Annotated in this window: 375 protein-coding genes, 8 tRNA genes and 3 pseudogenes (2 of these 386 cut by a window edge); 148 read left to right on the top strand and 238 right to left on the bottom strand. The window is 71.7% G+C overall.

Annotated elements, in window-relative coordinates:
- A protein-coding gene (locus ACSTA4_RS26780; RefSeq protein ID WP_444961503.1) for an ATP phosphoribosyltransferase regulatory subunit crosses the window boundary here: on the bottom strand, window positions 1-655 show its 5' end (the start). Its footprint begins 683 nt before the window's first position; 655 of the gene's 1,338 nt are visible here — the first part of the coding sequence; it begins with the start codon at window positions 653-655; its stop codon lies beyond the left edge, outside the window.
- A 596-nt stretch (window positions 656-1,251) separates the two neighbouring features.
- Between ACSTA4_RS26780 and ACSTA4_RS26785 the strand changes: the two genes are divergently transcribed.
- The gene (locus ACSTA4_RS26785; RefSeq protein WP_444961504.1) at window positions 1,252-2,451 is read left to right on the top strand and encodes a helix-turn-helix domain-containing protein; all 1,200 of its coding nucleotides are present in this window, start codon (window positions 1,252-1,254) and stop codon (window positions 2,449-2,451) included.
- 1 nt (window position 2,452) lies between these two features.
- Here ACSTA4_RS26785 and folE read toward each other — a convergent pair whose 3' ends face one another.
- From folE to ACSTA4_RS26800, 3 genes are all read right to left on the bottom strand, one after another.
- Complete coding sequence (gene folE, locus ACSTA4_RS26790; RefSeq protein ID WP_444961505.1) at window positions 2,453-2,977, bottom strand: GTP cyclohydrolase I; 525 nt, start codon at window positions 2,975-2,977, stop codon at window positions 2,453-2,455.
- Between the two features lie 56 nt (window positions 2,978-3,033).
- Entirely contained in the window at window positions 3,034-3,444 is a 411-nt protein-coding gene (locus ACSTA4_RS26795; protein ID WP_444961506.1) for a dihydroneopterin aldolase, read from the bottom strand.
- Window positions 3,445-3,707: 263 nt separating this feature from the next.
- Window positions 3,708-4,412: an HAD family hydrolase gene (locus tag ACSTA4_RS26800; RefSeq protein WP_444961507.1), complete on the bottom strand. Its 705-nt coding sequence runs from the start codon at window positions 4,410-4,412 to the stop codon at window positions 3,708-3,710.
- Between the two features lie 92 nt (window positions 4,413-4,504).
- Here ACSTA4_RS26800 and ACSTA4_RS26805 point away from each other — a divergent pair.
- From ACSTA4_RS26805 to ACSTA4_RS26815, 3 genes and pseudogenes are all read left to right on the top strand, one after another.
- Window positions 4,505-4,684, top strand: a pseudogene (locus ACSTA4_RS26805) (helix-turn-helix domain-containing protein); the annotation flags it as partial.
- A 42-nt stretch (window positions 4,685-4,726) separates the two neighbouring features.
- Window positions 4,727-5,701 carry a hypothetical protein gene (locus tag ACSTA4_RS26810; protein ID WP_444964313.1) on the top strand — a complete coding sequence of 325 codons (975 nt, stop codon included), beginning with the start codon at window positions 4,727-4,729 and terminating at the stop codon, window positions 5,699-5,701.
- Between the two features lie 813 nt (window positions 5,702-6,514).
- Window positions 6,515-6,919, top strand: a complete 405-nt coding sequence (locus ACSTA4_RS26815; protein WP_444961508.1) for a hypothetical protein — start codon at window positions 6,515-6,517, stop codon at window positions 6,917-6,919.
- A gap of 14 nt (window positions 6,920-6,933) precedes the next feature.
- Here the strand turns inward: ACSTA4_RS26815 and ACSTA4_RS26820 are convergent, their stop codons facing one another.
- From ACSTA4_RS26820 to ACSTA4_RS26830, 3 genes are all read right to left on the bottom strand, one after another.
- The gene (locus ACSTA4_RS26820) at window positions 6,934-8,361 is read right to left on the bottom strand and encodes a pentapeptide repeat-containing protein (protein WP_444961509.1); all 1,428 of its coding nucleotides are present in this window, start codon (window positions 8,359-8,361) and stop codon (window positions 6,934-6,936) included.
- Between the two features lie 250 nt (window positions 8,362-8,611).
- On the bottom strand, window positions 8,612-9,469 hold the full coding sequence (locus ACSTA4_RS26825; protein ID WP_444961510.1) for a phosphoadenosine phosphosulfate reductase: 858 nt from the start codon (window positions 9,467-9,469) through the stop codon (window positions 8,612-8,614).
- A 1,036-nt stretch (window positions 9,470-10,505) separates the two neighbouring features.
- Window positions 10,506-11,813, bottom strand: coding sequence for a DGQHR domain-containing protein (locus ACSTA4_RS26830; protein ID WP_444961511.1), 1,308 nt, complete (start codon window positions 11,811-11,813; stop codon window positions 10,506-10,508).
- 1,599 nt (window positions 11,814-13,412) lie between these two features.
- On the opposite strand from ACSTA4_RS26830, the gene ACSTA4_RS26835 reads away from it, so the two are divergent.
- Genes ACSTA4_RS26835 through ACSTA4_RS26850 form a run of 4 tightly spaced genes read left to right on the top strand, consistent with a single transcriptional unit; the run spans window position 13,413 to window position 20,122 of the window.
- Window positions 13,413-14,552, top strand: coding sequence for a cysteine desulfurase family protein (locus ACSTA4_RS26835; RefSeq protein WP_444961512.1), 1,140 nt, complete (start codon window positions 13,413-13,415; stop codon window positions 14,550-14,552).
- Window positions 14,553-14,609: 57 nt separating this feature from the next.
- Window positions 14,610-15,713: a DUF4007 family protein gene (locus ACSTA4_RS26840; protein WP_444961513.1), complete on the top strand. Its 1,104-nt coding sequence runs from the start codon at window positions 14,610-14,612 to the stop codon at window positions 15,711-15,713.
- Entirely contained in the window at window positions 15,710-19,282 is a 3,573-nt protein-coding gene (locus ACSTA4_RS26845) for an ATP-binding protein (RefSeq protein ID WP_444961514.1), read from the top strand. The genes ACSTA4_RS26840 and ACSTA4_RS26845 overlap by 4 nt, the downstream gene beginning before the upstream one ends.
- 6 nt (window positions 19,283-19,288) lie before the next feature.
- Window positions 19,289-20,122, top strand: coding sequence for a phosphoadenosine phosphosulfate reductase domain-containing protein (locus ACSTA4_RS26850; RefSeq protein WP_444961515.1), 834 nt, complete (start codon window positions 19,289-19,291; stop codon window positions 20,120-20,122).
- A 363-nt stretch (window positions 20,123-20,485) separates the two neighbouring features.
- Here ACSTA4_RS26850 and ACSTA4_RS26855 read toward each other — a convergent pair whose 3' ends face one another.
- From ACSTA4_RS26855 to ACSTA4_RS26925, 15 genes are all read right to left on the bottom strand, one after another.
- Complete coding sequence (locus ACSTA4_RS26855) at window positions 20,486-21,565, bottom strand: C40 family peptidase (RefSeq protein WP_444961516.1); 1,080 nt, start codon at window positions 21,563-21,565, stop codon at window positions 20,486-20,488.
- 18 nt (window positions 21,566-21,583) lie between these two features.
- On the bottom strand, window positions 21,584-22,369 hold the full coding sequence (locus ACSTA4_RS26860; RefSeq protein ID WP_444961517.1) for a replication-relaxation family protein: 786 nt from the start codon (window positions 22,367-22,369) through the stop codon (window positions 21,584-21,586).
- Window positions 22,369-24,651 carry a type IV secretory system conjugative DNA transfer family protein gene (locus ACSTA4_RS26865; RefSeq protein WP_444961518.1) on the bottom strand — a complete coding sequence of 761 codons (2,283 nt, stop codon included), beginning with the start codon at window positions 24,649-24,651 and terminating at the stop codon, window positions 22,369-22,371. The genes ACSTA4_RS26860 and ACSTA4_RS26865 overlap by 1 nt, the downstream gene beginning before the upstream one ends.
- A complete protein-coding gene (locus ACSTA4_RS26870; RefSeq protein ID WP_444961519.1) occupies window positions 24,648-26,399 on the bottom strand; it encodes a VirB4 family type IV secretion system protein in 1,752 nt (583 codons plus the stop codon). Before ACSTA4_RS26870 ends, ACSTA4_RS26865 begins: the two co-directional genes overlap by 4 nt.
- The gene (locus ACSTA4_RS26875; RefSeq protein ID WP_444961520.1) at window positions 26,396-27,301 is read right to left on the bottom strand and encodes a PrgI family protein; all 906 of its coding nucleotides are present in this window, start codon (window positions 27,299-27,301) and stop codon (window positions 26,396-26,398) included. Before ACSTA4_RS26875 ends, ACSTA4_RS26870 begins: the two co-directional genes overlap by 4 nt.
- Before the next feature lie 27 nt (window positions 27,302-27,328).
- Entirely contained in the window at window positions 27,329-28,990 is a 1,662-nt protein-coding gene (locus ACSTA4_RS26880; protein WP_444961521.1) for a hypothetical protein, read from the bottom strand.
- Entirely contained in the window at window positions 28,990-29,352 is a 363-nt protein-coding gene (locus tag ACSTA4_RS26885; protein WP_019607764.1) for a pilin, read from the bottom strand. Before ACSTA4_RS26885 ends, ACSTA4_RS26880 begins: the two co-directional genes overlap by 1 nt.
- A 157-nt stretch (window positions 29,353-29,509) precedes the next feature.
- On the bottom strand, window positions 29,510-30,232 hold the full coding sequence (locus tag ACSTA4_RS26890) for a hypothetical protein (protein ID WP_444961522.1): 723 nt from the start codon (window positions 30,230-30,232) through the stop codon (window positions 29,510-29,512).
- Between the two features lie 498 nt (window positions 30,233-30,730).
- Window positions 30,731-30,961 (bottom strand): tyrosine-type recombinase/integrase, encoded by a 231-nt coding sequence (locus tag ACSTA4_RS26895; protein WP_444961523.1) that lies wholly within the window; start codon window positions 30,959-30,961, stop codon window positions 30,731-30,733.
- A gap of 31 nt (window positions 30,962-30,992) precedes the next feature.
- The gene (locus ACSTA4_RS26900) at window positions 30,993-31,340 is read right to left on the bottom strand and encodes a hypothetical protein (RefSeq protein WP_444961524.1); all 348 of its coding nucleotides are present in this window, start codon (window positions 31,338-31,340) and stop codon (window positions 30,993-30,995) included.
- A gap of 68 nt (window positions 31,341-31,408) precedes the next feature.
- Window positions 31,409-33,250 carry an outer membrane protein assembly factor BamB family protein gene (locus ACSTA4_RS26905; RefSeq protein ID WP_444961525.1) on the bottom strand — a complete coding sequence of 614 codons (1,842 nt, stop codon included), beginning with the start codon at window positions 33,248-33,250 and terminating at the stop codon, window positions 31,409-31,411.
- Window positions 33,251-33,400: 150 nt separating this feature from the next.
- Window positions 33,401-33,793: a hypothetical protein gene (locus ACSTA4_RS26910; protein ID WP_248772291.1), complete on the bottom strand. Its 393-nt coding sequence runs from the start codon at window positions 33,791-33,793 to the stop codon at window positions 33,401-33,403.
- Window positions 33,794-33,872: 79 nt separating this feature from the next.
- Window positions 33,873-34,361, bottom strand: coding sequence for a hypothetical protein (locus ACSTA4_RS26915; RefSeq protein ID WP_444964284.1), 489 nt, complete (start codon window positions 34,359-34,361; stop codon window positions 33,873-33,875).
- Between the two features lie 178 nt (window positions 34,362-34,539).
- Window positions 34,540-35,475 (bottom strand): NADP-dependent oxidoreductase, encoded by a 936-nt coding sequence (locus tag ACSTA4_RS26920; protein WP_444961526.1) that lies wholly within the window; start codon window positions 35,473-35,475, stop codon window positions 34,540-34,542.
- Between the two features lie 80 nt (window positions 35,476-35,555).
- A complete protein-coding gene (locus tag ACSTA4_RS26925) occupies window positions 35,556-36,434 on the bottom strand; it encodes a DODA-type extradiol aromatic ring-opening family dioxygenase (RefSeq protein ID WP_444961527.1) in 879 nt (292 codons plus the stop codon).
- Window positions 36,435-36,556: 122 nt separating this feature from the next.
- Here ACSTA4_RS26925 and ACSTA4_RS26930 point away from each other — a divergent pair, with 122 nt between their 5' ends.
- Window positions 36,557-37,027, top strand: coding sequence for a MarR family winged helix-turn-helix transcriptional regulator (locus ACSTA4_RS26930; RefSeq protein ID WP_041552907.1), 471 nt, complete (start codon window positions 36,557-36,559; stop codon window positions 37,025-37,027).
- 409 nt (window positions 37,028-37,436) lie between these two features.
- On the opposite strand, the gene ACSTA4_RS26935 is transcribed toward ACSTA4_RS26930, so the two are convergent.
- Window positions 37,437-37,509, bottom strand: a tRNA-Thr gene (locus tag ACSTA4_RS26935).
- A 265-nt stretch (window positions 37,510-37,774) separates the two neighbouring features.
- On the opposite strand from ACSTA4_RS26935, the gene fdhA reads away from it, so the two are divergent.
- Window positions 37,775-38,995: a formaldehyde dehydrogenase, glutathione-independent gene (gene fdhA / locus ACSTA4_RS26940; protein WP_444961528.1), complete on the top strand. Its 1,221-nt coding sequence runs from the start codon at window positions 37,775-37,777 to the stop codon at window positions 38,993-38,995.
- 92 nt (window positions 38,996-39,087) lie between these two features.
- Here the strand turns inward: fdhA and ACSTA4_RS26945 are convergent, their stop codons facing one another.
- Together ACSTA4_RS26945 and ACSTA4_RS26950 are read right to left on the bottom strand one after the other, a co-directional pair.
- The gene (locus ACSTA4_RS26945) at window positions 39,088-40,017 is read right to left on the bottom strand and encodes an SAM-dependent methyltransferase (protein WP_444961529.1); all 930 of its coding nucleotides are present in this window, start codon (window positions 40,015-40,017) and stop codon (window positions 39,088-39,090) included.
- A gap of 74 nt (window positions 40,018-40,091) precedes the next feature.
- Window positions 40,092-41,378, bottom strand: coding sequence for an MFS transporter (locus tag ACSTA4_RS26950; RefSeq protein WP_444961530.1), 1,287 nt, complete (start codon window positions 41,376-41,378; stop codon window positions 40,092-40,094).
- 138 nt (window positions 41,379-41,516) lie between these two features.
- Here ACSTA4_RS26950 and ACSTA4_RS26955 point away from each other — a divergent pair, with 138 nt between their 5' ends.
- Window positions 41,517-42,080, top strand: coding sequence for a TetR/AcrR family transcriptional regulator (locus tag ACSTA4_RS26955; protein ID WP_444961531.1), 564 nt, complete (start codon window positions 41,517-41,519; stop codon window positions 42,078-42,080).
- 351 nt (window positions 42,081-42,431) lie between these two features.
- A complete protein-coding gene (locus ACSTA4_RS26960) occupies window positions 42,432-43,808 on the top strand; it encodes a YcaO-like family protein (protein WP_444961532.1) in 1,377 nt (458 codons plus the stop codon).
- Between the two features lie 202 nt (window positions 43,809-44,010).
- Here the strand turns inward: ACSTA4_RS26960 and ACSTA4_RS26965 are convergent, their stop codons facing one another.
- Window positions 44,011-53,508 (bottom strand): amino acid adenylation domain-containing protein, encoded by a 9,498-nt coding sequence (locus ACSTA4_RS26965; protein WP_444961533.1) that lies wholly within the window; start codon window positions 53,506-53,508, stop codon window positions 44,011-44,013.
- 1,181 nt (window positions 53,509-54,689) lie between these two features.
- Here ACSTA4_RS26965 and ACSTA4_RS26970 point away from each other — a divergent pair.
- The 3 genes from ACSTA4_RS26970 to ACSTA4_RS26980 are packed head-to-tail and all read left to right on the top strand — an operon-like array spanning window position 54,690 to window position 64,070.
- On the top strand, window positions 54,690-56,039 hold the full coding sequence (locus ACSTA4_RS26970; RefSeq protein WP_444961534.1) for a serine hydrolase domain-containing protein: 1,350 nt from the start codon (window positions 54,690-54,692) through the stop codon (window positions 56,037-56,039).
- A gap of 37 nt (window positions 56,040-56,076) precedes the next feature.
- The gene (locus ACSTA4_RS26975) at window positions 56,077-63,810 is read left to right on the top strand and encodes an amino acid adenylation domain-containing protein (protein WP_444961535.1); all 7,734 of its coding nucleotides are present in this window, start codon (window positions 56,077-56,079) and stop codon (window positions 63,808-63,810) included.
- A gap of 50 nt (window positions 63,811-63,860) precedes the next feature.
- Window positions 63,861-64,070: an MbtH family protein gene (locus ACSTA4_RS26980; protein WP_444961536.1), complete on the top strand. Its 210-nt coding sequence runs from the start codon at window positions 63,861-63,863 to the stop codon at window positions 64,068-64,070.
- A gap of 48 nt (window positions 64,071-64,118) precedes the next feature.
- Here the strand turns inward: ACSTA4_RS26980 and ACSTA4_RS26985 are convergent, their stop codons facing one another.
- The 4 genes from ACSTA4_RS26985 to cysS all read right to left on the bottom strand — a co-directional run bounded on the left by ACSTA4_RS26985 (window position 64,119) and on the right by cysS (window position 68,135).
- Complete coding sequence (locus ACSTA4_RS26985) at window positions 64,119-65,141, bottom strand: DNA topoisomerase IB (RefSeq protein ID WP_444961537.1); 1,023 nt, start codon at window positions 65,139-65,141, stop codon at window positions 64,119-64,121.
- 52 nt (window positions 65,142-65,193) lie between these two features.
- Window positions 65,194-65,499: a hypothetical protein gene (locus tag ACSTA4_RS26990; protein WP_444961538.1), complete on the bottom strand. Its 306-nt coding sequence runs from the start codon at window positions 65,497-65,499 to the stop codon at window positions 65,194-65,196.
- 136 nt (window positions 65,500-65,635) lie between these two features.
- Window positions 65,636-66,598: a 23S rRNA (guanosine(2251)-2'-O)-methyltransferase RlmB gene (gene rlmB, locus ACSTA4_RS26995; RefSeq protein WP_444961539.1), complete on the bottom strand. Its 963-nt coding sequence runs from the start codon at window positions 66,596-66,598 to the stop codon at window positions 65,636-65,638.
- A 133-nt stretch (window positions 66,599-66,731) separates the two neighbouring features.
- Window positions 66,732-68,135 (bottom strand): cysteine--tRNA ligase, encoded by a 1,404-nt coding sequence (cysS, locus tag ACSTA4_RS27000; RefSeq protein ID WP_444961540.1) that lies wholly within the window; start codon window positions 68,133-68,135, stop codon window positions 66,732-66,734.
- Between the two features lie 292 nt (window positions 68,136-68,427).
- Here cysS and ACSTA4_RS27005 point away from each other — a divergent pair, with 292 nt between their 5' ends.
- Entirely contained in the window at window positions 68,428-70,656 is a 2,229-nt protein-coding gene (locus ACSTA4_RS27005; protein ID WP_444961541.1) for a DUF2637 domain-containing protein, read from the top strand.
- Between the two features lie 276 nt (window positions 70,657-70,932).
- Here ACSTA4_RS27005 and ACSTA4_RS27010 read toward each other — a convergent pair whose 3' ends face one another.
- Window positions 70,933-71,736, bottom strand: coding sequence for an SDR family oxidoreductase (locus ACSTA4_RS27010; protein ID WP_444961542.1), 804 nt, complete (start codon window positions 71,734-71,736; stop codon window positions 70,933-70,935).
- An 86-nt stretch (window positions 71,737-71,822) separates the two neighbouring features.
- On the opposite strand from ACSTA4_RS27010, the gene ACSTA4_RS27015 reads away from it, so the two are divergent.
- The gene (locus tag ACSTA4_RS27015) at window positions 71,823-72,596 is read left to right on the top strand and encodes a helix-turn-helix transcriptional regulator (protein WP_444961543.1); all 774 of its coding nucleotides are present in this window, start codon (window positions 71,823-71,825) and stop codon (window positions 72,594-72,596) included.
- Between the two features lie 16 nt (window positions 72,597-72,612).
- Here the strand turns inward: ACSTA4_RS27015 and ispF are convergent, their stop codons facing one another.
- The 3 genes from ispF to phoU form a co-directional block, all read right to left on the bottom strand.
- Window positions 72,613-73,083 carry a 2-C-methyl-D-erythritol 2,4-cyclodiphosphate synthase gene (gene ispF, locus ACSTA4_RS27020; RefSeq protein ID WP_013155314.1) on the bottom strand — a complete coding sequence of 157 codons (471 nt, stop codon included), beginning with the start codon at window positions 73,081-73,083 and terminating at the stop codon, window positions 72,613-72,615.
- A gap of 33 nt (window positions 73,084-73,116) precedes the next feature.
- Complete coding sequence (locus ACSTA4_RS27025; protein ID WP_013155315.1) at window positions 73,117-73,599, bottom strand: CarD family transcriptional regulator; 483 nt, start codon at window positions 73,597-73,599, stop codon at window positions 73,117-73,119.
- A gap of 598 nt (window positions 73,600-74,197) precedes the next feature.
- On the bottom strand, window positions 74,198-74,860 hold the full coding sequence (phoU, locus tag ACSTA4_RS27030; RefSeq protein ID WP_444961544.1) for a phosphate signaling complex protein PhoU: 663 nt from the start codon (window positions 74,858-74,860) through the stop codon (window positions 74,198-74,200).
- A 124-nt stretch (window positions 74,861-74,984) separates the two neighbouring features.
- Between phoU and ACSTA4_RS27035 the strand changes: the two genes are divergently transcribed.
- The gene (locus tag ACSTA4_RS27035) at window positions 74,985-76,184 is read left to right on the top strand and encodes a sensor histidine kinase (RefSeq protein WP_248772330.1); all 1,200 of its coding nucleotides are present in this window, start codon (window positions 74,985-74,987) and stop codon (window positions 76,182-76,184) included.
- Window positions 76,181-76,876 carry a response regulator transcription factor gene (locus ACSTA4_RS27040; RefSeq protein WP_013155318.1) on the top strand — a complete coding sequence of 232 codons (696 nt, stop codon included), beginning with the start codon at window positions 76,181-76,183 and terminating at the stop codon, window positions 76,874-76,876. Before ACSTA4_RS27035 ends, ACSTA4_RS27040 begins: the two co-directional genes overlap by 4 nt.
- An 80-nt stretch (window positions 76,877-76,956) precedes the next feature.
- Here ACSTA4_RS27040 and dtd read toward each other — a convergent pair whose 3' ends face one another.
- Complete coding sequence (gene dtd, locus ACSTA4_RS27045; RefSeq protein ID WP_444961545.1) at window positions 76,957-77,382, bottom strand: D-aminoacyl-tRNA deacylase; 426 nt, start codon at window positions 77,380-77,382, stop codon at window positions 76,957-76,959.
- A gap of 29 nt (window positions 77,383-77,411) precedes the next feature.
- Complete coding sequence (locus ACSTA4_RS27050; protein ID WP_444961546.1) at window positions 77,412-79,253, bottom strand: DUF2207 domain-containing protein; 1,842 nt, start codon at window positions 79,251-79,253, stop codon at window positions 77,412-77,414.
- A gap of 153 nt (window positions 79,254-79,406) precedes the next feature.
- Here ACSTA4_RS27050 and ACSTA4_RS27055 point away from each other — a divergent pair, with 153 nt between their 5' ends.
- Both ACSTA4_RS27055 and ACSTA4_RS27060 read left to right on the top strand, forming a co-directional pair.
- Window positions 79,407-80,300, top strand: a complete 894-nt coding sequence (locus ACSTA4_RS27055) for a neutral zinc metallopeptidase (RefSeq protein ID WP_444964285.1) — start codon at window positions 79,407-79,409, stop codon at window positions 80,298-80,300.
- A 75-nt stretch (window positions 80,301-80,375) separates the two neighbouring features.
- A complete protein-coding gene (locus tag ACSTA4_RS27060) occupies window positions 80,376-81,371 on the top strand; it encodes a neutral zinc metallopeptidase (protein WP_444961547.1) in 996 nt (331 codons plus the stop codon).
- 36 nt (window positions 81,372-81,407) lie between these two features.
- On the opposite strand, the gene ACSTA4_RS27065 is transcribed toward ACSTA4_RS27060, so the two are convergent.
- Window positions 81,408-82,367, bottom strand: coding sequence for an alpha/beta hydrolase family protein (locus ACSTA4_RS27065; RefSeq protein ID WP_444961548.1), 960 nt, complete (start codon window positions 82,365-82,367; stop codon window positions 81,408-81,410).
- Window positions 82,368-82,531: 164 nt separating this feature from the next.
- On the opposite strand from ACSTA4_RS27065, the gene ACSTA4_RS27070 reads away from it, so the two are divergent.
- Window positions 82,532-83,125: a TetR/AcrR family transcriptional regulator gene (locus tag ACSTA4_RS27070; RefSeq protein WP_444961549.1), complete on the top strand. Its 594-nt coding sequence runs from the start codon at window positions 82,532-82,534 to the stop codon at window positions 83,123-83,125.
- A gap of 260 nt (window positions 83,126-83,385) precedes the next feature.
- Window positions 83,386-85,884: a hypothetical protein gene (locus tag ACSTA4_RS27075; RefSeq protein ID WP_444961550.1), complete on the top strand. Its 2,499-nt coding sequence runs from the start codon at window positions 83,386-83,388 to the stop codon at window positions 85,882-85,884.
- A gap of 13 nt (window positions 85,885-85,897) precedes the next feature.
- On the opposite strand, the gene ACSTA4_RS27080 is transcribed toward ACSTA4_RS27075, so the two are convergent.
- The 3 genes from ACSTA4_RS27080 to ACSTA4_RS27090 all read right to left on the bottom strand — a co-directional run bounded on the left by ACSTA4_RS27080 (window position 85,898) and on the right by ACSTA4_RS27090 (window position 87,676).
- Window positions 85,898-86,197 (bottom strand): DUF2516 family protein, encoded by a 300-nt coding sequence (locus tag ACSTA4_RS27080; RefSeq protein WP_444961551.1) that lies wholly within the window; start codon window positions 86,195-86,197, stop codon window positions 85,898-85,900.
- A 166-nt stretch (window positions 86,198-86,363) separates the two neighbouring features.
- Window positions 86,364-87,308 (bottom strand): M56 family metallopeptidase, encoded by a 945-nt coding sequence (locus ACSTA4_RS27085; RefSeq protein WP_444961552.1) that lies wholly within the window; start codon window positions 87,306-87,308, stop codon window positions 86,364-86,366.
- A gap of 5 nt (window positions 87,309-87,313) precedes the next feature.
- Window positions 87,314-87,676, bottom strand: coding sequence for a BlaI/MecI/CopY family transcriptional regulator (locus ACSTA4_RS27090; RefSeq protein WP_013155328.1), 363 nt, complete (start codon window positions 87,674-87,676; stop codon window positions 87,314-87,316).
- A 424-nt stretch (window positions 87,677-88,100) separates the two neighbouring features.
- Between ACSTA4_RS27090 and ACSTA4_RS27095 the strand changes: the two genes are divergently transcribed.
- Window positions 88,101-88,631, top strand: coding sequence for an O-acetyl-ADP-ribose deacetylase (locus ACSTA4_RS27095; protein ID WP_444961553.1), 531 nt, complete (start codon window positions 88,101-88,103; stop codon window positions 88,629-88,631).
- Between the two features lie 126 nt (window positions 88,632-88,757).
- Here ACSTA4_RS27095 and ACSTA4_RS27100 read toward each other — a convergent pair whose 3' ends face one another.
- Window positions 88,758-90,059: a cryptochrome/photolyase family protein gene (locus ACSTA4_RS27100; protein ID WP_444961554.1), complete on the bottom strand. Its 1,302-nt coding sequence runs from the start codon at window positions 90,057-90,059 to the stop codon at window positions 88,758-88,760.
- A 93-nt stretch (window positions 90,060-90,152) separates the two neighbouring features.
- Between ACSTA4_RS27100 and ACSTA4_RS27105 the strand changes: the two genes are divergently transcribed.
- The 5 genes from ACSTA4_RS27105 to ACSTA4_RS27125 all read left to right on the top strand — a co-directional run bounded on the left by ACSTA4_RS27105 (window position 90,153) and on the right by ACSTA4_RS27125 (window position 95,013).
- The gene (locus ACSTA4_RS27105) at window positions 90,153-91,136 is read left to right on the top strand and encodes a YbgA family protein (protein WP_444961555.1); all 984 of its coding nucleotides are present in this window, start codon (window positions 90,153-90,155) and stop codon (window positions 91,134-91,136) included.
- A 119-nt stretch (window positions 91,137-91,255) separates the two neighbouring features.
- Complete coding sequence (locus ACSTA4_RS27110) at window positions 91,256-92,242, top strand: alpha/beta hydrolase (protein WP_444961556.1); 987 nt, start codon at window positions 91,256-91,258, stop codon at window positions 92,240-92,242.
- A gap of 108 nt (window positions 92,243-92,350) precedes the next feature.
- Window positions 92,351-93,649, top strand: coding sequence for a D-inositol-3-phosphate glycosyltransferase (gene mshA, locus ACSTA4_RS27115; RefSeq protein ID WP_444961557.1), 1,299 nt, complete (start codon window positions 92,351-92,353; stop codon window positions 93,647-93,649).
- Entirely contained in the window at window positions 93,640-94,185 is a 546-nt protein-coding gene (locus ACSTA4_RS27120; RefSeq protein WP_248772342.1) for a YbjN domain-containing protein, read from the top strand. Before mshA ends, ACSTA4_RS27120 begins: the two co-directional genes overlap by 10 nt.
- Before the next feature lie 81 nt (window positions 94,186-94,266).
- On the top strand, window positions 94,267-95,013 hold the full coding sequence (locus tag ACSTA4_RS27125; protein ID WP_444961558.1) for a phosphoglyceromutase: 747 nt from the start codon (window positions 94,267-94,269) through the stop codon (window positions 95,011-95,013).
- 306 nt (window positions 95,014-95,319) lie between these two features.
- On the opposite strand, the gene ACSTA4_RS27130 is transcribed toward ACSTA4_RS27125, so the two are convergent.
- Both ACSTA4_RS27130 and ACSTA4_RS27135 read right to left on the bottom strand, forming a co-directional pair.
- The gene (locus ACSTA4_RS27130) at window positions 95,320-95,682 is read right to left on the bottom strand and encodes a DsrE family protein (protein WP_026338071.1); all 363 of its coding nucleotides are present in this window, start codon (window positions 95,680-95,682) and stop codon (window positions 95,320-95,322) included.
- A 14-nt stretch (window positions 95,683-95,696) separates the two neighbouring features.
- The gene (locus ACSTA4_RS27135) at window positions 95,697-96,470 is read right to left on the bottom strand and encodes an E3 ubiquitin ligase family protein (RefSeq protein WP_248772345.1); all 774 of its coding nucleotides are present in this window, start codon (window positions 96,468-96,470) and stop codon (window positions 95,697-95,699) included.
- Window positions 96,471-96,680: 210 nt separating this feature from the next.
- On the opposite strand from ACSTA4_RS27135, the gene ACSTA4_RS27140 reads away from it, so the two are divergent.
- Both ACSTA4_RS27140 and ygfZ read left to right on the top strand, forming a co-directional pair.
- Complete coding sequence (locus ACSTA4_RS27140; protein WP_047868415.1) at window positions 96,681-97,217, top strand: FABP family protein; 537 nt, start codon at window positions 96,681-96,683, stop codon at window positions 97,215-97,217.
- A 334-nt stretch (window positions 97,218-97,551) separates the two neighbouring features.
- A complete protein-coding gene (gene ygfZ / locus ACSTA4_RS27145) occupies window positions 97,552-98,574 on the top strand; it encodes a CAF17-like 4Fe-4S cluster assembly/insertion protein YgfZ (protein WP_444961559.1) in 1,023 nt (340 codons plus the stop codon).
- Here the strand turns inward: ygfZ and ACSTA4_RS27150 are convergent.
- Window positions 98,571-99,320 (bottom strand): DUF4352 domain-containing protein, encoded by a 750-nt coding sequence (locus ACSTA4_RS27150; RefSeq protein WP_444961560.1) that lies wholly within the window; start codon window positions 99,318-99,320, stop codon window positions 98,571-98,573. The two genes, ygfZ and ACSTA4_RS27150, sit on opposite strands and share 4 nt — an antisense overlap.
- Window positions 99,321-99,567: 247 nt before the next feature.
- Here ACSTA4_RS27150 and ACSTA4_RS27155 point away from each other — a divergent pair, with 247 nt between their 5' ends.
- Window positions 99,568-99,975 (top strand): helix-turn-helix domain-containing protein, encoded by a 408-nt coding sequence (locus tag ACSTA4_RS27155; RefSeq protein ID WP_444961561.1) that lies wholly within the window; start codon window positions 99,568-99,570, stop codon window positions 99,973-99,975.
- 52 nt (window positions 99,976-100,027) lie between these two features.
- Here ACSTA4_RS27155 and ACSTA4_RS27160 read toward each other — a convergent pair whose 3' ends face one another.
- The 4 genes from ACSTA4_RS27160 to ACSTA4_RS27175 form a co-directional block, all read right to left on the bottom strand.
- Complete coding sequence (locus ACSTA4_RS27160; RefSeq protein WP_444961562.1) at window positions 100,028-100,948, bottom strand: NADP-dependent oxidoreductase; 921 nt, start codon at window positions 100,946-100,948, stop codon at window positions 100,028-100,030.
- Between the two features lie 95 nt (window positions 100,949-101,043).
- Window positions 101,044-101,754 (bottom strand): type 1 glutamine amidotransferase, encoded by a 711-nt coding sequence (locus ACSTA4_RS27165; RefSeq protein WP_013155343.1) that lies wholly within the window; start codon window positions 101,752-101,754, stop codon window positions 101,044-101,046.
- A gap of 10 nt (window positions 101,755-101,764) precedes the next feature.
- Window positions 101,765-103,021: a MurT ligase domain-containing protein gene (locus ACSTA4_RS27170; RefSeq protein WP_248772350.1), complete on the bottom strand. Its 1,257-nt coding sequence runs from the start codon at window positions 103,019-103,021 to the stop codon at window positions 101,765-101,767.
- A 91-nt stretch (window positions 103,022-103,112) separates the two neighbouring features.
- A complete protein-coding gene (locus ACSTA4_RS27175) occupies window positions 103,113-105,257 on the bottom strand; it encodes a hypothetical protein (RefSeq protein WP_444961563.1) in 2,145 nt (714 codons plus the stop codon).
- 468 nt (window positions 105,258-105,725) lie between these two features.
- Here ACSTA4_RS27175 and ACSTA4_RS27180 point away from each other — a divergent pair, with 468 nt between their 5' ends.
- Window positions 105,726-106,196, top strand: coding sequence for a hypothetical protein (locus tag ACSTA4_RS27180; RefSeq protein ID WP_444961564.1), 471 nt, complete (start codon window positions 105,726-105,728; stop codon window positions 106,194-106,196).
- A gap of 209 nt (window positions 106,197-106,405) precedes the next feature.
- Here ACSTA4_RS27180 and ACSTA4_RS27185 read toward each other — a convergent pair whose 3' ends face one another.
- The 6 genes from ACSTA4_RS27185 to ACSTA4_RS27210 form a co-directional block, all read right to left on the bottom strand.
- Entirely contained in the window at window positions 106,406-106,711 is a 306-nt protein-coding gene (locus ACSTA4_RS27185) for a DUF1416 domain-containing protein (RefSeq protein WP_013155346.1), read from the bottom strand.
- Entirely contained in the window at window positions 106,708-107,553 is an 846-nt protein-coding gene (locus ACSTA4_RS27190; RefSeq protein ID WP_047868423.1) for a sulfurtransferase, read from the bottom strand. Before ACSTA4_RS27190 ends, ACSTA4_RS27185 begins: the two co-directional genes overlap by 4 nt.
- A gap of 435 nt (window positions 107,554-107,988) precedes the next feature.
- Window positions 107,989-108,075, bottom strand: coding sequence for a putative leader peptide (locus ACSTA4_RS27195; RefSeq protein WP_352983320.1), 87 nt, complete (start codon window positions 108,073-108,075; stop codon window positions 107,989-107,991).
- A 96-nt stretch (window positions 108,076-108,171) separates the two neighbouring features.
- Window positions 108,172-108,510 (bottom strand): TlpA family protein disulfide reductase, encoded by a 339-nt coding sequence (locus ACSTA4_RS27200; protein WP_444961565.1) that lies wholly within the window; start codon window positions 108,508-108,510, stop codon window positions 108,172-108,174.
- A 215-nt stretch (window positions 108,511-108,725) separates the two neighbouring features.
- Window positions 108,726-109,424 (bottom strand): LmeA family phospholipid-binding protein, encoded by a 699-nt coding sequence (locus tag ACSTA4_RS27205; RefSeq protein WP_444961566.1) that lies wholly within the window; start codon window positions 109,422-109,424, stop codon window positions 108,726-108,728.
- Between the two features lie 252 nt (window positions 109,425-109,676).
- On the bottom strand, window positions 109,677-110,822 hold the full coding sequence (locus ACSTA4_RS27210; protein WP_444961567.1) for a putative quinol monooxygenase: 1,146 nt from the start codon (window positions 110,820-110,822) through the stop codon (window positions 109,677-109,679).
- 248 nt (window positions 110,823-111,070) lie between these two features.
- Between ACSTA4_RS27210 and ACSTA4_RS27215 the strand changes: the two genes are divergently transcribed.
- A complete protein-coding gene (locus tag ACSTA4_RS27215; protein WP_248772355.1) occupies window positions 111,071-111,859 on the top strand; it encodes an HAD family hydrolase in 789 nt (262 codons plus the stop codon).
- 445 nt (window positions 111,860-112,304) lie between these two features.
- Here the strand turns inward: ACSTA4_RS27215 and ACSTA4_RS27220 are convergent, their stop codons facing one another.
- The 5 genes from ACSTA4_RS27220 to ACSTA4_RS27240 all read right to left on the bottom strand — a co-directional run bounded on the left by ACSTA4_RS27220 (window position 112,305) and on the right by ACSTA4_RS27240 (window position 116,791).
- Entirely contained in the window at window positions 112,305-113,243 is a 939-nt protein-coding gene (locus tag ACSTA4_RS27220) for an NAD-dependent epimerase/dehydratase family protein (protein ID WP_444961568.1), read from the bottom strand.
- A 224-nt stretch (window positions 113,244-113,467) separates the two neighbouring features.
- Complete coding sequence (locus tag ACSTA4_RS27225) at window positions 113,468-113,566, bottom strand: 30S ribosomal protein bS22 (protein WP_013155353.1); 99 nt, start codon at window positions 113,564-113,566, stop codon at window positions 113,468-113,470.
- A 224-nt stretch (window positions 113,567-113,790) separates the two neighbouring features.
- The gene (locus ACSTA4_RS27230) at window positions 113,791-114,426 is read right to left on the bottom strand and encodes a histidine phosphatase family protein (RefSeq protein ID WP_130395470.1); all 636 of its coding nucleotides are present in this window, start codon (window positions 114,424-114,426) and stop codon (window positions 113,791-113,793) included.
- Between the two features lie 55 nt (window positions 114,427-114,481).
- Complete coding sequence (gene hemL / locus ACSTA4_RS27235; protein WP_444961569.1) at window positions 114,482-115,777, bottom strand: glutamate-1-semialdehyde 2,1-aminomutase; 1,296 nt, start codon at window positions 115,775-115,777, stop codon at window positions 114,482-114,484.
- A gap of 324 nt (window positions 115,778-116,101) precedes the next feature.
- Window positions 116,102-116,791 (bottom strand): phosphatase PAP2 family protein, encoded by a 690-nt coding sequence (locus ACSTA4_RS27240; protein ID WP_444961570.1) that lies wholly within the window; start codon window positions 116,789-116,791, stop codon window positions 116,102-116,104.
- 287 nt (window positions 116,792-117,078) lie between these two features.
- On the opposite strand from ACSTA4_RS27240, the gene rraA reads away from it, so the two are divergent.
- The gene (gene rraA, locus ACSTA4_RS27245; protein WP_444961571.1) at window positions 117,079-117,567 is read left to right on the top strand and encodes a ribonuclease E activity regulator RraA; all 489 of its coding nucleotides are present in this window, start codon (window positions 117,079-117,081) and stop codon (window positions 117,565-117,567) included.
- A gap of 169 nt (window positions 117,568-117,736) precedes the next feature.
- Here rraA and ACSTA4_RS27250 read toward each other — a convergent pair whose 3' ends face one another.
- Window positions 117,737-118,441 (bottom strand): hypothetical protein, encoded by a 705-nt coding sequence (locus tag ACSTA4_RS27250; protein WP_444961572.1) that lies wholly within the window; start codon window positions 118,439-118,441, stop codon window positions 117,737-117,739.
- A 196-nt stretch (window positions 118,442-118,637) separates the two neighbouring features.
- Here ACSTA4_RS27250 and ACSTA4_RS27255 point away from each other — a divergent pair, with 196 nt between their 5' ends.
- From ACSTA4_RS27255 to map, 3 genes are all read left to right on the top strand, one after another.
- Window positions 118,638-120,065 carry a histidine kinase gene (locus tag ACSTA4_RS27255; RefSeq protein WP_444961573.1) on the top strand — a complete coding sequence of 476 codons (1,428 nt, stop codon included), beginning with the start codon at window positions 118,638-118,640 and terminating at the stop codon, window positions 120,063-120,065.
- On the top strand, window positions 120,062-120,739 hold the full coding sequence (locus ACSTA4_RS27260; protein ID WP_444961574.1) for a response regulator: 678 nt from the start codon (window positions 120,062-120,064) through the stop codon (window positions 120,737-120,739). Before ACSTA4_RS27255 ends, ACSTA4_RS27260 begins: the two co-directional genes overlap by 4 nt.
- 226 nt (window positions 120,740-120,965) lie before the next feature.
- On the top strand, window positions 120,966-121,736 hold the full coding sequence (gene map, locus ACSTA4_RS27265) for a type I methionyl aminopeptidase (RefSeq protein WP_444961575.1): 771 nt from the start codon (window positions 120,966-120,968) through the stop codon (window positions 121,734-121,736).
- Window positions 121,737-121,800: 64 nt separating this feature from the next.
- On the opposite strand, the gene ACSTA4_RS27270 is transcribed toward map, so the two are convergent.
- From ACSTA4_RS27270 to ACSTA4_RS27305, 8 genes are all read right to left on the bottom strand, one after another.
- The gene (locus ACSTA4_RS27270; RefSeq protein WP_444961576.1) at window positions 121,801-122,454 is read right to left on the bottom strand and encodes a bifunctional DNA primase/polymerase; all 654 of its coding nucleotides are present in this window, start codon (window positions 122,452-122,454) and stop codon (window positions 121,801-121,803) included.
- 97 nt (window positions 122,455-122,551) lie between these two features.
- Window positions 122,552-123,550, bottom strand: a complete 999-nt coding sequence (hemB, locus tag ACSTA4_RS27275) for a porphobilinogen synthase (RefSeq protein ID WP_444961577.1) — start codon at window positions 123,548-123,550, stop codon at window positions 122,552-122,554.
- Between the two features lie 47 nt (window positions 123,551-123,597).
- On the bottom strand, window positions 123,598-125,286 hold the full coding sequence (locus tag ACSTA4_RS27280) for a uroporphyrinogen-III synthase (RefSeq protein WP_444961578.1): 1,689 nt from the start codon (window positions 125,284-125,286) through the stop codon (window positions 123,598-123,600).
- 99 nt (window positions 125,287-125,385) lie between these two features.
- The gene (hemC, locus tag ACSTA4_RS27285) at window positions 125,386-126,393 is read right to left on the bottom strand and encodes a hydroxymethylbilane synthase (protein ID WP_444961579.1); all 1,008 of its coding nucleotides are present in this window, start codon (window positions 126,391-126,393) and stop codon (window positions 125,386-125,388) included.
- Window positions 126,390-127,895, bottom strand: coding sequence for a glutamyl-tRNA reductase (locus ACSTA4_RS27290; RefSeq protein WP_444961580.1), 1,506 nt, complete (start codon window positions 127,893-127,895; stop codon window positions 126,390-126,392). Before ACSTA4_RS27290 ends, hemC begins: the two co-directional genes overlap by 4 nt.
- 138 nt (window positions 127,896-128,033) lie before the next feature.
- Window positions 128,034-128,729, bottom strand: a complete 696-nt coding sequence (locus tag ACSTA4_RS27295; protein ID WP_274975123.1) for a redox-sensing transcriptional repressor Rex — start codon at window positions 128,727-128,729, stop codon at window positions 128,034-128,036.
- Window positions 128,730-129,141: 412 nt separating this feature from the next.
- Window positions 129,142-129,408, bottom strand: a complete 267-nt coding sequence (locus tag ACSTA4_RS27300) for a glutaredoxin family protein (RefSeq protein ID WP_444961581.1) — start codon at window positions 129,406-129,408, stop codon at window positions 129,142-129,144.
- A gap of 33 nt (window positions 129,409-129,441) precedes the next feature.
- Entirely contained in the window at window positions 129,442-129,699 is a 258-nt protein-coding gene (locus tag ACSTA4_RS27305; RefSeq protein WP_013155371.1) for a MoaD/ThiS family protein, read from the bottom strand.
- Window positions 129,700-129,806: 107 nt separating this feature from the next.
- Between ACSTA4_RS27305 and ACSTA4_RS27310 the strand changes: the two genes are divergently transcribed.
- From ACSTA4_RS27310 to ACSTA4_RS27340, 7 genes are all read left to right on the top strand, one after another.
- A complete protein-coding gene (locus tag ACSTA4_RS27310; RefSeq protein WP_444961582.1) occupies window positions 129,807-130,574 on the top strand; it encodes a winged helix-turn-helix transcriptional regulator in 768 nt (255 codons plus the stop codon).
- A gap of 305 nt (window positions 130,575-130,879) precedes the next feature.
- Complete coding sequence (locus tag ACSTA4_RS27315) at window positions 130,880-131,950, top strand: hypothetical protein (RefSeq protein WP_444961583.1); 1,071 nt, start codon at window positions 130,880-130,882, stop codon at window positions 131,948-131,950.
- Window positions 131,951-132,096: 146 nt separating this feature from the next.
- Complete coding sequence (gene mshD / locus ACSTA4_RS27320) at window positions 132,097-133,089, top strand: mycothiol synthase (protein ID WP_444961584.1); 993 nt, start codon at window positions 132,097-132,099, stop codon at window positions 133,087-133,089.
- A gap of 328 nt (window positions 133,090-133,417) precedes the next feature.
- Window positions 133,418-134,380: a phosphate ABC transporter permease subunit PstC gene (gene pstC, locus ACSTA4_RS27325; RefSeq protein WP_047871040.1), complete on the top strand. Its 963-nt coding sequence runs from the start codon at window positions 133,418-133,420 to the stop codon at window positions 134,378-134,380.
- On the top strand, window positions 134,380-135,459 hold the full coding sequence (gene pstA / locus ACSTA4_RS27330) for a phosphate ABC transporter permease PstA (protein ID WP_248772372.1): 1,080 nt from the start codon (window positions 134,380-134,382) through the stop codon (window positions 135,457-135,459). Before pstC ends, pstA begins: the two co-directional genes overlap by 1 nt.
- 56 nt (window positions 135,460-135,515) lie before the next feature.
- Window positions 135,516-136,295, top strand: a complete 780-nt coding sequence (pstB, locus tag ACSTA4_RS27335; RefSeq protein WP_013155377.1) for a phosphate ABC transporter ATP-binding protein PstB — start codon at window positions 135,516-135,518, stop codon at window positions 136,293-136,295.
- Between the two features lie 212 nt (window positions 136,296-136,507).
- Entirely contained in the window at window positions 136,508-137,473 is a 966-nt protein-coding gene (locus tag ACSTA4_RS27340; protein ID WP_444961585.1) for a nucleoside hydrolase, read from the top strand.
- Between the two features lie 138 nt (window positions 137,474-137,611).
- On the opposite strand, the gene ACSTA4_RS27345 is transcribed toward ACSTA4_RS27340, so the two are convergent.
- Window positions 137,612-138,229: a DUF47 domain-containing protein gene (locus ACSTA4_RS27345; protein ID WP_013155381.1), complete on the bottom strand. Its 618-nt coding sequence runs from the start codon at window positions 138,227-138,229 to the stop codon at window positions 137,612-137,614.
- A gap of 425 nt (window positions 138,230-138,654) precedes the next feature.
- Here ACSTA4_RS27345 and ACSTA4_RS27350 point away from each other — a divergent pair, with 425 nt between their 5' ends.
- From ACSTA4_RS27350 to purM, 3 genes are all read left to right on the top strand, one after another.
- Entirely contained in the window at window positions 138,655-139,131 is a 477-nt protein-coding gene (locus ACSTA4_RS27350; protein WP_444961586.1) for a sterol carrier family protein, read from the top strand.
- 9 nt (window positions 139,132-139,140) lie between these two features.
- Window positions 139,141-140,637, top strand: a complete 1,497-nt coding sequence (gene purF / locus ACSTA4_RS27355; protein WP_274975133.1) for an amidophosphoribosyltransferase — start codon at window positions 139,141-139,143, stop codon at window positions 140,635-140,637.
- A gap of 102 nt (window positions 140,638-140,739) precedes the next feature.
- The gene (gene purM / locus ACSTA4_RS27360; protein ID WP_444961587.1) at window positions 140,740-141,804 is read left to right on the top strand and encodes a phosphoribosylformylglycinamidine cyclo-ligase; all 1,065 of its coding nucleotides are present in this window, start codon (window positions 140,740-140,742) and stop codon (window positions 141,802-141,804) included.
- 219 nt (window positions 141,805-142,023) lie between these two features.
- Here the strand turns inward: purM and ACSTA4_RS27365 are convergent, their stop codons facing one another.
- On the bottom strand, window positions 142,024-142,251 hold the full coding sequence (locus ACSTA4_RS27365) for a DUF3073 domain-containing protein (protein ID WP_013155385.1): 228 nt from the start codon (window positions 142,249-142,251) through the stop codon (window positions 142,024-142,026).
- A gap of 233 nt (window positions 142,252-142,484) precedes the next feature.
- On the opposite strand from ACSTA4_RS27365, the gene ACSTA4_RS27370 reads away from it, so the two are divergent.
- Both ACSTA4_RS27370 and bldC read left to right on the top strand, forming a co-directional pair.
- Entirely contained in the window at window positions 142,485-143,336 is an 852-nt protein-coding gene (locus ACSTA4_RS27370; RefSeq protein WP_444961588.1) for a hypothetical protein, read from the top strand.
- Window positions 143,337-144,040: 704 nt separating this feature from the next.
- Entirely contained in the window at window positions 144,041-144,244 is a 204-nt protein-coding gene (gene bldC, locus ACSTA4_RS27375) for a developmental transcriptional regulator BldC (RefSeq protein ID WP_013155387.1), read from the top strand.
- Window positions 144,245-144,503: 259 nt separating this feature from the next.
- On the opposite strand, the gene ACSTA4_RS27380 is transcribed toward bldC, so the two are convergent.
- Window positions 144,504-145,904, bottom strand: a complete 1,401-nt coding sequence (locus tag ACSTA4_RS27380; protein ID WP_444961589.1) for a hypothetical protein — start codon at window positions 145,902-145,904, stop codon at window positions 144,504-144,506.
- Between the two features lie 409 nt (window positions 145,905-146,313).
- On the bottom strand, window positions 146,314-147,576 hold the full coding sequence (locus ACSTA4_RS27385; RefSeq protein WP_444961590.1) for an LPXTG cell wall anchor domain-containing protein: 1,263 nt from the start codon (window positions 147,574-147,576) through the stop codon (window positions 146,314-146,316).
- Between the two features lie 581 nt (window positions 147,577-148,157).
- Here ACSTA4_RS27385 and ACSTA4_RS27390 point away from each other — a divergent pair.
- The 4 genes from ACSTA4_RS27390 (at window position 148,158) to ACSTA4_RS27405 (ending at window position 151,435) form a co-directional block, all read left to right on the top strand.
- Window positions 148,158-149,036 (top strand): N-acetylmuramoyl-L-alanine amidase, encoded by an 879-nt coding sequence (locus ACSTA4_RS27390; RefSeq protein WP_444961591.1) that lies wholly within the window; start codon window positions 148,158-148,160, stop codon window positions 149,034-149,036.
- Window positions 149,037-149,207: 171 nt separating this feature from the next.
- Window positions 149,208-149,534: a hypothetical protein gene (locus ACSTA4_RS27395; protein WP_444961592.1), complete on the top strand. Its 327-nt coding sequence runs from the start codon at window positions 149,208-149,210 to the stop codon at window positions 149,532-149,534.
- Between the two features lie 30 nt (window positions 149,535-149,564).
- The gene (locus ACSTA4_RS27400; RefSeq protein ID WP_416023879.1) at window positions 149,565-150,281 is read left to right on the top strand and encodes a DivIVA domain-containing protein; all 717 of its coding nucleotides are present in this window, start codon (window positions 149,565-149,567) and stop codon (window positions 150,279-150,281) included.
- A 236-nt stretch (window positions 150,282-150,517) separates the two neighbouring features.
- Window positions 150,518-151,435, top strand: a complete 918-nt coding sequence (locus ACSTA4_RS27405; protein WP_444961593.1) for a M48 family metallopeptidase — start codon at window positions 150,518-150,520, stop codon at window positions 151,433-151,435.
- 70 nt (window positions 151,436-151,505) lie between these two features.
- Here ACSTA4_RS27405 and ACSTA4_RS27410 read toward each other — a convergent pair whose 3' ends face one another.
- The 15 genes from ACSTA4_RS27410 to ACSTA4_RS27480 all read right to left on the bottom strand — a co-directional run bounded on the left by ACSTA4_RS27410 (window position 151,506) and on the right by ACSTA4_RS27480 (window position 170,151).
- Window positions 151,506-151,766 carry a DUF6504 family protein gene (locus tag ACSTA4_RS27410; protein ID WP_444961594.1) on the bottom strand — a complete coding sequence of 87 codons (261 nt, stop codon included), beginning with the start codon at window positions 151,764-151,766 and terminating at the stop codon, window positions 151,506-151,508.
- A gap of 80 nt (window positions 151,767-151,846) precedes the next feature.
- Window positions 151,847-152,176, bottom strand: a complete 330-nt coding sequence (locus ACSTA4_RS27415; protein ID WP_444961595.1) for a DUF6221 family protein — start codon at window positions 152,174-152,176, stop codon at window positions 151,847-151,849.
- Window positions 152,177-152,245: 69 nt separating this feature from the next.
- Window positions 152,246-153,088: a glutamate ABC transporter substrate-binding protein gene (locus tag ACSTA4_RS27420; RefSeq protein ID WP_444961596.1), complete on the bottom strand. Its 843-nt coding sequence runs from the start codon at window positions 153,086-153,088 to the stop codon at window positions 152,246-152,248.
- Window positions 153,089-153,155: 67 nt separating this feature from the next.
- On the bottom strand, window positions 153,156-154,757 hold the full coding sequence (locus ACSTA4_RS27425; RefSeq protein ID WP_444961597.1) for a hypothetical protein: 1,602 nt from the start codon (window positions 154,755-154,757) through the stop codon (window positions 153,156-153,158).
- A gap of 6 nt (window positions 154,758-154,763) precedes the next feature.
- The gene (locus ACSTA4_RS27430) at window positions 154,764-155,474 is read right to left on the bottom strand and encodes an FHA domain-containing protein (RefSeq protein ID WP_444961598.1); all 711 of its coding nucleotides are present in this window, start codon (window positions 155,472-155,474) and stop codon (window positions 154,764-154,766) included.
- Window positions 155,475-155,483: 9 nt separating this feature from the next.
- Window positions 155,484-156,836: a VWA domain-containing protein gene (locus tag ACSTA4_RS27435; protein ID WP_444961599.1), complete on the bottom strand. Its 1,353-nt coding sequence runs from the start codon at window positions 156,834-156,836 to the stop codon at window positions 155,484-155,486.
- Window positions 156,820-158,232 (bottom strand): protein phosphatase 2C domain-containing protein, encoded by a 1,413-nt coding sequence (locus tag ACSTA4_RS27440; protein WP_444961600.1) that lies wholly within the window; start codon window positions 158,230-158,232, stop codon window positions 156,820-156,822. Before ACSTA4_RS27440 ends, ACSTA4_RS27435 begins: the two co-directional genes overlap by 17 nt.
- A gap of 17 nt (window positions 158,233-158,249) precedes the next feature.
- Entirely contained in the window at window positions 158,250-160,592 is a 2,343-nt protein-coding gene (locus ACSTA4_RS27445) for a tetratricopeptide repeat protein (protein ID WP_444961601.1), read from the bottom strand.
- A complete protein-coding gene (locus ACSTA4_RS27450; RefSeq protein WP_444964286.1) occupies window positions 160,589-161,857 on the bottom strand; it encodes a hypothetical protein in 1,269 nt (422 codons plus the stop codon). The genes ACSTA4_RS27445 and ACSTA4_RS27450 overlap by 4 nt, the downstream gene beginning before the upstream one ends.
- Before the next feature lie 274 nt (window positions 161,858-162,131).
- A complete protein-coding gene (locus ACSTA4_RS27455) occupies window positions 162,132-162,671 on the bottom strand; it encodes an AAA family ATPase (RefSeq protein WP_444961602.1) in 540 nt (179 codons plus the stop codon).
- A 181-nt stretch (window positions 162,672-162,852) separates the two neighbouring features.
- The gene (locus tag ACSTA4_RS27460; protein WP_444961603.1) at window positions 162,853-164,022 is read right to left on the bottom strand and encodes a macrolide family glycosyltransferase; all 1,170 of its coding nucleotides are present in this window, start codon (window positions 164,020-164,022) and stop codon (window positions 162,853-162,855) included.
- 475 nt (window positions 164,023-164,497) lie between these two features.
- Window positions 164,498-165,340: a DUF308 domain-containing protein gene (locus tag ACSTA4_RS27465; RefSeq protein WP_444961604.1), complete on the bottom strand. Its 843-nt coding sequence runs from the start codon at window positions 165,338-165,340 to the stop codon at window positions 164,498-164,500.
- Window positions 165,341-165,569: 229 nt separating this feature from the next.
- On the bottom strand, window positions 165,570-166,859 hold the full coding sequence (locus tag ACSTA4_RS27470; RefSeq protein ID WP_444961605.1) for a citrate synthase: 1,290 nt from the start codon (window positions 166,857-166,859) through the stop codon (window positions 165,570-165,572).
- Between the two features lie 803 nt (window positions 166,860-167,662).
- On the bottom strand, window positions 167,663-169,288 hold the full coding sequence (locus ACSTA4_RS27475) for a peptide chain release factor 3 (RefSeq protein WP_444961606.1): 1,626 nt from the start codon (window positions 169,286-169,288) through the stop codon (window positions 167,663-167,665).
- A 104-nt stretch (window positions 169,289-169,392) separates the two neighbouring features.
- Complete coding sequence (locus tag ACSTA4_RS27480; RefSeq protein WP_444961607.1) at window positions 169,393-170,151, bottom strand: TetR/AcrR family transcriptional regulator; 759 nt, start codon at window positions 170,149-170,151, stop codon at window positions 169,393-169,395.
- A 146-nt stretch (window positions 170,152-170,297) separates the two neighbouring features.
- Between ACSTA4_RS27480 and ACSTA4_RS27485 the strand changes: the two genes are divergently transcribed.
- Window positions 170,298-171,452, top strand: coding sequence for an acyl-CoA dehydrogenase family protein (locus ACSTA4_RS27485; protein ID WP_444961608.1), 1,155 nt, complete (start codon window positions 170,298-170,300; stop codon window positions 171,450-171,452).
- 262 nt (window positions 171,453-171,714) lie between these two features.
- Here the strand turns inward: ACSTA4_RS27485 and ACSTA4_RS27490 are convergent, their stop codons facing one another.
- The 5 genes from ACSTA4_RS27490 to ACSTA4_RS27510 form a co-directional block, all read right to left on the bottom strand.
- Entirely contained in the window at window positions 171,715-173,181 is a 1,467-nt protein-coding gene (locus tag ACSTA4_RS27490; RefSeq protein WP_444961609.1) for a hypothetical protein, read from the bottom strand.
- A complete protein-coding gene (locus ACSTA4_RS27495) occupies window positions 173,178-174,530 on the bottom strand; it encodes a KGGVGR-motif variant AAA ATPase (RefSeq protein WP_444961610.1) in 1,353 nt (450 codons plus the stop codon). Before ACSTA4_RS27495 ends, ACSTA4_RS27490 begins: the two co-directional genes overlap by 4 nt.
- A complete protein-coding gene (locus tag ACSTA4_RS27500) occupies window positions 174,527-174,967 on the bottom strand; it encodes a hypothetical protein (protein WP_444961611.1) in 441 nt (146 codons plus the stop codon). Before ACSTA4_RS27500 ends, ACSTA4_RS27495 begins: the two co-directional genes overlap by 4 nt.
- Before the next feature lie 85 nt (window positions 174,968-175,052).
- Entirely contained in the window at window positions 175,053-175,865 is an 813-nt protein-coding gene (locus ACSTA4_RS27505) for an NAD-dependent epimerase/dehydratase family protein (RefSeq protein ID WP_444961612.1), read from the bottom strand.
- Window positions 175,866-175,967: 102 nt separating this feature from the next.
- Window positions 175,968-176,207: a hypothetical protein gene (locus ACSTA4_RS27510; protein ID WP_248772399.1), complete on the bottom strand. Its 240-nt coding sequence runs from the start codon at window positions 176,205-176,207 to the stop codon at window positions 175,968-175,970.
- A gap of 154 nt (window positions 176,208-176,361) precedes the next feature.
- On the opposite strand from ACSTA4_RS27510, the gene ACSTA4_RS27515 reads away from it, so the two are divergent.
- The 3 genes from ACSTA4_RS27515 (at window position 176,362) to ACSTA4_RS27525 (ending at window position 179,276) form a co-directional block, all read left to right on the top strand.
- The gene (locus ACSTA4_RS27515) at window positions 176,362-177,513 is read left to right on the top strand and encodes a sensor histidine kinase (protein WP_444964287.1); all 1,152 of its coding nucleotides are present in this window, start codon (window positions 176,362-176,364) and stop codon (window positions 177,511-177,513) included.
- Complete coding sequence (locus tag ACSTA4_RS27520) at window positions 177,492-178,190, top strand: response regulator transcription factor (protein ID WP_444961613.1); 699 nt, start codon at window positions 177,492-177,494, stop codon at window positions 178,188-178,190. The genes ACSTA4_RS27515 and ACSTA4_RS27520 overlap by 22 nt, the downstream gene beginning before the upstream one ends.
- 141 nt (window positions 178,191-178,331) lie before the next feature.
- A complete protein-coding gene (locus ACSTA4_RS27525; RefSeq protein WP_444961614.1) occupies window positions 178,332-179,276 on the top strand; it encodes a glutaminase in 945 nt (314 codons plus the stop codon).
- Between the two features lie 4 nt (window positions 179,277-179,280).
- On the opposite strand, the gene ACSTA4_RS27530 is transcribed toward ACSTA4_RS27525, so the two are convergent.
- The 11 genes from ACSTA4_RS27530 to ACSTA4_RS27580 all read right to left on the bottom strand — a co-directional run bounded on the left by ACSTA4_RS27530 (window position 179,281) and on the right by ACSTA4_RS27580 (window position 196,060).
- On the bottom strand, window positions 179,281-180,984 hold the full coding sequence (locus ACSTA4_RS27530; RefSeq protein WP_444961615.1) for a serine/threonine-protein kinase: 1,704 nt from the start codon (window positions 180,982-180,984) through the stop codon (window positions 179,281-179,283).
- Window positions 180,985-181,316: 332 nt separating this feature from the next.
- A complete protein-coding gene (locus ACSTA4_RS27535; RefSeq protein WP_444964288.1) occupies window positions 181,317-182,582 on the bottom strand; it encodes a cytochrome P450 in 1,266 nt (421 codons plus the stop codon).
- Between the two features lie 376 nt (window positions 182,583-182,958).
- Window positions 182,959-185,247: a heavy metal translocating P-type ATPase gene (locus ACSTA4_RS27540; RefSeq protein ID WP_444961616.1), complete on the bottom strand. Its 2,289-nt coding sequence runs from the start codon at window positions 185,245-185,247 to the stop codon at window positions 182,959-182,961.
- A 178-nt stretch (window positions 185,248-185,425) separates the two neighbouring features.
- Window positions 185,426-185,641 (bottom strand): heavy-metal-associated domain-containing protein, encoded by a 216-nt coding sequence (locus tag ACSTA4_RS27545; protein WP_047868058.1) that lies wholly within the window; start codon window positions 185,639-185,641, stop codon window positions 185,426-185,428.
- A gap of 389 nt (window positions 185,642-186,030) precedes the next feature.
- Window positions 186,031-186,630 carry a GNAT family N-acetyltransferase gene (locus ACSTA4_RS27550; RefSeq protein ID WP_212642395.1) on the bottom strand — a complete coding sequence of 200 codons (600 nt, stop codon included), beginning with the start codon at window positions 186,628-186,630 and terminating at the stop codon, window positions 186,031-186,033.
- A 271-nt stretch (window positions 186,631-186,901) separates the two neighbouring features.
- Complete coding sequence (locus tag ACSTA4_RS27555; RefSeq protein ID WP_444961617.1) at window positions 186,902-188,395, bottom strand: alanine/glycine:cation symporter family protein; 1,494 nt, start codon at window positions 188,393-188,395, stop codon at window positions 186,902-186,904.
- A 162-nt stretch (window positions 188,396-188,557) separates the two neighbouring features.
- Complete coding sequence (locus tag ACSTA4_RS27560) at window positions 188,558-188,845, bottom strand: GNAT family N-acetyltransferase (RefSeq protein ID WP_013155421.1); 288 nt, start codon at window positions 188,843-188,845, stop codon at window positions 188,558-188,560.
- A 291-nt stretch (window positions 188,846-189,136) separates the two neighbouring features.
- On the bottom strand, window positions 189,137-189,889 hold the full coding sequence (gene narI / locus ACSTA4_RS27565) for a respiratory nitrate reductase subunit gamma (protein ID WP_444961618.1): 753 nt from the start codon (window positions 189,887-189,889) through the stop codon (window positions 189,137-189,139).
- Entirely contained in the window at window positions 189,886-190,620 is a 735-nt protein-coding gene (narJ, locus tag ACSTA4_RS27570) for a nitrate reductase molybdenum cofactor assembly chaperone (protein WP_444961619.1), read from the bottom strand. The genes narI and narJ overlap by 4 nt, the downstream gene beginning before the upstream one ends.
- Window positions 190,617-192,383, bottom strand: coding sequence for a nitrate reductase subunit beta (gene narH / locus ACSTA4_RS27575; RefSeq protein ID WP_444961620.1), 1,767 nt, complete (start codon window positions 192,381-192,383; stop codon window positions 190,617-190,619). The genes narJ and narH overlap by 4 nt, the downstream gene beginning before the upstream one ends.
- Window positions 192,383-196,060 carry a nitrate reductase subunit alpha gene (locus ACSTA4_RS27580; RefSeq protein ID WP_444961621.1) on the bottom strand — a complete coding sequence of 1,226 codons (3,678 nt, stop codon included), beginning with the start codon at window positions 196,058-196,060 and terminating at the stop codon, window positions 192,383-192,385. Before ACSTA4_RS27580 ends, narH begins: the two co-directional genes overlap by 1 nt.
- 162 nt (window positions 196,061-196,222) lie before the next feature.
- Between ACSTA4_RS27580 and ACSTA4_RS27585 the strand changes: the two genes are divergently transcribed.
- Window positions 196,223-197,419, top strand: coding sequence for an MFS transporter (locus tag ACSTA4_RS27585; RefSeq protein ID WP_444961622.1), 1,197 nt, complete (start codon window positions 196,223-196,225; stop codon window positions 197,417-197,419).
- A gap of 272 nt (window positions 197,420-197,691) precedes the next feature.
- Here the strand turns inward: ACSTA4_RS27585 and ACSTA4_RS27590 are convergent, their stop codons facing one another.
- Window positions 197,692-198,423, bottom strand: coding sequence for an rRNA methyltransferase (locus ACSTA4_RS27590; RefSeq protein ID WP_444961623.1), 732 nt, complete (start codon window positions 198,421-198,423; stop codon window positions 197,692-197,694).
- Window positions 198,424-198,505: 82 nt separating this feature from the next.
- A tRNA-Asp gene (locus ACSTA4_RS27595) sits at window positions 198,506-198,580 on the bottom strand.
- A 96-nt stretch (window positions 198,581-198,676) separates the two neighbouring features.
- Here ACSTA4_RS27595 and ACSTA4_RS27600 point away from each other — a divergent pair.
- Window positions 198,677-199,093 (top strand): RNA-binding S4 domain-containing protein, encoded by a 417-nt coding sequence (locus tag ACSTA4_RS27600; protein ID WP_130395532.1) that lies wholly within the window; start codon window positions 198,677-198,679, stop codon window positions 199,091-199,093.
- A gap of 86 nt (window positions 199,094-199,179) precedes the next feature.
- Here the strand turns inward: ACSTA4_RS27600 and ACSTA4_RS27605 are convergent, their stop codons facing one another.
- From ACSTA4_RS27605 to ACSTA4_RS27625, 5 genes are all read right to left on the bottom strand, one after another.
- Complete coding sequence (locus ACSTA4_RS27605; protein ID WP_444961624.1) at window positions 199,180-199,989, bottom strand: alpha/beta fold hydrolase; 810 nt, start codon at window positions 199,987-199,989, stop codon at window positions 199,180-199,182.
- Window positions 199,990-200,215: 226 nt separating this feature from the next.
- Window positions 200,216-200,289 (bottom strand) — tRNA-Phe (locus ACSTA4_RS27610).
- 25 nt (window positions 200,290-200,314) lie between these two features.
- A tRNA-Asp gene (locus tag ACSTA4_RS27615) sits at window positions 200,315-200,389 on the bottom strand.
- 89 nt (window positions 200,390-200,478) lie between these two features.
- A tRNA-Glu gene (locus tag ACSTA4_RS27620) sits at window positions 200,479-200,551 on the bottom strand.
- A gap of 96 nt (window positions 200,552-200,647) precedes the next feature.
- Window positions 200,648-202,192, bottom strand: coding sequence for a metallophosphoesterase family protein (locus tag ACSTA4_RS27625; protein WP_444964289.1), 1,545 nt, complete (start codon window positions 202,190-202,192; stop codon window positions 200,648-200,650).
- Window positions 202,193-202,289: 97 nt separating this feature from the next.
- On the opposite strand from ACSTA4_RS27625, the gene ACSTA4_RS27630 reads away from it, so the two are divergent.
- The gene (locus ACSTA4_RS27630) at window positions 202,290-202,640 is read left to right on the top strand and encodes a metallopeptidase family protein (RefSeq protein ID WP_013155455.1); all 351 of its coding nucleotides are present in this window, start codon (window positions 202,290-202,292) and stop codon (window positions 202,638-202,640) included.
- A 334-nt stretch (window positions 202,641-202,974) separates the two neighbouring features.
- Entirely contained in the window at window positions 202,975-204,279 is a 1,305-nt protein-coding gene (locus ACSTA4_RS27635; protein ID WP_444961625.1) for an MFS transporter, read from the top strand.
- A 137-nt stretch (window positions 204,280-204,416) separates the two neighbouring features.
- Here ACSTA4_RS27635 and ACSTA4_RS27640 read toward each other — a convergent pair whose 3' ends face one another.
- The 3 genes from ACSTA4_RS27640 to ACSTA4_RS27650 all read right to left on the bottom strand — a co-directional run bounded on the left by ACSTA4_RS27640 (window position 204,417) and on the right by ACSTA4_RS27650 (window position 206,333).
- On the bottom strand, window positions 204,417-204,677 hold the full coding sequence (locus ACSTA4_RS27640; RefSeq protein ID WP_013155458.1) for a PspC domain-containing protein: 261 nt from the start codon (window positions 204,675-204,677) through the stop codon (window positions 204,417-204,419).
- Window positions 204,678-204,990: 313 nt separating this feature from the next.
- Window positions 204,991-205,605, bottom strand: coding sequence for a TetR/AcrR family transcriptional regulator (locus ACSTA4_RS27645; protein ID WP_248772547.1), 615 nt, complete (start codon window positions 205,603-205,605; stop codon window positions 204,991-204,993).
- A 341-nt stretch (window positions 205,606-205,946) separates the two neighbouring features.
- Window positions 205,947-206,333, bottom strand: a complete 387-nt coding sequence (locus ACSTA4_RS27650) for a PPOX class F420-dependent oxidoreductase (protein ID WP_444961626.1) — start codon at window positions 206,331-206,333, stop codon at window positions 205,947-205,949.
- A gap of 281 nt (window positions 206,334-206,614) precedes the next feature.
- Between ACSTA4_RS27650 and ACSTA4_RS27655 the strand changes: the two genes are divergently transcribed.
- Entirely contained in the window at window positions 206,615-207,109 is a 495-nt protein-coding gene (locus tag ACSTA4_RS27655) for a GbsR/MarR family transcriptional regulator (protein WP_444961627.1), read from the top strand.
- Complete coding sequence (locus tag ACSTA4_RS27660; RefSeq protein WP_444961628.1) at window positions 207,106-207,978, top strand: alpha/beta fold hydrolase; 873 nt, start codon at window positions 207,106-207,108, stop codon at window positions 207,976-207,978. The genes ACSTA4_RS27655 and ACSTA4_RS27660 overlap by 4 nt, the downstream gene beginning before the upstream one ends.
- Before the next feature lie 228 nt (window positions 207,979-208,206).
- Here ACSTA4_RS27660 and ACSTA4_RS27665 read toward each other — a convergent pair whose 3' ends face one another.
- Both ACSTA4_RS27665 and ACSTA4_RS27670 read right to left on the bottom strand, forming a co-directional pair.
- Window positions 208,207-209,478: a pyroglutamyl peptidase gene (locus ACSTA4_RS27665; RefSeq protein ID WP_444961629.1), complete on the bottom strand. Its 1,272-nt coding sequence runs from the start codon at window positions 209,476-209,478 to the stop codon at window positions 208,207-208,209.
- 315 nt (window positions 209,479-209,793) lie between these two features.
- Window positions 209,794-210,402, bottom strand: a complete 609-nt coding sequence (locus ACSTA4_RS27670) for a TetR/AcrR family transcriptional regulator (protein ID WP_444964290.1) — start codon at window positions 210,400-210,402, stop codon at window positions 209,794-209,796.
- 222 nt (window positions 210,403-210,624) lie between these two features.
- On the opposite strand from ACSTA4_RS27670, the gene ACSTA4_RS27675 reads away from it, so the two are divergent.
- Both ACSTA4_RS27675 and ACSTA4_RS27680 read left to right on the top strand, forming a co-directional pair.
- Window positions 210,625-211,740: an FAD-dependent monooxygenase gene (locus ACSTA4_RS27675; protein ID WP_444961630.1), complete on the top strand. Its 1,116-nt coding sequence runs from the start codon at window positions 210,625-210,627 to the stop codon at window positions 211,738-211,740.
- 61 nt (window positions 211,741-211,801) lie between these two features.
- Window positions 211,802-213,265 carry an MFS transporter gene (locus tag ACSTA4_RS27680; protein WP_444961631.1) on the top strand — a complete coding sequence of 488 codons (1,464 nt, stop codon included), beginning with the start codon at window positions 211,802-211,804 and terminating at the stop codon, window positions 213,263-213,265.
- A gap of 178 nt (window positions 213,266-213,443) precedes the next feature.
- Here the strand turns inward: ACSTA4_RS27680 and ACSTA4_RS27685 are convergent, their stop codons facing one another.
- Complete coding sequence (locus tag ACSTA4_RS27685; protein ID WP_444961632.1) at window positions 213,444-213,932, bottom strand: MarR family winged helix-turn-helix transcriptional regulator; 489 nt, start codon at window positions 213,930-213,932, stop codon at window positions 213,444-213,446.
- 148 nt (window positions 213,933-214,080) lie between these two features.
- Between ACSTA4_RS27685 and ACSTA4_RS27690 the strand changes: the two genes are divergently transcribed.
- Entirely contained in the window at window positions 214,081-214,506 is a 426-nt protein-coding gene (locus ACSTA4_RS27690) for a Rid family hydrolase (RefSeq protein WP_444961633.1), read from the top strand.
- Window positions 214,507-214,984: 478 nt separating this feature from the next.
- Here ACSTA4_RS27690 and ACSTA4_RS27695 read toward each other — a convergent pair whose 3' ends face one another.
- Window positions 214,985-215,845, bottom strand: a complete 861-nt coding sequence (locus ACSTA4_RS27695; RefSeq protein WP_444961634.1) for an enoyl-CoA hydratase/isomerase family protein — start codon at window positions 215,843-215,845, stop codon at window positions 214,985-214,987.
- Window positions 215,846-216,001: 156 nt separating this feature from the next.
- On the opposite strand from ACSTA4_RS27695, the gene ACSTA4_RS27700 reads away from it, so the two are divergent.
- Complete coding sequence (locus ACSTA4_RS27700; RefSeq protein ID WP_444961635.1) at window positions 216,002-216,619, top strand: TetR family transcriptional regulator; 618 nt, start codon at window positions 216,002-216,004, stop codon at window positions 216,617-216,619.
- A gap of 18 nt (window positions 216,620-216,637) precedes the next feature.
- Window positions 216,638-216,967: pseudogene (locus ACSTA4_RS27705) on the top strand (lasso peptide biosynthesis B2 protein); the annotation flags it as partial.
- 446 nt (window positions 216,968-217,413) lie between these two features.
- Here ACSTA4_RS27705 and ACSTA4_RS27710 read toward each other — a convergent pair.
- From ACSTA4_RS27710 to ACSTA4_RS27720, 3 genes are all read right to left on the bottom strand, one after another.
- Complete coding sequence (locus tag ACSTA4_RS27710) at window positions 217,414-218,802, bottom strand: DEAD/DEAH box helicase (protein ID WP_444961636.1); 1,389 nt, start codon at window positions 218,800-218,802, stop codon at window positions 217,414-217,416.
- A gap of 241 nt (window positions 218,803-219,043) precedes the next feature.
- On the bottom strand, window positions 219,044-219,247 hold the full coding sequence (locus tag ACSTA4_RS27715; RefSeq protein WP_013155473.1) for a cold-shock protein: 204 nt from the start codon (window positions 219,245-219,247) through the stop codon (window positions 219,044-219,046).
- A 982-nt stretch (window positions 219,248-220,229) separates the two neighbouring features.
- Entirely contained in the window at window positions 220,230-220,862 is a 633-nt protein-coding gene (locus tag ACSTA4_RS27720) for a TetR/AcrR family transcriptional regulator (protein ID WP_444961637.1), read from the bottom strand.
- A 109-nt stretch (window positions 220,863-220,971) separates the two neighbouring features.
- Here ACSTA4_RS27720 and ACSTA4_RS27725 point away from each other — a divergent pair, with 109 nt between their 5' ends.
- The 5 genes and pseudogenes from ACSTA4_RS27725 to ACSTA4_RS27745 all read left to right on the top strand — a co-directional run bounded on the left by ACSTA4_RS27725 (window position 220,972) and on the right by ACSTA4_RS27745 (window position 226,165).
- Window positions 220,972-221,754 (top strand): SDR family NAD(P)-dependent oxidoreductase, encoded by a 783-nt coding sequence (locus ACSTA4_RS27725; RefSeq protein WP_444961638.1) that lies wholly within the window; start codon window positions 220,972-220,974, stop codon window positions 221,752-221,754.
- Between the two features lie 173 nt (window positions 221,755-221,927).
- A pseudogene (locus ACSTA4_RS27730) lies at window positions 221,928-222,154 on the top strand (site-specific integrase); the annotation flags it as partial.
- 283 nt (window positions 222,155-222,437) lie between these two features.
- A tRNA-Lys gene (locus ACSTA4_RS27735) sits at window positions 222,438-222,510 on the top strand.
- A 524-nt stretch (window positions 222,511-223,034) separates the two neighbouring features.
- On the top strand, window positions 223,035-223,700 hold the full coding sequence (locus ACSTA4_RS27740; RefSeq protein WP_444961639.1) for an ABC transporter ATP-binding protein: 666 nt from the start codon (window positions 223,035-223,037) through the stop codon (window positions 223,698-223,700).
- 461 nt (window positions 223,701-224,161) lie between these two features.
- Complete coding sequence (locus ACSTA4_RS27745; RefSeq protein WP_444961640.1) at window positions 224,162-226,165, top strand: hypothetical protein; 2,004 nt, start codon at window positions 224,162-224,164, stop codon at window positions 226,163-226,165.
- Window positions 226,166-226,329: 164 nt separating this feature from the next.
- Here ACSTA4_RS27745 and ACSTA4_RS27750 read toward each other — a convergent pair whose 3' ends face one another.
- Window positions 226,330-227,727, bottom strand: coding sequence for an LCP family protein (locus tag ACSTA4_RS27750; protein WP_444961641.1), 1,398 nt, complete (start codon window positions 227,725-227,727; stop codon window positions 226,330-226,332).
- Between the two features lie 763 nt (window positions 227,728-228,490).
- On the opposite strand from ACSTA4_RS27750, the gene ACSTA4_RS27755 reads away from it, so the two are divergent.
- Complete coding sequence (locus tag ACSTA4_RS27755) at window positions 228,491-230,053, top strand: GMC family oxidoreductase (RefSeq protein WP_444961642.1); 1,563 nt, start codon at window positions 228,491-228,493, stop codon at window positions 230,051-230,053.
- 95 nt (window positions 230,054-230,148) lie between these two features.
- Here the strand turns inward: ACSTA4_RS27755 and ACSTA4_RS27760 are convergent, their stop codons facing one another.
- Window positions 230,149-231,060 (bottom strand): helix-turn-helix domain-containing GNAT family N-acetyltransferase, encoded by a 912-nt coding sequence (locus ACSTA4_RS27760; RefSeq protein ID WP_444961643.1) that lies wholly within the window; start codon window positions 231,058-231,060, stop codon window positions 230,149-230,151.
- A gap of 89 nt (window positions 231,061-231,149) precedes the next feature.
- Here ACSTA4_RS27760 and ACSTA4_RS27765 point away from each other — a divergent pair, with 89 nt between their 5' ends.
- Window positions 231,150-232,475 (top strand): FAD-dependent oxidoreductase, encoded by a 1,326-nt coding sequence (locus tag ACSTA4_RS27765; protein WP_444961644.1) that lies wholly within the window; start codon window positions 231,150-231,152, stop codon window positions 232,473-232,475.
- A gap of 7 nt (window positions 232,476-232,482) precedes the next feature.
- On the opposite strand, the gene arsB is transcribed toward ACSTA4_RS27765, so the two are convergent.
- Window positions 232,483-233,565: an ACR3 family arsenite efflux transporter gene (arsB, locus tag ACSTA4_RS27770; RefSeq protein ID WP_444961645.1), complete on the bottom strand. Its 1,083-nt coding sequence runs from the start codon at window positions 233,563-233,565 to the stop codon at window positions 232,483-232,485.
- Window positions 233,565-233,849 (bottom strand): ArsR/SmtB family transcription factor, encoded by a 285-nt coding sequence (locus tag ACSTA4_RS27775; protein WP_444964291.1) that lies wholly within the window; start codon window positions 233,847-233,849, stop codon window positions 233,565-233,567. Before ACSTA4_RS27775 ends, arsB begins: the two co-directional genes overlap by 1 nt.
- Window positions 233,850-234,099: 250 nt before the next feature.
- On the opposite strand from ACSTA4_RS27775, the gene ACSTA4_RS27780 reads away from it, so the two are divergent.
- Window positions 234,100-234,519 (top strand): arsenate reductase ArsC, encoded by a 420-nt coding sequence (locus ACSTA4_RS27780; RefSeq protein ID WP_444961646.1) that lies wholly within the window; start codon window positions 234,100-234,102, stop codon window positions 234,517-234,519.
- 575 nt (window positions 234,520-235,094) lie between these two features.
- Window positions 235,095-236,261, top strand: a complete 1,167-nt coding sequence (locus tag ACSTA4_RS27785; protein ID WP_444961647.1) for an undecaprenyl-diphosphate phosphatase — start codon at window positions 235,095-235,097, stop codon at window positions 236,259-236,261.
- Window positions 236,262-236,394: 133 nt separating this feature from the next.
- On the opposite strand, the gene ACSTA4_RS27790 is transcribed toward ACSTA4_RS27785, so the two are convergent.
- Entirely contained in the window at window positions 236,395-236,649 is a 255-nt protein-coding gene (locus ACSTA4_RS27790; RefSeq protein WP_444961648.1) for a hypothetical protein, read from the bottom strand.
- A 515-nt stretch (window positions 236,650-237,164) separates the two neighbouring features.
- Between ACSTA4_RS27790 and ACSTA4_RS27795 the strand changes: the two genes are divergently transcribed.
- The 9 genes from ACSTA4_RS27795 to nhaA all read left to right on the top strand — a co-directional run bounded on the left by ACSTA4_RS27795 (window position 237,165) and on the right by nhaA (window position 247,531).
- Window positions 237,165-237,602, top strand: coding sequence for a hypothetical protein (locus tag ACSTA4_RS27795; protein WP_444961649.1), 438 nt, complete (start codon window positions 237,165-237,167; stop codon window positions 237,600-237,602).
- 505 nt (window positions 237,603-238,107) lie between these two features.
- The gene (locus ACSTA4_RS27800) at window positions 238,108-238,911 is read left to right on the top strand and encodes an ABC transporter ATP-binding protein (protein ID WP_444961650.1); all 804 of its coding nucleotides are present in this window, start codon (window positions 238,108-238,110) and stop codon (window positions 238,909-238,911) included.
- Window positions 238,912-238,925: 14 nt separating this feature from the next.
- Window positions 238,926-239,771, top strand: a complete 846-nt coding sequence (locus ACSTA4_RS27805) for an ABC transporter permease (protein ID WP_444961651.1) — start codon at window positions 238,926-238,928, stop codon at window positions 239,769-239,771.
- 9 nt (window positions 239,772-239,780) lie between these two features.
- Complete coding sequence (locus ACSTA4_RS27810; protein ID WP_444961652.1) at window positions 239,781-240,890, top strand: ABC transporter substrate-binding protein; 1,110 nt, start codon at window positions 239,781-239,783, stop codon at window positions 240,888-240,890.
- Window positions 240,891-241,032: 142 nt separating this feature from the next.
- Complete coding sequence (locus ACSTA4_RS27815; RefSeq protein ID WP_212642350.1) at window positions 241,033-242,127, top strand: LLM class flavin-dependent oxidoreductase; 1,095 nt, start codon at window positions 241,033-241,035, stop codon at window positions 242,125-242,127.
- Window positions 242,128-242,397: 270 nt separating this feature from the next.
- Window positions 242,398-242,733, top strand: a complete 336-nt coding sequence (locus ACSTA4_RS27820) for a DUF2795 domain-containing protein (RefSeq protein WP_444961653.1) — start codon at window positions 242,398-242,400, stop codon at window positions 242,731-242,733.
- Between the two features lie 149 nt (window positions 242,734-242,882).
- Window positions 242,883-244,379, top strand: a complete 1,497-nt coding sequence (locus ACSTA4_RS27825) for a PucR family transcriptional regulator (RefSeq protein WP_444961654.1) — start codon at window positions 242,883-242,885, stop codon at window positions 244,377-244,379.
- 346 nt (window positions 244,380-244,725) lie between these two features.
- Window positions 244,726-246,042, top strand: a complete 1,317-nt coding sequence (locus ACSTA4_RS27830; protein ID WP_444961655.1) for an MFS transporter — start codon at window positions 244,726-244,728, stop codon at window positions 246,040-246,042.
- Between the two features lie 220 nt (window positions 246,043-246,262).
- Window positions 246,263-247,531, top strand: a complete 1,269-nt coding sequence (gene nhaA, locus ACSTA4_RS27835; RefSeq protein WP_444961656.1) for a Na+/H+ antiporter NhaA — start codon at window positions 246,263-246,265, stop codon at window positions 247,529-247,531.
- Window positions 247,532-247,692: 161 nt separating this feature from the next.
- Here the strand turns inward: nhaA and ACSTA4_RS27840 are convergent, their stop codons facing one another.
- Window positions 247,693-249,243: an SLC13 family permease gene (locus ACSTA4_RS27840; protein ID WP_444961657.1), complete on the bottom strand. Its 1,551-nt coding sequence runs from the start codon at window positions 249,241-249,243 to the stop codon at window positions 247,693-247,695.
- A 246-nt stretch (window positions 249,244-249,489) separates the two neighbouring features.
- Between ACSTA4_RS27840 and ACSTA4_RS27845 the strand changes: the two genes are divergently transcribed.
- On the top strand, window positions 249,490-250,434 hold the full coding sequence (locus ACSTA4_RS27845) for a TAXI family TRAP transporter solute-binding subunit (RefSeq protein WP_444961658.1): 945 nt from the start codon (window positions 249,490-249,492) through the stop codon (window positions 250,432-250,434).
- An 18-nt stretch (window positions 250,435-250,452) separates the two neighbouring features.
- On the opposite strand, the gene ACSTA4_RS27850 is transcribed toward ACSTA4_RS27845, so the two are convergent.
- The gene (locus ACSTA4_RS27850; protein WP_444961659.1) at window positions 250,453-251,838 is read right to left on the bottom strand and encodes an ATP-binding protein; all 1,386 of its coding nucleotides are present in this window, start codon (window positions 251,836-251,838) and stop codon (window positions 250,453-250,455) included.
- Window positions 251,839-251,842: 4 nt separating this feature from the next.
- Window positions 251,843-252,520: a response regulator transcription factor gene (locus tag ACSTA4_RS27855; RefSeq protein WP_444961660.1), complete on the bottom strand. Its 678-nt coding sequence runs from the start codon at window positions 252,518-252,520 to the stop codon at window positions 251,843-251,845.
- Window positions 252,521-253,328: 808 nt separating this feature from the next.
- On the opposite strand from ACSTA4_RS27855, the gene ACSTA4_RS27860 reads away from it, so the two are divergent.
- Window positions 253,329-253,526: a DUF397 domain-containing protein gene (locus ACSTA4_RS27860; RefSeq protein ID WP_212642341.1), complete on the top strand. Its 198-nt coding sequence runs from the start codon at window positions 253,329-253,331 to the stop codon at window positions 253,524-253,526.
- A 43-nt stretch (window positions 253,527-253,569) separates the two neighbouring features.
- Here the strand turns inward: ACSTA4_RS27860 and fxsT (ACSTA4_RS27865) are convergent, their stop codons facing one another.
- The 6 genes from fxsT (ACSTA4_RS27865) to ACSTA4_RS27890 all read right to left on the bottom strand — a co-directional run bounded on the left by fxsT (ACSTA4_RS27865) (window position 253,570) and on the right by ACSTA4_RS27890 (window position 263,229).
- A complete protein-coding gene (fxsT, locus tag ACSTA4_RS27865; protein ID WP_444961661.1) occupies window positions 253,570-258,111 on the bottom strand; it encodes an FxSxx-COOH system tetratricopeptide repeat protein in 4,542 nt (1,513 codons plus the stop codon).
- Entirely contained in the window at window positions 258,108-259,286 is a 1,179-nt protein-coding gene (locus ACSTA4_RS27870) for an AAA family ATPase (RefSeq protein WP_444961662.1), read from the bottom strand. Before ACSTA4_RS27870 ends, fxsT (ACSTA4_RS27865) begins: the two co-directional genes overlap by 4 nt.
- Window positions 259,283-260,920 (bottom strand): hypothetical protein, encoded by a 1,638-nt coding sequence (locus ACSTA4_RS27875; protein WP_444961663.1) that lies wholly within the window; start codon window positions 260,918-260,920, stop codon window positions 259,283-259,285. Before ACSTA4_RS27875 ends, ACSTA4_RS27870 begins: the two co-directional genes overlap by 4 nt.
- Window positions 260,917-261,852, bottom strand: a complete 936-nt coding sequence (locus ACSTA4_RS27880; RefSeq protein ID WP_444961664.1) for a S1 family peptidase — start codon at window positions 261,850-261,852, stop codon at window positions 260,917-260,919. Before ACSTA4_RS27880 ends, ACSTA4_RS27875 begins: the two co-directional genes overlap by 4 nt.
- Before the next feature lie 241 nt (window positions 261,853-262,093).
- Window positions 262,094-262,534, bottom strand: a complete 441-nt coding sequence (locus ACSTA4_RS27885) for a DoxX family protein (protein WP_274975274.1) — start codon at window positions 262,532-262,534, stop codon at window positions 262,094-262,096.
- A gap of 188 nt (window positions 262,535-262,722) precedes the next feature.
- A complete protein-coding gene (locus ACSTA4_RS27890) occupies window positions 262,723-263,229 on the bottom strand; it encodes a MarR family winged helix-turn-helix transcriptional regulator (protein WP_444961665.1) in 507 nt (168 codons plus the stop codon).
- A gap of 335 nt (window positions 263,230-263,564) precedes the next feature.
- On the opposite strand from ACSTA4_RS27890, the gene ACSTA4_RS27895 reads away from it, so the two are divergent.
- The 3 genes from ACSTA4_RS27895 (at window position 263,565) to ACSTA4_RS27905 (ending at window position 265,008) form a co-directional block, all read left to right on the top strand.
- Window positions 263,565-264,134 (top strand): NADAR family protein, encoded by a 570-nt coding sequence (locus tag ACSTA4_RS27895; RefSeq protein ID WP_444961666.1) that lies wholly within the window; start codon window positions 263,565-263,567, stop codon window positions 264,132-264,134.
- Between the two features lie 43 nt (window positions 264,135-264,177).
- On the top strand, window positions 264,178-264,330 hold the full coding sequence (locus ACSTA4_RS27900) for a hypothetical protein (RefSeq protein ID WP_444961667.1): 153 nt from the start codon (window positions 264,178-264,180) through the stop codon (window positions 264,328-264,330).
- A gap of 435 nt (window positions 264,331-264,765) precedes the next feature.
- Entirely contained in the window at window positions 264,766-265,008 is a 243-nt protein-coding gene (locus tag ACSTA4_RS27905) for a hypothetical protein (RefSeq protein WP_248772590.1), read from the top strand.
- A gap of 45 nt (window positions 265,009-265,053) precedes the next feature.
- Here ACSTA4_RS27905 and ACSTA4_RS27910 read toward each other — a convergent pair whose 3' ends face one another.
- On the bottom strand, window positions 265,054-265,812 hold the full coding sequence (locus tag ACSTA4_RS27910) for an SDR family NAD(P)-dependent oxidoreductase (RefSeq protein WP_444961668.1): 759 nt from the start codon (window positions 265,810-265,812) through the stop codon (window positions 265,054-265,056).
- Window positions 265,813-265,938: 126 nt separating this feature from the next.
- On the opposite strand from ACSTA4_RS27910, the gene ACSTA4_RS27915 reads away from it, so the two are divergent.
- On the top strand, window positions 265,939-266,892 hold the full coding sequence (locus ACSTA4_RS27915) for a helix-turn-helix transcriptional regulator (protein WP_444961669.1): 954 nt from the start codon (window positions 265,939-265,941) through the stop codon (window positions 266,890-266,892).
- A 217-nt stretch (window positions 266,893-267,109) separates the two neighbouring features.
- Here the strand turns inward: ACSTA4_RS27915 and ACSTA4_RS27920 are convergent, their stop codons facing one another.
- Window positions 267,110-268,720 (bottom strand): IS200/IS605 family accessory protein TnpB-related protein, encoded by a 1,611-nt coding sequence (locus ACSTA4_RS27920; protein ID WP_444961670.1) that lies wholly within the window; start codon window positions 268,718-268,720, stop codon window positions 267,110-267,112.
- 355 nt (window positions 268,721-269,075) lie between these two features.
- On the opposite strand from ACSTA4_RS27920, the gene ACSTA4_RS27925 reads away from it, so the two are divergent.
- Entirely contained in the window at window positions 269,076-269,726 is a 651-nt protein-coding gene (locus ACSTA4_RS27925) for a TetR/AcrR family transcriptional regulator (protein WP_274975278.1), read from the top strand.
- Window positions 269,727-269,837: 111 nt separating this feature from the next.
- Here the strand turns inward: ACSTA4_RS27925 and ACSTA4_RS27930 are convergent, their stop codons facing one another.
- Entirely contained in the window at window positions 269,838-271,136 is a 1,299-nt protein-coding gene (locus tag ACSTA4_RS27930) for an Ig-like domain-containing protein (RefSeq protein WP_444961671.1), read from the bottom strand.
- 310 nt (window positions 271,137-271,446) lie between these two features.
- Between ACSTA4_RS27930 and ACSTA4_RS27935 the strand changes: the two genes are divergently transcribed.
- Both ACSTA4_RS27935 and ACSTA4_RS27940 read left to right on the top strand, forming a co-directional pair.
- Window positions 271,447-271,770, top strand: coding sequence for a DMT family transporter (locus ACSTA4_RS27935; protein ID WP_444961672.1), 324 nt, complete (start codon window positions 271,447-271,449; stop codon window positions 271,768-271,770).
- Between the two features lie 32 nt (window positions 271,771-271,802).
- A complete protein-coding gene (locus tag ACSTA4_RS27940) occupies window positions 271,803-272,381 on the top strand; it encodes a TetR/AcrR family transcriptional regulator (RefSeq protein WP_444964292.1) in 579 nt (192 codons plus the stop codon).
- Here ACSTA4_RS27940 and ACSTA4_RS27945 read toward each other — a convergent pair.
- Window positions 272,320-273,159, bottom strand: coding sequence for a DUF6597 domain-containing transcriptional factor (locus ACSTA4_RS27945; RefSeq protein WP_444961673.1), 840 nt, complete (start codon window positions 273,157-273,159; stop codon window positions 272,320-272,322). The genes ACSTA4_RS27940 and ACSTA4_RS27945 overlap by 62 nt on opposite strands.
- Before the next feature lie 121 nt (window positions 273,160-273,280).
- Here ACSTA4_RS27945 and ACSTA4_RS27950 point away from each other — a divergent pair, with 121 nt between their 5' ends.
- Entirely contained in the window at window positions 273,281-273,832 is a 552-nt protein-coding gene (locus ACSTA4_RS27950) for a TIGR03086 family metal-binding protein (protein WP_444961674.1), read from the top strand.
- 537 nt (window positions 273,833-274,369) lie between these two features.
- Here ACSTA4_RS27950 and dacB read toward each other — a convergent pair.
- The 5 genes from dacB to ACSTA4_RS27975 form a co-directional block, all read right to left on the bottom strand.
- The gene (dacB, locus tag ACSTA4_RS27955; RefSeq protein ID WP_444961675.1) at window positions 274,370-276,007 is read right to left on the bottom strand and encodes a D-alanyl-D-alanine carboxypeptidase/D-alanyl-D-alanine endopeptidase; all 1,638 of its coding nucleotides are present in this window, start codon (window positions 276,005-276,007) and stop codon (window positions 274,370-274,372) included.
- Window positions 276,008-276,510: 503 nt separating this feature from the next.
- Window positions 276,511-278,721 (bottom strand): ABC transporter ATP-binding protein, encoded by a 2,211-nt coding sequence (locus ACSTA4_RS27960; protein WP_444961676.1) that lies wholly within the window; start codon window positions 278,719-278,721, stop codon window positions 276,511-276,513.
- Window positions 278,718-279,638: an ABC transporter permease gene (locus ACSTA4_RS27965; protein ID WP_444961677.1), complete on the bottom strand. Its 921-nt coding sequence runs from the start codon at window positions 279,636-279,638 to the stop codon at window positions 278,718-278,720. Before ACSTA4_RS27965 ends, ACSTA4_RS27960 begins: the two co-directional genes overlap by 4 nt.
- Window positions 279,631-280,641, bottom strand: coding sequence for an ABC transporter permease (locus tag ACSTA4_RS27970; protein ID WP_444961678.1), 1,011 nt, complete (start codon window positions 280,639-280,641; stop codon window positions 279,631-279,633). Before ACSTA4_RS27970 ends, ACSTA4_RS27965 begins: the two co-directional genes overlap by 8 nt.
- An 82-nt stretch (window positions 280,642-280,723) precedes the next feature.
- Entirely contained in the window at window positions 280,724-282,421 is a 1,698-nt protein-coding gene (locus ACSTA4_RS27975; RefSeq protein WP_444961679.1) for an ABC transporter family substrate-binding protein, read from the bottom strand.
- Window positions 282,422-283,086: 665 nt separating this feature from the next.
- Between ACSTA4_RS27975 and ACSTA4_RS27980 the strand changes: the two genes are divergently transcribed.
- On the top strand, window positions 283,087-283,560 hold the full coding sequence (locus ACSTA4_RS27980) for a hypothetical protein (protein ID WP_444961680.1): 474 nt from the start codon (window positions 283,087-283,089) through the stop codon (window positions 283,558-283,560).
- A gap of 187 nt (window positions 283,561-283,747) precedes the next feature.
- Window positions 283,748-284,362, top strand: coding sequence for a rhomboid family intramembrane serine protease (locus ACSTA4_RS27985; RefSeq protein WP_444961681.1), 615 nt, complete (start codon window positions 283,748-283,750; stop codon window positions 284,360-284,362).
- Window positions 284,363-284,507: 145 nt separating this feature from the next.
- Here ACSTA4_RS27985 and ACSTA4_RS27990 read toward each other — a convergent pair whose 3' ends face one another.
- The 4 genes from ACSTA4_RS27990 to dcd form a co-directional block, all read right to left on the bottom strand.
- Entirely contained in the window at window positions 284,508-285,443 is a 936-nt protein-coding gene (locus ACSTA4_RS27990) for a glycine betaine ABC transporter substrate-binding protein (RefSeq protein WP_444961682.1), read from the bottom strand.
- 65 nt (window positions 285,444-285,508) lie between these two features.
- The gene (locus ACSTA4_RS27995) at window positions 285,509-286,738 is read right to left on the bottom strand and encodes an ABC transporter permease (protein ID WP_444961683.1); all 1,230 of its coding nucleotides are present in this window, start codon (window positions 286,736-286,738) and stop codon (window positions 285,509-285,511) included.
- Entirely contained in the window at window positions 286,735-287,733 is a 999-nt protein-coding gene (locus ACSTA4_RS28000) for a quaternary amine ABC transporter ATP-binding protein (protein WP_248774722.1), read from the bottom strand. The genes ACSTA4_RS27995 and ACSTA4_RS28000 overlap by 4 nt, the downstream gene beginning before the upstream one ends.
- Window positions 287,734-288,164: 431 nt before the next feature.
- On the bottom strand, window positions 288,165-288,755 hold the full coding sequence (gene dcd / locus ACSTA4_RS28005) for a dCTP deaminase (RefSeq protein ID WP_248772604.1): 591 nt from the start codon (window positions 288,753-288,755) through the stop codon (window positions 288,165-288,167).
- 139 nt (window positions 288,756-288,894) lie between these two features.
- Here dcd and ACSTA4_RS28010 point away from each other — a divergent pair.
- Window positions 288,895-288,968: transfer RNA gene (locus tag ACSTA4_RS28010), tRNA-Gly, on the top strand.
- A gap of 113 nt (window positions 288,969-289,081) precedes the next feature.
- Here ACSTA4_RS28010 and ACSTA4_RS28015 read toward each other — a convergent pair.
- The gene (locus ACSTA4_RS28015) at window positions 289,082-289,522 is read right to left on the bottom strand and encodes a tyrosine-type recombinase/integrase (protein WP_444961684.1); all 441 of its coding nucleotides are present in this window, start codon (window positions 289,520-289,522) and stop codon (window positions 289,082-289,084) included.
- A gap of 202 nt (window positions 289,523-289,724) precedes the next feature.
- On the opposite strand from ACSTA4_RS28015, the gene ACSTA4_RS28020 reads away from it, so the two are divergent.
- Complete coding sequence (locus ACSTA4_RS28020; protein ID WP_444961685.1) at window positions 289,725-289,958, top strand: hypothetical protein; 234 nt, start codon at window positions 289,725-289,727, stop codon at window positions 289,956-289,958.
- Window positions 289,959-290,284: 326 nt separating this feature from the next.
- The gene (locus tag ACSTA4_RS28025; RefSeq protein ID WP_444961686.1) at window positions 290,285-290,650 is read left to right on the top strand and encodes a hypothetical protein; all 366 of its coding nucleotides are present in this window, start codon (window positions 290,285-290,287) and stop codon (window positions 290,648-290,650) included.
- A 464-nt stretch (window positions 290,651-291,114) separates the two neighbouring features.
- Here ACSTA4_RS28025 and ACSTA4_RS28030 read toward each other — a convergent pair whose 3' ends face one another.
- Window positions 291,115-291,414 carry a hypothetical protein gene (locus ACSTA4_RS28030; protein ID WP_444961687.1) on the bottom strand — a complete coding sequence of 100 codons (300 nt, stop codon included), beginning with the start codon at window positions 291,412-291,414 and terminating at the stop codon, window positions 291,115-291,117.
- Between the two features lie 257 nt (window positions 291,415-291,671).
- On the opposite strand from ACSTA4_RS28030, the gene ACSTA4_RS28035 reads away from it, so the two are divergent.
- Together ACSTA4_RS28035 and ACSTA4_RS28040 are read left to right on the top strand one after the other, a co-directional pair.
- Window positions 291,672-291,983, top strand: coding sequence for a hypothetical protein (locus tag ACSTA4_RS28035; RefSeq protein ID WP_444961688.1), 312 nt, complete (start codon window positions 291,672-291,674; stop codon window positions 291,981-291,983).
- A 53-nt stretch (window positions 291,984-292,036) separates the two neighbouring features.
- Entirely contained in the window at window positions 292,037-292,345 is a 309-nt protein-coding gene (locus tag ACSTA4_RS28040; RefSeq protein WP_444961689.1) for a hypothetical protein, read from the top strand.
- A gap of 107 nt (window positions 292,346-292,452) precedes the next feature.
- On the opposite strand, the gene ACSTA4_RS28045 is transcribed toward ACSTA4_RS28040, so the two are convergent.
- The 3 genes from ACSTA4_RS28045 to ACSTA4_RS28055 form a co-directional block, all read right to left on the bottom strand.
- The gene (locus tag ACSTA4_RS28045) at window positions 292,453-293,439 is read right to left on the bottom strand and encodes a hypothetical protein (protein WP_444961690.1); all 987 of its coding nucleotides are present in this window, start codon (window positions 293,437-293,439) and stop codon (window positions 292,453-292,455) included.
- Window positions 293,440-293,585: 146 nt separating this feature from the next.
- Entirely contained in the window at window positions 293,586-294,551 is a 966-nt protein-coding gene (locus ACSTA4_RS28050; RefSeq protein ID WP_444961691.1) for a response regulator transcription factor, read from the bottom strand.
- A 151-nt stretch (window positions 294,552-294,702) separates the two neighbouring features.
- Complete coding sequence (locus tag ACSTA4_RS28055) at window positions 294,703-295,203, bottom strand: hypothetical protein (RefSeq protein ID WP_444961692.1); 501 nt, start codon at window positions 295,201-295,203, stop codon at window positions 294,703-294,705.
- A 445-nt stretch (window positions 295,204-295,648) separates the two neighbouring features.
- Here ACSTA4_RS28055 and ACSTA4_RS28060 point away from each other — a divergent pair, with 445 nt between their 5' ends.
- Window positions 295,649-298,852 (top strand): glycosyltransferase, encoded by a 3,204-nt coding sequence (locus tag ACSTA4_RS28060; protein WP_444961693.1) that lies wholly within the window; start codon window positions 295,649-295,651, stop codon window positions 298,850-298,852.
- A gap of 143 nt (window positions 298,853-298,995) precedes the next feature.
- Here ACSTA4_RS28060 and ACSTA4_RS28065 read toward each other — a convergent pair whose 3' ends face one another.
- Window positions 298,996-299,724, bottom strand: coding sequence for a PepSY domain-containing protein (locus ACSTA4_RS28065; protein ID WP_444964293.1), 729 nt, complete (start codon window positions 299,722-299,724; stop codon window positions 298,996-298,998).
- 172 nt (window positions 299,725-299,896) lie between these two features.
- Between ACSTA4_RS28065 and ACSTA4_RS28070 the strand changes: the two genes are divergently transcribed.
- The 4 genes from ACSTA4_RS28070 to ACSTA4_RS28085 all read left to right on the top strand — a co-directional run bounded on the left by ACSTA4_RS28070 (window position 299,897) and on the right by ACSTA4_RS28085 (window position 303,639).
- A complete protein-coding gene (locus ACSTA4_RS28070) occupies window positions 299,897-300,562 on the top strand; it encodes a response regulator transcription factor (RefSeq protein WP_212642320.1) in 666 nt (221 codons plus the stop codon).
- Window positions 300,559-301,932, top strand: coding sequence for an ATP-binding protein (locus ACSTA4_RS28075; RefSeq protein ID WP_444961694.1), 1,374 nt, complete (start codon window positions 300,559-300,561; stop codon window positions 301,930-301,932). The genes ACSTA4_RS28070 and ACSTA4_RS28075 overlap by 4 nt, the downstream gene beginning before the upstream one ends.
- A gap of 361 nt (window positions 301,933-302,293) precedes the next feature.
- Window positions 302,294-303,001 (top strand): hypothetical protein, encoded by a 708-nt coding sequence (locus ACSTA4_RS28080; RefSeq protein ID WP_444964294.1) that lies wholly within the window; start codon window positions 302,294-302,296, stop codon window positions 302,999-303,001.
- Between the two features lie 50 nt (window positions 303,002-303,051).
- Window positions 303,052-303,639 (top strand): hypothetical protein, encoded by a 588-nt coding sequence (locus ACSTA4_RS28085; RefSeq protein WP_444961695.1) that lies wholly within the window; start codon window positions 303,052-303,054, stop codon window positions 303,637-303,639.
- Window positions 303,640-303,822: 183 nt separating this feature from the next.
- Here the strand turns inward: ACSTA4_RS28085 and ACSTA4_RS28090 are convergent, their stop codons facing one another.
- Window positions 303,823-304,488: an NAD(P)H oxidoreductase gene (locus ACSTA4_RS28090; RefSeq protein ID WP_444961696.1), complete on the bottom strand. Its 666-nt coding sequence runs from the start codon at window positions 304,486-304,488 to the stop codon at window positions 303,823-303,825.
- Between the two features lie 81 nt (window positions 304,489-304,569).
- Here ACSTA4_RS28090 and ACSTA4_RS28095 point away from each other — a divergent pair, with 81 nt between their 5' ends.
- Window positions 304,570-305,640 carry an AraC family transcriptional regulator gene (locus ACSTA4_RS28095; RefSeq protein WP_444961697.1) on the top strand — a complete coding sequence of 357 codons (1,071 nt, stop codon included), beginning with the start codon at window positions 304,570-304,572 and terminating at the stop codon, window positions 305,638-305,640.
- A gap of 79 nt (window positions 305,641-305,719) precedes the next feature.
- Here the strand turns inward: ACSTA4_RS28095 and ACSTA4_RS28100 are convergent, their stop codons facing one another.
- Both ACSTA4_RS28100 and ACSTA4_RS28105 read right to left on the bottom strand, forming a co-directional pair.
- Window positions 305,720-306,820 carry a cytochrome P450 family protein gene (locus tag ACSTA4_RS28100; protein ID WP_444961698.1) on the bottom strand — a complete coding sequence of 367 codons (1,101 nt, stop codon included), beginning with the start codon at window positions 306,818-306,820 and terminating at the stop codon, window positions 305,720-305,722.
- Complete coding sequence (locus ACSTA4_RS28105; protein WP_444961699.1) at window positions 306,802-308,130, bottom strand: cytochrome P450; 1,329 nt, start codon at window positions 308,128-308,130, stop codon at window positions 306,802-306,804. The genes ACSTA4_RS28100 and ACSTA4_RS28105 overlap by 19 nt, the downstream gene beginning before the upstream one ends.
- Before the next feature lie 258 nt (window positions 308,131-308,388).
- On the opposite strand from ACSTA4_RS28105, the gene ACSTA4_RS28110 reads away from it, so the two are divergent.
- Entirely contained in the window at window positions 308,389-309,138 is a 750-nt protein-coding gene (locus tag ACSTA4_RS28110; protein WP_444961700.1) for a hypothetical protein, read from the top strand.
- Window positions 309,139-309,359: 221 nt separating this feature from the next.
- Complete coding sequence (locus ACSTA4_RS28115) at window positions 309,360-311,954, top strand: glycoside hydrolase family 9 protein (RefSeq protein ID WP_444961701.1); 2,595 nt, start codon at window positions 309,360-309,362, stop codon at window positions 311,952-311,954.
- A gap of 109 nt (window positions 311,955-312,063) precedes the next feature.
- Here the strand turns inward: ACSTA4_RS28115 and ACSTA4_RS28120 are convergent, their stop codons facing one another.
- From ACSTA4_RS28120 to ACSTA4_RS28135, 4 genes are all read right to left on the bottom strand, one after another.
- Window positions 312,064-312,915 carry a DUF1206 domain-containing protein gene (locus tag ACSTA4_RS28120; protein WP_444961702.1) on the bottom strand — a complete coding sequence of 284 codons (852 nt, stop codon included), beginning with the start codon at window positions 312,913-312,915 and terminating at the stop codon, window positions 312,064-312,066.
- A gap of 289 nt (window positions 312,916-313,204) precedes the next feature.
- Window positions 313,205-314,359: a PQQ-dependent sugar dehydrogenase gene (locus tag ACSTA4_RS28125; protein WP_444961703.1), complete on the bottom strand. Its 1,155-nt coding sequence runs from the start codon at window positions 314,357-314,359 to the stop codon at window positions 313,205-313,207.
- 28 nt (window positions 314,360-314,387) lie between these two features.
- On the bottom strand, window positions 314,388-315,563 hold the full coding sequence (locus tag ACSTA4_RS28130; RefSeq protein ID WP_444961704.1) for an FUSC family protein: 1,176 nt from the start codon (window positions 315,561-315,563) through the stop codon (window positions 314,388-314,390).
- Complete coding sequence (locus tag ACSTA4_RS28135) at window positions 315,545-316,327, bottom strand: alpha/beta fold hydrolase (RefSeq protein WP_444961705.1); 783 nt, start codon at window positions 316,325-316,327, stop codon at window positions 315,545-315,547. Before ACSTA4_RS28135 ends, ACSTA4_RS28130 begins: the two co-directional genes overlap by 19 nt.
- Window positions 316,328-316,562: 235 nt before the next feature.
- Here ACSTA4_RS28135 and ACSTA4_RS28140 point away from each other — a divergent pair, with 235 nt between their 5' ends.
- On the top strand, window positions 316,563-317,171 hold the full coding sequence (locus ACSTA4_RS28140; protein WP_444961706.1) for a hypothetical protein: 609 nt from the start codon (window positions 316,563-316,565) through the stop codon (window positions 317,169-317,171).
- 338 nt (window positions 317,172-317,509) lie between these two features.
- Here the strand turns inward: ACSTA4_RS28140 and ACSTA4_RS28145 are convergent, their stop codons facing one another.
- Window positions 317,510-318,040 carry a DUF1360 domain-containing protein gene (locus tag ACSTA4_RS28145; protein WP_013155558.1) on the bottom strand — a complete coding sequence of 177 codons (531 nt, stop codon included), beginning with the start codon at window positions 318,038-318,040 and terminating at the stop codon, window positions 317,510-317,512.
- Window positions 318,033-319,904 carry a glycoside hydrolase family 15 protein gene (locus tag ACSTA4_RS28150; protein WP_444961707.1) on the bottom strand — a complete coding sequence of 624 codons (1,872 nt, stop codon included), beginning with the start codon at window positions 319,902-319,904 and terminating at the stop codon, window positions 318,033-318,035. The genes ACSTA4_RS28145 and ACSTA4_RS28150 overlap by 8 nt, the downstream gene beginning before the upstream one ends.
- A 155-nt stretch (window positions 319,905-320,059) precedes the next feature.
- Between ACSTA4_RS28150 and ACSTA4_RS28155 the strand changes: the two genes are divergently transcribed.
- Both ACSTA4_RS28155 and ACSTA4_RS28160 read left to right on the top strand, forming a co-directional pair.
- Window positions 320,060-321,112, top strand: coding sequence for an SDR family oxidoreductase (locus ACSTA4_RS28155; protein ID WP_444961708.1), 1,053 nt, complete (start codon window positions 320,060-320,062; stop codon window positions 321,110-321,112).
- 33 nt (window positions 321,113-321,145) lie between these two features.
- On the top strand, window positions 321,146-321,511 hold the full coding sequence (locus ACSTA4_RS28160) for a DUF3140 domain-containing protein (RefSeq protein WP_248772632.1): 366 nt from the start codon (window positions 321,146-321,148) through the stop codon (window positions 321,509-321,511).
- 90 nt (window positions 321,512-321,601) lie between these two features.
- Here the strand turns inward: ACSTA4_RS28160 and ACSTA4_RS28165 are convergent, their stop codons facing one another.
- On the bottom strand, window positions 321,602-322,123 hold the full coding sequence (locus ACSTA4_RS28165; protein ID WP_444961709.1) for a MarR family winged helix-turn-helix transcriptional regulator: 522 nt from the start codon (window positions 322,121-322,123) through the stop codon (window positions 321,602-321,604).
- Between the two features lie 180 nt (window positions 322,124-322,303).
- Here ACSTA4_RS28165 and ACSTA4_RS28170 point away from each other — a divergent pair, with 180 nt between their 5' ends.
- A complete protein-coding gene (locus ACSTA4_RS28170; protein WP_444961710.1) occupies window positions 322,304-323,233 on the top strand; it encodes an NADP-dependent oxidoreductase in 930 nt (309 codons plus the stop codon).
- Here the strand turns inward: ACSTA4_RS28170 and ACSTA4_RS28175 are convergent.
- From ACSTA4_RS28175 to ACSTA4_RS28205, 7 genes are all read right to left on the bottom strand, one after another.
- Complete coding sequence (locus tag ACSTA4_RS28175; protein WP_444961711.1) at window positions 323,223-324,599, bottom strand: MFS transporter; 1,377 nt, start codon at window positions 324,597-324,599, stop codon at window positions 323,223-323,225. The genes ACSTA4_RS28170 and ACSTA4_RS28175 overlap by 11 nt on opposite strands.
- 217 nt (window positions 324,600-324,816) lie before the next feature.
- A complete protein-coding gene (locus tag ACSTA4_RS28180) occupies window positions 324,817-326,550 on the bottom strand; it encodes an ABC-three component system protein (RefSeq protein WP_444961712.1) in 1,734 nt (577 codons plus the stop codon).
- Window positions 326,540-326,800, bottom strand: a complete 261-nt coding sequence (locus ACSTA4_RS28185) for an ABC-three component system middle component 6 (protein ID WP_444961713.1) — start codon at window positions 326,798-326,800, stop codon at window positions 326,540-326,542. Before ACSTA4_RS28185 ends, ACSTA4_RS28180 begins: the two co-directional genes overlap by 11 nt.
- Window positions 326,797-327,735 (bottom strand): ABC-three component system protein, encoded by a 939-nt coding sequence (locus ACSTA4_RS28190; RefSeq protein WP_444961714.1) that lies wholly within the window; start codon window positions 327,733-327,735, stop codon window positions 326,797-326,799. The genes ACSTA4_RS28185 and ACSTA4_RS28190 overlap by 4 nt, the downstream gene beginning before the upstream one ends.
- A 155-nt stretch (window positions 327,736-327,890) precedes the next feature.
- Entirely contained in the window at window positions 327,891-328,469 is a 579-nt protein-coding gene (locus ACSTA4_RS28195; RefSeq protein WP_444961715.1) for a hypothetical protein, read from the bottom strand.
- Complete coding sequence (locus ACSTA4_RS28200) at window positions 328,466-329,068, bottom strand: ATP-binding protein (RefSeq protein ID WP_444961716.1); 603 nt, start codon at window positions 329,066-329,068, stop codon at window positions 328,466-328,468. Before ACSTA4_RS28200 ends, ACSTA4_RS28195 begins: the two co-directional genes overlap by 4 nt.
- A gap of 269 nt (window positions 329,069-329,337) precedes the next feature.
- A complete protein-coding gene (locus tag ACSTA4_RS28205; protein ID WP_444961717.1) occupies window positions 329,338-329,577 on the bottom strand; it encodes a hypothetical protein in 240 nt (79 codons plus the stop codon).
- A gap of 260 nt (window positions 329,578-329,837) precedes the next feature.
- Between ACSTA4_RS28205 and ACSTA4_RS28210 the strand changes: the two genes are divergently transcribed.
- From ACSTA4_RS28210 to ACSTA4_RS28220, 3 genes are all read left to right on the top strand, one after another.
- A complete protein-coding gene (locus ACSTA4_RS28210) occupies window positions 329,838-330,698 on the top strand; it encodes a helix-turn-helix domain-containing protein (protein ID WP_444961718.1) in 861 nt (286 codons plus the stop codon).
- Window positions 330,699-330,718: 20 nt separating this feature from the next.
- Window positions 330,719-330,919 carry a DUF397 domain-containing protein gene (locus tag ACSTA4_RS28215; protein ID WP_444961719.1) on the top strand — a complete coding sequence of 67 codons (201 nt, stop codon included), beginning with the start codon at window positions 330,719-330,721 and terminating at the stop codon, window positions 330,917-330,919.
- An 86-nt stretch (window positions 330,920-331,005) separates the two neighbouring features.
- Window positions 331,006-331,833: a hypothetical protein gene (locus tag ACSTA4_RS28220; RefSeq protein ID WP_444961720.1), complete on the top strand. Its 828-nt coding sequence runs from the start codon at window positions 331,006-331,008 to the stop codon at window positions 331,831-331,833.
- 254 nt (window positions 331,834-332,087) lie between these two features.
- Here the strand turns inward: ACSTA4_RS28220 and ACSTA4_RS28225 are convergent, their stop codons facing one another.
- The 13 genes from ACSTA4_RS28225 to ACSTA4_RS28285 all read right to left on the bottom strand — a co-directional run bounded on the left by ACSTA4_RS28225 (window position 332,088) and on the right by ACSTA4_RS28285 (window position 347,531).
- Window positions 332,088-332,432, bottom strand: coding sequence for a hypothetical protein (locus ACSTA4_RS28225; RefSeq protein WP_444961721.1), 345 nt, complete (start codon window positions 332,430-332,432; stop codon window positions 332,088-332,090).
- Between the two features lie 8 nt (window positions 332,433-332,440).
- The gene (locus ACSTA4_RS28230) at window positions 332,441-332,965 is read right to left on the bottom strand and encodes a pentapeptide repeat-containing protein (RefSeq protein WP_444961722.1); all 525 of its coding nucleotides are present in this window, start codon (window positions 332,963-332,965) and stop codon (window positions 332,441-332,443) included.
- A gap of 288 nt (window positions 332,966-333,253) precedes the next feature.
- On the bottom strand, window positions 333,254-334,210 hold the full coding sequence (locus ACSTA4_RS28235) for a hypothetical protein (RefSeq protein WP_444961723.1): 957 nt from the start codon (window positions 334,208-334,210) through the stop codon (window positions 333,254-333,256).
- The gene (locus tag ACSTA4_RS28240) at window positions 334,207-334,767 is read right to left on the bottom strand and encodes a hypothetical protein (RefSeq protein ID WP_444961724.1); all 561 of its coding nucleotides are present in this window, start codon (window positions 334,765-334,767) and stop codon (window positions 334,207-334,209) included. Before ACSTA4_RS28240 ends, ACSTA4_RS28235 begins: the two co-directional genes overlap by 4 nt.
- 7 nt (window positions 334,768-334,774) lie before the next feature.
- Window positions 334,775-337,537 (bottom strand): hypothetical protein, encoded by a 2,763-nt coding sequence (locus tag ACSTA4_RS28245; RefSeq protein WP_444961725.1) that lies wholly within the window; start codon window positions 337,535-337,537, stop codon window positions 334,775-334,777.
- Between the two features lie 53 nt (window positions 337,538-337,590).
- Window positions 337,591-337,926 carry a DUF6507 family protein gene (locus ACSTA4_RS28250; RefSeq protein WP_444961726.1) on the bottom strand — a complete coding sequence of 112 codons (336 nt, stop codon included), beginning with the start codon at window positions 337,924-337,926 and terminating at the stop codon, window positions 337,591-337,593.
- Window positions 337,923-338,249 carry a cell envelope biogenesis protein TolA gene (locus ACSTA4_RS28255; RefSeq protein WP_444961727.1) on the bottom strand — a complete coding sequence of 109 codons (327 nt, stop codon included), beginning with the start codon at window positions 338,247-338,249 and terminating at the stop codon, window positions 337,923-337,925. The genes ACSTA4_RS28250 and ACSTA4_RS28255 overlap by 4 nt, the downstream gene beginning before the upstream one ends.
- Before the next feature lie 233 nt (window positions 338,250-338,482).
- Window positions 338,483-339,904, bottom strand: a complete 1,422-nt coding sequence (locus ACSTA4_RS28260) for a DUF6177 family protein (RefSeq protein ID WP_444961728.1) — start codon at window positions 339,902-339,904, stop codon at window positions 338,483-338,485.
- A gap of 59 nt (window positions 339,905-339,963) precedes the next feature.
- Window positions 339,964-341,154: a VWA domain-containing protein gene (locus ACSTA4_RS28265; protein ID WP_444961729.1), complete on the bottom strand. Its 1,191-nt coding sequence runs from the start codon at window positions 341,152-341,154 to the stop codon at window positions 339,964-339,966.
- Window positions 341,151-343,673: a DUF5682 family protein gene (locus tag ACSTA4_RS28270; protein ID WP_444961730.1), complete on the bottom strand. Its 2,523-nt coding sequence runs from the start codon at window positions 343,671-343,673 to the stop codon at window positions 341,151-341,153. Before ACSTA4_RS28270 ends, ACSTA4_RS28265 begins: the two co-directional genes overlap by 4 nt.
- A complete protein-coding gene (locus ACSTA4_RS28275; RefSeq protein ID WP_248772644.1) occupies window positions 343,673-344,788 on the bottom strand; it encodes an ATP-binding protein in 1,116 nt (371 codons plus the stop codon). The genes ACSTA4_RS28270 and ACSTA4_RS28275 overlap by 1 nt, the downstream gene beginning before the upstream one ends.
- Window positions 344,785-346,287 carry a DUF5691 domain-containing protein gene (locus ACSTA4_RS28280; protein WP_444961731.1) on the bottom strand — a complete coding sequence of 501 codons (1,503 nt, stop codon included), beginning with the start codon at window positions 346,285-346,287 and terminating at the stop codon, window positions 344,785-344,787. The genes ACSTA4_RS28275 and ACSTA4_RS28280 overlap by 4 nt, the downstream gene beginning before the upstream one ends.
- Entirely contained in the window at window positions 346,284-347,531 is a 1,248-nt protein-coding gene (locus ACSTA4_RS28285) for an SWIM zinc finger family protein (protein WP_444964295.1), read from the bottom strand. The genes ACSTA4_RS28280 and ACSTA4_RS28285 overlap by 4 nt, the downstream gene beginning before the upstream one ends.
- Before the next feature lie 387 nt (window positions 347,532-347,918).
- On the opposite strand from ACSTA4_RS28285, the gene ACSTA4_RS28290 reads away from it, so the two are divergent.
- On the top strand, window positions 347,919-349,262 hold the full coding sequence (locus ACSTA4_RS28290; protein ID WP_444961732.1) for a cytochrome P450: 1,344 nt from the start codon (window positions 347,919-347,921) through the stop codon (window positions 349,260-349,262).
- A gap of 156 nt (window positions 349,263-349,418) precedes the next feature.
- A complete protein-coding gene (locus ACSTA4_RS28295) occupies window positions 349,419-350,174 on the top strand; it encodes a MerR family transcriptional regulator (RefSeq protein ID WP_444961733.1) in 756 nt (251 codons plus the stop codon).
- 170 nt (window positions 350,175-350,344) lie between these two features.
- On the opposite strand, the gene ACSTA4_RS28300 is transcribed toward ACSTA4_RS28295, so the two are convergent.
- Both ACSTA4_RS28300 and ACSTA4_RS28305 read right to left on the bottom strand, forming a co-directional pair.
- Window positions 350,345-351,310 (bottom strand): TIGR03557 family F420-dependent LLM class oxidoreductase, encoded by a 966-nt coding sequence (locus tag ACSTA4_RS28300; protein ID WP_444961734.1) that lies wholly within the window; start codon window positions 351,308-351,310, stop codon window positions 350,345-350,347.
- 74 nt (window positions 351,311-351,384) lie between these two features.
- The gene (locus ACSTA4_RS28305; protein ID WP_444961735.1) at window positions 351,385-353,493 is read right to left on the bottom strand and encodes a catalase; all 2,109 of its coding nucleotides are present in this window, start codon (window positions 353,491-353,493) and stop codon (window positions 351,385-351,387) included.
- A gap of 286 nt (window positions 353,494-353,779) precedes the next feature.
- Between ACSTA4_RS28305 and ACSTA4_RS28310 the strand changes: the two genes are divergently transcribed.
- A complete protein-coding gene (locus ACSTA4_RS28310; protein WP_444961736.1) occupies window positions 353,780-354,634 on the top strand; it encodes an SDR family oxidoreductase in 855 nt (284 codons plus the stop codon).
- 153 nt (window positions 354,635-354,787) lie between these two features.
- Here the strand turns inward: ACSTA4_RS28310 and ACSTA4_RS28315 are convergent, their stop codons facing one another.
- On the bottom strand, window positions 354,788-355,198 hold the full coding sequence (locus tag ACSTA4_RS28315) for a ChaB family protein (protein ID WP_174547560.1): 411 nt from the start codon (window positions 355,196-355,198) through the stop codon (window positions 354,788-354,790).
- A gap of 442 nt (window positions 355,199-355,640) precedes the next feature.
- Here ACSTA4_RS28315 and ACSTA4_RS28320 point away from each other — a divergent pair, with 442 nt between their 5' ends.
- Complete coding sequence (locus tag ACSTA4_RS28320; protein ID WP_444961737.1) at window positions 355,641-356,576, top strand: alpha/beta hydrolase family protein; 936 nt, start codon at window positions 355,641-355,643, stop codon at window positions 356,574-356,576.
- Between the two features lie 711 nt (window positions 356,577-357,287).
- On the opposite strand, the gene ACSTA4_RS28325 is transcribed toward ACSTA4_RS28320, so the two are convergent.
- The 7 genes from ACSTA4_RS28325 to ACSTA4_RS28355 form a co-directional block, all read right to left on the bottom strand.
- Window positions 357,288-358,580, bottom strand: coding sequence for a DUF222 domain-containing protein (locus tag ACSTA4_RS28325; RefSeq protein WP_444964296.1), 1,293 nt, complete (start codon window positions 358,578-358,580; stop codon window positions 357,288-357,290).
- A gap of 662 nt (window positions 358,581-359,242) precedes the next feature.
- Window positions 359,243-360,568: an ABC transporter substrate-binding protein gene (locus ACSTA4_RS28330; protein ID WP_444961738.1), complete on the bottom strand. Its 1,326-nt coding sequence runs from the start codon at window positions 360,566-360,568 to the stop codon at window positions 359,243-359,245.
- A 65-nt stretch (window positions 360,569-360,633) separates the two neighbouring features.
- Entirely contained in the window at window positions 360,634-361,725 is a 1,092-nt protein-coding gene (locus ACSTA4_RS28335; RefSeq protein ID WP_444961739.1) for a branched-chain amino acid ABC transporter permease, read from the bottom strand.
- 2 nt (window positions 361,726-361,727) lie between these two features.
- Complete coding sequence (locus ACSTA4_RS28340) at window positions 361,728-362,579, bottom strand: branched-chain amino acid ABC transporter permease (RefSeq protein ID WP_017562488.1); 852 nt, start codon at window positions 362,577-362,579, stop codon at window positions 361,728-361,730.
- A 12-nt stretch (window positions 362,580-362,591) separates the two neighbouring features.
- Entirely contained in the window at window positions 362,592-363,311 is a 720-nt protein-coding gene (locus ACSTA4_RS28345; RefSeq protein ID WP_212642283.1) for an ABC transporter ATP-binding protein, read from the bottom strand.
- Window positions 363,308-364,228 carry an ABC transporter ATP-binding protein gene (locus tag ACSTA4_RS28350; RefSeq protein ID WP_444961740.1) on the bottom strand — a complete coding sequence of 307 codons (921 nt, stop codon included), beginning with the start codon at window positions 364,226-364,228 and terminating at the stop codon, window positions 363,308-363,310. The genes ACSTA4_RS28345 and ACSTA4_RS28350 overlap by 4 nt, the downstream gene beginning before the upstream one ends.
- Before the next feature lie 86 nt (window positions 364,229-364,314).
- Complete coding sequence (locus ACSTA4_RS28355; protein WP_444961741.1) at window positions 364,315-367,224, bottom strand: AAA family ATPase; 2,910 nt, start codon at window positions 367,222-367,224, stop codon at window positions 364,315-364,317.
- A gap of 386 nt (window positions 367,225-367,610) precedes the next feature.
- Between ACSTA4_RS28355 and ACSTA4_RS28360 the strand changes: the two genes are divergently transcribed.
- On the top strand, window positions 367,611-368,783 hold the full coding sequence (locus ACSTA4_RS28360; protein WP_444961742.1) for a carboxylate-amine ligase: 1,173 nt from the start codon (window positions 367,611-367,613) through the stop codon (window positions 368,781-368,783).
- Between the two features lie 161 nt (window positions 368,784-368,944).
- Here ACSTA4_RS28360 and ACSTA4_RS28365 read toward each other — a convergent pair whose 3' ends face one another.
- Both ACSTA4_RS28365 and ACSTA4_RS28370 read right to left on the bottom strand, forming a co-directional pair.
- Window positions 368,945-370,018 (bottom strand): carbohydrate kinase family protein, encoded by a 1,074-nt coding sequence (locus ACSTA4_RS28365; protein ID WP_444961743.1) that lies wholly within the window; start codon window positions 370,016-370,018, stop codon window positions 368,945-368,947.
- Window positions 370,015-371,298: an AGE family epimerase/isomerase gene (locus ACSTA4_RS28370; protein ID WP_444961744.1), complete on the bottom strand. Its 1,284-nt coding sequence runs from the start codon at window positions 371,296-371,298 to the stop codon at window positions 370,015-370,017. Before ACSTA4_RS28370 ends, ACSTA4_RS28365 begins: the two co-directional genes overlap by 4 nt.
- 276 nt (window positions 371,299-371,574) lie before the next feature.
- On the opposite strand from ACSTA4_RS28370, the gene ACSTA4_RS28375 reads away from it, so the two are divergent.
- A complete protein-coding gene (locus ACSTA4_RS28375) occupies window positions 371,575-372,414 on the top strand; it encodes an SDR family oxidoreductase (protein WP_444961745.1) in 840 nt (279 codons plus the stop codon).
- A 273-nt stretch (window positions 372,415-372,687) separates the two neighbouring features.
- On the opposite strand, the gene ACSTA4_RS28380 is transcribed toward ACSTA4_RS28375, so the two are convergent.
- The 5 genes from ACSTA4_RS28380 to putP form a co-directional block, all read right to left on the bottom strand.
- The gene (locus tag ACSTA4_RS28380) at window positions 372,688-373,548 is read right to left on the bottom strand and encodes an alpha/beta fold hydrolase (protein ID WP_444961746.1); all 861 of its coding nucleotides are present in this window, start codon (window positions 373,546-373,548) and stop codon (window positions 372,688-372,690) included.
- A 102-nt stretch (window positions 373,549-373,650) separates the two neighbouring features.
- A complete protein-coding gene (locus ACSTA4_RS28385) occupies window positions 373,651-374,979 on the bottom strand; it encodes an acyltransferase family protein (protein ID WP_444961747.1) in 1,329 nt (442 codons plus the stop codon).
- Between the two features lie 588 nt (window positions 374,980-375,567).
- A complete protein-coding gene (gene nadE, locus ACSTA4_RS28390; protein WP_444961748.1) occupies window positions 375,568-376,398 on the bottom strand; it encodes an ammonia-dependent NAD(+) synthetase in 831 nt (276 codons plus the stop codon).
- 218 nt (window positions 376,399-376,616) lie between these two features.
- A complete protein-coding gene (locus ACSTA4_RS28395) occupies window positions 376,617-377,201 on the bottom strand; it encodes a putative glycolipid-binding domain-containing protein (protein ID WP_212642273.1) in 585 nt (194 codons plus the stop codon).
- Between the two features lie 124 nt (window positions 377,202-377,325).
- A complete protein-coding gene (putP, locus tag ACSTA4_RS28400) occupies window positions 377,326-378,888 on the bottom strand; it encodes a sodium/proline symporter PutP (RefSeq protein WP_444964297.1) in 1,563 nt (520 codons plus the stop codon).
- A 409-nt stretch (window positions 378,889-379,297) separates the two neighbouring features.
- Between putP and ACSTA4_RS28405 the strand changes: the two genes are divergently transcribed.
- Both ACSTA4_RS28405 and fxsT (ACSTA4_RS28410) read left to right on the top strand, forming a co-directional pair.
- Window positions 379,298-381,226, top strand: a complete 1,929-nt coding sequence (locus ACSTA4_RS28405) for a trypsin-like peptidase domain-containing protein (RefSeq protein WP_444961749.1) — start codon at window positions 379,298-379,300, stop codon at window positions 381,224-381,226.
- 426 nt (window positions 381,227-381,652) lie between these two features.
- The gene (fxsT, locus tag ACSTA4_RS28410; protein WP_444961750.1) at window positions 381,653-385,255 is read left to right on the top strand and encodes an FxSxx-COOH system tetratricopeptide repeat protein; all 3,603 of its coding nucleotides are present in this window, start codon (window positions 381,653-381,655) and stop codon (window positions 385,253-385,255) included.
- A 23-nt stretch (window positions 385,256-385,278) separates the two neighbouring features.
- On the opposite strand, the gene ACSTA4_RS28415 is transcribed toward fxsT (ACSTA4_RS28410), so the two are convergent.
- Window positions 385,279-385,497 (bottom strand): DUF397 domain-containing protein, encoded by a 219-nt coding sequence (locus tag ACSTA4_RS28415; protein ID WP_444961751.1) that lies wholly within the window; start codon window positions 385,495-385,497, stop codon window positions 385,279-385,281.
- A 137-nt stretch (window positions 385,498-385,634) separates the two neighbouring features.
- Here ACSTA4_RS28415 and ACSTA4_RS28420 point away from each other — a divergent pair, with 137 nt between their 5' ends.
- On the top strand, window positions 385,635-385,955 hold the full coding sequence (locus ACSTA4_RS28420; RefSeq protein ID WP_444961752.1) for a CU044_2847 family protein: 321 nt from the start codon (window positions 385,635-385,637) through the stop codon (window positions 385,953-385,955).
- Window positions 385,956-386,030: 75 nt separating this feature from the next.
- Here the strand turns inward: ACSTA4_RS28420 and ACSTA4_RS28425 are convergent, their stop codons facing one another.
- The 5 genes from ACSTA4_RS28425 to ACSTA4_RS28445 all read right to left on the bottom strand — a co-directional run bounded on the left by ACSTA4_RS28425 (window position 386,031) and on the right by ACSTA4_RS28445 (window position 395,894).
- Window positions 386,031-387,113 carry a ribonucleotide-diphosphate reductase subunit beta gene (locus ACSTA4_RS28425; protein WP_013155602.1) on the bottom strand — a complete coding sequence of 361 codons (1,083 nt, stop codon included), beginning with the start codon at window positions 387,111-387,113 and terminating at the stop codon, window positions 386,031-386,033.
- A 153-nt stretch (window positions 387,114-387,266) separates the two neighbouring features.
- Entirely contained in the window at window positions 387,267-389,810 is a 2,544-nt protein-coding gene (locus tag ACSTA4_RS28430; RefSeq protein WP_444961753.1) for a ribonucleoside-diphosphate reductase subunit alpha, read from the bottom strand.
- A 770-nt stretch (window positions 389,811-390,580) separates the two neighbouring features.
- On the bottom strand, window positions 390,581-391,153 hold the full coding sequence (locus tag ACSTA4_RS28435; RefSeq protein ID WP_274978277.1) for a hypothetical protein: 573 nt from the start codon (window positions 391,151-391,153) through the stop codon (window positions 390,581-390,583).
- Between the two features lie 29 nt (window positions 391,154-391,182).
- A complete protein-coding gene (locus ACSTA4_RS28440) occupies window positions 391,183-392,904 on the bottom strand; it encodes an NYN domain-containing protein (protein ID WP_444964298.1) in 1,722 nt (573 codons plus the stop codon).
- A 197-nt stretch (window positions 392,905-393,101) separates the two neighbouring features.
- Window positions 393,102-395,894: a sigma-70 family RNA polymerase sigma factor gene (locus ACSTA4_RS28445; RefSeq protein ID WP_444961754.1), complete on the bottom strand. Its 2,793-nt coding sequence runs from the start codon at window positions 395,892-395,894 to the stop codon at window positions 393,102-393,104.
- A 200-nt stretch (window positions 395,895-396,094) separates the two neighbouring features.
- Here ACSTA4_RS28445 and ACSTA4_RS28450 point away from each other — a divergent pair, with 200 nt between their 5' ends.
- A complete protein-coding gene (locus ACSTA4_RS28450; RefSeq protein WP_444961755.1) occupies window positions 396,095-396,838 on the top strand; it encodes a hypothetical protein in 744 nt (247 codons plus the stop codon).
- A 263-nt stretch (window positions 396,839-397,101) separates the two neighbouring features.
- On the opposite strand, the gene ACSTA4_RS28455 is transcribed toward ACSTA4_RS28450, so the two are convergent.
- The 6 genes from ACSTA4_RS28455 to ACSTA4_RS28480 form a co-directional block, all read right to left on the bottom strand.
- Complete coding sequence (locus ACSTA4_RS28455; protein ID WP_444961756.1) at window positions 397,102-398,133, bottom strand: hypothetical protein; 1,032 nt, start codon at window positions 398,131-398,133, stop codon at window positions 397,102-397,104.
- A gap of 1,187 nt (window positions 398,134-399,320) precedes the next feature.
- A complete protein-coding gene (locus ACSTA4_RS28460) occupies window positions 399,321-400,259 on the bottom strand; it encodes an ATPase (RefSeq protein WP_444961757.1) in 939 nt (312 codons plus the stop codon).
- 10 nt (window positions 400,260-400,269) lie between these two features.
- On the bottom strand, window positions 400,270-401,595 hold the full coding sequence (gene eccD, locus ACSTA4_RS28465; protein ID WP_444961758.1) for a type VII secretion integral membrane protein EccD: 1,326 nt from the start codon (window positions 401,593-401,595) through the stop codon (window positions 400,270-400,272).
- 124 nt (window positions 401,596-401,719) lie between these two features.
- Window positions 401,720-402,697: a TNT domain-containing protein gene (locus tag ACSTA4_RS28470; RefSeq protein WP_444961759.1), complete on the bottom strand. Its 978-nt coding sequence runs from the start codon at window positions 402,695-402,697 to the stop codon at window positions 401,720-401,722.
- Window positions 402,698-402,744: 47 nt separating this feature from the next.
- Window positions 402,745-403,041, bottom strand: a complete 297-nt coding sequence (locus ACSTA4_RS28475; RefSeq protein WP_013155612.1) for a pore-forming ESAT-6 family protein — start codon at window positions 403,039-403,041, stop codon at window positions 402,745-402,747.
- Between the two features lie 27 nt (window positions 403,042-403,068).
- Window positions 403,069-403,398, bottom strand: a complete 330-nt coding sequence (locus tag ACSTA4_RS28480) for a hypothetical protein (protein ID WP_444961760.1) — start codon at window positions 403,396-403,398, stop codon at window positions 403,069-403,071.
- A gap of 542 nt (window positions 403,399-403,940) precedes the next feature.
- Here ACSTA4_RS28480 and ACSTA4_RS28485 point away from each other — a divergent pair.
- From ACSTA4_RS28485 to ACSTA4_RS28500, 4 genes are all read left to right on the top strand, one after another.
- Entirely contained in the window at window positions 403,941-405,374 is a 1,434-nt protein-coding gene (locus ACSTA4_RS28485; RefSeq protein ID WP_444961761.1) for a DUF6177 family protein, read from the top strand.
- A 150-nt stretch (window positions 405,375-405,524) separates the two neighbouring features.
- Window positions 405,525-409,520 carry a type VII secretion protein EccCa gene (gene eccCa / locus ACSTA4_RS28490; RefSeq protein WP_444961762.1) on the top strand — a complete coding sequence of 1,332 codons (3,996 nt, stop codon included), beginning with the start codon at window positions 405,525-405,527 and terminating at the stop codon, window positions 409,518-409,520.
- Between the two features lie 192 nt (window positions 409,521-409,712).
- On the top strand, window positions 409,713-410,489 hold the full coding sequence (locus ACSTA4_RS28495) for an RDD family protein (RefSeq protein WP_444961763.1): 777 nt from the start codon (window positions 409,713-409,715) through the stop codon (window positions 410,487-410,489).
- A 173-nt stretch (window positions 410,490-410,662) separates the two neighbouring features.
- Complete coding sequence (locus tag ACSTA4_RS28500; RefSeq protein WP_174547778.1) at window positions 410,663-411,259, top strand: hypothetical protein; 597 nt, start codon at window positions 410,663-410,665, stop codon at window positions 411,257-411,259.
- 29 nt (window positions 411,260-411,288) lie between these two features.
- Here ACSTA4_RS28500 and ACSTA4_RS28505 read toward each other — a convergent pair whose 3' ends face one another.
- The 3 genes from ACSTA4_RS28505 to cutA form a co-directional block, all read right to left on the bottom strand.
- Window positions 411,289-411,945: a GNAT family N-acetyltransferase gene (locus ACSTA4_RS28505; protein WP_444961764.1), complete on the bottom strand. Its 657-nt coding sequence runs from the start codon at window positions 411,943-411,945 to the stop codon at window positions 411,289-411,291.
- A gap of 146 nt (window positions 411,946-412,091) precedes the next feature.
- Window positions 412,092-412,685, bottom strand: coding sequence for a hypothetical protein (locus tag ACSTA4_RS28510; protein WP_444961765.1), 594 nt, complete (start codon window positions 412,683-412,685; stop codon window positions 412,092-412,094).
- Window positions 412,682-413,023, bottom strand: a complete 342-nt coding sequence (gene cutA, locus ACSTA4_RS28515) for a divalent-cation tolerance protein CutA (RefSeq protein WP_444961766.1) — start codon at window positions 413,021-413,023, stop codon at window positions 412,682-412,684. Before cutA ends, ACSTA4_RS28510 begins: the two co-directional genes overlap by 4 nt.
- A 68-nt stretch (window positions 413,024-413,091) precedes the next feature.
- Between cutA and pyrE the strand changes: the two genes are divergently transcribed.
- Window positions 413,092-413,625 (top strand): orotate phosphoribosyltransferase, encoded by a 534-nt coding sequence (gene pyrE / locus ACSTA4_RS28520; RefSeq protein ID WP_013155624.1) that lies wholly within the window; start codon window positions 413,092-413,094, stop codon window positions 413,623-413,625.
- Window positions 413,626-413,898: 273 nt separating this feature from the next.
- On the opposite strand, the gene ACSTA4_RS28525 is transcribed toward pyrE, so the two are convergent.
- The gene (locus ACSTA4_RS28525; protein WP_444964299.1) at window positions 413,899-414,285 is read right to left on the bottom strand and encodes a RodZ domain-containing protein; all 387 of its coding nucleotides are present in this window, start codon (window positions 414,283-414,285) and stop codon (window positions 413,899-413,901) included.
- Between the two features lie 407 nt (window positions 414,286-414,692).
- On the opposite strand from ACSTA4_RS28525, the gene fbaA reads away from it, so the two are divergent.
- The 11 genes from fbaA to ACSTA4_RS28580 all read left to right on the top strand — a co-directional run bounded on the left by fbaA (window position 414,693) and on the right by ACSTA4_RS28580 (window position 427,336).
- Window positions 414,693-415,715 (top strand): class II fructose-bisphosphate aldolase, encoded by a 1,023-nt coding sequence (gene fbaA, locus ACSTA4_RS28530; RefSeq protein ID WP_248772680.1) that lies wholly within the window; start codon window positions 414,693-414,695, stop codon window positions 415,713-415,715.
- A gap of 197 nt (window positions 415,716-415,912) precedes the next feature.
- Window positions 415,913-416,329 carry a DUF3151 domain-containing protein gene (locus tag ACSTA4_RS28535; protein WP_274975370.1) on the top strand — a complete coding sequence of 139 codons (417 nt, stop codon included), beginning with the start codon at window positions 415,913-415,915 and terminating at the stop codon, window positions 416,327-416,329.
- 249 nt (window positions 416,330-416,578) lie between these two features.
- A complete protein-coding gene (locus ACSTA4_RS28540) occupies window positions 416,579-417,862 on the top strand; it encodes an adenylosuccinate synthase (RefSeq protein WP_013155628.1) in 1,284 nt (427 codons plus the stop codon).
- 40 nt (window positions 417,863-417,902) lie between these two features.
- Window positions 417,903-419,153, top strand: coding sequence for a phosphoribosylamine--glycine ligase (gene purD, locus ACSTA4_RS28545; RefSeq protein WP_130395692.1), 1,251 nt, complete (start codon window positions 417,903-417,905; stop codon window positions 419,151-419,153).
- Between the two features lie 175 nt (window positions 419,154-419,328).
- Window positions 419,329-420,234 (top strand): phosphoribosylaminoimidazolesuccinocarboxamide synthase, encoded by a 906-nt coding sequence (locus tag ACSTA4_RS28550; RefSeq protein WP_444961767.1) that lies wholly within the window; start codon window positions 419,329-419,331, stop codon window positions 420,232-420,234.
- 376 nt (window positions 420,235-420,610) lie between these two features.
- Window positions 420,611-421,906, top strand: coding sequence for a UDP-N-acetylglucosamine 1-carboxyvinyltransferase (murA, locus tag ACSTA4_RS28555; RefSeq protein WP_444964300.1), 1,296 nt, complete (start codon window positions 420,611-420,613; stop codon window positions 421,904-421,906).
- 251 nt (window positions 421,907-422,157) lie between these two features.
- Window positions 422,158-423,423: a hypothetical protein gene (locus ACSTA4_RS28560; protein ID WP_013155632.1), complete on the top strand. Its 1,266-nt coding sequence runs from the start codon at window positions 422,158-422,160 to the stop codon at window positions 423,421-423,423.
- Between the two features lie 102 nt (window positions 423,424-423,525).
- The gene (locus ACSTA4_RS28565; protein ID WP_444961768.1) at window positions 423,526-424,935 is read left to right on the top strand and encodes an AAA family ATPase; all 1,410 of its coding nucleotides are present in this window, start codon (window positions 423,526-423,528) and stop codon (window positions 424,933-424,935) included.
- Complete coding sequence (locus ACSTA4_RS28570; protein ID WP_444961769.1) at window positions 424,932-425,561, top strand: hypothetical protein; 630 nt, start codon at window positions 424,932-424,934, stop codon at window positions 425,559-425,561. The genes ACSTA4_RS28565 and ACSTA4_RS28570 overlap by 4 nt, the downstream gene beginning before the upstream one ends.
- A gap of 681 nt (window positions 425,562-426,242) precedes the next feature.
- Window positions 426,243-426,701, top strand: coding sequence for a DUF5959 family protein (locus ACSTA4_RS28575; protein WP_444961770.1), 459 nt, complete (start codon window positions 426,243-426,245; stop codon window positions 426,699-426,701).
- 32 nt (window positions 426,702-426,733) lie between these two features.
- Window positions 426,734-427,336 carry a hypothetical protein gene (locus tag ACSTA4_RS28580; protein ID WP_444961771.1) on the top strand — a complete coding sequence of 201 codons (603 nt, stop codon included), beginning with the start codon at window positions 426,734-426,736 and terminating at the stop codon, window positions 427,334-427,336.
- Window positions 427,337-427,555: 219 nt separating this feature from the next.
- Here the strand turns inward: ACSTA4_RS28580 and ACSTA4_RS28585 are convergent, their stop codons facing one another.
- Together ACSTA4_RS28585 and hisC are read right to left on the bottom strand one after the other, a co-directional pair.
- Window positions 427,556-428,542, bottom strand: a complete 987-nt coding sequence (locus tag ACSTA4_RS28585) for a DNA-binding protein (RefSeq protein WP_444961772.1) — start codon at window positions 428,540-428,542, stop codon at window positions 427,556-427,558.
- A 49-nt stretch (window positions 428,543-428,591) separates the two neighbouring features.
- Complete coding sequence (gene hisC / locus ACSTA4_RS28590) at window positions 428,592-429,671, bottom strand: histidinol-phosphate transaminase (protein WP_444961773.1); 1,080 nt, start codon at window positions 429,669-429,671, stop codon at window positions 428,592-428,594.
- A 213-nt stretch (window positions 429,672-429,884) separates the two neighbouring features.
- Between hisC and ACSTA4_RS28595 the strand changes: the two genes are divergently transcribed.
- On the top strand, window positions 429,885-430,568 hold the full coding sequence (locus ACSTA4_RS28595) for a hypothetical protein (protein WP_444961774.1): 684 nt from the start codon (window positions 429,885-429,887) through the stop codon (window positions 430,566-430,568).
- 117 nt (window positions 430,569-430,685) lie between these two features.
- On the opposite strand, the gene ACSTA4_RS28600 is transcribed toward ACSTA4_RS28595, so the two are convergent.
- Together ACSTA4_RS28600 and ACSTA4_RS28605 are read right to left on the bottom strand one after the other, a co-directional pair.
- Window positions 430,686-431,834, bottom strand: coding sequence for a MauE/DoxX family redox-associated membrane protein (locus ACSTA4_RS28600; RefSeq protein ID WP_444961775.1), 1,149 nt, complete (start codon window positions 431,832-431,834; stop codon window positions 430,686-430,688).
- A gap of 3 nt (window positions 431,835-431,837) precedes the next feature.
- On the bottom strand, window positions 431,838-432,809 hold the full coding sequence (locus ACSTA4_RS28605) for a hypothetical protein (protein WP_444961776.1): 972 nt from the start codon (window positions 432,807-432,809) through the stop codon (window positions 431,838-431,840).
- A 529-nt stretch (window positions 432,810-433,338) separates the two neighbouring features.
- Here ACSTA4_RS28605 and ACSTA4_RS28610 point away from each other — a divergent pair.
- Both ACSTA4_RS28610 and ACSTA4_RS28615 read left to right on the top strand, forming a co-directional pair.
- Window positions 433,339-433,866 carry a SigE family RNA polymerase sigma factor gene (locus ACSTA4_RS28610; protein ID WP_444961777.1) on the top strand — a complete coding sequence of 176 codons (528 nt, stop codon included), beginning with the start codon at window positions 433,339-433,341 and terminating at the stop codon, window positions 433,864-433,866.
- A gap of 133 nt (window positions 433,867-433,999) precedes the next feature.
- Window positions 434,000-434,088, top strand: a tRNA-Ser gene (locus ACSTA4_RS28615).
- 453 nt (window positions 434,089-434,541) lie between these two features.
- Here the strand turns inward: ACSTA4_RS28615 and ACSTA4_RS28620 are convergent.
- The 18 genes from ACSTA4_RS28620 to ACSTA4_RS28705 form a co-directional block, all read right to left on the bottom strand.
- The gene (locus ACSTA4_RS28620; RefSeq protein ID WP_248772512.1) at window positions 434,542-434,820 is read right to left on the bottom strand and encodes an HU family DNA-binding protein; all 279 of its coding nucleotides are present in this window, start codon (window positions 434,818-434,820) and stop codon (window positions 434,542-434,544) included.
- A 146-nt stretch (window positions 434,821-434,966) separates the two neighbouring features.
- The gene (locus tag ACSTA4_RS28625) at window positions 434,967-435,260 is read right to left on the bottom strand and encodes a hypothetical protein (RefSeq protein WP_444961778.1); all 294 of its coding nucleotides are present in this window, start codon (window positions 435,258-435,260) and stop codon (window positions 434,967-434,969) included.
- Window positions 435,261-435,310: 50 nt separating this feature from the next.
- On the bottom strand, window positions 435,311-437,140 hold the full coding sequence (locus ACSTA4_RS28630; RefSeq protein ID WP_444961779.1) for a hypothetical protein: 1,830 nt from the start codon (window positions 437,138-437,140) through the stop codon (window positions 435,311-435,313).
- Window positions 437,141-437,482: 342 nt separating this feature from the next.
- The gene (locus ACSTA4_RS28635) at window positions 437,483-441,484 is read right to left on the bottom strand and encodes a type IV secretory system conjugative DNA transfer family protein (protein ID WP_444961780.1); all 4,002 of its coding nucleotides are present in this window, start codon (window positions 441,482-441,484) and stop codon (window positions 437,483-437,485) included.
- A gap of 166 nt (window positions 441,485-441,650) precedes the next feature.
- Complete coding sequence (locus ACSTA4_RS28640; protein ID WP_444961781.1) at window positions 441,651-443,948, bottom strand: hypothetical protein; 2,298 nt, start codon at window positions 443,946-443,948, stop codon at window positions 441,651-441,653.
- Between the two features lie 104 nt (window positions 443,949-444,052).
- Window positions 444,053-445,837: an AAA family ATPase gene (locus ACSTA4_RS28645; protein ID WP_444961782.1), complete on the bottom strand. Its 1,785-nt coding sequence runs from the start codon at window positions 445,835-445,837 to the stop codon at window positions 444,053-444,055.
- A gap of 371 nt (window positions 445,838-446,208) precedes the next feature.
- On the bottom strand, window positions 446,209-447,261 hold the full coding sequence (locus ACSTA4_RS28650) for an AAA family ATPase (protein WP_444961783.1): 1,053 nt from the start codon (window positions 447,259-447,261) through the stop codon (window positions 446,209-446,211).
- Window positions 447,262-447,301: 40 nt separating this feature from the next.
- Window positions 447,302-447,790 carry a hypothetical protein gene (locus ACSTA4_RS28655; RefSeq protein ID WP_444961784.1) on the bottom strand — a complete coding sequence of 163 codons (489 nt, stop codon included), beginning with the start codon at window positions 447,788-447,790 and terminating at the stop codon, window positions 447,302-447,304.
- A gap of 41 nt (window positions 447,791-447,831) precedes the next feature.
- On the bottom strand, window positions 447,832-448,473 hold the full coding sequence (locus tag ACSTA4_RS28660; protein ID WP_444961785.1) for a hypothetical protein: 642 nt from the start codon (window positions 448,471-448,473) through the stop codon (window positions 447,832-447,834).
- Entirely contained in the window at window positions 448,473-449,453 is a 981-nt protein-coding gene (locus ACSTA4_RS28665) for a hypothetical protein (protein WP_444961786.1), read from the bottom strand. The genes ACSTA4_RS28660 and ACSTA4_RS28665 overlap by 1 nt, the downstream gene beginning before the upstream one ends.
- Before the next feature lie 137 nt (window positions 449,454-449,590).
- Window positions 449,591-450,241: a hypothetical protein gene (locus ACSTA4_RS28670; RefSeq protein WP_444961787.1), complete on the bottom strand. Its 651-nt coding sequence runs from the start codon at window positions 450,239-450,241 to the stop codon at window positions 449,591-449,593.
- Entirely contained in the window at window positions 450,241-451,239 is a 999-nt protein-coding gene (locus ACSTA4_RS28675) for a hypothetical protein (protein WP_444961788.1), read from the bottom strand. The genes ACSTA4_RS28670 and ACSTA4_RS28675 overlap by 1 nt, the downstream gene beginning before the upstream one ends.
- Window positions 451,240-451,337: 98 nt before the next feature.
- Window positions 451,338-452,888 (bottom strand): phage tail tip lysozyme, encoded by a 1,551-nt coding sequence (locus tag ACSTA4_RS28680; protein WP_444961789.1) that lies wholly within the window; start codon window positions 452,886-452,888, stop codon window positions 451,338-451,340.
- A gap of 348 nt (window positions 452,889-453,236) precedes the next feature.
- Entirely contained in the window at window positions 453,237-454,532 is a 1,296-nt protein-coding gene (locus tag ACSTA4_RS28685; protein ID WP_444961790.1) for a hypothetical protein, read from the bottom strand.
- Between the two features lie 164 nt (window positions 454,533-454,696).
- Window positions 454,697-455,020 (bottom strand): hypothetical protein, encoded by a 324-nt coding sequence (locus ACSTA4_RS28690; protein ID WP_444961791.1) that lies wholly within the window; start codon window positions 455,018-455,020, stop codon window positions 454,697-454,699.
- A gap of 277 nt (window positions 455,021-455,297) precedes the next feature.
- Window positions 455,298-458,477, bottom strand: coding sequence for a hypothetical protein (locus tag ACSTA4_RS28695; protein ID WP_444961792.1), 3,180 nt, complete (start codon window positions 458,475-458,477; stop codon window positions 455,298-455,300).
- Between the two features lie 23 nt (window positions 458,478-458,500).
- Complete coding sequence (locus ACSTA4_RS28700; protein ID WP_444961793.1) at window positions 458,501-460,855, bottom strand: hypothetical protein; 2,355 nt, start codon at window positions 460,853-460,855, stop codon at window positions 458,501-458,503.
- A gap of 107 nt (window positions 460,856-460,962) precedes the next feature.
- A protein-coding gene (locus ACSTA4_RS28705; RefSeq protein ID WP_130395715.1) for a hypothetical protein crosses the window boundary here: on the bottom strand, window positions 460,963-461,373 show its 3' portion. Its footprint extends 456 nt past the window's final position; the window shows 411 of its 867 coding nt (coding positions 457-867); the start codon falls outside the window, past its right edge; it ends in the stop codon at window positions 460,963-460,965.

Raw genomic sequence — 461,373 nt, forward strand, 5'->3', positions numbered from 1 at the left:
GGCATTCGGCCAGAGCGTCGAGGCATTCCTTCACAGCGATCGTGGTCGTTTCCTCGAAGCCGCTGTGCTCTGACAGAGCACGGAAGAGGCCGACGTCGCTGATCCGGACGCGGACCGAGTTCTCCGGTGCGCCCAGCGCGTGGAGAGCCCCGTCGATGAAGGTGATGATCTCGGCGTCGGCCGCGGCGGATGCGACTCCGAGGATCTCAGCGCCGAACTGGCGGAACTCGCGAGCCTTGCCCTGGGAGAGGGTGTCGACCGCTTCGTTGCGCCAGCACGGGAGGTCGTAGAAGACCTTCAGCGGCAGGGTCTGGGTGGGCAGGACCGAGGCCAGCCAGCGGGCGACGGAGACCGTGCCCTCGGGGATCAGCACGGCCGGGGTGTTCTGGTGGGTGCGGGTGTGGCCGGACCCGTAGTCGGGGACGTCGAGCTCGAAGACGCCCTTGGGGTTCCATTCGGGCCAGGGCGAGGCGCCGACGACCTGACGGCTGAAGGACGCCTTGCGCTCCAGGGCGGGGACTTCGAGGCGGTCGTATCCGCGGGTGTGAGCGTACTGGGCCAGGACGGACTGGGCGTAGTCGCGCTGGCGCAGCTCGGGGCCGAACCTGTCGCGGGTTCCCACGAAGGGCTGGGTGTTACGGGGGGTCTGTGACACTGGGGCTCCGTTCCTTGGGGTGTCTTGTCGTGTGGTCTCGGGTCGTGAGTGGCCGGTGTGGGGGCGCGGCGACACGGGTGGGTTCGGGGTTGTGCCGCCGCGCCGATACCTCCGCGCGCGGGTGGTGGCGATGAGGCCTTCCGCGGTGGCGCTCTTCGGCATTACGTGGACCGGACTCAGGCCGTGCTGGTCGACGATGGTGCCGACATCGTCCAGTTCGGCCACGGTGCGGGTGACGAGCTTGAAGCCAGCCCAGCGCGGAAGACGGACTTCCTGCCGGTCGCGAACGTGCCGCGAAGACGCGGCGGGCGGTTGCTCATGACTCTCCTCGCGGAGCGGCCTGTAGGGATGAAGTCAGCCCGAGGCGGGCTTGGCGCTACATGTGTGCCGGTTGCGGAGTCAGATCAGGTGGTCGAGGCGCAGACGTCCCATGGCTTCAGGAGCCTTGGAGGTACGTGACCAGGGGGTGTAGGAACCTGATGCTCGACGGTAGGCCTGCTTCGGCGGGGCGAAGTATCAGCGAAGTACCAGTCCCCTGGGATAGGCAGTCGCGAGTGCGTAGGCTCGTACACGAGAAGCCGCGAAAGGGAGCGCCGATGTCCATCACCGATGACGACGTGCCGATCGGCGATCGGGTCGCGGTAGCCCGCAAGATCGCCGGAGTGAACCAGCGGCAGTTGGCGCAGAAGTCCCACTACAGCGTGAGCATGGTCCGGGCGGTCGAGCAGGGCCGGGAGCCCGCGTCGCCTGAATTCGTCGCAGCGGTGGCCAAGGCGCTGAGTATCGAGCCCCAGGAGTTGTACGGCCAGCCCTACCACCAACTGCTGGCTCAAGACGGTGGCGGGCTTCCCGGCGCTGCCGAACTCCAGGCGATCCTCGCTGAGGGCAACTACGTGGAACCGCTCGACCCCACGTCCGCGGACGAACTCAGCGCTGACTTGGCGGCGGTACAAGGCCACCGTCACCAGGATCAGGCCCGTCGTGCGCTGGCGAAGGTTCCGGTCCTGCTCCGACAACTGCATGGCTTGACTGAATCGAGTCCGCCTGGCGCGGAGCGCGAGCACGCCCACCGGCTGCTCGCCCGGGCCTACGCCAACGCCGCGCAACTGAGCTATCGGTTCGGCTGGCTGGTCATCGCCTCGGCCCTCCTGGACCGGATGGAGACCGCCGCCGCCCCGTCGGGGCAACCCCTGCTGGCCGCCCACGCCGCACAGCAGCGCGCGCTGCTGCTGATGTCCCACTCGGCGTACGAGTCCGGTCAGCGCTATGTGCAGCGTTCCCTGAACCTGATCGGACCGCCCGAGGAGGAGGCCCGACTCGCGCTGGCGGGGGCCGCACATCTGAGGGGAGCGGTCCTGGCAGCTCGGTCCCGCAATCGGGATCGGGCCGCGGAGCACTTGCGGGAAGCCGAACGGCTGGCCGCTCTGATCGGGCACGAGTCCCCGGTCTACGACACCAACATGGGCCCGGGGAACGTGGCGATCCACCGAATCGCCGTGGAGCTCGATGTTGGCGACCCTGGGCGAGCTGCTCGGGACGGTTCGCGGCTGCGCCTTCCAGCTGACGTGACAGCGACGCGTGTCGGCCGTCACTGGCAGGACGTGGCCAGGGCCTGGGTCTTGTCCGGTGACAGCTCTGCGGCTTTGAACGCCCTGTACCGGGCTCGACAGGCGGCACCGCAGCAGACGCGCTACCACCCGCATGTCCGCGAGACCATACACGCCATCACCGCCAAGCAACGCCGCACATCCGGCAACGCCGCTCACTTCGCGCACTGGCTGGGGCTCAAATCCTGACTCAACCATCGCGGCGATCGGGCTTCCCACAAAAAGAGACGAAGGGGCCCAGAGATTCTGAACTGGTCCCCGGGGCCTGGACCCCGCGCAGCGTCATGCAGGTGTGCTCGGCGCGCAGCACCACCCCCACTCCCTTGGGAGAAAGGTGCTCGTCCAACCACACGGCGATCTGCTTGGTCAGACGCTCCTGCACCTGGGGGCGGCGCGAGAACAGCTCCACCACCCGGGCGAGCTTCGACAACCCCACGATCCGGTCCCCCGGCAGGTAGCCGACCGTGGCCTTGCCGGTGAAGGGCAGGGCGTGGTGTTCGCACAGGCTCACGAAAGAGATGTCCCGCTGAAGGAGCAGCTCGTCGTATTTCTCGTCGTTGGGGAACGTGGTCAGGTCGAACTCGCGGGGGGTGAGCAGTTCCCGGTAGGCGTTGACCATCCGCTCCGGAGTGCGTTTGGTCGACTCGGCGGACACGTCCAGCCCGAACGCGGTGAGCAGCGCGGCCGCGGCACTGGTCGCTCGCGTCACGTCCACGACGGATCCGCCTCCTTCACCGCACGACGAACCGCCGCTCCTCACGGTCTCGACGCTCATACGGCCACCGCCTCGGGCTGCGAGACCTGCCCGGTGAACGGGGAGCGGAAGTCCTGCGGGGCCCGCTCGATCACCACACCGACACTGTCGGCGAACCGCAGGGCACCGGGTTTGTGAACGCGCACCCTCACATGGGGTGCGCCGTGGTCGACGACGACGATGCGGGCGATTTCGGTGGCCAGCGCCTCGACGGTGTTCCAGGCGTGTTCGGCCTGCACCGCGCGGATGATCGCCTTGGTGGGGGTGCGGTAGTTCCACGCGTCCTCCAGGCGGTCGCTGCGCGCGGCCTGGCGGGTGTTCGTCCTGATGCGCAGGTCGATCACCACGTCGCTGCGATCACGGCGTTCCTCGTCGCTGCAGCCGATGACACAGCGCAGTCGTAGGCCGTCGATTTCGATCTCGTCCATGGCTCTCCGTCAAGTTGCTGGGGGTTAGCAGAGCGAAGCCCTACACCCGGTGCGCAGAAAAGGCACCCGGTGTAGGGGACGAGCAACATTACGGAGATCCTGTTGCGTTCCTCCCAGCCATCAGCAGGGCCTAGCTCAGAGCTAGGAAACCGAGCAACCAGGTAAAACGGAGGTTGCTTGCGGTAAGTCCTTAGCGGTGTGGTGATGTTCGGCCCGCTTGGCTTCAGAGGGAGCCAAAGGAAGATGACGCTGCTTCACGAGGGTCAAAGAAACGCGGAGAAGATGTCGAATATGTCTGTTCCATCCAGGGATTCGATCGTGTAGTCGGCTCCCGCGCTCTGAAGCTCCTGAACAGGGCTCGCCCCCGAGGCGACCCCGATGACACGGACACCTGCGAGGTGCCCGGCCTCAACGTCCCGAGGCGTGTCCCCGATGAGAATGATGTCGGAAGCCGAAAAGGCCTCTCCGAGCTTGGCCTCGGACCGCTGGCGTGCGAAACCGACAAGAGCGGACCGGTTCACGTCGTCGTCTCCGTAAGCACCGATGTCGAGGTCGAGCCAACGGTCAAGCCCGAACACGGCAAGCTTGACCTCGGCAGCGCCTCTGGTGTTCCCCGTGAGCACACTCTGGATGATGTTCGGCTGACGGCTCAGCGCTTCCAGCGTTCCTTCCACCCCGGGCAGAACGCGTCCCCGCTCCCGCAGCTCCTCCGCGTGCTGGCGGTAGGCAGCGACCTGCGCACGCGCGAAGCGCTCGAAGAGGCCTTCGTCCGGACACCGCATGCCGTTGAGGTGGAGGGTCTCCTCCAGGAGGACTGGTTCGGTATGGCCCAAGGCTGTGGCCATACCAGCGGACATGGGCTGACCGGTTGCGCTTTCGAACGCTTCGGCGAAAACCTTACGGCCGACACCCCTCGTTTCGAGCAAGGTGTGGTCGACGTCCCAGAGTACGAACAGGTGATTGGACATCATGTCTCCGAATGGGGAAGAAGGGGTCGACAGCCGGGGAGGCAGTTCTACTATGGGCTCCTCATCCACGCTCCACCGTGAAGGGCTTGTCGATGTCTCTGGGGAAGACGTTCGCACGGCGGTTGCGATGGCACCGTTCGCGTCAGGGCAAATCCCAAGCGGTCATAGCGGGACTTGCTGGACTGAACCCCGAATACGTCGGTCAGATAGAACGTGGGAACCGCACTCCGTCACTCGACACGGTCGAAGCCCTGGCCACAGCTCTTTCGGTCCCAGTGGCGCAACTCCTCAGCGGAACCAAGGAACCCACTCGCGTGCCAACTGAGACCCAGCTCACCTCGGACCTGCATCATGCCCTCCACACGAGTTCCACGGATAAGGACCAACAGGGGCTTCGACTTTCTGATCTGCGCGAACGCGTCGATCACGCATGGAACGTATGGCAGGGAGCACCAGATCGCTACAGTCGCATCTTTCCTCTCATCGCGCCTTTGATCAGGTCAGTTACCCAGAACTGTTCTCAATCCACAGATCCGGACGACCAGCGTCTGGCTGCCGACGCCTACGGGCTCCTGCGGACCGTGGCACGCAGGACCAACCGTAAGGAACTCGCACTGCTGGCAGCCGACCGGGGAACCCGCGCGGCCGAGCGATCGTGCGACCCTGTTCGGCTGGCGACAGCTCGCTGGAACAGCAGTCACGCCCTCCTCGCCCTTGGAGAGCACGGCGCGGCGCGGGATGTCGCGCTCGACGCCATTTCCCAGGTGTCCTCGACCAGAAACCGTGACGCTGGTGCGATCACGGGCGCCCTGTGGCTGACAGCGGCGGTGGCCCAGGCCCGCTCAGGGGACAAGTTCACGGCATTGGAATGGATCAACGACCGGGCGGCGCCCCTGGCGGAGAAGACCGGTGAGACCAACGTGGGAAGGACCTGTTTCGGGCCCTCCAACGTGGCCCTGCACGCGGTCAGTATCGAGCTGGAGGACGGTCAGGCCGCGTCGGCTCTGACCCTGGCGGACCGGATCGACACCTCTCCCCTCGCTTCACGTGAACGCCACACCACGTGGTCCCTGGATCTGGCGCGTGGCCATGTCCTCCGCTTCGACCCCGGGGCGGCGATGCTGTACCTGTTGCAGGCGGAGACGACCGGCGCGGAGGACCTGCGTTACAACAGCGACGCGCACGACACGTTACGGCGGGTTCTACACCAAGCCCGGCCTTCGATCCGTACCCAAGCTGTCGGATTGACCAGGCGCCTGGGCATCGAGGAAGCGATCCTCGCTGGTTGAGAAGTTTCCCAACTCCTGGCAGGTCCTGTTGAGCGCAGCGGACATGACAGTGCGCTGCGCAGTGGGGGCGTCAGTGGCGGGGCAGGTCGCTTCGATGGATACGACGCACGGCGTCGACCTCACCGAGGGGCACGGTGTGCCGGCTCTTCATGCGTCCCTCTGCGGTGAGTGTTGAACGACGGGAGAACGTCACCAACTGCGACAGCATCTATCGCCAGCTTTCCGAGGAAGCCGGAGGAACCCGAACGAAACGCGGCTCGGCAGCACCTGAACAGGCAGGACTGCCGAGCTGTGGGGAGTACAGGGGCGGTCAGTAGTAGGCGCCCACGGCCGTCAGGTACAGGGCGCAGACGGCTCCGGCGGCGCTCGCGCCGACCAGAAGAGCACTAGCGGGGCGAGTACCGCCCCGCCAGGCAATGAAGGCTCCGGCGCAGCCGATGTGCACGGCCACGGACAGGGCCAAAAGCAGCGCAAGCAACTGGAGTACCATCGGCGGCATCACCTCCTGGGAGATCGCCGACCTACTTGGCGTCCACCCCCACCAGCTCGAGCGCGACGACCTCGACCGCCGTCGCACCAGCGATGAGGACCGGCTGCGCGCCCTGCCGGTGGCCGCCCTGATCCAACTGTGCCAACGGTTGGACCTGCACCCCAGCGACCTTCTCGGGGAACTGGACGAGCTATGCTCCCCGCGTCGACACGCACCAGGTAGGACCGAAGACGAACCGCCCGGGGATGTCGCCCAGGACGCGCGAACCATGGTGGCGGCGCTGTTGCACGCCGGGGTGCCGCTGTCCGTCGAAGAGACCGCAGGTGCCCTGGGGTGGGACTTCCCCGCGCCCGGCGACCGTCGAACACCTCCAGGCCCACACCGACCTGGTCGGCCCCTACGCACTGCGGAGAGTGGGAGCCGACACCTACACGCTGGCCTCGCGAACGGACCTGCTCACCCCAGGCCAACGCACCGCGCTGGACGGCGTCGTCGTTGCCGTGGGCGGCACCCTCCCGCAGACGCACGTCAGAGTCCTGGAGGCCCTCCTGGCGGGCTCCAGCCCCAACGGCCACGACGACGCCGCGATCGCGGACCTGCTCAAGCTGGGGCTGGTGGGCGGGTCCGTCGAGGAAGGTCTGGCGCTGGCACCGGAGGTGCTCTACAGCCTCACTCCGCGCGGCGACAGAACAGGGAGCGGTGACAGCGGGCTGTCGCTATCGTGTTGAGCGCAGCAGGGGTATCAGTGGTCGTGTGCATCAGCAAACGTGGCTGGGCCCTCCTGATCACCGTTTCCTTTGACAGTCGGTTGCCAGAGCTCAGACACCAGCGCCACTCCGGACTCTCCGCTCTCCATCGTTTCCAGGAGCCCGCTGGGACATGTGCCTGATGCCTTGCTGAAGTCCAGCGTTCCGCCGAAAAACATGGCTCCGCCGAACTCCACCCTCCCGCCGGTGAACTCAGCCCCACTGAAGTCCACCTCCCCGTCGGCGAACTCAGCCCAACCGAAGTCCACCACCCCGCCGGAGAACACAGACCCGAAGGTCACTTTCCCTCCAGTGAACGTGGCCCCACCGAAGTGCACCCACCCTCCAGTGAACGTGGCCCCACCGAAGTGCACCCACCCACCGGTGAACTTGGCCTCATGGAAATCCACCGTCGCGCCGATGAACGTGGCCCCGTGGAAATCCACCTCCCCGCTGATGAATTCGGCCCCACCGAAGTCCACCACCCCGCCAGAGAAGTGGGCACCGTGCAGGTTGCCACCGTCAAAGACGACTCCCGTGAAGTCGTAGTTCTTACCACGCCAGCGAGTGTCCTCGCGAAGGTGGTTGCCGATGATGCGGATGATGGTGTGCCGCACTTGGCGGAAGGAGGCGAACTCCAGCTTGTACTCGCGGTGTTCGGCCTTCCTTTCCTCGGTGGCGTCCTGGGGCACCGGCCCGGGGTCGGGGGTGTAGGGCATACGCAGGTAGGCGCAGAGCACGTCGATGACCATCTGAACCAAGTCGTCACGGCCTTCAGGGGCGTCGTCGGCCAGGTGGGCTAGGGCGTGCACTCCGCCCAGCCGCACCGCGGGCTCTTCCTCTCCGAGCTGCCCTACAGCCGTGGTGAACCGTTCGGTGAACAGCTTGGTGACCTCGCGCTGCTCACCGTTCTCGCTAGTGCGCTGGCGCCGGTAGGCGATCACCAGAAGCGCCACACCGCCAAGGCCGGCCACGATGGCGAAGGCGCGGGTGGTGATGGCGTCCAAGTGTTTGGGGGTGAGGTCCTTAAGCGGCTGCCAGTTGGGGGTGCCCAGCACCAGCCAGGCCAGGGCGGTCAGGACCGCGACCGCGCCCGCGGCGACCAGCCATGCGGTCAGAATCAGCCAGACCAGTCTGACCGGGGAAGTGCGCTTCCAGGCCACCCCCACCACCCCGGCTGCCAGGACCAGCGTGCACGCCCCCAGGAACCCCAGGCGCCAGGTCTGTCCGGTGGTGAGGCCGAGCAGGTCCCATACCGCTCTGATTAAAGGCCACAGCGCCACACCAGCCCCAAGCCCGCCGATGATGATCCCGTTCCAGGACAGGCCCACGCGCCGTTCGCGAAGGACCGCTATGGCTCGGGCGGTTCGTTCCTTGAAGCGTTTCCGCCACGAGTTGGTGTCGGCGGGGGGTGTTATGGCCATGGTGCGACCGTAGCCAGTCGACGGCGGGGGCGTGGAAACCTGGCCAGAGCTGGTCGCCCTTTACCCAGGACCGGATTGTACGGCACTGACATCCCGCTGCACTCAACAGCAGTGACAGTGGTTTGTCGTCACCGGTGACAGAGAGCTGTCGTTTCCAGTGACACAACGCTGTCGCTAAACATCGCTCCGGGTGCGGTGGAGGCTCTCACATGTACTCCGCCAGGCAATGTAGCGCTTCCTTAGAGTCCCCTCATGTCATGCACCACCCCGAGTCACAGGCAGCGGTCTCGTTATCCACAACCTGTGAATCCGGCACAGCAATAGCTTCGTCAAGCGGACGCCCGTACCTACTTAGGAAGACCTCGTCACGACCGAGCAAGCGTCGGCGTTCGTTGATCACCTTTTCCAGGCGCACTGACTTGGCGAACAACTCAGGTTCCTCCAACCGCTGCTGGCGCCACGACCCAACCGTCTTGAACGGACAGAAGAAACAGGCACTCTTCGGGGGGACGGGAAGTCCAGCTTCCGAAATGATCTGCTCACAATCAGCACGGCGTAGTCCAAGGTCAAGTAGCGGATACTCGATGCGTTCGTACTCCTCAGCACGGCGACGGTTGGCACGATGGATCTCGTCGAGAGAGATTCCTATGGCCACATCCGCAGGCGCGGCAGCGGTGACGCCCTGAGTACGCAGCCAGCGGCCAACAACCTTGATCTTGAAATCTGCTGTACAGGCGCGTCGCCCCGGTGCGCCGTTATGCATACGTACGGGGATCGGGATAGAGCGAGCTTCGGGCTTGATGAGCTGGCCCATCAAGGTCTCAGTGGTGCCGTCTCGCCTCGTCTTGGCCAGCTGCTTGATCTCAAGCCCGTGCTTTGCGGCAAAGGGAGCGGCGACCTGACGCAGGTACTCGAGGGTAGCCGGGTGCTCACTATCGTCGCCCACGTTGGCGAACAGGAAGATTCGGTAGTCGATCCTTCTCTGGGCGGCGAGAACGAGGAGAGCCGTGGACTGGACTCCTCCCCCGTAGGAGACGACCTTCATACGGTCAGTCACCCGCTCAGGATGAGGCGGCTCCGGCGACGGCTGGCTGCTGTTGCTGGACATGTAGAGCTCCCGCATCGTGAGAAGAACAGTAGATGTGAGATACTCTATTGACACACAGCCGCGAGATCAAGTGTTCCTCTCGCAGGAGGAGCGCGGGAGTGGCGAGGTGACAGCTACTGTCGACCGCCGCACGATACGGCAGGAAGATGAGACTAGGAGCAGGTCAGGGTGCTCGTCGTCTAGGGCGAATGAAAGCTACATGCCCTGCGTCAAGGAGCTCATCAAGAAACTTGAAGGCCTCATCGCGCTGTTCATGGGTGAAGGTGCGACCTTGTGGAAGGGGCATACGAGCCGTCGGAGAGGAGGGCGCACGTGGGGGACGCCCACGGGGCTTCTGTGGAAGTCTCTGACCCCGTTGCAGGAGTTGAACTTCTCCCCTGTCGATCGAGCGGCCCCGGTTGCGCGCATCGGCCACAATCGTCTCCAAGGCCCATAGCGGGGAACGAGACAAGATGAGATCAGCTTCCGGGAGAGTACCGCGGTTACGCCACCGAGCTATCGTCTGCGGTGTGGTGCCGAGCAAACGCGCGACCTCTTGAACACCGACGATTACTGGGATCTGATCGCCTCGCTCAACCTCGTAGCCGTCGGCCAAGCCTGACTTGTAGGCAGTGAGACGCTCAGTGGCGATCCTCCGGCCCCCGGGTGCTTCGAGGCGTTGCACGGTCGCGAGCAACCAGTAGGGGTTCCCAGAGATCACGACATCAGGGCTTGGAAGCGTTCCATCCGCCTTCCACTTCTGCGAGGTCTGGCGCTCAACGCCGAAAAGGGCAGCGATCTCTGCGTGTCCCAGCAAATACGGCATGCGCACTGCAGCCTTGCCCTCCCGTTCTTGCGCAAACGACGCTCTGCCCAGAAGAGCGACTCTGCGGTCTGTGGCTCACCAAGCGTACCGCCTGTCTACATTCACAGCTAGACCGCAGCGCCGCCGTCCAGCACACCCACCACCTGAATAGATCGTTGAATAATCTACTCCACTAGATCAAAGAATTGAAGACAGGGCAGCCCGCCAACTGCCCCGCCTTAACATAAATATTTAATTCGAATCGCTCGCAACAGGCAACCGCCGCGCTAGCTCTTCAGCCGCAACAGGGTAGCGATCGTTCTTCACAGTTCGATACGCACGAAGAGCACGATCAATCTGCGCCCGGGAATTCGGAGCGAGATGCACAAGCAGCAACTCGTAAAGCGCCTGGTTATTCTCCTTGGCCGGAATCATTTTCCCCTTGCGCTTACCATCCGGCGTCTCCTGCCACACCACAGAGAATGGGGAAGAAGTCATCTTCCAGTCCAATTCACCAAGCCGACGAAGAAGCTCGGGCCACTCCAGGAGTCCTTGCTCAACGATATGGCGAACAGCACGCGCAACTTGAATCTGAATGGCTGGCCGCATGAAGGGGTGACCTTCCCCGTCCCTGCCCTTGGGCGCACGCAAATCCCTAGGAGCAGAATGCGCCTCATAGCGATTCCGCAAATCTCCGCAAACCGAAAGAAGTTCGTCAATGCGCCTGGCGAGCACATCGTAACTCTCGTCAAGGATGTCATCTGTTGCTCGTTGGGCGGTCTTATTCAAACTCTCATGAAGGCCAAAGCCAAGGTCCGTGATCAGGTCATACAGGACACCGATCGTCGTCCAAGCAGTACCGGTGACGCCAACCTGACGCGTCGCAAGCTTAAGTTCACCATCATTGCCGACCTTGCTGAAGACTTGGACAACACCATCGCTGCGCAGGAATTCATGATCATCCAGCAGACGACGGGTAAGAATAGCGAACCCATCGTCTTCATCGAGGGCAATGTTCTCTTGAGCCGTAGTCTTAACCGCGTTCCGGTTGATGTTCGTGAAGAGGCGCCGAGTCCTCCTCCTACCCGCCTCATCATCGAAATGTGGAACAACAATCACACTGATATCTTCATGACCCAATTCCGGCTTCCGCTTAACGGCATCCTTGATAGCTTTTAGTCGGTGCTGACCATCAAGCGCAAAGAACTGATGAGTTCCATCAAATGTAAGAACCCCGAAGTTGCGGTCTACACCCGCGAGGACATCACCGTACTCTGAATCCTTTTCCATCTCCAATGGGATATACTCAGGAGCTCCCCCCCAAGCCGCAACGATAATGGCTCCAAGGAAACGGTTCTCGTTTGTTAGAAGATAGTTGGTGATCTCAGTAGTGCGGGCCCCGACACCTCGCTGAATCATGGTTCCCAGGTCCTGATTACCACCCAGCTCATGCGCAAAATTGATCTCACGAGCAACTGCTGCATAACTCATGAGACATGAGTAGTAAGACCAGTTTCCCACCTTGGCTTCAAAAGCAGGAACGAACGTCTTGGAGGGCATGGATACCTCTTCTTTGTACAGTGGATATCAGGAAGTCCAAGCGGCTCGTGGAGCACCGAGCCGTCCGCGTAGTTTAGGGCGATCAGAGTCGTTAAGGGGAGGGTTCCACAGTCGGATAAGTCTTTTCTCAAGACCCCTAATCCTGTTCCGGTCAGTCACCGTGGAGCACCAGAACTCCATCGGGCGCAGCGGAAGGTAGCAGCTAAGCCGTTGCTCACGGGTCTTCGGCTCACTATCAGCCCATAGACTCTCAGGGCTAGCGCGCAAGTACCGCCGGTATTCCTTGTACCGTCGACGGATGGTGTTCCCATAGTCTGCTTTCGATGCACCAGCCTGTCCTACGTAGAGGAGCTGCGGGAAGCTACCGCTAGAGGGGCGGCCATCTATCTGGAATTGAAACTGAGGGCGCCAGACGAACATGTACAATCCAGGTTCGTCAGGAAGAGCTGGAGTGAGGCTCTCAGTCGCCTGGTGAACTTCCCATGGCGAAGCGAACTCTCGTAAATCCTGATCTAGCTGTTGGCAGCTATCCGTGTCCAACATCCGAAGCAAGCCCACCTCAATGGGAAGCGCAGGGCTGTCCTCCTCGCGGTGCCTCTGCACCATACGGGCAAGAGCATCCCGTCCGGACTTGCTTGAAACTGACATACGAACGAGCTCCCAGTGGTTCTGCTACTCTGGTACACCTAGTGTTGCAGAGGGGATGGCGGTCTTTCATCGGACCTAGGACTAAGATTTCCTCCCGACGGGCGTCTGCAAGAAGAGTCAGCGTAGTTGAGCTGATGCATGGGCTTCGCCAAATCTTTGCTGTCACGAGAGCAGTAGATCGTCCAAAAGAGCTCCCGCCAGAGGGCAGTTAGGTCTGGCACACGAGCTTGGAATGCCTGACTTCAAAGGACGAGCTCTGCCCCCCATCTACGTTCCTCGCTATCGGTCGCCAGGTCTTCGGCAGGTGCTGTTGACGTCGCCACCGTGTGAAGCATCTTCTCAGTTTCCGAGCCTCCGGGCAGGGGCTCTCAACGTTCACAGGCGGTTCCCCGCCTAGGAGGCACCAGGTGTACGCCTTCGGCGCAGCACTGAAGGTGCCGTGAAACGGACACGCCAGGGATCCACTCACACCTGCCACCAGCAGTTGAACCACCCAGCTGCCAATCGCACTCTTACACCCCTTCCAGCTCCCTAGCGACACCCAACCTATGCACATGCGCCAAATATCGTGTCGCTCACCTTAGGCCGGCCCTCCGACAAGGTCGGACAGACCTTAATCATCCACCGGCATGGTGACGTCACCCTGGCGCCATAGGTAGATGGTGACAGGCCCAAGCTTGGTTAATACCCCTGGCCAGAGAGGAAGAGTGGCCACATTCGGCCACATGTGCGAACGTATGTCCCAAACAGGCCTGATAGTCGCTCGGCCGAGAACCGGATGCTGCTCGAACCCCCACCTTGTGCTCACCAACATCGGTGGGGTACTAGGATCACGGTGTACTGCTGGTGGAAGTGATCGAGGCCCACGTAGTGATCCACCAGTAGCCCGAAGAGCACATGACAGGGCAAACGGGGTAGATGATGACAGAGCAGGCGTCTAGCTCAGATCCGGTGTACCTCGACTACAACGCGACAGCTCCGATGCGCCCCGAGGCACGGGAAGCCGTCATCGCAGCGATGCTCACCGTCGGCAACGCTTCGAGCCCTCACGTTCCGGGACACACGGCAGCTTCCCGCGTTGACACGGCCCGCAGGCAGGTAGCTGAGCTTCTAAACTGCTCTCCCGGTGAGATCGTCTTCACATCGGGAGCGACCGAAGCCAACAACCTCGCCCTTCGCGCTAGCTCCAGTGTTGGTGGAGGCGTCATCACGAGCGCCGTAGAGCATCCTGCTGTCCTAGAAACCGCCAGAGAGCTTACGGCTGACACACCGAGCGCCCTGACACTGCTGCCGGTGGATGAAGACGGCCTGGTGGATCTGGCCGACCTGTACAAGGCGCTGGAGTTGTCGAAGGTCCCCATCGTTTCGCTGATGGCAGCCAACAACGAGACCGGGGTGCTTACCGATCTGACCCCGGTCGTGGAAGCAGCCCACTCCGCGGGAGCGTTGGTTCACACCGATGCGACGCAGATGGTGGGTCGACTGCCTGTTGACCTTGCAGAGTTAGATGTTGACCTGCTGTCGTTGTCAGCACATAAATTCGGTGGCCCTCAAGGTGTGGGGGCGCTCTTCATCCGGCGCGGAGCTGACCTGCCCTTCCGCCCACTGATCTTCGGAGGCGGGCAGGAGCGTGGCTGGAGGGCTGGCACTCTCAATGTGCCTGGTATCTCTGGCGCTGGTGCAGCCGCCGCCGCACTTATCCCCAAGCTACGCGAGGAACAGGCACGGGTCTCTGGGTTTCGTGACAAACTTGAGACGGCGCTCACTCAACAGATCAGCGGCTGCTACATCAACGGAGCACTCGAGCAACGGCTCCCCGGGGTGAGCAACGTGACCTTCCCCGGCGCACCAGCAGATGCTGTTCTCACTGCCATGCCAGAGATCGCTGCTTCGGATGGAAGCGCGTGTGCTTCTGGAGCGCCCACGCCGAGCCATGTCCTGCTCGCCATGGGGCGCAGTCGGGAAGAAGCCGATTCCGCCGTGCGCTTCTCTCTGGGCCACGCCACTACCTCTCGCGACATCGAAGCGGCGATCACTTCCACCGTTCGCGCCGTGGCGCAGGTCCGCCAGGTGCTCAGCTCCGGCGGTTGAACCCAGCAGCCATCCCCGCGTACCGCCCTTCAATCTTCTGTTTGGAAAAGAGCCCCGATGTCAGACAGTCGGCTCGCACAAGCCGCTCACTCCTCCTTCGCACGCCACGAAACGTTCACACCACGCTTCGGGTGGCTCAACAAGGCCTACACCCAAGCCAAGGAAGACCCTGGAGTGTTCATCGCCGCGGACGCCCCGGTCCGTCTCGGCGTCGGCAAGAACATGGTGGCGGCCATACGGTACTGGTCTCGGGCGTTCAAGCTGACCAAGGAAACCTATGGAGACGAGACCCAGTCTCGAGCTCTGTTGTCCTACCCGACTTGGGAAGCACACTGGCTGCTGGATGAGCAAGGAGCCGACCCTTACCTCGAGGAAACAGGAAGCCTGTGGCTACTGCACTGGTGGCTGATCAGCTCCCGCCCGGGCGCGCTGAGCTGGGCTCCCTCCTGGTACGTAGCCTTCCATCTCGCTCCCTTCTCCCGGTTCACTACCGATGATCTCAAGCGGCTCATTGTCCAGCATGTGAACCTGTCTTACCGAGAAGGCCCTGCTGAGGGCTCCATCCTCAAGGACATCGACTGCATCTCCAAGATGTATGCGCTGCCCACCCAGCACGCCAAGAACGGTGCTCCCGGCACCTTCGAAGACCTGCTCCTGTGCCCGTTCCGCGAACTCGATCTTCTCGAACAGGTCGGCACACGTGGCAAGCCAGAATGGCAGTTCACTCGAGGCTCCCGTACCTCTCTGCCGCCCCGGGTGCTGGCCTACGCCTGCCTCGACTACGCAGCCCGCGTCACACACAGGAGCGGCTCAATTTCCCTGGCGCGTCTAGCTAACGAGCCTGGTTCTCCCGGCCGGGCTTTCCGTGTGCGTGAACCAGACATCGCCTCTGCTCTGGAGAGGGTGATCGGTTCCCACCCACAGCTGCAAATCACCGAAGCTGTCGGTCAGCGCAGCCTCTCGTTCTCTACCGATCCTTTCGAGCTCGCCTGGGATGTTCTCGACACCCAGTACGGCAACATCCGGTCGCGTGAAGGCTTTCCTACCCGCGCTGAGTGGTATCACCGCCACCCCAAACTCGCCGAGGCTGAGCGTCGCGAACTCAAAGACCGCACCGCCGGCGAGGCCCAGCTCCAGCTGCTTGTTGAGGAGAACGCGTGACCACGACTGCACTCACCCGCCCCAACACCACAGGCAGCGACATGGAAGACCCGCAGTTTCCCACAGGGATCAGCCTTGTAGGCTCCCAAATGCGTTCCACCAACCTTGAACGCGACGTTCAGGAGCCTTTGCACGACCCCTACATCGGTGCACGCGCCGTGGACGTACTCGACCGCCTCGCTGGCGCGCTCGAGGATCTTCGAAGGACTCGTGCATGGTCACTCACCGGCCCGTACGGGTCGGGCAAGTCGACCCTGGCCAACATCATCCATGCGCTCCTCGGTGATGACGAGGACCGCAGGGCACAGGCCGAGAAGCTTCTCGATCAGACGAGCCCTGGCCTCAGCCACAGGATCTCTGGGGGTCGAAACGAGCTCACCGAAGAAGGATTCCTCGGGGCTGTAGCGACGGCCCGACGAGAGCCATTGACCACGACTCTGGCGCGTGCCTTGCACACCGCAGCCCAGAAGCACTGGACCCAGGAGGAGACCCCCTCAGAGATCAGTGCGGCCCTGGCCAACTGCACTGCCCCTGCCACCGCTGGCCCTCAAAGCATCCTCGAAGCAGTCGCTGCCCTGTGCGCAAAGGCTCCAGTGCTGCTGGTCATCGACGAGTTCGGCAAGACCCTGGAGCACCTGGCCGCACAAAGCGAATCCGCCAGCGCCGAGGACGACCTGTTCCTGCTCCAGGAAATCGCAGAACGCAGTGCTGGCCGACAAGGGCACCGGCTCTTCCTGATAACCCTGCAGCACATGTCGTTCATGGACTACGCCGCACGGTCAAGCGATCTACAGACCCGTGAGTGGGCCAAGGTCCAGGGGCGATTCGAGGACATCACCTTCACGCCGCATCTGGGTGATGCTGTGCAGCTCATGCGTCGCAGGCTCGACAGCACCGCAGTAACCGAACACGGTCAGGGGCTCATCGACTCCTACGCCCAAGCGGCTGAGGAGAGCTGGCGTGAGCACGGGCTCAATGCGGTGGTCGACCTGAGCTTCGAGGATTTCGCTGACCTGTACCCCTTGCACCCTCTGACCGCGATCGCGGCCCCCTACCTCGCCGCGCAGATTGGCCAGCACGATCGCAGTCTGGCGAACTTCCTCAACAGCGACGAGCCCAACACGGTCCGCCGCTCCCTGGAGGCCTACGCGCAAGCGACACCAGACACAATCAGCACCATCCGCCTGCCCCAGCTCTACGACTTCTTCCTCGATTCCGGACGTACCTCCCTGCTCGCCTCCTCCCACGCCAGCCGCTGGATCGAGGTTGAAAGCCGAATCGACCGGGCCACAGGGCTGTCTGCGCGCGACCAGGAGATCATGCGCGCGGTCGGCATGCTGAACCTGATGGACTCCGACGGTGCACTCCGGGCCACCACAACGATGGTCTACTTCGCACTGCACGACCCACAGGAGCCGTTCGATGACGCCGCCTACGCGGACCTGCAGAAGCGACTGGACCATCTCAAAACAGCCCAGCAACTACTCGTCCTGCGTGGCTACAGCGGCGAATATCGGGTCTGGGAAGGCACGGATGTCAATATCGGCAAGCGCGTCGAGGAGATCATCAAACACCTCGACACACCGGCAATCCTGCGCAAGCTCAAGGACCACCTCCCCGCAGCTGTGGTCGCTGGCAGGCACAGTCAGGTCACTGGGATGCAGCGGGCCCTGTTTGTTGAAGCCACAGGACCCGATACCCAGGAAGTCCACGCTCTAGGTGACCTAGGCCCTTATGCCGACGGTCTACTGGTGTTCCACTTCGGAAGCCTTGAGGACCTTCCGGTCGTCGATACCGACCTTCCTGTAGTCCTCGGAACCACGGACAAACCCGAGCTTGTCCTCAAAACCGCGAAGCACTTCGTTGCGCTTCAGGATCTGCTTTTGGACAAAGAGCTGGACCATGTGGCACGCCGTGAGATCAGCGAGCGCGCCGCCATGGCTAAGACCGAACTCATGAAGCAGCTGAACGCTGCTTTCTTCCCGCCGAGCCAGCACGCGGCCTGGCGACTGTGGGTTTCCGGCATCCCCAAGGATGCGGATGAAGGCAACATCATCGAAGGCCGCAGCCTCAGCGCCCTTGCCTCCATCGCCTGCGACCGGGCCTTCCCTGCGAGCCCGCATGTGCGCAATGAGATGCTCGGCCGGACAGAGCTGAGTAGCCAGGGCGCCAAGGCCCGCCGGGAGCTTCTCACCGCGATGCTCACCAGGTCCGGTGAGCGGTACCTGGGCATCATCAAGTACCCGGCCGAACGGGCGATGTACAGCGGTGCCCTCGCTTATATGGGCTTGCACCGTGAGAACACGGCCGCTCCCGTAGGTGACAACGCCACCTCCATCCTCCCGTACGGGTTCTCCCGGCCAGGCCCTCAGCATGCCCATGCCCAGCCTGCCTGGACAGCACTTGAGGACGCGCTGACCGAGGCTCATGAGCGCACCAGCCTCGACAAAATCTTCCAAGTCTTGGCTCGACCCCCGTACGGGGTGAAGGAAGGGGTCATTCCCCTGCTCGTCATCACGGCGTTGATCATCCGCGGTGAGGACGTGGCCCTGTTCGAGGAGGGAACCTACCGCCCACGGCTGACGGCCGACATCGTTGAGCGAATCGTCAAGGCCCCGTACCGCTTCGAGGTCAAGTCGACCCCGGTCGGGGATGGTCTGCGGGCCAGCGTAGTCAAGAAGCTCACCAAAGCCCTTGATGTCGATGCGCCTCGATCCCAGGCCCTGCGTAACCCGACGCTGCTCGCTGTCGCACGAGCCCTGCTCGAGCGGATCATGGTGTTGACCCCCTACGGGCGTCGCACACGCCGTCTCAGCAAGGACGCTGTGGCTGTTCGCAATGCTCTGCTCCGAGCCCAAGATCCAGACGATCTGCTCTTCCGCCTCCTTCCCGAGGCTTTGAAGATGGAGCCGATCAGGCCGGAGATGAAGAAGAGCACTCCAGAGAACAAGGGCTTCGCTGAGCGCCTCACCGCAGCGGTGAAGGAGATCTCCGAGACGGATAGTGCACTGCGCTCAGAGGTAGTACAGGTGATCAGCCGGGAGTTTCGTCTCAGCTCCGAGCTGCCACAGATGCGCAAGGAACTCGCGGCCCGCCTCAAGGGGTTCGAAGGGGTCTACCTCAGCACCGAGCTGCGAGGTTTCGTCTCTATCGCGTTGAACAGCACTCTGGATGACGAGGACTGGCTCGAGCCGATGGTCGTCCGGCTGACGAACTCAGCCCTAGGTGACTGGGCTGACACCGATGCGCAAGCCTTCCCCAGCAGGGTCCGCGAGATCGCCCAGGCCCTTGACCGTGTCAGCCACCTTCACCAAAACCCCAGTAACGATGACGAGCAGCAGGAGGCTCTCGACACGCGCCTGCTCACCCTCACCGGCCGTGATGGCAGCGAGCAGCGTGCCTTGCTCTATGTCCCCGAGAAGACCCAGCGAGAAGCGCAGGAGCTTGCTGTCAGTGCCATGAGGCAGGCTGAAGAAATGCTCGGCGCCGACGGAGCTCGCATCCTCCTCGCTGCACTCGCCCAGCACGTGACCACGCCCGCAGAGCCGACCAACGATGGAAAGGACTGAGTGACGATGACCGATGACGCCCCAGCGAAGAAGGTCCGGCACGTCCTGGGCATCTCAGGCGGCAAGGACTCCTCCTCCCTTGCTATCTACATGCGCGACCGAGTGCCCGACATGGAGTACTTCTTCTGCGACACCGGTGCTGAACTCCCTGAAACCTACGAGTACCTCAACCGGCTCGAGGCTGCCCTAGGCAAGTCGATCGTGCGCCTCAACGCTGACCGCGACTTTGATCACTGGATGGAGGTGTACCAGGGCACGCTCCCCTCCCCCCAAATGCGCTGGTGCACCAAGAACCTGAAGCTCAAGCCACTCGAGGACTGGGTTGGCGAGGACGAGGTCATCTCCTATGTGGCGATTCGCGCTGACGAGAACCGCCTCGGGTATGTGAGCACCAAGCCCAACATCAAGGCGGTGTTCCCCTTCAGGGAAGATGGCATCGACCGAAGCGGCGTCGACCGCATCCTTGACGAAGCCGGTATCGGTCTGCCCGACTACTACGAGTGGCGCACCAGGTCCGGCTGCTACTTCTGCTTCTTCCAGCGGAAGCACGAATGGCTTGGGCTGAAGGACCGCCACCCTGACCTGTTCGAGAAGGCCGTCGCCTACGAGGAGAAGGTCAGATACCGGCACAAGGCGATGCAGGGCCGCAACTACACCTGGACTCAGGGAGAGTCACTCAACGAGCTCGTCGAACGACGTGAGGAGATCGAGGAGCGCCACCAAGCGGCGTTGGAGCGCGCTGCCAAGCGGGCCAAGCCTAACCGGCCTCTGCTTGAAGTCCTCTCGAATGCTCTGGACGAGGACGATGACGAGGCTGGCTGCTCGGTCTGCCACCTCTGATGCCGGGTAGAACCCGTCCTTGAGTGTGCATGTCAGGGGCAGCGGACGTAAGGCCGCTGCCCCTGAAGCTTTTGAAAGTCGCGCGACGAGGAATTCGATCGCTCCTCACTCCCGACATAGAAAGCTGTTGTACCTGGGTAAGGCTCACCATGCCGCTGTGTTCAGCAACCGAACACAACCTCTCGCGTTTACCAGGACATTCACTTCTGCGTGCACGGGGCTCGTCGCGAACGAACTGTGGAAACGCGAGCCATGGTCTTCTCGCGTCCTGTGCCTGGGGCTTACACCCGCCCCTGTGACCTGGCCACATTCATCCTCACACAACAGGAGCCAAGGATCCGCTTCAGCGCCCGATCAAGCTCCTCAGCCGGGGCGAACGGCGGACATGAAGCGAGCCGAGTAGTACGGCCCCTCCACCGGTTCCACACGGATGGTCGTGCCCGTACGTGGGGCGTTGACCATCTGACCCTCGCCGACGTACATGGTCACGTGCGAGGGCGCGGGCCCGCTCCCGGTGTCGTAGAAGAGCAGGTCCCCCGGTACAAGGGCGTCCAGCGAAACCCGGGTGCCGATGTTGACCTGGTCGGTGGTCACCCGCGGGATCGCCACCCCGGCGGCTCTCCAGGCCATCATGGTCAGCCCCGAGCAGTCGAAGCCGTCGGGCCCCACACCACCCCACACATACGGCTTGCCGACCTGCCCGAGCGCCCACTCCGCGGCCGCCCTCCCCCGCTCGCTCCCCTCCCCCGGAACCGTGTGCCCGCTGTCGGAGGCGGCGGCTGCGGCGGCGGCGATCTCCTCGTACTCGGCGATGTGCTCCAGGACGCTCTCCACGTAGTCGTCCCAGGCGTTGTAGCGGAACAGTGCCGCGCGGAGCTGCTCCGGGTCGGTGAAGTCGACCGTGTCCTGGGCGTGGCTGGTGCACAGCTCCACGGCGGTGGCCAGGGCGGCGTCGTAGACGTTGTGCGGGTCCGCCCGGCCATCACCGTTGCCGTCGACGCCGTACTCCGCCCACCAGGCGGGCAGGAGCTGGGTGACGCCGACGGCCGCGTCGAACTCGGTGTCGCCGTCCCAGCGGCCGCCGTCGGTGTCGGGGTGCGGGGTCCAGTTGTCGCCCGCCCCGGTTCCGTCCAGGAGGGGGCCGATGACGGGCGGGTCGGTGTCGCCGTTCTCGGCGATGTCGTGCCCGGCCGCGTGGTGGGACTCCTCGTGGCCGATCCCCGCCAGGATCGGCCAGCTCATGCCCGTGCAGCCCGGGTGGAGGTGGGCGAGGCGCTCGGCGGCCCTGCGGTAGGCGTCCAGGAGGATGTCGGAGACCCCCGGTACCCGGAGCGTCCGGGCGTCGGCCTCGCGTTCGCGTTCCTCTCCGCCGATGGCCACGGCCCCGATCAGGGGCACCAGCAGGAGCAGGCCGACGGCCGCTCCGAGGGCCGCTTTGAGCATCGCGCCACCGCCGCCGGTTCAGGCGAGTGCCACGAGCGGGCGGACCGCGCAGGTCGCGTCGCCCGCTCGGCGCCAGACGGGGCGGGTGGGGCCGAAGCGGTCGAGCTGTTCCAGGGTGGTGACGTGGACCGGCACCTCCTCCCCGCCCGCGCCGAGGGCGTGGCACAGCGAGGTGAGGCGCCCGGAAGAGGTGGCCACGAACAGGACCGGGGAGCGCAGGCCGGTCTCCTCGGCCAGGTCGCGGTAGCGGCTGACCTTGGCCGCGACGCGCAGGAGAGGTTCGCTGCCGGTGTCGAACTCCACGAAGGCGTCCAGGGTGGTGCCGTCCTGGCGCCAGCGCAGGTAGCCGTCGGGGCGCACGTGGTGTCCCCAGATCTTGCGGCACCGGGCCTCGGACCACCAGCGCTGGAGGACCGCCCCTCGGGTGAGGCGCGCGCCGGCCGCGAAGCACACGTAGGTCTGGGCCAGGCCGGTCACGTGGCCGAGCTGGCGGGAGATCACCAGGTTGCGGTGGAACTCGGGTCGGTAGCCGATGCCGTCCACGGTGGTGTGCCAGCGGTCGGCGAGCAGGCGGGCGCCCTCCCTGCCGAGGGTCCAGTGGTAGGGGACGCGGGCGTGGGTGTGGGGCGGCAGGAAGCGGTCGGTGAACCCGTCCGCGGCCAGCTTGAGCAGGCGGCGCTGCACGGCGCGGGGGCTGGTGCCGCGGAAGAACAGCGCGCCGACGTGCGGGGTGGTCAGGACGCGGTGGGCGTGCAGGGCCTGGAGGATGTGGATGTCGCGGTCGGTCAGGTCGGTGGTGCCCATCAGCGTGTTTCCCCTCGCTGTCGCGGATCGGTCCCCTTGGTGCGGGTCGGAGTGGGGCTGAAGCGGCGGGCGGCTCGGCGGACCTGGCGGGCGCGGCCCCGGACCGGGTCGGGCAGCGCGAGCGTGCGCATGGTGGCGGCGGGCAGTTCGGCGGCGCCGTGGAGGGTGCGCACCGCGGCCTGGTAGGGGCCCAGGTGGGACAGGTCGTAGGCGTTCAGGTGCGGGAGCGTGTGGCGTTCGAGCTTGGCGGCGTCGTCCGGGGAGGCGTTGAAGAACACCTTCGTGCGGCAGTTCGCCGCCACGGCGGCACGGGTCTGGGCGGGCAGCTGTCCCAGTTCCTGGTGGGCGATGACCAGCCCGGCGCGGTAGCCGCGGGCCTCGGCGAGCATGTCGGCCAGTGAGCCCGGCAGGCGCAGGAAGTTCGCGGCCTCGTCGAGGTAGACGGTGGTGTCGGGGCGTTCGCGTTCGGGGACGTCGGCGCGGGCGGTGACGGCGTTCCAGGCGGCGGCCAGGGCGATGGTGCCGACGAGGGAGGCGGTGTCCTCGCCCAAGCGCCCCTTGGGCAGGCGCATGAGGACCAGGCCGCCGTGGTCGAGCAGGGCGGGCAGGTCCAGGGTGGAGGCGCCCGAGGCCAGGACGGCCGCCGCCCAGGGGCGCAGCAGGATCGTGCGCAGCTTGTTCAGGACCGGGTCGGTGGCGGCGGCGCGCATCTGCGGGCTCTGGCGTTCGTACCAGCGCCAGAACTCGCCGAGCGCTCCCGTGGCCCGGGCGGAGAGCAGCAGCCGGGCGCGCCAGGCGTCGTCGCCCAGCAGGCGCGGAATGTGTCCGAGGGTCAGGCCGGGGTCCTGGGCGCGGGCGAGGGTGAGCGTGCCGGCGCGCAGGATGTCCTCGGTGCGCGGACCCCAGGAGTCGGCGTAGACCCGGCGGAAGATGCCGGTGACGGTGTCGGCGGCGTGCTCGGGGGTGCCGAGCTGGAGGATGTTGAGCCGGGGCGGCGGCGCGGGGTCGGCCGGGTCGAACACGACCGTGCGCCCGACGGCGCGCTTGGGCAGGCGGTCCAGGACGTCCAGGACCAGGTCGCCGCGCGGTTCGATGACCAGGGCGCTGCGTCCGGCCTCGGCGTCCTGGCAGATCATGCTGGCCAGCAGGGTGGACTTTCCCGATCCGGTCTTGCCCATGACGTGGGTGTGCTGGCGGGCCTCCTCGATCCCGTGGGCGACGGGTCGGCGCGGTCCGGCGTCGGCCTCGCCGAGAACGCGGACGCGGCCCGCGCGGGGCAGGTCGGGGCCGGGCGCGACGCGGCGGGCGCTGGCGCGGGTGAGGCCGGGGACGGCGGCGTCGGTGGGCAGGTGGGCGATCGCGGCGAGTTCGTCGGTGGTGAGCAGGTAGCCGCGGGCGAGGTGGCGGCGGCCCGTCCACAGGCCGGGGAAGGGCATCCACCGGCGGCTGAGCGCGTTGAGTCCGGACGTGTAGGCGGCCAGGGTCGCGGCGATGGCGCGGGTGCGGGCGCGCAGGCGTCGGCGGGCCTGCTCTCCGGCGTGCTCGGTGGTGGCCAGGCAGTCGATCTGGCAGGCCAGGCGGGGCGCGGCGGACTTGTTGAGGATGGCGCGGACGTCGTCGGTGACGCCCGGGTAGGTGGGTGTGCGCACTGTCGCCCCGGACAGGGGCGAGGCGTGCAGACCTCGCAGGCGGGCGGCGGCGGAGCGGGCTCGGGCGGCCCTGGTGGCGGTGGCGGGGCGGGCGCACACCCGCAGGACCGCGTGCTGGCCGGGCGCGAGGTCGGCGAGCTCCCCGAAGAGGCCGCGCAACGGGTCGTCGGCGAACTTGGCGCGCAGCGGGTAGTGGTCGCCGCGCGCCATGGCGATCCAGTGGCCGAAGGCGTGTTCGCCGCGCGGAACGGAGGCGGTGGCGGGCCACAGGCTGGTGGTGGCGCCGGGCCAGGCGGCGGCCACGGCCCGCTCCAGCGCGCGGGCGTTGACGGTGCCCGGAATCCAGAGCTGGACGCGCACCCCCGCCGCGGAGGCGACGTACTCCCAGGCCAGGTGCGGCGGCAGGAGCTGGTGGGTCCAGCGCGGACGCAGCAGACCCAGGGTGTGGGACCAGAACGCACGGGCGTGGTCGACGGTGGCCTCGGGCGGCGCGTGCACCTCCAGGACCTTCGCGCCGCGCGACAGATAAGCGGTGCGGGTCAGGCGCCAGGCCAGCACCCAGGCCGCCCACGCGCACAGGGCGGACGCGGCCGCCGCTGCGGCGGCCGGGAACGCGGGGTCGACGGCGATCATCCTCGGTCCTCCCTCTCCATGCGGGCGAGTTCGGCGGGGTCGGTGGTGATCAGCCGGTGTTCCTCGGGTGAGGCCAGGGCGCGGAACACCGCCCGGTGGTGCCCGGACGTGAGCAGCGCGCTGCCGCGTTCGGCGGTGGCGACGATCTGCCGTTCGCCGTGCGAGAGGTGGAAGGACTCGCACACGGCGTCGAGGTTCTGCGGGGCCTGGTGGAGCAGGATCTGGGTGGCGGCGTTGGCGGCCACCGCGCGTCCGAGGTCGGTGGCGAGCAGGTCGGCCACGTCCTGGGTGACGAGGGTGAGCCCGGCCCAGTGGCGGCGGGCGTTCTTGGCGAGGTTGAACAGGTATCTGGCGCCGACGGGGTCGCGCAGCAGCGACCAGCCCTCGTCGATGGTGATCAGCCTTGGCTGGCGGTGGGCGGAGTCGCGGACCTGGGACCACAGGGCGTCCAGGACCAGCAGGAGGCCGGTGGTGCGCAGTTCGTCGGGCAGGTGGCGCAGCGAGACGACCGTGAGATGGCCGGTGAGCGCGGCGGTGCTGGGTCCGTCGAACAGCCCCCGGTGGGAGCCGTCGGTGAAGGGCGCCAGCTTGTCGGCCAGCAGGTGCGCGGCCCGGGCTCGGTCGCTTTCGTGGTCGGCCCCGTCTCCGGTGTCGCGCAGGACGGCGACGAGGTCGGCCAGGATCGGCGGCGTGCGGTTCCAGGTGGCGGGGTCGCGTGTGATGCCGCGTTCGGCGTAGGCGGTCAGCACCGCCCGGTCCAGGGCGGCGCTCTCGGCGGCGTCCAGGGCTCCGACCATGACCGAGACCAGGGTGTGCAGGAACAGGACCCTGGTGGTGAAGGCCTCCTCACCGGTTCCGGGCAGGTCGAAGGGGTTGAGGCGCCCGTCCGGCCGCCCCAGCCGCACATGCTGGCCGCCCACCGCGTCGGCCATCGCCGCGTACTCGCCGGTGGGGTCGATGACGCTGGCCCGCACCCCCGCGTACAGGGCGCGCAGCAGTTCGAGCTTGGCGAGGTAGGACTTGCCGCTGCCGCTGCGGGCCAGGATGACCGCGTTGCCGTTGTCCAGGTCGCCGTTGAACCGGTCCCAGGCGACCAGCCCGCCGGAGTGGACGTTCTCGCCGTAGACGACCGCGGTCTCCCCCAGCTCGGCGGCCAGGTCGGGCGAGGACAACGGCATGAGCGCCGCGACCGCGTCGGTGTCCATGGTCCGCGCCGCGCCCACCGGGTCGGTGCCCAGCGGCAGGGTCGCGATCCACCCGGCCAGGGGCCGGTAGGTGGCCGGGGCCAGGTCGACCAGGATCGAACCGGCCAGCGCGGAAAGGCGGCCCACCTCGGCGTCCAGCTCCTCAGGGGTGGCGGCGTGCACCGTCAGGTACACCGCGAGCCGGAACAGCCGCGCCTCCCCGCCCGCCACGCGTTCGGCCAGCAGGGCGGCGTCCTGCGCCGCGGCCGCCCGCTGGGGGTCCTCCAGCCCTCCCCGGGCGGCGTCGGTCCGCCAGGCCGACTCCAGGCGGGCCCGGCGTCGGCGCAACCGGTGCGCGGCGACCTGTCCGGGGACCGGGACGACGTGGACGGCGATGTCGACGTGGCCGGGGTAGGTGAGCAGCGGGTCGGCCCACCCGGCGTGGACGTCGTGCGGGTAACCGGTGACGATCATGGTCTGGGCCAGGCGCCCGTCCAGATCCAGGCGGCGCGGGTACAGGCGGACGGCGGGTCCGCCCGGGGTCCGTCGATCGTGCACGGTCATCGCTCCTCCTGCGTGGTGGTCAGCGGGCGGGTTCCCGAGTCCGGGTTCAGGGAGGAGCGCAGCACGCGCTCGGCGGCGGGGCCGTCGCACAGGCGGGCGCGCACGCCGAGGGCGGCGAGCTGGGACACCGCGTCCTCCGCCCGCCACAGCAGTCCCTCACCCACCTCGCGGACGGGGCCGTCGGCGGTCAGGACCAGCAGCACCCGGTGGTGGACGAGCTGGTGGCGGCGCTGGAGGTCGTCGAGGAAGGCCCCGTGCGCCAGGGCCGCGCGCCTGAGCCTGGGATGCGGGAGCGTCCGGGCCCGGTCGCGGGTGCCGCGTACGTGCGCGTCCAGGTCCGTCCGGCGGCGCTGGACGACGAACTGGGCGGGCTCGGCCAGGGAGTCCAGGAAGGCGGCGAAACCGGCCAGGATCTGGTCCTGCTCCTGCCCGGAGGCCAGGTGGAAGGGCACGGTGGAACAGGTCAGGACCACCGCGCACCGCTGCCCCAGGTCGACGGTGCCGTCGTCGTGCACCGCCGCGGCGGGCAGGTTCAGCGGTGCCAGGCGCGGCCCCCGGGCGGTCCTGGGCGCCCACCGGGGCAGGCGGACCCGCGGCGCCGCGGGCGCGCGGTGCTTGGCGTGCAGCAGCCAGAGCACGGACAGCGCGGCGAGGCGGTCCAAACCGATCCCGTCGCGACGGCCGAGCGCGAGCACCCAGGACAGGGCGAGCACCGCCGCGCTGACCGCGACCGAGGCCCACAGCGGTAGGAAGCCCGCCAGCGGTGAGAACAGCGCCCAGGTGGTGAGCGCGGCGGGCGTGAGCAGGAGCAGTTGGCGGGCGGTGAGGTTCCACAGGACGGGTTCGGGCCGGTCGATGTCGGCCGGGATGCGGGCGTGCCAGACGGAGTCCTCGTGGTCCACGGTCGGTTTCCCCTTCTGCTGTGGTGGTCAGGTGCGCCACGGGTTCCAGCGCCATCGCCAGCGCGGCCCGTCGCGGTGGGCCCCGGCTCCGCGGCCGCGCGGCGGCCACCGCCGGGGTTCGGGGCGTGCGCGTGTGCGCCCGTACGGGGCGCTGCCGCCTGCCCGGGGCGGTGCCGGACGCGGGTGGTGGCGCGGTGTGTCCGCGTGCGGCGCGGTCCGCGGCGGGGTTCGCGGCGGGGTGTGGCCGACGGGGCGGGTGTGGTCGGTCCACGGCGGGTTCGTCCCGGGGCCGGGCGCGGGTGCGCGGCGCGGATGGTGCGGTGGATTCGGGCCGCGCGGACCGGTCCGTGGCGGCGTGCGGTCCCGCGACCGGCCCTGGTCGGCCCCCTCGGTCCACGGCGCCTTCGCTCCCGCTCGCGGTGCCGGCCTTCCGTCCGGGCGGTGGACCGGCGCTCGCGGCCCCGAAGTCCGGGGCCCGGACCCTGCGGGCGGTGTGCGTACCAGGCCGCCCTGCTCCCCCGCGCCCGAAGGCGCGGACCGCGAGACGGCGGGGCCGTGCCGGGCGGGCGGAGTCGAGGCGTTCGGGGTGCCGAACCTCCAGGTCCGCACGCGGCGCGGCATCGCGGCGGACTGGTGGACGGCCCCGGCCCGGCGGACGGTCCTGGCGTTGTGGGCCGTCCGCAGCAGCGAACCCAGGCGCCCCCGTACCGCCCCGGTCGCCGCCGTGCCCGCCGCCGCGGTACCGCCGGTCGCGAACGCCGCGGTGGTGAGCACGGCCGCCCAGGTCAGGGACTTGGCCGCGGACACCACCGGCGACCTGCCCCGGTGCCCCGACAGCACGGCCTTGTAGGTCCAGAACGGGATGCGGATCTGGACGTAGACCAGGACCAGGAGCAGGAACAGGTCGAAGAGGTTCGCGTCCCCGCTCAGGATCTGCGCGGCCCCGAACAGCACCTGGGTGTCCCCCTCGAAGAACACCCGCATCAGCGCCACGAAGGCCAGCGCCTGCGCGATCGGGACCACGCACACGGCCGTCATCGCCCGCCACCACAGTTCGGCGATCCGGTTGGTCTGCGGCAGCGCGTGGAACATCAGCATCAGCGGCGCGCCCACCGTCAGCAGGATCACGATGACGATCCGGACGATCTCGACCAGGGACCACACCACCAGCAGCACCACGAGCACCAGCAGGAGCAGCACGACGAACGCCGTCGCCTCCAGAAGGAAGGGCCCCACCCGCTCGGTCAGGGCCCGCGCCGCCCTCTCCGCGCTGACCCCGTCGGCGGCGAACGCCCGGGCGAACTCCGTCGACCAGTCCGACATCAGCCGCACCACGACCAGCGACAGGTTCGAGGCGACGAACCCCACCACCAGGCGGGGCAGGACTTCCCGCGCCCCGTACTGGGCCTGGAGGCTGTGGTGGGCCATGATGACCAGCCCCGCCGCCAGGATCAGCAGCGCGTAAGCCGTGTTGACCGCCGCCGACACCCCTTCCCACACACCGGTCACCCCGGGCGTGGGTTCGGGGGTGTGGAACGCCTTGTCCGCCATCCACCCGAAGAGCGGGTTGACCACGTCCGAGATCAGGCCGTGGAACCATGAGGTGATGTGGCAGGAGACCTCCAGGACCCCGCAGTCGAAGACCTCGGCGGGGTCCTGCTCGGCCTCGTCCGGTTCGGCCGGGGACATCAGACGCCCTGCTCGTACTTGACGACGTAGTCCAAGGCCAGCAGCAGCACCTCGCCCACCAGGGCGACGAGGTAGCCGATGCAGGCCCCGTAGATGCCGCGTTTGGCCTTGTCGATCTCCCCGGGCTCGCCGCCCGCGACCATCCAGCGCACCCCGGAGACCGCGATGAAGAGCGTGGCCAGGGAGACGGCGAGCAACTGCACCAGCCGGGTGATCCTCCTGACCACCTCCACCGCGTGCACGGCGTACAGGTAGGGGTCCTCGCCCTGGGCGGCGTGCAGCCCGGGGAGGACCAGTTCCGTCGGCGAGGCGGACAGCAGGAGCGGCCCCGCCCCGGCCAGCACACACCACGACATGCTCATCCCGCACCTTCCGAGAGCGCTCCCCGCGCATGCGTGCGGGGAAGGAAACGAGTCGATGGGACGCGCGACGGCCCGCCCGTCACGCGGGCGGAGCCGCCGCAACGCTCGGACCACGACGGGTCAGGCCCACGAGTCGGGCCACGGGTCAGGCCGCGGCTCAGGCCACGAGCAGCAGGTCGTCCCGGTCGGTGAACTGGTGGGAGCGGATCGCCTCGGCCAGGCGCTCCTCGGCGCGGGCGCGGCGCTTGGCCAGGCGCCAGTACGGCACATCCCGCTCCCGGGCGACCGTGGCCAGGGAGACGCCCTCCAGGCGGGTGCGGCCGATGATCTCGGCCTCGTCCGGGGTGATCACGTCGTGGCGGGCGGCCCGGCAGAGGACCGTGTCCGGCGTTCCGGTGGGGACGACGGCGGTGACGGGCGGCTCGGCCATGAGGAGCGGCTGGCGCAGAGCGGCGGTCCGGGCCCGAAGGCCCGCCCGCTGGGCGCGGCAGCGCAGCGCCCAGTGCAGGCGGTGCCAGGCGGTGTCGGCCTCGCGGACGGCGTGGACGAAGCCCGCGAGGAGCTCCTCCTCCACCTCCTCGACGGTGCGCGGGTCCAGGCCCCGGCACAGGCCGCGGGCGCAGGTGCGCAGCGCGGGCATGGCGAAGCCGATCGCGGCGACCATCCACTCCTCGCGGTCCTGTGCGCGCACGACCAGGCTCCGCCAGACGTCGTCACGCGAGCGGCGGTCGATGGTGCGGTCCAGGAGCGCGGCGCGCAGCTCGACCAGGGTGGTGGGAGGGGTGTCGGTGGCGGGGACGAGCTGCGCCGCGAGGTCGGCGACATCGAGGTCGAGGAGCTGGAACTCCCTCTCGGCACGGTTGAGCGGTTCGGTCGTCATGGATCTGTTCCCTTCGCGGGCCGTGTCAGTGATGACGCGGACCACGAAAGGAAGTCGGGCTGACGGCGGGCGCACGGAGGGCTCACGGTCGGCGAGCGGAGCACGGGCGGGGTGGTGGCGGGGAGCTGACACGAGGCGTTCGGGTGCGGGGGGTGGGGCGGGCGGATTCTTCTCAGCGACTGTCTGCTGACAGCACCGGAAACAGGCCCTGAACAGGGATGACAGCGCTGGCGGGAGCGCTGTCATCGGGAGCGGTAGGCGCTGTCAGCGTCCGCCTTGGCCGAACCATGACCGAATTTCTGAGAGCGGCGAATGGGCGATGCGCTGACAAGAGCACCCTGTTCTCGCCCTGGCTGGTGCCGCGTAGCCACATCTAACTGACCTGGCCAGTACACCTCCGCATGCGCGGAGCTCAGGGCATCTCAGCTCCAAAGAGCGCTGACGGAAGCACTGACAGCAACACCAGCCCATCACTGTCAGCACCCCACTCAACAGACCTCAGGCACAGCGCTCCATGGCCTGGTCGTAGTGGCGCAGCACCTGCCGCGAATCCCAGCCGTTGAGCCCCATCAGATCCCCCTCGGCATCGCCGTTGTCCAGGTAGCGATGCGAGAAGTCGTGCCGTAAGCGATGCGGGCGCACATGTCCCACACCCGCATGCGTGACCCGGCGGCGGAGCACCTGGTAAGCGCCTGACTTCGTCAGCGCCCGCCCTTGGTCGAGAACCACAGGTAGGGCAAACCTGCATTTTCGAGTCTGGCTACACCGGCTCCAGGCTGACTGATGTACCGATCGCTCCGAAGGCAACCGCCACCACGACCAACAGCAGCACCCCCACGACCGTGGCGCCCCGGCGCAGGCGGGGGCCCATGAGCACCAACACCAGGGACACCAAGGACACCAGGGGCGTCGCGCACAGCGCGTACAAGGCGATGGACAGCATCGGCCCGTCCGCGGGGTGGGCGCCGTTGGCCGTACCCATGTACGCCCCCATCAGGAGCACCAGGCCCGCGCCCTCGACCACGATCACCCCGACGATCCACAGCAGGACCGCGAGCCAGGGACGGCGGTAGAGGAAGATTCCGGGGGACTGCGCGGAGTTCGTCATGCTGTCCAGTCTGGGCGGCGCCTCTTTCGCCCGCATGAGTACACGTACTCGGAGCCGCCACACGGGGACTAAGGCACCAGCCCGTACAAGCGGCCCTCCGCGTGGGCGACCACCGCGCCGGGAACCGGAAGAACGCCGTAGTCGCCAGCGCCCGGCAGGTCCGGCACTTGGACAGGGCCTTCGCCGTCCTCCAGCAGGATCTGCGTCCAGCCCTGCTGAGTCTGCTCGCCCTCCCAGGGCAGGACGGAGACAGCGAGGACCCGACGGTCGGCGTCGTCCCGGGCCAGGTGAGGTACGACCAGCACCGACTCCAGGACGCGGGCCCGGTTCACCGGCACCCACAGGTCCGCGTCCACCTCGACCTCGGTGCGTTGAACGACCTCCCCGTTGGCGTCGGTGACCAGCAACAGACCAGGCTCATCGCCGCCTCGGTCACGCAGCACCACCGCGCCCTGTGTGTCCACACCCAGGGCGTACTCATACGTGGGGTCCGGGGCGGGAGGGAGCACCTGCACGGAAGCGCCGTCGCCCAAGGCGAACACCCCGCCCGGTGTGCGGGCCACCGCCGCACCCCCGTGGCCCTCGCGCACGGCGCCGATGGTAGGCACCCGCACGTAGGAGAGGTTGTCTGGTGTCCACTCCTGGCGCCACACCTGTTCGCCGGTGGCCGCGTCCAGCGCGGTCACGCTCTCCACCGCGTCCGAGGGCACCTCCATCCCGTACAGGGTCGAGTCCACGTTCTCCTCGGGGATGTGCTTCTGGTCCAGGCACAGGCGTGCCACCAGCACCCGGTCGCCGTGGCCGCGGATCCCGTCGTCATCAGCCCACATGCACCAGCGCTCACCGGGCCCGTCCTGGAGTTCGACCTCCCACAGGCGCTCAGTGGAGTCGGTGGGGTAGGCCACGATCAGGGACCGCCCGTCCTCGTAGACGCGAAAGACGCGCACGTCGGGGGTGAGGTGACGGACTTGGGGGCGCTCCTGCTGCCCCTGCCAGGCCAGGGCGGGCATGGGCGTTTCGCGCACGACCTCGCCGGTGGCGGTGTCCAGCACCACCATCGTGTGAGTGTGCGGCTCGGACTCGGACGTGGCCTCGGTGACGTGCAGCAGGTAGGCGTAGCGGTCCTGGCCCGCGAACACCCCGGCCTGCGCCTGGCGTGAGAAGGGCAGACGGTAGGTCCACAGCTCTTCTCCGGTGGCCCCGTCCAGGGCCACGAACCCATCGGAGTAGAGCACCAGGGGCCCGTGCGGGCCCCGCTCCACGTCCAGCACCGGGTCCAGCACCGGGTTCTCGGGTTCCCAGGTCCACCCCACCCGGCCGATCGTGGCCGGGACCGGCGCCGCCTGCCCACCCTCATCGGCCACGGTGTGCTCAACGAGGAAGGCGCGGGTCAGGGCCGCGGGCACCAGTGTCCAGACCAACGCCACGACCACAGCGCCCACCATCGCCCCGGTCAGTACCCGCTTCCACCGGTGCCAGGGCAGGGCCGTGGCCGCTCCCAGCACCAGGGCCGTACCCAGGGCCACCAGGCACACCCCGACCCACAGAGCCAGGATGTGGTCCGGGAACATCCGATAGCCGTCCTCGTCCACGGTCGCGAGCAGGTGACGGGTGGGGAAGGCCGCCCACACCACTGCGAGCACCACCAAGACCACGGCGCCGCGTCCCAGCGCGCTGCCCAGGGTCGGACGCGCGGCGAGCCGCTCGGGGTCGCGGGTGGCGGTCAGGGCCACCCACCCCAGCACCGCGGCGGCCAGCAGCAGCGTCGGGCCGACCAGGAGTGCCAGGCCCTGACTCCCCGGCGCGGCCCGCTCGCCGAAGTCCGAGACCTGGGGTGTGGTTAGGACCAGGGCGCCCACGACCACCGCGACCCCGCTCCAGCCGAGCACGTCTCGCACACGTCGTCGCACCGTTCTCCCACCCCTTGTCCTGGTCCGGCCGTATCCGGCCTGGGCAGTCTAGGGAGCATGGGGTGGGCCGGTGTGCGCATGGGCCTGGCTGTGCACCCAGGCACGGGTGCACGGCCACGCCACCAGCATCACCGTCACCAGGAGCGAGGGCTAGTAGCTCGGTTCGGACAGTCCGTACTGAAGGTAGTACGCCGCGACCGAGGGGTCGTTGGGGTGCGAGGGCTCCCAGCGGCGAAACCCCCACATGTGGGAGGGCCCGTACATACCGTCGTCCTGGGTCACCCTCGTGTACAGCGCACGAGGCCTCGGGTGGCCCGGCGGCCTCGCGGGCAGCGCGTCGTCGGGTGCGTCGAACAGCCCGCCCAGGTTTCCGGAGGCGGTGTTCACCAGGTCCTCGGCAAGGGCGCGTTCCAGAGCCTGGTGAACCTCATCGCTGGTGCGCCGGGTGCTGTGCATCTGCCAGGGACCTCCCACCAGATCCACGTACTCGGGGATTTGCCCCTCGGGAAAGACGAAGGTGTCCTTGGGCCACCGCGCTTCCATACGGTTCCTCTCTGCAAGGGAGGCCCCCAGCCTGCCAGAGGTCCGATCAGTTCCCAAGGCGCTGGGCGAGCCCCGGGACTCACGGGGAGAACGCGTAGGTCCGAACGGGGTCCAGGTGCAGCTCGTAGGGCCCGAAACAGTCGGCCGCCAGCGTCGCGACGGGAGCACCGCAGACGCAGGCCAGGTTGAGCCCCTGGTTACCGGCCGGCCCACAGCACCCGCTGCTGTTCTTTCCTCTGGGCAGGGGCCGAAGGTCGGCTGCGTCGTCGGGGTGCACCAGCACGGTGCGCCGGGTGCCCGCCGAGATGACGAAGCCCTTCTCGCGGCAGACCACGTGCCCGCCGCGCGACTGCGCGGGCTTGGGGTTGTGCTGGTCGTCCTGCGCGACGTAGGAAGGTCCCCAGGGCTCGGGATCGATCGCGTAGTGGCTGCGCGGCACGGTCGAGGGCGCCCGGCGCGTGTCCTTGTCCCGGTCATGCTCGAGGTCTACGACCTCGGGCACGGTGGCCAGTTCAGCCAGCTCCGGTGTGATCGGGGTGCCGCACTTGGAGCACAGGAAGACGGTCATCACCCCGTTGTAGTGCTTGACGCCGCTGCCTCTGCACTGCGTGCCCGTCGTGAGTGCTGTATCGCGGTGCCGGGCCGCTGAACGACCCCGGAAACCGGTGCGGCGTGCGGGTGCGGCCGCCGAACTTCCGGGCCGCCCGCCGGCGAGAGCGAACGGCGGGCGGCCCGGTCAGATGAGGTCAGCGAACGAGCACGACGGTCTTACCGGGCAGCCGCCCGGTGGCGGCGTCCTCGTGCACGGCGGCCAGCTCGGCCATCGGGCGGTGCGCGGCGACGTGGAGCCGGAGCCTTCCGGCGTCCACCTTGGCGACGAGGTCGGCCAACTGGGCCCCGTCGCTGCGGACCCACAGGCTCGCGCTGCGCACCTTCCGGTCGGGGTCCTCGGGAACCGGGCCGGCCGTGCTGGCGGCGACCCCGCCGTCGGCCACGTAGTCCGTCAGCCGCGCGAGCTCCTCCGGGGAGAGGCGCACGTGGTTCACCACGACCTGGAACGGACCGCCCGCGGCGGCCGGGCCCGCGGCGAGGTCGAGGGGGCCGACGACCCGGTCCGCGCCGTAGCCCCGAAGGCGGTCGGCGTGCTGCGGCGCGTCCACCGCGGTCACGTGCGCTCCCGCGTCGACCGCGAGCTGCACCACGAGGCTGCCCACCGCACCCCCCGCCCCGTTGACCAGGACGCTCTGACCGGGCTTCAGCTCGGCGAGTTCGAAGGCCGTCTGCCAGGCCGCCAGGCCGGTCAGCGGCAGTGCCGCGGCGTCGACCAGCTCGATCGTCCGGGGTGCCGGGGCCAGGGACCCGGCCGGGGCGAGTGCGTACTCGGCGGCCCCGCCGGCGGAGTCGAGGGGCAGCATCGCCACGACTAGGTCGCCGACGTCCAGGCCCGTCATGTCCGTGCCGAGTTCGGCGACGGTGCCCGCCAGGTCGATCCCCGGCACGTACGGGAGGGTCATCGGGATCATCTCGGCCAGGGCACCGGCGCGGATGTGGTCGTCGACCGGGTTGAACGACGTGGCCGCCACCCGCACCAGCACCTGCCCGGGGCCGGGGACCGGACGGTCGACGTCCTCGTGGCGCAGGACATCGCTACCGCCGAACTCGTGGAAACGGATCGCCTTCATGACACTTTCCTCCAGGGTGTGTTGAACGCCGTCGCCCGGGGACGGGCGGACGGGGGTGAGGGTGGAGCGCGGCTGGGCGCTCAGGTCAGGCGCACCGACCGGGTGGAGTTGCCCATCACCATGCGGTCGATGGCGCTCACGGCGCTGCCGGGGTCGTCGGCGGCGCCGACGGCGCACAGCAGCGGGACGAAGTGGTCGGCCGTCGGATGGGCGACCGCGGCTCCGGGTGCCTTGACGCGGTAGTCGACGAGGGCGTCGGCGTCGCCCCGGGAGAGGGCGTCGACGGCCCATGCGTCGAAGGCCGCGGTGGCGGCGACGAGCTCCGGTCGGCGGAAGACGGCGAAACTGTGCGTCATGAAGCCCGAGCCGAGGACGAGGACGCCTTCTTCGCGCAGGGACCGCAGGCGTGTTCCGAGTTCGAGCAGGGCGCCGGGGTCCAGGCTGGGCATCGACAGCTGCACGACCGGGACGTCGGCGGCGGGGTACATGGCCATGAGCGGGATGAAGGCGCCGTGGTCGAGGCCGCGGTCGGCGAACTCGTGTACCGGTGTCGTGCCCAGCAGGCCCGTGAGTCGCCGGGCCAGGTCGGTGGCGTCCGGGGTCGCGTAGGGGAGGGTCTTGTAGCGGGGGTGGAAGCCGCTGAAGTCGTAGTGGAGCGGGACGCCCGCCGCGGCTCCGGATATCGCGACCGGCGCCTGTTCCCAGTGGGCCGAGACGACGACGATGGCCCGGGGTTTGGGCATCGACTGGGCCCAGTCGAAGAGGTCGCCGAGCCACTGCGGATCTTCGAGGGTGAACGGTGCGCCGTGGCTGACGAAGAGGCTGGGCATGGGCCCGTCGGAGGGGGTCCACACCCGCTGCCCGCGCGCCTGCGGCAGGACCCGGGCGAGGAGGTCGTCGTAGGCCGCGGCCGGTGCGCGCGCCGGGGAGGGGGGACCCGGGCTGCTCGTGGTGGTCATCAGAACCAGCTCCTTCACTTGCCTCAGCAAGCGTTTTTACTTGCCTGGGCAACTGAAAGGTAACCCACAATGAGTTGCCTGGGCAAGTGATTCGAGTTGCCCTGGCAAGTATGATGAAGCCCATGGACACTCAACCCTGGCTCGACGACGACCAGCAGGACCTGTGGCAGGCGCTGCTCACTGTCGTCATCGCCCTCCCAGCGGCCCTCGACCGCCAGTTGCAGCGGGAGGCGGGTATCTCCAACTTCGAGTACGGGGTGCTGGCCCGGCTGTCCATGGCCGACGAGGCCACCATGCGGCTCAGCGACCTGGCCCGGCTCTGCGACAGCACCCTGCCCCGCCTGTCGAAGGTGATGGACCGGTTCGAGGCACGTGACTGGGTCGTGCGCCGATCCGACCCCGGCGACGGCCGGTACACCCTCGCCACCCTGACCGGCGCCGGTCGGCAGAAGCTCGTCGAGAGCGCACCGGAACACGTCGCGCAGGTGAAGCGGCTCGTGTTCGATCCGCTCAGCGCAGCTCAGCGCCGCCACCTCGGAACCGCACTCACCCGCATCGCCGCCACCGTGCGCCGGGAACTCGAAGGAGGCTGAGCGCCCTCCTCGGACAGGGCCTCCCGTCGGCTCCGCGACGCCGGTGACGCGGTGCTCAGGGAAGGTACGGCCGTCCGTAGCAGGGCGAGGATCTCGGCGGGGGTGGCGTGCGACAGCGCGCCGGGAGCGGGCCCATCCGCCGGACGCACGGGGGCGGGCGCCAGCCTCTGGGGCATGTCAGCGCTCTTGTCAGCGTCGGTGCAGAAGCGGACATAGACGCCCGTGGGCCGACCGCCGGTCAGCGGGTGGTCGGTGGTGAACCGGCGCACGGCGTCGGTGTACGACACGGGGGCGCCGTCGCGCCCGCCCTCGGGCGGACGGAGGTCGGCGCGGGCGGTCGCTCTCGGGGCGGCCCAGCCGCGCCAGCGACGCGGCTGACCGGGCGTCTTCCCAGGTCAGAACATGTGAGAGCCAGCGAGGGGACTTGAACCCCTAACCTATCGCTTACAAGGCGATTGCTCTGCCAATTGAGCTACGCTGGCGGGCTGCCGCGACCGTGGTTCCGGCCGCGTCCCTCGGAAATGGTACCGGTTCAGATACCGCCCGGCCTACTCGGATACGCCGGTACGTACGAATCACCGCCCCGGCCTCCGTTCCGCCCACTGACGGACCCCTCCCCCGCGCTGACAGCGCGCCCCGATCCGGCAAAGAAGCCCGGACGCGGTCCCGACACCCGGTTACCGCCCGCCCCGACCGGAAACCACAGGGGAAAGTGCCCCCTCCCGGGGGCGGAGAGGTGGGAAGGACATGACCGGCAACAGGGGTGTCGTGTACAGGGGAGCGGGCCGGGTCGAGGTCGAGGACGTCGACTACCCCGAGTTCGTCATCAAGGACGGCCCCGGGGTCAACCCGGCCAACGTCGGGCGCGAGGTGCCGCACGGGGCGATCCTGAAGGTCGTCGCCACCAACATCTGCGGCAGCGACCAGCACATGGTGCGGGGGCGCACCACCGCGCCGGAAGGACTGGTCTTGGGCCACGAGATCACCGGCGAGGTGGTCGAGACCGGACCCGGCGTGGAGTTCGTCAAGGTCGGCGACCTCGTCTCGGTCCCGTTCAACATCTCCTGCGGGCGCTGCCGCAACTGCAAGGCGCGGCGCACGGAGATCTGCCTGAACGTGAACCCGGACCGGCCGGGCTCGGCCTACGGCTACGTCGACATGGGCGGCTGGGTCGGCGGACAGGCCGAGTACGCGCTCGTGCCCTACGCGGACTGGAACCTCCTCGTCTTCCCCGACCGCGACCAGGCGATGGAGAAGATCCTGGACCTGACGATGCTCTCGGACATCTTCCCGACCGGCTACCACGGCTGCGTCACCGCGGGCGTGGGCGTCGGGTCGAGCGTCTACGTCGCGGGAGCCGGGCCCGTCGGGTTGGCCGCCGCCGCTTCGGCCCGGCTGCTCGGCGCGGGGGTGGTGATCGTCGCGGACATGAAGGAGGAGCGGCTGGCGCAGGCCCGCAGCTTCGGGTGCGAGACGGTGAACGTGGCCGAGGGCGACCTCGCCGGGCAGATCGAGCGGATCCTGGGCGTTCCCGAGGTGGACTGCGCGGTGGACGCGGTCGGATTCGAGGCGCACGGGACGGGCGAGGGCGCCTCGAAGGAGGCACCCGCCAGCGTGCTCAACACCGCGATGGACGTGACCAGGGCCGGAGGGTCCATCGGGATTCCGGGCCTGTACGTGACCGGCGACCCCGGCGCGTCCGACGAGGCCGCCAAGGAGGGCTCCCTGTCGGTCCGGATCGGGTTGGGCTGGTCGAAGTCGCACGCCTTCTTCACCGGCCAGTGCCCGGTCATGAAGTACCACCGGGAGCTGATGGAGGCGATCCTCCACGACCGGGTGCGCATCGCCGAGGCGGTCAACGCCGTGGCGATCCCGCTGGAGGAGGCACCCGAGGGGTACCGGGCCTTCGACGAGGGCGCGGCCAGCAAGTACGTGCTCGACCCGAACGGTTACCTCGGCACGGGCTGAGGCACGGGGAGGTTCACGGCGCGCGGGCGACGAACCGTGCGCGGACGGCGAGCGGGGCGGGGACGGGGCGGCCCCGCCTGCGGGCTCGCGGTTCAGGGCGCGCGGGCGACGAGCAGGGTGAGGGCGGGTTCGGACGTGGCCACCCGCCGCACGTCCCGGTAGCCCGCGGCGGCCAGTTCGCGCGCCGCCTCCCGCGGCCCCCAGGGGGTGATCCGGCTGCGGGACATCCGCCAGCGCACCACCGCGTCGCGCATCCCGCCGTCCGTGGCGTCACCGGGGTCGTCGCGCAGCACGGTCGCGGTGAGCAGCCAGGCCCGGGGGCGCAGGGCCTCGCGCACGCGCGGCAGCGCCCGCGCGACGGCGTCGGGCGGAAGGGCCGCGAGGGGAAGCCAGGCCAGGTCGTAGGCCCCGGGCTCGGACAGCTCGGCCACGTCGAGCAGGCGCAGTTCGACCCGGTCGCGCAGCCCGCGTTCGGACAGGTGGCGCTCGGCCAGGCGCAGCGCCCGGGACTGGACGTCGAGCCCGACCGCGCGGGATCCGGGGACGCGCTCCAGGACGGCGGCCGCGATGGCGCCGATCCCGGTTCCCACGTCGAGGAAGCGCAGACCGTCCCGGCCGAGGAGGTCACCGAACCCCGGAACGCGTTCCTCCAGCAGGTTCAGGAAGTCCGCCATCCGCTGCCCCGAGGCGGCGCCCTCGGCCAGGAGGGCCGCGTCGTCCTCCTCCGCGCGGTCCTGCTCGCCCAAGGCGGCGTCGGCGGCCTGGGACAGCTGCCGCGCGACCCTGCGCGGGAAGGCGGACGGCCCGGCCGAGCCCGCGAGGACGTCGCGGTAGGCCGGGAGCAGCCGCCACCCGTCGCCGTCGGGCTCCGCGCATCCCGCGGCGGCCAGCAGCCTGCCCTGTTCCCGCGACAGCGGCGCGCCCTCCGCAGCGGCGGCGAGCGCCGCGATGACCCAGGCTCCGTTGAGCCAGGCGTCGACACGGGCGGCTGGGTCGGGGAATCCGGGTGGGGCGTCGGCCATGGCGTGAGTGTGCCATCCGCCGCTTCCGGACGCACCCCCGGGCCGCGACACGCTCGACCGTTCAGGCAACCGCCTCAGGCGCGGTCGGCTTCCGCACCGCCCGGCCCGGCCTCCGCGCCGTCCCGCTCGGCTCCCGGAGCATCCCCATCTCCGTCGGTTCCCGCACCGTCCCGGTCGATCCGCGCGTCCGCCACCCGGCGCGGGCGGGCCGCCGGGCTGAGGAACCCGGCGAACACCACGAGGAGCAGGGGCACGACCAGGGCCGTGCGCAGCCCGTACGCCTCCCCCAGCAGGCCGAGCACGGGCGGCCCGACCAGGAACGCGACGTAGCCGAGCGTGGCCACCAGGGAGACCCGGGCCGCGGAGTCGGGCCCGGAGTCCCCGGCCGCCGACAGTGCCACGGGGAAGCCCAGTGAGGCGCCCAGCCCCCACAGGACCACGGCCGCCGCGGCTAGGACCGGGCTGTCCGCACCGGCCACCAGCCCCATGCCCGCCACCCCGGCCAGCGCGCTCGCCCCGAGCACGCGGGCCCTGCCGAAGCGCGCCAGGAAGTAGCCCCCGGCGAAGCGCCCGACCGTCATCGACGCGGCGAAGACGGCGTAGACCATCGACCCCAGGGCCGGGTCGAAGCCGTGGCCGTCGACCATGATCAGCGGAAGCCAGTCGTTGGCGGTGCCCTCGGCCAGGGCCATCGCGAGCACGATGAGGCCGATCAGCACCAGGCGGGTGTCCTTCCACAGCGCGCGTCCGCCGCCCGCGTTCTCCTGGCCCGAGGCGCGCGGGAGCGCCCTGCCGGTGCCGGGGGGCAGGGAGCCGAAGAGTGTCGCCGCGACCGCCAGGGTCAGGACGCCCATCGCCGCCAGGTGCCACGCCACGGGGAACCCGACCGCGGTGAGCGCCATGCCGACGAGGGCGCCGATGACGGTTCCCAGGCTGAAGAAGCCGTGCATGCGCGGCAGCAGCGGCTCGGCCATGACCCGCTCGACGTCGGCTCCCTCGATGTTCATGGCGATCTCCCCGGCGCCCATGCCCAGCCCGAAGAGGAACAGGCCGAACGCGACGAGGAGGGCGGTCGACAGGCCCGCGCCCAGACCGATGACGGGCAGGCTCCCCAGCATCGAGACGGTCCCGACCACGACGACCGGTCGCGCGCCCAGGCGGGCGACGACCGCGCCCGAGCCGAGGACGCCGATCATCGAACCGATCGAGAGGCCGAACAGGACGAACCCCATCTCGGCGGTGGAGGCGCCCAGCGCGTCGCGGATGGCGGGGGTGCGCGTGACCCAGGACGAGATCCCCAGCCCGGGCAGGAGGAACAGGACGCACAGCGCGAGGCGCCGACGGCCCACGACGGTTCCCATGAAGGGCTCCCAGTGGAGTGGCGGTCAGTAGTGTGTACAAAAGTACACACTTGTGGGCGCGGGCACCACGGGCACGGACGGGGGTGGACGAGCACCAGAATGGTCGTGGACGGAGAGCGCCGAGGCCGGAAGGGGAACATGGCCGGAACCAGGCGGGTGGCCAACGACCCGCGACGCAAGGAACGCATCCTCGCCGCGGCCCTGGAGGTGATCGCCGAGCGCGGTGTGCACAGGACCACGCACCGGGCGATCGCCGAGCGCGCCTCGGTGCCCCTGGGCTCGCTCACCTACCACTTCGACGGCCTGCCCTCGATCCTGGAGCAGGCGTTCACACACCTGGCGCGGACCATGTCGGAGTACTACGCGCACCGGCTCGCGGCGGCGCGCGACCGCGCCGAGGCGTGCGAGGCCGTGGTCGACCTCATCTGCGGGCCCGAGTACGCCACGCCCCACCAGTTCGTCCTGCTCTTCGAGATGTACTCCTACGCCAGCCACGACGAGGCGGTCCACCGGGCCGCGCGCGCGTGGATGGCCACCAGCCGCGCCTCCCTGTCGGCGCACTTTCCGCCCGAGGCGTGCCGCGCGCTGGACGCCCTGGTCGAGGGGTGGTCGATGCACCGCCACTTCGAGCGCGACGAGGGCGCACCGGACCGCGCGGTGGTCCTGGCGGCGGTGGCCGCCGTCGCCGACCGGCTCTCCTGAGTGGCGCCGCGCCCGCCCCGGACAGGACGGGCTGGTGAACAGTCCCGAGGCGCCGCGCCTGTCCCGGACACGCCGGACGGGTGAGCGGACCCGGTACTCCGGTCGTCTGTTCCGCGGTTTTCGGGAGAACCACACGAACTCGCGGGAAAAGGACGCTTTCGAGTGACAGGCGTCACTTCACGGGGTAGGCAGGACGGGGGCGCGGACAACCCCGTGCGCGCCCCGTGTGTCTATCGCCGAGGAGCCGCACCATGGCCTGCGCAGGATACGAGTGGACCGCCCCGCTGGACAGCGCGGACGAGATCGCCCCGGCCGTCGAGGAACTGGACGAGGAGACCGCGGAGTAGCGCGGTGACGCGATCCGCGTGGATCCCCGCGTCCGGGGAGCGGACCTCCCCGCTCCCCGGGCCGGGTTCCGGAAGCTGGTCCGGAACCCGCGAACGCGAACTCACCCTGGACGAAGCGGAGCGGCGGGTCCGCGCCGAGGTGCGCGCCCTCGGCTGGAGCGCCCGCTACCGAACGCTCGACGACCGCGAACCGACCGCCGTCCAGTGCGGCCTGTGGGACGCCGACGGCTCCGAGGTCCCCTACGGACTCGGCGCTGGCAAGGGCCCCGGCCTTCCCGCACGCGTAGGCGCCCAGTTCGAGGCCCTGGAACACGCGTTCACCGGCCCCACCGTCCTGGAGACGCTGCCGGTGCGCCTGGTGGAAGCCGCGGAACTGGCCGAGGGGCCCTTCGCCGCCGACCGGGCGGTCCGCGACGTGGCCGCGCAGCGGGAAGCACGGGTGGCCTGCGTGCGCCACGAGGCGCTCGACGGCGGCCCGCCGGTCGACGTCCCCGTGTTCCTGTGGGCGCCGTGGTACCCGGTCCCGGGCGGGGAGGCGGCTCGGGTGCGCCGCGCCTTCGGTGACACCGCCGAGTACCGCTCGGCGATGTCCTACAGCGTCAACTCCGGCTGCGCGATCGGGGCCACCCGCGACGAGGCGCTCCTGCACGCCCTGAACGAGTGGGTGGAGCGCGACGCGTTCTCGCTGTTCCTACTGCGCTCGGTCTACGACGGCGGCCCCATGCCCGCGCGCGTGGCCCGCGAGGCCTTGCCCGGCCGCCTGCGCGCCCACCTGGACCGCGCCCGCGACCTCGTCGGCGGCCCGGTGGTCCTGCTCGACCTGACCACCGACCTCGGCGTGCCCGTGGTCATGGCCTACGCCCCCGAACGCCGGGACGGCGCCCCGGACCACCGCTACGGGCTCGGCGCCTCCCTGTCGGGCGAACTCGCGGCGGAACGCGCCGTCACCGAGTTCGTCCAGGGCGAGCTGCTCGCCCGGGTCGTGGCCGAGCAGTCGGCGGCGACGGACGCGTCGGGGCCGTTCGCGCGGCTGGTCGCCGACCACGACGTCGCGGCCGGGGTCGGCGCCAGGCTCGCCGGACAACCCCGTCTCCTGGCCTGCGCCATGCTGGACTTCGCCGACCGGATCGGCGAGGCGCCGCCGGGCGCGGTGCCGCCCGAGACCGTGCCGCCCGGCACCGGCGTGCCCCTCCAGCGGGCCGCCGTCGTGGAACGGCTGACGGCGGCCGGGCACCGCGTCGCGGCGCACCCGCTGCGGGAGTTGGAGCACGGCACCGTCGTGGTGCAGGTGCAGTGCCCCGGCCTGGAGCGGTTCCACCTCGTCACCAAGGGGCACGTGGCCCTGCCCGGAGCGCGGGGCCGGGCGCGCCGCGCCCGCTGAGGCCGCCCGGGCGTCTCCTCTCCTCCCCACGTCGGAATGCCCTGCGCACACCGGCTTCCCCGTGTGCTCCAGGGCACGTGCTCCGCGCCCGCTGAGACGGCCCGGGCACCCCCTCCCGCGCCGGAACACCTCCCGTGCACCGGGCGGCTCCACGCGCTGAGCCGCCCCGGGCGCCGCCGGTCGGCGGCGCCCGGGTCCCTCGTCACATCTGTTCCAGCAGCACGTCCTCCACCGCCTCGGCGTAGGCGCGCACCGTCTGGTGGTCGAACAGCAGCCGGGTGGGCACCGTGACGTCCAGCAGGCGTTCGACCTCGCGCACCACCTGGAGGCTGCGCACCGAGTCCCCGCCGATGTCGAAGAAGTTGTCGTCGCGGCCGATGTGCTCCAGCCCCAGGGTGCGCCCCCACACCTCGGCCACGGCCTCCTCGGTGGGGGTGCTCGGCTCGGCGTGGACGGGCGCGGCGGCGCGCGCCCAGACGGGCTCGGGCAGGCGTGCCCGGTCCACCTTGCCGTTGGCGTTGAGCGGCAGCGCCTCCAGCACGGTGACGGCCGCGGGCACCATGTAGGCGGGCAGCTCGCGGTACAGGCGCTCGCGCACCAGCTCCGTGTCCACCTCCCCTCCGGTGACGTAGGCGACGAGCTGGCGTCCGCCGGTGGGCGCATCGGCCACCAGAACCACGGCCTGTGCGACCCCGGGCCCGCGCAGCAGGGCGGCCTCCACCTCCCCCATCTCGATGCGGAACCCGCGCAGCTTCACCTGGCCGTCCGCGCGGCCCACGAAGACCAGGCGCCCCTCGGCGGACCAGCGCACCAGGTCGCCGGTGCGATAGAGCCGCCCGCCGTCGCCGAAGGGGTCGGCCACGAAGCGCTCTGCGGTCAGGCCGGGCTGGCCGTCGTAGCCGCGCGCCGTTCCCGGCCCGGACAGGTAGAGCTCGCCCACCGCGCCGGGCGGGACCGGACGCAGGGCGCCGTCCAGGACGTGGGCGCCGGTGGCGTCCATGGGGCGGCCGATCGGGCAGTGCCCGGCGTCGGCCTCCTCTGCGCTCAGCGGGGTGCACGTGGCGAAGGTGGTGGCCTCGGTGGGCCCGTACACGTGCACCAGCTCGGTGTCGGGGCACGTCCGGCGCACGCGGGCGAGGGAGGCCGGGTCGGCGGCCTCCCCGCCGGTCCACAGCTGGCGCAGCCCCGCGAAGCATTCCGGGTCCTGCTGGGCGAAGAGGTTGAACAGGGCGGTGGTGAGGAAGACCGCGCTGACCCCGTGCCGGGCGGTGTGCTCGCGCAGGGCGTCGGCGGAGACCGGCCCGTCGGCCACCACCGCGGTTCCGCCGTTGAGCAGCGGCACCCAGACCTCGTAGGTGGCGGCGTCGAAGGCGTGCGGGGAGTGGAACAGAACCCTGTCGTGGCCCTCGCGCCAGCGGGAGTCGGCGCTGAGGGCGACCACGGCCCGGTGGTCGACCACCACGCCCTTGGGCGTGCCCGTGGAGCCCGAGGTGAACATGACGTAGGCGGCGGTGTGCCCGTGCACCGGGCCCCGGCGGACCGAGGTCTGCGCGCCCTCACCCGCCCCGGACAGTGTGCCGTCGGCGGCGTAGCCCACCACCGCCTCCACGTCCGCGCAGCGTTCGGCCATCCCGGGATCGGCCACGGCCACGCGCGCGCCCAGCGCGCGGGCCAGGGAGGCGACCCGCTCCGCCGGAACGGTCTCGTGCAGCGGCGCGTAGGCCGCCCCCGTGCGCAGGACACCGAGCATGGCCGCCACCACCCGCGGCGAACGCGGCATGAGCAGCAGCACCCGGGACTCCGCGCCCACGCCCAGCGCGGCCAGGCGGTCGGCGATCCGGTCGGCCTCGGCGTCCAGTTCGGCGTAGGTCCACTCGCCGTCCGCGCCGACCAGGGCGGTCGCCTCGGGGTGGCGGGCGGCCCGCTCTGCGAACAGGGCGGTGACGGTGGCGGCGGGCGGCTCCTCTCCCCCGCCGTCGGCCAGGGCCAGCGACCGGGCCGGGTCGGCCCCGGCCACCCGGCCCAGGGGGCGTTCGGGGTCCTCAGTGAGCGAGACCAGGATGCGCTCCAGGTCGCCCAGCAGGCGGTCCGCGGTCGCGGCGTCGAAGCACGCCGGATCGTGCCCCAAGATCAGGCGCAGCCCGTCGGAGGCGTAGGCGCTCAGCGCGAGCGGGTAGTTGGTGGCCTCCACCGCGTTGACGAACCGGACCCGCAGCCCGTGTTCGGCGGCCGCGGCCTCGTCCACGGGGTAGTTCTCGAACACCACGACGCTGTCGAAGAGCGGGGTGTCCCCGGGCAGGCCCGCCTCGGCCTGCACGCGCGCCAGCGACAGGTGGTCCTGGGCCCGCGAGCGCGCCTGGTCCTCCTGGAGGCGGCGCAGCCACCGCGCCACCGGCTCGGCGGGGTCCACGGCCACGCGCACCGGCAGGGTGTTGATGAACAGGCCCACCGCGGCCTCCACCCCGGGCATGTCGTCGGGGCGGCCCGAGGTGGTGGCGCCGAAGACCACGTCGGCCCGCCCCGAGTACGCGGACAGGAGCAGGGCCCAGGCGCCCTGGACCACGGCGTTGACGGTCAGGCCGTGGGCGCGGGCGAAGGCGTGCACGGCACCGGCCCGCTCCGGCGCGAGGACGGCCTGGCTCCGGGCGCTGGAGCGGGCGGCGCGCAGGGCGGCGGGCGTCCGGTCGTAGGGCAGCGGCGTGGGCTCGGTGACGCCCTCCAGCACGCCCCGCCAGAAGGCGTGCCCCTCCTCCGCGTCGCGTCCGGCCAGGCGGCGCAGGTACTCCCGGTAGTCGGGGCGCGCCGCCGGGACCCCGCCCCGGTAGGCGGCCAGGACGTCCTCCATGACCAGGGGCAGGCTCCACCCGTCCAGGACGAGGTGGTGGAAGGTCCACACCAGGCGCACGGAGGCGTCGCCGGTGCGCAGCAGGGCCACGCGCAGGAGCGGATCGCGGACGGGGTCCACACCTCGGGCGGCGTCCTCGGCCAGGTGGTCGGCCAGGGCCCGCTCGCGCTCCTCCTCCGCCGCGCCGCGCAGGTCCAGGTGTGCCACCTCGACGGGGACGGCGCGGTGCACGAGCAGGACCGGTTCGGACAGCCCCTCCCAGGCCACGCGGGCGCGCAGGACGGGGGTGGCCGCGACCACCCGCCGCCAGGCGCGGCCCAGGGCCCCGGGGTCGTCCACGCCGTCCAGGTCCACGACGACCTGCTCCAGGTAGGAGCCGGAGTCGGGTTCCAGGGCGGAGTGGAAGAACATGCCCTGCTGCATGGGGGTGAGCGGCCACACGTCCTGGACGTCGCGGCCGTCGCCGACGAGGCGGTCCACCTCGTCCTGCTCCAGCCGCACGAGCGGGAAGTCGGAGGGGGTGGCCCCGCCGTGGGCGGGGTCCAGGCAGTGCTCGACCAGGGCGGCGAGTTCGGCGGCCATGGCCTCGGCGAGGCGGCGCACGGTGGCCGTGCCGTGGACGGTGGTGACGTGGTACCAGTCGAAGACCAGGCGTTCGCCCTCGAAGCGGCCCACCACCTCGACCAGGTGGGCGCGCTCCTCGTCCGGGGAGTGCTCGCCGCCGGGGTTGAGCCGCATCGCGGTGTGCAGGGCTCCCCGGCCGGGGTCGGTGTCGAAGCGGCCCAGGTAGTTGAAGCTCACGCCGGGCGCGGGGTCGCGTTCCAGGCGGGCCCGCTGTTCGGGCGTGCCCAGGTGGCGCAGGGCGCCGTAGCCCAGGCCGTTGCCGGGGACCGCGCGCAGCATCTCCTTGGTGGCGCGGATCTGCTCGGTCCGGTCGGGCCGGCCGGTGAGCACGACGGGGAACACGGTGGTGAACCAGCCCACGGTGCGCGAGGTGTCCAGGTCCTCGAACAGGTCCTCGCGCCCGTGGCCCTCCAGGTCCACGGGCACGCGCGCGGAGCCGGTCCACTCGCACAGCACCCGGCCCAGGGCGGACAGCAGCAGGTCGTTGACGCGGGTGCGGAAGGCCGCGGGCGCCTCGGCCAGCAGGCGGCGGGTGTCCTCCTCGGACAGCCCGGCGGTGACCACCTCCTGGTCGCGCACCAGGCCGTTGCCCCGGCCGGGGAGGTCGCGGGGCAGTTCGGCGCGTGCGGCGGCGACCTCGGCCCAGGTGTCGAGTTCGGCGTCGAAGGCCCCCTCGGCGGTGTGCCGGGCCAGGCGGTCGGCCCACACGGAGAAGGGCGTGGTGCGCGGCCCCGGGTCCACGGGCGCTCCCTCGGCGGCCTGGCGGTAGGCGGTGGCCAGGTCCTCCAGCAGCACCCGCCAGGACACCCCGTCCACGACGAGGTGGTGGGCGGTCAACAGCAACCGGGAGCCCTCGGGGCCGGAGTCGAGCAGGACGGCGGCGAAGACGGGGCCGCGGGCCAGGTCGAGGCCGCTGTGTGCGGCTCGAATGCTCTCCTCGGCAAGGTCGCGGGCCCGTCCGGGTTCGTGCCCGGACAGGTCGACCACGCTCAGCGGCGGGGCGGCCGTGCCGGGTTCGGCCACGCGCGGGCCGTCGCCGTCGCGGCGCAGCCGCAGCATGTCGTGGTGGTCGGCGAGGGCGGCCAGGGCGGTGCGCAGGGCGCGCGGCTCCAAGGGCTGGGCGAGGTCGAGCAGCACGGACATGGCGAAGTGGTCGGGGGCCACAGGGTGGGTGCGGTCGAACCAGCCCATGACGGGCGTGGCGGTGAGCGGGCCGCTCACCGACCCGGCGCCGGACGCGCCGGGCCGCCGCACCCGCGCCACCTCGGCCAGGGCGGCGACGCTGGGGTGGGAGAAGACGTCGCGGCTGCTCAGCTCAACACCGGCCCGGCGGGCCCGGGAGACCATCTGGATGCTGAGGATGGAGTCGCCGCCCAGGGCGAAGAAGTCGTCGTGGACGCCCACGCGCTCCACGGCCAGGACGGAGGCGAACACCTCGGCCAGGACGTGTTCGGTGTCGGTGCGGGGGGCGGTGTGCTCCCCGCCGTGCCCGGGGTCGGGCAGGGCGCGGCGGTCGACCTTGCCGTTGGCGGTCAGGGGCAGCGCGTCCAGGGCCACGACGGCGGCGGGAACCATGTAGCCGGGCAGGACGCGGGCCAGGGCGCGTCGCCACTCCTCGGCGGCCTCCTCGTCCGCCTCCCCGTTCGAGGGCACGGCGTAGGCGAGGAGCCTGCGCCCGCCGCCGGGTGCGGCGCGCACGAGGGCGACGGCCTCGGCGACTCCGTCCAGGGCGAGCAGGGCGGCCTCGACCTCGCCGGGTTCGATCCGAAAGCCCCGGATCTTGACCTGGGAGTCGGCGCGGCCGACGTACTCCAGCTCCCCCGAGCCGTTCCACAGCACGAGGTCGCCGGTGCGGTAGAGCCGTTCGCCGTCCCCTGCCGGGTCGGCCACGAAGCGCTCGGCGGTCAACCCCGGGCGGCCCAGGTAGCCGCGGGCCACCCCGGCCCCGCCCACGTAGAGCTCCCCGACCGCGCCCGGGGGCACCGGGCGCAGGAGGGTGTCGAGCACCCGCGCGCGCATGCCGTCCAGGGGCGTGCCGACGGGCACGGTGCGCACCGGTTCGCCGGTGCGCGCGGCGGGGTGGTGGGTGGCGAAGGTGGTGGTCTCGGTGGGTCCGTAGCCGTTGGCGACCGCGGTGGCGGGGCAGGCCCGCAGCACCCGGTGCAGGCTCGCGGGGCTGGCGGCCTCGCCCCCCGTGATGACCTCGCGCAGCGGGGAGAAGCAGGCGGGGTCCTGGGCGGCGTAGAGGTTGAACAGGGCGGCGGTGACGAAGGTGGAGGTCACGCGGTGTCGGCGGGCCAGCGCGCCGAACTCCTCGGCGCTCATGCGCCCGGGCGGTGCGACGACCACGGCCCCGCCGCGCAGCAGCGGCGTCCAGATCTCGTAGGTGGCGGCGTCGAAGGCGTGCGAGGAGTGGAAGAGCACGCGCTCGTCACGGCCCCCGCCCCACCGGGAGTCGCGAGCCAGGGCCACCACGTCGGCGTGGGTCACCGCCACGCCCTTGGGCTCGCCGGTGGAACCGGAGGTGTGCATCACGTAGGCCAGCGCGCGCGGGTCTGCCCCGGGCAGCGGGTCCTCGGTCCGCACGGTCGGGTAGGGGCCGTGCCCGTCCAGGACCAGCACGCGCGCGTCGGCGCCCTCGGGCAGGCGGGAGCGCGAGGCGGTGTCGGTGACGATGACGCGCGCGCCGGTGCGGGCGAGCGTCCAGGCCACGCGTTCGGCCGGGTCGTCCGGATGGACGGGAACGTAGGCGCCCCCGGCGCGCAGCACCGCGAGCATCGCGGTGACCACGTGCGGCCCCCGCTCCAGCAGCAGCGGCACGGCGTCCTCCGTGCCCACCCCCCAGGCCCGCAGCAGGCGGGCCAGGTCGGCGGAGCGGGCGTCGAGTTCGGCGTAGGTGAGCGCCGGGAAGTCGCCGACCAGGGCCGGGGCGCGGGGGGTGCGGGCGGCCTGCTCCGCGAACGCGGCGGTCACGGACGCGGGCTCGCCCTGGGCGGGTGCGTGCTCCCACGAGTCCAGGAGGGCGCGTTCGGCCTCGGGCCGCAGGTCCAGGGCGGCCAGGTCCAGGCCGGGGTCGGCGACGACGGCGTCGGCCAGCCGGGACAGGGTCTCGGCCAGGGCCGCCACGCGTCCGGCGTCGTACAGGTCGGTGTTGTACTCCACCGACAGGCGCAGGGCGCCGTCGCGTTCGGCGTACTCGAAGACCAGGTCGGCCAGGGCGGCGGTGCGCGGCAGGGCGACCTCCTCGGCCCGCAGGCCCTCCAGCTCCAGTCCGCCGGTGTGGGCGTTCTGAAGGACCATCAGCGCCTGGAACAGGGGGCCGCGGGAGGGGTCGCGCTCGGTGACCAGGGCGTCGACGACGCGGTCGAAGGGCATCTCGTGGGCGAGGGCGGCGTCGGCCTCGGCGCGCACCTGCCCGACGAACTCGGCCGCTGTGGTGCCCGGGCGCAGGCGCGAGCGGAGCACGACCGGGTTGACGAAGAAGCCGACCACGTCCTCAAGCTGGGGGTGGTCGCGTCCGGCGGAGGCCGCGCCCAGGGCGACGTCGGCCGAACCCGACGCGGCCGAGAGCACGGCCTGGGTCAGGGCGGCCAGGGTCGCGAAGAGTGTGGCGCCGCTCGCCCCGCCCAACGCGCGCAGGCCCCGGAGCTGGTCGGGGGTCAGGCGGGTTCGATGGACAGCCCCGGCGGTGGTGCGCCGGGCGGGGCGAGGGCGGTCGGTGGGCACTGCCAGCGGGGGCACGTCCTCCAGGGCGCGCGCCCAGTACTCCAGGCGGCGCCGGGCCTCGGGCCCCTCCCAGCGGCCCTGCTCCCAGACGGCGAAGTCGGCGTAGTCGGTCTCCGCGCTGGTGTCGGGCTCCGCGCCTCGCACGGCGGCCCGGTAGTAGGCGGCGAGGTCGCGGTGGAGCAGGTCGACCGACCAGCCGTCGCAGGCGATGTGGTGCGTGCTCAGGACCAGGACGTGGTCCCGCTCGTCCAGGCGCAGCAGCAGGGCGCGGGTGGGCGGCCCCGCCACGAGGTCGAAGGGGGTGTCCACCTCGCGAAGCAGGTGCCGGTGCAGCTCCCGCTCCCGGTCGGCCGGGTCGGCGGAGGGGATCTCGCGCACGGTGAGCAGGTCGGCGCGGGGTTCGCGCACGTGCTGGACGGGTTCGCCGTCGACGGTGTCGTAGGTGGTGCGCAGGGCCTGGTGTCGCCGTTGGAGCAGTTCCAGGGCGCGGCCGAGCGCGGGCACGTCGAGCGGTCCGCGCAGGCGGAAGGCGCTTCCGGTGTGGTACTCGGCGCTGTCGCCGTCGAGCTGGTGCAGGAACCACAGACGGCGCTGGGCGGCCGACAGCGGCAGCGGTCGGCCGCGCCCGGCCGGGACGATGGGTTCCTCGCGGCGCCCGGCGTCCCCGGCCGCGGCGATGCCCTCGGGGGTGGGGTGGCGGAACAGCGCGCGCGGGTCGAGGCCGGTGCCCAGGCGCTCGCCCAGGCGCCAGGCCACGCGGGCGGCGAGGATGGAGTCGCCGCCCAGGGCGAAGAAGTCGTCGCGGGCGCCGACCCGCTCCAGGCCCAGGGCCGCGGCGAACTCCTCGGCGGCGGCGCGCTCGGCTTCCCCGCGCGGCTCGACGTGGTCAGCGGTGGAGCGGAGGGCGGGCGCGGGCAGGGCGCGGTGGTCGACCTTGCCGTTGGCGGTCAGGGGCAGCGCGTCCAGGGCCACGACGGCGGTGGGGACCATGTAGCCGGGCAGGCGGTCGGCCAGGCGTTCGCGCAGGGCACCGGTGTCGGCGGTCCCGACGACGTAGCCGACCAGGACGCGCGCGCCGGGGGCGTCCTCGCGGACGGTGACCAGGGCCTGGGAGACGCCGTCCTGGTCGAGCAGGGCGGCCTCGATCTCGCCGGGTTCGATCCGAAAGCCCCGGATCTTGACCTGGGAGTCGGCGCGGCCGACGTACTCCAGCAGGTCGTCGGCGTTGCGGCGCACCAAGTCGCCGGTGCGGTAGAGGCGCTCGCCGCCGCCGAGGGGGTCGGCCACGAAGCGCTCGGCGGTCAGCCCCGGGCGGCCCAGGTAGCCGCGGGCCACCCCGGCCCCGCCCACGTACAGCTCGCCCACCTGTCCGGGGTCGACCGGGGCCAGCCGGTCGTCGAGCACCCGGGCGAACATGCCGTCCAGGGGTGTGCCGACGGGCACCGACAGCAGCGGGGGCCGGTCGCGGTCCACGGCGAAGTGCGTGGCGAAGGTGGTGGTCTCGGTGGGCCCGTAGCCGTTGGCGACCGCCGTGCCGGGGCAGGCGTCCAGCACGGCGCGGACCGCGCCGGGCGGGACGGCCTCGCCCCCGGCGATGACCTCGCGCAGCGGGGCGAAGCAGGAGGGGTCCTGGGCGGCGAACAGGTCGAACAGGGCGGCGGTGACGAAGGTCGAGGTGATCCGGTGCCGACGGGCCAGCGCGCCGAACTCCTCCACCGTGAGCCGCTGCGGCGGGGCGATGACCACGGCCCCGCCGCGCAGCAGCGGTACCCAGATCTCGTAGGTGGCGGCGTCGAAGGCGTGCGAGGAGTGGAACAGCACCCGCTGGTCACGGCCCCCACCCCACCGGGAGTCGTGGGCCAGGGCCACCACGTCGGCGTGCGTGACCGCCACGCCCTTGGGCTCGCCGGTGGAACCGGAGGTGTGCATGACGTAGGCCAGCGCGCGCGGGTGGGGGGCGGGCAGCTCCAGGTCGGAGAGGGCTTTCGCGGCGTCGTCCCCGGCGACACCGTTCCCGGCCGTTCCGTTCGCGGTGGCGCGCTCCCCTGCCTCCGCACCGCCTCCCGCGTCCAGGTCGAGAATCCGGGCCAGGCCGCCCAGGCGCGCGGGCAGGCGGGGGCCGAGCACGCGGTCGGTGAGCACCAGGCGCGCGCCGGTGCGCTCGGCGGCGGCGAGCACCCGGTCGGCGGGCTCGTCGGGGTGGACGGGCACGTAGGCGCCCCCGGCGCGCAGCACCGCGAGCATCGCGGTGACCACGTGCGGCCCCCGCTCCAGGGCGAGCAGGACCGTGCCCTCGGGGGCGAGCCCGCGAGCCAGCAGCAGGCGGGCCAGGTCGGCGGAGCGGGCGTCGAGCTCGGCGTAGGTCACTGCCGGGAAGCCGCCGAGCAGGGCCGGGGCGTCGGGGGTGCGGGCCGCCTGCCGGGCGAAGGCATCCGGGACCGAGGAGGGCGAGACCGTGTCCGCGGGGTCGGGGGCGAAGCGGGTGGACTCCTGGGAGGACAGCACGTGACGGCTCCTGGCGCGTGTTCGAAGGCAAGGGCGGAAGGGCGTGTGTGGGGGACGGCGTGGGGGTCGGGTGCTCCGTCGCCGCGGCGGCGCGGCCGTACGGCGGCGGGGAGTGCGGAGGCGAATCGGACCGCTATTCCCGGCGGACCGTCGCACGAGGACAGAGCTTGCCACATCGCCTTATCCAACCGGGCACTTTACCAAAAAGCCCGTCATTCAGATATTCCCTCGGGCGACAGACAACCCCAGACCGAACACCTTGCGCAACACGGAATACTCAGGCCTCAAAGCAGACAAAATAGAGCAAAAGTGTTATTCGACAGATCACGCCAGTACAAAGACGTGCAAAGCGAGCAAAAGCCATGTGCGAGCGGAAGGTTTAGATACCGTACGGAGTGGTTAAATTACTCAAAGTAAAGGATCGGACAATACCTGTCCACATGCGGCCACCAGGGAAATCTTTCCCCCGGCCGCAGGTCAGCCCGTACGCACGCCCCCGACGTACGCCGCCGCCGAAACCGCACCCCCGCCACGGACCCCGGCGACCGCACCCCGACTCCTCCAGCCGAAGCCGACCCGCCCCGGGCGAGCACATCACCGCTGCTCAGGACCCTGACAGGGCCCATACCACACTCCGGAACCCAGTACACGGGTTACTCCGCAAAAGACCGAACCGCGTTCATCTAACGATCCCTTCGGCCCCTCCGTCGCAGATAAGCCGCCGTTTCAGCTACCAAAGCAGCGCTTACGCGAACAGGAGCACTATTGACCGCAATCCCTCCTCCACCAGCACGAACGGGTGACAAGGAACACAATCACGCGGGTAAACCCGGGCCGTTGTCGACCGACGTCCCCAACGCGCCACGACCCTTCCATCCAAGCCTTCACCATCCCGACCGGAAGGCGAACCCCCTGCTAACGGCGGGGATACACCGGGAAAAACACGAAGGCCTCAGTACGCGGCGAATGTCTTCACACCCCGGAAATCTCCTGGAAGGCCCGGACCGTATTCCCCGTCACCTGGTTCCCGACATATCCGAAACCCTTGCCAAGATTCGAAGCGATATGTGAGTATCCGTGGCACGTGCGGTCTACCGCCCCGTCCCCGCCGAAGCGACCGGCCGCTCCCGTCCCGAGCGCCGGCCTTTCGGGTGCCCTCCGACTCCCACGAGGAGAACGTCGTGCGCGACGCCCTGTCCGACCTGCTCCGCCGGACCTGTCACCAGGCCGGCGTCCCCGGAGCCCAACTGGCGGTCTACCACCGCGGTGAGCTGCACACCTGCGCCACCGGGGTGGAGAACACCCAGACGGAGCGCCCCGTGGCGCCCGACTCGCTCTTCCCGATGGGCTCGGTGACCAAGACCGTCACCGCCGCCCTGGTCATGCAACTGGTGGAGGACGGCGACGTCGACCTCGACTCCCCGGTCCTGGACCACCTGGGCGGGGCCGCCCCCGACCACCCGCTGCGGGGCGCCACCCCCCGCCACCTGCTCAGCCACACCTCCGGTCTGGTCTCGGAGCGCTCCGAGACCGCGCCCGCGCCCTCCCTGCGCCGCTACGTCTCCTCGCTCACGCCCGAGGACCGCGTCGCCGAGCCGGGCACGCTGTTCTCCTACTCCAACACCGGCTACGCCGTGGCGGGCCGACTGGTGGAGGCCGTCACCGGGCAGAGCTGGTGGGAGACCGTGGAGTCGCACCTGTGCGGCTCCACCGGCATGGAGCTGGCGCCGGTCCTGGCGCCGCCGCCCTTCCCCACCGCCGACCTGGTCACCGGGCACGCCGTCGACGGCGCGGGCCGGGCCCACCCGGTGGGCTTCCACATCGAACCGGCGCTGGCCCCGGCCGGGGGCCTGGCCGCCAGCGCCACCGCCCTGGCCGCCTTCGGCCGCGCCTTCCTCGACCCCGAGCACGCCGCCCTGGACGGCGAGGTCGCCGCCCCGGACGTGCTGCGCGAGATGGGCCGCTCGGTGAGCGTGGCCGACCCCTTCGGCCTGGCCGACGGCTGGGGCGCCGGGTGGTCGCTGCACCTGGCCGGGGACCGCCTGTGGTACGGCCACGACGGCACCCTGGACGGCGCCACCTGCAACCTGCGCGTGGACCCCGAGGGCGGCTCCGTGGTCGCGCTGACCACCAACGCCACCACCGGCGTGACCGCCTGGGAGCACGTGGTCCGCGGCCTGCGCGAGCTGGGGGTGGACGTGGGCCACTACCGCCAGCCCGACGCCGCGGCCGAGGGCGGAGCCACCGGTCCCGGCCCGGACCTGGTCACCGGGCGCTACGGCAACGGCGGCCTGGCCGCCGAGGTCGTCCCCGGCAGGGACGGATACCGGCTGGTCATGTCCAACGGCTTCGAGGGCCCGCTGTCCACCGGGCCGGGCGGCGCCTTCCGCGTCGTCTCCGAACGCCACGGCGGGATCGCGCTCAGCGGTCGCTTCCTGGCCGACCCCGCCGACCCCCGGCGCGCCACGGCGCTCCAGTACAACGGGCGCACCCTGCGCCTGAGCGGGCTCGCCGTGGGCCCCAACGCCTGATCCACTCCCTGCGCAGACGAGGACCGGCACAGCCACCATGAGCAGCGAAGCCACCGCCGACCCCACCACCGACGCCGCCCGGGCCAGGGCGCGCGAGGAGGTCCTGCGCCGCCTGCGCTCGCGCGGCGGGAGCGGCCAGGACATCCCGCGCGTGCCCCGCGACCGCCCGGCCGCGCTGTCCTTCGCCCAGCAGCGGCTGTGGGTCCTGGAGCAGATGGCTCCCGGCCGCACCGACTACAACTCCGCCCTGGTGCTGCGGCTCACCGGGGACCTCGACGCCGGGGCGCTGCGGCGCTCCCTGACCGCGCTCGTGCACCGGCACGAGTCCCTGCGCACGACCTTCACCGAGGTGGACGGCGAGGGGCGCCAGGTCATCGGCGCCCCCCGCGATGTGGAGCTGCCGGTGACCGCCGCCGGGAGCCGCGAGGAGGCCGCCGAACTGGCGGCCCGCGAGTACGCCCTGCCCTTCGACCTGGAGCGCGGCCCCCTGATGCGGGCCCGGCTGCTGGCCGAGGGGCCCGGCGTCCACGTGCTGGTGCTGTGCCTGCACCACATCGTCACCGACGGCTGGTCCCTGGACCTGCTGCGCACCGAACTGGACACCCTCTACCGCGCCGCCACCGCCGACCCCGGCCGCGCGCCGGACTCCCTGGCCGAGGAGCTGGGCGCGCCGCCCCTCCAGTACGCCGACTACGCCGCGTGGCAGCGCACGCGCCTGGACGGCCCCGCCCTGGACCGCTCCCTGGAGCACTGGCGCCGCAGGCTCGCCGACCCGCCCGTGCTCGAACTGCCCACCGACCGCCCGCGCCCGGCCGTGCGCGAGGGGGCGGGCGACACCCTGCCCTTCGCGCTGCCCGCGCCGCTGACGGAGCGCCTCGAACGCCTGGCCGCCGACCACGACACCCACCTGTCCACGGTGCTGCTGGCCGCGGCCCAGGTGACCGCGGCCCGCTGGAGCCGCAACCCCGACGTGGTGCTGGGCACCGTCACCTCCGGCCGCGAGGACCGGCGGCTGCACGCGACGGCGGGCTTCTTCGTCAACACCCTGGCCGTGCGCCAGCACGTGGACGAGGAGCTGTCCTTCGGTGCGCTGCTCGACCGGACGCGCGCCGGGTTCCTCGCCGACCTCGACCACGGGGAGGTCCCCTTCGACACGGTCGTGGACGCCGTCCTGACCGAACGCGACCCCGCCGTGCCGCCGCTGGTGCAGGCCGCCGTGGTCTTCCAGAGCGCGCAGGGGCCCGAGGCGGGACTGGGCGGCCTGGAGGCCGAGCCCGTGCCGGTGCGGCGCGGCCAGTCGGTCTTCGACCTGACCCTGGAGTTCCGCCCCGGACCCGGCGGCGTCGCCGGTTCGGCCGAGTTCGACACCGCGCTGTTCGACCGCGCCACCGTGGAGCGCCTGGTCCAGGACCTGGTGCGGGTGCTGGAGAACGCCGAGGACCCCCGGCCGCTGCGCGCCGTGGCGCTGGTCGGCCCCGAGCGGGCCCGGGAGCTGGAGCACTCCTGGACCGGGAAGCCCGGACCCCGGCCGCGCGGCCTGCCCGAGCTGTTCGCCGAGCGGGCGCGCCTGCGCCCCGACGACCCCGCACTCGTCGGCGCGGACCGCACCGTCTCCTTCGCCGAGGCCGACGAGCGGGCCGCGCGCCTGGCCCGGCGGCTGCGCGAACTCGGCGTGGCGCGGGGCGACCGCGTCGGCGTGTGCGTGGAGCGCGGCCCGGCCCAGGCCGAGGCCCTGCTGGGCGTGGTGTACGCGGGGGCGGTCTACGTCCCCCTGGACCCGGAGTACCCGAAGGAGCGGCTGGCCGCGATCCTCGACGACGCCGAGCCGCGCGCGGTGGTCGCCGACAGCGCGGGCGCCCGCCGCCTGCCCGGGAGCGGCCCGCTGGTGGACGCGGCCGACCCCGAACTGGCCCGCGCGGAGCCGCTGCGCGAACGCGTCCTCCCCGAGGACCCCGCCTACCTCATCTACACCTCCGGCTCCACCGGAAGGCCCAAGGGCGTCCTGGTGGCGCACCGCGGCCTGGCCGCCCTGGCCGCCTTCCAGGGCGAGCGCATGAGCGTGGGCCCCGGCTCGCGGATGCTCCAGTTCGCCTCCCCCAGCTTCGACGCGGCCATCGCCGAGCTGGTGGTGGCGCTGCTCAACGGCGCGGCCGCCGTGCTGCTGCCGCGCCCCTCCCTGGCGGGCGAGGGGCTGCCCCGCGCCCTGCGCGAGCACCGCGTCACCCACGTGACCCTGCCGCCCGCACTGCTGCCCGGCCTGTCCCCCGACGAACTGGGTCCGGTGGAGCACCTGCTCCTGGCGGGCGAGGCCTGCCCGGGCGAGCAGATCGCCCGCTTCCGCGCCGACCGGGCCGTGTACAACGGCTACGGCCCCACCGAGTCCACCGTGTGCACCACCCTCAGCACACCGCTGTCGGACGGCGGCAGCCCTCCCCTGGGCGACCCCGCGACGGGCACCCGCGTACGGGTCCTGGACCGCTGGCTGCGCCCGGTGCCCGACGGCGTCCCCGGCGAGCTCTACATCAGCGGCGACGGGCTGGCGCACGGCTACCTCAACCTGCCCGGCACCACCGTCGCGCGCTTCGTCGCCGACCCGGACGGCGGGGGCGGGCGCATGTACCGCTCCGGCGACCTGGTCCGCCGCGTCGGCGGACGGCTGGAGTTCCTCGGCCGCACCGACGACCAGGTCAAGATCCGCGGCCACCGCGTGGAGCCGGGCGAGGTCGAGCACGCCCTCACCCGCCTGCCCGGGGTCGGGCAGGCCGTGGTCGTGGTCGACGGCACCGGCGCCTCGCGCCGCCTGGTCGCCTACGCCGTCCCCTCCCCCGGGCACGCCCCGACCCCCGCCGACCTGGAACGGGCCGCCCGCGTGCTCCCCGCCTACATGGTCCCGGCGGCCTTCGTCGTGCTGGACCGCGTCCCGGTCACCGCCAACGGCAAGACCGACCGGCGCGCTCTGCCCGCCGTGGACTGGACCGCGCGCTCCGGCGCCGGGCACACGGCCCCGCGCAACCGCGCGGAGCGGGAGCTGGCCCGGGTGTGGTGCTCCCTGCTGGGCCTGGAGCGCGTCGGCGTGCACGACGACTTCTTCCGCGTGGGCGGCGACTCCGTCACCGGCGTGCGCGTGCTCGCCCGCGCCGCCGAGCGGCTGGGCTCCCGGCCCCCGCTGCGCGCGCTGTTCGAGCGGCCGACCATCGCGGCGCTGGCCGAGCTCTACGACGGCTCCGGCGACCGCCGCGAGGCGCCCGCGCGGACGGAGCACGAGGGCCCGGCGCCCCTGTCCTCCGCCCAGCGCCGCATGTGGTTCCTGGACCAGTACTCGCCCGGCGGGTCCGGGTACAACTCCGGCGGCGCGCTGCGCCTGTCCGGCGAGCTGGACACCGCGGCGCTGGAGCGGGCCCTGCACGCCCTGTCCGCGCGCCACGAGGCGCTGCGCACGGTCTTCCCCTCCCGGGACGGCACGCCGCACCAGGTCGTGCTCCCCGATTCCGGTTTGCCCGTAGAGACGGCCGAGCTGGACGGCCCGCCCGGCGCCGGATGCGAGGAGCGGCTGGACGCACTGCTGGAGGAGTTCGCCGCGCGCCCCTTCGACCTGGCCCGGGGGCCGCTGACCCGGGTCCTGCTGGTGCGCGTGGACGAGGGCGACCACGTCCTCTCCATCACCATGCACCACATCGTCACCGACGCCTGGTCGATGTCGGTGCTCGTCGGGGAGCTGGGCGCGCTCTACGAGGCCGCCCGCGAACGGCCCGACGCACCCGCCGACGCGCTGCCCGGCGCCGCGGGCCTGGAGCCGGTGGGCCTGCGCGCCACCGACGTGGCCGTGTGGCAGGAGGAGCGGGCCCGCTCGGGCGCCTTCGAGGAGCACCTGCGGTACTGGCAAGACCAGCTCGCCGGGGTGGAGCCCCTGGCGCTGCCGACCGACCGGCCACGGCCCGCCCGGCGGCGCGGCCTCGGCGCCGCGCGCGCCTTCGAGGTCCCCGCGCGGGTGCGCGAGGGCGTCCGCGCGCTGGAGTCCGAACACGGCCTGACCCTGTTCATGGTGCTGGCCGCCGCCACCGCCGTGACGCTGTCGCGCCACAGCGGCCAGCGCGACCTCGTGCTGGGCACGGTGACCTCCGGGCGCGACGACGCGGCCCTGGAGAACACGGTCGGGTTCTTCGTCGACACCGTGGCCCTGCGGCTGCGGGTGGACCCCGACGCGAGCGCGGCCCGGCTGCTCGCCGACGTGCGCGAGACCGTCCTGGCCGCGTTCGAGCACGGCGAGGTGCCCTTCGACAGCGTCGTGGACGCGACCGGGCAGGAACGCGACCCCTCCCGCCCCACCCTGGTCCAGGCGCTGGTCACCCTGCGCAACACGCCGGGTGCCCCCTGGCGGGTCAGCGGGCTCGACGCGCGCCCGCACGACGTCGCCCACCGGCACACCCAGTTCGACCTGACGGTGGAGTTCGCGGAGGAGGACGGACGGCTGCTGGGCGCGGTGGAGTACGACACCGACCTGTTCGACGCCCGCACCGCCGACCGGATCGCCCACCACCTGACCGCCGTCCTCGACCTGCTCTCGCGCGCGCCCGGGGCGCCCGTGCGCTCCCTGGCCCCCGCGCCCGCCCCGGAGGAGGCCGAGGCCCTGCGGTCCTGGGGCACGGGCGCGCCCGGCCACCCCCCGGCCTCGGTGCCCGGCCTGTTCGGCGAGCGGGCCCGCGAGACCCCCGACCACCCGGCCCTGTCCGGCCCCGGCGTCGCGGTGACCTACGCCGAACTGGACCGCGCCTCGGCCGCCCTGGCGGTGCGGCTGCGCTCGCTGGGGGTGGGGCCCGAGACGCCCGTGCCGCTGCTGCTGGAGCGGGGGCCGCACGTGGTCACCGCGATGCTCGCGGTGCTGCGCGCCGGGGGCGCCTACGTCCCCGTGCACGCCGACGACCCCGCCGAACGCGTCCGCCTGCTGGTCGCCGAGACGGGGGCGCCCTGCGTGCTCACCGACGCCGCCTCCGCCGACCGGGTGCCGCCGACCTGCACGGCGGTGATGGTCGACGCCGCCGACGCCGCACCGGCCGCGGAGATCGGGGCGCGGGGACTGGACGGCGCCCACCCCGACCAGCTCGCCTACGTCATGTACACCTCCGGTTCCAGCGGCACGCCCAAGGGCGTGGCGGTGACCCACGCCGACGTGGTGCGCCTGGCCGCGGACCGCCGCTGGTCCGGCGGGCACGCCCGGCGCACGCTCTTCCACTCCTCGCACGCCTTCGACGCCGCCACCTACGAGATCTGGGCGGCGCTGCTGACCGGCGGCACCGTCGTGGTGGCCCCGCCGGGGCGGCTGGACGCGGACGGCTTCGCCGCCCTGGTGTCGGAGCACCGGGTCAGCGCCACCTTCGTCACCGCGGCGCTGTTCAACCTCTACGCCGCGCAGGACCCCTCCTGCTTCACCGGGATGGAACAGGTCATCACCGGGGGCGAGGCGGCCAGCCCGCACGCGGTGGAGCGGGTGCGCCGCGCCTGCCCGGACACGACCGTGGCCAACGGCTACGGGCCCACCGAGACCACCACCTTCGCCGCCCACCACGCGCTTCCCCGGGAGGGCGCCACACCCGAACCGGTGCCGATCGGCCGCCCCCTGGACGGCACCCGGCTGCACGTGCTGGACGAGCGGCTGCGGCCGGTCCCGGTGGGCGCGGTCGGTGAGCTGTACGTGGGCGGCCGGGCCACCCGCGGCTACCACGGCCGCCCCGGGCTGACCGCCGAACGCTACGTGGCCGACCCCTTCGGCGACGGCGGGCGGCTCTACCGCACCGGCGACCTCGTGCGCTGGAACAACTCCGGCGAGCTGGAGTACACCGGCCGCGCCGACTCCCAGGTCAAGCTGCGGGGCTTTCGCATCGAACCCGGGGAGGTGGAGGCGGCCCTGCTGCGCCTGCCCGACGTGGCGCAGGCCACCGTCCAGGTGCACCGCTCCGCCTCGGGCGCGCGCGGCCTGGTCGCCTACGCGGTCCGCGCTCCGGGAGCGGACGCGGACCTGCCGGACGTGCGCGAGCGGCTGCGCCGCACCCTGCCCGACTACATGGTCCCGGGCGCCGTGGTGTTCCTGGACGCCATCCCCCTCAACGCCAACGGCAAGGTGGACCGGGCCGCCCTGCCCGAACCCGCCGAGCCCGGGGAGCGCACCGCCCCGGACGCGGCCCCGCGCGGCGACGCCGAGCGGGCGCTCGCCGGCATCTGGGCGGAGCTGCTGCGGGTCGCGGAGGTGGGCCGCCACGACAACTTCTTCTCGCTGGGCGGCGACTCGATCCTGAGCATCCAGATGGTCTCGCGGGTGCGCGAGGCCGGATGGAGCATCACCACGCGCGACGCCTTCCTGCACCAGACGGTCGCCGACCTGGCCGCCGCGGCCGAGCGGGGCGGGGCGGCGGACGGCCCCGCCGCGCGGGTGCCGGTCACCGGGACCGTCCCGCCCACCCCGGTGGAGCGCTGGTTCCTGCGCACCCGCACTCGCCGCCCCGAGCACTTCGACATGTCGCTGCTGTTCGAGGCGGCCGAGGGCACCGACCCGCGGCTGTGGGCGCGGGCCGCCGACAGCCTGCCCGCGCACCACGACATGCTGCGGCTGCGGGTCACCGACACCGCGGACGGCCCGCGCGGGCACCTGGACGCCGACGCGGCGCCCGGCGCCAGGGTGGTGCGCGTGGACGGCGGCGACGGGGAGCTGGAGCGGGCGGTGGAGCGCGAGGCCCTGCGCGAGCGCCCCGCCAAACGGCTCGCGGAGGGGCCCCTGTTCGAGGCGGTGGTGTTCGACCGGGGCGGGCGCCGGGCGCCGCGGGTGCTGCTGTCGGCGCACCACCTGGTGGTCGACGCCGTGTCCTGGCGGGTGCTGCTGGAGGACCTGGCCACCGCCTACGGGCAGTTGGAGCGGGGGGATGCGGTGGACCCGGGCGCGCCCACCACCCCCTTCCCCGAGTGGGCGCGCCGCCTCGGCGACCACACCGCCCGGGGGGCCTTCGACGGGGACGCCGGATACTGGGCCGACCTCGCTTCCCGGGCCGCGGACGCCCGCCTGCCGGTCGAGCTGGAATCGGGCCCCAACGACGTGGCCTCCCAGCGGATCGTCACGGCCGCCCTGTCGGCGGAGGAGACCGAGGCGCTGCTGCGCCGGGTGCCCGGCACGCTGCGCAGCAGCATCGACGACGTGCTGCTCGGCGCGCTGGGCCGGGTGCTGACCGACTGGAGCGGCGACCCCCGGCTGCTGGTGGCCAAGGAGGGCCACGGCCGCGAGGACCTGTTCGACGACGTGGACCTGTCCCGCACGGTGGGCTGGTTCACCGCCATCCACCCGGTACTGCTGGAGGTCCCCCCGGGCACCGGCACGGCCGAGGCGGTAGCCGCCGCCCGGGCCCAGCGGCGGGCCGCGCCGGAGGCGATCGGGTTCGGGGCGCTGCGCGAGCTGGGCGGCGACCGGGTTCCGGCCCCGCTGGCCGCGATGCCCGAACCCCAGGTGGCCTTCAACTACCTGGGTCGGTTCGGCGACCAGGACGGCGGCCCCGTGGGGCGCCTGCTGCCCCTGCCGCCGTGCGACCACGCTCCGCAGGAGGAGCGCACCGGCCTGTTCGACGTGACCGGCGGCGTCACCGGCGGGCGGCTGGAGTTCTCCTGGACCTACTCGGCCAACCGGCACCGCCCCGAGACGGTGCGGGCCCTGGCCGACGAGTACGCCGAACGGCTGCGCGGCCTCGTGAGCGAGGCCGGGCGCGGGCGCGCGCGGAACCGCCGGGCGCGCTGACCGTGCCGCGCGAACGGCGCGCGGCACCCACGACAAGGAGACGGAACGACGTGAGCAACCCCTTCGACGACGAGGACGCCCACTTCCTCGTGCTGGTCAACGACGAGGGCCAGCACTCCCTGTGGCCCGCCTTCGCCGAAGTACCCCGGGGCTGGCGGGTGGCGCAGGGCGAGACCTCCCGGGCCGAGGCACTGGAGTACGTGGAGCGCGAGTGGACCGACCTGCGCCCGGCGAGCCTGATCGCCGCGCAGGAGGGCTGAACGCGCCGGGGCGCGCGGGTCCGGCGCGCCCCGGCGCCTCACGCGCCCTCAGGCGTCGCCGTTGTCGCGCAGCATGCGCAGCACCGCCTCCTCCACCCCGCCCTGGGTGGCGAGTTCGCCCGCGGGAGCCTCGCCGCCCAGTTCGGGCAGGGAGGCGGCGATGGTCACGCCCCGCTCGTGCAGCCGGAAGACGCGGGGGTCGATGTAGGAGTCCCGGGCCACCGCCTCGGTGTTGCCCAGGTAGTCGGCCACCTCGCGGACCACGTGCGTCCGCAACCGGGCCAGGGCCCTGTCGTCCTCGGGCGGCACGGCCACCGCGACCCCGACCGCGGCCAGGACCGTCGCGTGCCAGGTGCGGAACTCCTTGACCGTGTGCTCCTCCCCGGCGACCTCGCGCAGGTAGGAGTTGAGGTCGTCGGTGTTCACGTCGTGCCAGCCGTCGCCGACGCGGTAGGCGAACAGGTCCTGCCCCGGCGAGCGGACGCGCTGGAGGCCGGAGACCACCCGGCAGATCTCGGGTTCGGCGCACTCGACGCGCTGGTCCTGACCGGACTTGCCGGGGAACTCGAACACCACCGTGCCGCGGCTGCGGTGGACGTGCTCGCGCAGCAGGCTCGCGACCCCGTAGGAGTCGTTGCGGGCGGCGTAGGCGTCGCCCCCGGCACGCAGGAAGCCGAGGTCGATCAGGCGGACGGCCGCGGCCAGGACGCGCTCTCGCCGCAGGCCCCGGCGGCCCAGGTGCTCGGTCAGCGTGCCGCGGATCTTCGGGAGCAGCTCGGCGAAGTCGAGCATCCGGTCGTACTTGGCCTCCTCGCTCCGGCGCCGCCACTCGGCGTGGTAGAGGTACTGGCGGCGGCCCGCGTCGTCGGTGCCGCACGCCTGGATGTGCCCCTCGGGCGAGGGGCAGATCCACACGTCGTGCCAGCCCGGGGGCACGACGAGTTCCTTGATGCGCCGGATCTGCTCGGGGTCGGTGACCGTTTTCCCGTCCGGGCCATGGTAGCTGTAGCCGCGACCGCGGCGGCGCCTGGTGATCCCCGGCCCGGCCGGGTCGCTGCGCCGCAGGCTCATACCGGGGCCTCCTCACGGACGACCACGCGCGTTCCCCGGACCGTTCGCCCGGTCAGGACGGGTCCCGGCCGGGCGGGCGCTCCGGGCTCTCGGGCACCGCCCGCGCGTCGGCCGCGTCGTCGGCGGCGTCGTCGGCGGCGTCCTCGCCGCCCTCGGGGCCGGTGCCCCGGTGCGCCTCGTCGCCTCCCTCAGCCGAGTGCAGGCGGTCCTTCAGCAGCTCCAGCACCCGCATCCGGCCGGAGTGGCTCTCCTCGTAGGCGATCAGCTCGCGCACCCGCTCCGCGGGGAGGGAGCGGACGCGTTCGTCCAGGTCCCGGAGCGAGAGGTCCTCGTAGTCGGGTACAGGAGGAGTCGCCATGCCGCCCACCCGCTTCCTCTGCGATGGCCACGTGCAGCAGCACAGCTACCCGCGGGGCCGGAGCGGAAAACGAAAGCGCGGACCCGCCCTGCTCCGCCTGCGCGGAGCCGGACGGGTCCGGCGCAGGGTGCCGCTGCTACCCCTTCGCGGCGGAGCGGCGGCGGGCCACCTCGTAGAGGGACACCCCGGCGGCCACGGAGGCGTTCAGCGACTCCGCGTTGCCGATCGGGATGCTCGCGACCACGTCGCAGGCCTCGCGCACCAGGCGGGACAGGCCCTTGCCCTCGGAGCCGATCACGATGACCAGCGGGCCGGTGGCCAGCTCCAGGTCCGGGATCGGGGTGTCGCCGCCGGCGTCGAGGCCGACCACGAACACGCCCTCCTTCTTGTAGCCCTCCAGGGCGCGGGTCAGGTTGGTGGCCTGGGCCACGGGCAGCCGGGCGAGGGTGCCCGCGGAGGTCTTCCAGGCGGTGAGGTTGACCCCGGCCGAGCGGCGCTCGGGGATGAGCAGGCCGTGCGCGTTGAACGCGGCGGCCGAACGCGCGATGGCGCCGAGGTTGTGCGGGTCGGTCACCCCGTCCAGGGCCACGATCAGCGCCGGGGTGTCGGACTCCAGCGCCGCGTCCAGCAGGGCCTCGGGCGCGCGGTACTGGTAGGGGCGCACCTGGAGCGCGAGCCCCTGGTGGGCCGCGCCCGGCTGGCCGTTGCTCTCGCAGCGGCGGTCGAGCTCGGTCTTGGTGACCTCCAGCACGTCCAGGCCGCGCTCACCGGCGATCCGGGCCGCCTCGTTGACGCGCTCGTCCGGGTCGAGGCTGTTGGCCAGGAACAGGCGGGTGGCGGGCATACCGGCGCGCAGCGCCTCCACCACCGGGTTGCGCCCCACCAGCAGGTCGGAGGCGTCCGCACGGCGGCGCTCCCCCTGCTGCTGGCCCCGGGCCTGGCCTCCGGAGTCGGGGCGGCGGGCGGCCTTGGCCCGCTGCTTGCCCTCGTACCAGTGCCGCTGCTCGGCGGGCAGGGTGCCGCTCTTGCCCTCCAGCGAGCGTCGGCCCTTGCCTCCGCTGCCCTTGGTCGGGCCCTTCTTGCTCTTCTTCGCCGGCATGGTCGCCGCCTCCCCGTCAGTGTCGCGGGCATGCCGGAGGCGCGTCGCATCCGGCTGGTGGAATGTGGCCTGCCAACGTGAACGCGGCGGCAAACTCCCAGACTAACGCCGCCGCGCCACCGCCCGGGCCGCCTCAGTCGCGGCGCAGGTCCCAGCGCGGGCCCTCGGGGGTGTCCTCGACCACGACGCCCGCCCCGGCGAGCTGGTCGCGGATCGCGTCGGCCGCCGCGTAGTCCTTGCGGCCGCGCGCGGCCTGGCGCTGCTCCAGGGCGACCGCCACCAGGGCGTCCACGACCTCGCGCAGCCCCTGGTCCCCGCCGGTGGCCCACTGCTCCCCGAGCGGGTCCAGGCCCAGGACGCCGAGCATGGTGCGCAGCTCACCGGCGATCTCGGCGGCCTGCTCCTTGCCGCCCGCCGCAAGTGCCGTGTTGCCCTCGCGGACGTGGCCGTGCACCACGGCGAGGGCCTGGGAGACCCCGAGGTCGTCGTTGAGCGCGGACGCGAACTCCGCGGGCACGTCCGCGGCCGGGACGACCTCGCCCAGCACCTCGGCGGCGCGGGTGAGGAAGCCCTCGATGCGCTGGTAGGCGGTGGCCGCCTCCTGGAGGGCGGCGTCGGAGTAGTCGATGACCGAGCGGTAGTGCACCTGACCCAGGTAGTACCGCAGCTCGACCGGGCGCACCTTGCGCACCATCTGCGGGATGAGCAGGGAGTTGCCCAGCGACTTGCTCATCTTCTCGCCGCCGACGACGAGGAGCCCGTTGTGCAGCCAGTACTGGGCGAAGCCGTCCCCGGCCGCGCGGGACTGGGCGAGCTCGTTCTCGTGGTGCGGGAAGACCAGGTCCAGGCCGCCGCCGTGGATGTCGAAGCTGGGGCCCAGGTACTTGGTGGCCATGGCCGAGCACTCCAGGTGCCAGCCGGGGCGTCCGCGTCCCCACGGGGTGTGCCAGCTGGGCTCGCCCGGCTTGGCGCCCTTCCACAGGGCGAAGTCGCGGGGGTCGCGCTTGTCGCGGTCCGCGTCGCAGTCGGCCGACTCCACGACCTGGTCCAGGCGCTGGTTGGACAGGCCCCCGTAGGGCGGGTAGGAGCGCACGTCGAAGTAGACGTCGCCGGAGCCGTCGGAGGCGGCGTAGGCGTGGCCCGCGTCGATGAGGCGGTGCATGAGGTCGATCATCTCGGGCACGTGCCCGGTGGCCCGCGGCTCCACGGTGGGCGGCAGGCAGCCCAGGATCTCGTACGCGTGCGTGAACGCGCGCTGGTTGCGCTCGCTGACCTGCCACCACGGCACGCCCTCGTCCGACGCGACCCGGATGATCTTGTCGTCGATGTCGGTGACGTTGCGGCAGAAGGTGACGTCGTACCCCAGGTGCGTCAGCCAGCGGCGCAGGATGTCGAAGTTCACCCCGGAGCGGATGTGCCCGATGTGCGGGGGTGCCTGCACCGTGGCACCACACAGGTACAGGGAGGCGGCCCCCTCGCGCAGCGGGACGAACTCGCGGACCTGTCGGGCACTGGTGTCATAGAAGCGCAGACTCACGTTGTCAAGCGTATCCCCTTTCCCCTCGCAGCGGCGTCACAAACCAGGGACTCCCAGGTGGGAGAAGCTCTCCCGGACATCCCCAAGTGCGTATATGTGATTGGCCGTATTCGGACACACGGGGTGTGAGATAACCCTGGCCGGAAGTCCGTTCCGCGGGTTCTCCCGAGCGCTACTCCCTGCATATTCCGACAGAACGACACAGAACGCCTGGGGACGGCTCGTCTGGTAGCAACCATAATCAGACGGAATCTCGTGTTCGCGGCACCGCCTGGACTACGCTGCGAAGGCGATGGCCCCTTACAACAACGCCCCCGAGTCAGGGACACGGAACGGTAGGCCCGCAGCAGGTCGCGGCGCGGGAGCCGGTGCTCTCGTCGGTGGCGGCCTGTTCGTCGGCCTCATCGCGCTGTGCGCCCTCGTCATCTCCTACAACGGCATCTTCCAGTTCGCCGAGTACGGCGGCCACGAGGGCAGCCCCCTCGCCCACGTGTTCCCGGTGACCTACACCCTGCTGCTGATGATGGCGTGCTGGGTGAGCTACCTGCTGCGCGGAGCGCCTCCGCGCGAGCGGCTCTGGGTCGACCTGGTGCTGATCCCGGTGCTGGTCCTGTTCGCCGCGGCGGCGATGCTGCTGAGCAGCCTGGAACTCGTCGAGCGGGTGCACCAGGGAGTCGCCAACGTGATCGTGGCGGTGGCGCCGCTCGCGGCGCTGCTCGTGGCCTTCCTGCTGTGGATGACCCTGCGCGCGCACATGCGCAGGCGCCGTGCGCGGATGGCGAGGCCGCGTCCGGCGGACGACCCCACCACGGTGCTGCACGCCCGCACAGCGGTCCCCCCGCGCGGGGACACCGCTCCCCTGTCCGCGTCGGAGGGCGGCACCCTCCAGGCGCGGCTGCTGCGCCTGGGCTCCGACGACCGGGACGAGGACGAGACCGAGGCGTTCGCGCCGGTCGGCCGTCCCGGCCGGGACGAGGCCCGCCGGGACCGGGGCGGCTGGGACGAGGACGACTGGGACGAAGGCCGCCGGGATGAGGACGGCCGAAACGGCGAGGACCCGAGGACCGCCGGTGCCTCGGAGGCCTCGGGAGGGTCCGAGGCGTTCGCGGGGCCCAACGCGCCCGGGGAGCGGCTGGAGCGCGGGCAGGACCCGGAACCCGACACCCTCCGGGACCGGGACGAGCCCGGCCGGGACGGAGACGGGGACGGCTGGGACGACGAGGAGTTCGCCGCCGAACCGCTTCCTGTGGCCGGGGCCGGAGCACCGCGTTCCGACACCGGGGACGACCTGGACAACGGGGACGGGATCGAGGCGTCCGTGCCGACGGTGCGCCTGCCCCGGCGCTCGCGGGACGGGCACAACCCGATCAAGCGGGCCGCCGAGGAGGCCCCGGTGGTGCCCGGCGCGGCCGCGCCCGCCGACGTCGAACCGGAACCGGAGCCGGAAATGGCGCCGGAACCGGTCGCGGTGCTCCCCGACCACCTGGCCGACGAGGGCTTCGAGCACGAGCCGCCCTTCGGCGACCCGGTGTCGGACGAGGCAGACGCCCCGCCGGTGGCCGCAGAGCCAGCGGCGGAGTCCGAGCCACACGTGGAGCCCGAGCACCGCGTACAGCCGGAGCCAGAGCCGGAGAGCGGGACCGTCACGGCCTTCGAGCCGGAGCCCGAACCGGTGGAGGAGCCCGCGGAACCCCGGCGGGAGTCCGCTCCCGTGGTGGTGCCGGAGCCGGTCACGGACTCGCGGAGCGCGCCGTCCGAGCCGGAGCCCGAGGCGAAGGCGGAGGACGCGCGGACCGGTTCCGTGCCGCAGTCCGCTCCCGTCTCGGCGTCGCGGAGCACGCCCGCGGAGCCGGACCCCGAACCGGAGCCCGACGCTGAAGCCGAACCCTCGGCGGAGCGCGCCCCGGACACCGCACACTGGGAGCCGCCTTCGGACGACTCGGGCGCCCACGTCCTCGCGGACTACGTGCCGCCGGTGTGGACGCCGCCGGAGGACGACACCTCCCCGTTCGCGGAGGAGTCCCGGGAGCCGGAGTCGACGCCCGTGCTGGACCACGACACCGGTCCCACGGTGCGGGCGGCGTTCCGGATCGGCGAGGCCCCTCCGGAGGCGGCGGCCCCCTCGGACGAACCCGTGGAGCCCGCGCCGAGGCTGGAGGAGGCCTGGGCCTGGTACGAGACCGACGAGGACCGCTTCCCAGAGGAGGACCCGCTCCAGGAGCCGGAACCGCTCGGGGAGCCCGAGCCCTCCACGACCGACGCCGACCTCCCACCTGAGGCGGAGGAGCTTCCGCCGACGGTCCGGGAGGAGGACGAGGACGAACCGGCCCCCTCCTCCTTGGAGCCCCCGGCGGGGCCCGCGACCGGCGCCGGTCGTCCCGCCCAGGAGCGGCGCGGACCCCTCACACCGGTGGAGAAGCGCCCCATGGTGCTCAAGCCGCCGCGTCCGCCGTTGCCGGACTTCACGTCGGGTCCGCCCTCGCGGCGCGTTCGCAGCGAGCCGCTCCGCCCGGACGAGTAGGAACGGCGGGTGGGCGCGCCGAGCGGACACACCTGACGGGCATGCGTCGGGGCTGTGCACAGGTTGTGCACAGCCCCGAAGTCGTTCTGGTGCCCCCTGGCGGCTGCGGCCTAGCCTGAAGACAAGGGGGCCCTCGGACGCCGCCGACACCGTGCTGCCCCGGATCACTCCGGACCCTCCGGGCCCCGGGCACAGTCCCCCGAAACCCGGAGGGGCACACCCGGCCACGGCGCACCCGACCGCGGCGGCCCTCCCCGCCACCGCGGACGCCCGACGTCAGATGATCTGCTCGGTCGGCAGGATCGTGATCTCGGTCAGGTTGACGTGCCCGGGCACGGACGCGACGAAGGAGACCGTCTCGGCGACGTCCTCGGACCGCAGCACGTCGATCTGCTCGATGAGGTCCGCCATGAGCTTCGAGGCGTCCGGGTCGGTGACGTGGTCGGGCAGCTCGGTGTCCACCATGCCGGGCTCGATGGTGCACACGCGGACCCGCTTGCGCCCCAGCTCCGTGCGCAGCAGCCGCGACAGCTGGGTGACGTAGGCCTTGGTGGCCGAGTAGACCTGGAACTTCTCCAGGACCCGCACCGCGGCGATCGAGGAGGTCGTGATCAGGTCGGCGGGCCGTCCCGCCGCGGCCGCGGCCTCCAACGAGCCGACGAAGGCCTGGACGGTGTTCATGACCCCGCCCACGTTGGTGTTGATCTGGGTGTCCCAGTCGTCCACCGCCAGGTCGGTGATCTCCGCGATGAGCTGGACCCCCGCGTTGGCGAAGACCAGGTCGACGGGGCCGAGCACCTCCTCGACCCTCCGGGCGGCGGCCAGGACGGCCGCGCGGTCCGTGACGTCGGTCGGCAGCGCCAGGGCCGTGCCGCCGTTGGCGCGGATCCGCTCCTGGAGAGCTTCGAGCCGGTCGCCCCGGCGGGCCATCAGCGCGACCTTCGCTCCCAACTCGGCGAACCGGAGCGCGGTCGCCTCGCCGATGCCGCTGGAGGCACCCGTGACGACGGCGACCCGGCCGGTGAGCGGCGTGCCGGAGACGACCTGTGCGGTGGGCTGGGTGTTCGCTGTGGTGTTCATGTCCACCATGCTCGGACGACGGCGCCGGATGAGGGAGGCTGCGACGCGGCCCCCCTCATCCGGCCCCCGACTCCTAGACTCCACCCATGGCGAAGACGGAATTGGGCGAGTTCCTGCGCACTCGCCGCGCGAAGGTCACGCCGGACACCCTCGGTCTCCCCTCGGGCGGCCACCGCCGGGTCCCGGGGCTGCGGCGTGAGGAGGTCGCCCAGGACGCCGGGCTCAGCGTCGACTACTACCGGCGTCTCGAACAGGGCAAGGAGCCCCATCCCTCGGAGCCGGTGCTGGCGGCGCTGTCGACGACCCTGCGGCTGAGCCGGGCCGAGGAGGAGCACCTGTACGCGCTCGCCGGTGTGGCGCGGCGGCTGGACGAGGAGGCGACGGTGCGCCCCGTCCCGACCGAGCTGCTCGCCCTCCTCGACTCCTGGCAGGAGGCCGGGGCCATCGTGCTCGACCCCGTGCTCGACGTCATCGCCATGAACCACCGGGCGCGGGACCTGTTCCGCGGGTTCGCCGACACCGCGAACCTGCTGGAGATGGTCATGCTCGACCCCGAGGGGCCGCGGTTCTTCGTGGAGTGGGAGGCGGCGGCGGAGGCCACCGTGGCGAACCTGCGCGCCAGCGCCGACTTCAGCCGCACACCGGCGAGGCTGACCGAACTCCTGGAGACGCTCCGGAGAGGCAGCCCCGCGTTCCCCGAGCTCTGGGCCAGGCACGACGTCCAGCCGAAGACCCACGAGACCAAACTGCTCCGTCACCCGGAGCGGGGCCCGCTGACGGTGGACTTCCACGCCTTCAACGTCGCCAGCGCCCCCGGCTACCAGCTGCTCGTCTACCAGGAGCGCGGACGCGCGTCGTGACGGGGCCGCCCGGGCCTCAGCCCGCGGCCACGCACAGGGCCGTGGCCACGGCCGCGATGCCCTCTCCGCGGCCGGTCAGGCCCAGGCCGTCGGTCGTGGTCGCCGAGATGCTCACGGGCGCTCCCACGACCTCCGAGAGCGTCTTTTCGGCCTCCGCGCGGCGCGGCGCGAACTTGGGGCGGTTGCTGATGATCTGGACGGCCACGTTGCCGATCTCGAAACCGGCCGCGCGCACGCGCGCCGCGGTCTCGGTGAGCAGGGCCGCTCCGGAGGCGCCTTTCCAGCGCGGTTCCGAAGTGCCGAAGTTGGATCCCAGATCGCCGAGTCCGCAGGCGGACAACAGCGCGTCGCACGCGGCGTGGGCGGCGACATCGCCGTCGGAATGGCCGCTGACGCCGTCCTCTCCCGGCCATTCCAAACCGGCCAGGAAAAGGGTGCGCCCAGGAGAAAACGGGTGGACGTCCGTTCCGACGCCCACCCGAGGCATATTCGTCATCAATTACGTGATTTCAGAACCGGTTCAGGTAGTGAGAACCTCGTCGAGGAGGGCCTCGGCCTTGTCCTCGTTGGTCTTTTCCGCGAGGGCGAGTTCGCTGACGAGGATCTGCCGCGCCTTGGCGAGCATCCGCTTCTCGCCGGCGGACAGGCCGCGCTCCTTGTCCCGGCGCCAGAGGTCCCGAACCACCTCGGCGACCTTGTTCACGTCACCCGAGGCCAGCTTCTCCAGGTTGGCCTTGTAGCGCCTGGACCAGTTGGTGGGCTCCTCGGTGTGCGGCGCGCGAAGCACCTCGAAGACCTTGTCCAGGCCCTCCTGCCCCACCACGTCGCGAACGCCGACGTCCTCGGCATTCGCGGCGGGCACGCGCACCGTCAGATCGCCCTTGTCGACCCTCAGAACGAGGTAGATTCTGTCCTCGCCCTTAATGTTGCGCGTCTCGATCGCTTCAATACGAGCAGCCCCATGATGGGGGTAGACAACAGTGTCGCCGACCTTGAAAGCCATGTGACAGGTACCCCTTCCGCTACCACAAGGATACCACGAATCTGTGACTTAACGTACCTATTAGGTTTGCGAACACGCAGGTCAAGCCCTACTTTTCAGGCCTTGACAAAGTGTACCCGAGGCCTGCTGCGCACCTGGTCAGGCCCTGTGCGGAAGGGCTTGCGGACGCCGTGCCCGCCCCTTCACCGGGGCTTGGTGAAGGCGTTACGGACACGCCCCCGAAGCCTTCCGAGAGGGGCCGGAGCGACGGATCTCACCGTGCCGCGTCGCCTGGCGCACGTCGCCCGCGAGGGCTCCCGACGGCCCACCGGAACGCCCCCCGCACGGCCCCGCCTCCGGCCGCCGTGCGACCCGTCCGGACCGGTCAGCCGCGCCCCGGCCCCGCGTTCCAGCCCCGGCCCGACCCCGTGCCCCGACCCGGTGCCGCGCGCTCCGGCGCGGCACCGGGGGGCACCCGCGGTTCGGACGTCCGAGGGGGACGCGTCCGGGCGGCGGGGAAGCACGTCCGCCCGGCGGGCGGCACCCGGCCGGGCCGGGCCGGGCCCGTGGGACCGGCGGGGCGCCCGCGGTCCGCGCCGCGGAGAGGCCCCGGCCGGGCTCAGCCCTCGGGGTCGTAGTCCTCGCGCTTCTCGCCCGTCACCATGTAGACGAGGTTGTCGGCGACGTGCACCGCGTGGTCACCGAAGCGTTCGTAGAACCGGCCGACCAGGGTGACGTCCATGGTGGCCTCCACCCCGTACTCCCACCCCGGGGCGAGGATGCGCTGCAGCAGCTTGCGCCGCAGCCGGTCCATCGTGTCGTCGTCCTTGTCCAACTCCAGGGCGGTGTCGGGGTCCCGGTCGATGATGACCTCGCCCGCCTTGGTGACCAGCAGTTCCGCCTGGTGGCCCATCTCCAGCACGATCGACCGCACCGGCTTGGGGATCGCCGAGTCGGGGTGGCGCCGCCGCGCGATCTTGGCCAGGTGGACGGCGTGGTCGCCCATCCGCTCCAGGTCGCCGCGCATGTACAGGGAGGTGATGATGGTGCGCAGGTCGGAGGCGACCGGCTGCTGCCGGGCCATCAGGCTGAACGCGGTGTCCTCGATCTCCTGGTCTAGCCGGTTGATCTGCTCGTCACCGGAGATGACCTCCTGCGCCGCGTTGATGTCACTGTCCAGCAGCGCCGTGGTCGCACGAGCGACGGCGTGCCGGGCGAGCCGCGTCATCTCGACGAGGCGTTCACTCAGGCTGTCAAGGTCGTCGTGGTAGGTATCGCGCATGGCGTCAATGCTCCCAGTGGTTGTTTGAAGAGTCGGCCAAGAATTGGTGAACGATGCAAGAACCTCGGTTGTGTCGCATGCCCTGACCGGGTAAAGCTCCAGTCCGCACGTTTACGATCGAACCGTGCAAGGGGAACTTCTCGCCGCGGTGACCGGCATCATCGGACTCGTCACGGGCGTCGTCATCGGCGTCCTGGCCGGTCCTTTCTTCCGTACGGGTACCGCCGCACGGCAGCGGCAGGCTCCGGAGCCCGCGAACCGCGACGGCGGTGTGCTGCCCTCCGGCATAGCCGAGGTGCTCTCCGCGATCCCCTCCTCCGCCGTCGTGCTGGACTCCGCCGACAGGGTCCTGCGCGCCTCCTCCGCCGCACGCGCCTTCGGCATCGTGCGGGGCGAGGAACTGGTCATCGGCGAACTCCTCACCCTGGCCCGGCAGGTACGGCGGGACGGCGTCATCCGGGAGACGGACATCGAGGTGGCCGTGCGCAAGTTCGGCCCCGACGCCACGTCCTTCGCCGTGCGGGTGGCCCCCCTGGGAGGGACCGGGCTGGTGCTGGTGCTGGCCGAGGACCAGACCGAGCACCGGCGCCTGGAGGCGGTCCGCCGCGACTTCGTCGCGAACATCTCGCACGAGCTGAAGACCCCGGTGGGCGCTTTGTCCCTGTTGGCGGAAACCGTACAGGACGCCAGTGACGACCCGGAAGCGGTGCGTCGCTTCACCGAGCGCATGCAGATCGAGGCCTCTCGGCTGACCGCGGTGATCCAGGACCTCATCACGCTCTCGCGCATCCAGGGCGCCGAGCCGATGGCCGAACCCGCCCGGGTCGACCTCGGCCCCGTCGTGGAGGAGGCGCTGGACTCGGTGCGCATGCCCGCGGACGCCAAGGGGATCGAACTGGTCGGCAGCGGCGCCGAGGGCGTCGTGATCATGGGCGACGAGGGGCTGCTGGGCACCGCCCTGCGCAACCTGGTCGCCAACGCCGTTTCCTACAGCCCCAAGAACACCCGGGTCGCCGTTTCCGTGGTGTTGTCCAGGTCCAGCGTGGACATCAGCGTCGCCGACCAGGGCATCGGGATCCCGCAGCAGGACCTGGAAAGGATCTTCGAGCGGTTCTACCGTGTGGACGCCGCTCGGAGCCGGGCCACCGGAGGTACCGGTCTGGGCCTGGCGATCGTCAAGCACATCATGACCCACCACCGTGGAGAAGTGACCGTGTGGAGCAAGGAGGGGTCGGGGTCGACGTTCACTCTGCGTCTGCCCCGTTCCGAGAGCCGGGGGCCCGAGGCCGCCCGGAACACCGACCGTCAGGAGGCGGCACAGTGACGCGCGTACTCGTTGTCGAGGACGAGGAATCCTACAGCGACGCCCTGTCGTACATGCTGCGCAAGGAGGGCTTCGAGGTCGCCGTGGCGCCCACCGGGACCGTGGCGTTGGAGACCTTCGACCGTACCGGGGCCGACCTGGTGCTGCTGGACCTGATGCTGCCGGGGCTGTCGGGCACCGAGGTGTGCCGGACGTTGCGGCAGAAGTCCAACGTCCCCGTGATCATGCTCACCGCCAAGGACTCCGAGATCGACAAGGTCGTCGGTCTGGAACTGGGCGCCGACGACTACGTGACCAAGCCCTTCTCCTCGCGCGAGCTCGTGGCCCGCATCCGCGCGGTGCTGCGCCGCCGGGGCGAGGACGAGGTCGTGCTGCCCGCCGCTTTGGAGGCCGGTCCCGTCCGGATGGACGTGGAGCGGCACGTGGTGACGGTGCGCGGCGACAACGTGCAGCTCCCCCTCAAGGAGTTCGAGCTGCTGGAGGTGCTCCTGCGCAACGCCGGGCGGGTGCTCACCAGGATGCAGCTCATCGACCGCGTGTGGGGCGCCGACTACGTCGGTGACACCAAGACCCTCGACGTGCACGTCAAGAGGCTGCGCGCCAAGATCGAGGAGGACCCGGGCAGCCCGCGCTACATCGTGACCGTCCGCGGTCTGGGCTACAAGTTCGAGCCGGTCACCGTCGACGTCTGAGGGGCACGGGATCTCTCCGGGGATTCCCTGCGCCGCCTCCCGTGTCCCGGGCCGTGGCCGCGTCCACAGCCCGGGCCCCGTCATGCCTCCAGGACGACCGTGAACGGGCCCTCGTTGGTGAGGGAGACCGACATCTTCGCGCCGAACACCCCCGTGGCCACCACCGCGCCGAGCGAGCGCAGCTCCTCGACGACCGCGTCCACGAGGGGTTCGGCGACGGGGCCGGGCGCCGCGGCCTGCCAGGTGGGGCGGCGGCCCTTGCGCGCGTCGCCGTAGAGCGTGAACTGGCTGACGACGAGCAGCGGCGCGCCGGTGTCGGAGCACGACCGCTCGTCCTCCAGGATCCGCAGCGTCCACAGCTTCCTGGCGATCCTGACCGCCTCGGCGGCGGTGTCGGTGTGGGTGACCCCCACCAGCGCCATCAGGCCGGGTTCGGTGATCTGCCCGACCACCTCGCCGTCCACCGTCACCGACGCGTGCGACACGCGCTGCACGACCGCGCGCATGGTGCCTTCCCCTCGTGGTCTGCGGCTTCCTAGCGCCGCTGGAACTGGTTGAGCGCCCGCAGCCGCCGGGCGTTGGTGATGATGCCGGTCAGCGTCACCACGAACGTGGTGATGGAGTCCGAGAAGTCCTCGATCCGCCACTCCCTGGGCCCCGTGTACCAGGCCAGGCCGTCACCGGTCAGCTCCTCGGGGGTCAGGTCGGTGAGCGCCGCCGCGGCCAGGATGTTGGCCCAGTGGTCGACGTCGTCGAAGATCACCGCGTAGGGCAGGTAGCGCGAGTACAGCTCCACCCGCTGCCCCGGGGGCGCGGTCGCCGAGCGCGGGCTCAGCAGGTAGTCGCGGAAGCCCACCGTGTGCGCGTACACCGAGCTGCCCAGGGCGGTCTTGGCGGGCATGTACTGCGCGCCCGCCGTGACGGCGGCGCCCGCGATGATGACGGCCAGCCCGGTGAACGCCGCGCTGGTGAAGACCGCCAGGGCCCCGGTCAGGAGCACGCCCCCGGCCGTCACCGCCATGCCGACGGCGCTCCAGCGGCTGCGCACCTGGCTGGGCGAGCGGGCGAACCACTTCAGCCGCACCATGTCGCGGTACAGCTCCTCGCGGACGCGGTCGATGCGCGCCGGGAAGTCGGCGGAGGTGCGGGGCGAGCCGACCTGGGACAGGCGCACGGTCGGGCGCCCGCCGAAGAGCGCGTCCAGCAGCAGCCACTCGTAGGAGCGGAGGGTGTCCTCCGGCGGACCGTCCAGCCGCACCAGCCGCCAGTCCACGGACGTGAAGTGCTCGTGCGGCAGCTCCTCCAGGCGCACGTAGCCGCGCACGGCCAGGTCGACCACGGCGCCGGTGAGGTCGGTGATGTCCACGGTCTCGTTGACGAGCGTGCCGATCTGGCCGGGGTGCACGCCGTCGGGCGGGGCGAACCGCAGGCGCCCGTGCTCGCCCTCGGCCACCGGGGCGTGGTCCCCGGCCGAGGCCTCGTCGCGCAGGGCGCGCTCGTCGCGGCCCCGGACGCGGATCAGCACCACGAGGCCGCCCAGGAGCACCGCCAGCAGCAGCCCGAACACGCTGGCGGTGGCCGGGGTGACCGCGAACGCCGAGGCCAGCGACCAGCGGCGGGTGAGGATGGGCTCTCCCTCGGCGGTGCCGGGCGGGTAGTTGACGACGATGTCCAGCCGGTCGCTGGGCTCCATGTCGGCCTGGAGGAAGTGGGCCACGCCCGCGTCGGCGCCCATGTCGGAGGCCGTGCAGTACATGGCGCTGCGCGGCTCCCCGGCCAGGCAGGACAGCGCCTCTGGCGGCAGGGGCGCGGTGACGGTCACGTCGGTGGCCTCCACGGTGTGGCTGTAGGCGCCGACGGCCCGCCACTCCAGCTGGACGCCCTGGGAGACCTCGCTCACGGTTCCGCTCACCCGGTAGGAGAGCACGACCCCGGAGGTGGCCGCGGTGGGGATCTCCACGGACAGGGAGCCGTCGTCCCTGCTCACCCGGGCGTCCAGGGCGTCGCCGTCCAGGTCGGTGGCCCGCACACCGGTGACCTCGAACTTCCGGTCGTGCTCGGTGTCGTAGAGCATCGTCTCGGTCAGGGAGCGGGTGAAGGTGGCCGGGGCGCCGCCGGAGAAGGAGATGGTCTCCTCGCCGTGGAGGACGCCCGCGCCGTCGAGTTCGAGGCGGACGTCGTTGGTGATGACCGGGGCGGACCGGTCGCTGGCGGGCGTCACGGAGCCCCCCGGTACTGTGGGAACCGGTGCCGCTGGCGTCGCGGCGTGGGCCTCCCCACCCGGCCACGCGACGACAAGCGCCGTGACCAGTGAGGACAACACGAAGACGGCCGTCGCGACCGCGACGGCCGGGCGCCAGGAGCCAACCCACCACATGTCGCGAGAGCCTATCCGGTCCCCCGGTGCACCGTTCCCCCCGGGCATAGCGGCCGACGTCGTGCCCCGGTGCCGCGGGGAGCTGCCGTGGTGAGCCGCGGGCCCGTCCGGGGACCGGACTTCTGGCCCGAGGACCCCGGGCTCCTCCAGCGGATGGGCCTGGGGGTCACGCTCACGCTGGGCACCGGGGTGGCGGCGGTGGGGTTCACCGGTTTCCTGGCGATCTCGGCCGCCCTGCACCCCTCCGAGCCCGCGTGGTCGCACCCGGTGGCGTCGGCGGACCTGGCGACGGGCGGGTCGGGCGGGGCGTCGGCGACCGAGGAGCCGCTGACCGCCTCGGGCCAGGGCGACCCGCTCACCGACAACCCGCTGTACCGGATCGGCGAGCTGGGCGAGATCACCTGCGAGGTGCCCGAGCTGGACGAGAAGGACGCGGAGTCGGTGGAGGCGTTCGTCCACGAGATCGCCGACTGCCTGGACACGGCGTGGAGCTCCTACTTCGCCGAGGCGGGGCTGGAGTTCAGCTCCCCCAACCGCGTGTACTGGCACACCGCCGGGAACAGCCCGTGCGGCGCGTTCCCCAGCGAGGGCACGGCGGCCTTCTACTGCCAGGCCAACCAGGGCCTGTACCTGGGCGTGGAGGACATCGTGGCGGCCTCCGGAGGCAGCGACAAGCCCGAGGCGTACACGTTCCTGCTCAGCCACGAGTACGGGCACCACGTGCAGGGGCAGTCGCGCATCCTGGCGCGGTTCCACAGCGAGCGGGCGGGCGCCGACGAGGCGGAGGCGGACGAGCTGACCCGGCGCAACGAGCTCCAGGCCAACTGCCTGGGCGGGGTCTTCCTGGGCGCCTCGCGCGAGGACCTGGGCCTCGGCGGGTCCGAGCGGGAGAATATCCTCGACGACGTCGGTCTGCGCTCCGACTGGGGCGACGAGCACACCCACGGTTCGGCCGCCAACGGCCGCCTGTGGACCGCGCACGGCATGGACCGCAGGGATCCGGCCGCGTGCAACACGTGGAACGCTCCCGAGGATCTGGTGCGGTGAAGCGCTCCGGGGGGCACGGTCAGGTGTCGGGCGTGTCCGGCCCGGCCACGGTGACGACAGGGCGGGCGGACAGGGGTGTACGCAGGGTTCGGTAGGTCGCCGGCGTCCGCGGCTCGCCGCGCCGACCGCCGGGTGTTCGGTCTGGTGACCGCCCTCATGGTGGTGTTGCTGGCGCTGGCGCTGTTGTCGTGGACCACCGCCGACGAGGACGGTCCTCCGCCCGGGGCCGCGCCGGACGCGACCGTCCCGGAGGCGGGCGCCGACTCCGACGACAAGCCCGGTCAGGCCCCCTCCGGCATGGCGGACGGGCAGGGGCTGCCGGAGCGGTTCGGCGCCCAGGAGCGCCCGTCGGGGTACCAGGCACTGGTCGCCAACCCTCTGTACGAGACCGGGCGGCTGAGCCCGCGCCCGTGCCCGGTGCCGGAGCTGGACGTGGAGGACCCCGAGTCGATGGAGGGGTTCCTGCACACGGTCGCGGACTGCCTGGACGACGCCTGGCGGACCCAGTTCCTGCGCGCGGGCATCCCCTTCACCCCTCCGGAGCGGGTGTTCTGGGACGAACCCGGGATCAGCCCGTGCCGCGCCTACCCCTCCCGCGCGGGCGCGTTCTACTGCCGGGCGAGCACGAGCATCTACATCGGCACCGCGGACGTGGTGGACAAGTGGAACGGCGCCACGGACAGCGTGGTGTACGCGTCCCTGCTGGCCCACGAGTACGGCCACCACGTGCAGGGGGAGTCGGGGCTGCTGGAGTACTACCACGGGCAGCGCCAGCTGGAGGACGGCGTGCTGGAGCGCAACGCGTGGACGCGCCGCGGTGAGCTCCAGGCGAACTGCCTGGCGGGCGTGTTCATGGGGTCTGTCCGGGTGAGCTACCCCCTGGACGAGGGGGACGTGGAGACGCTGCTGGACGACGCCGCCGCCACCGCCGACCGCGAGGACGGCGAGGAGGAGGAGCGCACGCACGGGTCGGTGGCCAACAGCGTGGCGTGGACCCGGACCGGCCTGGAGGAGCAGCGGCCGGGGGCGTGCAACACCTGGGACGTGGCGGACGAGTCCCTGGTGCACTAGGTGACTCCTCCTCGGAGGGTGTACCGCGCCAGGACCCTACCTGGACTCGACCCGTCCGAGCGGGTCGGGGCCGCCCGTCAGCGCGTCGCACGCCGCAGGCCAGGCGGGGTCCCCGGAGTGGAACCGGTCGCGGAGGTAGGCCCAGGTGAGGCGCTGGACCGCGGACACCCGCTCGGGGCTCTCGTCCGTGGTCTCGGCGACGTCGTACCCGGAGACCCCGCCGAGCCCGTGCTCCGCGCCGAACAGCGTGAGCAGGGTCTTGGGGCCGGGAGCGAGGAGGTAGGGGTCGACGTGCCACTCCGGGCCGCGGACCGTCAGGTGGGCGGAGTCGTCCGCGTCCCCGGCGACCACGAGCGCGGGCGTCGTCATCGTGGAGAAGTCCGTGGTCGAGAGGAAGGGGTAGGCGCGGGCCGTGGACTCGTTGAGGGAGTCACCGCCCGCGCCGGGCGCGGCGAGCAGCACGCCCGCCGTGATCCGGGGCTCGGACAGGTCCACCACCTTCCCGTCGTGCGGGTCGGTGAGCCGGGCGCCGAGCAGCAGGCTCGCGGTGTGCCCGCCCATCGAGTGCCCGGCCACGGCCACCCTGTTCCGGTCCAGGCGTCCGGAGAGCCCGGGTACGGCGGCCTCGATCTCGTCGAGCCGGTCCAGGACGCGCGTCATGTCCTCGGCCCGCGACCGCCAGTACAGCGGCGCCCCGGGGGTGTCGGGGTCCAGGTCCAGCGTCCTCGAACTCAGGTGGGTCGGCTGGATCACGGCGAACCCGTGGGCCGCCCAGAAGTTCGCCAGGGGCGCGTAGCCGTTCAGCGAGGACAGGTGGTGGGAGGGGCCGTGGCCGTGCGAGAGGAGGACGATCGGCAGTTCGCCCCCGGTCACGGGCACGGAGACCCGCACCTGCAGGTCCACGGCGCGGTCGGACGTCGGCAGCACGACCGGGCTGACCGAGAGGACGGGGGCGGCGGGGCCGACGGAGTCGGGCGTGCGCGTCGGTGCGCTCATGGTGCGTTTTCCCTTCGGTGGCCTGCGCCGGGGTCCCCTCGGAACGGCGGCGGGCAGGGCGGACGGAAGTGTCCCGTCGCAGCTAGACTGCAAGCGGAGCGCTGTTCCTCTTAATATACGGAGCAGCGTTCCGTTTTGCAACGGACACCGGAAGGAGAACGTGTATGCCCAGCACAGGGGGGTCGGAGGAGGTACCGGCCCGCGGCAGGCGCGCCGACGCGGTGCGCAACCAGCAGAAGCTGCTCACCGCCGCCGCCGCGGTGTTCGTCACCTCCGGCGTCGACGCGCCGATCCGGGAGATCGCGGCCCGGGCGGGCGTCGGGATGGGGACGATCTACCGCCACTTCCCCACCCGGGCGGACCTGGTCGTCGCCGTCTACCGCCACCAGGTCGAGGCCTGCGCCGAGGCCGGTCCGCGGCTGCTGGCCGAGGCCGGATCCCCGTTCGCCGCGCTCCGCGCGTGGGTGGACCTGTTCGTCGACTTCCTGGTCACCAAGCACGGGCTGGCCGCTGCGATGCGGTCGGACAGCGGCGGCTTCGGGGCCCTGCACGCCTACTTCCTCGACCGCCTGGTGCCCGTCTGCACGACCCTGCTCGACGCCGCGGTCGAGGCCGGGGAGATCGAACCCGGCACGCGGGCCTACGAACTGATGCGCGGCATCGGCAACCTCTGCGTCGGCGGCGACGACCCCCGCTACGACCCGCGCCGACTGGTCGAACTGCTCCTGCAGGGACTGCGGCGGCCGCAGCCCTCCTGAGGTCGGCGCCCGGGCACGTGCCCGGGCGCGCCCGTGGGCCCCGCTCCCGTAGGCGGCGCCTCCCCGCGGGCGGGTCCCCCCGTGTGCGGCGCCTCGCCGGATACCGCCTCCCCCCGGAGGGCGCTCCCCCGTGCCCGGAAGGGGCCGCGGGCGGAGTTCTCCTATGCCTGGAAGAAGCCGCGGGCGGAGTTCCCCCGGCGTTGTCCACAGGTTCGAAGTACCGCTGTCGCCCGGATACGGAGCGTGGCAGGATGCTTCGTATGTCGGACCTCGCCGAACCCCTCAGCCCCTACGAGCCCGAACCGACCGCCCCCTCCCCCAAATCCTCCGAGCCCTCCCCCGACGACGCCTCTCCGCCGCCCGTCCCGACCGGCCCGGGCTCCCCCGCGTGCGAGCGGGTCGAGCTGCGCGTACACGGCGTCAGCGGCGGCCAGGCCGAGGAACTGCTGGACGTCGAACCCGCCATGCGCGTGGGCGGCGACCGACTGGCGGGGTTCTTCCGCTGGCGCCGCGAGTCCGACACCGAGACCCTCCCGAACGTGCGCCGGGAGATCTTCGCCTGGGGCAACCTCACCTCCGGGCGCTCCTCCCGGGCGTTCTGGCTGCTGCTGCTGCCGTTCATGCTCGTCAACGTGGCGTACTGGATGCGGCCCGGGCGGATGGACCGCGCCCCCACGGGGGCGCGGCTGCTGGCCAACAACGCCTACGGCGGGAGCGTGCGGCTGCTGGCGCTGTCCCTGACGGTGCTCATCACCCTGGCCGCGGCGGGGATCGGCATGGACCTGGTGGCCTGGCAGTGCGCCTCCGGCCAGGGCGAGGAGTGCGTGCGGGCCCGTCCCTGGCTGGCCTTCCTCGGCTCGCCCTCCTCGGTGCTGTCCGCGCCGGGCCCGGCCCTGCTGGTGGGCACGGTGCTGCCGGTGGCGCTGATCGTGGTGCTGTGGCTGCTGTCGCGGCGCACGGCCGCCGATTACGAGGTCGTGGAGAGCCCGATACCGCCCCGCCCCAGCGCGGCCGCCCCGCTGAGCCAGGAGGGCTTCTGGCGCAACAGCGAGACCATGGCCCGGCTGCGCTCGGCGCACATCTCGGCGGCCCTGGGCACGGTGACCGCGCTGCTGGTCGTACCGGCGCTGCGGCACGACCTGGACCCGGCGACGGCGGGGCCGCCGGACGGAGCGGGGCCGTGGATCGTCGGCGCCCTCCTGGCGGCCCTGCTGGCGGCGGTGGTCACCCTGAGCACCCTGAGCGTGCTGGTCCCGGGCACCGACCCGCGCTGGAACGCCCGGGCCGACCGGATCTGCCGCCTGCTGCGCGACGCCACCCTGGTCCTGGGGCTGGCGGTGGCCGCGTACGTGCTCTGGCCCCGTCCGGAGTGGACGGCGTCGGGGCGGCTGCCCGGCAACGGGGCGGTCCTCAACACGCTGTTCGCGGTCCAGGCGGCCCTGGTGCTGGTGATGCTGGCGGCGGCGCTGTTCCTGTTCGCCTCCGACCGCTCCCACGGAGGCGCGGCGATGCGCGGCCTCGCGGGCCCGGCCACGGCGGCCCTGGGCGCCCTGCTCGGCGGCGGCTTCTCGGCCGCGCTCGTCTACCAGGGGTCGCTGGCGCTGAGCGGCTGCGGCACCCTGGCCACCCCCGAGGTGGACTGTCTGCCGCTGTCGGTACCGACCGCCTACTCCTGGCTCCAGCTGGCGTTCGCGCTGGAGGCGGCCATCGCCCTGGCCGTGGTGGGGGTGCTCGCGCTGCGGCTGCGCCGCGACACCCGGTCGCACCTGGCCGGGGTCACCGAGGACTACGCGCGCAGCGTGCGCGACCGCCGCACCTGGGACATCGCCCACGCGCGGGCGGCGGGCCGGATGACGGAAGTGCTGCCGTGGGTGCTGGCGGCCTTCCTGCTCCCGGTGGTGGCGCTGAGCGTGCTCGTGCTGTCCTCCACGCTCTCGGGGCACCTGGCGGCGGGCCCGGCCTCGGTGACGACGGCCGTGTCGGACGCGGCCGCCGTGCCCGGCGAGGTGCGGGGGTTCGCCCAGGGGACGGTGTCGGGACTGATCGGCGTCGGCTCCCTGCTGGGAGGCGCCGCCCTGGTGGCCCTGGCGTGGATCGGGCGCAGCGCCTACCGCGACCGGCCCACGCGGCAGGCGGTCGGCTCGGTGTGGGACGTGGGCACGTTCTGGCCCCGGGCGGCCCACCCGCTGGCGCCGCCCTCCTACGCGGAGCGGGCCGTGCCCCAGCTGTGCGCCCGGGTGGCCCTGCTGTGCCGGGAGGGCACGGACGTGGTGCTCTCGGGGCACTCACAGGGCTCGGTGCTGGCGGCGGCCACGGTCTGGCAGCTGCCCACCGACTGCCTGGGCCGGATCGCCCTCATCACGCACGGCTCACCGCTGGACCGCCTGTACGCCCGCTACTTCCCGGCCTACTTCGGGCCGGGGCCGTTCGCAGACCTGCGGGAGCGGGTGACGGACTGGCGCAACCTGTGGCGGGTCACCGACGCGATCGCCGGGCCGGTGCGCACGCTCGACCCCTCCGGCGGGTTCGGGACCGTACGCGTGGTGGAGCGGGCCGAGCCCCTGCCGGACCCGCGTTCCTACGACGCGCTGCCCGGCGAGGCCAGACGCCCGGAGATCCTGGGCCACTCCTACTACACGGGCGACCCCGCCTACTCCGCGGAGCTGCGGCGCGTGCTGGACGCCATGGAGGCGCAGGCACGGCGTGAGGCCTCCGCCGAGAGCACGGGGCGTGAGGCCCCGGCCGGGAGCGCGGAATGAGACCGGGGGAGGCCTACCAGGGACCGTAGGGGCCGTTGTTGCTGTTGCCGCCCACGCCCTTGACGGCCGGACGCACGTCCAGCAGGAAGACGAGGGTGGCGACCAGGCCGAGGATGACGAACATCCCGCGGTCGGAGAAGACCGCCAGCAGCGAGAGCGCCGTGGCGACACCGGTGAGGATGACCCACAGCTTCTTGGTCTGCTTGTCCATCAGCTCGAAGGCCGCGGCCGGCGTGCGGATCGCCTCGATCAGCGCGTACAGACTCGCAACGAAGGTGACCAGGTAGATGGCCTGCCAAATCAGTCCGAACAAAACGCACACTCCCGACGACGTTCCGAGCGGGGAGTCCGCCCGCTCTCCACCGTAAACGGATGGGACGCGTTGATCGTGCCCGCGGAGGCGGGTGTCACACACGCGCGGGGATCGCGGTCGGCGGCGGCAGCGGGCCGCGCGCGGGCGCGACCGGCGGCCGGGAAGGTCACAGCGGGATGTGCCAGAGGCAGGTGACCGCGGCCAGCAGGAAGGCGGAACCGCCCATGATGAAGGCGCCCGCGTGGTAGGGCAGCTCGTTGTCGGGATGCAGGAGGCGGTTGACCCGCCGCATCACCCCGGGCTCGGCGTCGGGCACGGCCGCCATCGCCCCGGCGGGAACCGGGGCCGGTCCGGCGGCGCCGAAGCGCAGCAGCGCCATGGCCAGCTCGCGCGAGGAGCTCTTGCGCCGGGCCTGGTCGTCGGCGCACATCTCGATGAGCAGCGCCACACTCTCGTAGTAGGTGCGGACCAGGCGGAACCTCGGGAAGGCGCGCTTGAGCGAGGAGAAGGGCAGCAGCACGAGGTCGTGGCGCTGACGCAGGTGGGCGTGCTCGTGGGCCAGGACGGCGGCCAGCTCGCGGTTGTCCAGGACCGCCAGGGCCCCGGCGCTGATGACCACCTGCGAGCGCAGCACGCCCGGAAGGCAGTACGCGGCGGCGGCCGGGTGGTCGAGCACGCGGGCGCCGGGCACGTCGGGGTGCTCGCTGGCGATGAGTTCGAGGAGGTCGTGGTGGCGTCGGCGGACGCGGACCACGTGCAGGAAGGAGGAGACCAGGCCGTAGAAGAGCACCAGGGTCAGCACGACGGCCAGGACCACGGCCACGATGTGGCTGATGCCCTCAAGGCCCTGAGAGAGTTCGGCCAGCAGCAGCTCGCCGGTCACGATGTCCGTGGCCAGGGCCATGGAGCCCCCGGCCGCGCCGAGCCGGTAGGAGGAGAGCCCGAAGGCCAGGAGCGCGCCGATGGTGGACACGCCCCAGGCGAGCCCGAGTGCCTGCCAGGTGATCACGGCTGTGTAGGGCCCCCGCGAGGGCCACTTGGCCCGGTGGAGGCCTTCCATCGCGATGAGACAGCAGACCGCGACGAGAGTGAGGAGGGCGGCACTGACCATACGGACTAGTTCCTTGGCTGCTCGGTTTCCGCGAGTGCGCGCCGAAGCGCTTCAGCCTGCTCGCCGTCCATGGACTGGACGAAGGCGGCCAGGGCGGCGTCGCGGTCCCCGGTCTGTCCGAGAGCGTCGAACATCAACTCGGAGACGTATGCCTCACGGCTGGCTGCCGGGCGGTAACGCCACGCACGACCCTCACGTGCCCGGGTGACGACCTTCTTCTTGGCGAGCCTGTCGAGCACGGTCATGACGGTCGTGTGTGCGAGGTCGCGCTCGGCCAGGGCCTTGCCGACCTCACGAACCGTCATTGGTTCGTTCCGTGACCACAGTACATCCATCACCGCGCGCTCAAGTTCGCCAAGCCGATTCATACCAGCGATTCTACTTGGGGTCGTACTACTGCTTGTCGTACCCCCAGGTTAAATCCTCATCGCCTACGGGACAAGGGATACAGGTCCCGGAACGGGGTGGGATCGGCCTCCCCCGCACCCGACCCGGAACCCCTCCGGCAACGGCCTCGCAGGGCCGCTCCCGAGACCGGCGCGAGCTCGGTCACGCGCCCGAACCGGGACCGGGCACCGCCCGCCGAACGGGGCGGAGGCGACAGTCACGCGCCCCCGCGCGCCCGGGTTCCGGGGCGAACCGGCGGCCGATCCGGCGGGACGCGGTGGCCGGTCGAGGACGCGGCGCGCCTCGCCGCCAACCACGGGTCGGGGACACCCGTCCCACGAGGCGACCCCGTCACAGCGGCGCGCGGACACGGCCGCCCGCCCACGGCACAGGAAGGGAAGGGCCATGGCCTCTCCGAACCACTCCCGGATCCACGTCCTCCGGGGCGACATCACCGAGCAGAGCGTGGACGCCGTCGTCAACGCCGCCAACAGTTCGCTCCTGGGCGGCGGCGGAGTGGACGGCGCCATCCACCGCAAGGGCGGGAAGTCCATCCTGGAGGAGTGCCGCCAGCTGCGCGCGGGCCACTACGGGGGCGGCCTGCCCGTCGGCGACGCGGTGGCCACCACGGCCGGGCGGCTGCCCGCCCGGTGGGTGGTGCACACCGTGGGCCCGGTCTACAGCCCAACCGAGGACCGCAGCGCCCTGCTGGCCTCCTGCTACGGCGAGTCCCTGCGGGTCGCGCACGAGCTGGGCGCGGAGTCCATCGCCTTCCCCGCGATCTCCACCGGCACCTACCGGTGGCCGGTCGATGACGCGGCGCGCATCGCCGCCTGGGCCCTGCACTCGGCGCACCTGCGTGTGCCGGAGATCCGCCTGGTGCTGTTCGACGACGTCGCGCACCAGGCCTTCCTCCGGGCCTTCGACCCCAGCTGACCCGCGACCGCGCGGGCGGCGGCACACCGCTGGGCGGCCCCGCGGACACACGCCCCCGCTCCGTGCCGGTACCGCGGGCACCGGCACGGGACGCCGGTCCCGACCGGGTCCGGCGGCGAGTCAGCCTCAGTGGCCGGGGTCCGCGATCGGCGCCGGGTAGCCGGGGGGCGGGTGCTCCTCCCGCCAGGGCGTGTGCGCGCGCCTGCCCGGGAGCTCGGCCAGTTCGGGCAGGTAGCGGCGGACGTACACGCCTTCGGGGTCGAACCTGCGGGCCTGGCGCAGCGGGTTGAACGCCCTGTTGGGCCTGGTGTCGTTGCCAGTGCCCGCTACCCACTGCCAGTTGCCGTAGTTGTTGGCCACGTCACCGTCCACGAGGTGCGCGTGGAAGTGGTCGGCGCCCTCGCGCCAGTGCACGCGCAGGGTCCGGGTGAGGAACGCCGCGGTGATCATGCGCGCCCGGTTGTGCATGAACCCCTCGCGCAGCAGTTGGCGCATCCCGGCGTCCACGACCGGAACGCCGGTCCGCCCCCGCTTCCAGGCTTCGAGGGCGTCGGGGTCCTCCCGCCATTTCTTGTCCCGGTGCCGGTAGTCGCGGACGTTCATCGCCGGGAAGGCCGCGGTGACCTGGTGGTGGAAGTCGCGCCAGGCGAGCTGGCGGACGAACGCCTCTCCCCCTGCCAGGTGTGAGGCGGCCAGGGCGGCCTCCAGCGGTGACAGGCAGCCCAGGCGCAGATCGGCGGACAGGTGCGAGGTGGCCGCGCCCGGCAGGTCGTCGTGCTGGTCGGGGTAGGCCTCCAGCCCGGACGACAGCCAGGTGTCCAGGCGCTCGCGGGCCGCGCGCTCCCCTCCCCTCGGCAGGTCCTCGGCGAGCGCGCCCAGCCCGTCCGAACCTCGTCCGGGCAGCTCACCGGGCCGGAGGTCGTCGGACAGGACCACACGGTCCGGCGGCGCGACCGGGTCGCGCCACGCGGCGGCTTCCCAGGCCTTCCAGTAGGGCGTGAACACCTTGTAGTGGTCGCCGCCCGCCGGGGTGACCTCCCCCGGCGGGACCACGGTGAGCCCCGGGAAGGCGCGCACGGTCAGGCCGGACGCGCGCAGGCGTCGCGCGCGCCGCGCGGCCAGGGAGCTGACGCCGTCGGTGACGTGGACGGTGTCGGCACCGCTGGCCCGGGCCAGGGAGGTGACCTCCCCGACGGTGTCACCCCGCAGGAGGACCAGGTCGGCGCCGCGCTCGCGCAGCGCGGCCCGCAGGTCGGCGAGGGCGTCGGCGAGCAGGGCGGCGCGGTTGCGGGCGGACCGGCCGACCACCGCCGGGTCGAGCACGAAGACCGGCAGGGTCGGGCCGGGGCGCTCGACCGCGGCGGCCAGGGCGGGGTGGTCGTGGACGCGGAGGTCCTGTGTGAACAGGACGATGGTGGCGGGCGCCAAACGGCACTCCTTCACTGGACGTGTTCGCGTGGACACTCTAGATCCTTCGGGGAAAAGCCGGTGCTCAGGGCGCTGACCGGGTAGGAAGGTCGCATGACCACACGGCTTCCTCCGCTGCCCGACACTCCGGTCCGCCCCAGGGTCGGGGTGTCCAGCTGCCTGCTCGGAGCTCCGGTCCGCTACAACGGCGGGCACTCCCGTTCGCGTTTCCTCACCGACGAGCTCGACCGGCACGTGGACTGGCTGCCGGTCTGCCCGGAGGCGGAGATCGGCCTGGGCGTCCCGCGCCCCACCTTGCGCCTGCAGCGCCGGGAGGGGCTGGACCGGGTGGTCTCCAGCGCGGACGGCGCCGACCGCACCGATGAGCTGGCCGAGGTCGCCAACCACCACCTGGCCCAGCTGCGCCACCTGGACGGGTACGTGCTCAAGAACAAGTCGCCCAGCTGTGGCCTGTTCGCCCTGCCCGTGTTCGACCAGGGCGGCGGCCGGGTGGACGGCAAGGGCCGCGGCGCCTTCGCCCAGCGGCTCACCGAGCTGCTGCCCTCCCTTCCGGTGGAGGAGCAGGGCCGCCTGATGGACCCCGTGCTGCGCGAGCTGTTCGCCCAGCGCGTCTTCGCGCACGCGCGGCTGCGCCACCTCTGGGAGTCCGACTGGCGTCCGCGCGACCTGGTGGCGTTCCACAGCCGCCAGAAGCTCCAGCTGATGTCGCACTCCCCGGAGGGCTACCGGGAGACGGGCAGGATCGTGGCCCGCGCCGGAGCCGACGACCCCGAGGAGGTCCGGGCGACCTACACCGACGCCTTCCACCGGGCGATGGCCGTGCGGCCGAGCCGGGGCAAGCACGTCAACGCCCTCCAGCACGCCTTCGGGATGCTGAGCGCGCTGCTGGACGACGCCCGCAGGCACGACCTGCTGGGGGCGATCGAGGACTACCGGCGGGAGCAGGTGCCGCTGAGCGTCCCGGTGGCGCTGCTGCGCCACCACTGCGCGGCGGAGGACGTCGAGTGGGCCCGCGACCAGACCTACCTGCGCCCGTACCCGGACGACCTCCGGCTGCGGCACGCCGTCACGGTCTGATCACGGGGAGAGGGGCGATTTCCCCCCGAGTTGCGACCGAAGACACATGACCGGTTACACTCAGTGATATTCTCCGGTCCCCCGACAGGGTGCCGCTGACCCGACCCTGAGGTTTCGGTGTGTTCGCGTCCTTCTTCCGGCGGGTCTTCGTGCTCGTCTCCTCCTGCGTGGTCGCCACGGCAGCCGCCACGCTGGCCACGGTCCCGCCCGAGGAGCTGACGGAACGGCTCGAACCCGACCCCGGCCCCGAGCCCCGGTTGGCCCACAGCCGGACGCTGCTCTCCCCGATCCAGGCGCCCTCCGCCCCCCTGCCGCGCCCCGGACAGGTCTCGGCCTGCGCCGCACCCGGCAGGGACGAGGTCGTCACCCTGCCCGACACCGGCGCCCCCGAGGGCGGCCGCCCCCTGTGGATCCGGCGCCCCTCGGGCCCCGACAGCGCGGACCTGCCCGTGCTCTACCTGCTGCACGGATCGGCCTCCACCCACGAGACGCTCATGGACGAGGAGATCGGCGCGCTCCTGGACCGGCAGATGTGCCGCTCGGGGATCGAGTTCGTCATCGCCGCCCCCTACGGCCAGGAGAGCGAGGGCGCCACCACCGAGTGGGGCGACGCGGCCGACGGGGGGTTCGCACTGGAGAGCTTCGTCACCGGCGCGGCCGTGGAGGCCGTCGAGGGCGAGCACACGCGCCCCCGCGCGCTGCGCGCCGTCGGCGGGTTCTCCATGGGCGGGTACGGGGCGGCGGCGCTGGCGCTGCGCAACCCCGACCTCTACACCCAGGTGGTGTCCTGGGCCGGGTACTTCCGGGTGGACGACCCCTACGGCGTCTTCGGCGGCGACACCGAGCCGCACTCCCCCGACCGGCTGCTCGGTTCACAGGAGGTGCGCGACCTCAGGTTCATGCTGGTGGAGGGCACCGAGGACCACACGCCGCTCCAGCGGGGCAGCATCCACGGGGAGGCCGAGCGCTTCGCCGACCTGCTCACCGACCGCGGTATGACGGTCGCCACCCTCCACCCGCACGGGGGCCACGACTTCACGACCTGGAAGAGCTCCTTCGCCGACGCCGTCGACTTCCTGGTCTCGGGCTGGAGCTCCGCGCCTTAGGTCACGCGGTGTGCACACCCGACCCCTCGGACGGACCGGCCGGGAACAGTGTGTACCTTCGTCGCTGTTGACGACAGCGGCTGCGCACACGACCTGAAGGGACCTCCGGTGTCTGGAATCGTTCCCGCGGGAGAGCAGACGGCGGTCCCGTCCCGGGTCGCGACCGTCAGTCTGCACACCTCCCCGCTCGACCAGCCCGGCACCGGAGACGCCGGAGGCATGAACGTGTACGTGGTCGAGGTGGCCCGGCGCATGGCCGAACGCGGCGTGGCCGTGGACGTGTTCACCCGCGCGACCCGGGCCGACCTCCCGCCGGTGGTGGAGCTCGCCCCGGGCGTGAACGTGCGGCACGTGCCCGCCGGGCCCTACGGCCACCTGGACAAGAACACCCTCGCCGAGCACCTGTGTCCGTTCATCTTCGGGATGCTGCGGGCCGAGGCGCAGAACGAGCCCGACCACTACGACCTCGTGCACGGGCACTACTGGCTGTCCGGCCAGGCCGGTGTGGTGGCCGCCCGCCGCTGGGGCGTGCCCCTGGTGCAGTCCATGCACACCATGGCCAGGGTGAAGAACGCCTCCCTGGCCGACGGCGACGCGCCCGAGCCCGAGGCCCGGCTGCGCGGGGAGGACCAGCTGGTCCGCCAGGCCGACCGGCTCATCGCCAACACCGACGACGAGGCCCGCCAGCTCCGGGAGCACTACGGCGCCCGCGACGGCCAGATCAGCGTCATCCCCCCGGGTGTGGACCTGGAGGTGTTCAGCTCCGGTTCGCGCCGGGACGCGCTGGCGCGGATCGGGCTTCCCGCGGGAACCGAACTCCTGCTGTTCGTGGGGCGTGTGCAGCGGTTGAAGGCCCCCGACGTGCTCATCCGGGCCGCCGCCGCGCTGCTGGAGCGCGACCCCTCACTGCGTTCGCGCCTGGTGGTGGGCGTGGTCGGCGGCCTGTCGGGCGGCGGGATGCGCGAGCCCGGGCTGCTCACCGACCTGGCCCGCTCCCTGGGCGTGGCGGACGTGGTGCGGATCGAGCCGCCGCAGACCCGCGAGCGGCTGGCCGACTACTACCGCGCGGCCGCGGTGACCGTGGTGCCGTCCTACTCGGAGTCGTTCGGCCTGGTGGCGGTGGAGTCGCAGGCGTGCGGCACCCCGGTCCTGGCCGCGCGCGTGGGCGGCCTGACCACGGCCGTGGCCGACGGGGTGTCCGGTGTCCTGGTCCGGGGGCACAACCCGGACGACTACGCGGCCGAGCTGCACCGGATGATCTCCGAACCGGCGTGGCGTGCCAAGCTGGCGATGGCGGCACCCGCGCACGCGGCCACCCTGGGCTGGTCGCGGACCGTCGACGAACTGCTGGACGTGTACCGGGCGAGCACCGCCCCCCGGGCGCTGCCCCTGGCGGCGTGCCGGTGACCGAGGAGGAGGCGAAGTACCAGGTGGACAGGGACGCTGCCCGCGACGCCGCGGCCAAGGCGATCTCCTCGGCCGTGGCGGAGGCCGAACTGGAGGTGGAGCGCCCCCGCGAGGGGTCGTTCCTGGTCACCCTGCCGGGGAAGGCCAAGCTCAAGACCCTGGTGTGGCTGGAGGTGGGGCCGCACAGCCTCACCCTGACGTCGTTCTTCTGCCGTCAGCCCGACGAGAACCACGCCGACTTCTACCTGTGGCTGATGCGCCGCAGCGCCGACATGTACGGGATGGCCTTCGTCGCGGACGAGGTCGGCGACGTCTACATCCGCGGCCGCCTGCCGCTGGAGGGCGTCACCTCCGACGAGGTCGACCGGCTGCTGGGGTGCGTGCTCACCTACTCGGACGAGAACTTCAACGGCGCGCTGGAGCGCGGGTTCGCGTCGGCCATCCGCAAGGAGTGGCGCTGGCGCGCCGAGCGCGGCCACGACATGCGCAACCTGCGGGCGTTCGCGCACCTGGTCGAGGCCCGGGACGAGGGGTAGGGCGCCGAGGCCGCGTCCGCTTCCCCGCAAGCGGGCGGGCGGACGCCCGAGCGCGGCACCCGGGTGGCTAGGCTTGCCCCCATGGGAACTCTGGTACTGCTGCGACACGGTGAGAGCGTCTGGAACGCGAAGGGTCTGTTCACCGGCTGGGTGGACGTGGACCTGTCCGCGACGGGCGAGGAGGAGGCCCGCAGGGGCGGCGAGCTGCTCAAGGAGGCCGGTGTACGGCCGGACGTGGTCTACACCTCCCTGCTCAAGCGCGCGATCCGCACCGCGAACCTCGCCCTGGACGCCGCCGACCTGCACTGGCTGCCGGTCGAGCGCACCTGGCGCCTCAACGAGCGCCACTACGGCGCCCTGCAGGGCAAGGACAAGGCGCAGACGCGCGAGGAGTACGGCGAAGAGCAGTTCATGATCTGGCGCCGCTCCTACGACACCCCGCCGCCGCCCATCGCCGACGACGACACCTACTCGCAGGCCGGTGACGCCCGCTACGGCGAGCTGCCGCCGGAGCTGCTGCCGCGCACCGAGTGCCTCAAGGACGTGCTGGAGCGCGCCCTGCCGTACTGGTACGACTCGATCGTGCCGGACCTGGCCGCGGACAAGACCGTGCTGGTCGTCGCGCACGGCAACTCGCTGCGCGCGCTGGTCAAGCACCTGGACGGCGTCAGCGACGCCGACATCGCCGGGCTGAACATCCCGACGGGCATCCCGCTGCGCTACGACCTGGACGACCAGTTCAAGCCGACCAACCCCGGCGGCACCTACCTCGACCCGGAGGCGGCCAAGTCCGCCATCGAGGCCGTCGCCAACCAGGGCAAGAAGTAACGCCCGCCCGATCCGTCGCCGTGCCCGCGCCGCCTTTGGCGGTGCGGGCACTGTGCTGTCGAGGGCCGTGCGGAGCGCCGTCGGGGGCTGTGCGGGGTGTGGACGAGTGCCGCGTAGGGCGCGGACGAGGGCCGGGCAGGGCGCCGTCGGGGGCCTTGTGGGGTCCAGACGAGGGCCGGGCGGGGCGTGGGCGGTGTGAGGGCATGGCGGTGCGGACGGAGGCGCGGCCTCCCCCTTTACAACGCTAAGTCCGCTGGGAGGGGCCGCGCCAGAGCCGTTCGCGGCCTGTGGACAACGCTCCCCGCCTCAGTAGACGAGGGCCTGCGCGCCGTCCTGGACGGCCTCCTCGACGAAGGACGGCGCCCCGGCGATGCGCACGCCCCGGATCAGGTCGTCCCCGGTCAGGTCGCGCCGTGCGGCGCACTGGGTGCACACCGTGACCCGGCCCGCGGCGAGCACCGCGTCGAGCAGGTCCTTGAGGGGGGCGGCGTGCGGGAGGGAGAAGCGCTCGGCACGGCCGGGGACCGCGAACCACGCCGACTCACCGGTCAGCCAGAGGGAGACCCCGACGCCGCTGGCCAGGGCGGCGGCGGCCACCGTGAACGCCTGGTTGCACCGCTCGGGGTCGTCCTCACCGGCGGTGACCTTGATCACCAAGGAACGAGACATGCCCGCCAGCCTACTCAGAGCGCGGCGGCGGTCAGCACGGCGCCCGCGATCGAGCAGACCGCGAAGGCGATGGTGAGCGCCAGGGCCTCGGTGCGGCGCGGGGAGACCCGCACCGGCTGGTCGTCCACACCGTGCTCGATGCTGAGCGTCCCGTCCTCGGGGGCGGCCAGGACCACGCGGCCCTCGCGCACCTGGACCAGGCCCGTGACGCGGATGCGGGCGCCCGGCCGGATCACCCACTCGCGGTACTCGAACTCGATGGTCTCGCCCCGGAAGACACCCGAGATGCGGCCGCGCACGCGGGGCAGCAGGTCGTCGGCGGGCGAGGCCACACCCGGCTGCGGGCGCCCCACCACGCGCTTGAGGCACAGCTCGGCGCCGCGGGGCTCGGTGTCGCCCGGGTCGACGAAGATGCGGTCGCCGTCGCCGGGACGGCCCTCGGCGACGATGCCGAACAGGTCCTCGGAACCGTAGTCGGCGATGGAGTCGCAGGCCCGCTCGCGGACCGCGCCCTCGGACGGGTCGCGGTTGAGCGGCCAGTAGTGGCGCAGCACCTCGTGGCCGTGCCAGACGCACTCGGCACCGGCCAGGCCGGAGGAGATGGGGCCGTCGGGACCGGGAGCGGCGACACCGGTGAGCGTGACGCGCTGCCCCTCCCTGGCCGCCAGCACGCCCGGGCGCAGCTGGGCCAGCCCCCGCTGACGCAGCCAGCGCCGCAGGGCGATCACGGTCAGGGGGAGGAGGACCACCGCGGCCACGAGCAGCGCCGAACCGATCACCAGTAACACAGGCCGCCCCTTTGGAGAACACGTCGGAGGTCTTGGGCGCGGTCGGCAGAACACGCCCCGTGGCCGCACCGCGCTGCTGACAATCTTTACCAGTTCTCCGGGAAAGCGGGGCCAATTGGGCATGTCCAGACCGGGGCCGGGGAGTGGCGCAGGCCACGGTGCGCCGTCGGCGGTCACCGCCGCCTCCAGCCGCCGCTACGCTCTGGGGATATGGACGCTGAGGTACACCCCGATCTGGCGAAACTGTCCTTCCTGCTCGGCCGTTGGGAGGGCGTGGGCGTCGCCGGCTACGCCGACGTGGAGGAGTTCCAGTTCGGCCAGGAGATCGAGTTCGCGCACAACGCGGGCCTGCCCTACCTGACCTTCACGAGCAGGGCCTGGCGGATGAACCCGGAGGGCACCCGAGGTGAGCTGGTCACCGAGGAGTCGGGCTACTGGCGGGTGCGGCCCGAGACGGGCGCGGAGCCCGAGGAGGGTGAGCCCGTCGTGCACCTGGAGGTGCTGATCGCGCACCCCGAGGGCTTCAACGAGGTGTACCTGGGCAACGTGTTCGCGAACCGGGTGGAGATGTCCACCGACGCGGTGGTGCACACCGAGACCGGGATCGACGCGACCGCCTCGCACCGGCTGTACGGCCTGTTCGGGGACAACCGGGAGACGCTGGGGTACGCCTGGGACCTGGCCGCGCGGGGCCACGGCCTGCGCTCGTACATGTCGGCGCAGCTCAAGAGGGTCGGCTCGAAGTAGTCGGGGCCGAGTGGCCGGGGCCGGTCCGGGCATGGACAGACCCCGGGCTGCTCCCGCCGCTGGGGCGGGGCCGGTCGGACGAGTTCCGGCAGCCCGGGGTCCGGGTGTCCGTCTGGGATTCGCTGCGAACGACGTCGCGCGAACGCGAGCGTCGTCCTAGCGGACGGCCACCTCGCCAGTCCTAAGATCAACCATCTCTTGGACCACCTCCTTTCTTGCGTGCCTCCGACATTACGTCCCGCCCCAAGGACGGGGCAAATGTTTTTTCTGTGCGCGAAACCGCAGGTGGAGACGGCGTTTCCGCTCCCTTGGCTGGCCGACTAGTCTCGCTGGTATGACTTCGCCGCTGCTGAGCACACCGGGCGCCGTGAGCGCCGAGTCCCCCGACGCCGGAGTCGCCGCGCACTACGGCGACCCCGCGCACGAGGGGCGCGCCGTCGAACGTTCGAGCGCGTGGGTCGACCGGAGCAACCGGGGTGTGGTGCGGGTGACCGGCCCCGACCGCCTGGGCTGGCTCAACGACCTCACCAGCCAGCTCACCCGGGGCCTGGCCCCGGGGGCCGCCACCGAGGCGCTGGTCCTGGACACCAAGGGACACCTGCGGCACCACCTGTCGCTGGTGGACGACGGCGAGGCCACCTGGATCCACACCGAGCCGGAGGGCGGCGCTGAACTGGCGGGGTTCCTCGACTCGATGCGGTTCATGCTGCGCGTCGAGGTGGAGGACCTGAGCGGTTCCCGCGCGGTGCTGAGCGTGCTCGGCCCGGACCGCGCCAAGGTCGTGGAGGCCGCGTCGCTCGGTGACGTGCCCGTGCGCGCGGCCGAGGGCGAGACGGACCTGTTCCTGCCCGCCGAACGGCTCGTGGAGGCCGCGGAGGCGCTCACGGCGGCCGGGGCGCGCCCGGCGGGCATGTGGGCCTACGAGGCGAACCGGATCGCGGAGCACCGGGTGCGCGCGGGGCTGGACACCGACGACCGCACCATCCCGCACGAGGTGGACTGGGTGGGTCGCGCGGTGCACCTGGAGAAGGGCTGCTACCCGGGCCAGGAGACGGTGGCGCGGGTGCACAACCTGGGCCGTCCGCCGCGCCGCCTGGTCATGCTGCACCTGGACGGCACCGCCGAGCGCCTGCCGCAGGTGGGGGCCGCTATCGAGCTGGACGGGCGTTCCGTGGGCCGGGTGGGCACGTCGGCCCGCCACCACGAGCTGGGGCCGATCGCCCTGGGCGTGGTCAAGCGCGCGGCCCCCACCGACGCCGACCTGGTGGTGGACGGCATCGCCGCCGGCCAGGAGGTCGTGGTGGACCCGGACACGGGCGCCAACGCCAAGATCGAGCTGCGCCGCCGTCCGCGTTAATTCGGTTCGAGGAGGCTACGTCCACCGATGTGGACCTCGGCGAACTCGGTCCCGGTCGGCGCCAGGAACAGGATGTGGGTGGTGACGCTCTCCCCGGGGTTGATCTCGTCCCAGAAGTAGTCCCACGCCACGACGATCTCGGCGTCGACGTCGTTGGCGTACTCCAGGCCCTCGGTGGTCACGCCGATGGTCCCGTAGCTGTCGAAGACCGCGGGCGAGGAGCCCTGGTTGGTGACGTCGAGCCGGTAGACGTGGTACTCGGAGTCCGGGGGCGCGACGGCGGACGACCCCATTCCGTCGGTGACGCTGGTGTCGGTGTAGGCCGCCTCCACCTCCACCAGGAAGGTGTCGAAGACGGCGGAGGCCCCGTTGTAGGACTCCGGCGGCACCGGCTGCGGATCGGGCTCCGCCCCGCCCCCGGGCGGCTCCTCCTGCTCGGGGCTCGGGGCCGGCGCGGTGGGATCCGGCGGGGCCGGTTCGGGCGCGGTGGGATCCGGTGGGCCGGGGTCCGGCGCGGAGGGGCCCGGTGTGGCGGGCTCCTGGGCGGTGCCGGACTCCGGTTCCGACTGTTCCAGGACCAGCCGGGCCTCGGGGAGCGGGGCGCGCTCCAGCGAGACCACGGTGGCCACGCACCCGGCTCCGGCCAGGAGGACGGCGACGGGTGCGGCCAGGGCCCGTACGACGGCGCCGGGCCCTCTGGACGGTGGTGGGTGACGGCCTCTGTTGCCCATGCTGGTGTGACGCACGGCACCCGCGGTTCATTCCACCCCAAGGCGCCTTCTCTCTGGTCATGCTAGGTCTGCTCGACGGACGGTCCCTGTCATCAGCCGATCCAGTTCCCACGCCCCGCACTGCCTGCAGTGAGCCCCGTACTCTCTGGAATGGAACCGCTGATACTGGAGGTGATCGAAAGGTGACGCCTCAGATCAGTCGGCAGCTCCACTCCGGTGTGATGCCGTTCGATGCCCTGCCGTGGTGAGAGGACATACGGGAATGAAAGCGCGGAGCTGGCGGGAGATCCAGGCAGAGGCTGAAAAGCTCAATCCCTGGCTTACCTCCGAGGAGGCACAGAGGATCGCCGATGCGGAAACCGCTCGGATCGAAGCCGAGCGTCAGGGTTACGCGCTCTCCTCCCTGCGCAAGGAGAGCGGGAGGACCCAGAAGGAGGTCGCCCAGATCATGGGGGTGAGCCAGGCACGGATCTCCCAGATCGAACACGGGCGGATCGACAGCCTGGAACTCCTGCGGTCCTACATCAGCGCCATCGGCGGCGAACTGCATCTGAGGGTCGACCAGGGTCCGCTGAGCGTCACGCTCGACATCCCCGGAAGCGACGCCGCTGCCGCGACTGGAACCGGGGAGGAGGCCGACGCCTCCGCGGATGAGCGAGACGCCGCGTGAGAACGACGGGCCCGGCCGGTGCGGCCGGGCCCGTCGGACGGGTCGGGTCTGGTCAGACGGTGAGGACGATCTTTCCCCGGGTGCGTCCGGCCTGGCTCAGGCGCCAGGCCTCGGCCGCCTCGGCCAGCGGGAACTCGCGGTCCACGTGCACGGTGAGCTTGCCGTCGTCGGCCAGGCGCGCCAGTTCGGTGAGGTCCGCGGAGTCCGGGCGCACCCACAGCCAGTGCCCGCCCAGCTCCTGGACGTTCGGGTCCGCGATGGACACGATCCGCGTGGGGCCGCCCGTCAACTGCACCGGCTCCTCGGCCACTCCCCCGCCGACAAAGTCGAGCACCGCGTCGACGCCGTTCGGGGCCAGTGCCCGGACGCGGTCGACGAGACCGTCCCCGTAGACCACGGGCTCGGCGCCCAGGGAGCGCAGGAAGTCGTGGTTGCGCTCGCTGGCGGTACCGATGACGCGTGCGCCGCGGGCGACGGCGATCTGGACGCCGAACGCTCCGACGCCGCCCGCCGCGGCGTGGATGAGCACCGTGTCACCGGAGCCGATCCCCGCCCGTTCGACGGACTGGAGGGCGGTGAGGCCCGCCAGCGGGACACCGGCGCTCTCCTGCCAGCTCAGCGACCGCGGCTTGGGCGCGAGCATGCGCACGCTGGCCGACACCAGCTCGGCGTAGGTGCCGTTCTTGGCCCAGTCCTTGCGGGCGTAGCCGTAGACCTCGTCACCGACCTGGTACTCGTGCGCGTCGGGTCCGACCGCCTCGACGACACCGGCGACGTCCCAGCCGGGGATGAGCGGGAAGTCCGTCTCGAAGAGGGCGTCCAAGCCGCCCGCCGCGAGCTTCCAGTCCACGGGGTTGACCCCCGCGGCCCGTACCCGGATGAGGACCTCGCTCGGGGCGACCTTCGGGTCGGGAAGGTCCACCAGGGCGAGGTCGTCGGCCGATCCGTACTGCTGTAGTGCGATTGCCTTCATGCACACAACAGCGGTCGCGTCCCGGAGTTCATTCCGTGGGCAGGAACACGAAGGGCCCGACGGGACGCACCCGTCGGGCCCTGCGGAGCGCGGTGTCAGCGCATCGCGGCGGCGAGGCGCTCGTCGTGCAGGCGCTCCCCCCAGGAGGGGGCGAGCGGGGCCACCTGGCCCACGCGCCAGCGCAGCAGGAGGTCGGCCAGCTGCGGGTTGCGCGGCAGGGCCGGGCCGTGCAGGTAGGTGCCCAGCACCTGGCCCTGGTAGGCGCCCTCGGTGCGGTCGTCGTTGCCGATGCCGCGCACCGTGGTGGACAGCGGCCGGGCCGAGGGGCCGATGGCCGTGCGGCCCTGGTGGTTCTCGAAGCCGGTGATCCGGCCCACGCCCAGGGCCGGGTCCACGTCCGCGACGATCTCGCCGACGGCGCGGGTCTGGCCGCGGCCGCTGCGGATGTCGAGGATGCCCACGCCGGGGAGCGGGTTGGCCTCGTCGTCGCCGTAGGTCTCGCCGATGATCTGGTACCCGGCGCACACCGCGAAGACGCAGGCGCCGCGGGCGGCGGCGCGGGCCAGGCCGCCGTCGGCGCGCAGGCGCTCGGCGGCCAGGATCTGGGGCCGGTCCTCGCCGCCGCCGAGCAGGTAGATGTCGCCCTGCTCGGGGACGGAGTCGCTGGAGTGGACGTGCACGATCTCGGTGGGGATGCCGCGCAGTTCGGCGCGGCGCTTGAGGATCAGGACGTTGCCCTGGTCCCCGTAGGTGCTCAACAGGTCGGGGTAGATCCACACGATCCGCAGGGCGCTGGTGTTCGTCATGGGTTTCTCCCTACTGGACGCGGCCGTACGCCGTGCGGATCTGCTGGAAGGCGGTGTAGTTGGCGATGAGGTCGACCTTGGTGATGCCGGGCTGGTCGGCCTTGATGCGGCCCAGGACCTCGTCGACCCGGTCGGCCACCTCGAACCGCACGCCGTCGGTCTCCAGGCGCAGCGCGAGGTCGGTGCGGCGCTCGCCCATGACGAACACGCGGCGCCCGCGCAGGACGGTGTAGTCCACGTCCCACAGCCAGGAGGTGTCCTTGCCGTCGGGGACCTGCGCGTTGACCGAGAGGATCACCGGGGTGTGGGGCGGGTCGAGGACCGCGAAGGACTCCAGCCACCCGGCGGGGTTCTTGGAGAGCAGCAGCCGCACCTCGACGCCCATGGTCACCACGGAGGTGTAGCGGCCCGCGACGGAGGTGATCTCGCGCAGCCGCTCCACGGTGCGCTCGGGGTGGATGCCGTACCCGGCGGCGGTGGCCGCGGCGATCGCGGCGTTGGAGCGGTTGGCGTCACCGGGCAGGTTCAGCCGCAGCCTGATGCTCTGGCCCTCCGGGGTGAGGAGGGAGTCGGTGGCGTTGTCCACCGCCCAGGTGGTCGCGGGGCGGGCCAGTCCGCACTCGGGGCAGGCCCAGTGCGGGTCCACGTCGCGCTTGAGGTGGCCGCCGCACTCCGGGCAGCACCAGGAGTCCTCCTTCCAGCGCTGTCCCGCGGACACCCAGGTGGCGTTGGGCGCGCCCAGACCCGCCCAGGCCACGAGCGGGTCGTCGGCGTTGGCGATGACGTGGGCGTTGCTCTTGCCCAGCGCGATGCGCCACTTCTTGGCGAGCAGGTTGATCTCGGAGGCGCGGTCCATCTGGTCGCGGCTGAGGTTCATCAGCACCACGAACGCGGGCTGCGTGGCGAGCAGCACCTGCGGGAGGTACTTCTCGTCCACCTCCAGCACGCCGTTGACGGCGGACTGGTTGTTGGACAGCGCCGTGATGTGCCCGGTGGGCATGTTCGCGCCGTGCTCGTTGGTGGCCACGTCGCCGAACTCGCGCAGGGCGTGCGAGATGAGCCTGGTGGTGGTGGTCTTGCCGTTGGTGGCGCTGACCAGGGCGAGCCTGCGGCCCCGGGCGAGCTTGGCGAGCAGGTCGGGTTCGACCTTGAGCGCCACCCGGCCGCCGATGACGGAGCCGTCTCCGCGTCCGGTGGCACGGGACAGGCTGGCCGCGCTCCTTCCCAGAACCGATGCCAGTTGGGCGCGCAGGGGAAGCTCGCTCATCTACTCTCCAGTAAGTGCTGGACCGCCCGCGCCGTTCGCTCCTGGGAGGCGGCGGGCGGTGTGTCGGGCCAAGCCTAGTGTCCACCCGGGGTCAGACCCGCCAGTCCAACCTCTCGGGCGGCGGCCCCAGGTTGGGCGGCACCCCGTCGTCCACGGCCCCCGTCGGCGCGGGGGAGCCGTCCGCGGCGGCGGTGCCGTCGGGTGTGTCGGTCGGGGCGTGGGGATCCGCGGTCGGACCCCGGGGGCGGCCGCCTCCGGCACCGCGCCCCCTCGCGGCCACGGCGCCACCGCCTCCAACGCCCGGTGCGTCGCCGGTGTTCCGGGAGTCGTCCACCGTGGCGAGTGTGGCTGTGGACAGGGTGAGGATACCCGGGTTGGTGTCGGCCAGCACGGGACCGTCGGCGGTCAGGACCACGGCGGCCGTGGCGGGGAGCCCGCGCAGCGAATCGGCGTCCAGGCCGCAGGGGCGGCCGGGGGCCGCGCCGTCGTCCCCGGTGGCGGCGGTCCCGCCGGTTCCGGCCTCCTGGAGGGTGGCCCGCCCCCACGCGGTGGCGGATCTCACATGGCGGACGAGGTCCAGGGGTGCGATCGCCGCCGCGGCGTTGCGGATCACCGCGCCGGACTCGGTGTGCGGGGAGGGGAAGAACCGGTCGTCGGCCTCCACCTCGGCGTCGGGGTCCTCCGGCTCGCTCGTGGCCGCGCCGCCCACGGCCCCGCCGACCGCCTCGGTGAGGCGGTGCACCCGCAGCCCGCCGGGGTCGTGCCCGGCGACACCGGGTGCCGAGGCCACGGCGCGTTCGACGGCCTCCGCCGAATCCCTGTTCTGACGCATCACCACCGGCAGGCAGGCGGGGTCGGCGAACCGGGCGAGCGCGGCGGGGGCGGCCGTGCGGAACATCAGGACGACCTCCACCCCGCCCTCGGCCGCCGCGGCGAGGACCTGGTCGACCTCCCCCTCGGGGAGGGACTCGGCGCCGCAGACCACGACGGTGCGGGTGCGGTCCGGGCGCACGCGGGGGCGTCTGCCGTCGGCGTTCCTGGGCTCGGGCGCCTCCAGCAGCTCGCTGAGGGCGGACACGGCGTAGGTGCCGTAGACGCGCGCGGCGGTCTCACCGGAGGCCCGGTCGGTGGAGATGATCTTGACCTGCGCGTAGTCGTTGTCGTCCGCACGGGTACCGACGGCCTCGAAGGGGCTCAGGCGGCGTTCCAGCTCCCAGGCCCGCTCCCCGATGTGCGGCCCGTCGGCGCAGCGCTCGCGCACCCGGGCCCGCTGCCCCGGCGTGAGCAGGGCGAGCGCGGGGTCGTCCTCGGCGGCGTCCTCCTCGGGGGTGAGCAGGGCGCGCAGGCCGCCGATGAGTTCGGCGATCCCCGCGTGCGGCCCCAGGACCTCCAGGAGACGGAGCAGCAGCGTCTCGTCGGCGTCGGTCTCCGCGGTGCCGCCGGAGGCGGACGCGACCGCGGAGAGGATGCGTGCGCGCTGTCCCGCGTCCAGGTTGGTGCCCAGGGTCATCCGGGGCAGGTCGGCGGGGAGCACCCACCGGCGCGGGGCCACGGCGCAGCGGCGGGCCAGCCGGACGAGTTCGCGGGCCACCGAGTGCCCGGTGAGGTCGACCACGGTGAGGTCGCCGCCCTCGCGCAGCCGGGAGACCCCGACGGTGGCCAGCAGGGCGGACCATCCGGCGTCGTCCCCGCCCACCACGACCACGGCGCCCCTGTCGGCGGGGACGGTCACCCCGTACCAGAGCGGCTGCGCCTCGTAGGCCCGGGAGGCCGCCTGCCACTCGGTGTACCTGCGGGCGTGCTCGTGCTGTTGTTCGCGCAGGACCCGGTCGCGCTCGTCGCGTTCGGCGGCCAGGCGCTCCCTGGCCCTGTGCAGCCGGTCGGCGACGACCTGGCGGCTCTGCACGAGGGCGAAGGCGATGGGCGCGGCGATGGCGGCGCAGGCGAACACGCCGCCGAGGGCGAAGCTGCCGGGGAGGATGCGCAGGGTCCACAGCAGCGGCAGCAGCAGGGTGAGGAGGAGGAGCCCGGCCAGGGCGAAGTACAGGGGCCGGTTGGTCTGGGCCTCGCTGTCGCGCTGGGCGGCGATCCACTCCTCGCTGACGGTCTCGGCGTCGGCCGGGGTCGGCCGCCGTGGGGCCGGTCCGGGAGGCGGCAGGAGCACGGCGTGCCGCCAGCCGACATAGGTACGTCCGGCCTCTCCTCGGGACGCTCCTCCCGAACGGGGGTTGGGCACCGTCCGAACACCTCCTGACCGGCCGTCGCGGGGGCGGCCGGGGACTCGGTCGCGCGGGGCTCCGGCCCGGGCCGGAGCGTGGGCGGAATGCCGTCACCCGCCCGCCGCGCTCGTCACGGCCCCGCCGGAACCGGTCACGGGCACGGGAGGGTGCCGGTGGGCGCGGGTGGAAGGCCGTCGATCTCAGTCAAGCAGCAGCGCGCACCGCTTTCCAGCCCCGCCCCGGACCTGTGGAAAACGCGTCGCGAACCCCGTGGAGGCCGAAGGGCCGCGCGCCCCGTTTCCCGTTCCCAGGGACCGCGCCCGTTCCGAAGCCGGTGGCGAGGCACCGCCGTGTCAGCGTCTCCCCCGGGGGCAGGGGAAGGGGGACAGAAGAAGAGAGGACGCCCCCTTCCCGAGGAGTGACCCCCCATTCCCGAGGCCTACCTGTACGCCGCGCTTCTCGCCCTACTGGCCGTCGTCCTGGCCATGTTGATCGTGTCCGCGGTCATGAGCCACCGGTGGCGCCGCCGCAACGGACGCCCGCTCTGGCCGCCTTCCGCCTCGTGCGCGGAGGAGGGGATGTGGTCCAGGGCGGACCGGGAGCAGCGGCGCAGGGTCGAAAGAGCGGTGCGGCAGGGCCTCGCGGTGGACGACACGCGCACGGCCCGGCTCGTGTGCCACCGGGCGCGCGTCGAGCACCGGCGCTGGGAGAACCCGTGGGAGACGGTCACCCTGTGTTTGATCGCCGCGATCCAGCTGCCGAACCTACTCCGGTGGGCGTCGGACGAGGGCACCCCGACGGCCATGCGTGTACTGCTGTTCGCGCTCGTGGCGGTGTTTATCCCCTACCTGGTGGGCGTGGTGCCCTACCGCCTTCTGCGCCTGAGGCGCGCCGCCGTCGCCATCGAGATCAACCTCCCCCTTGCGGAGAAGGATCAGGAGGAGCCCGCCGACTGAGGGGTTCGGAGGGCACCCGGCACCGGACCCCGCATGGCGACGCCCTGGCCCGCTCCCCTGCTCCGTCCTCCGTCAGCCCCGTGCCCGTCCCGGGGACCCAAAGGCCGAACCCCGGGGACGGGCGGGGCCCGCAACGGCGCGGGGCGCCGGTGCCGGACGGTCTCCCGTCGGCACCGGCGCCCCGTGTACGCCTGAGGTCGCTAGGCCGTCTAGGCCTGCACCTGGAGGTCGATGACCTTGCCCACCTCGGCCTGCACCGCGTACTCGCCGGTGAAGCCCTTCGAGGCGAGGACGCGCACCTTCCAGGAGCCGTCGGCGGCGAAGAAGCGGAACGTGCCCTCCTCGCCGGTGGCCACCTCTCCGACGAAGTCGTCGGAGTCGTTCAGCAGGCGGGCGTAGGCCCCGCTCAGCGGCTGTCCGTCACGGGTGACCGTACCCTGGATGACCGCCTGGTTCCCGGCGTCGACGTCGGCGAGGGCGACCCCGCCGACCGGCGCTCCGCAGCTGTCACTCACTTGGCCTCGGCCTCCCCCAGCTCGACCGGGACGCCCACGAGGGAGCCGTACTCGGTCCACGAGCCGTCGTAGTTCTTGACGTTCTCCAGGCCCAGGATCTCGTGCAGGGCGAACCAGGTGTGCGAGGAGCGCTCGCCGATCCGGCAGTAGGCGATGATGTCCTTGTCCAGGTCCACGCCCGCGCCGGTGTAGAGCTCGCGCAGCTCGTCGGCGGTCTTGAAGGTGCCGTCCTCGTTGGCCGTCTTGGCCCACGGGATGTTGCGCGCGGTCGGGATGTGGCCCGGGCGCTGCGAGGTCTCCTGCGGCAGGTGCGCGGGAGCGAGCAGCTTGCCGGTGAACTCGTCGGGCGAGCGCACGTCGACCAGGTCCTTGGTGCCGATGGCCTGCACGACCTCGTCGCGGAAGGCGCGGATGGAGGCGTCCTGCTCCTGGGCGGTGTACTGGGTGGCGGCCCGCTCGGGGACGTCCTTGACGAGCTCGCGGGAGTCGAGCTCCCACTTCTTGCGGCCGCCGTCCAGCAGGCGGACGTTGGTGTGGCCGTAGAGCTTGAAGTACCAGTACGCGTAGGCGGCGAACCAGTTGTTGTTGCCGCCGTACAGGATGACCTGGTCGTCGTTGCCGATGCCCTTGGCGGACAGCAGCTTCTCGAAACCGGTGCGGTCCACGAAGTCGCGGCGGACGGGGTCCTGGAGGTCCGTCTTCCAGTCGATCTTGACGGCGCCGGGGATGTGGCCCTTGTCGTACGCGGACGTGTCCTCGTCGACCTCGACCAGGACCACGTCGGCGTCGTCCAGGTGAGCCTCCACCCAGTCGGCGTCCACGAGGACGTCGGAGCGGCTCATGGGGAACCTCCTGTGTTTCTTGTGCGGTGTCGCGTGTGCGGATCGGTGCTCCCGGGGGCTGCCGTCCCGGGAGCGGGGGATGTGGAAAGTCTGCGAAGCGGTGCGGGGTTCGCGGTTCCGGCGCGGGCCGGGGCCGCCGGACGCGCTCCGGGAAGTCGGGGCACGGCGGATTCCGGGCGTACGGGGAACGCGGACAGCGGGCTGCGAAGCGGGTGCCGAACCCTCCCGGCCACTGTGTCCGCGCAGGACGGAGCACGGCGGCCGGGGACGCGAAGGTCGGCGGCTGCCGGGGCTCCGGCTGGTACGGAAGTGGTCAGGGCAGGCGCGAGGCACTGCCCGTGAGGGTCGACCCGCATGTGTGCTGTCCCCAGATGCGTACGCGGAAGACGAGAACCAGTCGCACGGAGGGGGCGTGGGCTCCGGGGCCCGTCCGCCCTAGGGACACAGACAGAGCGCGGCGGCGACGCGGCAGAAGTCCACTGCCCGTCGCTTCGTCAGATACGCGCTCGTCAAGGAGGTCACACCGAAGACGCTACAGGCCGTGTTACACGTTTGTCACTGGTGGGCTGGATCACAAAGAAGTCGTTCGCGCGGGTGGGGCGTCCGGAGGGAAACGGTTCAGAGGACGGCCGCGCCGATCGCGGCAATCACGTCCGCCTTGCGGGGCTGGCCCGCCGCCCGGCGCACCACGCGGCCGGAGGCGTCCAGGACCAGGACGGTGGGGGTGCCAGTGACGTCCAAGCGGCGGACGAGGTCGAGGCGGGACTCGGCGTCCACCTCCACGTGCGCGACGCCGTCGACCATGGCCGCGACCTCGTCGAGGACGCGGCGGGTGGCCCGGCAGGGCTGGCAGAAGGCGGTGGAGAACTGCACGAGGGTGGCCCGCTCCCCCAGCGGGGCGCCGACCTCCTCCGCGGTGAGCACGTCGCCCGCCGCGTCCGCGTCCTGTCGCGCCATGGCGCTTCCCCTCCCCCTGCGTGTCCTCTTCTTCTCCGGTTCTGCGGCTGCCGCTCCCGGTGCGCGGGCCGCCCGTCGGCCCGGCTCGGTCCGCACGCCCCGGGGCGGATCGGCGCGGACCGCGCGTCCGGTGGCGGGCGCGCGTTCCGGTCCCCGCGGCCGTACCGTCCGGGAAGGACCGCGACGGCGCCGCCGCGGGGCGGCCGGAGCCGGCGTCAGACCGCGTCGGCGCCCATGAGCGGAATGTCCGAGCCGGCGCCGGTGACGCGCAGGCCGCTGGAGGTGGCCTCCATCTCGGTGACGGTCAGGCCGAACGGCAGCTGCGGGGCCTGGGCGCTGAAGGTGAGCATGGTCGCGGCCATGCCGCTGAGGTCGACGGGGGCGTCGCCCACCTGGACGTCGACGGGGGTGACGGTCACGGTGTCGCCCTCGACCGAGAACTCACCGCCCGCGTTGACGGAGGTGCTGATGCCGAACTCGGGGAACGCCAGCTCACCGGTGATACGGGGCTCGCCGCCCTCGGTCGTGATGGTGATGCCCTCGGGGAGGTAGGCGTTGAAGAAGGAGTAGGGGACGGTGAAGGAGCCGTCCAGCTGCCCCGCCACCACGGTCGGCTGGTTGAGCAGGTCGGCGGGGGGCGCGTCGACCTCGGTGGCGGTGACGTCGATCTGCTCGACGGTGATGCTGTCCATGGTGGCCGAGGCGGCGGTGATGTTGACCTCGGAGTAAGTACCGCTGACGGCCTGCGGCAGGAAGGCCCACCCCTCGATGGACACCTCCGGCTCCTCGGCCATCTGGAGCCGCTGGGCCAGCTGGCTCGCGACCATGTTCTGCGCGAAGCTGCGTGCCCCGATGTCGGCCGCAACCACTGCGACCGCCAGGAGGATCAGGAGAACGACGAGAAACTTACGCATCGGAGATCCCAGCACACTTTCTTTCGTTCCGGCGCGCTCTCGGCTGGTTCGTCCCGCCGGTCGTGGTCACACGCCATCGGCGCCCGACGGGCGCCGGTCATGGAAACCTGTCGGAAAGGCTACTTCACCACAGGTTGGACGCCCGGAGCCTTCCACCGGTTTGTCCCGGATGGACAACTAGACCGGTTCGAGACATCTCGCGGGGCGGAAGCGGGGCGCTGCGGCCCCGTTGACGGTTCCTGCGGGCCCTGCTCAGCGGGGCATCAGCATGGCGGCGAGGCCGTCGCTGGCCGCCGCGCCCGCGAGGGAGAGTTCGATCACGTTGGTGGCGACCACGTGCTGGGGGCTGAGGCGGGCGAACTCCAGGACGTGCGGCTGCTGCTCGTGCTCCTCCTGCGCCAGCTCGTCGCGGTACATCGCGTAGACGATGCGCTGGAGCGGCGCGCTGGGCACCGTGTGGCAGGCGAACAGCAGGGTGTCCGGCTCGCTGTGGGAGACCTGGGCGACGAGGGCGTCGGCGATGCGGTCGAAACCCGGGCCCTGCTGGTCGGCGAGGGTGTAGATGGTGATGACGCCGCGCAGCTTGCTGGGCGGGGCCTGGCGGACCGGCGGGCCGTCGTAGTAGTCGTCGTAGGGGTCGGCTTGGCGACGCTTGCGGCGCACGGGCTCCTCCGGGAGTTCGTCGTCGGGGTCCGCGCCCCCGTCGTCGTAGTCGTCGTAGTAGTCGTCATCGTCGTCGTAGGGGTCGCGGCGCGGGCGCGCGGCCATGGCGACGGCCCCCCACAGCGCGGCGACGGCGCCGAGCATCAGCAGCGGCCCCCCGAAGCCGAGGCCGAAGCGGCCGACCACGACGGAGAGCAGCGCGGCCAGGCCGACCAGTCCCAGCACCGTCAGGTCGGTGCGGCGGTGGTCGGAGGCGCGCCGGGCGACCGCGACGAGCGCGGAGACGAGGAACACCGCGGCGAGGACCTGCGAGAGGTTGACGAGCGAGCGCGGAATGAGGTCGTAGTGCTCGCCCATGGCGGGGTAGGAGGCGTCGAAGCGGGTGCCCACCCGGTCGACGGACAACACCACCAGGGGGACGATGGTGAACGCGCTGAGGAACAGCCGCGAGGTGAACCGGCCGCGGGGCGAGCGGACGCCGTACTCCAGCGCACCCCAAGCCATGTAGAGCGGGCCGAGGAGGCTGATGCCGATATGCAGCAGCCGGAAGGTGGCCCCGCCGAAGTCGAACATCGCGCCGATCACGCCCGCGCTGAGGCCGACCGTCGTACCCAGTGCGGCGACGAGCCATCCGACCGTGGCCACACCGGGACGGCGTTGGGCATACGCGGCGAGCGCGGCGGTGGCGCTCCAGCCCACCAACGCGCTTATGAATGCCAGTCCTACCGTCACCATCCCGACAATGATGCTGCACGTTAGCGGGTGGATGTGCACTGGATGCAGATTCGCGGGGCCAGTGTGGGCGACGATCCCGCAGAGTGGAGGCCACAACGGGGATTTACACTGTGATCTTCATCACCAGGTTTGCCGCCGCATCCCAGCGGCCCCACCCTGCCCGCGGGTGGCCGTAGGCTCGCACTACGCGGGGAGCGCCGCCCCGACACCGGAAGGGCCGCTTCCCCCACCCAAGCCAGGAGAGAACCGTGTCACACGACGCCGTGTCCCCGAACGCGCGCGGGGCCGCCTTCTTCGACGTGGACAACACCCTGATGCGGGGTGCGTCGATCTACCACTTCGCCCGGGGCCTGGCCTCCCGGGACCTGTTCACCACCCGCGACCTGATGCGGTTCGCGTGGGGGCAGACCGTGTTCCGGGTGACCGGCAGCGAGCAGCCCGAGCACATCAACGCCGCGCGCGAGGCCGCGCTGGCGTTCGTGGCCGGACACGACGTGAACGACCTCGTCGCGCTCTGCGAGGAGATCTACGACGACACCATGGCCGACCGGATCTGGGAGGGCACCCGGGCGCTCGTCCAGGGGCACCTGGACGCGGGGCGGCCGGTGTGGCTGGTGACCGCGACACCGGTGGAGCTGGCCCAGATCATCCGGCGGCGGCTGGGCCTGACCGGCGCGCTGGGCACCGAGGCCGAGTGCGTCGACGGGGTGTACACGGGACGCTTGAACGGGGACCTGCTGCACGGTCCGGCCAAGGCCGTGGCCGTGCGCGCCCTCGCCCACAGGGAGGGGTGGGACCTGGCCTCCTGCTCCGCCTACAGCGACTCCTCCAACGACCTGCCGCTGCTGTCCCTGGTGGGGCGCCCGCACGCGGTCAACCCGGACACCGACCTGCGCAGGTACGCCCGCTCGCACGGGTGGCCGGTGCACGACTTCCGGCGGCACCGGAACGCGCTGCGGGTGGCCGTCCCGGCCGCCGTGGGCGCCGTCGCCGGTGCCGTGGCGCTGCGCGCGGTCAGACAGAGACGGACCGGCTGAGCCGGGCGGGCCGAAGGCCGGGAGCCGGAAGGCTGGAGAAGCCGGACGGCCAGGGAAACCGGGCGGGCTGAGGAGCCGGGCGACCCGGTGGCCGGAGGCCGGAGGAACCGGACGGGCGAAGGCCGGTGGAGCCGGGAGACCCGGGGGAACCGAGCGGGCGGAGAGGCCGGGAGGCCGGAAGAGCCGAGCGGGTGGAGGCCGGAGACCGGAAGAGCCGGGCCGGCGGGGTGCCCGCTCCGTCGAGGGGACCGCCGCACGGGATGGGGCCCGGGACAGAAGTTGTCCACAGGTCACGCGTGGGCGTGGCGCCGACGGGTGACCGGCTGGTGCAATGGAACAAGGGGGCCCAGGGTCCCGAAACACCTCATGCTGCCCACAAAGCCCTCAGATGCGCTTTCCGGACGTTTCACACCGTGGGCCGCACCAGGGGCCGACCGGAGATCCCTCAGCGCCTCAGCGTGGCCCTGGCGAGGGCGAGCACGTGGACGGGCCGCAGGCCGCCTCCGCGCGGGGACGTGCCGCGACGGCTGCCCGCGTAGGTCTCGAAGGCCTCCGCCGAGCTGTAGGCGGGCGACCAGTCCAGCACCCGCTCCAGGGAGTCGGTGTGCATGCCCGAGGTGTTGAGGCCCGCGCGCACGGCGCGGGAGGTGCTGGAGCTCGCGTAGTCGATCCGGCCGTGCTTGGCCAGGCCGCGCAGCGCCCGCAGGCCGCGCGCCGGGACGGGGAGCCGCTGGCCGCCGACGCGGCGCAGGCAGTGCGAGAGGCGGACCGAGTCCTCGCCCGCCACGTCGAAGAACCCGGTGCCGTCGCTGAGCGCCATGCGCACCAGCGCCTCGGCGCCGTCGTCCTCGTGCAGGAACTGCACGTCGGGGTCGCTGCCGAGCACGGTGGGCACGAACCGCGAGTCCAGGTAACGCGTGAGCGGGGTGCTCACCGAGGGGCCGATGAGGTTGGCGAAGCGCAGGACGGCCACCGAGAGGTCGGGGCGGCGGCGCTGGAGGCCGCGGGTGTGCCGCTCGACCTCGGCCGCGTCGTCGGCGTCCAGGGTGGCGCTGGACCGCACCACCAGGCGCCGGACGGTGGTGGAGCGCTGGGCCGCGCCGAGCACCCGCATGGTGCCCAGGACGTTGTCCTCGCGGTTGGGACGGCCAGCGGTGTCCAGGCCCAGGTGCAGGACGAGCTCGGCGCCGGAGTCGGCGACGATCCTGTCCAGGCTCCCGTCGTGCAGGTCGACATGGGCGTACTCGACCCCCGGCGCGTCCGTGGGCGGTGGCGAGGAGTCGGCACCGATCACCCGGCGGACCCCGGGCTCCTCGCTCAGGGTCTGCGCGACCCTGGCGGCCAGGGGTGTGGAAACCCCGGTGACGAGTACGACACGAACCATGGCGACACGTTCCTTGGGAGGAGACGGGAGCTGTTCCGGCAGGCCCGCGGACCGTTCACCCGGGGGGTGAACCGGCGACCGCGACCCGTGAGACACAACAGCGCCTCACCCAGAAAATTCCATAGCTCCGGCAAAGGCGGGCAAGGACGGCGGTGTCTCCGCGTCCGGGGCGTGCCTGGAGCGCGCCCGCGCCCGCGGAGAGACGACGTTCGCCGCTACCGGTCCTACTTCTTGTTGCGACGCGCGACACGCGTGCGCTTGAGCAGCTTGCGGTGCTTCTTCTTCGCCATCCGCTTGCGGCGCTTCTTGATGACGGAACCCATGGGATCACCTTCTCGCTGACGGAGGTTACGGACATGCCGCACCGCTGGGCGGTGGAAACCGGCAAGGGGCTCGGATGCGGTCACCGGAGCCGTTCGGACACCTGCGTGCCCGGGGCCCGGATCGGCCGGTGCGACCGGGGTGGTGTCCCCCGGGTCCGGCGCTGGAGAGCGCGCACCTACCGCACCCGAAGGCCCAGCTTACCGTTACGGGTGCGCGCTCCGGGTCACGCCCCGGGAAGTGCGGGCTCGTCCTTGTACAGGACGGCGGCGGGCTCCGCGTAGCTGACGCTGGTCAGCCGCTGGTCGCTGAAGGTCAGCGACGTCACGCTCGCCAGGTTGCACTCGCGCAGGTCGGGGCGGTGCCAGAGGCGTTTGCCCTCGGCCGCGCGGCGGGTCATCCAGATCGGCAGCTGGTGGCTGACGCACACGGCCTCGCGGCCCCACGCCGCCCGGCGGGCGACCTTGACGGCCTCCACCATGCGGGTGACGATCTCGGAGTAGGGCTCGCCCCAGGACGGCAGGAACGGGTTGTACACCCGGCTGAACACGCGGGGATCGCGCACCGACCGCCGCGACAGACTCATTCCCTCGAACTTGTTGGCCGCCTCGATGAGCCGGTCGTCCAGGGTGACGGGCAGGTCAGTCGCCTTCTGGAGGGGCACGGCGGTCTCCTGGGTACGGTCCAGCGGCGAGGAGAACAGCGCCGCGATGTCGTGGCCCTCGAACCACTCCGCGGTCATCTCCGCCATCTGCTGGCCCCGGTCGCTGAGGTGGAAGCCGGGGAGCCTTCCGTAGAGCACCTTGCCGGGGTTGTACACCTCTCCGTGTCGCAGCAGGTGCACGACGGTGGTCGTCGTCATCGTGTGTGTCTTTCCTTCGGGGTCGTGGGCGTCGGGGCTGTACCGGCCCTGGGCGTCAGCCCTGGGCCTCGGCCGCGGCGCGGGCCGCCCCGGGCAGCGCCGAGACCACCCGGTCCACGGCGGCGTCGTCGTGCGCGGCGGAGAAGAACCAGGCCTCGAAGGCGGCGGGCGGCAGGTACACGCCCTGGTCGAGCATGGCGTGGAAGAACGCGGAGAAGACCGCGGTGTCGGTGGTGCGCGCGGTGTCGAAGTCGACGGCCTCCTGGTCGGTGAAGAACACCGTGAAGAGGTTGCCGCCGTTCTGGAGCCGGTGGACGACCCCGGCCTCGCCGAGCGCCTTGGAGACCTCGGCCGCCACCCGCGCGGAGACCTCGTCGATGCGGGCGTAGACCTCGGGGGTGGCCCCCCGCAGGGTGGCCAGGCCGGCGGCGGTGGCCAGCGGGTTCCCGGACAGGGTGCCCGCCTGGTAGACGGGCCCGTTCGGCGCGAGGCGGTCCATGATCTCGGCGCGTCCGCCGAACGCGGCGGCGGGCAGGCCGCCGCCCATGACCTTGCCGAAGGTCATGAGGTCGGGGGCGACGCCCTCCAGGCCGAACCAGCCCGAGGCGCTGACGCGGAAGCCGGTGAGGACCTCGTCGAGGATGAGGAGGGCGCCGTTGGCGTGCGCGATCTCCTTGATCCGGGCGTTGAACCCGTCCCGGGGGGCGACGACGCCCATGTTGGCGGGGCAGGCCTCGGCGATCACGCAGGCGATCTCGTCGCCGTGCTCGGCGAAGGCGCGCTCGACGGCCTCGGGGTCGTTGTAGGGCAGCACGAGGGTGTCGGCGGCGCTGGCCCCGGTCACACCCGGGGAGTCGGGCAGGGCGAAGGTGGCCAGACCCGAACCGGCGGAGGCCAGGAGGGCGTCGACGTGGCCGTGGTAGTTGCCCGCGAACTTGACGATCTTGCTGCGCCCGGTGAAGCCGCGCGCGAGGCGGATCGCGGACATGGTGGCCTCGGTGCCGGAGTTGACGAGGCGGACCTTCTCCACCGGGGTGCGTTCGACGATCAGCTCGGCCAGCTCGACCTCGCCGGGGGTCGGCGCGCCGTAGGAGGTTCCGGCGTCGACCGCGCCGTGGAGGGCCTCGACGACGGCGGGGGCCGCGTGGCCGAGGATCAGCGGCCCCCACGAGCACACGAGGTCGACGTACTGGCGGCCGTCGGCGTCGGTGAGGTAGGGGCCCTCGCCCTTGACGAAGAAGGGCGGGGTGCCGCCGACGGCGCCGAAGGCGCGGACGGGGGAGTTCACGCCACCGGGCACGACGGCGGAGGCACGCTGGAAAAGCTCTGCGGAAGTCTGTTGAGTACCCACCTCACCAGTGTGTCAGCTGTGTCCGGTACCGGGACCATGACCCGCCCCGCGTCGGCCGAGGTCCCGGCGTCGGTGCCCGGACCGGTACCGGGGTCAGGGGCGGATCAGCGCCCGGATCAGCTGGTGGAGCCGAGTGCTGGGGTCGCCCGTCGGCGGCAGGCGCTCGGCGCGCTCGCAGGCGGCCCGGGTCTGGGGTTGGTCGGGCACACGTGTGCCCCGTTCCTGCGCCCGACCAGTGGGGGAAGTAGCGGGGAGAGATGACGCCGTGGCCACACACGCGTGTGCCCCGCCCCCTGGGGAGGGACGGGGCACACGGGGGTCCGCTCAGTACCGGGCGGCGTGGCCGTCCCGGGCGAGGGTGTCGGACAGGGGCGGCGCGCCCGTGTCTGGGGCGGCCGGGGTGTCCGGCCGCTCGGCGCGCACCAGCGGGCGCAGGCGGTCGTCGCGGGCGAGCAGCTCCACGAGGGCGGTCATCGGGCGGGAGGCGGCCAGGGAGACCAGGGCCGCGACGGTGGCGCCGACGAGGAGGCCGACGGTGACGTCGTGCGGGTAGTGGGCGCCGACGAAGACCCGGGAGAAGGCCTCCAGGACGGCGAGCAGCACGGCGAGGACGGCGATGCGGCGCCAGGCCAGGATGAGCGCCGCGGCGGCGGCGCCCGCGATCGCGGCGTGGTTGCTCGGGAAGGACCAGTCGCCGAGCGGGTCACAGGTGGCGATCGTGGTCAGGTCGGTCATGGCCTGGCAGGGGCGCATCTGCTCGAAGAACGTCTTCACGGTGCGGCTGACCGCGTAGGCGACGACGGTGGCGACGGGGGCGAACAGGGCCAGGCCGACCAGGCGGGAGTCCACGGAGCGGGCGCGCCACCAGGCGGCGAGGAAGAGGACCGCGAACACTCCGAGGAAGAGGTCGGTGCCCACGTAGGCGACGCTCTGCACCCAGGGGTCCAGGTCCGCAGTGAACTCGATCAGGGCCCGGGACCAGGCGGCGCTGACGGCGAGGATCTCAGAGACCATCTCTCTCCATTGGGTCGCTCAGGGGGAGGATCGCGCGCAGGGGGGATGATCTGGGCGACGTCCCGTCCGGAGGTGACGGGAATCCCATGATTCGGTGACAGGAAAGGCTTCATCCTGTCATCAACCGGGACTTCCCGGGTTCGCGAAACGGCCGTATCGACGAAAGAGACGGAGGGCACCGACGAAGGAGAGGCCGTGCCGCACCGAAGGCCCGGCGTACCGATGAGTAGCTTGGGGGTGTCCACCCTCCCGGCGGTGCCCATCCGCCCTCCTGAGACGGAGCCCCGATGACCTCGAACTTCACCACCGCGGACCTCATCGACGACCACGGTGACACGTTGCGCAGCTGCTCCACGCAGTTCCGCCAGTTCGGGGGGCGCGCGGTGTTCTCCGGCCGGATCCGCACCGTCCGCTGCCACGAGGACAACGGCTTGGTCAAGCAGGTCCTCAACACCCCGGGCGACGGCGCGGTCCTGGTGGTGGACGGCGGCGGCTCGCTGCGGTCGGCCCTGATGGGCGACATGATCGCCGAGGCGGCCGTGGCCAACGGCTGGGCCGGAACCGTGATCTTCGGTGCGGTCCGCGACACCCGCGCCCTGGCCGGGCTGGACCTGGGCGTGAAGGCGCTGGGCTCCAACCCCCGCAAGTCCCTCAAGGACGCCGCCGGCCGCCTGGACGTGCCCGTGTCCTTCGGCGACGTCACGTTCACGCCGGGCGAGTGGCTCTACAGCGACGAGGACGGCGTGGTGGTGAACGCCGAGGAGATCCGGATCTGACGCCGGACCAAGCGGAGGCGAACGGAGGAGGTCGCCGGGGTGACCTCCCCGGCGCCTCCGTTGCGCGTCCCGCCGGGCCCCTGGTTGCCCCCGGCGGGCTCCGGGGCCTTCCCCCGCCCGTCCCGACCACCGCACCCGTCGCCCCGCCCGCCCCCGCCGTCCCGCGCGTTCAGGCCCGGCCGCGCAGGAGCGGGAGCACCACGGCCGCGCACATCACGGGGAGCAGCAGGAGCGGGACGAGGAGCCACACCAGCGTGTGGTCGACGAGCAGAACGACCGCCGCCTGTGCCAGGCCGACCAGCACGAACCCGGTCCTCATGAGGCGGTGCGCGGCCGACCACCAGCGGAGCATGGGCCCGTCGCGGTCCGCACCGGGCTCCGGCGCGGGCAGGGCGGCGCCGACACCGACCAGGAACAGCCCGGTCGCCGTGCCCAGCACCCGGCTGATCGGGAGGTCCCATCCGGCCTGGCCCAGGACGAGCACGCCGTGCGTCACGAGCAGGAACAGGGACAGCAGGCACAGGAGGGCGTTCATGCCCCTCGCGGCGCTCCGCGCCGTCGACGCCGACGGCAGCCCCAGCGCGTCTTGGAGGCCGTTCTGGAGACGGGTTCCGAAGACCACGGCGGCCGACAGCACGACCGCCAGGAATCCGGTCGTCAGGGGCAGGGCCAGCACGAGTACCACCCGGGGGACCGTGTCGGGGGTGCCGTCCAGGTTGGTCCGTCCGCTGAGCACCGTTCCCGGCAGTTCGGGCCAGGCCGTCCAGGAGACGAGGGCCATGAGGGCGACCGCGACCGCCGTGACGAGAATTCCCGAAAGGGGAATGCGGGGCCTTTCCCTCTTCGCCTCCGCCGGATTCTCCGTGCCGTTCATTCCTTTTTCCTCTCCCTCGCCGTTCTCGTGGCACAACACTAGGAAAAGGGTTTTTGGAACCGCATCGACCGCGGGGCACGGTGCGGTCACACGTTTCGCGTGCACCGGACGTGCCAGAGGTCATGGTGCGGACATGCCCCCGACCATGACCTCCCGCGACGGTCCGCGCGGGGTCGTCCCGACTACGCTCGGAGGAATGCGCACCCCCGGCTCCGCGACCGACCCGTCCTCCTGGGTCACGCTGCACGAGAACCGCCCGCCCCGCGTTCTCAAACTGCTGTTCTGGGGCGCGGTGGCGCTCACCCTCGGCCTTTACGCGCTGCTGTTCCTGAGCGGGCAGATGCGTTTCCACGGCGGCGAACCGGTCGCCGACGCCGCCGTGCTCGTCAGCGTCGGCGTCCTGCTGCTCTGCTGCGCGCTGTGGCCGTTCCTGGCCTGGTCCCCGGCGTCCCCGTGGCCGCGCAGGGCGGCCAGCGCCGCCTTCCTCGCCCTCACCGTGTTCTGCATGCTCAGCAGCAACCACACGACCTTCCTGCTGCTGTGCGTGGGCACGATGAACGCGGTGGCCGTGTTCGGGCTGCCGGGCGGCATCGGCTACGGCTCCGCCGTGCTCGTGTTCAGCGTCGGTCTGACCCTGGTGGTCCCCGACCTGCCGTTCGCGGTGGGGCTGTTCGCCGGGGTGACCCTGCTGTTCATCGTGGCGGCGTCGGGAACGGTGTTCCTCGGGCTGACCGTGGCCGCGCGGCGGGCCGAGCGCACACGGGAGCTCCTGGCCGCGCTGGAGGAGGCCCACGGGGAGCTGCGCCGCCGCTCAGAGCGCATCCGCGAGCTCACCGTGGCCGAGGAGCGCGCCCGCATGTCCCGGGAGATGCACGACAGCACCGGCCATTACCTGACCGCGCTCACCATGTCGCTGACGAACGCGCTGCGCTTTCGCACCGCCCGGCCCGACGCGGCGTGGGAGGAGGTGGAGCAGTCCCGTGGACTGGCCAGGGAGGCGCTCACCGACGCCCGGCGCTGGGTGCGCGCGCTGCGGCCCCTGCGGTTGGAGGGACGCGCGGGGCTGGCCGCGATGCGGGCGCTGGCGGCCTCCTTCGACGGCGGGGGCATCCGGATCGGGTTCGCGGTCACCGGCACCGGTGTCTGGCCCGACCTGTCGGAGGAGGCCGAGCTGGTCTGCTACCGGGTGCTCCAGGAGGGCCTGACCAACGCGATGCGCCACTCGGGCGCCGACCTGGTCGAGGTGGAGGTGCTGACCCGCGCCGACGGGGTCGCGGTCACGGTGACCGACAACGGCGGCGGCGCGGCGGAGGAGGCGGTGCACGGAGGGTTCGGACTACGGGGCCTGTCCGAACGGGTCGCGGCCGTCGGCGGAACGATGCTCAGCGGCAACGTGTGCGCAGACGACCAGACACGGGAGGACACGACGTTGAAGGGCCGGGCCCGGGAGGACGGGGCGGACGGGGCGGACGGAAGCCCGACCTGTCGGGAGCGCACGCTGGAGGGCACGGCTCCGGGGAGCGCGCCCCCGGCGGGCCTTCTCGGCTTCCGGCTCCGCGCGGAGGTTCCCGCGGACGCCGGTACGCGGGAGACTGTTCACGGCACGGCTGGGGGCACCACTTGACCACTGTTTCGGTCCTGATCGTCGACGACCAGATCCTGATGCGGCAGGGCCTGCGCAAACTGCTGGAGATCGAGGAGGGCGTCGACGTCGTCGGCGACGCCGCGGACGGCGTCGAGGCCCTGGAGTTCCTGTCGGCAGCCGACCCGCTTCCGGACGTGGCCCTGGTGGACGCCCGCATGCCGCGCATGGACGGGGTGGCCCTCGTCGGGCGGATGCGCGCGGAGTACCCGGACGTACCCGCCCTGGTCCTGACCACGTTCGACGACGACGAACTGGTCTTCGGCGGCCTGCGGGCCGGAGCACGCGGCTACCTGCTCAAGGACGTGCCACCGGAGGAACTGGTGGCGGCGATCCGCCGCGTCGCCCGGGGCGAGACCGTTCTCGGCGGTCCGGCGGCCGAGCTCCTGGTCGCCGCGTTGGGCGAAGGCCCCTCCCCCGCCCTCGCGGCGGACCCGCACCGCCGCTCAGGTTACGGGGAGGCGCCCCGGTTGTCGGAGCGCGAGGAGGAGGTGGCCCGCCTCGTCGGCACGGGCGCCACCAACCGGGAGGTCGCGCGGGCCCTGTTCATCACCGAGGGCACCGCCAAGAACCACGTCACGAGCATCCTGCGCAAGCTCGGGCTGCGCGACCGCACCCGGCTCGCCCTGTGGGTACGGGAGCGCCGGGACGGCTAGAGGGCCCGTCCTCGAAGGCCGGACGGACCCGCTCCTCCGGAGGGTCCTCAGACACGTGCGTCGGGCGCGACCCCGGGCGTTGGGCACCCCCTGCGGGCGCGGAGGGCCCCAGGGCGCCCTCCGCGTCCACCCTCCGGCGGGGTGCCCGGCGATCCGGCCGGAACTCCACCCCCGGAACCGGTATAGTATGGACGGTATAGTTATTGGTTGCGTGAGAGGCCGTCGCATGATCGAGATCCTGAAACCCGCCGAAGTGGCCCGAGCCAAGGACGCGGGCGCCCTGGTCGCCCGCATCCTCCGGACGGCGCGGAACCGCACCACGGTCGGCACCAACCTCCTGGACATCGACCGGTGGGCCCGGGAGATGATCGACGAGGCCGGAGCGCAGTCCTGCTACGTCGACTACGCGCCCTCCTTCGGGCGCGGTCCGTTCGGCCACTACATCTGCACGGCCGTCAACGACGCCGTGCTCCACGGCCTGCCCCACGACTACGCGCTCGCCGACGGCGACCTGCTCACACTCGACCTCGCCGTCTCCCTGGGCGGGGTCGCCGCGGACTCCGCCATCAGCTTCGTCGTGGGCGAGTCCAGGCCCGCGGAGAGCGTCGCGCTGATCCGCGCGACCGAACGCGCGCTGGAGGCGGGGATCGCCGCCGCCCGGCCCGGCGCCCGTATCGGCGACATCTCCCACGCCATCGGCTCGGTCCTCAGCGCGGCGGGGTACCCGATCAACACCGAGTTCGGCGGTCACGGCATCGGGTCGACGATGCACCAGGACCCGCACGTGGCCAACACCGGACAGCCCGGACGCGGCTACAAGCTGCGCCCCGGACTGCTGCTCGCCCTGGAGCCGTGGGTCATGGCGGACACCGACGAACTGGTCACCGACGCCGACGGGTGGACGCTGCGCAGCGCGACGGGCTGCCGGACGGCGCACAGCGAGCACACGATCGCCATCACCGACAAGGGAGCCGAGATCCTCACCCTGCCCGGGTGACCGCCGGACCGCCGCTCGCGCCCGGCCCGGTACCGCCACCGGCGGGCCCGGCGCGCCCCGGGGGTCAGGCGGAGAACTCCTCGCTCGCGTCGGCGAGGATGTCGAGCACCACGATCGGGTCGGGCAGCACCACGGCCCCGTCCGCGGCGCGCGGCGGGCGGATCCAGGTGACCCGGCCGCCGGAGGGCAGCAGCGAGGGGGCGCCGAGCACGAAGCTGTCCCGGCAGTGCCAGCGCAGCCCAGGCATCTCCTCCACGGCCTCGGGCACGCAGTCCAGGTGGCAGGACCACCACTCGTCCTCGTCCACCGGCGAACGGGTGGCCACGAAGAACAGGTAGCGCGAGGACTCCACCGCCGCGACCGGGCCCGCGGGGACGCCCGAGCGGCCCATGCGCGCCAGCGCCATCACACCCGCCTCACGGGGGACGTCGAAGACGTCGAAGACCCGCCCCGTGGGCAGGATGATGTTCGCGTCGGGGGTGGCCGTCCACCACCGCCGGATGGTGTCGGTGTCGGTGCTGGCCTCCACACCCCAGGCCATCGTCACCGGGTGCGCCGCCGGGTCCGGACAGCCCATCCGGTCGCAGCTGCACGCGCGGTCCTGCCCCGGCGAGGTGCCGCGCGCCACCGGCCAGCCCAGCTCGGCGTAGCCCAGAGCCGCGGCCAGCATGCTGGCCGCCGCATGGCGGCGCTTACGTCGGTACAGAACCTCGGCCATGGAGCCTCCCCGGTGTTCGCTCGTGTTCCAGGCGCGGCCTCGCCTTCGGGAGGCCCGGCGCCCGGAGACCGCGACCGGGGCGAGGGGCCTGGTCGCGCTACCGCAGCAGGCGGGCGGCCTCGGTCGCCCAGTAGGTGAGGATCTGCTCGGCCCCTGCCCTGCGGTAGGAGGTCAGTGTCTCCACGATGGCCCGCTCGCGGTCGATCCAGCCCCGCTCCGCGGCCGCCTCGATCATCGCGTACTCGCCGCTGACCTGGTAGGCCGACACGGGTACCGGGGAGACCTCGGCCACCTTGGCCACGATGTCGAGGTAGGCCAGGCCGGGTTTGACCATCACCATGTCCGCGCCCTCGGCGACGTCCAGGGCCACCTCACGCAGCGCCTCGCGCGCGTTGGCGGGGTCCTGCTGGTAGCCGGAGCGGTCGCCGAACTGCGGCGCGCCCTCCGCGGCCTCGCGGAAGGGGCCGTAGAACGCCGACGCGTACTTGGCGGCGTAGGCCAGGATGGGCACCTGCTGGTGCCCGGTGCGGTCCAGCCCGGCGCGGATCGCCGCGACCTGGCCGTCCATCATGCCGCTGGGCGCCACCACGGCGGCGCCCGCCTCGGCCTGGGCGGCGGCCACGGACGCGTACCGCTCCAGGGTGAGGTCGTTGTCGACGTGCCCGTCCACCTCCAGCGGGCCGCAGTGGCCGTGGTCGGTGTACTCGCACAGGCACAGGTCGGCCATCACCACGAGGTCGTCGCCGACCTCGGCGGACAGGTCGCGCAGGGCGGCCTGGACGATCCCCTCGGGGTCGTCGGCGGCCGAGCCGTGCGCGTCCTTGTGCGCGGGGATGCCGAACAGCATCAGCCCGCCGACCCCGGCGGCGGCCGCCTCGTGGGCCGCCTTGCGCAGGCTCTCACGCGTGTGCTGCACCTGGCCGGGCATCGAGGAGACGGCCACCGGCTCGGTGATGCCCTCCTTGACGAACATCGGCAGGACGAGGTTCTCGGGGCGGACCCGGGTCTCGGCGACCAGGCGGCGCAGCGCCGGACCGCGGCGCAGGCGGCGCGGCCGGACCGCGGGGAAGGCGGCGTCGTTGCTGGAGGCGTTCATCACGGGACTCCCGGGAAAGGTTCGTGCGTCGGTGGCGGTGTGGTCTCTCAGAGCTTGCGGCGGCGACCGCGCCTCTTCTGACTGGGCTTGAGGACGGGCTTGCCCGCCTCGACCGCCTCGCGCCTCTTCTCGGCACCGTACTCCGAAAGGGCCTGCGCGAGGGCGGAAACGGAGGCTTTGGGCGCCACGACGTCGACGCGCAGGCCGAACTCGATCGCGGTCTTCTCCGTCTCGGGGCCGATGACGGCGATGGCGGTGGTGTTGTGCGGCTTGCCCGCGATCCCCACCAGGTTGCGCACCGTGGAGGAGGACGTGAACAGCACCGCGTCGAAGCCGCCGCCCTTGATCGCCTCGCGGACGGGCGCGGGCGGGGGCGCGGCGCGCACGGTGCGGTAGGCGGTGACGTCGTCGACCTCCCAGCCGAGCTTGTCCAGTCCGGCGGACAGGGTCTCGGTGGCGATGTCGGCGCGCGGCAGCAGGACCCGCTCGATCGGGTCGATCTCGGCGTCGTAGGGCGGCCACACCGAGACCAGGCCCGAGCTGGACTGCTCCTCCTCGGGCGGGGCCAGGTCGGGCTGGATGCCGAACTCGCGCACGGCGCGCGCGGTGGCCTCGCCGACGACGGCGACCTTGACCCCGGCGAACGCGCGCGCGTCCAGGCCGTAGGACTCCAGGCGCTCCCGGATGGCGCGGACCGCGTTGACGGAGGTGAAGGCCACCCACTGGTAGCGGCCGGTGACCAGGCCGCGGACGGCGCGCTCCATCTGCTGCGGGGTGCGCGGCGGCTCCACGGAGATGGTCGGCACCTCCTCGGGCACCGCGCCGTAACCGCGCAGCTGGTCGGACAGGGCGGCGGCCTGCTCCTTGGTGCGGGGCACCAGGACGCGCCAGCCGAACAGCGGGCGGCTCTCGTACCAGGACAGCTCGGAGTGGCGGCCCGCGGCGGGGCCGACGACCATCAGCGCGGGCGCGGTGACGTGGTGGCCCTTGGCGTCCTTGGCCTTGAGGTCGGCGACGAGCCGCCCCAGGGTGGAGGAGACCGTGGTCTGGCGGGTGGTGCCGCCCGCGCGCACGACCGCGACGGGGGTGGTGGCGGGCCGCCCTCCGGCGATGAGGGTCTTGCACAGCACGTCGAAGCCGGGCCCCTGGTGCTCCACCGGCTCGTCGGCGGGAGCGTCGCCGCCCATGACGACCAGGGTGGCGCCGCTGGCGGCGGCCTCGTGCCAGTCGACCCCTCCCCCGCCGTGCGCGCGGGCGTTGAGCACGCGCACCTCGGGGCTGTCCGCGTCCAGCAGCGGCACGCCCGCGAAGGTCGGCACGGAGGTGATCGCGGAGACGCCGGGGGCGACCTCGACCTCGACCCCGGCCTCGTGGCAGGCGGAGACCAGTTCGGCGCCGCGGCAGCCGAAGAACGGGTCGCCGGAGTAGAGGCGGACCACCCGCTGCCCGTCGCGGGCGCGCGCCACCGCCAGGGCGTTGACGTCGCCGCCGCACTCGCCCGCCTCGATCACGGAGACGTCCTCGGAGCAGTGGGAGAGGAGTTCGGCGCGAAAGCCCGAGAGCTCCTCCGCGGCGGGCTCGCGCAGGGTGATGACCACGTCGGCGTGGCTCAGCAGCTCGGCGCCGCGCAGGGTGAGCAGGTCGGCGCCGCCCGGACCGGAACCGACCAGGGCGACGTGCCCGGCCCGCGCTGCGGCGCGCGGCTCCTCCGGCTGGGGGTTGGCGTTGGCGTTCACGTACTGGCTCCTCTGTGTGGGTCGCCGCGCCCCGGTGTGCGGCGCCGGGGGCGGCGGTACGGCGGGCCCAGGCCGAGGAGGCCCGCCGGCTGCTCCTGCTTAGGGCGTGTCCCTCTCGGCGAAGGCCTCGGCCACGATGCGGTCGGCGCCCTCGGCGATCATCTGGCGGGCCAGGTCCCGGCCGAGCGCGGTGGCGGCGGCCAGGTCCCCGGGCGAGGCGAGGTCGGCGGCGCGCTCGCGGCGCACGGCCTCGGACCCGTCGGTGGCGACCACGGCGGCGCGCAGGCGCAGGCAGCCTGCCTCGGCGTCGTACTGGGCGTAGGCGCCGACCGGGGCGGCGCAACCGGCCTCCAGCTCGGCGAGCACGGTGCGTTCGGCGACGACCTCGGCGCGGGTGGCCGGGTGGTCGACCGAGGTCAGGTAGGCGAGGTCGCCGTCGAGGCGCTCGGCGGGGCACTCGACGGCGAGGGCGCCCTGGCCGGGCGCGGGCAGCATCTGCTCGGGCTCGAAGACCTCGGTGACGTCGTCGGTGCGGCCCACGCGGCCGAGTCCGGCGTAGGCCAGGACGACGGCGTCCAGCTCTCCGGAGGCGACCTTGCCCAGGCGGGTCTCGGCGTTGCCGCGGATGGGGACGTAGACCAGGTCCGGGCGCAGCGCGGCGAGCTGGGCGACCCGGCGCGGGGAGCCGGTGCCGACCCTGGCCCCCGCGGGCAGGTCGGCGAACTTGAGCCCGTCGCGCGCGCACAGGGCGTCGCGCGGGTCGTCGCGCTCGGGGATGGCGGCCAGCACGAGCCCCTCGGCGGGCGTGGTGGGCAGGTCCTTGAGCGAGTGGACGGCGAAGTCCACGGTGCCCGCGTGGAGCTCGTCGCGCAGCGCGTTGACGAACACGCCGGTGCCGCCGAGCTGGGTCAGGTGCGCCTTGGTGACGTCGCCGAAGCTGGTGATCAGCTCCAGCTCGATCACCCTGCCGGTGCGTGCGGTGATGGCGTCGGCGACCATGCGCGACTGGCTGGTGGCCATGGTGCTGCGGCGGGTGCCGAGCCTGGCCGGGGCGCCGTGGTCAGGTGCTCCGTCGGCGGTCGTGCCGTGGGAGGGCGTGCCGGTCATGACTTCTCCTGTGCGGTCCGTGCCGCGGTGGCGGTGCCCTCGGGGGCGGTGAGCGCCTCGGGGCTTCCGGGGTCGAGTGCGAAGAGTTCTCTCAGGGCCGCCTCGTAGGACTCCCCGTCCGGTGCGGCGGCCAGTTCCTTGACGCGCACGGTCGGTCTGTGCAGGAGCTTGTCGGCGACGCGGCGCATGGCGCGGCTGATCTCCTCGCGCGTGCGGTCGTCGAGGTCGGCGGGCAGGCGGCCGTGCAGGCGCGACAGCTCGGCGTCCACCACGTCCCTGGCCTGGGCGCGCAGGGCGACGACGGTGGGGGTCACCTGGTGGGCGCGGCGGACCGCGCGGAACTCGGTGACCTCCTCGTCGACGATGCCGCGCACGAGGGTGAGGGCGCTGTCGCGGCCGGTGTCGGCGCCGGGCGCGCTGGCGGCGGCCTGGCGCAGGTCCTCGATGTCGACCAGGCGCACGCCGGGCAGCTCGCGCACGGCCGGGTCGATGTCGCGGGGCAGCGCGAGGTCGAGGAAGACCAGGGGCCGCGTCCGCCCGGCGGTGGCGGCGGCCACGGCCTCGGCGGTCAGGACCAGGCCCTGGGCCCCGGTGCAGGAGATGACGAGGTCCACCTCGGCCAGGGCCGCGGCGGCGTCGGCGAAGGGAACGGCGCGGGCGTCGACGGTGTCGTAGGCCTCGGTGAGGCACTCGGCCAGGCGCGCGGCCCGATCGAAGGTGCGGTTGGCCACGACGACCGCCTCGGCGCCCTGGCGGGAGACGGTGTTGGCGGACAGGGCGCTCATGGAACCGGCGCCGAGGACGAGGGCGCGCACGCCCGTGAGGGGGCCGTGCGCGGGCCGGGCGAGCCCGGGCGCGTCGGCGGTGTCGCCCGGGACCGCGGACATGGGGCAGCCCGCGGGGGGCAGCGAGTCCACGGTCTGGGCGGTCTGGAGGGCGGTGGTCTGGGGCGCGCCGGTCGGGCCGAGTCCGAGTCCGCCGGAGGCGACGGTGAGGCCGAAGCTGACCATGTCGGCGCCCGCGTGGTCGAGGTGGGTCTCGGTGTGGGCGCGCTTGCCCACGCGCAGGGCGCGCTGGCCGAGGTCGTTGAGGACGCGGCCGACGGAACCGGTCTCCTGGCCCTCCTTGAGGGCGTCGCGCACCTGGCCGAGGATCTGGCCCTCGCCGAGGACCATGGAGTCGAGCCCGCAGGTGACGGAGAACAGGTGCTGGACCGCGCGGTCCTCGTAGTGGACGTAGAGGTGCTCGGAGAGCTCGCCGAGGGCGACCCCGGTGTGCCAGGAGAGGAGTTCGGTGATGGCCGAGACGCCGCCGTGGAAGGCCGAGACGTCGGCGTAGACCTCGGTGCGGTTGCAGGTGGAGACCACCATGACCTCGTTGACGGGCTCGGAGCCGACCATCTCGGCGACCGCGTTGGCGCGGGTCTCCCCGTTCAGCGCGACACGTTCGAGGAGCGCCACCGGCGAACTCCGATGGCTCAACCCCACGGCCAGGACACTCATCCGCACTACTCCTATGCAGGCACCACACAGCGTCTTCGTATGCCCCGGCGGCGGCCAGACCGCCGGAGGCGCGGCGCACGCTCGCTCATCGCCCACCGCTCATGCGGGCCTCACGGCCCGGATCGCCCATCCCTCACGTCACGTCAGTTCCAGTCCCGCGCGTTCCGCGCCGTAGCCGTCGCCGTCGGCCCTGCGCTGCGCGTGGAAGGCGAGGATCTGGAGTTCGATAGACAAGTCGACCTTACGCACATCGACTCCGTCCGGCACATTGAGTACGACCGGCGCGAAGTTGAGGATGCTGGCCACCCCCGCCTCGACGAAGCGCGTCGCCACGCCCTGCGCGGAGACCGCCGGCGTCGTGATGACGCCGATGGAAACCCTCTCTGAACGGACAACCTCCTCCAGGTTGTCAATATGCCTCACGTCCAGGGAGGCGACACTCTGCCCCACCATCGCCGGGTCCGCGTCGAGCAGCGCCGCGATGCGGAACCCGCGGGTCCCGAACCCCCCGTAGTTGGCCAGTGCGCGGCCCAGGTTGCCTATCCCGGCGATGGCCACGGCCCAGTCCTGGGTGAGACCAAGCTCACGCGAGATCTGGTAGACGAGGTACTCCACCTCGTAACCCACGCCACGCGTCCCGTAGGACCCGAGGTGGGAGAGATCCTTGCGCAGCTTGGCGGAGTTCACACCGGCGGCGGAGGCGAGGTCCTCGGAGGAGACGGTGAGGGTGCCGCGGTCCTGGAGGGTCTGGAGGGCCCGCAGGTAGACGGGGAGCCGGGCCACGGTGGCCTCCGGGATGCCCCTCTCCCGGGGCCGTGGTGGACGACTGGTCACAGGCGGGCGCTCCTGGTCGGCGGGCGGGCGCGGAGGCGGTCCGGGCGGGAGGCGGGCCGCCGGGGTCGGTGTGCGGAGCGGACGGGCTGCCGCCGCCGCACTCCTCAGGCGTGTCTTGGAGTACCTAGATTACGCGCTTGTGAAAGCACGCACAAAGTGGGGCCCGCTGTGACGGCGGGCTCATAAGTTCCCACCGGTAAGGGACTCGGCACCCCCGTGGAAACCTCCGGCGCGCACGTCGGCAATTCGGGACAACCAAAGAACGTCATATGTGCATATTTGTGGGCACAGCTGTAGTTTTCGGACTTACTCAGCTCTCCGGCGGAGCCGCTCCCCGAGAGCAATCGGAAACGTTCTCTCCCGTCGCCCGGCCCGTCGGCGGCGCGGCCCCCGGAGAACCGCCCGAAACCCTTCAGCCGCCCAGGGCGGAGCGCAGCCGCTCCTCCCCCACCCTCCAGAAGTCGTGGCGCCGCCCGTCCACGAACGTCACCGGGATCTTGTCCCAGTACTCCTCGCGCTCGTCCGCGCCGACCTCGTCGAGCTGCCGCACCGCCCGGCTCGCGCCGAGTTCGTCCGTGACCCGCTCGATGACCCCCCAGGCCTCCTCGCACAGGTGGCATCCCGGCTTGCCGAGCATCACCACGCGCGCCTGGCCCGCCCACCGGGGTGTTTCCGCCATGTTCCCCTCCTGTTTCCGGAGCCTTGCGGCCCCTCAGCCGCCCGCGAAGGGCGGTAGGACCTCGATCACAGTGCCGTCCGCGACCGGTACGTCACCGTGCGCTCTGCGCCCGACCGGGCGCTCGTCGACCAGAAGCGAGGAGGATCCGAGTACGCGCTGGAAGCGGTCGTCCGGGTGCAGCCGACACGCCGCCTCCAGGGCCTCCGCGAGCGTGGCGGCCCCGACCGTTTCCTCGGCGGTTCCGGCGGCCTCCTTGGCCGCTGCCCAGTACCTGATAGTGCACTTCGCCATCCGTTGATTATCCTTGGTGTTGCTCGGAGGCGACGAATTGGACATCTTCACCGGGGGCAATGGCGCCTTCGATCGCCCGCACAGAGCGGGGTGACGAGAAGAGACGCATGAGCCATCTGCTGCTGTTGACGAACTCGAACGAACCGTCCGACCACGTACTTCCCGCCCTCGGTCTCCTTCTGCACTCGGTGCGGGTGGCGCCGGCGGAGGCGGGGGCCCTGCTGGCGTCGAACGCGGGCGGCGGCTCCGGCGCGCCGGTCGACGCCATCCTGGTGGACGCGCGGACCGACCTCGCCGCGGCCCGCAACTTCTGCCGCCTGCTCGACACCACGGGCCTGGACTGCCCGCTGATGGTGATCCTGACCGAGGGCGGCGTCGCGGCGCTGACCCCCGACTGGCAGGTGAACGACTTCATCCTGTCCACCGCCGGTCCCGCGGAGGTCGAGGCCCGCCTGCGGCTGGCCGTGGGATCGGCCGAGGCCGGGACGGACGACCCCGACGAGATCCGCAGGGGCGATCTCGTCATCGACGAGGCCACCTACATCGCGCGGCTGCGCGGCCGCATCCTCGACCTGACCTTCAAGGAGTTCGAACTGCTCAAGTTCCTGGCGCAGCACCCCGGCCGGGTGTTCACCCGGGCGCAACTGCTCCAGGAGGTGTGGGGCTACGACTACTTCGGCGGGACCCGCACCATCGACGTCCACGTGCGGCGCCTGCGCGCCAAGCTGGGCTCGGAGTATGAGTCGCTGATCGGCACGGTGCGCAACGTGGGCTACCGCTTCGTGCCCGACCCGGTCGCCAAGGCGTCCCCGGCCGTGCCGGAGGGGGTCGACGCACCTCCCGCCGCGCGCTCCGCCGAGCCCAGCGCGACCTGACGGACCGGGCGAGCCGCCTCCCTCCGCCCGAGGACCACCCCGGGGCGCCCGCACGGGCGCCCCGGAGTCGTTTCCGGACACCCCGGGACCCGGCCGTCCCGAATTCGTCGACCGCGCCCCCGGACCCGGCCGTCCCGCGGGCGAACGGTGTGAGAACGGGTGGCCGAACACTCGTGTTCGACGGCCCCAGGTCCTAAGATCGTGTGGGCACCCCCACGCCGGGACGTCAGGCGCGGCGAAACTCCCCGCGAGCGGGTGCGCAGAAGCTGCCTTGGCGCGCCATCCGCGAGGAGGAGAACGCCCCGATGCCCACGAACGCCGCGAGACCCCCGCTGCCCCCCGGGCGCCGCCGCACGGCCATCGCCCTGGGCGCCGTCTTCGTCGGCTCCAGCCTGGTCGCCGTCATGTCCCCGGCCCACGCCGAGCCGAGCCCCTCCGCGTCCGCCTCCCCGTCGGACCCGTCCTCGACCCCCTCCGACCCGGAGCCCGCCCCGTCGGCCGTGGTCGCCTTCGAGCGGGACTCCGACGAGGCGGAGCTGGGCAGCTCCGTCCCGGCCAACCCCCTCACCGCGACCAACACCGGCGAGGTCAGCGTCTGCCTGCTCGAAATGGACGTCAACACCGGGGGGTTCGACGTCGAGGGGTTCGAACCCCGGGAGGTCGCCCCGGGCGATGCCGCGTCCGCCGGACAGGTCGTCGGCGCGACCCGCGTGCCCGCCGAGGTCGTGGCCACCCTCACCTACGCGCTCGCCCGGGAGGGCGTCGCGTGCGCGGGGCTGAACGCCTCGGAGACGCACAGCGTCGCCACCGGCACGTGGACGGTCTCGATCGCCAAGCCCGAGCCGAGCACTCCGCCGGAGCCCAGCACGCCCCCGGAGACCGAGGAGCCCGAAGAGGAGCCGAGCGAGGGCCCGGACGAGACCACGAGCCCCTCCGACACGCCCCGTCCCACCCCCACCGGTGACGACGACCGCGAGGGGGCCTCCGGCGGCGGCTCGGGCGGTTCGGGCGGCGGCCGGTCCGGCGGCTCCGGCGACTCGCCCCGCTCCCCCGGCCGTGTGAACGACGTGCCCACCAGCGACGTGCCCACCACCCGCGACAGCTTCCCGGACCTGCCCAGCGACGAGGCCGCCCTGCCCGGGGTCGTGCCCGGCGCGGAGAACCTCGCCGAGCTGCCGACGGTGACCCCCGGCGCGCAGGACGGCGAACTCGACGAGACCGAGGTGGCCGCCGACCACAGCGACCTGGGGCCGAACATGGCCCCGGCCGTGCTGCTCGCCGCGTTCCTCCTCGCGCTGCTGCTCGCGGCCCCGCTCGCACCGGTGCGGCGCGTGCGCGTCGGCGGCGGCTACCAGGGCCGTCGCCGCAGGAAGTAGGACGTCCCGGCGTCGTTCCCCGGTGGCGCGGCCACCGGGGAACGGCGCCGCCGCGACGCGCGGAACGGGGTGGCTACCAGGACAAACACCCCACCGGCCGTGGCTGACAGAAGTCTTGCGCCCGCCCCGTCGTAGGCTTTCGGTCCATGGACACCCCGCTAGTCACCGATGATCTGGACCGGACCCTGGCCGAACAGGTGCTGACGCTCGCCGAGGCCGCGCGCGCGGCCGACGGCGTCGCGCCCCTGTCGGAGCACACCCTGCTGCGCGTCAGACACGGCGCCCCCTCGGGGAGCAGCCGCTTCCACCTGGCCCTGGAGGACGGGCGCGCGGTCGGCTTCGCGTTCGTGGAGCGCGTCGCGGACGAGCCCGACTCCGGAGAGGTCGTCGTCCACCCCGACCACCGCGGCCGCGGACACGGAACCGCCCTGCTGCACTCGGTGGACCGGGACGCCGGACCGGACGGGGTCCGCGTGTGGGCGCACGGGCGCACCCCGCAGGCGGTGTCGGTGGCCCGGGAGGACGGCTGGACCGCCGTCCGCGAACTCCACAAGATGCGGATGCCGCTGCGCGACATCACCGGGGACGAGCCGGGCGGCCCCTGGGAGGCTCCCGAACTGCCCGAGCCCGAGCTGCGGCCCGAGGTGGCCGAACGGGTCCGGCTGCGCCCCTTCGTCGTGGGCCAGGACGAGCAGGCGTGGCTGGCCGCCAACGCGCGGGCGTTCGCCGACCACCCCGAGCAGGGCCAGCTCACCCTGGACGACCTGCTCCAGCGCGAGGTGGAGGACTGGTTCGACCCGGACGGCTTCTTCCTGGCCACCGCCAAGGACGGCGGGGTGGCCGCGTTCCACTGGACCAAGACCCACGCCGACGGCGCCGGGCTCACCGACGGCGAGCCGGTGGGCGAGGTCTACGTGGTGGGCGTGGACCCCGAGTGGCAGGGCAGCGGCCTCGGCCGGGCCCTGACCCTGGCGGGTCTGCGGCACCTGCGCGACGCCGGCCTGCCGTGGGTCCACCTGTACGTGGACGGCGACAACGAGGCGGCGGTGCGGCTGTACGAGTCGCTCGGATTCGCCATGTGGGACACCGACGTGATGTACGCGCCGCCGAGGGACGGCGCCCCCCGCCCGAACGTGTGACCTGTCACATTCACCGGGCAATCCCCGGACCGCCACGGGGGTGCGACACCGCGTTCATCTTCCGTTCATCTTGTTTGGGACAACTCGTCACCTGTTGCACCTACCTTCACATTCGGCGCAGCACGGCCACCCTCCACCACGGACCGTGGCACGGTGACCGGCGATCGCCCCAGCACGGGACGCGGAGCGGCCCCCGGCGGGGAGACATCCCCCGACCGGTGGGAGAACCACGCGTCGCAGGGAACAGACCAGGCACGCAGAAGGTGCACGGAACGCACCGCACCATCCGGGCGACCCGCCCCGAAACCTTCCGAACCGGAGCCAATCCATGACGACCACGGACGCCCCCGAAGCGGCACCGCCGCCCACGGGCAAGCGCCGGATCGGCGACGTCGCCTTCGCCGGGCTCGCCCGAGGCTCGGGCATCCTGATCCTGCTGATCCTCGCCGGTGTCGCCGCCTTCCTGCTCGTGCAGGCCTGGCCGTCCCTGACCGCGAACACGGCGAACTTCCTCACCAGCACGGAGTGGGACCCCAACGTCCGCGAGGAACCCGCCTTCGGTGTCGCCGCCCTGGCGTTCGGCACGGTCCTGGCCGCGGCCATCGCGCTGCTGCTGGCCACTCCGGTGGCGATCGGGATCGCGCTGTTCATCGTCTTCTACGCGCCGCGCAAGCTCGCCTCGGTACTCGGCTACCTGGTGGACCTGCTGGCCGCCATCCCCAGCGTCGTCTACGGCCTGTGGGGCATCGGCTTCCTCGCCCCGGAGCTGGTCCCCGTGTACCAGGCGCTGACGCGCTACCTGGGCTGGATCCCGCTGTTCCAGGGCCCCGCCTCCACCTCGGCCCGCACCATCCTCACCGCGGGCGTGGTGCTGGCCGTCATGATCCTGCCGATCATCACCGCGATGGCGCGCGACGTGTTCCGCCAGACCCCGCAGGGCCACCGTGAGGCCGCCCTGGCCATGGGCGCCACCCGCTGGGAGATGATCCGCCTGGCCGTGCTGCCCTTCGGCAGGTCCGGCGTGGTGGGCGGCGCCATGCTCGGCCTGGGCCGCGCCCTGGGCGAGACGATGGCCGTCGCGATGATCCTGTCCCCCTCCCTCATCGTCTCCTGGAACCTGTTGCAGAGCGGCAACCAGACCATCGCCGCGCACATCGCCCTCCAGTACCCCGAGGCCACCGGGTACGGCGTCTCCGCGCTGATCGCCGCCGGGCTGGTCCTGTTCGCGATCACCCTCGTCGTCAACATGGGCGCGCGCTACGTCGTGACCCGGGGGAGCAAGGAGTCTTGATGGACACGACGACCACCCAGCCTCCCGGCCCCGAGGCGGGCTCCAGCGCGACCGACCTGCGCCGCGGTTCCCTGCCGCAGCACTTCCCCGCCGCCCTGCTGGCGTCCTCCGCCGCCGTGGTGGCCGGGATCCTGCTGGCCTTCTCGTCCTTCGGGTTCCTGCTGTGGGGCCTGCTCACCGCCGCCGCGTACGTGGTGATCATCGTGACGGCCTCCGCCCGCGTCGAGGGCGGCCGCAAGGCCAAGGACCGCCTGGTCACCTCGCTGGTCTACCTGTGCTTCCTGCTGGCGATGCTGCCGCTGGTGTCGGTGCTGTGGACGGTGCTGCGCAACGGCGTCGTCCGGTTCGACGCCTACTTCCTCACGGTGTCCATGAACGGCGTCCTGCCGAGCATGGACGCGGGCGGCGTCTACCACGCGATCGTGGGCACCCTGGCGATCACCGGCATGGCCACGCTCATCTCGGTGCCCATCGGCGTGATGACCGCCGTGTACCTCGTGGAGTACGCCGAGGGCCGCATGAAGCGGATCATCGTGTTCTTCGTCGACGTCATGACGGGCATCCCGTCGATCGTCGCCGGACTGTTCGTGGTGGCGCTGTGGATGATCCTGTTCGGCCCGGGCCGGACCAACGGCGCGGCGGGCGCGATCGCGCTGGCGGTGCTGATGATCCCGGTCGTGGTGCGCTCCAGCGAGGAGATGCTGCGGCTGGTGCCGCAGGACCTGCGCGAGGCCTCCTACGCCCTGGGGGTGCCCAAGTGGCGCACGATCACCAAGGTGGTGCTGCCCACCTCCGCGGCCGGTCTGACGACAGGAATCATGCTCGCCATCGCCCGCGTTATCGGGGAGACGGCACCCCTGATCCTCACCACGGGGTCGTCCGCGGTGTCGATCAACTGGAACCTGTTCGACGGACAGATGATGAACCTCCCGGTGTTCATCTACTCGCAGGTCCGCATGGGCGGCGCCGTCAACTACGAGAGGGCCTGGGCGGCGGCGCTGACCCTGATCCTGGTGGTGATGCTGCTGTTCTTCCTGGCCCGCATGATCGGCCGCCTGTTCGCGCCGAAGGCCCGTTGACCCCTACACCCACCGCCCACGCCCCGCGCGCGGAGCAGATTCACGAGGAACTTCCAGTGGCGAAACGTATCGACGTCTCCGGTCTCCACGTCTACTACGGCGACTTCAAGGCCGTGGAGGACGTGTCGATGACCATCGAGCCGCGGTCGGTGACGGCGTTCATCGGATCGTCGGGCTGCGGCAAGTCCACCTTCCTGCGGACCCTCAACCGGATGCACGAGGTGACCCCGGGAGCCCGCGTGCAGGGCAAGGTGCTCCTGGACGACCTGGACATCTACGGGCCCGACGTGGACCCGGTCATGGTGCGCAGCGAGGTCGGGATGGTCTTCCAGAAGGCCAACCCGTTCCCGACGATGTCGATCTACGACAACGTCATCGCCGGCGCCCGCCTCAACAACCGGCGGATGAGCAAGTCCGAGGCGGACGAGCTGGTGGAGGGTTCGCTGCGCGGCGCGAACCTGTGGGAGGAGGTCAAGGACCGGCTGAACAAGCCCGGTTCGGGCCTCTCCGGCGGCCAGCAGCAGCGGCTGTGCATCGCCCGCGCCACCGCGGTCAAGCCGTCGGTGCTGCTGATGGACGAGCCGTGCTCGGCGCTGGACCCGATCTCGACCCTGGCGATCGAGGACCTCATCCACCAGCTCAAGGAGAACTACACGATCGTCATCGTGACGCACAACATGCAGCAGGCCGCGCGTGTGTCCGACCGGACGGCGTTCTTCAACCTGTCGGCTCCGGGCAAGCCGGGCAAGCTCATCGAGATGGGCGAGACGAACCAGATGTTCACCCGGCCGGAGAAGAAGGAGACCGAGAACTATATCACCGGTCGCTTCGGCTAAGCCGCTGTTAGCAGCCCCTCCGCCCAGGGGCGACCGGTGATGGGGTGGTCGGTTCGGCTAACCCGTCACCCGAACGCCTCCCGACCAGGGACGACCGGTGATCGGGTGGTCGCTTCGGCTAAGCCGCTTGCTGACACCCCTCCCGACCAGGGACGACCGGTGAGCGAGTGACCGCGGGAGACCCGCGCGGACGAGAGAACACGAGGACAGGCGTGACCACACCGCTGGTGATCGACACCGACACCGCGCAGGACGACTGCGTGGCCCTCCTCATCGGGCTGCTGGACCCCGGGGCGGACCTGCGGGCCATCACCATGGTCGCGGGGAACGTCGGCTTCGACCAGCAGGTGCGCAACGCCTTCCTGACCCTCAGCGTGGCCGGTCGCCTGGGCGAGGTGCCCGTGCACCTGGGCTGCCGCCGTCCGCTCGTGCGCCCGTGGGTGAGCGCGGAGAACGTGCACGGCGACGGGACGGGGGGCCTGTCCATGGACGTCTCCGGGCTGGAGACCGAGCGCGAGCACGCGGCGGACGCCCTCGTCCGGCTGGCCGCGGAGAACCCCGGCGAACTGTCGATCGTGGCGATCGGGCCGCTGACCAACATCGCGATGGCGGCCGCCAAGGACCCCGACTTCGCCCGCAACGTCGGCGCCCTCTACGTCATGGGCGGGTCCAACAACGGCCGCGGCAACATCACCGCCGCCGCGGAGTTCAACTTCTACGTGGACCCGGAGTCGGCCAAGGCCGTGTTCGCGGCGGGCTTCGAGATCACCGTGGTCCCCTGGGACCCGCTGACGCTGCGCCAGGCGGTGTTCGGCCAGGAGCGGCTGGACGCCCTCGCCGCCCTCGGCACCCCGCTGTCGGACTTCTTCGGGCGCGTGTGCGCGGCGACGCTGGAGTTCGACCGCAGCGTGGGCATCGACGGCACCACCCACCCCGACTCCCTGACCGCCGCGGTGCTGCTCCATCCGGAACTGGTGCGCCGCTCCGCGCGCTACCACGTGGACGTGGAGACCGCCGGGGAGCTGACCCGCGGCTACTCGGCCATGTCCTGGGGCGTGCACGGGCTGGAGGCGAACGCGACGGTGATCGAGGAGATCGACGCCGACGGATTCTTCGACCACCTCGCCGGGCTGCTGTCCCGGCGCACCGTCCCGAACCGGGCCGTCAGCGGCCTGTGAACCCGTCCCCCCGGCCCCGGCCGGGACGAGGGGTGCGCGCGGCGGCCGAGCGGGGCGACGGGACGCTCCAGCGGCCCCTGGCGGCTCCGGCGTGCGAGGGGGCACGCCCGCGCCCGCCGCAGGAGGGCCCGGGAAGCCTCAGCCGTTCTTGACGACGATGGTCTCCACCGTGTTCGCGACGTGCTCGAACGCGTCCGCGGCGGTCTCCAGCTCCTCGATGACGTCCTTGAGCTTGAGGACCGTCAGGGCGTCGTACTCCCCGCTGAACAGGCGGGCCAGGAGCTTGCGGTAGATGCGGTCGGCCTGGTTCTCCAACTGGTTGATCTCGATCCAGTACCGGGTCAGGTCCTCCAGCGTGCGCAGGCGGGGCATCGCCTCGGCGGTCAGCTCGGCGGCGCGCTCCAGCACCTCGATCTGGTCGATGATGCCCTTGGGGAGGCGCTCCAGGCCGTACAGGCCGATGAGGTCGACGGCGGCCTCCATGGAATCCATCACATCGTCCAGGTTGGAGGCCAGACGGTAGATGTCCTCCCGGTGGATGGGTGTCCCCGAGCTCTTGTTGAGGCGTCGCATGATCGCGTGGGTGGCGTCGTCACCCGCGTGCTCGCAGGCGCGCATCTTCTCGGTGATGGCCTCGCGGTCGGCTCCGTCACTCATCAGCTCCACCAGCAGGCGAGCCGCGATGACCAGGTTGTTCGCCGAGTCGGTGAACATCTCGTAGTAACTGTCATCACGCGGGCGCAAGCGCAGGCGCACGTCGTTCTCCCGATGGTGCGGTGGTGTTCCTTGGTGGATGTTAAGCGCGTCGGCCAGTTGGTCCGGCGCGGCCGGGCTGGGCGGCGCCGGTCCGGCGCCGAGGGGTTGGGCTGGCACGGACTTAGTCACCGCTTATTCATCCGACGGTGCCTCAGCGTGGAACACCCTGGGGGCGCGGGGTCCATCGCAATCCTCCCAATCTCGACAACACCGGGACGGTTCGGGACGCTACCGTGTCCCGCTCCTGCTGGCCAGCGTCGCGCTGAGACAGGAATCACCCAATCGAGCGGAGACCGGTGGACAGCTCCACCGGAGTTCTTCGATGTCCACCTTCGGTCTATTTGGCCGCAATAACAAGTACCCCATCCGTTCATCGGGCCGATCACCCGGCCACACCGCGGATCGGGGCCCGTAGGCTCACCTCCATGCCTTCCGCCCTGAGCGCGAGCGCCGTGCGGCGCCTCCGCGAGTCCCTGGACCAGCAGCTCTCCGAACTGGGAGAGCCCCCCTTCGAGGGGGACGACGAGGCCGCCGTCGCCGCCTGCGCCGAGGCCGTGCTGCGCGCCGGGGAGCCCGTGCGCGCGGCCCTCAAGGCCGCGGTGCGGGGCACCCTGGCGGTGCTCGCGGACCGTGCTCCCGGTCACAGCCTGGAGGTGCGCGTACCGCCGTACGGCGCCGTGCAGGCCATTGAGGGGCCCCGCCACACCCGCGGCACCCCGCCCGGCGTCGTCGAGACCGACCCTCTCACCTGGCTGCGCGTGGCCACCGGCCGCACCCCCTGGGAACAGGCGGTGTCGGAGCACCTCGTGCGGGCCAGCGGCGTGCGCTCCGACCTGTCCGGACACCTGCCCCTGTGGCCGGTACCTCCCCCGGGTGGTGCCCGGCCGACGGCCAGGCACTAAGCTGTGGGTGTGTCGTACTCCGACGGCCGGCTCACCATGGATCTCGATCCGCTCGAACGCGGCCCGCAGGACGCCTGCGGTGTCTTCGGGGTCTGGGCGCCCGGCGAAGAAGTCAGCAAGCTCACCTACTTCGGCCTCTACGCTCTGCAACACCGCGGTCAGGAGTCCGCGGGCATAGCGTTGAGCGACGGGGAACGGATCGTCGTCTACAAGGACATGGGACTCGTCTCCCAGGTCTTCAACGAGGCGACCCTGGACTCCCTGCGCGGCCACCTCGCGATCGGCCACTGCCGCTACTCCACCACCGGGTCGCCGGTGTGGGAGAACGCGCAGCCGACCTTCTACACGGCGCGCGAGGGGGGTCTGGCGCTCGGCCACAACGGCAACCTGATCAACACCCCGGAACTGGCGGCGATGCTGCCCGACACGCGCCGGGGGGCCACCACCGACACCGAGGTCCTCACCAACCTGCTGGCCGAGCGGGCCAGGAGCGGCAGCTCCGTGGAGGACGCCGCCCTCGAACTGCTCCCGCAGGTCAGGGGCGCCTTCTCCCTGGTGTTCATGGACGAGGACACCCTGTACGCGGCGCGCGATCCCCAGGGCATCCGCCCGTTCGTGCTGGGCCGCCTGGGCGAGACCTCCGGCGCGGGCGGCTGGGTGGTCGCCAGCGAGACCGCCGCCCTGGACATCGTGGGCGCCAAGGTCGTGCGCGAGATCGAACCGGGCGAGCTCCTCACCATCGACGAGCGCGGGGTCCGCTCGCGGCGCTTCGCGCCCGCCCGCCGCAAGGGCTGCCTGTTCGAGTACGTCTACCTGGCCCGCCCCGACACCACCATCGCGGGCCGCAACGTCAACTCCACCCGCGTGGAGGTGGGCCGCCGCCTGGCCAGGGAGCACCCGGTGGAGGCCGACCTGGTCATCCCGGTGCCCGAGTCCGGCACGCCCGCCGCGGTCGGCTACGCCGAGGCCAGCGGCATCCCCTTCGCCCAGGGCCTGGTGAAGAACTCCTACGTGGGGCGCACCTTCATCCAGCCCAGCCAGACCCTGCGCCAGCTGGGCATCCGGCTCAAGCTCAACCCGCTGCGCGACGTCATCGAGGGCCGCCGCCTGGTGGTCGTGGACGACTCCATCGTGCGCGGCAACACCCAGCGGGCCCTGGTGCGGATGCTGCGCGACGCGGGCGCCGCCGAGGTGCACGTGCGCATCTCCAGCCCGCCCGTGCTGTGGCCCTGCTACTACGGCATCGACTTCGCCACGCGCGCCGAGCTCATCGCGGCCAACATGTCCGTGGACGAGATCGCCGCCTCGGTCAACGCCGACTCCCTGGCCTACGTGGACCTCGACGAGCTCATCGCCGCGTCGGAGGTGCCCAAGGACGACCTGTGCCGGGCCTGCTTCGACGGCGTGTACCCGATCGAGGTGCGCGACGACGCCCGGGGCAAGTACCTGCTGGAGAAGTCCTGCGGCACGCCCGAGGGATCGACGCTGGCCACCAGCGACAAGTAGTCCGCCGCCGGGTCCGCACGGGCCCGCGCGGCGGCTCCGCCGTGCCCTGGGAGGGGAGGCGGGGACCGCACCACCAAGCGACACAGCACGAGGAGAACTGGCGTGGCAGCCGAAAGCACGGGGACGTCGGGCGCGTACGCGGCCGCCGGGGTGGACATCGCCGCCGGCGAGCGCGCCGTCGACCTGATGAAGCGCCACGTGGCGCGCACCCGCAGGCCCGAGCAGGTGACCGACGCCAGCGGCTTCGCGGGCCTGTTCCGGCTCGACACGAACAAGTACAAGGACCCGGTCCTGGCGACCTCCACCGACGGCGTGGGCACCAAGGTGATGCTCGCCCAGCAGATGGACCGGCACGACACGATCGGCATCGACCTGGTGGCGATGGTCGTCGACGACCTCGTGGTCAGCGGCGCCGAACCCCTGTTCATGACCGACTACGTCGCCTGCGGCGCGGTGGTGCCCGAGCGTATCGCCGAGATCGTCGGCGGCATCGCCGAGGGCTGCCACCAGGCGGGCTGCGCGCTGGTCGGCGGGGAGACCGCCGAGCACCCGGGCGCCATGGAGCCGGACGAGTACGACCTGGCCGGTGCGGGCACCGGCGTGGTGGAGGGCGACGCGATCCTGGGCCAGGACCGGGTCCGCGAGGGCGACGCCGTCATCGCGATGGGCTCCTCGGGCCCGCACTCCAACGGCTACTCGCTCGTCCGCAGCATCGTGGACCGGGCGGACCTGGACCTGTTCGCGCACGTGCCGGAGCTGGACGGGGTGCTGGGCGAGGTGCTGCTCACCCCGACCCGGGTGTACGCCAAGGACTGCGTGGCGCTGACCGCGGCCGTGGAGGTGCACGCCTACGCGCACATCACCGGCGGCGGGCTGGCGGCCAACCTGTCGCGCTCCCTGCCCGGCCATCTGGACGCGGAGCTGGACCGCTCCACCTGGGCGCCCGCCCCCGTGTTCGGCTACCTGGCCGACAAGGGCGGCGTGGGCCGGGAGGACATGGAGGCCACGTTCAACATGGGTGTGGGCATGGCGGCGATCGTCGCGGCGGACGACGCCGAACGCGCCCTGAGTGTGCTGTCCGACCGGGGCGTTCCGGCCTGGCGGCTGGGCACGGTGACGGCCGGTTCGGGACGGGCCGTCCTGACCGGCGAGTACCGCGGCGCGTGAGAAGCGGACGCGAACATAGCCGGTGCGAACCACCGCAGTGGTTCGCACCGGCTATATCCACCTGTCCGCTACGGCTCCCTGGTGCGGGAGCCGCGACCGCCACAGGTCAGCGGTTGTCGTCCGAGCGACCTGGAAATCTCGGTCTGCCGGGTACCAGCCCCACCGGACACCGGTCCTGCCGGCTACCGGTACTGCTGGGTACTACAGCGTCACCGGGTACTACTTGTCCGAGTCCGAGTACTTGTCGGCAAGATCCGCGTAGCGGTCGACCAGGTCGTCGTGAGAATCCGCGTAGGAATCATCCGGACCCGACGGCCCGGAGGGAGACCCCTCGTCCTCAGCGACACCCAGCTCCGACCGCAGCCGCTCAAGGTCGGTCCCGCCGGAGCTGTACTTGAGCTTCCGGGCGACCTTCTGCTGCTTGGCCTTGGCTCGGCCGCGCCCCATTGGCTCGACCCCCTCAACGATTGGGTTCCGACGAACCCCAGATCACTTACAAACCCGCACTATCGGGCTGACGGCCGTCAAACGCGACTGACGACAGGCGCCAGCTTACGTACACATACAACCGTACCTGGTCGGCCCCCGTCGTGCCTACGCCACCCGGGTGTGACGGATGTGGTGAGCGCACGCAACGGCGGCCGCACAGGCTACCCGTGGTGAGTGCCACAGACAACGATATGTGCCACGATGCGATCGTGCTGCCCTACACCGCCTATCTCCGCGTCTACCAGCCGATCAACGCCTTCTCTCCGTACGACCGCGGTTACTGGGAGGAGTACGCGGCCTCCCCCGACCGGCCCCGGCGGATCAACGCGCTGGCGGCGGAGCACGCCGAGAGCCTGAGCCGCCTGGTGGCCACGCCCCCGGTGGTGGCTCCGGCGGAGGAGAGCCGCAACGCCTACCTGCGCCGGGTGAACGAGCGGCTGTACGTCTGCCCCTGGCAGACCCGGCTGCGCTCGTGGCGGGCCTTCACCGAGTTCACCGGCACGATGCCGGTGGGGGTGAGCACGGCGTTCGTGCCCGTGGACGAGGCGGAGCGGGCGGAGGAGGAGTACCGCGAGTGGCGGGATTCGGGCGCGCTGGTGCGGCCGGGGATCCTGTCGAGCAACTGGACCGTGCCGGTCCCCTGGTTCGTGCCCTTCGAGGCCCAGGAGCGGTGCCTGGTGCTGTCGGCGAACTCCACCCGGACCCTGCTGTACCTGACGCGGACCTCGCTCGCCCTGAGACGGCTGGAGCAGACCGCGGCGGTGCTGCGGGAGCACATCGGCGAGCACGCGGTGTCGGCCGCCACCGAGCAGCTGACGGACTGGCTGACGCTGACCGCGCACCCCGACTCCCTGCTGGAGCTGGACTACGGCGGGCTGCCGCACCTCCTCAGCGACGACCACCTCGGCGAGGACCACTCGGTGGCGGAGGTGGCGGGGGCGATCGAGGCCCTGGCGACGGGGGACGGCCGACGCGTGGTGGAGTTGCGCGAGAGGCTCACGCGGCGCTGGAGGTCGGTACGCGCACTGGAGCACGCCAACTGAGGGTTACGGTGTCACCACGTTTTCGTGGACACCCGCCTCCGTCTGTCGTCATCTGAGAGGGCGGACGCCCGCGCGCCACGCCGGTTACCAACCTGGTACACCAGGTTTCTCTCTCCTCCTCCGCCGCCTTTCCGCACGTGACAAGGGTGCGAGCCCGGACGTCGTCCGCGCACGACATCAAGAGTCGTGAAACTGGGCATAACGCCCGATAGGGATCGGCATAGACTGTAGCCAAACGATCACAGAGCGCACCCTCAGTAATCAGGAAACCCTTGCCACGCGGGGAATCCGCGCGGCCCGACCGTCAGCCGAAGCACACGGCGCCCCTTCCCCGCCGGTCCGCCTCCTCCCCCGCACGCGAACCGCCCACCGAGGGCCCGGGACTCCACCACGCTCCACGGAGCCGGGTTTCGGTCAGGCAGCCGTAGCACTTCGGGCACTCCGCATCGAGAAAAACGAGGCCGGAGAACGAAGTTTTGACCGAATACGCCACATGCCACTAAACGTGTCGCTAGAATCACTTAGCGTGACGCGGCCACGGGCGGCTTTCTTTGGCCTCCCACGTGCAAAGTTGCTTGGAGTGGTCGTACAATCACCTCGGGTGATGCCAATATAGACCTAGAGGGAATATTGGACATCCGGGCCAAGTGCCAGGATTAAGGCTCAAGGATCGGCACACAGATCCAGGAGGAGAGGCCGTACACATGTCAACTCGCACGCCCGAGGCGGAGCCCCTGTTGACCCCCGCCGAGGTTGCCACCATGTTCCGTGTGGACCCCAAGACCGTGACACGCTGGGCGAAGGCGGGCAAGCTGACCTCGATCCGCACCTTGGGCGGACACCGCCGCTACCGCGAGACCGAAGTCCGCGCCCTGCTGGCCGGAATCCCCAGCCAGCGTACGGAGTGATCTCCCCTGTCTGCGCCGATTCCGGGGGGAACGGTCGGACGGGCTCCGGCCGCTGAGAGCGGCTGACAAAGGTCGAGGGCGGGTCTTCCCACAGGAGGCCCGCCTTCCGCGTGTCCGGACACCGAGGGGCGCCGCGGCCGTGCGCTCCCCCGGACGGGAGCTCCGCGCGGGGACCGAATCCGAGCACCCGGCGAGGCCGGGCACGCGGATAACCGGACACGTGCCGCACCCGGGCGGCGGGTCCCCGGAGGGCGTCCGGCTAGAAGTCCTCGATCCGGTCGTCCATGGCGGTGGTCCGGTCGCGGGCCAGGAAGGTGGCGGCCGCGCCGCCGCCGACCGCCACCACCGCGGCGGTGATCAGCGCGGCGAGCGAGCTGCCCGTGGTCGCCAGGCGGTTGTCGTCCCCGGCGACCTCCTCCGGCCGCGGCGACTCCTCCTCGGGATCGCCCTTGTCGCCCGGGGAGGGCGGGGTGGTCGCGGCGTAGGTGGACCCGAGCGCCCACGCGTCGGCGAAGTCCACCGCGAAGCCCCTCTCCTGGCCGACCTCACCGACCTGCACCCACACGGTCATCCAGCTCCGGCTCCCGCGTCCGTCCCAGTCCTCGTCCTGGTCCCGGAAGGTGGTCTCGTTGGCCTCGAAGCGGATGCGGACGGGCACCTCCAGGGCCACGTCACCGTCCTCGTCGAAGACCTCCAGGACCTCGTCCACCACGGTCCCGTCGGCGTTCTTGCCCAGCGGCCCGGCGGAGACGCCGAACGCGGTCAGGTCGCCGTGGGTGAAGGTCGTCTCGGTCACGCCGTCGTACCCGGCGGTCGCCGTGGCGGTCACGTCCGCGAGGGTGAACTCCACGGCGTTGCCGTCGGCGGACACCGTCTCGGCGGCGGCCCCGTCGAGGAGGAGCACGTCCCCGGCCGCGCTCGGGGAGGGGCTGGAAGGGCCGGAGGGGCTGGGGGAGACGCCCTCCTGCGGTTCGCGCCGGGGGGCATCGGAGGGCTCCTCGCTCGCCTGGGCCGCGTCCTGGTCCCCCGTGTCCGCGGGGGTGTCCCCGCCGTCCCCGGAGCCCTCGTCCCCGGAGCCCTCGTTCGCGGTTCCCCCGTCGGCGGGGTCCCCGCCCGAGGGGGACCTGTCGTCCGCGCCACCGGTGTCGCTGCCCATGTCGCCGCCCGTGCTGTCCGCGCCGTCGCCGTCCGGCGAGGGCTCGTCCCGGAAGGGGGTGCCCTCCGAGGACGGTTCGGCCTCCGGTGAGGGGGAGGGCGGCACGGAGGGCTCGGGCAGGTCCACCTCCGGCGGCACGTCGATCAGCCCCTGGGCGGCGAGGTCGGCGACCTCCATCCGGAAGGAGGCGGTCCGCACGGTGGAGGCGGCGCGCGCGCTGTCGGCGTCGACCACGGTGTGGCTCTCGCCGTCGATCTCCAGGTAGGGGGCCATCGGTCCGAAGAGGTCCTCCGCCGTGGCGCTGCCCTCGGTCTCCCCGCCGAAGCCGGTGGCGGTGGAGTAGCCGGTGACCACGTCGCCGTCGGCCACCCAGGCCTGTGCATTGCCCCAGACGAGCTGGTCGGCGGAGGCGGGGAGCGCGGGCACGGCGCCCAGCACTCCGAGAGCGGCGAACAGGACGCCGCCGCGGACGAGGCGGCGCGCGGTCAGCTTGGCGGGAGACACCACAACACTCCTGTTGTATGCGGGGGATGTCCGACCCGGGGGTCGGCCCGTGCCCGCCGCGGACGGCGGACAGGGTTGCCCGGCCAGCCGGAGACGGCCGGTCGCGGTGTGCGGGGCGGTTCGTGTCGGGGCCTTCCCGCCCCGGGAAGGTGACTCTGTGTCGGGCGGTGTGTGCGGGCGCCCTACGGCGAGCCTAACCTCTGGATCACGAAACGGAAACCGTTCGCCGTGGGCCGATCGGCAGGTGCGCGGGCGCCGACCACCGGTCAACGGAGGCCGCCGCCGCGAAGTTCCGAGCACCCCGGGAGGGGGCGGGAGCGGTCCGGGCGGGAGGGGCCCGGACAAGGGAACGGCCCCGGGGGACGCGTCCCCCGGGGCCGGGTCGGCTCAGCCGACGCCAAGCTCGTGCTTAGCCCTCGCTGGTCTCCGCGGCGGAGTCAGCGGTGTTCTTCTTGCGGCGCGCGAAGTACGCGGCCAGACCGCCACCGGCGGCGATCGCGGCACCGGCCGCGATCAGACCGGCGATCGGGCTGCCGGTCTGGGCCAGGGACTCGGCGTTCTCCAGCTTCTCCGGCTGCGGCTTCTTCTCGGTCTTGTCCTCGGGGTGGGTCGGCGCGGGCTTGTCGTCGCCGTCGTCACCGCCGTTGTCGCCACCGCCGTCGCCGATCTCGGCGGCACCGACGCTGGCGAGGCTCTCGGCCAGGTCCACGTAGTAGAAGGGGGCCTCGGCGCCGTCGACGGTGAAGGTCACCGCGAAGCCGGTGTAGGCGTCGTTCCAGGTGACGCCGTTCTCCTCGTCGGCGTACTCCTCGACGTACTCGTACGACTCCAGGTCGATCAGGACGGCGACCTGCTCGCCACTGTCGAGGGTGACGACCTCGGGGTAGGAGATGTCGGCGACGTCGGCGCTGTGGGAGACCTCGCCGTCCCAGCTCTGGGTGGTCGTGGTGGTCACACCCGACAGGGTGGCGTCGAGGACGATCTCGTCCGAGCCGCTGACCAGCTCGGTGCTCTCCTCGTCCAGGACCAGGGTCTCGGCCTCGGAGGCGGTGGCGGGGTCGGTCTCGGGGGCCGGGCTGGTCTCCAGGGCCTCCGGGGTGTCGGTCTCGCCGCCGGTGCCCTCGCCGCCGGTGCCCTCGCCGCCACCGGTGTTCTCGTCACCGCCGGTCTCACCGCCGTCGGCGCCCTCGCCGCCGGTGTCCTCGCCACCGCCGGTACCGCCGTCCTCGGGCTGACCGTCGTCGACGCCGGGCTCGGTCTCCTCGCCCTCGGGGGCCGGGGACTCCTCGGCCTCGGGCTCCTCGGTCTCCTCCGTGGGCTCGGGCTCCTCATCGAGGTTCTCCTCGACGATCTCCTCCACGTCGGAGACGGTGATCTGGAGGCGGGCGGTGTCCACGGTGGCCGTGGCGGTGACGCCGTCACCGCCGACCGTGGCGCTGCTGGTGCCGGAGAAGGTCAGCCAGTTGCCGACGGAACCGGAGTAGCTGTTGGTGGTCGTGCCGTCGTAGCTGACGGCGACGCCCTCCCAGTTGCCGACGGAGGCGTAGGCCCAGCCGTAGTACTCGGTCTCCGCCGCGGCGGGGAGAGCCGTGGCGATGCTGAGCGCGCCGAGAGCGGCGAAAGCCGCTCCGCCCTGGAGAATGCGGCGCGCGGTAACGCGAGTGTTCTTCAAGTCAATCCTCTTCGGATCGGCCGCAGTCCGCACTGGTCGGACTGCCCTGGATACGCGCGCCACCGGCCGACTGTGGGGGAGTCGTGGAAGCACAGGGCGCGAACCAGGATCGGATGGGGGATGGCGGGAGCAGATAGAAAGCTCACTGCCAGCGGAAACAGGAGGGCGCGGCCGCGACCGCCGGACGGAGGGGGCGCGGGAACCGGGCCGTGGAGTACTTCCCATTTCCTAACCCAGACCTTACATCCCCACAAAGGGGAAATTCCCTCGGAACCCATCACGAAAGGATCACAGAGAAAGACTTCCTCACCCTGAGCGACACTGCAATTCTCCGTGGAAGTTTTTCTCGGAACCGGTAAACCGAACACCGTATGTCGCGTCTTACAAAGGAAGCGCGTCCCCGACAAATGCCTTTGGCGCGTCCGTGGGCAAGCGCCCCGGGTGACGGGCGGCACACCGCCGGGCGGGGCCCGCCCCCGTCGGCCGCGTTCTCCCCCGCGCCCGGACTCCTCATCCCCCGCGCCCCGCTGCCGAACGTCCGAGGGTGACTCCCGGGTCCCCGGAGCGGCTAGGTTGTGGGCATGCCCGTCTCCGCACCGTCAGGGCCCCGGAGCCGCGCCACCCGCGCCCTGTCACTCGCCTCCGTCCTCCTCGCCGCCGTCGCCTGCTCGGCGTCGCCCGGTGCGCCCCCCGGCAGTGACCCCACCGCCGCCCTCCCCCTCCCCGGACCGCAGGACGGCGACGACCGCGAGGCCCCCGAGGGCGGGGAGCAGGAGGGCCCGCCCCCGGGCCGGGGCCCCCTCGGCGACAGCGTCGTGGTCATCGACCCCGGCCACAACGGCGGCAACGCCGCCGCCCCCGACGAGATCAACGCGATGGTCCCCGCCGGGCCGAACGAGAAGGCCTGCGACACCGTCGGCACCGAGACCGCGAGCGGCTACGCCGAGCACGAGTTCAACTGGCAGCTGTCCGTGCTGGTCAAGGAGAGGCTGGAGGCCGACGGCGCCACGGTCGTCCTCACCCGCGAGGACAACGGCGGGGTCGGGCCGTGCATCGACGAGCGCGCGGGCATCGGCAACGAGGAGGGGGCCGACGCGGCCGTGTCCCTGCACGCCGACGGCGGCCCCGAGACCGGTCGCGGGTTCCACGTGATCATGCCGGGTGAGGTCGAGGGCTTCACCGACGACATCACCGAGTCCTCCCGGCTGCTCGGTGAGGACGTCCACCGCGCGTACCTGGAGGGGAGCGGCGTCCCCACCGCCGACTACCTCGCCGACGAAGGCCTGGACGTGCGCACCGACCTGGGCGGGCTGAACATGTCCGACGTGCCCAAGGTGTTCCTGGAGACGGGCAACATGCGCAACCCCGAGGACGCGGCGCTCATGGAGGACCCCGCGTGGCGGGAACGGGCCGCCGACGCCATCGCGCAGGGCCTGGCCCTCTACCTCATGCGGGGCTGAGGGAGGGCGGACAGCGCGACCGCCCGGCCGCCCGCGGCCCTCGTGTCCGCCGGTCCCCTAACGCCCCCGTCCCTCCGCACCCGTGCCGGACCGCCCGCCCCGGGCGTCCACACCCGGCCACGGCGACCGCCGCTGTGGCGGAGGCCGCTCCCCCGTGGGCATAATGCGTCCATGACATCCCCCGCCCCGCGCCCCCTCCCCTTCCCCGGCTTCGACATCGTCCTGCGCGGCTTCGACCGCCACCAGGTGGACGATCTCGTCCACCGCGCCACCTCCACGCTGACCGCCCTCACCGGCGGCCCCGTCCTCACCGACGAGGACGGGCGGGCCCTCGACCGGCCCTCCGCGCCGACGCCCGACCCCATCACCTCCGCGGAACTGGCCGAAGCACCGGTGGACCTGGTCCTGCGCGGGTACGACCGCCACCAGGTGAAGGACCTCCTGTCCCTCCTCGTGGAGCGGCTGGCCGAGGCCGAATCACACACGACCCGGGGATAAAACAGCCCTGCGAACCTCGTCAACTGCACAATGGGGACCATGCCTCTGACACCGGCGGACATCCGCGAAAAGAAGTTCCACACGGTGCGTCTGCGCCCGGGGTACAACGAGGAGGACGTCGACGCGCTCCTCGACCGGATCGAGGCGACGCTCGTCGCCCTGGAGGGCGGCCCGCGCACGGGCGCGCTCATCACGGCCGACGAGGTGCGCAACTCGCGGTTCCGCACCACGAGACTCAGCCCGGGCTACCGGGAGGACGAGGTCGACGACTTCCTCGACGTCGTGGTCGCCGACCTGGCCGGACGCGGCCTCGGCCGCGCCCGGGACCAGTCGCCGCCGCTGCCGCCCCGCCCCGGTGCGGCGGGCGCCTCCGCGCGGCCCCGGCACCAGCGGCCCGGCCCGGACGCGCAGCAGGGCCCGGACGCGCCGCGGGGGCAGGAGGCCCCGTCCCGGCCGCCGCGGCGTTCCGGGATGACCCCGAGGGACGTCCGGGAGAAGCAGTTCGCCACCACCCGGCTGACCACGGGCTACAACGAGCAGGAGGTCGACGACTTCCTGGACCGGGCCGAGTTCACGCTGGACGTCCTCCAGCAGGGGCGGCCGGACCGGGCCACGCTCACCGCCGCCGAGGTGGAGCGGATCCAGTTCAGCACCACGCGCGCGCGGCCGGGGTACGACCCGGCGCAGGTGGACCACTTCCTGGACGTGCTCGCCGAGGAGCTGCGCGGGTACGAGCAGCCGCACTGACGGTGACTCCGGGTGAGGGACCCGGGTGGGACGGCGGACCGCGGGCCGCGTGCGAAACGGGCCGGGGCGACGGCCCCGGACGCGTTCGCGCCCGTCTGCCGGGGTGATCAGGCCACTGGCCGCGGACACGCCGTAGCGCACACTCCCCATCTTCAGGACAGCGGAAAGTAATATTTGGACACAGGAAGTAGTCATCCCCCCGCTGTCCCGCAGACCGCGCCCCGAGGGGAGGCAGGATGTCCCACGCGATGCCGCCGGAGGGGCGCGCCACCGCATGTCCGGTGCACGGCGCGCCCGGCTGCTGCTCCGCCGCCGACGGCGGCCCGAGAACCCGTTCCAGGGAGGGGCTGCGGGTGCTCGGCGACGACGAGGAGGTCGTCCCGGCCTCCGCCCACCCGTGGGAGGCCCCGCTCCTGGCCGCGTGCGTGGGCGCCACCCTGCTGGCGGCGGCGGGGCTGGCCCACGTGGTGTGGTCGCTGTCGGGGTCGTGGCTGTGGGCGGCCGCCGCCCTGGCGGTGGTGCCCGCCGCGCACTGGCAGGCGCGGGGGCTGATGTACGCCCGGCGCAGGGCGGAGTCGGTGAAGATCTCGCCCACCCAGTTCCCCGAGGCCCACCGGATGGTGGTGGCGCTGGCCGCCGAGACGGGGCTGCCCCGGACGCCGGAGGCCTACGTGCGGGTGGGGCCGCGCCGCTGGGGTACCGACGCCGCCGGGCACGGGCTGCGCCGGTACCTGGTGCTGTCGGACGACCTGTTCGACCCGTGCGGCCGAGTCCGCGACCCCGAGGCGCTGGCCTTCCTGGTCGCGCACCAGCTGGGGCACGTGGCGGCCGGGCACACCGGTTTCTGGCGGCGGGCGGCGGCGCTGGGCGGGGAACTGGTCCCGGGGCTGGGCGCCGCGCTGTCGCGGGCCATGGAGTACACGGCCGACAACCACGCCTACGCGCACGTGCCCGAGGGCGCCCACTCGGTGCGGGTCCTCGCCGGGGGCGGCAACCTGTACACGCGGGTCAACATGGGTGAGATGGCGGACCGCGCGCGCACCGACCGGGGCTGCTCGCTGCTGCTCTACCACCTGCTGACCCGCCGACCGGGCAACACCCGCCGCATGGCCGCCCTGCGCGACCGCACCCGGCGCGGCCGGATCTTCCTCTAAGCCCTGCCCTCCGGGCACTGCTCCCGCCCGCCCGGCGGGGTCGGCGCGACGGCGCCGGGCGGGCTCCGGATCACTTCCAGTGGCGGCGCATGGTCCAGCGGTCGGAGGCGAGGTCGCGGGTGATGTCGATGATGCTCGGCTCCCCCGTGTCGGACTCAGCCGAGACGCGGAGCAGGTGGATCTGCGTGGCCGGGACGCCGGGCGCGCCCGGGCGGGCGGGCCAGTCCCCGATGACCCTGCGCACCCGGTAGGCGCGGCCGCGCCAGGTGAACCGGGCGGGGGTCCCGCCCTCGGTGGAACGGACGTCGATCTGCTCGTTCAGAAGACTCACCCCGCCAGCTTATCGAACACCAGTTCGAACAAGTCAAGCGTCGGCGGCCCCTGTCGGGGAACGCGCCGGCGACCGGCGGGTCAGCCCTCCCAGGACCGGTCGTACTCCGGGTGGGTCCGGTACACACCGGCGAGGTACTTGACCGCCAGCCGCCAGGCCAGCAGCTCCGACCAGGGGTCGCCGCCGTCGCCGATCCGGGCCTCGGTGAGGGCGCCCGCGGCTCCCGCGGCCACGAGGGGTTCGAGACCGCGCATGCCCGCCCGGTGGGCCTCGACGTACCCGCGGACGATCTTGCGCTTGGCCGCGACCTCCGCCAGCGCCCGGTCACGGCCGCGGGTTCCCGCGGGTACGGCCTCCGACGCGCGCTCGTCCTCGTCCAGGCGCGCGTTGAGGAACTCGACGATGGTCAAGGGACGACTCCCATCATGTCCACCACTGCCACAGGGCCCGGTGTCGGACCCGTACCGCCTACCCACGGCTCACGTGGGATCGCAGCCCTCGAACTGGGGCACGCTCGTCACGACCTGGAGGCTGGTCTCGCCGAACCAGGTCTCCAGGTACTCCGCGGCGGTGCCGTCCTGGTACATCTCGCTGATGGCCTTGTTGACGGCCTCGCAGGCGCGCACGTCGCCGTGGGGCAGGCCGACGCCGTACTTCTCGTCGGTGAAGGGGTTGTTGACGAACCGGAAGGCGTCGGGCTCCTCGGCCAGGAACCCGGCCAGGATCAGGTTGTCGGTGGACACGGCGTCCACCTCGCCCTCACGCAGGGCGTCGATGCAGGCGCTGTAGCTGGGCGCCTCCCTCTGCTCGATGCCGATGCCCAGGCCCTCTCTGATGCGGACGGCGGAGTAGGAGCCCTCCCCCTGGCAGACGCTGCGGCCCTCCAGGTCGCGCACCCCCTGGATGCCGGTGTCCTCCGCGCGCACCAGCACGTCCTGCTTGGCGACGTAGTAGGGGCCGCCGAAGGTGACCTGGGTCTTGCGGGCGGGGGTGATGGAGTAGGTGGCCACGACCATGTCCACCTCGCCGCTGATCAGCTGCTCCTCGCGGTCGGCGGAGGTGACCCCGGTCACCTCCACGTCCTCGGGGGCGAAGCCGAGCTTGGCGGCGATGTAGAACGCCACGTCCACGTCGAAGCCCGTGATGTCGCCGCCCTCCTCCAGCCCCAGGCCGGGCTGGTCGGTCTTGACTCCGACGGTCAGCGTGTCGGCGTCCAGGAGCGACTCCTCCTCGCCCAGCACCGCCGAGCAGGCGGGCAGCGCGATCACCGCCGCGGCGGCCAGGGCGGCCGCGGCGGCGGTGCGCCGGTGTCGAAACCTCATCGGCCTGTTCCTCGTCTCTGGGGGGTGCGGATCCGGGTGGGGGTGGACTCGGCGCGGGAGGCCGGGCTCAGCGGTACTCGGCCAGTCGGGGGCGGACGCCGATGACGAGCAGGACCAGCAGCAGGGCCGTCGCGGCGGGCAGCAGCCACGTCCAGGGGGTGAGCGCCGAGTCAGCGCGTTCGATGCCCGCGTCGAACGCCTTCTCGTGCAGGTCGGTCAGCTCCGCCAGCGCGGCCTCGTAGGCCTGGAAGGAGCCGTCCTCGGAGTGCGCGACGCCCATGCGGACGTCGACGGCCCCCGACAGGTCGCCCTCCTCGGCGGCCGAGCGCAGCGCCCGGTCCTCGGTCTGGAGGGCGTTGTAGGACTCCAGCACCTCGGCGAGCGCGTCCTCCTGGCCGGGCAGCAGCGTTTCCTGGGCCCGCTGGCCCAGGTAGCCGAGCGTGCCCGGGTCCTCGGGGTCGGAGCCGTCCGACCCCGGCAGCTCCGGGTAGGCGGCGACCACGCCCCCGATCTGCCCGTAGTACGCCTCCAGGTTGCTGGCCGGGCGGTACAGCACCTGCTGCGCCCGCTCCAGGTACGTCAGCTCGTAGTTCTCGGCCATGTCCCGGTCGAGCAGGTAGCGGCTCTGGTCCGCCTGCATGTCGGTGGAGATGGCCCCGGCCCGGGACAGCGCCATGGCCGCGTCCAGTCCCTCCTCCTTGGCGTCGCGCTGGTGCCCACCGCTGGCGGTGAGGACGAGGACCACCCCGCCGGTGAGCAGGACGGCGACCGCCGTGGCGGCCAGCAGGGGCGCGTTGAACCGGCGCCGGAACCGCACGCGCAGGTACAGCTGGAGGCCGATCAGCGCGGCGGCGGTGACCGTGCCGACCGCGCCCACCCAGAACATGCCGAGCGCCACGGAGGACTGTCCCTCCTCGTGGTTGGCGCGCACGATCGCCGACGAGTCCAGCCCCAGGTTGAACGCCTTGGGCAGCAGTTCGGCGTGCATCAGCCGCGTGGCCTCGCGGTAGGTCTCCAGGGCCGCCCCGTCCACCCGGCCGGGCGGGGCCTGCGCCTCGTCATTGAGCAGCCGCGCCTCGCCGGCGAGCTGTTCGTAGGCGCCCATCCCGTCCAGGACGGCCTCGACGTTGCGCTCCTCCACGCTGTCGCCCTCGGTCAGCGAGGCCGCCTGGAGCAGGGCCTCGTTGGCCCGGGCCCGGCTGGCCTCGTACCCCTCCAGGGCATCCTCGCGGCCCGAGCCCAGGTCGTGGTCGGTGCCCATGAGCAGCACGTCGGCCACGCGGGCGTCCATGTCCGCGAGCGCCAGGTACAGGTCGGTGGTCGCCAGGGCCTGGGGTCCGGCGTCGTCCCCGAGCACGCGCAGGCCGTCGCGGGCCTGGCCGAGGGTGGCGGCCGCCGAGCCGAACAGCCCGAGGACGGCCAGCACGCACACCGAGGACAGCAGCCAAACCCGGGCCGGGGTGGTCGCGGCCCAGCGGCGGAATCCGGAGGCCCGTTCACGGGAGCCGGACCCGCCCCGCCCGCGCCGGGGCGGGCGGGAGCCCTCGCGCTCGGGTGCCGGGGTCTGCGGGGGCTGGCCGCCCGGCACCGCGGGGAGCGCGCCGTGCGGGGGTTCCGGCGGACTGGTCGCGGTCCCGCGCGGAGCCCGGTCGGGGGTGGGGGGCGTCAACGGGGTTCACCCCTTCTGCAGGATGATGACGGTCCATGCGCCGACGTAGATCCGGTCGCTGTCATTCAGGGGAACCTCCACGTTGGGGGCGATGGGGTTGGCGGTCCCGTTGACCGTGGTGCCGTTGGTCGAGCCCGGGTCGAGGATGGCCCAGGTGCCGCCGGGCTTGGCGACCAGAATCGCGTGGACGTGGGAGATGGCCGGGTCGCCGCCCGGGCCGCCCAGGTCGATCTCGGGGGTGAAGCCGCGCGTGGCGCTGCGCCGTCCGATGTGCACCCTGTCCCCGGTGAGCGGCACCCGGCGCTGCGTGCTGCCCCTAGGGAAGGAGATCTGGTCGGGGTCGAGCATGCCCTGGTGGACCATGTACTGGTAGTAGGCGGGGTCGGCGACGACGACCGCGCGCCAGCGCGCGCCCGTCCGTCCGTCGTCCGCGTGCGTGCGCCGGTGGTCGTCGGAGCGCGAGGCGAAGTCGTATCCGCACTCCTCGCAGAACCGGCCCGCGCGGTAGGTGCCGCACTCGGGGCAGGGGCCTCCCCTGGGCGGGGTCACCGGACGCGGCGGCGCGGGGGGTCGCGACGGGGCCACGGGGGGTGTGGGCGGTGTCGGATGGCGGTGCGACGGGGGCCGCGACGCGGTGGAGTAGGCCTGGAGGCGCAGCCCGCAGACGTCGCAGAAGTCGGTCGCCGTGGAGCGGTGCCCGGAAGGGCAACTCGGCATGGGTCCCTCCTACCCGGGTGTGGGGGCACCGCCGGTGTCCGGCCCGCTCTGCCGCGGCCGGGTCCGTACGGTCCGGGTCGAGTTGGTGTCCAGGGTCATCTCGTCGACCTTGCTGACACCGGGCTTGAGCCGGACGGTTCCGGTGACGGGGTCGGCCACGTCGACGACCCTGCCGAGGAGCCTCGCGGTCTCCTCGTTGCCCGACTCGTGGGCGAGTGCGACGGCGCGACCCAGCCGCGTGGTGGCGGTGTCGTCGTCGCCGTCGCGACGGGCCGCGAGCCCGTCCTGGATGGCCCGGGCCAGTTCGACCTGGCCGGTGTAGTGGGCCACGCGGGGGTTGATCTCGGTGGCGCGGTCCTCGTCGGCGGTCCACTCCGCGAGGATGTTGCCCGAGGCCAGGATCTGCTCCTCGGCCCCGGCGGTCGCCGGGAGCACCACGCGCACCCAGCCGGCGCGCAGTTGGCGGCCGGGGGTACCGGGCGGCACCTGGACGCAGACGTGGTAGTCGCGGCTCTCGGTGCCCCAGGACCCCGTGGGGTAGTCGCCCGACTGGGGCACGCGCTCCACGCCGCGGCCGGTGAGGTCGCTGACGGTGGGGGCGACCTGTTTGACGTGGCGCACGACGGCGTTCTGGGGCGTCCACAGCCGCAGCACCACGTCGGCGACGGTCTTGCCCATGGAGGCCTGCGCCATCGCCCGGAAATCGGCCACCATGTCGGCTGGATCGGCGATGATGCCGGGGCCTCCGCCGAGCAGGGCGGAGTCGATCCGGCGCAGCTCCTCGACCTTCCAGTCGGTGCCCACGCCCCGGCAGTCGCAGACGAAGGAGCCCGTGACGCGGTCGAGCGCCTGGGCGAAGACCGCGGCGGGCTCGTTGTTCTGGCCGTCGGTGAGCAGGATGGCGTGCTTGATGCCGCCGTCGACGGTGGCGAACAGCTCGGCGGCCCGGGTGAGCCAGGAGCCCATGCGGGTGCCGCCGTCGGCGCGCAGTCCGTCGATCGCCTCCGCGGCCTCGGCGCGGGTGACGGCGTCGGCCCGCACTATCCGCCCGCCGCCCTCGGGGAAGAGCACGGAGGCGTCGCCGTTCCCGGCGACCACCGCGAAGTGGACGCCCTCGCGCAGGGCGCCCACGGCGGCGCGGGCGGCCCGCTTGGCCGCGTCGATCTTGGCGCCGTACATCGAGCCGGAGGTGTCCACGATGATCACCTCGGCGGCGCGCACCGAGTCCCCCACCACCACGGAGGCGGTGGAGGTGACGCTGACGATCGCGTGCACCTCGCGTCCGCCCACCGGAAGGAGGACGTTCTGGTCGACCTCGATCCGAAAGCCCGGTTCGGCGGCGCGCTCAGTCGTGTCGGGCACGGGGACCCCCAGCGGGCACGGGAACGATCACGACGGTGATGTTGTCCTTGCCGCCCGCGTCCAGGGCGAGGCCGACGTAGGCGCGCGCGGCCTCGTGCGGTCTGGCCCCCGCCCCGGGGACGGCGTCGGTCAGCGCCTGCGCCTCGGGGAAGTAGTTCCACAGGCCGTCGCTGCACAGCACGACCGCGCCGGGGCCGGTCGGGGTCACGGTGGAGATGTGGGCGTCGATCTCGCCGGAGTCGGCACCCATCCACGCGACGAGGGCGTGCGCGTTGGACGAGCGCATCGCCTCCTCGCGTGAGAGCGCGCCCATCTGCACCATCGCCTCACTCCAGGAGTCGTCCCTGGTCAGCAGGGCTGAAGCGCTGGAGGTGGGGCCTCCGGAGAGCCAGTAGGCGCGGCTGTCGCCGACCCAGCCGACGGTGACGGTGCCCGCGGCGGGGTCGTACACCGCCGACACGAAGGTGCACGCGGGCGCGGAGCGGGGCGAGTCGGCGATCCCGGCGACCGCCTCGGCGGCCCGGATCATCGCCGCGCCGGTGGCCTCGCGGGGGTCGGCGCCCTGGCTGACGCGTTCGGCGAGGACGGCCACTCCGGTCTCGGCGGTGACGCGGGAGGCCTCGTCCGAGCGCGGCGAGCTGGACACCCCGTCGCAGACCACGGCGCAGACCACGCCGGGCGCGCGGGGGTGGTCGGCGTCGATCACGCGGATCGCCATGGCGTCCTCGTTGCGCCTGTGCCGCAGCCCGCGGTCGCTGACGCCGACGGCGGAGCGCGTGCGCACCTCGACGTGGTCGCGCCCGGTGGGCTGGAGGAGGCCGCACCGCTCGCAGTAGCCGTCGCTGACCGTGCCGGGGCACCAGGCGCACAGGCCGGGGTTGGCGGGCCGCACCGGGTTGCTCCCGGTGGCGGGCGGCGGCCAGTCGGGGACGGCCTCCGGCTCGGCGGCCCGGGGCGGGGAGGACGCGAACGAGGGCAGGCTGTCGCGGCGTATCGGCTGGGTGACCATGGAGTCGGCCGCGTGCGGGGCGGCGTCGGGCAGCGCCTGCGGCGGGGGCGCGTCCCGCCCGCCCGTGTCGAGGGAGCGCAGGCTCACCTGCGGAGCCGTGGGGGCTCCGTCGTCGGGCACCAGGCCGGGGCGCGCGTCGGCGCCGGGCGGCACGGCCCCGGACCGGCCCGGGGCCTCCCCGGTCCGCGTGCCGCCGTCGGCCCCCTCCCGGGACCACCCGCCGGGCGGCACGGCTCCGGCAAAGCTCGCCTGCGGGGCGGTGGGCATTCTGTCGGGGTGCCCCGCGTTCTCGGCCCCCTCGGGGAGGGGGCGTCCGCACCCCTCGCAGAAGGCGTCCTCCGTGGACACCCTGTCCGAGCAGGCGGGGCAGGTCCGCACCTTGGTCATCGCCGTTCCCTCGTTCCTCACAGCAGCGTCACGGGGCGTAGGGAGTTGGCCCTGTCGACGAGCTCATACCGTTCCGACGGCGCGACGGCGCGCTGGGCCAGCGCGCGGTAGCGGCGCTCCAGGTTGGCCCGTACACCGTTCTCGGTGAACGGGGCGCCGAGGAGCCCCTCCCCCGCCGGTGCCCCCGCACCCGCGCCGAGCCAGCCCAGGGCCGACTCCAGGACCCGGACCGCCAGGCGGTCGGCGGACTCGCCGTCCAGGCCGATCCGCTCCAGGCGCCGTCCGGCCTGCACGAAGTCGGCGGCCGCGGTGCCCTGGTGGTGCGCCGCGAGCACGGCGATCAGCGCGGTCTGGGCGTGCACGTGCAGCCGCGACAGCTCCGGGACCGTGTCCAGGACGGCGGTGGCCGCGGCCCGGTCCCCCTGGGCCAGGCGGATGCGGGCCAGGCCGAACGCGGCGCTGACGAAGGAGTGGTCGGTGTTCCAGACCGCCCGGAACAGGCGGGCGGCGGTCTCGTGCTCGCCGGTCCGCTCGCAGGCCAGGGCCAGGGCGAGCTTGGGCGCGAGCTCCCCGGGCAGGTGGTCGTACAGCTCGTCGAAGTGGTCGCGGGCGTCGCGGAACCGGCCGGTGCTCAGCTCGGCGACGGCCAGGTACCACATGGTGCGCCAGTCGCCCGGGACCACTTCGCTGAACCGCTGGAGGACGTCCATGGCCTCGCCCTGGCGGCCGACGGTGACGAGCGCGCGGACCAGCATCAGCAGGGTCTCGGGGGTGGGCGAGGGCATGGCGCGCAGCGCGGGGACGAGTTCCTCGGGCGGCAGGGTCTGGAAGCCGCGCAGGTGCTGGGCGGCCGGGTCGGACTGGTCGATGAGGGGTGCGGGCAGCAGCGCCGCCGTGTCGGTGGGCGGGGGCGCGAGGAGCATGCGGTCGGCGTTGTGGGTGCCGGGGTCGGGTCCGGCGGCGGGGTTCTCCGCGCCGAACAGGGCCGAGGGGGCGGGGTGCGGCGTGCCCTCCAGGTCGGAGAGCACCTCGCGCAGGACGCCGGTGAGCTGGTCGGCCATGTCCTCGGCGTCGTGGAAGCGCAGTTCGGGCTCACTGTGCGTGGCGCGGCGCAGCAGCCGGTCGAAGGACTCGTGGCGCTGGAGCAGCGGCACGGTCTCCCGGGGCGGGATGCTGTGCGGGTGGTCGCGCATGAAGCTGAAGCGGAAGCTGAGCACGGCCAGAGCGCGGCCGACCGAGTACAGGTCGGCGCTGACCGTGGGGCCGGGGCCGCGCAGCTCCTCCTCGGGCACCCGGTACCCGGGCGTGGTGTAGACGGGGCTGACGGTGTCGTCCATGCGCCGCACGCCGCCCAGGTCGATCAGCTTGATCTGCTCCTCGCTCTGGATGACGTTGTCGGGTTTGAAGTCGCAGTAGAGCAGGCCCCTGGAGTGCAGGTAGCCCAGGGCCCGCAGGACCTCCAGGCCGTAGGCGATGACCTGGTCCGGGGGCAGGACGGCGTCGGGGTCGTCCTCGCGGCGCTCGATGAGCAGCTCGCGCAGGGACTTGCCGCCCACGTACTCCATGACGATGTGGCCGCCGGGGATGCCGGTGCGCGGGTCGGGGTGCTGGGAGAAGTTGATGATCTTGACGATGTTGGGGTGCTCGACCTCGGAGAGGAACGCGCGCTCGGCGGCGGCCGCCTTGTGCGCCTCGGCGTCACCGGCGTTGAGCAGGCCCTTGAGGACCACCCAGCGGTCGTTGACGTTGCGGTCGCGGGCCAGGTAGATCCAGCCGAGGCCGCCGTGGGCCAGGCAGCCGAGCACCTCGTACTGGCCGCCGACCAGGTCCCCGGGGGAGAGCTTGGGCGTGAAGGAAAACTGGGTCCCGCACTTGCGGCAGAAGCCCTCGGTGCGCCCGGGTTGGTCGCCCTGGGCGCGGCCGACCCGCTCCCCGCAGTTGCCGCAGAAGCGGTTCTTCTCCGAGACGACGGGGTTGTCCATGACGGCTTCGGAGGGGTCCCGGTAGGGGACGATGGGCACCTGGACCATGCCCATGCCGAGCATGCCGCGGGAGGAGCGGCGGCTGCCGCGCCCGGCGCCGCTGCCGCCGGTGCCCGAGGTCGCGGAGACGCTGCCGGGGCCGGAGCGGCCCGAGAGCCTGACGTTGCCGGAGAGGGGGTGGGAGTGGACGGGGTCGCCGCTGAGGGGGTCGGCGGAGGAGTTCGTGCGGAGCGAGGGCTGCGGGCCTGAGGCCGGCGGCACGGGTCGCAGGGGGGCGGGGCCGCCCGGGGGAGGGACGTCCGCGGGGGCCATGCCGCACACGCCGCAGAAACCGTCCTCGACCCGGCCGGGGCAGCCGGGGACCGTGCACTTCGTCATCTGTTCGCACCACCATCGCTCTCGCCCTCTGACGCGTCCGGGCCCGGTGTGGTTCTGTTCACAGCGGAATCGTTTCCGCCGAGTTCGTGGAGCGCGCGCTGGTACACGGAGAGGGCGACCGTGGCCGCGCGCAGGTCGCAGGGCGCGGTCCACAGCGCCCAGTGCGCCGTGCTGTGCAGACTGGCCAGCCGCGGGTCCTCGGCGACGCCGAGCCGGACCGAGCGGGAGTGGTAGGCGTCCAGGCGTCCGCGCAGTTCGGCGCGGCGTTCCAGGAGGCCGGTGAGGTTGGCCTCGCGCTCCCGGGCGTCGTCGGCCGCCTCGCGGACGGCGCGCTGGACCTCGCCCAGGCGGGCGCCGAGTTCGCGCCACCGGCCCCGGGCACGCAGTGCGTCCATGGCGTCGATGCGGGCCCGCAGCCCGGGGACGGGGTCGGGCACGCCGACCGCGGCGGGCGAGGAGACCTTGGCCACCACCTGTTCGCGCAGCGCGCGGGTGCGCTCCACGGCCCTGCCGACGTCGTCGATGGCGAAGCCGAGCCGCTCGACGCTCTCGTCGTAGGAGTCGCGCATGCGCAGGGCGTCGCGGAGCTCGCCGCGCACGCGTTCCAGCCGCAGGCGCAGCCGTTCGAGGGAGGACGTGTCCACACGGCCGTCCTCGACGAGCGCGAGGGGGTCGCGTCGGACGGTGGCGCCGACCGCGGCCAGGTCCACGCGCAGGGACTCGTGCTCGTCCTCGGCGAGCTCCACCATGTCGGAGAGGGTGCCGATCTCGTGCCACATGGCGTCGAGCTCGCCCAGGCGCGGGTGGAGGGCGTCCCAGGCCGTCTCGGCGGCCGAGATGACCTCGGTGGCCTCCTCGTAGTCGGCGGACATGCGGGCGACGGCGGCGGCGAGGCTGACCGACTCGCTTCCGGTGTGGAGCAGTCCGCGCTCGCGCAGCGGGACCTCGCCGGCGGGCAGGGGCACGGAGTCGCCGTTGAGCAGGGAGGTCAGGGCGGCCTGGTCCTCGGGGCCCTGCGCGCGGTCCCGGATCCGGCCCGCTCTGTCCACGACGCCGCGGAAGGCCTCGTAGACCGCCCACAGGCTGCGGATGTGCCCGCTGGCCTGCTCCCAGCGCCGCCGGGTGCGCCCCACGAGGTCGGCCCCCTGGAGCATGCGGTGGCTGACGTGGCCGTCCAGGTCAGCGAGGTTGAGGGAGATCCGGTCGGCCTCACCGCGCACACGGTTGAGCGCGTGGTCGATGCCCTCCCAGCTCATGGGCGGCATGCTCGCCCCGGACGCCCTGGCCACCTGCCGCCTTCCTCCCCGGCGTCCACGCACGCTCCCCGCAGCCGTCGGGGCGTGGACGGTCAATGGTCCTTTACCTAGACACGAGTCTGGCCCCCGCTTTGGCGAACTACAAGAGAAAGCCCGGTTTACGGCCATGAACGGCCACTGGTGCCCCGTTCACGGTCCAGAAGGCGCATCGTATGACAGAGGCTTCGTTTTATCACTCCCGTCACTCCCGTCGCTTCGTGCTCTCCCGTCGCGGTTTCGGAGGTCAGGCCCCGTCCAGGGCCTCCAGGACGAAGCGGGCCCGTTCGGCGACCGGTACGCGCGGCAGCTCCACCAGCTCGTAGCCGCACGCCGGGTAGGCCTCGGTCATCGCCCGGTGGGTTCGCTCGGCCTCCTCCGGGGACTGGTGGCGCTCGGCGTCGCCGGTGAAGATCTCCGGCCACGGCGGGGCCACGAAGACGCGGCGGTGGTAGCGGAACCGGCGGGCCGCCTCGGTGACGTGCCCGGGGACCGGCAGGCCGCGCAGGCGGAGGTAGCCCACCAGGTCGGGGACGCCCCGGTCGCAGAAGACGGGGCCGGGCAGGGACGAGGCCTCGCGGTGCGAGCGCATCTCCCACGAGAGCATGAGTTCGGCGAACAGGGCGTCGTCGCGCCAGGCCAGGCCCCGGCCGCCGATCTCGCGCTGGTCGCGGATGACGGCGCGCCCGGCCTCCGGGGTGCGCGCGTACCCGAGCGAGGCCAGGTGGTCGATCAGGGTGGTCTTGCCCGATCCCGGGCCGCCGGTGACGACGACGAGGTGGTCCATGGTGCTCCGTTCGGGGGCGGGGCCGGGCGGAGCCCGCCGTGTCGGCCCCGCCCTGCCCGGTGGTCGCGACGTGTCGTCGCGGTACGGGGATGCCGGAACGCCTCCGGCCCGTCGGCGGGGCGCCCGGCCCGGGTGTCCCGGGCCGGGCGCTCTCCGGGGACCGGCGTCGGCCGGACCAGGCTCAGGCGGGCAGTTCCGCCTCGACCAGGTCGGCCGCGTAGGAGGTGCCGGCGGCCTGGAGCCGGGCGCTGATCTCCGCGAGGCGGCGGGCGACCTCGGGGTCTGCGGTCAGCTCCAGCAGGGCCGAGCGCAGCCGTTCCGCGCTGGCGTCCTCGGTGTCGATCCTGCGGGCGACGCCGAGTTCCACCAGCCGGTCGGCGTTGTCGAACTGGTCGACGGCCTGCGGGACGGCGATCATCGGCACGCCGGTGTGGAGGCCCTCGCTGGAGCCGCCCATTCCGGCGTGGGTGACGAAGGCGTCGGCCTGGCGCAGGACGGCGAGCTGCGGCACCCACGTGTGCACCTCGACGTTGTCCGGCGCCTCCCCCAGTTCGGCGGGGTCCACGTGCTTGCCGATCTGGAGCACCACGTGCCAGCCGGGCAGGCCCCCGAAGGCCTCCAGGCAGGCGCGGTAGAACCCCGGCTGGTTGGTGAAGGCCGACCCCAGGGAGACCAGCAGGACGTTGTCGGCGTCCGCCGGACGGACCCATTCACCCTGGTCGGCCCGGTCGCCCAGGCACGGCCCCACGAAGGTCACCGTGTCGGCCACGGTGTCGGCGAAGGGCTGCATCTCGCGCGGGATCAGCGCCAGCGCCCGCTCCGGCACCCCGGCGAAGGAGGAGTGGTCGAGGCCGGTGACGCCGTTGTCGGCGAGCCAGGCGTCGAGCTTGGCGTAGTGCTCCTCGGCCCCGGGCTGGGCCCGCAGCCACTTCAGGACGGTGTCCTCGTAGTCGGCCCAGGCCACGTAGGTGGGCGAGAGCTGCACGGAGGGGATGCCCCAGTTGACGGAGAGGACCCGGGCGGCGAACCCCGAGATGTCGTACAGGAACAGGTCGGGGCGGTCTCCGTCGTAGGCGGCGCGCAGGGCGGGCAGCTGGTTGATCGCCTCGTCCAGGAAGATGTCCATGCCCTTGATCGGGTCGTCCGGCCAGGTGCCGTCGCCGGTGGGCAGGACGGTGGCGTAGGGGACGAGTTCGGCCCCGGCGCCGGTGATGGTGTCGGCCAGCAGGGGGTCGTTGGCGTAGGTGACGCGGTGGCCCCGGTCCACCAGCTCGCGGATGACCTCCAGGCTGGGCAGGACGTGGCTCACGGTGGGGGTGCCGACCATGGCGATGTGGGCACGGCGGTTCATGGTGTTTCTCCAGAAAGGGGCGTTCACGGGTAGGGCGAGGGGGCACCGGGCCCCGTGGCGGGGCGGGTGCGCCGCGGCGTCGGTGACGCCTGTCGCTAGCCGTAGATCTGGAGGTGCATGCGCGCCATGCTAGCCAGGCGGTGGGAGTCGCGCACCCGCTTTTCGGCGCGGCCCCGTGGACCCGGCGAAGCACTCTTTTCCACGCGATCCGGTGACCCCGGAGAAGCGCCCCTTTCCACGCGGTCCCGTGGATCCGGAGAATCTCCCCGTGGCCTTGGGGCGGCTGCCGTGGCCGCCTCCGTCAGCGCCGTCCGCCTCGCGGTCCCGGCACGGAACCGGCCCGGCCGCCGGGGAGCCGTCGCCCGTCCGCGCCCGCACCGGGTTCGGGTCGACCACCCCATGGACGCGGTTCCACCTGCGGCGCCCGTCCGTACCCGCGCGGGGACCCGGCGCCCGTCCGGTGAGCCGAGGGACCTCAGCGGGGTTCGTCGGGGCGGCCCTCGTCGCCCGGGGCCCGGTGTCTGCCGCCCGGCTGGTCGTCCCAGCCGCCGCGCCCCTCCCTGTCGTCCCACTGGTCCCCGGAGTCCCCGGGGTCGCGCTCACCCCAGCGGTCCAGGTCGTCGTCGTGGGAGGCGCGGTCGGCCCGGTCGGCGCGGTCCTCCAGGAGTTCGCTGGGGCGGTCCCCGCGGTCGTACGGGTCCGCGGGCTCCTCGGGCTCGCCGAGACCGGCGAAGGCCGGCGCGTCCTCCGGGGGCAGGAAGGCCTCGGCCGCGCCCCGGAGACGGAACCCGGCCACGGCCATGACCGCGCCGAAGATGACCGCGTACATCGCGATCACGAACATGATGGCCTGCGCGCCCTCCAGCGGCCAGAACCACAGCAGGAGCCCGAAGACGACCGAGAGCGCCCCGACGAAGACCAGCAGCCATTCGGAGCTGATGTGCGCGCGCAGGCGGATGGCGGTGACGATCTCGGCCACGCCCGTGACCACGGCCCAGACGCCGACGACGAACACGAGCGCGACGATCGCCGCGACCGGCCAGAAGAGGGCGATCACCCCCATGACGGCGCTGAGGACCGCCTGGACGACCAGCGGGACCCGCGCCCCGGGCGACGAGCGGTAGGCCGCGTACCCGAGGGCAGCGGCGTCGACCAGCGCGTAGACGCCGAAGACGATCGCCAGGACCACCAGGGTCTTGCCCGGCCAGACCAGCGCGACCAGACCGAAGAGGACCGCGGCGACCCCCCGTAGGACCACCAGCCACCAGTTCCGGCTCAGCTCGCCGAGCAGGTCACCGGTCCACACGTACCTGACCATCGTCGCCCCCTCCTTCGCACGGCCCCGTCCGGTGACCGCACCCTGCCCCTTCCCCCGGCGTCGCACAAGGACGACAGCGGTCCGCAAAAGGCGGGAAAAGGCAGCCCGTACCGGTCATACCCGGACGCATGGGGGGCCGAACAGCGCGAACGCGCCTGTGGACGAAGCAAGGGAGCGCCCGCCCCGTCTGACGCGGGCGGGCGCTCCTGTGTGCTCCGGGGGGGTGTGCCTACCCCTGGCCGGGCAGCCGGCGCTCGGCGGAGCCGACGTAGTGCTGGCGCGGGCGCGCGATCCGGAAGGCCGGGTCGCGCAGCTGCTCGCGGTAGTGGGCGATCCAGCCGGGCAGGCGGCCGATGGCGAACAACACGGTGAACATGTTGGTCGGGAAGCCCATGGTGCGGTAGATGACGCCGGTGTAGAAGTCGACGTTCGGGTAGAGCTTGCGCTCGGTGAAGTAGGAGTCGGCGAGCGCGGCGGCCTCGAGCTTGAGGGCGAGCGCGAACAGCTCGTCCGGGTTCTCGTCGCGGTCGAGGATCTGGCTGGCCAGAACCTTGATCTCCTTGCTGCGCGGGTCGAAGTTCTTGTAGACCCGGTGCCCGAAGCCCATGAGGCGCATCTCGCGGGCCTTGACCTTCTCCAGGAAGTCCTCGATGGAGATGCCCGAGTCGCGGATCTCCTCCAGCATCTCCAGGACGGCCTGGTTGGCGCCGCCGTGGGACGGGCCGGAGAGGGCGTTGATGCCCGAGGCCACGCTGGCGTAGATGTCGGCCTTGGAGGAGCCGACGACGCGCACGGTGGCGGTGGAGCAGTTGAGCTCGTGGTCGGCGTGCAGCACCAGCAGCATGCCGACGGCCTGGTTGAACAGGTCGCCCAGCTCGCTGTCGGCGTGGACGTCGCCGAAGGTCATCCGGATGAAGTTGTCGACGTAGTCGAGCGAGCTGTCCGGGCCGATCGGCTTCTCGCCGATCGAGTTGCGGTAGATGCGGGCCGCGATCGTCGGCAGCTTGGCCAACAGCCGGATCGTGGCGAGCTCCACCTGGTCGTCGTCGCCGGGGTCGACGCTGTCCTCGTAGTAGGCGGCGAGGGTGTTCACGGCGCTGGCCATGAGGGCCATGGGGTGGCCGTTGCGGGGCATCGCGTCGATGAGCGCGCCCATGTCGGCCGGGATGTCGGCGTTGTCGCGCAGCTTGTCGGCGAACTCCTTGAGCTGGTCCGCGTCGGGCAGCTCGCCGTAGATCACCAGGTAGGCGACCTCGATGAAGGTCGCGCCCACGGCGAGGTCCTCGATCGGGTACCCGCGATAGCGCAGGATCCCGGCGGCCCCGTCGATGTAGGTGATCTCCGAGCTACACGAAGCGGTGTTGCCGAACCCCGGGTCCAGGGTCGTCATCCCCGTCGACCCCAGGAGGGTCTTCAGCTCGATGGTGCGCTCACCCTCGGTACCGGTGAACACCGGCAGCTTCAGCACGCCGCCCTCGTAGTGGAGCTCCACCGTGCGCTCTTTGTCGTCTTCGCTCATGCCCGAGGTCAACCTTTCCAGGCGGGGGATACGTGAGGTGCGTCATACGCGGGGCGGTCCGCCGCCACGTTCCTGCTTCACTCGTTATTGTTCTGTTTTGTTAAACGACAGTTAAGCAAAAGCATATAAGTTTCACCGATTCACGAACAGGTGACATGCAACACATACCCACACGTGCACCGAATTACCGCCAGGTGAAGATTTACAAACTTTGCCAGCCGTCGATTACTTCGTGATCGCCCTGAGACGTCGCAGACGGAACCGGGAGGTCCTCCCGGCGCCCCGCTGCCTCCTGTACCGGCCCCCTGGGCGGTCCGGCATCCGCCCGAACCCTCCCCCTTCGGCCTGTCCTTCACAGAAGTGGACAGAGCCGGACGAAGCTCGGTGCGGCCGGGTGTCCGAACACGCCCTAGTGGCCTACCCTCAGGGTACCTTCGCGCTGTTCACGGGGCCTGAGGCGGGGTGCCCGCCAGCTGGTGATCTTGGCCTCTGCCCGGGCCTCGGGAATCACGGCGACCCCGCCGGCCGCGGCGGACCGGGCCCGTCGTGGGAACGGACTGTGCGTGCGCCACGGGAGTTCACACCCCGGCGGACACACCGCCGCGCCACATCTCCGGGACGCCCGCCGGGAGGCGTTCCGCGGAGCGCCCAATTTCCCGGGAGCCGGACCCCGGCATCAACAGCGGGTAACCGCCATTCACCCCGGGTAAACGGCTCGGGCGTGCTTTGCCTAAAGGGCGGCGGCCCGGACGGAGGGGACCGGTCCGGGCCGCGACAGGGCCGGGGGACCCGCCCCCGGGGCCTCACTCGCCCTCGTCGACGCCTCCGGCCAGCAGCGGCTCCATGAACAGCGTCGGGTGGTCGCGCTCGATCACCCTCAGACGCCACTTGTTGTGCACCAGCACCAGCAGCTCGCCGTCGCCCCGCCGCCGCAGCACCTCGGCGCCCGACAGCGCGTGCAGCGCGGGCGCCGACTCGGCGTCGGTGCGCCGCGCCACGGAGTAGTCCAGCGGCGAGGCCTCGATCGGGGCCCGGAACTCGTGCTCCATGCGGTGCCTGACCACGTCGAACTGCAGGGGACCCACCGCCGCCAGCACCGGCGCCTGCTCACCGCGCACGTCCGAGGACAGCACCTGCACCACGCCCTCGGCGTCCATCTGGGCGATGCCGCGCTGGAACTGCTTGTACTTGCTCGCGTCCTTGGCCCGCGCCACCACGAAGTGCTCGGGGGCGAAGCTGGGTATCGGCGGGTAGGACACCTTGGGGCCGTCGTAGAGGGTGTCCCCCACCGCCAGCGCCTGGGCGTTGACCAGCGCGATCACGTCACCGGGGTAGGCCGTCTCGATGGTGGTGCGGTCGGAGCCGAACACCGCCTGGGTGTACTTGGTGGCGAACGGACGGCCCGTGGGCGCGTGGGTGAGCACCATGCCGCGGTCGAAGCGACCCGAGCTGATGCGCACGAAGGCCATCCGGTCCCGGTGGTTCTTGTCCATGTTGGCCTGCATCTTGAACACCTGGCCCGAGAACGGGTCGGCCACGGAGCGCGGGCGCTCGCGGTCGTCCTCCTTGGGCCCTGGAGCCGGGGCCAGGCCCACCACGGCCTCCAGCAGCTGGCCGACCCCGAAGTTGGGCAGCGCGGCGCCGAAGAGCACCGGGGAGGACTCCCCCGCCAGGAAGGACTCGGCGTCGAAGTCGGCGCCCAGCGCCTCCAGCAGCTCGATCTCCTCCTGGGCCTGGACCCAGGCGTCGGCCTCCACCTCGGCGGCGCGCTCGGGCTCCAGGACCTCCTCGATGGCCTTGTGGGCCCCGCCCGGGGTGCGCGACATCTTGGTGTAGACGCCCTCGCGGCGGTCGATGAGGCCGCGGAAGTCCCCGGCGATGCCCACCGGCCAGTTCATCGGGGTGGGGCGCAGCCCGATGCGCTGCTCGATCTCGTCCAGCAGCTCCAAGGGCTCGCGGCCGGGGCGGTCCCACTTGTTGACGAAGGTGATGACCGGCATCTTCCGGGCCCGGCACACGTCGAAGAGCTTGAGGGTCTGCGGCTCCAGGCCCTTGGCCGAGTCCAGCAGCATGATCGCGCAGTCCACCGCGGACAGCACCCGGTAGGTGTCCTCGGAGAAGTCGGCGTGGCCGGGGGTGTCCACCAGGTTGAGCACCCGGTCGTCGTAGTCGATGCGCAGCGCGGCGGAGGTGATGGAGATGCCGCGGTCCTGCTCCATCTCCATCCAGTCCGAGGTCACGCCCTTGCGGTCGCCCTTGCCGTGCACGGCTCCCGCCGAGGAGATCGCGGCCGCGTGCAGCGCCAGGGCCTCGGTCAGGGTGGACTTGCCGGCGTCGGGGTGGGAGATCACCGCGAACGTCCGCCGCCGGGAGGCCTCGCGTACGACCTCAGACTCCTGCTTGGTGGCGCCCGCCGTGTCCACGCTCATCTCCGCTGTCCGATCCGCCTCGTGTGACTACCCGTTTCCCGGCCCACCAGCCTACGCTCGTCGGAGCGCCGCCCCGACCGCGCGGGCCCGGGCCCCTCGAACCCCTACGTCCTCGCGGGCCCCTCGGTTCCCTGCGCCCCCTCCGTTTCCTCGGCCCCCTCGGACTGCCGGACGGCCTCGGCGACGCGGCGGAGCAGCTCCTCGCGGCCGGTGCCACCGGGGTAGACCGCCACGAGCACCCGGTCGCGCCGCGGCTCCGGCGCGGTGCACAGCATCGGCTCGGCGGCCAGGCGGACGAACTCCATGGCCTCGTCGAAGCGCGCCCACACCTCGCGGGCGTCCTGTTCCGGGCCGCGCAGCCACCCGCGCAGGACGTGGTTGTGCGCCGCGATCAGCGACGCGGCCACCACCCCGGCGGCCAGCGAGCGGTCCCCGCCTCCCCCGCGCCGCGCCAGGTAGCGGCTGAAGGCGGCCTGGTAACGGGCGGTCATCGCCACCTCGCGGTCGCGCAGGCGGGCGTGGGCGCGGACCAGGCGGTAGCGGGGCACGGTGATCTCCGGATCGCCCAGGTAGCCCTGGAGCACCAGCCGGGTGGCGGAGAGGACCGAAGTCAGCGGGTCGTCCGGGGAGGCCTCCAGGAAGCCCTCGACCGTGGCGAACAGCTCGTCGTGCTCGGCGAAGAGGATGTCCTCCTTCGAGCCGAAGCGGCGGAACAGGCTGCGCCGGCTCACGCCCGTGGCGGCGGCGATCTGGTCCATCGTCGTGGCCTCGAAGCCGTCCTCGGTGAACAGCCGCACCGCGGCCAGCACCACGGCACGGGTGTCCGCGCGCGTCTGACCGCCCCGGCCGCCCTGGTTCTCCATGGGCCGCGCCCCCTTCGTCCGGTGTCTGGAAGGCTGTGCGCCCCCATCTGTGTACTTCATCCCTTCCGCCCCCTATCCTGGCACTGAATGCCAAGGGATGGCACGCGGTGCCATCACCCGGGACCGCCGCCAGGGGAGGAATGCAGATGAGCGACTTCGACCTGTTCAGGACCACCGAGGAGCACGAGGAGCTGCGCGAGGCCGTACGCTCCGTCGCCGAGGACAAGATCGCCCCGCACGCGGCGGAGGTCGACGAGAGGAGCGCCTTCCCCCAGGACGCCCTCGACGCGCTGGTGGCCACGGACTTCCACGCCCCGCACATCGCCGAGGAGTACGACGGCGTGGGCGCCGACGCCCTGGCCACCTGCATCGTCATCGAGGAGGTCGCCCGCGTGTGCGCCTCCTCCTCCCTGATCCCCGCCGTCAACAAGCTCGGCACCATGCCGCTGATCCTGGGCGCCTCCGAGGAGGTCAAGCGGCGCTACCTGCCCGAGGTGGCCAGCGGCGAGGCGATGTTCTCCTACGGCCTGTCCGAGCGCGAGGCCGGTTCCGACACCGCGAGCATGCGCACCCAGGCCGTCGCCGACGGGGACGGCTGGGTCCTCAACGGCCAGAAGTCCTGGATCACCAACGCCGGGGTCAGCAAGTACTACACGGTGCTGGCGGTGACCGACCCCGAGGGCGCGCGCGGCCGCAACGTCTCCGCCTTCGTGCTGCACGCCGACGACGAGGGCTTCACCCTGGGCGAGCCCGAGCGCAAGCTCGGCATCAAGGGCTCCCCGACCCGCGAGCTGTTCTTCGACAACGTGCGCGTCCCCGGCGACCGCATCGTCGGCGCCCCGGGCGAGGGCCTCAAGATCGCGCTGCGCACCCTGGACCACACGCGCGTCACCATCGGCGCGCAGGCCGTCGGCATCGCGCAGGGCGCGCTGGACCAGGCGGTGGCCTACGTCAAGGAGCGCAAGCAGTTCGGCAAGCACATCGCCGACTTCCAGGGCGTGCAGTTCATGCTCGCCGACATGGCGATGAAGCTGGAGACCGCTCGGCAGATGGTCTACGTGGCCGCCGCCAAGTCCGAGCGCGGCGACGACGACCTGCCGTTCTACGGCGCCGCCGCCAAGTGCTTCGCCTCCGACGCCGCCATGGAGATCACCACCGACGCCGTGCAGCTGCTGGGCGGCGCGGGCTACGTGAAGGACTTCCCCCTGGAGCGCATGATGCGCGACGCCAAGATCACCCAGATCTACGAGGGCACCAACCAGATCCAGCGCATGGTGATGGCCCGCCAGCTCCTCAAGTAGTAGCCCGAAAACACAGAAAGACCCCGCTCACGGCCGGTCTCCACAGAGGCACGAGCCGTGGAGCGGGGTCTTTTCATGTGGTGCGCCGTACCGTCGCGGAAGCCCTCCGGAGGCGGGCCGTGCCGTCCGTGTTCCGCCGGGAGTCCGCGAACCCCCGTCCGACCGCTCGTCGGTCGCCCGACGCGCGGCCAGGAGCCGCGTGAGGGGCCCGCTCCCAGAGGCGGGTGGTCACCATGTTCCGCCCCGGGCCGTGCGGGTCACGTCAGGAGGCCTTGACCTTCGGCACGCCGCCCTTGCGGCCGATGGCGAAGGCGATCCGATAGACGTCCGGAAGGTCCAGACGCCCGTCCTTGCGTCTGCGCATGACCCCGAGCTCGATGAGCTCACCGATCAGCTCGGGATAGTCATCGGGGTTACGCGGACCCGTACGGACTTCATCCCCCTCGATGTCGCCGCGTCGGGCCTGCCGTTCCAACTTCTCCCTCAGGCCGTCTGCCTCCCACAGCCTGATCACGTCGGACTGTTCGATGGGGACCTGTTCACCGGCCAGCGGACTGATCGCGGTCCGCACCCAGGGAAGGTCCTCTCCGATCTCTTGGACCCGTGTCTGAGAGGCGTCCTGCACCCCTCTGCGAACGCCCTCGTAGTGGATGGCGTGGTCGTGGTGCGCGTAGTGCTCGATGGTCTCATCCACCGCGGTGCGCAACGCGCTGAGGAAACTGCGCGGGCTCACCTGTTCGGTACCGTCCATCAGGTGGTTCGGAAGCCAGGTGTACGTGTGCCCCTTGCGGTAGTTCGCCCCCATGTAAGGACCGGCGATTCGGGTGAACTCCTCCTTCTGTGTCTCACCGTTCGAGAGGAGCTCGACCGGAGGGAGGTAACGGTTGTCCGTGTCGTTGCGCCACCCGCCCCGCAACCTCCTGAACTCAGCGGACAGCCCCGGCGATCCCTGGTTTCCGAGGTAGTGGAAGAACAGGCCGTACAGATTGGTCGTCGACCACGTCAGGTCGGCCGCGTTGGCACTGAGCTTGGAAGCGTCAGCGAACCGCCCTCCCCCGCTCTCGAACATGTCCGGCCGGATGAACACCTTGAAACGCAGGTTCCTGGTGCTCAGGCGCATCTCCAAGGCCAGCCTCAGCAGGCCGCTCACGAGCCGGTCCGCCTGCGCGCGCTCCCGGTGCAGGTGCTCCAGGGCGTCGAACAGCACCAGACGGGTGACTCCGTCGCTCCTGGCCTCCTGGTCCGCCCGCGCGACCGCGACATCGCGGGTGCCCGGGTTGTCGCGCGTCCACTCCACACGCTCGGTCCAGGACGACAGCGCGAGAACCTCGGGCACTTCGAGGGCGACCAGAAGCACGCTGTTCCACAGATCCGCCGGGTGCACCCCCGAGTCCAGGAGAGCGTGCATCTGCGAGGGTCCCGGATAGAGGTCCGGCTTCAGCTGAGCCCCGTATCCCGCGGTCACGACCACCCTGGTCAGACGGCTGATCTGGTACTCCTCGGCAGCGATCCGTCGGAGCTTGTCGTCCAGCAGGGAATGGAACCAGAACGTCTTACCGACACCGCGCCCGCCTCGGACCACCGTCACTTCAGGGTCCAGGGCGAGTCGGTGGCTGGTCGGGGTGAAGAGGGTGTTCGGGCCGGGCTGCTCGGTGTCGGCGTCCTGGGCGCCGGGCAGCGCCTCGCTCAACAGGGTTCGCAGTTCGGCGGCGCTCATGCCCTGGGTCATGGATTTTCCTCATTCATGACGAGTCGGCCGGCGGCCCGAAGGAAGTCCGCATAGGCCGTCTGGACGTAGGGCTGATCACACCAGTCGGGTGTCCGCGCGCTGTCGAGCCCGACCAGGTCGGTGGCGAACAGGATCCAGAGCGGCGCGTGGGGCGCGGAGTCGTCCTCCAGGCTGGGATTGAACACGTCCCTCTCATCCCCGCCCGCCGTGACGTCGTCGTAGAGCAGGGAGAAGGCCTGTGCCGCGTGGTCTCTGAAGGACTCCAGGTACTCCTCCCTCCGGTTGGCCGGAACCATCGAGGCGACGACCCGGAGTTTCTCCCTGATCTTCTCCGCCTGGCCGGATTCCTGCCACTCGCGGAAGAGGTCCTCGTAGCCTCTCCAGGTCTGCGCGTTGTCAGCACCGAAGAGCAGAGCTAGGTCACACAAGCGTGAGATCGCCACGGCGGCGATGTCGTGGATCCCCGCCCGGCTGTCGAGCAGGACGACATCCGGCTGCCTGCTCAGGTCCGCGACCCGACGCTCGCAGGCGGACACCGCGTCCTCAAGGCGGTCAGCGAAGCTCATCGGGCCCGCTTCCGTCCTGGGAACGTCCGCGTAGACCCGGTTGAGCTTGTCCACGTAGGAGTAGGGAGGATCCTGGGAGGCTCTGAGCCCGCCGCCACGGGCGGGAGCCACCCAGAGCTCCCCGTTGCCCTCCAGCGACACGTGCGAGGCCCGGACGACCAGGTCCAGGCCGTCAGCGTTGCCGACGGCGGACTCCACCAGGTGGTCCACCACCCCATAGGCCGGAACGTGGTCATCGTTCAGCAGGAGCGACCCTGCCCCGGGGGATTCGAGGTCCAGGTCCACGATGAGAACACAGTGGCCCTGGCTGGCGAGGTGCTTACCCAACAGGTACGTTGCCGTGGAACGCCCCACCCCGCCCTTGAAGCCGTACAGTGCCGTGCGCGCGCTGGGCGCTCCGCCCCCCGTCGCGGGTGGAACGACCTTGGACCAGTCCTCACCGACGACCGTGTTGTCCAGGAGATAGACGTTCCCTCCACGTTCGTGGGCCTCCAGTGCGAGCACCCTACGGGGGGACTCCAGGAGAGACTCCGGTGCGAAGAGGTCCGACCCCAACAACAGCGGTTCTTCGGAAGCATAATCGCCGAGGCGCTCTCGGAGATGTGCCCGCCAACTCTCGACCTGTTCGCTGTCCAATGGCGTACCGCGATCATCGAGAAGCAGCGTGAACCGCCCCAGGAAGTCGCGGACGACCACGACCGTGACGCCGGTTTCGGCGATGGATCGGGCCACGGTACGGGCACGCGGAGCCGCTTCGTCGAAACGGACGACGTCGAACGTCACCGCAGTCCTCCAGTCACGAGAGCCTGTTGGTGAAGTGAGAGCATCCTGTGGGCGGTTTCCCGCCTTTCTGAAAGCACCTCCGCGTCCACCTGCGGATTCCCACGATAACGATGCGCCACGTCGTACCCGTCGAAGGGATTGGCCGTGCCCATGGCGGAAACGAGCTTGGTCGCGGAACGCCCCTGGGCTTCCAGATGCGCGCGGTTCCATACGGGAGGCAGGTGACCCAGGCTGTACGAGCCGATCTGGGGCTTGTTATTTTGGTTCACCGTCGCTCCGAGGTATCTGAGCAGCAGACTCTTGAGCGCACACTCCACCGCGAAACCGTAGTGGTAGTCGGCGTTGGGCCATCGACTGTTAGCTCGGAGAAGTTCCGCGTCGTCGAAGTGACGTCGCGCGGCTCCCGCGAACTCCTGCGCATGATCTGTCCCGGACACGCCGAAATCCTATCGACTGCCCATCACTGTAGGCCGTCGCTCACAAGAATCCCCAGGCGGAAGGTCCATATGCCCAGGCGGCCTCTCAGAGCGTGGCCTCGCGGACGAAGCGGCCCAGCGGGATGGGGTCACGGCCGAGCGCCGCGCGCACGTCCTCGGTGACCTCGGCCGCCCTGCCCCGGACCGCGGCGGCGAAGCGCTCGTTGAGGGTGTCGATGAAGCGGTCGTTCCACCCCCGGTCCGCGGCGCGGAAGTAGAAGCCCGCCTCGTCGACGGCCTTGAACCGCCACACCGGGCTCTCGGTGCCCCGGGTCTGCTTGACCACCTCGCGGAAGGTGAGCGGCTGCGGGCCCGTGAGCGTGTACTCCCTGCCGCTGTGGTCGTCCAGCAGGGCCGCGACGGCGGCGTCGGCCACGTCGCGGGCGTCCACGAAGCTGACCTCGGTCCTCTTCTTGACCGGCAGTTCGAGGCGGCCGTTGCGCGAGCGCGCCAGACCGGCGAACATCCCCTCGGTGAAGTCCTGGAAGAGCCAGTTGGACCGCAGTACGGTCCACCGGCCGAACAGGTCCCTGGCCCGCAGCTCGGCGGCGCGCTGGTCGGAGTCCGACGGCGCGTACTCGCTGCCCATGGCGTTCAGGACCACGGCGTTGACGGCCCCGGCCGCGGCGGCCCTCTCCAGGAACCCGGCGATCCGGTTGCCCAGCGCGCTCCCGACCGGCGTCACCACGAAGACGTTCTTGACGCCGTCGAGGATCTCGTCCCAGTTGGAGGTGTCGGTCCAGTCCAGGCGGGTCTTCGAGGTGCGGGACGCGCCCGTCGCGGGCAGGCCGCGGCTCCTCAGCTGGGTGAGGACGCGGCGGCCCACCATTCCGGTGGCTCCGGTGACCAGAGTGCTCATCGGTTACAAGGTACCGACGCGCGGACCGGACACGAACCGTCCTCGCCGCGCCGGGCACGGCGCGACGGCCCCGTCGCGGACCCGCGCGGGCCGGTCCCGTCCTCAGGCCCGGCTCCGCGGCCGCCGCGCCTCCATCCCCAGGACCAGGGCGGCGCCGACGGCGGCCACGCACAGGTTGGCGAGCAGCTCGTAGCCCTCGAAGGCCGCCACGTTCGGCACGACGAAGCGGTTGAACGAGTTGAGGACCACACCCAGGAACGGCTGGTACCAGAGGTGGTCGACGGCGCCGCTGACGCCGACGAGGACGAGTAGGACGCCGACGCCCTGGATGACCTTGCGCATACCTCCGAAGCTAGACGCCGGGGCGCGCGCGGCGCATCGGCCGACCGTCCAGTCCCCGCCCGGGCGCATCAGCCGAACGGCCGAGGACGCGCGTCCCGCCCGCTCCCGCCCTCCGGGTGTCGCCCCGAACGTAGACTTCAGCGCGATGAACGCTATGGCCGGGCGGTGCGGCGCGCGCGACTGGATCGTGGACTCCTCCATCTTCCTGATCGCCCTCCTCTCCGTGCTGATGAACGCCGCCGAGCTCCCCCACCTGCCCGTCCGGGAACCGGTCCTGCCCGTGTGGATCGAGGCCGCCGACGCGGCCCTCTCCCTGCTGGCCTGCCTGGCGCTGTGGTGGCGGCGGCGCTGGCCGGTCCAGATCGCCGTCGTGCTCGTCCTGTACTCCGCCGTCTCCGGCCTGGCCTCGGGCGTGATGCTCATCGCCCTGTTCTCCCTGGCCGTGCGCCGTCCGCCCCGCACCAGCCTGGCGGTGTACGGGCTGAGCGTGGGCGCCTCACTCGTGCACGCCGCGCTGTGGCCCGACCCGCACGCCCCGTTCCTGGTGATCCTCCTGCTGGGCGCCGCCCTCCAGGGCGCCGTGACCGGCTGGGGGCTCACCGTCCAGCACCGGCGCGAGCTGGTGGAGTCGCTGCGCGACCGGGCCGTGCACGCCGAGACGGAGGCTCAGCTGCGCGCCGAGCACGCCCAGCACCAGGTCCGCGAGGCCATGGCCCGCGAGATCCACGACGTGCTCGGGCACCGGCTGTCGCTGCTGAGCGTGCACGCGGGCGCCCTGGAGTACCGGCCCGACGCCCCCGCCGAGGAGGTGGCCCGGTCGGCGAAGGTGATCCGCGAGAGCGCCCACCAGGCCCTCCAGGACCTGCGGGAGGTGATCGGCGTGCTGCGCGCGCCCGTCGGGGAGCTGCCGCAGCCGACCATGGCCGACCTGCGGCAGTTGGTGGAGGAGGCCGACGAGGCCGGGACCCGGGTGGAGTTCGTGCAGGAGTGCGCCGGGACGGTCCCCGAGCGCACCGGGCGCACCGCCTACCGGATCGTCCAGGAGGGGCTGACGAACGTGCGCAAGCACGCGCCGGGCGCCACCACGCGCGTGCTGGTCCGGGGAGCCCCGGGCGACGGCCTGCTGGTGGAGGTGGGCAACGACCCCTCCCCCGGCGCCCCCCGCGCGGCGTCGGGCGGGGACGGCGACGGCCAGGGCCTGGTCGGGCTCGCCGAGCGGGTGTCCCTGGCCTCGGGGCGGCTGGAGCACGGTCCGGACGGCCGGGGTGGCTGGCGGCTGGCGGCATGGCTACCGTGGTCGGCATGAGCGAGACGGAGCGGGAGATCGGGGTCGTGCTCGTCGATGACGACGCGCTGGTCCGGGTCGGCCTGGTGATGATGATGGGCGGCGCGCCCGACATCCGGGTGCTGGCCGAGGCCGAGGACGGGAGCGCGGTGGTCGACCTGGTGGCGCGCCACTCCCCCGACGTGGTCCTGATGGACATCCGGATGCCGACGGTGGACGGGCTGACCGCCACCGAGCGGCTGCGGGCCCTGGAGAACCCGCCGGAGGTGCTGGTGCTGACCACCTTCGACGCCGACGAGCACGTGCTGCGCGCGCTGCGGGCGGGCGCGGCGGGGTTCCTGCTCAAGGACACCCCTCCGGCGGAGATCGTGGAGTCGGTGCGCCAGGTGTCCCGGGGCATGTCGGTGCTCTCCCCGGCGGTGACGCGGCGGCTGGTCGAGCGGGTGGGCGCCAACGACCGCGGCGAGCGGGCCCTGCGTGCGCGCGAGCGGCTCTCGGCGCTCAACGGCCGGGAGCTGGAGGTGGCCGTGGCGGTCGGCGGGGGCCGGTCCAACGCCGAGATCGCCTCGGCCCTGTTCCTGAGCGTGCCGACCGTCAAGACGCACGTGTCGAGCATCCTCACCAAGCTCGGGCTCAACAACCGCGTCCAGGTGGCGCTGCTCGTGCACGACGCCCAGCTCCTGGACGGGAGGGGCTGACCCGCCCCCGCCGCCTCCGTGGCCGTCCGGCGCCCCTCCCCGCACCTTCCGCCCCCTCCGGGGCCGTCCCGTGCCATGTCCGGGCCCGTCCTGGGTAGCCGGAGGTGGAGGGACAACGACACGGAGGGGGCATCGGCCGAGGTGAGCGACTACCGCGACTGCGGCGACCACGGCGACTACGGAGAAGTGCTCGACGCCGTCATGGAGAGGGTGCGGTCGCACATCGGCGAGGGCCGGGTCGCCGACTACATCCCCGAACTGGCCAACGTGGACCCGGACGAGTTCGGGTTCACCGTGGCCACGGTGGACGGCGACCTGTACAGCGCCGGCGACCACTCCCGGACGCGCTTCTCCATGCAGAGCATCACCAAGGTGTTCACCCTGGCGCTGGTGATGAGCAGGTCCGGGGACAACATCTGGAAGCGGGTCAACCGGGAGCCCTCGGGCAACTCCTTCAACTCCCTGTACCAGCTGGAGTTCGAGAGCGGCGTGCCCCGCAACCCCATGATCAACCCGGGCGCGCTCATCGTCACCGACCAGCTGCTGACCGACACCGGGGACGCCGTCGGCGCGCTGGGGGAGCTGCTGTGCGCGGAGACCGGCGACCCCGACCTGCACACGGACAACCTGGTGGCGCGCTCGGAGGACGAGCACGGCGACCGCAACCGGGCGCTGGCCTACCTCATGTCGAGCTTCGGCAACATGCGCAACCCGGTGCCGGATGTGCTGGACCACTACTTCCGGCAGTGCGCGATCACCGTCAGCTGCGAGGAGCTGGCCCGGGTGGGGCTGCTGCTGGCGCGCCACGGCAGGCGGGCGGACGGCTCCCAGCTGCTCAGCCGATCCGACGCGCGCCGCGTCATGGCGGTGATGCTCACCTGCGGCACCTACGACGCCGCGGGCGAGTTCGCCTACCGCGTCGGCCTGCCCTGCAAGAGCGGGGTGGGCGGCGGCATCCTCGCGATCGTGCCGGGGCGCTGCTCCGTGGCGGCGTGGGGGCCCGGTCTGGACGCCAAGGGCAACTCGGTGACGGCGGCGCTGGCCCTGGAGGCCTTCACCGACATCACCAACTGCTCGGTGTTCTGACCGCTCAGTCGTCCCCGTCGGCCGGTTCGAAGCCGCGGGACATGTGGTCCAGCAGCGCCCGGTTCTGCTCGGGGTGGTCGTTGTCGGCCACCAGGAACAGGGCGTAGCCGATGTCCTCGGTGTGGAAGCCGCGGTTGATGGCGTGCATGTCGCCGTTGCCGAAGGTGAACTCCCAGTCGGCGGCGCTGACGTAGTCCTCGGCCCAGTCGGCCTCGACGTCCTCGATGCCGATCAGCTCGTAGCCGCTGAAGTTGCCGCTGCCGATGGGCTCGAAATCGCGCCAGTCGTCCCCGGCGTCGGGGTTGGGATTGCCGGTCTGGTCCACCAGCAGGTAGCCGCCGTCGGGGTTGCGGAAGTAGACCATGTGGCCCTCGCGCTCGACGTTCCAGCCCTCGGGGACGTCCACGGAGAAGCCGCTGGAGTCCTCGTGGCGGGTGAGGGGCCCCCAGACCTCCTCCACGGCGTCCTCGTCCCGCTCCTCCTCCGTCTCCTCGTCCGAGGGCTCCGCGGACTCCCGCGGCGTCTCCTCGGCCGCGGACGGGCTCTCCTCGGCGGGGGGCGCCGGCTCCTCCGTACCGGGGTCGGCGGCGGCCTCCTGGCCCGAGCCGTCGACCAGCCCGGTGTCGGCCCCGCCCGAGCGGTTCATGCTCACCAGGAGGCTGGTGGTGGCGCCCGCGACGAGGAGCACGAACACGGCGGCGGCGACCAGCATCGTCCGCCGGACGGAACCGGGGCGCCCCTCACGGCGGGGGACGGCCGGGCCGGGGGCCGGGCCCGGGACCGGCGGTTCGGCGCGGACGGCCGCCTCCGCGACCTCCTCCGGCTCCGGCGTGGGCACGGCGGCGGCCATCGCGGGGGCGACCGTCTCGGGGGTGTCGTCCGCGTCCCGGATCTCGCGCAGCAGGGCGCGCACCTCACCGACCGACGGCCGGTCCTCCGGGCGCTTCTCGCACAGGGCCTCCAGGACCGGGCGCAGCGGACCGGCGTTGACCGGCTCGGGCAGGTCCTGGGTGACGATGGCGGTCAGCGTCGCCATCGGGGTCGGCCGCTCGAAGGGCAGGGTGCCCTCGACCGCCTGGTAGAGGGTGACGCCCAGGGCCCACATGTCCGAGGCCGGGGTGGCCGAGTGGCCGTGCGCGACCTCCGGGGCCAGGTAGCTCGGGGAGCCGATCAGCAGCCCGGTGCTGGTCAGGTGGGTGGAGCCGTCCAGGTGGGCGATGCCGAAGTCGGTCAGGACCGCGCGGTCGCTGCCCGCGATGAGCACGTTGCCCGGCTTGATGTCGCGGTGCACGATGCCGCGGGCGTGCGCCTCGGCCAGCCCCGCCGCCATCTGCTCGCCGATCCCGGCGGCCCGCCGGACCGGCAGCGCGCCCTCGTCGCGGACGAGGTCGCCCAGGGAGGGGCCGCGGACCAGCTCCATGACGATCCACGGACGGCCGTCCTCCTCGGCCACGTCGAACACCGTGATGATGGCCGGGTGGCTGAGCTGCGCGGCGCTGCGCGCCTCGCGCAGCATGCGGGTGCGCAGCACCTCGACCTCGTGCGGGGGGAGGTTCGGCGGCGTGGTCAGCTCCTTGACGGCGACCGGCCGGTCCAGGAGGGTGTCGGTGCCCTGCCAGACCCGCCCCATGCCGCCGGAGCCGATGACCTCGTCCAGACGGTACCGGTTGACCAGGAGGCGACGGGGGTCGGCTTCGGAACTGTTCATGAAGGCGCTGTTCCTCTGTGGGGAGGGGCGGTGTGGGGAGTACGGGGCGCGGCGGAGGAGGAGCCCCTGGGCGTTAGCGAGTCTAGGATCCCCCGGCCACTGTTGGCGCTCCCCGCCACGGTGTCATGTGCCTTCCCCGGGCGGAGGGAGTCCGGGTGCACGCCGCTGACATGGGCGGATTCCGCCGGAGGCGTCGCGCGGCTCCGGACCGGCGGGACGGGGATCACCGGGCGTGTCCGCCCGGCCCGCGCCGCACGGGCGCGCGCGGGGGGGCGGAGCCGGCCGTCGCCGCCTCTCGGGACTCCGGGAGACACGGGCGTGCGGGGGCCGCCTCAGGACCCGCGCAGCAGCCGCGCCAGGAAGTTCGGCAGGGACGACGTGCCGCCGGACGCCCGCCGCCCCGGCCCGGGCCCGTCGGCGGGTGGGAGCGGCGCCGCCTCCTCGGGCCCCCGGTGCGGGGGCTCCCGCGGGGCGAACTCGACGGGGAGCCGGACGGGGGACCAGGACAGGGCCGACAGCCGCCAGCGCAGCTGGTCAGGCGGGACGGCCAGGCGCAGCCCGGGCAGGCGGGTGAGCAGGACGCGCACCGCGACGGCGACGACGGTGGTCGCCTCCTCGATGGCGGGGCAGCGGTGCGGCCCCGCGCCCCAGGCCACGTGCGCCCGGTTGGCGGTCTCCTCCATCCGCTCGGCGTTCTCCAGGGCGAAGAAGTGGTTCGCGGCGGCGGGGGCCATCAGCACGGGTGACCCGGCCCCGATCACCCGGCCGTCGTCGAGGGGCACGTCCACACGCGGGTAGAGGACGGGGAAGTTGGTGATCGGCGGGTCCCGCCACAGCACGCGGTCGAGGGTCTCGGCCAGGGAGGCGTCGGAGGGCTGGGGCGTGCCGGGCCCGGAGGGGCCGGTCAGGCAGGCGCGCAGGACCGCGTCGATCAGGTGCGCGGTCGGCTCGTTGGCGGCGGCGACCAGCAGGAGCTGCATGACCGCCTCCTCGTCGCTGAGGGCGGCGCGGTGCCGGATCATCCGCGTGGTGAGGTCGTCGGCGGGTTCGCGGCGCCTGGCCGCCACCGCCTCCGACAGCACCCGCTCGGCCTCCGCGCCGGACCTCCGCGCGTCCACGCCGAGCCACAGGTCGCGCACGGCGGCGGCGAAGCGCGTGCCCTGGTCCTCGTCGAGGCCGAGGAGGTCGTTCACGACCAGCGGCGGCAGCACGCGCGCGTACTCGCCGAGGAGTTCGGCCCGCCCCCGCGCGCAGAACCGGTCGATGAGCCGGTCGGCGTAGCGGCCGGTGGTCCGGCGCAGGCGTTCGGCGCCGACGCCGCCGAGGACGTCGGTGAGGACCCCGCGGTAGCGCTCGTGCTCCGCGCCGTCGACGTACAGGGCGCTGGCGCGGGGGGCCAGCACCGGTGTCAGCGCGGAGTCCGGGCCGACCCGTCCCTCGGTGAGGTCGCGCCACAGCCTGGAGTCGTGGCTGAACGTGGTGGTGTCCCGGGACCAGGAGATGAGGGTGGCGTAGTCGGTGACCAGCCACCCGTGCACGCCGGGTTCGATCTCGACCGGGACCACCGGCCCGTGGTCGGCGCGCATCCCGGCGTACACGGAGTAGGGGTCGGGGTGCGGCTCGCCGCGGTGCAGCGCGGCTCGGGGACATCCAGAGGACACGGGTACCTCGGCGGGGGATCGGGTACGGGCTGGTCCGCGTTCCCCACGCGGGAGGTCGGGGGGCGGGGGAACTCGGCGGCCGGGGCGGGGGCCGCGCGTGCGGGGGCGTACGGGCACGGCGTCGTGCGGGCACGCCCGGACCGTGCGGCCTCGCGCAACCCTAGCGGCCCGCCCCGGACGGGCGCGAGACCCGCCCTCGCGTCCTCCGCCGAGGCGGAGGGCCCCTCGGGACCGGGACGGCCTCCACGACCAGGGGGGGAGGGTCGCGGATGCTCCCCGCGCCCCTCCCCCTCGCCGTTCTCCGGTACTCCGGTCAGGAGTCGGCGGCCCCGTCCCGCGCCAGCGGGCGGAACCGGCGCAGCCGCTGGCTGTTGCTGACGACGAAGACGCTGGAGAAGGCCATGGCCGCTCCGGCGATCATGGGGTTGAGCAGCCCCGCCGCCGCCAGCGGGATCGCGGCGGCGTTGTAGGCGAAGGCCCAGAACAGGTTGCCCTTGATGGTGCTGAGGGTCCTGCGGGAGAGGCGGATGGCGTCGGCGGCGGCGCGCAGGTCGCCGCGCACCAGGGTCAGGTCGCTGGCCTCGATGGCCACGTCCGTCCCCGTTCCCATCGCCAGCCCCAGGTCCGCCTGGGCCAGGGCGGCGGCGTCGTTGACCCCGTCGCCGACCATCGCCACCGTGCGCCCCTCGCCCTGCAGCCGCTGCACGACCTCGACCTTGTCGCGGGGCAGGACCTCGGCGATCACCTCGTCGATGCCGACCTGGTCGGCCACCGCACGGGCCACCGCCCGGTTGTCCCCGGTGAGCAGGATCGGGGTGAGCCCCAGCTCGCGGAACCTGCGGACGGCCTCGGCGCTGGTGGGCTTGACCGTGTCGGCCACCACCAGCACGCCCCGGACGCGGCCCTCCCAGCCCACCGCCACGGCGGTGCGGCCCTGCGCCTCGGCGTCGGCGAGGGCGGCGGCCAGCCGCTCGGGCAGGACGGCGCCGTCCTCCTCCAGCAGCGCGACCCGGCCGACGGCCACGGCACGGCCCCCGACGGTCCCCCGGACGCCCAGGCCCTCGGCGTTGGCGAAGTCCCCGGGGGACGGGAGCGCGCCCACGCGGTCGGCGGCCCCGGCGGCGATCGCCCGCGCGATGGGGTGCTCGGAGGCGTTCTCCAGGGCCCCGGCCAGGCGCAGGACCTCCTCCTCGTCCTCGCCCTCGGCGGTGGACACGCCGGTCAGGGTCATCCGACCGGTGGTGACGGTGCCGGTCTTGTCCAGCACGACCGTGTCCACGCGCCGGGTGTCCTCCAGCACCTCCGGGCCCTTGATCAGGATGCCCAGCTGGGCGCCGCGCCCGGTGCCCACCATCAGGGCCATGGGCGTGGCCAGGCCCAGGGCGCACGGGCAGGCGATGATGAGCACCGCGACCGCGGCGGTGAAGGCGGCCGGGGCGGACGCCCCCAGCACGAGCCAGACGACGAGCGTGGCGAGCGCGACGAGGATGGCGATCGGGACGAAGACCCCGGAGACGCGGTCGGCCAGGCGCTGGACCTCGGCCTTGCCGTTCTGGGCCTCCTCCACCAGGCGCGCCATCTGGGCGAGCTGGGTGTCCGAGCCGACCCGGGTGGCGCGCACGACGAGGCGCCCGCCCGCGTTGACGGTCGCGCCGATCACGGAGTCGCCGGGCGCGACCTCCACCGGCACCGACTCGCCGGTGAGCATGCTCATGTCCACGGCGGAGGTGCCCTCCTCCACCACGCCGTCGGTGGCCACCTTCTCCCCCGGCCTGACGAGGAAGCGGTCGCCGACGACGAGCCGGTCCACGGGCACCGACTCCTGGCGGGAGTCCGCGCCGCGCAGGACGGTGGCCTCCCTGACCCCGAGTTCGAGCAGGGCGCGCAGGGCGGCGCCCGCGCGCCTCTTGGAGCGGGCCTCGAAGTACTTGCCGAGGAGGATGAAGGTGGTGACCCCGGCGGCCACCTCCAGGTAGATGTTGGCCGACCCGTCGCCGCGGGCGACGGTGAACTCGAAGGGGTGGGTCATCCCCGCCATGCCCGCGGTCCCGAGGAAGAGCGCGTACAGCGACCACAGGAACGCCGCCGACACCCCGAGGGAGACCAGCGTGTCCATGGTGGCGCTGCCCAGCCTGAGGTTCTTCCAGGCGGCGACGTGGAAGGGCAGCGCGCCCCAGACGACGACGGGCGCCGCCAGGGTCAGCGAGGCCCACTGCCAGTAGGTGAACTGCAGGGCGGGGATCATCGCCATCGCGATGACCGGCACCGACAGGACCGCGCTGACGATCACCCGGTCGCGCAGCGCGCGGGCGGGGTCGGCGGGTTCCGCGGCGCCCTCGGCCGCCTCGGGTTCGGCCCGGGGGACGGTGGCGGTGTAGCCCGCCTTCTCGACCTGGGCGACGAGGTCCTCCACCGGGGTGGGCGTGCCGTCGAAGGAGACGCGGGCCCTCTCGGTGGCGAAGTTGACGGTGGCGGTGACCCCGCCGAGCTTGTTGAGCCGTTTCTCGACCCGGTTGGCGCAGGCGGCACAGGTCATGCCGCCGATGTCCAGTTCGACCGGTGCGGTGTCGGCCCGGCCCGCCGCGGCTGCGCTGCTGCTCATAGCCCTTCCTCGGTCCTCCGTGACGTCCCCGTGCTCTCGTGGACGGTCCTGTGCTCCGGTGCCGGACGGCCCCGGAGCCCGGCGCGGGCGGTCGTCCCGCCCGTGTGCCGGAACTCCCCCGCGGGCCGGGGCCGGCGGTGCGCCGTTCCCGCCCGGACCGCGGGGCCCGGTGTGCGCGTCAGCCGCGCACCTCGTACCCGGCCTCGTCGATGGCGGCGCGGACCGACGCGTCGTCGACCGGGCCGTCGCTGGTGACGGTCACCTTCTTGCTGTCGAGGTCGACCTTGACGTCGGTGACCCCCGCGACCCCGCCGACCTCCTCGGTGACGGAGTTGACGCAGTGTCCGCAGCTCATGCCGTCAACGGTGTAAACAGCGGTGCTGGTGGCAGCCATTTCGCCTCCTGGGGCATGTGTGCTGTACCGGCCCTCCTGGGACCGGTCTCCGATGCACTCAACATACCCCTTGGGGGTATGGTGCTGTCAAATGTCCGCCGAGCACGCCGCCCGGGAAACGACGAAGGCCCCCGCACGTGACGTGCGAGGACCTCGGGCGGCGGTCACGGGGACCGGGGAGGCGTTCGGCGCCCCGGCGGGCGGTCCGGATACCCTCCCCCCGTTCTCCGGGGGCGGCCCGTGTTCGGACCGGAGAGCGGGGCGGCGGGTGCACCGGACCACGCGCGGCGGGGCTGCCGGAAGCTGGAAGGGGGACGGGGGACGGGGGACGGGGGTCGGGGAACGGGGGCGGGGGACGGTCCAGGAAAAGGGGAAAGAGGGGGCGGGGACTACTCGGTTTTGAGTTCCAGGCGGGCGACCACGCGTTCGCTCGCGTGGTGGTTGTTCAGCGTGAACCCGGCCCGCCGGAACATCTCCACCGTTCCCGTGTAGACCTCGGCGCTGGGCGCACGCCCTCCGGCGGTGTCCACCGGGTAGGCCTCCAGGACGCGGGCGCCGTTGGCCCGGGCGTACTCGATCGCCCCGTCCAGCAGGCGGCTGCCCAGGCCGCGTCTGCGCCGACGGGGCGGGAGCCAGAAGCAGACCAGCGACCACACGCCGGGCTCGCGGGGATCGGCCGGGCGCAGGGACCGCGACCGGGACAACCGGATGAAGTCCTCCCGGGGGGCCACGGACACCCACCCGCAGGGGCCGTCCTCGTCGTAGGCGAGCAGGCCGGGCACCCGCCCGTCCAGGGTCAGGCGCCGCAGCTCCTCCTTGTTGTCCACACCGCGCTGGGAGCGGTCGCAGGAGGTGCTCGCCGTGTGGTCCTTGGCCCGCCTCCGGAAGAAGGTGCACCAGCAGTGCCCGTAGGCTCCGGTCGGTCCGAACAGGTTCTCCAGGTCTTCCCACCGCTCGGCGGTGGCGGGCTCGATTGAGACGATGGACATCGGACTCCCTCGACGAGACACACGGGCCGCCACAACTGTGATCCAGCACACTAGCGATTATTCGCCGTGACCGAAAGAACACAGATGCACTGAAAAGCCTTACCTGGTGGGTTCTGTCATCGAATGACCCCTTGAAGACGCCGGTGGGGCGGGGGATGCGTACTCCCCCGCCCCACCCGCGGACGGATCAGGACCCCGGCCGGAGCACGGGACGGCCCGGGGCCCCGGTGCGGCGCGGGCCCCGGTGCGGCGCGGGCCCCGTCCCAGGCCCTCAGACCCGGTCGGACTCGGCCGCCGCCTCCCTCTCCCTGGGCTCCCAGCACTCCACGCCGCGCAGGTCGGGCAGCCGGTCCCGCGTGAACACGGGGTCGATGCCCTGGCGCCGCTGGTCGTTGTAGTCCTTGAGCACCCGTGCCGCGATCGCGGCCAGCGGTGTGATGGCCACGAGGTTGATCAGCGCCATCATGCCCATGGTCGTGTCCGCCAGCGTCCAGACCAGGTCGATCGAGCCCAGCGAGCCGAGGAAGCTGGCCACGAGGAAGACGATCTTGTAGCCGAGCATGACGCGCCGGTCGGCGGTCAGGTACTCCAGGTTCGACTCGCCGTAGTAGTAGTTGCCCAGCACCGACGTGAACGCGACCAGGAGGATGATCAGCGTCATCAGGTGCAGCGCCCAGGGGCCCAGCGCCTCGGTGACCGCGATCTGGGTGAGGTCGCCCTCCAGCTCGCGTTCGGAGCCGCCCTCGTAGCCGATGAGGATGATGAAGGCCGTGATGGAGCAGACCACGAGGGTGTCGAAGTAGACGCCGAGGGTCTGCACCAGGCCCTGCTTGGCGGGGTGGGTGACGGCGGCGCTGGCCGCGGCGTTGGGGGCGGAGCCCAGGCCCGCCTCGTTGGAGAACATGCCCCGGCGCACGCCCTGGATGATCACCGTGCCCAGACCGGCGGCGGCGAACTCGCGGATGCCGAAGGCGTGCTCGAAGATGAGCGTGAACATCCCGGGGATGCGCTCGAAGTTCATCCCCACGATGATGATGCCCATGATCAGGTAGATCAGCGCGAAGGCCGGGATCAGGGCCTGGGCGGTCTGCGCGATCCTGCGCACGCCGCCGAAGATCACCATCGCGGTGACCGCGACGAGCACGACCCCGACCGCGGCCGACAGCCCCAGACCCGCGTCCACGTTCATGTTCTGGGCGGAGTTGGTGACGGCCCCGGCGATGGTGTTGCTCTGCACGGCGTTGAAGACCATCGGGAAGGTCAGGATGAGGACGATCGCGAAGAGCACGCCCATCCAGCGCTGGCCCAGGCCCTTCTCCATGTAGTAGGCCGGGCCGCCCCGGTAGCCGGTGGAGTCCCTGACCTTGTAGAGCTGGGCCAGGGTGGACTCGACGAAGCTGGCCGCGCACACCACGAGCGCCATCGCCCACATCCAGAAGACGGCGCCCGGGCCGCCCAGGGAGATGGCGACGGCCACGCCGACGATGTTGCCCGTGCCGATGCGGGCCGCGGCCGAGATCATGAACGCCTGGAGCGAGGAGACGGCCTTGCCCCCGTCGGGGGCGGTCTCCGGCTTGCTCCTGAGCACCCGGAACATCTCCGGGAGCATCCGGAACTGGACGGCTCCCGTCCGGATGGTGAGGTAGAGGCTCACCACCACGAGGAGCGGGATCAGGATCCAGGACCAGAAGAAGTCGTTGTTGAACGTCGCGATGGCGTCTGTCAGACGCGCGTCCAGGGTTGGCGCTTGGTCGGCAGGCAACACGGGGAGGGGCTCCTTCGCTCCATAAGAGGACAACCGCTCCCACATACCCCTGAAGTACGCAGAATCACCATCCGGGACACGCCGTGCCCGGATGGTGATGTCCCCGTTATCCGCCTCCGGTCCGCGGAGCCGCCCCGGAGGACCCCGCGCGCGGCCGCGGGCTCAGCCCTCGTGGACCAGGTCGGCGTAGGACGGGTTCTTCTTGAGGTAGGCCCGCGCGAAGGGGCAGATCGGCACGATCTTGAGCCCCCGCGACCGGATGTGGTCCAGGGAGTCGCGCATGAGGCGGCTCGCCACACCCTTGCCCTCGAAGGAGGGGTCGACCTCCACGTGCGGCAGGGCGTACACGCCCTTGTCGATCAGGTGGTAGGCGGAGAACCCCACCACCGCCCCATCCGCGCTCACCTCGTAGCGCGAGCGCTCCGGAACGTCGACGACCGTCAGGTCCATGGCACTCTCTCCCACTCCCCGTGTTCGCGCACGCGGTGTGCGCGGGCCAATGACCACGTTCCCACACATAACCGCCGCGCACACCCCGGTCACGCGGTGACCGTCCGTGACCGGGACGGGCCGCGGTCCGCCCGGACCGCCCCGGCCGGACGGGCGGCCCGGGCCATACGGGGCCCCGAGCCACACAGGCGGCCGGGTCACACGGCGGGCCGCACGGACGGCCTCGGTGTCACGGGAGACCGGACCGCACGAGAGACCGGGCCGCACTGGCGGACCGCGCGGGCGGCCGGGTCACCAGCCCCGGCGGGCGGGCCGCTCCGCCTGTCCCGCCGCGGTCGGGTACCGGTCCCGCGTGCGGTAGACGACGTAGGGACGGAAGAGGTAGCCGATCGGCGCGCTGAACGCGTGCACCAGACGGGTGAAGGGCAGGAGCGCGAACAGCCCCAGGCCGACGAGGGCGTGCAGCTTGTACGGGGCCTCGGCGGCGGACATCGCCGCGACGTCGGGCTGGAGCACCCAGATGGAGCGGAACCACGGCGACACCGTCCGCCGGTAGTCCTGGGTGTGCCCGCCCGCCACCTCCACCCCGGCGAAGTAGGCGGTCATGCCCAGCCCGGTGACGATGGCCAGGACCAGCACCAGGTACATGAGCTTGTCGTTGCGCGTGGTGGCGCTGAACACCGGCCCCGTCGTACGGCGACGCCAGATCAGCAGGGTGATCCCGCCGAGCGTGCACACCCCCGCCACGAGCCCGAGCGACAGCGCGGTGACGTGGTAGACGGTGTCGGACACCCCGACCGCCCGGGTCCAGCCCTCGGGCACGAGCAGCCCCACCGCGTGGCCGCCGATCACCAGGAGCAGGCCGATGTGGAACAGCGGGCTGCCGATGCGCAGCAGCCTGGACTCGTACAGCTCCGACGAGCGGGTCGTCCAGCCGAACCGGTCGTACCGGTACCGCCAGACGAGGCCGCCCACCACGAGGACGAGGACCGCGTAGGGCAGGACGCCCCACAGCAGCAGGTCGAGCGCGCCGTACCCGTTCACCGCTCCTCCCGGTCGTACCCGGGGGCCTCGGTCCTCGGCAGCGGCGCCCGCACCCCGTACGGTTCCAGGCCCACGTCCTCGGCGGGCGGCCCCTGGGCCGCGAGCCTGCGCACGGCCTCCAGGTCCCCGCGCTCCTGGGCGGGCAGGGTCATGCGGACCGCGTCCACGATCCGCGCGTAGGGCGTGCCGTGGTCGTGCAGGGTCCGGGCCATCAGGTCCAGGCCCGGCCGGAAGCGCAGCAGCAGGGCCTCGCCCGCGCGCGCGTCCCCCCGGGCCGCGAACTCCAGGACCACCGCCAGGTGGTCGGGCAGCTCGCGGTTCTCCACCCGCCACCCGGCCTCGGCGTAGACGCGCTTGACCTCGGCCAGGGCGTGCCCCCTGCGGCGGGTGTCGCCGTCGGTGTAGTAGGTCATGTGCAGGGTCCGGCGCCTGCGCAGGTCGAACACGTCCACGTAGTGCTCGCACAGCTCCAGCTCGGAGACGGTGGAGGCGTGGTCGCAGAACTCCTGGAGCGCCGCGCGCACCCCTCCCCTCGGCAGCTCCGCGACCGCGCGGGCCACCAGCGGCAGGCGTTCGAAGAAGGCCTGGTCGGGATAGCCGAGCAGGACCGAGGCGGCCTGGTGGGTGACCGCCACGCGGTGCGCCCGGCGGATGGCGCGCGCCTCCCCCAGCCACCCGGTGCCGCTCCGTACCGTCCCGCCCGCTCCGTCGGCGTCAGCGGTGGTGCTCATCCTCTCCCCCTCCTCGGCGGCGCGGCCTCGCCGCCGCCGTCGTCGTCACCACCCCGTCGGGGTGGGAAGAGCCCTGCGGGGCGGCCGTTGCCGTCCCAGTTGAGGAGGTTGACCCGGCCGCTCGTGTCCGCCTGGGAGTCGCTGGTCTGGCGGGTGCGCAGGGCGTGGAAGTTCTCCACTGTCGCCGCCTGGGGCTGCCCGGAGGCCTCGCCGAAGGGCACGCCACCGCCCATGCCGCCCATCCCCGGCCCGCCCTCGAAGTCGAGGCTGCACCCGATCTCGTCGATGACCCCGCGGTCGGCCTCGTCCACCCCGTAGGCGGTGGGGATGACGTAGCGCTCGTCGTACTTGGCCAGGGCCAGGAGCCGGTACATGTCCTCGATCTCGGTGCCGGTCATCCCGACGGAGGCGGCGATGGAGTCGTCGCGCTCCCGGCCCAGGTTGATCCGGCGCATGTAGGAGCGCATGGCCGCGAGCCGCCGCAGGACCAGGTCCACGGGGCCGGTGTCGCCCGCGGTGAACAGTTCGGCCAGGTACTCCACCGGGATGCGCAGGGTGTCGATGGCGGCGAAGAGGTTGTCGGTGTCCTCGCCGTCGTGCCCGGTGGAGGAGAGCGCGTCCACCACCGGCGACAGCGGCGGGATGTACCAGACCATCGGCATCGTGCGGTACTCCGGGTGCAGCGGCAGCGCCACCCGGAAGCGCTTGGCCAGCGCGTAGACAGGGGAGCGGGCGGCCGACTCCACCCAGCGGTCGGGGATGCCGTCGCGTCGGGCCGCGGCGCGCACGGCCGGGTCGGAGGGGTCGAGGAACACGTCGAGCTGGGCTCGGTACAGGTCCCTCTCGTCCGCCACCGACGCCGCCTCGCGGACCCGGTCGGCGTCGTAGAGGACCACGCCCAGGTAGCGCAGCCGCCCCACGCACGTCTCGGAGCAGACGGTGGGCATGCCCACCTCCACCCGCGGGTAGCAGAACGTGCACTTCTCGGCCTTGCCCGTCTTGTGGTTGAAGTAGACCTTCTTGTACGGGCAGCCGGTGACGCACATGCGCCAGCCCCGGCAGCGGTCCTGGTCGACCAGGACGATGCCGTCCTCGACCCGCTTGTACAGGGCGCCGCTGGGGCAGGCGGCCACGCACGACGGGTTGAGGCAGTGCTCGCAGATGCGCGGCAGGTAGAACATGAAGGTCTCCTCGAAGGAGAACCGCACCTTGTCGCCGAGCCTGCGCACGATCGGGTCCTGCCGGGTCAGCTCGGGTCCGCCGCCGAGGTCGTCGTCCCAGTTGGCGCTCCAGCTGACCTTCATGGGTTCGCCGGTGAGCGCCGACCGGGGCTCGGCCACCGGGAAGTCGTCGCCTAGGGGCGCGTTGGTCAGCGTCTCGTAGTCGTAGGTCCAGGGCTCGTAGTAGTCCTGGAGGGAGGGCATGACCGGGTTGGCGAAGATGGTGGCCAGCCGCTTGAGCCGCCCGCCCGCGCGGGGCTTGAGCCGCCCCCTGGCGTCGAGGACCCAGCCCCCCTTCCAGCGCTCCTGGTCCTGGTAGGTGCGCGGGTAGCCCTGGCCGGGCCGCGTCTCGACGTTGTTGAACCACACGTACTCGACGCCGCTGCGGTTGGTCCAGGCCTGTTTGCAGGTGACCGAGCACGTGTGGCAGCCGATGCACTTGTCCAGGTTCATCACCATGGCGACCTGCGCCATGACCCTGCCGACCGGCCGCTCCCCTCCGGAACCACCGGTCCCGCCCCCGCCGCCGTGGGCCTGTGCCATCAGTAACGCACCTCCGTGGTCCGTTTGCGCACGACGGTGACCTCGTCGCGCTGGTTGCCGGTCGGGCCGAGGTAGTTGAAGGCGTAGGAGAGCTGCGCGTAGCCGCCGATGAGGTGGGTGGGCTTGACCAGCAGGCGCGTGAGCGAGTTGTGGATGCCGCCGCGCCTGCCGGTGGTCTCGGACTTGGGCACGTCGATGGTGCGCTCCTGGACGTGGTACATGTACACGGTTCCGGCGGGCATCCGGTGTGAGACCACCAGCCGCGCCACCACCACGCCGTTGCGGTTGACCGCCTCCACCCAGTCGTTGTCGGCGGCGCCGATCGCCTCGGCGTCGGCGGGGCTCATCCAGATCGTGGGACCGCCTCGGGAGAGGGTCTGGAGCAGAAGGTTGTCCTGGTACTCGGAGTGGATCGACCACTTGGAGTGCGGGGTCAGGTAGCGCACGACCACCTCGCGCTGGCCGGTCGGGCCGAGGCGGGGCTCGCCGAACAGGCGGCTGATGTCGAGTGGCGGCCGGTAGACGGGCAGGGCCTCGCCGAACTCGTGCATCCAGTCGTGGTCGAGGTAGAAGTGCTGGCGGCCGGTGAGGGTGTGCCAGGGCTTGTCGTGCTCGACGTTGATGGTGAACGGCGAGTACCGGCGGTCGGGGGCCTCCTTGCCCGACCACTCCGGGCTGGAGCCCACCGTCGTGGGCCCCCGGCTCGCGTCGGAGAAGACCACCCGGCGCTCGGCGGCCTGGTGGATCAGCTCGTCCATGTCGGTGCCGGTGCGCTCGGCCAGGAGGCGGAAGCCCTGCGCGGCCAGGCGGCCGTTGCTGGTGCCGGACAGCGCCAGGATCATCTCGCAGGCCTTGACGTCGGTGTCCAGGGACGGGCGGCCGTCGGCGACCCCGCCGCGGACGGCGCCGTTGCGCTGGCGCAGCCACTCCACCTCCTGGTCCGGGGTGAAGGACACGCCCTTGACCGGCAGCCCCTTGGACTCGGCCAGCGGCCCCAGGGCGGCCAGCTTCTGCGCGACCTCGGAGTAGTTGCGGCGCACGGGCACGACGGCGGGCATGGTCCGGCCGGGGGCGGGCCGCGCGCCGTCCGCCTTCCAGTCCGGCGGGACGCCGTGCGGCTGGGCCAGCTCGCCGGGGGTGTCGTGCTGATGGGGTACGGCCACCAGGTCGGTGACCTCGTCCAGGTGGTCCGCGGCCAGCACGCTGAACGCCTTCGCCAGGGCGTGGAAGGCGTCGAAGTCGGTGCGGGTCTCCCAGGGCGGGTCGATGGCCGGGTTGAACGAGTGCACGTAGGGGTGCATGTCCGTGGTGGACAGGTCGTGCTTCTCGTACCAGGTCGCGGCGGGCAGCACGATGTCGGACAGCAGGGTCGTGCTGGTCATCCGGAAGTCGATGGACAGCAACAGGTCGAGCTTGCCCTCGGGGACCTCCTCGCGCCAGGTGACGTCGGCGGGCCGGTCCGCGGGCCCGGCGGGCTCGGCCATCAGGTTGGAGCGGGTGCCGAGCAGGTGCTTGAGGAAGTACTCGTTGCCCTTGGCCGAGGAGCCGAACAGGTTGGACCGCCACACGGTGAGGACCCGGGGCCAGTTGGCGGGGGCGTCGGGGTCCTCGGCGGCGAAGCGCAGGTCACCGCTGTGGAGCTGGTCGGCGACGTACTCCGCGGGGTCCTGCCCGCGCTCGCGCGCCTCGCGTCCCAGGTCGATCGGGTTGCGGTCGAAGGTCGGGTAGGAGGGCATCCACCCCATACGGGCCGAGGCGGCGACCAGGTCGGCGGTGTGCTGGCCGCGCACCCGTCCCGGACCGAGCGGCGAGGCGAGGGCGTCGGCGCGGTAGGTGTCGTAGCGCCACTGGTCCGTGTGCAGGTACCAGTAGGAGGTCCCGGCCATGAAGCGCTGCGGCCGGGTCCAGTCCGCGGCGGAGGCGAACGCGGCCCACCCGGAGGAGGTGCGGCACTTCTCCTGGCCGACGTAGTGGGCCCAGCCGCCGCCGTTGACGCCCTGGCAGCCGGTGAGCAGCAGCAGGGACAGGAAGGCGCGGTAGGCGTTCTCGCCGTGGAACCACTGGTTGGTGCCAGCGCCGAGGATGATCATGGCCCGGCCGCCGGACTCCTCGGCGGTGTCGGCGAACTCGCGGGCGATGCGGGCCGCCCGGTCGGCGGGGACCCCGGTGAGTTCGGCCTGCCAGGCGGGCGTGCAGGGCTCGGCGGGGTCGTCGTAGCCGGTGGGCCAGGTGCCGGGCAGGTCGTGCCGGTGCACCCCGTAGTGGGCCAGGACCAGGTCGAAGACGGTGGTGACGAGGCGTCCGCCGACCCTGCGGACCGGAACGCCGCGGGTGAGGACCCCGGCCGTGCCGCCGGGGGTGTCGAAGCGGTTCAGGGCGACCTCGGCGGCCTCCCCGCCCTCCGCGTAGAGGGTGAGGGCGGGGACGCGGCCCTCCAGGTCCAGGTTCCACCGCCCGGCCCCGGCCTCGCCCCAGCGGTGGCCGACGGTGCCGTTGGGCGCGACGGGGGCGTCCCCGCCCTCCGGCCAGAACACCGGCTTCCACTCGGCGTTCTCCCCCGTGTCCCCCAGGTCGGCGGCGGTGAGGAACTTGCCGGGGACGAGGCGGCCGTCGCGGCTGTCCAGGGCCACCAGGAACGGCAGGTCGGTGTAGCGGCGCACGTAGTCGTCGAAGCGCGGTGTGGTGCGGTCGACGAACCGCTCCTTGAGGATCACGTGCCCCATGGCCATCGCCAGGGCCCCGTCCGTGCCCGGGTGGGGCGCCAGCCACTCGTCGGCGAACTTGGTGGCGTCGCTGTAGTCCGGGGAGACGACCACCACCTTCTGGCCCCGGTAGCGGGCCTCGGCCATCCAGTGGGCGTCGGGGGTGCGGGTGACGGGGACGTTGGAGCCCCACAGCACCAGGTAGGCGGCGTCCCACCAGTCACCGGACTCGGGGACGTCGGTCTGGTCGCCGAACACCTGCGGCGAGGCCACGGGCAGGTCGGCGTACCAGTCGTAGAAGGACAGCATGGAGCCGCCGAGCAGGTTCACGAAGCGCGCGCCCACGCCGTGGGAGACCATCGACACCGCGGGGATCGGCGAGAACCCGGCGACGCGGTCCGGTCCGTACCTTCGGATGGTGAGCACGTGCGCGGCGGCGGCGATCTCCAGGGCCTCGTCCCAGGTGATCCGGACCAGCCCGCCCTTGCCCCGGGCCCGCTGGTAGCGGGCGCGCCTGTCGGGGTCGGTGGTGATCTCCTCCCAGGCCGCCACCGGGTCACCCAGACGGGCTCGCGCCTCGCGGTACATCCGCACGAGGACGCCGCGCGCGTAGGGATAGCGGACGCGGGTGGGCGAATAGGTGTACCAGGAGAAGGCGGCGCCGCGCGGACATCCGCGCGGTTCGTATTCGGGGCGGTCCGGGCCGACCGACGGGTAGTCGGTGGCCTGCGTTTCCCAGGTGATGATTCCGTCCTTGACGTAGACGTCCCAGGAACACGAACCCGTGCAGTTCACGCCGTGCGTGGAACGGACCACGCGGTCGTGGCTCCACCGGTCGCGGTAGAAGGAGTCGCCCTGGCGTCCGCCCTTCCTGACCTGGGCGCGGTCGCCGTCCAGCGGCTCGGAGCGGGTGAGGTGGTTGCCCAGCGCCAGAAGGGCGTTCCCCGCGCCGCCTTTTTTGCTTTCCGCCGCCATACGGACAACACCCCGTTTACCGTTCCTTGGCCCCCAGCGGGGACGCCGGGCCATAACCCACTGCATTCCGCCAACAAATATGCCTTCTCCGGCGTGAAAAAGGCGCATCCCACACCGGATCGGGTGACAATCGCCTGGAACGGCGGAGGAAGGAATACGCATATGCGTACGGAATCGGGAAAAAGGGTGTCGCACCGCGGCACGGCGGGCGGCAACCTCGCGCTGGCCACGGCGGCGTTCACGCTCACCTTCTGGGCGTGGAACCTCATCGGGCCCCTGTCGCGCACCTACACCGAGAACCTGGGGCTGACACCCACGCAGACCTCGATCCTGGTGGCCTTCCCGGTGCTGGTGGGGGCGTTGGGGCGCATCCCCGTGGGCGCGCTGACCGACCGCTACGGCGGGCGGCTGATGTTCACGGTCCTGTGCTTCGCGAGCATCGTGCCGACGTTCCTGGTGGGCGTCTCGGGCGACTCCTACGGGATGCTGCTGCTGTGGGGCTTCGTCCTCGGCGTCGCGGGCACGTCGTTCGCGGTCGGCATCCCGTTCGTGAACGCCTGGTACCCGGCGAACCGGCGCGGGTTCGCGACGGGCGTGTTCGGCGCGGGGATGGGCGGCACCGCCCTGTCGTCCTTCCTCACACCCTGGCTGGTGGACACGGTGGGGCTGTTCACCACCCACCTGCTGCTGTGCGCGGCGCTGGCGGCCATGGGCGTGGTGATGTGGCTGATGTGCCGGGACTCGCCGGAGTGGCGGCCGCGCACGGAGCCCGCGCTGCCGCGCATGGGAGAGGCCGTGCGGCTGCGGGCGACCTGGCAGGCGTCGCTGCTGTACGCGGTCGCCTTCGGCGGTTTCGTGGCCTTCTCGACCTACCTGCCGACGCTGCTGACGCTGGCCTACGACTACGCGCAGACCGCCGCGGGTCTGCGCACCGCCGGTTTCGCGGTGGCGGCCGTGGCCGCCCGACCGGTCGGCGGCGTCCTGTCGGACCGGATCGGCCCGGTCCGGGTGTGCCTGATCTCGTTCCTCGGCACCTGCGTGTTCGCGGTCGTGCTGGCCCTGCACCCGCCCGCGGAGTTCCCCGCCGGTGCGGCTTTCGTGCTGATCGCGCTGTCGCTGGGGCTGGGCACCGGGGCCGTGTTCGCCCTGGTGGCCAAGCTGGTGGAACCGTCGAGGGTGGGCACGGTCACGGGCCTGGTGGGCGCGGCCGGCGGGCTGGGCGGCTACTTCCCGCCGCTGCTCATGGGGACGGTGTACCAGGCGACCGGGGCCTACACGCTGGGCTTCGTACTGCTGGCGGCGGTCGCCCTGGCGGTGGCCCTGTACACCTGGCGGGCCTTCGCCCACGTGCGGGGATGAGGCAGCCGGGAGCGGTCGCGGTCGCCGGGACGCCGCGCGCGGGGACGGGGGCGGGGACGGGGGCGGGGACGGGAAGCCGTCCACGGGACCGGGAAGCGGAGGCCGGGCGTGGAACCGGGTGGGCTCCGCACGGCTGTCCACAGCCTGTGGACGGACGCCGCGACCGCAGAGGACGGGCGGCCGGGTGACCGCGAAGGCTCACCGGCCCCGCCCGGCCGCCGCCCCGGGTCGGGAACCCCGAGTCACACCGGCAACGGTTCCGGCGGACCGGCTCAGGGCGCGATGTCGCGGGCGCGCACCAGCACCGCGGCCCGGTTGCCCACCTTCACCCGCTCCAGCGCGCGCACGCCCTCGGGCAGGACGACCCGCCGGGTGCGGGCGGTCACCACCACGACGGCGTGGTCGGGCAGCACCCGGCCCAGGGAGGCGAGCAGCCCCCGCATCGGCTCCCCGGCACCGCCGGGGACGTTCCCCTCCCACCGGGTCATCTCGCCGTAGGGCACGTCCGTCACCACCAGGTCGGCGTCCACGCCCTCCTCCAGGGAGAACACGTCGGCCACGGCCGCCTCGTGGGGCAGGTCGCCGCCCTGCGCGGCCAGTCCCGCCGCCAGGTCGCGGGCGGCCCCGGCGCGCTCCACGAAGGCCACGCGGCCGAAGTCGCGGGCGGAGCGGCGCAGCTCCTCCTCGCGTTCGGCGAGCCCCTCGGCGGTCAGCAGCCGCAGGTTGCGCGCGGCCAGGGCGACCGCGTCGGCGTCCACGTCGGTGGCGCGGACGCCGGTGAGCAGGTCGCGGTGGAGCAGGCCCAGCACCGTCGCCAGGTACCCGCTGCCGCAGCACGGGTCCCACAGGCGGACGGGCTCCCCTCCGGTGTGCACCATCGCGCGCTGGAACAGCTCACTGGCCAGCCGCACCGGAAAGCCCGGAAAGCCCGGCGCGGACCGCAGCACGTGTCCGCTCGCCAGGGCCGAGTGGTCGGTCCGCTCGACGGCGTACCGGTAACCCAAGGTCCCTCATGCCCTTCCGTGTCCGTGTCGGCCGCAGAACGCCGAAGGCCCGGTGTCTGTTCGACACCGGGCCTCCATCATGCGGTCCTGACGGGATTTGAACCCGCGGCCTCCACCTTGACAGGGTGGCGAGCACTCCTAACTGCTCCACAGGACCTCGCTGCATGAACAACTCTAGCGCGACTCCGGAGTGCTTCGTACCGGCGGACGCCTAGAGTGGCGGGAAACGCCCAGGAGAGTGGAAGGAACCGGCGTGAACGAGTTCTCGGCGCCCCTGCCGTCGGGCCCGGAGAGCACCCGGGTCGACCGCTGGCTGTGGGCGGTACGCCTGACGAAAACGCGCTCCGACGCGGCCCAGGCCTGCCGGGGCGGGCACGTGCGCGTCAACGACCGCCCGGCCAAGCCCGCCACCACGGTCAAGGTCGGCGACGAGGTGCGCGTCCGGCTGCACGGGACCACGCGCACGGTCGATGTGGGCCATGTCATCGAGAAGCGCGTGAGCGCGCCGATCGCCGCGCGCTGCTACACCGACAGGACGCCGACGCCTCCGCCTCAGGCGACCACTCCCGTCATCCGGCGCGACCGGGGAGCCGGAAGGCCGACCAAGCGCGACCGCCGCATGCTGGACAGGCTCCGCAGCGACTTCCCGCCGGGCCCGCCCGCTCCGTAGCGCACGGTCGACGGGACCGACCGGCGGGAACGGCCGTGCTCGGGCCCCGGCCCCCGCCGGCCGGTCCCGCCGGTGAGCCCTACCGGTCAGTCCCGCTCGGGGAGCGGGTGCTCCGCCAGGAAGTCCAGCACCTCGCGCGTGGCCTTGGCCGCGTCCTCGTGCAGGTAGCCGTGGCGCATGCCGGGCAGGACCAGAAGCCGGGCGTCGGGGACGCGTTCCGCCAGCAGGGCGGCGTTGCCGACCGGGGTGAGGACGTCGTCCTCCCCGTGCACGACCAGGGTCGGCGCCTGGACGGAGGGCAGCAGGTCCCACCCGTCGTAGCCCGAGCTGGCACCGAAGTGCAAGCGCTGGGCGCGCAGCGGCCCGCGCGGCAGAACGCGGGTGACCGTGTCGGGGTGGGCGGCGGCCCACTCGGGCCCGTAGAAGAGTTCGGCGATCAGGTCGCGCCCCTCGGCCGTACTGGCCCGCCGCAGCGCGAGGGTGGCCGACCTCGGGCGTTCGACCTCGTTGCTCCCGCCCGGCGCCGTGGAGCCCAGCACGAGCGCGCCGAGGCGTCCGGGCCGGGTGGCCGCGAAGGTCTGGGCGACCTTCCCGCCCATGGAGAACCCGTAGACGTGCGTACGGGAGATGCCCAGGGCGTCCAGGACGGTGATGGCGTCGTCCACGAACAGACCGAAGGTGTAGGGCTCGTCCAGGGGCGCGTCGCTGCCGCCGGTCCCCCGGAAGTCCATCCGCACGACCCGGTGGCGCCGGGCCAGGTCCGCGTGCACCCCGTCCCACATCTCGTGGTCGAGGGACTGCCCGTTGAGGAGCAGGAGCGGGTCCCCCTGCCCGAGGACGTCATACCAGATCCGGGTTCCGTCAGCTGCGGTCACGTGGCTCACGGGTCCGGACACTACCCGAGGAGCCCCGCCCGCGCCGTGGTCGGCGTCACCCCGCCGCGCGGGGGTTCGTGGCCCGGCGCCCGGGACGGTCCGCTCGTCCGCGACCCCCGAAGCACAGGGCTTCGCGAAAGGGCATGAGCATCCAGCGGGCAGTCGCCGGAGGTGCCCACCGACCAACGCAAAGGCCCCGCCGCCTGCTTCCGCAGGTGGCGGGGCCTTCGTGCATGTCTGCTGGTTGTGGCTAGGGGCGGGGTCGAACCGCCGACCTTCCGCTTTTCAGGCGGACGCTCGTACCAACTGAGCTACCTAGCCGCACTCGCCGATCTCTCGGCGACGGCGGTCCTGACGGGATTTGAACCCGCGGCCTCCACCTTGACAGGGTGGCGAGCACTCCTAACTGCTCCACAGGACCTTGTTCAGTTGTCGCACCGGGCCTCGGGCCCCGTGCTCTCGCTGCGGTTCTCATTCTGCCAGATGTCCGGGAGTGCTCGAACCGCCTCGTACCCCCAACGGGATTCGAACCCGCGCTACCGCCTTGAAAGGGCGGCGTCCTAGGCCGCTAGACGATGGGGGCCCGTGTGACACGTCAAGCATAGGGGAGATTCGCAACCAACACCAAAGTGATAAGCGCGGCCAGTCGCCGCCTCCTCCACCTGCGGTGACGCGCGGGTCAGGGAGTCCGCTGCCCGTCGCCTGCCTCCTCCTCGGGTTCCTCCTCCGGTTCCTCGGAGGGCTCGCCCACCGGGCGCTGCGGGTCGGTCTCGATGTGCCGCTCGACCTGTGCCGAGGTCAGCCCGATGCCGCCCAGGTCGATGTCGTCGCGGGCCTGGAGGCGCCCGGTCTCGGCGTCGAAGTACAGCACCGACGCCTGGTACGGGGTCGGACGGCCGGGACCGTGGTCCAGCCCGCGCAGACCGGCCCCTCCGGTGGACCCCTGCACGAGGAACCTGGTGCCCAGGTCGGTCAGTTCGGTGGACCTGAGGTGGTCGTCGCCCGTCAGCACCAGCGGCACCACCCCGTCGAAGGCCTCCGCCTGCGTGCGCGTGTGCATGACGACCACGTCCACGTCCTCGCGGGAGTCCACCACCTTCCCGGCCTCCTCCTCGCCCCGGGCGGCCACCTCGGAGGCGTCGGGGTTGAGCCTGGTCGCGTCCGGGTCGAAGCGGGGGTCCCCCGACCCGTAGAAGGTCAGGCCGCCCACCTCCTGGACCTCGCCGTCCAGCACGACGGCGTTCTCCTGCGCCGCGACCGCACGCTGCGTCCCCGTGGAGTCGTGTCGGCCGCGCACCCACACGTACGGCACGTCCAGGTCGCCGATCTCGTCGGCGAACGCGTCCTCGGCCGCGCTCCCCCGGTCGGTGAGGTCGCCCGAGTCCACCACCATGTCCGCCCCGTACTGCTCCCGGAGCGTACGGATGATGCTCCACGAGGCCGGGTTCAGCTGGATGTCGGACACGTGCAGCACGGTGATGACCGACTCGTCCTTCTCGTACACGGGGAGGGTGGAGGTCGCCTCATAGATCATCGCGACGTTGCCGACCAGCCCCGCCAACTGCTCCTGGTACTGGCTGAACCGGCCCACCACCTCCTCCGCGCTGCCCACCACCTGCGGGGCGCCCGCGATCAGCCCGGTGTAGCGGGGCTCGGCGATGGCGCTGGGGTTGAAGGTGTTGGCGGCCACGGCCCCGGAGGCCACGAGCACGCCCAGCGACACCAAGGCGCTGGCCAGGGCCCGCCACACGTCGCGGAAGAGCAGCAGCCCCACCGCCGCGGCGCCCAGGGCCGCGGCGACCACCGCGCGCACCAGCAGGCCGATCACACCGGCGCGCAGGTCGGCGCCGATCCCCGCGGCCATGCGGTTGATCGCCTCGGGGTCGGCGAACACCTCCTCGGCCGCGGACAGCCGGATGTTGGAGATCCTCGCCTCCAGCTTGATCGGGGCGCTGTGGGTGTCGAAGGCCAACTGCCCCAGCGGGGCCACGTCGACGACCGTCTCACCCCGCCACTGGGGGCTCAGGCTCATCGTGACGTCCGCGGGGCCGATGGGGGTCACCACCTGGCCGCCCAGGGCCAGGCCCAGCCAGCCGCCGACCAGGCCCGCGACGACGACGCACCCCCACCGCCACGCGCGGCCGGAGCGCAGCCGGTCGAAGGTGCCGCGGAGCCGTCGGAGGGCTCCGCGAAGGTCGTATCCGCGGATCGCTTCCCAAGACAACACACCCCCATCATGCCCCTCCAGGGGAGGCGTTCCCGTGTTTCATCCCCTTCGAGAGTGTTATGTCGCTTCCGGCGCGTCGCGGGGAGGCAGCACAATGGCAGGTGTGGTGGAACTGACGCGCAGGGACTTCGAGGAACTGGTCGCCGACGCCCTCGACCAGATACCGCCCGAGCTGGCACAGCTCATGGACAACGTGGTGATCACCGTCGAGGACGAGTCGCCGGAGGGGCTGCTCGGCCTGTACGAGGGCATCCCGCTGACCGAGCGGGGCGACTCCTACTTCGGCGTGCTCCCGGACCAGATCTTCATCTACCGGCGCAACATCTGCGCCTTCTGCGAGACCCCCGAGCAGGTGGTGGAGGAGGTGCTCGTGACAGTGGTCCACGAGATCGCCCACCACTTCGGGATCGACGACTCCCGTCTGACCGAGCTCGGCTGGGGCTGAGCCCGGGACTCCCCCGGCCCCTCGACCCCGGGCCGCGGTCTCCTTCGAATCACGCTTTTCGTCACTCTTCGCACATGTGAATCCACATTATGCTCATCGACAACATTCCGGCACAGCGGCACGACTCCGCGTACACGCGCCGTGATCAGTGGAAACAATCCGTCCAAGGCGACCTGACAACACGGACGAATCCACCCGGCATTCCTTACCCACAGCAACGAATCAGACACGAATTTCCCCAAACGGCTTGCGACGAAGCTCACCATCCGGAACTGTTGGTTATTGGGACACGACACAGCGTGATTACAACCCTGTAACAGTAAGGGAGTGCCGGGTGGCCAATCCGCGCCTCGACAACACACCTGACAACGGAGACCACGAGTCTTCGAGCGCCCCCAACAACGACGACTGGCGGAGCAGCTACCGCGACGTCATGGCGATCGCCGAGTTCCGGTCCGTCTGGCTCGCCCACGCGCTCTCGGTGATCGGCACGAACCTGCTGAACATCGCCACCAGCGTGCTCGTCTTCCAGATCACCGGCTCCGCGCTGGCCGCGGGCGTCACCCTGGCCCTGACCTTCCTGCCCCCGGTCATCAGCCCGCTCATCTCCGGACTCGCCGACCTCCTGCCGCGCCGCCGCGTCATGATCGCCTGCGACCTCGCGCGCGCGGCCGTGATCGTGCTCATCGGCATCCCCGGCATGCCGATCTGGGCCGTCTGGATACTGCTCTTCTGCTCGGTGGTGCCGTCGGTCCCCTTCGCCGCGGCCCGCGCCGCGATGATGGCCGAGATCGTCCAGGGCGAGCGCTACGTCGCCAGCACGGCCATCATCCAGCTCACCTCACAGCTGGGCATGCTCGCCGGACTGGTCGCCGGCGGCCTGATCGTCGCCGCCATCGGCCCCAACATCGCCGTGATGTCCACCGGCGTCCTCTTCGTGCTGTCCGCGCTCGTCGTGCTGCTGGGTGTGGCCGCGCGTCCGGCTCCCCGCGGGGAGCGGTCGGACCGCCCGGGGTTCGTCGCGATGACCCGCGACGGGGCCAAGCTGGTCTTCGCCGACCGCAGGCTGCGCACACTGGCGCTGCTCGCCTGGCTCGCCGGCCTCTACGGCATCCCCTACGGGCTCGCCAACCCGATGGCCGAGGAGATCGGCGCCGGAGCGGCGGCGGCCGGGTTCATCATGGCGGGCTCGGCGATCGGCGGGTTCGTCGGCGGGTTCGTCCTGACCCGGTTCGTCCCGCCGCCCGTCCGCATGCGCCTGCTCGGCCCGCTGGCCGTCCTGGCCTCGGCGCCGCTGCTGCTGTGGCTGACCGAACCGCCGCTGTGGCTGATGGTGTCCGCCCTCGCGCTCTGCGGCGTCGCGGGCTCCTACCAGTTCGTGGCCAACGCGGCGTTCGTGCTGTGCGTGCCCAAGGAGGGCCGCGGTCTGGCCTTCGGGCTGGTCGCGGCCGGGCTCCAGGCCGCACAGGGTGTGGGCATCCTGGTCGCCGGGTTCTTCGCCGAGCAGTTCGGCACCGGTGTCGTCATCGCCGCGGCCGGTGCCCTCGGCGTGGTCTGCGCGCTGCTCCTGGCCCTGCCGTGGTCGCGGATGGCCGGTGAGACCATCGACCGGATGAACGCGACCGGGGACGGCGCCTAGGACCCCCAGCGCACCGTGCCCCTAGCGCTCCTCGCCGCACTCCGCGGGGGCTTCGCGGGTCTGCTCGACCTCGCGCTCCTCCCGCGGGGTGCGCAGCTCGCGTCGCTTCCAGCCCGGTTGTGCTCTGAGGGTCCACATCAGCTCTGGCTCGGCTTTCCCTGGAAGTTGCGGATGATCTGCTCCAGCAAGGAGCGCTTCTCGTTCTCGGCCGGCATGATCAGCCAGGCCAGGATGTAGACGAAGACGCCACTGAACCCGAGGACCGTCAGGACCACGAAGACCAGGCGGACCAGCGTGGAGTCGACGTTGAGGAACTCGGCGATCCCCCCGCAGACGCCGGCGAGGTAGCGGTCGCTTCCACTGCGTCGGAAGCGCTTGCTCTGGAAGTTCTGGTTCATGTCTCCACCCTGCCCGCTCCTGACGACGATTCCCATCCGGGACAGCCCTGGGCGGCCCCTGACATCCCCCCGAGCCCCCGGAGGGGCCGGGCACGGGGTGCCCGACGCGCCCCGCGGGGGTTGGACGCGGGCCGGGGCACACGGCGTTCCGGCCGTGCCCTGAGGCGTGGAGCACACCGGCACGCGCGGACCGTGCCGCCGGAGGCGACGGGCCCGGCGGCCGGGTCGGGGCCGGGTCGGGGTCCGACCCCGGGATTCGGTCGCGGGGCCCGGCAACGCGGGGTTCGGGCGAGGGCTTGGGCGCAGGCCTCGATCAGTCTGCGGGCCCGGGCCTCCCGTAGACCTCGCCCAGGAAGCGGAAGTCGGTGCGGAGGCTGGCGCGGACGTCCGACGCCTCCTCGTTCTCCGAGAAGCGCAGACGCCTCATGGTGTGGCGCATCACCGCCATGGCCGCCGCCGCGACCACGACCGAGCGGTCGTCCTCGGCGGGGACACCGGTCCGCTCGGCGATGGTGGCGGCGAGTTCCGTCTCCACGGTGTGGAAGCGGGCGAGCATCCTGGGGACGAGCTGGGGCTCGCGGTCCATGAGCTGTTTGCGCAGGCGCATGTCGTCGCGCTGGGTGTCGAGGTCGTCGGTGCTGACCAGGAACGCGATCAGCATGGTGATGAGGTCCTCGACGAAGTCACCGGTGGGGCCGCCCTCCGCGAACTGCCTGCGCATGTCCTCGTCGGGGCACCGCGGGACCTCGCCCAGGAGGGCGTCCTCCTTGGTGGCGAAGTAGTTGAAGAACGTCCGGGTGGAGACGTCGGCCTCGGCCGCGATCTCCTCGACGGTCACGTTCTCCAGGCCGCGCTCCAGCGTGAGGCGGACGGCCGCGTCCTGGAGGGCACGGCGCGTGGCCTGCTTCTTGCGTTCGCGAAGCCCCAATGGTCCTCTCCCGTACAAGGTCGATCCTTGCAGTCCATGCAAAGTTTCCCACAAGTATCCCCCGGAACGGCGACCACGCGCGCCGGAGGGCGCGGCCCCGCCGGGAGGCTGGGCCGCGCCCGGGTTCCAGGGAGTGTTCCGCGGAGGCTTTCGGATCAGCGAGCGGCCGTCCGGGCAATCTCTCGCAAGACGGTTCGCGCAGATCAGCCTGGTTGGCTTCTCAAGCGAAACCGGCGCAGCGAGAGGCAGCCCGGTGCTCGCGGAAGTACCGGAGCCGAAGGCTCTCCGTTGAGGGTGGTGGAGGGCGACGGGCGGGACCGAAATGATCCAAGGAACACGACCTAGCGGCCGACGAAGCGCTCCGGCCGGACGCAGACGATGACACGCTCCTCGTCGGGGTTGTCCCACGGGTAGGGGGTTCCGAGGTACTTCTGCGCCATCTCGTTGATGAAGGCCTTGTCCGGGTCCTCCTCCACCCGGTCGACCACGCCGCGGACCTCCACGTACATGTAGGGGTCGTCGGGGTCGGTGGCCGAGACCGAGATCCGGCCGTCGCGCCTGAGGTTCTGGAGCTTCTGCCGCGTCGTGGTCTGGCTGAACCTGAGGAACTCCCCGTCCCAGTCGATCCACACGGGGCTGGACTGGGGGGAGCCGTCCGGGCCGAGCGTGGCCACGTGTCCGAAGGCCGGTTTGCGCAGGACCGCCTGCTGCTTCTCCGAGAACGCCATGTCACTCCTTGTCGTCGGTTGACGCCGATGGCCTCGAGTACACCAACACGTCCCGCGGCGGACGCGGCGACGCGCCCGGGGCGGACGGACCGTATCGGAGAACGGCCGGGAAGCCGAGGGCCGACCTGTGTCCCGACGGCCCGGGACCGCCGGGGAGGCCCCCGCTCCGGCCCCGGCCGCTTCCGCGCTTCCCCGCGAGGACCGCGGGCCACCGCGGTCGTGTGCCCCCCCGTGGCATCCTGTCATTGCAGTAATTACTGCAATGACTGTAATCTCGCCGCATGAGCGAATCCCCAAGCGAACCCCCCGAGGACGAACTGGCCTTCGTCGACGAGATCGCCGTGTTCTTCGAGCGCGAGGGCCTCCCCCTGATCGCCGGGAGGGTCGTCGGCTGGCTGCTGATCTGCGATCCACCGGAACAGAGCGCCGCCCAGCTCGCGCGGACCCTCCAGGTCAGCCGCAGCTCCATCAGCAGCGCCACGCGCCTGCTCACCCCCAGCGGCCTGGTCGAGGGGGTGCGCCAGCGCGGACAGCGCCAGGAGTACTTCCGGGTCGCCTCGGACGGCTGGAGCCGGATGCTGGAGCGCCGGTACGCCCGGACGGCCGCTTTCCGCGAGGTCACCGAGCGCGGGCTCGGCATGCTGCGGGATGCCCCGGAGGAGCGCCGCGAACGCCTGGCCAGCGTCCACGAGCTCTACGGGTTCCTGGAGACCGAGCTGCCCTCGCTCCTCTCGCGGTGGCGGAGCGAACGCGACGGGAGCGGTCGGCGCCCATGAGTCCTCCGCCGTCGGACCCCTTCCCCCGTGTCCGCGTCGAGCAGCCCGAGGGCGCCCTCAGCGTCATCACGGCGGGGCGGGGCACGAGCGCGGTCCTGCTGCTGAGCGGGGCAGGCCTGGACAACGCCCTGCTGAGCTGGCGCCACATGATCCCGGCCCTGGCCGCCGACCACAGGGTCCTCGCCCTGGACTGGCCCAAGCAGGGGCACAGCAGGCCCTGGAACGGCACAGCCGACCACACCCGGATGCTGGAGTGCGTCACCGCCGTCCTGGACCGCTTCGAGGTCGAACGGGCCTCACTGGTGGGCCTGTCGCAGGGCGGCGCGATCGCCCTGGCCTACGCCATCGACCACCCCGACCGGGTGGACCGGCTCGTCGCCCTGGCTCCGGCCGGGATCATCTCGTTCCCTCCCGTGGTGCACCAGCTGCTGTGGCTGACGGCCAGGAGCCGCCTGCTCAACCACACGCTGCCCACGTGGCTGTTCCGCAGCCGCGAGGGGGTGGCCCGGTTCGCGCGCACCAGCCTGTTCGCGGGCCCGGTCGACGACTTCGACGACATCGTGGAGGAGATCATGCCCGAGGTACGGGCCAACGGCGCGGGCTCCTCCGACTGGCAGAACGCCTCCATCGGCCCGTGGCGGATGAACGTGGACCTGCGGCCCCGCCTGGGCGAGATCCGTTGCCCGACCCTGTTCGTCCAGGGGGGCGAGGACGTCGGCGTGCGCCCCCGGCACACCGTGGCCGCCGCTCGGCGGGTCCCCCGGTCCCGCCTGGAGGTGCTGGAGGGCCACGGTCACTGGGTCAACCGGCAGTCCCCCGAACGGGTCAACGCGCTGGTGCGCGACTTCCTCACCGGGGTGGGGGCCTGACCGGACCGGCCGCGTCAAGGCGCGTTCCGCGCGGGACGCCCGCTGGCCCGCGTGCTCCCGGCCCCGGAGCGGCGGCGCGGACGCCCGGAGCACCCGCGCCGCCGCCGAGCCCCGCCGCCGGGGCCTCAGGGGTCCCGGCGGAACGCCGTGTCCGGCTACGGGACCTCCGGGACCTCGACGGACGACGCGGTGGCGGGGGCGCGCCAGGCCAGGCCCGCCCCCGGGACGTCACCCGCGGAGGGCGGCCGCGACGATGTCCTCCACCTGGCCGACGATCGCCGCGCGGTCGCGCTCGAACTCGGGGTCGGTGACGCCGTCGCCGGGACCGAAGTCCAGGACCGGGGTGTGCACGTGACCGGCGGGGATGTCCAGGCCGGTCGCGTCGCGCAGCAGGGTGTTGCGGTAGGCGATCTCGTTGGAGAGGTAGTCGCCCCCGCCTCCGGCCCGCGCCTCGGAGCCCGGGGTGGGCCCGTCCTCGCTCACCACCGGCTCGGTCCCGCCCTCGGGGATCTCGGTCACCGCGGTGTTGTCGACCACGGGGAACGGCGCGCCGGTGGTCCGCTCGACGATCGCGGGGTGGTCCAGGGAGGAGTCCGACCACTGCGGCTGCGGTGTGACGGTGGGGACGCCGTCCGGAACGGGCACCATCTCCGCCGTGCCGACCGACTCGTTGTCCGCGGCGCCGCCGCGCCAGGCGCCGTTGTGGGCCTCCAGGTCGAACCGGTCCGGTCGGCCCTGGCTGACGGTGATGACCGCGTCGGCCGGCCGGTCGCCGGTGTAGTGCGGCAGGAGGGCCTCCTCGACCATGCCGTCGGTGAAGTCGCGCCAGCGCACCGGGAAGAGCATGGTCTCGACGACCGCGACGCCGGCGTCGGTCTCGATCACCGCCCCGTCCAGGGCGAGGGCGGCCGCGCCGGAGGGGTTGGCCTGGCGGATGTCGTTGTCGAGGCGGAACGGGTCGAACCCGGTCACGACGACGTGGAGGGCCTCGGGCTCCCCGGGGACCTCGGCGAAGCCGGTGTCGTCGTGGCCACGGGAGCGGCGGTCCATGTCGGCCACGAGCCCGGCGCGGTCGGCGTCGCTCAGTTCGAAGTCCGGCTGCCAGCGGTTGAGGGCCGAGGTCATGGCGAGCCGGGCCCAGTAGACAGGCCGGTCGTCCCCGGCGCTCAGGCTCCCCTCGACCTTCCCGTTCCCCTGGACCCGGTCCACCGCCTCACGCCAGAGCGCGTCGCCGTGGCGTTCGACGACCGCGCTCGCCTCGTCCGTTCCGGACACCGCGCACAGCTCCCGCGTGAAGCGGTCCACGTTCATGACGAACCCGGATCTGCGCAGGATCTCCTGCGGAACCTCCTCGGTGACCCGCGCCTCCTCGACGGTGGCGCCGTCCCGGCCGAGGCAGCCGGTCGCCTGCTCGGCCTGGGCCGGGGCGCCCAGGGCGAGGACGGGGGCGGCGATGAGCGCCGACGCCGCGATACGGGGGATGGTCTGGTGGATGCGCACGCTGGCTTCACTCCGTTGTTCGATGTGTTCGACAAGAGGGGGGAAGTAGGAGGTTCCCTGTTTCCCAGGAGTCACACCGTCCCCATACCTCGAACAGGGCGGGTCGGCCTCGCCCCCTGCGTTCGTGCGCGGGTCAGGGCACGTGCGGGGCACCGGCCCGGGCGGCCGGAACAGCCCCGTGTCCACGCCTGCGGCCAGCGGGGCGGACCCGGCCGGGGGCGTGTCGGCGGTCCGCTGCCCACCGCGCCCGCGACGGAGCAGGGCTACTCCAGGAGCAGGTCCGTCGCCTTCACCGCCCCGGGCCGGTCGCGCGGCTCAGCCGTGCGGTGCCGTGGCGCGGATACCGGCGAGGACCACGGCGACGATGCGCTCGGCGTCAGCGCGGGTGAACGCGCGCAGGCCGCGGTTGAGGACGAGGTGCACCGGGCCGGAGATCATCTCGCCGAGGAAGGAGCTGTCGACCGGGGGCAGCTCACCGCGGTCGACGGCCGCGTCCACCCGCCGTCGCAGGACGGCCACGCGCCGGTCGAGGATCCTGGCCAGCGCCTGCCGGACGGTGGGGCTCTGGTGGGCGGGCTGGATGGCCTGTTCGAGCGTCCGGCCGAAAGGCGTCTCCAGGCCGCCGGCGAGGCCCATCAGGAAGTCCGCCAGGTCCCGGTGGAGGTCACCGGTGTCGGCGACCGACGCGAGGTTCTCGGCGTAGCTCAGCAGGGCGTCGACGACCAGCTCCTCGCGGTCGGGCCAGTTGCGGTAGACGCTGGTCTTGTGCACACCGGCGAGCTCGGCCACCTCCTCGTAGCGAAAGCCCACGACGCCGTCGCGTGCGACGAGCTCGGCGGTCGCGGCGAGGACCTGCGCCCGCACCCGCGCGTTGCGGCCGCCGGGACGCCGTGCGGGCGGCCGGTCGGCGGTCCCGTCGGTCATCTCCACGCCCACCTCCTGTTCTCTGCTCGGGTGCCGATTGTCGCCAGGCGCGGCGTTGCGGTGCAAGCCGGTCGCCAGTAAGCTTTCTTAAAGCAACAAATAGTTGCTTTAGTTGCCGGGCGCCGCGACCGCGGCCACTACGACGACCGCGCCGCCGCGCACCCCTCCCCTGCTCCGGAGCACCGACCCGCACGTCCGCCCAGACCCACCTGGAGCACACCCGTGAACATCCTCGTCTCCGGAGCCGGCATCGCCGGGCTCGCCGCCGCACGTGAACTCGGCACCCGCGGCCACGACGTCACCGTCGTCGAGTACGACGACAGCCTCCGCCTCGCGGGCACACCCATCGACATCCGCGGTGACGCGGTCCGGACCGTGGAGGAGATGGGACTGCTCGCCAGCATCCGGGGACAGCGCCTGCGGATGACCGAGTCCACCCGATTCGTCGACGGCGACGGCGAAACGGTGGGCCGCATCCCCATCGCCCAGATCAGCGACTCCGAAGACGACATCGAGATCCTGCGCGAGGACCTCGTGCGCATCCTCGCCGCCGCGCTCCCGGGCACCGCGTCGATCCGCTTCGGGGACTCGATCGCGGCGCTGACCGACGGCGACGACGGTGTCGGCGTGCGCTTCGCCTCCGGCAGCACCGGGCGGTACGACCTCGTGATCGGCGCCGACGGCCAGCACTCCGCCGTACGCAGACTGGTGTTCGGGCCCGAGGAGGACTACCTCCGCCACCTCGGCGTCTACATCGCGCTCGCCGCCCTGCCCGACGAGGCACGGACCGGGGGCGTCAACTCGATACACAACGTCCCCGGGCGCCTGGCGGGCACCTTCTGGTACAAGGACAAGGCCGTCGCGGTCTTCCAGTTCCGCTCGGAACCGCTCGACTACGACCGCCACGACCTGGACGCCCAGAAGAAGATCGTCATCGACGCCTTCGCCGGCCACCGGTCGTGGAGGATCCCGGAACTGCTCGACGCGGTCCGCGCCGACCCCGCCTTCTTCTTCGACTCCGCGAGCCAGATCCACCTGCCCTCCTGGCACCGCGGCCGCGTCGCCCTCGTCGGCGACGCCGGGTACAGCCCGGCCTTCCTCTCCGGCCGGGGAACCTCACTCGCGCTCACCGGCGCGCGCATCCTCGCCGAGGAACTCGACCGCTGCGGCGGCGACCACACCGCCGCGTTCGAACGGTACGAGGCCCGGCAGCGCCCCTACGTCACCTTCGCCCAGGCCAGCGTCCACAGCGGCCGCGACCGCATGCTGCCGACCAGCTGGGACGCCATCGCCGCCCGCGACGAGGCCCTGCGCGCGGCGGACACCGGCACGCGCTGAACCCGACGCGAAGAGTTCTCGACCCCTGACACGCCGGAGAGGCGTGCCGGAGAGGATAGATGTGAAGGACACGCCGGAAGAGCCCGCCGCCGACACCCGGGAACACCGATGGAGCGGGCGACTCGTCCTCTGGGTCGCCGTTCTCATCCTCGCCAACGTCCTGGCCGACGTGGCCATCGCCTCCCCCCTGCTGGTCCTGCCCCAACTGCTCGAACACTTCGACACCGACCAGGCCGCGTGGTTGAACGCGAGCGCGATGCTGGCCGGGGCCATCTGGTCGCCGCTGCTCGCGAAGAGCTCCGACCTCTTCGGCAAGCGGCGGCTGCTCGTCATCACGCTGATGACCGCGTGCGCGGGCGCGCTGGTCTGCCTTGTGGCACCCAACGTCTGGATCTTCCTGGTGGGGCGCTTCCTCCAGGGGGCCGCCCTGGCCGCGATCTTCATCACGGTGGCCCTCACACGCCAGATCTGCGCCCCGCGGGTGGCCATGCCCGTGATCGGGCTCGTGACGTCGGGATCGGCGATCGTCGGGATCATCGAACCGTTCGTGATGGTGCCGGTCATCGACCTGTTCGGCTACCGCAGCGTGTTCGTCGTGGCGGCGCTGCTCGCCGCGGTGGCCGCGCTCTGCGTGCGCTCCCTCATCCCGGAGCCGCCGGTACTCGGCACCGGCCGGATCGACGTGGGCGGGGCGCTCCTGCTGGGCGGCGGCCTCGGCTCCGTACTCGCCTACGCCAGCCTCGGCGGAGACGCCGGGTGGCTGTCCGCTGGGATGGTCGTGCTGCTGGCGGCCGGTGTCGCCGCGTTGGCCGGTTGGGCGGCCCTGGCCCTGCGGATCGCCGAACCGATCATCGACATCCGGGCCCTCAGCCGACCGGTCCTGCTGACGCTGCTGGCCCTGGTCCTGGCCGCGGGTTCCTTCCGGAGCATGCTCCAGCTGACGAGCATCGTCGCCCAGGTGCCCTCCGAACTGGGGCTCGGCTACGGGTTGGGCAGCGGAGGGGCGGTGGCGGTACTGCTCGCCGCGCCCTCGCTCGGCATCATGGTCGGCGGCACCATCGCCGGATGGGTCGCGGGGCGGTTCGGCGCCGCACGGCCCCTCCTCGCCTCCATCGCCGTCGGCGCGGCGGCGACCCTCATGATGCTGGTCGGCGTGTCGGCACTGCCGCTGGCGATCGCCTGCGGGGCCCTGGTCGGCATGGCCGCCGGAGCGATCTCGACGTCCGGCTACAACCTGGCGACCAGCCTGGCACCGCCGGAGCGGCAGGGCACGGTCTCCGGCCTGGTGTCGGTCATGTTCGCCCTCGGATCGGTCGTCTTCAGCTTCGCCGGAGGCGAACTCCTCAAGGCCACCCACGTCCCCGGGACCGTGGCCGACGGAGCCCCGGTGAGCACGGCTACCGGCGTGTACCTCTACGTCCTGATGGCCGGGGTGCTCTTCGTCCTCGCCGCGGTGCCCGCGGGCATGGTGGTGCGCGGCGGGCGCGGCGCGCCCGCGCCGGTCACGGCCGGGGCGCCGTCGTAGCCTTCGGGTCCCTGCCCGGCCCTCGGTCCCCGGGTGGCCGGGGACCGGGCGGGGCTGGGTGTGGGCCGGGCAGGACCGAGCAGGGCTGGGTGGGAGCAGTACCTGGTGTGGGCGGGCTGACTCGCCGCCCCCGCACGGGCCCGACCGTCCCGGTTCGCGGCACGGGACGGAACCGCTGTCAGCCGAGGCCGTCGGGGACGATGCCGAGTTTTTCCGCGATGCGGGCGAGGGCCTTCAGGTCGGTCGTGCTGAGCGGGTCGAGGACGGTGCGGCGCACGGAGCGCAGATGCGTGGGCGCCGCCGAGCGCACGAGGTCGAAACCGACGTCGGTGAGTTCGGCGAGGGTGTAGCGGCCGTCGTCCGGGTCGGGCGTCCGCACGGCCCAGCCGCGCTGTTCACAGCGTTTGACGACGTTGGACAGCCGGGAGAGCGAACCGCTGGCGAGGAAGGCCAGCTCCCCCATCCGCAGCCTGCGCCCCGGGGCCTCGGAGAGGTGGCTGAGCACGAGGTACTCGAACAGGCTGAGGCCGTTCTCCTGCCGCAGCGGTGACTCCAGCTTGCCGGGCAGCAGCAGGACGAGGGAGACCAGGCCCGTCCACGCCGCCTTCTCCTGCTCGTCGAGCCATCGCGGCTCCTCGTCGTCCCCGTGCTCGTGTGTGCCGCTCATGGGCCCTTCCGTGCCGCTCATGGAGCTTCCCGCCCTTCCGGCGAATCCCGCCATCACTTGACGCTTGAAGTCATTGCTTGCTAGTGTCACTTTACGCTTGAAGTCATCGACGGGGAAACGCACCCCGCGGCAAGGAAGAAGGAGCATCATGAGCACCGTCACCTTCGGCATCGCTCCGGGCTACGGCGAGAAGCTGCACGCGGCCCTCGGCTACAGCGGGGCCGTCCGCGTCGGCGACCGGGTCGAGATCTCCGGCCAGGCCGGAGTGGATGACGACCTGGCCGTCCCCGACTCACTGGAGGACGAGATCGTCCGGGCCTTCGACAACGTGGAGCAGACGCTCGCCACGGTCGGCGCGACCTGGAAGGACGTCATCCACGTCAACTCCTACCACAAGGTCGCGCCGGGAGAGGACGTCATCGGCGACGACCACAACAGGGTCATGGCCGAGCAGTTCCGCCGCCGCCTCGGCGGCCGCGCGCCGATCTGGACCGAGACCGGCGTCACCGTTCTCGGCCTCGCCGCGATGCGCGTGGAGATCCGCGTCACCGCCATCGTCGGCTCCGGGAGCTGAACCACCACTGTTCCGTGGCGGTTTTATCGCAGGCTGGCGAGGCACGGACCGAGTCCGGCATGTACCGGCTTCGGTGGTGACAGCCAGGTGAATGGCCTGGGTGGCGTTCCGGCCGCTCGGGAGCAGGACCGCGAATCGGTCCCAGAGCGGCTCGGCCAGCCATGATGGAGGCGCGGGCACAGGCCTCCTCGGTGATCACGGAGTGCCGGAGACCCCATGATCGACGGGACCTGTGCCCACTCGGCTGCCCGCCTTCCCAACCGCGCCGGTTCGCGCGGCCGACAGCGCTGCCGAATCTACGGCTGCTTACGCCGTCCACTCCCCTGCCCGCCGCTTCCGGCGCTTCAGCCGGTCATGTGCCCGACAGCGCCCGGCGAACCGGGGCGGTCGGCCCGACCACTCGAGAACACGCGTGCCACAACGGCTGAAGAGCTCCTTTCGCGGAGCCTCTGCGCACGGATGGTGAGAGCTTGGGCGCTCAGATGCTGTTGGCGATGCGCTCGTGGTCCCGTTCGCCCTCGCGGGTCTGGATACCAGCGGCGAGCAGCTTGTGGGCGAGCTCGGTGACCTCATCGCCGAACGCAGCGACCAAGCCCTCGTTCTCAACGGCGTAGGCCGCACGCGGAATCGGCTGCGCGACCGCGTCGACCGCAGCCTTCGTCATGGGGATCACCTCCGCACGGAGGCCGGCGATCCGTCGGGCGAGGGTGTCCACGAAGGGATCGAGTTCCGCGGCGGGCAGGGCACGGTTGATCAGGCCGTACCGTTCCGCGAGTTCCGCGCCCACGAGCTCTGCGCCGAGGATGAGCTCCAGCGTGCGGGCTCTTCCCGCCAGACGTGTCATGTTCACCGTGCCACCCCCTCCGGGGAGGATCCCCATCAAGGACTCCGGCTGCCCCTGACCCGACTTGCCGATCGCCGCGAACCGCATGTCCAGGTACATGAAGAACTCGTTGCCCGCGCCGCGCGCGAAGCCCGCGAGCTTGCCGATAGTGACCTGCGGCAGCGAGCGGACCTCCTCGCTCATCGCCTGGAGGATGTTCAGGCCTTCCGGGACGGTGGAGCCCGGTGCGGCGGCGATCGCGGCGCGAGTGGCTGCAGGCAGCGCGTCAGGGTCGGTGAGGTAGGCCATGTCACCGTGCGCAACGAAGAACTCCGGGTCAGCGCTCTCGAAGACGATGACGCGGACGTCGGCGTCATCCCGCACACGCGCGACGAACGCCCGGAGTGACGACAGGAGGATCGCGTCCATCAGATTGAGAGGCGGGTGATCGATTTTCACCGTCGCGACCCCCTCCAGGACGTCGATCGTCAGGGCGGGAAGGTCCTTGTAACTCATGAGGTAACTCCATGTGCGCGTGTAAGGGACGGCCTGTGACCAGGCCGTCGGCCGGGGACCGCATCGTGAATCCCAGCATCGAGGATGAAACTGGGTGTCAGACTAGAAACCTGGCCTCAAAGAAGCAAGCGAGTGTGTCCGAGTACACTCGTCCCCATGAGCGCAGCGCCAAGCGGTACCCGTGAGATCAGCCGCCACGCGGTGCGAGCAGAGCTGGCTCGCGTCGCGTTCAACCGCTTCTGCCTCACCGGCTTCGACCAGGTCACCTTCACCGACCTCTCCGAAGCTGCCGGGGTGTCGCGGAGCACCTTCCTGCGCTACTTCGGCACCAAGGAAGACGTGGTCCTGTTCGTCTTCGACCCTGTCGGTGGCGTCATCGCCGACGCACTCGATGCCGAACGGGCCAACCAGGACGACTGGAGCAGGTTGCGCAACGCCCTGGAGTCAGCCGTGAGGTTCCTCGTGCGTGACGTCCAGGAGCTTGTGACGATCCTCGGCCTCATCGAGCAGACCCCGGCCCTGTGTGCGCGCCTCCGCGAGAAGCAGACTGCATGGCGACCAGAGATCGTCGCCCGACTGCAGAAGACAACCTCCTCGGCCGACGGGTCATCGGTCGTCGCCGAAGTACGCGTGGCGGCGGCGCTCGAAATCCTGTGGATCGTCCTCGGGCAGTGGAGCGCGAGCGACGGCCGAGAGGACCTCGGCAACCTGCTGGACACCGCGTTCGCCGCCTTCTCGGCCCCGGCACGTCAGCAGACGGACACTCCGTCGTAAAGGGCCGAAACCGCCGGAGTCGTCCACGCGGCGCGGCGGCTCGGCCTGTTCTCGCCCGCACGGGTCGCCTGCTTGGAAGAATCGGTGGCCGCGACACCGGCCCTGGCCGCCCTCGGACGCGGCGTGCGCTGGCGCCACGGCGTGATCGCCGCCCCCATCCGTCTGCACACCTGGATCAAGGCGGAGGGGCGCCCGGTGGCCGAACCCGACAGCACACTGATGGCGTCGTCTCCGGGAAGCACCCCAAGAGGAGGAGGCACGGCCGAGGCCGAAGAGCACACACGGAGCGGCCAGACGGCCCCAGACACACGAAAACCCCAGGGCGAGGACCTCAAAAACAGCCTCTGAACTGGGGTTTTGCGGGTAGGCCCCCAAGGGCTCGAACCCTGGACCCACGGATTGAAAGCCCGCGGGTGCGTGGGCGAAACGCCCCGGTATGCGGGGGTTCGTTCCGAACCATCCGGGCAGCGGCGTCCCCTACGCGCCGCAGAAGACCGCCCCGTGCCACCCCGCCCCGGAACAGCCGAGCGACCACCGAGCATCTCCTGCGAACGGCGGGGCACGGATCGAATCCGCCGGTTCTCAGTACCGCTCGTTTCCGACTGCCTCAGAATCCGGGAACCCGATCCCGAAGAACGCGGCACACCGGCGGTGACGGCAGGGGCGCGGTGCGGCCCACACGACCCCGGAGCAGGGACCAGCCTTTTTCCGGGTGTGGGCGGGCATCCGCGACCTGGAGAGCCAGCCCGACGGGGCCCCAGGGCATCCTGCTCTGGGGCCCCGTCGTGGTCGGGTCAGCGGCGCGGTCGGCGTGCCGCGGCACCACGGTGCCGCCGCTCCCGCGAGCCCCCGGCAGGCACGGCGACCGGTACGCCCGAGGGCTCACGCGCTCCGGTCACCCTGGTCAGCTCCACGTCCTGGGCGTCCACCCGCGCGGTGTGCGCGTCGATCCGGGCCCGGCTCATCAGCCGGGTCATGTCACGCCGCTGGCTGGGCAGCACGAGCGTGACCACGCTGCCCGTCTCGCCCGCGCGCGCGGTGCGTCCGCCCCGGTGCAGGTAGTCCTTGTGGTCCGTGGGCGGGTCGATGTTGACCACCAGGTCCAGCCCGTCCACGTGGATGCCGCGCGCGGCGACGTTGGTGGCGACCAGCGCGGTCACGGCGCCCCTCTTGAACTGGTCGAGGGTGCGGGTGCGCTGGGGCTGGGACCGCCCGCCGTGCAGCGGCGCGGCGAGGACCCCGTTGGCCAGCAGGTGCTCGGCCATCCGGTCCACGGCGCGCTTGGTGTCCAGGAACATGATCACCCGACCGTCGCGGGCCGCGATCCGGGTCACGACGTCCTGCTTGTCGGCGTGCGACACGTGCATGACGTGGTGCTCCATGGTGGAGACCGCGCCCTCGGACAGGTCGACCGAGTGGACCACCGGGTCGTTCAGGAACCGGCGGACCAACGTGTCGACGTTGCGGTCCAGGGTGGCCGAGAACAGCATGCGTCGACCGTCGGCCGGAACCTGCTGGAGAATCGCGGTGACCTGCGGCATGAAGCCCATGTCGGTCATCTGGTCGGCCTCGTCCAGGACGGTGACGTCCACCTGGTCCAGGACGCAGTCGCCGCGCTCCATCAGGTCGCGCAGGCGGCCCGGGGTGGCCACGACCAGCTCCACGCCCTGACGCAGGGCGCGGGACTGGCGGCTGATGGGCATGCCACCCACCACGGTCGTCGTGCGCACACCCACCGACCGCACGTAGGGCGCCAGCGCGTCGGCCACCTGTTGGGCCAGCTCACGGGTGGGTGCGAGCACCACGGCCAAGGGGCGCCGGGGCTCGGCCTTGCGCCCGTCGAGCTGGGCGAGCAGCGCCAGTCCGAAGGCCAGGGTCTTGCCCGAACCGGTCCGGCTGCGGCCCAGGACGTCGCGTCCGGCCAGGGAGTTCGGCAGGGTGGCCGCCTGGATCTCGGACGGGACCGTCAGCCCCTGCCGGGTCAGGGTCCGCTTCAACGGTGCGGGCATGTCCAGTGCCTCGAAGGACTCCACCGGTGGGAGCGCTGGGGTGACGGTGACCGGGAGGGCGAACTCCCCGGAAGGTCCGCCGGACCGGGGGTGTCCGGGCGTGCGGGGGCGCTGTCGGCCGTATCCCCGGGAGGGACGGCCGCGGCTGGTGTCGGTGCGGTGCGGATAACTCATGTGAGGCCTTTCGCCAGCGGCGCTCGCCGGGCGGGAGGCCTTTCGGCCTCGCAGGGGGAAACCGGAGTACGCCGGATAAGTAATGCGGGTGTCCGCGCTCGCCCGGAGGACTCCGGGGCGCGGTGGACGCCGGTGCCGTTCGGGGGGCGACGGCTGGAAAACCCGGCGGAGAAAAAGGAAAAGCGACAGGGGCCCAGCGCCCTGAGGGCGGGCCCCTGCCGCAGGAGGAGCGTCAGCTCCCCTAGACCAGGGTGATGTTCTCAGCCTGGGGACCCTTGGCCCCCGCGACGGCGTCGAACTGCACGGCCTGGCCCTCGGCCAGTTCGCGGTAGCCCGTGGCCTGGATGTTCGAGTAGTGGGCGAAGACGTCGGGGCCGCCGCCGTCCTGCTCGATGAAGCCGAAGCCCTTTTCGCCGTTGAACCACTTGACCGTACCGGTCGCCATAGGGATACCTCTCGTTCGGAGCATGAAGAAAACCGCAGATGACGATTTTCCCGTCACCGCGGTGATCGCCCGAAGAGATGGAGTCCATCGGGGTTCACGACTGCAACTTCTTAGAACCTATCACACAGGAATCCCCCTGTCCTGAAAAAGCAGTGTGCCGAAGGACACCGGAATGCGTAGTGCAGGGGTTAGAGGAAATGTGTTGTGACCGAAGTATTTTTTCTAGGCCGGGAAAACTCAGATCCGGTTTTCGGGGAATCCCCGGTCCACCCCTCTCGACCCGGCGGCGGGTGGCCGCCCGTTGGGCACGGGCGTCGGACCCGGGCCGCGGAACCCCCGCTCGACCCGGCGTTTCCGCGCACGCTTCCCCCCGTCCGCCGACCGTCCTCCGATCGCTTTGCCGTCGCACGGGGGCTGTGTGATGCCACGGCCGTTGGATCACCGCGCGGGCATGGAGTCCTCGACATCGAAGACGATGTCGCCGAACCACGTCTGCCCCCGCGCGGAGCGGGCTCCTGGCGGCGCAGACGCCTGGACAGGCGGTGCCAGGCCGTCGTCCGGTGCTGCGTGTCCCCCTCCCCGGCACCACAACCTTCGACGGGGCCCGGACCACCACCGGTTCACGGGCGGCCGCCTCCCGTGCGCCGGCGGCAGGAGCGGGTCTCGGTCGCCGTGGACCACGAACGTGGGCGCCGCGATGTCGCCGAAGCCGCCGCGGGCCGGTCCGTCGAGGTCGATGGCGTAGAGATGGCACATCGGTGTGTCCCGTGTTTGCCAGGACCGGATTTGTGGATTCTGAGAACACATGACCGCAAAAAGGCATCGTGGGACCTCACCCGTAGCGGGCCACGACCAGATCCGCCCGTTTTTCCGCGATTGCCACCGCGCCCCTCTTCGCCCTCAGCGTTCGTTGCGGTGCTGGTTCGATCGGAGCAACGTCGCCGACCCGCCGATCGGTCTTCACGCACCGCGCACGGCTGCTTCAGTCGGTGGTGTTCGCCGCGCCGTATCTGGCCTCCATCATCAGCACGGCCTCGTCCACGACGCGTGCCATCGACGCGTCGTCAGGTGACCAGTCGATGAGCAGCATCCGGGGCCAGAGGACGTAGTTGGAGATCATCCCGAGGAACTGGGTCGCCGCCAGTTCCGTGTCGTCCAGCTTGACCGTTCCCAGGGCGTTCTCGGCGTCGAGATAGCGGCGCACCGAGTCGAAGTAGGGCATCTTGCCGCGTTCGAAGTGAGCCTCGCCCAACTCGGGGAAGCGCGGCAGTTCGGCGATGACGATGCGGAAGAGGGCCGCCATGCCGGGCCGGGTGAGGAGGGTGACGTACCGGCGGCCCAACGCCGTCAGGCCCGCCCGCAGGTCGCCCGCCGACGGGCGGAGGTCGTCGTCCTCACCCGCCCAGGACTCCGCCACCATCGCGTCGAACAGCGCCGCCTTGGTCGGGAACTGCTTGAACAGAGTCGCCTTCGACACCCCGGCCGCCTCGGCGACCTTGGCCAGTGAGGTGCCGGCGTACCCGGCGTCGAGGAACAGGCGGGTGGCGGCCTTGATGATGGCCGCCCGCTTCTGCTCGGCGACGCGCCGGTGGTAGGGCGAGGACTCCGTCGTCATGGGCACCACTCTATGCGAGGCGAGTCACTTGACTCACCACCTGCCATGTGCGTAGCTTTGGCGAGGCGAGCCACTCGACTCACCACCGCTTCGCAGGGAGGACCGCGTCATGGGACGCTTCGACAAGCAGACCGTTCTCGTCACCGGCGGCACTGGCGGGCAGGGGGCCAGCCACGTTCGCGCCTACCATCAGGAGGGGGCGAACGTCGTCATCGCCGCGCCCTCCGAAGGGCCCGGCAAGGAGCTCGCCGCCGAACTCGGCGAGCGGGCACTGTTCGTCCGCCTGGACGTCACCGACGAGGGCGCCTGGTCGGCGGCGGTCACCGAGACCGAACGCCGGTTCGGTCCGATCGCGGTCCTGGTCAACAACGCCGGTATCCAGAACCCCGCGGCGCCGATCGAGGCCACCGAACGGCGGGTCTGGAACCGCGTACTCGACGTCAACCTCACCGGCACGTTCCTCGGTATCAAGACCGCGACCCCGTCGCTGCGCCGCAACGGCGGCGGAGTGATCGTCAACATCGCCTCCACGATGGCCCACGCCGGCACCTCGCTCTACGCGCCGTACGTCGCCAGCAAGTGGGCGCTGCGGGGGCTCACCAGGACCGCCGCGCTGGAGCTGGGCCGGGACGGCATCCGGGTCAACTCCATCCACCCCGGCGTCATCTCCACGCCGTTGATCAACGAACCGATCGCCGGGCAGCCGCCCATCGCCGACTTCTACTCGCCCGAGCCCTACGCCGTCCCCCGAACGGGAACCCCGGCCGACATCACCACCCTCCTCCTCTACCTCACCTCGGCCGACGCCTCGTTCGTCACGGGCTCGGAGTTCGTCGCGGACGGCGGGCTCCTGCTCGGCCCCGCCCTGCAGCCCGACACGGCGGCGGCCTGACCGAATCGCCAGCCGCCCCGCACGTCCCCGCCGCCCCACCGTCACCACTCGGCTGTCCGACACCCGCGGAGTTCCGGAAGAGACAGCCGAGCACCGTGGCACGAGAATCCGGGAACTCGGCTCCGCAAGACCCTGTACACGCCAGAGCCTCCATCACACTCGGTACGAGACACATCGCGCGAGCGGCGGGCTTGCCGCCGATCAGCCTGCACGGGCTACGCCACGGGCCGCGTCGATGAGCCTGGCCGTTGGGGTGGACGTCAAGGTGGTCTCGGCTGAGTTCGGCCACGCCACCACGAACTTCACCCAGGACACCCACCAGACTGTGTTCCCCGACGTAGCCAAGGCCGCCCCAGAGGCCACCGCGGCCATGCTCAAACCCGCCACCAGCAGGGCATAGCCATCAGCACACCACCGGCCCCGCTCGGGCCAGCGGCACCATCGCCCGAGCGTGGGCCTTGCTATGCGCCGGATCGAAGAGGTGCCGTCGAAGCGAGGTGTTGTTGGTGTGCTCGGTGGTGGCTCCGCTGTCGCCACCGAGCTTCCCCCGGGCCAGGATGTGGGTGTGTCCGGGCGGTGAGCAGCCTCGGGTTCTGCTGGGGTGTACCAGCCACCGAGAACCCGTATGGCTACGGTAGAGTTGGCTCCGGCGACGGCTAGGACCATGCTCCGAGCCGTGTCGCGGGCCTCTAGCTCAATTGGCAGAGCAACGGACTTTTAATCCGTGGGTTCAGGGTTCGAGCCCCTGGGGGCCTACCCTCACTACCTTCGGACAACCGAAGACCCATTTAAGCCGTGTTCCACTCTGAGGCATAGCTGATCGGCATGGTTTCTGCCAACCGCAGGACCATCGCAACAACGTCCCCCTAGGAGACCCACTCAATACCGGGGTGTTCTTTCCACGTCTCAACGCTCTACGGTTACGCGTTCTCCCCTCCACCCCAACGCTGTGGACGTACCAGAACCGTCTCATGCTTGGTCGGACATTCCTGGCAGCTCATCGGTCGATCATCACTATCGAACTCCTTCTAGCCTTGGCTTTCACCGGATGGGCTGCGGTCCGCCCACTGGAAACTTTGTCTGCGATCAGAGATCCCATGAGTGCCCCTTCGATGAACACGACTACTGAGGCCGTCTCCGCCGAACCGGCGATCGCGGCATCGATCTCTGTCCTGGGGTTCGCCCTGGTAGTCTCAGCGCTGGTTTTCTTCCACCGAAGAATCGTTCGAGAGGGCGCTTCGGGGCCCTGAGCAGGGATAACAAGAGGAGGGCATTAATATATGATTTACATTGAAAGGATCAGTAAATCTTTCGGCAGGCGGACCCTGTGGTCAGATTTGGACCTCACGATTCCTTCTGGGCAGATGACAGCTTTCGTGGGACCCAGCGGCTCAGGAAAATCTACACTCCTTAACTGCATAGGGCTGCCCGAGACAGTCGACACAGGCCGCATCGTATTCAAAGAAAAAGACCTTACTCGACTGAGTGCTTCCGGAAGGCGGCGGTTCCGGCGCGACAACCTCGGTTATCTTTTCCAGAATTATGCTCTGGTCGAGAATGCAACGGTTGCAGCAAATCTCGACATAACCAAAAATGCAGGATCTCGGTTGGCCCTGCGCCGACGCATCGACTACCGAGAAGTATTGGAGCACGTAGGCCTGGCCGGGCGCTCCAAAGAGAAAGTTCACCACCTCAGCGGAGGTGAACAGCAGCGAGTGGCACTAGCTCGCCTCACGGTCAAGCGACCGGCCATCGTGCTTGCTGACGAGCCGACCGGAGCTTTGGATGAAGCCAACACCCGTATGGTGATCAACGTGCTTCGAGAAATGAGCAACCAAGGGTGCGCGGTAGTGATTGCCACACACGATGACAGGGTCAGAGACAGCTGTGACGAAACTTTCTCGGTGGATACTCGGGAAATGAGCTCCGCGCCCGCCTTTGACTAATAAGCCAAATCGGTCCGCAGCATTCGGTGTTCAATGAAGAAACCTACGGAGGCTTGCAGCAGAGTACGTCTCGTTCACTATCGCTGTCATTATTTCCGATCCAGCGTTATGTTTCCGCTGGGTCAGGGATACCTGGCACCGCAGTCAACGGATCATGGCGCCAATCAGCCCTGAGGGTAACCAGCACAGATTCAGAAGCGATCTTGCAGGCGAGTATCAGGCACCTTCCGAGTGGGCTACGATGATCCCCTCGACCCGGGCGGCCATGAGAACAATTGTCCACCCGTTCCCATCGAGAATCCGATCATTATCGGATGAACTCATCGGCCTGACTCATCCCGCTCACACCATCACCCTCCTCCCCCTAGAAGAAACCCATGCCGATCCGCGGTATCGCTTTCGCACACACGGCCTTTCTCCTGCTCTCCGCACTCCTGTCATTCCTTGTCGCCAGAGAGCTTTTGGAGGCCACGCCGGACCCCGAGGCGACGCTCGTACAGGTGCAGGGCGGCAACACGGCCGCCGGGCAGAACGGTGTCTCGGAGGCGATCATGTCCTTCGCCGAGGAACACCGGGTGAACATCGCCTTGGAAACCGCCGATGTGCGCGATCCAGGAGGTCTACGCCATCTCCACATGGCCGTGGGAAACCCCGAACAGCCCGGCGCTTCCTGGCTCGACGAAGGCTATCCCGGCCTCTCCTTGGACCACCGGACCGAAGTTCACCCGTGGAACGAGGCCGCCGAACTGGATCCCCGCGGCACCTACCACCTCTTCGGCGAGGAAGGCAGCGCGACGGCCTTCCTCGACGCCATGTCCGTGTACGGGCTGGACGGCTACGTCGCTCCGGAGTACCAGACGGTCGAGTGGTTCGAGATCGTCCGGGACGCCGCCCTGTTCGACGCCTTCACCGTCGCCCTCCTGTGCGGAGTGATCGGTATCGCCACCAGCGTGCTGCTCAACGCCCGCTCCTACGCCGTCCTGCGCTTGCACGGCATGTCGCCGTCCCGCATCCTTCTGCGCGACCTGAGGCAGCTGGCACCGTACTGGTCGGCTGCCGCCGTGATCACCGCGATGCTCACGGCGGCGCTCCTGTACGTCCACGGAGCTCTGCCGCGTTGGGGACTGCTCCTGGAGGTGGCCTTGTTCTACCTCTCGGCGTTCAGCGCCGCAGGGGTCGTCGCACACGTCGCCGCGCTGGCTCTGGTGCACGCCACCGACGTCCTTCCTGCCCTCAAGGGTCGGCTGGCCGTGCGGCTGGCCACTGTCTCCACCTACGCCGTCCGCGTTCCAGCCCTGGTCCTCGTCCTTGGTCTGATGGCGGGCTTGGCCCTGAGCCTTCAGGTTCTCCAAGGCCAGCGCCGAGCCCACGAAGCCTTCGCCGAGGCCGGTGACATTTCCCGGTTCCACTTCTCCCAGTCGGCGGACGAGTTGCAGGGGCAGGAGACGACACAGGCGTTCGGTGAGTCGCTCCGTGCTCTGGACGAGCAGGGACGGCTTCTCCTCGCGGCTCCCGGCGAGAGCGGTTCCATCCTGCGTACGACGGCCGTGCCCGAGGACCTGACCCTGATCGTCGTCAACGACACGTACCTGAGACGGCATCCCGTCCTGGATCCCGAGGGAAGACCGTACGGTCCCTCCACCAGCAGCGGTGAGGTGCGCGTCCTGGTCCCCGAGGCCCACGCCGACCTGACGGACGTTCTCCGGGAGGAGGTCAGGCTGTGGCTGCGTGAGTCCTGGGAGACGAACGACGGCGTGCCCCCGCGTACCCGGGTGGATACGGCACCCAGCCAGGCCGGGCAACGGTTGTTCACCTACGGCGCCACGCCCCTGGGAACCCAGAACGACGTGCCCTTCGCTCAGGATCCCGTGATCGTCGCCGTACCCAATGGTTCCGTGGCCCTGCACCCCTTCGTCCACTACCACTCCTACGCCACCATGGGCGCGGCTCTCCCCCTCGACAGGGAGGATGCCCTCGAGGTCGTGGAGGAGCAGGCACTGTCCGCCTACGTCGACAGCGTCCAACCGGTGGCGCTGGCCGCCGCCGATGAGTACCGGGAGGCCTCCGCCCAGGTCCGTATGGAAGCAGCGACCCTCATCGCCGCGTTCTGCGTCCTCCTCGTCACCGGAGTCACCGTGTGCGTCGTACACGCACGGGCACATGGTCAACTGATCCTTGCCCGACACCTCCATGGTTGGCGTTTCCTGACCACGCACCGGTCGCTGATGGTTCTGGAAGCGGTACTGGCCGTCTTCTTCGTCGGGTGGGCCGTGTGGAACACGATGGGGAACCTGGCGTTCTTCGATGCCTCTTCGGCAGCGGTTCCGAGTGATACCGCCATGCGGGCCGTGGTCTTGGAGCCCTTCATGGCGGCGGGGATCTCCGTGTCGAGCCTGGGGCTGATGGTGGCGGTGCTGGCGCTCTTCCACCGCCGTATCGTTCGTGAGTCCTCGGCTGCCGCGTAGAGGTGGAGGCACCGGTGGGGCTGGAGAACGCACACGGAGCGGAACCAAGGTGCGATGGACGCCCGCTTAGTGGAGTGAATCTCCCTGAACTGGTCGTTTGCCGCAGGCAAGCGGCATGACCGTGCTTGTTATCCGCCCGGCGGCGAGAACGCTGAGGGCGCCTTCTAGCACACGGCTCCGTCCTCGGCGGCGGACGCGGTGTCCAGCCCGGCCAGCGCGTCCGCGTCCGCGTCCGCGTCCGCGCCACCCTCCTCGGCGGAGGGGGAACCGGAGTCGTCGAACCCGCCCCAGTCCTGCGACACCATCACCAGTTGGAGCTCCTCGCCCAGAGCGGCGTCCTCCTCCAGCCGGGCGTTGGCGAGTGCCGAGGCCAGCTCCTCGGCGTGCGCCCGCTGGCCGGGCCCGTGGTAGATCGTGGTGGCGGAGGGAACGCTCCCGACGGGGTCGCCGACGCCGGTGACGTCGAACCCGCGTTCTCCGAGGAGCGATCCGACCTGGCCCGCCAGCCCGGTCACGCCCGTACCGTTGACCACCCGCACGGACACGTCCGCGGGCTGCACGGAGGTCTCCTCCGCCCCGGCGGCCCCTTCCGCCTCCGTGGACCCCTCTCCGCCGGTCTCGTCCTCCTCCTCGGGCAGCACCTCGCCCGCGGCCACCGCGGCGAAGAGCTCACCGGCCTCGGGCTCCTTGGGTTCCACCTTGTACTCGTGGGTCAGGGAGTTCACGACCGGCACCATGACCATGGTGACCCGGCTCAGGTCGACCTCGCGCATGGCGATGGCCAGTTCCGCCATCTTGTCCACCGTGAACCCGTCGTCGGTCACCATGCTGTCGGTGACCGAGCCCAGGAAGTCGTAGAGGGTCGTGGGGCTGGACAGGGTTCCGCCGCTGGTGACCTCGCGCAGGATGGCGCCGATCAACCGCTGCTGGCTCTCGATGCGCCCCATGTCGTCCTTGAACCGGGTGCTGTCGCGCGACCGGGCCAGTCCGAGCGCCTCCCGACCGCGGAGGGTCTGCACTCCCGCTTCCAGTTCCAGGTGGGCCTTGGGGTCGTCGATCGGCTCGGGAATGCACAGTTCGACACCGCCGAGGGTGTCCACGATGTTCTCGAACCCGGCGAAGTCCACCATCACCATGTGGTCCAGGCGGATGTCCGTGGTCCTCTCCACGGTGTTGCCCAGGCAGTCCAGGCCGCCGTAGGACGCGGCGTGGTTGATCTGCTGCGGTCCGCCGGGCCACCCGGAGGAGCCGTCCACCGGTTCGCACGGGGGGATGTCCACGATCAGGTCCCGCGGCAGGTTGACCATGGTCACAGCGCCCCTGTCCACGTTGACGTTGACCACGACCAGGACGTCGGGGCGTCTGCCCTGCGACTCGTTGTCCCCGCCGAGCAGCAGGATGTTGTGGACCCCCTCCACCCGGTCGGGGCGGTCGCCCCAGGCGTCGGTGTCGACCTGCTCGGTCTCGATGGCCAGGGCGTCGCGGTAGCCCGCGTAGGCGGTGAGGCTGCCCGCGATGAGCAGGCCGGTCGCTCCGCACGCCACCCATTGGCCGAGGGACATCCTGCCGTCACCGGACCGGGCCGGAAACGCTTTTCTGGAAACCACGAGGAACCCTGGATTCTTTGTGGGCGGGGTCGGGTCCGGCCAGCGGGGTGGGGGCGCTGTGGGAGCGACGGCGCGAACTCGACGACCGGAACATACCGGAAAGCGAGACAACGCGCCATAAGACGTGGTCAGGGGAAATTCGTCTGGTGGATTCCCCTGGCGGCCACCGCCGGAGGAGGGGCGCACGGGCCCGGATCCCTTGCGTGGAGGGGCATGGGCGAGGCCGCCGAGGCCGTGCTCCGCGGCACGGGACAGCTTTTCAGAGGCGGGCCAGGCGTATCCTCCCACCTCTCCTCCCGCCTCCGCTTCCCGTTTTCGACGGGGTTCCCGTTCGGATATCCGGAACCGTTCCCGGATTCCGATCCCCCGAAAGGCAAACCCTGTTCAGAGCGGCCCCGCCACCACCACGTGGATTTCCGAAGCGGCTACACGGGGTTTCGCGCGGACGCGACCCGGCCCGCTCCGACGCGGAATCACCGTCACACCCGGCGGCGCTCCCGGCGGAACTCCCGGCGGGGCGGTGCGGTCCTCCAGCAGGCCCTCCGTGCGCGTCGAAGCCGCCGTCTGGGGCCGTCGGAGGCGCAGGGGGTTTCCCGGTGTCCATTCGGGGATGAAAGGTCAGTCTTGACTGTGTTCGGGGCGTGGCGAAGAACGCCCGCCCACAACGGCCGGGGCGGTACACGCCTGCGGCAGGTCACACTACGGCGGGAGACGAGACATGACGGGCGACGGCTGGGACGTCATCGTGGTGGGTGCGGGATCGGCGGGCGCGGCGCTCGCGGTCCGCACCGCCGAGAAGGGAGGGCGGGTCCTCCTGCTGGAGGCCGGACCGGACTACCGTTCGGCGCAGATGCACGAGGCGTGGCGCTCACCGAGCCCGGCCGTCGCCCTGATGGACCCCGCGGCCCTGGAGGGGATGCTCTGGACGGGTCTGGACTCCTCGCGCACCGACAGCCAGGAGCGGGCGCCGTACTGGCGGGGCCGGGGCGTCGGCGGCAGTTCCTCGGTCAACGGCCAGATCGCGATCCGGCCCCCGATGGCGGACTTCGAGGACTGGGCCGCCCTCGGCTGCCCGGAGTGGTCTCCTGAAGACGTCCTGCCCTACTTCGCCCGGCTGGAGGACGACGAGGAGTTCGGCGACGAACCCCATCACGGCCGCGGCGGCCCGACCCCGATCCACCGGGCGCCGCGGGAGCGGTGGGGGGCGGTCGACGCCGCGCTGTGCGACTCCGCCCTGGCCGCCGGGTTCGCGTGGGCCCCCGACGTCAACGCCCCGGGCGCGACGGGGGTCTCGCCCTATCCGATCAACTCGCGCGACGGGCGCCGGGTGTCGGTCAACGACGCCTACCTGGAGGGGGCCCGGAAGCTGGACAACCTCACCGTCCGCGGGGACGCGCTGGTGGACCGGGTCGTCTTCGACGGTGACCGGGCCGTGGGGGTCCGTTACGTCACCGGGGGCGGCGCGGTGACCGAGCACGCCGACACGGTGGTGCTCAGCGCCGGCGTCATCCACTCCCCCGCGATCCTGATGCGCTCGGGTGTGGGCCCGGCCGACCACCTGCGCTCCCTCGGCGTCGACGTGCTCCGGGACCTTCCCGTGGGGCTGGGCATGCAGGACCACCCGATGGCGATGCTGGCGCTCCCGCTGACCGGGGAGGCGTCCGTGAAGTCCCCGCACGACCGGCACACCAACGTCTGCGTCCGCTGGACCAGCGGCGCCGAAGCCCCGGTCAACGACATGATGTTCATCGCCATGAACCAGAACGTGCTGGCCATGGCGTCCGCCTCGACCGACGCCGTCGCGGGCGCCTACGGCGTGTGGCTCAACCGGAACCACTCCCGCGGGGTACTGACGCTGGCCTCGGCCGACCCCTCGGAGCAGCCGCTGGTGCGGCAGCGGATGCTGTCCGACGAGCGCGACCTCTCCCGGCTGCGCCGGGGCGTACGGGAGCTGGTGGACCTGGCCAGCCGCCCCGAGACGGCCGCCGTCACGAGGGGGCCGCTGGAGGAGGCGAACCGGGAGCTGTTCGCCGCGCTCGACGACGACCGCGCGCTCGACGCCCACCTGCTGGCGACCGTGGGCGACGCGCAGCACGGCACCAGTACGTGTCGCATGGGCTCTCCCGGGGACGCCGACACGGTGGTCGACTCCGCGTGCCGCGTGCTGGGCGTGGAGGGCCTGCGCGTGGTCGACGCGTCGGTCTTCCCCTCCGTGCCCCGCGCCAACACCAATCTCGCCGCGATCATGGTCGGCGAACTCGTGGCCGACCGCCTCGGCTGAGGGACCGCACGGCCGCCCGCGCCGCCGCGTCCGAAGCGCCTCCCGCGGGAGGCGGTGACGCCCTCTCCTCGGCGGGCCGCTCCGTGCCGCCGGGGTCAGGCGGGCGGGCGGCCCGGAGCGTCGGCACGGGGAGCATCGCCGGACCCGGTTCCCTCCTCCGGGCGCCGCCGCTCCAGCAGGACGGTGTCGCGCCAGACCCCGTGGTGGCGGGCGACGCGCTCGCGCACGCCCACGGTGCGGTAGCCCGCCTGGTGGTGCAGGGCCAGGCTGGCGCGGTTCTCGGGGAAGACCGAGGTCTGGAGCGTCCACAGTCCGGCGGCGTCCGCCTCGGTGACCTGCCGGTACAGCAGCGCCTTGCCCACGCCCCGGCCGCGCGCGTCCTCGGCGACGTAGACCGAGGTCTCGGCCACCCCGGCGTAGACCTCTCGGGCGGAGACGGGCGAGGCCGCGGCCCAGCCGACGACGCGGCCGTCCGACTCGGCCACCCAGCGGTGCCCGGGCGTCCACCGGTCCTTCAGCGCGTCCGCTCCGGGGACCTCGGTCTCGAAGGTGGCGTGGCCGCTGGCGACGCCCTGGGCGTAGATCTCCCGGACCGCGTCCAGGTCGGCGTCGGCCATGGCGCGGGTGGTGACGTCGGCGGGCAGGTCCGTGGGGCAGCACGGGCGGGCGTTGAGCACGCCCATCACCGCGTCGGCGGCGTGGGGCAGGCCCGTGCAGCAGGCCGGGTTGACCGCCACCCGGGTTGAGGTGCCCGCCTTGGTGAGGGCCACGAACCCGACCTCGGCGAGCTTGCGCAGGTGGTGGGAGACCGTGGGCTGGCGGACCTCCACCATCTCGGCGAGCTGGCCCACGCTGACCGAGCCGGGGGTGGTGGCGATGGCGTGGAGCAGCCGGACACGCGTGGGTTCGGCCAGGCAGGCGAACCAGGCGGCGTAGGTCTCGGCGTCGGCGGCGGGGAGGAGGAGGCCGCCTCGGTGCTCGGGCGTCGTCACAGTCATGGCACCCATTATCGATGAAGATCTATGGTTGCGTCCATCGACTCGCATCGATAGAGTCCCGTTTCATAGACGCCAATCGATGAACGAGGAGAGACGTCATGGTCGCACAACGTCCGGTCGTGGTGATCGGCGCCGGTCCGGTGGGGCTCGCGGCGGCGGCGGAGCTGGTCGCGCGCGACCTGCCGGTCCTGGTCCTGGAGAAGGGCGATCGAGCCGGTGCCGCCGTGTCCGAGTGGGGGCATGTGCGCCTGTTCTCGATGTGGCGCGACCTGGTGGACCCGGCCGCGGAGAGGCTGCTCACCGCCACCGGTTGGCGGCGCCCGGACGACGCGGGCTACCCGACCGGCCGCGAGTGGGTCGAGGCCTACCTCGCTCCCCTGGCCGACGCCTTGGGCGAACGGGTCCGCTTCGGCGCCGAGGTGACCGGCGTGAGCCGCCTGGGCCGGGACCGGGTCGTGGACGCCGGGCGCGGGGAGCAGCCCTTCACCGTGCGTCTTCGTACCGACCGGGGCGAGGAGCGGGTCCTGGCCCGCGCGGTGGTCGACGCCTCGGGCACCTGGGGCTCGCCCAACCCGGTGGGCGGCGACGGACTGCCCGCGCTGGGCGAGACCGCTGCGGCCGCACACCTGGCCTACCGGATCCCCGACCTGGCCGACCCCGCCTCGCGGGCGCGCCACGCGGGCCGGACCACGGCCGTGGTCGGGCGCGGGCACTCGGCGCTGACCGCCCTGGTCGGCCTGGCCTCGCTGGCCGGTGAGCACCCCGGAACGAAGGCGGTGTGGGTGCTGCGGCGCGGGGAGATCGGCGACGCCTTCGGCGGTGGCGCGGCCGACCAGCTGGCCGCGCGCGGCGCGCTCGGACGGCGCGCCCGCGAGGCCGTTGAGGCCGGGCGCGTCGAGGTGGTGACCGGGTTCCGCACCGCCGAGGTCCGCACGGAGCGGGACGGACGCCTCGTGCTGGCCGACGGGGAGGGCCGGGGGTTGGAGCCCGTGGACGAGGTGGTCGCCCTCACCGGGTTCCGCCCCGACCTGTCCTTCCTGTCCGAGATCCGCCTCGGCCTGGACCCCGCCCTCCAGGCGCCGGTGGAGCTCGCCCCGCTCATCGACCCCAACGTGCACTCCTGCGGCACCGTCTACCCTCACGGCACCGCTGAGCTCTCCCACCCGGAGGAGGGGTTCTTCCTGGCCGGTATGAAGTCCTACGGGCGGGCCCCGACCTTCCTGGCGCTGACCGGCTACGAGCAGGTCCGCAGCATCGCCGCCCACCTGGCCGGGGACCGCGAGGCCGCCGACCGGGTGGAGCTGTCGCTGCCCGAGACGGGGGTGTGCGGCGGCGCGGGCCTGTTCGACGAGCCGGAGGCCGCGGCCGACGGCGGCTGCTGCGGTCCCGTGCCCGAGGCCGCGCGGGAGCCCGCGGCGCGGTAGGCGCCCCCTACCTCCGCTCCGGGGCGAACCGCCTGCGCCAGGCCAGGGACACGTACACCAGGCCCACCAGCACCGGCACCTCGATCAGCGGGCCCACCACCCCGGCCAGGGCCTGCCCCGAGGTCACCCCGAACGTGGCGATGGCCACCGCGATGGCCAGCTCGAAGTTGTTGCCCGCCGCCGTGAAGGCCAGCGTCGCGGTGCGGTCGTAGTCCATCCCGATCGCCTTGCCGAGGGCGAAGGTACCGAACCACATGATGACGAAGTAGGCCAGCAGCGGCACCGCGATGCGCGCCACGTCCAAGGGCTCGCCGGTGATCCGGTCCCCCTGGAGGGCGAACAGCAGCACGATGGTGAACAGCAGGCCGTACAGCGCCCACGGGCCGATCCGGGGCAGGAGGACCGACTCGTAGCGCTCGCGGCCCATCCGCCGCTCGCCGATCCGGCGGGTGAGGAACCCCGCCGCGAGCGGGATGCCGAGGAAGACCACCACGTTGAGCGCGATGAGCCAGGGGGAGGCGTCCAGGCCGCCGGTGGGAAGGCCCAGCCACCCGGGCAGCAGGTCGAGGTAGAACCAGCCCAGCAGACCGAAGACGAGCACCTGGAAGACCGAGTTCAGCGCGACCAGGACCGCGGCGGCCTCGCGGTCGCCGCAGGCCAGGTCGTTCCAGATGACGACCATCGCGATGCAGCGCGCCAGGCCGACGATGATCAGTCCGGTGCGGTACTCGGGCAGGTCGGCCAGGAAGATCCAGGCCAGCGCGAACATCACCGCGGGGCCGACGACCCAGTTCACCACGACAGAGGAGACCAGCAGCCGGGTGTCGCGGGTGACGGTGTCCAGCCGGTCGTAGCGGACCTTGGCCAGCACCGGGTACATCATGACCAGCAGGCCGAGCGCGATGGGCAGGGAGATCCCGCCGACCTCCATGGCGGCCAGGAAGGAGTCCATCCCGGGCACCAGGCGCCCCAGGCCGAGGCCGACGGCCATGGCGAGCAGGATCCACACCGCGAGGAACCGGTCGAGCGCGGACAGCCGTCCCGCGACCGGGGGGTCGGCGGTCCCGGCGGTCCTGTCGGCGGCAGACATCAGCAGGGCCTCCTGTTCGCGGCGGCGCCGCTGGCGCGGGCGGTGGCGGCGAGCCCGGACAGGGCTGCGGAGAGGTCCTCGATCCGGTCCGGGCACAGCCGGTAGTAGGTGAACCGGCCGCAGGGCTCGGTCTCCACCACCCCCGCCTCGCGCAGGATCCGCAGGTGGTTGGACAGGTTGGTCTGGCGCGCCCCGGTCTCCTCGGCCAGGTGCGTCGTGCACAGGGTCTCCCTGGCGAGCAGGGTCACGATCCGCAGCCGGAGCGGGTCTCCCAGCACCCTCATGAGGTCAGTGTCGACTGATATCAGCATGCGCTGATATTATCCCCTCAGTCGTCGCCGGCGATCCGTCGGACGCCCTGCACTTTTCCCGGAAACCCGGTTCTCCCGGAGACCCGGTCCTCCCGGCAGACCCGGTCCGCGTCCGGTCCGGCGCCTTCCCGTCCCGTCCGGACCGGAACCGCCCACGGCCGAGCGCGGTCCCGTGTCCCGGCGGCGGCCGCCCACCACCGAGACGAAGCAGAGACGAGTGACCGTGACCAGTCCCGACAAGCCGTCCGTCCTGTTCGTGTGCGTCCACAACGCGGGCCGCTCCCAGATGGCCGCCGCCTGGCTGTCCCACCTGGCCGGGGACCGCGTGGAGGTCCGCTCCGCCGGGTCCGCGCCCGCCGACGCGCTCAACCCCGCCGTGGTCGAGGCCATGGCCGAGGTCGGCGTGGACATCACCGGCCAGCGGCCCAAGATCCTCACCACCGAGGCCGTCGAGGCCTCCGACGTGTGCGTGACCATGGGCTGCGGCGACACCTGCCCGGTCTTCCCCGGCAAGCGCTACCTGGACTGGGCCCTGCCTGACCCCGCCGGTCGGGGCGTGGCCGCCGTCCGCCCCATCCGCGACGAGATCAGGGAGCGCGTCGAGGAGTTGGTCGGTGAGCTCCTTCCGGATGCGCGGCCGTAGGGGCGTTCCGGCGCCCCTTGGCCGCCGCGGTCCGCAACCCTCTCCCCCGGGTGCGCCGCCGTAGGACGTGCTCACTCCGGGCGGCCCCGACGCCCTCCCCGGCATCCCCGCCAGGTGGTCCGCGGCACGCCGGCATCGCGCGACAAGGCGCGCATGTGAACGGCACCCAACGGCGATCCATCCGGGAGGCAAAGGATTGACCGTTTTCCCGGCCCCGTCCGGAAAGGTCGCCGCCTCCGCCACCCGTGGTCCCCCGCGGAGGGAGCGGGTTTCACCGAACACCCGCCCGGACCGTCCGCGGGCCGGACAACCTCGTGCGCGGTTCCCCCATCCGGTGCGCACGGCGGCCGCCGACCGGACGGCCCCGCGCTGCCTCCGCACGCGTGTTCGCACCCGCCCGGAAGTGGAGGCGCAACAGCGCCGTTTCCGCACCCGGTGATGCCACGCCGACCCGAAGACCTAAGTAAGCTTCGTGGGCCACCCCCTTTTCCCCGAGCGCGCCCCCGCCGTGCCCTGTCCACCGTCGCCGTGTCCCGCCGAGGAAGGCGACCGAAGCAGCTGGAGCAGACTCTGCCGTGTCCCTCTTCGAAGCAGTCATCCTTGGCCTGGTCCAGGGACTGACCGAGTTCCTCCCGATCTCCTCCAGCGGACACCTGCGCGTGGTGTCGGCTCTCTTCGGCTGGCCCGACCCCGGCGCCGCCTTCACCGCCGTCAGCCAGATCGGCACCGAGCTGGCCGTGGTGATCTACTTCCGCCAGAGGGTCTGGGCGATCCTGTCCACGTGGACCAGGTCGCTGGTCAACCGCGAACTGCGCAGCGACATCAACGCGCGCATGGGCTGGTACGTCATCCTCGGCTCCATCCCCATCGGGGTCCTGGGCCTGCTCCTGGAAGACCAGATCGACAGCGTCTTCCGCGACCTGCGCCTGATCGCGCTGAACCTCATCATCTTCGGCGTCATCCTCGGCATCGTCGACCGGTACTCGCGCAAGCACCGCACCCTGGAGGACCTCAACGTCTCCCGGGGCGTGACCTTCGGCCTGTTCCAGGCGCTCGCCCTCGTCCCGGGCGTCTCCCGGTCGGGCGGCACCGTCACCGGCGGGATGCTGCTCGGCTTCAAGCGCGCGGACGCGGCCGAGTACGCCTTCCTGCTGGCGCTGCCCGCCGTCTTCGCTTCGGGCCTGTACAAGCTGACCGACATCGGTGAGAACGAGTACGCCGGGTGGGGCGCCACCATCGTGGGCACGCTCATCGCGGGCGTCGTCGGCTTCGTGGTCATCGCCTGGCTGATGCGCTTCATCTCCACGCACAGCTTCATGCCCTTCGTCTACTACCGCGTCGGCCTGGGCATCCTCGTCCTGGCCCTGGTGAGCTGGGGCGTGCTCGACCCGCAGGGCGGCGCGGGCGCGCAGCCCGCCCAGAGCGAGATCGTCAGCGAGCAGGAGACGCCGAGGGAGGAGTCCGAGCCCGAACCGGAGACCAACACCGAGGCCGACGCCGGGACCGGCCCCTCCTCCGAGACGTCCGCGGAGCCGTCCGAGGCGCCCTCCGAGACCGCCGTGCCGACCGTGGACCCGGTCACCGGCTGGGAGATCGACCCCGAGGTGGGCCTGCCCCGCAACCCCGAGACCGGGCTCTACCACGACTCGGACCTGGGCATGGACGTGGACTACGACCCGGCCAGCGGCCTGGCCACCAACCCGGTGACCGGTGAGACCTACGACCCCAAGGCGGCCGGTTAGGGAGCTTCGCCCCACCGGACACGGGCACACGACGAAAGCAGGGCTCCGCGACGGGGCCCGCCGCCCGGGGGCACGGCGGTCCGCCGCCCGGGGGCACGGCAGGGGACCGGCGGATGTCCGCCGGTCCCCTTCGTCAGCCTCCGAGGCCCCGCACCGCGGTGTCGAGCCGCCGTGCGAGGGCCTCGGTCTCCTCCGGACCCGGCCGCGCGCCGCCGCGCTCCAACAGCAGGTCGGCGCGGCCGATGACGCGCAGCGCCCCCGCGTAGCGCGGATCGTCGAGGTCGGCCTCCTCGACGACGTCGGCCCGGCCCTCGTGGACGACCAGCACCGGGTCGCCGCCCTCCGTACTCAGCAGCCGAGCCACGTGCTCGGCACGGACGATCTCCACCGCCGCCTCCTCGTGCTCCTCGTACGACTCCTGTCATCCCCGCCTGCCCCGGGACGGCCTCGGTGAACACGGCCGTCGCCCGCAACCCCCGGCCGACCACAGGAACGGTCCGGAACTCGGCGCGCCGCGAAAATCGCGGTCCCGCGCATATCATCATCGGGTGAACAACGGCTGACATCGGTCCGCTGTGCGGACCCGCGCACTGCGAACTGGAGTTGTCGAACCGCGTTCTCCCGCGCAATTACCGCGACATTTCTCTCCCGAACCCGCTTCGACCAGGGGATACGTTCAGGTCCGCACTGCCCGGGGACGGCGCGCGGACGCCGGGCGCACCGGGAGGGCCTACCGAAACGGGACTTCGGTCACGAGTTCGATCCGGGAAAGACCGATGTGAAGCACGACACGGGAGCTTCCCGCAAAACCGCAGGTCACAGAGCCGATACTCACTCCGACCTGGGGCGCACCGAGACAGGCGCGATGCCACTGGGGCCCATGTGCACTAAAGTTTCCTTGCTATGGGGCATTCAGCGAGAAGTCCGTCATCGGGGGACATAATCCGATCGACCCGGGAGGGTAATCCCGAGCTCACCAGGGCGCTCTCGGCGTACCTGGGGGTCGAGCTCGCCCCCCGGGAGTTCACCCTCGCGGACGGGACCCGGGTCGGGGTCGACTGCGCCGACGGCGGTCGGCCGACCGTCCTCGCCCAGTTCTCCCCCCTGCACGGGCCGATGAAGTCGGCCCAGCGCAACAAGGTCATCGCTGACGCCTTCAAGCTGGCCTGGCTGCGGGACCAGCACTTCCCGGACGCACGTCCGCTCGTGGTGCTGGGCGAGCCCCTCGCCAAGCTCTTCGGGCGCGGCGCGTGGCTGCCCGTGGCCTTCGCCTCGCACCGGATCGCGGTCGCCCTCGTTGACGACCGTCTCAGGATTCGGGCACTCGATATCAGTATGTGATCAACACTTCATAACGCGTTAATCAGCAATCCCTAACGTTTGACACGTCAAGACTCCCGCGGGCCGTCGCCATGCTTGCTTCCACCCGCTCTCCATCGAAGGTCCTCGGGCACCCATGCCCGAAGCCAGCCATCTGGAGGGTGTCCCATGGGCCTTCCCCATGCGGTCGTCATCACAAGCACTGCCGTCACGGCAAGCACTGCCGGCCCGTACACCGCCGCCTCCCCCAGCGGCTCCGCCACGCGCTCCGCGTCGCTCCCGCCGCACTTCGCACCCCGCTCCGGCTCCGTGCCGCCCGGCCCCCTCCTCGGTCGATGACGCCACACCCCCGTGACCTGCGCGCCCGTTTTCACCCCTCCAGCACCCATTCACCGCCAGGACACGTTGTGCAATCATCCGATCACACAATCCGAGGAGAAGGTATGGCACGTCCAGCACGGCCGGAGACGGGCCCCGGGCCCGCGGCCCGGCGCACCGAACACGCGTACCGAGGGCGGGACGCCGCGTGAGCGACGACCGTATCGAGGTACGCGGACTCAGCAAGACCTACGAGGGCGGTGACCCGCACCGGCCCGCGCTCGACCGCATCGACCTGGACATCCCCCGCGGCGAGTTCGTCAGCCTCATCGGCCCCAGCGGCTGCGGCAAGTCCACCCTGCTGCGGGTGATCGCCGGGCTGGAGGGCCACGACAGCGGCGACGTCACCGTCTTCGGCTCCACGCCCAAGCGCATGTGCGAGGCCAAGGCCGTGGGCCTGGTCCCGCAGACCCCCGCCCTGCTGCCGTGGCTGAACGTGCGGCGCAACATCTCCCTGCCCTCGCGGGTCAACCGCCGGGCGGGCAGGGGCAGCGAGGACCCGGACCAGCTGCTGCGCATGGTCGGCCTAGACGACTCCGCCCGCAAGTACCCCCACGAGCTGTCCGGCGGCATGCAGCAGCGCGTGGCGATCGCCCGCGCCTTCGGTCTGCGGCCCGACCTGCTCCTGATGGACGAGCCGTTCTCCGCGCTGGACGAGTTCACGCGCGAGGCGCTCCAGCTCCAGCTCCTGAACCTGTGGGAGGGCATGTCCACGACGGTCGTGTTCGTCACCCACTCGGTGCGCGAGGCCGTCACGCTCTCCGACCGCATCGTCGTGATGTCGGCCCGGCCCGGCCGGGTGCACGAGGTGCTGCCCGTCGACCTGCCCCGCCCCCGCGACAGGGCCGTGGTGACCGGACCGCACATGCACGCCCTGGAGGACCGCGTCCGCGCGTCCCTCCAGTCCGCCTGGGAGGCCGGAGCCGCCCCCGACGACCTCGTTCCGCTGTGAGAGGAGGAGAGACCATGGCCACCAGCACACCCGTCCGGCCCCGCCCCGAGGGCGAGGCCTCCCCGAAGCGCGGTGCCGCGCGCCGGCGCCGCCTCGGCCTCAGGCTCAGCGTGTGGCTGCCCACCGCCGTGGCGGTAGTGATCGTCGGCTTCGCCTGGTCGGCGACCGCCGAGGACCAGCCCTACCTCCTGCCTCCGCTGGCGGAGGTCAGGGGGATCCTGGTCGAGGACCCGCTGCTGTTCTTGAACAACGCCTGGGCCACCCTCAGCATCGCCCTGACGGGCGTGGCCTTCGGCGCGGGCACCGCGTTCGTCCTGGCCCTGCTGATGTCGGAGATCCCGCTGCTGCGGCGCGCGGTCATGCCGCTCGCCGTCGTCCTGAACGTGACCCCGGTCATCGCGATCGCCCCCGCCCTGGTGGTGGCGTTCGGCTTCGGCATGACCCCCAAGGTCATCGTCACCGCGATCATCACGTTCTTCCCGGTCCTCATCAACGTGACCACGGGGCTGCGGTCGGTCTCCCGGCCCGTCCTGCACGTCTTCTCCACCCTGCACGCCTCCCGCCTGGAGGTGCTGCTCCGGCTGCGTATCCCCAGCAGCCTCCCCTACACCCTCGCCGCTCTGCGGGTGGTGTTCCCCCTGTCCATCGTGGGCGCCGTGGTCGCGGAGTTCGTCGCCGCCGGATCCTCAAGCGGGCTCGGCACGATGATCCGCAACTCGGCCGCGACCGCCCGGTTGGAGTACGTCTACGCGGCCGTCGCCTGTCTGGCCGTCATGGGCGTGCTGATGCTCGCACTCATCACCGTCCTCGAACGCAGACTGCTGTTCTGGCACGAGTCCCAGCAGCGCACCAGCTCCTAAGGAACCCCCATGACCAATCCGCCCCACCGCCCCAGTCCCCGGCGCCGACGCTCCCTCGCGGCGGCCGCCGCGGCATCGGTCCTCCTCCTCACCGCCGCGTGCAGCGGAGGGGATGCGGCCGAGGAGGACCAACAGGTAGCCACCGTCATCGACGAGGAGCGCTGCCAGACCAACCGCGACGCCGGTACGGTCACCTACATCACCGGTTACCAGTACCAGGCCTCGGTGAGCATCCTGGAGGCCATCGCTGCGGACGCCCTCGGCTACTTCGAGGCCGTCTGCCTGGACGTGGAGATCCAGCCCGGCAGCGGTGACACCATCGGCAACTCCCAGCTCGTGTCGGCCGGCACCGCCCACTTCACCTCCCTGGGCAACGAGGCCGAGGTCCTGCAGGCCAACGCCGCCGGGCACGAGGTCATCGGCGTCTCCACCTACGGGCACGTCCCGATCGCCAGCCTGCTCACCGGCACCGGCGTCGAGGAGCTCAAGGACCTGGAGGGGCAGACCATCGGTCACAAGGGCCTGCTCCCCGCGCCGCTGGAGGCGATGCTCGTCGCCGACGGGGTGGACATGGACTCCGTCGAGATCGTCGAGGTCGGCTACGACCCCAGCGTGCTGCCGCGCGACCAGGTGCAGGGCCTCACCGCCTTCCGCTCCAACGAGCCCTTCCTCCTGTCCGACATGGGCGAGGAGTACAACGAGTGGCTCCCCGAGAACTACGGGGTCGTGGGCTCGTTCGGCGTGATGGCCACCAACCCCACGTGGGCCGAGGAGAACCCGACGGTCGTCGAGGACTACCTGCGCGCGATCGCGAAGGCCTTCGACTACTGCCAGGAGAACGGCGAGGAGTGCGTCGGCTACGCCGCCGAGCTGGCCGAGGCCGGATACGACACCGAGCACAACCTGCGCATCTGGAACTCCGAGCAGGAGCTGGTGACCGCCTCCACGCCCGACGACTCCACCCCGGGCTACATCGACCTGAGCCTCACCGAGGCCGAGGGCCAGACCCTCATCGACAACGGCCAGCTGGACGAGCTGCCCGACGTGGAGCCCCTGTTCGACCCCCGCTACCTGGAGGCCGTGCACGTGGCGACCGAGGTGTCCTGGCCGTCCGAGTAGGACCGGGCACAGCCCACACAGCAGGACAGCGCGGACCGGCGCCGCGCACCGAGCGCCCAGAGCGCCTGGGCGCGGCGCACAGACCGTGCTGCACACGGGCGACCGCAGTGAGCGGCGCCCGAGAGTGAATGAGGAGCCAAGGATGGCAGCAGAAGGCGGGCCGCAGGCCGCCGAAACCGAGTACGGCATCTTCCTGCCCATCGGCAACGGGGGGTGGATCGTCTCGGAGACCGCACCGCACCCCGAGGCGACGTACGAGTACAACAAGAAGGCCGCGGTCCTCGCCGACGCCTACGGACTCGACTTCGTCATGTCCATGGGCAAGTGGCGCGGCTACGACGGCGCGACCGACCACTGGGGGCGCACCCTGGAGTCGATCACGATGATGTCGGGGCTCGCGGAGGCCACCGAGCACGTCAAGGTGTGGGCGACCGTCCACACGAACCTGTTCCACCCGGCCCTCGCCGCCAAGATGTACACCACCCTCCAGGACATCAGCGGCGGACGCGCCGGGATGAACATCGTGGTGGGCTCCTACGTGGACGAGTTCGCCCAGATGGGCCTGTGGCGCGAGGACATCGGCCACGGTGACCGCTACCGGTACACCGAGGAGTGGACCAGCGTCCTCAAGCGGCTGTGGACCGAGGACTCGGTCACCCACGACGGCGAGTTCTTCAAGCTCGACGACTGCCGCTCGCGGCCGCACCCCACCCCGGCGCCGACCCTGATCAGCGCGGGCCGCTCCGACACCGGCCTGAACTTCCAGGCGCGCAACTGCGACGGCTCGTTCCTGACCGCGGAGGACCTGCCCGGCCTGCGCGACGCCAGCCGCGACGTCAAGGAGCGCGCCCAGAAGGAGGGGCGCAGCATCAAGACGTACTCGATGCTCACCGTCGTCATGGACGACACCGACGCCGCGGCCGAGGAGCGGCGGCTGGAGTACGGGCGCGGCGCGGACATCGACGCGCTGGTCAACATGAAGCGGTCCTGGGGCCTGCCCCTGGACAAGGCCCTGTCGCTGACCTCCGAGCGGCCCGAGGACGAGGCGTTCCAGACGCCGTTCGTGACCGGGTCCCCGGAGACGGTGGCCGGACGCATCCGCGAGATCGTGGAGTACGCCGAGCTCGACGGCCTGATGCTGATCTTCCCGGACTACCACGCCGACCTCGCGGCGTTCGGTGAGAAGGTCATGCCGCTGCTGCGCCCCGCCGGGGGAACGGCCGCGGACCAGGGCTGAGGCCCTCCGCCGCGGACGTCCCCGGCCGCCCGCGGCGGTCGACGCGCGGTCGCTGCGGTGCGAGACGCCCCCGCTCGGGGTTTCGCACCGTGGTGACCTGGGGCCGCGGCGCCCCGCCGGACGCCGCGCGGGGCCCGGCGGCGCCGCCCCGCGACGATTGGGCCCCCTCCGACCGGGTAGGCGCCTCCAGTGTCCTCGCAGGTCGGGCGGCACGCCCCCGGTGACCGGGGCGGAGACGTCCGGCCCTCGCACGAGTCGGAGGGACTGACGATGAGCGTCAAGCGTGGCATCGAGGGGCTGAAGGACGTCCTGGGGGAAGTGGACTTCCCCGCGGACAAGGACCGGATCGTGACGCACGCCCTGGACGCGGGCGCCGACGAGGAGCTGCTCAGCGCCCTGCGGGCGATGCCGCCCGCCCAGTACAACGAGCCCAACGAGGTGCTGCGCTCGGTGCCCCTGCCCCGCTCCGAGACGGACTCGCACACCGAGTCCGCCCGCGCGCAGCTGCGCAGGGAGCACACGAAGCCCGGCATGGCCGAGTCGATGAAGGACAGCCGCCCGGTCAACCCCATCGAGGAGGAACTGGGCGAGAACCGCAAGTCCTGAAGGCCCCGAGCCGTGGTCCCGGCGCCCTGACGGGCCCCGGGGCCTTTCCGTTCGCGGGCTGGGAGCGGGCACGGGTCCGCGGCGTCCGGCACTCCGGAGGAAGGCGCACAATGGTCCTACCCGTGCGAGAAGACCCCCGGAGTGCGACCGTGAGCGAGACCGGCCTGACCGTCAAGGCCCTGCTGAAGGCACTGGACAAGGCCGTCCACGGACTCGCCGCCGCGCCCCGGGGGCTCGGGGGCGTGGTCCGCTCGGTGGTCGTGGCCGGGGACGGCGCGCCCGTGCCCGCCGGTGCGCTGGTCGTCGTCCCGCCGGGGGAGGCCACCGCCCTGGCCGCGCGTCCCGGGCAGCTGGCCGCCAGCGCCGTGGCGGCCGTAGACGGGGACGCCGACGGGCTGCGCGGTCTGGGCCTGCCCGTGCTCTCCGTGGACCCCGCCGTGGGCGCCGACGAGTTCGCCGCCCTGGCCCGATCGGTCCTGGAGGCGGCCGCCACCGGGACCGGCCACGGCGACCTGTTCTCCCTGGCCCAGACCGTCGCGACCCTGACCGGCGGCATCGTCAGCATCGAGGACGCCGCCGGACAGGTCCTGGCCTACTCCGCCTCCAGCGAGGGCGCCGACGAGCTGCGCAGGCAGACCATCCTCGGGCGCGGCTGCCCGGAGTCGTTCCTGGCGCACCTGCGCGAGTGGGGCGTCAACGAGCGGATACGGGACGGCGAGGTGGTCGAGGTCGCCGAACGCCCCGACCTGGGCGCCGCACGCCGCCTGGTGGTGGGGATACAGGCGGGCGAGCGCGCGCTCGGCACCATCTGGGTGCAGGTGGGCGGCAGGCCCCTCGCGGAGACCAGTCCACAGGTGCTGCGCGGCGCCGCGCGCCTGGCCGCGCTGCACGTCATGCGCGCCCACAGCGAGGCGCGCAGCACCGGGCACGACACCGAGGGGCTGGCCGTGGGCCTGCTCACCGGCGCCTTCGACACCGACGCCCTCGCCCGCCACCTGGGCGCCGACCCCACGACGCCGGTGGCGGTGGTCGCGCTCGCCCTGCGGGAGGGTGCGGTCGACCCGCCCTGGCGGCTGGACCAGGCCGCGGAGATCACGTCGGTGTACGCGGCGGCCTACCGCCGCGAGGCCCTGGTCATCCCGGCCTGCGGCCTGCTGTACGTGCTGGTCCCCGCGCCCTCCGGGCAGGCGCCCACCGCGTGGACGCGGGAGCTGGTGTCGGTGCTGCGCGAGAACCTGGGCACGCCCGTCCAGGCGGCGGTGGCGGGCGTGGCGCCCAGGATGCGCGCGGTGCCGTCGCTGAAGAAGGTCGCCAGCCGCGCCCTGGAGGTGGTCGCGGACCGTCCCGAGCGGCTGGTGACCGCGTTCGAGGAGGTCCGTTCCTCGGTGGTGCTGCGCGAGCTGTTCGACGCCCTGGCCGACCGTCCCGGGCTGCGCGACGACCGGCTCGACGCCCTCGACGACGAGCAGCGCCGCTCCCTGTCCGCCTACCTGGACGCCTTCGGCGACGTGTCCGGGGCGGCGGAGCGGCTGCACGTGCACCCCAACACGCTGCGGCACCGGATCAGGCGGATCCGCGAACTCACCGGACTCGACCTGGACGACGCCGACCAGAGGCTCCTGGCCACGCTCACGCTGCGGGCGTGAGCCGCGGGCCGCGCGCCGCCGCCGCGGCGTCCCCCCGGCGGCGGCGCTCCGCCCCGGCGCGGTCACCGTGCGCCTCCCGTCGGCGTCGCGCCGGTCCCCCCCCCGGGACACCGGCCGTTCCCTCCATGGTCGCGGTACGGCTCCCGCCAGGTCTCCGGCCGGTCACGGCCACCCGGCCGACGCGCCCCGGCGGGGCCGGATTGTCCGAAGCGACACCGCGCCGCCGCCCATGTCGTCCGTTCGCACAACGGTGGCGCACGCCACCCGCGTCTAGGCTCCCGGCAATGTACGCAGGCCACGCCCCTCGGCCCGCGCGATCCCCGACACCCCACCAGGAGCCCTGCACATGAGTGTGGACACCCCACAGGCTCGGCCGCCGAGGGCCAAGGTCCTCATCGCCAGCCTGACCGGAAGCACGATCGAGTGGTTCGACTTCTTCCTCTACGGCACCGCCGCCGCCCTCGTCTTCGACGAGCTGTTCTTCCCCTCGGACGACCCGTTCGTCTCGCTGATGCTGTCGTACCTGACCTTCTCGCTGACGTTCTTCATCCGTCCGCTGGGCGGCGTGGTCTTCTCCCACATCGGTGACCGGATCGGCCGCAAGAAGACCCTGATCATCACGCTGACCCTCATGGGCGGCGCGACCATGCTCATCGGCCTGCTGCCGACCTACGACAGCGTCGGGATCCTCGCCCCGATCCTGCTCATCGTGCTGCGGATCGTCCAGGGCCTGGGCATCGGCGGCGAGTGGGGCGGCGCCCTGCTGCTCGCCTACGAGTACGCACCCGAGAACCGGCGCGGCCTCTTCGGCAGCGTGCCGCAGATGGGCATCACCTCGGGCATGCTGCTGGCCAGCCTGGTGCTGACCCTGATGTCGCTGCTGCCCGACGACCAGTTCGCGACGTGGGGCTGGCGCGTGCCGTTCGTCGGCAGCGTCCTGCTGGTGCTGCTGGGGTTGTGGATCCGCTCGGGGATCGACGAGACCCCCTCGTTCAAGAAGGCCAAGGAGGAGGGCGAGGTCGCCAAACTGCCGGTGGTGGAGACCTTCCGGTTCCACTGGCGTGCCGTGCTGGTCGCCGTCGGAGCCAAGGTCGTGGAGACCGCCCCCTTCTACATCTTCGGCACCTTCGTGGTGAGCTACGCGACGGGCACGCTGTCCTTCGACAACACCTCCGCTCTCAACGCCGTGACCGTCGGGGCGATCGTGGCCACCGTGTGCATCCCGATCGCCGGACGCCTGTCGGACACCTTCGGCAAGCAGCGGGTGTACCTGGTCGGCGCGGTGCTGCTGGCCCTGTTCATCGCGCCCTACTTCCTCATGCTGGGTACCGGCAGCACGCTGATGCTGGTCCTGGCGACGGTGATCGGGCTGGGCGTCCTGTGGGCGCCGGTCACCGCCACCATCGGCACCCTGTGCTCGGAGATCTTCTCCACCCGGGTGCGCTACACGGGCGTCACCCTGGGCTACCAGATCGGCGCGGCGGCCGCGGGCGGCACCGCCCCGCTGATCGCCACCTGGCTGCTGTCGCGGTTCGACAACTCGTGGGTCCCGATCGCGGTCTACCTGGTCCTCACCGCGGTGGTGTCCATTGTCGCCGTGGCACTGGCCGGGCGGGCCTCCAACGCCGAGGAGAGGCACCTGGCCGCCGCCGAGAAGGGCTGACGCACGACCCCTCCGGACGTACGACACGAGGGGGCGGCGTCGGCCGCCCCCTCACCGTTCTCCCCTCAGCGGCCTCCTCCCCCCGGAACGGACACATGGCCCCTGGGCTGGACATTCATCCCATCTTCCGCCAGCATGGGCGAGGCGCGCGCCCGCGCCTAGGTGTGCCGGGAAGACTGGTCGGCGAGTCCCTGTCAGTCGTACGCCCGGAAAGTTGCACATGAGCATCGACCCGATTCTGCGCTCCGAGCGCCACGGCCCGCTCTCACGGTTGGCCGACACCCTGCGCAGCGACAGCGTCGGCGGTTTCCTGCTGATCGGAGCCGCGGTCCTCGCTCTCGTCTGGATCAACTCGCCCTTCGGCGAGGTCTACGAGAACCTGCGGGCGATCACGTTCGGGCCCGAGTCGCTGCACCTGAACCTGTCCCTGGAGACCTGGGCCGCCGACGGCCTCCTCGCGGTCTTCTTCTTCGTCGTCGGCAACGAGCTCAAGCAGGAGTTCGTCCACGGGGAGCTGCGCAACCCCCGGCGGGCCATGCTGCCGATCGTCGCGGCTGTCTGCGGCATGGTCGTGCCCGCCGCCATCTACGCCGCGATCAACTTCACCTCGCCCGAGACCCTCCACGGGTGGGGCATCCCGATGGCGACCGACATCGCGTTCGCCCTCGCGATCCTCGCGGTGATCGGCCGGGGGCTGCCGACCGCGCTGCGGACCTTCCTCCTGACGCTGGCGATCGTGGACGACCTCGGCGCGATCATCGTCATCGCGGTCTTCTACACCGCGGACATCAGCTTCCTGCCCCTGGCGGTGGCCGTGGTGGGCCTGGCGCTCTTCTGGTACCTCCAGCGCGGCAAGGGTCTGGCCGCAAGGCTCAACGCGTCGGTGGTGCCCAACTGGCTGGTCTACGTGCCCCTGGCCCTGGTGATCTGGGTCCTGGTCCACGAGAGCGGCGTGCACGCGACCATCGCGGGTGTGGCCATGGGTCTGCTGATGCGCACCAACAAGCTGCCCGGCGAGCACCACGACCCGAGCCACGGCGTGGAGCAGCTGCTGCGCCCCTGGTCCGCGGGACTGGCCCTGCCGATCTTCGCCTTCTTCTCGGCGGGCGTGGTCTTCGACGGCGTCGGCGAGGTCCTCACCGACACGGCGGCGCTGGGCATCATCGCCGGGCTCATCCTCGGCAAGGTGATCGGCATCGCGGGCGGCGCGTGGGTGACCACCAAGGTCACCAGGGCCGAGCTCAACCCCAGCCTGAAGTGGATCGACATCGTCGGCATGTCGCAGCTGGCCGGTATCGGGTTCACCGTGTCGCTGCTGATCAGCGAGCTGACGTTCGCCGACGATCCGGGGCACCTGGCCCACGCCAAGACGGGTGTGCTGGTGGCCTCCGCCATCGCGACCCTGCTGGCCGCGGTGATCCTGGGCGCGAGGTCGAGGCACTACCGGAAGCTGGAGCGCCAGAGCACGGCGGGCGCGGACTCCGAGTAGAGACGACGGCGGCGGCCCGTCTCCCCCGAGCGGGGAGGCGGGCCGCCGCCGTGTGGCACGGGCGCGGGCCCCGCGGCGGGGCCCGCCTCGCGGGCCGCCCGGCAACGTGGAAGCGGGCGGCCCCCGGAACCACAGGGGGCCGCCCGCGACGCGTGGTGGTCCTACACGCTGACTCCCAGGAACCAGGTCACCACGGTGTACATCGCGGCCAGGATCAGGAACAGCGCGATGAGATTGAGCCACACGCCGCCGCGCATCATCTGGCCGATCCGCACGTGGCCGGAGCCGAAGACGATCGCGTTCGGCGGTGTGGCCACCGGGAGCATGAAGGCCATCGTCGCGGCCAGGGCCACCGGGATCACCAGGGACAGGATGTCGATCTGCATGCCCACCGCGACGCCGCCGAGGATGGGCAGGAAGGTGGCCGCGGTGGCGGTGTTGCTGGTGAGCTCCGTCAGGAAGAGGACCAGCCCGGCCGCGACCAGGATCAGCACCCAGGTGGGCACACCCTCCAGGACGGCGACCTGGCCGCCGATCCAGGTGCTGAGGCCGGAGGCGGTGAACTGCCCCGAGATGGCCAGGCCGCCGCCGAACAGGAGCAGGACGCCCCACGGCAGCTGCACGGCGGTCTCCCAGTCCAGCAGGCGGTTGCCGCGCCCGACCGGGATCAGGAACAGCAGGACCGCCACGGTCATCGCGATCCCGGCGTCGCTGACGCTGGACAGCCACGGCAGGAAGTTGTCGGCCAGGACCGGGACGAAGATCCAGGAGAGCGCCGCGAAGGCGAAGACCGCGAGCACGAGCTTCTCGCCGCGCGCCATCGGGCCCATCTCGGCGAGCTCGGAGCGGATGAGGCCCTGGGCGCCCTCCACCTTCTTGACCTGCGGCGGGAAGACCTTGATCAGCACGAACCAGGCGATGAGCAGGAAGACGGCGGCCAGCGGCAGGCCGACCATCATCCACTCGCCGAAGCCGATGTGGATGTCGTGGGCGTCGGCGAGGTAGCCGACCATCAGCACGTTGGGCGGCGTGCCGATGATGGTGGCCACCGAGCCGATCGAGGACGAGTAGGCGATGCCGAGCATGAGCGCGGTGGCGAAGTTCGCGTCGGTCCTGCCGTCGCGGAACTGGGTGATCAGCGCGACCACCGACAGGCCCACGGGCAGCATCATCACGGCGGTGGCGGTGTTGGACACCCACATCGTGATGAACCCGGTGGCGATCATGAAGCCGCCGATCAGCCCCGCGGTGTTGGAGCCGACCTTGGAGACGATGACCAGGGCGATCCGCTTGTGCAGGTTCCACTTCTGCATCGCCAGGGCGAGCATGAAGCCGCCCATGAACAGGAAGATGGTGTCCGACCCGTAGGAGGAGGCGACGTCCCCGATGGGGGTGCCCTCCAGCAGGAGGGGGAAGAGCACCAGCGGCAGCAGCGAGGCGACCGGGATCGGGATCGCCTCGGTGGCCCACCAGATGGCGATGAAGGCGGTCACCGCGGCCACCGCGCGGCCGTTGGCCGACAGGACCGTCTCGCCGTCCTCGCCGTCGACGACGGGCATCGGCATGTCCGGCATGAGGAAGTAGACCAGGAGCCCGACCAGCGGGCCCGCGATCAGGCCGATCACGCGCGAGGGCGAGGTGCCCCTGGCGGTTCTGCCGTCCTGCGTGGGGGATGCGGTGTCGGGCGCGTCGACACCCTTCTCGGACGCCATGGAATCCTCCTGTTGTGGGTCGCCGGGAAGTGACGCTGGCCTTACCGTCGGGTTTCTCCCCGATTACCCCGAATTGATACAGCGATGGTGTGGGTCTCCTTCTCGCGTGCCCAAGGTCTCAACGAAGATTTGAGATTCCTCTGACATTGCGGAACCGTGGGTCGGCTCCCTGGTACACACGGTGATCATGCGCAGGGTGTGCACTGGGGGCCTGAACCGCCGTCTTTCCTCGCCTAAGCTGCGGGTATGCATGGACCGAACCGGCGCGCCGCCCTGAGGGGAACCGCCGGCGTGTTCGCCGCGGTCGCGCTGGGCGGCTGCGCGTGGCGCGACCCCTCCCCCGCCCCGGCGTCGCTCGTCGTGGCCACGGGCCCGGCCGGGGCCGTCTACCGGGAGATCGGCTCGGAGATCGCGGGCCTGCTGGACGCCCGGTTCCCCGACATCCGGGTGGAGACCGTCGAGACCGGCGCCTCGCACGACAACCTGCTGCTCATCGACTCGGGCGAGGCCCACCTGGGCCTGACCAGCCTCGACGCGGTCCTGGCCTACGAGGTGAGCGACGCCGGTCCCTTCCGCGCGATCGGGCGCCTCTACGACAGCTTCCTGCACCTCATGGTCCTGGACGCCTCCCCCGTGCGCTCCCTGTCCGACCTGGAGGGCCGCCGCGTCTCGGTGGGCGCGGTCAACTCCGGCACCGAGTTCACCGTGGCGCGGGCCGTCGAGGAGACCGGACTGGCCATGGAGGCTGTGCGCCTGGACCAGGCGGCCTCCGCCGACGCCCTGTCCCGGGGGGAGATCGACGCGATGTTCTCCCTGACCGGGCTGCCCACGCCCGCGGTCGCCGACCTGGCCCGCGAGCACGTGACGCGCCTGGTCGACCTCGGGGACGTCGCGTCCGCCATGGCCGAGGCCCACCCCGAGAGGTACTTCCCGGCCACCATCCCGGCGACCACCTACGAGGGCGTGCCCGCCTGCCCCACCATGTCCATCCCCAACCTGCTGCTGTGCGCGGCCGACCTGCCGGACGACCTGGCCTACGCCGTCGCCGACACCGTCTACACCGGCGCCGCGCGGATCGCCGAATCCCGCCCCGAGGCGGCGCAGATCAACGTGCGCACCGGCATCTCGACCGGCGTGGTCCCCCTCCACCCCGGCGCCGCGCGCTGGTACCGGGACAACAAGCCCTCCTGAGACCCGCCCGCCGAGGGTTCAGTCCGCGGACGGCAGCGTGATGGTCACGCCGAAGCCCGGCCGCTCGCCGGGCAGGCCCCCGCCCAGTGCCAGTTCCCCTCCGGCCTCGCGGACCAGGTCGGAGACGATCGCCAGCCCCATACCGGTCCCCTCGGTGTTCTGGTGGCGGGGAGAGCGCCAGAAGCGGTCCAGGGCCGCGCCGCGCTCCTCCTCCGGGAGCCCCTCCCCGTCATCGAGCACGCTGATCCGCGCGGGGTCGCCCGCCGAGCCCCGCACCTGCACCCGGGTCCCCCCGGACAGGCGCAGGGCGTTGCTCACCAGTTCGTCGAGGATGCTGCCCAGTCCCCCGGCCGGGGCGCAGACCCGCAGACCGGCGGGGACGTGCACGGTCACGGTGATCCCCCGGGCCTGGCCCAGGGCGCGCCAGCGCTCCACCCGGGTCTCTAGCAGCTCGGGGACGTCCACGGCCTCGGTGCCGGTGACGCTCTCCAAGCGCGTCGCGGCCAGGAGGGAGTTGAGCATCCGGTGCATGGCCGTGGTCTCGTCCACGGCCACCGCGTGCGCCTCCCGGGCCTCCTCTGAGCCGAGGTGGGGCGCGAGGTTCTCCACCGCCAGGCGCAGGCTCGCCAGGGGGTTGCGCAGCTGGTGGGAGGCGTCGGAGACGAAGGAGCGCTGACGCTCCAGGGCCCTGCGCACCACGTCGACCATCGTGTTGAAGGACTCGGTGAGGCGGCGCAGCTCCGGAGGCCCCTGCTCGGCGTCCACCCGAACGTCCAGGTCACCCGAGGCGACGGCGGTGGTCGCGGCGTCGAGTCGGCCGATGGGGCGCAGGACCCAGCGCGACAGCGGCAGCGAGGCCGCCACCAGGAGCGCCAGGGGCACCAGGCTGAGCAGGGCGAGCCATCCCCAGGAGCCGAGGATGTCGGCGCCGAGCCGGTCGGTGGGGGCGGCGACGATGACCGCCCCGGTCACCTCGCTGTCGCGGCCGATGGGCTCGGCGACCACGAGGGGGTCGGACTCCCAGGGCCAGACGGTGGTCGGAGGGGCCGGGCGCTCCCCGGCCAGGGCGACGGTGAGCGCCTCCGGCGCGTCCAGTTCCGCGAGCACGTCGCGCTGGTGCGCCGTACTGCCGGACCCGGCGATGATCTCCCCGTCGGGGGCGACCACGACCACCGGGATGCCGTAGAGCGCCTCGTAACGGGCCATCTCCTGGAGGAGCGCCTCGGGGCGGTCGGCCTCCAGCGCGGTGCGGGCCAGGGCGGCGAAGCGGCCCGCGTCCCCGAGGCGGTCGACGTAGACCTGCTGGGTCAGCTGCTGGGCGATGACCGTCCCCAGGGGGACGACCGCCGAGGCGACCAGGACGAACGCGGCGGGCAACAGGATGGTGAGCAGTCTGCGGAGCACGTGCTCAGGCCCGGTCGAGGAGGTAGCCGACACCGCGCACGGTGCGGATCCGCACGGCCCGGCCGAGCTTGGCCCGCAGCGAGCCGATGTGGGTGTCCAGGGTCCGGGAGGAGGCCTCCCAGGCCGTGCCCCACACCTGGTCGAGGATCTGGTCCCGGGCGACCACCGACGGGGAACGGGAGGCCAGGAGGGCGAGCAGGTCGAACTCCTTGCGGGTCAGCTGGAGTTCGGCGCCGCCGACGCTGGCCGCGCGGGAGCCCGGGTCCACGGTGAGCTCACCGACCCTGACCACGGGCTCCTCCTCCGCGACCTCGGCCCGCGCGGCGCGGGTGCGGCGCAGGACCGCGTCGATGCGGGCGAGGAGTTCGGCGACGCCGAAGGGCTTGACCACGTAGTCGTCGGCTCCGGCCCGCAGGCCGCGCACGCGGTCGCGCTCCTCGCTGCGGGCCGTGACGGCGATGATGGCGGTCTGCGGACGGTCGCGGAGCTTGCGGAGCAGGTCGATGCCGTCGGCGTCGGGAAGGCCGAGGTCGAGGAGGACGACGTCGGCGGGCGGGGCGGTCAGGGCCCGTTCGGCGGTGGCGACCCTCTGGACGTCGAAGGACGCCGCCCGCAGGGCGGTCACCAGTCCGCGGGCGACCCGGTCGTCGTCCTCGACCACGAGAATGCGCATGTCCAGCATGTTAGGCAGTGTTCGCGCCGGTCACCGCACACCGCAGGGGCGCTCCCCGCCTCGCGGACGCCGCCCCGGCCCCGCGGGGCGGGTCCGCCGCCCGCCGACGGCGCGGCACGGGGTTCCACGCGGGCGGGCCCCGGCGCCATTTCCGCGGCCATAACACCGGGGACGGAATTGCGTCCGCACCGAGGCACCCGCTTCCCCCGAAGCGCACGGGACGACCTCGAAGCGGGCCGCCCCGGGCGCAACATCCTGACCCCGAGCCGCAATGGAAACGAAAAGGGATCAGAGCCGCGGACCGCCGAAACCCACCCTTTTTCCGCACGTGCTTTTCCGTGGACCGGGGGGCACGGTAATCGCCTCTTCGCCCCGCGACCCCTCTCCGGCCGCTGTCCCCGACCCCTTCCCAGGAGGCGGCCGCTCCGGCCCTCCGAACGGAGCAGAGCCCGCAAAGCCCACGGGCACGGGCTTTGAGCGCCAGCCAGGGAGGGGACCACGGCGGCGGCGCCCCGGCGGGCGCCGCACGGGCACGGCACCCGCGAAACCGAAGCAGAACCGCTTACCGGCATATCATCCGCGTCTTTTTCCGGGCCATCCGGAGAACGGCCTGGCCCAGACAACATGAACACCACTCCAGTGGGCATGTACAAGTCGGCCCCTGTCACCAACCGAATACATAACTGAACCGGATCCGGACCCGATCGCACTTTCAGAACTGCTCGGGAAACAGGAGCGACCAATGGTGGAACTGAGAGAATCGAGGCCGCCGAGTGCGTAGCGACAACCAGCGGGGACAGAGCGGACAGGAGTGCCCGTGAGAGGGCTGGGACACGAACCCGGTCGGTGGCGGAAGTCGAGCTACAGCGGTGGCGGCAACGGCGACTGCGTCGAGGCCGTCCTGGGCACGCCGGGGACGGTCGGACTGCGCGACTCCACGCACCCCGACCGCGCGGCGCTCGCCCTGCCCGCGCACCAGTGGGTCGCGCTGCTCCGGCTCGCCGGGCACCGCTGAGGGGACCGAACGGCCCGGGGGGCGCGCCCCGGACCGCGACCGGTCACATCTGGGCGAGGTAGATGTCGGCGTCTCCCCGCACGGTCCTGCGGAGGCTGAGCGTGGCGGGGTGGTCCGACCCCATCACCCGGCGGTAGCCGTCCTCCACGGCGACGAACTCGGCCTCGACGTCCTCGCCCTGGGCCCGGCGGTCCACGAGCAGGTTGCGGCGGGCCAGCAGGGCCAGCGGATGCGAGGCGCCCAGCGCCTCCTCGCAGCCGCGCAGCGCCTCCTCGTCCCGTTCCCGGGCACCGGCCGCGTCGCCCATGAGGAAGTGGTCGTTGGCCAGGTTCACCAGGCAGGCCAGGGTGCTGGGGTGGTGGGCGCCGAGCCGGTCCAGGAACAGCTCCAGGGAGCGCTCGTCCAGCTGGCGGGCCTCGGCCGCCCTGCCCAGGCGGCGCAGGATGATCGCCCGGTTGACGTCGGCCGCGCCCACGTAGGGGTGGCGCTCGCCCAGGAGCTTGACGTAGCGCTCCCCCGTGGTCTGGGCCAGCTCCAGCGCCTCGTCGTGCTGGTTGACCGCGCTCAGGGACATGGAGTGCACCAGAGCGGCGTACATGGTCTCGTTGTCGTCCACGCCGTGCTTGACCCGGAAGCGCTGCCAGGCGCGCTCCGACAGGGCGAGCGCCTCCCGGTGGTGACCGACGCGCCGGCGCATGACGGCCAGCGTCCGCTGGTTGCGCAGGACGCGGTTGTCGTCCTCCCCGATCAGGCCGATGGCCCGCTCGACCTGGTGGGCCTGGATCTCCTCGGCCTCCCGGTAGCGGCCCTTCTCCATCAGGGCCTCGGCGTAGCCGTTGTTGGTGCCCAGGGTGCGCGGGTGGTCCGGGCCGAAGACGGCCTCCAGCCGGGCCAGCGTGTCGCGGTACTGGTCGGCGGCCGCCTCCGGGTCGCCGCTGAGCAGGAGGTTGAAGGCGCGGAAGTGGGCGGTGACCAGGGTGTGCGGGTCGTCCTCCCCGAAGAGGCGCACCCGGCGGTGGTAGGCGTCGGCCGCCGCCGTCAGGGAGTCGCGGAACCGGCCCAGGAAGCGCAGGGTGCGGATGTACTCGATCTCCGCCTCCAGGGTCTCGGGGTCCCCGGGGTTCTGCGTCTCGCGCAGGGTGCCCAGGGTGGCCTCGCACAGCGCGAGGGCCTGCTCCAGGTACCCCTGCCCGCGCATCGCCGTGGAGATCTGGATCGCCATGCCCAGGGTGGAGGGGTGGTTCTCGCCCAGTTGCAGGCGCCACCACTCGTGGGCGGTCTCGCCCAGGCTGCGGGCTTCGTCGAACTCCTGGCGCAGCGCGGCGACACGGCACATCTGCACCACCAGGTTGCGCGCCCAGGGGTCGGTGCAGTTCCACAGTTCGGAGGCCCACACGTGCGGCAGCAGCTCGGTGTAGCGCTCGGAGGCGTCCACGGCCACCACCTGGAGGTCGTTGCGGCCCAGCAGCTGGTGGGCGCAGTGGCGCATCTCCTCGCGCTCCTGGTCGCTCATCGGCGCCTGGACGGCGCGCTGCACCAGCCGGTGCAGGGAGACCGTGTTGCGCTGGTGGTCGATGTGGGCGAGGCTGTTGCGCCCGATGTCGCGGATCGCCATGCCGAGCCTGGCCGGGTCCTCCAGGGCGCCGCGCAGCTCCGCGGGGCCCTCGATGCCCCGGGCGAAGTTGAACAGCGTCCGGGGGATGGGCGCCGTCGACATGAAGGAACAGAGCTGGAGCAGCTGGAGCGCCGCCGGGTTGGTGGTGGCCAGCCGGTCCAGGGACACGTTCCAGGCGGCGGCGACGGCCACCGGGTAGGCGCTGTCCACCGGGCGCAGGAGGTCGAGCATCTCCTGGCTCTTCTCGGAGAACTGGCGCAGGTACTCCTCGGTGGCCATCCCGCTCTCGTGCAGCCACACGGCGGCCTGGTTGAGGGCCAGCGGCAGGTCGCCCAGCTCGTGCGCCAGCTGGTCGGCCTCCTCGGTGGTCAGCGACGCGGGTCCGCGCCGTTTCAGCAGCTCGATGCTCTCGGCCCGGTCGAACTCGCGGACGGAGAGGTAGGCGTCGCCGCCCCGCACCGTCCAGCTGGAGTCCCGAGAAGTGATGATCACGTGGCCCTCGCCCCCGACAGGAAGATACTGATCCAGTTCGGACCGGGCCTGCGCGTTGTCGAAGACGAGGAGCCAGCGCGGGTAGTCCAAACCCTGGCGCAGTGCCTCCAGGACGTTCTCCAGGACGTGTCCGCTGCCCGCACCCGCGCTGTCCAGCCTGAGCCTGGACGCGAGGACGGAGAAGCTCTCCCGCAGCTGGTTGCTGTGGGCCGCGGGGATCCAGCAGATGAGGTCGTAGTCGGACGCGTACCGGTACAGGTACTCCTTGGCGAGCTCGGTCTTGCCGACCCCCGACATCCCGTTGAGGGCGGTGATGACCTGTCGCCGCCCCTTCAGGAGCTGCCCCCTCAGCGCGGAGAGGAGTTCCTCCCGGCCGGTGAAGGCGCTGTTGCGGCGCGGAACCTGGACCCAGACCGCGTTGAGCGGTCGGCCACTCATGGACGATCGGGACGTACGACCGCTGGACTGGTCGCCAGATTCTTGCATCATATCCTCATTTGACAGTTTTGTGGCCATATGAGTTTCTTTCCCCGACCGTTCAGAAAATGGTGCTCTGTTCCGCGCCTTCCAGCCGTTGTTCCCGTCCACACGCGCAGATCCGGAAACCTTCGGTAATACTAGACCAGCGGGCGACGGCGTACCCGTCTCATGCGTTTCCCGCGTACCGCGGGTCGCACCCGTCCCGGAGATATCGGCGTATTCCCTGATGGGTACGGCATAACGCCGGGTGAGGGAGGCGCTCTCCACCGCGGGAAGCATGGAATTCGCCCAGTGGTGGGACAGCCGCGTCCTTTTCGGGAAATCCTCGTGCACGCCCCGCAGCATCAGGCGCAGGGCGTCGAACCAGGGGTCCACCCAGCGCAGGCGCTCCGCTGCCAGGCCCAGCACCCGGCGGATGTCGGAGACCCGGCCGCCCAGCGACAGCAGGGCCCGCCGGACCCCCGGGCGGAAGTCCCACCCGACCGGCCCGTCCTCCTCCCCCCACTCACCGCCTCCGCGCACCAGCCCGCTGAAGAAGACCTCCGTCAGCTCCGAGGGTGTGGCGCGGCCGAGCACGTCCTCGCAGACCGCCTCCACCAGGCGCGGGTCCAGCGGCACGGCGGCCAGGGCCACCGCCAGGTCGAACGCCTCGGGACTGGCCAGCTGCCGGAAGCGCCGCGCCTCCCGTTCTGCGTCGAAGACGGGTTCCCGGGCGTCCTGCACCTCGGCGGGGGCCGGGCCCCCTCCCGCGAGGAAGCGCGCGGTGTGCGCCCACAGGCGCCCGGGGCCCCTCCCCATCGCGAAGACGGCCCAGTCGCGGATCGTCCCGGGGTCCAGCGTCAGCACGGGAACGAGCGCGCCCGGCTCGCGCTTCTCCTCCTCCGGGTCGGTGAGCGTGCGCTCCCGCCCGTACCCGGTGTTCGCGGCGCAGGGGCCGGAGGCCCGGGGCGCGGCCAGCTCCATCGGGGCGGTGGCGATGGCGCCGCGCCGCCACAGGCGGGGCTGGAGCAGGTGGAGGATCGCGACCGCGCCGCGGTCCGCGGCCTCGGCGACCCAGTCCTGGAACCCGCGGTCGCGCCAGGCGCCGCCGAGCCCGTCGGTGAGGAACAGGACCACGTGCGCGCGGCCGCCGCCGAGGCGGCCGGGGCGTCCGTGGACGTCGCGCAGTCTGGGGCGGCCGGTGCGCCCGGAGTCGAAGTACAGGGAGGCGACCTCGCGGAAGATCCCGCCGGAGCGCGCGAGCCGGACGAACTCGGCGGCCAGGCCGCGCTGGAAGGCCATGGTGACGCCGTCGTCGACGAGGAGGGTCAGGCTCACCACCCGTTCCCGGCGCGCGCACGGCCGCGGCACCACCGGGACTCCGGCGCCCTCGCGCTCGTCCTCGGTCCAGTGGAGGCTGTCCAGGAGCGAGCGCGCGTAGTTGCGCGCGGTGCCCTCCGGGTCGACTCCGTCCGGCCGTCCCCGGGGCTCGGTGAGGTGGAAGGGCCCCAGCGCGGCGACCAGTTCCTGGCGCCGTTCCAGGACCGGCTGGACGAACCCGTGGGGCTCCGTCGGCGGCCCGTCGTCCCCCGGGGCGCGGCCCGGCCACGGGGGCGTCCCCCCGTGGCCGGGCGGCGGGGCCGGGTCCGGCCCGCGGGGCGCGGCGGCGGAAGCGTCCCCGCCGGTCGCCGTCCCGTCGCCGGGGAGCCCCGGGGGCCGGACGGTCCCGGTGTCCGTGCCGGGCGGCGGGGAGGGCCGCGCGGTCCCGGGCGCGTCCGCGCCGGTACCGGCCTCCCGCGGGGGCGGACCGGAACCGGCGGCCTCCCCCGGCGGCGGACCGTCGGCGGGCGGCGCCGGGAAGACCGGGCGGTCGCGGCGCGCGGCCTCGGCACGCGCCTGGAGGGCCGCCAGGTGGAGCGCGTCCGCCCACTCCGTGGGGGTGAGGCCGCCCGGGGGGCCGCCCGACCGGTCGCCGGAGCCCCGGGGGCGGTCGTCCCCCGGCTGGTGCGCGGGGCTCATCCCGGGGTTTCCGTGAGGCGGTGCCAGAGCAGGTCGGAGAGGTGGCGGACCTGCTCGGGCCCCGGCTCGCCCTGTCCCATGGCGCCGACCAGGTGCACGGCGTTGAGCAGCTGGTCCACGGCCAGTGCGTGGCCGTCGGCGCTCCTGCGCAGGAACTCGGTGACCAGGGTCCGCGTGCCGGTGGGCGGGTCGCCGTCGAAGTGCCCCGCCACGGCGGCCACCAGCTCGTCCTCGTCCGGCAGCCCCATCCGGACCGGGATACAGCGGCGCAGGAAGGCGGGCGGCAGGTCCCGGTCGTCGTTGCAGGTCACCACCGTGACGGGGAAGGCCGAGCACAGGACCTCGCCGCGTTCGACCACCGCCGTGCGGCCGGGGTCGTCGGTGGCCACCCGGATCCTCCCGGCGACGTTGGCCAGTCGGCCCAGCTCGGGGACGGTGTAGCCGCCGTTCTCGAAGAGGTCGAGCAGGTCGCCGGGCAGGTCGAAGTCGCCCAGGTCGAAGTCGTCGACCAGGAGCACGCGGGGCAGCCGGGTGGGCAGGAAGGCGGTGCCCAGGGGCCCCAGGGTGAGGTAGCGGCCGATCGACTCGGCGCTGCTGCGCAGGTGTGCGTCGGCCTCCGTTCCGTCGGCGCTCGCGTAGCGGCGGTCCCGGGCTCCCCGGGCCCGGTTGCGGGCGTTCTCCAGGTTGAGGTCGTGGATCTGGGTGAGGGGGTCGTAGGCGTACAGGCCGTCGCGCACGGTGCTGCGGCTGGTGACGGCCCAGCGCAGGACGCGGCCAAGGCCCAGCTCGCGGGAGACCTGGTGGGCGAGGCTGGACTTGCCGATCCCGGGCGGGCCCACCAGTAGCAGGGGGCGGCGCAGGCAGATGGCCGCGTTGACCTTGTCCAGCAGCTGGCGGCGGTGCGGCCCCAGGGGAACGGGGAAGCTCCGGGGCCGGACGGGGCCCAGGTGGCGCTCGCTCTCGGCGGCGGGGCCCTCGGACCGCGGCCCCGGGTCGTAGAAAGGGGGGTCCACGCCGGTTTCGGCGGGGTCCGGCCCGCCGCCGTAGGTGCGCCACCGGGGAGGCGGGGGGAGCTGGGCGGCGAGGTCCAGGTGCGGGCGGGGCTGACCTGTGCCGTGGAAGATCCACCACCCCGGCGCGGAGCTGGTCGATCCGGGTTCGGCTGATGTGGTCATGGCAGGCCCTTCGAGCCGCGCCCAAGGGGGGCTGTCGGATGCTGTGGGGGTGTCATCGGTCTGGGGGCGGGCAGAACCGGAAGGGTGTCGTGATAGAAGACGGCGACCTCGAAGCTTTCTTCGATGTACCCGGTATCGTCCGGGGAAACGCATCCGGAACGCGATTGGTGGAGCGCCTTGGGAAGCGCTCGTATTCTTTCGGGCGGCACCATTACCTCCCGTCCCACCTTCCCCAGATTGAGCCACGGACTTGCCCCCGGCCCATTGTCGGCGGAACGCCAGACCACGACCGGAACCCCGATCATGAGCGCCGACCAGACCGACATGTGGCACTCGTCCAGATGGGAGGGAACGGAGAGGGCGACGATCCTGTCGTCCTGGAGTCTTTCGACCAGGGGTTCGCGGTAGGTCCGCCCGCCCCTGCGCCTCCTCTGCCCGGCCTCGTGCGCGGTGTCCAGGTGCAGGACCTCGCGCGCGCTCGCGAGCCCCTCCCACCGGCGGGCGCAGGTACGCCGTGCCTGCGCGGTGTCGCCGCGCGCGGGGTCCACCAGCTCCTCCGCCCGGTAGACCACCTGGGCCCGCGAGCCGAGCCTGCGGTCCCCCTCACCGGCCTCCTGCCAGCGCTCGGCCTCCAGGCGGCGGAGCAGGTCCAGCCGTGCGACCAGCTCGACCCGTACGCCCTCGTGGTACCCCGTGCGGTGGTCCACCTCCAGCAGGGTGAGCAGGCCGCCGACGTGGTCGCCGATGCGCTCGGCCTCCATGTGCGGGGTGTGGCCGTGGCCGCAGAAGTCCGGGGGCCTGCCCCGCCTCTCGCTGAGCACCGTCCAGTACTCGACGTCGTAGCGGTCCCTGCTCCGGCCCTGGGTGACGTGCACGACGAGCCGGGCGGGCGCGCGCGGGCCGGGCGGCGCGGCCGTGCCCTCTCGCCTCCCGCCGCCCCAGAGCAGGAGCAGGTCGGCGCAGTCGCGCAGCGGGACGGCGCAGGGCAGCAGGGAGCAGAAGATCCGCAGCGGGAGTTCGGCGCCCTCGGGCACGGTCATCTCGGTCAGGTCCACGAGCCGGTCCCAGGCCGTGTGCGGCGGCGCCTCGGCCGGGGCGAGCCGGTCGGTCCGGGCGGTCTCGAAGGCCTCCGCGACCAGGTCCGGGGAGTGCTCCGCCAGCTCCCGGCGGACGAGGTCGACGTCGGCGTCGGTGGTCCCCTCGGGCAGGAGGCGGTACAGCTGCTCCCACTCCTCGGCGTGGACCAGCGGCTCCGCGGCCCGGGCCGCCGCCAGCGAGCTGCGGCCGCGCTCCTCCAGGTAGAGGATCCAGCGCAGGAGGCAGCCCAGGCGAACCTGCTCCCGGCACAGGCGTACCAGGTGGCGGGCGAACTCGACCGGGGAGCCCTCCAGGCGCAGGTTGCGGCGGACCCGCGTCGGCAGCTGGTAGGCCAACTGCTCGCGCGCGTCCGGGAGGAGGACGCACCGGAGCGCGCACAGGGCGTCGACCAGGTCCTCGAACCCGCCGTCGGCCGGGAACGGCCGTCCGGCGCCCTCCGGGAGGAGCCGCCCGCCGGGAGGCGGCCCTGCGCCCTCCGACGGCGGTCGCCCTCCAATCGGGGCCTGGTCCCCCGCCGTGGCCGTCGTCTCGCTCACCCGGACGGGCTCCCCAGGAGGGGGGCCGCGGCCTCGCGGACCCGGAGCATCCCCGCGCTGCCGTCCTCCCTCGCGTCGAGGAGGGCGAGCACCTCGTCGAGGAGCCCGTACTCACCGTGGGCGAGGGCGACCAGCTGCGCGGCGAAGGAGAGCAGGTCCTGGTCGGCGCGGAGCCTGCGGCGCAACCGGGGGTCGAGGGCGACGTACAGGTCCAGGCGCAGGTCGGGCAGGAGCAGCGTGCGCAGGTCGGTCATCGCCCTGGCGGTACGCGTGAGCGCCTCCCGTTCGCCGTTCTCCGCCGCGCCCGCGGCGGTCCGCTCGGTCGGCCACACCCGGGGGATCGCCTCCATCGGAACCATCCAGCCCGCCCTGCCGCTGCCGGTCGCCTCGCAGAGCAGACCGAGGAGGGCGTTCCCCTTCTCCTCTCGGACGCCGCTGCCGCTGAAGCCGGGCAGGACGGTGAACCCCGCGCGGGAGTCGACGTCGATCTGGACGTAGCCGAAGCGGCTGCCCCCGGTACCGGTGGCCCGGCCGGTCACCCAGAGGCCGGTCTCGGCGCGGGGGAAGCCGAGGACGCGGACCCGGTCGCCGACGCGGTACCGGGCGGGGGCGGCGGGAGGGATCGGGGCGGGCCGGTCCAGGCGCAGCACCGCCGCGTCCCAGGGCGCGGCCTCCTCCCACCACCAGCCGTCGGCGACGACCGTGGCGGCGGCCTCCCAGTCCGGGAGGCCGCGCGGGGCGTCCAGGCGTACGGTGACGCCGGGTCCGGCGGGGGCGCCGGACCCGGCGACGGCCTCGCGGACGACGTGCGCGCAGGTGATCGCGTATCCGGATGCGACCAGTACCGCGGCTCCGTGCAGGGCCGTGCCGCCGCGGTCGGTGACGCGCAACTGCCAGTCGGGGGCGAGGGGACGGGGGGCCAGATGGGACACGGTGCTCCCGTTCGGCGGGCGGGGCACACGGGACGGGCCCGAACTCGCGGTCCCGCTCAGTGTTTCGGGTGCACCGAATTCTACCTGTCGTTCATGAAAATGTGTTGCCGCGAAGGAGAGCGAAAGGTCTGGGCGTTTTTCGTGAGGTATAGGTGAATTTGGATAAACAAGTTAAGAAAAGGGAGTTATGTGCGGCACCCGGGCCGTCCGCCTCCGGCGACGGACGGCCCGGACGCGCTGGTCAGGAGGCCGGTACCGGTTCAGGGGTCCGACGGCGGGGGCGGCCCCACGGCATGAGGCGGTCCACGCAGAGGCGGCCGCCCGCGAACCCGAGGGCCAGGGCGGCGACGCCGAGGACCAGTACGAGTTCGAAGCCGCCGACCAGCGGGTCGCCGACGTGGGCGAAGAAGTAGGCGCCGGCCATCATGAAGGCCAGGAGAAGCCCGGCCAGGGGCAGGGCGAACCCGATGATGAGGGCCAGTCCGGCGCCCACCTCGATGCTCGCCCCCAGGAGCGCGGCGAACTGCGGGAAGGGGATCCCCATGGACGCGAAGCCCTGAGCGGTGCCTTCGAGACTGGACATCTTCGGCCAGCCGTGCGCGATGAAGACGACGCCGACCACGACTCTGGCGAGCAGCGCGGCGACGTCCCCCACGCGGGACATGAGCGGATTCTCGGTCATAGCGGTTCCTGTTCCTGTGAGCGGGTAACCCAGGAGGAGGTCGTGGCCTCGCACCGTTGCTTGAGACTACAACCTTTTCCTGGGAAAGCAGATGATAGTACGCATCCACCCGAACACATAGAGTGCCAATGAGGGATATTTCTCCCCCTCGGCGTCCGCCCTGGTGAGAGCCGACAACAGAACGCGACTCAGTCCCGGCGCACCGTACCGGTCGGCCCCGTGTACCGCGGCTCCTCGCCCCCGGGGTCGAGCACGCCGAGCATGGACTCCGCGATCCCCCGCAACTGCTTGACCTGGTCCTCGGTGAGCGCGTCGAAGAGCACGCGCCGGACCTCGTGCACGTGGCCCGGTGCCGCCTCGCGCAGCACGGCCGCCCCCTCAGGGGTGAGCTCGGCCAGGGTGGTGCGCCGGTCTCCTGGCCGCTTGAACCTGCGGACCAGGCCGTCCCCCTCCAGGCGGGCGACCGCGTGCGAGAGGCGGCTGGGCGAGGAGCGCAGCCTCCTGGCCAGGTCGGTCATCGTCATCACGCGCTCGGGCGCCTCGGACAGCTTCACCAGGATCTGGTAGTAGGCGTGGGACATGCCGGAGTCCTGTCTGAGCTGCCGGTCCAGCGCCCCGTCCAGCAGGTGGACGGCGGCCAGGAAGGCCCGCCACGTCCGCTGTTCGCCCTCGTCGAGCCACCGCGTCTCGGCCATCGGGCCCGTGCCCCCAGGGATAACTTGAGAGTTCAACTGTGTTCTGGTCAAATATCTATCTTCCAGGCATCGGAGAGCGGCCGCGGCACGGCGGCCCCACCCGCCCGAGCGCGGTCCTCCGGTTTCGGCGCACCGGAAGGAGGCCCAGTCCACCGTCGGCGCCACGGCGGACGGAATCCCTCTGACCTACGGACTTCCGGGGTTTCCCGCAACGCTACTACGGAGTCACATACGCCGCCCCGGATGCGCCCCGCCCCCGTTCTCGGCCCCCGCGGCGGCCGCCGCACGCCCTCCCGGCGCCGCGCGTGTCGGTACCGCTTGGGACACTCTCCCCCATGACGGACACACACGATCCCGCGGACGCGCGCACGGTCGAGGAACTGGTGGCCTCGACGGGCAGAGCCAAGTACCTGTGCTTCTGGGGCCACCAGCCGCCCGCCTCCGGAGGCGTGTCGGCGAGCTGCCTGTCGCAGTGGTGGCCCGCCGACTTCACGGTGGAGGGGGTCGGCTACCGCACCGCGGAGCACTACATGATGGCCGCCAAGGCCCGCCTGTTCGGTGACACCGAGGCGGAGGAGCGGATCCTCGCGGCGGGCCACCCCCGGGACGCCAAGGTGATCGGCCGCCAGGTGCGCGGCTTCGACGAGCGCGGGTGGGAGGCGGCCCGCTTCGGGATCGTGGTCGAGGGCGGCCTCGCCAAGTTCGGCCAGAACCCGGAGCTGCGCGAGTTCCTGCTCGGCACCGGCAGGCGGGTGCTAGTGGAGGCCAGCCCCCGCGACCGGGTGTGGGGCATCGGGCTGGGCGCCAAGAACGACGACGCGCAGGTCCCCGAGCGCTGGCGGGGGCTCAACCTGCTGGGGTTCGCCCTGATGGAGACCCGGGCCCGCCTGGCCGCGGCTCCGTGACGCCGGGTCCGTCCTCCGCCGGACAGACGCGGACGGAGTCGGCGTGATCGAGGCCATGGGGCGCAAGGCGCTGGCCGTACGCGCGGACAGCGCGGACGCCGGGGCGGGGGTCGGTGCCGCCGCCCGCCTGGCCGGCCCGGGCGACCGGTTCGTCACGGGCACGGTGGTGAGCGTGGACGTGGGGATCAGCGCCTGAACCCGGGTTGGAGCGCGCCGGAGCCGCGCGCTCCGTCCCGTGGCTCCCGTGTTCCCGTTGGCGCGTCAAAAAAGACGTATCGCGCGTGGTGTGTAGTTATCAGGCGCTTTTTCCGAATCGCATCCCGCGATCACCGTCGGATCACCCGGATTTCACCCGCCGTATCTGTGGTTACGGCTCCGGTGTGCCCACGACAGGAGTAGAGTCCAGACCGCGGACAGCATGGTGCTTCCGGCACCGCACCCGTTCCCCCGAGCACTCCGGGTCTCGGCGTTCCCGCCGCCACCCGTCAGACGCTCGCGCGGCCCGACCACGTACGCCCGCCGCACGCTCCGGGAGACCGGTTCACCCACGCGCACCCGCCGGTGCCGCACGCGGTCCGGGAACGCACCGTCCTTCTTCCATCCAGGACGAACCACACTCCAGGGACTTCCCATGGCCTATTACCGCATCCAGTTGCGCGACGGCTCCAACCACACGCTCCAGGCGGTGCGCATGCGCACCGACGCACGCAGCCTCTACCTGGAGGAGCGCACCGCCGGGGCGTGGACCGAGGTGTTCTCGAACCCGATCACGGAGGTGGAGCGCGTCCAGCGCCGCTTCACCGAGAACGACGGCACGTGGACCTGGCTGAGCGAGAGCCTGCCCGCCCCCGTCGGCGGCGTCCGCGCCTGGTGAGGCCACGGCCGGGCGGAGGGGATCCGCCCGGCCCCGGCACCACCGTCACCAGGGCAGGACCCCGTAGCTCTCCGGGTCCCCAGCCGAAGCCAGGTGGCCCCAGAGCACCCCGTTGGGTCCGTCCCCGGGCAGGGTGGCCAGATGCAGGTTCACCCTCGCGCCCTGCTCCGCCGTGCGCGTGCCCGTGTTGCCGTTGAGGTCGGTCGCGCAGTACCCGGGGTTGGCCGCGTTGACCTTGGCACCCAGGGGCGCGAGGGTCTTGGCGTACAGCGCCGTCACCATGTTCACCGCCGCCTTGGAGGCGGGGTAGCCCGTATCGCCCTCCATCGTGAAGAACGGGCCGTACGGATCGGTCATCGTTCCGATCGATCCGACCTCGCTGGACACGTTGACCACCCGCGCGGCCTCCGAGCGGCGCAGCAGGTCCAGGAACGCATCGGTGACCGTCACCGTGCCCACCACGTTCACCTCCAGCGTCCGCCGGAGCGCGACGGGATCGACCTCGCCGATTCCGCCCCGGCCCAGGGCCACGCCCGCGTTGTTGACCAGCACGTCCAGCCGTCCGAACTCCTTCTCCACCCGCGCGGCGGCGGTCCGGACGCTCTCGGCGTCGGTGACGTCCAGAGCCAGCGCGCGGACGTCCACGCCCTCCTCCCGAAGGGCCTTCTCCGCCTCGGCACCGCGTCGTGCGTCCCGGAAACCGGCCAGCACCGTCATTCCCTCCAGCCCGAGCAGTCGCGCGGTCTGGAATCCGATTCCCTTGTTCGCCCCCGTCACGAGGGCGATTCTGCGTGTCTTCGCCATGGGATCGATCGTGGAAGGGTCGGCGGACTCGCGGAAGGAACCGTCGAGGCTGGTATCGGCGGTACCACTGTGCGGAAGGCGTTCCTGGGGCACTCTGGACGGAGGACCACGATGAGGAGGCGTGCGATGGCGGACCGCGGGGAACTCGCGGCGTTCCTGCGCGACCGGCGCGGCAGGATCGGCCCAGGCGACGTCGGCCTGCCCGACACCGGGCGCCGCCGCACTCCGGGCCTGCGCCGCCAGGAGGTGGCACAGCTCGCAGGGATGTCGGTGGAGTACTACGTACGGCTGGAGCAGGCCCGCGGCCCCAACCCGTCCGGGCAGGTGCTGTCGGCGCTCTCGCGTGCCCTGATGCTGAACGTCGACGAGCGCGCCTACCTCTTCCACACGGCCGGAGCAGAGCCCCCCGTCACCCGCGGTCCCAGCCGCGAGATCTCCACGGCGGTGCGGTACCTGCTGGACGGCCTGGCCACCACCCCCGCCTACGTGCTGGACGCCAAGTACGAGGTGCTCGCGTGGAACCGGATGGCCGTTCACTTCATCGGGGACATGGCGGAGTTGCCCGAGGGAGAGCGCAACCTCATAGTGTGGATGTTCTCCCGGCCGGAGGACGAACCGCACTGGGACGACCCGCACAACGTCTGCTTCACCCAGCACTCGGTGGCGGACCTGCGTGCGGCCTACGCCCGTTACCCGGGCGACCCGGAGATCGCCCGCCTGGTCACCACCCTGCTGGGTACCTCACCGAGGTTCGCCCGGATGTGGGAGTCGCGCGAGGTGCGCAAACGGCGCGGGTTCAGCAAGAGGGTGGACCACCCGACCATGGGTGCCCTGGTATTCGAGTGCCAACTGCTCCACGTGCCCGACACCGACCAGCGGATCATGATGTACTGCCCCGAACCCGGGTCCGCCACGGAGCGGTCGATGGCGCGCCTGGCCGCCGGGTCCCCGGCGCCGGCGTTCGACGGGCCCACCCCGCTGTCCGCACCGTTCGGTTCGGCACCCTGCGGGCCGGGCGGGCTGGTCGAGGAGCCGCCGCCCGCAGCGGGGCACGAGGTCCACCCGGCCCGGCGTCCGTGAGGGAGGCGTCGGGGCGGGACAACGGCAGCCGGACGTGTTCCTGTTTCGCTGGCCGGTGCCCGTCTCCGTGGGGCGGTCTCGCCCGACCTCCACAGACGTTGCGACTCTCCGCTGTGACACGGGCGTGAAGGTCCGGAGTCACGGACCCCCGGCCCTGTGTCCTACTCCTCCTGGACCGGAACCGTTCCTGAACAGTGTTCAGAAGTGACCCCGGGGGTCACTTTGGCACTGCACCCATCCCGAACGGTGCTGGATGGGCTGGGTCACCGCGTTCCTGCCCCGTCCGGCCACGCGCATCGCGTGCACGCACCGTGACGGGAGGGCGGTTTCCCTCACGCCCACAACTCCCCGATGCGGCCTGGACGGTCCGATGCCCCACACCATCACCCTGGTGGTGCGGGGGCGGTGCCGTCCGACGCCGGACCGGGTGGCCCTGAGCGCGCCGCCCGACCGCGATGCTGGCCGCATCGTGCCGGGAGACCTTCCTACGTTGGGTGGACAGGGGCTTTTGCCAGTGCTGGGCACCCCACCGGGAGGTGTATGCGGGGTCCACGGCGATGACCGACACCCCCAGGGTGTGGGCCATCGAGGTCAGCCGGGACCGCAGACGAGCGGTGGGAAAACCACTGATCAGCCGCCGGAACTTCTTACGCCGTCCATGCTTCTCCCGGGTCTTCTCGCGGGCGAAGTCCAAGTCCTCCACGGCGATGGCCCGCACACCGCTTGTCGTGGCCCAGCGCAACAGTCGGGACAGGGCATGGCGTACCTGCGCGTCCCGGTGGGAGGCGCTGCCGGACAGGTCGAACTCAAAGCGGTGTGGGTTCCCGATCGGGTTGCCGTGGGTGTCGAGCCGCCAGGCGGCCAGGTGGTCGGCGTTGGCGTCCACCCCGACCACCCCGCGGGCCAGTGCCGCCTCCCACGGCACCTGTGGGGCGGGGGTGGGGGTCCAGGACGCGGTTACGTACCACCGTTCCCGATCCGCGTCCAGGTGGAGGCGGTAGGCCACCGCCCCGTCAGCCTCGATTCGATCAGCCCACTCGGTGCCCCGGTGGGCGAAGGCCACCCGACCCGAGAGCACATACCGACCGTGCGCGGCGTTAGCCAGGTGCGCCAACGGGGCGGGCAACCGGATCGAGACCTGCCCCTCGGGGGTGATGCGGATGGTCTCGTTGCCGTACCGTTTTCCGGACTCACCATCAGCTTGGAGGAAGAAACGTGCAGCCTCCCACCGGGCCCGCCACTGGGCCTGGGTGAGTCCGGCCTGGTCCAGGTGGTGACGGGTGTGCAGCAGCCGTTTGCCGCCGCGCACCACCCGTACACGGCCCTCCTCCCAGTCAGCGACCGCCACCGCATGGCGATGTTCCAGGGCGGCCAGGCGTCGGGACTTGGCGTGCCACTCCCGGCGACAGGCGTACCCGCCCGGCACACCCCGGGTGCCCGGGGTTTTGAGGGGTTGGGACAACCGGTGGCGCAGGGTGTCGATCCCCGTTTGGAGGCGGTGCAGGTGGGCGGCCTGGCTGCGGCGGGCCAGCGCCCACTGCTCGTTCGAGGCCCTGGTGATCGCCCCCGCCCACCGCGACGAGGACTCAGCGGTCAGCTCCCGTTTGCGGGCCGCCAAGGAGTCCTTGTCGTGGTTGGTGCCGTCCGCGCATCGGGCGGCCAGGTCCGTGGAGGCCAAGGACCCCAGGTGCGCGCCCACCGCCCGCAGCACCGCCTCGTCCTCAGGGGTGAGGCCCTTGAGCCGATCACGCACACTCACCCCGGACGGTGCGGGGGCCAGGAACGGGTCGGCGATCGACCGCAACCGCCGCATGCCGGTACCCGCCATCCCTTCCCACCTCCCGATACCTGCCGGTTTCGTCACTGTGTTCGAGACGACCGTAGCCAGGACCGGGGGCGCTTGTCCGGAGAATCAGCGAACTCCTCGGACGGAATGTCACCGGCGGGCCGTCCACCGGAGTGGGGGCACACAGCCACACACCGCTTTCCAACAGCAGCACAGGATGACTCCTGTGCCCTCGTGTGCGTTTGCGTGACTTCCCGACCCAACAGCTAACAACCCCTCTTACTTAACATTCATTGAGCGAGGGGGCGGGGAAAGCTGGATACCGTGGACGGCGGGTCCGCGACCCCCCGCACGGGCCCGGAGTACCCGACGGGGTACAGGAAGTGGAGAGACCAGGATGAGCGAGACGACCCCGGCGCCGGACACCCGCGCCCCCTCCGGCTCCGAGGCGCCGACACCGCGGAGGCGGGTGAACCGGCGAGAGCAGATCCTGCGCACGGCGGCCGACGTCTTCGCCTCGCGGGGCTTCCACAACACCTCGCTGGCCGACATCGCGGCGACGCTCAGCATCACCCCTGCGGGGGTCCTGCACCACTTCGGCTCCAAGACCGACCTGCTCACCGCCGTCCTGGAGTTGCGCGACGACACCGATCCGGCGCCGGAGGGCAGCAGGATGCTGGACCACCTGGTGGCGACCGCCGAGCGCAACGCCGAGCGGCCGGGGACCACGCAGCTCTACGCGGTGCTGTCGGCGGAGAGCGCCACCGACGAGCACCCGGCGCAGGACTGGTTCCGGGACCGCTACACGGTGCTGCGCAGGGAGATCGCGGACGCCGTGCTGGACCGGCTGGAACCGGGGCACCGGGAGGCCGCGGACACGCCGGGACCGGACGGGCACACCCCGGCGGAGGCCGCGGCGTCGGCGGTCATCGCCGCGATGGACGGGCTCCAGGTGCAGTGGCTGCTGGACCCGGGCGCGGTGGACATGGCCGCCGTCACCGAGCTGGTGATCGACTCCGTGGTGGCCCGGCTGTCCCGACGGGACTGACCGGGGGGCGTCCGGGGCGGGCTGGTCGCGTCCCGCGGAGGTCGCGGAACGCCGGAGGGGGCGCCGGGAACCGTGCGGTTCCCGGCGCCCCCTCCGGCGTTGGGCGGGCGGTTACTGCTCGCCGTGGACGGAGCCGGGGGTGCCCGAACCGTCGGTCACCTGCGGCTCGCCGGTCGCGCTCTCGGCCAGCCACTCGTCCCAGGACATCTGCCAGAAGCCCCAGCCGTTGTTCCACTCCAGTTCGCGGTCGGTGCCGGTGGTCTCCATGACGTCGCCCATGAGGGTGTTCTCGAAGATCCAGCGGGCGTCGTCCATGCGCAGGTTGGTGCAGCCGTTGGAGGTGTTGGCGCTGCCGATGTTGCCGTTGTAGGAGGCCTCGTGCAGGAACTCGCCGCTGTCGCTGGTGCGGACCGCGTACTGCACGTCCACGTTGTAGGCGCCGGGGGTGCCCTCGGGAATGCCCACGGTGGAGGAGTCCATGGTCATCTGCTCGTAGCGCTGCATGAGCACGTGCGTGCCGGAGGTCGTGGTGTCGAAGCGGCGGCTGGCCTTGCCGTTGCTCACCTCGATGGTGCGGTCGTGCTCACCGTCGATGTTGACGACCAGCTCGTGGTCGGGCACGTGCATGGTCATGATCAGCTCGCGGCCGACCTCGAAGTCGATGCGGTGGTTCTCCACGCCGTAGACGCCCTCGGAGGCCTCGACGCCCGCGAGGTGCAGGTCGACGCTCACGGCCTGGTGGGGCTCCCAGTACTCCTCCGGCCGGAAGACGGCCATCGTGTCGGTCTCCCAGTTCCAGGCGCCCTGGACACCCTGCTCGGAGATGACCTCCATGGAGTTCTCGACCTGCGCCTTGTTGGTCACCGGCAGGTCGAAGTTGATGACGATCGGCATGCCCACGCCGACGGTGTCACCGGAGACGGGCCAGTTGGAGGCCAGTTCCAGGCGCTGCCCGGCGACCGCCTCCAGGGTGGTGAACTCCTGGACGACCTCGGTCTCCTCACCGGCGTCGTTCTCGGCGGTCGCGGTGACCACGACCTCCGCGCCGGGGCGCAGGTTCCAGTCGCTGACCCACTCGGTCGCGTCGCCGTTGAGGGTGCCGGTCATGGCGTAGAGGTCGGGGTCCTGCGACTCGCCCTCCGCCGCGGCCTCGGTGGCGACGACCTGCTCCACCTGGACGTCCGTGATGACACCGCTCTCGGCGGTGACCTTGATGGGGGAGTTGGGCGCGACCTCCTCGGCGCCGCTCTCGGGAGTGATCACCAGTTCCGCGGGATCGGCGCTGGCCGCGTCGGTACCGCCGCCCTGGGTCTCGGCCTCACCCGACGTGCAGGCCGTCGCGGCCAGCGCCAGCACTGCCAGTCCGATACCGAAACGACGCGCCACCGCCGGAGCTGTCTTGCCCGTCACGTCTGGTTACCTCCATGTCATGCCTGAAACGCCATCCACGCAAGTAAGACGCACACCCACCGAAAAGGTTCTGAAATCTCATGCATCGGTATAGAGCGGTTATCTGGGGCGTGGGACGTGGGGGACGCCGGAACCGAAGACGATACACCCCGGGGGTACACCTCGATTCCCTACGGGTATGAGGTTACGGCCATCCATAACCGGCCTTGGACACCGGGTCGGCCCTCCGCCTAGAATCTTGTCCGAACGCTCAGGTTTCTTCTCCGGAGGAACCTGGTCAAACGCCCAGTCCTCCGTCGGAAGGAACGCCGTGCCCTGGCTCTGGCTGGCCGGAGCGATCATCGCCGAGGTGATCGCCACCACCTCACTCAAGCTCTCCGAGGGCTTCAGCCGCCCGCTGCCCTCGGTCCTCGTCGTGGTCGGTTACGTCGGGGCCTTCCTCATGCTCAGCCAGTCCCTCACCCGGGGCATCAACCTCGGCGTGGCCTACGGCGTGTGGGCGGCCGTGGGCATCGCGCTGGTCGCGATGATCGGCACGCTGCTCTTCGGCGAGTCGCTCACCTGGGTCCAGATCGGCGGGATCGCGCTGATCATCGCGGGGGTCATGGCCCTGGAACTGGGCGGGCGGCACTGAACGTCCACGACACGGCGGCCGTCGGCGGGGACATCGCCGACGGACGAAGACGCAAGGGCGAGCGGCGCCGCCGACAGCTCCTGGACGCCACCATGCGCGTCATCGAACGCGACGGCGTGGCGGCGGTCAGCCAGCGGCGAGTGGCCGCCGAGGCCGGGGTGCCGCCCAGCACCGTCACCTACTACCACGCGACCGTCGACGACCTGCTCGTGGACACCCTGACCCGGGTCAACGACACCTACGTGGCCGCGCTGGCCGCCGTGCCCGAGGACTCGGACGCGGCCCTGCGCGCCCTGGCCGGGATGATCGCGGTGGGTTCGGGCCCCGAACGGGCCCAGGTGATGGCCGAATGCGAACTTTTCCTGCTCGCCGCGCGCCGCCCGGCCCTGCGCCCGCAGATCGAGCGCTGGAACCGGGCCGTGGACGCCTTCCTCGCGCCCTACCTCCCCCGCCCGGAGGACCGCGCGGGCGTGGGCGCCGCCGTCGACGGCCTGTTCATGCGGTGCTGCGCCGACCCGGACCTGACGGCCGAGGACGTGTACCGCACGCTCAGCCGCCTGGTGTCGCGCGCGCCGCGTAGCGCGCGGGAGGGGCCCCCAGAACGGCGGTGAACTCCCTGGTCAGGTGGGACTGGTCGCTGAACCCGAGTTCGGCGGCCAGGCTCCCCCAGTCGGGCGGCGCGCCCTTCCTGGCCCGCTCGGCGGCCTCGTAGAGCCGGTACCTGCGGATGACCGCCTTGGGTCCGAGGCCGACGTGGTCGGCGAAGCGGCGCTGGAGCAGGCGTACGCCCATCCCCTCGCGCCGGGCGAGCCCGGACACGTTGACCACCGAGGGGTCGGCGGCCACCCGCTCCACGACGTCGCGGGTGTCCTCGGCCGGGTGGCGGTCCGCGGGGAGCAGTTCGGCCAGGGCGCGGTCGACCCGGGCCATGAGGGCGAGGGGACCGGACGGCGCCGCGCCGTCGAAGACCCCGCTTCTGCCCGGGACCCCACTCGCACCGAGGGTGCCGAAGACCTCCGACGCGGGGAGGGCGGCGTCCACGATCGTGTTCATGGGCTTGCCGAGGAACGGGCAGAACCCCGCGGGCCGGAACATCACCCCGAGCGCCCAGCCCTCGCCCTCCAGGCGGCGCTCGGTCACCTCGGTGGTCGGGCCGTGCACCGTCGCGGTCCCACCGGTGAACACCAGGTTCACGACGGGGTGGGCCAGGACCCGCTGGGTGTACGGCTCGCGGCCGGTCAGGTTCCAGGAGGCGAGCCAGTAGCGGTCCACGAAGCGGGCCACCCGCTCCGAGGGCGCGTGTCGGTCCAGGCGGAACCGGGTCAGCCCGGCGGCCGGGTCGAGGATGCCGCGCGCGTCCCCCTCCACCCCCAGGGAGTACGGTCTCACGGCTCCAGGGTAGCCCTCCGCCTCCGAACACACGTGCGGTTCGTCGTGTTTGTTCAAGACGGGGCCCGGTCGAGGGGGCGAGGATGGCGGGCACCGAGACGGACCCGAGGGGAACACGATCATGAGCGACACCTCCGAGCGCTACGCCCGCCTGTCCGAGGACTTCGCCGGGACGGTGGCGGCCGTCCCCGCCGACCGCTGGTCGTCGGCGTCCCCCTGCGAGGGGTGGGACGCCCGCGACGTGGTCCGCCACGTCGTGGACACCCAGGGCATGTTCCTCGGCCTGGTCGGCCGCGAACTGGGCGGCATCCCCTCCGTGGACGAGGACCCCCGCGCCGCCTGGGACGCCGCCCGCGCGGTGGTACAGGCCGACCTGGACGACCCGCGGCGCGCGGGCACCGCGTTCGACGGGTTCTTCGGCCGCACCACCTTCGCCGAGGCGGTGAACCGGTTCCTCTGCTTCGACCTCGTGGTGCACCGCTGGGACCTGGCCCGGGCCACCGGCCAGGACGAGCGCCTGGACCCCGGCGACGTCCGGTGGGCGCACGGGGCCACCGCCTCCTTCGGGGAGCACCTGCGCGGGAACAGTGTCTGCGGTCCCGAGCTCACCCCGCCCGAGGGCGCCGACGCCCAGACCCGGTTCCTGGCCTTCGTCGGCCGCCGCGCCTGGTAGCGGCCCCGGGCTCCCCCGCCCCGGGAACCGGTACGGCCTCGTCCGGGGAGGGCGGCCGGGCCGGACCGCCCCGAGCACCCCGCCCCGGGGGCGGCACACGAGCGGGGACAGGAGGCGGGCGATTCTCCCACCGAGGCGGGACACGACGCTGGGGTAGGAAGCGACGCCGGGGCCGGACACGACGCTGAGGTGGGACACGATCGGAACGCTCTCTTCCCGGGACTCCGCGCGGGCGGAGGAGGCGGACAGGCGGTGCGACGCGGATCGTGTGACGCGAGGAGGCGGCGCCGTCCTCTCCGAGGATGCCACCTTCGCAACCGAAGCGGCGGAGCCCGTCCACACCTGTGGAAAACCCGGAGGGCCACGGGGAGACTCCCCGTGGCCCTCCGGCCGAGTCACCGCGCCTCAGGCGCGGCCGCCCTCGATCGCGATCGCACCGCCCGCGTGTTCCGCGCCTGCCGCGCCTCACGCGCGGGCGGTGCGCGGACCGGGCGGCGCGGCCGCCGCCCGGTCGTGCGCCCTCAGCGGGTCAGCGGATCAGCAGGTCAGCTCCCATGAGCACTCCAGCTCACCGCCGGGCTGGGTCGGCGCGCTCTGGGACCGGACGCTCACGGGCGTCTGGTGGCCCAGGTACTCGGCCAGCCGGACGGCGATCGCGTCCTGCACCGGCGTGGGGGCCGGGCCGCTGTAGCCGTTGTTGACGACGCTGAACGCCAGCCCGTCGCCGCCGTCCTGCCCGGCCACGTATCCGGACAGCGCGCTGATGCCCGTCATGGTGCCGGTCTTGGCGGAGACGACGCCCGCGGCGGCGGTGCCGCCCATGCGGAACCGCAGGGTTCCCCCGGTGAACGGGTCGCTCTCGCCCGCCACCGGCAGCGAGTCCGCCCAGATCCCGTGCCAGGACGCGTCGCGCGCACTCACGAGCAGGTCCACGACCGCGTCGGAGGTGACCAGGTTGCCCCGGGACAGGCCCGAGCCGTCGTTGAGGACGATGTCGGAGGTGTCCACCCCCAGCCCGGACAGGGACCGCTCGACACCGGTCAGCCCGGCGTCCCAGCTCCCCTCGCCCGCGACCTCCTGGCCGATGCTCTTGACGAGCATCTCGGCGTGGCCGTTGTTGCTGAACTTCATGAAGGGGACGAGGATCTCCGCCAGCTCGGGGGACTCGTGGTCGGCCACCAGCCGGGCCCCGTGGCGTCCCCTCCCGGGTGCCTCGCCGAACTCCACGCCGCCCTCGACGGTGACGCCGTGCCGCTCCAGCGCCCGCGCGAAGAGGTGCCCGGTCAGGCCCGCGGGCTCGTCCACCGTGCGCAGGGCGGTCACGGGGGCGGCGTCGGCCGGGATCGTGCCGGTCACCGTGATGGTGTTGGTCCCCACGGGGCGGTCGACGACCACGCTGCTGGTGCCGCCCGCGGGACCGGTCACGGCCCGGTTGTCGAGTTCGGCGTAGCCCTCGGCGGCGCCCAGGTCCACGGTGGCGGGCGCACCCGCCGCGCCGGGGGTGACCACGACCTCGGTCACGCCGGTGTCGTAGCGCTCCCCGTGGGCGACGGTGAGGGCCGAGATCTGCGCGGAGTAGGCGTAGGGCTCGTCCTCGGGCCACCAGTCGTCCACGAGGCGCTGGGAGTCGAACCAGGTGTCGTCGGCGAGGACGTCACCCCGCACGGTCCTGACCCCGGAGGCGGCCACTTCGGCGGCCAGCGCGTCCAGATCCTGCTCGGACAGGGTGGGGTCGCCGCCGCCGACCAGGTACAGGTCCTCAACGGAGCGCCGCTGCCGGTGGCCGTCGGTCACGACCTCGGTGGAGAAGGTGTGGTCGGCGCCCAGGACGTCCAGGGCGGCCGCCGCGGTGAACAGCTTCATGTTGGACGCGGGCACCAGCTGCTCCCCGCTGTCGCGCGAGTACAGCACCGCGCCGGTGGCGGGGTCGGTGACGGTCACCCCGGACACCCCGCCCTCGAGGGACGGGTCCGCCAGGAGGGCGTCGATGTCCGCGCGGAGGTCGGTCAGGCGCTCCTCCGCGGCCGCCGGGTCGGCGTGGGCCGGGAGCGCGCCCAGGGGCGCCGCGACGAGCACGGGGACGGCCGCGAGGGCCGCGGTCCAGGCGGCGCGTCGCCGGACCGGGGCACGGCGCCTCCCGACCGGGGGTTCACTGGAAGCGTTGGGGGTTGTCAACGGCGTGTCTCCTAGCGGTCACGGACACAAGGGGCACCGCACCCTAACCCGCCGCGGTTCCCCGGCACCAGCACCCCGGGTGCGGGTCGGACACGGGAGGGGCGCGTGAGGACGCCCAGGCCCAGGTGACGCACGTGCACCCGAATCCGCCACAGACAGAACCGTCCGGTTTCGGTCTTCCTCGTGGGAGCGACGAGGGGGCCCGACGCACGGAAGCGGTACCGGGCGCCCCCTCCGCGCCCCGCCCCGGTGCGGCGGTGTGCGTCCGCGCCCGGAGCGGACCCGCGGACCGGCCCCGACCGCCGGTCTCCTTCCCGGGCGAGCCGGGGGTCGCGGCACCCAACGGCGGTGTGTGCCCCCGGTCCCGGAGCGAACCCCGAGCGCCGAACCCCTCCCGCCGCTGTACGCGGCGTGAACGGCGAACGGGCCGGTACCGGGGACGCACTCCCCCGGCACCGGCCCGTCACGGCCGCCGCGCCCGGATCACCCGGACGGCGCCCCGGTCAGAACAGTTCCCTGGCCCGCGAGTAGTGGCAGGCGTCCAGGTGGCCCGCCCCCCGGTCCATCAGCTCCGGCGGCTCCTCCACGCACTTGGCGCGCTCGCTCTCCGACAGCTCGTTCGCGAACTTCGGGCACCGGGTCCGGAACCGGCAGCCCGAGGGCGGGTCGGCGGGACTGGGCACGTCGCCGGTGACCACGATCCGCTCCCGGGTCCGCTCCTTGACCGGGTCCGGCAGGGGGATCGCCGAGATCAGCGCCTGCGTGTACGGGTGCGAGGGCGCCCCGAACAGCTCCGCCGTCGTCCCCGTCTCCACGATCTTGCCGAGGTACATCACGGCCACCCGGTCGGCGATGTGCTTGACCACCGACAGGTCGTGCGAGACGAACAGGTACGACAGGCCCAGGTCGTCCTGGAGGTCCTCCAGCAGGTTGATCACGCCCGCCTGGATGGACACGTCCAGCGCCGAGACGGGCTCGTCCAGGATGAGCACCTTGGGGTTGAGCGCCAGCGCGCGGGCGATGCCGATGCGCTGGCGCTGGCCGCCCGAGAACTCGTGCGGGTAGCGCGAGCCGTGCTCGGCGTTGAGCCCCACCAGGTCCAGCAGCTCCTTGACCCGCTTCTTGGCGGTGCCGTTGCCCTGGCCGTGGATCCGCAGCGGCTCGGCGATGATGTCCGAGACCGTCATGCGCGGGTCCAGGGAGGCGAACGGGTCCTGGAAGACCAGCTGGAGGTCGCGGCGCAGCGGGCGCATCTGCCGCGGGGACAGAGTGTGCAACGGCTGCCCCATGTAGCTGACCTCGCCCGAGGTCTGCTTGATCAGCTGGAGCATGAGGCGGGCGGTGGTGGACTTGCCGCACCCGGACTCGCCGACCAGGGCGAGGGTCTCGTGCTCGCGCAGCTCCAGGGAGACCCCGGAGACCGCCTGCACCTCGCCGATCCTGCGCCGCAGGAGGCCCTTGGAGCGGATGGGGAAGTTCTTGACCAGGTCCTTGACGGTCAGGATGGCCTCACGGGGCTCCCCGTCCGAGGGCCCGGCGGTCTCCGCGCCGATCCGGGCGCGCGCCTCCTGTGCCTGTCCCTCGGCCTCCTCGACCTCCGTGACGGTGTCGGCCTCCACCGCCGTCCCCCGGAACAGGTCGGCGGGGGCCGCGCCCCCCAGCTCCTCGCTGAAGTGGCAGGCCGCCGTGTGCGCGGAGGTGTCCGTCGCCGGTACTCGCACCCGCTCCCCGTCCCCGCCGACCGCGAGCAGGAGGGGCTCCTGTTCACGGCACAGGTCCCGGGCCATCGGGCAGCGCGGCGAGAACGCGCACCCGGTGGGCAGGGAGAGCAGGGAGGGCGGGGTGCCCACGATGGGGGTGAGCCGCTCGTGGCGGTCCTCGTCCAGGCGGGGCAGCGAACCCAGCAGGCCGAGGGCGTAGGGCATCCGCGGGCGGTAGAAGACCTCCTCCACGGGGCCCATCTCCACGAGGCGGCCGCCGTACATCACGCCGATCCTGTCGACGTGCCCGGCCACCACGCCGAGGTCGTGGGTGATCAGCACCAGGGCGGCGCCGGTCTCCTTGCGGGCCGCCTCCAGCGCCTCCAGGACCTGCGCCTGGACGGTCACGTCCAGGGCCGTGGTCGGCTCGTCGGCGATGATGACGTCGGGCTCGTTTGCCATCGCGATGGCGATCACCACGCGCTGGCGCATGCCGCCCGACAGCTCGTGCGGGTACTGCTTGATCCGCTGCTCCGGGCTGGGGATGCCCACCAGCTCCAGCAGTTCCAGCGCCCGGGCCATCGCCGCCTTCTTGCCCACCTTGCGGTGGGCCAGGACGGCCTCGGCGATCTGGTAGCCGACGGTGTAGACGGGGTTCAGCGAGGTCAGCGGGTCCTGGAAGATCATCGCGATCTTGTTGCCGCGGACCTTGCTGATCTGCGCGTCCTTGAGGCCGATGACCTCCTGGCCCAGCACCTTGGCCGAGCCCTCGACGCGGGCGTTCTTGGGCAGCAGCCCCATGATCGCCATCGAGGTCACGGACTTGCCCGATCCGGACTCACCCACGATCCCCAGCGCCTCGCCCCGGCGCAGGACGTAGGACACCTCGCGCACGGCGGGCAGCGGCCCGTCGTCGGAGGGGAAGGTGACGCTGAGGTCGCTGACCTCCAGGACCACGTCGCCGGTCGCGGCCGGGGCGGTCCCCTCGTTGCTCATCTGGTCAGTCGTGGTCATCGCCGCACCATGGTCTGTCGTGGGTCGAGGGCGTCGCGCAGCCCGTCGCCGATGAAGTTGATCGTCAGGCAGATCACCACCAGCAGCACGCCGGGCGGGTAGAACAGCCAGGGCCTGGTGGACGCGGCAGTGCGCGCGTCGCCAATCATCTGTCCGAGCGAGATGTCGGGGGGCTGGATGCCGAACTGGAGGAAGGACATGCCCGCCTCCAGCAGGATCGCCACCGCGATCAGCAGGGTGGCCGCGACGATGATCGGCCCCGCCGCGTTGGGCAGCAGGTGGCGGACGATGATCCACCCGGGTGAGGCCCCGGCGGCCCTGGCCGCCTCCACGAACTCCTGCTCGCGCAGGGACAGGACCACGCTGCGCACCACGCGGGCGATCTGCGCCCACGAGAAGAAGCCGATGATGAGGGCCACCGCGTACCAGGTGGTTCCGGCCCGGGCGTTGCCCGCGATGGCGGCGACCATCACCAGCAGCGGCACGATCATGAACACGTCCACGACGCGCATCATGAGCGCGTCGATCCGGCCGCCGTAGTAACCGGCCGTGGCCCCCCACAGGGAGCCGATGACGGTGCCCATGACCGACACCGTGAACGCCACCTTGAGCGTCTGCTGGGCGCCGCGCATGAGCTGGCCCAGGACGTCGTGCCCGGCCGTGGTGGTGCCCAACGGGTGGTCGGCGTTGGGCGGCACGCTCGGCGGGATGTCCAGGTTGACGGTGTGGTCCCACCGCCACAGGAACGGGCCGAGGAAGGCTGCCAGGACGATGAGACCGAGCACAGCCAGGCTGATCATGGCGGCCCGGTGGCGCAGGAACCGGGACAGGATCATCTGGAACTGGGTGCGTTCGGCGCCTCCGACGCTCTCGGCGTCGGCGCTCCGCGGCGCCTGGGGCGCCCTCTTCTCACTCATAGCGAATCCTCGGGTCGAGCACGCCGTACAGGAGATCGGCGATGAGGTTGGCCACGATGACCATGACACCGCTGAGCAGCAGCCACGCCATCAGCGCGTACGAGTCGTTCTTCTCGACCGCGGTGATGAAGAACTCGCCCAGCCCGCGCCACTGGAAGACGCGTTCGGTCAGGACCGCGCCGTCGATGATCCCGGCGATGCCGACGGCGACCACCGTGGTCAGCGGGATGAGGGCCGTGCGCAGCGCGTGGCGCCGGATGACGACGCGGTTGGGCAGGCCCTTGGCCCGGGCCAGACGGACGTAGTCGCTGTTGAGCACCTCGAGCATGGAGGTCCGCTGGTACCGGCTCCACGAGGCGAAGCTGGTCAGCATCAGCACGATCGTGGGCAGGGTCATGTAGGCGAAGGCGTTGGTGACGCGCCCCCAGAAGTCCTCGCCCTGTGCCTGGTAGACGCCGTCGCCGATCGTGGCGAGAACCTGGTCCCCCACGAGTTCGTTGAAGCCGACCCCGGCCTGCTGCATGATGCCCGCGAACCAGAACACGGGCATCGCCAGAGCCAGGAAGCCGATGAACGTGAGCGTGTAGTCGAGCTTGGAGTACTGGCGCATCGCGCTGACGACGCCGGCCAGGACGGCCAGGCCCAGCGCGAAGACCATGGCCGCGCCCACCAGGCGCAGGGTGGTGCCCAGCCGCTCGGCGATGTTCTCGCCGATGTCGTAGCTGTTGCTCTGCGTGGAGGGGCCGAACTCGCCCTGGAGCAGGCCGATGTCGCCGTTGCCGCCGATGCCGGTGACCCAGAGCCAGTAGCGCTCGGGCATGGACCGGTCGAGGTAGAGCCGCTCCTCCTGGAGCTGGATGACCGAGGGGTCCGGGGGCGGCTGCTGCATCCTGAGATCCGCGAGCGGGTCACCGGAGACGTCGATCAGGACGAAGGTGAGCACGGACGCGAGGATCAGGATGGGTATCGCGCCCAGGACGCGCCGCACCGTGTAAACGAGCATGAGTGTGATCCTTCAGGGGTGGACGAGGACCGGCCCGGGCCCGGGAGGATGCCCCGGGCCCGGGCCACGGGCCTGAGCCGAGTTACTCGGCGAGGTCCCACTCACCGATGTTGTAGGTGGCGCGGTAGCTGGACTGGAGGTTGTCCTCGACGTTGGCGAGCCGGTCACTCACGAAGAAGTAGTTGGGCTCGGCCACGATCGGCAGGACGTAGGCGTCCGGGACCACTGCGGCCACGGCGGCGTTGGCGTGTTCGGCCGCCTCGTCCAGGCTGGTCGCCGTCGCGGTGGCCCGGGCGTGCTCGTCCACCTCGTCGTTGGCGTAGCCGCCGAAGTTGCTGGGGCTGTCGCTGCGCCAGAACTGCTCGGGGCTGGTGGTGAAGTACGGGGTGCCGCTCCAGCCGAACTGGACGATGTCGTATTCCTGCTCGTCCAGCATCGTGCCCAGGTCGTCGGTCATCTCGATGGTGGTCTCGATGCCGATCTCGGCGAGCTGGGCCTGGATCAGCTGCACGGAGTTGTTGCGGATGACGGTGTCGGTGCTGCGCAGGCGGAACGGGCCGACCTGCTCGCCGTCCAGCATGAGGGTGTCCCCGTCGAGCTCGTAGCCCGCATCCTCCAGGATCTCGGTGGCGGCCTCGACGTCGCCGCTGCCCTGCCCGCTCTCGGAGATGTGGTCCTCGAAGTACTCGCTGTCGCTGCCGAAGATGTGGTTGTTCTTCAGCTCGTACTCGGGGTAGCCGGCCTCGAAGTTGCGGCTGGCGATCTCGTCGCGGTTGATCGCGGTGAAGACGGCCCTGCGCAGCTCGACGTCCGAGAGCCACTCGTTCTCGGTGTTGATGTCGATGTGCTCCCAGATGTTGCCTTCCCCGACGCTGAGGGTGGTGCCCTCCATCTCCCTCAGCTGGGTGATGACGTCCTCGCTGTACTGGGCGGGGTTGGCGCCGTGGATCTCGCCGTTCTGGAAGGCGGGGATGAAGGTGCCCTCGTCGGTGTTGTACGGCATGATGACGCGGTCGAGCGCGGGCGCCTCGCCCCACCACTCCGGGTTGGGCTCCTTGACGACCTGGTTCTGCAGGTCGCCGTCCACGATCTGGTACGGGCCGCCGGACCACTCGGGGCGGGTGTCGTGCAGCCAGGTGAAGTACTCGCCGAGCTGCGCGGGGTCGTCGACGTCCCAGCCCTGCTCCTCGGCCAGGTGCGCCGGGTAGAAGCCGCCCGCCACGCTGTGCGCGTCGAACATGCCCATCCACTCCGGGTTGGCCAGGCCCTCCTTGAGGCGGAAGGTCGCGGTCTTGCCGTCGACCTCGACCTCCTCGACCATGTCGGCGCTCGTGGTGCCGCGGGAGTCGCAGGTGTCGCAGTAGCCCTCGGTGGGAGCTGCGGACATCATCCACGTGACGCGCAGGTCCTCGCCGGTCATCGGCGTGCCGTCACTCCACACGGCGTCCTCGGCGAGGGTGAAGCTGAACTCGAAGGGGCCCTCGTCCGGGTTGTCGTTGACGAGCGTGGGCTCCTCAGCGAGGACGTCCATGTCGTACTCGTAGGTCGCGTCGGGCTGGTACTGCCCGGTATAGGGGAGCACACCGGAGAGCATCTGGATGACGTAGACGCTGCCGCCCGCGCCGCTGATGGCTCCCCAGGCGGCGGGAAGGCTGTTGATCACCCATGTGACCTCCTTCTCCTGCTCGCCTTCGCCACCGCCGCCGCCGCAGGCGGTCAGCACCATCAAAGCGGAGGTGCCCGCCGCGGCGAGCGCGAGCGTCTTCCTTCGTTTGTGCATCAGTTACACCCTTGATCACTAATACGAGCCGAACCTCGGGGTTGTGTGGTTCGCACACGCCCCGCAGAACTAGGCGATTAGTCGATCAGAAGACCATTGAGCGAAATGTCTGTATAGCCCTACTGCCGGATTCGTGACCCATCCGCAACCGGTTCGCGCCCATCGCACCGAGCCGCGGACGCATAGTCCATACCCCGCCCAGACATGGGGGTCACCGCAGGTCAGAGCCCAAACCCCGGAGAACAGCCTCTCTCTTCGGATTCGGACAAGCCAGAAATACATTGCGGGCTAGTTACGTCACCCAACAACGGTTAAGGTAAAGTAAACGTCGTTTAACTACCCGAAGGTCCCGAATGACTACACAGAGGAAAACGGACAAAAGTCCACAAAGCGCACATATAATCCCTAATGTTCACTCCAGTCCTCCGATCGCCTTCGGGACGACTCCCACAGGAAACAGAACGTGGCAAACATAGGATGACGTGATGTTAACCAGACATGAGTGCAACAACCTCTCATTCATGGACAGACCACACCAGGCAGGTACGGAAATCCACAGCTCCGGTTGTCCGAAACCACCGTCCACGCGTCGCCGGAGCCGATAGGGTTTCGAGCGGCGATTGCCGTCATCCCGCCCGCGGTGCCCACTGAGAGAGGCTTCTGCCGTGTCCGAAACAGTTCGCCTGGTCTGCCCGGTAGGCCGCAAGCACCTGGAGCTGTGGGGCGGCTACGGTCTGGTGGCTCTCGGCGCCCTGGCGATCGCGGTCGACGTCTCGCACTGGGCCAACATCGCCCTCGGCGTCCTCCTGGCCCTCACGGGCGCCGCCCTGGCCGCGCACGGCCACATGATCAAGGCACCCGTCCTGGAGGTCTCCGACGGCGAGTTCCGCTACCAGCGGGGCCGCTACATCGTGCGCGTGCCCTTCCACGACATCGGCTCCTACTACGTGCTGCCGGGCCGCATCCGCTCCCTGGGGCTGTACGACAACGCCGGGCGCCCCAAGCGCTTCCCCTCGCTCCGGAGCCGCCGCACCTCGCGCGCCTACCTGCCGCTGACCGGGATGACCAGCCCGGCCCGGGTGGAGTCGTTCATGGCGGTGGCGGGCATCCCGCCGCGCGGGCGCTCGCTGACCTCCTGAGCGCGGCGGCCGCTCCCGCGTGCCCGCCCCTCCCCGAGGGCCGCCTCTCCTCCAGCCGGGGACCGAAACCGGCGGAGCGGCGCCGCTCTCGCCGACTGCCGCGACATATCCCGACACTTCGGGCAATTACCCACCACGCCCCGTACGGACATACCGCCGCAAGACCATGTCCTCTACTCTCGATGGGGTGAAGCAGTCCAGAATCACCGCCATCCTGACCGTAGCGGGGATGCTCGCGGCCATGTGGGTCTTCGAGATCCTCGACAGCTTCGTGCTCCTCGGAAGACTCGACCAGCAGTACGGTCTGCACGCCTGGGACCTCCAGGGGCCCTGGACCGTGTTCACCGCGCCGTTCATGCACGGGAACCTGGAACACCTCATCGGCAACTCGCTGCCGTTCCTCGTGCTGGGCTCGCTCGTCGCGTTCAGCGGCCTGGGACGGTTCCTGCTCACCACGCTGATCATCATCCTGGTCAGCGGTGTGGGCGTGTGGCTGTTCAGCTCACCGTTCTCCCTCACCGTGGGCGCCAGCGGCCTGGTCTTCGGTTACTTCGGCTACACGGTCCTGCGCGGGATCGTCGAGCGCAAGACCATCGACATCGTCATCATGATCTGCGTGATCCTCTTCTACGGGACGATGATCTGGGGGGTCCTGCCCCAGTACCCCGGCGTCTCGTGGCAGGCGCACCTCTTCGGGTTCATCGGCGGCATGCTCGCGGCCTACCTGCTGCCCAGGCGGGAGCGCCGCAGACAGCTCGACCAGGGCTACGGAGGCGCCCAGGGCGGCTACTACGCCCCCTGACGGCGTCCCCGGGGCCGCGGCACGGCCCCGGGAAGCGCGGACGTACGCGGACGGGCCGCCCCCTCGGGGGCGGCCCGTTCTCGTGTGTGCGGTCCCGGAGGGCTCTCCGGCACCGGCGCGCGCGGGGACGCGACCCCGCGCGGCCCTAGAACTCCAGGCCCTCGGCGTCCTCGCCCAGGGTGCGCTCGATGAACTCGGGGTTGTCCGCGAGCCAGGCGCGGGCGCCCGCCTCCGGGTCGTCCTCGTGCTCCTGGAGGGTCAGGACCTCCAGGGTGGCCAGCTCGTCGTCGCTGAGCTCGAAGTTCTCCAGCCAGCCGGCCAGCTCCGGGTAGTCCTCGGTGAAGCCCGCGCGGCCGACGGAGTGGACGGTCTCCGCGTCGCCCATCAGGCCCTCGGGGTCCTCCAGGTCCTTCAGGTCGTACTGGGCGTAGGCCGGGTGGGGGCGCCACAGGGTCACCACGATGGGCTCCTCCTCGGTGATCGCCGAGTCCAGCTCGGCGAGCATCGCGGCGGTGGAGGAGGTGACCAGCTCGAAGTCCTCGTCCAGGCCGTAGCCCGGCATGGCCTCCTCCTGGGTGACGCGGGTCAGACCGGCGCCCGGGTCGATGCCCACGATGCGGCCGCCCAGGTCCTCGGCGTGGTCGGCCAGGTCGGGGATGCTGTTGACGTCCTCCATGTAGGAGGGCACGGTGATGGTCAGCTTGGCGTTGTCGTACCAGGCGCCGAGGTCCTCCAGCTGGTCCCCGTACTCCTCCCAGTAGTCGGCGTGCGTCACCGGCAGCCAGGTGTCGAGGAACAGGTCGACGTCGCCGTTGGCCGCGCCCTGGTACATCGGGGCGACGTCCACGTCGGTGACCGTGACGTCGTAGCCCTTCTCCTCCAGGATGACCTTCCACATGTTCGTGGTGGCGATCGCCTCCTCCCAGGCGATCAGCGCGATGTTGATCTCCTTGGCGTCCTCGCCGCCGCCCTCCTCCGGGCCGGTCAGGCTCTCACCACCACCGCCGCCGCAGGCGGACAGGAGGAGCGCGGCGCTCATGCCGGCGGCGGAGAGGGCCGTCATGCGCTTACGGCTGTACATCGTGGGGTTCCTTCCCTCGGGGAATTCGGTGTGCGGGGCTGGACGGGGTGGGGCGGGCACGCCGCTCAGGCGGCCGACGCGGCCGCGCGCGGGCTGTTGCGGGTGACGGCCGCGGTCAGGCGGTCGAGGAAGATCGCCAGGATGACCACGGCGATACCGGCCTCGAAGCCGAGGGCGCCGTCGTTGCGGGTGATGCCCTGGTAGACCTCGCTGCCCAGGCCGCCCGCGCCGACCATGCCCGCGATGACGACCATCGACAGGCCGAGCATGATGACCTGGTTGACCCCGGCCATGATGGTGGGCAGGGCCAGCGGCAGCTGGATGCCGGTGAGGACCTTGGTCGGGGAGGCGCCGAAGGACTCGCCCGCCTCCACCAGCTCCTTGTCGATCTGGCGGATGCCCAGCTCGGTCAGGCGGACACCGGGCGGCATCGCGAACACGATGGTGGCGACCACGCCGGGGACGGCGCCGATGGAGAAGAAGAAGATCGCCGGGATCAGGTACACGAACGCGGGCAGCGTCTGCATCAGGTCCAGGACCGGCTTGACGATCTTGCTGACCAGGTCGTTGTAGGCGGCCAGGACGCCGATCGGGATCGCGATGACCACGGCGATGGCGCTGGCCACGAGGACGAGGCCGAGCGTGTCCATGGCGTTGGTCCACTGGTCGACCGATGCCACCAGGGTGAGCGCGACCAGGCCGAACAGGCCCATGCGCCACCCGGCCACCGAGAGCGCCAGAAGGCTCAGCAGCAGGATCATCAGCAGCGCCCCGGGCCGGGTCACCAGCATCGGGAGCACGAGCCAGCCGAGCAGGACCAGCACGAGCCAGCCGCCCGCGACGACGCCGGTGCGCACGCGGGTGCCCCGGTCGATCACGCCGAGGACGGTGACGGCGACCAGGAAGACCAGCGAGATGCAGAAGTAGGCGTCCACGTACTGCTGGTCGAACAGGTTCATCGCCCACAGGAAGAGCTGCGGCGGCAGGCTGTTGACGACAGTGTTGCCGAACGCGAACTGCGCGTGCAGGACGTAGAGCAGCGAGACCGCGGCGACGATCACCACCAGCGGCAGCCGCCGGCGGCGCAGCAGCGGAACGGCGATGATCACGGCGGCCACGAAGGCGAGCTGCCCGGCGGCCGGTTCGGTGAAGAAGCCGGACAGGGCGCTCACGGCCCAGCGGATGAACTCGCCGACGGCGTCGAAGAAGACGCCGAAGGTGCTCTTGAGCCAGGCGTTGAGGGCTTCGAAGCCGTCACCGATGGGCAGGGACGGCGGAAAGTCGACGGGTGTCACGGGGTCTCCTTCCCGCCCGCGAGCGCGGCCAGTACGGAGTTGCGGGTCACCGTGCCGAGCACGGTGCCGTCCTCGTCGACCACGCGGAGGCGGTCGGAGGCGGCCGCGCTGGCGTACAGGTCGGCGACCAGGGTGTCGGCGCCGACCTCGGGCGCGGAGGAGTCGGCCGCGGGGGCGCTCGGGTCGAGCACCGACGCGGCGGTGAGCACGCGGGTGCGGTCGACGTCCTCGATGAAGCGCTCGACGTAGTCGTTGGCGGGCTCGCTGAGGATCTCCTGCGCACTGCCGATCTGGGCGACACGGCCGTCGCGAAGCACGCAGATCCGGTCACCGAGGCGCATGGCCTCGTTGAGGTCGTGCGTGATGAAGACGATGGTCTTGCCCAGACTCTTCTGGAGTTCCAGGAGCTGGGTCTGCATGTCCCGCCGGATGAGCGGGTCGAGGGCGCTGAACGCCTCGTCCATGAGGATGATGTCGGTGTCGGCGGCCAGTGCCCTGGCCAGGCCCACACGCTGCTGCATGCCTCCGGAGAGCTGGTGCGGAAGCTTGTCCTCCCAGCCGCCGAGCCCCACGAGTTCGAGGGTCTCCCCCGCCCTGCGGCTCCGCTCGGCGCGGGACAGGCCCCGCAGCTCCAGGCCGTAGGCGGCGTTCTCCAGGACCGTGCGGTGCGGCAGGAGTGCGAAGTGCTGGAAGACCATGCTGATCTTCTCGCCCCGCAGCTTCAGGAGGCTCTTCCTGCTGAGCGCGGTGATGTCCACGCCGTCGACCTCGACCGTCCCCGCGGTGGGTTCCAGGAGGCCGTTGAGCATCCGGATCAGGGTGGACTTCCCCGATCCGGACAGGCCCATGACGACGAAGATCTCGCCCGGTTCGACCTCGAAGGACACGTCGATGACGGCGGCCGTCACGTCGAGGTCGGCGATGGTGTCACGGTGGCTGCCGTCCGAGAGCCGCCCGACGGCGGCTCTGGACTGTCTGCCGAACACCTTGTACAAGTGGTCTGCGCGTACTGCTGGCACGGTCTCCTCTAGGGGGCTGTCCCGACCGCGAGGCGCGTCGGGGCAACAGTTCCGCCCCATCGCCGACCCGCGGTTCCCACAGGTAGTCGGCGTGCGCGGAGCCCCCTTGCGCGCCCCTCATCAGGGCGGAACCGCTACCTGGTTCACGTCGGGGCGCAACCTTACCGAGGTGTGTACGTACAGTTCAGGCGCTAAGTAACCACCAAATAACATGTTTAAACGTCATAAAAACGGTCCGCCGACCTGTGGCAGCGGATGCCGGAGCCCCAGAAGGCTCCTTTGTGATTTACACCACACGCAAAAAATAGTGACCTTGGTCACATACTAGTGACAGGTGGATCAAACGACGGTCCGTGTCCGTTCATGACCGTACCGTAAATGAATCGCCCTGTCCGCCCCGGCCCCGACTAGACGCCTTCCGGGCTGATCGGGGTGCGGATGAAGTTCTGGTGGGACCTGGACGGCGTCGGTCCCCGCTGCCCCTGGTAGCGCGATCCGTAGCCCGCGGAGCCGTAGGGATGCTCGGCCGGGGAGGACAGGCGGAACATGCACAGCTGGCCGATCTTCATGCCCGGGTAGAGCTTGATCGGCAGGGTGGCCACGTTGGACAGCTCCAGCGTGACGTGCCCGGAGAAGCCGGGGTCGATGAACCCGGCAGTGGAGTGGGTGAGCAGCCCCAGGCGCCCCAGCGAACTCTTGCCCTCCAGGCGGCTCGCGATGTCGTCCGGGAGGCTGACGACCTCGTACGTGGACGCCAGCACGAACTCGCCCGGGTGCAGGACGAACGCGTCCTCGCCGTCGGTCTCGACCAGCCGGGTGAGGTCCGGCTGTTCGGCCGAAGGGTCGATGTGCGGGTACTTGTGGTTCTCGAACACCCGGAAGAAGCGGTCCAGCCGGACGTCGATGCTGGAGGGTTGGACGAGGCCGGGGTCGAAGGGGTCGATCCTGACCCGCCCGGCGTCGATTTCGGACCTGATATCGCGATCGGAGAGCAGCACGGTCCGAACCTACCGCCTGGGGCAACGCAGCGTAGCGGCGATCCCCGGCCGGGTGGCGGTCCGCGCCGAGTTGCCCACCCGGGCCGGAGTTGGGCTAGGATGGCATCCGTTGCCAGCCGGGTTCTTCCGGCGGTGCCGCGCGGATGTAGTTCAATGGTAGAACTTCAGCTTCCCAAGCTGATAACGCGGGTTCGATTCCCGTCATCCGCTCCAGACACACAGACGGCCAGGTCGTTCGGGGTTCTCCGAACACCTGGCCGAACTGCTTTCCGGGGTCTCGTCCCGATCGCTGTGCCACACACGTGCCACACGCGCGGACGCCGACCTCAGCGACGGGCACGTGCGGAGGGCGGTTCCTCGCCGTCGTCCTCGGCCCGGTTCGCCCTCAGCTCCTCGGCCACCCTCTCCCCCAGTCGGTCCGCGATCTCGCGTTCGCGTTCATCCCGCGCGTGGAGGTAGATCATCGCGGCGCGGGAACTGGAGTGCCCCATCCGGTTCATCAGCTCCCGCAGGGAAGCCCCGGCCTCGGCCGCGTAGGTGTTGCCGGTGTGCCTCAGGTCGTGGAGGTGGACGTCCTCCAGGCCCACGGCTTCGCAGGCGTCGGCCCAGTACTTCGTGAAGTTGCTCCGGCGGAGCTGGTTGCCGCGCACGCCGACGAACACGAACCCGTCCGGTCCGGATGCCAGCTGTTCGCCCACCGGGTCCGCCGAAGCGACCCCTTGCGCTTCGTACAGGCGGAGCACCGGGATCCCAGGGTGGACCCGCACGGGACGTCGATCACCTCGGTGGCACCGGTGGCGATGTTCGTGCGTCGAAGGGACACGGGCCGGATGCACACGCCGTGGTCGGCGGCGACCTGTTCTGCCACTTCACGAGCCAGCGGTTGCGCGAGGCGTTCGGCCCGGGTTGTCTTACCGGTAGGCGTCGGCATCAGCCCACCCCCACGGTGTCGAGGAGAAGGAGCACCCCATGCGGATCGTCGGAATCGCGAACCTGGTAATGGCGCTCGTATGGGTACCAATCGCGATCTTTGCCCCCTACGAGGGCGACGGCCTGGTCAGGCATGCCCAAGTCTTCAACGCGGTGGCCTCCTCCGCAGTCACCGTCGTATGGATCGCTTTGGAAGCGGCCCGGTACCGCGCGCAAAAGAGAAGCAGCCAGCATCAGGTGGGCTCTCCCCCCGAGGAGAAGGCGTCTCCGTAGCCCTCAGCCATGGCAGTGATTTCGGTGTCGGAGACCTAGGCGGCCCGCGCCCGGCCCGGGGGCGAACGGTTGCCGTTCGGAAGAAACCAGCTTCTGACGTGTGAAGATCCCGAGGCACCCGGTAGCGGTGTACGGCCATCAAGGGTGACCGCCACCAGCGCCACCGGGCGCCTCGGCCCGAAGTCGTCACCAGAGGGTCAAGTGAGAGCGTGGCGTCCAAGGACAGCGGGGAGTGCTTCCCACTCACACCGCAGCAGCTCTTGGCAGCGGGCAGGACCCGGGGGTAGCGTTCCCTCTTCACATCTACACCGAGCGAAAAAGACGATGTGAGTGTTCAGAAGTGGAACCCCGAAGCGAAGTCAGCCCTCCTTGAACTGCGCAAGTGGCAGAAGGAGCGACCTTCGGAGACAGCGCCCATCGAGGAGCGCATCCACTCCTTGGAGTGGATAGCGGACATCCTGTCCAGACTTGCCCACTACGGCCCTCTCAGTGTTCAGAACGCCCTGATCGAGTCCGAGCAGCACCGCAGGAAGTCCCAAGCCTTGCGCGAAGAACTGAAAGAACGACAGACCGGGGTCTCCACCACTGACGCAGCCCCGGGCAGGTCGGCTGTTAGAGGTATGCAGTCCGTTACGGCTCCTGTTGGCAAAGAAGCCGAAACAGATGGTGATCCGTTCCCTGCATCATATTGAACGGCGCAGCCCACATGCCCCGTTTCATGCCCCTTCGCAGGGCGACAGACAAGGGCTCAGGGCCACTCATGCGGTAACCGCTCTTGAAGTGTCAAGTCAGATCTTCACAGGTCGGCCGAATCCCACGATCTAGAATTCCCAAGTTGATACGTCATCCCTTCCCTTCTCGGGATCCGATCCCATGGACTCGAGGTCCACACAACAAGTGACAACCAATCTGGTTGAGGCAGCACTAGGTACCTGTCGCAGCGTCCAGCCGTTACCCTGCCTGCCTACGTGCGCGGCCGTCACGATGAGGAGCTGGCACACATCATCGAGGCCGCAGACGCAGCTCACAGCGGGATGGTGGTCCGGGTCGGCTTCTCCTCTACCGGCAAGCCCACACCTACTGGGAGGCCGATCAACTGCCAACAGACCTCGGCTAGCAACTATGGCATCCGTTCGCCCTCAACCGTGCCGTCAAATCATTCCTGGTCGACAGCCTCACGGTACCGCGGAAGCTGGTTGTATCCGTACTTAGGGTTATTCGCTCCGTGCTCGACGATCAATACGTTCTCACGGCGACGGACTTCGCCGTTCGTGGCGGTCTCAGATTGCCACAGGATCTGTTTGCGAATGGTGAAGTCAAGAAGTTCTTCGGGGTCGAAGTCTCGGCGCAGGAGGTCTTTCGAAGGGCTGCCGAAGTAGGTCAGGCGACTATCAGTGACATCTGAGCTGACATATATTTTTCCATTGGGATAAGTGATCTTGTAAATTAATTTCATGCGTCAACTGTAACATCCCACGATGGCAAACAAACCATAGTGTCAGTGGTCTACAGATCGTCTGTGGCATCAGGGGGGCCGTCCCCCATGGTCCCCGCAATCCGCTCAAGCCCTGGCGCACTCAGGGCGTGCGGTGGACTCAGGAAGTTCACACCAGAAACGCGTGGGGCCGATACGGTGTTTTCTGTCCACTGATATCAGGTTTTCGTAGCACCTCTGCTGCACACCGGTAAAGACACTCGGTTCATGCCGAAACCATGAGACCCGTCCACACCCAGCGGGCGCTCCAGGCGTCGGCATCAAGCCACCCCCACAACCACGGAGCGGGAGACCCCCACCCCATGCAGCCCGAACGACCGCCGCTGCGGCCCCTGGTAGGACTGATCGTCGTATTCGCGTCACACGTCGTCCTCGTGGTGACGCCGACGGCTTTCGGCGGCAAGCCTTACGGGACGACTGTCGCGTGGGCGATCATCGTGGTGTTCGCGGTCGTGGTGTACCGCAAGCTGTGGGCCCGGTACCGCGCCTACCAAGAGCATTCTCCGTCCGAGGAGGAACCTGAGCCGTAGGCCCTCCACCCCGCGGTGGGTACGATGCCCTCCCACCGTGGGAGACGACGCGTATGACACTGGTCCGCAGGGGCTCTCGCAGCATCACCGTGGACGGCACCGGCTACCGGTGGCGCGTACGGCACCGGCCGACCTACGCACAGGCCCTCTGCGAGTCACCCATGACCTTCGCCGTGGAACTGGCAAAAGCACCAGGGCAGACCCTCGTGGTCGCTACCCAGCACCCGCACCCCGGATCCTGGCTGTCGGTCGTCCCTCCCGTTGCCGTGACACCGGGCGTCGTCTCCACCGCCATCCGAAGCGCTCTCGCCCAGGGGTGGTCCCCGGCCTCCCCCGGGTCGGCCCACCACACGAAGCTCTAGCCACCGAAACCCCGTGCCCGTCGCGTATCCGTCCAGACAACGGCCCCCGGTGCGCGAAGCGGCTTCGCGCGCCAGGGGCCGTCTCCGGGTTACGGGCACGCCCACTCTCACGCCGGTGACGCCGCTCCGGACAGTGACGCGGCCGTGACGGCCGAACGCCTCCACGCGAGTGCCACCAGCCCCGCCACCGCGCCGACGCAGACGATCTGCCCCACCAGGCCGAAGGTGCTGTACCCGTGCACCCCGAACTGGATCATGAACCCCGCCCAGCAGTAGGTGGCCACGGCGCCCGCGACCGCGGCCAGGGTGTGGCGGACCGTCCAGCCCCCGCGGCCCGAGCTGACGAGGAGCACCGCGCCCGCGGTGAGCGCCAGGACGGACATCGCCGCGAGCGTGACCGCGGCGGGGAGCAGTCCGTTCTCCTGGACGAGGATGAAGCCGCTGCCGCACACCAGCGCCACGGCAGCCAGGGCGAGGGGGTGGGGAACGCGGCCGTCCCGCGCGCGACCGGGTCGCAGGAGCAGTCCGCACACCACGCAGGCCGCCACCAGGGCCAGTACCACGGCGACCTGCGCGGGAGAGGCGAAGAACCGGTAGGTGTAGTAGTTGCCGAGCCCGAGCAGCGTGCCGCCCAGGAGGTAGACCACGACCACGGCCACGGTGCCCGGCACCCGTAGCCAGGGCTCGCGGGCACGGGCGGGGAAGAGGAGTTCGACCAGCACGATCGGCACCAGGATGCTCCACACGCTGTGGATGCCGACGACGTAGAACGACCACACCGGGCTGGTGCCGAGCGCGGGCATCCAGCCGTACTCCAGCAGCCCCAGCCCGAGGTACTCACCGTTGAAGAGGGTCCCCAGCACGATGCCCTCCTCGATGAGGCCGTAGCCGACGGCCAGGGCCAGCATGGTGGGGTAGCCGCGCCCCAGTCGGCGGGCCACCTCGCGGATGAGCAGGGCGCCCCCGCCGTACAGCAGGACGAGCGGAAGCAGCATGAAGGCCCACGTGGAGGGCTCGGGTGTGATGTTGCCCAGGAGGTACTCGCCGACGAACGGGGAGAGCACCAGCAGGATGAGGGGCGGGATCAGGCGCATGACGGCCTTTCACGTCGGTGAACAGGGCGGATGCCACCGAAGTTAGGGACCAGCAACCGCCGCATCCAGTGCCGCGGGACCGATCGCGACGAACGGACCGCCCCGTGGGGCCGTGTCACGACGAAAGTCGCACCGGGCTCGACGCCTCAGCCGAACCAGCGGGCGGCCATCAGGGCGAGCTGGGTGCGGTTGCCGCAGTCGAAGCGGCGCATCATCCGGGACACGTGCCCCTTGACGGTGGCCTCGCTCAGGTAGAGCTCGCGGGCGATCTGCGCGTTGGAGGCGCCCGTGGTCAGCAGGCGCGCGATCTCGCCCTCGCGTTCCGACAGGGTCGGCGTCTCGGGCCTGTCGGGTTCGGATGCCCGCTGTTCGCCCTCAGCTCCGGCGGGCGCCACGTCGATGCGCACGGTCAGCCGGGGTCCGGAGGCGGCGTCGGGCGCGTTGAGCCCCTGTAGTGCGACCGTGCGCAGGTCGCGGGCCTGGGCCGCGGCGGTCTCGTCGCGTGCGGCGGTCAACATGCCCTCCGCCCGCAGCGCCACCAGGAGGAGTGCCTGCCGTGCGTCCCCCGTGTCGCCCCCGGTGGGGACCGGCGGGACGGCGGGGCGCGACAGCCTGTCCCGGCGTGCCTCGTCGAGCCGCTGGACGGTGGCCACCAGGGCGCCGCCCAGGACCGGAACCGACGAGGCGAGCAGGCTCGGTACCAGGGGGGCTCCGCCCCGCGCGGTGACGAACGCCGACACGGCAGCGGCCGCTGACAACAGCACCACACCGGTGGCCAGCTCGGTCATGCTCCGGGCCCTCCGCACCAGGTTGAGGGTGCCGAAGGCGAGCGCCAGGACGGCCCAGGGGACCGCGCCCAGCCGCAGCAGTTCGCGCAGGGTGGGTTCGAGGGCGATGCCCAGGGTCACGACCGCGACCACGCCGGGCATCACCGCGGAACGGCCGCCGAGCCGCCAGCCCAGCGCGGTGGCGCCCAGTTGCACGAGGGTCGAGGCCAGGACGACGGGGGCGGCGTGGGGCGCGATCAGCAGGCCCGCCGCGCCGCCGAGCAGGGCGGCGGCGGCCAGCACGAGGGCGGGCAGGCCGGTTTCCCATCGGCTAGGAGCGGTCACGGGTCCGATCCTAGGGCGGGTCCGCGGCGGTCGGCCGAGGAGTTCGTCCGTGCAGTCTGACCCGACCGGGCGGGAGCGGACCGGCCGTGCTCCCGCCACGGGCCGGACCGGTGTGCGGGTACGGTCGGCCGCCGGGGCCGGAAGTCCGCCTCTACTCCCCGACGAACGTCTGGGACAGCAGTTCCTTCGCCAGGTCCTCGGCGAGCCGCGCCAGTGCCTCGCCGTCGCGGCCGGGACCGAAGGCGGCTCCCGGGGAGATCCGGGCGGCGAGCTCCTCCAGCAGTCCGGCGACGATCATCGCGCGCAGCTCCGTGATGACCACGTCGCTGGACGGCCCGTCGGAGGGCCGCACCTGCGGGCCGCGGTCTCCGTCGAGCCGCCGTCGCAGGTCGGCTGCCCGCTGCGGCAGAGTGATCGGCTCCGCGCGCCGACCCGCGTACCGCTTCGCCGCGAGCGAGTACTCGAAGGGGTCAGGCGTTTCGCGGGCTGTGTCGAGCGGCGCGGACGTGCCCCCCGCCAGTGCCGAACGCAGATTCCGCAGTGCGGCGTCGACCCGCTCCGGCGGGCCTTCCACCTCCGGCATCGCGTCGAGGACCCCGATCGCGGCCTCACGTAGGCGCGCGTACTCGGTCTGAACCCTGTCGTCGGTCATCCCTGCTCCTCGTCCCGCTCTGCTTGCCTTCGGCACATCTTCGAGGTCCGGACGTCCTCCGTCATCCTGTTCCCCGGGTGACAGCGGCACGGCCTGAACCCGGGTCGCTGCGCGTTTACAGGCAATTCTTACATGTACGATGCCTTATCACACAGTTTGTTGTGATGCCCGTTATCTATCGTCGTGCCTCTGCGCCATTCCTCGCCCGGGCAAGAGAGCGCTTGTGTCCTCGCGGCCATGCGAAGCCGAGTACGGGACCCAGGACGTTCCGTACCCTCGCGACGGATGTGCCCCCATCGACGCACTCCGTCACCCCGCTCCCGTGACGGAGGACGCGGCTCCGAGCATTCGCGGTAGCCCTCGATCCGATACGGAAACCCACCGCTGTCCGTGAGCATCCAACCCCGGATCAGTCTCCGGAGAACGCACCAAGGAGCAGTCAGTGATGGACGAGTACGCGCGGTCGTCGCGTGAGCGGTTGCTCCAGGACTACCAACGGCGCCTGGCCCGGACACACCCCGCCGACGGCGAGGCGGTCTGGCTGGAGTTCGCCGAGGAGTGGGCGCGGCTGGCCCGACAGGGCGGCGCGGAGCGCACCGGTCTGCGTATCCTCGCCTACTGCACGGAGTGGGACCCCCACAAGGGCGGCATCGTGGCCGTCAACCGCAACCTCGTCGAAGGACTCGCGGCCGCCGGACACGAGGTCTTCGTACGTGTCGGCCACGAGGTGCCGCCCGACACTCCCGGAAGCCGCGTCCACCTCATCGGTCCCCGGCAGTACGACCCCGGCCGCGGCGAGCAGGAACAGCTCGTCTACGACGGCGAGGAGCTGCCGTCGGACGTGGACGCCATCATCGGGCACAGCCGATACTCCGGCCCCGAAGCGCTACGGGTGCGCGACGAGAGGTACCCGGACACACCGTTCGTCCAGGTGGTCCACATGGTGACCGGTGCGCTGGCCCGGGTGGCGAACCGACCGGACCTGGAGGTGGAGTTCGAAGGCATCGAACGCCGCATGGTCGCCGCCGCCGACATGGTCGCGGCGGTCGGCCCGACGCTGGAGGAGGAAGCCCGCCGGCTCGCCGCCACCAACCCGGGTGACCACGTTCCCGCCATCCACCAGATCGTTCCCGGAGTGCCCTTCGAGGAGCAGCGGCTCCCTCCCTGGGACGGGGAGCGGACACGCCACGTGCTGCTGGTCGGGCGCGGTGACGCGCCGCAGAAGGGCGCCCATCACGCCGCGCTCATGGTCCGCCGGTTGTCGGACGAGGGTATGGACGTCCAACTGACCGTGCGCGGTGCCGCCCCGGAGACCATGGAGGAGGTGCGGGAAAGGCTGTCCGCCATCGCCGGTCGCGAGGTCGTGGTCAAGCCGTTCTCGATCGACCGGGACGAACTCCTGTCCGACATGCGGCAGGCCGACGTGATGGTCATGCCCTCGCGCGCGGAGGGTTTCGGGCTGGTCGGGCTGGAGGCCGCAGGAGCGGGGCTGCCCGTCGTGGTGCCCACCACGAGCGGGGTCGGGGCCCTCTTCGGGGACACGAGACGCTTCCCGTCCGAGATCACCCGCCTCATGCTTGTCGAGCAGGGCTTCGAGGACCAGGTGGACGTCGCACGCTGGACCGAGAACGTGCGGGAGATCCTGCTCGACATCCCCACGGCCAGAGCGAACGCGCTCGCCCTGCAACACCTCCTGAGCGAGGCCGACACGACGTGGGTGAGTGCGGCCCGGTCCCTGGTAGCCGGTATCCAGGCGATACCGGACCGCGGCGCACCGCGTCCCCGAGCACCCGAGATGCCCGCGATGACGGGCGACGGTTGGGTGGACTGCGCCGAAGGCCACGCGCACTGGGGCCGATTCGGTGCCGCCGGGCTGCTGCCGGTCCACCGTGCCGCGAACGGTGAGACGTTCGTGCTCATGCACCACCGGGGTGCGGACACCGACCAGGGAGGGACCTGGTCGCTCCTCGGCGGCGCGCGCGAAAGCCACGAGTCCCCGGCCGAAGCCGCCGTCCGCGAGGCCGTCGAGGAGAGCACACTCGACGCCGACCACATCCGGGCCGAGCGGGTCGTCCGGGACGATCACGGCGGCTGGTCGTACGACACCGTGATCGCCTCGGTCGACCGGCTGGAGCCGGTCCGGCCCGTCGGGGACGAGTCCGTGGCGTTGAGCTGGATCCCCCTCTCCAAGGTCCGGGACCTGAACCTGCACCCCGGTTTCTCCGACAGCTGGCCCAGGATCCGGGCCGAGCTCGACTCGGTGCTGCGCGGTGAACCCTCCCCCGCCACCGTCGCGGCCGACGCCGCGCCCCGCACCAGCGCGCTCCCTCTGCCCGCGCACCCGGTCAGCAGAGCGCGCGTGGTCGCCAGACGGACGCTCGGACACGGTGACGGCTTCCTGAACAGGGAGCTGGCCACGTTCGAGGACGGCACCCGCGCCGTCTACGAGAAGTACGAGCGGACCGAGGACGCCAGGGTCAAGGTGCTCGACGCGCACGTCGGCCGGGCGGTCGGCGCCCGCGTCCCGCTGTCGTACCCGGTGGGGCTCCGCGAGGTCTACACCGACCACATGCCCGGTGAACCGGTCTCCGCCCGCTATCGGAACCTGTCCGACCTGGCGGACCAGGGACTGCACGAGACCCGCGACGGTGTGTTCCTCGGCCTGCACCACTCGCTGACCGCCGTCCAAGGTGTGACCACCGACCATCTCGTCCTAGGAGGACAGCGGAGTCTGATCGCGGCCGACCCCGGCACCGCGTCGCACGCTCCCTTCCCGGACACGGAGAACCCCTTCGTCCGCACCTTCTTCCGACAGGTCGGACCACACGTGCGTTCCTGGGTGGACAATCCGCTCTCCCCCGGCGACGTCGAGATCGTGCGCCGACAGATCGAGGACCTTCGTCCCCTCTTCGATCGGTTCGGTATGTCCGACCTGTACGACACGCGTGTGGAGCGGTTCGACCGGGTGGCGGAGCACGCGACAGGGACCGAGCTGCTGCTGCCCAGGACGCCGACCCACCACGTCGCGTCGCCCGGTGACCGTGCGGGCACGCTGGACCGCGTCTCCGTCGGAAGGAGTCGGGAATCCGCCGGGGAGCGGACCACGGCAAGCAGTGCCGACGTCCGGCCCCGGTCCCGGAACTGGCTGGCGGAGCACTCGGAGCGCACACGGGAGCTCATCAGACGGGGGGAGCTGACCGCTGACGGCACGCGGCCCCAGGCCCAGGACTGGCTGACGGAGTACTGGGAGCACGCCCGGGGCCTCATCAGAGGCGGAGGGCTCACCGCTCAGACCGCTCCCGCGATGTTGGCTCTGCACGCGCGGGCCGACCGCGTGGCCGCTGTGGCCTACGAGGGCCAGGACAAACAGCTCGCCAGACACGACTGGCACCAGAAGGTACAGAAGGCCGTGTTCATGGCGGGTCAGCGCGGCGTGGACAACGCCGACCTGCCATCGATCCCGCACGAGTACTTCTCCGCCACCCGGGAGGAACGCACGCGTTACGTGGAGGCGATGAAAACCACCGGGACCGTGCGCAGCTCCCAGCGGAGACCGACTCCCCCGGGCGTACGAGCCGCCAACACGTCCTCCCCTGACGGTGGTCGGCGCAACCGTGGTGCGCAGGAGGGTCCCGGCCTGGAACGGTAGTGGTGCGGTCGGGGACGGGGACGCCGTCACCACCGCGCGGCGCCCCGGGAGCGCGAACGGGTCGGCTCCCCGGCGCGGCCTGCCCCGACCGCGCCCGAGGCGCCGACCCCGACGGTCCCCGCGGGGGACGCGTCCCGCGGCCGTCAGTCCTCGGCGCGCACGTCCACGACCTCGCCCGCGGCGTCGAGGATGACCTCGTACTCCTGGCCGTCGGCGCCGCGCACCTCGGCGTCCCAGCCGTCCCAGCCGTCCTCGTCCTGGCGCTCGACGTCCTCGGTGGTCGCGCCCTCGCCGACCGCGGCGGCGGCGTTGGCGGAGACCGTCTCGCGGTCGGCCGCGGCCTGCTCACCGGTGTTCTGCCAGGGGGCGGGGCCGCCGTCGGTGTCGCGGAAGGCGGTGCCGTTGACGGTGAACACGTCGGCGTCGTCGCGGTCCTCACCCTCGTCGTCATCGTCGTCCTCGTAGCGCACGCCCAGGGTGACCTCGGTGCCCTCCAGGCCGCGCAGCTCGTCCAGGAGCGGCTCGACGGTGCCGTTGCCGTCGAAGTCCTCCAGCTCGGGGTTGGTCAGCAGCCACTCCTCCGGACCGAAGTCGACCTCGACCCCGGACACGGACCAGTCGTCGACGTCGTCCCCGGCGCGCAGTTCGCCCACGAGCTGCTCCAGCCCGTCGACCGTCCGGGTCGAGGGCTCGCTCTGCTGCGACTGCCCGTTCCCGCCCGTCTCGGAGTCGGCCCCGGCGGTGACGCCGGTGAGCGCGATCGGGGCCACCTCCTGCTCGGGGTCGCCGGCGACCAGGTAGCCGACCGTGCCCACGGTCAGCAGTCCGGCGGCGGCAGCGGAGGAGAGGATGATGATGGTCTTGGTCTGCATCGCGGATCCCTTGCTCACGTGCTCGAAGGTCTGTGTACCACCCAGCATGCGGCGGCGCGATGATGGCGGCATGAGGTCGACATGAGGGCCTTCTTCATGTTGCGCTCAGGAACGGTTCAGCGGCCTCCGCCACGGTGGGAGGCGACACGGGGAAACGGGGAGGGGCACGGCCTTGGCGATTCTGGTGGTGGAGGACGAGGAGGGGATCGTCTCCTTCGTGCGGCGCGGGCTGGAGACGGCCGGTTACCAGGTGCTCACCGCCGCCGACGGGATCGACGGGCTGACGATGGCGCTGTCGTCGGACGTCGACCTCGTCGTGCTGGACCTGGGGCTGCCGGGGATCCCGGGTGAGGAGGTGCTGCGGCGGCTGCGCGCGCGCCGCCCCTCGGTACCGGTGATCGTGCTCACCGCCAAGGACGCCGTGAGCGACCGGGTCGCCAACCTCGACGCCGGGGCCGACGACTACATGGTCAAGCCGTTCAGCGTGAGCGAGCTGCTGGCCCGCGTGCGGGCCCGGCTGCGCGGCGGCGGCCAGGAACGCGGCGACGTGCTGGCCGCGGGCGGTGTGGTGCTCGACCTCGGGGCGCGCACCGCCTCGGTGGAGGGGCGCACCGTCAACCTCTCGGCGCGTGAGTTCGCGCTGCTGGAGGTGCTCATCCGCCACCCGACGCAGGTCTTCTCCCGGCCCCAACTGCTGGACCGGGTCTGGGGCTACGACTTCGAAGGCGCCTCCAACGTGGTGGAGGTCTACGTCAGCCAGCTGCGCCGCAAGCTCGGCAGCGAGCGCATCCAGACGGTCCGCGGCGCCGGGTACCGGCTCGGGGACGGCGCACGGTGAGCCTCACCGGCCGGGTGGTCCTGCGGTCGCTGCTGGTCATGGCCCTGGTCATCGGCGGCGTCGCCCTGCTCACCTACGAACTGGTGCGCGTGTCGGGCCTGGCGGACATCGACCACCTGCTGCGCGAGGAGTCGGCGCTGGTCGGCGACGCCCTCGACGGGCGGCTGCCCGCCGCCGCCGGGCTCGACGGCGTGGTCTCGGGCCCGGAGGCCGAGCGCGCCGCCCGTCAGGCGCTCGCCGTACGCCCCAGCGGAGCCCGCCACGTGACGCTGGTGACCGTCAACGACGTGCGGCTGCAGAGCACCGGGGGCCCCTCGCGCGTCGCGGGCCTCATGCGCGGCGGCGACGCCCCCGAGGCCGCACCCGGGACCCTGCGCACGCTCGACACCGACGCGGGCCCGCTCCGGGTGCTCGACACCCGGGTCGTGGACGACGCCGGTGACACCCTGGCCGTGGTCACCGTCGCCGCCCCGCTGGACTCCACTCGGGAGACGGCGGCCACCGTCCTGCTGTGGGCCGGGCTCGCCGGGGCGATCGGCGTGGTCGGCGGAGGGGTCGTGCTGTGGCTGGTCGTGCGGCGCACCCTGGGCCCCGTGCGGGAGGTCTCCGACGCGGCCAAGGCCATCTCGCCGGCCGACCTGGCCACCCGCGTCCCGGTGCCCGCCACCCGCGACGAGATCGCCGAACTGGCCACCGAGATCAACCAGATGCTGACCCGCATCGAGCAGGCCGACAGCAACCGGCGCCGGTACCTGGCCGCGATCTCCCACGAGGTGCGCACCCCCCTCTCGGTCGCCGAGGGGCACCTGGAACTGCTGGGCACCGCGGAGGCGGCGGTCGTGCGCGCCGAACTCCACCGCCTGCGCCGCGTGCTGGAGGACCTCATGGCGGTGGCCCGCGGCGGCGACGAGATCGACGTCCGCGTCGAGGCCGTGTTCCTGCCCGACCTGTTCCACGACGTGCGGGCCCGGCTCGACGCCCTGCCGCACGCCGACGCCGTCACCCTGGAGGAGCCGCCGCCGGACGTCCTGCTCGGCGACCAGTCGCGCCTGGAGCAGTGCCTGGCCAACCTCACCGCCAACGCCGTCGACCACAACCCGCCCGGCACCCGCGCCACCGTGACCGCACGCGGCGGCGGGGACACGATCGCCCTCACCGTGGCCGACGACGGTCCGGGGATCAGCGCCGAGGTGCTCCCCCACGTGTTCGAACCGTTCGTCACCACCCGCACCACCGGATCGGGACGCACCTCGGGGCTCGGCCTGTCGGTCGTGCGCTCCCTGGTCGAGGCCCAGGGCGGTGAGGTGGGCATCGACAGCGGCCCCTCCGGCACCGTCGTCACGATCACCCTCCCGCGCGCCACGCCCTGACCGGCTCCGCGCGGGGCCGGGGCCGCGCGTGCGGCGGCTCGGGGCGCGTTCGCCGTTCACGCGGGCCTCCCCCCGGTGGAATTCCCCTTCACCGGGAACCCTTCGCCGCGAAGGGCGGGAACGGGAATTCCCCCGGAAAGGGAGAGCGCGTTCCGGCGCGTGCGCACGTCCGGTCCGGTGAGTGGCGCACGCCGGTGCACACTACGCGGGGAGGGCGTAATCCCCACCCTCCGTGATAGTCTCGTAATATCGCCACAACGCCCCTCACCTGCATGTACGCCCTCCACGGTCGCCTGACCGAACCGTGGCCGAGTTTTGGGCGGGCCTTGGGGGGCAGTGCGATATGGCAGGAGGTGCTCCGATGGAGACCGGAATAATTGTCATCATCGCCTTAGTGGTGGTGGTCGTCATCGCCGGAGGAATCGCGATCGCCGCGCGGTCCTCGATCCTTCCGGCCCGGCGCACCGCCCGGCTGAAGAAGCGTTTCGGCGCCGAGTACGACCGCGCCGTGGAGGTCCACGGCAACAGGACGGCCGCCGAGAACGCCCTGTCCGAGAGGCTCCGCCGCCGCGACAACATGACGCTCCGCGAGCTGAGCGACCAGCAGCGCGTGGCGCACACCCAGACGTGGGCCGCGGTGCAGCAGGAGTTCGTCGACGATCCCGTCCGCGCCGTCCGCGACGCCCGCGGACTGGTGGAGGCGATCATGGCGGACCGCGGCTACCCCGGCCCCGCGTCCGCGGCCGACGGTGAGTCCGCCTTCGACCAGCGCCTCGACGACCTGTCGGTGGACCACTCCGCCGCGGTCACCGGGTTCCGCCGCGCGCACGCCACCGGGCGCTCCGCGGAGGCGGGCCAGAGCGGCACCGAGCACCTGCGCGAGGAGCTGGTGTCCTACCGCGGCCTGGTGGAGTCCCTGATGGGCGGCCTGCCGACGGCCGACGGCACGACGGACCGGAGCCCTGGCACGGGGCGGACCGCTGTCGACCACACCGCTCCGGCCGCGGGCACGGAGCGCGCCGCCGTGGAGCGGCCGCACCGGGAGAGGGGACCGGAGGCGGGTCTGTGACCGGCCCCGGCAGCTTCTCGCCGAGGAACCGACGACACGAGGAGGCGGACATGGTGGAACGCGTACCCGGCCCCGGCACGAACCGGGAGACCGAATCGGACCAGTACCGGGCGCGGACGCCCGGAAACGGGACCGGCCCCCGTACCGCGGAGCCGGTGACCGTCGACGCCGAGGTGAACGACCCCGGACGCGGGACCGGCCCCGGGCCCGCCGGCGCTCCCGGTCCCGACCGCACGGGCCCCGTCGGCGGTGACCACACCGGCCCCGGACCCGCCGGACACGCCAGGCCGGGCGGACGCGGAACCGCGCCGGGCCGGGTGCCGGAGCAGCCGGGCGCCGGAGCGGACCGCCCTGACGCGGCGGACGGGCCCCGGGCGCGGGGCGCGAAGCTCGAACGAGTCCGGGAGCGCTGGAACGCGACGCAGGGCAAGTTCGTCGACGACCCCCACGGCGCCGTGCGCGAGGCCGACGCGCTGGCGGCGGAGGTCGCCGACGCCGTGGTCGCGGAGATCGAGGAGCGCCGCTCCGCGCTGCGATCCGCGTGGGACGAGGGAGCGGGCACGGACACCGAGTCGCTCCGGGTGGCCCTGCGCGACTACCGCTCCTTCGTGGAGCACCTGGTCAACACCAACACCTGACGGCGCGCGGCCGCCGCGAGCCGTTCCGGTCCGGGAGGGGCCGCCCACCGCCGAGCGCGGGGGCGGCCCCTCCCTGTGCGCGGCCGCAGGCCGCTCCCCTCGGCGGGGACCCGTGCGCGGGTCCGCGTTCCCCGGACGGAATCCGGGCGGCCCCAAGGGAAGCGGTCGGCCCCACCGGTCGGCTCATCCGGCGAGGAGCTTGTCGACCGCCGCATCGGCCTCGGCGAACAGCTCCCGGTAGTGGTGCTCCCGGGCCGCACCGGACAGGTCCTGGGCCTCGCTGTCGAACAGCGCGGCCGTGTGGACGTCGAAGATCCCGCAGTACTCCGAGATCCCCCGGCGCAGGGGCCCGTCGAGCAGGTCGAACACCAGGTCCGCGTTCTGTTCCCCCTCGGCGAGCCCGGCCAGGGCCAGCCACAGCATCCGCTTGCCCGCCATGGGGGATCTGCTGCGGCCGTACGCGAGGCCGTAGTTCCACACGCGGTCGATCCAGCCCTTGAGCAGGGCCGGCAGCCCGTACCACCACACGGGGAAGACGGGGACGATGAGTTCGGCGGCGTGGACGCGGCGGATGTGGGCGTGCACCTCGTCGGAGTAGACCTTGTCCCGGTTGCCGTAGTCGGGTTCGTCGGCCTCGCTGTTGCGGGGGTCGAACCCCTCGGCGTGCAGGTCGAGCAGGTCGACGCGGTACCCGGCCGCCTCCAGGCGCGCCGCGGCCCGTGCGGCCACGGCGGCGGTCAGGGAGTCCGGGCGGTGATGGGCGAACACGACCAGCGCGGTGCGCCCGGTCGGCGTGACGGACTCGGAGGGCTCGAAGGAGTCGGAGGCTGTGAAGGGCTCTTGGTTCATGAACCCAGTACAGACCAGCGGGCGTGGACGTTCCATAGCCGAAAAGCTCTGTTTCTTTGGCGTGCGTCTACACTCACTCCCATGGACCCTTTGAGCGACATGCTCAGCGGCATCCGCTCCGCCGGAGCCTCAGTCAGCCAGGCCTCGCTGGACCCGCCGTGGACGATCCGCTTCACCGGCGGCGCGCCGCTGACCATGCTGACGGTGATCAGCGGCGGCGGGTCGGTGGCCATGCCCGACGGGACCGCCCTCAGGCTCGGCGCGGGCGACACCGCGCTCGTGCGCGGCCCCGACCCCTTCCACCTCGCGGACAGCCCCGCCTCGCTCCGCCGCCCCCACCGGGACCACGAGATCGACTGCCTCGACCCGGTACCCGGGGGCGGGTCGGTCAGCGCTCCCCCGAACGGACTCCCCCGGCGCGACGGCCTCCGGGACGGCGGCCTCGGCGGTGGGCCCCCCGCCGGGTCCCCGAACGACGGCGTCGCGAACGGCAGCCTTGGTGACGAGGCCACCGCGGGCGCCACCACCCTCATCGTCACCGCCTACCGTGCCACCCGGAGCCGCCACGAGCGGCTGCTGCGCACCCTGCCGCCCACGCTGGTCCTCAACGAGGAGGCCGAGGACGTCTTCTGGCTCGACGCGGCGAGGGACGCCCTGTCCCGGCGGCACCTCCCGGGCGGCCAGGCCCTGGTGGACCGCGTCGTGGACATGGGGCTGGTGTGCAGCCTGGCCTGCTGGTTCGAGCAGGAGGGCGCCGACGCCCCCGCCTGGTACCGGGGGGCCGTCGACCCGGTGACCGGACCCGCGCTGGAGGCCGTCCACCGGCGTCCGCACGAGGCCTGGACGGTGGGCGCCCTGGCCGCCCGGGCGGGGGTGTCGCGCGCGCTCTTCGCCAAGCGCTTCACCGAGGTCGTGGGCCAGTCGCCCCTGGGCTACCTGACGGAGTGGCGGATGTACACCGCCGAGGAGCTGCTGGCGGACCCCGAACTGAGCGTGGCGAAGGTGGCCGGGGCCGTGGGCTACGCCGACCCCTCCTCGTTCAGCACGGCCTTCAAGCGGCTGCGGGGGCTGAGCCCGCGGGAGTTCCGTCTGCGGAACCTGCCGTCCGGGACCGGCGCCGCCCCTGCCCCCGGTGCCGGAGCGGGTTCCTGATCCGGACCGGGGCCCGCCCCGGTCCGCCCGGAGACCGGAACCGGCCCGGGGCCGCGAACGGTCCCCGGGCCGGACGGCCTCAGCCCCAGACGACGGGGAGCGCGGCCCGACCGCTCGCCACGATGGACGGGGCCTGCTCCACCTGAGCCCCCTCGGCCAGGCGCAGGTCCGGGAAACGCGTGAAGAGAGCCTCCAGCGCGGTCACGCCCTCCAGCCGGGCCAGTCCCGCGCCCAGGCAGAAGTGCGGACCGTGCGAGAAGGCCAGGTGCCCCCGCTGCTCCCTCCGCAGGTCGAAGGCGTGCGCGTCGTCGCCGTGGCGCCCGGGGTCGCGCCCCGCCGCGCCGAAGCCCATGAGCAGCGCCTCCCCCGCGGGCACGCGCGTGCCCGCCAGGGTGACGTCCTCGGCCGTGTAGCGCAGCGGCAGGTACTGGATGCTGGCGTCCCAGCGCAGGGTCTCCTCGACCGCGTCGGCCCAGGAGGCTCCGCCGGACCGCACCAGCTCCAGCTGGTCCCGGTGGGTGAGCAGCGCGTGCACGGCGTTGGTGATGAGGTTCATCGTGGTCTCGTAGCCCGCGCCGATCATCAGGATCAGCGTCCACACCAGTTCGGTGTGGGAGAGCCGCTCGTCGCCCTCGGCCCGCGCCTGGAGCAGCGCGCTGGTGAGGTCGTCGCCCGGCTCGCGGGACTTGCGCTCGGCCAGCTCCGCCAGGAAGGCCTGCATGTCGGCGTTGGTCTGTGCCGCCACCTCCGGGGTGGTGGTCGCGTCGAAGACCCGGTGCATCAGGGTGTGCAGGGTGCCGCGGTGCTCGGCCCCGACCCCGAAGAGCTCGGAGATGACCGTCATGGGCAGCGGCAGCGCCAGCGCCGCCTTGAGGTCCACCGGCCCCGGTCCGGCGGCGGCGAGGCCGTCGAGCAGTTCGGCGGTGATCTCGGTGATCCTCGGGCGCAGCTCCTCCACCCGGCGCGGGGTGAACGCCTGCGAGACCAGGGTCCGCAGGCGCCGGTGGCGGTCGCCGTCCGCGGTGAGCATGTTGTCCGGGGCCACCCAGGAGATCAGCGGCCAGTCCATGGGGATCTCGCCCTGCGCCCACGCCCGCCAGTGCCGCGCCTCCTTGCGCACGCCGGGGTGGGCGAGGGCCTCCATGATGACGTCGTGGCCGGTCAGCGCCCGAACAACCACGCCACCAGTGATCTCAACCTCGACGACGGGGCCGCGGTCGCGGAGTCCGGCTGTCTGTCGGTGGAGGTCGTAGGGGTGGAGGACGGGGATGTCTGCTGCCATGGCGGTGTTCCCTTCGGGGAGTCGGGCGGAAATTCCACGGGGAGTTCGGCCAGGGCCCGCGCGAACGGGGAGACGCGCCAGTGCGGGACCGGGGCGGCCACGCGCAGGCCGCGCAGGCGCTTGGTGAGGACCTCGACGCCGACCTGGGCCATGGCCTGGGCGAACCCGTGGGCCGGGCAGCGGTGCGGGCCGACGCCGAAGGCCAGGTGGGCGCGGGTGACGTGCTCGATGTCGGGCCCGTTCTCGGCCATCGCGGTGTGGGCGGCGGCGTAGCCGAGGAGGATGGGCTCCCCCTTGCGGATGACCCGTCCGCCGCTGATCTCGACGTCGCGCACCGGGTAGAGGACCGGGTAGTTGGTGATGGGCGGCTCGCGCCACAGGACCTGCTCGACCACCTCGTCGATCCCGACGAGGGCGCCGTTGAGGGCCCGGCTCACCTCGGGGTCGGTGAGGATCGTGTGCGTGGCGGCCGTGATGAGGTTGGCGGTCGGCTCGGCGCCGGCGCCGATGGTCACGACGAGCTGGTGCAGCATCTCCTCGTCGGTGAGCCCCGCCCGGTGCTGGAGCAGCCAGGTGGTGATGTCCTCCCCCGGCGACGCGTGCTTGTGCGAGATGGCGTCGGACAGGGCGCGCTCGTACTCGGCGTTGGCGCGCACGACGTCGTTGCCGTCCCACAGGTCCACGAGCGAGGTCAGGACGCGCTCGCCGACCTCGCGCGAGAAGCCGAACAGGTCACAGAGCACCAGCAGCGGCAGCAGGCGGGCGTACTCCGGAACCAGGTCCGCGCTGCCGCGTTCGACGAAGGCGTCGATGAGGCTGTCGGCGTGGCGGCGGGTGCTCTCGCCGACGCGGCTCTCGGGCACTCGGCCCAGGGAGTCGACCACCGACCGCTTGAGGCGGGCGTGGGCGTCGTCGTCGGCGAAGAGCAGGTTGGGGCGGTAGGCCATCATCGCGGCCACGGGGGCGTCGTCGGGGACGCGCCCCTCGGACCAGTCGCGCCAGAGCCGGGAGTCGCGCCGGAAGGTGCGGGTGTCCCTGCACCAGGCCGTGATGAGCGCGTAGTCGGCGACCACCCAGGCGCTGATCCCGGGTGAGATCTCGGCGGGGAAGACGGAGCCGTGTTCCTTGGCCATCCGCGCGTAGACGTCGTGCGGGTCGGCGTGGAACTCGGGGGCGTGGAGTTCGGCGTAGGGGCAGCGGGAAGCCAACGTTTTCCTGTTCTACAGGGGGGTTCGAGAGCCGCGCCAGTCTAGTACCGCAACATGTCCGTTGTTCCTTCCGTCCCATCTGTTCCACCCCTCACGGAACGGAGGGGGCGGCCGTCCTCCTCCGGAGTCCCGGAGGCGCCCGGTCAGCGGCGTGAGTTGTAGCATCGTGGCCGGATTCCTCCCCCCTGCAACCCGCTCCTCCGGTCCCGGCGAAGGCCGTACGGCGGGGCTCCTCGACACACACGGGAACGGACGTTCATGGACGCTGAAGACACCCAGGTCATGACCAGGACGAGTGAGTTCACCAGCACCACCCTGAGCTGGGAGGCCTCGGTCCGGGGTCGGGTCGCGGCGGCGGTCGACCGCCTCTCGGGGCCGCTGGCCGACCTGCTGGAGCGCGACGCCAACGACGGCGACACCCGCATGCTCGTCGCCGACTTCTTCAGCGTCGGACTGAACTTCAGCAAGTACCAGGACATGACCACCGAGTACCGGACCAGCGGGGACTCGATCGACTACGCGATCGTGCTGGACGGCAAGCTGTTCGCGCCGGTGGAGGTGCGCCGGGTCGGCCAGGGGCTCGACCAGCGCAACATCCAGGTGTCCCGGCGCCTGGCCGTCGAGGAGGGCGCCGAGTGGGTGATCCTCACCAACGGCCGCCTCTGGAAGGTCTACCACCTGCGCCCCGACGACGACGGCGGCAACCGGCCGGTGGAGGTCATCGACGTCGACCTGACCGACGCCGACGCCTACCAGCGCAACATCGACGCCCTGTTCCACATCACCCGTGAGGCCGTCGACCGCGGACGGCTGGAAACCCTGCGCAAGTGGAACGAGGCCGTCGAGGCGGCCCCCGTCGCCGAGGTGCTGCGCAGCGACGCCGTGGTGGAGGCGGTCCGCGCGCAGTTGCGCGCCGCCACGGGCCACCTGGGGCACACGGGCGACGCCGACGAGGTGCGCCGCGCCCTGGTCGGGGAGGTCATCGCGGCGGGGCTGCTCAAGGACTGACGCCGGTGGCGGGCCCGGCTCCCCGGAGCCGGGCCCGCCCGCGTCCGCCCGCCCCCGCTGGCCACCGGCTCCGCTGCGGATGTGTCCCGCCTCCTTCGCCGCCCGCTGGTTCGTGCGTTTGCCCCCATTGACAGCTGTGATACACGACACAACAATGGTCATACTATTGGGAGCGCTCCCAGTGCTTCCGGCCGCTTACCCCCCAGCGGAAGGACCCCCCGTTGAGTCCGGCACGAAGAAACCGCGCGGCGGCGCTCGGCGCCGCAGCCGCACTGGGCACGAGCCTGCTCGTCGCCTCCCCCGCCCAGGCCGACGACGAACCGGTCGAGCAGATCACCAACGGCGACTTCACCGACGGCACCACCGGCTGGTGGGCGACCGAGGGGATCGACCTCGCCGTCAGCGAGGACGGAGCCCTGTGCGTCGCGGTCCCCGGCGGCACCAGCGACCCGTGGGACCAGATCGTCGGCCAGAACGACATCCCCCTCGTGGCGGGGGAGTCCTACTCCCTCACGTTCACCGCCTCCGGCGCCGACGGCCTGCCCGTCCGCGCGCTGATCCAGGAGCCCGTCGACCCCTGGCGCACCGAACTGGACGAGCGCCCCGTGCTCACCGCGACGGCGACCGGCTACGAGTACGTCTTCACCGCGTCGGCCGAGATGGCCGACGCCCAGGTCGCCTTCCAGATCGGCGGGGCCGAGGAGGACTGGACCTTCTGCCTGGACGACGTGTCTCTGCTCGGCGGTGCCGAACCCCCGGTCTACGAACCCGACACCGGCCCGCGCGTGCGCGTCAACCAGGTCGGCTACCTTCCGCAGGGCCCCAAGAACGCCACCGTGGTCACTGACGCCGAGGAGGCCCTGCCCTGGCGGCTGGCCGACGCCGGGGGCGCGGTCGTGGCCGAGGGCGACACCGTGCCCCGCGGCCTGGACGAGTCCTCCGGGCAGAACGTGCACACCGTCGACTTCAGCGGCTTCACCGGGACGGGCGAGGGCTACACCCTGACCGCCGACGGCGAGACCAGCCACCCCTTCGGCATCACCGCCGACCCCTACGCCGCCCTGGCCACGGACGCCCTGGACTTCTACTACACCCAGCGCAGCGGCATCGAGATCCTCGACGAATTCGCCCCCGGGTACGGGCGCGAGGCCGGGCACGCGGGCGTGGAGCCCAACCAGGGCGACACCGACGTCACCTGCCACCCCTCAGCCCCGTGCGACTACTCGCTCGACGTGTCCGGCGGCTGGTACGACGCGGGCGACCACGGCAAGTACGTGGTGAACGGCGGCATCTCCGTCCACCAGCTGATGAGCGTCTACGAGCGCGCGCACACCGCGCCCACCGGCGACCCCGCCAGGGTCGCCGACTCCACCCTGTCCGTGCCCGAGCGGGACAACGGCGTGCCCGACGTCCTGGACGAGGCCCGCTGGGAGATGGAGTTCCTGCTGTCCATGCAGGTCCCCGAGGGCGAGGAGCTCGCGGGGATGGCCCACCACAAGGTCCACGACGAGCGCTGGACCGGCCTGCCCCTGCTGCCCTCCGAGGACCCCCAGCCCCGCTACCTGCACCCTCCGTCGACGGCGGCCACGCTGAACCTGGCCGCGACCGCCGCCCAGTGCTCCCGCGTGTTCGCCCCCCACGACGCCGACTTCGCCGCGACCTGCCTGGAGGCGGCCGAGACCGCCTGGAACGCCGCGGTGGCCGAGCCCGAGCGCCACGCGACCGTCGGCGGCGAGGGCGGCGGCGCCTACGACGACGACAACGTGGCCGACGAGTTCTACTGGGCCGCCGCGGAGCTCTACCTGGCCACCGGTCACGGCGACTACGAGGAGGCGGTGGTCTCGTCGGAGCTGCACACCGCCGACGTGTTCACCTCCGCCGGGTTCGACTGGCGCTGGACCGCCCCGCTGGGCCGCCTCCAGCTCGCCACCGTGCCGAGCGGGCTCGACGGGCGCGACGAGGTCCGCGCCTCCGTCGTGGAGGGGGCCGAGCAGTACCTGGCCGACGTCTCGGAACACCCCTACGGGCTGGCCTACGACCCCGAGGGCGGGGTCTTCGCCTGGGGCTCCAACAACCTCGTGCTCAACAACATGGTGGTGATGGCCACCGCCTACGACGTCGGCGGTGACACGCGCTTCCGCGACGCGGTCCTGGAGGGCATGGACTACATCCTGGGACGCAACGCCCTGAACCAGTCGTACGTGACCGGGTACGGCGAGAACGACGCGGTCAACCAGCACAGCCGCTGGTACGCCCACCAGCTCGACCCGCGCCTGCCCAACCCGCCCGAGGGCACCCTGTCCGGCGGGCCCAACTCCGACACCGGCACCTGGGACCCGGTGGCCCAGTCCAACCTGGACGGGTGCGCCCCCCAGTTCTGCTACATCGACCACATCGACTCGTGGGCGACCAACGAGCTGACCATCAACTGGAACTCCACGCTGGCCTGGGTGTCCGGGTTCGTCGCCGACCAGGGCGACGCCTCCCTGCCCGCCGGGTCCTCCTGCGAGGTGGACTACGTGGTCCACGGCCAGTGGCACGACCGCTTCAACACCCAGGTGACCGTCCGCAACACGGGTGACGAGCCCGTGACCGGCTGGGAGCTGGTGTGGTCCTTCCCCGGCGGCCAGACCGTGGAGCGCCACTGGAGCAGCGCGCTGGAGCAGGCCGGGCACGCGGTGACCGCCGTGAACGCGGACTGGAACGGGACCATCGAGCCCGGCGACGAGGTGACGTTCGGCTTCATCGGCACCCTGGCGTCCGGGGCGAACGCCGTGCCCGCGAGGTTCTCACTCAACGGCTCGGTCTGCGGCTGACCCGTGGGCGGGGCGACGACGGCGCGCCCGCCCACGCCGTAAGACCCCCCTTGGAGGACGGGGCCCCTCAGGAGAGCGTGGGGCCCCGTCCGTATGTCCGGGGGTTCATTCAGCGCTGCCAGCGCGCCTGGCAGAAGCAGTAGGCGCCGTAGAGGGCGACGCCCAGGGCGACGGCCACCAGCGCCCAGGGCCCGGCCGGGGTCTGGGAGAAGGCCCGCAGCGCACCGTCCAGCCCGACCGCCTGGTCCTTGTCGAAGGCGATCGCGGCCTGGAGGAAGAAGACGCCGACCGCGGCCAGGACCAGGCCCTGGGTACCGATGCCGAGCACGCCGATGGTGACGACGGCCCTGCGCCGTCGCGGCGTGAGCGCGCCGAGCGTCAGCTCCTGCGTGAAGCGGCGGGTCACCGCCTTCCAGATCTGGTACAGGCCAACGGCGATCACGCCGCAGCCCACCGCGCCGACGGCGAACCGGCCGAAGGGCAGCGCCATGATCTGGGCCGTCAGCGCCTCCGACCGGCTGTCCTGGGATTGGGGAGACCCCTGCCCCAGCAGGAAGCCCGCGATGCTGGAGGCCAGCACGGCGTAGACCACCGCTCGGGCGCCGGAGGCGATGCGTCTGGTGGCCCTCTCCAGGCCCACGACGGCGTAGACCGCCTGCCACACGGTGAGTCCCACCAGCCCTGCCGCCGCGACCCAGAGCAGCAGCATGCCGCCGGTGTTCTGGGCGACCAGTTGGAGGGCGCCGCTGTTGTCCGCCTCCTGGCCGCCGCTGTCGCCGAAGGCGATGCGCAGGGCGAGGTAGCCGATGATGAGGTAGAGGAGGCCCGTGGCGGCGAAGCCCACACCCGCGAGCCTGCGCAGCCAGGTGCTGTGGGCCGCCTGGCGTCCCGCGCGCCGTCCCGCCGCCCGGGCGTCCTTGGCGGAGCGCCGTGCCTTACCTGGTAAGTCTGAGGAGGACATGTCCGGCCCGTGCCCGCGAGGAGGGCACGAAAACGGATGTTTACCGTTACTACTCCCTTTTGTGCTGTTCAGCGACGTGGAATCCCTCCGGAGCGCCCGTGCGGGACGACGGGTTGACCCGTCGCGGACCGGGTGGGCCGACGGGAACGCGGGACGTCGGGCGCTGGCGGAAACGGCGTGGAACAGCGCGGGCCGACCAGGGACGGCACGGAACGCCCGGCCCCGCGTGGAACGCCGGATCCCGCCCGGGTGCGCGGGCGCACACCGGTGGGCGGGGCGGCCGGGGCGCCTACTCCAGCGGCACCCGCAGGATCCTGTCGCCCCCCTCGACCGGCTCCCCGACCCCGTCGAGGTTGCTGGTGGCCAGCCACAGCGCGTCGCCGCCGGGGGTGGTCACCACCGTGCGCAGGCGGCCGTACTCCCCCTGGTGGTGGTCCACCGGCTCGCCCACGCCGCCGTCACCGGTGAGCGGCACCTCCCACAGGCGTTCGCCGCGCAGCGCCGCGACCCACAGGGAGCCGCCCGCGACCGCCGCGCCGCTGGGCGAGGCCTCCGCGGGTCTCCACGTCAGCAGGGGATCGACGTACTCGTCGCCTCCCCCGGCGCCCTCCACCTCGGGCCAGCCGTAGTTGCCGCCCGGTTCGATCAGGTTGACCTCGTCGAACTCGTTCTGCCCGAACTCGGTGGCGTACAGGTTGCCCTCGTCGTCCCACGCCAGGCCCTGGACGTTGCGGTGGCCGTAGCTGTAGACCGGGTTGCCGAAGGGGTTGTCCGGGGCCGGGTCCCCGTCGGCGGTGATCCGCAGGATCTTGCCGCCCAGCGAACCGGTGTCCTGGGACAGGCCCTCCCTGCCCGCGTCCCCGGTGCCGACGTACAGCAGGCCGTCGGGGCCGAACCCGATCCGGCCGCCGTTGTGGTACGAGGCGGAGGGGATGCCGTCGAGGACGACCTCGGCGTCCCCGAAGCCCCCGTCGCCGCTCTCGGGGTCGTACTCCATTCGGCTGATCCGGTTGTCGGAGGCCGCGGTGTGGTAGGCGTACACGTACGGTTCCCCGGGGAAGTCCGGGTGCACGGCCAGCCCGAGCAGACCGCCCTCGCCGTTCGGCGCGGCCCCCTCGACGGTGCCGACGTCGGCGACCGAGCCGTCGGGGGACACGCGGACGACCTCCGCCGAGTCGCGCTGGGCGACCAGGGCGGAGCCGTCGGGGAGGAAGGCCAGTCCCCACGGCACCTCCAGGCCCGCGGTGACCTCCTCCGGTCGGCCGGGGTCGGCACCGGCGGAGCCGTCCTGCCCGCCCGGCTCCGGTCGGCCGTCCGTTCCGCCCGCCCCGTCCCCCTCCGCGCCGCCGGTGATCCCCTGGGCTCCGCACCCGGTGAGGAGGACGAGGGCGCCCAGGACGGCGGCGGCGCGGAGCGCCGCGCTCGCGCACGCTGAAGGTTCCATGCCGGTTCCCTTCCCCCTGTCGGGACCGTTACCCCGCCGTACCGCCCGACGTCCCCTCCTCGCTGTTCTCGTGCCCCTCCCGCAACTCCTCGAACAGGCGCTCCAGGTCGGTGAGGAGCGCGCTGTGCACGGGCCAGCGTTCGGAGTCCCAGTCCTCGCTCATGTGCTCCCGCACCCGGTCGATGCGCCGGAGTCCCCCCTCCAGACAGGAGTCCAGGTCGGCGGAGACGGTGTCGCGCTCGGGTTCCCCGGCCTGGTGGACGGCGTCGAAGGCGTCCGCCGCCGCCTCCAGGAGGGGGGAGAACTCACGGAGGAAGGCGTCGCTCGGCTCGGGGAAGCGCGACCGGCCTCCGCTGGCGGCGCGGAGGGTGCGGATGAGGGACTGGAGGTGGCGCGCGGACCGGCCCAGGGCGAGGATCCAGCCGTAGTAGGCCTTCGGCGCCCTCTTCGGTGAGGGACCGGCCAGGAGCCGACGCGGGTTCAGGCGCGCCCGGTACTCCTGCTGTGAGACCGACTCCCGGGCGTTGCGCTCGGTGCTGTCGAACCCCTGCGCGACCCGGGCCCAGTAGCCGGCGTCCGCGAGCCCCTCGCCGCCCTCGCGGAGCGCCTCGGCCATCTCCCGGCTGAGGTCGCGCAGGCCGTCCGTGAAGTCGAGCACGGCGCTCTCGGCGTCGCGGAAGCGGATGGCGGGCGCGAAGACCGTGTTCGTCACGACCGCGGCCCCGGCCCCCACCAGCACCATGAGCAGCAGCGTTCCGAGGTCCACGGGGCTGCCCGCGGTACCTCCCGCGAGCGCGAACGACGCCACCACGGGTATCTGCTTGCCCTGGTCGCCGAAGATCGTGAACTGCCCCGCGATCATCGCGACGAGCACGGCCAGGGCGAAGAACCACACGTTGAGCCCGACGGTGAGTCCGGTCAGACCCGCGATCAGGGCACCGAGGAAGACCGCGGGGACGTAGCGCAGGGACTGGAGCACCGACCCGTACACGCTGGGGCGCACCACCAGGAGCGCGGAGAAGGGGGCGAAGCCGACCTGGGCGGAGTCCACCATGAGCGCGCCCAGGGCCCAGGCCCCGGTGGAGGCGATGACGCACTTGGCGATGATGACCGCGGTCTCGCGCTCGTAGCCGCGCCGCTCGACGATCCGGCGCAGCACCTCACGGGCGTTGGCCGCGGCCCTCCTCAGCCGTTCGGCGACCATCCGGCCTCCGCCCTCCGGTCTCGTGCCGTCTCCCGCGCGAACTCCTCGACCAGGTCGGCGACCCGCCCGGGGGCGGCGGCGGTGAGCGCGTGGGGCTGTCCCGGCAGGGTCACCAGCCGCCCCCGGGGCAGCAGCCGGGCGGCCTCCCGAGCCCAGGTCCCTGGGCAGAGCGGGTCCTCGCCCCCGCGCAGGACCAGGGTCGGCTGCACCACCCTCGGCAGGACCGTCTCGGTCCGGTGCTCGCGGCTGGCCAGAAGACTGCGGACGTCCCTGCGCGGCCCCGCGTCCCAGTAGTCGGCCACGACGGAGCGGATCACGGAGAGGTCCTCTCGCATGCCGTCGCGCAGCAGGCGCGCGGCCAACTCGGGCAGCGAGCGCGCCCCGGGGTCCGTCGTGGGCCCGGCCAGCACGAGCGTCCCGACCTCGTCGGGCGCGCGCACCGCGGCCTCGGCGACCACCTGCGTTCCGAGGGAGAGCCCGAGCAGGCAGGGCCGCTCGATCCCGCGGACGCGGAGCCACGCCAGGAGGGAGTCCGCGAGTCCGGTGACCGTGGGCGCGTGGTCGGGTGCGGTGCTCGCGCCGAACCCCGGCAGGTCGACGGCCCAGGCGGGCATCCTCCCCTCCAGGGCCCTGACCACGGGCAGCGTCTGGCGGGAGGAGATCCCCGCGCCGTGCACGCAGACCACCGGCGGCCCCTGTCCGGGCACGTGCCACCAGGCCATCGACGCGCTTCCGACCACGTCCGTGCCCCTGCGGGCCTCCATGCCTACCCCCGAACGGCCTCCTCGGCTCCGGTCATGTGGTCGCCACAACTACCCAGGGCCCCCGCCTTCAACCCACTCCCCCGCCGAGGCGTGTGGAGACGCCGCGGGGCGGTCAGGGAGGTACACGCAAGGGTGTGCGCGCGAAGGGAGCCGGGAGATGGGCAGGAAGTCGGATTCGCCTCCGAAGCACCCGTGGTTGCGGGGGGCCGTGCGGGGTGTCGCGGGTGCGATGGCCATGAGCGGTATGCGGCAGGTGGAGGTCGGAACGGGGTTCGTGCGGCGCACACCGCCCGAGGCCGTTCTGGCGGAGGGCGTGCCCGCCCTGCTGGAGAGCGTCCCCCCGGAGCGGAGGAAGGCCGCGATCGAACTGGCCCACTGGGGGTACGGGGCGGCGGCGGGCACCGTCTTCGCGCTGCTGCCGCGCCGGGTGAGGCGGTGGCGGCTGACCGGTCCGGTCTTCGGGGTGGCGGTCTGGAGCGCGTACGAGCTGGCCGTGGCCCCCGCGCTCGGCCTCGCCCACGCGCGCAGGCACCGGCCCCGGGAGCGGTGGGCGTTCCTGGTCGACCACGTGGTCTTCGGGCTCATGGTCGGGGAGCCGCCCGAGAGCGTGGTGGCCGGAACCGGGGGTTCCGGGGACGACGCGGAGGAGAGGTGCTGCTGCGGGGGCCACCGAGGGCGCGGAGGCCGTCGGGACCGCCGGAAGCGCGGGAGACACGGAAGCCACTGCGGTCACGGCAGCCACGGGCAGCACGCGGACGACGACGGCCCCGGGGTTCACGGTGGTCATGGGAAGCACGGTGACCACGGGAAGCACGGGGGACGGGGAAAGCGCCACCGGTCTTGACAGCGGGGAGGCGGGGGCGGGCGACCGGCCGGTCGCCCGCCCCCGCCTCTACGACGTGCTCTCCGTGCTCCGGCCCGGGGTGTCCGGGACCGGCACGGTGCCCCGGGGAGACCGGCCGGAACGGCCGCCGGTGTGGTGCGGCGCTCCTACCCGCACCTCGGAGAGGTCCGACGGTCGGGACGCGCCGCAGGTACAGGGCCACCGCGGAGGAGGTTCCCGGCGGGTCTTCCCGGTCGAACCGGACGCGGTGCCCCGCGCGTCACGGCGCCACGCCCGAGCGGAGCCGGTGCCCACCGGCCGCCGGGGCGTGGCGGCACCGGCTCCAGGGGGCGGCGGCGTTACTCCTGGGCCTTCTGGAGGCGCACGTACGCCAACTGGAGCCAGTCGGACACCGCCACGGCGCTGAACACCGCCCCGGTCCCCCGGGTCACCCCGGGGGCGAACACCAGGCCGAAGGCGTAGGCCGTGGCGATCCACTGCGCGGTGCAGAACGGGCAGGTGATCAGCTCGCCGACCGCCCGGCGGGCGCCCTGGCCGCGTACCTCCTCGGCCAGCTCCGCCGGGGCCGAGACCCCCTGGAAGCGGGTGAAGAACGCCCGGAGCGGGCTGGTGACCGCGTCCTTGGCCAGCATCCGGGACAGCTTGTGCGTGGTCAGCCCCATCAGCGCCAGGTCCCACGGGCCCACGCTCTCGGCCCTGCGCCTGCCCCGGAACCGGCGCGCGGCGAGCAGCCCGACCCCCACCAGTGCCAGGTAGCCCGAGGCCACGGCCGTGTACCCGAAGAGGGGCTGGTCGCTGTCGCCCCGGTAGGCCTCCGCCTCCTCCTGGATCGTCTCCTTGATGTCCCCGGTGGTGTTGTGGTCAGCCATCTGCTCCGGTCCTCCTTCGTCGTGTCGCGCCGCCCGACCTGTCGCGCACCCACGAGTGCAGCGCCTCCCCGTCCCCGGCCTGGTCGAGGTTGACCGCCGCCTCGATCAGCGCGAGGTGGGTGAAGGCCTGGGGGAAGTTGCCCAGCATGGTGCCGTCGGCGGCCATCTCCTCCGCGTGCAGTCCGAGCTCTCCAGAGCTCCCGCACAGTTCCTCGAACCTCCGCCGCGCCTCCTCGGTCCGCCCGGCGAGCACCAGGGCGGAGACCATGTCGAAGGAGCAGAGGAGGAAGGCGCCCTCCGGGGTGCCCAGTCCGTCGTCGGTCGTCTCGGGGTCGTACCTGCGGACGAGTCCGCCCTCTCCGCCCAGCTCCGCGTCCACCCGCTCCAGGGTCGCGAGCACGCGCGGGTCGGTCCCCTCCAGGAAGCCCAGGAGCGGGATCCGCAGCAGCGACCCGTCCACGTGGGACGAGCAGTAGGACTGCGTGAAGGTCCCGGCCTCCGCGTCGTAGCCCCGGTCGAGGACATCCCGGCGCACGGCGTCCAACTCCTTGCGCCACTCGTCCAACGGGACGTCGTCACCCGCCTTGCCGGACTCGGTGGCCAGCTGGACCCCGCGGTCCAGGCACACCCAGGCGTAGACCTTGGAACTCGTCCAGTGCCGCGGCCGCGACCGCACCTCCCACATGCCGTCGTCCGGTTCGCGCCAGATCCGGCACGCCGCGTCGACCATCGAGGAGAGCTGTTCGACGTCCCCGCGCCCGAGCCCGCCGGTGGCCTCCTCGTAGGACAGCGCGGCGTCGAGCACGTGCCCGTACACGTCCAGCTGGTGCTGCGAGTAGGCGTCGTTGCCGACGCGGACCGGTCTGGACCCGGCGTGTCCGGCGAGGTGGTCCAGGGTCTCCTCCCCGGGCGGCGGCTGTTCGTCGACCGCCTGCACCGGAGGGATCCAGTCGATCGGTTGGCCGCACATCCGCAGCAGGAAGCGCAGGTAGTGCCCGGCCTCCTCGGCGTGCCCGAGCCGCAGGAAGGCCAGGACGACGAGCGCGGCGTCGCGGTGCCAGACGTAGCGGTAGTCCCAGTTGCGCGGACCTCCCGGCCACTCGGGCAGGGACGTGGTGGGCGCGGCGATCAGGGCGCCGCTCTCCTCGTGGAGCAGGCCGCGCAGGGTGAGGGCGCTGCGGCGCACGTGCGTGGCGCCGACCCCGTCGTAGTCGGTCCGCCGGGACCACTCCCGCCAGGCGTCCAGGGTCTCCCGCAGCAGCGCCCGCCCCTCCCCCAGGCCGACGCGGCGCCCGCCCTCCAGGTAGTCCAGGGCGAACACGGCGGTGTCCCCCTCAGCCAGCTCCACGCGGTACTCCGGCACGCCGTCCCGTGCGAGCGCGGGCGCGGGCGAACCGGACAGCATCGGCCCCGAGGCCTCCCGCAGGCCGCCGTCCACCCGTTCCCACACGGGTTCGGCACGCGCGAAGTCGGGCCTGGCGTCGAACCGCGATCGCACGGACGTGCTCCCGGAGCGGCACTCGACGACCCGCAGGAGGAAGCCCTCCCGGTACAGGCCCGCCCCGCCCTCCCGCGGCCTTCGCACCGCGAGCAGGTCGCGGACGGCCACCTCCGTGTCCGTGCCCCGCCAGAGCGTCTCCAGGACGAGCGTGTCGTCGACGTAGGCGCGTCCGGCCGGGCTCGCCCCCTCGACCTCCAGGGTCCACCCGCCTCCGCGCGGGTCCAGGATTCCCGAGACGAGGGCGGGTCCGTCGAACCGGGGGACGCACAGCCAGTCGACGGTGCCGTCGGGTGTGGTGAGAGCGGCGGTGTGGCAGTCCGAGAGGAAGCCGTGGTCGCCGATGCTCGCGGCGCCCTGTGCCATCCGCACCTCCGAGTCGTGTCGTGTTCCCGGGAACCCCTCATGTGCGACTGCCCCGGGGCGCCCCCGGCGAAACGACAGCTCAGAAGCTTGCCGCAGCATGTACATACCGGGTGGCGCTCGCGGGTAGCGGAGGGGGCGAAGGGCCGGAAGCGGCTGTGTCGACCCGTGTGGGGGTGGCCGAGGTGGCCGGGAGACCGAACGGCCGGATCGCGGTGGTCAGCGGAGCCAGCGCGGGCGTCGGAAGGGCGACCGCGCGCGAGTTCGCCCGGCGGGGGTACACCGTCGCGCTGCTCGCGCGGGGGCAGACGGGGCTGGAGGCCGCCGCGGAGGAGGCCCGCGCCGAGGGCGTGACCGCGCTGCCGCTGCGGGTCGACGTGAGCGATGCCGAGGCGGTGCGCGGGGCCCTGGCCCAGGTCGAGTCGGAACTGGGGCCGGTGGACGTGTGGGTGAACTGCGTGCTCGCCACGGTCATCTCGCCGTTCATGGAGGTGGAGCCGGAGGAGTACCGCCGGGTCACCGACGTCTGCTACCACGGCTACGTGTACGGCACCCAGGCCGCCCTGGAGCGCATGCTGCCCCGGGACCGGGGGGTGATCGTGCAGGTCGGGTCGGCCCTGGCCTACCGCGGCATCCCCCTGCAGGCGGCGTACTGCGGAGCCAAGCACGCGATACGCGGGTTCACCGACTCCGTACGGGCCGAGCTGATCCACCGCGGATCGGGCGTCCGGGTGACGGAGGTGCACCTGCCCGCGGTGAACACCCCGCAGTTCACCTGGACGCGCGCGCACCTGGACGGCCGCCGCCCGCGCCCCGTGGCTCCCGTGTACCAACCCGAGGTCGCGGCCCGGGCGATCGTCTGGGGTGCCGAGCACCCGAGGCGGCGCCGGTACTGGGTGGGGATCTCGACGGTGGCCACCGTCCTGGGCCAGCGGTTCGCGCCGAGAGTGCTCGACTGGCAGCTGGGGCTGACCGGACGAAAGAGCCAGGTGCGCGACGCCCATCCGCCCGCGCGCGACAACCTGTTCCGTCCCATGGACGACGAGCACGACTTCGGCGCGCACGGCGAGTTCGACGACGAGTCGCGCGAGTCGAGCCTGCTCCAGGAACTGAGCCAGCGGCGCGGCACCGTGGCCCTGCTGGGCGCCGCGGGGTTCGCGGTGGGAGCCGCGGGCTACGCGGTCGCACGGGGAGCGCACCGACGGGCCTGACCAGCAACGAAGTCGAAACCGAGGGGGAAGAGCATGGCCGAGCACGATCCCGCCGTCGACGAGGCGTGGGAGGAGTTCCACGCGGTGGTGAACATGACCGGGGAGCAGCTGCGCGAGTGGCTGCTCACGAACGCCTCGGGCGAGGACGCCTTCCGCACCGAACCGGGGCACACGGTGTCCCGGAGGGGCGAGGCGGTCGTGAACCTGCTGAACAAGCGCCGTGTGGACGTGACGGAGGCCGACGTCGAGCTGATGCGCGAGGTGACCGAGTACGTCCGCGGCCAGCTGGCGGACCCGCACCGCGAAGACGCGGCGTGGCGGCACCGGCTGATGTCGGTGGGACACGACCCGCTCAGCCCCGACTCGGCGCGCCCCGACGAGGAGGACCTCGCCGGGTAGCGGTCACCGTGGGGCCGGGGCGGGCGCCCGCGCCCGCCCCGGCGCGCGTCGGCGCCCCCGTGCGGTCCTCCCGCACGGGGGCGCCGGTGTTCAGGGCTTGGGCGGCTCTCCCGCGTCCCCGGATCGGCGTCCCCGGCGGGGAGCCGCCGAGCGTGGCGGCTCCTCGCGCATGTGGTCGCGGACCCGGGTCATGATGTCGCCCAGAGCGCGCAGGTCCCGTTCGGACAGGGAATCGAACAGCAGGCGGCGCGCGACCCGGATGTGGCCGGGCATGACCGCGGCGACCCGGGCCAGACCCGCCTCGGTGATGGTGACCAGGGTGGCGCGCTGGTCGTCGGGGCAGGGCCCGCGGGTGATCAGTCCGGCCTTCTCCAGCAGTCCGGCCTGGTGGGTGAGGCCGCTGCGGCTGTAGACGACGCCGTCGGCCAGTTCGGTCATGGTGAGTCGGCCCCTGGAGTCGGCGAGGCGGCCCAGGAGCTGGAACTGGACGTAGCTGATGTCTCCCTCGGCCCGCAGTTGCTGCTCGATGGCGTGCTGGAGCAGGCTGACGGACTCGACCAGGGCGAAGTAGGTCTCCAGCTCCCGGCGGTGCAGGGTGTCGGTGTCAGCCATGCCGTCATGCTAGTTGGTTCGACGTCGAAGCAGCGGTGCGGACCATGTGACCGGAGTCACCGACCTGACCATGGTGCTTCGACTTCGAAGCACATATGGTGGGCATATGCTTCGAACTCGAAGCATATACACGCCCACAAATGCTTCGAAATCGAAGCAAATGAGTACGAGGAGCGAGACATGAAGGCAGTTCGCCACCACGAGTACGGCGGCAGCGACGTCCTGGTCCACGAGGAGGTCCCCCGGCCGGTCCCGGGCGCGGGACAGGTCCTGGTGAGGGTGGCCGGCACCTCCTTCAACCCGGTCGACGCGGCGATCCGCGCCGGCCACCTGCGGCAGGTGCTCCCGGTGACCCTCCCGCACGTGCCGGGCATCGACGTGTCGGGGACGGTCGCCGAGAACGGCGGCGGCGCCGGGGGCTGGAACACCGGCGACGCGGTCGTGGCGTTCCTCCCCATGGACGCCGACGGCGCGGCGGCCGAGTACGTGGCGGTACCCGCCGAGGTGCTGGCCGCCGCCCCCAAGACCGTCGAGCTGGCCGACTCCGCGGCCCTGCCCTCGTCCGCGCTGACCGCCTGGCAGTCCCTGTTCGAACACGCCGGGCTCAGGGCCGGTCAGACCCTGCTCGTGAACGGCGCGGGAGGAGCGGTCGGCGGCTACGCCGTGCAGCTCGCCAGGCGGGCCGGGGCCGTCGTCACCGCGACGGCGAGCGCCCGCAGCGCCGACCGCGTCCGGCGCTACGGCGCCGACCGCGTCATCGACTACACCGCCGCTCCCCTCACCGAGTCGGCCGGTGAGCGCTACGACGCGGTACTGAACCTGGTGATCACCTCGCCGGAGGAGACCGCGGCCCTGGTGGGGCTCGTCGCGGACGGCGGTGTGCTCGTCAGCGCCACCACCCCGGCCGAGCCCGACGCCGCGCGCGGGGTGCGCACCGTACGGGTCTCCGCCCGCAGCGACGCCGACCAGCTCGCCGAGCTCGTCGCCCTCGTCGACGCCGGTGAGCTCCACGTCCACGTCGGGGCGCGGGTCCCCCTCACCCACCTGCCGAAGGTGCACGCCGACAGCGACGCCGGGACGCTTCCCGGCAGGACCGTCGTCACGCCCTGACGCCCCGTACCGTTCCCCGCGCCCCGAGGAACCAGGCCGCGGCCGCCGCCAGGAGGGCGAGCCCGCCCAGGGCCGGGCCCACGACGTGGAACGCGTCCGTGAACCGCTCGCCCTCCAGGCGCCCACCGGTGAGCGCGGCCAGGAGCGCCCCGACCGCGGCGAGGGCGACCGTCTCCACGGTGATCCGGGAGGCGTTGAACACCCCGGCCGCGACGCCCGTCCGCTCGTCGGGCACCGCACCCATGGCCATCCCGTCCACGACGCCGTTGGTGAGACCCACTCCGGCTCCGACCAGCAGGAACGGCAGGAGCAGCCGCCACGGGGTGGCGTCGGGTCCCAGCGCGAGCAGCCCCGTGGCCCCGGCGGCGCACAGCGACAGGGCGCCGACCACGACCGCGGTGTGGGGCAGGCGCGCGGCCAGTTCCGCGCCCAGTGCGGGCAGCAGAAGGGTGGGCAGCGTGAGCATCATCAGCCACAGTCCGGCCCGGCCCGCGCCCAGGCCGACCACGGCGATCAGGTACGACGGCAGGTACACGAGCAGGGGCACGAGCACCGCCATGAACGCGGCGGCGGACAGGGCGTGGGCGACGAACCGGCGGTTGGCCAGCAGGACCAGGTCCACCAGGGGATCACTGGCTCGGCGTTCGACGAGCACGAAGGCGACCGCCAACACCGCGGCCAGAAGCAGTCCCGTGAGCACCGACGGCAGGCCGCGCGCGGGGCCCTCAACCAGGACGGTGATCAGCACGAGCAGCGCCGAGGTGAACAGGACGGCGCCGAGCCGGTCCGCGGGCCGACCCGTGCCGCGTGCGGCGGGTAGCAGGGGCACGAGCAGGAGGACGAGCCCGGCCACGGCGGCCGGGGAGGCGAACGCGGCCCGCCAGCCGAGGTTCTCGACGAGCAGTCCGGCCACGGCCGGGCCGAAGGCGGTACCGGCGCCCAGCACCGTGCCCAGCAGGCCGAAGGCCCGGGCCCGCGCGGAGCCCTCGAAGGCAGCGGCGATCATCGAGCTGCCGCCGGCGACCGCCGCCGCGGCGCCGACGCCGCCCGCCGCGCGCAGCAGGTTCAGGGCGGCGACGTCCCGGACGAACAGGCACAGCAGACCGCTGGCGCAGAACAGGGCGAGGCCGAAGGCGTAGACCCGGCGGCGGCCGACCGCGTCGGCGACCGACCCCGCGCACACGAGGAAGGCGGCGAAGCAGGCGTTGTAGGAGTTGACGACCCACTGGGCGGCGGTCAGCGCTCCGCCGAGTTCGGCCCGGACGGCGGGCAGGGCCACCGAGGCGCCGGTGATGGCCAGCGGGAAGGTGAGTGTGGAGATCAGGACGGCGAGGAGCAGTACCCCGCCGCGGTCGCGTGTGGACAAGAGGGGCTCCGTGGCATCGCAAAGGCGGAGCCGGGCAGCACGCGGTGCCGCACCGGCGCGGTCGCTGATGCGGCGGGAGGACTCTGGGGTCGGCCGCCGCTAGGCGGCCACGTCATCCGATTCGGGCACGGGCGGGAGCCTAGCCGGTCTCCTGCGGCCCGGGCCAGCGGTTTTCCGTGCCGCTGCCGGGCCGGAATCGGCGCGACTACCTGTTCACTCAGAAACGGAACCCGAAGAGTCCTCCGGTCTCGGAGTCCTTGAGCATGGGATCGATGACGTGCGGATCGGCGTCGAATCCCATCCGCTGGGCCTTGGCGAGGTCGTCGGAGTTCATCGTCACGACGTACTGCATACCCTCCTTCCTCGTGACCCGCGCGGCCAGATCCAGAGCTCGGGCGACCTGTCGCTCGTCCACCCCGTCGTAGAGCTTGCTGTCGTGGACGAGGAAGTCGGGGCCGCGTCCCGCTCGATGGGCGATCACCGCCCAGGTGAGGTCGAAGCAGAACATCTTCATGTTGGAGATACCGGTGCTGTCGTCGGCTTCGAGCTTGAGCTCGATCTCCAGATGGCTCCGCCTGGCCTGGAAGGTCAGGTAGGGAGCGCGGGCATCGCCGTACAGGTGCTCAGCGAACCGGTTGAACAGCAAGCTCGCCCGTTGTTCCTGTTCCCGCCTGGCGTCGATGTCACGCTGGACCTCCTCCTCCAGGGCGGCTTTCTCCTGGTCGATCTGGCGGCGGCTCTGCTCCAAGGTCCTCGCGGCGTCGAGCCTGCGTTGGAGGTACTCCTGATGCGCCTGCTCCTTGGCCAGCGCACCCTGCATGACGGTCAGCGTGTCCAGGGCTCCGCCCTCGTTGAGCGTGTGCAGAAGCGCGGACTGCCGGTTGCCCAGTTCCCCGCGCTCCCGCTCGCTCGCGGCGAGCTTCTCCCGCAGCCTGGCGGCCTCCTCGTCCAGATATTGTCTGCGGTTGCGTACGACCGCACGGTGGAACTCCTCCACCTGGTCAAACCGGGCCCGCACTTGGTCGCCGAGGAGCACGCCCATCTCCGCGTAAGCCCGCTCCAGGTACTCGTGGCCGGGGTCATTTGCCTCCTCGATCGAGCGCTCGATGTCGGCGAGGTTGCGCTGGTCCACGACGTCCGCCTCGCGCAACGCACGGATCCTGGAGTTCACCCGCTCCGCTTCACGACGGATCTCCTCGTACTCGGGGACGACCTGGAAGTCGGCGATCTGGTCCTTGAGCTCGACGATACGGCGTTCCACGACCGTGAGCTGTCCGCGCAGGTCACCGGACCTGCCAACGATGTCCTTCCAAACCGGGTCGTTGGACGCCTGCCCGAGCTTCCTCCGGGTCTGCTCCTTGTCGGACAGTTCGCCGTAGCGTGCGGCCAGCGCCCAGTCCATCCCGAGCAGGTAGCACAGGTTGGCGGTGGCGAGGTGACGGGAGGTCTGCGGGTTGGGTTTGAGGGCGTCGGCGAAGCCGTTCCTCTCGGTTCTGCGGAGGTAGAAGCTGAGAAGGAGTCTGCCGCTGAGCGCCTTGTCGGACTCACGTATCCCGAACAGTTCCCGTTCGAGGGCGCTCTTCCACTCCTTAGTGGTGACCGTCCCCTCCCGCTGGAAGAGCGCGTCGGGCTCGGGGCCGAGGATGTCCGGGTCGAGGAGAACCTTCGCATGTTCTCTGCCGGAGCGCCGCACGCTGAGGCGTCCGTGGGGAACGGGCCAGTCCATGACGAGCTCGAACACTGTCTCCTTGTTTTCCCTGCGGGTGACCAGCGGCGTCCTGTCAGCCCCCAGAAGGAAGTGGAGAAGTTCGATCATGCTCGTCTTGCCGACGGCGTTGCGGCTCTCCTCGTCGGTGGAAAAGTCCGTGCGGTCCGCGACGAGCAGGTTGAGGCCGGGACGGAAGGTGACCGTACGGAACCGAGGGTCACTGGCCTTCAGTTCACGCAGCACGTGAGGCCTCCCGGAAGACGAGGATGTCGTCGCGGAGTTCGACGGTCCCCAGCGCGTACAGGACGTCGAGGGCGAGGACGAACCACCAGAACGGAACCGGTGCCTTGTGGTCGTTCTCGGTACGCCATTTCTGGAGTCGGCGCCAGGCCTGGGTGACGGTGAGGCTCTGTCGCTCACTCGCCATGAGGATCTGGGCGCCCACGGTCAGCAGCGCCCGCTGCGGCGCGACACCCTTGGTCGGTGCGATCACGCGATTCCCCCTTCCAGGACCTCGTCAGCGGCCCGCCAGCCTTCTGGAGGCACTCTGAAAATCTCGCACTCACCGAAGAAGTACATGAGCACGACGTTGGCCTCAATCTGGTCCTTCAGGTCCTTGGCCTCGTTGCCAAGGATGTACCACTGGAGCCGCGTCACCACGGCATCGGGGTCGTCGTGGGCTTCGGCGAGTTCCAGGTACTCCTGTCGGAAGGCTGCCGCCACCTCGTCCCTCTCCACCGGGTCGGCCAATCCCTCGTAGTAGTCCTCGACCAGCGGCACTTGGGGCAAGCTCAACAGGAGAAAGCCCCGCATGGCGTCGCTAAAACGGTTGTACTCCAGCTTGCGGCTCGGAGGAACGGGGATGCTGCCCGGAAGGGGGCTCTGCTTCCTCCTCGTGGACAGGTGTTCCAGGAGCGGAGCCAGTTCGGCCATTCCGACACCAGTAACCATGTCCCGCAGCGGAAAGGGGCCGATGAGATCCTCGATCTCCTCCTCATCCAACTTGCTGAGGACGCGGAACATCTGGTCGAGGCCGAAGTTTTCGAACTTGAGCGAAGGTTGTTCGGCCTGGGCCGACGAGATCGCCAGGGTGACCTGGGGCCCCACTCCACGCGGATGGTTGTGGACGAAGACGAAGGTGTCGAAGTCGCCTTGTCGGTGCTTGAGGGCCTTGGCCAGATCCGAGCGGAACTTGCGGCGGACCTCGTACTCATCCACCACTTGGGGCCCGTAACAGGCGTAGAGTTTACGTCCGCTGATCACCAGCCCGTCCGCGCCGAGGTCGCCTCTGGTCGTGCGGACGGGGAAGAATCCTGGCTCGCCCAACTGCATGAGGCGGTGGAAGAAGTCCTCGAACCCCTCTCCGTGCAGGTTGGCTATCTTGTCGCCGAGCATCGTGCGCGCGCACCAGCGTTTCCAGGGCTCCATGCGTGCATCTTCCGTTTGGTGATCCCTTTACCCGTTCCGTTTCCCGTACCTATCATCCGCAGGCCCCCGGACACCGGGCTTTGGCCGTTTGTGGCCGCACCGGGCCCCTCGTATTGGTGCGGCCTCCATGGTGGTCGGTTACCCCGCTTGGCTGATCAGGCCAGTAACTGGGCGAGGTGGTGGGCGAGGGCCCCGGCGGCGGTGGCCAGGGCGTAGCCCGCGACCGTCCAGCCCAGGCGGCGGCGGGGTTTGCGGTGGCTCGCTGTGCGGCGGGGGCGGTCCGACCTGCGCGGCAGCGGCGGCGGAGGCGTGCGCTCGCGCCGGGGCCGGGGAACCGGCAGGGGTTCGGGCCCGGGGCCGTCGCCGGGGGCGGGCCCGCGCTCGGGTCCGGGCCTGGGCCTCGGGCGGGGGCGGGGCTCCGGATCAGGGGACGAGGCCTCGCGCGGGCGGGATTTCCGGGACTCGGACTCGATCATCCAGGCGGGCACGTCCCCGTGGGTGAGCCGGTAGCGCAGCCGGGGTGTGTCCGGCATCCGGGCGAGCAGTTCGCGCTCGCGCGGGGTCCGGCCCAGCGAGACGAGCGGAGGCGACGGGACTGGCGCCGGACGCTTGGCCGTGCGGTCCGCTGCCCGGGCCCCCGGGCGGCCGAAGCGCTGGCCCCGGGGCGCGTCCAGGACGCGTCGCATGTCCGAGGAGAGCGCGGGTGCGGCGGGTGTGAGGACGGGCGCGGTCATCGGACGTCCTCCGGGGCAGACGCGGCGGAGGCGTTGGCTGCGGAGGCGGAAGCGGTGGAAGTGGCGGAGAGAGGGTCGGGATCGGCGGGCAGGTCGAAGTCCGCCCACAGCACGGTGCCGAGCCCCTCGCAGAACGGGAAGCCGACCACCTGTCGGGTGCCCCAGCGCGCGGCGAGGTGGTGGATGAGCAGCAGGCCCCGGCCGCGTTCGGCCTCGTGCCAGTCCCGTTCGGTGCGCTGGCGGGGGATGCGCGGGCGGGTACCGGTGTCGCGGTAGCCGTCGTCGATGACCGAGAGTCGGAGCGTGCGCTGCTCGGGCAGGGTCAGGGTGCGGATGACCCGGCCGTCCTGTTCGCCGGAACGGGTGTGCTCGCAGGCGTTGGCGAACATCTCGCTGGCGCACAGCACGATCGAGTCGACCAGGTCCGGGTCCAGGACGGGCAGCCCGAGCAGGGTGGGCGTGTTGGCCAGGTCGTGTCGCAGGTCGGCGCGCACTCGCGCGGTGGTGTCCAGGGTCCCGGGATAGAGGCGCGGTTTCCACAGGCTGTGGATAACGGGGGGCGTGCACTCGGGTTCGGGGTTACGCGGCAGAATGAACATGCCGGGAGCTCCTTCGGAGACGTTTGATACTGACTGGCCGCGCCCTGGGGGTGTTACTTCACCCGCCAGGGCTTTTCCGTGCCCGGCCGGAGGCGGTACGCGGGGGGAGTCCGCGAGCCTCTCGAACGGGGGATGGACGAGAGCGGGGCGGTCGTCGCTGTCGTCCTGGGCGTTGCCGCGCGGGCAACGGGTGTGGGCTCTGTGGCCGCCGTTCTCGGTGCGACAGCAGGCGGGGCAGGTCCACGGGGTTATGGGGTGAGATGGTTCGCTCACTCGACGGCCCTAGCCTCTATCAGCTCCGCCGCGACCGAGTGGGCCACGGAGAACTCGTGACCGACGGGGTGCAGGCGCGAAAGGGCGCTGCGGCCGTCGTGGGCGGCGTGCTGCCTGAACCATCGGCCGTCCACCAGGGCGACCGTCACCGAGCGGTCACCGAGCTGGGCCACGACCCGCCCTGACTCGGGGGCTTCCCCCGCCTTGAGTCCGTGTCTGGCTTCCAGAAGTCTCACCAGTTCAGCCGCCGGAATACCACTGCTTCCCTCGCGTGCCCGCCGTTCACCAGCCATGACAGTCCTCCACAGTGATAGCCACGGACCAACGACCCTGTAGAGCCGCGCCCCTGGCGGATCAATCCATGAGACCATCGTTAACTATGAACTTCCTACTTTCAAGTCCAAAGTTACTTTGCGTGATATGTCTGGTTCATTTCATGGAAGTTCGCACTAATATCAGCTGTGACATGCCATGACCAACGTTGAGGAGGTGCCTGATGGCCGCGAAGCAGCCGCCACTGCCCACGGTTGGCAAACGCCAGTTGGCCCGTGAGCTGCGGCGTGGCCGAGAAGCAGCCGGGTTGACACTCGACCAGGTGGCCGCCGAACTCGACTGGGCAAAGACCAAGGTCCACAACTACGAGAACGGTCGCTGGACACGAGGCAACCTGACGGACCTCAGGGCACTGCTCGACCTCTACGAGGTGACCGAACCAGCCCACCGAGAGTCGCTGGAGAACCTGATGCGTGACGCGAAGAAACGCGGCTGGTGGGTCCAGTACGGAGATGCCCTCGACGGTGCGCTGCTCGCGTTCGAGGACGAAGCTTCCCAGATCAGCACCTATGAACCAGAGTTCATCCCCGGGTTACTCCAGACTCGCGAGTACGCCACGGCCTTGCTTCTCGGCTACCCCTTCATCACTCCGGGAGAAGTCGAAGCCAAGGTTGAAGCACGGATGAAGCGCCAGCAGATCCTCACCCGCGATACGTCACCCACTGCGGTGTTCGTGATCGAGGAAGCCGCCGTACAGCGCCTGCTGGGCACACCCGAAGCCTTCAAACCGCAGGTGGAGCACCTGATCGAGGTCGCCGAGGACACCAGCAACACGACGTCGATCCAGATCGCCCCGCTACAATCCGGCTTGCACGGAGGGATGGGCGGATCGTTCGTGATCATGGACTTCGCTGGTGACTACGACTTGACCATCGTCTACACCGAGTCCGCGGCCCGCAACGCTTACCTCGAAAGCAAGGAGGAGGTAGCCCTCCACCGAGCCAGATTCACCCACCTCTGCGGAGTAGCGCTTTCGCAGAAGCAATCCGTTCAGCTACTCAAGAACCTCTTGCAGCCCACCTGACCCACGAAGGCCAAGGACCCATGGACCAGCTTCCCGCTCAGCACGAGGCGCTCTTCCACACCTCCACCTACTCAAGTGCTTCCTCCAACTGCGTCGAGGTCGCAGACTGGCTGGAAGGTTCAGCCCTACGCGACACCAAGCATCGGGAGCTGGGTGCCCTGACCTTTGGTCCGGTCGAGTGGCGGGCCTTCCTGAGCACCACCAGGCGCGACGTGCGCTGATCCACCCGGGCGCGCGGGCCTCCGAACCCCGCGCGCCCACGCGACGCCTTTCCGACAGTGCCCGGTGCCCCACGAGGAGAAGGCTCGTGTCCAATATCTATACGAACTTCCTGCGCGTCATCCCCCGACCTGGCCGGAGGATCGAGCGCGGCGAGGCCGAAGAGATCATCAGCCGAGTACTCAACGGGCGCGGCTCCTACAACGTCCCGGTGACGGTTCGGCTGGCAGCCGACGGAAGTCTTCTCGACATCCAGGCCGGGTGCATGAAGAACCCCGGCGTCTACGACTTCTGGAACGAACACCATGGCCGATACACCTGTATGTGGGAGCGGTTCTTCGACGATGGCGGTCTTCAGGACACCATCACCCACCACGGGCAGGAAGGGGAAACCGATCACGGTGTGTTCTGGTACGGGTTCGACGAGGTCCGCGTCCTAGGAGCCGCCGAGCACCTTCCCGACCTCGGCATGCAGTTCGTCCACTGGCAACCGTTCGGTGACGGTGCCTGGCGTGCCGAAGTCACCGGCCGCTATCAGACCGGGAACGACCGGACCGACATCGAGAAGGCGGGACCGTGTTCGATGAAGGTCGAGTGGAATCCGCCGGTCGTGGACGTGGCCCCTGGCGGTCTCGCCACACCGACGACTCCCAGCCACTGGAACGCGGAAATCGTGAGGATGGAGCCGAGCGGGCTGCACGGCTTCGTGGAGCGTGGCCACCACGGCACCCCGAAGGAGTCGCGCGCGGAGTGCGTGGAACTCCTCTGGCGCGGGCGCGTGGTGCACCGGACGCAGATGGAGTACGACACCGACTTCGACGAGTACGAATGGGAGCAGCGCAGCGCCGACGACTGGGACAACTGCCTGGACCCGAACTACCTCGCGAGCATGCGGATGTATGGGCCAAAGAGTTGACGCGGCTCAGGCGATCCTGTCGGTGAGGTCGGGAGCCAGGCCGTCCACCAAGGATCCCGGCGACGACTGCCAGCGTGGAGAGGCGCTGGAAGACATCTGCGTTCTCACCCGTGTCGACGAACCACTCCCACGAACCAACAGCCTCGGGAGCCCTGATGAGTTCAGACGTCAGCTTCCTCCCAAGGCCTGCCACTTCGCTTCATAACTAACTTCCCTTGATTTGCCGACCGCCAGAAAAACGGACTGGGGAACAATCAATCCTGGGGCGGCCTGTGAACGAGCGGTTGGTCGTTCGCATCGAAACGAGAATAAATCCCCCATTTCGTTCTCTCGGAAATCAGGTCGAAGATAAACTGCACCTTCTCGGGACTCCCTGACCACGTGACCCAGAGTACATCTATGGCTGTACCGTACGGCCCTGACAAGACCTCTTCGACGTGCACATCAACCTCGCCGATGCGTTCATCTCCGGATGCGAACCGAAACTCGAAGGTTTCAGGAGCATTGCTCCACTCCTGAACCATTTCGGGGAATCCACGCAATGCAGAAGCGACTTCGTCAGGGCTAGTGGAAACTTCAATGAATTCTACTCGTGACAACGTTCCTCCTACGGACAAGCGATAGTGCAGCCGTCGCCGATTACAACTCTCACATCCGGCGCCCCGTTGTCCCGGAACCACTCGGCGAGCTCTGGCCCACCGATGATGCAGGGATCGCTTTCCGTGCCGACGTCCACGGTCCCCCTGACCCAGCCACCGGCTCCGGCCACCCTGCATCCGAGGACCTTGGCCTCCTTGAGGACAGCGGTTCCGGAAGTTCCACCCGGTCCGAACCACACGCTTGACAGGTCTGCCCCACGCAGATCCGTCTCGTGCATCCACGCCGCGTTGAGGTATGCCTCTCTGAAGCATGAGCCGACGATTTCGGAACGATAGAATTTCGCGCCAACGAACGAGGCCCTGGTGAAGTCAACTCCCCGCGCCTCGCACTCCGAGAGGTCGGCCTTGCGGAAGTTCGCTCCGATGAACTTCGAATTGTTGAGCACAGCCGCACTGAGTTCCGATTTCGAGAAGTCGCATCCGTTGAACACGCGCCCGCTGAGATCCGCCTGAACGAAACACAGGTATCTCATGGGGTTTCCTGACAGGTCAGTACCTCGCAGATCCATCGCGGACGCACCCGACTCCTTTCTTCGCTCCCCACACGTGTTCATCCAGTCAACATAAGACAGGACAGCCGACGCGGGCTCACTGTCGAACGACAGGATGGCGAGTTCGGCACCCCCGGCTCCTCACACGAAGCTCCGGGTCGTCAATGACAGCGATCATCGCGGGCTCAGGCTCCAACCCTCCGCAAAAATCATCGAGCGCCTGTTGGAGGGCGCTCGTTGTTCCGGCAACGCGTCCGCGAACGCGGCGGTCTACCTGTCCGTCCCGGCGCTGACAGCCGTGTCCCACCACCAGTGACTCACGGGAACACCCTCGGGGACCGCGGCGGCGGCACCGCGCACACCGGGCAGGTTGGCCCGGAGCTCCTCGTCGGTGTCGTCGATGTCCTCAGCGTCCAGCAGGGTGAACGTCAGACTACCGAGGTAGGTCTCGAACAGGTTCTCCAGGGCCGAGCGGTACAAGCAGGCCCCGTACCAGCCCTCGTCATCAGGCATCAGCGCGTAGTCGTCGGTCTGGCCGAGGCAGGCGTTGAGCTCACCGGCCCGGGTCGTGACGAGTTCGGCGACGCGGAGCCGCTGGTTGTCGGAGGGCGCCCCCTCACGGAGCCTCGCCCCCCACAGCAGGAGGAGGGGCCGGTCGAGAGGGATCTGCTCGTCCGCCAGGTCGGATACGGCCTGGGAGAGCAGGTCTCGCCCGGTTCCGCCGAAGAGGTGCACCGGCTCAGTGGGAGGTGTCGGCCAGCCGTGGGCCTCCAGGTGTGCCTGTCCGTCGGTCTCCACACGCACCCGCGCCGACAGGGTCACGGTCACCAGGCCGGTCTCGGGCGCATGCCGGTGGAAGACCAGGACGCGGGACCCGTCGGAGTCTGCCGTGTCGCTGACCACGGAGCCCTCTCGCACGGTGGCGGACGCCGACGCGTGGTAGGCGTGGACGGGCGTGCCGTCACGGCGTTCAGCGGAGGGCAGTTCGTGCAGGCGGCGTTTGGTCTGCGTCGCCGCGTTGACGGGAGAGTCGAACGTCAGCACGTCGGCACGGGCGCGGAGCGTCTCGTGCACGGCGGCCGGATCCGCGCCGGGTTCGACCCGCACCCCGGTCCGTCCAAGCGCCGCTGTCGCGGCCAGGTCCCGGTCCAGGCTCCGCTGCACCAGGCCTGGGTCAGCGAGCAGCCGCGCAGCGACGATCTCTTCTGGCGAGGGTTCAGGATTCACGAGGATTCCCATCCGTCGTACCAGTCATACTGGAGTTGCGCGTCAATCATTTCCTGCGTCCAGAGTTCCCGCTTGGGAATGTGCCACCACCAGTGTTCTACAGGAACCCAATCCGGCATATCCCGCTCCGGGATCGGTGGTATATCAAGGGCGTTCTTTTTCAGAAACCCGTCCACCTCAGAAATGGTATCCAGGTCATCCTCTCCAACAAACCTATCCAACGGAACAAAAATATCGTTGAAAATCTGCAAGTTCGTTCGGATCTGACAGCACCTGAGAAACCCCGTGGTCCGACTCAAAGTCGAGTAGTGCTCGTAGCCATCAATATATTCATGGACATGATAGGGGTTTTTCCCCGACGACAGCTTCTCCTCGAAGGAGAGCCGAAACCCTTGCAGCTCCTCGGTTGACAACTCCTCGGTCCGACCTCGCCTGTGGGCCGTTACCGCAGACACAATCCCAACTTCTGTGGGCTCTGCACTATTCGTTTTAACACCCTCGGAAAAAAGCTTTTCCACTCTCTCCAGGGCAGCTCTAGCGGATTCCCCGTTTTCCATGCCCATATTATACAGTCCTGGTGGATTGGCCATAGGTAGACATGACGGGGCCGGTGTGTTCACGGATGTACACCTGCGCGACCATCACATTGATCTCTCCCACATCACCGCGTGGCACGGCGCTTGGGAGCTCCCGCTCAAAGGTCACATGCAAAGCTCCGCCGTCGAGCCGTTCGATGTGCGCCACCCTGCCGTCCCTGATCGTCCGTTCGGCACTTTCAAAGTAATCCCTCATGGGATCACCAGTTTTTTCTGCATCCGGGATCTCAACCTGATGCTTTCGGGCGTGGTAAGCAGCAGAAAGATCTGGGCCCATGCCGATCTTACCCGCACTCCCCCGCACTGCCTCTACTACTTCGGAGTCTTCCATCGACAGATCAATCCGAACCGAATCTCCTCTGGCTTCACGGATAAATCGGATATCAGAGTCCAGAGATGTCTGCACATTGAAGCCCTCCTCATAAAAGAGCTTGAAAGCGGCAAGCTTGGCCGGATTCGTGGGCTTCCTCTTCTTGCCTTCCGGGAGTTCCGGGCGCATCTCTTCGTCGATACGCCTGGCTTCCTGGTCGTAAATGGCCTTGTAGTACTCATAACGGTACGCGGCCTCGAAGGGGTTTTCCGCCCCCTCCAGGGAGAAGCGTATGGCCTCTGGCTGCAGCCGCTCATTGATCTTATTCTTGCTCGGGAACTCATTTACCACAGCGCTGGCAAAACGCTGCCACGCCCTGTCGTGTCGCTCGTTGTCTCCACGGAACCCAGCGATTTCCGCATCGGTTAGCCCCGCTCTCCGCAGGGTCGCTTCGAGTGCGTCAGCCTTCCCCAGCTTGCTCTCAAGGAGAGGATCGGGAGATCCCGCATCACCACGGGACTCTCCCTCTCCCTGATCGGCGGGATCACGGGTACCATCGCCCTCGCCCTCACGACCGTTGTCGGGGCCGCCTTCATCACCATCATCGCCGCCGGTTCCGGTGCGGTCGTTGGGCGGCTCGTCGCCCCCGCCACCACCGCCTCCGGCAGCGGGCTCGGGACGCTCCGCTTCCGTCTCCTCGCGCGGACCGCCCGTGCCCTCCCGCTCGTCGCTCCGGTCGCTCTCGGCATCCTCGTCACGACGCAGGGGACGCTGTTCGGGATCGTCCTCGGCGCGGGGCGCGTCGGTGCCGCCGCTCTGGGACTCGCCGTCCGAGCTCGGAGTCGGGGCCGGGGCTCCGGGTCTGTCACCGGGCGCTCTCGGAGGCTCCTGCGCATCCTCACCAGACCGATGGGACGGTGTTCCGCTGTCCTGGGGCCGCGACACGGGCGGACTCTGCGAGGGCCGATCCCCGCCGCCGTCGGGTACGGGGGCGTTCGGGGTGGAGGAGGGCGGACGGTACCGGTCGGGGTCCAGCAGTGAGTTGTTCAGGTGGGTGAGCGGGTTCTCGAAGCGCTCACCCGTGGGGCGCTGGCCCTCCCCGGCGCCCGGCAGCGGGCTGCTGGGCCAGCCCCGCGTTCCCGGCCCGCCACGCGACGTGAAGTTGTCCGAGCCCGTGCCCGAACCCCCGCCGGAACCCGAGCCGGAGCCGTCGAACTCCGCGTCACCCGATCCCCCGGGGGCGTCCATGGAGCCGACCACCCCCGCCCCGGCGATGATCTTGACAGCCTTGAGGGGCAGCCCGACGGTCATCAGCGCGACGTTGGCGCCGATGGTGGTGTTGGAGTAGGCGACACCGTCATCGCGTGTGGACCAGGCGGTGTGCCCTTCCCACACCTCGGCGAGGCTGTCCTGGGCGTTGCCGGTCCACCGCTCGAAACCCGCTCCCCACCCCTCCTGGCCGCCCGCGCCCGGCTCCCACAACCATCCGTGGTCGTCGTGGATACCGACCAGCGTGGCCGCGTCCATGCCCGCGTCGCGCCAGGCCGCCCCGAAGTTCTCCAAGCGCCCCCGCGGGTCGAACCGCCACCCGTTGTCGGGGTGCCAGAACCCGAGCTTGGAGGTCAGCCCCACCGCCGAACCCCACAGGATGTCGGTGGCCCCCGTGTCCCACAGCGCCTGGCCGATGGGGTTGCCCCAGTCCATCTGGGAGGGGTGGAATTCGCTGCCCGCCCACGCGGTGAAGTCGTTGATGTTGCTGTTGACGCCCTCGAAACTCAGGGCGTGTCCCAGCGACACATCGCGCTCACCGGCGTTGGTGGGCAGCCCGTAGACCAGCGCGCCGTCGCCGCCCGCCTGGTCCGGGGACACGTAGGCGGGGCCGCCGAAGGTCGCAGAGATCCGGGTGGCGCACGCGTTCTCGGCCTCGTTGAACGTCGACCAGGCCGCGTTGACCGCGTCCTTGATACGGATGTTCTCCGCCAGCGCCCACTCGTCGGTCTCGTCGTCCTTGTTCAGCCACCACACCTTCTTGTCGTGGTTGGCGTTCCACAGGCTCTGGGCGTCGATGCGCAGGGTGTTGAGCGAACGGCGCGCGGTCGCGACCGCCTCGGCCAGGTCCTCCAGCGCGCTGGCGACGGTGGCCAGGTCGCTCTGGACACCCTCTCCTCGGGTGACCACGGGGTCCATCGCGGCGAAGAGAGTCTCGCTCTCCGGTGCGCTGTAGTGGGCTTGGAGCCCGCCCCAGGTGGAGGACATGTCCTCGGCCCCGCTGAAGAGGTCCTCCCCGCCGGTGCGCAGGGTCTCGGCCGCGTAGTTGAGGGACCAGACGTCGGTGAGGGGGTAGGGGATGGTGTCGGGGACGATGAGCGTGAACGGGTTGGGGTCCACGCCGTTCTGGGGCTCGGTGGGCTCGAAACTCACCAGGGGGCCTTCCGTGGGGGCGGGGCAGGGGTGTCGGGGTGCGCGGAGTCAGGTCAGAGGTCGAGGTTCTCGCCGGTGCCCGCCTGGCTCTGGGCTTCGGCAGCCATCTCCTCCTGGCCCTGGTTGTAGGCCAGCGTGGCGTCGTTGGCGCCCTGCAGGCACGACAGGGTGCGGGTGAACATGGCGTCGGTCTCGCCGGTGAAGTGCTCGAAGAACCCGGACAGAGCGGCCTCCACGGGCGGGCTCTTGGCGTTGGTCAGCGCCATCTCGATCCCGTCGGCGGTGGAGTCGATGGTGTCGGAGAACCCGCCTCCTTCGAGGCCGAGCTGTCCGCCGAGGTCGCTCAGAACCAGCGAGACCCCGTAGACGTCGATGTTCCACTGGCTCATCGGTCCTCTCCCCTCGCCGGGGAAGCCGCGAACCGGTGCGCGTGGAACAGGGCTCCGGCCTCGGCCTCCGGGAGGTCAGCGGCGTGGACGCGGACCCCGGCCATGCTCTGCTCGGCGACGCGGGCCCGCAGCAGTTCCAGCGAGGCGCGCACGCCCTCGACCGCCCTGGCCCTGCGTTCCCGCACGGGCCTGGGGAAGGCCGCGTCCGATTCCTTGAGGACCGCGATCCCGTCGGCGGGCGCCGGGTCCCGCGGTTGAGCGACAGCGGCGTTCCCGTCCGACTCCTCCGACTCGTCCGGCGGCTCCACCAGTTCGAACTTCATCCAATGCCTGCCCTCACTCGTGGATTCCGTGACCCGCTTCGCAAGACTCCCATAGCAGTATGCGCATATGGAGTGACGTTCCACGATCGGTCCCGGTTTCGGAGGAACCGCCCCGGCGGTGGTCAGGCGCGGGGTCTCCGGACGAGCCGAGCAGAACACGCAGCTGGGAACAGCGAAAGTGACGTGCGTCACCCGCACTCCGGAAAAGGGCGACAGCCTCCCTCCGGGAAGGCTCAGGCCCTCTTCGCGGGAGCCGCGGACAGGTACTCCGTCTGCCTCCGCATGAGGTCCAGGGCGCGCAGGGGCGCCTCGACGTCCTCCACCACCGGGTACCAGACCGCCCGGGCCCCGTCCTCACCGACGAGCGTGCCCTGGATCGGCCCCGCCTGGGCGCGGCCGGTCCCGATCCGGCGCAGCCGGTCCGGTCCGACCGCGAGCCCGATCGGGACCGCGGGCCCCGCCCACACCGGCGCGTAGGTGACATCGGCGCGCCCGGGGATGCGGCGCACGCGCAACCCGTCCAGCAGCCCTTCGGCCGCCAACGCCTCCACCAGGTCCGGAAACGCGTCGAAGGGCACGGCGTCCCCGTTCTCGAACCCGGTCACCACCGACACCCGCTCCAGGACCCCGGTCCCGCGCCGGGCCAAGTGGAGCTGTCCGGAGAAGGGGCGCCCCTCGCCCAGCGGACCCGACAGGTACAGGATCGAGGGCTTGGGCCCGCGCTCGCGCACGAAACCGGCCACCCGTTCGCGGTCCCACGCCAGAAGCGCGGGCTCGTGCGGACCCCACGCCGAGGGCGCGGTCCCGGCCAGGTGCTCGGTGAGGACCTCCGCCACACGGCCCAGGTCCGGGGTGAACGGGTCGCGGTGGAGCACGGACACGTCCACCACGACCTGTGTTCCGGCGCTCTCGGCGAAGTCCGCGAGGAACCCCGCGACCGGCTCGACGTCCGGCTTCCCGACCCCCCACGCCAGCCCGACCGGCTCCCTGTCCGCGCGGAACCCCTGCTCGTCGTCCCAGCGCACGGGCAGGCCGGTGATGCCGTCGTAGTGGCCGCCGTCCTCGCCCCGCACCACCCAGCGCCCCAGCGTCCCGGCCGCGAAGGTGCGCACCGCGTAGGTCAGGCGGGCGGTGGGCGGGGTGAGCACCTGGAGCGTCCTCTCCCCGACGTGCGTGGCCACCGCGTCGCTGAGCCAGGACGAGAACGGCACCACCGCCCGGTCCTGGGCCACCAGGAGAGCCCTGGCCGCGGTGCGCTCGACCGCCGGGTGCTCCGGTTCCTCCCACAGCCCGAAGTCGGCCGGCCCCGAGGTCCACACCGCCCCGCCGAGCCGCAGCGCGAGCCCGTCGGCGAACCGGTGCGCCGCCTCCCGCCCCCGTTCGTCGGGACGGGCGCGCGCCTCCACCCACCAGAACGTCTCCGGCAGCCCCGCCACGACCTCCGGCCCCAGCAGACGCACGACCGCGTCCGAACGCTCCACCAGCCGCCCGGGTTCGAGGGTGGCCAGCAGTTGGGCGTCCCCGTCGCGGATCTGCATGACAGTGGTGTCGCCGTGCCAGTGCAGCCGCAGCTCGGGGTCCACGCCTCGCAGGGCGTGGACGACCGCCTTCTCGTCGGGCTCGTGGGCGACCAGGGCCACCACGTCGTAGCTCAACGGCTCTCCTGAGGGGGTCGGGGGGCGGGCGGGGACCGCCACGGCCCCGCCCGCCCGGATCAGGCGTCCTGGTACTTCTCGACCCAGGACGTGAGGGGTTGCCCCTGGATGGCCGCCGCCATCAGCTCGGGGAACGCGTCGGGGGTGCAGGCGAACGCGGGCACCCCCATCTCGGCGAGCGCGGACGCGTTCTGTCGATCGTAGAACGGCGCGCCCTCGTCCGACAGCGCCAGCAGCACCACCACCTGGACCCCGGCCGCCTGCATCGCGGCCACCCTCCTCAGCATCTCCGCTCGGACACCGCCCTCGTACAGGTCGCTGATCAGCACGAAGACCGAGTCGTTCGGCTTGGTGATGAGCCCCTGGCAGTAGGCGATGGCCTTGTTGATGTGCGTGCCGCCGCCCAACTGCGTGCCGAACAGCACCTCGACCGGGTCGGTCAGCTGCTCGGTCAGGTCCACCACCGCGGTGTCGAACACGACCAGCGACGTGCGCAGGGTCTTCATCGAGGCCAGCACCGCGCCGAACACGCTCGCGTAGACCACCGAGGAGGCCATCGAACCGCTCTGGTCGATCGCCAGCACCACGTCCTTCTGCACGCCCCGGCTGCGGCGGCCGTACCCCACCAGGGTCTGCGGCACGATCGTGTTGTGCTCGGGCAGGTAGTGGGCCAGGTTGCGGCGGATGGTGGCGTTCCAGTCGATGTCGGCCACCCGGCGCGGCCGGTGGGTGCGGGACGACCGGTCGATCGCCCCCTGCACCAGGGACCGCGTCTTCTGCGCCACGCGGCGCTCCAGGTCGTCCACCACCCGGCGCACCACCGCGCGGGCGGACTCGCGGGCCTGGTCGGGCATCACCCGGTTGAGGGACAGCAGGGTCCCCACCAGGTGCACGTCCGGCTCGACTGCCTCCATCATCTCCGGCTCCAGGAGGAGCTGGTGCAGCCCCAGCCGGTCCATGGCGTCCTTCTGCATCACCTGCACCACGGAGGAGGGGAAGTACTCGCGGATGTCGCCCAGCCAGCGCGCCACCCGGGGCGCCGAACCGCCGAGCCCGGCGGAGCGCTCGGGCACGAGTGCCCCGAGCCCTCTGCCACGACCGCGTCCGCTCTGGTTGTACAGCGCTTCCAGCGCAGCGTCCATCCCCTGGTCGGCGGCGCTGAGGCCGGAGGCGCCGACCCCGCCGGAGCACTGCGCCTCCCGGCCCAGCACGAGCCTCCAGCGTCGCTCCCGCTCGTCCACGGCGTTCATGTGCGCACCTTTCCGTCGGTGAGGATGGCCAGCGCGGTGGCCAGGGCCGGGGCCGCACGCCGGGCGTCCACGTCCACGCGGGCCGGGGCGGACCGGTCGGCGGCGGGCGCCGTCCCGAGCCGCAGGGCGGCCGAGCCGATCTCCTGGCGCTCGGGGCCGTTGAAGGCGCCGAAGGTGCGCCGCAGCAGTGGCAGCACCGCGGTGAAGCGCTCCTCGGGCAGGGAGAGCAGCCAGGTGTCGATCAGCCCGAGCAGCCGGTCGTCGTGCACCAGGATCAGCCCGCTGCCCTGGAGGAACCCCTCCAGCCAGGCGGCGGCCGAGGCGGGTTCGGCGCCCGGGGACATCGCCAGGCCGAGGCGGCGGCGCAGCTCGTCGGCGTCCACGAGCCCGGAGTCGGACAGGATCCGGTTGACCCGCCCGGCGATGCGGCCGGGCAGGGTGTCGCGCACGGCCAGGGCGGTCAGGGCCGCGGTCCAGGCCTGGGCGCCCTCCCCGCCCAGGAGGGTGGCGGCGCCCTGCGTGGCGTCGATGTGCCGGACGAACCGCTCCGCCGCGTCGTCGTCCAGGCCGTGCACGGCCGGTGCCAGCCCGACACACACGCGCCGCAGGATCTGCTCGGCGACCGTGCTCAGGTAGGCGCTGTCGGTGCCGCGCACGTCCCCGTAGCGGGCGGAGCGGGCCAGCGGCGGCAGCGCCTCCATCAGGTGGGTGACGTCGCTGTCGGTGGCCGCGCGGTCGGTGAGCAGGGACAGCACGCGGGGCAGGGCCTCGCCCAGGTCCGCGAACAGGCACTGCTCGGTGAGGGAGGTCAGCGCGGGCAGGGCCGCGTCCTCGGCGAGGTCGGCCACCCGGGCCGTGGCCGCCGAGGCGACGGTGGTGCCCCACCGGCTGGCCTCGATCAGCGCCACGTCCATGTCGGGGTCCCAGCGCAGCCGCCACGACTCCCGGAAGGTGCCCTTCTGCCCGCCGTCGGGGGTGCGGGGAACACCCCACTCGACACCGAGCAGCCGCAGCCGGTGCAGCAGCACGCTGCGTTCGCGCTGGCTGTCCTTGCGCAGGTCCAGGTCGAGGTCGCTGTCGAAGGGCTCGGCCTTGAGCCGCAGGCGCTTGCGGATCGCGATGAGGTCGCGCTGGAGCGGGACCATGGGCGTGGACGGGGGCACCGAGCCCATCCGCTCGCCGACGGACATCCGGCGGTGGACGAGGGCGGCCCGGGTGGGCTCGCCCTCGCACAGGACGGCCGTGAGCGCCTCGGCCACCTCGTCGAGTCCGGCGAGCGGACGCCCGCGCAGCACGGCGAGGCTCTCGGCCAGCCGCACGCCCTCGATGACGTGGGACGAGGACACCGCCAGCCCCTCCTCGCGGAGCATCCGGGCGGCGTCGGTCAGCCACCGGTGCACCGGGAGGTCGGGCGCGGTGAACAGGTGGTGGTACCAGCCGGGGGCGGCGACCCCCGCGCCGTAACCGCTGGAGGCGGCCAGGCGCCCGTGGGTCCAGGGCACCCAGGTGGCGGTGACCTTCGCCTTGGGCAGGCCCTTGAGCAGGGCGGTGTCCTCCTTGATCGGGTAGTCGGCCAGGTCGCGCAGGGCAGGGGCGTGCCAGGCGCCGCAGACCACGGCGATCCGCTCGTGGCCCTCCTTGAGGGTGGCGCGCAGGGTCTGGCGCATGTACGCCTCCCGGCGCGCGTCGCGCTCCGTCTCGGGGCCGGACTCCGCGCGGACGGCGGCCATGGCGTCGGCGATCGCCGGGAACGGGGAGGGCTCCCCGTCCCGGCGCTGCTCGATGACGTCGTCCCACCAGCGCTCGGCGTCGTCGTAGCCCGCGGCCTCGGCGAGCACCCCGAGGGGGTCCAGCCGGATCCGCTCCGGCTCGCCGACCTCGCCGCCGTCCGTCCCTTCGGCGGCCTCCGAGGCCTCGGTTCCGTCGGTCTCTCGTGCCACGACAGCCGCACCGGTTCCGGCCGTCCCGGTGTCCTCGGGAGCCGTGGTGTTCCCGGCGGCCCCGGGGTCCTCGTCGCCGCTTCCGGTCCCGGTGTTCCCACCGGCTTCAGGCGTCCCGGTGTTCCCAGGAACCTCGCCGGACTCCGGTTCCCCGGAATCCGCCTCGGCGCGGGCGCTCTCCTCCGCGGCCCGGCGCCGCTCCTCGGCCTCGGCGACGCGCTCGGCCAGGGTGTTCGCGGCGGGCAGGTCGCAAAAGCGCACCCGCACGTCGTTCTCCACCGCGTAGCGCAGCGCCTCCCACTCCGGGGAGAAGCTGGCGAAGGGCCAGAACGCCCAGCCCTCGCCGGCTCTCGGCTCGTCCCCCTTGGGGGTGTCGGCGAGGTAGGCCAGCAGAGCCACCGGCGGCTCCAGCTCGCCCACCAGCGAGGTGAGGGCGTCCGCCTCCGGCGGTCCCTCGATCAGCACGGCGTCGGGTTTGATCTCCTCCAGCGCCGCCCGGACGGCCCGGGCCGACCCCGGGCCGTGGTGCCGCACGCCCAGGACGTGCAGCCCGCTCGTGTCCAGTCGGGGTCGACCCATCAGGCGCCCACCTCGCGGCAGGCGCGGTAGAACTCGCCCCAGCCGTCGCGCCCGCGCGCGACGGTCTCCAGGTACTCGCGCCACACCACGCCGTCGGACACCCGGTCCTGGACGACGGCGCCCTGGATACCCGCGGCCACGTCGGCCGGGCGCAGCTGCCCGTCGCCGAAGTGCGCGGCCAGCGCGATGCCGTTGGTGATCACCGAGATCGCCTCGGCGGTGCTCAGCGTGCCGCTGGGCGACTTGACCTTGGTGCCGTTGTCCTCGGTCACCCCCGAGCGCAGCTCGCGGAAGACGGTGACCACCCGCCGGATCTCGGTGAGGCTGGTGGGCACCTCGGGCAGGTCCAGGGCGCGGCCGAGCTGCTCCACCCGCTGGGTGACGATGCGGACCTCGTCCTCGGCGCTGTCGGGGACGGGCAGCACCACGGTGTTGAACCGGCGGCGCAGCGCGCTGGACAGGTCGTTGACGCCGCGGTCGCGGTCGTTGGCGGTGGCGATGATGTTGAAGCCGCGCTGGGCCTGCACCTCGACGCCCAGCTCGGCCACCGGCAGGGCCTTCTCCGACAGCACGGTGATGAGGCCGTCCTGCACGTCGGAGGGCATGCGGGTGAGCTCCTCGATGCGGCCGATGGAGCCGCGCGACATGGCGGTCATCACCGGGCTGGGCACGAGGGCCGCCTCGGAGGGGCCCTCGGCGAGCAGCCGGGCGTAGTTCCAGCCGTAGCGGACGGCCTCCTCGGAGGTCCCGGCGGTGCCCTGGACGAGCAGGGTGGAGTCGCCGGAGATCGCGGCGGCCAGGTGTTCGGACAGCCAGGTCTTGGCGGTGCCGGGGACGCCGATGAGCAGCAGGGCGCGGTCGGTGGCCAGGGTGGCCACGGCGACCTCGACGACGCGGCGGGCGCCGATGTACTTGGCGCTGATCTCGGTGCCGTCGGACAGGGTGGTGCCCAGCAGGTACTGGGTGACCGCCCACGGGGAGAGCTTCCAGCCCGGGGGCCGCTGCCGGTCGTCGGCCTTGGCCAGCGCCTCCAGCTCCGCGGAGTAGGTCTGCTCCGCGTGCGGGCGCAGGGCCTGGGCGGCGTCGGTGCGGATGGAGGGGGTGGAGGTGGTCAACTGAGCTCCCTGTGCATGTCGAGTCGGAACCGGAGGGTGTCCCGGAGCCGGAGGTAGGCGTCGCCGGAGGCGTCGTTGTACGGAGGGGTCTGGTGGAGGTCGGTGAGGTGCCCGGGGGGCATGTGCACGGCCGCCGCCTCGCAGAGCAGCCGGTAGCCGTGGTAGTCGTTCTTGCGGTCCTTGGCGTGCAGGCGCGCGATGACCCGCGCGCTCAGCTCGGGGGTCCAGGGGCCGGGCGTGTCGCTGAGCTGGTCGCCCCAGCGGCTGAAGGAGGACTTGTCGGCCAGGACGCCGTCGGCGTACGCGCAGCGCTCCTCGACCGGCAGCAGTTCCAGCAGCCTGCTCGTCTGGAACCCCGGTCCCGTGCCCCGCGAACCCAGGAACTCCAGGACGGCCCTGGCCCACTCGACGTTCCGTTGGACGATGACGGCGTTGACGAGGGCGCCCACCAGGCGGGCGCTCTGCACGGCCTCCCGGTTCGCCGCCTCGAAGATCCCCACGGGTTCGGCGCCCAGCAGCCCGGGCCACACGTCCAGCGGCGCGTGGGTGAGCAGCGCCCACAGCCGCTCGGCCTGCTCGTGCACGTTCTCGTCGCCCTTGGAGGGCGCGGCCAGCGCCAGGTCGCGGTGGACGGCGGCGTCGCGGGAGCGGACGGGGTCCACCCACAGGGCGCCGTCCTCCCTGAGCGAGGCGTGCGCGCGGACGTGGCCGCGCAGCCGCTCGGCGTGCGCGCTGTCGGGCAGCCGGGTGAGCAGGGACAGCGCGATCCCGCGCACGTTGGCGCTGCGGTCGTCCAGCGCCCGGTCGAGGAAGTCCGCGTCCGCCGGGCCGAGCCCGGTGGCGAAGGTCTCCAGCAGGCGGCGGCGCAGGTCGGCCTTGGCCAGGCCGGTCCAGACGGCGGCCAGCAGCTCGCGGGCGCGGTCGGGGTCGGTGGCGCGCAGCGCGGCGAGCGCGCGGCGGCGCTCGCCCGGGGTGCCGCAGCCCCAGTCGCGCTCGCTGAACCGGTCCGCGTGGACCGACTCGGCCAGCATGTAGGACCAGGCGGGGTTGAGCCCGGCCAGCCAGTGGCCGCGTGTGCCGACCGCGGCCGCGAGCGCGGGGCGCAGCTCGCTGTCGCGGGCGCCCTGGTCGAGGAGGGCGGGAACGCTGGAGTACGCGACGCGCCGTCCCGAGGCGGCCACCAGCCCGAGCCACTCCGGGAGGAGTTCGGTCCGTCCCGTGAGGATGTCCTCCAGCCGGGTGGTCGCGGCCTGTCCGGGCTCGGGGCGCTCGTCCTCGGCGCCGGGCTCGACGGGCTCGACGCCGGTGGCGGGGACGTACCCGGCGGCGCGGCGGACGGCGATCAGGGCCGCCCGGTCCAGGAGGGCGACGGAGTCCTCGTCCTCGGGGGTGGGGGGCAGGTCGGGGGTGTCGGGGACGGAGCGCTTGGAGGTGCCGACCAGGGCGGTGGAGACCAGGCGGTCCCAGGAGTCCACGGCGGCCAGGGGGTCGGGGGTCACAGGGAGACCGCCTTTCCGTTCCGGTCCCACACGGTGATGGGGGTGAGTCCCGCCGCGGGCGACCACTCGGCGGCGACGGTGGAGGGGTGGCCGCCGGTGACCGCGAGGAGGCGCCAGGGCTCGGGGGAGGCCAGGGGCAGGGCGTCGCCCTCGGTGTCGGTGAGGTACCACCGGCCGTCGTGGGCGGGGGCGGCGCGGTCGAGCACGACAGGCCAGGTGTCGCGCCAGGGGTCCTCGGCGAGGGAGGCTGCGAAGTCGTCGAGGGCCTGCACGACCGTGCCGCCCTCGGGCGGGGCCGCCTCGGTCGTGACGCCGTCGCCGACGGGGGCGACCCGGTGGCCGTCGGGGTAGAAGGCGAACTCGGCCTCCACGTCGGTGCCGGCCCGGAAGGGGGTGGTGGGCGCCTGGCCGGGTCGGGCGAAGGCCAGGTACAGGGCCACGCGCCCGGTCGCGGTGCCGCGCAGCCACAGGCGGCGCACGCGCATGTCGGCTTCGAGGGTGGGGGCGTCGTGCCAGCCCAGGACCCGCCAGGTGTCGCGGACGCGCTCACCGCTGGCGAGGACCTCCTCGGCCTTGACGGTGATGCCCACCCGGGAGCGGACGGCGCCGCGGACGCGCTCGTCGAGGGCGTCGCCCGCACGGTAGCCGTTGACCAGCAGGTGGAGGAGGCCGAGCCGTTCGAGCATCCGCTCGGGCCAGCTGTCCCCGCGCGCCGCGGAGGGCAGCTGGGAGACGAGGGAGGCCGCGCCGCCCGCCTTGGCGTCCACGAGGCGCTTGGCCATGCGGTCCCAGTGGTCGTAGCCGTGCTTGGGCACCTCGGCCAGCCCGGTGTCGACCTGGTCGCGCAGCCAGAGGCCGAGTTCGTCGACCCCGGCCCGGACGGCCTCCTCCCTCTTGCGCAGGGTCGCGGCCGCCCGTTCGGGGTCGGCGGGGGCCGCCGGGCTGTTGGCCTTCTCCTGGCGGGCTGCTCTTCCGGAGAGCCACTTGGCCACCCACTCGGGCCGCTCCTCCCGGTCAGCCACGCTGTCCTGGGTCCACAGGGCCAGCAGGCCCAGGACGTGCTTGCAGGGAATCTTGCGGCTGGGGCAGCTGCACTTGTAGGCGGTCCCGCCCGCGCCGTCCAGGTGGACGGCGGCCAGGTAGGGCTTGGAACCGCTGCCCTTGCACTCGCCCCAGACGGCGGAGGTGCCGCCGGAGGGGGCGGCGACCGCTCCGCGCTCGGGCCAGGACGACTCCTTGGCCACCTTCAGGGCGGCCTTGCGGGAGGAGGCGTCCGGAGCCAGAGCCCATACGTCGTCGGTACTCCATCGATCGCTCACACAGAGAACACTACGGACTCCCTATGACAAAAAGCGCCCTTTTCGAACCTCCTTGCGAATCCTCGTGGAACTGTCGCATCCCCGTGGCAGACTCCGGCCGCGGAGCGGCTCCATCCGGCGCACGACCCCGGGTTCCGGCGCGTGGGAGCCCCCAAAAAAGAGCACCTTAATACCATTTGTCACTAATACGCAGGCGCCCTTTCTCTGCCGTGTTGAAAAAAGAACGCCGCCCCTTCTACAATGAGCGATCCCGCTTCTCCCCTCCGTCACCGCACCGGCACACCATCTCCCCGAAGAGAGGGAATCGGTTCGTTGACGAACACACGGCTGTACGGCACCACACCCGCCACCGGACGCGACGGCCTCTGGGCCGCGCTGCGCGAACGCCACGGACCCGTGGCCCCGGTCGAACTGGAGACCGGCGTACGGGCCTGGCTTCTGCTGGGCTACCACGAGAACCTGGCGGTGTTACAGAACCAGCACCTCTTCTCACGCGACACCCGCCGCTGGCGCGAGGTGGCGGAGGGGCGCGTCGACCTCTCCTGCGCCCGCCCCGCGCTGTCCTGGCGCCCCAACGCCCTGTACGCCGACGGGGCCGAGCACACCCGGCTGCGCTCGGCCATCGCGGACAGCCTGGCCAGGGTGGACCTGAACGCCACCGCCCGCACGATCCGGCGGATCGCCGACGAGCTCGTCGACTCCTTCGTCGCCGACGGCAGGGCCGACCTCATCTCCGAGTACGCCAACCCCCTGCCCGTGCTCGTGGTCAACAGCCTGTACGGGCTCTCCGACAGCTACGGGTACATGCTGGGCGACCTCACGTCCATCGTCTTCAGCGAGAACGCCGAACGCGCAGAGGACGCCGTCGGCCGCATCCACCAGTACTTCTCCGAACTGGTGGCCCGCAAGCGCAGGGTCCCCGGCCAGGACCTGGTGTCGTGGATGCTGGAACACCCCGCGGGGCTGAGCGACCACGAGGTCGCGCACCAGGCCGCGCTCATCAACAATTCGAGCCACCAGACCACCACACACCTCATCGGCAACACGATGCGCACCCTGTTCACCGACGAGGCGGTCCGCACCGCCTACACGGACGCGCAGATGACCGTGCACGAACTGCTCGACCACGTGATGTGGACCGACACGCCCTTCCAGATCCTGCCCGCCCGCATCGCCCTCCAGGACATGCGCATCGGCGGTGTCGACATCCGTGCGGGCGACGCCCTGCTGATCGGCTTCGACGCCGCCCACCGCGATCCGACCGTCCGCTGCGAACAGGCGGGGGGCAGCCGGGCCCACCTGATGTTCGGCGCCGGACCGCACGCCTGTCCGGCCCGCGAGCTGGCCCGGCTGACCGCCACGATCGCGGTCACCACGCTCCAGGAGCGCCTGGGCGGGCTCCGGCTCGCCGTGGAGCCCGAGGACCTGCGCTGGACCCCGTCGCCGTTCCTGCGGGGGCTGCGCGAACTCCCGGTGGCCTTCACCCCGGGCGAACCCGTCGCCCTCGGCCCCCGGGAGGGCTCCGGAAGGGGCGGCTCCGGAGGGGACGGGCAGTCGGAGGCCGGGGCGCGGTCGGGGGGCCCGGACCACGACGACGAGGGCCACGAGGACGACCTCCTCAGCCGTCTGCTCGCCTGGTGGCGCGGGCGGAGTTGACCCTGCCGCAGCGTCGACTCCTAGTGTCGGTGGTGCGGGCGCGGGGCGTGCGCCCCGCGCCCCGCACGGCCGACACGGGCGGCGGGGGCGGGCCCGCGAGAACACGGACCGGGGGCGGCCTCGCCACCGGGGGAGCAGACGGGACGGGCACCTCACGTGGAGTGGACCATCCAGCAGGTCGCGGCCAGCGCCGGTGTCACCAGCCGGACCCTGCGCCACTACGACGACATCGGGCTCCTGCCACCCTCCAGGGTGGGCGGCAACGGCTACCGGTACTACGACGCGGCCGCGGTGGCCCGGCTCCAGCGCGTCCTCCTGTTGCGGGACCTCGGCCTGAGCCTGCCCGTCATCGCGGACGTGCTGGACCGCGAACGGGACGAGGAGGCGGCCCTGCGCGACCACATCGGACTCCTGGAGGCCGAGCGCGACCGCCTGGACCAGCGGATCAGGTCCGTGCGGCGCACCCTCGACGCTCGGCGCTCCGGCAGGGACGGCTCCCTGGAGATGATGCTGGAGGGGTTCAACGACCCCTACCGGGACGGGGTCGTCTCCCGCTGGGGTGAGCGCGCCTTCCTGGAGAGCAACGCCTGGTGGCACGGCAAGAGCCTGCGCCAGCGGAGGGACTGGAAGCAGGACACCGACCGGTTGGTCGCCGCTTGGGTCGCGGCCTGGGAGGACGGTGCGTCCCCGGTGTCGGACCGCGCGCAGGAGCTGGCCGCCCGGCACGTGGAGTGGCTCCGCCAGATCCCGGGGACGCCGGTGGCGGAGGGGGACCGCGAGCGCTCCGTCGAGCTCGTGTGCGATCTGGGCCGCGTCTACGTGGAGGACCCGGACTACGAGGGCCTCTACGGGAGCGCGGAGGGAGCCGCGTTCGTCCGCGACTCCCTCCGTGAGTACGCCCGGTCCATGTGAGGGCCGGCCCCTCGGCCGGCGCCCGTGCGCGGGGCCTCCCGGACACGGGACCCCCGGGCACGGGCCGGGTCGGCCGGTGCGCCGCGGGAGCTCAGACCCGCGGACGGCAGTGGAGCTCCGGCCTGCGGACGGCACTGGGTGCGGGCCCGGTGCGCCTTCGCGGTCACGCGCTAACCGGCGCCCATCGCCCGGATCGGCCCGGCCAGCTCCCGCTCGAAGAAGCCGAAGAACCCCTCCGGGTCGGGTCCGGCGTTGATCAGGCACAGGTGGTCGAACCCGGCGGAGGCGAACTCCCGCACCACCTCCAGGTGCCGGTCCGGGTCCGGCCCGTAAGCGAAGACGTCGCGCATCGCGTCCCTGTCGATCAGGGCGGTGGCCGCCTCGAAGTTCACCGGGTTGGGCAGCTCGGCCTGCACCTTCCACCCGGTGAGCGCGAAGCGGAACAGCTCGCGTGCCGACTCCAGGGCGTCGCCCTCGTTGCTCGCCCACGCCAGCGGCACCTCGGCGTAGCGGGGGCCGGAGCCGCCGTTGTCCTCGTAGACCCGGTTGAGCTCCCTGCTCGGCTCGGTGCAGAACAGGCCGTCACCCGACTCGGCGGCCAGCAGGGCGGCCTGCTCGCCGCCCGCGGCCACGACGATCGGCGGCGCCTCCTCGGGCAGGTCGAAGACCCGGGCGTCCTCAAGGGTCAGGTACCTGCCGTCGTAGGAGTGGTAGCCGCCCGACCACAGCAGGCGGATGATCTGGATCGCCTCGCGCAGCATCTCGTGGCGCCGGGTGGCGTTGGGCCACCCCTGGCCCACCACGTGCTCGTTGAGGCGCTCCCCCGCCCCCAGACCGAGCGTGAACCGCCCCTCGGACAGGATGGCCGTGGTGGCCGCCGCCTGGGCGACGATCGCCGGGTGCACCCGCAGGATCGGGCAGGTGACCCCGGTGGCCAGCTCGACGCTGTCGGTGCGTTCGGCGATGGCGGCGAGCATCGACCACACGAACCCGGAGTGGCCGTGGCTGTACAGCCACGGGTGGAAGTGGTCGCTGATCTCCACGAAGTCGAACCCGGCCTGTTCGGCGCGGACCGCCTGCTCCACGATCTCGCGGGGCCCGAAACCCTCGGCGAAGAGCTTGTAGCCCACCTTCATCGCGTCTTCTCTCCCTTCGTCACGCCTTCACTCCGTGCCGGTCGTTCCGTACCCGACGCCCCGGCCGTTCCCCGTCAGGCGGGCACGGACGCCGTCGGCCGGTCCCAGAACCGGTGCTCGCCCAGCAGCCTCGTGAACTCGGCGACACCGGCCTCCCCCGCGTCCGGCGCGGCGACCACGCCCAGCTCCACCCGCAGGGCGTCCACGGGCCCGGCCAGCTCCTCCGGCAGCGGCGGGGCGAGCAGCTCCGTCCCCGCGCCGACCGCGGCCACCGGCTTGTGGTGCTTGTACGCCTCCAGCACGAAGTGCCGCGCGAGCCCGTCGCCCGCCAGCGTCCGGGCGGCGTCGGGGCCTCCGGTCACCACGACCGCGTCGTAGAGCACCGAGGAGACGGTCGAGTAGGCCCGGTCGACGGTGACGACACCGCCCCGCGAGGTCCGGACCGAGCCGTCGGCGGCCGCGAGGAGTTCGACCACGGCCCCCGCCCCGATCAGGGGTTCGCGGAACGCGTCGACGGCGGCCTCGTCCACCCCGTCCGCGACCAGGACGGCCACCTTGCGGCCGACGACGGAGCCGAACGCGGTGTTGAGCTGGCTCAGGGCGGGCGAGGAGCGGCCGTGGTTGGGCGTGGCCTCCCGCTCCGGCGGCTCGACGCCGATCCCCTCCGCGACCTGGACGGACAGCCGGTGGTCCACGTGGTTGAGGTTGGTCACCACCCGCTGGCGCACCTCCAGCTCCTCGCACTTGCCCAGCTCGAAGCGGAAGGCCTCCACCAGGTGCTCGCGCTCCCACTCGGCGAGGCTGTTGTAGAAGAGCGTGGCCTGCGAGTAGTGGTCGGCGAAGCTCTCGCTGCGGACCCGGATCTTGTCGCCCTCGACCTTCTCCGTGTAGTGGCGGTAGACGCCCTCCCCGTGCGCCAGGGCCGGGCAGCCGCCGCCCAGGCTGTTGGGGTAGTAGGAGGTCCCGCCCCGGTGCACGCGGTGCTGGGCGAAGCCGTCCCGCTGGTTGTTGCTCACCGGGGCCACCGGGCGGTTGATCGGGATCTGCTGGAAGTTGGAGCCGCCCAGGCGGAGCAGCTGCGTGTCCAGGTAGGAGAAGTTGCGGGCCTGGAGCAGCGGGTCGTTGGTGAAGTCGATGCCCGGGACCACGTTGGCGGTGTGGAAGGCCACCTGCTCCGTCTCCGCGAAGAAGTTGTCCGGGTTCCGGTTCAGGGTCAGCTTGCCGATCGGGCGGACCGGAACCTGCTCCTCGGGGATGATCTTGGTGGCGTCCAGCAGGTCGAAGTCGAAGGCGTGCTCGTCCTCCTCCGGCACCAGCTGCACGCCCAGCTCCCACTCGGGGTACTGGCCGCGCTCGATGGCCTCCCACAGGTCGCGCCGGTTGAAGTCGGGGTCCTTGCCCTGGACGCGCTGCGCCTCGTCCCAGACCAGCGAGTGCGTGCCGAGCAGGGGCCGCCAGTGGAACTTGACGAAGGTGCCCCGGCCCTCGGCGCTGACGAACCGGAACGTGTGGACGCCGAAGCCCTGCATCGTCCGGTAGCTGCGCGGGATCGCCCGGTCCGACATCAGCCACATCATCATGTGCGTGGTCTCGGGCTGCAGGCCCACGAAGTCCCAGAGGGTGTCGTGCGCGGACTGCGCCTGGGGGATCTCGTTGTGGGGCTCGGGCTTGACCGCGTGGACGAAGTCGGGGAACTTGATGCCGTCCTGGATGAAGAAGACCGGCATGTTGTTGCCGACGAGGTCGTAGTTGCCCTCCTCGGTGTAGAACTTCACCGCGAACCCGCGCACGTCGCGCACCGTGTCGGCGGATCCGCGCGACCCGGCGACCGTGGAGAAGCGGACGAAGACCGGCGTGGTGACGTCGGGGCCGCTCAGGAAGTGGGCCGCCGTCAGCTCGGAGAGCCCCTCGTAGGGGCGGAAGTGGCCGTAGGCGCCCGCGCCGCGCGCGTGCACCACCCGTTCGGGAATGCGCTCGTGGTCGAAGTGGGTGATCTTCTCCCGGGCGTGGAAGTCCTCCAGCAGTGTCGGGCCGCGCGCCCCGGCCCGGAGCGAGTTGTCGGTGTCGCCCACCCGGACGCCGGTCTCAGTGGTCAGGGGCTGGTCGGAGTCGGTCCTGACCGCGTCGAGCTGGCGGTCCTTGCCGTCGCGCCCGTCGCTTCCCCCACGTCCTTCAGTGCTCACAGCAGGCCTCCGTCGATCTGCGGGTACCACGTGCCGAGGTCTTCCTCCGGTTCCACCTGACCGACGCCCGTTCGTGGCAAACGTCGTTGACCGCCTTTTGGAGCGGCGTTCACGGCGGTGCCGCCTGGGCGCAGACGACCCGCGCCGGGCCCGAGTCAGCGGGGGCGAACGGGGTAGGGGCGGGCACGCGGAAAGACCGCCCGGGCCCGCCCGGGCGCACAGCGCGGGACGCCCCGGACCGGTTCCGGGACAGGCCCGCGGAACCGAGACGACAGGGGGAGCGACCATGTCCGAGACTTCGCCTCCGGCGCAGAGCCAGCCCTACCCCGGCCGGACCGAGCCGATGGATCCGCAGCCCAGGGACGAGATGCGCGACTACGAGGGCCGCGGCCTGCTGAAGGGGAAGCGCGCGCTGATCACCGGGGCCGACTCCGGGATCGGCCGCGCCGTCGCCGTGGCCTTCGCCAAGGAGGGGGCGGACGTCGTCTTCGGCTACCTCAGCGAGGACGCCGACGCCCAGCACACGGTGGGGCTGGTCCAGGAGCAGGGGCGCAAGGCGGTGGGCGTACGCGGCGACCTGGCCGACGAGTCCTTCTGCACCCACCTGGTGAACCGCGCGGTCGAGGAGCTGGGCGGGATCGACATCCTGGTCGAGCACGCGGCGACCCAGGCGCCGGTGGACGACTTCACCGACCTGAGCACCGAGCAGCTCCGCCGTACCTTCGACGTCAACGTGATGGGGGTGTTCTGGACAGTCCGCGAGGCGCTGAAGCACATCCCCGAGGGCGGTTCGATCATCATCACGGGGTCCATCAACGGCCTGCGCGGCAACAAGTCGCTGATCGACTACGCGTCCAGCAAGGCCGCGGTGATGAACCTGTCGAGCTCGCTGGCGCAGACGCTCATGGACCGGGGCATCCGGGTCAACTGCGTGGCGCCCGGGCCGGTGTGGACGCCGCTCATCCCCTCCACGCTCGGGGAGAAGGGCGCGGAGGGCTTCGGCCAGCAGTCGCCCATGGGCCGGGCCGCGGATCCGGACGAGATCGCGCCCTCCTACGTCTTCTTCGCCAGCGGACGGCTGTCGTCGTACTACACCGGCGAGACCCTGGCCCCGACCGGCGGGGAGATCCAGGCGAGCTGAGCCGGGGAGGAGGGGGCGGGCCGCGGTTCCCGCCCCCTCCCCGCACGCGCCCTCACGGCGTGCGCCTCCCCGGCGCAGGAAGAAGCCCCTCCCGGACGGAGCTCGGGAGGGGCTGTCTGGGGTGGGCCGACGACGCGTCCGGCCGGGGTGGTGTCAGGAGCGGGCCTTGGCGGTGCGCCGGTCGTTCTCCTTGCGCAGCGCCTCGACCAGCTGGTCCTTGTTCATGTTCGAGCGCCCCTGGACGCCGAGCTTCTTCGCCTGCTCGTAGAGGTGCTCCTTGCTGGCGTTGGCGTCCACTCCCCCGGCGGTCTTCTTGTCCTTGCCACGGCCGCGCGCGGCCTTGGGGTTGGACGCCTGCTCGTCCGAGGGGCCCGAGCGCTGCTTGGGCACCCAGCGGTCGCCCTGTTTCTCGAACTCGTGCTTGACCGCCGCGAAGGCGACGCGGTGTGCGCGCTCGCCCTCCCCGTACTCCTCCACAGCGGAGTCGTGCGCCTTGATCCAGGTGCGCTGGGCCTTCTTCGGAGACCGCTGGAGGGTCGACGGAAGTTCGCTTGCACCGGGCATGGTCCTCACTCCCTCGTCGTGCGCCTACACGGTTCGCCTGCCCGGGAAGGGACCGACAAAACACCGCGGCCCACCGGCGCGGCGGGGCGTCGGGACGCCGGTGCCAAGAGCACCGGTGCCACGGGAGCACCACGAGCGCACCCGGGTCACCGGGTGAGCGCACGCCCCCTTCTCCCCCCGCGAGCTGGGCTCCGTCACTACTGGTGATTCAACGGATGCACGTTTACCGAAACGACACCATAGTGAACCCACGGCCGAAGGGAGCCGGTCACCCGGCCCCCTCCCTCCGCCACCGAGAGGCGGGGCGGCCACCGCCGACCACCGCGGGTACCCATGCGGTCACCTTGCGGCAACACCGGCTTTCCCTCCACGGGAGACCCTTGGTCCGCGAACACCGCGAGGTGCGCGGATTCCCCCCGCTGCACGAGAAAAAGGAAAAACCGTGCGAACATACCCCCTTTCCCCCGAAGAGACCGACGGCGCACAGCGCGGCCCCCGCTCCCGCGTGGCCCGGTTCGCCGCCCGCGCGGGTATGACCCTGGCGCTCACCGCCGGGCTGACCGGCGTCGTCGTCGCCCCGGCCCAGGCCGCCAACCCTTACGAGCGCGGCCCCGCACCGACCGAGTCGAGCGTCACCGCCGAGGAGGGTTACTTCGACACCGACGAAGAGAGCGTGTCCTCGCTGGTGAGCGGGTTCGGCGGCGGCACGATCTACTACCCCACCGACACCAGCGAGGGAACGTTCGGCGGCGTCGTCGTCGCGCCCGGCTACACGGCGAGCCAGTCCTCGATGGCGTGGATGGGCCACCGGATCGCCTCGCAGGGCTTCGTGGTGTTCACGATCGACACCAACACCCGCTACGACCAGCCCGACAGCCGGGGACGCCAGATCGAGGCAGCCCTGGACTACATGGTCGACGACAGCGACGTGTCCGACCGGGTGGACGGCGACCGCCTGGCCGTGATGGGCCACTCGATGGGCGGCGGCGGCACGCTCGCGGCCGCCGAGGACCGGCCGGAGCTGCGCGCGGCGATCCCGCTGACCCCCTGGCACCTCCAGAAGAGCTGGGACGACGTCGAGGTGCCCACGATGATCATCGGCGCGGAGAACGACAGCATCGCGTCGGTGAGCTCGCACTCCATCCCGTTCTACGAGAGCCTGGACGGCGACCTGGAGCGCGCCTACCTGGAGCTGGAGGGCGCGAGCCACTTCGCGCCCAACCTCTCCAACACGATCATCGCCAGGTACAGCATCTCCTGGCTCAAGCGCTTCGTTGACGAGGACGAGCGCTACGAGCAGTTCCTGTGCCCGCCGCCCGACACCGGTTTCTTCTCCGACTTCTCGGACTACCGGGACTCCTGCCCGCACATCACCTGATCCCGCACCGGCGACGCGGGGCCACTCCGGTCCCGCGTCTCCGGAACCGCGACACGGCGGCGGCTCGGTGGACGCTCTCCCGGGCCGCCGCCCCCGTGTGTCCGGGCGTGGGAGGCCGTCCTCACCGACGAGCAGGGACGGGGATACCGTCCGCGGGCTCCGGTCAACGCCCTACCCGCTGATGGTGGCCGAGGTAGCGGCACCAGCTACCGCGAAGTGGTGCGGGAGAGCGACCAGCGCCTGATGTTGGTGGGTGGTGAGGCTTTGCTGCGTCGGCACCAAAGGCAACGGGTGTCTGGGGTGCTCCGGTCAACGCCCTACCCATTGATGGTGGCCGGGGCGGCGGCGCCAGCTACCGCGAAGTGGTGCGGGCGGCGACCAACGGTCGGGGTTTGAGGGGGGTTGGGCTCTGCTGCGTTGGCAGCGAAGGCGGCGGGTGTCTGGGGGCTCCGTCCAACGCTCTGCCCGCTGATGGTGGCCGGGGCAGCGGCACCAGCTACCGCGAAGTAGCGCAGGCGGCGACCAACGCTGGCTGAAGCCGGGTGGCTGAGCTCTGCTGCGTCGGCACCAAAGGCGAGCGGGCCCTCCGGCCTTGGGCAGCGCTACCGGCCCCCGTGGCGAAGGCGGGCGACGGTGGCAGCGACGACGGCTGGCGGCGGGGCCCGGGCCGCCTGTCGGGCGCGGGCATACCGGGGACCGGCCCGGCCGGGGTCACTCCCGAGGCGGCGGAACCGGAACTCTGCCGGGCGGATGATCTCGTCCCCGTCCCTGCTGTTGGTGTGTGCGGAGTTCGCGTTGGTACTTGGCCCGGTTATGCGGCCCACACAGCGGTTGCAGGTTCGCGACCACCGTGCGCCCGCCTCGGGAGAACGACTGCACATGATCGGCCTGGCAGAACGCCACCGGCACCTCACATCCGCCCGGGTGCGCGCACGTGGCGTGCCCATGGAAGGCAGCGGTGCGCTGGCGCGCTGAGGCCAGCCGTCGGCTGTGGCCCACGTCCAGCACCTGTCCGGTGGGTGGGGCGGTGAGCATCCGCACGACCTCAGAGTCGGCGGCAAGTTCGTGCACCACACCGGCCGGAATGACCCGGCCGTGCTCGTCCAGCGCCGGAACCTCCTGACCCTGAGCGTTCAGGTAGGTCTGCACCGGCACCACGATGCGGATCTGCGCCAGCGGGGCAGGGGTGTGGGCGCATCCGGTGTGGGTGGTGGCAAAACGCAGCGCCGCGATCAGCGCGTCATGCTCACGCTGCGAACGACTGCGCGTGTCCTCGTCCGAGAGCGGAGCATCGAAGGTCTCGATCGCCGCGCGCACGACCAACGCATCCCCGGACCCGCCCCAGGCCTGCAACTGGTAGCTGCCCTGGAAAGTCTCATGCAAGCTCAAACCACGGGCGGCGTGAGCCGCCTCATGGTCACGGTCCAGGCGGTGGGGGTCCAAACGATGCGCGACCTGGCGGGCCACCGCCTGGAGCTGGTTGACCGACAACCCAGGCCGCTCCGTCTTCGCGGCCACCAACGCCGCTTCGAACCCCTGCCGGTACTCCCCCTGATCGGGAAAATGGTCCTCATCGCGGGTCTGGACGGCTTTATCGGTGACCTTGGCTATCACCACCGCCTCACCCAACCCCACCATGCCCTCGGCTACGGCCTGGGCGGTGACAGGCAGGGTCTCCTCGTGTACGTGCTGGGCCAGCCGCGCCAGGTCCTTCGCTTGGGCGGTGGGCAGGTCGCCGTGGTGCACCAACCACTTGTCCAACGTGGAGTAACCGCTGTAGCGGGCCACCGCACCGCGCGCGTACAGGCGCGCCATCCTCGCCAGAGCCTGGTACCGGATCTGGTCCAGCTGGGCCCACAGCGCCGCGATCTCCTCAGCGGCGGCCTCGTCCGCCCCGGGCGGGACTTCGGTGTTCAACGCCTGGTCGATGATCTCGCGCGCACCGGCCAGCGCGGCCACGGCCGGGGAACATTCCCCGGGGGCCGCCTTGGGCGCTGCGATCATCATCTCCATACTTCTTATTATAGGCGAGCGTTCGCCTTTTCTCCACTATTCGCAGCGCGAATGTACGCCTTTCGGGAGGATGCTTTTTCTTCAGGGCTGCAATTGGGTCGGGCCAAAAGGTGTCTGAAAATGCGCACCCAGAATAACCTCTTGTCGTTGGCGCGATCGTCGCCCGCGCCGACCACAGGAGGTCGGAAACGTTGCCCGAGACCGGAGGGCCCGTTTACCGTTGGTGCCGACGCAGCAGAGCCGAGCCGCCCCCACACCCCGGGCGTTGGTCGCCCTCCGGTAGCCGCTCCCGCCTTTGGTGCCGCTTTTCGTCGGGGGCCCACACCCCCACCCGGCGCCCACCGCTTCCCGCCGTCCGCACCCTTTCGCGGCAGCTGGCGCGCTTTCGTTGCCGCCAACAACCCCTGGCAGGAATGGCGTAGGGAGGGGCCCTGTGGACGGCCCCTCCCTACCCCTCAATCCATTATCATTGAGCGCCGAGCGTTTCAGGGCATGCCGAAGCCTGCATGGGTGGGATCCCCCCTATTTCCAGCAAACCATCACCACACCAACCACGGCCAGCCCCAACTTCCGCCTGTGGAAAAGGCAGCCCTACGGAGACCACCGCCTCGCAGAGACCACCGCTCTCCGAGCCCGTCCGAGCCCGTCCGAGCTCAGTCGTGGAAGACCAGCTCGTCCGGGCCGAGGGCCGTGAAGTCGGTCTCCTCGATGGGGCCGCCCTCGCGGTCGGTCACACGCGGCTCCTGGACCATCTCGATGCTGCCGCCCGACTCGTACCGGACGACGTAGACGCCCTGGTGGCCGCCGTGGTCACCGTCGCTCGACGCGAAGGGGACGGGGCTGGGCCCCTGCCACTCCTGGGACTCCAGGGCGTCGACGAGCGACTGGCGGGTGAGGTCCTCGCCCGCCGACCTGAGCGCCTGGGCGAACATGACGGCCTGGGTCATGCCGAAGACGTGCGTGTTGGTGATCGTGCCGCCCTCGCCGTACTCCTCGTACACGTCGATGAAGAACCGGGCCCACGCGTCGTCCTCGTCCTCCACGCGCGGCATGTAGCTCGTGATGAGCATGCCGTCGAGGAACTCGTCGGCGGGCACGCCCTCGGCGTCGGTGTCCTGCGTGAACTCCGCCAGCAGCCCCTGGAGGGTGGCGGTGTCGCCGCCGATGCTGGAGACCACCCACTGGGGTTCGTAGCCGATGCTGGCCGCCTCCAGCATGCCGAGCGCGACGAACGCCGGGATGCAGGAGCACACGACCACCTCGGCCCCGGTGCGCTCCAGCTCGGCGATCTGGGCGCTGAGGTCGGGCACCTCGGACTCGTAGTGTTCCCGGGCCACGACCTCGTCGCCGAGGTACTGGTCGAGCCCGGCCTGGGAGTCCTCGCCGACGTCGTCGTTCTGGAACAGGTAGCCGACGCTCTGGTCGGGGAAGTTCGCCGCGATGTACTCGCCCTGGATCTTCGCCTCCTTGGTGTAGTCGGTCTGCCAGCCGTAGGTCAGCGGGTGCTCGTCGGGGTTGTTCCACGCCAGGGCGCCCGAGGACGGGAAGACGTCGGGCACGCCCTCCTCGTTGAGGTAGTCGAGGACGCTGCTGTGCGTGGGCGTGCCCAGGCCGCCCACCATCGCGAAGACCTCGTCCTCGATGACCAGCTGCCGGGTCACGTCGATCGTCTGCGCGGGGTCGTAGGCGTCGTCCTCGACCCGGTAGTCGATCTCGCGGCCGTTCACGCCGCCCTGGGCGTTGACGTACTCGAACACGGCACGCGCGCCTTGGGAGACCGCGAGGTAGCCGGGGGCCGCGGGTCCGGTCAGGGGCTGGTGGGAGCCGATGACGACGGCGTCGTCGGTGACGCCGGTGGAGACGTTCAGGTCGACCTCGGAGCCCTCGGTGACCTCACCGGCGCCGGTGCAGGCCGTCGCCAGCATCGTCAGGGCCAGGGAGGCCGCCAGGGCGGCCCGGGTTCCGCTGCGGTTGCGCATGGGGTTCTCCTTCTCGGGGGGTGGGGGGTGGAGCGGTGCCGGGCGGGCGGGCGCCCCGGCACCGGCTAGCGGGGTCCGGACCCGGCGGGTCCGAGGCGTGTGGTCAGGCGCTGGAGCGCGCCGTGGATTCCCAGGGGCCAGAAGCGCAGGACGAGGATGAGGACCACGCCGAAGAACACGATCGGGAGGTTGTTCTCCGCGTCGCGGTTCAGGCCCAGGGTTCCGGCCAGGTCGGAGACCCAGACCTCCAGGTAGACGATGGCGACCGCGGCCCACAGCGCGCCCCACAGGCTGCCGATGCCGCCCAGGACGAGGGCCGCGAGCAGGGTCAGCGACAGCGCGAGGGTGAAGGTGCTGGGGGTCGCGGTGCCGAGCACGTAGGCCTGGAGGCCGCCCGCGAGGCCTCCCGCCGCCGAGGCGATGACGAACGCGACCACCTTCGTCGTGCCGACCGGGATTCCGGCCATGGCGGCCGCGGTCTCGTCGTCGCGGATGGCGCGCATGCGGCGGCCCAGGCGGCCGGTGGAGACGGTGGCCAGCACGGCCAGGCCGAGCAGCACAGCGGTCCACACGACCAGGGCCTTCCACTCGCTGTCGGTGACCAGGCCCTGGAGGAGGGGCGGCGCGCCCGCCGTGCGGATGTTGAGGCCGTTGCTGCCGCCGAGGACCTCGTGGTAGCGGTGGGTCAGCCCGGGCAGGCCGACGGCGAGGATGAGGGTGGCCCCCGCCAGGTAGGGGCCGTGCAGGCGTGCCGTGGCGGCGCCGACCGCGATCCCGGCGACGGCGGAGACCCCCACGATGAGCAGCAGGTTCACCGCCAGGGGGAGCATGGGCTGGTACAGGACCAGCAGCGCCATCGTGTAGGCGCCGATCATCATGAACGCGCCGTGGCCGAGGGACACCTGGCCGCTGCCGCCGACGAGCAGTTGCAGCCCGGCGACGGCCAGCATGGTGTAGCCGACGGCGGCCACGCGCAGCGCGGTGAGGTCTCCGGTGGCCAGCAGCAGCGCGGTGACGGCGGCGAGGCCGAGCGCGGCCAGGAGCAGGTGGCGCAGCGGCGCGGGCAGGGCGCGCCACCGGCCGCCGGGGGCGGCGGACGGGTTCGGGGGGTGGGGGGCGGTGGCGCGCTGCGCGCGCTGCCGGGTGGGTGAGGGCATCGCTACACCTTTCGCGCGGCCGGGCGGGACAGGATGCCGTCGGGGCGCACGCTCAGCACCGCGACGACGATGACGAGGGCGGCGAGGGTGGCCAGTTCGGGCCCGGCGTAGCCGGACACGTAGGACATCCCGAGGCCGATGAGCATCCCCCCGAGGACGGCGCCGAACGGGTTGTCCAGGCCTCCGATGACGGCGGCGGTGATGCCGTAGACGAACACGACGTCGAACACGTTCGGGGAGATGAACGGCGGTCCGGCGAGCATGCCCGCCAGGGCGCCGATGAAGGAGGCGATCGCCCACCCCGCGGTGAGCATCAGGCCCACCCGCACGCCGCTGAGCCGGGCGGCCTCGGGGTGGAAGGCGGCGGCGCGCATGCGCAGGCCCAGCGGGGTGAACCGGTACAGGGCGAACAGCAGCAGCGCGACGGCCCCGACCGACACCAGGGCGAACACGTTGGCGGGCGAGAAGCGGCCCACGTAGCTGAACGCGTAGCCGAACCCGTGCTGCTCGTTGCCCCAGACCATCCCGACCAGCCCCTGGACGACCAGGAGGAGGCCGAGGGTGACGATGATGGCGTTGAGCTGGGAGACGCGGGCGATGGGCCGGATGACGAACCGCTCGACCAGAGCGCCCGCGGCCAGGCCCGCGGTGAGCGCGGCGGCGAAGCCGAGCCAGTACGAACCGGTGAGCTGGGTGACGGTGTAGGCCGTGTAGACCGCGACCAGGGCGAGCGCGGGCTGGGCGAAGTTCACCAGGCGGGTGGCCTGGTAGATGATCACCAGGGACAGCGCCAGCGCCGCGTAAGCCGCTCCGGACGCCAGCCCGTTGAGGGTCAGGTTGATGAAGTGGGTCATGCGGGGACTCCTCTAAAAGCCCAGGTAGGCGTGGCGCGTGCGGTCGTCGGAGAGCAGGTCGGCGGAGGCGCCCCCGACCGCGACGCGTCCCTGGTTGAGGACGAACCCGGTCTCGGTGACCGACAGCGCCCCGGCCGCGTTCTGCTCGACCAGGACGACGGTGAGCCCGGTGCGGTCGCGCAGGTCGCGCAGGAGGGTGAAGATCTGCCTGGTGACCAGGGGCGCCAGGCCCAGCGAGGGCTCGTCCAGCAGCAGCACCCGGGGCCTGGCCATGAGGGCGCGGCCGATGGCGAGCATCTGGCGCTCGCCCCCGGAGAGGGTGCTGGCGGGCCTGCCGCGCCGCTCGGCCAGGGGAGGGAAGAGCTCCAGGACCTCGCCCATGGCGGAGTCGCGGCGGCGGTCGGAACGCCACAGCCCGCCCAGGCGCAGGTTCTCCTCGACGGTGAGCTCGACGATGACGCCGCCGCCCTCGGGGACGTGGGCGAGGCCGCGGGTGATGACCTTCTCGGCGGGCAGGCGGGTGATGTCCTCGCCGTCGAGCAGGACGCGCCCGGAGGCGGCCGGGTGGAGGCCGGTGAGGGTGCGCAGCAGGGTGGTCTTGCCCGCGCCGTTGGCGCCGAGGACGGCGCACACGCCCTTGGCGGGGACGGTGAGGGACACGCGGTCCAGGGCGCGGACGGCTCCGTAGGAGGCGCTGAGCTCCTCGACGGACAGCAGGGGCGGGGCGGTCATCGGGCGGCTCCGTTCGCGTCGCCGGGACCGGCGTCGGGGGTGTCGGTGGAGGCGGCGGTGTCCCGGGCCGGGGTTCCCGTGTCCCGGCCGGGTGCGTCCGTGGGGGCTGCCGCGTTCCGGGCGGGGGCGTCCGCGGGTGCGTCCGCGGGGGTGCCGAGGTAGGCCTGGGTGACGAGGGGGTCGGCCTGGACCTCGGCGGGGGTGCCGGTGGAGATGACCCGGCCGAAGTTCAGCACGACGATGTGGTCGCATACCCGCATGACCAGGTCCATGTGGTGCTCGACGAGGACGACGGCCATGTCCTGGCTGAAGCCGCGGATCCGGTCGGCGAGGGCGTCGATCTGCGCCCCCGACAGCCCGCTGGCGGGTTCGTCGAGCAGGAGGAGTTCGGGTTCGCCCACGCAGGCGCGCGCGAGGGCGACCTGCTTCTGCACGCCGTAGGGCAGGGTGGCGGGCAGTCGGTGGGCGTGCTCGGCGACCCCGAAGCGCTCCAGGGCGGCCAGGGCGCGCCCGCGCAGCTCCCGTTCGTCGCGGTGGTGCCGTCCCAGGCCGGTGAGCAGTGAGAACGGGCCTCCGGAGGCGAGGCGGTCGGCCCCGGCGACGACGTTGTCCAGGACCGTCATCATCGGGAAGAGGTTGAGGCCCTGGAAGGTCCGGGCGATGCCCGCGCGGGCGAGGTGGTGGGGGCGGCGGCCGGGCGGCGGGGCGCCCTTCCAGGTGATGGTCCCGGCGGTGGGGCGCAGGACGCCGGACAGGACGTTGAACAGGGTGGTCTTGCCCGCTCCGTTGGGGCCGATGAGGCCGACCACGGACCCGGGTGCGACCCGGAGTCCGACGTCGTCGAGCGCGGTGAGGCCCCCGAAGCGCACGGTCACCCCGTCAGCGCTCAGGAGGTGCTCCGTTGCGGTCGTCGTCATTGGCTGCCTTTCTCTTCGACCGGAGGCGTACCGACCAGTTGGTATGAAGGGGGTGTCCGGCGGCGCCTCGGTCGTCGGCCGGGGGGTCAGTTGAACAGGCGGGCCAGGTCCACGCGGGACCTGATGTTGAGCTTGCGGAAGATGCCGCGCAGGTGGTGCTCGACCGTGCGCGGGCTGATGAACATGTGGGCGGCCACCTCGCGGTTGGTGGCCCCTTCGGCGACCAGCCGTGCGATCTGCTGCTGTTGCGCGGTCAGTTCGCTGGTGGAGACGGGGTCGGGTCCGCGTTCGGCGGTCCCGATCGCGCGCAGCTCGGCGCGGGTCTGGCGCACCCACAGCCGCGCCCCGAAGCGCTCGAAGGTCTCCAGCGCGTTGTACAGGTGCTCACGGGCCCGGCCGGGCAGGCGGGCCCGGCGCAGGTGGGCGCCGAACAGCAGCTGGGTGCGCGCGTGCTCGACGTCGTCGTCGCCGCAGACCCGGTGCAGGGCCAGCGCGTTCTCGAAGTGGTCGCAGGCCTCGTCGCCCGCGGCCAGCAGGCCCGAGCCCCGGGCGGCCAGGGCCAGCGTGCTCGGGCTGCCCACCGACTCGGCCCAGCGCCGGTACCCGGCCAGGGAGGTGCGCGCCCACTCGGTCTCGCCCATGCGGGTCGCCGCCTCCACGAAGTGCGGGGCGGTGAGCAGCCGCATGGTGGGGTGGCCGTGTCCGGGGGCGGCGTGGACCAGGGCGCGCAGCCGGAAGAACGCCTCCGCGGCGTTGCCCCGGGACAGCTCCAGGACGGCCAGCGCCCACGCCGACAGGGCGGCGGCCAGGCCGAGGCTGTTCTCCCCCGCCTGGGCGGCGACCGCGCGGGCCCGGATGCGGCAGGTGTCCACGTCGCCCTGGATGGCGGCGATCATCGCCAGGGACGCCAGGTGCTGGGTGGCCCACACGGTCTGGCCGGTCTCGCGGGAGACCCGCAGGCCGGTCAGGGCGGTCCCGGCGGCCGAGGGGAAGCGTCCGCTCCAGAACTCGGAGAAGACCAGGAAGCCCAGGGCGGCGGGCAGGGTGGCCCGTTCTCCCCGCAGTCGGCCGACCTCGACGGCGCGTGAGGTGACCGACCGCACGAACGGCGCGTCGCCCAGGCGCAGGCCGCTGATGCCGGCCCAGACCAGCTCGGAGGGCTTGGCGATCGCGGCCAGCCCGGTGGCCTCGCGCAGCAGCGGGGTGGAGCCGGGGTAGTCGCCGCGGAAGGAGACCGCGCAGCCCTCCAGGAAGGATGCGACCATGCGCATCGGCGCCGGGTCGTCCGGACGGACCAGGGGCAGGGCGAGTTCGGCGGCCCGGCCGTGGCGGACGGCGTCCCCGGCCAGGGAGGCGGCGTCGGCCGAGCGCACGAGGGCGCGCAGGGCCAGGGAGCGGTCGTGGGGGATGAGTTCGCGGCCGACGGTGAGCAGGCGTTCGGCGACGTCCATGGCGTTCTCGCCGCGCATGGCGATCTGGGCGTCGATGAGGTCGGCGGTCGCCCGCCGCCGGTCCGACACCGCCAGGGGTCGCGCCCGCGCGAGCAGCCGGGTGGCGCGCGCCGAACTCCCGGCCATGTAGGCCTCGTAGGAGGCCGTGTTCAGTCGGCAGGCGCGTTCGTCGGGGTCGGGGCACAGGTCGGCGGCGCGCTCGTAGGCGTGGGAGGCGGCGAGGCGGCCCTCGACCCTCTTGACGCGCCGGGCGGCGGCGGTCGCGGCTTCGGCGAGCCCGGCGTCGGGCGCGTCGGCCCCCGAGGCGGTGTGGCGGACGAACTCCGCGGGCGAGGTTCCGGGGTCGCAGGCGCGGGCCAGGGCCCGGTGCGCGGCGCGCAGCCGCCCGGCGGGGGCGTCCTGGGCGATGGCCTCGCGTGTCAGGGGGTCGGCGAAGACGACGGTGTCGCCCTCCACCCGCACGAGGCCCCGCTCCTCGGCGGGTTCGAGGTCGGTGACGGTCGGTCCGGGTGCGGGCACGGAAACGCTGGAACCGGGGCCGGTGGCGTTCGTTCCGGGTTCCCCACAGGCCTCCAGCAGCCGGTGGACGCGGGGCTCGTCGCCGAGGGCGGCGAGCAGCAGCAGGTGGCGGGCCCGTTCGGGGAGGCCCTGGTAGGGGGCGAGGAGGCCGGCGCGCAGGCGGCCGGGCAGGCGCGGCGGGTCGGGGAGGGGCTCCTCGCCCAGGAGCTGGGCCCGGGACATCCCCCGCAGGAGGCCGAGGACGGCGGCGGGGTTGCCGTGGGCGGCGCGGACCAGGGCGGAGCGCACGGCGGAGGCCGGGGTGACCGGGGCCCTGTCGGTGAGGATGTCGTGGAGTGCCCGCTCCTCCAGGGGCGCGAGCGGGAGTTCGGTGACACCGGGGACGAGGGCGTCGGGAGGGGGTTCGGCGTCGGTCCCGGAAGCCCGGGCCCCGGCGGGCTTGCCCCGGCCCTCGCGCGCGGCGAGGACGGCGGCGACGGGCGTTCCGGCGAGGCGCCGGGCGACGAAGGCCAGGGCGTCCAGCGAGGGCGCGTCGAGCCGGTCCGCGTCGTCCACGCACAGCAGGAGGGGGCGGTCGACCGCGGCGAGGGAGAGCAGTTCGACCAGGCCGGTGTAGAGGGCGAGCCGGTCGGCGTCGGCGACCGCTCCCCGGGTCAGGGCGTCGCGGAGGAGGTCGCGCAGGGGCTCGGGAAGGCGCTCGGTCTCCCGCGCGAGGGGGCGGAGGAGGCGTTGGAGTCCGGCGAGGGGCAGGTCCGCCTCGTCGGCGACGCCGTCCGCGCGGAGCACGGTGAAACCACCTGCGGACCCGCTCAGGTGCTCCAGGAGCGCCGTCTTGCCGCGCCCGGGGCCGCCGGAGAGGAGCAGGGAGGCGCCCCGGCCGGACCGTGCGTCGTCCAGGGCGTCGGAGAGGGCCCGCTGCTCCGTGTCACGACCTCGGAGGCGGGTGACGGGGGGTTGTGTGTTCCTGCCAGCCACGTGCACACATTCGCACAGCGGGCCCCCGTCGCGGCAGGTGCGGGCGACCACACTGGTCGTTTCACCGATGCTCGCCCGGAGTCGCACGCGACGTGCGGGACGGGCCTGGGTAGGGGTACTCCCGGTGCCCGCGGGACGGGTGCGCGGGCGGGGCATCGCGGTGCCCACCTGGGTTTCCGCGGTCGGGGAAAGTGACGGTGCTCACTCCGCGGAGGGGGCCCGGCGCCGCCCCGGCGCCCGCACCGGCCGGGAGCAGGGTTATCAAGCCGTAACGTGCGCGCAACGACACACCCGCGATACCGACAAACGGGACAAAAGATCACATGGATAGCTTTTTATCTTCTTCAGGACACTGTCGCGACCGCCCCCGACGGGGATATCCAGTCCGGGACGCCCCCGTGAGGGAGCGCCCCTACGGCAGGGAGGGACCGACGCCCATGGAGAACCGCTCCACGGCAGCACACGACACTCGGCGACTGGCGGCCGCCGGCGCCCGCGACGGGAACCGCACCGTGCCCCCGACCTTCGGCGTCGAGGAGGAGTTCTTCGTCGTCGACCCCGGCACCCGCCTCATCCTGTCCCGGGCACCCGAGGTTCTCGCCAACACCCGCGTCCTGCGCGACCACCTGTGCGGCGAGTTCTCCCGCGCGCAGGTGGAGGCCAACAGCCCCGTGTGCGACGACGCGGACGAGGCCCTGCGCTTCCTGCGCGCGGCGCGCGGGGAACTGGACCGCGCCGCGGGCGCGGCCGGGCTCGCCGTCGTCGCCTCCGGCACCGCCGTCCTGGGCGATCCGGCCTCGGTGGGGACCAGCGAGGGGCGCCGCTACGCCGACATCGCCGCGCACTTCGGCGCGCTGCGCGAGTCGCACGTGGTGTGCGGCTGCCACGTGCACGTGGGCGTCCCCGACCGGGAGACCGCCGTGGCGGTGGGCAACCACCTGCGCCGGTGGCTGCCCTTCCTGGTGGCGCTGTCGGCGAACTCCCCGTTCCACGCCGGACGCGACACCGGCTACTCCAGCTGGCGCACGGTCGCCTGGAACCGGCTGCCCTCGGCAGGTCCTCCCCCGCTCCTGCGCTCCCTGGCCGAGCACGAGCAGACCGTGCGGGCGCTCTCCGACGCCGGGGCGATCCTGGACCGGCGGATGGTCTACTGGGACGTCCGCCTCTCGGACCACCTGCCCACGCTGGAGATCCGGGTGAGCGACGTGGCCGCCACCGCCGAGGAGGCGCTGCTGCTGGCCCTGCTGATCCGCGGCCTGACCGGTCGAGCGCTCACCGACGTGTGCTACGGGATACCCGCGCCGGGCATCCCCGACCAGGCGCTGCGGGCCGCCGTGTGGCGGGCCGCCCGGGACGGGCTGGAGGGCGTGGTGCCCGATCCGCTGACCGGTGAGGCGCTGCCCGGGCACGCGGCCGCCGAACGGCTGCTGCACGCCGCGCTGCCCGGGCTGCTGGCCAACGGCGACGCCGACCTGGCCTCCTCGCTGCTCGGCCGGGTGCGCGCGGCCGGGAGCGGGGCGGCCCGCCAGCGCGCCGTGTACGCCCGGCGGGGAAGCCTCGCCGACGTGGTGGACCACCTCGTGGTCCAGACGCGGGAGGGCCTCGCCTGAGGCGGGCGGGCCGCCGTTGTCCACAGGGGCTACCGCCCGCCCCGGATCCGCGGTTTCCTGAGATACGGGGGGTCCCCAGGGTCCTCCCACGTCGTGCTGCCCGCATCCGGCCACCGCCCGGCCCAGGCGACCGCCCCCGGGGCCACCGCCTGCCCCCGGGTCTACCGCCGGGCCAGCTCCTCCGGGCTTCCCGGGCTCCCCGGACCCCCGGGGCTCCCGTCCGCGCCCGCCACCTCGGCCATGGTGGGCGGATTCGCCCCCTCCCGGGTCACCGTGACCGCGGCGACCGAGACCGCGAACCCCAGCAGGTCCGCCAGGTCCGCCCCGTCCAGTCCGGCGAGGCGGGCCCGCGGGTCCTCCCCCAGCCGGTCGTGGCGGTCCAGCCAGTTCAGCAGGGCACCCATGAAGGAGTCGCCCGCGCCCACGGTGTCGGCCACCTCGGTCCTCGGCGCGGCCACCGCCACCTCCTCGCCCCGGCAGACCGCCAGGGCCCCGTCGGCGCCCATGGTCACCACCACCAGCGCCGGGCCCAGCGCGGCGACGGCGTGGGCCGCCCGGACCGGGGACAGGTCCGGGTACAGGAACGCCAGGTCCTCGTCGCTCGCCTTCACCAGGTGCGCCTGCGCGGCGTGCCGCAGGGCCAGCGCCCGCGCGGTGACGGGGTCGCCGATGACGTCGTGGCGGATGTTGGGGTCCAGGGTGAGCGTCACCCGCCCGCGCCCGTGCTCGCGGCGCAGCATCGCCTCGATCAGGGTGGCGCCGGGCTCGCGGAACAGCGCTATCGACGCGGCGTGCAGCGCGCGGACCCCCGGTTCCAGCTCCTCGGGCAGCTCCCCCGCGCGCCAGCGCCAGTCGGCGGCGTCGTCCATGCGGAAGTCGTAGCGGGCCGACCCGTCCTGGCCGAGCGTGGCCAGGGCCAGCGCCGTCGGCTCCCGGGCCGGGAGCAGCCCCGCCGGGTCCAGCCCCTCCCCGAGCAGGCGCTCGCGGATCAGCTCGCCGAAGCCGTCCGCGCCGATCCGCGCGAGCAGCCGGGTGGGCGTGCCCAGCCGGGCCGCCGCCACCGCCGTGTTGGCCGGACCGCCGCCGGGTGCCGCCTTGAGCACGTCGGGGCCGTGGGGGGTGGGCAGCAGGTCCATGACGTTCTCGCCCACCACGACGAGGCGGGGGGAGGGCCCGGCCCCCGCGGTCCCTCCGGCCGGGACGCCCTGCGCGTCCCCTGCGTTGTCGGTGGTCACGCGTTTCCTCCGGAGTTCTGGTCGGTGCCGGGCAGGAGGGCGGCCGCGATGGAGGCCGACAGCCCGACCTGGGGCAGGAGTGCCGCCTGGTAGGCGTGGTAGACGTCCGGCTTGCCCGGCCACACGCTCGCGGCCGGACGGTTGTCCGGGTCCAGCTCGTGGTGCCAACTGCCGCGCTCGCGGTCCAGGTGGTGCCGGTCGGCGTAGGCCCACCAGCGTTCGTACAGGTCGGTGTAGGAGGCCCCGCCCGTGTGCTCCCCCAGCGCCCAGGCGGCCATGGCGGCCTCGGCCACCACCCAGTGCATGCGCTCGCGCACGACCGGCCGGTCCTGCCAGTCGAGGGTGTAGACGAACCCCTCGGCGCCGTCCACGGCCCAGCCGCGCCGGACGGCGTGGTCGAACAGCGTCTCGGCGTCGGTGCGCAGCCACGCGGGGACGGGGTCGCCCGCACGGCTGAGCGCGACCTCCAGGTGGACCAGCAGGCGCGCCCATTCGAGCAGGTGCCCGGTGGTGCTCCCGAAGGGGCGGAAGGGGTGGTCGGGCTGGTCCCGGTTGTAGTCCGGGACGGGCTTCCAGTCGGGGGTGAAGTGCTCGGGCAGGCGCCAGTCGTGCTCGGCGGCCACGCCGTGGATCAGGCGCTCGGCGACGGAGAGCGCGCGGCGGGCCCACACGGCGTCGCCGGTGGCGTCCGCCGCCGCCAGGAAGGCCTCCACGGCGTGCATGTTGCTGTTGGCGCCCCGGTAGTCCTCGGTGGCGTTCCACCCGCTGTCCCAGCTCTCGCGCAGGGCGCCCGCGGACTCCTCCCAGAAGCGCTCCTCGACCACCCGCAGCGCGTCGTCGAGCAGCTCACGCGCTCCCGGGCGGCCGGCGAGGGTGGCGCTGGAGGCGGCCAGGACCACGAACGCGTGCTCGTAGGCCGACTTGCGCGGAAGCTCATGGGAGCGCTCCCGGGAAGAGTCCCCCGCGGTGTCGTCCGGCACCCGGTCGAACCAGCCGCCGTCCCGGGCGTCGCGCAGGGGGCCCGTCGCCAGGGCCGCCACACCGTGGTCGGCCAGCCGCCCCGCGTCGGCCTCCCCCCGCAGGTGGGCCAGGGAGAACACGTGCGTCATCCGCGCGGTGATCCAGGCGGCGGCGGGCCGGTCCCGCTCCACACGCCCGTCCGCGTCGAGCCAGCCGAAGCCGTCGGACACGGCGGATCCCGCGGCGAAGCCGTACAGCCGCCGCTCCTCCTCGCGCAGCCACTCGGGCATGCCCGGGGCCGGTCGTGTCGATGGTGTCAATCCACTGCCTCCTCAAGGCGTCGGTGAGCGGGTCCACGGTATCCCGCGAACTCGACACCGCGGTAGACCGGGGAGCCCGGTCAACAGAACGCACCATCACTCCCGGGACAGCACATTCCGGACACGCGGTTCCGGAGAGGAGGTCGAAAACCGGGTGCGCCGCCCCACCCCTCCTGCCAGAGTCGCCCCGGCGCCGCGCACCGCGGCTCCCGGGATCGTCCGGGCCCTCGGCGCGGTCGGCTCCCCCGTCCGTCCACGGCAGAAGGCAGGCCCGCCATGGCCCACTCCGGCTCCTCCCCCGAACGCTCCGACCGGGACGCCCTGTCCCGTGACCCCCTGCCCCTGCGCGGCAGGACCGCCCTGGTCACCGGCGCGAGCAGGCGCGGCGGCATCGGCTACGCCGTGGCCCGCCGCCTCGCCGCGTACGGCGCCTCGGTGATGGTCCACCACCACCAGCCGCACGACGCGGAGCTGCCCTGGGGCAGCGACGACCTCACCGCCGTGCTCGACGGCGTGCGCGCGGTGCTCGGCGACCCCGCCGCCCGCGTGGCCGACGTCGGCGCGGACATGGCCGACCCCGACGCGCCCCGGCGGGTGGTGGAGGCGACCGCGGCCGAGTTCGGGCACCTGGACGTCCTGGTGGCCAACCACGCGCGCAACGGCGGTGACGCGTCGCTGGCCGAGGTGACCCTGGAGATGCTCGACGGGCACTGGGCGGTCGACGCCCGCGCGCCGATCCTGCTCGCCCAGGCCTTCGCGGCGCGGCACGACGGGCGCCCCGGAGGCCGGGTGCTGTTCATGACCTCCGGGCAGATCCGCGGGGCGATGCCCGGCGAGGTGGCGTACGCGTCGGCCAAGGCGGTCCTGGCCCAGATCACCCCGACCCTCGCCGCCGAGCTGGGCCCGCGCGGCATCACCGTGAACGCCGTCGACCCCGGCCCGGTGCAGACCGGCTACATCGACGAGGAGCTGATGCACCGCGTCCTGCCCGGCTTCCCGGCCGGGCGGGTGGGCATGCCCGACGACCCGGCCAGGCTGCTGGCCTGGCTGACCACCGACGAGGCCTCGTGGGTGACCGGCCAGGTGATCAGCACCGACGGCGGTTTCAGCTGCTAGGGCGTGTCCGGCGGACACATACCCTGCTGCGCGACGCCCCAGCACAACTCTCGCGGCGTTCTCATCAGTCGACAGGACCTCACCCGGGCCCCCGCTGTGTGACACTGCCGAGCTTGCGAGGCGGGCACAGTAGGGGCAGTTCTTCTTCGGCCTTGCGACAGCCGCACTGGATGCTCCCGCCCGTCGCCCTCCACCACCCTCAACCGACGCGCTTCGCGCGCAGTACCCCTTCGCGATGGGCAGCATCCACCGAACACGCCCTGGGAACCGGACTCAGTCCTGGGGGCCGGGCTTGGTCACGCGCCCGGCCGCGTTGCGCGCGGCGGCCTTGGCGCTGCCCAGGTCGGCGGCGCGGCAGGTCCACCGGACGTGCTCGGCGGCCGTGACCGGGTCGTCGGCCATGGGGATGTGCCCGCTGCCGATCAGCGAGACCATGCGCGCGTTGGGCACCCGGTGGTGGGCGTGCGCGGCGCTGGACGGCAGCAGTGTCCGGTCGCGGTCGCCCCAGGCGATGGTGACCGGGCACTCGATCGGCCGCGCCGTGAAGACGTACTCGGCGATGCGCGGCACGAGCCGGATGTAGGGCGAGCCCTGCTGGAGGCCCCGGACGCTGAACCGGGTCGCCTTGGCCTCGGGCGACGAGGGGTCGCCGCGCAGAGCGATCCGCGCGGCCGTCCTGGCCGGGGCGGTGTTGGCCAGGCGCTCCTTGACCCGCATCGGGACGTGCGTGGCCAGGCGGGAGATCGCGCCGACCCCGCGTATCGCGCACCGGGCGAGCCTGTCGGAGAACCCCGCCGGGGAGAACACCGTCACCGACGCGGCCAGGCCCCGGACCCCCAGTTCGAGGGCGATCGAACCGCCGAGCGAGTTGCCCGCCAGGTGCGGGCGCTCCAGCCCGTGCAGGCGGCAGAACTCCTGGATGTCGTCGGTCAGGGTGAGGACGTCGTAGGGCTCGTCGGGGCCGGGCCCCGGCGAGGCGCCGAACCCCGGCAGGTCCACACAGATGACGCGGTAGTCGGCGGAGAGCCGCCGCATCACGGCGGTCCAGCTCTGGCGGCGGTCCCCGAGTCCGTGGAGGAGGACCAGGGGGCGGCCGCTCCCCCGTTCTTCGAAGGCGATACGTGTCGGGTCCATGTCCTTCGGTCTACCCGATACGGGGACCGGTAGCGCCCCGGACCCGCGGGGCACCGGGGAGAGCGGCCGGTCCGGGGCACCCCCGGACCGGGCGCGGTGCGGTCAGCTCCTCCGGGGAGCCCGCGTCAGGAACACGCCCGACAGCACCGCGAGCAGTCCGAGGAGCGGGCCCGCGCCGAGCCCCAGGCCGGACACCGTCAGCAGCAGCATCCCTCCGCCGACCAACGCCGCGGCGGCCAGGACGCGGACCATGCCCGGGGAACCGCTCAGCACCTTCGGCGGGTTCTCGAACCGCACCGCCCAGTGCGCCAGCGGCACGATCAGGGGCACCAGGACCACCAGCCCCAGCACGCCCCACAGCACCCACAGGCCCGTCAGCGGCTCGGGGGTGTCGATCCCCAGGCCGAACACCAGCACGCCCGCCACCACGCTGAGCGGCAGCATGTGCCACAGGTAGACCGTCATCAGCTGCGGGCAGATCCGGTCCAGCAGACGCGCCGGGCCCGGGCGCTCCGACCAGGCGCTGATCCGCTCGCGCAGCAGCATCGCGACGCCGATCTGCAGCACGCCCATGGCGGCGAGCACCAGGGTGGGCGGGGACACGTTGGAGGACTCCGTGGCGAACACGCCCGTCATGTTGAGCGAGTAGGGGCCGAACGTCGTCAGGGCCAGCGCGGCGGCCGCGCCGCCCGCCACCATCCCCGCGGCGTAGCGCAGGCGGATCGTCCCCGTCGCGTAGCGGAACCCCAGCTGGTGCACGCCCAGCCACACGAAGGCCACGTTGAGGTAGCCGACCCAGTCCGCGCCGGTCGAGAAGCGGGTCAGGTCCACGGCCGCGGCGGCGGCCAGCAGGGCGATCGGGACCCACCAGCCGAAGAGCTCCTGGGCCCGCACCAGCAGCGGGGTGGACACGACCACCAGCACGTACACGGCGAGGAACCACAGCACCATGCCCGCGGCCTCGGCGCCCACCAGGACCGCCTGGGCCGGTGCGCCGCCCAGGACCAGCAGGTGGGAGGCGACGATCCACAGGGCCGCCAGCGGCACCACCGGCCAGGCGAGTCTGCGCAGTCTGCGCGCGAACCAGTCCGACGCGGACATGCCCCGGCCCGAGGCCGAGCGCCAGCTGATGAGGTTGGCCGCGCCCCCGACGAAGAAGATCAGCGGCATGACCTGGACGACCCACGTCAGCACGAAGCCGCCCTCGGTGGACAGGACGCTGCCCGCCTCGAAGGAGCCGGGTTCGTGGACCAGGACCGGCAGCCACCAGTGCTGCATGACCACCAGAGCCATCACGAACAGCCGGATGACGTCCAGGAACCTGTCCCGGCCCGCCCCGGGCCGCGGTGTCCGCGGAGAGGGCAGGAGGGCTGTGCCGGAGGCGTACGCCGACGACGAGCCCCCGCCTTCGTTCTCGACGGTCACGGTCATCGGTCGCTCCTTGGTCTACCCCGTACGCGTGTGCGTCCCCGGACGCGATGGTGCGCGGGGGCCGTGTGGCCGGGATCAGGGGGTGGCGACGCGTTCTCGAACGCGCCCGGTGGCGTGGCCGCGTCGGCTCAACTGTCGGCGACGCGTGGTAACGAGAGTAGGTCGGGCCGGGTGGTGGCCGCGATGGATCTGACGCCCCTCTCCGAGGGGCGGTTGCCCGACCGTGGAAGGTGGTGCCTGCACCACCGCGCGTCGGGGCGCGGCGGATCGGGGACCGTTCTCCCCCGGGTGGGAGGGCGCTGACGCGCCGAACGTGCTCCGGGAAGTCCGGGAGAGTTCCCGCACACGGTACCCCGCGAGACGGCGTGCACGAAACCCTTGGGGAAGGTCCGTGTGCGGAGACGGAACAGCTATCCGGGGCGGTCGGGCCGCGCGGCAGCGGTGTGAGGGCCCCGGGCGCGTACGGAAACGGCGGCGGAACGGAGGGGTTCACCGGTCCGCCGCCCGGCCTCGCACGCGCGGCGGGCCCCGGCCCCGGCCGCCGGTGTCGGCCGTGTGAGCGGGACCCGCCGGTTCGCCGCGGTGGCGTCAGGGAGCGGTGGGCAGCGCGCGCTTGTGGGCGGTGGCGCGGTACCGGTCGACCAGCGCGGTCTCCACGTGCCCGGGCACCGGCAGGCCCTCCAGGAAGTCGTCGATCTGGTCGTAGGTCAGGCCGAGGGCCTCCTCGTCCGGCTTCTGCGGGGAGAGCGTCTCCAGGTCGGCGGTGGGCACCTTGCGCACCAGGTCCTCCGGAGCGCCCAGCTCGGCGGCGACCGCGCGCACCCGGCGCTTGGTCAGACCGGTCAGCGGCACGAGGTCGGCCCCGCCGTCGCCGTACTTGGTGAAGAACCCGGTGACCGCCTCGGCCGCGTGGTCTGTGCCGACCACCAGTCCGCGCAGGCCGCCCGCGACCGCGTACTGGGCGATCATCCGCTGCCGCGCCTTGACGTTGCCGAGGACGAAGTCCGCCGAGGACTCGCTGGCGTAGGCCATTCCGGCGGCGGCCAGGGAGTCGGCCATGGCGTCGCTGGCGGGCCGGACGTCGACGGTGAGGCAGCGCTCGGGGGCCGTGAACGCGGCGGAGCGGGCCGCGTCCTCCTCGTCCTTCTGCTCGCCGTAGGGCAGGCGCATGGCGACGTACTCGCACTCGTGGCCGTTCTCGCGGGCCCGGTCCACCGCCAGGCGGCACAGGCGTCCGGCGGTGAGCGAGTCCACACCGCCGCTGATGCCCAGGACCAGCGCGGTGGAGCCGGTGCTGATCAGCCGCTCGGCGAGGAAGGCCACACGGCGTTCGATCTCGACGCGCGCGTCGAAGTGCTCGGGCACTGCGAGGTCGCGGATGATCTCGCGACGGTCCTGGCTCAGCTCGGTGTCGGTCACTGCGGTCCCCCGTGGGTGTGGTGCGTGTGCCCGCCGATTATCGCCTGTCCCGCGTTCGGGGACGAGCCCGGGGAGCGGCCCGGACCGGAGGGGCCGGTGGAGGGGACGGCGGAGGGGGCGCGGCCTCGGGGAGCCGGGGGGAGGGGGCTCGGGGCGGGACGGGGAGGGGGCTCTCGGGGGCGGGGTGGGGATGCGCGGGGGCGGGGTCCGGGGCGGCCTCAGGTGTCCGTGCGCAGGCGGCGGGCGAAGCGCTCGTAGTCGACGACCACGCCGTCGCCGTCCACCGACAGCCGGTACTCGCCGTGCAGGGGGTCGCGGTAGGTGTAGCGCTCCAGGCCGTCCTCGGCGGGGTGGCGGGTGTAGCGCTGTCTGACCCGGCGCACCCGCAGGGAGGGGATGTCGATCCAGACCACCGCGATGTCGCGGTACTCGCCCGGGCGCAGGCCGAGGCGGCGGATGGGCAGGGTGTTGGTGAGCGGGGTGGCGGCGACGTCCACGTCCAGGCAGCCCACCAGTTCGGGCCGGGGAACGCCGTCGGGTCCGCTCCAGTGGCCTCCGTGGGCGTCGAGCGTGACCGACTCCAGGCCCTGGGAGGAGAGGACCTCGGCGTACACCCGCCGGGTCGTCCACGCCAGGTCGGTGCGGACGCTGAAGCGGGTGAGGAACCGCTCCTCGCCCACGACGACGGTCTCCCCGGCCTCCAGGCGGTGGCCGTCGGGCTCGGGGAGGAGCGCGCCCAGCCCGAGGCCCTCGGGCACGTCGGTCCGGGCCCACACGGCCGGGTGTTCCGTCAGTGACGACATGTCACCGTTCTACCGTTCCGGGGTCGGGTGCGCCAGAGCGGCCTTCCCGCCCGCACCGCGGACGCGGTACGGGCGGGAAGGCCGGGGCGGCCGCCGCTCCGGCCGTCGCCGGTACGGCCGCCGGTCAGACCCGGGTGGCCTCTCCCGGCGCGGAACCGGTCCCGCGGATCTCCGCCTCGACCCGGTCGAAGTCGCTCTCCATCTGCGGGGTGACCCTGGCCAGGCCGTTGAAGACGAAGATGGCGGCGACGCTGAGGACCACGGCCGGGACCATGGCGTACAGGCCGGTGCCGAAGAAGTTCGCGTCCAGGACGTCCCACACGATCGCGGTGGTGCCGCCCGCGATCATGCCCGCGAGCGCGCCGGACCAGCTCATGCGCTTCCAGAACACGGAGAGCACCAGGATCGGGCCGAAGCCCGCGCCGAACCCGGCCCAGGCGTAGCCGACCAGGTCCATCACCGACTGGTCGCCCCACAGGGCGATGGCCGCGGCGCCTAGAGCGACGGCGACCACGGTGACGCGGCTGATCCACAGCAGCCTCTTGGGATCGGCGTCGCGGTCCACGAAGGCCCGGTAGCCGTCCTCGGTGAGGGCGGACGCGGCGACCAGCAGCTGGGAGTCGGCGGTGCTCATGACGGCCGCGAGGATGGCGGCGAGCAGCAGACCGGCGACCAGCGGGTGGGTCAGGGCCTCGATCAGGAGCGGGAAGACCTGCTCGGAGTTCTCCAGCGGGGTGTCGAAGTAGGCGATGCCGATGAAGCCGACCAGCACGGCCAGGGCCATGGCGGTGACCGCCCAGGCCACGCTGATGACGGCGGCCTTGGGGATGTCGCGGACCGAGCGGATGCCCATGTAGCGGGACAGGATGTGCGGCTGGCCGAAGTAGCCGAAGCCCCAGGCCAGACCGGAGACGATGACCACCCAGCCGAGGGTGTCGGTGCCCACCCACTGGCCGAGGTCGGCGTCCAGGGCGGTGCCGCCGACGGCCGACAGCAGCCCGTCGCTCTTGTCGGACACGCCCTCGGTCAGCCCGGCGAAGCCGCCGAGCGCGGTGACCGCCATGGCGGGGACGACCAGCAGGGCGATCCACATCATCGCGGCCTGGACCACGTCGGTGTAGGACACCGCGAGGAAGCCGCCGAGCACGGTGTAGAGCACCACGATGCCCACGCCGATGGCGATGGCGGGACCCGGGCTCAGGCCGAAGACCTGGTCGAACAGGGCGGCCATGGCGACGAGCCCGGAGGCGACGTAGAAGAAGTAGAAGACGATGATGAGCACCGCCGAGACCCCGCGCAGCAGCCGCGTGGGGTCGTTGAAGCGGTTCTCCAGGAAGGAGGAGAGGGTGAGGGAGTCGGAGTCGCCCCCCGAGCGGGCGTCGGTCACGCGCTCGGTGTACACCCGCAGGCGGGGCGCGAGGAGGATCCAGCTCCCGGCGAAGCCGCAGGCCAGGCCGACCGCGATCCAGGCCTCCCCCAGGCCGGAGACGTAGACGGCGCCGGGCAGCCCGAGCAGCAGCCACCCGCTGAAGTCGCTGGCGTTGGCGCTCAGGCCCGCCACCCAGCTGTTGAGCTGTCTGCCGCCGAGCACGAAGTCCGACTGCGAGACGGTGCGCTTGTAGGCCCACAGGCCGATGGCCACCATGGCGGCGAGGTACACGCCGAAGGTCGCGACGGACCAGAGCATGGACTCGTCCAAGACCCTGCCCTCCCTTCTCCTGAGCGCGCGGGCACGAGCCTTACGCGCTGTTCGTGGATATTGCGGGGGATCATTGCCCCGTGTCCGGTAAGTCACAACACCCGTGCGTGGAACAACACCGCTTTGAGACCTCGGCGAGTCCTCGGCCGGGGGTCGCCGTCCGCCAGGCCATGCCGGGGCGCCGGTGTTTGTCGGGCCGGACATAGACGGGCCTGCCGGGCACCGGGATACTCCGTGCCGCACGACCCGCTACCGGAAATCTCCCCTCTCCCAGGCGCCCCGCGGACTGACGACCCGCGTTCCCCCGGTTGCCCGCAGTCGCACGGGGGAACGATTCCGGCCATAACGTCCGAGAGGTATCACCGGGCGAAACGGATACGAGAGAGGTCCGCGAACTGTGGCCGTCCCCCTCCCTCCCTCACCTGGACTGCAGCCGCACGAACCCCCGTGGCAGTTGCGGGTGCTCAATCCGAACGGACAGGTCTGCGGCGGTGCCGTCCTGGTGTCCCCCAATCTGGCAGTGACGTGCGCGCATGTGGTCGCCACGGCCCTGCGCCTTCCACGGCACGCGACCGAGCATCCGGGGGAGGACGCCTTCGTCGCACTGCGCTCGTTCGACGGCCGCACGTGGGAGGCGAGGGTCAGTACCGAGCTGTGGGCAGCAGGACCGGGAAGCCGGGACCTGGCCCTGCTCAGGTTGACCGCGTCGGGAACACCGGACACCGGATTCCCCGTCCTCGCGAACTGCTCGGAACTGCCGCTCGAAAGCGGACTGCGCGCCACCGGTTATCCCGCGCTCATGGACTCCCTGCAAGCCCCGCTGCTCTACAGGGGCAAGGGAGGTCCCACCGGTTTCACCCATCAGGTGGAGATCGCGGCCCAGAGCGAGGTACGCATCACCGAGGGGTTCAGCGGCTGCGCCGTGCGCGCGCAGACCGGGGAGGTCGTCGGGATCCTCCAGAAGAACCACCACTACCCGTGGAAACAGCCCGAGGAGCCGACGACCATAGGCTTCGTCCTGCCCGTCGAGGAGATGCTCGGCAGCCGTGCGCCTCGTGGCACCCGCAGCGCCGTCACCGTGCAGCGCCTGGTCGACGAGTCCCTGTGCGGAGAGGAGACGTACGACAGCCTCCACGACCTCCTCGCCTCGGTCACCTTGGACGAGGTGCCCACCCGCGGGCTCCTCGACTCCTCCGAAGTGCGCGAGGTCCGCAGGCGTACGAGCGGGGAGGCGACCGCGTGGACGGTCTTCACCTCACTGCTGGACCTGGTCGCCCCCTACGGCGGCCCGCCCCGGCACGTCTCCTGGGTGCACCACGTGTACCAGGAGCTGCTCCCGCGACGACCGATACCCCTGGTGGTCGGCCAGTGGATCCGGAGGACGGCGTCCGCCCTGGGGCCCGACTGGGAGGAGATCCTGGTCCGGGACCGCGAACGTCGCCGCGGGGACCGTGCCGTCGGCGCAGGCGCCGCGCCGACGGGGGAACCGAGCAGCGGCCCTCCCTCCGCTCCAGGGACCCTGGCGGTCCCGGAGACGGTCGTGGTGTTCGACCTGGCACCCGCCGCGCGGGGCTACCGGCTCTCGCACAGCATCGCCCATCTCGGCGACGCCGGGTACGAGGTCTTCCCCCAAGGTGAACAGCAGGCCGACGAGGAGCAGATCTGCGACCTCGTGGGAGACATCATGAGTGAGGCTTCCCTGCAGCGCCTGGTCGTACCGACGGAGGAGTCGCTGAGGCTGCGCGTCCTGCTTCCCCGCGAACTCCTCCACCTGAACGTGGCCGAGGCGAGGATGCACCGGGAGATGGCGGGACTGGCGCCGAGCCTGGGCACGCAGTACGAGATCGTCTACCACATACGCGAGCGCACGGAGTCGAAGGACGACGTCACCGTGCCCCCGGCGAGATGGGCCCGGCGCTCCGAACGACAACGTGAGAAACCGTCCTTGGACGACCGCAACGTCCTGATCGCCTGGAGGACACCCGGCGACGAGATCGCGGACGCGCTGGCCGACCACAACATCACCGTGTGCGTGGTGGACTCGGACCACGCACACATCCGGACCATCTACAACGCGATCGTCTACCAGGGCGTGCCCACCATCATCAGGGGGCCTCGACACGCTGTCACGGAACTCGTGGACGAACTGCTGTCGCGCAAGCCGGGGGACCGCGTCGAGGTGACCGCGCTCGCCCGCTACCTCCGGGACAGGGCGAGGATGAGGGCGCGTTTCTCGGAAACGGCGCAGACCCATCTGATCGCCTTGATACATGACGACCATGGCGACGACATGATCCCCCAAATAATATCAAGCAGCAACACATGACACATAAGCCACACAGAACTCCTCATGGCCCATGGCCAAAACCCGAGGAGACGGCAGACCACCCTCGTTTTCCTACGGACAGAGGAGGGGCGATGACCCCATCACGTGTTTCCCGAAAGGGGTTCCAGTGAACCCGCGTTCTCCGCCAGGAACGAAATAAGATGGATCACAACCGACGGCTGTCGAAGCAGTGAAAGACTGGGGTAATGCGTCCCCGAGGAGGCCTTCCACTCGCGTACGTGGAAGGACGCCGACTTTTCCACACAGATTCGGCGAAACCACACCATGGATGAACTGACTCAGCGATACCGGAATGCCCTGTCCAGCCCGGACGGTTCCGCACGCATGGCCGTCATCATCGACGGCTCCCCTCTGATGCAGCTCCATGAGCATGCCGTGGCCCCCGTTCGGAGAGCTGCGCGGGAGGTGGGAGCACCCGTCAGCACACTGGGCGGCGCCTCCTCGCTACTCGCCGCGGACCACCGCTCCCTCCTGTCGGGCGGAATCGGTGCGATCGGCGTCGTCACCGACGCCCAGGACCGGAAGTGGAGGGGGCCCAGCCTGCTCCCGTGGCTGGCCGAGCTGGCCGCGAACGTACCCGTCGTCCTACTCCACCTGCTCGACCGTTCCGCGTGGTCCCGAGGACCCGTCACGCTCAAACCCCTGTGGATGCGGGAGATGCCTCCCACCGCGCCCTCCTCTTGGTCCTTCGCCAGCTCCGTAGCCGACAACGAACCACACGGCCTCCCTCCCGACACCGTGGTGGTGCCGCTGCTCGAGTGCGCTCCGGAGTCGGTCGCCGCGGCGGCCTCGGCCCTGACCGCCTCCCGTCCGGACTGGAAGGTGGACGCCTGGGTCCTCACCGGCGGGGGACGCAACGGCTCAGTCCCGCGCGAGGTGCCCGATCCGGTGGCCCACTTCCTGGCCAACGCCTCATCGGGTGCCCGCGAACTGGCCGTGCGGCTGGCCCAGACCCCGGTGAACCTTCCGGTGGCCGAGGTCATCCAGCGGGGGATACCCCGGGCGCCGGTGAGCGGGTTGACCGCGCGGACGGAGATCGCCGAGGTGTTCGGTTCGGAGCTGATGGACCCGGCCTTCCACGGCGGACGCCTGGACGACTCCTCCCGGAGCGCGCTGGAGTTCCGCGCCGAGGTCAGGCGTGAGCTGCTCGGCCGGTTCGGCCAGATCAGCACGATGCGCTCGGTCTTCTACGCGATCGGCATCGAGTTCAAGGACGAGGCGCGGATCTTCCAGTACCTGTCACGTATCGACTCGGGAGCCCCCGTGGCCGTCTCCGTCGAGGGCGAGGAGTCCCTGGCACGCGCGGTCCTTCCCGCCCTGTCCGAGATGCCCGGTGAGTACCGCAGGCTCGCCGACCGTATACGGGAGGCCCTCGGCGAGGCGCCGGTCCGTGGCCCCATCGTCCCACGAGAGGAAGAGAGCCGTTCCGTGACCACCTCGCAGATCCCGGCACCGGACCCGGCGGGTTCCGTTGCCGACACTACCGACAGGTCCTCCGCGTCTCCCCGGCGGAGGATGGCGCGGTTCGGAGGAGTCCCGCCGCACAACCGCAACTTCACCGGCCGCGAGGACGTCCTGGCCCGGATCCACGCCTCCCTGTCGGACCCGGGAGGCGACTCGTTCCTGTTGGCGGGCGGCGGGGGCATCGGCAAGACGCAGATCGCCATCGCCTATGCGCACACCTATCGCGGATCCTACGACCTGGTCTGGTGGTTTCCGGCGGAGAACCAGACCGACATCCAGCAGTCCTATCTCCGGCTGGCCAGGCACCTGGGTGTGCGCGACGACCTCGGCGCCGAGGAGACCGTGGTCCAGGTTCGGGAGAGGCTGGAGGGCGACCCTGACGTCGGCACCTGGCTTCTCATTTTCGACGACGTCTCCAACTTGGACGATCTGCCCCTCGAGAACCTGCCGCACAGCGCTGACGGGCGCGTCCTGGTCACCTCGCGGGACAAGAACTGGATCACGAACGGGCTCAGCGATGGTTACTCCGTTCCCACGATGAGCCCCGACGAGAGTGTGGTGCTCCTTCGCAAGGTGTGCCCCAGAAGGCTGGAGGACGGGGCGGCTGCCGCGCAGATCGCGGCACGGCTCGAACACTTTCCTCTCGCCCTGGCACAGATGGGCGCCTATCTCCGCGACTCCCTGCTGAGCACCGACGAGTTCCTCGAACTGTTGGACACCAAGTTCGACGATCTCGTGGGCCAGGTCGAGTCGGACGGTCTCTATCCCCGATCCCTGGCAGCGGCGTGGAAGCTGCAACTCGACGACCTGCGGCGCGGGACCGGCAGGGACAGGGAACTCAAGCACATGGTGCGGGAGTTCATCCAACTGTGCGCCTTCTTCGCGCCCAAGCCGCTGTCCAGGACCCTTTTCCACCGGGCGACGGGATTAAGTACCCACCCGCATCTTTCCCGCGTCCTAGGCAACGACATGGTCCTGTCCAAGGTGTTGACCTATGTAGGGCGGCACAGCCTCGCGGAACGGGATCTGGCGCACAACACCTTCCAACTGCACGTAACCTTCCGCAGCGTCGTCCAGCAAGGCCTGGATGAAGAGGAGCGGGGCAGTTACCGCCTGCTGGCGCACCGGCTGCTGGCACAAAGCGATCCCCTGGGGCCAGGACGCCCGGAGAACTGGAACACGTACCAGCTGCTCTTCACCCACGCCCAGGCATCCGAGGCCTGGCGCAACAATGATCCCCAGGTCCGCAACTTCGTGTACAACGTGGTCTCCTACCTTATGGATACGGACAACTACGTACCAGCGCTACAACTGGCTGACCGGTGTGTGGACAGCTGGTACGACGACGTCTCACAGCGGTTCCAGATACAACTCCTGCGCAATCGAATCCTCCGTGACCAGGGACAGAACCAGACCGCTCTGGCAGAGGCGGAGCGGATGTACGCTGAACAGTCGGAGTTGGAAGGGGCTGAGAGCGAGGAAGCGCTGGCGGCCCTGCGGGATCGTGCCATCGCCCTGGCCAACCTCGGTCACTTCGCCAAAGCCGAGGAGTTCTTCCGCGGGATCCATGAACTGCGGTTGGAACGCTACTCCGACGATGAGGAGGAGACCCTGGTGGCGGCGCACGACTACGCCACCATCCTGCAGAACCTCAGCCGGTTCAACGAGGCGATGGAAATCGACCGCCGTAACGCCGAACAGCGGGCCCGGCTCCTGGGTGAGAGCGCGATCCCCACCTTGCGCAGCCGTCTGTCCTTGGGAACTAGCCTGCTCGCGGTCGGACGGCTGGAGGAGGCGGAGGAGGTACTCGAGGACTGTCAACGACGTTTCGAAGCGACCGGAGCCTCCGCCAGCGTGCACTCGGTGGATATCCCCCTGTTCCTGTCGGTGATCCGGCGCAGGCTGGGCGACCACGAACGGGCCTTGGAACTGTCCCTGAAGGTGGAGGAGAACCACTACAGGAAGCATCCGCAGCAGAGCGCGCCTCCGCTGTACTTCTGGGCTGTACACATCGTGAACCTGGCCTTCGGAAACCGTCTGAAGGAGGCCTCTCAGAGGGCGGAGCAACTCCTAGAGGGGCTAGAGGAGCGTTATCCGGACCGCCACCCCTTCCCCTGGGTCGCGCGTGTGAACGCCGCCGTGGCGTTCAGGGCGTCTGGAGACCCCAAACGAGCGTTCGACTTGGACAGCGTGGCTCTGGAGGGCCTGGTCCGGATCTACGGTGAGAACGAGGGGACCACGGTTCCCGTGCGGATCAACCTGGCGAACGACCTCTTCGCACTGGGACGGATCCAGGATGCCAGGGCCCGCGACGCGAACAGCGTGGAACGGTGCCGTGTGAGTCGAAGCGAGGACCCAGTGACGTTGATGATCGCCCGTCGCAACTATCTGATCAGTCGCAGGGCGCTCGGTGAGGACGTCGAACAGGAATGGGAGGAACTCCGCCGGGAGTACTCCGCCAAGTTCGGCGCCGAACACCGCTTCACCACCACGATGTCACGTTTCATACGCCTGGACTGCGACTTGATACCCAGCACCAACTGAAAGACGCGATCATGTCTTCCTGTTCAGGAGAGCACCTTGACCAGGGACAGCCATGCGCTCGGGAGGAAGACCAGTATGGGTCCGGTCGGGTGAACCGAATCGCGGAAGAATACACCGCTCAGCGGGCTAACGCATACCTCACAACACTGCCCCTTGTCATAAGACCTCGACGGTTTTTTCCACGGTGATGGTCTGAGGCTTTCTTCCCAAGAAGGATGGCCATCGTTTCTCACGGTCACCACGGGCTCCAAACGCCATCGCTTCCACTGGGGGCCAACCTTGGCTACCTTTGTCTCTCGTACAGTTCCTCACATTTTATGTTCCGCATCTGAGGACAAGACAACCCTCTCTGTATATTTATGGGGCTACTGTGAACAGTGTGATTGATTTCGTCACCGACGACGATGTGATCATCAGTATCGAAACGACACCCGTGAGGCGGGACGGCGCCTCGGACGTCTCCCTGCAGGTCGATCCCGCTGAGAAGATTCCGCTGGAGAAACTGGTCCTGCGTATCGAGAAAGTGGCCGAGGCCGTTTCCGGCCAGCTCGCCAAGCTCTCCGCGTCGGGGCTGGGCCCCAGCGAGACGGAGATCGAGTTCGGGGTCAGCGTGAGCACGGAGGCCAACGTGATGGTGGCCAAGGGCAGTGGCCAGGCCACTTTCAAGGTACGGATGGTGTGGAACCGGGACAGGGGCTGAGCGCACACGGCGGTGGCCCGGGTCGCGCGCCACGACCCGGGCCACCGCCGATGGGAGGGGAGCCCTCCGGCACCCCTAGTCCCAGTCCAGGCCGCCGCCGGTCTGGTACTCGATGACGCGGGTCTCGAAGAAGTTCTTCTCCTTCTGGAGGTCCATCATCTCGCTCATCCACGGGAACGGGTTCTCCGTCTCACCGAAGATGGGCGCCAGGCCGATCTGCTCGGCGCGGCGGTCGGTGATGAAGTGCATGTACTTCTCGCACAGCTCGGCGTTGAGGCCGAGCACGCCGCGCGGCATGGTCTCGCGGCCGTAGGCCACCTCCAGCTCGCAGGCCTCGGTGAGCATCTGCCGGACCTCGGCCTGGAACTCCTCGCTCCACAGGTGCGGGTTCTCGATCTTGATCTGGTTGATCACGTCGATGCCGAAGTTCAGGTGGATCGACTCGTCGCGCAGGATGTACTGGTACTGCTCGGCGATGCCGACCATCTTGTTGCGGCGGCCCAGCGACAGGATCTGCGCGAAGCCGGTGTAGAACCACATGCCCTCGAAGATCACGTAGAAGGCCACGAGGTCGCGCAGGAAGGCCTGGTCGGCCTCCGGGGTGCCCGTGCGGAACTCCGGGTTCTCCAGGTTCTGCGTGTACTTGAGCGCCCAAGCGTCCTTGGCGGTGATCGAGGGGACCTCGCGGTACATGTTGAAGAGCTCGCCCTCGTCCAGGCCGAGGCTCTCGCAGATGTACTGGAAGGTGTGGGTGTGCACCGCCTCCTCGAAGGCCTGGCGCAGCAGGTACTGGCGGCACTCGGGGTTGGTGAGCTGCCGGTACACGGCCAGCACGATGTTGTTGGCCACCAGCGACTCGGCGGTGGCGAAGAAGCCGAGGTTGCGCTTGAGCATGAGGCGCTCGTCCTCGGTCAGCCCGTCCCTGGACTTCCACAGCGCGATGTCGGCCTGCATGGCGACCTCGGTGGGCATCCAGTGGTTGTTGCAGCCCGCGAGGTACTTCTCCCACGCCCACGTGTACTTGAGCGGGAGCAGCTGGTTGACGTCGGCGCGGGCGTTGATCATCGCCTTGTCGTCGACGTTGACGCGCTCGGCGTCGCGCTCGATCTCACCGAGGCCGCTGGTGGCGCTCGCGCTGTTCTCGGAAACTGCGGTCATGCTGGGGTTTTTCCGTTCTCCGGACGTACCGGAAGAGTCGTGGCTGGGTGGAGGGGACGGACGCCTGCGCGGCCCGGGGCCCGCTGGAGGGCGGGGGCGGCACGACGCCGCCCCCGCCCTCCGACCGCCGCACGGGGCGCGCGGCCGCCGGTGCTACTGGCAGGCCTCGCACTCGGGGTCGTCGATCGAGCAGGCCTGGCCGTCGATGATCTCGAACTCGTCCTCGTCAGCCGCGCCGCCGGTGACGGGCTGCGGGCTCGGCGTCGGAGCCGGGGCCGGGGCCGGGGCCGGGCTCGGCGCGGGCGAGGCGGGGGTCGCGGCGACCGCGTTGAGGCGGCCGTCGGTGCCCTTGAGCGTGCTCTTCTCCACGTGGGTGGCGCTCTGCGAACGCAGGTAGTAGGTGGTCTTGAGACCGGAGCGCCACGCGCGGCGGTACAGCGAGTCCAGCTTCCTGCCGCTGGGGGCCGCCATGTACAGGTTCAGCGACTGGGCCTGGTCGATCCACTTCTGGCGGCGCGAACCGGCGTCCACCAGCCACTCGGGGTCGACCTCGAACGCGGTGGCGTAGAGGGCCTTGAGGTCGGCCGGGACGCGGTCGATGGCGCCCAGGCTGCCGTCGTGCATCTTCAGCGCGGAGACCATGTCGTCGTCCCACAGGCCGCGGGCCTTGAGGTCGCGCACCAGGTAGGGGTTGACCACGGTGAAGTCGCCGGACATGTTCGACTTGACGTACAGGTTGCGGTAGACCGGCTCGATCGACTGGCTCACGCCGGTGATGTTGGCGATGGTCGCGGTCGGGGCGATGGCCATGACGTTGGAGTTGCGCATGCCCGTGGCCTTGACGCGCTCGCGCAGCGAGTCCCAGTCCAGGGTCTCGCCCCGGTCCATGTCCAGGTCGCCGTCGCGCGACTCGGCCAGCAGGCGCAGCGAGTCGATCGGCAGCACGCCCCGACTCCACAGGGAGCCCTCGAAGCTCTCGTAGGAGCCGCGCTCGGCGGCCAGCTCCATGGAGGCCTCGATGGCGTAGTAGCTGATCAGCTCCATGCTCTCGTCGGCGAAGGAGACCGCGCCGTCGGAGGCGAACGGGGTGCGCAGCTTGAACAGCGCGTCCTGGAAGCCCATGAGGCCCAGGCCCACGGGGCGGTGGCGCATGTTCGCGCGGCGCGCCTCGGGGATCGTGTAGAAGTTCACGTCGATGACGTTGTCGAGCATGCGCACGGCGGTGCGGACGGTGCGGCGCAGGCGCTCGGCGTCCAGACCGTCCGGGCCCGTGTGCTGGGCCAGGTTGACCGAGCCCAGGTTGCAGACCGCGACCTCGTCGGCGCTGGTGTTCAGCGTGATCTCGGTGCACAGGTTGGAGGAGTGCACCACGCCGACGTGCTGCTGCGGCGAGCGCAGGTTGGACGGGTCCTTGAAGGTGATCCACGGGTGCCCGGTCTCGAACAGCATGGTCAGCATGCGCCGCCACAGGTCGACGGCCGGGATGGTCTTGGAGACCTTGATCCGGCCCGCGGCGGCCTCGGCCTCGTAGTGGGCGTAGGCCTCGGCGAACTCGGGACCGTACTTGTCGTGCAGGTCGGGGACCTCGTCCGGCGAGAACAGGGTCCAGCTGCCGCCCTGCTCCACGCGCTGCATGAACAGGTCCGGAACCCAGTTCGCGGTGTTCATGTCGTGGGTGCGGCGGCGCTCGTCACCGGTGTTCTTGCGGAGGTCGAGGAACTCCTCGATGTCGATGTGCCAGGTCTCCAGGTAGGCGCACACCGCGCCCTTGCGCTTGCCGCCCTGGTTGACCGCGACGGCGGTGTCGTTGGCGATCTTCAGGAACGGCACGACGCCCTGGCTCTTGCCGTTGGTGCCGCGGATGTGCGAGCCCAGGCCGCGCACCGGGGTCCAGTCGTTGCCGAGGCCGCCGGAGTACTTGGACAGCATCGCGTTGTTGCTGATGCCGTGGAAGATGGCCTGGAGGTCGTCGCCCACGGTGGTGAGGAAGCAGGAGGACAGCTGCGCCCGCACGGTGCCCGAGTTGAACAGGGTGGGCGTGGAGGCCATGAAGTCGAACGAGGACAGCAGCTCGTAGAACTCGATGGCGCGGGCCTCGCGGTCGTCCTCGTTGAGGGCCAGCCCCATGGCCACCCGCATGAAGAACGCCTGCGGCAGCTCGTAGCGCACCTCGTCGCTGTGCAGGAAGTAGCGGTCGTAGAGGGTCTGGATGCCCAGGAAGGTGAACTGCTCGTCGCGCTCGGGGCGCAGCGCGGCGCCCAGGCGGGCCAGGTCGAACTTGGCCAGGGCCGGGTCGAGCTGGCCGAGGTCGATGCCGCGGCCGACGTAGGCGGCGAGGTAGGCGGCGTAGCGCTCGCCCATCTCGGACTGTCCGGCGGCGTCGGGGGCGCCGCTGATGAAGGTGAGGGCCTCGCGGCGCAGCTTGTCCAGCAGCAGGCGGGCGGCCACGTAGGAGTAGTCCGGGTCGACCTCCACGAAGCTGCGCGCGGCCATGACCAGGGCGAGTTCCACCTCGGCGTCGGAGATGCCGGGGTAGAAGCCGCGACGGGCCTCGGTGAGGACCTTCTCCGCCGAAACACCGGTGAGCCGCGCACAGGCCTCGGCTACGACGTGCTCGATCCGGTCGACGGCGGCAGGGGGGTTGCCGTCCTTGCTGGACCGAACGGATGCGGGCACGGCCTCGACGTCAAGGGTCATACAGCGGCTCCAACCTCGATAGAAGAGTCCCGGCGGGGAGGGGACGAGAAGCGAGGGTCGCGCGGCGCTCCCGGCGGACCGGCGCACTGGGTGCGCTCGGTCGTCCGGCCGGCGGGCCGCGGCGGCTCGTTCTCGAAGCCCCGTCGTCGGCACACACTCAGGTGTGCATCACCGGTGGCGGGTGCGCGGGGACCACGGCACCGGGGATTCCGCGGGGGTTCCCGGTACCTGTGACGGCCTCTTCGTCCACTCACCGCTGCGGGGACGGCCCGGCTCGCACCGGGTCCCCTCTGCCTCACCCCGAGGGGTGAACCACCAGCGGGAGAGATACTACATCTAGGGGATGGTGCGTTGGAACACCGCAAGATGATGGCGTGTCATCGATTTCTCAGGTTCTTCGACGATTGTCGAACACACCCTGGAGGCGTGGTATGAGGGGCTCTGGGAGGCCCGTCGGCGCGGGGGCTGAGCGCCCCGCCGGGGCGGCCCTGAGGCGGCCCGACACAGCCTAGGTCGTCGCCGGGGCCGTCCGCACCCGGCCCCGCCCGTGCCACCGCCCCAGTCGGCCCGCAACGCCCGCGCACGGGGGCCGCAGGGCTTCGCGGAACCTGGCGTACCCGGTCGTGCGGCCGCGGCCTCGGGGCGCCGCGGAAAAGCGCTCCGGGCGGGGGCGTCCCGGGCGTGTCGCGGCCCCCGGGAGGGGAAACGTCGGAAACCTCACTCACCGCGGCCGGAGCCTGCCGCAGAGGCGGACGGACGCGGCGCGGCCCTCACCCGGCGTCGAGCCGCCGGTCCAGGTCGTCCTCGTCCAGGCCCAGGTCGACGCGGACGCGGAACCGGATCCGCAGCAGCTCCAGCAGCAGGTCGTGGACGTAGGGCGAGGAGTCCAGCCCGAGGAAGCGGTGCGCGCCGACCGTGGCCCAGCGCTCGGCGCCCTCCAGGTCGTCGTGCGCGTACAGCGCCTCGGCGACGTGGATGTAGGTCTGGAGCCCCGGGGGCTCCTCGTTCTCCAGGCGTTTGAGGTGGGCGTAGGCCGACCCGACCTCGTTCAGCTGCAGCAGCGCACCGGCGCTGAGGGCCCGCGCGTCGATCACCGTGGGGCCGCCGTCGTCGATCGCCCTCTGGTAGGCCGAGCAGGCGCGCTCGAACTCCTGGGCGATCTCCCACTGCTCCCCCGCGCGCACGAACAGTTCCGCGCGGGAGATCTCGCTTCCGGCGTCGACCCGGTTGGCCAGGTCCATGAGCTGGGCGGCGACCCGTCCGTGCTCACCGGACCGGACGGCGTGGAATTCCAAACGGTCGAGTTCTGCCGTCGTCACGTGGGTCAACCGCATCGCCCCCATCACCTACTCGCACTCCCCGCGCAAGGATCTCAGGGCCTGGCACGCTCCAGTGCCTGCCAGAACCCCTGGCGCAGTCCGTCCCGGACCTCGTCACGCAACAGGTGGTCGATCGGCAGCGAGGAACCCTGGAGCAGACGCGCCTCCAGGTCGGAGGGCATCCGGGGCCTGCGGGCGAGGACGGCCTCGACCCACAGGGCGGGCGCCTCGCGGGCGATCGACTCCGCGAAGTCGTTCCCTTCTTTGTGCGCAACATGCACCGCTTCGTCAACGGTATGCGTGGCGGGACGCGTCTGCTGGGGATATCCAGGACTGGGACGCGGTTCCCGGTGGTCGCCGGTGGAGAACCGGCTGTCGTGTTCGGGACCAGTAGGCTGCGGTCCCCCGTAGGAGGGGGCCGCCCCACCGCGTTGGGCGGTGTCAGTTTCCGTACTGGTCCCATAGGTAGGGTTTGCGTCGTTCGCACCCCCGAAGCCGGGGTTGTCCCCCGGACCGAACCTGGGATCCTGGGGCGGCGCGCTCCTCTGCGGTGGCGCGTGCCCCGGTTGGCCGTGTCCCGGCTGCCCGTGCTGGCCCGACTGGCCGTGCTGGCCCGGCTGCAGGGGCTGCCCCTCCTGGGAGAACGAGCGCTGCGGCCCGGTCCCGCCGGCGAAGGACTGCTGTGGCCCGGTTCCGCTGGCGAACGACTGCTGCGGCCCCGTCATGTGCTGCTGCGGTGGCGGTGCCTGTCTCGCCGGCAGCCCGTAGCCCCCCTGGTCGGCCCCGCGCAGCGACTGGTGCCCCCCGGTGACGGGGTAGCCCCCCTGGCCGCCCGGCGCCGGGTGCCCCCCGGTCATCGAGGCGCCCGGATAGGCGCCGTTGCCGCCCACGTTCGGCGGGACCTGGCCGCCGGAGGGGAAGCCGTTGGCGTCGATCGGGCCGGACTGCTGGTTGTCCGTGTTCGGCCCGGCCAGGTGGTCCCCGCCGCCGCGCTGCTGGGCGAGGGACCTGCGCATGGCGCGCAGCTGGTCCATGGCGCTGCCCTGGGGGACGGGCTGGCCGCCGGTTCCGGCGAACATCGCGTCCAGGCCGACGGCCGATGAGGAGGCCGACTCCACCCGGTTGCCGCCGGGCTGCGCCGCCGCGACGGGCTGCCTCGGGGTCTCGGGCGCCGAGCGGGCGCGGCCGTTGGAGAACGGCGTGGTGGTCTTGGCCGCGGTCTCCTGGGTGGAGCCGCCGCTGGAGAGCAGGTTGACGTGCGGACGCAGGTGGCCCGCGCCGATCTCGATGAGGTCGTCGCACTCGCGGCGCAGGGCCCGGGAGATGGTCCAGTTGCCCTCGACGGAGACGTGCACGACGGTGACGCGCACACCCATGTCCTGTACGTCGGCGACGACCGGCGCCATGTCCTCGTCCCCGCTGACCAGGACGGCGTCGCACAGGACGCCGGTACGGGCCAGCGTGGTGAGGTCGCGCTGGACGTAGCTCTCGACGCCCTCGCGGCGGCCGGGCCTTATCCGCGCGCCGCGGAACTTGATACCGGGGATGTCGGCGATGCCGTCCTGCTCCTGGGTCCGCCGGTCGTCGGCGACCGCCTCGTACCAGTAGCAGCGCAGGAGCGGCAGGCCGGTGCGGTCCCGCGCGACCTCGTTGAGGAACTGGACGAGACCGGTGTAGTCCCAGGAGACGGAGTCCCGGTTGCGGGTTCCGTGCACTGCCATCGCGCCGTCCGCGAGGAGGTACCCCGCGTCAACGAACAACGCGCAGCGGTCCACTGGCACCGACCCCCTTCCCTGTTGTCTCTGGGCCATGTCCATGACCGGGCCACAGCCTAGCCAAGTCTGTCTGGTTTTGCGTGCCCCTTCTGAATACACAGAGTTATTGGACTGCTACTTACAGGCGGTTCTCCGGAGGGGTCCGGGGCTCCGCAGCGGCCGGACAGGCCCGGACGGGGTGGGTGGAACCCCGCGCCTCAACTACGCATGGGGGCCGTCAGGACCACCGCCCCCACCATCACGGCGTCCTGTTCCGTCAGGATTCGGATGTCCGTTTCTCGGCCAAGTACTGAGTCGAATCGGACCACGTCGGTGCCGAACGCGAGCGGGTCGCCCACCGCGCCGCGGGCGGATCCGGTGAACGCGTTGTCCGCCCGCCCGTGGCCGCCGACCGGCGCCGCCGCCGCACCGTCCACGGTCACCCGGTCCCCGCCCAGGTCGGGGTCGCCCTCCCAGGCCACCACGTCGATCCGGGCGGGCACGGCGGCGGGCAGCAGGCCCGACACCGCGAAGGGGCCGCCCCCGTCGCCGTGGAAGGGGACCCGGGTGTCGTCGAGGACCATCACCTGGTTTCGGGTGCCCACCCGGGGGTCCTCCAGCACGACCACGAGGCTCCAGCCCGCGTAGTGGCCGCGGCCCTCCCGCACGGGGGCGTCGCCGACCCACCACTGGCCGCCGCCCTGAGCCCGCACCAGGTCCGTGACCTCGGCGAACGCCTGGTAGGCGGGGTAGCCGGGCAGCTCGGCGACACTGTTGCCCGTGGCCTCGACGGTGCGGTAGTCCGCCATGCCCGGGCCCCTGACCCGGACGGAGGGGGCGTCGGGCGTCCCGGTCCCGGAGAAGTAGAGCCCCGCCCAGCGCACCCCGCCGCCCTCGGGGAGTTCCCAGGCGGCGGAACTGGAGGAGGTGGTGGAGGGGTCGTCGTCGGCGTCAAGCGGGACCATCGTCCAGTGGTCGTTGTCCAGGTGCGGTCCCCGGCGCAGCCTGGCGCGGGCGCAGGGGCCGTCCTGTGCCTCGGGAGCGCCGTGGAACCCGGGGGTGTCGTGGGGGTCGGTGGCGCCGTGGGCCACCGTCGCCGGGCCGCGGGCACCGTGGCCCGCTGCGCCTCCGGGGAACGGGTCGCGCACCGTTTCCGTGGGCACATCGTTGTCCGGCGCACCCGCTGTCCCGTCAGGAGCCCCTTCGCCCTCGTGGTGACCAGGGACCACATCCTCCTCCGTGGTCGCCTCGGCTTCCGGCGGCTCCGGGCTCGGGGAGGCGGGATCGTCCGGAGCGGGCGAGGGCTCCGGGCGCGCCTCGGTCCCGGGGCCCGGCGGGCGCGGGTCGGGGACGTCGGGGGCGTACGGCCAGTCCCACCACGGCCACGGCCAGCGGCCCCTCCGCTCCGGTTCGACGCAGGTCATCAGGGCGTTGCCGACGCTCTCGGCGCGTACCCGGCCCGCGGTGGCGTAGCGGGCCGTGACGCCCTGCGCGCTCACGCCCCGCTCCCCCGTCGCCTCTGCGGTCACGCCCGCCGCGGACACCGACACCGCCGCCGGAACCCCGACCTCGGCGTCCGGGGCCACACGCACATCGATGAACTGGGTGCCGTCCTCCCCCGCCGCCATCCCCGGGTGGACGCACCGGCCGCCCCCGCTGCCCGCGGAGCAGCTCCAGTCGCCGTGCCCCACCGCCGTGGGAAGCGCGGTGCCCGCACCGCCGGAGGAGACCATCTCCACGCCCGGCGGCAGGGTGAGCAGGGCGACGACCTCCTCGGCCGCGCCGCCGCCGATGTTGCGGACGTCCAGGACCATGATCCCCTCGCTGTCCGGGAGCAGGGAGCCGACCGGGTCGATCCCCGCGGCGAACCGCGGTCCCGGCTCCCGCGCCACCTCCTCCTCCGGTACGTCGGCGGGGGGCACCGCCGGGACCGGCTCGACGGGCTCGGGCCGCTCGTCCGCGTCGGGGCGCGGCCGGTCGTTGGCCGGAGGAGAGGGCCGCGGCGCGTCCGGAGCGGGCCCGGGCGCCTCCGGGGCGGGCGGCGCCGGAGGCTCCCACAGGGCCGCCGCCGGGGGCGGCTGCTGTTCGGGAAGCGGTTCCGGCGCGCTGGTCAGGGCCAGGGCGACCGCGACCGCCACGCCGGCCGCCGCCGCGCCTCCGGCCGCCGCCTGCTGCTGGCGACGCGACATCCTCCCCCACCAGGCGCCCCCGGCCGGGGTGGCGGAGAGGTAGCCCGCCGCCCCCGCGCCCGCCACCAGGGGCAGGACGACGCCGCGCAGGCCGACGTTGACGTCGGTCAGCTCGGCGTAGACCGCGCGGCAGTCGGCGCAGCCGTCCATGTGCCGGTCGACCTTGGCCGTGTCGCGCCTGGACAGCCCCTCCCTGACGTGGGCGCCGAGCAGGCCGAGGGTCGGGCGGCAGGCCTCGGCGGCGTTCCCGCCCGCCAGGTGCATCTGCAGGTACGCCTGCCGCAGGCCCTCCCGCGCCCGGTAGGCGAGGGCCGCGACGCCGTTCGGCTTCATGCCGAGCACGTCCGCGACCTCGGCCGGTTTGGCCCCCTCGATCTCGGTGTGCCAGAGCACCGACTGCCAGCGCTCGGGGAGGGAGAGGAAGGCCCGGGCGATGAGGGAGCGCTCCAGCCCCTCCAGCGCGGGGTCGACGAAGGGCTGGCCGGGGACGAGGCTCTCCATGTCGTCGGTGACGACCTGTCGCCTCTCCCCGCGCCCCCGGTCGTAGGCGGCGTTGCGGACGGCGGTGAGCAGGTAGGGGCGGAAGGAGTCCTGAGGCCCCCCTCCGCGCTGGATGACGCTGAGCACGCGGGTGAACGCCTCGGCGGCGGCGTCCTCCACCTCCGCCTCGCCGCGCAGCAGTTGCCGGGCCAGTCCGCGCGCCGCCGCGGCGTGGCGCTCGTAGAGGGTGGCGTAGGCGCCGGTGTCGCCGTCCCGCACCCACTGGATCAACTCACCGTCACCGACCAGAGTCTCTGTGTGATCGTCGGGGACGTCGTTCACCCGGCGTCCTTTCTGGGGAGTGTGCGCCGCGATCCGGGGAGGAGCCCCGGTCCGGCGCTGGAGGACACGTGCTCGAAAAATATCCCGCATTCGCGTCACAGCCGCCACCGATCTCCGTAATCAGGGGTGAGGGAGGACGGAACGCGCCGAGCGGACGCGGACCCGCCTCCGCGGCAGGACCGACGGACGGGAGCGACGCCATGGGAGATGCCGAGGTGAGGACCGGGACGCGCGACCGTACGGCCCGTGCCCGGGAACTGCGCGCGCCGTGGGGCCGGCGGAGCCGGGAGGCGGGGTGGGACCCGCCCGAGAGCTGGTGGACGCCCGCCGTGGACGCGGTGTGCGGGGCCTTCGCGTCGGGGGACGACCTGGCCGGTCCCTGCGGTCTCCTGGGCGGGGCGCGGGCACGTTCGGGGGTGGGGATCGGGCAGAGCCTGGACGACCTGTCGGCGTTCACGTCGGTGGCGGGGTGGCGGAGCCCGCCGCCGGTCCTGGTCCGGGCGCTGGCCGAGGGGTGGGCGGACGAGGGACGCGGCTGGGACACCTGCCAGGACCCGCTGACCGGCCTGGCCACCGCGGAGTACCTGCGGACCCGGCTCGGTGAGCTGTACCGGCACACCGGCGACGGGGCGCCGCCCGCCTCGGGGCACCGGTTCGTGGTCGTGGCGCTGGACCCGGGGATCGACCCGTGGCGGCGCACCGCGCGGTTGATCGTGCTCGGCCACGAGCTGCGCGGGTTCTTCACGCGCGGGGAGTCGGTGTGCCTGCTGGCCCGGGGGCGGATCGCGGTGGTGGCCCCCGAGTCCGCGGACCTGGACGGCGAACTGGACGCGCTGCGCCGGGGGACCTGCTGGGAGCACGGGGCGGCCGTGTGGACGGTGCCCCTGCCCGCCAGCCACGGGGAGGCGATGGCCCTGATCGGGGGGCTGGAGGAGAGGAGATGACCTGAGGACGCCGTCCCAGCGCCGCGGGGCCCCGGCCTGAGCGGCCCGGCGCGGGACGGTCGAGCCGACCGGACCGGTGCTTCGCCGAGGGGACGGACCCGGACGGTCGGCGCCCGCCGGACCGGGTTGTCCGGGTTCTCTGGCCCGTGGAAGGGCGGCCCGTGAACCGGCCCGGCGGATGGGGGGCGCCGTACGGCGTCTCCGGAGGCGCGTCCGCAAGGGGAGGCGGGCGCGCCTCCCCCTGCCGTCACCCGACCACGGGTTCATCCGAGGTTGAGGCGCCCTCCGGTCACCGCGAAGACGGCCCGGCGCCAGGGGGAGGCCGGAACGCTCCTCACCGCGGCGATCCTCTGCTCGTATCCGCCCTGCACGGGGGTGCGCGCGTCGCCCACGGCGTCGATCCAGGACTCGATCCCCTGCGCCGAGGAGGTCTGTGTCGAGAGGTCCTGTGCCGAGGGGGCCTGTGCCGGGGCCTGCGTTGGCGGGGGGTTCGCGGCCGGGGCGTACGGGGTCGGCGGGTCCAGGCGGCCCTCGGTGCGCAGGACGCCCCGACCGGGTTCCGGCTGCCCCGCACCCGCGTAGGGCGCGGCCGGAATGTCCGGGAACCCCGTGGGCTCCGGTGGCCGGCCGCCGTAGGTGAAGTACGGAGCGGCCTGCTCCGGCTCCCCGGCTCCGGGAGGGGCGGACTCCCGCCCGGCGCCAGGCGAGGGAGGTCCGGAGGCCTCCGCGGAAGCGGTCTCCCGCGGCGCGGGTCCGCTGACGGCGGTGCCCGCCTCGGGGGGCGCGGCTGTGGGTTGGACGGGGTCGGCGGGCCCGGAGTCCTCCGGAAGGGGCTCCCCCGTCCCGGCGCCCGGCACGGAGGCGACGGCGCCGGGAGCGCTGCGGGAGGCGGCTCCTCCACCGGTGTCGGAGGAGTCGGCCGGGTCCACGGGCGGCGGAGCCTGGACGCGCACGGTGTCCGTGTCGGGGCGCACGGGTTCGGGGCCCTCGGCAGAGGGACCGGTTCCCTCCGGGCGGCCGGGCTCCGCGGCCTCCGGCTCGGATGCGGACGGGGAGACGCCTTGGTGGAGCGCAGAGCCGTGTTCCCGCGCGGCCTCGGGGGCGACCGGGTCCGGTGAGGTCTCCGAGGCCGTTGAGGACTCCGATGAGCCCGTGTTCTCCCCGGTCCGCGGAGTCTCCAGGCCCTCCTCCCGCGTCTTGCGGGCGCGCCGGTCGGCGCCCGTGACCAGGAAGACGTCCGTCTCCTCCGCGTCCGGGTCCGGTGAGTCCTCCCCGCCTCCGGGGTTGACGGTCACGGGGTCCGCCGGGCGCGGCGGACCGACCCGCCGGGGCTCGCGGGACGCGCCGGGAGGTACCGGCGGGCGGGACGCCTCGGAGGAGGAGGTACCGAACCAGGCGCGGGCGGGCGGGAGCTCCTCCCGGGGCCGGGAGTCGGAGGGTGCGCCCCCGTGCGGCGGCGCTTCCTGCCCGCCCGGCGGTCTCCGGCCGCCCGTCCGCTCCTGTTCGCGCGGCGGTTCCGGCCGCGAGGGGGCCGACGGAGTCGCGGGAGGCGCCGGAGGCGCGGCCGACGCGCTCCGGTCCGCGGGCACGGCCGGGTCAGGCCGCGGCTGCCATGGCGCCTGCTGCTCCAGAGGCCGCCGGAGCTGTGGCCACTGCGACGGCTGCGACCACGATGTCCGCTGTTCCGGCGGGCTCTGCGCTGGGCCTGGCCCGTACTGCTGGGGCTCCTGAGGCTGCTGGGGTTGCTCGGGAGGCGCCGGAGGCTGCTGGGTCGGCGGTGCGGGCATGGGCGTCCCCGACAGGAAGGCCTCGGCTATCGAGTCCTGCGCGAAGGTGCGCGGCGTCGCCGTTCCGCCGGGCGGGGTGGGGGGCCGTTGCGGCCCCGAGTGGCCCGCCCAGGGCGCCTGGTTGGGGCCGGTGGGCTCGTGCGGCCTCGGCGGCTCGACGGCGTAGGGCGTCGGAGGAAGCGTTCCCGGTCCCGGATGGCCCGACACACCGCCGGGCGGGGTGCCCTGGCCGTGTCCGGGCGCGTCGGGGAACCAGCCGCCGGACGGGGCCGGCTGGGGGCCGCTGGGCCCGCCCCGCTGGCCGTACGCGTACTGGGGGCCGCTCGGAAGGCCCTGGTCGGCGGCGGGCCGCTGCGGACCGCTCGGCGCAGCACCCCCACCCGAGAAGCCCTGACCAGCGGCAGACCACTGCGGACCGCTCGGCACCGCGCCGCTCCCCCGCTGCCGGGCGTCGTGGCCGCCGGACGGAGCGGGCTGGCCGTGCACCGGCCCGGCGTACCGTCCCGGTCCGCCCCACGGCGCCTGCTGTCGGTCTCCCTGAGCGGGGTCTCCGTGCGCGGGAGCCCCCGGCCGCCAGCCGGTCGGGTTCCCGGCGTCCGGCGGCGCGACCGGGTTCCCCCGGCCGTCGCTCTCGTCCCGGGCCTCCTGCTCCCCGGGAGGAATTCCCCGTTCCGGCTCGGGTCGCTGCTCCACGGCTACTCCCCTCCTTCGACGCGGGCACGAACCCGCCCGGCGCCGTCCACCGAACGGTCCAGCGCCTCGGCGGCCACCAGCTGAACGGTCCGGTGGGTGGCCTCACGGATGAACCCGGGGCGCACGACCGTGCCCTGGGCCAGGTGCCGGTCGTGCGGCAGGACGATGACGCCCGCGCCGCTCTCCGCGATGATCCCGGTCGTACGGGCCACGTCGAACCCCCGGTCCTCGCGCCGCCGCTCGTCGAAGACGACCACCACGGTCCGCCGTACCTCGTCCTGTCTACCGTCCGCGACCAGCAGGTCCAGCTCGCGCCCGACCAGGATCGCGGCCTCCCGGGTCGCGCGGACCACGCGCACCCGTGCGTGGGCGGCCCCGCCGACGGCCTCCACGAACGCACCGCCCGACTCACCGGCCACGAGGGTCACTCCGAAGAACCGGGAGATCGGCAGCAGCCCGGACATGTAGGCCCCGGCCCCGTCCGGGGCGGCCCGCACCGTCCACAGGCGCTCGTTGGCCTCGCCGAGACTGGCGCGCACCGACTCGAAACCGGTGGGGTCGACCCCGTCCAGGTCGCCGGGCTCGTCCAGGCCCAGCCGCCCGGCCAGCGACGGCGCCCGGCCGGTGGCGTCCACGGCCAGCACCCGGTCGTGGCGGAAGTGCGCCAGCGAGCGGGCGACCAGCGCGGTCACCACCGACGCGTCGGCGCCCGATCCCAGGTCGTCCACGACGATCCGGCGCCCGGTCGAGGTGGGGCGCTGCAACCGCCTCCCCAGCTCGATGGTGTCGGCCACCTCGTCCGCCGCCCGGAACGGGCGCAGCGCCGCCCGGCCGACGCGGCGCACCCAGCGGTCGCCGCGCACCGGCCGCGCCCCGGAGGCGGCCGGAGCGGCTCCGGCCGGGGAGGCCCCGCCCGGGGCCCGCGTCTGTGAGGCGTTCATCGTCCCCCGCTCAGAAGGTCGTGAGGAGGCGCTGGAAGGTGCCGAACGCGCCGATCGCCAGGGGCACCAGCACGACGACGGCCACCGCCTCGAACCTGCTGGTGACTCCGCGCAGCCGGGCCCGCACGTGCTCGGGCTGCTCGATCGACAGCACCACCGCGGGAACGGCCGCCACCGCGACCGCGATCCCCAGCGCGGGCCACACCCCCCAGGGCACGGCCTCGGCCCAGGCGAGGAGGAAGGCCACCAGCACCACGAGGCTCGCGGCGATGAGCACCGACTTCTGCGCGACCAGCGGGAACAGCCGGGCCCGGCTGGCCACCACCAGGGCGAGCACCACCGACAGCCCCGCCGTCCACCAGTCGAAGTGGGTGGCCAGGCCGATCCCCGCCGTGGCCGCGGACACCGCCACCGCGATCGTGGCGATCACCAGGCTCCGGTGGGCCCCCGCCACCGAGGTGAGCACGTCGCTCCGGGTCACCGCGTCCCCGGAGCTGCGCCGGTCGTCCAGGACCGCCAGTCCGGAGAACATCAACGCCAGGCGGAGCAGCAGGCTCAGCAGCACCACGCAGGCCACCGCCATGACGACGGCGATCTGGTAGGCGGGCAGACCCAGCGCCGCGCCCACCGACCACACGGCCGCCAGGGCGAGTCCGACACCGCCGCCGGTCAGACCGCCCCTGCCCAGGCCCGACGTGAGCCCGAGCAGCAGGATCAGGCCCGCGACCAGGGCGGCACCGCCGCCCCAGCGGGCCCACTCGGGCCAGCCGAGCTGGTCGCAGGCCAGCCACAGGGCCAGTCCGCCGACCGCGGCGCCGCTGATCGCCAGCGCCGTGCCCAGGGGTTCCCGCCAGGTCGGGCCGATCGAAGCGCCCGCCGCCACCAGCACGGCGGCGACCGCGGCCAGTCCGACGAGGCCGCCGCTGCCGGAGAAGTGCCCCTGCGCGATCCAGGCCGCGCCCACGGCGAGGGCGACCAGTGAGACGGTGGCGGTCCAGCGGGCCGCCACCGGGTTCCAGCGCCCCTGGTGGTCGTCCAGGGCCATCGAGACCGCCTCGGGGACCTCGTGCACCACCGGGGCGGGCACCGGTTCCTCCGCCCGGACCAGCCGCAGCACCGCGCCGTCGGTGATCTGCCGTTCCGCGAGCGTGGTGTCGCCCTCCAGGACGATCCCGGAGGCGGTCACCAGGTGCCGCAGTCTGGCGGGGTTCTCCACCTGGTCGCCGAGGAGGTCGAGCACCTCGGGCATGAGCGCGCCCACGGGCTCGCCCGCGGGCAGGACGGCGTCGACCCTGCGCTCCTCGCCGACGAGGGTCACGCGGCTCCAAGCGGTCATTGCCTTCCCATCCTCGCTCCTGCGTCACCGGTGGCCCTGGCCACCGCTCTCGGGTCCGGGGGTACGGGTCCCGGGGTTCGGTCGTGCCCTCCAGCCGGACGGCGGGGGGCTTGCGGCGCGGCGCCTAGCCGGGCACGTCGCTGACGGCGATGCGCTCCAGGTAGCCGTTGCCGATGAGCCAGCGGATCGTCGGAACGGCGGGTACCTCGGTGAACCCGGCCGTGTCGAGGGTGAAGCGGACGCCGCCGCCGGGGTGCTCCACGCTCGCGGGGGCGCTGGTCGCGCTCACCTGGAAGGGGTGGATGACCCGGTAGCGGTGGTAGAGGTCCTCGCCGTCGGGGCCGGTGCGGGCGTGGTCGGGCAGACCGCGCTCCCCGAAGGAGGTGCCGTCGGGGAACAGGTGGCGGCCGCTCTCCTGACCGAAGGCGTCCACGACGTCGCCGACCGCGAGCCCGTGCAGGTAGGAGCCGCCGCTGCGCTCCCGCAGACTCTCGCGCACCGTGGTGACCAGTTCCGCCGTGGCCTCGTCGGTCCGCCGCTCCTCGGCCTGGGTGAGGACGGTCGGCTCGGGCTCGGTGGTGGCCAGTTCCTGGTAGAGCCAGCGGGCCGCCTCGTCCTCGGTGGTGAACTCGGGTCCGGTGCGGCCCTGGTCGAAGTCCATGACGGCGGCGGACAGGTAGCCCTCCGCGTCCTGGCTGAGCAGGTAGTAACTGTCGAGGGTCCCGGGCTCGGGGCGGGGGTCGCCCGGGAGCACGTACAGGCTCTCGGGGACCCCGGCGGCGTCCAGTTCCTCACGCAGGTCGTCGAGCGTGACCTGCGCGCCGACCCAGTCGCCCGGAATGGGCGGGACGGCGTTGTTGGCCGGTCCCGACGCCTGCTGCTCCTGCTCCACCCGTTGGGTGCTGAGCTGGTTGCTGACGAAGGACCAGCCGACGGTGCCGCCGCAGATGACCGCGGCGAGGCAGGCGCTGATCGCCACCTTGCCGAAGTTCTCGTCCAGGCGGCGCCTGGTGCGCTGGCCGCCGAAGAGCACCGCCTCGCGCAGGCGCTGTCGGCGCACGGCGACGGACTCCAGCAGCTGACTGTCGTAGTCGCGTGCCAACCGTGCTCCTCACTGCCTCTCGTGCGCGTTCCGTGCCCCGGGCGCGGTCAGATGTTCATGACCGCGCTGTTGGCGCGGCTGAGGGTCTCCTGGGCGGTGGAGTCGTTGGTGGACAGCGTCTCGCGCACGAGCCGGATGATCTCGCGGACCTCGTTACCGGCGTTGTGCCACTTGAGCTCCTTGGCGCTGTACTCCTCGGACACGCCGGTGGCCTCGAACTCGGCCATGGCCTGGCTGACGTCGGTGTCGTGCTCGCCGATCAGGGTCTCAAGGCGGTTGGTGATCGACTGGATGTTGCCCTGGACCTCCTGGGAGGCACCGAGGTCGTAGGCGTTGTTGCTCATGGACGCTCCTTACGGGGGGTCAGGGGGTCAGCGGAACTTGGCGGCGTCGAAGTTGGCCGAGCCCATGCTCTGGTTCGCGTCGTCGGCCATGGTCTGGTCACCGGTGACGAACGCGGTGTTCATGCCGCTCTGGCCCTCCTGGATGGAGCCGAGGCCCGCGCGCAGGTCCGCGGTGATGGCGTCGGCCCTGAGCTTGAAGGAGTCGAACGCGGCCTTGCCCGCGCCGTCGAACTTGCCGGACAGGGGCTCGGCGGCCTGGACGAGTTGCTGGATGAGGCTGCTCAGCTCGTCACCGGTGGTGCCGGTGCTCTGGGACAGGGTGGTCAGGGTGCTGTCGCCGATCTGCCAACGTGACAACTTTTCACCTGCTTTCCTCGGGGGTCCTCGCGAGGCTGTTCGCCTCCCGTGAGGGAGGACGCACGCGGAGTGCCCGTGGTTCGGAAGAAGATCCGCGACCGGGCAACGGACTGGATCCCCTCATAGGGGAGGAACTGCATCATACAAGTGGCCTCTGACGTAGGCCCAGGGACGATCCGCGCCTGTGGACGACGGCCGGTGAACGGCGCGGACCCCTCCGGCGGACCGGCCGGGCCCGCTCGCGCACCGGGTCCTCCGGGACGGGCGCCCCGGACGCGGCCGCCCCCCTTCCCGCCGTCTGCGCGTGGCCGTATCCGGCCAATCCGAACGCGGTCCCGGCACCGGCCGAAGCCCCCGCACCGGTACCCGGCCGCGGCTCCGAACGGGGTCGCGGGGCCTGGTGCCCGCCCCCGCGAGGTGTGCGCGGCCCCGTCCCGCACGGCACCGCCACGGGGAACAGGGACCCGGGAGCGAACCCCGCGGGCGCGCCCGGGATCCCACCCTCCCGGTACCGTCCTCCCCCGGAGTGTTGAGGAGATCCCTTGAGCCACGACGCGGTCGCCCTCCTGGCCAGCCCTCCCGACCGGCGCGCCCTGACCAAGGCCCTGGTCGCCGCCGGACCCGACCTCCGGGTGCGGTTCGCAGCCGACGGCGCCGTGGTCGAACTGCTCGACTCCGGGGGACGCCTGGTCGCCGCCATGCAGGCGGCCCAGCGCCTGGCCCTGTCCGCCGAGGCCGAACGGCTCCTGGCCGACGGCGTGGTCGACGACCTGCCCGCCCAGCCCTACTGGGTGGAGGCGCGCGGCGCCGAACTCGCGGACACCGACACCGCCGGGGCCGTCGGCCGGTTCGTCCGCCACCTCGCGGACCGGCTCGGCGGAGTCGTGTGGGAGCCCGAGCCGCGGCTCTCCCGCGGCGACGCCTTCCTGGACGGCTCCACCGACCACCCCGCCGTCACCGCCCGCACCGACAAAGCCGTGGTGGTGGTGCAGGACCGCCCCCTGGTCCCCATGTCCCCCTGGATCGTGGACACCGTCGCCGCCCACGGGCGCGAGGGCCGGCGGCTCCAGGTCGTCACCCCCTCCACCAGCCGACTCACCCACGCCCTGCACTCGGTACTGACCGGCCCCACCGCCCGCTGGGTGGTCCAGGCCCCCGACGGCGCCTACTACGACGGGTTCTCCGGGGTGCCCCTGGTCTGGGACGAACGGGAGGCCTTCGTCCTGGACCGGAGCGCCCGGGCCGAGGACGGGCCGCACGAGGCGTTCCGCGCCCGGGCGGCGGAGGCGGAGGAGACCGGCTCCCACCTGCTCGTCGAACTGAAGGCGGAGCACCCCGCAGACAACGGCCTGGTCCTGGGCGAGGCCGCCGAACTGCTCGCCGAGCGTCTGGGCGGCCGCGCCCCCGCGCTCTGGGGCACCAGCGAACCCCTCCCCCAGGAGTGGAACCGGGCGGCGCTGACCCGGCTGTGCCGCGAACGCGCGCCCGGACAGACCTGGTTCGTGTTCACCGGCCCTCCCGAGGGCGTGCGCGAAGAGGGCGTGCTCCCCTTCAGCGGCACCCAGCGGGTGGCGCGCACCGCGCACGGGGTACGGGAGAGCGTCTCGTTCGCGGTGGCCAGGCCCGCGGGCGAGGAGCACGACCTGGACGCCCTGTCGTCGGTGGTCCGTACACTCACCGAACGCGACGTGCTGCGGACCATGACGGTGCGGCGCGCCGCCGGGCGGCCGGACCTGACCCACGCCCCGCGCTGGTGCGGCCTCCCCCTGCCGGTCGGCCTGGCCGTCGGAGTGGAGGGCGTCTCCTCGATCGGCACCGACCGGGCGCTGTCCGCTCCGGTGCGCGGGGTGCCGTTCGGTCCGCCGCTCACGCCCTCGGTCTGGTACCGGGTCGGGGACGGCACCGAGCCGGACGGCTGGCAGCGCTTCCGCGAGCTCATGGACCACCTGCACCCCGACGGCGCCCGCGCGGGCTGACCCGCGGACCCGGCCGTGCGCGCGGCCGGGCACACACGGGGGCCGTCCACAGGCGAAAAGCCCCTCCGACACCGTCTTCGATAGGATTTTTCCGCCCCCCGCGCAGCCCCGCGCCCTCGTCTCCCCGCCCCTGCGCCGAGAGGAAAGCCGATGAGCCTTCGCGTCGTGCACCGGCCGACACGAACCGTGCATCCCACTCCGGTGCAGGAACCGCACGAGGTGGAGGCCCCGCCGACCCTGCCCGACGGCAACGCCCAGGGCAACCCGTTGATGACCATCCTGCCGATGGTCGGCATGCTGGCGTCGATGACCATCATGATGGTCATGCGCAACCCGGCCTTCATCGCGCTGGGCGGCGTCCTCCTCGTGGTCGCCCTCCTCGCCGCCGTGGTCATGCTCTTCTCCCGGCGCGGCCAGGTCGCCCGGCAGCGCCGCAACCAGCGCGAGCTGTACCTGCAGTACCTGGAGGAACTGCGCGAGGAGCTCACCGCCTGGGAGCAGGGCACCCGCGCCCACGCCCGGCTGCTCGACCCGCCGCCCGAGGCCCTGTACGACGTCATCCGCGACCCCACCCGGCTCTGGGAGCGCCGCCGCAGGCACCGCGACTTCCTGCGGGTGCGGGTGGGCACCGGCCTGACCGGGGGCCGCCCCCTCCGGCTCGCCGAACAGGGCACCGCCCTCATGCCCACCGACCCGTTCATGCTCTCCGAGGCACAGGCCGCCATCCGGCGGTTCGCCTCGGTCCCCGAGATGCCGCTGACCCTGCCCCTGGACATGGCCGGGAACGTCAGCGTGATCGGCGAGCGCGAGGACGTGATGCGCGTGGTGCGCGCCCTCGCCGCCCAGTTCGGCGCCTTCCACGCCCCCGAGGACGCCGGATTGGCGGTGTCCTACCCCGCGGACAGGACCGAGGACTGGTCCTGGCTGCCGTGGCTGCCCCAGGTCCTGGACCCGCAGCGCCGCGAGGGCGGTGCCGCCGTCCGCCTGATCGCCCCCGACCCGGTCAAGCTGGGCGGCCTGCTCGCGGACGAGCTGCGCTCGCGCACCGACTTCGCCTCCGAGGTCCGCCGGGGCATGGGCAAGCGCGAGGCGTACCGGATGCTGCGCAGGCTCCTGGTCGTCCACGACACCCACGGCGACGTGGCCGCCGAGCTGGTCCGGCCCGACCACGCCGTGGACCCCGTCGACCTGGGCGTCACCGTGCTGCACCTGGTGTCCCGCCAGATCGACGAGCCCGGCGACGTGAACGTGCGCGTCACGGTCACCGGCGACCGGGTCCGCGTCGAGGAACTGCGCGGCGCCGACCCCGTGGTCACCACCGGCACCGTGGACGACGTCTCCGACGCCACCCTCACCGGTCTGGCCCGCATGCTGGCCCCGCTGCGCCTGTCCCCGGAGTCGGTCGAGGAGACGGCCCAGGAGGGCGGCAGCGTCGACTTCCCCGCGATGATGGGCGTCCATGACCCCGGTTCCATGGACGTGCCGCGCCTGTGGGCACCGCGCAGCGAGCGGGCGTTCCTGCGTGTGCCCATCGGCGTGGACGACATGGGCCAGCCCGTGGTGCTGGACCTCAAGGAGTCCGCGCAGCTGGGCATGGGGCCGCACGGCCTGTGCGTGGGCGCCACCGGTTCGGGCAAGAGCGAGATGCTGCGCACCCTCGTGCTGGCGCTGGCCGCCTCTCACCCGCCCGAGCGGGTGAGCATGGTCCTGGTCGACTACAAGGGCGGCGCCACGTTCGCCCCGTTCGAGGACATGCCGCACGTGGCCGGGGTGATCACCAACCTGGAGGACGACGCCGCGCTGATCGAGCGCGTGTACGCGAGCCTGTCCGGCGAGGTGCAGCGCCGTCAGCAGGTGCTGCGCGACGCCGGGAACGTGTCCAACATCGGCGACTACACCTACAAGCGCGAGCACGACCCCAGCCTGCCGCCGCTGCCGCACCTGCTGGTGATCATCGACGAGTTCGGCGAGCTGCTCACCGCGCGCCCCGACTTCATCGAGCTGTTCCTGTCCATCGGCCGCATCGGGCGCAGCATCGGCGTGCACCTGCTGCTGTCCAGCCAGCGCATCGAGGGCGGCAAGCTGCGCGGACTGGACACCTACCTGTCCTACCGGCTGGGCCTGCGCACCTTCTCCGAGGAGGAGAGCCGCACGGTCCTCAACACCCCCGACGCCTTCCACCTGCCCTCCCTGCCCGGGTTCGGCTACCTGAAGGTGGACACCAGCGTCTACCAGCGCTTCAAGGCGGGATACGTCTCCGGCGCCTACCGCGGCCCGGTGGCGGAGGAGGAGCCCGCCGAGGGCGCCCCGTCGGTGCGCCGCTACACCGCCTACAACGCCGACGCCGCGCCGGTGGAGGCCGCCTCCGGGCCTTCCGGCGAGGACGTGCCCATGCCCTCCCGCACGGTGGGCCCGACCCTGCTGGACGTGATGGTCGGCCAGTTCGGCAGGCACGGCGAACGGACCCGGGAGATCTGGCTGCCGCCCCTGCCGTCCGCGACCACGCTGGACGCGGTGGCGGGCGAGCCGGAGGAGAGCGACCGCGGGCTGCGGCTGCCCGGCGAGCACGAGGCGATGCGCGTGCCGCTCGGCCTGCTGGACGACGCCACCAAGCAGTGGCAGGGCGTGTGGAAGCTCGACCTGACCGCGTCCGGCGGCCACGCCGCGATCATCGGCGGCCCGCAGAGCGGCAAGACCACCCTGCTGCGCACGCTGGTGCTGTCACTGGCGCTCACGCACACCCCCGCCCAGGCGTCCGTGTACTGCCTGGACCTCATGGGCGGCGGCATGCAGACCCTGGCGGCGCTGCCGCACGTGGGCGGCGTGGCGGTGCGCACCGACGCCGAGCGGGTGCGCCGCACGGTGGAGGAGGTCCAGGGCATGCTCGAACACCGCCAGACGGTGTTCCGCGAGCGCGGGATCGACTCGGTCGCCCAGCTGCGCCGGATGCACGCGCGCGGCGAGGTCCCCGAGCTGGCCAGCGCCGACGTGGTGTTCGTCGTGGACGGCTTCGGCGCGCTGCGCAAGGACTTCGAGGACATCGACCCGATCGTGACCGAGCTGCTCCAGCGCGGCGGCGGGTTCGGCGTTCACGTGGTGGCCGGGATGCTGCGCTGGAACGACGTGCGCATCGCCGCCCAGTCCAACTTCGGGCAGAAGGTGGAGCTGCACCTCAACGACGCGTCGGACTCCACGATCGACCGCAAGCTCTCCGAGACGATCAGCGCCAGGACCCCGGGCCGGGTGCTCACCGACGCCGAGCTGTTCGGCCAGGCGGCGCTGCCCCGGTTCGACGGGGTGGCCGACGACGACAACCTGGGCGAGGTCGTGGAGAAGGCCGTGCGCGCGGTGGACCGGGCCTGGCGGGGCACGCGTGCGCCCCAGGTGCGGATCCTGCCGCACCGGCTGTCCGCCCGGACCCTGCCCACGGCGGAGTCCGAGCCCAAGGCGGTGCCGATCGGCGTGGACGAGCGCGCCCTGGAACCGGTGCTGCTCGACCTGTTCGAGCGGGACCAGAACCTGCTCGTCATGGGCGACGGGGAGTGCGGCAAGACCAACCTGCTGCGGTTGGTCGCCGAGGGCCTCGTGGCGCGCTACTCCTCCGACGAGGTGGTCTTCGCGGTGATGGACCCGCGCCGGACCCTGCGGGGCGTGGTGCCCGAGGAGTACATGGGCGGGTACGCGAGCAACCCCCGCGTGTGCGCGGGGCTGGCGGGCGGCGTGGCCAAGGAGGTCGAGGGCCGCCTTCCTGAGGACGGGGACGTGGACTCCCTGGAACCGGGCTCGTTCAAGGGCCCGCGCATCGTGGTGCTCGCCGACGACTACGACGTGCTCACCACGGCGGGACAGAAGCCGCTCGCGCCGTTCGTCCCGTTCGTGCCCAACGGCCGCGACATCGGCCTGCACTTCGTGGTGGCGCGCCGGGTGGCCGGTGCGGGACGCGGGATGTACGACCCGCTGGTGCAGGCCATGCGCGAGATCGGCACGAGCGCCCTGGTGATGTCCGGCGACCGGAGCGAGGGCCAGATCCTGCCCCGGGTCTACGCCGCCAGCCAACCCCCCGGACGCGGCAAGTGGGTGACCCGCGGCGGTTCGTCGCGGCTGGTGCAGACCGCCCTGCGCGAGCCGCACGAGGAGCGGCCGTGACGGCACCGGCCGCTGTCGGGGGACGGGAGTAGAGTGCGGGTGCGCTTCGGGGAACCGCGGACAGCCGGTGTTCGCCCGAACCGCGCCCGTGTCCACGGCATCGGACGGAACACGCGCCACGGCCCCTCCGCTCCGCGGCGCCCCGACACCATCACCCACCGAAAGCACCTGACGACGTTCGGCAGGAGAGCCATGCAGCCCCCGCATCAGCCCGCCGGTGGACAGCCGGAGCACGGTTCCCCGTACGCGGGGTACAACGTCCAGCCCGCCTACCAGGCCCCCTACGCCCCGCCCGGTGGGCAGGCGCCCGCCCACCCCGCGCCGTCCGGGTACCAGGTCCCGCCCGCGCCCGCGTATGCGGCGCCTCCGCAGCCCTCCATGTACCCCACGCACCACCAGACCCCTTACGCGCACGGGCATCAGGGCTACTACCCGCCGCCGCAGAACTGGCTTCCGCCGGCCCTCACCGACCCCGGACACTGGAACCCGGACAACCCCGAGGTCGGCCGCGCCGAGATGGGGGTGCGCTTCGTGGCCAGGATGGTCGACACGTTCGTCGTCGGCTGCGTCTGGTACGCGATGATGGTGCTGGGAGTCATCGTCAGCGTGATCATCGGCGGCGGCGAGATGGACGGCGGCGGCCCCGGCGAGATCGCCTTCATGGTGACCACCGTCTTCAACTTCTTCCTGCTGTCCATCGTGCTGGAGGCTCTCCAGGTCCGCCTGTGGGGACGGTCGGTCGGCAAGATCCTGCTGGGCCTGTGGGTGGTGCGTTCAGACGGCAGCGGAAGGGTCAAGCTCGGTCGCGCGTTCGTGCGTGCACTGCTCTACTCGCCGGGCATGAACCCGGTCAACTGGGTCCTGCCCTGGTCGATCACCAACGTCCTGTGGCCCCTGCGTGACAAGAGGACCCGCAAGTGCCTCCACGACAAGGCGGCGGGCACGGTGGTCGTCCAGGTCCGCCGGTAGGTTCCGTCCGGGCCGCACGCTCACGTGAGGGCTGGGGCCGGAGCAGGACCGGGCCGCGGTGTACCCCGCCGCACGAACGCGCTGCGTGGTGCTGCGGCTCCGGGAAGGAGCAGCGGGACGCACGGCCCGAAAACACCCTTGGGCCCGGACTCGCCCGCTGGTACCTTCGCTCGATGACGCGGTTCGTGGGATCCCTCATCGGCGCGGGTTTCGGCCTCGCCTTCGTCCTGGCCAACTCCGGGCCGCCGCTCGACCCCACCCTCGCCTTCGTGCTGCGGGTGTTCGCGGTCGCGGCGTTCGTCGGGGTGGTCGTGCTGGCGGTGGTCACGGGCCGCGGGTCCGGTCCCGCCGCGGAGTCCGAGCCCGGCCCCGAGGGGCCGCGGATGCGGTTCGACGCCTTCTACGGCGTGGTCGTGCTGCTGGAGGCGGTCCTGCTCTTCGGCGGCATCCAGGTGCTGCGCGCCCTGGACGCGCCCGTGCAGGCCAACGTCGCCTGGATCGCCCTCGCCGTCGGTCTGCACTTCCTCCCGCTGGCCCGGCACTGGCGTACCCGCTCGCTCCTGGCCGTCGCCGTCTACATGTCGGTGCTCGGCGCCGCGGGACTGGCGATGGCCCTCACCGGGCACCCCGGCTGGGTGCCCCTCGTCAGCGGCGTGGTCACCGGGCTGGGCATGCTGACCGGCCTCCTGGTCGGCCTGCTGGTCCCCCTCGTGACCGCGCGCGGGTCCGGCCCGGCCGCCGCCGACACCACGCCGACCCCCTCGCCGTAGACGCGGGGCCGACGTCCCCGCGCCCGGTGCTAGGCCTCGGACCCGTCCAGCCCGAAGAACGGCAGGCACGGCTCCAGCCCCGCCACGGTGACCGGGACGGTGCGGTGCGCCGCCCAGTCCGACCTGGTCAGCCGGTAGTGGTTCTTCACCACCCGTTCTCCCCTGACCTCGATCAGGTCGAACCCGTTCCCGCGGTACCCCAGGTGTTCGCAGACCCGCTCCGAGGCGGTGTTGCCCTCGAACACCGACGACACCGCGGCCACGGCGCCCAGCCCCTCGAAGGCCAGGTGCAGCACGGCGGCGCGCATCTCGGTGCCGATCCCCCTGCCCTGGTGGGCCCTTCCCAGCCACGATCCGGTGCCCACCTGGCGCGTGACCGCGAAGTCGCGCGCCCGCATGTCCTGGATGCCCACCACGGCGCCCTCGTGGACCACGACGAGGTTGAGGCCCCAGTCCCGCGGCTTCCACGAGGCGAGGACCCCGAGGTTGTGCTGCACCACCCCGAGGGCGAGCTCGTCCGGCGGCTGGTCGGTCCAGGGTTCGGTGAAGGGCATCGTGTCCGGGTCGTGGATGCCCCCGACCGCGACCTCGGCCAGTCGCCCGAGGTCGTCGAAGGACGGGAGCCGCAGTTCGAGGCGTGGTGTGGTCAGCCGCAGGCCCAGGGGCGGGAAGTGGTCGGTGATCATGCGCCGATTCTCCGGAGCCCGACCAGCGGTGTCATCCGGTTTTCCGGCCGCCCCGGCTCCGCGGTCCGGAACCGCGCACCCTGATCACGGCACCGCCGGGGAGCACCGACCGGCCTGGGAGCCTCGGCACCGGCCCGGGCGGCGCCTCAGGAGCCGCCGCGCAACTCCACCAGCAGCGCGGCCAGGGCCTCGGACGCCTCCTCCGGGGCCGCCTCGCGCACGCTCCAGCCGCGCAGACGCGCCAGGCGGGCCGCATGGCGCAGGCCCGGGTCGGTGAGCAGGTAGCCGCACGGCGCGTCCGGCCAGTCGGAGACCATCGGCAGCGGCTCGGTGCGGTAGCCGGCGGGCTCGCCGGGAGGGACCGCCGTGTCCGGGGCCGCGTCCTCGGGGCTCTGCGTCCTCGCGACGTCCGCGCGGGTGGGGCTGCCCGGCTGGGGCAGGAACGCGTCCACCAGCACGTAGCCGAACACCGGCCGGTGCGCCGCCCGCTGGGCCGCGCCCACGGCGCCCAGCAGCGGTCCGGCACCGCCCTCGGCCACGAGCGCGGTCGGCGCGTCCGGCGCGACCAGGCGGTTGACCTCCAGGCTGGCGCGGGCGACGTAGCGGGCCGCGTGCGGCGGGTGCTCGTCGCCGCCCACCTCGGGGCGGACGGCGGTGATGCCGTACCCGGCCAACCGGTCGGCCAGGCCGGGCAGCCGCGTGGGTTCACCGAGGGTCGGGGGGAGCAGGACGGCGATCACGCGGAGGTGCCTCGCCGGGTCTCGTCGCGCACCCACTCCAGGTAGGCGGGGTTGCCTCCGGTGACGGGCACGGCGACGACCTCGGGAACGTCGTAGGGGTGGACCTCGCCGAGGTACGCGGTGAGCTCGTCCAGCCGGTCGGCGGCGGTCTTGACCACCACCGTCCACTCCTCGTCGGCCCGGACCCGGCCCTCCCAGCGGTAGAAGCTGGTGATGGGCCCGCTCACCTGCGCGCAGGCCGCCAGCCGGTGCTCGACCACCGACCGCGCCAGCCGTTCGGCGCCGTCCCTGCTGTCGACGGTGGTCTCCACCCGGACCGTGTCCCCGGACTGCGGCATGGCCGTCCCTCCCACCGGGGGCGATGCGGTGCGCCCGCGTCCCGTCCGGTGTTCTAGGCTCACTGATCATGAGCGAACGTGATGAACTCCTGCGTCAGATCAACGATAAGGCGGTCGTGCGCGGCAAGGTGACCCTGTCCTCGGGCATGGAGGCCGACTACTACGTCGACCTGCGCCGGGTCACCCTGGACGGGAAGGCCGCGCCGCTGGTCGGCTCGGTCATGTTGGACAACGTCGCGGACCTGGAGTTCGACGCGGTCGGCGGCCTGACGCTGGGCGCGGACCCGGTGGCCACCGCCATGCTGCACGCCGCGCACGCGCGCGGGCGCACGCTGGACGCCTTCGTGGTGCGCAAGGCGGGCAAGGCGCACGGCCTCCAGAAGCGGATCGAGGGGGCCGACGTGCGCGGGCGGCGCGTGCTCGCCCTGGAGGACACCTCCACCACCGGCGGCTCGGTGCTGACGGCCGTGGAGGCGCTGCGCGAGGCGGGCGCCGAGGTGGTGGCGGTCGCGCTGATCCTGGACCGGGGCGCGCGCGAGCGGGTCACCGAGGAGGGCCTGGAGTACCGGGCGGTGTACGGGGTCTCCGACTTGGACGTCTAGGGTCTGTTTTTTGAACCGGTCTCAGCTTGTGGGGGTCGGTTCGGGCGCCCACGGGGTTCTGGAGGGGCCGGAGGTGAGGCTGCGAGGAACGAGCCGTCTCACCGTAGGCGCCGAAGGTTCCCGTGCTCCGGGCGCCCGAACACGGACCTAAGCGGAGCGGAGGTCCAAAAAAACACTGCCTAGCACGCGCGGGCCGCGGGGCGCCGCGGGGCGTTCCGGCGGCCCCTTCCCGTGGGACGGGTACCGCCGAGGGGGTCCGCGCCCCGGGCGGCCTCAGCCGTCCTGCGGGTCGATCGTGAAGCTGAAGCCGGGTTCGCGGTCGGAGATGTCGCGCTCGTCGCCGTCGACGAAGACCTCGACGGCGGCGGGGTCGCCGATGGTGACCTCCAGGCCCTCGTCGGCGGTCGCGTAGTTGACCGACTGGCCCTGGCTCATGTTCTGGTCCATCAGCACGTCGCCGCCGGGAACGCGGACGAAGACGTCGCTGGACTCGCCGACGACGCGGACGTACAGGACGCCCATGTTGCTCGGCTCCGTGCTCTCGCCCGCCGTCTCCGAGGCGTTGGCGCTCACGCTGGTGCCGGGGAGGGAGCGGTAGAGGAAGAAACCGCCCAGGGCCAGGAGCGTCACCAGGAGCACGACGGCCCCGACGATGGCCATCACCTGGCCAACGCCACGAGGATCATTCCTATGCCTTCCCACGGCGTTGAATGTAGCGCGTATCACGGCAAAAAGCGACAGCAGTCGCCTGGAAGCCCCACGCCTCCCGCAATTACGTCACAACGGGGATGAAGGGGTCACTCTCCGTCGAACCGGGCGCGCGGAGCCCGGGCGCCGACCCCCGCCAGCTGCGCCTACACCGACAACCCCGGGCAATTTGGTCTAGACCTTTTCAACGGCTCCGGGTATTCGGGATACTTGGGTGACACCTGGTGGACACACCCGGACGCACGGCCCGAGGGCCGCCTCCCCCCGACGTCCGTCTCCACCGGGGCAACGCACGTGGGGTGCCGTCGGCGTGATACCGGCGGCCGCTCGCTCCAGGCCGAATCCAGGGAGAGTCAAGCATGCCCATCGCCAGCCCCGAGGTCTACACCGAGATGCTGAGCCGCGCGAAGTCCGAGGGCTTCGCCTACCCGGCCATCAACGTGACCTCCAGCCAGACGCTGCACGCCGCCCTGCGCGGCTTCGCCGAGGCCGAAAGCGACGGCATCGTCCAGATTTCCACCGGCGGCGCGGAGTTCCTGTCCGGCGCCACGGTCAAGGACATGGTCACCGGCTCGGTCGCCTTCGCCGAGTTCGCCCGCGTCGTGGCCGAGAAGTACTCGGTGAACATCGCCCTCCACACCGACCACTGCCCCAAGAACAAGCTCGACGGCTTCGTCCGCCCGCTGCTGGAGATCTCCAAGGAGCGCGTGGCCAAGGGCCAGGAGCCGCTGTTCCAGTCCCACATGTGGGACGGCTCGGCGGTCGAGCTGGAGGAGAACCTCCAGATCGCCGAGGAGCTGCTGGCCGCCTCCAAGGCCGCCCGGACGATCCTGGAGATCGAGGTGGGCGTCGTCGGCGGCGAGGAGGACGGCATCGTCGGCGAGATCAACGAGAAGCTCTACACCACGCCGAACGACGCGCTGCGCACCGCCGAGGTGCTGGGCCTGGGCGAGAAGGGCTACTACATGACGGCCCTGACCTTCGGCAACGTGCACGGCTCCTACAAGCCGGGCTTCGTCAAGCTGCGCCCGGAGGTGCTCAAGAAGGCCCAGGAGGCCGTCGCCGAGAAGTACGGCCGGGCCAAGGCGTTCGACTTCGTCTTCCACGGCGGCTCCGGCTCCACCATGGAGGAGATCCACGAGGCCATCGAGTACGGCGTGGTGAAGATGAACGTCGACACCGACACGCAGTACGCCTACACGCGCCCCGTGGTCGACCACATCATGAAGAACTACGACGGCGTGCTGAAGATCGACGGCGAGATCGGTAACAAGAAGGCCTACGACCCCCGCGCCTACGGCAAGGCGGCCGAGGCCGGCATGGCCGCCCGTGTGGTGGAGGCCGCCCAGCACCTGAAGTCCGCGGGCAACAAGATGAAGTAGTCGCGGCCCGCCACCGGTTCGGCGGTCCGCGAACGGTGCCCGGCGGCCGAGGCCGCCGGGCACCGCGTTCTCCGGGGACCGTGCCGGCTCAGCCCCTCCCCACTTTCCGTGCGCGGATCCGGCGGGAGGGGGAGCGCCCGGCCGGGTGGCACGGAGCCCTCCGGCGGACCGGGCCGCCCGGTGGCAGGATGGGGACCATGAACCTGCACCAGAACCTGCTCAACGAGCCGCCCGAGACGCGCCTGGCCGACAACCCCGAGGCCCGCGAGGCCCTCGCCTCCGCTGACGACCCCACGCCGGTCGCCGGGCGCTTCCCCGAGTACTCGGCCGCGTGGGCGCGGCTGGCCGAGCTGGCCCTGGCCGACGGCCAGCCGGTGGCCGCCTACGCCTACGCCCGGACCGGCTACCACCGCGGCCTGGACCAGCTGCGCCGTTCGGGGTGGAAGGGCCACGGCCCGATCCCCTGGGAGCACGAGCCCAACCGGGGCTTCCTGCGCGCGTTGCACGCCCTGGGCAGGGCCTCGGCGGAGATCGGCGACAACGACGAGGCCGAGCGCTGCGCCACCTTCCTGCGCGAGTCAAGCGCCGAGGCCGACAAGGCGCTCAACGGCTGACACGCCCGCCCGCCGGTCGTCGGGTCGTCCGGAATCGATACGGGTTCCGGACGGCCCGTCCACGCCTCGCGGTCCCCGGTTCTGGTGGGGCCCGTGTGTCGCACGTGCCCCGGTGCCCCACTTAACCCGGATGCCCTGGTCGTGTACCCTCAATACGCAACGGCCCCTGTCGCAGCCTTGCGCCAGGGGTTTTCCGTGTTCGGGGCCGGAAAGCCCCGGGTCAGGTGTCGAGCGAAGAGGTAGAGACCAATGCCGGCGATCACGCTCGTGGGTGCCCAGTGGGGCGACGAGGGTAAGGGCAAGGCGACCGACCTTGTCGGCGACCGCGTGGACTACGTGGTGCGCTACCAGGGCGGGAACAACGCCGGGCACACCGTGGTCATCGGCGACCAGAAGTACGCCCTGCACCTGCTGCCCTCGGGCATCCTGTCCCCGAACGTGGTGCCGGTCATCGCCAACGGCGTCGTCATCGACCCGGGCGTGCTGCTGGAGGAGCTGCGCGGCCTCAACGAGCGCGGCGTGGACACGTCCCGCCTGCTCATCTCGGCGAACGCGCACCTGATCATGCCCTACCACCGGGCGCTGGACAAGGTCAGCGAGCGCTTCCTCGGCAAGGGCAAGATCGGCACCACCGGGCGCGGCATCGGCCCGACCTACGCCGACAAGGTCTCCCGCCAGGGCGTGCGCGTCCAGGACATGTTCGACCCCAAGATCCTGCGCAAGAAGATCGAGCTGGCCCTGCACGACAAGAACCAGCTGCTCACCAAGGTGTACAACCGGCGCGGCCTGGAGGCCGAGCCGATCATCGAGGAGTACCTGGGCTACGCCGAGCAGCTGCGCCCCTACGTCGCCGACACCTCCCTGATCCTGAACAAGGCGCTCGACGAGGGCAAGACGGTGTACCTGGAGGGTTCGCAGGGCACCCTGCTGGACATCGACCACGGCACCTACCCGTTCGTGACCTCCTCCTCCCCCACCTCGGGCGGCGCGGCGGCCGGGTCCGGCATCGGCCCCACCCGCATCACCAAGGTCGTGGGCATCCTCAAGGCCTACACCACCCGCGTGGGCTCGGGCCCCTTCCCCACCGAGCTGCTCGACGAGCAGGGCGAGTGGCTGCGCACCCAGGGCGGCGAGTACGGCGTCACCACCGGCCGCAACCGCCGCTGCGGCTGGTTCGACGCGCCCATCGCGCGCTACGCCACGCGGATCAACGGCGTCACCGACTTCTTCCTCACCAAGCTCGACGTGCTCACCGGCCTGGAGCGCATCCCCGTGTGCGTGGCCTACGAGGTCGACGGCGTCCGCCACGACGAGATCCCGATGACCCAGACCGACTTCCACCACGCGAAGCCCGTCTACGAGTACCTCGACGGCTGGTCCGAGGACATCACCGGCGTCCGGACGTTCGACGAACTCCCCAAGAACGCGCAGGCCTACGTGCGTACCCTTGAGGAGATGGCGGGGGCCCCGATCTCCGCCATCGGCGTCGGACCCGGCCGCGACGAGACGCTCCAGCTCCGCTCCCTGGTCTGACCCCCGTCTGTCCGCCTTCAACACGAAGAGGCCCCCAGTAGTGAAAGCCCTCGTTCTCGGCGGCGGAGGCCGCGAGCACGCTCTGGTCCGCGCCCTGTCCCTGGACCCGGGTGTCACCAGCATCCACAGCGCCCCGGGCAACCCCGGCATCTCGGAGCTGGCCGAGAACCACGTGCTCAACGTGACCGACGGCCTGGCCGTCACCGAGCTGGCCGCGCGCATCCGCGCCGAGCTGGTCGTCATCGGACCGGAGGCCCCGCTGGTCTCCGGTGTGGCCGACGCCCTGCGCGACCGGGGCATCCCGGTGTTCGGCCCCGACCAGGAGGCCGCACGCCTGGAGGGCTCCAAGGCCTTCGCCAAGGAGGTCATGGAGGCCGCCGGGGTGCCCACCGCCAAGGCGCGGGTGTGCAGGACCGCCAGCCAGGTGTCCGAGGCGCTCGACGAGTTCGGCACGCCCTACGTGGTCAAGAACGACGGTCTGGCCGCGGGCAAGGGCGTCGTGGTGACCGAGGACCGCGCCCTCGCCGAGCAGCACGCCCGCGAGTGCGGCCGCGTGGTCATCGAGGAGTTCCTCGACGGCCCCGAGGTGTCCCTCTTCGTGCTGAGCGACGGGCTGCACGCCCTGCCGCTGCTGCCCGCGCAGGACTTCAAGCGCGCCTACGACGGCGACCAGGGCCCCAACACGGGCGGCATGGGCGCGTACGCGCCGCTGCCGTGGGCTCCGGCCGGTCTGGTGGACGAGGTCATGGAGTCGGTCGTGCGGCCGACCCTGGTGGAGATGAACCGGCGCGGCAAGCGCTACCAGGGCCTGCTGTACGTGGGGCTGGCGCTCACGTCGCGGGGTCCGCGCGTGGTGGAGTTCAACGCCCGGTTCGGCGACCCGGAGACCCAGGTGGTCCTGGACCGTCTGGCCACCCCGATCGGCGCCGTCCTGCAGGCCACCGACACCGGAGGCCTGGGGAGCATCGGCTCCCTCCAGTGGAAGTCGGGCGCCGCGGTCACCGTGGTGGTCGCCGCCGAGAACTACCCCGGCGACCCGGTCAAGGGCGACGTCATCGGCGGCCTGGACCAGGCCAACGCGCTGGAGGGCGCGTACGTGCTGCACGCGGGCACCGACTGGGGGGGCTCGGGCGGCGTCAAATCGAGCGGAGGCCGGGTGCTCAACGTCGTCGGCACCGGGATCGACCTGCGCCAGGCGCGCGAGCGGGCCTACGAGGCCGTGGCGCGCATCGAGCTGCGCGGCTCGTTCCACCGCACCGACATCGCCGAGCGCGCCGCGGCCGAGCTGTAGCGGGGTGCGGGCACGCCTGAGGGCGGGCGTGCCCAGGGCACCCCGATGGGGAGGGGGTTCGAGGCCCCCTTTCCAAGTCCATCACGGACCGGGGCACGTTCCACAGCCCCTTCCCGAACCTGTGGACAACCCGCCCGGCGCCGCCCGGCGGCCGGTGCGTAGGAGAGGGGAAGCCATGAGCGGTTTCGTCGTCAGGCCCGAACCCGTCCGGGTCGAAGGGCTCACCCACCTGCACACCGGCAAGGTGCGCGAGCTGTACGCCGCGGCCGACGGGTCGCTGGTGATGGTCGCCAGCGACCGCGTGTCGGCCTACGACTGGGTGCTGCCCACCGAGATCCCCGGCAAGGGGCGGCTGCTCACCCAGCTGTCCCTGTGGTGGTTCGAGCGGCTGGGCGGCCTGGTCCCCAACCACGTCGTGTCCGACGTCCTCCCGGAGGGCGCCCCCGCCGACTGGGCGGGCAGGACCCTGGTGTGCCGCAGGCTGGACATGGTGCCGGTGGAGTGCGTGGCGCGCGGCTACCTGACCGGTTCCGGCCTGGAGGAGTACCGGGCGGACGGCACCGTGTGCGGGATCGCGCTGCCCGACGGGCTGGTCGACGGCTCCGAGCTGCCCGAGCCGATCTTCACCCCGGCGACCAAGGCCGAGGTGGGCGACCACGACGAGAACGTCTCCTTCGGGGCCGTCGCCGCCGCGCACGGGGACGAACTGGCCGCCGAGCTGCGCGACCTCACCCTGCGCGTGTACGGACGCGGCCGGGAGCTGGCGCGCGAGCGCGGCATCATCCTCGCCGACACCAAGTTCGAGTACGGGCGCGACGCGTCGGGGAACCTGGTGCTGGCCGACGAGGTGTTCACCCCCGACTCCTCCCGCTACTGGCCCGCCGACACGTGGGCGCCGGGCGGGCCGCAGACCTCCTTCGACAAGCAGGTCCTGCGGGACTGGCTGCGCTCGCCGGAGTCCGGGTGGGACCGCGCCTCGGAGACGCCGCCGCCGGAGCTGCCCGAACACGTGGTACAGCGCACTCTTGACCGTTACGTGGAGATCTACGAGCGCCTGACCGGGACGAAGCCCGCTCTGTGAGGCACCGCGCGGGGGTGATTCGACGCACGCGACCGCCGATTCGCGTCCAGGAGCACGTATGGTGGTGACGTTGTGCGGGTCACCGGAGGCGGGCGAACAACCATACGCACGGCATCCCCGGTCTTTCCCGTTGGCGGAATACCTCTTTGGCCGTTTGGCGGGACTCCATCCCCCGATCTGCGGGTATACCACGTCCTGGACCGGTACATGCGAACGGGTGCTATAGAGTTCTCGCGAACACCGGTTCACTGGCCGCGCAGGTCACACGCATGATGTCGCAACGTTCCAGGGGAAACCCGCGTCTCATACGCACACAGGCGAAGCCCGACGAGGGTGACCTTTTTTCCACATCTGCCTCACAAAGGAGCACATGAGCATGGGCCAGGAGGTTCGTTACCGCGTCCGCGGCGGACGCCCCCTCAGTGGAACGGCGTTCATCCAAGGCGCGAAGAACGCCGTCCTGCCGATGATCGGGGCCGCCCTCCTCGCGGCCAGGGGCCGTACGGTGCTGCGGAACGTCCCGGTCATCGAGGACGTCTACCGAGCTCTGGAGCTCGCCGAGCACGTGGGTGCCAAGGTCGAGTTCCACGAGGCCGAGCGCACCGTCGTCATCGACGCGTCCAACCTCAACGACCCCGAGCGGGCCGTCCTGCCCGCCGAGATCGCGGCCCGTTTCCGCGGCTCCGTGCTCTTCGTCCCGGCGCTGATGCACCGCACCGGCCGCGCCCGCATCGAGGGCGTCGGCGGATGCAACCTGGGCAGCCGCAACCTGGACTTCCACTACCGGGGCTTCGCGCGCCTGGGCGCCGAGGTCACCGAGGACCCCGAGCGCAACCACATCAACGTCGAGGCCAGCAACCTCCGCGGCGGCCGCCTGTACCTGGACACTCCGTCCCACACGGGCACCGAGAACCTCATCATGGCCGCGGTGCTGGCTCCGGGCACCACCGTGATCGAGCACGCGGCCCTGGAGCCCGAGGTCATCGACGTCATCAACTTCCTGAGCGCCATGGGCGCCAAGATCAGCGGCGGCGGCACCGGCTTCATCACCGTCGAGGGTGTCGAGGAACTCACCGCGGTCGAGCACACCATCATGTCCGACCGCATCGACGCGGGCGTGTTCGCGATGACCGTCGCCGCCACCGGCGGTGACGTCAGCCTCGTGGGCGCCCAGCTGGACCACCTGGGCGTGGCCCGCTGGAAAATGGAGCAGATGGGCGTGGGCTTCTCCCAGGAGGGCGCCGTCCTGCACGTCCACCGGGACCCGTCGGTGCCGCTGCGGCCGATCAACGCCGTGACCTCGCCCTTCCCGGGCTTCGCCACCGACCTCCAGTCGCCGCTGATGGCCCTGGCCACCCTGGCCGAGGGTGAGAGCTACATCCACGAGGCCATCTACGACGGCCGGTTCGCCCTGGCCGACGAGCTCACCAAGATGGGCGCCAAGATCGAGGTCGAGGGCACCCGCGCGATCGTGCACGGCACCACCAACCTGCGCGGCACCGAGGTCATCGCCCACGACCTGCGCACCGGTGCGGCCCTGGTCCTCGCCGGACTGGTCGCCGAAGGTGAGACAATCGTGGCGCCCGGCTATCTGGTGGACCGCGGTCACGCTCAGTTCGCGACCCGGCTCGCTGCGCTAGGCGCTGACGTGGAGCGCGTCGTCGTCTCGTAGGGAGCCGAAAGCGCAGTTCAAGCCGGGGTGGGAGCCCGTCTCCCACCCGGGCTTTCGGCGTTGATATGGAAAACGATCTTCTTTGGCCCCGCACAATGGGTACGATCTCGGCAATCATGCCGTGACAGAGATCGGGTCGGGAAACCAGTGGGCGCACATAGTGAAGAGCGTGGAATGGTAGCGGGGAGCAACCCGAGGTGAGTGCCCAGCGTACTGGCGATTTGACGATCGGCGTCATAGGACCCCATGAGGTGGTCGAACGGGTCATGCTCATGGGTCCGGGGTCCACGGGGCCCCTCAACGCCAGACTCATCGCCGCCGCGTACCGAGATGAGCAAGAGGCGACGGACAAGGTCGTCAGGCTGGGTTCGGCGATCGACGCGTACCTGTTCGCCAGCCCTGTCCCCTACGAGTTCGCGCGCAAGGCCGGTGTGCTGACGATGCCCGCCACCTTCGTGCCTCTCGGCGGGGCGAGCCTGCACGAGGCCCTGCTCCGAGCGACCCTGGACGAGCGCTACGACCCGACCAGAGCCAGTCTGGACGTGCTCAGCCGCGCCGACGTGGTGGAGGCCTACTCCGAGGTCGACCTGCCCGTGGACGGGATCCACGTGCACGAGGAGCTCACCAACACCGCGCAGCTCACGTCCTTCCACGAGGGGCTGTGGCGCCGCAAGGCCACCAAGATGGCCATCACCTGCGTGCGCGGGGTCGCCGAGCGCCTGGAGGCCATCGGCGTGCCGGTGGTCCGGCTGCGGCCCACCAACGCGGGTGTGCGCAGCGCCCTGCAGACCGCGGGTCTGCTGGGGGCGCACCACCGCCTGGAGGAGGCCCAGCTGGGCGTGGTGGTGGTGGACGTGCCCACCCTGCGGGACTCGACTCGGCGTTCGACGCCCCGGTACTGGCGGGAGGAGCTGCGGCTGTCCCTGCACCGGCTGCTGCTCCAGGAGGCCCACCGGATCAACGCCACGGCGCACCGGCTGGACGACCATTCGTTCATGGTGACGGCGACTCGCGGGTCGCTCGTGACCGCGACCGAGGGTTTCCGGCAGCCGCCGTTCGTGGAGCGGATCAAGGCGGAACTGGGGATCGCGATCGAGGTCGGCATCGGCATGGGGCGGACCACCCAGGACGCCGAGGCCCACGCCCGGGCCGCGCTGAACCGCGCCCAGGCGTCGCGGCAGAGCTTCGCGGTGGACCGCGAGGGCCGTTCCCTGGTGCCCGCCCAGCGCGCGCCCGCACGGCAGTCCTCCGAACCGCTGCGGACCAAGGGACGCGAGACGCTGATTCGGCTTTCGGAGAAGATCGCCGAGGAGGACGGGCCGCTGGTGGTCGACGCGGAGAACGCCGGGCGGATGCTCGGTGTCACCTCCCGGACCGCGCGTCGGCTGCTGCGGACCCTGGTGGAGGAGGGGCTGGCGTGGCCGCTGCCGCCCAACCGGACCCTCCAGCCGGGCCGTCCCCGCCAGCTGTACCGGCTGATCGTGGAGAAGCTCGACAAGGACGCCGCGGGTAAGTAGCCGCGATGTCCGTGGACCGGGGTTGGGCTTCTCGCCCTCCCCCGGTCCTCGTACGTCCGGCCCGTCGAACGCGGGCCGCAGGGTCATCGAACGGGGAGTGCGGTGCTCACACGGCTGGAGGTCGACGGGTTCAAGAACCTGCTGAACCTCGAGGTGGACTTCGGCCCGTTCACGTGTATCGCCGGCGAGAACGGTACGGGCAAGTCGAACGTGTTCGACGCGATCCAGTTCCTCAGTCTGCTGTCCAGCCGTTCACTGATCGAGGCCGCGTCCGAAGTACGGGGCACTGACCGTGAACGCTCGGGCGACCCCCGTGAGCTGTTCTGGAACGGTTTCGGCTCCCATGACCGACGCATGCACTTCGCAGCGGAGATGCTCGTCCCCGAGCGCGTCGAAGACGACTTCGGCCGTGAGGCCAGCGCGACGAGCACCTACCTGCGCTATGAACTGGAGCTGGGGTTCCTTCCTCCGTCCGGGGCCGACAAGGTCGGGCGTCTGACCCTCCTCGGAGAGCGGTTGAAGCACATCAACCTCAACGAGGCGCCCCGTCGCCTGCGTTTCCCCCACAGCAAAAAGGACTTTCGGGACTCCGTCCTCAAGAACAAGCGCAGCGGTCAGGCCTTCATCTCCACGACATACCAGGACGACCAGCCCATCATCAGCATCCATCAGGATGGCGGGAGTCGAGGTCAGCCCAAGCCCGCCGCGGCGTCCAGGGCACCGGCGACAGTGGTGAGCACGGTGACGAGTAGCGACGATCCCACGATCCTCGCGGCGCGCAGGGAGATGCAGTCCTGGAAGCGCCTGGCGTTGGAACCGACAGCCTTGCGCACCGCGGACAGGTACACGGACCCACAGACGATGGGGGCGAACGGGCTCCATCTGCCGGGAACGCTCTTTCGCATCTCGCAGCAGGAGTCGCACGGCGATGCCGACCGCGTTTTCGCACGGGTGTCCAGCAGGTTGGCCGACCTCGTAGGGGTCTCCGTGGACGAGCTGCGCGTTGTCGAGGACGAGGTACGTCAGCTCCTGGCCGTCGAGTTGCAGGAGGCCAACGGTCTGCGGATCCCCGCACGCAGCCTCTCCGAGGGGACACTGCGGTTTCTGGCGCTGTGTGTCCTCCTGGAGGACCCCTCCGTACAAGGGCTGCTGTGCATGGAGGAACCGGAGAACGGTATCCATCCCGGAAATCTGCCCGCGATGGTGGACCTCGTCAGGGATCTCGCTGTCGACCCCTTCCAGGAACCGGGAGAGGACAACCCCTTCAGGCAGGTGCTCGTCAACACGCACTCGCCCGGAGTCGTCCAGGTCGTCGACCCCGCTGACCTCCTCTTCGCCGACAGCGTCCGGCGCAAGCGCGCCGACGGGCAGATGACCCACGCCCTCAGACTGCGCCCCATCACGGGAAGTTGGCGAGCCAGGACTCCGGGCAACGTGTCCGTCACACGACCGGACATCCTCCCCTACCTCACTGCCCCGCCCGGCGCCCAGTTGACTCTGGAGGGGATGTGACCATCCGTATCCTTTTCCTGGGCGAGGGGTCCAGCGATGACGGCATAGCTGATCACATCGAGACCATCGCTGCCGATCGCGGTGTAGAGGTGAGCATCACCAATCCGGAGCTGGACCGGCTGGGAAAGGTGGGTCATGCGCTACCGGACAAGCTCGGTACGGTCAGGGCTCTCGGTGGCGAGTACGAACTCGTCGCTGTTCATCGCGACGCGGACGGTATGGGCCGTCAGGCCCGTATGAGCGAAATCGAGACCGCGGTGCGTGAGCACATGCCGCAGGTCGTCCACGTACCCATCATCCCGGTGCGTATGACGGAGGCGTGGCTTCTGGTGGACGAGAGCGCGATCCGCAGGGTTGCCGGGAACCCCAACGGACGTTGCAGGCTCGGGTTGCCGTCCTTGAAGCAGATGGAGTCGGTCAACGATCCGAAGGCCGAACTGAAGCGGGCGCTGGCCACGGCCTCGGAGCTGACGGGAAGAAAACTCGAACGGTTCAACCGCCGGTTCTCGGAGAACCGGCGGCAACTCCTCCAGCGTCTGGACTCGGATGGCCCTATCACGACGCTTCCATCCTGGCGAGCGTTCGTCCGGGATGTGGAAGCTGCTCTTGAGTCCCTCGGATGCTGAGACCATCGATCCCTCGGTCCCGTCAGCACCTTCCCCGGGTTGTCGACAGCCCTGTCGCTTCCCCGCCCGTGTACGTGGCTTTCGGCCGCGCGAGTGGATGAAGGTCCTGGAACCGGCGAAGCTCGCCCTCAGAACGCCTGTGAGAGGCGTGAAAGCGTCGGACGGGGGCGCCTCCCGGCCAGGGGGCGCCCCGTCCGTGTGCGCGGCTGTGGAGCCGCGTGAGGGGCGTGTGAGCGTGCGCGGGGCGGCGGGCGCGAACCATGGAGGTCGGCTGAGTCTGCGCGGGGCGGCGGGCGCGGACGGTGGAGGCGGGCGGGAGGTGGCGCGCGGCCGTCCACAGGCTGTGGAAGCCGGTTGCCCGCCGGACGGGCTCGTTGGGACCCTGGAACACGGGGGCGCCGCACGGCGGCCACGGCGGACCGCGGCGCCCCCGAATCGAGGCTAACCCCGCCCCACCCGCCCCCACCAGCCACCGTCCACAGGCTGTGAGGACCGCCGCCTCCAACGCGGTGCGATGGGACCCACGGGTTCCGGCCACCATGAGAAACCGTGGCTCCCATGACCACGCCCACGGCCATGTCCATGTCCATGTCCATGTCCATGTCCACCAGCAGACCTCACGGGTCCGGCACATGGGCGAACCGACGGCGTCTCAACCCTTCGACCCGCTTGCGAGGACCGATGACCGACGACGTGCGGCCGCTTCCACTCCTCCGCATCGCTGACCGGTGGCAGAGTGTCAGTGTCAGAGTGCTCGGTACGCCCGTGACGCCCAGCGGTGGCCGGCACCACGAGGCGGAGATCGTCGTGGAGAGTGACTTCGTCAGCGGGCGGGTGGGCCTGGTCGTCTCACCCGGAGACCTGGACGCCTGGGAGCGCTGTCTCAACGCCCTCGCCGCAGAGGAGAGAGCCGAGTGGCCGTCCGGAGGCCGCACCGCGTGGCTGGACATCGTTCCCGACGACCCGGTGGAGGTGACCGTCCGCGACTCGCCGTCAACCCAGGTCTCCGTGCGGCTGCCGATCGACGTCCCGGAGGGGTGGCTGGAGGAGAACCGCGCGTTGCTCGCACACGTCCGTCGGTTCCTGGACCAAGCCTCCCCGAGCCAGCCACCGTCCACAGGCTGTGGACAATTCAGGTGACCCGCGACCGCCCGCCTGACAGGCTTGCGCGCATGAACGACCACGAGGACCACGACGGCGGCGGCAGCCCTCCGGGCAACGGAGGCGGCGACGACAACGGCGACACCGGAACCGGGCGCCAGCGCCTCCTCCTCATCGGCGGCGGCTCGGGGACCGGCAAGACCACGGTCGGCTGGGAGGTCTCCGTCATCCTCCAGCGGCGCGGAACCGCCCACTGCGTCCTGGAGGGCGACTACATGGACCAGGTGCACCCGGCCCCGCCCGGCGACCCCCACCGGGGCGGGATCACCGAACGCAACGTCGCGGCGGTCTGGGCCAACTACGCGGCGCTCGGCCACCGCCGCCTCGTCTACACCAACACCGTCAGCGTGCTGGAGGAGGACATGCTCCGCCGCGCCATGGGCGGCGGGGACATCGTGGTGACCCGGATCCTGCTCACCGCGGGCGAGGCCACCGTGCGCGCACGCCTGGCGGTGCGCGAGACCGGCTCACAGCTGCTCCCCCACGTCGAACGCAGCCTGAGGGCGGCAGCGCGCCTGGACGCCGAGGCGCCGGCGGGAACCGTGCGCGTGGCGACGGACGGCCGCACCGTCGAGGAGGTCGCCGCCCGGGTCGTGGCCGCCGCCGACTGGTGAACCCCGGCCCGCCGCGGTCGGCCGCACGGGTCACCGGCGCGCTCCGGCCGGACGCCGCACAGCTCCCGGGCCGCCCGCGGGCCGAGCGCCTCGCGGGCCCCGCCGCCTGCCCCTGGGCCTCGGCCGGGAAGGCGCGCGGCCCCGTCCACAGCCTGTGGACAACCTTCGACCGCGCCGAGGCACAGACGCGCGGAGGCACGGACGCACGGCCCCGAGGGCCTACACCGGGGCCTCCGGGACCCCCGCGCCGGACCTTTCCGCGCACCACCGCGCGGTGTCCCGCAGGGAGGGGCGGTCCCGCGCCGTGTCGAGCAGCCGGACGGCCTCGGCGAGCCGCCGCTCACAGCGCACCGACGCCACGCTCCCCAGATCGGGCAGCACGTCGCGCACCAGCACGGTCTCCGCCTCCTCCCACGACCGGACACGGGCCAGCGCCCACAGCCGACTCACCGCGGCGTGGAACAGGAACCGTCCGCTCCCGCCCGTCCCCGCGGCCCGTCCGCCCGCCCCGATCAGCTCCGCCACCCGGTCGAAGGCCTCGACGGCCGCACCCCACGCCCCGGCGTCGGCGTCGGCCATGGCCCGGTGCCAGGCGATCTCCGCCTCGGTCAGCCACCACGTCCACGCCGGATCGCCCCGGCGCGGCCCCTCCAGGTAGCGGCTGAGGGTCTCCCCGATCAGCTTCCGCGCCCGAGTTCGCTCGCCCTCCTGGGCCGTGGCACGCGCCAGCCTCAGGGTGAACAGGGTGCGCACGCTCCCCGCCGGTCCCGCCGCCAACGCCGCCTCGCACACCCGCCGGGCCTCGGCCGGCCGCCACAGGTGGACGTCCTGCATCGCCAGCTGGCTGAGCGCGAAGTACTCCATGGAGCGGTCGCCCGCCCCGCCCGCGACGTCCAGCGCCGTCAGGGTCATCCGCCGGGACAGGCGCTGGCGTTCGGCGTCGAAGGCCACCCAGCCGGTGACCTGGTGCAGTTCGGCGGTCGCGGCGAGCACGTCCGCCGAGTCGGGAAAACGCGTGCGGACCGCGCCTCGGGCGCGGGCGGCGGCGCGCGCCGCGGCGTCCACGGTGTCGCGGGCGCCGTACCGGGTGTCCAGGGCGACGACGCGCGCGCTGACCGAGCGGACCGCCTCGGCGACCCGCTCCGGCGGCACACGGAGTTCCAGCGTCTCCGCAAGCCCGACCGCCTCAGGAGCCACAGGGTTCACCAGCCGGTTCCCCGCCCTGTGAACAGCGCGGGGAACCGGCACGGCCGGGCTAACGGCGCTTGCCGTAGGAGGTGGCCACGGCCAGGAACGCGTCGTTCTCCTCGGGGGTGCCCAGGCTCACCCGGGCGCCCTCCCCCGCGAACGGGCGCACGGAGACGCCCTCCCGCGCGCACGCCTCGGCGAAGTCGAGCGTGTCCTCGTCCGCCCGCAGCCACACGAAGTTGGCCTCGGTCGGCGGAACCGTCCACCCGGAGGCGATGAGCGCGTCGCGCACCCGCCCGCGTTCCTCGACGGTGGCCGCCACGCGCTCCAGCAGCTCGCCCTCGGCGGCGAGGGAGGCGATCCCGGCGGCCTGGGCGAGGTGGTTCACCGCGAACGGGACGAGGGTCTTGCGGACCGCGGCGGTCACCGGGGGGTGCCCCACGAGGAAGCCCAGGCGCACGGCGGCGAGCCCGTAGGCCTTGGAGAAGGTGCGCAGCACGGCGACGTTGGGCCGGTCGCGGTACAGGGAGACGCCGTCGGGCACCCGCGGGTCGCGCACGTACTCGCGGTAGGCCTCGTCCAGGACCACCAGGACGCTCTCGGGGATCCGGTCCAGGAAGGCGACCAGTTCCTCCTCGCGCACGGTGGTGCCGGTGGGGTTGTTGGGGTTGCACACGAGCACCATGCGGGTGTTCTCGGTGACCGCGTCGGCGATCGCGTCGAGGTCGTGCGTCTCGTCCCGGAGCGGGACCCGCACCGAGGTGACCCCCGCCAGCTCGGCGAGCAGCGGGTAGGCCTCGAAGGAGCGCCAGGCGTAGACGACCTCGGCGCCGGGCTCTCCGACGGCTTCGAGCAGCTGCTGGAGCAGGCCCACCGAACCGGCGCCCAGGGCGAGGTGCTCCTCGGGGACGTCGAGGCGGCGGGCGAGCGCGGAGGTGAGCTCGGCGGCGCCCGGGTCCGGGTAGCGGTTGAGTTCGGCCGCGGCCGCGGAGATGGCCTCACGCACCGACGGGAGCGGCCCGTAGGGGCTCTCGTTGGAGGACAGCTTGACCGAACGCCCGTCGGGGCCGACGACCTTCTTGCCCGGCTTGTAGGGCGGGATGCTCTCCAGCACCGACCGCAGATATGGCGATTTCGACTCCGACACCGTTGTCCTTCCTCAATACTTTGTGCTAACCCCGCGACACGCTCAGCGACATCGCGTCCGGGTCGGTCACCGCTCCCAGCGGAAATATCGCACAAACGAGGAGATATCACCATGCACTTGCGTCCTTGCCCCACGAACTCGGCACGGAACGACGCTGGTCAGCTCCCCGGGCCGCGCGAGAGGCGAGGATCCGTCCGGTCATGGGCCCTTCCCGTGGCCGTGCCCGTCGCGGTCCTGCTGAGCGCGTGCGGTGGCGGCACCGCCGGGCAGGCCGCCGACCCCGGCGCCGAGGCCGCGGAGGCACTGCACGAGGCACAGCCCCTGCACGTCCGCGACGCCACCTTCGTGGCCGAGAGCAGCGAGCGCGGCACCTACTCCGAGCTTGCCACAGTGCGCTACAGCGAACAGGTGCGGGCCGCCGCCGAACTCGACAAGCCCGAGTGCCTGGACGCCGCCAACCAGTGGGCCGCTCTGGACGGGGTGCGCGACTCCCCCGCCTCCGTGGCGGCCTACGAGTGGCCCGAGGGCGCGGTCACGCACATGCTGGTGCGTCTGGACGAGGCCACGGCCGCGGAGGCGCTGTCCAGCACGCCGCCGCGGAGCTGCGCCGAATACACCGCCGCCCACGAGGACGGAACCTCGACCGAGTACAGCGTCAGAGACCTGGAGGACGTGCCGCGGATCGGTGATGAGTCGCGGGCCTTCGCCGTCGAGGTGGAGTCCGGGGACGACAGGAGCCGCATGGTCAGCCTCATGTACCGCAACGGCGACCTCGTCGGCAGCACGTCCGTCCTCGGGGACGGTGAGCTGGAGGACTACGAGACGATGCTCGTGGAGTTCAGCGAGGCCGCCGTGGAGCGGCAGCGGCAGATGCTCGGCCCGGAAGCCGACCGCTGACCACCGGAGCGGTTCCCGGGCCGGGACCGGTCCGGGCCAGGGGCCGGGGTCACGTCCGGGCCGGATGCGCGGCGGCACCGCCGGCGGACCCGGAGACCGGAGCCCGCCGGAGCGCCCTCATCCGGCCGGGGTCGGTTCGCGCCCGTCCCGGTCCGTTCCGCCGGTGTCCCGCTCCGCGGCGCCCTGCCGCGCCGCGTCCCGGCCGACCTCCTCACGCCCGCTCGGACCGCGCTGTCCCGGAACGCGTTCGCCCTGGACCCCGCTCTCCCGAACGCCTTCGTCCTGGGCGCTCCCGTCGGGACCGTCCGCGACGAGGTCCCACACGGCGGAGCGCTCCCGGGCGGCCCGGAGGCTCAGCTCGGCCCTGGCCTCGTCGTGCCGCCACGCGTCCCGCCTGGAGGCCTCCCCCGGGTGGAGGAGCTTGCGCGGCGGGCCGATCAGCTCGATGCGGGTGACCGCGCCGAAGGAGGCCACCACCGCTCCGCTCTCGCGGTCCACCAGGGCCGCGCGTACTGCGGTGCCGGGCCTGCCCCCGGCCCTGACCGCGTACACCACGTCGACCCGGCGGCCGTGCCGCACGCCGTCGTAGCGCAGGAACCTCCAGCAGCCCTGGCGCCACACGTCCTCGGGTTCGGACCCGAGCATCACCGGTTCGTTGACGCGCCACACGTCACTGCCGCGCAGGGTCCGCACGGTACGGCGCAGCGAGACCTCGCGCAGCGCGCAGGGCTCCTCGTGCAGGGTGTGTGCGGCCGCGGTGCGCAGTTCGGGGCTCAGCAGCGCCAGGAGCAGCAGTTCGGCGCCCAGGACCCCCGCGTGCAGCGGGGTCGGCGAGGCGACCACCTCCCAGCCCGCGGGTTCCAGGCCGAGCGTGGTCAGGGCGGCGGCCGACAGCAGCCCGGCCCGGGTCAGCGTCCGCCAGCCGATCGGCGCCTGGCTCAGCCCGCCGAAGCAGCCGCAGCCCGCCTCGGGGTCGCGCCTGCGGATCACCACCAGGACCACGACCGAGACGGCGAACACGGCCGCGGTCAGCGCCCGCACCGTCTCGCCCAGCAGGCCGGTCAGCCCGAGCAGGCCGAGCGCCAGCGCGGCCTCCAGCAGGCCGGTGCCGACCGTGGACGCCCGGCGCAGCCGCTCGGGCGCGAGGACGGCCAGGCCCGTGGCGGCCGCCCGCCTGGTGGTCTTGGCGACGGCTCCGACCAGGAGCAGCACCGCCAGGAGCGGTAGCTGCGCCTCGCGGGCCGCATCGACGATCTCCGGCAGCATCGGTCATCCCTCCCCGTCATGGACGGTGACGGTCGCGTTGAAGCAGCCGTCCTCCAGCCGCCCGCCGAGGGCGACGAAGCCGGTCATAGTGAGGGAGGCCAGCCGTCCCGCGCTCTGGCCTCCGCAGGAGGAGCACAGGTCGCACAGCCAGCTGTCGGCCGCGGCGCAGTCGACCACGGGAAGCGCCGCGGACTCGTGCGTGCAGTCGTTGCGCAGGCTCAGGGTCGCCCCGGTGGACAGCAGCGGCAGCGGAACGCAGGAGGTGCGCCGGTCGCAGGGACCGTCGTGGCCGACGGGGTCGAGCGCCGGGTAGGCGATCCCGTCGACGTGGGCGCGCGGGTCCACGTGGGATGAGCGGCCCCACGCCGGGTCGTACCAGGTGGCGACGCCGCTCAGAGTGGTGGGGCGCCGGCGCGTGGGCGGCCGGTGCGGTGTGGCGCCCAGCGGGTAGGGCGGCTGGGTCGTGGCGGGGCGTACGGCCCGTACGGCCCCCTCCTCCCAGACGCCCACGGCGTCGAAGACGTAGCCGGGTTCCAGCCGCGGGTGGCGGACGGAGATCCGACCCGAGGTGCGGTAGGGCAGGACGACGGTCTGGCGCGGGCGCCCGTGCCCGGGGTCGATCTCCAGGGTGTCGCCGTCGCGGCTGACGATGACGCCGGTGGCGCGGGCGGCCTGGGCCCACACGCGTGCGGCGATGGGGTGGCCGCCGGATACGCGCAGCACCACGGCGTCGTCACCGGCGCGGAGTTCACCCGGTCCGACCTCACCACCCCGCCAAAACACGGTGGAGCGGTCGTACATGAAGTGCTCCTCGCCGCCGGGCACGGCCAGGCAGAGGATGCGCGCGTTGGCGCTGACGACCACGCCGCGCGCGACGCGGTGTCCGAGCGGCGTGGGTTCGGGTGCGCTCGCGGCGCCGAGCACCGCGGCTGTGAACCTTCTGCGGTCCCGTCCGATCTCGGTGGTCACTGACATCTCGACTGAGCCCCCTCACCAGTACGACTCGTCGCTTCGTCCCCGTTGTCCAGACATGTTCTCGGTGCCGCGGCCCCCCACGACACGTGGGGCACCCCATGGAACCAGAGAGCGGATTCCGCGCACACCGGGCTTGGCACATCGGGCGACTCGGGATCGCCCCACCACAGCCTGTCGTTACAAAGCTACGCATAGAACCCATAAATCTAGAAAGATTCATAAACACCCACAAGATCCCCCAAACCACAGGGGTTTCCGTTCGTTCGCCCCCACTCCCCTCCACCGGCGGGACCGGCCCCCGCGGTGGGGTCCGGCGAACGGCACCGGCCAGTGCCACGGGCTTGTCGGCCGTCGGCGCCGCGACTCGCCGGGGGCGGCGCTCGGACACGGAAGAAGGCCGGACGCCCGCGGTTCTCCGGCGGGCCGTTTGTCGGCGCGTGGGACACACGTGCCCGGATGTTTACGTTGGCTGTGTGAGAGTTAGAAGGGAGGAACACGACGAAAGCCCACGCAGCGCCCGTGAAGGTCGGTGGTCGGCGTGACAGGGACGACCCGGACGCCCCGGTACGACGAGTTCAGCCACTACGTGGCCGAGCGCGGACCGGCCCTGCTCCGGATGGCCCGGTCGCTGACGGGCAGCCACGCCGACGCCGAGGACCTGCTCCAGGCGGCCCTGGTCAAGACCTTCCTCGCCTGGGACCGGATCGCCAACCCGAAGGCGCGCGACGGCTACGTGCGCAGGGCCATGGTGAACACGCAGATCTCCGAGTGGCGGCGCAACCGGCTGGACGTCTACCCGACCGACGAGATCCCCGAGCAGCGCGTGGACGATCCCACCTGGCGCAGCGACCTGGCCGACGTGGTGGAGCGCGCCATCGACCGCCTGCCCTCCCGGCAGCGGACCACGGTGGTGCTGCGCTACTACGACGACCTCACCGAGGCGCAGATCGCCGAGCGGATGGGGGTGACGCTCGGCACGGTGAAGAGCACGCTGTCCCGCGCCGTGGACAAGCTGCGCCTGGACGCCGACCTCATCATCGAGCGCACCGTCGGCTGACCCGCCCGGGACGGTTCCCAACCGCATCAGCGGTGCGGCGCCCTTCCCGGCCCCGCCCGCACCGGCCGCGGGGCGCGGCGGGGGCATTCGTTTTGCGCAACCGTCCGTGGTGTCTGTAGGCTTGTCCCAGCCAGGAGGATTCGCCTAGTCAGGTCTATGGCGCCGCACTGCTAATGCGGTTTGGGTTTACGCCCATCCGGGGTTCAAATCCCCGATCCTCCGCGCTCCGACCTGGGGCCTCTCACATCGCGAGAGCGAGAGAGGCCCCAGGTCTTCTTCGTGCCCGGGGTCCGGTCGGCGCAGGGCCCGTGCCGACCGCGCACCAAGCGATGGTGCCTCACGCCGCGGTCGGAACGAACACGCATCCCACCACCGCGTGCGACGGCTCCCGCGACTCCGAACATCCGGCCGCATGGCGAGGAAGCACCCCGGCCATCGCACGAAGCCCGCGCCCGTCTGGCCCTCGGTCGGAACCATCCGCACCGGACCGCCCCCAAGAGCGGAACCCGAACGGGCCATGAACGGCAAGGGCTACAGGACCAACCGTCACAGGACCGACGAGGACACCGATGACGGAAAAGCGGGAAAGCGACGCATGTACGAAAAGAGCCCCCGAATTCTACGTTCTCCGAGGGCTTTTTCCTCCCGCATCCTCGACCGGCTGCGATTCCATCGTCACTGGGAATCGCCGATGCGCTGGTTGGTCTGACGGGTGGCACTGAATTTCAACACGGAGTAGTCGTCGACCCTGGTCTCACCGACCTTGGTGAACCTCACCGGGTGACCCTTGTGCCATTGCCGCTCAAAACTGCCGAAACCGGTGAGAACGAGGCGGTTTCCCTGACTGACCACGTCCAGGAGTTCTGCCATGGCGGCATCGTAGACCTGGGAGACGACCCTCTTCGGAAGTCCGGCACGGCGCGCCACCGACGCGATGTACATGCGCTTGGTCACGCGTTCCGAGCCTGTGGGTGTCTGGGGCGCCGCCATGTCCGGTCCTCCGTGCTGATCAGGGCATAATGCCGTGTTTTCGCTCGTATACGAGTGTATCCAGCCCCTGTTGGAGGGTCAAAACACCGCCCGGCGAGCCGGTGGGGTTCTCAGCCGAACTGGGGGTCGTCGTCCAGGAACTCCGTCTTCTCCTCCTGGATGACCACCCTGCGCCTCGGTCGCGTCGTGCGCGCGTCGTCCCGCCCCGCGTTCTGGGCCGCCTGCATCCGTGCTGCGGCCGCCTTCTGCGCCAGGTTCAGCCCCGAATCGGCCGCCTCCTTGGCGTAGTGCTCGACACCACCCCTTTCCTTGATGCGCTTTTCCGCCGCAGCGTTCATTTCGTCCCAGCGCTTGCGGTCCTCCGGCTCGATACCGAAAAGACTTTCCCAGTCGACATTACCCATCGTGTTCTCCTCCTGTGTCGTCTCTTCTGTTCCCTCGGCGGTTCGGCTGTTCAGCCGCCGAACTCAGGTCCGCTGTCCCGCCCCGGGTCCGCCGACGGCGAAATCGTGATACGGGGGGATATCCGCCCTGTCGGCGCGCCGCCGCTCTCCTGCTTTCCCCGCGGTCCGCCCCCCTTTCGCATGATGACGTCCGGTTTCGCCGCCGAGGTGTCCCCGGAACCGGTGAACGGGGCTACGGCCCCTGCTCGCCCGCTTTTCCTGTCCGGTCCCGGGTCCCGCCGACCGTCCCCTGGCTCGTCGTCGACGAACTCGGCGTCAACGACGACGGCCTCCTCCGAGCCCGCGGCATGCTCCGGTTCGGCCCAGACCCGCGCGCCACGCTGCTCGCGGTGGCGGTCCGCCTGCTCGCCGAAGTCGTCGTACTCCGCGATCAGGTCGCGCATCCGCTGCTCCCATTCGGGCCCCAGGCTCCGACGCCACCGCGCCACCAGCTCCGGGTGGGTGCGGTCCAGGGCCTGCAGGGACTCGACGAACCCGCCCGTGTAGGCCAGCTTCTGCTCCTGGTCGCTGAGCCCGTCGCCGCGCATGGACGCGAACATCGTCCGGGAGCGGTTGAGCCGCGCGCGTGCCGTGGGGCCCTCAGCGAGTTCGACCGATCCGGGGTGCTCACGAGTGGCGGAGCCGATGACGTACTGCTCCAGGACCTCGCTGAACTCGGCCGGGCTGTTCGCGGAGGTGAGTTCGCCGTACATGGTCCGGGCCACCGCGGCGCGGTGCTCGTCGGCGCCCATCGGCTCGCGCAGCGCGAAGGTCCCGCCGGTGATCACCTCGCCGTTGCCCGTGTCGACGTAGTCACCGGTCCAGGCCGTCACCGCCTGGGCGGTGCCGGGCAGGACGACCGACCGCGGCTCGGTCCTGCCGAACCGGCCGTGGGCCAGTTCGGAGAACACCGCCGCCTGCTCGGGGTCGCGTTCGACGAGCTGACCGACGATGACGCGCATGTTGCGCGCCACCGCCTCGCGATCCAGGCCGTCGTCGTCGACGTAGCCGTAGAGCGCGCTGAGAGCGCTCTCGTAGTTCTGCTTGACCAGTTCCCCGTCAGCGCCGGGTCTGCGCATCTCGTCGTAGGCGTTCTGGGCGATGCCCACGTGCGTCAGTGCCGCGCTGTGCTCGGTGAACAGGTCGCGGCCACCGCGTTCCATCCGTTCGATGCGCTCCAGGCGCCTGCGGTGGCGCCAGCCGGAAGGGCCTCGCATACCTTCGCGGCCCTGACCGGTCCTGTCGAGGTGCTGGGCTTCCTTCTCCCGGGACCTCTCGCCCTGGGCGACGGTCTTGGCCTCGCGCCGGGCCCGCACGTCCAGCCGGTCACCGATGGCGGCGCCCATCCGCTCGGCGTGGTCCCCCACATGGGCGCGGAAGTTGGGCGAGAGCAGCCACATCGCCGTACCCATGCCCACGGTGCGGAGCACGTTCTCCGCGCTGAATCCGCGCTGGAGCGGCTCCAGGCACTGGAGCACCATCATCGAGGCGTAGGCCTGGTGCAGGTCGCTGAGCTTCCGGCGCTGGGAGGGCTCGGACTCTCCCGGCGCGGTGATGCGCGAGGCACGCAGGTGGTCGGTGAACCGGACCTGCGCACGCTGGGTCTGGAGCTTGAGCCGGGCTCGCGGATCGCCGTCGGGCCCGGCCGCGTCGCGCCTGATCCGGCGGTTCTCGCGGGCCCGTTCGCGCTCGTACCGCCCGCGCTCGCCCTGAGCGGTGTCGGCCTCGCGCTCCCTACTGCCCTGACGTGGCCGCCGGGCCCTCTCACCGGGGCGGGCACCGGCGTCCCGCGCCCGTGCGCCGACGGTCTCGTCCGGGTCCGGGTACCTTTCGGCACCCAACGTCCTCTTCTTCCCCGTCGCCACGACCTCTCCTGTCTCGCCTCAGGCCAGCGACGGTTCATCGCCGCGTGGTGTGACCAGATCCTGCCCGGAATGCGCCCGACGTGGTTGCGGTACCCGCCGACTTCTCTCGTCTATCAGTCGTTTCGCTACCCCGTACTGTACCCCGGCACCGGGCTGCGCACTCGGACTCACCGCTGTCGGAACGGATGCGCCGCGGGCCGTCCGGGGGTCGGCCGCGGGCCTGCTGGTCACCGGTGTGCCGACCCGCCGAACACCCGGGGGCCGCGAAGGCCGGGGAGCCCGCCAGGGCCCCCCGACCCCTGTCAGCGGGCCTCCCGGCTACCCCTTGTCGCGCATCACGTCGGCCATCGCCCGGTCGAACTCACCGCGTGCCAGACCCAGCCAGCTCTCCTGCTCGGCGAGGAACTCGTAGAAGGCTCCGTGCACGCGGAACCCGTGCAGGTCGGCGAGCTGCTCCGGGTCCTCGGCGAACACCCGCTCCGCCTCGTTCTCACTGGCCTGCTGGAGCCGTCGCATCGCCTCGGACTCGTCCTGGCTGGAGATGTAGACACGCGAGCCGTCGGCGCTGCGCAGCGAGCCGTCCGTGCCCACCGAGAAGTGGGCGCTGTCCTGTTCGAGCAGGGGACGCGCCGTCTTGTACGCCTCGATGATGTGCGCGTCCAGCGGACCGTCCAGTGCTCCCGCGTGAGGTCGCGAGGGGTCGGAGGAGAAGTGGACCAGCATGTCGCGGCTGACGAGCCTGTCGGCGTAGCGCAGCTGACGGAACCCGTCCATCCTCGCCTGCTGGTCGTCCACGGCCTGCTGGGTCGCCAGGTCGTACTCCCAGGGCATGTCCAGGTCGATGGCGCCCTCCAGGTCCTCGAGGTCGACCTCGTCGGAACCGCCCAGGTCGTGCTCCTCGGCGTAGGTCTCGCCGCGTGCGGCGTCGACCAGCTCCATGACCTCGTTGGCGTAGGTGTCGGGGTCCAGTCGCGCGACGTCCACCTCGCTGAGGTCGTGCGCCACCTTGTACTTCTCGCGGCATTCGGCGGTCAGTTCGGCCTGCTGCATGCGCTTGGCCAGCATCGCCTCGAAGTCGGGCTGGTTCATGCGCACGTCGAAGTCCATCGCGCTGGACAGCGTCGGGATGGTCTGGAGCGTGTAGTCGTGCCCCGGGTGCGCGATCGTGTCCTTGAACATGCGCCACGACATCGGCAGGATCGTCTCGTTGCGGTTCCACACCGGCGGGTCGCCCGCCCGGAAGACGATCGAGTTGCGCTCGGAGATGAAGGCCATGTCGTTGTAGGAGATGACCGGCTCCTCCTTGGTCGACATGGTGTAGGAGACCTTGCCCTCCACGCTCATGCCCTTGACCAGTTGACCCTTGTCCTGGGTCACGGTCTTGGAGTCCATGTAGGTGGTGTGGCGCTTGCCGGACATCTTCTCCAACGTGTCGAGCATCGAGTCGTCGGTGCTCTTGAGGAAGACGATGTTGGAGGTGTTGCCCTGCACGATCTTGTCCACCGACTCGCCGTAGACGTCGCGCAGCTGCTGAAGGGTCTGGAGGATGAGCGTGAACTGCTGCTCCTGACCCAGCCCGATCGAGAGCATCGTCTCGAAGCCGGAGATGCCGTGTCCCTCCGACTGGAGGTTGCCCAGCTCGTCGAGCATGAAGCGGGTCTTGTACAGGGGTTTCTGGTTCTCCTTGGTCATGTACGACTTGTCGAAGTTCAGGTCGACCAGTTGTTTGACCAGGATGAGGATGAGCTTGGCGTACTTCATCAGGTGCGGCGGAGTCACCAGGAACACCATCTTGGGCTGTTCCGAATAGCGCACCATCGTCTGTGTGATCGCCTTGGCCTGGCTCATCTCCTTCTCGGGCAGGTCCGCGGTGATGTTGGTCAGCCGCATCTGCGGATAGGTGGTGTGCCCGGGCGCGAACGAGCCGTCGTCCTGTTTCCTCAGCTCCAGCAGAATGCCGTTGCGGATGATCTTCTCGCCGGTCACCGGGTCGGTGACGTAGAACCGGCCGTTGAGCGAGGTCTGGTAGTCCTTGGTGAACTTGAAGTGGAAGGTGCGGATGAGCATGCCGGTCTGCGGGTTCAGCAACCGCAACCGGACGTAGGCGACGTTGCCGGAGAACTTGCCCTTGAAGTAGTAGCGGGCCCAGCCTTCTCGGGAGACGATGTCCTCGTGCTCGAAGTCCCCGCCGAGCGCCTGCTCGAACCTGTCGTCGGCGTAGGCGTCCCACTTGGCCTGGGCCCCGATCAGGTGGTCGCGCTTGAGGTAGTTCACGGCGAAGCGCACGCCCATGCGACGCGGGAAGCTCAGGCCCCCCAGGTCGGTGTTCTGGCTGGGGGTACCCGAGGTGAGCGTGGAGATCGTCGGGTCGGTGAAGAAGCTCATCGCCGTGATCGCGATACCGTAGACGCTCGCCAGCATCTTCTCGGCCGCGCCCATCGCCCGCAGCGCGTTGTCGGCGTTACCGACCAGGGTGCGCATCGAGTTGGTGGGCAGCGCGTTGGTGGCGTTGAAGAACAAGGTGAGCATGTCCAGCTCCTTCTTGTCCTCCCACAGGAACGTCCTGCCCTCGGCCTCCTTGAGCGCGGCCTCGGCCTCCTCCTCGCGGAACGTGCCGTCCTCCAGGCTCCCGAACTCGCCCCTGCGGACCCTCTCCTCGGCCAGGTCCACCGGGTTCTTCACCTTCTTGGCCGAGAGCTGCACGAACAGCTGGTAGCAGTTGTACAGCGTGACCTTGCCCCACTTCTCGTCGAGCTTGGTCTCCAGCACCTTGGGGTCCATGTCCACCCGGGCGGCGTAGGCGCGCAGTTCGCGCTCCTCCTCCAGGTAGTAGTCGATGAGACCGTAGGCGGCGCGCTTGAAGGCGTTGTTGGCGGCGTTGGGCCACACGGGGTCCTCTCCGCCGTCGAGCGGGAAGAAGACGTCGGCGATGTTCTCGATGTACATCGCGCACTTGGTCGAGTCACCCTCTCGGGCGGCTTCGGCGGCCATCCCGAGCGGGTTGTAGATGTCGGTCTTCATCGCGTTGATGAGGTTGAACTGCACCACCTGGAAGCCGCGCATCGTGGCCCGCACGTAGTGCTTGACCAGTAGTTCGCCCTTGGGGTCGTTGATGACCATGTTGTTGGGCTGCTTCTCGCGCAGCCACATGTCGATCATCGGTTCGATGTAGGTCTGCCCCTTGCCGGCGCGCGTGATGGCCAGCACCATGGTGTTGACCGGGGCCGTGTCGACGATGTACGCCCCGGCCGGACGCTGCACCTCGTACTCGGGGAACTCCCAGTCGGCGTTGATCATGTCCGCGACGGTCTTGTGCTCTCCGAGCTTGGCGCGGTCCTTGCCGTCGGGGTTGTAGGGGATCCTGGTGGTGTCGAACCGTTTGCGGATGTTCTTGTCCTTCGGCAGACCGGAGGCCTCGAACAGGTCGTCGCCGAACTTCTCGTCGATGAGGGGCGTCCTCCTGGTGATCGCCCGGTCATCGTCGTCGCGCAGGATCTCACCCTTGTGGTAGTCGACGTCCCCGTCGGAGTCGAGCACGTCCTCCTCCGCGCGCTGGGCGACCTCGATCGACTTGAGGCCCTTGCGGCTCGCCATGACGTGGCTGATCATCGAGGAGGGCTGCACCGAGCTGTGCGCGCCCACGTCGGGGAACCAGTCGAACTTGCGGACGACCTCGTCCGGCAGGGCGATGTGCTGGTCGCCGTGGTACTGGTTGATGTCGCTGGTGTCGTGCAGCAGGTTCTGCGCGTCCCGGTTGCGCATGAGCAGCAGGTAGGCGATGCCGAACGCGGCCAGGCCCGCGCCGAGCGAGACGGCGAGCTTGAGCCAGGTCAGGTGGAGGAACCATCCCAGGGGCGCGTCGGGTTCGCCCTCGCGCGCGGCCTCGGTCTCCGCCTGCTGCGCGGCGACGTCGTCGAGCACCCACTGCGGCGGGTTCTCCAGGGCCTCGCCCTCGGTGCCGTGGCACGGCTGGTCGGGGATCGCCTGCCCGGCCTCGTCGAGGACGCGGTAGCAGTACTGGGTCGCCGACAGCCTCTCACGTTCGACGAAGTCGGGGACCGCGGGCCCGCCGAACGAGGTGGCCATGGCGCTCACCGTGAACTGGCCCACCGACCACAGCGCCCACACCAGCACGGCGACGAGGAGGCCTGCCGCGACCGCGAGGACGGTACGCGAGGTGCGGGTCCGTTTGCGTTCGATGCGGGAGCGGTCGAGCTGCTGGGATTCGTAGATGTCGCGATTGGCGAGTGTCTCCTCGGCCTTGCGCGACGAGAGCTTGTCCCACGCACTCGCTCTGGGACTGGAGCCCCTCCTGGCCATGAGGTGTGCCTTTCTGTTGACGCGTGCGCTTCGATGCGCTCATTCCATTGGTTTATCAGGGGATATGGCAGCTTTTCAGGGTGCTGCGGGCCAATGTGAACAGGGCACCGCCTCCGTCGTTGAAGTAGGTGCCCTGCTCCGAGACGCACCGTGGTGCGCGACTGCCCTAGAGGGACCACACGGGGAGAACCATCGCGCTGGCGGCACCGGTCGACCCGTATCCGATCGTCCAGCCGAGGATCACGCCCACGGCGATGGAGATCAGCACCAGCACAGCGGCCAGGGCCAGGAGGAGCTTGTTGAAGCGGCTGTGGATGTGGTTGGTCCGCTTCAGCTCTTCTGCGTAGGAGCGCTTGTCGCCCTCGAGTTCCTCGATCCTGCCGCGGTACTGCCGGTGCATGCCGTCGGCCATCTCCTGCATCTGCGCGTGCAGGTCCGTGTACAGCTGGTGGGCCGAGCGGAGCTTCTCGTCCCTGATGTCGATCTCGTGCCTCCACTCCCCCTCGCGTTGGCGCAACCGCACATCGGCCCGCTCGCGGTCGCGCTCCAGCTCGGCCTCCAGCCTGCGCGCCTGGTTATCGTGGTCGGCCTTGAGCTTCTCCACCCGGCTCGTGTGCTCGGCCCGCATCTCCTCGACCCGGTTGTCCAACCGCAGCTGTTCGGCCAGCGCCTTGGCGCGGACGATGTCGTGCTTACGGTTGTCGTCGATGAAGCGCGTCACCTTGGCGTTCCACTGCTTCAGCAGCTCCATCTCCGCTTCGCGCTGCGTGGCTTCGCGCTCGGAGAGGAGACGCAGAGCGCGCGTGGCGCCCAGTTGCATACGCGTGTGCGCGTCCTTGCGGCGCATCTCCAGCACGAGCTGACGTTGGTGGGCGTAGCGTTCCTCGTTGCGGCGCTCGACCTCGGGGGCCACGTCGGCGATCTTGCGCTCCAGCTCCGGACGGAACCGGTCCCAGAACGCCTGTCTGGCCTGGGCCGCGGCGACCTCGGCCCGCTCGTCGGCGTCCTTCTCGTAGCGCCGGGTGATCTCCGCGCGCTGGGCGCCGACCTCCTCGTGCGCTTTGGCCGTGAGAGCCGCGAACTCCTCCTCGGCCGCCTTCGAGAGCATGTGGTAGACCGAGCCCTCGCGCCGTTCGTCGACCTCGCGCATGACCGACTCGGCGTGCAGGCTCATGGTCTCGACGAAGAACTGGCGCAGATCCCTGCGGTGGTCGCTGTGCAGCTTCTCCAGTTCGGTGTTGGCCTGCTCGGCCATGAGGGCGACCTGCTCGCCGAGCCAGTCCGTGGAGTTGTCGGTGAACTCCAGCCGCACCGACGGTGCCCGGGTGTCGAACGTGGCCTCGAAATCGGCGAACGGGATCTCCAGGTCGAGGTCCTCGGGGAGGAACCGCCGTGCGACGGTGAGCCGCACCTGCTCCTCGGTGAACTCCCGGTCCCGGTTCTGCTCGGCGTAGTGCTGCCAGGAAGGAGCCCGCCCCCCGCCGCCGCCCGGCACGGGGCCCCCGCCCTCGTGGTCCTCGTCCTCGTCGTCCACCGCGTCGTCGTAGCCGTCGGGCCCGTCGTCGGCGGGAACCTCGAAGGCCGGCGACATCATGTCGTCGTGGTCCGGCTCCCCGTCGACCGGGTCCCCGAAGCCCGGGTCCTCGTCGAACATGTCCGCCGGGAGCGCCCCGCCGACCAGGGGGTCGTCCTCCGGCCCCCCGTGGTCGACGGCCTCGAACGGGGCGGGCGCCTCGAACGCCGGACCGGCCGGGGGAGCGCCTCCCTCGGCGGCGGCGCGGAAGGGCCGCGGCGCCGCGGCGGCGGTGTCGGCGGACGGGACGGCGACAGGGCCGTTCGCGGCGTCCGCGGGGGTCGCGGTCGTCTCGATGGCCTGGGTCCAGGCCCACGCCTGCGGCAACCGGTCGGCCAGGCTCCGGCTGCCGTTGGAGATGCTCACCGCCTCGGCGTAGGAGACCGCCTCGTCGATGACGGCGTTGACCAGCAACTCCTGGCGGTCCTGACTCGGGCCCAGGACCATCCAGTAGTACGTGGCACCGGTGAGCAGCGAGTACTCCCCCATGCGCTCCAGCGTCTGGGGGGTGGGGATGATGCCGAGGACTTCTTCGTCGAGGAGCTGACGGGTGGTGATGGTCTGGATGTGGTCGTGGTTGATGAGCTCGATGAGTGAGCCCTTGGCCTCGTCCCTCTGCTGTTTCTTGCTCAGCCCGCCGATGTTCTCCACCGGCAGGGCCAGGGCCACCCAGGAGTTGCCCCCGGGCAGGACGAAGAGGTCGTTGCGGCTCAGCAGGTCGATCGCGGCGTTGACGGTGCTCTCCCGCACCACGCTCGCCAGCATCTCCTCGGGCTTGCGCCGCTTGGCGCGCTTCTTGCCGTCACCGCCCGGCGATGCGGCCTGCTCCGGCCCGCCGGAGGACGTGCCGTCGACCGTCCCCTTCTTCCACATGCCGTCGATGAGTCCCATCGGCACATCCTCCCGTTCTGACCATGACGCATCGATTCAGCTCATTTATCAGGCTACATTAGGCATCTGTCACCCCATGGCCCGTTGCTGTCCCACATGCCGCCTCATCGCGCGGCGGCCACCTCGATGTGGGATTCGCTCTTGAGAAGGCCCTTGTCCTCGCTGCGCATCGTGCCGCGCACGTCCACCCGCAGGACCCTCTCGTGCGAGTAGGCGTTGACGAACGCGGCGATGGCGGTGGTGACCTCGTCGGTCATCTTCGCGATCGCCGCGCGCGCGCCGCCCGCGTTGGAGTCGGTGTCGGCGTGGTCGTCGATGAGGTACTGGAGGACCCGTTCGGCGATCTCGACCCTGACCCCGTGCTTGACCATGACCTCGCGCCGCATCTGGCGCAGCTTGTTCTTCACGATCTTGCGCTGGGTCTCACGCGAAAGCGGCTGGAAGGGGACGATCGCGTCGATACGGCCCAACAGTTCGGGCGGGAACTTGTTGTCGCCCTGCGTGGTGGAGATGGAGCGTCGGATCTCCTTCATCTTCTCCACCAGCTGTTTGCCCGAGCCGCTGTCGTCCACGTTGTACTGGGCGATCGTCTCGTAGATCTCCGAGCCCGCGTTGGTCGTGAGCACGATGTAGGTGTTGAGGAAGGACACCTGGCGGCCGTTGTCGTCGGAGAGCCTGCCGTCGTCGAGCACCTGGAGCAGCACACGCGTGATCGCCGACGCGGCCTTCTCGATCTCGTCGAACAGCAGCACCGCGTGCCCCATGTCCCACACGCGCTTGGTCAGCTCCGAGCGGAACAGGTCCAGGGACTCCTCGCGTGCGAACTCCGACATGTCGAAGCGGATCAGGTGGCGCTGGTCGTCACCGAAAAGCAGCAGGGCGAGCTGCTTGGTGAGTTCGGTCTTGCCGACCCCGGAACTTCCCGTGAAAAGAAAGGAGGACATGGGCTTGGTCTTGTCGTTCAGGTCCGCGACGCACAGTTGCAGCCTTTTCGCCACCACACTGGTGGCGAAATCCTGGGAGAACACCGCGCCGTCGAGCTGCTTCTTGATCCGCACCGCGTCGACGCGGAAGGCCACGTTGACGTTCGTCGACTCCATCAGGACGTCCGCCAGCAGGTCCCGGTCCATGGGGCGGCCGGTGTGACGGTGCCAGCCCACCATCGAGTCGAGCACCAGGATCGACTTGCGCGGCTGCGTCGAGGCCGGGATGTAGCGGTTGGTGTACTCGTAGATCAGTTCGAAGATGTGGTCGTCGTAGAACTGGTCGGCCACCCCGTAGCGCTTGGCCATCCCCTTGAGGATCTCCACCGTGGTCTTCTGGCCGGGGGGGTTGACGTTGATGCGCTGGAGGCGTTCCATGAGCGGCTGGTTCGGCGCCACGTACTTGTGGAACTCGTCGAAGGTCGTGGCCGCGATGACGCGGATGCCGCGCGCGCCGGATGCCGCCAGAACCGGCTTGAGCGCCTCGACGGAGGCCGCGCTGAGCTGTACCACCTGGTGGAACTCGTCGATGAACAGCACCAGCTCGACGTGTTCGTCGGCGCTGAACCTCTCGGCCTCGTCGAACAGGCCCTTGAGCAGCGCCGCCATTTCGTCAGGAGTGCTCAGCCCGGCGATCATCCTGGCCAGGTCCACTTCCATGTACACCCGTTCGGTGTCCTGGAGCATCGCCGCCTGGACCAGGGCGGTCTTTCCCGCTCCGGCCGGGGCCAGCAGGAGGGCGTTGCACAATTCGGGCCGGGCCATGGCGGCCATGAGCTGGGATATCTCGTGCTCGCGGCCGACGATCTCGCGTTCGGGGGCTTTGAGGGGGTCGCTGTACCGGGCCAGCTTCGGGTAGCGCTCGTTGATCCTGTCGTCCGGGGAACCGTCCGGCGTGGTGAACAACTGCTACCGCCTCCCCGGACGGGAGAAACACGAACTCATCTCGCCCTTGCTCATAAACAAGTGTTATCTCGATATTTTATGCGTAGGTGGAACCAGGCGCAAAGCACTTTTTGCCATGGCCGAAAACGTGACCAAGAAACCCTTCCCGTGCAGGTGCACGTCGTCCCCCGGATGTGCGCGAGGGAAGAAAGGACGGCGTCGAACACGGCCGGGGCCGCAACCGCCGGAGCGCGCGCTCGCGGACCGCGGTGGACCGGACGCGAGGGCTCCGGCACCCTCCCCCGCGCGGAACCTCGGCGGGCCCGGCCGGGCGGCCGGTCGCGGCTTCCGCCCCGCGCCCCTGCGCTCCGCCGGCGCCTGTCCGGTTCGGCTCAGGCACCGGGTTGGTAGTCGTCGGTCTCGTCCTGCCTCTCGGCCGCGGTTCCCTGGAAGACGCCCCTCGTGCGGGCCGGGGCGACACCGGCCTCGGCCGTGTCCTCGGCGTCTTCGTCCAGATCGAGGAAGTCGTCCTCGAAGGCCGTGGCCCGCGTGTGTCCGGTGCCGTGTTCCGGGGCGTCCACCGGGGCCTCCTCGGCCCTGCTCGACAGCGCCTGCTCCACGCCGGGGGCGATCCGCTCGCGCAGCACCCCTTCGGGGGCGTCGGGGTCGTAGTCCACGCCGGGCCTCTTCGTGCCCTCCTCGGCCCGGCGCCGGGACTCCACCTCGTTCATGAGCCGGTCGAACACACCCTCGGGGGCCTGCCCGAACCGGTTCAACGCCGTGTCGCGGTGGGCGGGCCCCGTCGGCCGGCGGTGCTCGACGTCCTCGAACTCCTCGTCCGCGAACAGGTCCCGGATCGCGCCCGAGTGCGTGGGCACCAGGTGTTCACTCCCGGTCGGAGCCTGCTGCTCCGGACCTTCGGAGGAGTAGTTCGGGAAGTACTCGGCGAGGTTGTAGCCGCTGGTCTCCTCGGTGAGCACGGCGCTGTTCTGGTCGCGCACGTCGACGAACACCACCGGGGGCTGCGCGGTGCTCTCCGGTGCGACCACGAGGAAGTCCGCCTCGGCGGGCAGTTCCCACACGATGCCGATCATCGACTCGGGCACACGGAAGCGGGTGCCGAAGTAGCCCTTGCGGACCAGTTCGGTGAGCTGGGCGGAGTCGAACTCGTAGAAGGCGTCGATGACGGGTTCGGCCCCCCGGCGGAAAGGCAGTTCGGTGATGCCGTAGGGCAGCTCGACGTCGGGCTGGACCTGGACGAGCCGCCCCCGCAGGTGCAGGTAGGGACGGTAGTTCTGGTCGGCGTCGTGGTGGAGGATCGAGACCGTCTCCATGCGCACGGCGATGTCACAGGGCACGGCGCGCAGGGTCTGCACGTCGGCCTTGCCGTGCCGTGCCAGGCGGTGGAACCAGGGGTCGGTGATCCGCAGGGGCGCGATCTTCATGCGGGGCGTTTCGCTTTCGTGTGGGGGTTCTGCTGACCTGTCAGCGACCGGTGCCGTCGGTGGCCGGTGCGGTGTCCGCCCCGTCGCCCAGCAGTGCGCGCCGGGCCCTCTCGCCCAGACGGCGCTGGGCCAGCCAGAGCGAGCGCACCACGACCAGCACCAGGACGAACACGAGACCGATGAGGAACAGCGACGGCGCCAGCCAGTGCACCAGTTGCAGCTCCAGGGGAGAGGACGGGCCGACTCCGGTCCCCGTCGACACCACGACGAACGTGTTGGGCACCACGGTCACCGCCGCGAACATCGCCAGCACGTAGCTGGCCAGGCCGGAGGCGACCACGAGCCCCGCGCGCACGGCCGCCAGGACCGAGCGCGCTCCCGGCTCCCCCACACGCGCGCGGATGCGGGTGCCCAGCGGCGCCGCGGCGGTGCCGGTGTCGGCCTGCTTGGCCTCGGCGGCCCGTTGCGCGGCGCTCTTCCTCGTCCGGGGTTTGCGCTTGTCCTCGGCCCCGGCGGCGGTGGTGTTCATGGGCTCTCCTGTCTGGGAGTGGCGTTTCGGGTGTGCGTGCGCTAGGAGCGTTCGGGGACCCCTTCGGTCCAGTGGGCGTCGATCCCGGTGATCGCGCCCCCGGTGTCGGTCGACCACGCCACCGACAGCGACGCGATCGGCCCCGCCTCGTCGTCGGCTTCGTGGACCTCGACGAAGCCGAAGTAGGCGTAGGTGGTGCCTTCGACACCGACCAGCACCGGCTCGAACGGTCCCAGCCTCGCCTCCGAGGCGCCGTCCAGTCCGGGGACGCCGTCGCGGACCAGGTCCTCGAACAGGGCCGGGAGTTCCTCGTCGCTCGGCACGGTCAGCGCCGCCGAGACGGCCTCGCCCTCCACGACCGTCCCGCGCAGCAGAGCGTGCATGGCCTCGCGGTCGTTCTCCAGCCGTTCGACCCGGACCGCCGACGAACGCCCGAGGGCTTCGGACCAGACGGCGTGGAACTCCTCCTCGGCCTCCTCCGCCTCGGCCAGGCGTTCGTCCACCAGGGCCGCGACCTCGGCGCGGTCGGCGTCGTGGCCCGAGGACGCCGACCACAGGAACAGACCGCCCACCGCCAGCATCAGGACGGCCACCCCCAGCGGGGCCCAGGACAGGGCGCGCCGGATCCTCTCGCGGCGGATCCGGCGCTCACGCTCGTAGGCCTCGATCTCGGCCAGGCTCATCACTCACCGCCCTCGGGCTCGTCGCCACGTGTTTCCTCGCCGCTGTCCTCGCCGCTGTCCTCGGCGGAGCCGTCGGTGTCGTCCCCGCCGCCGTCGGCGACCGTGCCCAACACCAGGTCCTCGAACTTGTTGACCTCCGGGTCGTACTGGCCCCGAAGCCAGGCGACGGTCCGCCCCGTCTCGTCCTCGACCAGGGTCCAGACCATGCGGATCGCCGTGTCCTCCTCGAAGACCTGTGCCTCGTGGGTGGTCCACGTGTACCCGGCCAACGAGGAGTCTTCGTCGAGGGTGGGTATCCACGAGTGCCATTGGCTCACGGCGTTGAAGCCGTCGGAGTCGCGGGCTCCGGCGGCGAAGTGCGGCGTCAGTTTCCTCTCCAGGCCTCCGACGGCGCTCTCGCGCAGCCCTTCGGCGCAGGCGGTGCGCTCCTCTTCGGTGTAGTCACGGCTGCTGGGCGGCGGGTCGTCGAGGTAGGGGGAGCACTCGTCGCGTTCGCCCAGTCCCGGCGTCCGCGCCGGCAGGTCGTCGACGTCGATCGGCCCGGAGTGTTCGAGGTAGGTGTTCTGCGCCGCGGCGACGTTCTCACCCGCGGTCGTGGCCTGGAGCAGCCAGCGCTGGGCCTCGTCGCTGCCGGGCACGCCCTCGACACCCCGCTGGGCGGCGGCGATGCGGTCCTGCGCGTCGAAGCCGTCCTGGGCCTGCTCTTCGAGTTCGGCCTCGTGCTGGGCACTGACCGCGCCCGCCATGGCCATCAGCACCAGTGCGCCCAGTGCCGTCAGGACGGTGGCCGACCAGTACCCGACGCGGATCAGGACGGCTTTGGGGCCGGCGGTCGAACGCCGCGGCCGGGGAGCCTCCTCCCGCTGCTGCTCCCGCTCCTGTTGCGCGTGGGGGACCGCGACCAGGCGTCGGGCCAGGCGGCTGCCCTGGTCCGGCGCCGGCGCCGGGGGCCCGCTGGGCTCTTCCCTTCCGTCGGTCACGTCGACCTCCTCCCTCCACCGGTGATAGCGACGTTCGGTTTTTCCTCGTATATCAACAAAATTCTAGCACCGCGGGGTGACGGTCCACTCGCGCCGGACTCCGGGCCGAGTCGCCGTACCGCCGGGTCCGCGCGGCGTCACTCGGGACCCGAGGAGCGCACTCGGGACGTGGAGGCGTAACCCTCGACGTTCGAGACGCCACCGTCGCCGTCGGTGGTCAGCAACACCGTCGACACACCGTGGGCGCTGGCCTGCCCGTCGTCGGAGCTGCTCCGCACCTCGACCAGGATCAGGTAGCTGTACTCGGTGCCCCGTACCGACAACAACTCGGTGCGGAAGTCGTTCACACGCGAGTCCAGCCCGAGAAGGTCGATGAGCGCGTACTCGGCGCCCTCCGCGTCGACGTTCACCGTCGGCTCGGGCAGGAACACGGTCATGAACGGCGAGTCCTCGTCGAGGCCGTAGACGGTCATCATGGCGCTGCGCGCGTCGACGTACTCGGCGTGGCTCTCCCACGTCAGCGCGGTGTCCAGCACCTGGTCGATGAGCTCCTCATCGGCGTCCAGCCGTGCGTGGTCGGCGCCCAGGACCTCGCCGGAGACCTCGCGCTCCCTCTGGACCTGCGCCTCCTCCAGCCCGGCCCTGCGCGCCAGGAGTTCTTCCATCCGCTGCTCCTGGTCGGTCAGGGCCGCCTCCTGCGCGCCCCGTGTGGCGGCGAAGGAACCGCCGGCCACCAGTAACAGCGCGGCCGCGGTCAGCGGGAAGGCGTTGCGTCGGACGAACCCCATCAGTCCCGGCCCCCCTCGTCCGTGTCCGCCTCGTCCACGGACAGGTCACCGATCGTGGTCTGGCCGACGTACAGGCTGTGGAAGGTCCCCGCCTCCGCGTCGTAGGTGCCCCGGGCCCAGGCCAACAGATCGCCGCTGGACTCGTCGCGGTTGAGCCAGGCCACGCTGACGGCTCCCGGTGTTCCCGCACGGGGCGTGGCCGAGACCAGTTCCCAGGAGTTCAGCGACTCCTCTGCGTACTCACCGCGGCCCTCGTCGGCGTAGCGGATGTACCAGGGGAAGAGCACGTCGATCTCGCCGGGGCCGTAGGGGACGTCCGCGCCGGGGCGGTAGGCCTCCTCGTCCTCGATGATCCGGGCCGACTCGTCGAAGTAGTCGACGAGTCGGCCGCGGTGTTCGCCCACGGGCGCGAACGCCTCGCCCGCGTCGCCGTCCCCCGACAGCTCCACGTCGTTGAGGTCGGCGAGGATTCCCTGGTAGGCGTTCTGGAGCTCGGCGACCTCCTCGCCCTTCCGCCTGGCCTGGGCCACGGCCTCGTCCAGCCGCCCTTCGAGCGCGGCGGCGTCCCCTTCGTCCCACGAGGCGTTCTCCAGGGCTCGGACCTCGCCTTCGAGCAGGGCGATCTCCCGGTCGTTGGCCTCGCTCCGGACCTGTGTGATGTCGGTGCTGGAGGCGGCCAGCGCCCCGGTTCCGATGGCGCCGACCATCAGGGCCCCGCCCAGGCTCAGGCGGGCGACCCGGCCCGCGTCGCGCCGGAGCTTCCGCCCGCCGCCGCGCTGCTCCGCGCGCTCACGCCTGCGCTCCCGCCGCCTGGCGCGGCGCTCGCGCAGCATCTCCTGCACGTCGTCGCCGGTCATCCGCCTGCGGTTGGCGCGCTGCTTGGCCTGGTAGGCGTCGAGGCGCTCCATCACCTCCTCGCGGTTCATCTCGCGCCAGGGCTTCTTCGGCGCCTCCCGCGAAGCGCCGTCACCGCCGCCCGATGCGCCCTCGTCGGCCATCGCCGCGCTCCTTTCCTGCTGGTCCCCGGTTCCGACGTGGAGAGGGCCCCGGCCCTTCCCACCGCTCCTCTTCGTGGGCGGGCCCGTTCCGGGTCCGGCTACATGAAGTCGTCGGGCCCCACGCTGACGTGGATGTGGTCGATGTGGTCCTGCGTGTTGTTCCCGCGCCCGCTGGCGTCCCGCGTGGTCTCGTCGCTCCACGGCCCGACCGGATCGTTTCCGGCAGCCCACTTGCGGCCGTCCCACAGAATGCCCTTGATGTTGAACTCCTCGGCCCGCGGAATGAGGTAGTCGACGATCGTCATTCCCGAGTCGTACATGTCATCGCTGGGAACGGAACCGAGTGGCGCCATCATGTAGTCGATGGCCTGACCGTTGTTGTGGTTGCTGCCGGGCTCGTCACGCTGACCGCCGGCCGACAGGAAGAAGCCGCCGAACTCCTCCTGGAGGTGCTCGTGCAGGCGGCAGGCGTCCGGGTGCATGCGTCCCAGGGAGTCGCAGGGGATCTGCTCACCGGCCGAGACCACGCCGCCCCTGGACCCGTCGACGTTGGCGGTGCGGCACTCCTGGACCACGGTGTTGCGACGGTTCTGGTTGGCGGCGTCGACCGTGGTCTGGGCCTGGTCCAGGATGGAGCCGGCCCGTTCCTCGTCGGCTTCCCAGGCGTCCAGCTTGGCGAACCACACGGCGGCGTGCTCCTGGCGTTCGACGAGCCGCGGCCGGTTCACGGAGACGTCCAGCGACAGGCCCTCCCACTGGACCATCCAGTCCCGGGTCGACTCGTCGATCGAACCGGAGGAGTCCTCGATGAGGTCCTTGACGAACCGCACGCGCGCGGGGTCGTCGTCGGAGATCATGAAACTGAGCTGGGTTTCGAGCTCCCACCAGTCTCCTCCGGTCCGGTCGGCGTAGTCGGTGAGCAGCGTGTTGCGGCCGTTGGTCCACTGCCCCAGCCCGATGCCCACCAGGTCGATGGCGGGCCAGGTCGCGGCGTAGTCGGCGTCGATCAGCTCGACCTGGAAACCGTTCTCCTCCGCCTCCCGCTTGAGCGGACCGATCTGGTAGGGCTCGGTGTAGATCGTCTCGACGGCCGTGGGGTCGATCGACGACTCGTGCTGGAAGTTGCCCAGGACGCCCGCGATGTTCTCGTCCTGCATGCCCATGCCCGCCAGGATCGAGTACACCTCCTCGGCCATCGCCTCCATGTCCTCGGCATCGGCCTGGGACTGGGCGCCGTCGTCGATCTCGCGCACGGTCGCCTCGGTCATGGGACGGCAGTCCGCCGGCATGGCGTCGCGCTGGGCGACGGCCTGGCTCTCCTGGACGGCGCCCACCGTGCCGACGGCCACGCTGACCACGGCCATGAAGGCCGCGCCGAACGAGGCGATGGCGCCGGTCACCGCGCTGACGGCACCGCCCACCGCCGAGGCGATGGCTCCGCCCACGGCGAGGAAGAAGCCCGCCACCGCCTTGACGGCCGTGACCACCAGAGTCCAGAGCAGGTTCAGCAGGTTCATGATCATGGCCGCGATCGCGGCGAACAGGCCCTTGAGCCAGTTCAGGAACATCATGAGGACCATGAGCTGGGCGCCGACGCCCACGGCCGGGACCGTGGCGACCGCGCCCGCTCCCTTGGCCACACCCCTCATGTCTGATTCGGGGCCGCCCTTGGCCGCCTCCGAGGTACCCCCGGCGCCCAGCGCGGGGGAACCCCGGCCCGCGGCTTCGGCCGGACCCTTCGTCGGGTCCGGCGCCTGTTCCGGTCCCGCCCCTCCAGCTCCCGGCCCGCCCTGGGCACCACCGGTCCGGGCTACGTCACCGGGGTCGGGCTCTCCCTTCCGGGCGGCCTGACCGACCTGGTCCGACGCACCCGAACCGGGACCCGGGGGCTGCACGCCCCCCGCCCCGCCACCACCGGTACCCGCCATGGCGTCCTCTCCTCTCGCCTCTGGACGCCTTCGTCCGCGTTTCCCGCACTGCGCCCGTACCGCTTCGCGTCAGTAGGTGAGAAGAGCCTCCTCGCCCGCGTTGACCGACCCGGACGAGTCGACCCCGCGCAGCGTCACCTCCAGATCCAGCAACTCGCTGTAGGAGTCGACCTGGTAGGAGGTCTTGAGGCGGTGGTAGTCCTGGTAGGCCTGCGTGGTGTTGTTCATGATGTCGGTCAGGGGTTCCATCGCCTGGCTCGTCTGCCCCTGCTCCTTCAGGTCGTTGCCGTCGGTGAGGAGCCACTCCATGTCGTTGGCCGAGAACCCGGCGTTCTCCTCGTCCTCGGCGCGGGCCTTCTCGCCGAGGAACGTGACGTAGGAGGTCTCGTCCGCGGGCATGACCGCGTCCAGGTAGCCCTCCTCGACCGAGCCCGAGCGCCAGTCGAAGTCGTATCCGCGGGGGTCCACCCAGTCGGTCTCCAGCGCGAGCGTGGACTCGGTCTCGGCGTCGGCCGGTTCGCCGGTCACGGCGTCGCCGTCGACCTGCACCGGCACCTGGGGCGGTTCGATGAACACACCGTCGACGTTGACCCGGCTCATCTCACCGTCGTACTCGTCGATCCGCGCGAGGACGGTGCGCATCTCCATGAGCTGCTCGTCCATCGCCGCGCGGATCTCCTGCTCCTGTTCGGCGACCACAAGCTCGTAGTACAGGGCGGCGGGGTCGACGCTCTCGCCCTCCAGCGAGGCCGCCTCCTCGGTGCCCGAGGCTCCGGGGTTGACGAACAGCCGCCACTGGTCGAACTCGGTGAAGCTGCCGTCGTCCTGCAGGTCCTCGCGGAGCTCGCGCCCCGTGCCCTCCTTGTAGACCAGCTCGCTGTTGGCCCGCAGGGTCAGGCTCGCGATCTGCTGCTCGAACGGCGCGTCGGACTCGAGCACCACCCCCAGGTAGCCGGTGGAGCCGAACACGACGATCGAGCCGGTGATGGCGGTCGCCAGGGCCTGGGTGTCGAGCTGCTCGTTGGAGCCGGTGAGGAAGGCCTGGTAGTTGGCGGCGTCGGTCGAGAACGATCCGGCGGCGGAGTCGTCGAACCGCATGAGGACCAGGGCGCGGGTGCCCTCTCCGTTGGTGTAGACCCCGTCGACGGTGCCGGACAGTTCGGTCCTGGACGTGGTGAAGGAGGCCGTGTACAGCGCCGTCTCGTCGAGGCGGGCCCTGTTGTTGGCGGTGGCCGAGACGATGGTGCCCACCAGCAGCATCGCGAACGTGGCGGCGACGACGCTGGTGATGACGCCGAACCGCTCGATGGCGTGGTGGGGCCCCAGCTTCAGCTTCGCCGCGTATGTCTTCACGGTCTCTTTCATGCAAGCCCTTCTGCTGCTCCGCTGTCAGGTGCGCGTGGTCTGCCACCGCCTCGGCAGCGCCGTCCCGGCGGTGTAGGGCGTCCCTGGATGCAAGAGAGGGCCGACGGCCTCGTCGGCCGCCGACCCTCCCGCATCCGCCGATCGAGGCTCGGCCGGGCCGTGGGTCAGAGAAGGCCCTGGAGGAGGATCATGCCGCCGCCCAGGTCCTCGATCGTGGTGCGGCCGCCCGCGGCGATGTTGGAGATGAGGGAGAATCCGCCGACCATGAGCGCGCCGCCGACGAGGATCAGGCCGATGATCTTGATCCAGCTCGTCTGGTCCTGCTGCGAGGCCATCAGCTTCTTGATGAGCAGGACACCGCCCCACACGACGCCGACGGTGCCCATCAGCCCGAGGAGGCCGCCGCCTGCCACACCCACGTATTCGCGGGCGTTCTCGAAGAAGGAGACGAGGTCCCACCCCGCAGCGGGGAGGTTGGTGATGTTCATGCTTGTCCTTGTCCTGTTCGGATCCGACGCACAGCGCGGGGCGAGGGAAGGCGCAGCGGGGCCCGGCGGAGTCTACTGAGGGGGTCTACTGGGGTTTGCGGGGGTACGGGTGCGCTCGGGGGTTCTGGGGCGATTCTAGCCGTCGAGTACAGGCGTCAACAACTCACTTCTACACATTGTCAGCTGAAAGATGAGGGTAAACGACACCCGTTCAGAGCAGGGGGTTCCCGGGCGAGGGCGGACCCCGGCGGTCCCCGCCCTCGCTCCTCGTCAGTGCCTACGTCCTCCTGTTCCTGCCTCCGCGCGGCTTGCCCGAGTTCCCACCGGCGTTGCCGGTCGGAGGAGCGGAGCCGTTCGGCTTGGGGCCGCCACCGGACTTGCCCCCGGTACCGCCGCTCGCCGTACCCGCGGTGTCGGACACCGCGCGCCCGGCTTGCGAGATCTGTTGTCCTTGTTGGATGCGCCGTTGGTGCTTGGGGTTCGGAGCCTGGTTGTCGAGAGAGGACTTCCCGGCGTTTTCCCTGTGCTGATCGGCCTGGGCATTCTTCGCCATGGCCGAACCGCCCTTCTCCGCGGCCTTGCCCCCCGACTCGGCCGCGCCCTTGGCGTCACCGGCCGCGCCGCGGCCGAAGGCGATACCGGCGTGGACGCCCGCCTCGGCGCCGTCCTTCACCGCGCCGACTCTCGCCTGGTCGGACTGCCTGTAGTCGTCGGCGGACTGTTGCGCGGAAGCGGCCGCGACGTCCAACGCGTCGCCGCCGTCGCCGACCCGGGGGTTGTCAGGATCGGAGGGCCCGGGGGCGTCGCTGCCCGGCGGGAGCGACAGGCCGTTGGATTCGACCTGTCGACCGATCTCGGCCTCCCGTGCGGCGTCTCCTCCCTGGCCGCCGGGGTCCAGCCCCGGACCCGACTGGCGGCCGTCCTCATCGCCGCCGCCCTCCGGCCCCTCCAGCACGCCGTCGGTGTCCACCTCGCCGCTGACACTGGTGTCGTTGCTGCTCGCCGCCGCGGTGCTGATGCCCTCGGGGCCACCGCCGTTGGTGCCGCCCGCGTTCGGGCCCTTGCCGCCCTGGGGGGCACCCCCGCCCAGCATCCGGTTGGCCAGCGCCGAACCGGTACCCGCAGCGGCTCCTCCGGCCATGGCGGGCATCAGGCCCCCGCTCCTGCCCCCGCCCCCGGGGGGCCCGATCTGGGAGTCGGTGAGCTTCTCGACCAGCTTGGTGGAGGCCTCCTCCACGGCCTTGACCAGCGTCTTGCGCAGGCGCATCGCCATGATCGTGAAGAGGATGACCACGATGATCGACACCAGGGTGACGATCATCGCGATGAATCCTCCGGAGACCAGGAAGGCGATCATTCCCGCTTCGTCGCCGTCATCGCCGTTGTTGAGGACCTGCGAGAACGGGATCTCGATGATGCTCGGGATGCTCAGCAGGAACTCCTGCACAAACTTGTACAGGAAGAGTGTGACCACGACCTCCATGATCATCGCGATCGTGTAGACGATCACCTTCGCGATGCCCGCGATCGCACCCAGCGTCGCGAACGGGATCGCCGTCATCAGCTGGAAGCTCCTGCGGATGTTGCCGATCACCATCGCGATGGCGTAACCGAAGCCGATGGTGATGAACGCGCCCAGCAGCACGACGGCGTTGAACCAGTACACGAAGCTCATCGTTCCGGTGCCCACCATCGACACCGAGTTGTGGATGGACCGGGTCGCCTCGCTCGTGGTCTTTCCGGAGGAGTAGGCCGTGTAGGACGTCGGCCCGAAGTCGGTGTTGAGGTAGTTGTACATCGCCAGCGGCGAGAGGTTGCACGCCTCGGGGGAGCCGTTGGTCGTGGACAACCTCAGCCCGCAGTCGCTGACGTCTCCGTTGGTCCAGAAGGTGACGTTGTCCGTGTGCTCGTCATGGGCTGCCGTCAGTCCCGTGTCGCTGGCCACCCAGATCAGGGGGTTCTCGGCGACCTTGACTTTGTTGTCCTCGACGTTCACGACGTCTTCCGGATCTCCGATGTACTCGTCGAACCAGTCGCGCGCGTTGCTGCAATCAAGCTCCTCCTCGGGGCAGCCCTCCCTGACCGCGCTGGGCAGGGTCGCCTTGGAGTTGTTCTCAAAGGACGAGGCGTTCACATGGGCGTTGCCGATGTACCGCTCGAGGATGCTGGTGACCTCGGCGTACGTCGTCTGGGTGAACGCCGATTCGTCGCTCGCCAGCGCGCTCTCACCCCATGAGCCTTCGGGATCGGTGCCCACCGGGTCGAGCCCCTCCAATCCCAGGACCTGGGCGTTGATCAGCAGCGCCAGATCGCGCACGCTCGCCTGGGAACGCCCGGAGGGGGCCTGTCGGTGGTGGTCCCATTCGATGTACACGCCGTGGGCACGGTCGGGTACGCGCAGGCGCTGCTGCGTCACCCAGCCCTCGAAGTCGACGAAAGTGGAGAGCACCACGCGCGTGGAGCCGGAGTTCCCCTCGTCGGTGGCCTGCTCCATGGCGTTGAGCGTCCCGGTGTACATCGAGCCGAGCAACGGCAGGCCCAGGCCGAGAAAGAGCAGGCGGATGAACAGCTTCTTCAGCCCCGAGCCCTTGTCGAACTTCTTGAACATCATGATGCTGAACAGAAAGACACCGATGAACAGCGGGACCATGACCGTCCACGACAGTTCGACCAGGACCAGGTACCAGGAGCCGATCCATTCGGAGAGGCTGCCGAGGAACCCCGGCGGCCCCTCGCCGCCGGTCATGCCGTTGGCGAACTCCGGGCTGAGCACGAGGATCGCCCCGTAGAACAGCTTGAACGGATTGAGCCAGGTCAGCGCGTCGATGACGACCGACCACAGGGTGTCGACAGCGGATGCGGCCATGTACAGGATCAGGATGATCCCACCCGCGATCGCGTTGAAGAACCCGAGCGAGAGCCCCGTGCTGGTGGAGTCCAGTCCCAGCCCGTTGAGCGTGGCGCCGAACAGCGCGTACTCGCGCGCGCCCTGCACCCCGAGGATCCCCGCTTGGTCGGTGCCGATCAGTGCGCTGTAGCCGACGCTGTCCGAGGACTGGGCCGTGCTCGAGTTGAGCCATCCCATGATCGGGTTGTAGTCCGAGTCGGCGTAGCCGAGCAACGACCCGGCGCTGGCAGGGTTGGCCAGGAGCTCGTCCCAGTTGGCGTCCCCGTCGCCCTCGTCCTCCGAGTCCCCGTTGTTCAGGCGGATATCGCTGTCGGGCTCCTGTGCCGTGGAGAACAGGGCCGTCAGCGACGAGGAGAGCCGGTAGAACGACAGCTTGTCGATGTCGACTTCGCCCTCGTCTGCGTGCGCGGTACCCGTCGCGCCCAGTACAAGCGTCAGCGGGAACACCAGCACCAGTGCCCACACGACCAGGCGCGCGAGGGCACCGGAGCGCTTCCCGCTGGGAGGCACGCGTCGCCGTGCGCGCGAGGGGGCGCCTTGCTCCATCATCCGTTCCTTCCCTCTCGCGTCGGTCACTGGTCCCGTTGGGTGCGGGCGCCCGGCTTCGACTGGTCCCGGCCCTGCTTGCCGGAGCGCCAGGCCGGCTTCCGGCCCGGTTTCACGCGCTCGGCGCGCAGCCGCGCCTCGGCTCCGGTCTCGGCCACGCGCTGAGCCCTCTCCTCGGCCATGTCGCCCTTGGCGGCCATGACCGCCGAGGACTGCTCCCGCTCGCTCGGCCCGCGCCGGCCGGCCCTGAGCAGTTCGGCCTTCCGCTCGGCGCGGGCCGGGTTGACGCCCAGTGCCAGGTCCAGGTGGAACACGACGTTGGTGTGCCCCCGTCGCAGGTAGGCGAGGTTCTCGCCGCGCGTGGTCACCAGGCGCTCCAGGTCGGGCGGGATGTCCTGGTGCAGCTGGCGCTGGTACTCGGTGACCGTCGCGTCGCGCATCGGCCCCAGCACCGTCCAGTCGGCGGCGTCGAAGCGGTTGAACGCCGAGTCGGCGAGCATCCTGTCGACGTCGTTGTAGAGGTAGGCGACCCGGCCGCCGCGCAGGAACAGGTGCTCGAACTGTTCGGCGAGGTAGCCCTTGACGCGGTCGTCGATGTTCTCGGCGCCGTGGATGATCACCGTGTCGCCCAGGCCCAGGTTGTCGACGGCGAAGCCGATGACGTTGACCAGCTGGGCCATCGCCACCCCCTTGCCGCGCTTGAGCAGCCGGGAGAAGTCGTAGAGCACCCGGCGGGCGTCGGCCACCCCGTCGATCTCGTCGTTGGTGTGGGTGTTGAACAGGTCGCCGTTGTTGTCGAGCAGGTCCTTGAAGACCAGGCGCAGGATGTTGTAGGCGTGCAGGGCCTCGTCGTCGCGGGCCCTGGAGTTGGCCAGCGCGCGGTACTGCGTGTCGAAATAGGTGACGATGTCCTGGAGGCGCGGCACCTGGGTGTGCGGCACGCCCACCACCCGCAGCCGGTTCCGGTTGTGCTTGGCGTTGCGCGCCCACATGCCCTTGTCGATGTAGAACTGCGTCAGCGTCTCCTTGAGCGAACCGCGGATGATGGAGCGGTCCTGATCGGTCGTCTCGTAGGCCTGCTCGGCCATGAGGACGACCTTCTCCAGGTGTGCCGGGAAGATGCTGAGCTCGTTCTCCTGGGCGCCGAACATCTCGAACATGTTGATGTCGCCGGAGTTCATGTCCAGCCGGGCGGTGAGGGAGTCCAGGCGCGGACCCAGATCGTCCAGGCGGGCCCCGTCCAGGACGACGTGCACGGTGCGGGCGTTGGACAGCAGGGCGGCCTGGGAGATCTTCGATCCCCACATGTCGGGCACGTGCGCCCGGTCCAGCACCGGGTTGACGGTGTTGTCGGCGACGACCACGTGGTGGTCGTAGGCGTTGACGTCGAAGAGCACCGCGGAGTTGTTGACGTCGCCGACCATGAAGCCGACGTACTCGCCCGCGGGGTCGTTGAGCCCGTTGGTGACCAGCGAGTGGGACCCGGCGAACTCCACGCTGGTGAAGTGGAAGCCCCTGCCGCGCTTGCGTTCGTTCTTGCCGAGGAGGTTGCTGAGCTCCTGGCGCTGCTCGCCGGGGTAGGCGGCGACCTTGAGGGTGCCGAACCGGTCGATGTACAGGCGGCCGATCCGCTCGACGGCGTCGTCGAGGACCTCCAGGCTGGGGGCCTTGACCAGGAGGCGGTCGTGCACGTGCAGGTAGCTGGCGCCGTCCTGGATCTCACCGGAGAGGATCTCGATGTCGTCGCTGACCTTGGCGGCCCTGCGCCGCGAGCTCATGGTGCCCGACTGGGCCTGTTCGCCCTCCTCCAGGCGGTCGAGCTTCTCCGCGGTCTTGATCCGGTCCTCGATCCACTTCTCGCCCATGCGGCGGACCTGTTCGAGCACCACGACCGTGACGTCCTCGGGCAGCCCGGCGGGGATGCGGTTGATGCCCCAGAACGCGCCGAAGTCGTCACGGGCGCCGTCGTCGTGGAAGAAGCCGAGGATGCACGCGTGGTGGTCGTCGATCTGGAAGTAGTCGCTGCGGAAGACGTAGCGCTCGCGCGGTTTGAGCGCGAGCAGGTGCGGGTGGTCGTCGAAGGTGCCGCCGAGCTGGCGCTCCTTCTTCCGCTCGGCGCGGCGCTCGGCGGCGCTCATCCCCTCGGTCGGGTCGTCGTCCCGCTCGTCCTCGGCGACGTCCCGTTCGGCGGCCTGGTCCCCGTTCTCCTTCAGCCTGGAGAACAGGGTGCCGGAGAACGGGGTGATCTCGGCGCTGTCCTCGTTCGTACCGGGGGCGGTCCCGTCCGTGCCCGCCGACGCGCGGTTGCTCTTCGAGAGCGCGCCGGGCAGGTGCCCTTGCGAGGTTCCGGTCGCGCTACCCCGATACCGTGAGTCGGTCATCCGCGCCCTCCACTTTCCTCTCGTATATCAGCTTTTACTTCGCCCTCTACGGACACGGCTCCCCGCGGTCGCAGAAAATCCTGCGCCTTCAGGTCACCGGGACCGCTCTACCTCGCGGCGGTGTAGACGGTCCGCAGCATGTCGTAGAGGTCGTTGGCGTCGAGCATCACGGCCTGCTTGATCATGAGGCTGGAGCCCTCGGCCTCGGCCCGCACCAGGGCGTGCGCCCGGCGCAGCGCCTCCAGGTTGTCGCCCTTGATCACCAGGTACTGGTGAATGGAGGTGAACTGCCCGCCCACGTAGTCCTTGAGGATCGAGTACCGCTCGTCGAGCAGGTCGAACAGCTCGGGGTCGCGGATCTCGAGGTTGCGGTTGAGCAGTTCCAGGTTGCCGAGCTGGCGGTAGACCCGCTGGGGCTCCTTGGTCGTGATCCAGATGAACTCGGCGTTGGTGTCGACCTTGCGCCAGAAGGCGTCGACCCGGTTGAGGATCGCCTTCTTGTCCTCGTCGAAGACCAG

Source organism: Nocardiopsis sp. M1B1, from assembly GCF_052466615.1.

Excerpts from the sequence above, each read along its gene's own strand:
- ACSTA4_RS28125 (WP_444961703.1), bottom strand. The coding sequence starts at position 314,359 with ATGGAACCTTCAGCGTGCGCGAGCGCGGCGCTCCGCGCCGCCGCCGTC.
- ACSTA4_RS28635 (WP_444961780.1), bottom strand. The coding sequence starts at position 441,484 with ATGGCCAGGAGGGGCTCCAGTCCCAGAGCGAGTGCGTGGGACAAGCTC.
- ACSTA4_RS27050 (WP_444961546.1), bottom strand. The coding sequence starts at position 79,253 with ATGTGGTGGGTTGGCTCCTGGCGCCCGGCCGTCGCGGTCGCGACGGCC.
- ACSTA4_RS27460 (WP_444961603.1), bottom strand. The coding sequence starts at position 164,022 with ATGAACCGCCGTGCCCACATCGCCATGGTCGGCACCCCCACCGTGAGC.
- ACSTA4_RS27990 (WP_444961682.1), bottom strand. The coding sequence starts at position 285,443 with ATGTACAGCCGTAAGCGCATGACGGCCCTCTCCGCCGCCGGCATGAGC.
- fxsT (WP_444961661.1), bottom strand. The coding sequence starts at position 258,111 with ATGAGCCCCGCGCACCAGCCGGGGGACGACCGCCCCCGGGGCTCCGGC.
- ACSTA4_RS27970 (WP_444961678.1), bottom strand. The coding sequence starts at position 280,641 with ATGCTCGTTTACACGGTGCGGCGCGTCCTGGGCGCGATACCCATCCTG.
- fdhA (WP_444961528.1), top strand. The coding sequence starts at position 37,775 with ATGACCGGCAACAGGGGTGTCGTGTACAGGGGAGCGGGCCGGGTCGAG.
- ACSTA4_RS27895 (WP_444961666.1), top strand. The coding sequence starts at position 263,565 with ATGACGGACACACACGATCCCGCGGACGCGCGCACGGTCGAGGAACTG.
- ACSTA4_RS28625 (WP_444961778.1), bottom strand. The coding sequence starts at position 435,260 with ATGGGTAATGTCGACTGGGAAAGTCTTTTCGGTATCGAGCCGGAGGAC.
- arsB (WP_444961645.1), bottom strand. The coding sequence starts at position 233,565 with ATGTCTGCCGCCGACAGGACCGCCGGGACCGCCGACCCCCCGGTCGCG.
- ACSTA4_RS26880 (WP_444961521.1), bottom strand. The coding sequence starts at position 28,990 with ATGTCCCCGGCCGAACCGGACGAGGCCGAGCAGGACCCCGCCGAGGTC.
- ACSTA4_RS26950 (WP_444961530.1), bottom strand. The coding sequence starts at position 41,378 with ATGGGAACCGTCGTGGGCCGTCGGCGCCTCGCGCTGTGCGTCCTGTTC.
- ACSTA4_RS28650 (WP_444961783.1), bottom strand. The coding sequence starts at position 447,261 with ATGAAGATCGCGCCCCTGCGGATCACCGACCCCTGGTTCCACCGCCTG.
- ACSTA4_RS27660 (WP_444961628.1), top strand. The coding sequence starts at position 207,106 with ATGAGTCCTCCGCCGTCGGACCCCTTCCCCCGTGTCCGCGTCGAGCAG.
- ACSTA4_RS27510 (WP_248772399.1), bottom strand. The coding sequence starts at position 176,207 with ATGCGCAAGGTCATCCAGGGCGTCGGCGTCCTACTCGTCCTCGTCGGC.
- ACSTA4_RS28550 (WP_444961767.1), top strand. The coding sequence starts at position 419,329 with ATGAGCGGTTTCGTCGTCAGGCCCGAACCCGTCCGGGTCGAAGGGCTC.
- ACSTA4_RS28055 (WP_444961692.1), bottom strand. The coding sequence starts at position 295,203 with ATGACCGACGACAGGGTTCAGACCGAGTACGCGCGCCTACGTGAGGCC.
- murA (WP_444964300.1), top strand. The coding sequence starts at position 420,611 with ATGGGCCAGGAGGTTCGTTACCGCGTCCGCGGCGGACGCCCCCTCAGT.
- ACSTA4_RS27470 (WP_444961605.1), bottom strand. The coding sequence starts at position 166,859 with ATGAGCGAAGACGACAAAGAGCGCACGGTGGAGCTCCACTACGAGGGC.
- ACSTA4_RS27720 (WP_444961637.1), bottom strand. The coding sequence starts at position 220,862 with ATGACGACGGAGTCCTCGCCCTACCACCGGCGCGTCGCCGAGCAGAAG.
- ACSTA4_RS27550 (WP_212642395.1), bottom strand. The coding sequence starts at position 186,630 with ATGTCCATCGTCTCAATCGAGCCCGCCACCGCCGAGCGGTGGGAAGAC.
- ACSTA4_RS28190 (WP_444961714.1), bottom strand. The coding sequence starts at position 327,735 with ATGGAGCCCTGGAAACGCTGGTGCGCGCGCACGATGCTCGGCGACAAG.
- ACSTA4_RS28030 (WP_444961687.1), bottom strand. The coding sequence starts at position 291,414 with ATGAAATTAATTTACAAGATCACTTATCCCAATGGAAAAATATATGTC.
- nhaA (WP_444961656.1), top strand. The coding sequence starts at position 246,263 with ATGAGCATCGACCCGATTCTGCGCTCCGAGCGCCACGGCCCGCTCTCA.
- ACSTA4_RS28345 (WP_212642283.1), bottom strand. The coding sequence starts at position 363,311 with ATGACCGCCCCGCCCCTGCTGTCCGTCGAGGAGCTCAGCGCCTCCTAC.
- ACSTA4_RS27140 (WP_047868415.1), top strand. The coding sequence starts at position 96,681 with ATGGACGCTGAGGTACACCCCGATCTGGCGAAACTGTCCTTCCTGCTC.
- ACSTA4_RS28230 (WP_444961722.1), bottom strand. The coding sequence starts at position 332,965 with ATGAGATACCTGTGTTTCGTTCAGGCGGATCTCAGCGGGCGCGTGTTC.
- eccD (WP_444961758.1), bottom strand. The coding sequence starts at position 401,595 with ATGACCGCTTGGAGCCGCGTGACCCTCGTCGGCGAGGAGCGCAGGGTC.
- putP (WP_444964297.1), bottom strand. The coding sequence starts at position 378,888 with ATGCTCTGGTCCGTCGCGACCTTCGGCGTGTACCTCGCCGCCATGGTG.
- ACSTA4_RS27670 (WP_444964290.1), bottom strand. The coding sequence starts at position 210,402 with ATGACCGACGGGACCGCCGACCGGCCGCCCGCACGGCGTCCCGGCGGC.
- ACSTA4_RS27905 (WP_248772590.1), top strand. The coding sequence starts at position 264,766 with ATGGCCTATTACCGCATCCAGTTGCGCGACGGCTCCAACCACACGCTC.
- rlmB (WP_444961539.1), bottom strand. The coding sequence starts at position 66,598 with ATGCCGGCGAAGAAGAGCAAGAAGGGCCCGACCAAGGGCAGCGGAGGC.
- ACSTA4_RS28325 (WP_444964296.1), bottom strand. The coding sequence starts at position 358,580 with ATGATCGCAGCGCCCAAGGCGGCCCCCGGGGAATGTTCCCCGGCCGTG.
- ACSTA4_RS26945 (WP_444961529.1), bottom strand. The coding sequence starts at position 40,017 with ATGGCCGACGCCCCACCCGGATTCCCCGACCCAGCCGCCCGTGTCGAC.
- ACSTA4_RS26840 (WP_444961513.1), top strand. The coding sequence starts at position 14,610 with ATGTCAGACAGTCGGCTCGCACAAGCCGCTCACTCCTCCTTCGCACGC.
- hemB (WP_444961577.1), bottom strand. The coding sequence starts at position 123,550 with ATGAACGCCTCCAGCAACGACGCCGCCTTCCCCGCGGTCCGGCCGCGC.
- ACSTA4_RS27655 (WP_444961627.1), top strand. The coding sequence starts at position 206,615 with ATGAGCGAATCCCCAAGCGAACCCCCCGAGGACGAACTGGCCTTCGTC.
- ACSTA4_RS27760 (WP_444961643.1), bottom strand. The coding sequence starts at position 231,060 with ATGGGTGCCATGACTGTGACGACGCCCGAGCACCGAGGCGGCCTCCTC.
- ACSTA4_RS27055 (WP_444964285.1), top strand. The coding sequence starts at position 79,407 with ATGGGCCTGGGGGTCACGCTCACGCTGGGCACCGGGGTGGCGGCGGTG.
- ACSTA4_RS27465 (WP_444961604.1), bottom strand. The coding sequence starts at position 165,340 with ATGGTCAGGTACGTGTGGACCGGTGACCTGCTCGGCGAGCTGAGCCGG.
- ACSTA4_RS27485 (WP_444961608.1), top strand. The coding sequence starts at position 170,298 with ATGAGCGACTTCGACCTGTTCAGGACCACCGAGGAGCACGAGGAGCTG.
- ACSTA4_RS27480 (WP_444961607.1), bottom strand. The coding sequence starts at position 170,151 with ATGGAGAACCAGGGCGGCCGGGGCGGTCAGACGCGCGCGGACACCCGT.
- ACSTA4_RS26850 (WP_444961515.1), top strand. The coding sequence starts at position 19,289 with ATGACCGATGACGCCCCAGCGAAGAAGGTCCGGCACGTCCTGGGCATC.
- ACSTA4_RS27530 (WP_444961615.1), bottom strand. The coding sequence starts at position 180,984 with ATGAACAGTTCCGAAGCCGACCCCCGTCGCCTCCTGGTCAACCGGTAC.
- ACSTA4_RS27515 (WP_444964287.1), top strand. The coding sequence starts at position 176,362 with ATGGCCGGGCGGTGCGGCGCGCGCGACTGGATCGTGGACTCCTCCATC.
- ACSTA4_RS28605 (WP_444961776.1), bottom strand. The coding sequence starts at position 432,809 with ATGTCAGTGACCACCGAGATCGGACGGGACCGCAGAAGGTTCACAGCC.
- ACSTA4_RS27070 (WP_444961549.1), top strand. The coding sequence starts at position 82,532 with ATGCCCAGCACAGGGGGGTCGGAGGAGGTACCGGCCCGCGGCAGGCGC.
- ACSTA4_RS27975 (WP_444961679.1), bottom strand. The coding sequence starts at position 282,421 with ATGCACAAACGAAGGAAGACGCTCGCGCTCGCCGCGGCGGGCACCTCC.
- narH (WP_444961620.1), bottom strand. The coding sequence starts at position 192,383 with ATGGCACAGGCCCACGGCGGCGGGGGCGGGACCGGTGGTTCCGGAGGG.
- ACSTA4_RS27205 (WP_444961566.1), bottom strand. The coding sequence starts at position 109,424 with ATGCGTAAGTTTCTCGTCGTTCTCCTGATCCTCCTGGCGGTCGCAGTG.
- ACSTA4_RS27640 (WP_013155458.1), bottom strand. The coding sequence starts at position 204,677 with ATGAACCAGAACTTCCAGAGCAAGCGCTTCCGACGCAGTGGAAGCGAC.
- ACSTA4_RS27845 (WP_444961658.1), top strand. The coding sequence starts at position 249,490 with ATGCATGGACCGAACCGGCGCGCCGCCCTGAGGGGAACCGCCGGCGTG.
- ACSTA4_RS28680 (WP_444961789.1), bottom strand. The coding sequence starts at position 452,888 with ATGAGGGGTGTGGCCAAGGGAGCGGGCGCGGTCGCCACGGTCCCGGCC.
- ACSTA4_RS27885 (WP_274975274.1), bottom strand. The coding sequence starts at position 262,534 with ATGACCGAGAATCCGCTCATGTCCCGCGTGGGGGACGTCGCCGCGCTG.
- ACSTA4_RS27700 (WP_444961635.1), top strand. The coding sequence starts at position 216,002 with ATGAGCGCAGCGCCAAGCGGTACCCGTGAGATCAGCCGCCACGCGGTG.
- ACSTA4_RS26800 (WP_444961507.1), bottom strand. The coding sequence starts at position 4,412 with ATGTCCAATCACCTGTTCGTACTCTGGGACGTCGACCACACCTTGCTC.
- ACSTA4_RS28535 (WP_274975370.1), top strand. The coding sequence starts at position 415,913 with ATGAACCTGCACCAGAACCTGCTCAACGAGCCGCCCGAGACGCGCCTG.
- ACSTA4_RS28250 (WP_444961726.1), bottom strand. The coding sequence starts at position 337,926 with ATGAGCCAGTGGAACATCGACGTCTACGGGGTCTCGCTGGTTCTGAGC.
- ACSTA4_RS27630 (WP_013155455.1), top strand. The coding sequence starts at position 202,290 with ATGGCAGGTGTGGTGGAACTGACGCGCAGGGACTTCGAGGAACTGGTC.
- eccCa (WP_444961762.1), top strand. The coding sequence starts at position 405,525 with ATGAGCCTTCGCGTCGTGCACCGGCCGACACGAACCGTGCATCCCACT.
- ACSTA4_RS27210 (WP_444961567.1), bottom strand. The coding sequence starts at position 110,822 with ATGGTGACGGTAGGACTGGCATTCATAAGCGCGTTGGTGGGCTGGAGC.
- ACSTA4_RS27085 (WP_444961552.1), bottom strand. The coding sequence starts at position 87,308 with ATGGTCAGTGCCGCCCTCCTCACTCTCGTCGCGGTCTGCTGTCTCATC.
- ACSTA4_RS28450 (WP_444961755.1), top strand. The coding sequence starts at position 396,095 with ATGGGAGATGCCGAGGTGAGGACCGGGACGCGCGACCGTACGGCCCGT.
- map (WP_444961575.1), top strand. The coding sequence starts at position 120,966 with ATGATCGAGATCCTGAAACCCGCCGAAGTGGCCCGAGCCAAGGACGCG.
- ACSTA4_RS27130 (WP_026338071.1), bottom strand. The coding sequence starts at position 95,682 with ATGTCTCGTTCCTTGGTGATCAAGGTCACCGCCGGTGAGGACGACCCC.
- ACSTA4_RS28430 (WP_444961753.1), bottom strand. The coding sequence starts at position 389,810 with ATGACCCTTGACGTCGAGGCCGTGCCCGCATCCGTTCGGTCCAGCAAG.
- ACSTA4_RS28505 (WP_444961764.1), bottom strand. The coding sequence starts at position 411,945 with ATGATCACCGACCACTTCCCGCCCCTGGGCCTGCGGCTGACCACACCA.
- bldC (WP_013155387.1), top strand. The coding sequence starts at position 144,041 with ATGTCAACTCGCACGCCCGAGGCGGAGCCCCTGTTGACCCCCGCCGAG.
- ACSTA4_RS27160 (WP_444961562.1), bottom strand. The coding sequence starts at position 100,948 with ATGAAGGCAATCGCACTACAGCAGTACGGATCGGCCGACGACCTCGCC.
- ACSTA4_RS28435 (WP_274978277.1), bottom strand. The coding sequence starts at position 391,153 with ATGGGGGCGATGCGGTTGACCCACGTGACGACGGCAGAACTCGACCGT.
- ACSTA4_RS27305 (WP_013155371.1), bottom strand. The coding sequence starts at position 129,699 with ATGGCGAAGTGCACTATCAGGTACTGGGCAGCGGCCAAGGAGGCCGCC.
- ACSTA4_RS28425 (WP_013155602.1), bottom strand. The coding sequence starts at position 387,113 with ATGACCGCAGTTTCCGAGAACAGCGCGAGCGCCACCAGCGGCCTCGGT.
- ACSTA4_RS26785 (WP_444961504.1), top strand. The coding sequence starts at position 1,252 with ATGTCCATCACCGATGACGACGTGCCGATCGGCGATCGGGTCGCGGTA.
- ACSTA4_RS28670 (WP_444961787.1), bottom strand. The coding sequence starts at position 450,241 with ATGGGGTTCGTCCGACGCAACGCCTTCCCGCTGACCGCGGCCGCGCTG.
- ACSTA4_RS28495 (WP_444961763.1), top strand. The coding sequence starts at position 409,713 with ATGCAGCCCCCGCATCAGCCCGCCGGTGGACAGCCGGAGCACGGTTCC.
- ACSTA4_RS26855 (WP_444961516.1), bottom strand. The coding sequence starts at position 21,565 with ATGCTCAAAGCGGCCCTCGGAGCGGCCGTCGGCCTGCTCCTGCTGGTG.
- ACSTA4_RS27755 (WP_444961642.1), top strand. The coding sequence starts at position 228,491 with ATGACGGGCGACGGCTGGGACGTCATCGTGGTGGGTGCGGGATCGGCG.
- pyrE (WP_013155624.1), top strand. The coding sequence starts at position 413,092 with ATGAGCGAACGTGATGAACTCCTGCGTCAGATCAACGATAAGGCGGTC.
- rraA (WP_444961571.1), top strand. The coding sequence starts at position 117,079 with ATGACCTCGAACTTCACCACCGCGGACCTCATCGACGACCACGGTGAC.
- ACSTA4_RS28655 (WP_444961784.1), bottom strand. The coding sequence starts at position 447,790 with ATGAACACCACCGCCGCCGGGGCCGAGGACAAGCGCAAACCCCGGACG.
- ACSTA4_RS28090 (WP_444961696.1), bottom strand. The coding sequence starts at position 304,488 with ATGAACCAAGAGCCCTTCACAGCCTCCGACTCCTTCGAGCCCTCCGAG.
- ACSTA4_RS27650 (WP_444961626.1), bottom strand. The coding sequence starts at position 206,333 with ATGGCGTTCTCGGAGAAGCAGCAGGCGGTCCTGCGCAAACCGGCCTTC.
- ACSTA4_RS28080 (WP_444964294.1), top strand. The coding sequence starts at position 302,294 with ATGGAGACCGGAATAATTGTCATCATCGCCTTAGTGGTGGTGGTCGTC.
- ACSTA4_RS27230 (WP_130395470.1), bottom strand. The coding sequence starts at position 114,426 with ATGACGACGACCACCGTCGTGCACCTGCTGCGACACGGAGAGGTGTAC.
- cutA (WP_444961766.1), bottom strand. The coding sequence starts at position 413,023 with ATGCCGCAGTCCGGGGACACGGTCCGGGTGGAGACCACCGTCGACAGC.
- ACSTA4_RS27890 (WP_444961665.1), bottom strand. The coding sequence starts at position 263,229 with ATGGCCGAGACGCGGTGGCTCGACGAGGGCGAACAGCGGACGTGGCGG.
- ACSTA4_RS28270 (WP_444961730.1), bottom strand. The coding sequence starts at position 343,673 with ATGGGTCGACCCCGACTGGACACGAGCGGGCTGCACGTCCTGGGCGTG.
- ACSTA4_RS27925 (WP_274975278.1), top strand. The coding sequence starts at position 269,076 with ATGAGCGAGACGACCCCGGCGCCGGACACCCGCGCCCCCTCCGGCTCC.
- ACSTA4_RS28040 (WP_444961689.1), top strand. The coding sequence starts at position 292,037 with ATGACACTGGTCCGCAGGGGCTCTCGCAGCATCACCGTGGACGGCACC.
- ACSTA4_RS26890 (WP_444961522.1), bottom strand. The coding sequence starts at position 30,232 with ATGACGACCGAACCGCTCAACCGTGCCGAGAGGGAGTTCCAGCTCCTC.
- ACSTA4_RS28375 (WP_444961745.1), top strand. The coding sequence starts at position 371,575 with ATGGCCCACTCCGGCTCCTCCCCCGAACGCTCCGACCGGGACGCCCTG.
- ACSTA4_RS27840 (WP_444961657.1), bottom strand. The coding sequence starts at position 249,243 with ATGGCGTCCGAGAAGGGTGTCGACGCGCCCGACACCGCATCCCCCACG.
- ACSTA4_RS26915 (WP_444964284.1), bottom strand. The coding sequence starts at position 34,361 with ATGACCGTCTTCCTGTGCTCCAAGTGCGGCACCCCGATCACACCGGAG.
- ACSTA4_RS27820 (WP_444961653.1), top strand. The coding sequence starts at position 242,398 with ATGAGCGTCAAGCGTGGCATCGAGGGGCTGAAGGACGTCCTGGGGGAA.
- ACSTA4_RS27490 (WP_444961609.1), bottom strand. The coding sequence starts at position 173,181 with ATGACCCAGGGCATGAGCGCCGCCGAACTGCGAACCCTGTTGAGCGAG.
- ACSTA4_RS28095 (WP_444961697.1), top strand. The coding sequence starts at position 304,570 with ATGGACCCTTTGAGCGACATGCTCAGCGGCATCCGCTCCGCCGGAGCC.
- ACSTA4_RS28195 (WP_444961715.1), bottom strand. The coding sequence starts at position 328,469 with ATGACCGCGCCCGTCCTCACACCCGCCGCACCCGCGCTCTCCTCGGAC.
- ACSTA4_RS27750 (WP_444961641.1), bottom strand. The coding sequence starts at position 227,727 with ATGTCCCTCGGCCAATGGGTGGCGTGCGGAGCGACCGGCCTGCTCATC.
- ACSTA4_RS27830 (WP_444961655.1), top strand. The coding sequence starts at position 244,726 with ATGAGTGTGGACACCCCACAGGCTCGGCCGCCGAGGGCCAAGGTCCTC.
- ACSTA4_RS26830 (WP_444961511.1), bottom strand. The coding sequence starts at position 11,813 with ATGCCCTCCAAGACGTTCGTTCCTGCTTTTGAAGCCAAGGTGGGAAAC.
- ACSTA4_RS27400 (WP_416023879.1), top strand. The coding sequence starts at position 149,565 with ATGGGGACCATGCCTCTGACACCGGCGGACATCCGCGAAAAGAAGTTC.
- ACSTA4_RS27095 (WP_444961553.1), top strand. The coding sequence starts at position 88,101 with ATGGCCTCTCCGAACCACTCCCGGATCCACGTCCTCCGGGGCGACATC.
- ACSTA4_RS26930 (WP_041552907.1), top strand. The coding sequence starts at position 36,557 with ATGGACACTCAACCCTGGCTCGACGACGACCAGCAGGACCTGTGGCAG.
- ACSTA4_RS26885 (WP_019607764.1), bottom strand. The coding sequence starts at position 29,352 with ATGAGCATGTCGTGGTGTGTGCTGGCCGGGGCGGGGCCGCTCCTGCTG.
- hemC (WP_444961579.1), bottom strand. The coding sequence starts at position 126,393 with ATGACCGGCACGCCCTCCCACGGCACGACCGCCGACGGAGCACCTGAC.
- ACSTA4_RS28475 (WP_013155612.1), bottom strand. The coding sequence starts at position 403,041 with ATGAGCAACAACGCCTACGACCTCGGTGCCTCCCAGGAGGTCCAGGGC.
- ACSTA4_RS27445 (WP_444961601.1), bottom strand. The coding sequence starts at position 160,592 with ATGACGAAGTGCACGGTCCCCGGCTGCCCCGGCCGGGTCGAGGACGGT.
- ACSTA4_RS28675 (WP_444961788.1), bottom strand. The coding sequence starts at position 451,239 with ATGGCCGACGAGGGCGCATCGGGCGGCGGTGACGGCGCTTCGCGGGAG.
- ACSTA4_RS28580 (WP_444961771.1), top strand. The coding sequence starts at position 426,734 with ATGAACGACCACGAGGACCACGACGGCGGCGGCAGCCCTCCGGGCAAC.
- ACSTA4_RS27915 (WP_444961669.1), top strand. The coding sequence starts at position 265,939 with ATGGCGGACCGCGGGGAACTCGCGGCGTTCCTGCGCGACCGGCGCGGC.
- ACSTA4_RS27910 (WP_444961668.1), bottom strand. The coding sequence starts at position 265,812 with ATGGCGAAGACACGCAGAATCGCCCTCGTGACGGGGGCGAACAAGGGA.
- ACSTA4_RS28640 (WP_444961781.1), bottom strand. The coding sequence starts at position 443,948 with ATGGGACTCATCGACGGCATGTGGAAGAAGGGGACGGTCGACGGCACG.
- ACSTA4_RS27025 (WP_013155315.1), bottom strand. The coding sequence starts at position 73,599 with ATGGCTTTCAAGGTCGGCGACACTGTTGTCTACCCCCATCATGGGGCT.
- fbaA (WP_248772680.1), top strand. The coding sequence starts at position 414,693 with ATGCCCATCGCCAGCCCCGAGGTCTACACCGAGATGCTGAGCCGCGCG.
- ACSTA4_RS27005 (WP_444961541.1), top strand. The coding sequence starts at position 68,428 with ATGGCCCCTTACAACAACGCCCCCGAGTCAGGGACACGGAACGGTAGG.
- ACSTA4_RS27775 (WP_444964291.1), bottom strand. The coding sequence starts at position 233,849 with ATGAGGGTGCTGGGAGACCCGCTCCGGCTGCGGATCGTGACCCTGCTC.
- ACSTA4_RS27350 (WP_444961586.1), top strand. The coding sequence starts at position 138,655 with ATGCCTTCCGCCCTGAGCGCGAGCGCCGTGCGGCGCCTCCGCGAGTCC.
- ACSTA4_RS28165 (WP_444961709.1), bottom strand. The coding sequence starts at position 322,123 with ATGGCTGACACCGACACCCTGCACCGCCGGGAGCTGGAGACCTACTTC.
- ACSTA4_RS28335 (WP_444961739.1), bottom strand. The coding sequence starts at position 361,725 with ATGCCCTCACCCACCCGGCAGCGCGCGCAGCGCGCCACCGCCCCCCAC.
- ACSTA4_RS27475 (WP_444961606.1), bottom strand. The coding sequence starts at position 169,288 with ATGAGCGTGGACACGGCGGGCGCCACCAAGCAGGAGTCTGAGGTCGTA.
- ACSTA4_RS28525 (WP_444964299.1), bottom strand. The coding sequence starts at position 414,285 with ATGGCCATCGTCGGGGCCGTCGTGCTCCTGGTGACGCTCCTGGCCCTG.
- ACSTA4_RS28360 (WP_444961742.1), top strand. The coding sequence starts at position 367,611 with ATGGAGAACCGCTCCACGGCAGCACACGACACTCGGCGACTGGCGGCC.
- ACSTA4_RS26860 (WP_444961517.1), bottom strand. The coding sequence starts at position 22,369 with ATGGGCACCACCGACCTGACCGACCGCGACATCCACATCCTCCAGGCC.
- ACSTA4_RS28690 (WP_444961791.1), bottom strand. The coding sequence starts at position 455,020 with ATGAACATCACCAACCTCCCCGCTGCGGGGTGGGACCTCGTCTCCTTC.
- ACSTA4_RS27015 (WP_444961543.1), top strand. The coding sequence starts at position 71,823 with ATGGCGAAGACGGAATTGGGCGAGTTCCTGCGCACTCGCCGCGCGAAG.
- ACSTA4_RS27710 (WP_444961636.1), bottom strand. The coding sequence starts at position 218,802 with ATGAGTTATCCGCACCGCACCGACACCAGCCGCGGCCGTCCCTCCCGG.
- ygfZ (WP_444961559.1), top strand. The coding sequence starts at position 97,552 with ATGACTTCGCCGCTGCTGAGCACACCGGGCGCCGTGAGCGCCGAGTCC.
- ACSTA4_RS27315 (WP_444961583.1), top strand. The coding sequence starts at position 130,880 with ATGCCCACGAACGCCGCGAGACCCCCGCTGCCCCCCGGGCGCCGCCGC.
- ACSTA4_RS26920 (WP_444961526.1), bottom strand. The coding sequence starts at position 35,475 with ATGAAGGCGATCCGTTTCCACGAGTTCGGCGGTAGCGATGTCCTGCGC.
- ACSTA4_RS28045 (WP_444961690.1), bottom strand. The coding sequence starts at position 293,439 with ATGCGCCTGATCCCGCCCCTCATCCTGCTGGTGCTCTCCCCGTTCGTC.
- ACSTA4_RS28200 (WP_444961716.1), bottom strand. The coding sequence starts at position 329,068 with ATGTTCATTCTGCCGCGTAACCCCGAACCCGAGTGCACGCCCCCCGTT.
- ACSTA4_RS28255 (WP_444961727.1), bottom strand. The coding sequence starts at position 338,249 with ATGAAGTTCGAACTGGTGGAGCCGCCGGACGAGTCGGAGGAGTCGGAC.
- ACSTA4_RS27685 (WP_444961632.1), bottom strand. The coding sequence starts at position 213,932 with ATGAGCGGCACACACGAGCACGGGGACGACGAGGAGCCGCGATGGCTC.
- ACSTA4_RS28340 (WP_017562488.1), bottom strand. The coding sequence starts at position 362,579 with ATGACCCACTTCATCAACCTGACCCTCAACGGGCTGGCGTCCGGAGCG.
- ACSTA4_RS27805 (WP_444961651.1), top strand. The coding sequence starts at position 238,926 with ATGGCCACCAGCACACCCGTCCGGCCCCGCCCCGAGGGCGAGGCCTCC.
- ACSTA4_RS28315 (WP_174547560.1), bottom strand. The coding sequence starts at position 355,198 with ATGCCCGGTGCAAGCGAACTTCCGTCGACCCTCCAGCGGTCTCCGAAG.
- ACSTA4_RS27950 (WP_444961674.1), top strand. The coding sequence starts at position 273,281 with ATGAGCGACACCTCCGAGCGCTACGCCCGCCTGTCCGAGGACTTCGCC.
- ACSTA4_RS27010 (WP_444961542.1), bottom strand. The coding sequence starts at position 71,736 with ATGAACACCACAGCGAACACCCAGCCCACCGCACAGGTCGTCTCCGGC.
- ACSTA4_RS26910 (WP_248772291.1), bottom strand. The coding sequence starts at position 33,793 with ATGGAAGCGCGGTGGCCCAAGGACACCTTCGTCTTTCCCGAGGGGCAA.
- ACSTA4_RS27740 (WP_444961639.1), top strand. The coding sequence starts at position 223,035 with ATGATTTACATTGAAAGGATCAGTAAATCTTTCGGCAGGCGGACCCTG.
- ACSTA4_RS28160 (WP_248772632.1), top strand. The coding sequence starts at position 321,146 with ATGGCCGAGCACGATCCCGCCGTCGACGAGGCGTGGGAGGAGTTCCAC.
- ACSTA4_RS28540 (WP_013155628.1), top strand. The coding sequence starts at position 416,579 with ATGCCGGCGATCACGCTCGTGGGTGCCCAGTGGGGCGACGAGGGTAAG.
- ACSTA4_RS27105 (WP_444961555.1), top strand. The coding sequence starts at position 90,153 with ATGACCACACGGCTTCCTCCGCTGCCCGACACTCCGGTCCGCCCCAGG.
- ACSTA4_RS27695 (WP_444961634.1), bottom strand. The coding sequence starts at position 215,845 with ATGAGTTACAAGGACCTTCCCGCCCTGACGATCGACGTCCTGGAGGGG.
- ACSTA4_RS27090 (WP_013155328.1), bottom strand. The coding sequence starts at position 87,676 with ATGAATCGGCTTGGCGAACTTGAGCGCGCGGTGATGGATGTACTGTGG.
- ACSTA4_RS27795 (WP_444961649.1), top strand. The coding sequence starts at position 237,165 with ATGGGGCATTCAGCGAGAAGTCCGTCATCGGGGGACATAATCCGATCG.
- ACSTA4_RS28300 (WP_444961734.1), bottom strand. The coding sequence starts at position 351,310 with ATGAAGGTGGGCTACAAGCTCTTCGCCGAGGGTTTCGGGCCCCGCGAG.
- ACSTA4_RS27290 (WP_444961580.1), bottom strand. The coding sequence starts at position 127,895 with ATGAGTGTCCTGGCCGTGGGGTTGAGCCATCGGAGTTCGCCGGTGGCG.
- pstA (WP_248772372.1), top strand. The coding sequence starts at position 134,380 with ATGGACACGACGACCACCCAGCCTCCCGGCCCCGAGGCGGGCTCCAGC.
- ACSTA4_RS26870 (WP_444961519.1), bottom strand. The coding sequence starts at position 26,399 with ATGACCGTGCACGATCGACGGACCCCGGGCGGACCCGCCGTCCGCCTG.
- ACSTA4_RS28215 (WP_444961719.1), top strand. The coding sequence starts at position 330,719 with ATGGACCAGCTTCCCGCTCAGCACGAGGCGCTCTTCCACACCTCCACC.
- ACSTA4_RS27690 (WP_444961633.1), top strand. The coding sequence starts at position 214,081 with ATGAGCACCGTCACCTTCGGCATCGCTCCGGGCTACGGCGAGAAGCTG.
- ACSTA4_RS28140 (WP_444961706.1), top strand. The coding sequence starts at position 316,563 with ATGAGCGGTATGCGGCAGGTGGAGGTCGGAACGGGGTTCGTGCGGCGC.
- ACSTA4_RS28395 (WP_212642273.1), bottom strand. The coding sequence starts at position 377,201 with ATGTCGTCACTGACGGAACACCCGGCCGTGTGGGCCCGGACCGACGTG.
- ACSTA4_RS28695 (WP_444961792.1), bottom strand. The coding sequence starts at position 458,477 with ATGATGGAGCAAGGCGCCCCCTCGCGCGCACGGCGACGCGTGCCTCCC.
- ACSTA4_RS27300 (WP_444961581.1), bottom strand. The coding sequence starts at position 129,408 with ATGGCGGAAACACCCCGGTGGGCGGGCCAGGCGCGCGTGGTGATGCTC.
- ACSTA4_RS27165 (WP_013155343.1), bottom strand. The coding sequence starts at position 101,754 with ATGACGAACACCAGCGCCCTGCGGATCGTGTGGATCTACCCCGACCTG.
- phoU (WP_444961544.1), bottom strand. The coding sequence starts at position 74,860 with ATGCGCGATACCTACCACGACGACCTTGACAGCCTGAGTGAACGCCTC.
- ACSTA4_RS27545 (WP_047868058.1), bottom strand. The coding sequence starts at position 185,641 with ATGGCTGCCACCAGCACCGCTGTTTACACCGTTGACGGCATGAGCTGC.
- ACSTA4_RS27190 (WP_047868423.1), bottom strand. The coding sequence starts at position 107,553 with ATGAGCCGCTCCGACGTCCTCGTGGACGCCGACTGGGTGGAGGCTCAC.
- ACSTA4_RS28210 (WP_444961718.1), top strand. The coding sequence starts at position 329,838 with ATGGCCGCGAAGCAGCCGCCACTGCCCACGGTTGGCAAACGCCAGTTG.
- ACSTA4_RS27075 (WP_444961550.1), top strand. The coding sequence starts at position 83,386 with ATGTCGGACCTCGCCGAACCCCTCAGCCCCTACGAGCCCGAACCGACC.
- ACSTA4_RS28330 (WP_444961738.1), bottom strand. The coding sequence starts at position 360,568 with ATGCGCAACCGCAGCGGAACCCGGGCCGCCCTGGCGGCCTCCCTGGCC.
- ACSTA4_RS27765 (WP_444961644.1), top strand. The coding sequence starts at position 231,150 with ATGGTCGCACAACGTCCGGTCGTGGTGATCGGCGCCGGTCCGGTGGGG.
- ACSTA4_RS28060 (WP_444961693.1), top strand. The coding sequence starts at position 295,649 with ATGGACGAGTACGCGCGGTCGTCGCGTGAGCGGTTGCTCCAGGACTAC.
- ACSTA4_RS26985 (WP_444961537.1), bottom strand. The coding sequence starts at position 65,141 with ATGAGCCTGCGGCGCAGCGACCCGGCCGGGCCGGGGATCACCAGGCGC.
- ACSTA4_RS27920 (WP_444961670.1), bottom strand. The coding sequence starts at position 268,720 with ATGGCGGGTACCGGCATGCGGCGGTTGCGGTCGATCGCCGACCCGTTC.
- ACSTA4_RS28575 (WP_444961770.1), top strand. The coding sequence starts at position 426,243 with ATGACCGACGACGTGCGGCCGCTTCCACTCCTCCGCATCGCTGACCGG.
- ACSTA4_RS27430 (WP_444961598.1), bottom strand. The coding sequence starts at position 155,474 with ATGCCGAGTTGCCCTTCCGGGCACCGCTCCACGGCGACCGACTTCTGC.
- ACSTA4_RS27405 (WP_444961593.1), top strand. The coding sequence starts at position 150,518 with ATGTCCCACGCGATGCCGCCGGAGGGGCGCGCCACCGCATGTCCGGTG.
- ACSTA4_RS27965 (WP_444961677.1), bottom strand. The coding sequence starts at position 279,638 with ATGAGTGAGAAGAGGGCGCCCCAGGCGCCGCGGAGCGCCGACGCCGAG.
- ACSTA4_RS28350 (WP_444961740.1), bottom strand. The coding sequence starts at position 364,228 with ATGACGACGACCGCAACGGAGCACCTCCTGAGCGCTGACGGGGTGACC.
- dtd (WP_444961545.1), bottom strand. The coding sequence starts at position 77,382 with ATGCGCGCGGTCGTGCAGCGCGTGTCGCACGCGTCGGTGACGGTGGAC.
- ACSTA4_RS27560 (WP_013155421.1), bottom strand. The coding sequence starts at position 188,845 with ATGGACCTGACGGTCGTCGACGTTCCGGAGCGCTCGCGCTACGAGGTG.
- ACSTA4_RS27815 (WP_212642350.1), top strand. The coding sequence starts at position 241,033 with ATGGCAGCAGAAGGCGGGCCGCAGGCCGCCGAAACCGAGTACGGCATC.
- ACSTA4_RS28600 (WP_444961775.1), bottom strand. The coding sequence starts at position 431,834 with ATGCTGCCGGAGATCGTCGATGCGGCCCGCGAGGCGCAGCTACCGCTC.
- ACSTA4_RS27240 (WP_444961570.1), bottom strand. The coding sequence starts at position 116,791 with ATGGTCTCTGAGATCCTCGCCGTCAGCGCCGCCTGGTCCCGGGCCCTG.
- ACSTA4_RS28120 (WP_444961702.1), bottom strand. The coding sequence starts at position 312,915 with ATGTCCTCCTCAGACTTACCAGGTAAGGCACGGCGCTCCGCCAAGGAC.
- ACSTA4_RS27065 (WP_444961548.1), bottom strand. The coding sequence starts at position 82,367 with ATGAGCGCACCGACGCGCACGCCCGACTCCGTCGGCCCCGCCGCCCCC.
- ispF (WP_013155314.1), bottom strand. The coding sequence starts at position 73,083 with ATGCCTCGGGTGGGCGTCGGAACGGACGTCCACCCGTTTTCTCCTGGG.
- ACSTA4_RS26925 (WP_444961527.1), bottom strand. The coding sequence starts at position 36,434 with ATGACCACCACGAGCAGCCCGGGTCCCCCCTCCCCGGCGCGCGCACCG.
- ACSTA4_RS27225 (WP_013155353.1), bottom strand. The coding sequence starts at position 113,566 with ATGGGTTCCGTCATCAAGAAGCGCCGCAAGCGGATGGCGAAGAAGAAG.
- ACSTA4_RS28020 (WP_444961685.1), top strand. The coding sequence starts at position 289,725 with ATGCGGATCGTCGGAATCGCGAACCTGGTAATGGCGCTCGTATGGGTA.
- ACSTA4_RS28700 (WP_444961793.1), bottom strand. The coding sequence starts at position 460,855 with ATGACCGACTCACGGTATCGGGGTAGCGCGACCGGAACCTCGCAAGGG.
- ACSTA4_RS27870 (WP_444961662.1), bottom strand. The coding sequence starts at position 259,286 with ATGACCACATCAGCCGAACCCGGATCGACCAGCTCCGCGCCGGGGTGG.
- ACSTA4_RS27255 (WP_444961573.1), top strand. The coding sequence starts at position 118,638 with ATGCGCACCCCCGGCTCCGCGACCGACCCGTCCTCCTGGGTCACGCTG.
- ACSTA4_RS27220 (WP_444961568.1), bottom strand. The coding sequence starts at position 113,243 with ATGGTTCGTGTCGTACTCGTCACCGGGGTTTCCACACCCCTGGCCGCC.
- ACSTA4_RS27585 (WP_444961622.1), top strand. The coding sequence starts at position 196,223 with ATGCGTACGGAATCGGGAAAAAGGGTGTCGCACCGCGGCACGGCGGGC.
- ACSTA4_RS28170 (WP_444961710.1), top strand. The coding sequence starts at position 322,304 with ATGAAGGCAGTTCGCCACCACGAGTACGGCGGCAGCGACGTCCTGGTC.
- ACSTA4_RS26820 (WP_444961509.1), bottom strand. The coding sequence starts at position 8,361 with ATGGCCATAACACCCCCCGCCGACACCAACTCGTGGCGGAAACGCTTC.
- ACSTA4_RS27390 (WP_444961591.1), top strand. The coding sequence starts at position 148,158 with ATGCCCGTCTCCGCACCGTCAGGGCCCCGGAGCCGCGCCACCCGCGCC.
- ACSTA4_RS27125 (WP_444961558.1), top strand. The coding sequence starts at position 94,267 with ATGGGAACTCTGGTACTGCTGCGACACGGTGAGAGCGTCTGGAACGCG.
- ACSTA4_RS27580 (WP_444961621.1), bottom strand. The coding sequence starts at position 196,060 with ATGGCGGCGGAAAGCAAAAAAGGCGGCGCGGGGAACGCCCTTCTGGCG.
- ACSTA4_RS26865 (WP_444961518.1), bottom strand. The coding sequence starts at position 24,651 with ATGATCGCCGTCGACCCCGCGTTCCCGGCCGCCGCAGCGGCGGCCGCG.
- ACSTA4_RS27365 (WP_013155385.1), bottom strand. The coding sequence starts at position 142,251 with ATGGGGCGCGGCCGAGCCAAGGCCAAGCAGCAGAAGGTCGCCCGGAAG.
- ACSTA4_RS27450 (WP_444964286.1), bottom strand. The coding sequence starts at position 161,857 with ATGCCGCCCATGAGCTGGGAGGGCATCGACCACGCGCTCAACCGTGTG.
- ACSTA4_RS27540 (WP_444961616.1), bottom strand. The coding sequence starts at position 185,247 with ATGAGCAGCAGCGCAGCCGCGGCGGGCCGGGCCGACACCGCACCGGTC.
- ACSTA4_RS27960 (WP_444961676.1), bottom strand. The coding sequence starts at position 278,721 with ATGACCACGACTGACCAGATGAGCAACGAGGGGACCGCCCCGGCCGCG.
- ACSTA4_RS27725 (WP_444961638.1), top strand. The coding sequence starts at position 220,972 with ATGGGACGCTTCGACAAGCAGACCGTTCTCGTCACCGGCGGCACTGGC.
- ACSTA4_RS28660 (WP_444961785.1), bottom strand. The coding sequence starts at position 448,473 with ATGAGCCTGGCCGAGATCGAGGCCTACGAGCGTGAGCGCCGGATCCGC.
- ACSTA4_RS27200 (WP_444961565.1), bottom strand. The coding sequence starts at position 108,510 with ATGGCGCGACAGGACGCGGACGCGGCGGGCGACGTGCTCACCGCGGAG.
- ACSTA4_RS27420 (WP_444961596.1), bottom strand. The coding sequence starts at position 153,088 with ATGAGGTTTCGACACCGGCGCACCGCCGCCGCGGCCGCCCTGGCCGCC.
- ACSTA4_RS27395 (WP_444961592.1), top strand. The coding sequence starts at position 149,208 with ATGACATCCCCCGCCCCGCGCCCCCTCCCCTTCCCCGGCTTCGACATC.
- ACSTA4_RS27455 (WP_444961602.1), bottom strand. The coding sequence starts at position 162,671 with ATGGACCACCTCGTCGTCGTCACCGGCGGCCCGGGATCGGGCAAGACC.
- ACSTA4_RS27155 (WP_444961561.1), top strand. The coding sequence starts at position 99,568 with ATGAAAGCGCGGAGCTGGCGGGAGATCCAGGCAGAGGCTGAAAAGCTC.
- ACSTA4_RS26990 (WP_444961538.1), bottom strand. The coding sequence starts at position 65,499 with ATGGCGACTCCTCCTGTACCCGACTACGAGGACCTCTCGCTCCGGGAC.
- ACSTA4_RS28500 (WP_174547778.1), top strand. The coding sequence starts at position 410,663 with ATGACGCGGTTCGTGGGATCCCTCATCGGCGCGGGTTTCGGCCTCGCC.
- ACSTA4_RS28310 (WP_444961736.1), top strand. The coding sequence starts at position 353,780 with ATGTCCGAGACTTCGCCTCCGGCGCAGAGCCAGCCCTACCCCGGCCGG.
- ACSTA4_RS26975 (WP_444961535.1), top strand. The coding sequence starts at position 56,077 with ATGAGCAGCGAAGCCACCGCCGACCCCACCACCGACGCCGCCCGGGCC.
- ACSTA4_RS28110 (WP_444961700.1), top strand. The coding sequence starts at position 308,389 with ATGGACGCTGAAGACACCCAGGTCATGACCAGGACGAGTGAGTTCACC.
- ACSTA4_RS28380 (WP_444961746.1), bottom strand. The coding sequence starts at position 373,548 with ATGGACCCGACACGTATCGCCTTCGAAGAACGGGGGAGCGGCCGCCCC.
- ACSTA4_RS28085 (WP_444961695.1), top strand. The coding sequence starts at position 303,052 with ATGGTGGAACGCGTACCCGGCCCCGGCACGAACCGGGAGACCGAATCG.
- ACSTA4_RS26825 (WP_444961510.1), bottom strand. The coding sequence starts at position 9,469 with ATGTCCAGCAACAGCAGCCAGCCGTCGCCGGAGCCGCCTCATCCTGAG.
- ACSTA4_RS27270 (WP_444961576.1), bottom strand. The coding sequence starts at position 122,454 with ATGGCCGAGGTTCTGTACCGACGTAAGCGCCGCCATGCGGCGGCCAGC.
- ACSTA4_RS27855 (WP_444961660.1), bottom strand. The coding sequence starts at position 252,520 with ATGCTGGACATGCGCATTCTCGTGGTCGAGGACGACGACCGGGTCGCC.
- ACSTA4_RS28035 (WP_444961688.1), top strand. The coding sequence starts at position 291,672 with ATGAGACCCGTCCACACCCAGCGGGCGCTCCAGGCGTCGGCATCAAGC.
- ACSTA4_RS28240 (WP_444961724.1), bottom strand. The coding sequence starts at position 334,767 with ATGGAAAACGGGGAATCCGCTAGAGCTGCCCTGGAGAGAGTGGAAAAG.
- ACSTA4_RS27170 (WP_248772350.1), bottom strand. The coding sequence starts at position 103,021 with ATGAGCGAGCTTCCCCTGCGCGCCCAACTGGCATCGGTTCTGGGAAGG.
- ACSTA4_RS27180 (WP_444961564.1), top strand. The coding sequence starts at position 105,726 with ATGTTGATCGTGTCCGCGGTCATGAGCCACCGGTGGCGCCGCCGCAAC.
- ACSTA4_RS28265 (WP_444961729.1), bottom strand. The coding sequence starts at position 341,154 with ATGAACGCCGTGGACGAGCGGGAGCGACGCTGGAGGCTCGTGCTGGGC.
- ACSTA4_RS27715 (WP_013155473.1), bottom strand. The coding sequence starts at position 219,247 with ATGGCGACCGGTACGGTCAAGTGGTTCAACGGCGAAAAGGGCTTCGGC.
- ACSTA4_RS27505 (WP_444961612.1), bottom strand. The coding sequence starts at position 175,865 with ATGAGCACTCTGGTCACCGGAGCCACCGGAATGGTGGGCCGCCGCGTC.
- ACSTA4_RS26900 (WP_444961524.1), bottom strand. The coding sequence starts at position 31,340 with ATGACGAACTCCGCGCAGTCCCCCGGAATCTTCCTCTACCGCCGTCCC.
- ACSTA4_RS27810 (WP_444961652.1), top strand. The coding sequence starts at position 239,781 with ATGACCAATCCGCCCCACCGCCCCAGTCCCCGGCGCCGACGCTCCCTC.
- ACSTA4_RS27440 (WP_444961600.1), bottom strand. The coding sequence starts at position 158,232 with ATGACCAAGGTGCGGACCTGCCCCGCCTGCTCGGACAGGGTGTCCACG.
- ACSTA4_RS26795 (WP_444961506.1), bottom strand. The coding sequence starts at position 3,444 with ATGGACGAGATCGAAATCGACGGCCTACGACTGCGCTGTGTCATCGGC.
- ACSTA4_RS27250 (WP_444961572.1), bottom strand. The coding sequence starts at position 118,441 with ATGAACGGCACGGAGAATCCGGCGGAGGCGAAGAGGGAAAGGCCCCGC.
- ACSTA4_RS28135 (WP_444961705.1), bottom strand. The coding sequence starts at position 316,327 with ATGGAGGCCCGCAGGGGCACGGACGTGGTCGGAAGCGCGTCGATGGCC.
- ACSTA4_RS28150 (WP_444961707.1), bottom strand. The coding sequence starts at position 319,904 with ATGGCACAGGGCGCCGCGAGCATCGGCGACCACGGCTTCCTCTCGGAC.
- ACSTA4_RS28145 (WP_013155558.1), bottom strand. The coding sequence starts at position 318,040 with ATGGCTGACCACAACACCACCGGGGACATCAAGGAGACGATCCAGGAG.
- narJ (WP_444961619.1), bottom strand. The coding sequence starts at position 190,620 with ATGAGCACCACCGCTGACGCCGACGGAGCGGGCGGGACGGTACGGAGC.
- ACSTA4_RS28385 (WP_444961747.1), bottom strand. The coding sequence starts at position 374,979 with ATGACCGTGACCGTCGAGAACGAAGGCGGGGGCTCGTCGTCGGCGTAC.
- ACSTA4_RS28685 (WP_444961790.1), bottom strand. The coding sequence starts at position 454,532 with ATGAAAGAGACCGTGAAGACATACGCGGCGAAGCTGAAGCTGGGGCCC.
- ACSTA4_RS26955 (WP_444961531.1), top strand. The coding sequence starts at position 41,517 with ATGGCCGGAACCAGGCGGGTGGCCAACGACCCGCGACGCAAGGAACGC.
- ACSTA4_RS28130 (WP_444961704.1), bottom strand. The coding sequence starts at position 315,563 with ATGGTCGCCGAACGGCTGAGGAGGGCCGCGGCCAACGCCCGTGAGGTG.
- pstC (WP_047871040.1), top strand. The coding sequence starts at position 133,418 with ATGACGACCACGGACGCCCCCGAAGCGGCACCGCCGCCCACGGGCAAG.
- ACSTA4_RS27520 (WP_444961613.1), top strand. The coding sequence starts at position 177,492 with ATGGCTACCGTGGTCGGCATGAGCGAGACGGAGCGGGAGATCGGGGTC.
- mshD (WP_444961584.1), top strand. The coding sequence starts at position 132,097 with ATGGACACCCCGCTAGTCACCGATGATCTGGACCGGACCCTGGCCGAA.
- ACSTA4_RS27310 (WP_444961582.1), top strand. The coding sequence starts at position 129,807 with ATGAGCCATCTGCTGCTGTTGACGAACTCGAACGAACCGTCCGACCAC.
- ACSTA4_RS28065 (WP_444964293.1), bottom strand. The coding sequence starts at position 299,724 with ATGCAGACCAAGACCATCATCATCCTCTCCTCCGCTGCCGCCGCCGGA.
- ACSTA4_RS28460 (WP_444961757.1), bottom strand. The coding sequence starts at position 400,259 with ATGAACGCCTCACAGACGCGGGCCCCGGGCGGGGCCTCCCCGGCCGGA.
- ACSTA4_RS27370 (WP_444961588.1), top strand. The coding sequence starts at position 142,485 with ATGTGCCACGATGCGATCGTGCTGCCCTACACCGCCTATCTCCGCGTC.